Origin of the sequence: Pseudomonas sp. DSV-1 (assembly GCF_035830915.1) — a bacterium.
In the GTDB taxonomy this organism is placed as follows: domain Bacteria; phylum Pseudomonadota; class Gammaproteobacteria; order Pseudomonadales; family Pseudomonadaceae; genus Aquipseudomonas.
The window spans coordinates 165,637-622,475 of sequence record NZ_JAYMYG010000001.1; the positions used below are offsets into that span (position 1 = coordinate 165,637).

Consider the following 456,839-nt stretch of genomic DNA (forward strand, 5'->3'; position numbering starts at 1 on the left):
GCCGCACTCATGCGGTAGATCTTCGGACGCTTGGCGTACAACTGCTGCTCGTTGGCCAGTTCGGCCTCCAGGCTGGATATCTCGCTGGACAGCTGGGAGCTGTCGAACGTTGGAATGCTGGCCTTGGGCGCGGCTTCGGTCTTGACCTTTTGCGGCTGGCTCGGCGCTTTTTTCGGGGCTGGCGCCACGGTGGTCACGGCAGCCTTGGGTGCGGTTTGGGTCTGCTCGGGCCTGGCGGCCGGCGGCGGAGTGACCTTTTTGACGCTGTTGTCCTGGAAAGGAGCAACTTCAGTGGTCTTGGGCACGGCTTTTTTATCCAGCGTGCCGCTGCCTTGCTGATTGTCCTGAGCCAGAAAGTCCGCTTTCTCCGGGGCCTTTTCGCTTTTGAATGTGGAGAGCGTGATCTCCAGGGTTTTACTGATCTGTTTGGGTTCGGTCATGCTGAAACCCACGCCCACAATCACCGCGATATGAATCAGCGCCGCCACAAACAGGGTAAATCCAAGGCGATCGGCCGCTCGCACGCCTTTATGGCTGAGTTCGGGGGGCAGGTCGCTGGGGAGTGTCATGGCAAAAAGACCAACATCGCGGGTTTCACAGGGTGCGCATGATAGCGCAATGTTGGTCTATTACTGGGTGTTGCAGATCAGCGCGCGGCGAGCTTGCGCTCAATCGCGTCCATCAGCAGGGCGCCGATATTGGTACCGAACGCATTGTCGATCTCGCGGATGCAGGTCGGGCTGGTGACGTTGATCTCGGTCAGGTGCTCACCGATCACGTCCAGGCCGACAAACAGCAGCCCTTTTTCACGCAGCGTCGGGCCTACCTGGGCTGCAATCCAGCGGTCCTTGTCGCTCAGCGGACGGGCTTCGCCCCGACCGCCTGCAGCCAGGTTGCCACGGGTTTCGCCAGCTGCCGGGATACGCGCCAGGCAATACGGAACAGGCTCGCCGTCGATCATCAGGATGCGTTTGTCGCCGTCCTTGATCGCCGGTAAATAGCCTTGTGCCATGATTTGCTGGGTGCCGTTGGCGGTCAGGGTTTCGAGAATCACCGACAGGTTCGGATCGCCCACGCGGTGACGGAAGATCGACGTTCCGCCCATGCCATCCAGGGGTTTGAGAATCACGTCACCGTGCAGGGCGGCGAACTCACGCAATACATCGGCGCGGCGGCTGACCACGGTGGGCGGTGTGCACTGGGTGAACTGGGTGGCGAACAGCTTTTCGTTGCAGTCGCGCAGGCTTTGCGGCTTGTTGACGATCAGTACGCCATCACGCTCGGCCTGCTCCAGCAGGTAGGTGGAGTACACGAACTCCATGTCGAAGGGCGGGTCCTTGCGCATCAGGATCACGTCCAGGTCGCTCAGGGCCGTGTCGGTTTCGGCGTCCAGTTCAAACCATTTTTCAGGGTTGGCGAACACCTTCAGCGGCTTCATGCGCGCCCGCGCCTTGCCTTCATTCAGGTAAAGGTCTTGCTGTTCCATGTAGAACAGGGTCCAGCCGCGATCCTGGGCGGCCAGCAACATGGCCAGCGAGCTGTCCTTTTTATAGGAGATGCCCGCAATGGGGTCCATGACAATCCCGACTCGAACGCTCATGGCAAATTCCTCAATAAATAATGGGCAAAAAGGCTCTGAAAAGTGGCGCCAGAGTGGCGCTGAGTGTGGCCCCGGTCAAGGAAAAACCACCTGCTCCAGCACGCCTTGGGCGGTTCGATAGATTGACGGTCGTGACTGTGCTAAAAAGGCTGGCACAGTGCTTTGAGCCCTTGTCCATCAAGGAGTTGGGGTTTTAAGTCGCACAGTTGTAACAAAATGGGTCGCCGTGGCGATGGTAGAGCACATATGGAAAAACATTCCAGCGCCTTGAAGGTGATGGTAATCGACGATTCGAAAACCATTCGCCGCACCGCCGAAACGCTGTTGAAAAACGTGGGCTGCGAGGTCATTACCGCCATCGACGGTTTCGATGCGCTGGCCAAGATTGTCGACCATCATCCGCACATCATCTTTGTCGACATCATGATGCCGCGTCTGGATGGCTATCAGACCTGCGCACTGATCAAGAGCAACCGGGCGTTCAAGTCGACCCCCGTGATCATGCTGTCGTCCAAGGACGGCCTGTTCGACAAGGCCAAGGGACGAATTGTGGGTTCTGATCAATTTTTGACCAAGCCCTTCAGCCGTGATGAATTGCTGAGCGCAATCAAGGCCCATGTGCCAGCCTTCAATATCGTACAAAGTGCTCAATGAAGCCCGGCCAGCCGGCCAACCACCTTATAAATGGGGAACACCATGGCTCGCATTCTGATCGTCGATGACTCGCCGACTGAAATGTACAAATTGACCGGCATGCTGGAAAAGCACGGCCATGAAGTGCTCAAGGCTGAAAACGGCGCCGACGGCGTTGCCCTGGCACGCCAGGAAAAGCCTGATGTGGTGTTGATGGACATCGTGATGCCGGGCCTCAATGGTTTTCAGGCCACGCGTCAGCTGACCAAAGATCCGGAGACCAGCTACATCCCGGTTATCGTTGTGACGACAAAGGATCAGGAAACCGACATGGTCTGGGCCCAACGACAAGGGGCCAAGGGCTACCTGACCAAGCCGGTCGATGAAGAGCAACTGATCCTCAAGGTGAAAAAAGTCCTGGAAGAAAACCCTCCAAAATGACGGCCGCCTTATGCCTGGCTCACTGACGGCCTTCGAACTGCTGCTTGAAATCGACCAGCGCTGTCGCCAGCTGGCAGCGGGCCTGGTGCCTGCACAAGCGCAACTCGATACCTGGAGCGGTATCGGCTTTCGCATCGGCGAGCATTGTTTTGTGGCGCCGATGGGCGAAATTGCCGAAATCCTCCATGAGCCGCGATTCACCTTGTTGCCCGGTGTAAAGCCCTGGGTCAAGGGCGTGGCCAATCTGCGCGGGCAATTGCTGCCGGTCATGGACCTGTGCGGCTTTTTCGGGGTTGAGCTGTCGCCCTTGCGTAAACAGCGCCGGGTGCTGGTGCTGGAATATAAAGACGTGTTTGTCGGGTTGCAGGTGGACGAAGTGCAGGGCATGCAGCACTTTGCACATGCCGATCTCAATGCCGATACGCACGCGTTGCCTCATCCGATGTTCGCGCCTTATGTGCAGGGGCATTTTGCTGGCGAACACCCTTGGTGGGTATTCAGCCCTTTTGCCCTGGCTCAGGCGCCGCAATTCTGGGCGGTGGCCGTGTGATCAGGCCTCGCGCTTTAAAACGGGATCTCAGGACCTGATTGATGACCACAGCCAATACCGCTAAACCAATGGAAGGGTCGCGCAGTCGTTCGCAGATCATCGTGCTTTTTATCGCCCTGATCGTGTTCATCATGCTGTTGTTCGCCAACTTTGCTTACCTCAACACCCAATCCAACTACGACAAGCAATACATCAGCCACGCGGGTGAATTGCGTGTCCTGTCCCAGCGTATTGCCAAAAACGCCACTGAGGCCGCAGCCGGAAAGGCTGCCGCGTTCAAGTTGCTGATCGATGCGCGAAACGATTTCAGCCAGCGTTGGGGCTATCTGAAAAAAGGCGATCCGGTCACTGGCCTGCCTCCCGCGCCGCCTGCAGTCCACAAGGAAATGCAGGCGGTTCAGCGTGACTGGGAGCTGTTGCTGAGCAACGTCAACGCCATTTTGGCCAGTGAGCAAACCGTACTGTCGTTGCATCAAGTGGCCGCGACACTGGCCGAAACCGTGCCGCAGCTACAGGTCGAATACGAAAAAGTCGTCGAAATCCTGTTGCAGCGTGGCGCGCCAGCCAGCCAGGTGGCGCTGGCGCAGCGTCAGTCATTACTGGCCGAACGCATTTTAGGCGCGGTGAATACGGTGCTGGCCGGTGATGAGAATGCAGCCCAGGCCGCCGGTGCTTTCGGGCGCGATGCCAACCGCTTCGGGCAAGTGCTCAACGGCATGCTGGAAGGCAATGACGGGATGAGGATTACCCAGGTCGAAGACAAGGACGCCCGTGCCCGCTTGCAGGAAATTTCCGAGCTGTTCCAGTTTGTGTCGGGCTCAGTGGATGAAATCATTGAAACCTCGCCGCAGCTGTTCCACGTACGTGAAGCCGCCAACACCATATTCAGCCTGTCGCAAACCCTGCTTGATGAAGCGTCGACCCTGGCCAACGGCTTTGAAAATCTCGCCACCGGGCGCTCGCTCGACATTATTGGCGGTTACGTATTGGGCTTGCTGGCACTGGCATCAATCATCCTGATCGGGCTGGTGATGGTGCGCGAAACCAATCGCCAACTGCGTGAAACGGCCGAAAAGAACGAGCGCAACCAGAACGCGATCATGCGTTTGCTGGACGAAATTGCCGATCTGGCCGACGGCGACCTGACGGTGACGGCCTCTGTCACCGAAGATTTTACGGGGGCCATTGCCGACTCCATCAACTACTCGATCGACCAACTGCGCGAGCTGGTGGCCACGATCAACCACACCGCAGGTCAGGTCGCGGCAGCCGTGCAGGAAACCCAGGCAACCGCCATGCAGTTGGCCGAGGCTTCCGAGCATCAAGCCCAGCAAATTGCCGAGGCTTCGGGAGCCATCCAGCAAATGGCCCACTCCATCGATCAGGTGTCGGCCAACGCTTCGGAGTCTTCAGCGGTGGCGGAGCGTTCCGTGGCGATTGCCAACAAGGGCAACGAAGTGGTGCATAACACCATTCATGGCATGGACAACATTCGTGATCAGATCCAGGACACCGCCAAGCGGATCAAGCGGTTGGGCGAGTCTTCCCAGGAAATCGGCGACATTGTCAGCCTGATTGATGATATTGCCGATCAAACCAATATCCTGGCGTTGAACGCGGCCATCCAGGCCTCGATGGCCGGCGATGCCGGGCGCGGGTTTGCCGTGGTGGCCGACGAAGTCCAGCGCCTGGCCGAGCGCTCATCGGCGGCTACGCGGCAAATCGAAACCCTGGTGCGGGCGATTCAGGCCGACACCAACGAGGCGGTGATTTCCATGGAGCAAACCACCACCGAAGTGGTGCGCGGTGCCCGTCTGGCCCATGACGCCGGAGTGGCGCTGGAGGAGATCGAAGGTGTGTCGCAAAATCTGGCGGACCTGATTCAAAGCATCTCCAACGCCGCGCAGCAGCAGACCACTTCGGCGGCGCAGATCTCCCTGACCATGAACGTCATTCAGCAAATCACCAACCAGACCTCGTCGGGCTCCACTGCGACCGCCGACAGCATCGGTAATCTGGCCAAAATGGCCAGCCAGCTGCGGCGTTCGGTATCTGGCTTCACATTGCCTGCGCCGCCTAAAGACCTTGGTCCACAGTAATGCGCTGCAATTCTGACTGGAGTCGTTATGGTTGACCGGCACGACTATGTGGCCCTTGAGTGGGTCAAAGGCGAAATTGCCCACACGCTAAAACAGGCCCGCGTGGCGCTGGATGCCTACGCGCAACAGCCTGCCGCCGACACGCTGGAGCAATGCCTGGCCTGTATTCATCAGGTGCATGGCAGCTTGCTGATGGTCGAGTTCTACGGCGCGGCGTTGCTGGCAGAAGAGATGGAGCAGTTGGTCATTGCCTTGCAACAGGGCCGCGTCAGCCAGCTCGACGAAGCCCTGCGGTTATTGCAGCAAGCCTTCAGCCAATTGCCGTTGTACCTGGACCGAGTACACAGTGCCCGACGGGATTGGCCATTGGTGGTGTTGCCGTTGCTCAATGACTTGCGCAGCGCCCGTGGCGAAGCCCTGCTCTCGGAAACCAGTCTGTTCAGCCCGCCCTTGCAAGTGTTGCCCCCATTGGACCCGGCCGCCCTGGCCCGTTTGCTCCCCGCAGACTTGCCGCGGGAGCTGCGGATTCTGCGCCATACCTTGCAAACCGCGTTTCTGGGTTTGCGCCGTGGCGAAGCCGTGCAGGCCCATCTGGAAATGATGGCCGGGGTGTTCGCACGGCTTCAAAGCCTGTGCCTGGGTTCGCCGCTCAACGCCTTGTGGAAAATAGCCGCGGCCCTGGTCGATGGCATGCTTAAGGGGCGGGTCCCGAACAGCCCGGCCCTGCGCAGCCTGCTTAAAAAGTCCGACAAGGAACTCAAGCGCCTGCTGGAGCAAGGTATCGAGGCCGCCAATCAGCCTGCGCCCGAAGAGTTGCTCACCAGCCTGCTGTTTTACATCGCCAAGGCCGAGCATCCGACCTCGAAAATGCTCGCCCTGAAAAACCATTACGAACTGGATCAGGCCATGCCCGATGCGGCGATGGTCGATGAGGAGCGGGCGCGGCTGGCTGGCCCCGACCGCGACGCGATGCGCTCAGTGGTTGCGGCATTGTGCGAAGAACTGGTGCGGGTCAAGGAACGCCTCGACCTGTTTGTGCGCAGCGACCGTTTGCACGTCTCGGAACTGAGCAGCCTGATGGCCCCGTTGCGCCAGATCGCTGACACCCTGGCGGTGCTGGGGTTTGGTCAGCCGCGCAAAGTCATCATCGATCAACTGGCGGTGATGCAAAGTCTGGCCCAGGGCCAGCGCGAGCCCACCGATGCGGTGTTGATGGATGTCGCGTCAGCCTTGCTCTACGTAGAGGCCACATTGGCTGGCATGGTTGGCAGCGTTGAGCCCTCGCAGCGCGAAGAGAGCCGTTTGCCCACCACCGACCTCATGCAGATCCATCAACTGGTGATCAAGGAGGCGCGCATCGGCCTTGAGGAAGTGAAGGATCTGATCGCCGATTACGTGATGGCCGGCCATGACCGCCTGCACTTGCAGCCACTGCCTGCGCTGATCACACAAATCCGTGGTGCGCTGGCAATGATCCCCTTGAGCCGCGCTGCCAGCCTGCTGCAAGCCTGCCATGACTATCTGTGCGAGCGCCTGCTGCAGGGGGCTGATATCCCGACAGCGCAGCAACTGGATCATCTGGCCGAAGCCCTGAGCAGCATCGAGTATTACCTGGAGCGTCTCTCCCAGGACCCGGGAGCCGCGGGCGAGCGGGTGCTGGATTGGGCCGAAAACAGTCTGGCCAGGCTGGGCTATGCCCCGGCCGAGCCTGCCGGACCGTTGCTGGATGACGCCTGCAGCCCCGCGGATCAACCGCTGATGCCGGATCTGCAGGGGAGCCTGGCCGATGTGCTGGCGAGTCCGCTGTCTGCGCTCAATCCGCCTGCGCAGCACATGCCCGCCAGCCTGCTGCCGCCGCCGATGGATGAAGAGCCCCTTGATGAAGAGTTGCTGGACGTCTTTCTGGAAGAGACCGACGAAGTACTGATCACCCTGCACGATTGCCTGCCGCAATGGGTCGCCAACCCGGCGGACAGCGCCGCACTGGCAGAACTGCGCCGCGGCTTTCACACCCTCAAGGGCAGCGGGCGCATGGTGCGTGCGCTGGTGCTGGGGGAATTGGCGTGGGCGGTCGAGAACCTGCTCAATCGCGTGATTGAGCGCAGCGTGGCGCCGTCCCCGCAGATCTTTCAACTGCTTGAAGACGTGCTGGTGATGCTGCCCGAGCTGATTCAGGCGTTTGCCGAGCAAAGCCAGCGTCAGCGCGAAGACGTCGACCAACTGGCCGCTCGGGCACAGCGCCTGGCCAAAGGTGAGCCGCAGCCGCTGCTGATTGCCCAGGACGCCAGCCATTTCGACCCGCAGTTGCTGGACATCTTCCGACAGGAAGCGCAAACCCACCTTGAGCGTCTTGACCGTTTTCTGGATCGGGCCCGCGAGCAAATGCCGCTGTATGCCAGCGACGACCTGCAACTGGCCATGCACACCCTCAAAGGCAGTGCGCACATGGCGGGCGTGGTGCACATGGCCGAACTGGCGGCGCCACTGGATCATCTGGTCCGTGAGTACAAGGCCCATCATCTTGCCCTCGGGCAGGAAGAAATTGAGCTGTTGCGGGAGGCTGACGGCTTGTTGCACCGCGGCCTCAAGCAACTGGACAGTGACCAGCTGGCCGAGATCAAGGGGGCTCGCTCCCTGATCGAGCGCACCGAGCGACTGATCGCCACCCGTCTTGAAACCCTGCTCAATACGCCCACCAGCAGTTGGGTGGCCCAGCGCGACCCGCAACGGATTACCGAGTTTCTGGGCGAAAGCATGGACATCCTGTTTGACGCCGAAGAGCTGCTTAAAAACTGGCATCAGAACCCCCAGCAGCGGGAGGGCCTGGATACCCTGCTGGACCAGCTGACTGCCTTGGCCCAGGCCGCACACCTGCTGGACCTGCACCCCATTGATGCCGTGTGCGAAGCCTTGCTCGACCTGTATGGCGCCGTTGAGGAAAGCAGCCTGGCGGCCAGTGAGCGGTTCTTCGAGGCGGCCGATGATGCTCAGGAAGCGTTGATCAACATGCTCGATCAACTGGCGGCGGGGCAAGAAATCATCCCGCAGCCGGAGCTGATCCAGACCTTGCATGCGCTGCTGCACGAAGGGCTGGCGCCTGACGCCACGGGGCTGATTCGCCGTGATGGCGGCCAGACGCTGGACATCACCGAACTGGGCGCCGCGACTGACCAGTTGGGGGCGGGGCAGGACGATGATGTCGACGAGGAAATCGTCGAAATCTTTCTCGAAGAGGCGGTGGATATTCTCGACAGTGTCGGGCAGGCCCTGCAGCGTTGGCTGGGCGCCCCCGACAGCCTGGCTTCGCTGTCTTCCTTGCAGCGCGATTTGCACACCCTCAAGGGTGGGGCGCGCATGGCCGGGATCGAGCCGATTGCCGATCTGGCCCATGAGCTGGAGCACCTCTACGAAGGTCTGCTGGACCGGAGACTGAGTGAAAGCCCGGCATTGAGCCACTTGCTTGAGCGCAGCCATGAGCAACTGGCACTGATGCTCGATCAGCTCAAGCACAAGCAGCCGTTGAGCGAGTCTTATGAACTGATCGAGGCCATTCGCGGGTTTCGTCTCTACAGCCATTCGCCTGTTGAGCCGGGCAGCACTGAAGCCGGGCCCGCTGCAGCGTTGAGCACGGCCGACCCTGAATTGCAGGATATCTTCCTCGACGAGGCTTTCGATATTCTCGAAAGCTCGGGCACGGCGTTATCGCGCTGGCAGGCCGACCCCCAGAGCCACCTCGAAGTCGAAAACCTGCTGCGTGACCTGCATACCCTCAAAGGTGGGGCGCGGATGGTTGAGGTTGCCGCCATTGGCGACTTTGCCCATGAACTTGAAACCCTCTTCGAAGATATTTCGGCTGGCTTGCTGGCACCCAATGCCGAGCTGTTTGTGCTGCTTGAACGTTGCCATGACCAGCTTGCACAAATGTTCGATGCGTTGCGCAGTGGCCAGCCGCTGCCTTCGCCTCAGACGCTGATAGAAAAAATCCGCAGGATTGAACGCAACACCCGTCAGGAGGCTCCCGCAGCTTCCAAGTCCGAGCCTGTGGCACCGCCATTGCCCGAAGGTGAGCGCACGGGGCTGGACACCCTCAAGGTGCCGGCCGAGTTGCTGGAAGACCTGGTCAACCTGGCAGGCGAAGCCTCGATCATCCGTGGGCGCGTTGAGCAGCAGGTCAACGATGGTCAGATCGCTCTCAACGAAATGCAGACCACCCTTGAGCGGATGCAGGACCAACTGCGTCGCCTCGACAGCGAAACCCAGGGGCGCCTGCACAGCCGCTCGCACACCGAAGCCGATGGCGTGGCTTACGACGAATTCGATCCCCTGGAGATGGACCGTCATTCCCTGCTGCAACAGCTGTCCCGTGCATTGTTCGAATCGGCTTCGGACTTGCTCGACCTCAAGGCCACACTGGCTGCGCGCAATCAGGATGCCCACGGCCTTTTGCAGAAGCAGGCGAGGGTAAACACCCAGCTGCAGGAGGGCCTGATGGGTACGCGCATGGTGCCGTTCGAGCGCGTATTGCCGCGCCTCAAGCGGGTCGTGCGCCAGGTGGCCAGTGAGCTGGGTAAGCAGGTCGAATTCAGCGTGATCAATGCCGAGGCTGAAATCGACCGCAACGTGCTTGAGCGCATGGTGGCGCCGTTGGAACACATGTTGCGCAACGCCGTCGACCACGGTCTCGAGCCAGCAGATATCCGTCACGCCAGCGGCAAGCCGGAGCAGGGATTGATCAGTCTGGAGCTGTCTTACGACGGTGGCGACGTGGTCTTCGACATGCATGACGATGGCGCCGGCGTGCCGCTTGAAGCCGTACGCCGAAAAGCTATTTTGCGCGGCCTGCTGGATCCGCAGGCGACGATCAGCGACCGCGATGTCTTGCAGTTCATCCTGCAACCGGGGTTCTCCACCGCTGAAAAAATCACTCAGATTTCCGGCCGCGGCGTCGGCATGGACGTGGTTCACGAAGAAGTCCGGCAGTTGGGCGGCAGCATGACCATCGACTCGGTGGCCGGGCAGGGCGTGCACTTTCAGATCCGCCTGCCCTTCAGCGTCTCGCTCAACCGGGCGCTGATGGTGCAATGCGCCGACGAGCAATACGCCATTGCCCTCGACACCGTCGAAGGCATCGTGCGAGTCATGCCCAATGAGCTGGAGGGGTATTACCAGCTCAATCCCCCGCTGTATCACTACGGCGGGCAGACCTATGAGTTGCGTTATCTGGGGGAGCTGCTGCAAACCGTGGGCAAACCCAAGCTCGTGGGCGAAAGCCATTCGTTGCCGGTGTTGCTGGTGCATTGCCAGGATCAGCGCGTGGCGTTGCAAGTCGATGCGCTGGCGGGCTCGCGAGAAATCGTGGTCAAAAGCCTCGGCCCGCAATTTACCGGGGTACAGGGGTTGTCGGGTGCGACCATTCTGGGGGATGGCCGGGTGGTGCTGATCCTCGATCTGCTGGTTTATATTCGCGCCCATCAGGCGCGTCAGCCATTGCAGCGGGCGCATCATGAAGCCGTCGGCGCGCTGGAGTTCACCCCGGCCGTGCGCCCGCCGCTGGTGCTGGTGGTGGATGACTCGGTCACGGTGCGCAAAGTCACCAGTCGTCTGCTGGAGCGCAACGGCATGAACGTCATCACCGCCAAGGACGGGGTCGACGCCATGAGCGTGCTCGAAGAGCACACCCCTGACCTGATGCTGCTGGACATCGAAATGCCGCGCATGGACGGCTTCGAAGTGGCCACCCGCGTGCGCAACGACCCGCGTCTCAAAGACTTGCCGATCATCATGATCACCTCGCGCACCGGGCAAAAACACCAGAACCGTGCGATGGCCATTGGCGTCAACGACTACCTGGGCAAACCGTATCAAGAGTCGGTGTTGCTGGAGCGCATCGCCTACTGGAGCAACTTTCATGCTTGATCATCGCGTGGGCAGCCTGACTGGTTTGCTGTTGCCGCTGGCTGACCGCTATCTGCTGCTGCCCAACGTTGCCATTGCCGAACTGATCGGCTGGCAGCGCGGCGACCCCAGCAGCGACTCACCGCCCTGGCACCTGCGCCAGATCACCTGGCGCGACCACCAGTTGCCATTGATCAGCTTTGAAGCCGCCTGCGGCGGGCCGCTGGTGATCGGTGAGCGTGCGCGGATCGTCATCCTCAACACCCTGGGCGGCGATCCGGCGCTCAAGTTTATCGCCTTGGTGGTACAAGGCATCCCGCGCTCCTATCGCCTCGACAGCCAGCTGAGCTTTGTCGACGTACCGCTCAGCCCGCTGGAGCGTGCGGCGGTGCAAGTGGGGGACCACGTGGCGAAAATCCCGGACTTGCTGGCGCTGGAAAGGTTGGTGCGCGGGGCTGCGGATTAATCCCGCTCTAACAGGTCAAGCTTGATCAGTCCCTAAAAGGGACTTATCGTTCCCTTTTTGGGACTCTTAGGCGGAGCCGTGAACATGTTATCGCTCAGTGATGCGCTCTTTACCACCACGCAGCAAAAAGTGCTGGGCCTGCTTTTTGGCAAGCCTGGCCAGAGCTTTTACGTCAATGAAATTGCACGTTGGGCAAAGGTAGGCAAAGGCAGTTTGACGCGCGAGTTGGGGCGTCTAGAGCGATCAGGCATTCTCACTGTGACCCGTCAGGGAAATCAGGCTCACTACCAGGCAAATGCACAGTGCCCGATTTATCAGGAGCTGCTGAGCATTATCCGCAAGACCTCGGGGCTCTCTGAACCGCTGCGTGTGGCACTGATGCCTTTCGCAGAACAGTTGCAATGGGCATTTGTATATGGCTCGGTTGCCAAGGATCAGGCACACGTCGGCAGCGATATCGACCTTATGCTGATGGGTGAAAACCTGCATTACAGTGACGTCATGGAGCACCTGATGCCGCTTGAAGAATCGTTGGGTCGTACCATCAACCCGACGCTCTACACCCCTCAGGACTGGGCCGCCAAGCTGGCTGCCGGAAACAGCTTTGTCGTGAGGGTTGCGCAACAGGAAAAAATCACGCTGATCGGTCATGACCCGCTGGAGCCCGTGGATGGAGAAAAATGAAAACCTGGAAAATCTGGTACGCACTGGAGGCTTGAAGGTTGAACCACCCGATCGCAAGGAGTGTGAAGGGCTGCTGCGTTCAGCGGTTGATCGCCTGAAAGATGCAGGCAGCACCCAGTTGTCTTTCGCCAGCCGTTTCGATCTGGCCTACAACGCAGCCCACGCCATTGCACTGACCGCCTTGCGGCTGTACGGGTATCGATCAGACCGGCGTTATCTGGTTTTTCAAAGCCTGATCCATACGTCAACAATCGACAAAGTGCAGGTGCGTTTGTTTGCCTTGTGCCATGAGCGCCGTAACCTCGCGGAATACGAAGGTTACATGGACGAAGATGAGGGATTGTTGGCGAGCCTGTTGGGCAGCACGCAGCAGTTGCTTGAACAGGTGCTGATGCTGCGGTTTGAGGCATTTGGCGATTAACGAGAAGCGTCTGCAGCCAACGCTGGCGAGTTTCTGGATCATGTGGGAGCGGGCTTGCTCGCGATGCAGGCGATGCGGTCTCGTGGTGCCGCCATCACGAACATCTTGAATCGCCGCATTGCCCTTTAACTTCACACCCCTGACCCTTATCTAGTAACCGGGTGACACAGTCGCACTGTCAGTTCTTGAGGATGTTGCACATGTATCACGGTGAAAAGCTCAACGCCTGGACTCATCTGGTGGGTGCGGTTGCAGCAGCAGTGGGCAGTATCTGGTTGCTGGTGATGGCGTGCCTGGATGGCAGCCCGCGAAAGATTGTCAGTGTGGCCATTTATGGCGTCACGCTGGTGCTGTTGTACAGCGTATCGACCGTGTACCACAGCGTGCGCGGGCGCTCCAAGGTGATCATGCAAAAGTTTGATCACTTGTCGATTTACCTGCTGATCGCGGGCAGTTACACGCCGTTTTGCCTGGTCACGCTACATGGCCCGTGGGGCTGGTCGCTGTTCGGGATTGTGTGGGGCATGGCGGTGATCGGCATGCTGCAAGAGATCAAGCCACGCTCCGAGGCGCGCATTCTGTCTATCGTGATTTACGCGGTGATGGGCTGGATTGTGCTGGTGGCCGTCAAGCCGTTACTCGCGGCGCTGGGCACCGCGGGCTTTATCTGGTTGGCCACGGGTGGGGTGATGTACACCGTGGGGATTATCTTTTTTGCCCTGGACCATCGCCTGCGCCATGCCCACGGTATCTGGCATCTGTTTGTGATTGCCGGCAGCCTGCTGCACTTTGTGGCCATCGCGCATTACGTGATCTGATTCAGGGCAGTTTTTTAGTGTCACTGCGAACCTGCGCGTGACTGATCAGGGCAAAAATAAAACTGCCACCGATGATATTGCCGGCCAGGGTCGGGCCGGCAAAGATCAGCCAGAAGTCTTTCCAGGGCAGTTCCCCGGCAAACACCAGATAGGACACTTCGGCCGTGCCGACCACGATGTGGGTGAAGTCGCCCAGCGCCATCAAGTAGGTGATGAGGATGATGATCCACATCTTGGCACTCTCCATGGACGGGATCATCCACACCATGGTGGCGATCATCCAGCCCGAAACGATGCCCTTGGCAAACATCTGACTGGCGTCGTTTTCCATGACCTTGCGGCCGATTTCAAGAAAGGCCTTGTCGGTCGGCGTGTCGAAAATCGGCAGGTGCAGCATGACGTAGGCCACCAGCAGGGTGCCCATCAGGTTACCCACCAGCACCCCCCCCAGAGGCGCAGCAGGCGCCCGAAATTGTTGAGCGTGGGTTTGCTCATGATCGGCAACACGGCGGTCAGGGTGTTTTCGGTGAACAATTGCTGGCGGGAAAGGATGACGGCCAAAAAACCTGCGCAGTAGCCGAAGCTGGCGATGACCTTGAAGGCTTCGCCGTCGGGCAGGCGCGAGTTGAGCAAGCCCATGGCCATAAGCGACAGGCCCATGGTCAGTCCTGCGGCGAGTGCCGACCAGAACAGGGCGGCGATGCTGCGCTCCAGCTCCTGATCGCCCTGCAAGCGAATGATCTCGTGCAGGACGGCGGCGCGTGGTGGCTGGTTTTTGGTGACGTCGTGCTCTTCTTCAGCCGACAGGTTGGGGGTTTTGCCGGACTTTTGGGTTTCCATGAGCTTCATGACCGTTGCGTGTGTAAAGGTACGACACGCAGGGGCTGTAGCTGTTCACTCAAAACCTGTAGTCGCTGCCGAAGGCTGCGATGGGGCCGATGGGCCTCCAATTAAACGGGTTGCTGCGCAACCCTTCGCAGCCTGCGGCAGCGACTACACAGGCCAGGCATCAAACCCGGTCATCAGTCCTGAAACTGGTCTTTGACGTATTTGATCTCGGTGCGCCCGTGCGGTGCGGGCAGGCCGTCCTCGCCCAGGTTGACGAAGACCATCTTGTCCACCGTCAGGATGCTTTTGCGGGTGATCTTGTTGCGCACTTCGCAGGTCAGGGTGATCGAGGTGCGGCCAAATTCAGTGGCGGTGATGCCCAGTTCGATGATGTCGCCCTGGCGCGAAGCACTGACAAAGTTGATTTCGGAGATGTACTTGGTGACCACGCGCTGGTTGCCCAGTTGGACGATGGCGTAAATCGCGGCTTCTTCGTCGATCCAGCGCAGCAGGCTGCCACCGAACAGGGTGCCGTTGGGGTTGAGGTCTTCGGGTTTAACCCATTTGCGGGTGTGAAAATTCATATTCGCTCCTGACCGTCTTGCCTTAGATGCGGGCCATGATGTCAGACCACGGCACTTAGCTCTATTAACCTTGAACTATGGTCTCGATAGGCTCAAAGAAAAAGCCTTGGGATCACTTGCCCGGATGGCTATAATACCCCCCGTTTCAAAACGGTCATTAATACCCAGTACCGTTCCCGCCACCTGTCCGAGGGGCGCTGCAGCAGGTTCAACCTGTCAGGCTCGGATGGGGCGTTGTTTGATCAGGGTCCCCTGTTCAGGCACTAAACGCACAACGGCGCCCATTCGCGATTAAACGAATGGAGGCTCTTGATGAGCGCTGTAAACACGCCTGCAGGTTTTACCGACTATAAAGTCGCTGATATGTCCCTCGCCCAATGGGGCCGTCGCGAAACGTTCATCGCCGAGTCCGAAATGCCAGCCCTGATGGGTCTGCGCCGCCGTTATGCAGCAGAACAACCGCTCAAGGGCGCGAAGATTCTGGGCTGCATTCACATGACCATCCAGACCGCCGTACTGATCGAAACCCTGGTTGCCCTGGGTGCCGAAGTGCGTTGGTCCTCGTGCAACATCTTCTCGACTCAGGATCAGGCTGCCGCTGCTATCGCTGCTGCCGGTATCCCGGTTTTCGCCTGGAAAGGCGAGACTGAAGAAGAGTACGAGTGGTGCCTTGAGCAAACCATCCTCAAAGATGGCGAGCCTTGGGATGCCAACATGATCCTCGACGACGGCGGCGACCTGACCGAGCTGCTGCACAAGAAATACCCGGCCATGCTGAAAAAGATCCACGGCGTGACTGAAGAAACCACCACCGGTGTTCACCGTCTGCTGGACATGCTGGCCAAAGGCGAGCTGATGATCCCTGCGATCAACGTCAACGACTCGGTCACCAAAAGCAAAAACGACAACAAGTACGGCTGCCGTCACAGCCTGAACGATGCCATCAAGCGTGGTACTGACCACCTGTTGTCCGGCAAGCAAGCACTGGTCATCGGCTACGGTGACGTGGGCAAGGGTTCGGCCCAGTCCCTGCGTCAGGAAGGCATGATCGTTAAAGTGTCCGAAGTTGACCCGATCTGCGCCATGCAAGCTTGCATGGACGGTTTTGAAGTGGTTTCGCCGTTCATCAACGGCCAGAACGACGGCACTGCTGCCAGCATCGATGCTGCGCTGCTGGGCAAGATCGACCTGATCGTGACCACCACCGGTAACGTCAACGTGTGCGACAAAAACATGCTGGCTGCGCTGAAAAAACGCGCCGTAGTGTGCAACATCGGTCACTTCGACAACGAAATCGACACCGCTTTCATGCGCAAGAACTGGGCATGGGAAGAAGTGAAGCCACAGGTTCACAAGGTTCACCGTACTGGCCTGGGCGAATTCGACCCACAGAACGACGACTACCTGATCCTGCTGGCCGAAGGCCGTCTGGTTAACCTGGGCAACGCCACAGGTCACCCAAGCCGCATCATGGACGGTTCGTTCGCCAACCAGGTTCTGGCCCAGATCTTCCTGTTCGCCCAGAAGTACGCTGACCTGCCAGCCGAGCTGCAAGCCGAGCGCCTGACCGTAGAAGTCCTGCCGAAGAAGCTGGACGAAGAAGTGGCCCTGGAAATGGTTCGCGGCTTCGGCGGCGTGGTCACGCAACTGACCAAGCAACAGGCTGACTACATCGGCGTTACCGTCGAAGGCCCGTTCAAGCCAGACGCTTATCGCTACTGATTAAAAAAGGCGGTCAGGCTTGCACTGACCGCCTTTTTTTTGTGTGAGTTCAGCGTCAGGGGGCATCACTGGCCTCCTTCGCGTACGCAAGGGTATTCCCATGTCTCAAGACCGTCGTTTCAGCTTCGAGTTCTTCCCGACCAAGACCGATGCTGGACATGAAAAGCTGATGAACACGGCTCGCCAACTGGCGACCTACAACCCGGATTTTTTCTCCTGCACCTATGGTGCCGGTGGCTCGACCCGCGACCGCACGATCAATACCGTGCTGCAGCTGGAGAGCGAAGTAAAAGTGCCTGCTGCACCGCACCTGTCCTGCGTGGGTGACAGCAAGGCCGATTTGCGCGGCCTGTTGGCCCAGTACAAGGCTGCAGGTATCAAACGCATTGTTGCACTGCGCGGCGACCTGCCTTCGGGTATGGGCATGGCCAGTGGTGAGCTGCGCTACGCCAATGACCTGGTGAGCTTCATTCGTGAAGAAACCGGCGATCACTTCCACATCGAAGTGGCCGCCTACCCGGAAATGCACCCGCAAGCGCGCAACTTCGAAGACGATATCAGCAACTTCGTACGCAAGGCCCAAGCTGGCGCTGACAGTGCGATCACCCAGTACTTCTTCAACGCCGACAGCTACTTCCGTTTTGTCGAGCGCGTGGAAGCTGCAGGCGTGATGGTTCCCATCGTGCCGGGCATCATGCCGATCACCAACTACAGCAAGCTGGCGCGTTTTTCTGACGCATGTGGTGCTGAAATCCCGCGCTGGATCCGCAAGCAACTTGAAGCCTACGGCGACGATACGCTGAGCATCCAGGCGTTTGGTGAGCAGGTCATCAGCGAAATGTGCGAGCGCCTGCTTGATGGCGGCGCACCGGGGTTGCACTTCTACACCCTGAACCAGGCTGATCCGAGCCTGGCGATCTGGAACAACCTCAAGCTGCCGCGCTAAACAGAAAACGGTAGTCGCTGCCGCAGGCTGCGAGAAGGTCCGATGGGCCTTCGAGGGAACGGGTTGCTTCGCAACCCTTCGCAGCCTTCGGCAGCGACTACAGGTTTTTTGGCTCCTCTTGAAAAAACCGTTGGGCAGCATGAAATCGGCGCGCCGTGATTGCTCTGTTATACTCCGGGCTTTCCGCCAGGCTTACGCCCGGCCGCTCGTCCTTGTACAAGCCACTCAACCCCGCTACTGCGCAGCTCTTGCCCGCGCGAGCGGTGCGCATGAGCCTTGTGGACTGGAGCAGGACCGGACGGGATTGCGTCATCTTAAACGCCATTCACGCCAGGCAAGACTATCCCTTTGGGCCAAGCCCTAACTAGAACAGGATTTCTCATGTCCTTTGCTTCCCTCGGTCTCTCCGAGGCTTTAGTCCGCGCCATTGAAGCTGCGGGCTATACCGAGCCTACTCCGGTGCAACAGCGGGCCATCCCCGCCGTGTTGCAAGGTCGCGACCTGATGGTTGCGGCTCAGACAGGTACTGGTAAAACCGGCGGCTTCGCTCTTCCGATCCTGGAAAAGCTGTTTCCCAATGGCCACCCGGACAAATCCCAGCGCCACGGCCCACGCCAACCACGCGTGCTGGTCCTGACACCGACCCGCGAACTCGCCGCCCAGGTGCACGAGAGCTTCAAGCTCTATGCCCGCGATCTGAAGTTCGTCAGCGCCTGCGTGTTCGGCGGTGTGGGTACCAACCCTCAGGTCCAGGCTCTGGCCCGCGGTGTTGACGTACTGGTTGCCTGCCCGGGTCGTTTGCTCGACCTGGCCGGTCAAGGCAGCGTAGATCTGTCCCACGTTGAAATCCTGGTGCTCGACGAAGCCGACCGCATGCTCGACATGGGCTTCGTCCATGACGTGAAAAAAGTCCTCGCGCGTTTGCCAGCCAAGCGTCAAAACCTGCTGTTTTCGGCGACGTTCTCCAAGGACATCACCGATCTGGCCGGCAAGCTGCTGCGCAACCCGGAACGTATCGAAGTTACGCCACCCAACACCACGGTCGAGCGTATCGAGCAACGGGTTTTCCGTCTGCCCGCTACCCACAAGCGTGCCCTGCTGGCGCACTTGATCACCGCAGGCGCCTGGGAACAGGTTCTGGTCTTTACCCGGACCAAGCACGGTGCCAACCGTCTGGCCGAGTACCTGGACAAGCACGGCCTCAGCGCTGTGGCCATCCACGGCAACAAGAGCCAGAACGCACGAACCAAAGCCCTGGCCGACTTTAAAGCCGGTGCCGTACGCATTCTGGTAGCGACCGATATCGCCGCTCGCGGCCTGGATATCGATCAGTTGCCACACGTGGTCAACTTCGAGCTGCCAAACGTCGACGAAGATTACGTTCACCGTATCGGCCGTACTGGCCGTGCCGGTCGTTCGGGTGAGGCCATCTCGCTGGTCGCTCCGGACGAAGAAAAACTGCTGAAAAGCATCGAGCGCATGACCCGCCAGAAAATCGCCGATGGTGATCTGATGGGTTTTGACTCCAGCACCGTAGAGGCCGAAAAGCCTGAAGTACGCGAGCGTCCGGATGTGCGTAACCCGCGCAACACGCCACGCGGTCCACGTGGCGACGGTCCGGGTAACCCGGGCGGTGGCGGCGGTCGTAAAGACAAGGGCAAGGAAAAGAGCAAAGAAAAACCGGCGGCTGCTCGCAGCGAGCGTCCAGCTCGTGAGCAAAAGCCACGCGAAGCTCAGCCTGCCCGTGAGCAGCGTCAGCCAGCGCCTCGTTCAGACGCCAACCGTGCGCCGGACGAGTTCCGTGATGACGATGTGGACAACTTTGGTAACCGCGCTGATTACGTCAGCCCGTACCAGAACAAAAACAACCAGAGCCGCGGCCGTCGTCCGGGAGCTCCGGCTCAAGGCACTGGCGCAGCACCTGCCGCGCGTACCGGTGGTCGTCAGAATGCTCCGCGTACTGGCAGCGGCGCTACCACTGGCACACCGCCTGCCAAGCGCAGCGGTCCACGCAGTGGTGCCCCGCGTGACGGTCAAGCCCGTCGCGAAAACCGCCCGGCCCGTGACGATGCCCGTCAAGAGCCAGCGGTTAAAGGCCCACGTGAGAATCAGCCGAAGATCATGCACAAAGAGTCGAAAAGCGATCGCTTCCCGACGCCTGAGCAGCTCGATCAACTGCCGAACCGCCCTCGTGGCGAGAAGCCGGCACTGCTGACGCGTAACCGCTGAGTCTAAAGCGCCCTCACGGTAGAGAGGGCGCTTTTGATCCGCACAAAAAAACGCCCCGGCTTTCGCAAGCCGGGGCGTTTTTTGTTAGCCGTATAAAAGCGCTATTACTTGGCCTTCACGCCTTCGAGCGAGATATCCAGGCTCAGGGTCTGATCCTTGCTTGGGGATTTGATGCCGAAGTCGCTCAGGTTCACAGTCGTGGTCGCGTTGAAGCCAGCGCGTTCGCCACCCCATGGGTCCTTGCCTTCGCCGTTGAACGTTGCCTTGAAGGTCACAGGCTTGGTCACGCCGTGCAGGGTCAGGTCGCCTGTCACGTCAGCTGTTTTGTCGCCAGTCGGCACAACCTTGGTCGACTTGAAGGTCGCTTCCGGGTACTTGCTCACGTCCAGGAAGTCTTTGCTGGCGATGTGCTTGTCACGTTCTGCGTGGTTGGAAAACAGGCTGGCGGTTTTCAGGGTCACGTCAATCTTGCTGTCGGCAGGCTTGGCTGCATCCCACGAGAATGTGCCGCTCCAGTCCTTGAAAGTACCGTGAATGAAGCTGAAGCCCAGGTGGCTGACTTTCCAGTCGATAAAGGCGTGCTGGCCTTCCTTGTCGATGGTGTAGTCAGCAGCCATGGCCTGGCCTGCGGTCAGCAGTGCGGTACCGAGAGCGAGCGCAGCGAGGGTCTTTTTCAACATGCTTTCTTTTCCTTTTGAGTTGAGGTCGAGCATCAGGCTTTGCGCCCCAGCATACGAGTCAGGGTCGCATCACGATCTATAAAGTGGTGTTTCAAAGCGATCAGACCATGCAAACCGGCAAAAATCACCACGGTCCACGCCAGGTATAAGTGCACGACACCGGCCACATCGGCCTGGTCGGGCAGGTTGGAAATCAGTGCAGGGACTTCAAACAGGCCGAAGACCGGGATGCCCACGCCTTCTGCGGTGGAGATCAGGTAGCCGGCGATCATCACGGCAAACAGGCTCAGGTACAAAAAGCCGTGGCCGAGTTTGGCCCCAATACGCGTTGCCTTGCTGTAACTGGCCAGTGCCGGTGGCGCCGGGCTGATCCAGATCCACAGTACACGCAGCACCATCACGGCGAGCAACGTCAGGCCAATGCTTTTATGCAGGTCAGGGGCTTCTTTGCGCCAAGGGCTGTAATAGTCCAGACCGACCATCCATAAACCCAGGGCGAACAGTCCGAACACCGCGAGCGCAACGGTCCAGTGCATGAGAATGCTGACGGCACCATATCGAGAAGAAGAGTTACGTAGCTGCATTGCCAACATCCTGTAGGAACTTGGATCTAAGACTAATGGTTTACCTATCGATTGAAAGCTCATTTTTTAGCTGCAAGGTATCGATAAATACGATGTGTAGCCTGTGAGGCAATAATTAAGCAAACGTTAACAATATTTAGTGTCCTTCTTGCGGGTCTGCAAGCGTCTATACGCTGCCGGAATTTGTAATGGGTTGTGACACGCCTGCGGATTGCATAGGCTTGCGCGATTGTTTACCCGCAGATGTCGGGAACCAGCGCCAGGAGAGTGGAAATGGGCCTGAATAATCAGTGGATGCAGCGCGACCTTGCCGTGTTATGGCACCCCTGCACCCAAATGAAGGATCACGAGCAACTGCCGTTGATCCCGATCAAGCGCGGCGAAGGTGTGTGGCTTGAAGACTTCGAAGGCAAACGTTACCTGGATGCGGTGAGTTCCTGGTGGGTCAACGTGTTTGGCCACTGCAACCCGCGTATCAATCAGCGCATCAAGGATCAGGTCGATCAACTGGAGCACGTGATCCTTGCCGGTTTCAGCCATCAGCCGGTGATCGAACTGTCCGAGCGTCTGGTGAACATGACGCCTGAAGGGCTGACTCGTTGCTTCTACGCCGATAACGGATCGTCGTGTATCGAAGTTGCGCTGAAAATGAGCTTTCACTACTGGCTCAATCGCGAACAGCCGAATAAAAAACGCTTCGTGACCCTGACCAACAGCTACCACGGCGAAACCATGGCAGCCATGTCGGTGGGTGATGTGCCGTTGTTCACCGAAACCTACAAGGCGTTGCTGCTCGATACCATCAAAGTGCCTAGCCCCGATTGCTACCTGCGCCCCGAAGGCGTGAGTTGGGAAGCGCACTCGCGCACGATGTTTCTGGCCATGGAACAGACACTGGCCGAGCATCACGACACGGTTGCGGCGGTGATCGTTGAGCCGCTGATCCAGGGCGCGGGCGGCATGCGCATGTACCACCCGGTCTACCTCACACTGCTGCGCGAGGCCTGTGATCGCTACGGCGTGCATCTGATCCTCGATGAAATCGCCGTGGGCTTTGGTCGAACCGGGACGATGTTTGCTTGTGAGCAGGCGGGCATCACACCGGACTTCCTGTGCCTGTCCAAGGCGCTGACCGGTGGCTATTTGCCGCTGGCTGCATGCGTCACCACGGACGAGGTGTACAGCGCGTTTTATGATGACTACCCGACCTTGCGCGCCTTTCTGCATTCCCATAGCTACACGGGTAATCCGCTGGCCTGCGCGGCGGCCCTGGCGACGTTGGATATCTTCGAAGAAGACAACGTGATCGAAAACAACAAGGCCCTGGCGCAACGCATGGCCAGCGCCACCGCGCATCTGGTAGACCATCCCCATGTCTCGGAGGTGCGTCAGACCGGTATGGTCCTGGCCATTGAAATGGTCCAGGACAAAGCCAGCAAAACCGCATACCCGTGGCAGGAACGTCGAGGCCTGAAAGTCTTCCAGCACGCGCTGGAGCGGGGCGCGTTGTTGCGTCCATTGGGCAGCGTGGTGTATTTCTTGCCGCCTTACGTGATCACCCCGGAGCAGATCGACTTTTTGGCCGAGGTGGCCAGTGAAGGGATCGACCTTGCGACGCGCAACGACATCAGCGTGGCCGTGCCGTCGAACTTTCATCCAGACTTCCGTGACCCGGGTTAAACCGCAGCATCCCCTTGTAGTCGCTGCCGCTGGCTGCGATGGGCTGCGCAGCAGTCCTGTCCGCCCTGGAGCTCTTCGCAGCCTGCGGCAGCGACTACAAAGTACAGAGCCCTTTTCCAGAGAATATAAATGAGATTGTCCCGCTTCTTTATCGACGCTCCCTTGAGCCTTGGTGAACATGAGTTGCCTGAGGCCCAGGCGCATTACATTGGCCGCGTGCTGCGTATGGCCGAGGGCGATGCCCTGCAGGTATTCGACGGCTCGGGCCAGGAGTTTCTGGGGCGCTTGCTGGAAGTCGGCAAAAAACGCGTGCGCGTGTTGCTGGACGAAACCTTTGTCGGGCAAATCGAATCGCCATTGGCCATTCACCTCGGCCAGGGCCTGTCCCGTGGCGAGCGCATGGACTGGGCGATTCAAAAGGCCACTGAACTGGGGGTCACTGAAATCACGCCGATCATGAGCGAGCGCTGCGAAGTGCGGCTCAAGGACGAGCGCGCCGACAAGCGCCTGGCCCACTGGCGGCAAGTGGCGATCAGTGCGTGCGAGCAATGCGGCCGTTCGCGGGTGCCGGTGATTCATCCGCCAGTGCTGCTCGGCGACTGGATCAAGACCACGCAGGCTGACTTGAAACTGGTGCTGCACCCGGTATCGGAGCCCTTGGCCAGTCACGCCAAGCCTGCGACGCTGGCGTTCTTGATCGGCCCTGAAGGCGGCCTGACCGACAACGAAATCGATCTGGCCCAAGCCGCCGGCTACCAGCCTGCACGCCTTGGCCCACGGGTGCTGCGCACCGAAACCGCACCGGTGGTAGCCCTGGCCGTGGCGCAGCAGTTGTGGGGCGATTTCTAAGTCAGCCTCAGCCCTTTTTTGCTTTTGTGGGAGCGGGCTTCAATTTCAGTGGTTTCGTACGACGTTTCGCTTTCATTCTCGTGAAACATCCGAGAAGATTCCGCTCGCTTGCGCCTGTTCAAATCGGGGAATAGTCTCGGCCGATCGCTGCAAAACAGCGGTCGGGTTTAGTAGCCCGGCTTGTAAACTTGACGCAAAGCGCCATCTCTATGGTGGCCGTGCGTAGGGCACTTTCGGGTGCGCCGGTTTCCAAGTTTTCCGGTCTACTAACCTGCGTACGGCTGCCACCCATTCGTTTAGTAGCGATAAAGGGCAGCTCCATAAATTTGGAGAACCCCATGAAAAAAATCACCCCCGATCCACCCGTTTCTCCCCTCGATGCTGCTGACAGTAACGACCCGTTGCTGGATCGTATCGCCGTCGAACGTGCGCTCAATTACTACCTGCAAAACCATAAGCCTTATCGCCCTATAGGCACGGCCATGCTGGCCATCCCGGACAGTGTCAATTCAGAAGCGGCTTTGGCCCAGGCGTCAGACTTGTTGCGCTGTGCGGGTGCCTGCGCGAATGAGGCGGGGAATGGCCTGAGCGGGCCTGCGCGCGATTTGGTGTTGTCGGTCATGCACTTGGTGGAGCTGGCCAAGGGTTATGTCGACAAGTCGCTGGATACGCTGGCAACGCACGGAAGCAGCACGCGCCTGAGTGCAGCAGGCGCGTCTTGGGACAGCTGGTTTGAAGGTGAGGGTGTAACGGAAGACTTTTTTTGACGCCCTTACTCCACCGGATCACTCACCGGCTTGGCGATGATCTGTTTTAGCTCGGCGGTCATCGGGAATTCCAGGTTCAGGCCGTTGGGCGGGATCGGTTGTTCAAACCAGCGCTGGTAAATGCTGGTGATTTCACCGGACTGATACAAATCAGCCAGGGTCTTGTTGACCACCGCCAGGAACTGCGGGTCGTCCTTGCGCACCATGCAACTGTAGATTTCCCGGGATTGTTCATCCCCTACAACCACCCATTTGTGCGGATCACGGGCTTTGGCGCGTTCGCCGTAAAGCAGCGCGTCGTCCATGTAAAACGCTACGGCGCGGCCGGTTTCGAGCATCTTGAAGGCTTCGCCATGGTCTTTGGCGCTGATGACGTTCATGCCCATCTTGTGGTCGGCGCTGTAGCTTTTGATGAAGCGCTCATTGGTGGTGCCAGCCGTCGTGACGACGTTCTTGTCCCGCAAATCATCGAAGCCCTTGATGCCGCTGTCCTTGGCGGTCAGCAATTGGCCTTTGACGTAAATAAACCCATAGGAAAACGCCACCTGCTTTTGCCGCTCGGCGGTCACGCCGGTTGAGCCGCACTCCAGGTCAACGGTGCCGTTCTGCACCAGCGGGATACGGGTTTGCGAAGTCACCAGGTTGTATTTGACCTTCAGCGGTTTGTCGCCCACTTGCTGCTGGATACGTTCAACGATTTTGTTCGCCAACTCCACCGAATAGCCCATCGGTTTGCCGCTGTTGTCCCCGACATACGAAAACGGTACCGAGGCATCGCGATAACCCAAGGTAATACTTCCGGAGTCGGCGATTTTCTTTAGCGTGCCTTGCAGCGGCGTCTCATTGGCTTGCACGGTGTGGCTGATCAACAGGCCCAGGGTGCAACTGATCAAGGTAAGTTTTTTCATGTTGTTGTTTTCCCTTAAAACAGATTAATGACGAACGGCAATCACGCTTATTTCCACCAACACCTGAGGCCGTGCCAGTTCGGCTTGCAGGGTGGTGCGGGTAGGCGCCTTGCCTGCCGATAGCCAGGCTGACCACACGGCATTCATGGCGGCGAAGTCGCGCTGAATGTCTTGCAGGTAAATGGTGGCGTTAAGGATGTGGTCCTTGTCGCTGCCGGTTTCGGCCAGCAGTGCGTCGATCTTGCTCAAGACCTCTTGAGTCTGTGCCGTGATGTCCTCGCTTTGCGTAGGAACTTGTCCGGACAAAAATACCAGCGCCTCGAACGTCGCGGCGGCGCTCAAACGGTCATTGCTGTTGATACGGTCAATCGTCATCGGGCATTCCTTCTGGTTGGGAGGGTGCACTCAGGCAGCCAGGCCTTGCAGGTCAATGGACGTTTTACGGTGCGCAATTAGCTCGCTCAGCAAGCGCCCGCTGCCACAGGCCAGGGTAAAGCCCAGCGCGCCGTGGCCCAGGTTGAGCCACAGGTTGCGGTAGCCACTGGCGCCAAGAATGGGAACGCCACTCGGGGTAGCAGGACGCATGCCAGCCCACTCGATAGCGTCGTGATAGTTGCCCGCATCCGGGAAAGTGCTGCTGGCCAGTTGGCGCATTTGCGCCAGGCGCTTGGGGTCCAGCGAGGGATCGAAGCCGACAATGTCGACCATCGCGGCAATGCGCAATTGCTCGCCAATGCGGGCGTAGACAATTTTGCGGTCGTAGTCGGTGATGCTCATCTGTGGTGCTTTTTGCGGGTCGGTCAGGGCCAGCGTGAGGCTGTAGCCCTTGAGCGGGTACAGCGGCAGGTTCATCCCCGGCAGGCGCAGGGCCGGGCTGTTGTGCCCCGCTGCGAGCACAAGTTGATCCACTGCCAGCACCTCGTCGCCCATTTCCACAGCCTGGACTTCACCGTTGGCATGACGCAGGCGGGTGACGGTTTTACCCAGCAAGAACGTGCAACGGCCACTGGCCTGCAAGCGAGCGACCAGTTGTTGGCAGAACGCGTGGCAGTCACCGACCTCTTCGCTCGGGGTGTAGATGCCTCCCACAAATGCCGAGCCTTGCAGGCCGGGTTCCAGGCTGGCGCATTCGCTGGCGGACAGCGCCTGTTGAAATGAGCTGTGGATAACTTTTTTGCGCGCTTTGTCGAAGTGGCTGCGTTCACGAAACGCCACCAGTTTGCCGTTGCGCTGCCAGGCGAAACCGTCCAGCTGATCTTCTTCGCGCCATTGCTGCAATGTGGCCTGGCTGAGCAATGCCAGACGCAGCAAATGCGCGCCATTGCGCTGGTTCACCGAACCACGGCACGCGGCTATAAACGACGCCAGCCAGCGCCATTGGGCCGGGTCCATGCGTGGGCGCAGCTTGAGCGGCGAGTCGCCGCGCAGCATCCAGCCCACCGCTTGCAAGGGCACACCGGCATCGGCCAGGGGGGCGACGTAGCGGTAGGAAAGCTGACCGCCATTGGCAAAGCTGGTCTGGCTGCCCAGGGTGGGCTGGGCCTCGATCACGCTCACGTCAAAGCCGTCGCGCACCAATGCATACGCCGTTGCCAGCCCGATAACGCCCCCGCCGATGATGCAAACTCGCTGTGCCATGTCAGTCCCTAGCCACTGTTGAACAGGCTTCAGGTTAGGGGCAGGTGACAGGCGGCGAACAATGAATAAAGATGGTCCTCCCATAAACAAAGGTTATGGACTGCTGCCATGCGCTTGCGTCATATCGAAGTGTTCCAGGCGATTCGCCAAACCGGGTCGGTGAGTGCGGCTGCCCAGTTGCTGCATGTCTCCCAGCCTGCGGTGAGCAAGGTGCTGCAACACGCTGAACAGCGGTTGGGGTTCCCGCTGTTTCTGCGGGTGCGCGGCAAGTTGCAGCCCACCCCCGAAGCGCTGTTGCTGGAGCGCGAAGTCGACAAGGTGACCGAGAGCCTGCAAGGTGTGCAGCGCCTGGCCGAAAGCCTGCGCCGTGAGCCGGGGCATCGTTTGCGCATTGGCAGCACGCCCGCGCTGGCGTTGTCACTATTGCCGCCGGTGATCAGCGAGTGGACCCGTCGTTATCCCGATATCAACTGTGAACTGGCCAGCGCCCACAGCCGTGAGCTGGTGCAGAACCTGTTGATGCGCGAACTGGACGTGGCCCTGACCTTCAAGCTGCCCGATCATCCGGGGCTCAAGGCGCGGGCGCTGGCCCACGGTGTACTCGTAGCGCTGGCGCCGCGGGGGTACTGGGCGGATGAAAGCGAAGGCGTACCGCTCGCACTGGATGAGCTGGCGGACGCGCCGTTGATCGGGCTGAGCAGTGCCGATCCGCTGTTTGCCCGGCTGGACAGCTACCTGCAAGCAGTAGAGCCACCGCCGCGCATCAGCATCGCGGTGCAGACCTATTCGCTGGCGCGGGCGATGGTGGAGTCGGGTGCGGGGTTGGCGGTGATTGATCCGTTTACGGCGTTGGGTGCTTCACGGGCAAGCACCTTGATCCGGCCCTTGAGCCCGGCGCTGCCGATTACGCTGTACGCGGTGACCCGGGCGGACGAAGCCCCGGCGCATACGCTGGAAGGGTTGCTGCAATTGTTCGCCGAGCGGGCCAGCGAGCAGTTGCAGCGGTTGGCGGGCTGATCAAACATCCGTGTAGCCGCTGCCGCAGGCTGCGATCGAGTCCAAAGGGTTCGCGTTTTTTCCAAGAGCGAAGGTCCTTCGGCCCTTATCGCAGCCTGCGGCAGCGACTACAGGTTATTTCCTGTTACTTGGGCAGTGCGTACACCACCACCTGGTCCCCTACCTGATCTTTCATGATCGAGTTGCCGCCCGCCACAAACGCCACATATTGTCGGCCTTTGTATTCATACACGGCAGGGTTGGCGACGGCAGGGGCCATGACGATGTCCGACCACAGCTCTTTGCCGTCTTCCAGGGCATAGGCACGAACCTTGGCATCCATCGATGCACCAATGAACACCACGCCACCTGCGGTCACTGCCGGGCCACCAATGGTCGGCGAGCCCATGTCTTCAGGCATGTACCAACCCCACTGCTGGACGGCGCCCATCGGACGACGCCATTTCACGTCACCGGTGCGCATGTCGATCGCCACGATTTCACCGAAAGGCGGTGCCCAGCACGGCATGCCTGCCCAGTTCTGTGCGTTGAGCAAACTCATGCCGTAAGGCGCGCCGATCTGTGGGTAGAAGCCGTTCTCGTTGCCTGCAGTTTTGGGTTGCTTGTCGTAGGAGGCGCGGTCCCACAGCTTGATCATCTGCACAATGTGGGAGGTGTTCACAATGGCGACCTGGCTGACCGGATCAAACGCTACACCGCCCCATTGCACGCCACCGGCACTGTCCGGGTAGGCCAGTACGCCGTTGCCTTTGGTGCTGGGCGGCGAATACATGCCGTTGTATTCCAGGCCGTCCCACATTTTTGTGCACTGGCCAAAACCGACAATGTCGGCGATTTTCCAGATCGCCGGTTTTTTCGATTGATCCATCAAGGGTGCAGGCTTGGTCGGGAACGGTTGGGTTGGCGAGTACACCTCTCCAGCAGCATCACCCTGGGGTACAGGGCGTTCTTCAATCGGCCATACGTCCTCGCCGGTGCGGCGGTCAACGGTGAACAAAAAGCCCATCTTGGTCGCTTGCACCAGTGCTGCCACGGGCTTGCCGTTGACGGTGATGTCCATCAGCGTCGGGGCCGAGTTGATGTCGTAGTCCCATATGTCGTGGTGAACCCACTGACGAGACCACACGACCTTGCCGGTGTTGATATCCAGGGCCGTGGTGGAAGTGCCCAGCGGAATCGGCTTGGTCCGGTTGCCGCCCCAATAGTTGGGTGAAGGCGAGGACACGGGGATATACAGCAAGCCCAGCGCCGGGTCATACGACATGGCTGTCCAGATGTTGGCAGTGCCGGTTTTGCCTGCCTCTTCCTCGGGGATCGGCTTGAATTCCCACTCCAGCGCGCCGGTGCGGGCATTGAGGGCAAACAGTGAGCCCGGGGATTCAACTTCGTATTCCCAGTCTTTACCGGCCCAGCCCACGATCAACTTGTCACCGATGACGGTGGGTGGCTGCAACTGTGACAGCGGCCATTTCGCGTTCATGGTGTTCCATTGGTTGACGTCCACCACCCCGTTTTTGCCGAAGCCTTCGCAAGGCTTGCCGGTGTCGGCGTCTACCGCGTAGAGCTGCGCGGTCATGTTGCCCAGGTAGACGACCTTCTGGCAGGCCACGCCCGCTTGAGGGGTTTTTTCCTGCCAGTAGGCCACGCCACGTGATTTGAGCGCGGGCTGGGTTTCGGCGACCAGTTTCGATTTGGTGTCGTAGGTCCACTTTTCTTTGCCGGTCTCGGGCTCCAGGGCAATGATCCGGTAAAAAGGCGTGCCGACGTACAACGTGTCATTGGCAAAAATAGGTGTCGCGGACCAGACCGACGGCGGGATTTTGCCGGTGCCCGTGGACATGTCGCCGGTGAAGTATTCCCAGACCTTGGTCAGTTTGCCGACGTTGTCCTTGTTGATTTGAGTCAGGGGCGAATACTTTTGCGAGCTCAGTTGCCCGTGGAAACTGTCCCACTCCTTGCCGCTGGGGATCGGCAGTTTTGCGTCCTCGGCAGAGATGCTGGACGGTGCCAGCAAAGGCGGCGGGACGGTGTAGGTGTCTTGCGCGTGGACGCTGGAAACACTCGCCAGCAAGCACAAGGCCGGAGCTGTCAAAAACTGTTTTGTGATCGCGCTCATATCGCGCTCCTTGTTGGCTTGCCGGCAAAGGTTTCAATGATCACACCCAGGGCGTAGATCCCCAGAACGGCGGCTGTCCACCAACCGTGCAGCAGGCATGCGGCAAACGTTGTTCCGATCACACCGACCCAGGCCAGGAAGAGGACGAAATTTCGCAGGCCTCCCGCCCTGGCTTGAGCCAGCACCACCCCCAGGACAAACAGCACAAACTCGGCCAGCATCGCCGTCATTGCCCCCCCGGAATCTGTCACCCCGGACAAGGGAGTGAAGAACCGCCAGGCGGTAATGCCCAGAGCAATCAATGCGGTGATGATCATGATGTTGGCGCCCAGAGGGCGCCTGGGTGGTGCATAGGCAGCAGAAGTACTCATCCCGTTCCCCTTTGTGTGTCATGCCTTAAGGCCTCAGGAACGTGAGTGTAGCCAAGGCGGGGAAAAACACCGGGATCAGTGCGCGTGCTCAACCTCTACCGGCGCATCCTTGGTCACGTGCTTGACCAGTTTGCCGATGGTCAAACCCTGGAACAGGATCGAGGACAGCACCACGATGTAGGTGATACTCAGGATCAGGTCACGCTCCGGGCCCAGTGGCAATGCCAGGGCCAGCGCTACCGAAACACCGCCGCGCAGGCCACCCCAGGTCAGGATGCGGATGGTGCCCCGTGGCACGGTACGCCAGCGGCGCAGCAGGACAATGGCCGGTGCCACGGTCAAGAGGCGCGACAGCAAAATGGCCATGGCCAGAACGCTGGCCGCCAGCAAATGCAGCCATGAGAACGGCAGCAGCAACAGTTCCATGCCAATCAGCGCGAACAGCAGCGCGTTGAGCATGTCATCAAGCAACTCCCAAAAACCGTCCATGTAGCGACGGGTCATCTCGTTCATGGCCTTGTTACGGCCCAGATTACCGATGATCAGACCTGCGACAACCATCGCGATCGGCGCCGACACATGCAGTTCACTGGCCATGGCCGAGCCGCCGATCACCAGTGCCAGGGTCAGCATCACTTCGATCTGATACTGCTCGATGCTCTTGATCATCCGGTACACCAGGTAACCGATCAAACCACCGAACACCACGCCGCCGATGGCTTCGTGAACAAACAGCATGGCCGTGGCACTCAGGCTCGGGGTTTCGCCCAGTTGCAGGATGCCGAGCAATACGGTGAACACCACAACAGCGGTGCCGTCATTGAACAGCGACTCGCCCACGATGGTGGTTTTCAGCGGTTTGGAGGCGTTGGCGGTCCGCAGTACACCCAGCACGGCAATCGGATCGGTGGGGGAGATGAGTGCGCCGAACAGCAGGCAGTACAGGAAACTGATATGCCAGCCGAACAGGGCAAAAATCCAGTACGCCAGGCTGCCGATCACGGTGGTGGCGATCAGCACACCGACGGTGGCCAGCAGGCCAATCGGCCAGCGATAGCTGCGTACATCATTGATATTGACGTGCAGGGCGCCTGCAAACAGCAGGAACGACAGCATCCAGTTCATCAGCAGATCGCCGAAGTCGATCTGGCCGATCAGTTCTTGCACGCGCTCTTCAAGGCCCGGATAACCGATAAAGCTCAAGCCTTGCAGCAGCAACGAAAACATTAGGGCAGTGACCATCACGCCAATCGTCGGCGGCAGGCCGATAAAGCGGAAGTTCACGTAAGTCAGTAGTGAGGTCAGGCAGATAAACGCAGCAACAAGCTCAAGCATCCGGGATCCTGTGGTGGCGAGAATGAATGGAAACCCGATCAGTACGGGTTATGTTTGGATGCAGGCGCGGGCATCAGGGGCACATCCCCGGGGTGTGGCAAATGGGCGCGATGTGCGAGGTCATTGACCACGCAGTTGCACTGAGGTTGCATGTGCGCACTGGCGCTGTAGCAGGCCACCCATACTCGTGTTGAAACTCTAAAAAGGAAATTCCAATGACGGTTGCCTTCTGGTGTGTGCTTATTGCCTTCTGTTTGACCTATGTGTGTACCGCTTTTGCCAAGTTCAGCGACGGCAAGTTCGGGCCCAAACAAAACCATGATCCACGTACGTTTCTGGACAACCTTCAAGGCTTTGCCAAGCGTGCCCACAGCGCCCAGCTCAACAGCTTCGAAGTGACCCCGGCCTTTGCGGCGGCGGTGATCATTGCCGATATCGTAGGGAACGCCCAGCCCGTGACCATTGATGTGCTGGCGGTTCTGTTCGTTACCAGCCGCATGCTGTACATCATCTGCTACCTGGCCGACTGGGCGATCCTGCGCTCCATCGTGTGGTTTATCGGCATGGGACTGGTGGTCAGCTTCTTTTTTGTGTCGATGTAAACGCAAGCCAATAACCAATGTGTGGGAGCGGGCTTGCTCGCGATGCAGGCAATCCGGTTTGCCTGATGCACTGCGGTGATGCCATCGCGAGCCAGCCCGCTCCCACAAAGGTTTGGTTTCATTGCATGCAGGTGGTTTTACTGCGGCAGCGCCGCGCCTTTCGGCCATAGCAGCCAGATATTGCCCTTCTGCTTCATGTCGCCCGCAATCTTCCCGGCCTCAGGGCCGGTGCCCACGAAGAAGTCAGCCCGCACTTCGCCAGCAATGGCGCCACCGGTGTCCTGGGCGGCTACCGGGCGTACGATGGGCTGGCCATCAGCCTGGGTGGTCGACAGCCACAGCAGGCTGCCCAGCGGGATGACCTTGCGGTCCACCGCCACGCTGTAGCCAGCCGTCAGCGGCACGTTCAGCGAGCCGCGCGGGCCTTCGTTGCTGTCCGGGTTCTGGGTGAAAAACACGTAGCTCGGGTTGCTGGCCAGCATCTCGTGGACCCGTTGCGGGTGAGCCATGGCCCAGGCGTGAATGGTGCCCATGGTCACGTCTTCTTTTTTCAGTTCGCCCTGTTCAACCAGCCAGCGGCCAATCGGTTTGTACGGATGGCCGTTCTGGTCGGCATAGCCGATGCGCAGCTGGCGGCCATTGTCGAGTTGAACCCGGCCCGAGCCCTGGATTTGCAAAAACTGCAGGTCCATCGGGTCGGTCAGCCACGCCAGTACCGGTGCTTGCAGGCCTTTGCTGTTAATGGTCTCTGCGGTGTCGTAAGGCTTGAGCACACGGCCCTCAAGGCGCCCGCGCAGGCGTTTGCCTTTGAGCTCGGGGTAGATGCTGTCCAGGTTGACCACGATCAAGTCAGCCGGTACGCCATAGATGGGTACGTTGGCGGCCTGGGTCGGCTTGAGGCTGCCGGGGTAAACCGGTTCGTAGTAACCGGTGATCAGGCCGTCGCTGCTGCCTTCGGCCGAACGCAGGCTGTACACGTCGAGATGGGTTTGCAGGAAGTTGCTGATGTCGGCCACGCTCGGGCTGGCAGGCAAGGCGGCTGCGTCGCTGCACACGGAGCCCCAGTTGGGGTCGGCCTTGAGTCGGGTACAGGCGCTGCGCCATGAAGCAAAACCGCTTTGCAGGTCGCTGCCCGTCACTTCAGGCAGTGCGCTCCAGTCAGCCTTGCTGTAGGTCGTGTGGGGTTCTGGCTGAGTGGCATTCTTGTCGGCGTCCTTGTCGGTGCCGTTACATCCGGCCAGCAACAGGGCAACGGGCAACGCCCAGGCCAGAGGCTTGAAAAATGTGTTCATGGGTGAAATTCCTTCGAGGTTTGCCGAGGCCGGATAACCCTCTGGCAATCCTTGTATTCAATAGGGGTATTGGTCTTTGCAGGTGACGCGAGGATACTGGCGACCGATTTCCGTGACCTGAAGCGACCATGACTTTTAAACGATTGACTGTTGTTGTGCTGGCCTGCCTGACGTTGTCTGCGTGTGGCGGGGTGGATCCCGATTCGCCGCTGGGCCAGCGTAAAGCGATTTTCAAGCAGATGCTAAAGACCAGCGAAGACCTGGGGGGCATGTTGCGAGGTCGGATTCCCTTTGACGGTCCGCGCTTTACCGAAGGTGCCATCAAGTTGGACGCTTTGGCTCACGAGCCGTGGAAGCATTTCCCACAGGTTAAGGAGTCCGACCTGACCAGTGCTACCGATGATGTCTGGCAAAAGCAGGAGCGTTTTCAGCAACTGGCGCGCCAGTTGGAGGGCGCAACCGGTGAGTTGGTGATCGCCAGCCAGGTACAACCCTACAAAGCCAGTAACCTGACGCCTGCCGTGCAGAAAGTGGAAGACACCTGCAGTGCGTGCCACAAGGAATTCAGGAATCACTGAGTAAAGATCAGCCGGTACCCGCCTTCTGTGGGAGCGGGCTTGCTCGCGACAAGCACGACTCGGGACTTCTGAATCACCGAGGTGCTGCCATCGCGAGCAAGCCCGCTCCCACACAGGAGATCCGTATCGCGAGACTTATTTATCCAGCTGATCCAGCGCTTCTTGCAGTTCCTTGCGCGATTCGGCCAGCTTGTTTTTGCGTTTGTCGATTTTCTCCGGGTCGCCTTTCTTCATGGCTTTGTCCAGATCAGCCTGGCGCTTGCTCACTTCGTGCTTGGCTTCCAGCACCTTGTTTTCACGTTCCTTGCGCAGGCCGGCGTCAGTGCAGTGCTCGGTGACTTCGCTCAGGGCTTTTTCCAGGCCCGCGACCTGGTTGCTGTTGCCGTGCGCGCGGGCCTGCTCAAGTTGCAGGGTGATGGCTTGTTTCTTGGCAGCGCAACCGGTCAGTTCCGGCGCTGCGTCTGCGGCCATCAGAGGCGTTGCCAGCAGGCCGCAAACAGTCAACAGGGCGAGCGGTGAAAGTAATTTCATAAATGGCTCCATGACAAAAGATGACAATTAAATAAGGCTGAAAAAACGCCACGCAAGCGCGTTTCGGCTGATCCAAACCGTGGATGTTAGCAGCATCCGCAGGCAAGCAATCCGTCGAACGTTATCCATGAGCAGCAAAAAGCCCCGAACAGTCACCTGTCCGGGGCTTCTGGTGCAGCAGGCTTAATTACAAACCGGCGGCAGCGCGCAGCTCTTCAGCGCGGTCGGTACGCTCCCACGTGAACGTGGTGAAGGTATCGTCGCCAACGGTCTTGATCTGCGGCGTACGACCGAAGTGGCCGTACGCTGCAGTTTCCTGGTACATCGGGTGCAGCAGGTCAAGCATGGTGGTGATGGCGTATGGACGCAGGTCGAATACGTCACGTACCAGCTTGATGATTTTCTCGTCGGAAATTTTGCCAGTACCAAAGGTGTTCAACGAAATCGAAGTCGGTTGAGCGACGCCGATAGCGTAGGAAACCTGAATCTCGCAGCGCTCAGCCAGGCCGGCAGCCACGATGTTCTTGGCCACGTAACGACCGGCGTAAGCAGCCGAACGGTCAACCTTGGATGGATCCTTGCCCGAGAACGCGCCGCCGCCGTGACGGGCCATGCCGCCGTAGGTGTCAACGATGATCTTGCGACCGGTCAGGCCGCAGTCGCCCACCGGGCCACCGATGATGAACTGGCCGGTAGGGTTGATGTGGAACTGGGTGTCCTTGTGCAGCAGCTCGGCTGGCAGCACGTGCTTGACGATCAGTTCCATCACGCCTTCGCGCAGGTCGGTGTACGACACTTCAGGGTTGTGCTGGGTCGACAGCACGATGGCGTCGATGGCGACAACCTTGCCGCCTTCGTAACGGCACGTTACCTGGGACTTGGCGTCCGGGCGCAGCCACGGCAGCAGGCCGGATTTACGGGCCTGGGCCTGGCGCTGTACCAGTTGGTGCGAAAAGGTGATCGGTGCAGGCATCAGCACGTCGGTTTCGTTGCTGGCGTAGCCGAACATCAGGCCCTGGTCACCGGCGCCCTGATCTTCAGGCTTGGCACGGTCAACACCCTGGTTGATGTCAGGGGACTGCTTGCCAATGATGTTCATCACGCCGCAGGTAGCACCGTCGAAGCCGACGTCGGAGCTGGTGTAGCCGATGTCGGTGATCACGTCACGAACGATCTGCTCCAGGTCGACCCAGGCCGACGTGGTGACTTCGCCCGCGATGATTGCTACGCCGGTTTTCACCAGAGTCTCGCACGCCACACGGGCGAACTTGTCTTCAGCAATGATGGCGTCCAGCACCGCGTCAGAAATCTGGTCGGCGATTTTGTCCGGATGCCCTTCAGACACGGACTCGGAGGTGAAAAGGGAGTATTCGCTCATCTCGACGGTTTCCTAATATTTACCGATGGTGAGTGTCGCCAGTTGGCCGCTGAAAGTGGCGGACCTGAAGCTGGAAACCATTACGTAAGCCTACATAGAGGCTTTCCCCGGGAACGAGTCCCGCAGCGGTGGCCCAATGGGCCAGATCATCTTGTTCAAAACCCAGCCACAAATCACCGCATGCCTCGCGGGCCCACGCCTGATTATGGCTGCACAACTCTGTTATCAGCAGGCTGCCGCCCGGCTGCAGCAAGGTTGCCAGTTGCTGAAGTGCTTCGGCCGGTGCGGCGAAATGGTGCAGGACCATGTTCACGACAACGCAGTCGGCTTGCAGCTGTGCATCGTGTAGCGCGTCGGCCAGGATCAGGCTGACGTTGTTCAGTGACTCGCGTTCACAGAGCTGGCGGGCCAGCCCAAGCATGACCGGGCTGTTGTCCAGCGCCGTGACCTGATGGAAGCGGCGAGCCAGGTCGGGCAAGAAGCTGCCATCGCCGGGACCGACTTCCAGGGCCGTGGCCGCCGGGTCGAAGCTCAGTTTGTCGAGCAGCGTCAAAACGCTGTCCCGGTATTGCGGCAAGCCGGCGATCAAATCCTGTTGAGCGCGAAACTTCTCGGCTACGCGTGAGAAAAAGTCCTGACTGGCGGCTGCACGCTGTGCATGTACTGCGCTGATTCGCGCTTGTACATCGGTGGGCAAGGTCAGGTTATCGACCTCTTCCAGCAGCGCAGCATGGAGTTTTCCGCCTGGTTGCTCGGTGTGGGGCAGGGCACGGCGATAAAAAATCGCATTGCCTTCGCGTCGTGTTGCGACCAGCCTGGCTTGAGACAGCACCTTGAGGTGATGACTCATGCCTGATTGGCCAGTGGCAAAAATCTGCGTCAGCTCCAGCACACCAAACGAATCGTTGGCCAACGCGCGCAGCACATTGAGTCGCAGCGGATCGCCTCCAGCCTTGCACAGGGCGGAGAGCTCGTCGCTATCGTCATGGCGGATTGAAGGCATGCGTAAGTTCATGGGGCCGCAGTCTAGTTACCCCGTACAGCCCCCGCAAGTTCAATATCGAAAAGTTTTGATATTGGTCGATAAGTGGCGCGTTTGTCGGAGAGTGTGTGCTTATTAACGAAACGAAATGTCCGATCCTTAACAGGTTGAACGGTTAAGCACAGGAAAAACGCCTCTTGCGACTATCTGTCATTGCCCCGAGGGCGTTGCCTGAGGGAAAATGCTCGCCTTTTTTCCGTTTCGATTTAACTTTCAATACCCAGGAGAACAGCGATGCCCAGCCGTCGTGAGCGTGCCAACGCCATTCGTGCACTCAGCATGGATGCCGTGCAAAAAGCCAACAGCGGCCATCCAGGTGCCCCTATGGGTATGGCGGATATCGCCGAAGTACTGTGGCGCGATTATCTGAAGCACAACCCGAGCAACCCTTCGTTCGCTGACCGTGACCGCTTTGTGCTGTCCAACGGCCACGGTTCGATGCTGATCTACTCGTTGCTGCACCTGACCGGCTATGACCTGTCGATCGACGACCTGAAAAACTTCCGCCAGCTGCACAGCCGCACCCCGGGTCACCCGGAGTTGGGCTACACGCCGGGCGTTGAAACCACCACTGGCCCGCTGGGTCAGGGCCTGGCCAACGCTGTGGGCTTTGCCCTGGCAGAAAAAGTCATGGGCGCTCAGTTCAACCGCCCTGGCCATAACGTCGTTGATCACCACACCTACGTGTTCCTGGGTGATGGCTGCATGATGGAAGGCATTTCCCACGAAGTTGGCTCGTTGGCCGGCACTCTGGGTCTGAGCAAGCTGATCGCGTTCTACGACGACAACGGCATCTCTATCGATGGCGAAGTTGAAGGCTGGTTCACCGACGACACGCCAAAGCGTTTCGAAGCCTACAACTGGCAAGTGATCCGTAACGTTGACGGTCACGACCCGGAAGAAATCAAGACCGCGATCGAAACCGCACGCAAAAGCGACCAGCCAACGCTGATCTGCTGCAAAACCACCATCGGTTTCGGCTCGCCGAACAAGCAGGGCAAGGAAGACTGCCACGGTGCTCCACTGGGCAACGACGAAATCGCCCTGACCCGCCAGGCCCTGAACTGGAACCACGGTCCGTTTGAAATCCCGGCTGATATCTACGCCGAATGGGATGCCAAGCAAGCCGGTGCTGCGGTTGAATCCGAGTGGGACAAGCGCTTTGCTGCCTACGCGGCCGAGTTCCCTGAGCTGGCCGGCGAGCTGTCCCGTCGCCTGAGCGGCAAACTGCCTGCTGACTTCGATGCCAAGGCCAACGCCTATATCGCTGAAGTCGCGGCCAAGGGCGAAACCATCGCCAGCCGTAAAGCCAGCCAGAACGCATTGAATGCCTTTGGCCCACTGTTGCCAGAACTGCTGGGCGGCTCCGCTGACCTGGCCGGTTCCAACCTGACCCTCTGGAAAGGCTGCAAAGGTGTTTCGGCTGAAGACGCCAGCGGCAACTACGTGTACTACGGCGTACGCGAGTTCGGCATGAGCGCCATCATGAACGGTGTTGCCCTGCACGGCGGCCTGGTGCCTTACGGCGCGACCTTCCTGATGTTCATGGAATACGCCCGCAACGCCATCCGCATGTCGGCCCTGATGAAGCAGCGCGTGATCTATGTGTTCACCCATGACTCCATCGGTCTGGGCGAAGACGGCCCGACGCACCAGCCGGTCGAGCAATTGACCAGCCTGCGTACCACGCCGAACCTGGACACCTGGCGCCCAGCCGATGCGGTGGAATCCGCAGCGGCCTGGAAATTCGCCCTGGAGCGCAACGACGGCCCGTCGGCGTTGATCTTCTCGCGTCAGAACCTGAACCACCAAACCCGTGATGCTGGCCAGATTGCCGACATCAACCGTGGTGGTTACGTGCTGAAGGATTGTGCAGGCGAGCCTGAACTGATCCTGATCTCGGCCGGTTCCGAAGTGGGCCTGGCGGTTCAGGCTTACGAGAAGCTGACCGAGCAAGGCCGCAAGGTACGTGTTGTATCGATGCCATGCACCAGCGTGTACGAAGCTCAGGATGCAGGCTACAAGCAGTCGGTTCTGCCGCTGCAGGTGAGCGCCCGTATTGCGATCGAAGCGTCCCACGCGGACTACTGGTACAAGTACGTGGGCCTGGAAGGCCGCGTCATCGGCATGACCACTTACGGCGAGTCGGCGCCTGCGCCAGCCTTGTTCGAAGAGTTCGGCTTCACCCTGGAAAACATCCTGGGTCAGGCTGACGAGTTGCTGGAAGACTAAAGCAAGCCGCGGTGGCCCTGGCTGCCGCGTTTTAGGTAGTCGCTGCCACAGGCTGCGAAGGGCTGCGTAGCAGCCCGTTTTTTTGAAGGTCGTGCGGTCTTGATCGCAGCCTTCGGCAGCGACTACAGGCTTTTAATAAGAGAACCCCATGCCCCAATCGCGTCCCTACAAAGTTGCACTCAACGGCTACGGCCGGATTGGTCGTTGCGTCCTGCGTGCGTTGTTCGAGCGAGGGGCCGCTGCCGGGTTTGAAATTGTTGCACTCAATGATTTGGCCGATATGGCCAGTCTCGAATATTTGACGCGCTTCGACTCCACCCATGGCCGGTTTCCCGGCGAGATACGGATCGAAGGCGACTGCCTGCATATCAATGGCGACTGCGTGAAAGTGTTCCGCAGTGCCACCCCCGAGGGGATCGACTGGGCTGCCCTGGGTGTTGACCTGGTGCTGGAATGCTCCGGCGTTTACAACACCCGCGCCGACGGCCAGCGTTTCCTTGATGCCGGGGCTCCCCGCGTGCTGTTTTCGCAACCGATGGCCAGTGACGCCGATGTTGACGCCACCATCGTCTACGGCGTTAACCAGCACAGCCTGACCGGCGAAGAACGACTGGTGTCCAACGCCTCCTGCACGACCAACTGCGGCGTGCCGCTGCTGCGTTTGCTGGATGAGGCATTGGGTCTTGAGTATGTATCGATTACCACCATTCACTCGGCGATGAACGATCAGCCCGTGATCGATGCCTACCACCACGAAGATCTGCGTCGTACACGCTCGGCCTTTCAGTCGGTCATTCCGGTCTCTACCGGCCTGGCCAAGGGCATTGAGCGTTTGTTGCCGGAACTTGCCGGCCGAATTCAAGCCAAAGCGGTGCGGGTACCGACATTGAATGTGTCGTGCCTGGATATCACCCTGACCACGGCACGGGACACCGATGCCGCAGAGGTGAACCGCCTGCTGCGCGAGGCGGCCACCTGCGGCCCGCTCAAAGGCTTGTTGGCCTACACCGAGTTGCCCCACGCCAGCTGTGATTTCAACCATGACCCGCATTCGGCCATTGTCGATGCCAGCCAGACCCGCGTTTCCGGCCCCCGGCTGGTGAACCTGCTGGCCTGGTTCGACAACGAATGGGGTTTTGCCAATCGAATGATCGATGTGGCAGAGCACTATTTGCACGTTACTCACCCCAAACCCGCTCTCTAACATTAGAAACTCAGGAACTGCGACCCATGACCGTGTTGAAGATGACCGACCTCGATCTGCAAGGTAAGCGCGTACTGATCCGCGAAGACCTCAACGTCCCAGTCAAGGACGGTGTAGTCACCAGCGATGCGCGCATCCTTGCTTCGCTGCCGACCATCAAGCTGGCGTTGGAAAAAGGCGCGGCGGTTATGGTCTGCTCGCACCTGGGACGTCCGACTGAAGGTGAGTTCTCGGCTGAAAACAGCCTCAAGCCTGTAGCCGATTACTTGAGCAAGGCCCTGGGCCGCGAAGTGCCGCTGGTCAGCGACTACCTCAATGGCGTCGACGTTAAAGCGGGCGACATCGTGTTGTTCGAAAACGTGCGCTTCAACAAGGGCGAAAAGAAAAACGCCGACGAGTTGGCCCAGCAATACGCCGCCCTGTGCGACGTGTTTGTGATGGATGCTTTCGGTACTGCCCACCGTGCCGAAGGCTCGACCCACGGCGTGGCCAAGTTTGCCAAGGTTGCGGCTGCTGGCCCGTTGCTGGCTGCCGAGCTGGACGCACTGGGCAAGGCACTGGGCGCCCCGGCCAAGCCGATGGCCGCTATCGTTGCCGGCTCCAAGGTGTCGACCAAGCTTGAAGTGCTCAACAGCCTGAGCCAGATCTGCGACCTGCTGATCGTGGGTGGCGGTATTGCCAACACCTTCCTGGCAGCTGCCGGGCACCCGGTTGGCAAATCGCTGTACGAACCTGATCTGCTGGACACCGCCCGCGCCATCGCCGCCAAGGTCAATGTGCCTCTGCCGACTGACGTGGTCGTGGCCAAGGAGTTCGCTGAAAGCGCTGCTGCAACCGTCAAGCTGATCGCTGATGTGGCTGCCGACGACATGATTCTGGACATCGGCCCACAAACCGCCGCGCATTTCGCCGAGCTGCTGAAGTCGTCAAAGACTATCCTGTGGAACGGCCCGGTAGGTGTGTTCGAGTTTGACCAGTTCGGTAACGGCACCAAGGTTCTGGCCCAGGCCATTGCTGACAGCGCAGCGTTCTCGATCGCGGGTGGCGGCGACACCCTCGCGGCTATCGACAAGTACGGCATTGCTGATCAAATTTCCTACATCTCCACCGGCGGTGGTGCCTTCCTTGAGTTCGTTGAAGGCAAGGTACTGCCTGCCGTCGAAATTCTGGAAAGCCGCGCCAAAGCCTGAAGGTGTTTCAGGCCCTGAAAGGAAGCATGGACATGGTCAAGTTGTTACCGCTGTTGATGATCGTGGGCTTTTTGGCCGGTTGCGCCAGTTCGGGCAAGCCGACGCCCGAAGCTGCAACCCCTGAAGAGAGTGGTTGCTACCAGGCAGACTGGCAGGCGCAAAGCGTGCCGCTGGTCAATAAACGCTCAGGTCCTGAAGCGCTGGAAAAATACGAGTCGCCCAAGGCTTCACAAGAGCGTGGGTGCCCTTGATTTGATATGGGTTTTTGCGTGGGAGCGGGCTTGCTCGCGATTGCATCACCGCGGTTCGGAAAATAGACCGAATTGCCTGCATCGCGAGCAAGCCCGCTCTCACAATCAGGCCGCATAGCTATAGCTGGAGCTGTATCGTTTCAGCTAAATCGGATTGGCAGAATGGGGCACAACCCCCGATCTGCAATAACTTGAATAGCAGCCGCCGCTACGGCAGGCTTGCACGATTAACGACCCTTGTCCGGGAGAGACACTCACAATGGCACTTATCAGCATGCGCCAGATGTTGGACCACGCCGCCGAATTCGGCTACGGCGTTCCAGCCTTCAACGTAAACAACCTTGAGCAGATGCGCGCCATTATGGAAGCCGCTGACAAGACCGACTCCCCGGTGATCGTTCAGGCTTCGGCCGGTGCGCGCAAGTACGCAGGTGCTCCCTTCCTGCGTCACCTGATCCTGGCTGCAATCGAAGAATTCCCGCATATCCCGGTGTGCATGCACCAGGACCATGGCACCAGCCCTGACGTGTGCCAGCGCTCGATCCAGCTGGGCTTCAGCTCGGTCATGATGGACGGCTCGCTGGGCGAAGACGGCAAAACCCCTACCGACTACGACTACAACGTTCGCGTTACTCAGCAAACCGTTGCCCTGGCACACGCGTGCGGTGTGTCGGTTGAAGGCGAGCTGGGCTGCCTGGGCTCGCTTGAAACCGGTATGGCTGGCGAAGAAGACGGCATCGGCGCAGAAGGCGTTCTGGATCACAGCCAGATGCTGACCGACCCGGAAGAAGCCGCTGACTTCGTCAAGCGCACTCAAGTGGATGCCCTGGCCATTGCCATCGGTACTTCCCACGGCGCTTACAAGTTCACCAAGCCACCTACTGGCGACGTGCTGGCGATCGACCGCATCAAAGAAATCCACAAGCGTATCCCGAACACTCACCTGGTGATGCACGGTTCGTCTTCTGTTCCACAAGAATGGCTGGCGATCATCAACGAGTTCGGCGGCGACATCAAAGAAACTTACGGTGTGCCGGTAGAAGAAATCGTTGAAGGCATCAAGCACGGCGTGCGCAAGGTCAACATCGACACCGATCTGCGTCTGGCATCGACTGGCGCCATGCGTCGCCTGATGGCAACCAACCCGAGCGAGTTCGACCCGCGCAAGTTCTTCGGCGCCACCGTAACGGCCATGCGTGACGTGTGTATCGCTCGTTACGAAGCCTTCGGTACTGCCGGTAACGCTTCGAAGATCAAGCCGATCTCCCTGGAAGCGATGTACCAGCGTTACCTCAAAGGTGAGCTGAACGCCAAGGTCAACTAAGACCGGCGCGTACTGAAAAGCCCGCAGCGATGCGGGCTTTTTTGTGGGTGCGATGTTTATGCAGATCGGTGTAATTGTTCCGGATCAACGCCATTGGCCTTGAGCAGGGCACTCACCAGCGAGCGGGACATCTCGACCGAATGCACCAATGACCATATCAGCCCGCGCTCGATGCCACTGGCATACTCGGTGATTTCATCCGAGACCTCTTCTGCGCTCTTGAGCATCAGCCAGATGTGAGACAAGGCCTCTATTGCCCGGATATCAGGCCGCACGGCAAAGGGTGATTTGGGGCTGACATGTTGCGCATTGGTGGGCTTGAGGCTGTCGAGGTCAACAGGCGGGGCACGGAGCACGGCATCGAGAATACAGCGGGTGGCCTCATCGTGCTGATGATCATCACGGGGGGTGTGATTTGCTTTGGGATCGTCGGGCGTCGTCTTTTTCATGTCTCTTCCACGGGGATCATCGGCGACTGGTGAAGATAGCCCCGAGGCTTTTCGGGCTGCAAGCGACGCTTGTGGGCACCGGGTTTTCTCGGAAATGTCTGGCTTATGTCCGCGTAAAAGTCTGACGTGGGCGCCTTTGGGTTGAATTCGCTACACTGGCGCCCTTCTATGCTGTGCGTTGGCGTCCCATGACCGTTCTCAAGTACCTCCAGGCCTACCCCCAGACCTTGCAAGAGCAGGTGCGCCAATTGATTGAGCGCGATCAGTTGGGCAGCTACCTGAGCGAACGCTACCCGCAGCGTCACGCGGTGCAAAGTGACAAGGCGCTGTATACCTACGCGCTGGAACTGAAGCAGGAATACCTGCGCAATGCGCCGTCCTTCGACAAGGTGCTGTTTGATAACAAGCTCGACCTGACTCACCGTGCGCTGGGGTTACATACCGCCATCTCACGGGTTCAGGGTGGCAAGCTCAAGGCCAAGAAAGAACTGCGTGTGGCCTCGTTGTTCAAGGAGGCGGCGCCTGAATTCCTGAAGATGATCGTGGTTCACGAACTGGCCCATCTCAAGGAGTCGGACCACAACAAGGCTTTTTACAAATTGTGCGAACACATGTTGCCGGGTTACCACCAGCTGGAGTTTGACTTGCGGGTGTATCTGACGTGGCGTGACTTGGCAGGAAAACCCCAACCCTGAACCCGTGTGGGAGCAGGCTTGCTCGCGATGGTATCGACGCGTCTTCCCAGAAGGACCGCAGCGCCTGAATCGCGAGCAAGCCCGCTCCCACAGAAAGCCAGCAATCATCCGCATCAGGAGTTCTGAATGGACGTCAGCAAAACCAAAAGCAGCTTTTACCGGCGCTTGTACGTGGCCTGGTTAATCGATAGCCAGATTGCCAGCAGCGTGCCCGCACTGACCGAAGTGACCGGCATGCCGCGCCGTACCGCGCAGGACACCATCGCGGCGCTGGCTGATCTGGATATTGTCTGCGAGTTCGAGCAGCAGGACGGCGCCCGTAATCATGCCGGGCGTTATCAGATTCACAGTTGGGGCCCTGTCGACAAAACCTGGGTCGGCGAGCATCTGGTGCAGATCAAGCAGGTGCTGGGTTATCCCTGAGGCGTCAGGCGCATGCCGATGTGCGGGATGTCATCTTCAAGATACATTTCGCCCTCGGCGCGAAACCCGTGTTGCCCGTAGAACGGCTGCAAGTGCGCCTGGGCGGACAAGAACACGGGCTGCCCCGACCAGTAATCCTCGATGTTTTCCAGGGCTTTCTCGATCAGGACATGCCCCAGCTTTTGCCCGCGACCCTCGGGGGCAATGATCACGCGGCCGATCACCACGTCGCCGCCCTGGGATTCAGGGTCGAGCACGCGGGCATACGCCACCAGTTGATCGTTCTGCCAGCCCATCACATGCAACGTGTCCCCCGTCAGGTCTTGCCCGTCGACGTCCTGGTAGGCGCATTTCTGCTCGACGACGAATACTTTCGAGCGCAATTCCAGAATGGCGTAGAGCTGTTCCTTGCCCAGGTCGTTGTGGTGTTTGCAGAGCCAGTCAGTGGTCACGATCGTGTCCTTCTTGGTGAGTGTATGACCCGATAGTAGGCGCGATGTGTACTCGCGCCAAGTTCTAAGGTGCCTTGACCAAATGTGCAGCCAGGGTGCGCAGCGGCCCGAGCTGACGGCAAATCAACGCCAGTTGGGTTTGCACCAGACGCTGGTTTTCATCGATCTCGTCGGGCATTTGCTCAAGCTCGCTGGCCAGTGCTTCTTCATCATCACTTTGTACCGCCACCGCCTGCTTGGACGCCAGATCCTGTGCGATCTGGTCAATGCTGTCGGCAATCCTGCGTCCGGCGCCCTCGATCAACTGTTCCCGCACTTCACCGGGCAGCTCGGTGTCACGGTGAGCGCCCAGTCCTGACAAATAGCTGAGCAAGGTGTGGGACAGCACCAGAAAGCGGAAGCCCATGTCGGCATCCTTACGGAAGTGCCCCGGTTCCATCAGCATATTGGCCAGTGTGGTCGACAGCGCCGCATCGGCGTTATGGGCGTTACGCCGCGCAAGGCGATAGGCGAGGTTGTCACTTTTGCCCTGGGCGTACTGCTGCATGATCTGGCGCAGATACTGGCTGTTGCAGCTCAAGGTATTGGCCAGTACCTGATTCAGGCGTCGGCCCTGCCAGTCCGGCAAGAACAGGAATACCGCTGCCGCCGCAATCACGCTGCCCACCAGGGTATCGAACAGTCGCGGCAGGAACAGCCCGTAGCCGTCGCCCACCTGGTTGAAGCAAAACAGGATCATCAGGGTGATGGCTGCGGTGCTCAAGGTGTAGCGCGTGGTGCGGTTGATAAAGAACACCACACCGGCCACCACCGCAAACATCGACTGCACCAGCGGGTTGGGGAACAGATCGAACAGCGCCCAGCCCACGGCCAGGCCGATGGCCGTGCCGATGATGCGCTGGCTGAATTTGCGTCGGGTGGCGCCGTAACTTGGCTGACACACGAACAGCGTGGTGAGGATGATCCAGTAACCCTGGCTCGGGTGAATCCAGTGCACCATCGCAAAACCGATGCTCAGGGCCAAAGGCAGGCGCAAGGCGTGGCGAAAGATCAGCGACGTGGGTGTGAGGTGCTGACGCAGGCGCGACCACACGTCCTTGAGGTTACGTGGCGAACGGTCCAGCAGGCTGCTGTCGGTGGCATCTGCCAGGTTGTCGGGGTTACTGGCGTCGCTCAACAAACGGTCGAGTGTGCCCAGGTTGGCGGCCAGCGCCCGCAGTGAACGCAACAGTCCGCGCCAGGCCGGGTTGCTCTGGATGCGCAAGTGTTCGAGCGAGGCGTGCAAGTCGCTCAGCGCTTCGGCAAAGCTGTCGTCGTAGACAAACGGCTGGCGCAGCTTGATCGACTCCGACAGGCGCTGACAGGCCACGCCTTGCTGGCGCAGCAGGCGTTGGCAGCGGAACATCACGTCACTGTGGAAGAAGGCTTCGGCCAGGGCGTTGTAGGGGTAGTGCGAGGAACTGGCGCGTTCGTGGATGTCCTGCGCCAGAAAGTACAGCTTGAGGTAGCGGCTGAGCTTGGAGCCCGGCCGGGAGTTGCCGACCCGGTGCAGAATGATCTCTTTGGCGGTATTGAGCGCAGCCACCACACGTCCGTTTTGCCGCGCCAGTTCCAGTCGGCCGGCTTCGACATCCAGCTTGCGGATCGGCTCGAACAGCGACGATTTGATCTTCAGGTACAGGCCCAGCTCCCAGAACAACCGCGCCAGGCTTTGCTGTACCGGTTGATTGGAAAACAGCGCCTGCCACAGTACCGACAGCATCCCGTACCAGGCCGCGCCCGCCACCAGCAGCAAGGGTTCATGCCAGAAATTGGTGACTTCGCCACCCCGCTGGTCGACGCCAATCATGGTGTACACGGCCAGAATCAGTGTGGCCGAAGCAATCGCCCCGTAGCGCTCGCCCAGCGCACCGAGCATGGTCAGGCCGAAGCTGGCCAGGGCAAGCGCGCAGACCATCAGCCAGGGATAGGGGAAGAGCAGTTCGACACTGAGTGCCGAGGCGGTGAAGCACACCAGCGTTACCAGCAAAGCGTTCAGTCGGCCTTGCCAACTGTCATCAGTCTCGGACAGCGCGCTGGCGATAATCCCCAGGAACAGCGGGATCAGCAGCGACATTTCATCCTGATACCAGCAAAAAGCCATGCTGCCGGTCAGGGCGACAAACACCCGCACGCTGTAACTGAACTTGTCCAGCGCCCACAAGCGGCGCAGGGAATGCTGAAAGCTTTTCGATGACATGGAGTGGCGGTGCCTGGCTCGTGATTCGCTAACTTGAGCCAGTTAAGACGACAGCGCAATGGCACTGTCACATCGAACACAAAATATTTTTAATGCCGCCTGGCGTTAAACGTACTGCGCCGCCGCATACCCCGAAGCCCACGCCCACTGAAAGTTGAAGCCGCCCAGGTGGCCGCTCACATCCAGCACTTCACCCACAAAGTACAGGCCGGGGCTTTTCAGCGACTCCATGGTCTTGGAAGACACTTCGCGGGTATCAACCCCGCCCAGGGTCACTTCAGCCGTGCGGTAGCCTTCGGTGCCAGCCGGTATCACTTTCCAGCTCGCCAGTTTGTCAGCCACGTGCGCCAGTTCACCCGGGGTGTACTGCTTCATGGGCTTGGACTCGAACCAGTGCTCGGCCAACAGGTTGGCCATCTTCTTGGTGAAAATCTCACCGAGCAGGGTTTTCAGTTCGCTGTTGGGGCGTTCGGCCTGCTGGGTTTGCAACCAGCTCAGCGCATCGAGGTCGGGCAGCAGGTTGATTTCAACCGTGTCGCCGGTATTCCAGAACGACGAAATCTGCAAAATCGCCGGTCCGCTCAAGCCCCGATGGGTGAACAGGATATTTTCCCGGAAGCTCTGATCGTTGCAGCTCACCAGGCAGTCGACTGACGTGCCCGAGAGTTCGGTACAGATCTCTTTGAGCTGGTCGGTGATGGTGAACGGCACCAGGCCCGCGCGGGTGGGCAGCAAGGTGTGGCCAAATTGCCTGGCGATTTGATAGCCGAAGCCGGTGGCACCGAGCGTCGGGATCGACAGGCCGCCGGTGGCGACCACCAGCGACAGGCAGTCAATCGGCCCCAGCGTTGTGTTGAGGCTGTAACCGTTGTCGGTTTTTTCGATCTGCTCGACCGAGGTGTCCAGGTGCAGGCTGACGCCTGCTTTTTGGCACTCATCGAGGAGCATTTCCAGGATGTCGCTGGATTTGTTATCGCAGAACAGTTGGCCGAGTTTTTTCTCGTGATAGGGCACGCCGTGTTTGGCGACCATCTCGATAAAGTCCCACTGGGTGTAGCGGGCCAGGGCCGACTTGCAGAAGTGCGGGTTCTGCGACAGAAAATTGTTGGGTTCGGTGTACATGTTGGTGAAGTTGCAGCGGCCACCGCCCGACATCAGGATCTTTTTGCCCGCCTTGTTGGCGTGGTCGATGAGCATGACCTTTCGCCCGCGACCGGCAGCGGTCAGCGCGCACATCAAACCAGCGGCGCCAGCGCCAATAATCACAACGTCGGTAGAGCGCAAAGCGGTGTCCTCACAAAATTCATAGTCAATCCAAACCTAATGTGGGAGCGGGCTTGCTCGCGATTGCAGCACCCCGGTGATTCAGCTGAACCGAGTTGTTTGCATCGCGGGCAAGCCCGCTCCCACATGTGATCGCCAGTGTTCAGGCGATCTCTTACAAAACCCGAACGCGCAATACGCGGCCTTTGATTTTGCCTTCGCTCAAGCGCTGGGCAGCCTGTTTGGCCACGGTGCGGTCAACGGCCACGTAGGCCTGGAAGTCAAAGATCGCGATCTTGCCAACCTGGGCACCCGGGATGCCCGCGTCACCCGTCAGGGCACCGAGGATATCGCCCGGACGAACCTTGTCTTTACGACCGGCACCGATCACCAGCGTGCTCATGGCCGGCAGCAACGGTGCGCCGCCCTGGGAGGTCAGGGTGTCCAGGGTTTCCCAGTTCAGCGGGGCTTTCTGCAGCTGCTCGATGGCCTGGGCGCGGTGCGCTTCGGACGGGGCAACCAGGCTGATCGCAACACCTTTTTCGCCAGCGCGGCCGGTACGGCCAACACGGTGAATGTGGATTTCCGAATCACGGGCCAGCTCAACGTTGAGCACCATGTCCAGCGCGTCGATGTCCAGACCACGGGCCGCTACGTCGGTGGCAACCAGTACTGAAGTCGAGCGGTTGGCAAACATCGCCAGCACCTGGTCACGGTCGCGCTGTTCCAGATCGCCATGCAGGCCAACAGCCGAAATGCCTTTGGACGTCAGGTGATCAACGGTTTCCTGAACCTGCTGCTTGGTGAAGCAGAACGCTACGCAAGATTGCGGGCGGAAATGGCCCAGCACCTTGGTTACAGCGCTCATGCGCTCTTCAGGGGAGATTTCGTAGAAGCGTTGTTCGATCTGGCTGTCAGTGTGCAGCGCCTCGGCTTTTACTTGCTGAGGGTTGCGCATGAACTTGGACGACAGTTGCTTGATACCGGCCGGGTAGGTGGCCGAGAACAGCAGGGTCTGGCGACGCTCCGGGGTTTTTACAATGATGTCTTCGATGGCATCGTAGAAACCCATGTCCAGCATGCGGTCCGCTTCGTCCAGTACCAGAGTGTTCAGACCGTCCAGTACCAGCGAGCCTTTGCGCAAGTGCTGCTGAATGCGGCCCGGCGTGCCGACGATGATGTGCGCACCGTGCTCCAGCGAACCGATTTGCGGACCGAAAGACACACCGCCACACAGGGTCAGCACTTTGATGTTGTCTTCGGCGCGGGCCAGACGGCGGATTTCCTTGGCAACCTGGTCAGCCAGTTCGCGGGTCGGGCAGATCACGAGGGCCTGGCAGCCGAAGAAGCGCGGGTTGATCGGGTTCAGCAGGCCGATGCCGAAGGCGGCAGTTTTGCCACTGCCGGTCTTGGCCTGAGCGATCAGGTCCATGCCTTTGAGGATCACCGGCAAGCTCTGCGCCTGAATCGGCGTCATCTGGGCATAACCGAGGGAGTCGAGGTTAGCCAGCATGGCGGCGGACAGAGGCAGAGTGTTAAAAGCGGTGGCAATGGTGGTCACGGGACTGGCCTGCAAAACAAAATGTCGCGCAGTGTACCAGTCCCATGCCCTTTGCCTGAACATTCTGGACGAGATGTCATCCAGTTCTGATTAAAAAGTCGCTTAATGTTCCAGGTCATGCTCCGAGTTGGCCTTGGGTTTGCGGCCGTCCTGCGGTGACAGTTGCAGGAAAATAGCCGCTGCCAGCATCGCCATGATCCCGACTGTGAGGAAGGTCAGCTGGAATGCCCCGAGCACCGTGTCCACCCCGTCGCTGCCGCCATCGCCAGTGAAGCCGCCGAGCAATGCCCCGGCGCAGGCCACGCCCAGGCTCAAGGACAATTGCGCCACCACCGACAGCAAACTGTTGCCGCTGCTGGCGCTGGCGTCATCGAGGTCGATCAGGGTGACGGTATTCATCGCGGTGAACTGCAACGAGTTGATCGCCCCCAAAACGGCCAGCATTGACAGCAACAGCGGGTAGGGCGTGTGTTCGGTGACCAGGCCCATGCTGGCCAGCATCAGGCCCAGGGCAAAGGTGTTGGCCGTGAGTACCGTGCGATACCCCGCGCGCTCGATCAGCGGTCGGGCTATCCACTTGGCCAGCATGGCGGCTGCGGCCAGTGGCAGCATGCTCATCCCGGCTTGTGACGGCGAGTAGCCCAGCGCCACTTGCAGCAGCAACGGCACCAGAAACGGCAGCGCCCCGCTGCCCAGGCGAGCAAACAGGTTGCCCAGAATACCCACCGCAAAGGTTTTGGTTTTGAACAGTGCCGGCGAGAACAGCGGGTTGCTGATATTGCCCGCCCGCAACCAGTAGGCCGCCAGGCACGCCATCCCGGCGAAGAGCAGCAACATCACGCGCAAGTGCGGCATGTGCAACTCGCCCAGCCCCTCCATCGCAATGGTGATAAATATCATCGCGGCGCCAAACAGCACGAAACCCAGCCCGTCGAAGCGGGTGCGCTCGCTGCCGCGCAGGTCCGGAATGAAGTGCCAGACTGCCCAGCAGCCCAGAACGCCGACCGGCAGATTGATCAGGAAAATCCAGTGCCAGCTCAGGTACTGCACCATCCAGCCGCCCATCGTGGGGCCGATCAATGGACCGAGCAGGCCCGGGATGGTGATAAACCCCATGATCCGCACCAACTCCGAGCGCGGGTAAGCCTTGAGCACCACCAGCCGTCCGATGGGCAGCATCAGCGCACCGCCCAGGCCCTGGATGATCCGTGCCCCAATCAGCTCGTTGAGGGTGTTGGACAACGCACAAAGCAACGAGCCGAAACTGAACAGCAGAATGGCGCTGAAGAAGATCTTCTTGGTGCCGAAGCGGTCGGCAATCCAGCCCGAGGCAGGGATCAGCAGGGCCACGGTAAGCATGTAGGCAACGATCACGCCTTGCATGCGCAGCGGGTTTTCTTTCAAGTCCCTGGCCATGTCGGGCAGGGCGGTGTTGAGGATGGTGCCGTCGAGCGACTGCATGAAAAACGCGATGGCCACAACCCACGGCAACCAGCGCAGGGTTTCAGGACTCAGAACCGGGCGTACGGGCATAAGACCTCTTTTTTATGATGAGCATTCTTTGTAGTCGCTGCCGAAGGCTGCGAAGGGTTGCCCAGCAACCCGTTTTCCCGAAGCCTCCACGGACTTCATCGCAGCCTTCGGCAGCGACTACAGGTATTACAGCGTCAGCGTGAGCTTCTTGACCAACGCTCCCGGCAGCAGATTCGACGCAGTCTGGCGCTGGTCGTAGGTGCTGGCCGACAGCAACAACTCACGATCTGCCGTCAGTGCCTCCAACTGCGAGCCCAGCAGACTATAGACGCTGTCATCAAAACGCATGGTGTTGACCGGGGCCTTTATCTCGCCGTTTTCGACCCAGAAGGTGGCAAAACGGGTCATGCCGGTCAGGCGTGCGGCCGGTTGGTCCGAGTAGTTCAAGTACCACAGGTTGCTGATGTACAACCCGGTGCCCAATTGCTTGAGAATATCGGCCTGCTCCAGCGTACCCGCCGCCATCGCCAGTGCGCTCGGCGCCTCGCCCTGTGGCGCGCCGTTGACCTCAAGGCCATATTCGGCAGCACTGCGCGAACCCACCAGTTGCTGGTTGGCCTTGCCGTGCTTGACCAGGGACAAGTCCTGGCGCGGATACCCTTCGCCGGAAAAGGCCGGGCTAAGGGACTGGCTGACCTGCTCGTCAAATGACACCAGGGGGCTCAGTTGCGCATCACCGCCGTACAGTCGCTGCAATGGGCTGGATTTGCTGGCCAGCGCCTGTGCCGAAAAACCGCCCCAGCACAACATGCTCATCACTTCTTCCAGCGCCGCGGGGGCCAGGTAGGCCCTGTACTCGCCGGGTGCCAGGGCATGGAGCGGGCGATCCAGAAAGCTCAGTTGCTCACGGGCCAGTTGCATGCGCTGGGCGAAACGTTCGCTGTCCCAATCGGCCCCGGCGTAGCTGGCTTTCACCGCTTGGCCGTTGCTGTGGAACAGGCTCCAGTCGAAGTTGAAACTGTTGGCCTGATGCCAGCCAAACGCACCTTCGGAACTGGCGTAGCCATAGCTGATCGGGCCGCAGGCATAAAACCCCACCAGATCGACGCCGTCGCACGCACGGCGGATTTCATCCAGGACCCGAGCGGTGTCCGGCAGTGGATGGTCCTGCACCTCATGACTGTGCCAAGGCTGGGGGTTCAGCAATAAATAAGGGTCGGCGGGCAACAACGGCAAAGTGTCACGCAGTTGTTGCACCGCGTCGGCCAGGCGCTGTTTGTCGACATCCGGTTCACCGGCCAGGGTAAGGCGGATATCCCCGTGGCGGCCGTCGTTGATCAGCTTCAGGCTCAGGCTGGCCTGCTGCACACGCCCGGCCTGGCGCACCTTGCCCTTGTTGAAACGGATGAACTCCGAGGCTTCGGCGTCGTAGCCCAGGGTGAACTGCTCTGGCGGTCGAATGGCCTTGCCCAGCCATTCGACCAACGCCTTGAACTGCTCGGCCTGACTCAATGGGGTACTCATCAGGCATCGCCTCCAAACACATCAATTTGATTGAACACGCACGCGGGTGACGCATGCCCTACGCGAATCACTTGATTGGGTTCGCCCTTGCCGCAGTTCGGCGTGCCCAGCACCTTGAAGGTACTGGCGTCACCCACGGCGCTGAGGTTGCGCCAGAACTGATCGGAAATACCCCGGTAGTTGGGGTTTTTCACCACGCCCTTGAGTTCGCCGTTCTCGATCAACTGGCCCCACTCGCAACCGAACTGGAACTTGTTGCGCGCATCGTCAATCGACCAGGAACGGTTGGTGGCCATCAGGATGCCGTGTTCAATGCCGCCAATCAGTTGGGCCATCGACTGGTCGCCAGGTTCGATATTGAGGTTGGCCATGCGGTCGATCGGAGGGCGGTTCCAGCCGCAGGCGCGGCTGTTGGCCACGCCATCAAGGCCCGACCGGAACTGCGACAGCGCACCGCCCAAAGGCCGCAGCAGCAGGCCTTCGCGGATCAGGAACTCCTTGTGGGCCGGTGTGCCGTCATCGTCGAAGCTGTAGCTGGCCAATTGTTCCGGGATGTCAGGGTCGAAGGTGACGTTCAGCAGTTTGGAGCCGTACTGCAGGCTGCCAAAGTCGCTGGCCTTGACGAAGCTGGTGCCTGCGTAATTGCGCTCGTCACCGAGGATGCGGTCCAGTTCCAGCGGGTGGCCGATGGATTCGTGGATTTGCAGGATCATCTGGTCGGGCATCAGCAGCAGGTCGCGTTTGCCGCTTGGGGCATTGGGTGCCAGCAGCAATTGCAGGGCCTGGTCGGCGACCTTTGGCGCGGCTCCGATCAACCCGCAGCGGCTGATCACGTCGGCGCCACCTTGCTGACCGAAGTTTTCGCGGCCCAGGCTGCGGGTCTGGCTGTCGTTGCCGTCATAGGCGGTGACGCTGATGCCCGGGTAGACAAAACGTTGTGCCCGGCGCAACTCGGCGCCAGCGCTGTTGAGATAGATCTGCTCGACGTGATTGAGGCCCAGCGAAACGTCCCAGCTGACCAGCCGCTCGTCCTTGGGGACGGCAGCCGACTCAGCGCCCAACAGTTCAAAGCATTCGTTGAGTGACGGGAATGCTTGATCGAGATGGGGCGAGTAGTAGTCAGCGCGTTCGTGGGACACCGGCTCCTGGCTCAGATCGAGCAGGGCGTGGGCAGCAATCAGTTGAGCCTGTGCCTCGGCACGTTCCAGGGCTGCCTGCAAGCCGGCTTGCGACAGGTCATTGGTGGCGGCGTAGGCTTCGACACCCTTGAGCCGCACCGTGAGCATCGCGCCCTGATCGTGATTGAATGAAGGAGGTTCTGCGACGTTCTTGCGTACCGACAGGTATTGCCCGGACTCGCGCACATAACGCAGCGAAAAGAACTCGGCCCGGGTGCGCAACGCGCCAAAGCGTTGCTTGAGCTGAGGGTAAAAATCGAACATGCACTGACCTCCGAAAAACGGGAAACGTATCGAGGTTTGGAATAGGGGAGCGAAACGAGACAACAGAGTAGGCCTGCGTTGAGGCCGGGGGCAAGCGGGGGGGGAAGATGAAACCAAAAACGGCAACAAACCTGTAGCCGCTGCCGAAGGCTGCGATCGGGCCCGAAGGGTTCGCTCATTTCAAAAGCGAAGGTCCTTCGGCACTTTTCGCAGCCTGCGGCAGCGACTACAGGGTGGTGTGCTTACTGCGCGGTACGGCTGACTTCACGCAGCGGCTTGCCGCGAACCGGTGCATCGCCTGCCACGTAGTAGTCGGCAGTGCTGCGCGGCAACGGCTGGCGGCCACGGATCTTGTCGGCGATTTTCTCGGCAATCATGATCGTCGGTGCGTTGAGGTTGCCAGTCGTGATCAGCGGCATGATCGACGCATCGACCACACGCAGACCCTGCATCCCATGCACGCGGCCTTCGGCGTCTACCACGGCCATCTCGTCGGTGCCCATCTTGCACGAGCAGGACGGGTGGAATGCAGTCTCGGCGTGTTCGCGGATAAAGGTATCCAGCTCTTCGTCGGTCTGCTTGTCGATGCCAGGGCTGATTTCGCGGCCACGGTACGCATCCAGCGCAGGCTGCTGCATGATTTCGCGGGTCAGGCGGATGCCGTCACGGAATTCCTGCCAGTCTTGCTCGGCTGCCATGTAGTTGAACAGGATGCTCGGGTACTCACGCGGGTCCTTGGACTTCACGTTGATCCGGCCACGGCTTGGCGAACGCATGGAGCCCATGTGCGCCTGGAAACCGTGTTCTTTTACGCCATTGCTGCCGTTGTAGTTAATCGCTACCGGCAGGAAGTGGTACTGAATGTTCGGCCATTCGAATTCTTCGCGGGTGCGGATAAAACCACCGGCTTCGAACTGGTTGCTGGCACCAATGCCTTTGCCCAGGAACATCCACTCGGCGCCAATGGCCGGCTGGTTCCACCACAAGAGCGACGGGTACAGCGAAACCGGCTGGGTGCAGGCGTACTGCAGGTACAGCTCAAGGTGATCCTGCAGGTTCTGGCCAACGCCCGGCAGGTCGTGAACGACCGGAATATCGAGGCTGTTGAGCAGTTCGGCCGGGCCGACGCCGGAGCGTTGCAGCACGGTTGGCGAACCAATTGCGCCGCTGCACAGCAGCACTTCTTTACGGGCCTTGGCCTGGATGCGGGTGTCGCTGTCGCCGACCATGTAGGAAACGCCAACGGCGCGCTTGCCTTCAAAAACGATCTTGTCGGTCAGGGCGTGGGTCACGATGGTCAGTGTCGAGCGCTGCTTGGCGGTGTCCAGGTAGCCACGGGCGGTACTGGCGCGACGGCCGTTAGGCGTCACGGTGCGGTCCATCGGGCCAAAACCTTCCTGCTGATAGCCGTTCAGGTCTTCGGTACGCGGGTAGCCGGCCTGTACGCCTGCTTCAACCATGGCGTGGAACAACACGTTGTTCCCGGCTTTGGGCGTGGTCACGCTGACCGGGCCATCGCCACCGTGGTAATCGTTGGGGCCGATGTCGCGGCTTTCGGCTTTACGGAAGTACGGCAGGCAGTTCAGGTAATCCCAGTCTTCGAGGCCTGGCAGTTTTGCCCAGCCGTCGTAGTCCATCGCGTTGCCACGGATGTAGCACATGCCGTTGATCAGGGACGAACCGCCCAGCCCCTTGCCACGGCCACATTCCATGCGGCGATTGTCCATGTGTGGCTCTGGATCGGTTTCGAAGGCCCAGTTGTAGCGACGACCCTGCAGCGGGAATGCCAGGGCGGCCGGCATCTGGGTACGGAAGTCGAAACGGTAGTCCGGGCCGCCCGCTTCAAGCAGCAGCACGGTGACGCCTTGGTCTTCAGTCAGACGGGTCGCCAGGGTGTTACCGGCAGAGCCGGCACCAATGATGATGTAATCGAATTCTTGGGACATAAAATGCACCCTCTTTGAAATAAACAAGCCTGTAGTCGCTGCCGAAGGCTGCGAAGGGTTGCTCAGCAACCCGTTTTCCCGAAGCCTCCACGGACTTCATCGCAGCCTGTGGCAGCGACTACAGGTAATCGGCTGCCAGTTGGGTTTAGAACACCGAGACGTAGTCGCCCAGCTCTACCTGTACCGATTTGATCCGGGTGTACTGAGCCAGCGAGCTGATGCCGTTTTCACGGCCAATGCCCGATTGCTTGTAGCCGCCTACCGGCATTTTTGCGTCGGACTCGCCCCAGGCGTTGATCCAGCAAATACCCGCTTCCAGTAGATGGATGACGCGGTGGGCGCGGTTCAGGTCCCGGGTCACGACGCCCGCAGCCAGACCGAACTCGGTGTCGTTGGCGCGGCGGATCACTTCTTCTTCGGTGTCGTAGGTGAGGATGCTCATCACCGGGCCGAAGATTTCTTCCTTGACGATGGTCATCTCGTCGGTGCAGTCGGTGAACACGGTAGGTGCCACGAATGCGCCCTTGGCCAGATCGCCCTGGGTCAGGCGTTCGCCGCCGCACAGTACGCGGGCGCCTTCTTCTTTGCCCTTGGCAATGTAGCCCAGCACACTTTCCATGTGAGCAAAGCTGACCAGCGGGCCGAAGTTGGTGTTTTCGTCTTCCGGGTTGCCGATGCGGATGCGCGCAACGCGCTCCAGGATCTTGGCTTCAAACGCAGCCTTCATGGCCGTCGGGATAAACACGCGAGTGCCGTTGGTGCACACCTGACCCGAGCTGTAGAAGTTGGCCATCATCGCGGTATCTGCGGCGCGATCCAGGTCGGCGTCGTCGAAAATGATCAGGGGCGACTTGCCGCCCAGTTCCATGGTCACGTCTTTCAAGGACGAGCTGGTGGCGCTGGCGGTGACTTTCTTGCCGGTGTCGGTGCCGCCGGTGAACGAGATTTTTTCGATGCGCGGGTGCTCGGTCAGCCAGGTACCGACTTCACGGCCACTGCCGGTCAGTACGTTGAACACGCCATCCGGCAGGCCCGCCTGGGTGAAGATCTCGGCCAGCTTGAGGGTCGTCAGGGAGGTGACTTCGCTTGGTTTGAAGATCATCGCGTTACCGGCAGCCAGTGCCGGTGCGGCTTTCCACAGGGCGATCTGGATAGGGTAGTTCCACGCGCCGATACCGGCTACAACGCCAAGCGGCTCGCGGCGGGTGTAAACGAAAGAGGTGGTGCGCAGCGGGATTTGCTCGCCTTCAATGGCGGGTGCAAGGCCTGCGTAGTATTCGAGTACATCGGCACCGGTCACGATGTCGACGTAACGGGTTTCGGAGTACGACTTGCCGGTGTCCAGGGTTTCCAGGGCGGCCAGTTCATCGTTGCGCTCGCGCAGGATTTCCACGGCGCGACGCAGGATGCGCGAGCGCTCCATGGACGTCATGGCGGCCCAGATTTTCTGGCCCTTTTCAGCGCTGACAACCGCGCGCTCGACGTCTTCTTTGGTTGCGCGTTGCACTTGAGCGAGGACTTCGCCGTTAGCCGGGTTGATGGCATCGAAAGTAGCGTCGCTACCGGCGTCGGTGTAGCCGCCGTCGATGTAGAGTTTTTGCAGTTCGAAACGGGCCATAAAATCCTCGCAAGTGCATAAGTGGTTGGCGTTGGTCGTGAGTCGGGTGCCATCTGATTGGGGCAACTCAAACTCACGACAGTTCAGGGGTTAAGCATTTATTGGGGCCTAACTCACCTGTTTCGCCAGTTGTAGATCCATGTATTCGTAGCAGATGCGTTGTGCCTGTTCGGTGTCGAACGCGTCTCCCGACAGGGCACCCCGCAACCATAGACCATCGATGAGAGCTGCCAGGCCCCGTGCTGCATTGCGGGCCTGGGCCTGCGGCATTACGCGGCGAAACTGGCAGCACAGATTGGAATACAAGCGGTGATCGTTGATCCGCTGCAATCTGTGCAACGACGGCTGGTGCATGCTGGCGGCCCAAAAGGCCAGCCAGGTTTTCATTGCCGGGCCACTGACCTGGCTGGCGTCGAAGTTGCCTTCAACAATCACCTGCAGATGAGCCCGTGGGCTGTCATCGCTTAACGCCAGGCGGCGCTCGGTGACGTTGTCGATCAAGACGTTCATCAAGTACCGCATGGTGGCGGCAATCAGACCGTTCTTGTCTTTGAAGTAGTGACTGATGATGCCGTTCGACACACCGGCCAGACGGGCAATCAGCGCAATGCTGGCATCTGCCATCCCGACCTGATCGACCGCCGTCAACGTGGCTTCGATCAACTGCTGGCGGCGTATGGGTTGCATACCGACCTTGGGCATTTCGCAAATCTCCTTGGGCCGGCGAGCAGTGCATAAGCATCACTGAACGACAGCCAGTCTATTTTGTTTTGATTGAACGTTCAATCAACAAAGAATAAGCTCTGCGACAAATCGTCGCGATTTATGTCGTTTCCCTACGCATGAATGGCGCAAAACGACACGGTAAATTCCCATGGAACCTAGGCAGAAGCAGGCTTTCGCAGGCGCTGACAGGAGGTCCAAACAGGCATAACGCACCAGACCACGCGGGGCAGCCCTTGATTTCAAGGGGACGCACACAGGTTCTGAACGCGGTCTGGGCGGGTCCGGTTTTTTAGCGGTGTCTTTATATCACTCGACCGTTGGTCGTAATCCAACCCTTTGGTCGAGTGGTGCGTTGCCTTAAGTCCTTGTCTCGCACTGCCTGGAGCACCCGTGCAATGAGTTCTGCCTCTCTTATAAAGACCCCGCCGCAAAAGGTGACGGTCAATGGTTGGGTGTTTTACACCTCCACTGCCTTGATATTGTTGTTGACTGCCATTTTGATCATTGCCCCCGAAGAAGCGGGTCGTATTCTGGGCGTTGCCCAGGAATGGCTGTCGCGCAGCTTCGGTTGGTATTACATGGTGGTGATCGCCGCTTACCTGATCTTCGTGGTCGGTCTGGCGTTTTCGTCCTACGGCAAACTGAAGCTGGGCACCAAGCAAGACACCCCGGATTTCAGCTATGGCGCCTGGGCCGGGATGTTGTTTTCGTCCGGTATCGGTATTTCCTTGCTCTATTTCGGCGCTTCCGAGCCGCTGGATCACTACTTCAACCCGCCTGAAGGCGTGTCGGGCAGCCACGAAGCCGCGCGTCAGGCGTTGCAACTGACCTTCCTGCACTGGGGCCTGCACGGCTGGGCGATTTACGCGCTGGTCGGCCTGGCCGTGGCGTATTTTGCCTACCGTCACAACCAGCCGCTGGCGCTGCGTTCGGCGCTGTATCCGTTGATGGGCGAGCGTTGGGTCAAAGGTGCTGCTGGCCATGCGGTGGACGGCTTCGGCATGTTCGTGACCCTGCTGGGGCTGGTGACCAACCTGGGCATTGGCTCGATGCAGGTGTCGTCCGGGCTTGAGAACCTGTTCGGCATGGAACACAGCAATACCAACCTGCTGATCGTGATCATCGTGATGAGCACTGTGGCCACCATCGCCGCTGTCTCTGGCGTTGAAAACGGCATCCGCCGGTTGTCCAACCTGAACATCGTGCTGTTCAGCGGCTTGCTGATTTTCGTGTTGTTGTTCGGCCCCACGCTGCACCTGCTCAACGGCTTTGTGCAAAACACCGGTGACTACCTCAACGGTATCGTCATGAAAACCTTCGACCTGTACGTGTATGAAGGCGACAGCAAGAAAACCGAGGGCTGGCTGGGCCTGTGGACCCTGTTCTACTGGGCGTGGTGGATTTCCTGGGCACCATTCGTAGGGATGTTCATCGCGCGTATTTCCCGTGGTCGTACCGTGCGTGAACTGGTGGCGGGCGTGTTGTTGATTCCGCTGGGCTTCACCCTGGCCTGGCTGTCGATCTTCGGTAACTCGGCACTGGACCTGGTGGTTAACCACGGTGCGGTGGAGTTGGGGAAAACGGCGCTTGAACAGCCGTCGATGGCTATTTACCAACTGCTTGAGCATTACCCGGCGTCGAAAATCGTCATCGGCGTGTCGATCTTTGTGGGCTTTGTGCTGTTCCTGACCCCGGCGGATTCCGGCGCGGTGATGATGGCCAACCTGTCGTGCAAAGGCGGCGATGTGGATGAAGACGCGCCGCACTGGCTGCGTATCTTCTGGTCTGCGGTGATCACTCTGGTGACCATCGGCCTGTTGTTCGCCGGTAACTTTGCGGCCATGCAAACGATGGTGGTGCTGGCCGGTCTGCCGTTTTCGGTGGTATTGGTCCTGTTTATGTTTGGCCTGCACAAAGCGATGCGCCAGGACACCCTGGTTGAGCAGGAACAAGCCGAGTTGGCCGCCCGTGGTCGTCGAGGTTTCAGCGAGCGCTTGACTGCCCAGGACCTGCAACCGACCCAGGCGGTGGTGCAGCGCTTTATGGACAAACACGTGACCCCGGCCCTGGAAGATGCGGCAGAACAGCTGCGCAGTCGGGGCCTGGAGGTGCAAACCCTGCTGGGCAGTGCCAAGCGTTGCATGGGCGTGCGGGTGGAGATGGAAGAGGGCAACCCGTTTGTCTACGAAGTCAGCCTGGACGGTTATCTGGCCGCACCGAGCGAGTCCGAACAGGATGAAGTGCGCAGTCGTTATTACCGGGCCGAGGTGTATTTGCACAACGGCAACCAGGAGTACGACCTGATGGGCTTCACCCAAGAGCAAATCGGTCGTGACGTGCTCGACCAGTTTGAAAGCCATCGCCAACTCCTTGGCAGGGTGTACAGCTAAACCGCGTGTGGGAGCGGGCTTGCTCGCGATAGCATCAACGGGGTGTACCTGATACACCGCGTTGACTGCATCGCGAGCAAGCCCGCTCCCACAGGATGAGTGCACGTCAGCCCAGGTTCTTGCCCAACAACGCGTGATACAACTCGGTATCGCCCAGTATCCCCACCACTTTCTGGTTGTCGTGCAGCACCAGTTTGTTGCCCGTCTGGTAGCGGATTTGCAGCGCGTCGCGCATGCCAATTCCCGAATCCACCAGGGTCGGCCCCCGGCCCAGACCTTCCACCGCCTGCCCGCTGCTCCAGCGCTGCAGCTCCACGGCACCGGCGCCCTGACGCACACCCTTGATGGTGTTGCCTTCCGCCAGATCAATCCACGAATCATCCCCCGGATCGATGCACACCGAGCCGTTGATGCGCTTGCAGTTGTCCAGCGTGCGCATCAGGCTGCGCCCGCACAGAACGTTCAACGGGTTGGTGTGGGCGACGAAGGTGCGCACATAGTCGTCGGCAGGATTGAGTACGATCTCTTCGGGCTTGCTGTACTGCACGATCTTGCCGTCTTTCATGATCGCAATGCGGCTGCCCAGCTTGAGCGCTTCGTCAAGGTCATGGCTGACAAACACAATGGTCTTGTTCAGCTTGTGCTGCAGCTCCAGCAGCTCGTCTTGCAGGCCTTGGCGGATCAACGGGTCGAGGGCTGAAAAGGGTTCGTCCATCAGCAGAATATCGGCATCCATTGCCAATGCTCGCGCCAGGCCAACCCGTTGCTGCATGCCGCCGCTCAACTCATCGGGCTTTTTGTTGCGCCATTGGGTCAGACCCACCAGCTCCAGCTTTTCATCCACCAGGGTACGTCGTTCTTTCTCGGGGCGGCCCTGCATCTCCAGGCCGAAGCTGATGTTCTCGCGCACCGTCAGCCAGGGCATCAGGGCGAACTTCTGAAACACCATGGCGATGCGCTTGGTGCGCATCATTTTCAGTTCGGCGGGGGTACATGAAGCAATGTCGATCTGCTTGCCTTCGTGCTCCACATACAACTGGCCACGGCTGACCGTATTGAGTCCGTTGATGCAGCGCAACAGGCTGGACTTGCCCGAGCCGGACAAGCCCATCAGCACACAGATTTCGCCTTTGTCGATATCCAGGCTGGCCTTTTCGACGCCCACAATCTGCCCGGTCTTTTTCAGGATCTGATCCCGCGAAAGGCCTTGATCCAGCAGGCTGAGTGCCTCACGGGGGTCTTTGGCGAAGATGACGTCCACATTATCGAAACGAATAATACTCATGCGTCGGCTCCTGTCTTGGCTTCCGGCTGTTTGCAGATCCGGTCGAGCATGATTGCCAGCAGCACAATCGCCAGCCCTGCTTCAAAGCCCAGCGCAATGTCGGCGGTATTGAGTGCGTTGACCACCGGTTTGCCCAGGCCATCGGCGCCTACCAGGGCAGCGATCACCACCATCGACAGCGACAGCATGATGCATTGGGTAATCCCGGCGGCGATGCTCGGCATGGCGTGGGGCAGTTCAATGCGTGTGAGCAACTGGCGGCGTGAGCAGCCAAACGCCTTGCCGGCATCCAGCAGTTCATGGGGCACGTCGCGAATGCCCAGGTACGTCAGGCGGATGGGCGCTGCAATCGCAAACACCACCGTGGAGATCAGCCCCGGCACCACACCCAGGCCAAACAGGGTCAGGGTCGGGATCAGGTAGACGAAGGTAGGCACGGTCTGCATCAAGTCCAGTACCGGGCGCATGAAGGTATAAAACATCGGCTTGTGGGCGGCGAGAATCCCCAGCGGTACGCCGATGATCACGCACACGAAGGTCGCGAACAGCACCTGGGCCAGGGTTTCCATCGTTTCTTGCCAATAACCCAGGTTCAGGATCAGCAGAAACGACATTGCCACGAAAACAGTGAGCCCCCATTTACGTTGAATAAAGTGGGCAAACAAGGCGATCAGGCCGATGAACACGAAAGGGTTGAACCAGGTCAGCGCAAACGTCACGCCGTGGATCATCGTTTCAAGTGTCAGCGCAATGGCATCGAAGGTGCTGGCACCGTTTTTGGTCAGCCAGTCGACGAAGCTTGCGATGTACTCGCCCAGAGGAATTTTTTGATCAATCAGCATGGTAGTGAACGTCCGCATGCAGGGGGATTAAAACGGAGCCAGGCGGGGTTGGTCGCCTGGCGCCCGCGATTACTTCGCGAGGCTGGCTTGAACGGCTGCAAGACCCGGTTTGCCATCAATCGTGGTTACACCTGCGAGCCAGGTTTGGAGCACTTGCGGGTTCTGTTTGAGCCAGGCCCTGGCGGCCACGTCCGGTTTGATCTTGTCGTCCAGGACCTTGCCCATCAGGGTGCTTTCCATGTCGAGGGTGAACACAAGATTTTTCAGCAGTTGACCGACGTTGCTGCACTCTTCGCTGTAGCCCTTGCGGGTGTTGGTATAGATGGTCGCCTGGCCATAATTGGGGCCGAAGAAGTCATCGCCGCCGGTGAGGTACTTCATTTTGAAACGGGTGTTCATCGGATGGGGTTCCCATCCCAGGAACACCACTTCAGTGCCACGGCGCTGGGCGCGATCGACCTGCGACAACATCCCGGCTTCGCTGGACTCCACGACCTTGAAGCCCGCGTCTTTCAAGCCGAACGCGTTCTTGTCGATCATGGTCTGGATCATGCGATTGCCATCGTTGCCCGGCTCGATGCCATAGATCTTGCCGTCCAGTTCCTTCTTGAATTTGGTTATATCCGAGAAGTCCTTGAGGCCCTTGTCATAGAGGGCCTGGGGGACAGCGAGGGTGTATTTGGCGTTCTCCAGGTTGGCACGCACGGTCTCGACGGTGCCCGCCTCGCGGTAAGCCTTGATGTCGTTTTCCATGGTCGGCATCCAGTTGCCCAGGAACACGTCCATGTTCTTGCCATCGGCGAGCGACTTGTACGTGACCGGTACTGAAATCATGGTGGTTTTGGTTTTGTAGCCAAGGGCCTTGAGCACTTCGCTGGTGACTGCGGTGGTGACGGTGATGTCGGTCCAGCCGACATCCGAGAAGTTGACCGTGCTGCATTGCTCCGGTTCTGCTGCCTGGGTGATGACGGGCAGACTCAGCAATGCAGCCAACAACAACGATGAGGAATGTTTCATGGAACGACTCCTGTGTGTCTGGGATGCGGTTTTCGATCGAAAGCCGCACGTATCAGTTGCGGTTGGGTGATGCACGGCAGGGGTGTTGCCGGCGCATCTTGCAATCGAGTCAGGACTGATCATGTAACAGCGAAAATCAAACGCCTACAGGGGGCGTCGCATCCAGTACAGGCAGGGTCGTATCTGATACTTGGGAGGTCGTATATAGACGTTTCATGAGTAAAAACCGCTTTTTTCATGCCTCTGCACCGTATAAAACGTCGGGGGCGCTGGCAGGCAAAGGTGAGTCGTAGCTGGACGTTTTTGCAGATCGCAAACACCCCATGATGCGGGCACACACCCTTAAGGTTCGTGCTCATGGCTATCAGCGTATTTGACCTGTTCAAGATCGGTATCGGTCCCTCAAGCTCCCACACCGTAGGCCCGATGCGGGCTGCTGCGCTGTTTGTGCAGGGTTTGCGCGAACGGGACCAACTGCAGCAGGTACATCGCATCGAAGTGCAGCTCTATGGCTCGTTGTCGGCCACCGGCATTGGCCACGGCAGTGACAGCGCGGTGATCATGGGCCTGATGGGTGAGTGGCCCGATGCAATTGATCCGGCGCAGATAGCCCCGCGCATCGCCCAGCTTCATCACAGCCAGACGCTGCTGCTGGATGGGTACATGCCGATCCCGTTCGTATGGTCGCAAGACATGCGCCTGATCGACGAAAACCTGCCGTTCCATCCCAACGCCATGACCCTGGTCGCAGAAACCGAAGCCGGTGAACTGCACCGCGACACCTACTACTCGGTGGGTGGCGGTTTTGTGGTGGACGCTGCGCAAGCGGCAAGCGGTGTGCTGGACATGGACAGCACCGAACTGCCCTACGATTTCAATTCTGCCGTCGAGTTGCTCGACTTGTGCCGCAAGCACCATCTGAGCGTGGCGGCATTGATGATGGCCAACGAACGCACATGGCGCAGCGAGGACGAAATTCGTTGTGGCCTGATCAAGCTTTGGCGCGCCATGCAGGACTGCGTTGAGCAGGGTTTGAAACACGAAGGCATCCTGCCCGGCGGCCTGAATGTGCGCCGTCGCGCTGCCCGCCTGCACCGCAGTCTGCAGGAATTGGGCAAACCCAATGTGATCGGTTCAACCCTGAGCGCCATGGAGTGGGTCAACCTGTTTGCACTGGCGGTCAACGAAGAGAATGCGGCGGGCGGGCGCATGGTGACCGCACCGACCAACGGTGCGGCGGGGATCATCCCGGCGGTGCTGCACTACTTTATGAAATTCAGCGATGAAGTGAGCGAAGCCCATGTGGTCGACTACCTGTTGAGCGCGGCGGCGATCGGCATTCTGTGCAAAAAGAATGCGTCGATTTCCGGAGCCGAAGTGGGATGTCAGGGCGAGGTCGGATCGGCCTGCGCGATGGCGGCAGCGGGGCTGGCGCAAATCCTTGGGGCGAGCCCTGAACAACTGTGCAACGCGGCTGAAATTGGCCTGGAACATAACCTGGGTTTGACCTGCGATCCGGTGGGCGGGCTGGTGCAGGTGCCGTGTATCGAGCGAAACGCCATTGCGGCGGTCAAGGCGATCAACGCGGCGCAAATGGCCTTGCGCGGTGACGGGCAGCACTTTATCTCCCTGGACCGGGTGATCCGGACCATGCGCGACACCGGCGCCGACATGCACGACAAATACAAGGAAACCTCACGGGGTGGCCTGGCGGTCAGTGCGGTGGAATGCTGAAAACCCTTGTGGGAGCGGGCTTGCTCGCGATGCAGGCGACACGGTTGGCCTGGACGCCATCGCGAGCTGGCCCGCTCCCACAGAAGAGGCACACCTGCCAGCGCTGTTTCAGCGCACGCCGACCTTTTTTGGCGCACTCGTACTTTTCGTGACATTTGATTGCAGCTCTGTTTCTGCCCCCTTCCCACAAGTGATACCAATGTGCTCAACAGCGCAGGATCACACCCGTGCAGCCCTGCTGGACCGTAGTTTTGGCACGACCTGCCTAGACCCTTTGCGACGTCGTTTTCAGACTTTATTGAATGCCCATCCAAGTTTAGGCATGGCATTTGCGTTGCCATCTAAAAGCCCCGTTCAACGAGGGCAAAAACAAGAGCCCGCGCCTGGGGCCATCACCCGCTTTGTGTGAGGAGATATCGCGATGACGTCGTTCAACTCCGGGGTCCAACCCCAGAACCGTACGCCTCAATCCATCGGCTTTCTGCTGCTGGACAATTTCACGCTCATTTCCCTGGCGTCCGCGATAGAACCCTTGCGTATGGCTAACCAGTTGTCGGGCCGTGAGTTGTATCGCTGGAGCACCCTCAGCGCGGATGGCAGCCAGGTATGGGCCAGTGATGGTCTGCAAGTGACCCCCGACGCCAGCATGCACAAGGCACCGGCTCTGGACATGGTGATCGTGTGCGGCGGTATCGGCATTCAACGCACCGTGACCCGCGAGCACGTGTCATGGCTGCAAAGCCAGGCGCGCCAGTCGCGCCGTCTGGGCGCCGTCTGTACCGGCAGCTGGGCGTTGGCGTATGCAGGCTTGCTCGATGGTTTTGATTGCAGCGTGCATTGGGAGTGTCTGGCGTCCATGCAGGAAGCCTTTCCGCGGGTTGTCATGAGCACACGCCTGTTTACCCTTGACCGCAGCCGCTTCACCAGCTCGGGGGGCACTGCGCCACTGGACATGATGCTGCACCTGATCAGCCGTGATCATGGTCGCGAACTGTCGGCCGCCATCTCGGAAATGTTTGTGTATGAGCGCATTCGCAACGAGCAGGACCACCAGCGCGTACCGCTCAAGCATATGCTGGGCACCAATCAGCCCAAGTTGCAGGAAATTGTCGCGCTGATGGAAGCCAACCTCGAAGAGCCTATCGACCTGGATGAACTGGCGGTTTACGTCACCGTATCGCGGCGCCAGTTGGAGCGCCTGTTCCAGAAGTACCTGCACTGCTCGCCGTCGCGCTACTACCTCAAGTTGAGGTTGGTGCGGGCGCGGCAGTTGCTCAAGCAAACCCCCATGTCGATCATTGAAGTGGCGGCGGTCTGCGGCTTTGTGTCCACGCCGCATTTCTCCAAGTGCTACCGCGAATACTTCGGCATTCCGCCACGGGACGAGCGCGTGGGTTCCAACACGGCACAGCAGACCACGCTTGTGCAGATCCCGCAGTCACTGTTGCTGTCCCCGCTGGCCGGGCCGATGTCCGCCTTGAATCAGGCGCGTAACGAATCGACGTTTGCCAGTGTGAGGTTGTAGCAAGCCGTTGTGGGAGCGGGCTTGCTCGCGATACAGGCACTGCGGTTCAACAGACAGACCGCATTTTCTGCATTGCGAGCAAGCCCGCTTCCATACGGCTCAGTGCAATTGCTTTTGCTTGAACGCCATCAGCCCCGGCAACAGTTGCTGATCAATGGCCTGGCGTACCGCCGGTAAAATCGTTGCGCTGCCGGTGTAGAGCTTTTCGACCATGCCCTTCAAGGCCCGGGCATTGGTTTCATTCAGCCCGCATACCGCCGCCGAGCAAGCCTGTTCGGCACTGCCCGACACCTCGAACCCCAAGGCACGCAGTTGGCCCAGCAGGTCCTGCTCATCTATCAAATCCGCGTGCATCATGGTTTGGTCCTTTTATGAAGCGCGATTGAAGTTTGATTCTGGTAGGGCTTTGGTCCGTGGGCAAGGGCGGTTTGGCGATATGTCTGATCTGCCTAAGAACAGGTCGTTTTAAGGCAAGGGCAAGGCAATCACCCGCCCCACATGCTCGGGTTTCGGGAGATCACGTTGCTGCTGCTCGATGGCCTGCAACAAGGCCAGGGTGTGTTCGCCAAACGGCGCGGAACGCGGGCCTGCCAGGTCGACATGCAACAGCATTTGCTCATTGCCCGCCAAGACCCTCTCATCACCGGCCAGGTGCAGGCTGTGATAGACATGCAGGCGTTTTCTGTCGTGGCCGATGAGTTGGGTGCGCACTTCAACCTGTGCCCCGAGTTTCACCTCGTGCAGGTAATTGAGGTGCACCTCCAGGGTGAACAGTGAATGGCCGCTGGCTTCACGGTTCTGGCTGTCGAGCCCCATGCGGTCCATCAGGGCATCGGTGGCGTAGCTGAAAATCAGCAGGTAAAAGGCGTCGCGCAAATGGCCGTTGTAATCGACCCATTCTTCAAGAATGGGGGTGCTGTAGGTGGTGAGCGCGGGCATGCTGAACCTCGTTCAATCGTTGATGGCAATGCCATGTTTGAGTTTGGTCGCGTTAACCGCTTCCATTACGGCCAGCAGGCAGTCATCACTATAGCTTTCCAACGCGCCGATGCTGTGGCTGCCCAGTTGCTCAGTGGTGCCTTCGACCACGTCGTCGATCAGTTTTTCGCTGAGCTCAGGGGCGGGCAAATACGTCCAGGGCAGTTGCAGGGCCGGGCCGAACTGATTCATGAAGTGACGCATCCCGGCATCGCCCCCCGCCAGGGTATAGGTCAAAAAGGTGCCCATGAACGACCAGCGCAAACCTGCGCCAAAGCGGATGGCGTCGTCAATCTCGCCGGTGGTGGCGACGCCGTCATTGACCAGGTGCAGCGCTTCGCGCCACAAGGCTTCAAGCAGGCGGTCGGCAATAAAGCCGGGCACTTCCTTGCGCACGTGCAAGGGGCGCATGCCCAGGGATTGATAGACCTTGATGGCCGCCTGAATGGCCTCGGGGGCGGTTTTTTGCCCGCCGACCACTTCGACCAATGGCAGCAGGTAAACCGGGTTGAACGGATGGCCGACAACACACCGCTGCGGGTGGGTGGAGGTTTCGTAGAACTCGCTGGGCAGCAGGCCCGACGTGCTGGAGCCAATCAAGGCATCGGGTTTGGCCGCAGCGCTGATTCTGCGGTGCAAATCCAGTTTGAGATCGAGCCGCTCGGGGGCGCTTTCCTGAATGAAGTCGGCCTCGCTCACGCACGCTTCGATGGTGCTGACAAAGCGCAGTCGGTCTTGGGATGCGCCTTGGGCAAGGCCGCTTTTTTCCAGCGCCGGCCAGGCCTTGGCGACGCGCTTGCGCAGGGCCGCTTCGGCGCCGGGGGCCGGGTCCCAGGCGACAACGTCAAGTCCGTGGGCAAGGGCGCGAGCGACCCAGCCGCTGCCGATGACACCGCTGCCAAGGGCGGCGAAGGTTTTGATCTCGGTAATAAACGTCATGAAAGTGTCCTGAATTGAACCGTAGGAAAACGCAAAGCCGATGGGGTTATCGGGAGGTGAGCCCCATTTTCACCCGACCTTCTGCCGGGCTCAGTACCCGGGCGCCCAAGCGACTGAGGATTTCAGTGGCGCGTTCCACCAGTTGCCCGTTAGTGGCCAGCACCCCGCGATCCAGCCACAAGTTGTCTTCCAGCCCGACCCTCACGTTGCCGCCCAGCAGCACCGCTTGCGCGGCCATCGGCATTTGCATGCGACCAATCCCGAATCCGGCCCACACCGCGTCGGCGGGCAAATTGTCGACCATGGCTTTCATGCTGGTGGTGTCCGCCGGAGCCCCCCACGGGATGCCCAGGCACAGCTGAAACAGCGGGTCATCGAGCAAGCCTTCCTTGATCATCTGTTTGGCGAACCACAGGTGGCCGGTGTCGAAAATTTCCAGTTCGGCTTTCACGCCCAGTTCCTGGATACGCTTGGTGCCCGCCCGCAGTTGCGCCGGTGTGGAGACGTAAATCGTGTCGCCGTCGCCAAAGTTCAGGGTGCCGCAATCCAGGGTGCAGATTTCCGGCAGCAACTCCTCGACGTGAGCCAGACGGGTCAGCGGCCCGACCAGATCCGTGTGGGGGCCAAACTCCATCGGGTTCTCGCCGGGGCCGATATGCAAGTCACCGCCCATGCCGGCTGTGAGGTTGACGATGATGTCGATATCCGCCTCGCGGATGCGTTCCATCAGTTCGCGGTACAGCGCCACATCGCGGCTGAACTGCCCGGTCTTTGGATCACGTACATGGCAATGCACCACCGTGGCTCCGGCCTTGGCCGCTTCCACGGCAGCTTCGGCAATTTGTTTGGGCGTGACTGGCACTAAAGGGCTGCGCCCGCTGGTGTCGCCGGCACCGGTGAGTGCGCAGGTGATGATGACGTCGTGGTTCATGGGGCATTTCCTTGGGGCGTAGAGCGCCACAACGCAGCCATCAAGGGCCGCGAAGGTGGGCTTGGTGTTTGATTATTTAGCGCTGAGCTTCAGGTGTTCGGCAGCGGGTTTGCCATCCACGGTGGTGACGCCTTCAAGCCAGCGCTGAAGGTCGTGCGGATGGTCCTTGAGCCACTGGCGGGCCGAGACTTGTGCATCCATGTGATCGAGCAGCGGCTGCATCATGCGGCTCTCGTCCTCGGCGCTGAAGGTCAGGTTGCTGAGCAAACGGCTGACATTGGGGCAGCGGCTGGCGTAGTCCGGGGTGGTGACTGTCCATACCGTGGCCAGGCCTTCATCCGGGCCCAGGGCTCCTTCGCTGCCGGTCAGGTAAGTCATTTTCTGATTGATGTTCATCGGGTGCGGTGTCCAGCCAAAGAACACAATCGGCTCGTTGCGATTCACCGCGCGTGACACCGCCGAGAGCATCCCGGCTTCACTGGACTCCACCAGCTGGAACTTGCCCAGGCCAAACTGGTTTTTCTCGATCATGGCCTTGATCTGGGTATTGGCGCCGGACCCCGGCTCGATCCCGTAAATCTTGCCCCCCAGTTCCTTCTCGAATCTGGCGATGTCGGCAAAGCTCTTGAGTCCCTTGTCAGCCATGTAGGTCGGAACGGCGAGCATGGCCCTGGCGTCTTTAAGGCTCGGCTCGGCCAGGACCGTGACCTGTTTGGCGTCCACGAACGGGGTAATGCTCTGGTTCATGATCGGGTTCCAGTAACCCAGAAACATGTCCAGCCGCTTGTCGCGCAGGCCAGCGAAGATGATTTGCTGTGAGGCGCTGGTTTGCCTGGTTTTATAGCCGAGACCGTCGAGCAGGGTTTGCGCCATGGCGCTGGTGGCGATCACGTCGGTCCAATTGACCACGCCCATGCGTACGTTCTTGCACGATGCATCTTCAGCAGCCAGGACGCAGGGGCTCAGTACCAACAGGCAACAGCTGATCAGTCGTTTCATGGGTGGGGCCTCGGCAGGTTGTTATTGGGGGATCGGCGTCTTTGTGCGCCGTGATGCCAAGGTACGCAGGCGGCGTGCCGCGCAACCGCACTGGGGCGACGTGGTTTTGCACTGCAGCGACCTGACTGTGTTTCAATCCGTTGAACCGACTTGCGAGCGTTCCCATGGCCCAGGATTTTTACTTCCTTCTGCTGCCCGGCTTTTCATCAATGGGCTTTATTTCGGCCATCGAGCCGCTGCGGGTAGCCAACCGTTTTCGCGGCGAGCTGTACCGCTGGCACGTACTCAGTTGCGAGGGGGGCGCCGTGCTCGCGAGCAACGGTATGTCGGTCAATGCCGAGGGCGGGCTGGGGGCACTTGAAGCCGGTGCGACACTGTTGGTGGTGGCCGGTTTTGACCCGCTGACCCACGTGACACCGGCGCTTAATCAGTGGTTGCGACGCCTGGACAACGACGGAGTAACCCTGGGCGCCATCGACACGGGCAGTGTGGTACTGGCGCAGGCGGGCCTGCTCGACGGCTATCGGTTGACCCTGCACTGGGAGGCGCTGGAAGCGTTCAAGGAGTCATACCCCGCATTGCACGTGACTCAGGAACTGTTTGAAATCGACCGCCAGCGCATCACCTGTGCGGGCGGCACCGCCTCCATTGACCTGATGCTGGACCTGATCGCCCAGGCCCACGGACCGGAGTTGGCGATCCAGGTTTCCGAACAGTTCGTGCTTGGCCGCATCCGCCCGCGCAAGGATCACCAGCGCATGCAGGTCGCCAGCCGCTATGGCATCCACAATAAAAAACTGGTGCAGGTCATTGGCGAGATGGAGCAACACAGCGAGCCGCCCCTGAGCACCTCGCAACTGGCGCTTGGCATCAACGTGACCCGGCGCCAACTGGAGCGCCTGTTCCGTTTGCACCTGCACGACACCCCGCGCAACTTCTACCTGGGCCTGCGCCTGGAAAAAGCCCGGAAACTGCTGCGCCAGACCGACATGAGCGTGCTCGACATCAGCATTGCGTGCGGTTTTGAATCACCGTCGTATTTCACCCGCAGCTACCGGGCGCGGTTTGGCTGCGCGCCGAGGCAGGACCGGGTGACGGGTACTACCCCTTCAGCAACGCCGCACACGCTGCCTTGAACGCTTCATGCTGATACTTGTTCAGCGAGGCGGGCAGGTCGAAGGCGTGCTTTTTGTATTGGGCGTTGAGGGTTTGCGGGGATAGCAGCTGCACTTCGCAATCGTCCAGCAACTGGATAAGGCCTTCGATCTTGAACGTGATCGGGCCACCGGCGAACTCACCCTTTTTACTGCGCTTTTTGATCACGATCCGGGTGATGGCGTTGGCCTTCACAAAAGCGGCCATCTGCGCTGCGAAAGCTTTGACGCTGGCGGCGTCTTCATCGTCGTCCAGGGCGATTTTCTTGGTGGCGTTGGCCACATGCTCAAGGCCCTGGTTGGCGAGGGCGAAAATAGCTTCGCTGCCTTTGATTTCGATACCGCAAATAGTCATAAAAACCTGATCGATAAGTTGAACTGTTCTTGTGGGAGCGGGCTTGCTCGCGACGCAAGCGACCCGGTCTTCAGGTTGGACCGCGGTGATGCTATCGCGAGCAAGCCCGCTCCCACACCCGGAAGGGGTCAATCCTGCCCGATCGATTCCAGAAACTCAGAACGGTCGTCGCTGATGCGGGCCATGCAGTCGTTTTGGGCGATGTTGAATGCCTCGGTGCCAGCAGTGGCCGGGAATACCGCAATCGCGCAATCGGCGTCGCGCTGGTGCAACCACAGCGCCTGGGCAGCCTTGATTTTGCTGAGGATGTTATTGAGCTGGGTCGCGTTATTGCCGTACAGGGTCGTCATGCGCTCCTGCAGAGCTTCGTAGTTTTCGGTCAGCAACTGCTCGGCAGCATTTTTGCTGAACACCGAACACGCCAGGGTTTGCCGGTCGTTTTCTACCGCGTCGCACGGGTTGTAGTCGGCATCATCGGCCGCATGGGCTCCGCTGGTGATCAACGCCAAGGCCAGGAGAATCGATTTCATTGCGGCTTCCTAATCCATAGATGGGGCGGATTCTGGCTTAAGCGTCGGCCAAAGAACAGTCGCGCAGCATAGGCCATGTCATCGCGGTTGCGCGCTTTGTCGTGGATTGACGCTTTCGGCAATTGCGCTGTCGCTTTTGCACCCGGCTGCTTTTAACCCCGGGCCTATGCTGGCCCCAAAGCGCCGGCAGACGATTCGGCGCAGCAAACGCCAATAAGGGGACGCTTGATGAGCCCAGCCGAGTTGCACGCAGACAGCATCGTTATCGACGGGCTGATCATTGCCAAATGGAACCGTGAACTGTTCGAAGACATGCGCAAAGGCGGCCTCACTGCTGCCAACTGCACCGTCTCGGTATGGGAAGGCTTTCAGGCCACGATCAATAACATCGTTGCCAGCCAGACCCTGATTCGCGACAACAGCGATCTGGTCATCCCGGTCAAAACCACCGCCGACATTCGCCGCGCCAAGGAGCAGGGCAAAACCGGGATCATTTTCGGCTTCCAGAATGCCCATGCGTTTGAAGACCAGTTGGGCTACATCGAGATCTTCAAGCAGCTCGGGGTTGGCGTGGTGCAGATGTGCTACAACACCCAGAACCTGGTGGGCACCGGATGCTACGAGCGCGATGGCGGGCTTTCGGGTTTTGGCCGCGAAGTGGTGGCTGAAATGAACCGCGTCGGGATCATGTGCGACCTGTCCCACGTCGGCTCGAAAACCTCGGAAGAGGTGATTCTGGAATCGAAAAAACCGGTCTGCTACTCCCATTGCCTGCCGTCCGGCCTCAAAGAACACCCGCGCAACAAGTCCGATGCTGAACTCAAATTCATTGCCGACCATGGTGGTTTTGTCGGCGTGACCATGTTCGCGCCGTTTCTGGCCAAGGGTATCGATTCGACCATCGACGACTATGCCGAAGCGATCGAGTACACGATGAATATCGTCGGCGAAGACTCGATTGGCATTGGCACCGACTTTACCCAGGGCCACGGTCAGGACTTCTTCGAAATGCTGACCCACGACAAGGGCTATGCCCGCCGTCTGACCAGCTTCGGCAAGATCATCAACCCGCTGGGCATCCGTACCGTGGGTGAGTTCCCCAACCTTACCGAAACCTTGCTCAAGCGCGGTCACAGCGAGCGTGTGGTGCGCAAGATCATGGGCGAAAACTGGGTCAACGTCCTCAAAGATGTCTGGGGCGAATGAGCCGTCAACGATCACGTTTTGCGTAGTCGCTGCCGAAGGCTGCGAAGGGTTGCGCAGCAACCCGTTTCCCCAAAGACCCCACATACCTGATCGCAGCCTTCGGCAGCGACTACAGAGCCCGGGTCAAAACCGAATTTTGGAGCTGTATCCATGGCTAAAATCGCCCCGCAACTGCCTATCGAAGTCGACAGCGAAACCGGCGTCTGGACCTCAGACGCGCTGCCGATGCTCTACGTGCCACGGCACTTTTTCGTCAACAACCACATGGGGATCGAGGAAGTCCTGGGGGCTGACGCCTACGCCGAAATCCTCTACAAGGCCGGCTACAAATCCGCCTGGCACTGGTGCGAAAAAGAAGCCGAATGCCACGGCCTCGAAGGTGTCGCCGTATTCGAACACTACATGAAACGCCTGTCGCAACGCGGCTGGGGCCTGTTCACCATTCAGGACATCGACCTCGATAAAGGCACCGCCACCATCAAGCTCGAACACTCCTGTTTCGTCTACGTGTACGGCAAGGTCGGGCGCAAGGTCGACTACATGTTCACCGGCTGGTTTGCAGGCGCTATGGACCAGATTCTGCAAGCGCGCGGCAGTGATATCCGCACCGTAGCCGAACAGGTCTATAGCGGATCGGAAGAAGGCCACGACCACGGCCTGTTTGTCGTCAAGCCGTTGTAAGTCGAGGATCGGGATATGGCGTTCGAAGCAATGTTTGAGCCGATTCAAATCGGCAAACTGACCATCCGCAACCGTGTGCTCAGCACCGCACACGCCGAGGTCTATGCCACCGATGGCGGCATGACCACCGAGCGTTACGTGCAGTACTACGAGGAAAAAGCCAAGGGAGGTATCGGCCTGGCGATTTGCGGCGGTTCATCGGTGGTGGCCATCGACAGCCCGCAAGAGTGGTGGAGTTCGGTCAACCTGAGCACCGACCGCATTATCCCGCACTTCCAGAACCTGGCCGACGCCATGCACAAGCATGGCGCCAAGATCATGATCCAGATAACCCACATGGGCCGTCGGTCCCGTTGGGACGGTTTCAACTGGCCGACCCTGATGTCGCCTTCCGGCGTGCGCGAACCGGTTCACCGCGCTACCTGCAAGACCATCGAGCCTGAAGAAATCTGGCGCGTGATCGGCAACTACGCCAGCGCCGCCGGCCGGGCCAAAAAGGGCGGGCTGGACGGTGTTGAACTGTCGGCCGTGCACCAGCACATGATCGATCAGTTCTGGAGCCCACGAGTCAACAAACGCACCGATGAGTGGGGCGGCAGCTTCGAAAATCGCATGCGCTTTGGCCTCGAAGTGCTCAAGGCGGTGCGTGCTGAAGTCGGCCCGGACTTCTGCGTGGGCATCCGCCTGTGCGGCGACGAATTCCACCCCGATGGCTTGAGCCACGAGGACATGAAGCAAATCGCCAAGTACTACGACGACACCGGCATGCTCGACTTCATCGGTGTGGTGGGTTCGGGTTGCGACACCCACAACACCCTGGCCAACGTCATCCCGAACATGAGTTATCCACCGGAGCCGTTTCTGCATTTGGCTGCGGGTATCAAGGAAGTGGTCAAGGCCCCGGTGTTGCATGCACAGAACATCAAGGACCCGAATCAGGCGACGCGGATTCTGGAGGGGGGTTACGTGGATATGGTGGGCATGACCCGCGCCCATATCGCCGACCCGCACCTGATTGCCAAGATCAAAATGGGCCAGGTGGACCAGATCAAACAGTGTGTGGGCGCCAACTACTGCATTGACCGTCAGTATCAAGGCCTGGACGTGCTGTGCATTCAAAACGCGGCCACGTCCCGTGAATACATGGGTGTGCCGCACATCATCGAAAAAACCACCGGGGTTAAACGCAAGGTGGTGATCGTCGGCGCAGGCCCTGCCGGTATGGAAGCGGCGCGGGTGGCGGCTGAACGCGGGCATGACGTGACCCTGTTCGAGAAAAAGGATGCCATCGGCGGGCAAATCACCACGGCGGCCAGAGCCCCGCAGCGTGACCAGATGGCGGGTATCACGCGCTGGTTCCAACTGGAACTGGCGCGCCTGAAGGTTGACCTGCGCCTGGGGACGGCCGCGGATGCGGCGACGATCATGGACCTGCGCCCGGACATCGTGGTGCTGGCTGTAGGCGGGCATCCGTTTGTGGAACAGAACGAACACTGGGGCGCTGCCGAAGGGCTGGTGGTGAGTAGTTGGGACGTGCTCGACGGCAAGGTCGAGCCGGGCAAGAACGTGCTGGTGTACGACACCATTTGCGAGTTCACCGGTATGTCGGTGGCCGACTACATGGCGGACAAAGGGGCTCAGGTCGAAATCGTCACCGATGACACCAAGCCTGGCGTGGCGGTTGGTGGCACGTCATTCCCGACCTACTACCGCAGCCTGTACCCCAAGGAAGTGATCATGACCGGGGACATGATGCTCGAGAAGGTCTACCGCGAGGGTGACAAGCTGATTGCCGTGCTCGAGAACGAATACACCGGGGCCAAGGAAGAGCGCGTGGTGGATCAAGTGGTGATTGAAAACGGCGTGCGCCCGGACGAAGAGCTGTATTACGGGCTCAAGCCGGACTCGCGCAACAAGGGCCAGATCGACGTCGAAGCCTTGTTCGCGATCAAGCCGCAGCCATGCCTGAGCGAAGCGGGGGACGGCTACTTGCTGTTCCGCATCGGTGACTGCGTGGCCCAGCGCAACGTGCATGCAGCGATCTATGACGCGCTGCGGTTGTGCAAGGATTTCTGATCCGATACCGAACCAATGTGGGAGCGGGCTTGCTCGCGAAAACAATCACGCGGTGTGTGAGATGCACCGTGTTGCCTGAATCGCGAGCAAGCCCGCTCCCACACTAGACCTGTGTGGTCTTTGGGAGCTTCACCATGCTGACAATCGTTCTCCCCATTCTGTTGTTCGCGGCACTGGTCCTCGCCGTGATCGGCGCCATCCGTCGAATGAACATGTGGCGCCGTGGCCGCCCGGCCAAGGTCGATTTGCTGGGTGGCCTGCTGGCCATGCCCAAGCGCTATATGGTCGACCTTCACCACGTCGTTGCCCGCGACAAATACATGGCCAACACCCACGTCGCCACCGCAGGCGGCTTTGTGCTGGCGGCGGTGCTGGCGATTCTGGTGCACGGCCTGGGGCTGCATAACCGCATCCTGGGCTATGCCTTGCTGTTCGCTACGGCGCTGATGTTTATCGGCGCGCTCTTTGTGTTCAAGCGCCGCCTCAACCCACCGTCGCGCCTGTCCAAAGGCCCCTGGATGCGCCTGCCTAAAAGCCTGCTGGCGTTTGCCGCAAGCTTTTTTATGCTCACCTTGCCGGTGGCCGGCTTGCTGCCTGAAAACTTTGGTGGCTGGCTGCTGGCGGCGGTGTTGAGCGTTGGTGTGCTGTGGGGCGTGACGGAGCTGTTCTTCGGCATGACCTGGGGCGGCCCGATGAAACACGCCTTTGCCGGCGCTTTGCACCTGGCCTGGCACCGGCGTGCCGAACGCTTTGGCGGCGGTCGATCCACCGGTTTGAAACCCCTGGACCTGAATGACCGCGCCGCGCCGTTGGGGGTGGAAAAACCCGAGGACTTCACCTGGAACCAGTTGCTCGGTTTCGACGCCTGTGTGCAGTGCGGCAAGTGCGAAGCTGCGTGCCCGGCGTTTGCCGCCGGGCAGCCGCTCAACCCCAAGAAGCTGATTCAAGACATGGTGGTGGGTCTGGCAGGTGGCACCGATGCGAACTTCGCCGGCAGCCCGTACCCTGGCAAACCGATAGGTGAGCACGGCGGCAATCCCCATCAGCCCATCGTCAACGGTCTGGTCGACGCGGACACGCTCTGGTCTTGCACCACTTGCCGGGCCTGTGTCGAAGAGTGCCCGATGATGATCGAGCACGTGGATGCCATCGTCGACATGCGCCGATTCCTGACCCTGGAAAAAGGGGCAACGCCTAACAACGGTGCCCAGGTGCTGGATAACCTGATTGCCACCGACAACCCCGGCGGTTTTGCACCGGGCGGGCGGATGAACTGGGCGGCGGATTTGAACCTCGACCTGATGCGCGACAAACCCTCGGCGGACGTGCTGTTCTGGGTCGGCGACGGTGCGTTCGACATGCGCAACCAGCGAACCCTGCGCGCCTTCGTCAAAGTGCTCAAGGCCGCGCAGGTCAACTTTGCCGTGCTGGGGCTGGAAGAACGGGACAGCGGAGATGTGGCCCGGCGTCTGGGGGATGAGGCCACGTTCCAGGCCTTGGCCAAGCGCAATATCCAGACCCTTGCGCAGTACCGCTTCACGCGCATCGTCACCTGCGACCCCCACAGCTTTCATGTGCTTAAAAACGAATACGGCGCCCTTGGCGGTGACTATCTTGTGCAGCATCACAGCACATACATGGCCGAGTTGATCGACGCAGGGTTGCTCAACCTGGCTGCGGATACAGGGGGCAGCGTGACCTATCACGACCCGTGTTACCTGGGCCGCTACAACGGCGAATACGAGGCGCCGCGCGCTGTGTTGCGAGCGCTGGGCATTGAAGTCAAAGAAATGCAGCGCTCGGGGTTTCGCTCCCGTTGCTGCGGAGGCGGTGGCGGTGCTCCGATCACCGACATCCCCGGCAAACAGCGTATTCCCGACATGCGCATGGATGACATCCGCGAGACCCTCGCCGAGCGCGTGGCAGTGGGTTGTCCGCAATGCACAGTCATGCTCGAAGGCGTGGTTGAGCCCCGTCCGCTGATCAAAGACATTGCCGAACTGGTAGCCGATGCCCTGATTGAAGGCGCCGTATCTGCCCAACCGGCCAGGCGCGCAGCCCCGGAGGTGATCGCATGAGTGACATTATTCGCCGCGATCCGCGCGCCGAGTGGATCGCCCGCAACCGCCTGCACCCGTTGCACGCCGCCATGCAACCCCACCAGCAGAGCTGGATGGGGCCTAACGGCGTACTTCGCAAAAACGTGCATGGGGTAGGTTTCATCGGCCCCAACGGCATCAAGCGCATCGACCGCAGCGGCGCGCAGCAGGGAGGCACAAGCAAGCGTGCGGCCAGCGCCCAGGTGCAACTGGTGCTGCATCAAGTGTCAGCACCGGCGTTTTATATTGGCGTGGTACCGGACATGGTCGGCGGGCGCCTGAGCAGTCATGACCGCGACCTGTTGGGCCTGGCCCGGCAGTTGGCGGGTAGCGACGGCGCGGTGTTGGCGGTGGTGTTTGGCGAATCAAAAGAAACCGCTTTTGCCACGGCGGGCGTGGATCGGCTGCTGCTGCTCGACAGTGAAGGTTATGCACCGGAGCAACAGGTACTGGGGTTGCGGGCTGTGGATAACCAGTTTGCACCCAGGCATTGGTTGTTGCCTGACAGCCGCAGCGGCGGGGCGGAGTTGGGTCGGCGCTTTGCCGCAAGCTTGGGCGAACGCCCGGCCACGCGGGTGTGGCAGGCCAAGGACGGGGCTTGTGTGGGACGCGCTGGCGCGGGCCAGCAAGACGTGGCGCAGCCATTGCCGCGCTTGATCCTGGCCGCCGCCGAGTGCGCCGAACCGGTCAGCGAAACCCGTCACGAGGCCTTGGAGGTGCAGTTATCCACAGCGATTGCGAGCTGCCTGCCACGGATTGAAGATTTGGGCGCGGTGGCGGTCGATCCGGCTGCGATACCTATGGCCGAAGCCGAATTTATCCTCAGTGGCGGTAACGGGATTAAAGACTGGGGACTTTTCCACAAGGCTGCCGTTGCCCTGGGGGCCACTGAAGGGGCTTCCCGTGTGGCGGTGGATGATGGCTTTATGGCCCGGGAGCGTCAGGTCGGTGCCAGTGGGGTTTGGGTCACGGCACGGGTCTACGTGGCGGTCGGTATCAGCGGTGCAATTCAGCATCTGCAAGGGATTGGCGCCTGCGACAAAGTGGTGGCGATCAACCTGGACCCCGGTTGCGACATGATCAAGCGCGCTGACCTGTCGGTGATTGGCGATGGAACGGCCGTGCTTGAGGCATTGATTGTGGCTGTGGATAACTGGCGCAACGCATCTTCCGGGGGGGCGGGCTTGCTCGCGAATCAGGCGACCCGGTCTGCCTGATACACCGAGGCGATCCTGCGCAGGCAGCCCGCTCCCACATTGTCTGGAGATTTATTAATGAGCATCGCCACCGTTGCACTGGTTTCAATCGGCGCCCACCCGGCTTCAGGCCGCGCCCGCCGCGCCGAGCAGGACGCCCGCGCTGTCGAACTGGGCCTGGAGCTGGCTGGGGATAACTTGCATGTGCTGCACGCTGGCAATCCCCACGAGTCCGCCTTGCGCGCCTATCTGGGCATGGGACTGGACGAGTTGCATGTGCTGGAGCAACCGGATGGCGCCGATGTGGTCCCGGTACTGCGCGATTACATCCGTGAAGCGGGCGTACAACTGGTGCTGACCGGCAGCCAGGCGGAAACCGGCGAAGGTTCTGGCATGTTGCCGTACCTGTTGGCCGAGCAACTGGGCTGGCCGCTGGTGGTGGGTGTGGCGCAGATCGAATCTATCCACAGCGGTGTGGCGCAGGTGCTGCAAGCCCTGCCTCGGGGGCAGCGTCGTCGGTTGCAAGTACGGCTGCCGTTTGTGATCACTGTGGATAACGCCGCCCCCAAGGCCCGGCAAAGCGCTTATGGCCCCGCCACCCGGGGGCTGGTCAACGCTGAAGTGGTTGAAGTCACGGTGGATGAGTTATCCACAAAGGGTGTGCTGCAACCTGCCAAGTCGCGGCCCAAGCGCTTGAAAGTGATCAAGGCCAAAAGTGGCGCAGATCGCATGAAAGCAGCCACAGCCAAGGCCGTTGGCGGCTCCGGGCAAGTACTCAAGGGTGTGAGTGCCGAAGAGGGTGCCCAGGCTATTTTGAAGCTGCTGGTTGAAGAAGGCGTGGTGCGCTGATACTTGCCCACAAAGTCTGTTAGCGCTTATGTGGATAAGTTGTTTGCTGTCGTCTAAGACCCATACAAACCGTGGCTTACAGGCTTCTGATCAAAAAACACCCAATTCATTGCTTTATCCACCGACTGGTTGTTAAACCCTTGAATAATCGGTGCCTTAAGGGGTTTTCCACAGTGAAACGAGGCGGTGCATAAGTTGCGCACAATCTCTGTTGGTGGATATGTGGATAAGGTGTTCGCGGCTGGCTACAGGCCACGTTTTACGTGGCTTACAGTGCTCTGTACAAAAAACGATCAATTGATCATTCGGGCATAACTTGTCCACTTCCCCACAATTGCTGTGGGTGTGCCTGTGGACAAGATGTTGGTGAAGGGCTGTAGGCCTTTGAATGCATGGCCTGCAGACTGTTGGTCAAAAATTGATCATTGAGTGGCAATATCTGGTTATACAGGTGGCCCGCCGTGGCCTTGTAGCCCTGGATGAGGCCGGGCTAAAAAGGGCGCCCAAAGTCCTGTGGAGTACAGAAAATGAGCGTTTTATTTCGTCCGGCTGAGCGCGCCGATGCGCGGGAGATTGCTCGCCTGTTTCAAATTTCGTCCGAAGGATGTGCCGACTATATCTGGAGCCTGATCGCACAACCGGGGCAGGCGCTGCTGGACGTGGGTGAAATGCGTTACGCACGCGAAGGCGTTATTTTTTCCTATGAAAACTGCCTGATTGCCGAGGCCGAGGGCCAGGTGATTGGCATGATGCACAGCTTTGTAATGCATCACGACCCTGATGCCGTGGCTGAGACCGATCCGGTGTTGGCGCCTTATGCGGACATGGAAATCCCGGACACGCTGTACATCTCGAGCCTGGCCCTGCACGAGGGCTGGCGAAGCCTTGGGCTGGGAGCCCGATTCCTGCAGCACGCCAGGGAGCGCTGCGCCGAACTGGGCCTGACGGGCTTGAGCCTGATCGACTATGCGGCGAACACGGGTGCCCGCCGGTTTTATGAGCGCCATGGTTTCGAAATCGTCAAAACCTGTCAGGTCACACCCCACCCGCTGATCCGCGTGACGGGTGAGGCGTATTTGATGCTCTGGCCGTTTTCCAGCTAGCCACCTCTGCTTCCACAGGCGGGTGTCTATTGGGCAACTATGCCCTTGAGGTACGGCGCTGGCGCCGCCCCCAGGTTGTTCAGCAGCCGCTCGCTGTACCAGTCGATAAAGTTCACCACGCCAAACTCGTAGGTCTTGGAGTAAGGCCCCGGCTGGTAGGCGATTGAGTTGATGCCGCGCTGGTTCTCTTCGGCCAGCCGGCGGTCCTGGTCGTTGGTGGCGTCCCAGACTTTGCGCATGCGTTCCACGTCGTAATCCACACCCTCAACCGCATCCTTGTGGACCAGCCATTTGGTGGTGACTATGGTTTCCTGCGCGCTGATCGGCCACACGGTAAACACAATGATGTGATCGCCCATGCAGTGGTTCCACGAGTGCGGCAGGTGCAGGATGCGCATCGAGCCCAGGTCCGGGTTTTTGATCCGTCCCATGAGTTTTGCGCAGCCTTGCTTGCCATCCAGGGTCATGGACACGGTGCCCTTGAGCAGCGGCATGCGCACAATACGGTTACGCAGGCCGAAACTGGCGTGTGCATAAGGAATCTTTTCTGCGTCCCAGGCAGCAGCCGACGCGGCTACGTGATCCTTGAATGCCTGATCGGCCCGTGGATCGGTGACGTCGTCCCACTCCAGCAGGGTCTTGAGCAGTTCGGGGTGGGACGCGTTGCAGTGATAGCACTCGCGGTTGTTTTCCAGCACCAGCTTCCAGTTGGCTTTTTCCACCAGGGTGGTCTGAATCGCCACCTTGGTGTTTTCCATGTCGTAGGGTTCCATGTAGTGGTTCAGCGTGGCCAGGAACTCGTCGATGGCAGGCGGGTTCTCGGCCAGGCTGATAAAGATGTAGCCGCCCGCGGTTTTGACGTTTACCGGCTTGAGGCCGTATTGCTTCATGTCGAAATCGGCGCCCATCTCGGTGCCGGCAAACAGCAGGCGCCCGTCCAGTTCGTAGGTCCACTGGTGGTAATGGCACACCAGCTTGGCAACCTTGCCCTTTTCGCTGGTGCACAACCGTGAGCCGCGATGGCGGCACACGTTATGAAAGGCATGCACCTGGCCTTCGGCGCCGCGAATCACGATGATCGGGTTCTTGCCTATTTGCAGGGTCAGAAAGTTGCCCTTGGCCGGGATCTCGCAGGTCATGCCTGCAATCAGCCACTCTTTCTGGAAGATCTCCTGCATGTCGATGTCGAACAGCCGCTCGTCGTTGTAAAACGGCTGCGGCAGCGAAAACGTGCGTTCGCGGTTCTGCAACATCTCGGCGGTGGCCTTGCGTGCGGGTTCCAGTGGATCGCCCAGGCTCAGGTTTGCGGTGACGTCCATCGTTGTAATCCTCATGGCCATCGTATGTGGCCTAAAAGTGGCTGATCAGGGGTGCGACGCAAGGCAAAGCATTTACGGTAGTGTGTGGCGCTGAGTGTGCGTTCGAAGTGTTGCGATGCCTTATCTGCGGGCGACATGGCCAAATCTGTTCCCGACGCGCGAGCCCCTGTTTTCAGGGGCTGGTCGCCATAAGCATGTGAATGTCGCGAATAGATAAATGGCCGCCTCGGGGCATGCGCAGAATCGCCAGCAAGAGGCCGGTTGTCGGCCGTGGAGAAACGCATGTCCAACAGCTTTCTGAACCCTGTAACCACCCAGACCTGGGCCAACGGCCGACACATCGTGCGATGCGTCAAAGTCATTCAGGAAACCTGGGACGTGCGCACCTTCTGTTTTATGGCCGACCAGCCGATTCTGTTCTTTTTCAAGCCGGGGCAGTTCGTCACCCTGGAGCTGGAAATCGATGGCGACCCGGTGATGCGCTCGTACACTATCTCCAGCTCGCCTTCGGTGCCCTACAGCTTTTCGGTGACGATCAAGCGTGTACCGGGCGGGCGGGTGTCCAACTGGCTGCACGACAACCTGCAGGAAGGCCAGGAACTGGCCGTACACGGGCCGGTCGGGCTGTTCAACGCCATTGATGCACCGAGCCCCAAGGTGCTGTACCTGAGCGGCGGCGTCGGGATTACGCCGGTCATGTCGATGGCGCGGTGGTTTTACGACACCAACGCCAATGTCGACATGGTGTTTATCCACAGCGCCCGTTCGCCCAAAGACATCATTTATCACCGCGAGCTGGAGCACATGGCTTCGCGCATCGACAACTTCAGCCTGCACCTGATCTGTGAAAAACACGGGTTGGGTGAGCCGTGGGCCGGGTATCGCGGCTATCTGAACCACAAAATGCTTGAGCTGATGGCGCCCGATTTCATGGAGCGCGAGGTGTTCTGCTGCGGGCCTACGCCCTACATGAATGCGGTCAAGCGCCTGCTGGAGAACAACGGCTTTGACATGAGCCGGTATCACGAGGAGTCCTTTGGTGCGACGCCGCCCGAAGCCCGGGCCGATGCGGTGGAGCAAGCCGAGCAGGCGGCCGAGGCGCCGGAGCTGGACCTGGCGGATTTGAATCAGGTGGAATTTACCGCGTCGGGCAAGAGCATCCGCGTGGGCCCGGCCGAAACCGTGCATGCTGCGGCGGCCAAGCTGGGGCTGCTGATTCCCAAGGCGTGCGGCATGGGGATTTGCGGCACCTGCAAGGTGCTCAAGCTGGGCGGCGAAGTCGAGATGGACCACAACGGCGGCATCACCGACGAAGACGTTGCCGAAGGCTATATTTTGTCGTGCTGCAGCGTGCCCAAGGGCGATGTGCGGATCGAGTTTTAAGGTGCATTCAAGGCAGCAGGGCGACGATTGCTGTGCAAGCGGTTAGCGCCCCGATGGTTTGGTTTAGCGAGTTCATGCTGTTTCTTGCACCGCCAGCGCGGCGAGTTCGGCCTCGCGCTTGGCGATGGCCTGTTCAAGTTCCGGAGAGCGTTTGGCCCATTGTTCCGGCGGGAGGGGTTTTGACCATTCGATGATGTCGGGGTGACTCAATTGCGGTGGTGGATACAACTTCTTTCTTTGGAGATAGGTAGCCAAAGGGGCATTGAAAACTAATATTCCGACCAGGCCATCCCATAAAAAAGTTATAAGCCAGCCATATTTATCGGCTCTGCCGTTAAGGTAGTCGATGTAATAGCGCCAACTTCCTCCGGAGTTTAGTGCGGCTGCTTCTGGTGCAGCATCAGGTCCAATTTCCATATAACTGCGCATGCACTCCCACAACGCCATCGCCGTGGTGCCGCCGCCGCAATTGAAGGCGAAGTAAAAGTGTTTATTGCCTTCCTTGGCCAAGGGGGCCGGGTTTTCGAAACCCATGATCAATAAACCCATCGTGTTTTTACCCGCCTGGCTTGTCGATGAGTGTTGAGTGGCGGCGGCGGTGACACTTTCCCAGGGCACAATCCAATAGTCACCGTCTCCCATCGGTACGCAGACTTCTCGGCGTTGACGATTGAAGCGTACTGGGAGAGGGACTTCGCGGAAGAGGCCTTGGATGACAAAGCAAATAGGTATAACTGTAATACACGCTCCTAATACCAATGCGCCATAGTCATTGAAAATATAGGCCATAGAAAGAAACAGCATTACCAACGGCCAAATCGTCATCACTGCCGACCCAATGCTGTAGTTTCCAATATCAATAAACACATCGTTCTTGCGCCAAATGGTATTGAGCACATCTGAAGGTTTTCTGCCTGTCGGAATAGGCAATGGCGCCAAATAATCATCACGCGAAAAAATCCGTTTTTTGGTGGTTCCAGCCGGTGGCGTGCTCATGGCTTATCCTTGGGTTGCAGGTAAATGGCGCCGGGATGGCCCTTGCCGAGGGCGTAGGTTGGCACTCGATCCAGTTCGGGTGTCGGGTCGTTACGCAGAGCTATCACCCCGTCGTTGTTGGTGAGGGTAAAAGCAACGCCCCGTTCGCCACCGACAAAGTTGTGAGCTCCCAACATCGCAATCAAGGGTGTGCGATAGCGCAAACGAAGCGAAACAGTGGCCAGGAACGTGCTGGTTTGCTGGTTCATGCTGTTTCTTGCACCGCCAGCGCGGCGAGTTCGGCTTCGCGTTTGGCGATGGCGTGTTCAAGTTCCGGGGAGCGTTTGGCCCATTGTTCCGGCGGGAGGGGTTTTGACCATTCGATGATGTCGGGGTGGGTGAGGTCGGGTGGATAGGACAATTTCAGGTTTTGTAATTTCTCTGCGAGATAGGTTCCTAAAATCGTGATGCAAAAGATCCCCCATAAAACACCCAGCAGGTTTCCTTTGCGCAAGTCTGTGATGATTGAACCGATCTGTGTTTTTTCATAGGGCGCAATACCAACTCGGCTGTCAGGTACAGCGTCCGGCCCAATTTCCATATAACTGCGCGTGCATTCCCACAAGGCCATCGCCGTCGTGCCGCCGCCGCAATTGAAACCAAACCAGAAATGCTTGTTGTTTTCTTTGGCGAGCGGGTCGGGGTTTTCAAAACCGATAATTAACAAACCCATCGTATTTTTACCCGCCTGGCTTGTCGATGAGTGTTGAGTGGCGGCAGCAGTGACACTTTCCCAAGGCACAATCCAATAGTCGCCGTCTTCTCGCGGTACACAGACTTCTCGGCGTTGACGATTGAAGCGTACTGGGAGGGGGACTTCGCGGAATAGGCCTGTGATTATAAAAATTGCCGGGATACCAATGATGAATGCAGCTCCGACCAGAATAAAAGTACTGAGATCAGGGGAAAGATTTCTAAGTCCAAATGCCAGTGATAAAAAAAGCATTAAAGTTGGCCAAATAGTCATCACCGCCGAACCAATACTGTAGTTGCCTATATCAACAAACACTTCGTTCTTGCGCCAAATGGTGTTCATGACATCTTCCGGTTTCTCTCCTGTCGGAATAGGCAATGGCGCCAAGTAGTCATCACGCGAAAAAATCCGTTTTTTGGTGGATCCAGCCGGTGGCGTGCTCATGCCTTGTCCTTGGGTTGCAGGTAAATGGCGCCGGGATGGCCCTTGCCGAGGGCGTAGGTTGGCACTCGATCCAGTTCGGGTGTCGGGTCGTTACGCAGAGCTATCACCCCGTCGTTGTTGCTGAGGGTAAAAGCAACGCCCCGTTCGCCACCGACAAAGTTGTGAGCGCCCAGCATGGCAATCAAGGGTGTGCGATAGCGCAAACGAAGCGAAACCGTGGCTGGCGACGTGCTTAATTCGTTCGACAGAGTTTTAAACGGGCCACTCAGGCGCAAGCCTTGGCCTTCCTGGAACGGTATCCATTGGCACGCGCTACTGGACAGCCAGTGAGGCGTCATGTCACGCCAGGGACGAGGGGGTTTGTAGTTATTGTGAGGGCTGTTTTTGATCAGGTACCGGTAGGCTTGGGAGTCCACGGGGTCGCCCATCATGCTCAATTCAAGATAGGCAGTACCCGGTTCTGCTCCCGGCAAGTCGATGGTCAGGGCATTGATGGAGCTGACGAAGGACAGCCCAGATGGTCCATTGGAACCGCCTGTCTCGGAGCTGCTTTGCATGCTGACGCGGGGGCTGTACAAGATGCCGTAGAGCCAGTTCAGTTCTTCTTGCTGGGCTTTGGCGGGGATCGGCTCTAAATTCCTGGCCCGTGCTTTGGACCAGCAGCAGAAATTGAGGAAGTTTTGCACCGGGGTTTGCTGAAAGAGCCAGGTGATCAGGTACAGCACACCTAGCGCAGCAATAATCCAGTTCAATGGCCCCATATACAGTGTGTAACGCATGATGGCGACTTCGACTTCTATTAAGCCTGCCAGTGCTCGCGCGGTCAGACCGAAACCCAGTAGTGCTTGCGCCCCATAAGCGATTACTTGCCCTCCCACCACTGTTTGGCGCATCTCTAACCATGGGTCGATATGTGTTTGGGCACTTTCTATCTGTTTTTGCAGTGATTTGAACTCTGCACCCGCCGCAACAAATGACAACCCCCCAATCACCCCCCCAAACAATGTAAGAGTCGGAGCCATTGCTTGGCCCTTGCCCACTGTTTTTATCCCCAACCCCTTCCTAACCTGACTATCAATCACCGCCACCAACGCCGCCGAGGCATACAGCGAAGCCGACACCGTGTCGTTGACCCGCTGATCATCCATCCCTTCCAGCGCTGCGGCCTGGCTCAAGTAGTTGTTCGCATTGAGCGTGTTGAGCAGCAACGCCGCCAATGGCACCACGCCGCCGCTGTTGCTGATCAACGGGGAGTTGGTCACGCGTTCCATGCGCCCGGCGCCGATGGCTTGTCCCGTGGCCTTGACCCAGTGGTTGAGGCCCTCGGCTTTTTCTCCCAGCAGGGTCCACATCTGCCTGCCCGCGTGGGTCATGGCCTGCAAGCGCGCATCGCTGCCCAGGCGTGCAGCGACGAAGATACCCACCCAGGCGCTGCTCAAGGTGGTGTCGCCCTTGAGGACCAGCAGCGCCGCCGCCAACCGGTTGACCAGTACGCTCCAGGGCCCCTGGGCGTCGCGGGCCATGGCGGCGATGTCGTTGGCAATCACGGCGCTCAGGGGGGCAAACAGCTGACGGGTTGCCTCGCGGTTTTCAGAGCCCAAAGCTGCGATTATTTCCCCCAGGCGACCGGTGCCGACAATGCCCGCATCGATCGAGGGCGTCCAGGCGTGGAACAGGTGTTTGAGCGCGCCTTCGTCGGGGGCGCGCACGTAGTCGGCATATTGCTCTGCACCCTTGGCCCGGGTGCATTGGGCGCTCAGGCAGCCGGTGGCCAGTTCGGTGAGCCACTGGCGGCTTTCAACGTCGTAGTAATCGACGAACCAGGTGCCGCTGTGGGAGCGTGTGAGGTATTGGCCTCGGTCGGCAAACAAGGCGTTGTGGCGCTGTTCGACGTGTTGGTAATGGGCCGGGGCGGTGGTGTCGAGCCAGGTGTTCATGGCCGGCAAGTCAATGTACTCGCTGACCTTGGCGCTGAAGGGGTCGTTGTCGAGGTTGGACTGTTTTTCGGCGCGGTATTGATGCACCAACGCCTGCACGTCGGTGTACAGGTCGGGCGGAATGAAGGCCCGTACGGGCTCTACGATACGTTCGATACGGGCATTACGGGCGGTCACTTCGGCTCTGCTAGGCAGGCCACCATACTGGCGGTCCCGGGTTTCGAGCTTGAGTGCTTCGTCCAGTTGCTGCTGGGCGTCGAGCATGACCTTGCCCTGCTCGGGCGTGAGGCGGATGTCCCGATCCTTGTACCGGTAGCTCAGGGTGCTCGCCACCTCAGCACCCTCTTCGGTGATCAGGCTGCGAATAAAGCCGCCGATGTTCAAGCGCAGGTTGTTGTCGCCCACCCATTGTTCGTGGCTCGATTCAACCCGTTCCTGCTCATGGTTGATGTCGCGCAGCACCCCCAGGTCGTCGTCCAGGCACACGAATACCGGGTACAGCGCCCTGGCCTCAGCCGTGGCGGCCTCCAGCCAGGTCTGGGTGCCCTGGCCGTCCCACGGCTGGGCACTCCACTCGCCGGGTGCCTGGTCAGGGGCATCGGGGTATTGGGCGATGATTTTTTCGCGCTCCCGGGCGCGGTGCATGGCATCGGTGTAAGCCTTGATGTTGGCCTTGGTGGGGTCTTTCATCACGGTTGCGCCCAACGCCTGAGTGTCCTCGCCCCCGGCTTTTTGATCGGCTTTCATCGATTGGGCGTAGGTGTCGGGGATGAGTTCAGCCATCACCTCGGTGGCGTTTTCCAGGGGCGGGCAATGTTCGGCTTGCAGCTCGTTGGCCACGGTGCGCAAGGCCACATGGCGCATGTGCGCACTGCGTTTGGCGGGGTTTTCGCTGAGCAAGGCGCAGTGTTGCGGGTTGAGTGGGAACTCGCTGTAGAGCATCCAGGCGTCATGGATTTTGTTCAGCGTCAGCCCTGTTAGAGTGCCTTTAAGCAAGAGGGTGGAGTCGTCCTCAAGCGCCTGCGCCTGAAACCTGCCGTCGGACGACACGGCATAGCGCTGGAGCGGGCCTTTTTCCTGCCAGATATACAAAAAGCCGGCCCGAAGACGCCGGGCGGCCATGGGGTGGCTTTGGGTGGTCACGCCGGGGGAACAGCAGGGGTGAGTGGCTTGTTCCTGCGCCAGGGCGTAGCGCACGGGCACCACGAACACTTCGGGCTGGTGAGCCGGGCATGGCGTCAGAGGGCTTTTGACATCGACGTGAGGCTGGGCCCTGGCGGCGCGTTCGGCCTGCGCGGCGTTATCGATCATGGCCAGTTTTTGAGCGCTCATGCACGGGGTTCCTTATTGGTGAGCAACTGGTACGTCAGCTCGGTGTTCAGGTTATCCAGACGTTGTTCGGGGGTTACGCCGGGCTCAGCCAGTATCAGGCGATAAGCACCATGGGCCGGGCCTTGAGGAAAGTCCGTCCCCAGCACCGCTTGAAAACGCGCCCACAAAAAAATCTCATCGGCGGCGCTGTAGCCGTATCGCTCGGCAGTGTTTATGCAGTGGGCGACCCATTGTTCTGCGGTCATGTCCTGACCTTGCAGATAGTCGGGGAAGTAAGTGTCGCAATGTTCGATCAAGCGCCGGGTAAAGCCCTGTTGCTTGGCACTGTTCAAGTGATCCAGTTGTTCTGCGGGCAGACGCAGCCAGGGCGTGTCTGCATACCGCGCTGCGGGCTGATCAGGTTGGGCCTGATGAATCACTGAGTGCGCCAGTCGTATTAGTTGTATTGGCCCCATCAAGGGGGCGCGCTCATGGGCAGGCAAGTCGGCTAGCCACAAGGCGGTAATCCGGGGGTCGTAGAAACGGAATAACACCGTGACCTCGCCCTCGACGCGGGCATGGACGAGGCTGCGCACATGCTCGACTACGGTTTTTTCATCAGCCAGTGATTCCAGCCAGATCCCCGCCGTGGCGCTCCACTGCTCGGTAAAGGTGTGAGCCAGAGGGCTGTTGGGCGTCACTGGGACCAGTACTGGGCTGACTTCATCCAGCGCGCTGTAGGCGGTGCGTTGATACAGGGAATGCAATTGCACGCCGGGCGCGACCTCGAACAACCGGTGCGCCAGATTGTCGATTTGGGTGCGATCAAGTAACAGGTACGCCTGACTCATGCCTTCGACTCCTCAAGCTTCTGACACACCGCACAAATAGAGGTGACCTGTTGCGTGGCCTGCCTCACGGCTGTTTTTTGCGCAGGCAATGAAGGCACCCCCCACGCACCCGCCACTACCGGAACCACCGAAGCCGCAGGCATGGCCCCTATTCCCACCGCCGGTGCGCCGCCCACGACGATGGGTTGGCTGCTGAAAATACCGCCAGCACTGATGACGATGTGTTGGCCGCCCGCTGCCAGCGTGAGGCTCATGCCTGCATCGATCACTACGTTGGCGGCGCTGAGGTGTGCCTGGCTGGTTGCCTGTATCACCAGTGAGCCATCGGCCGTGGTGCTGCTGTTACCGCGGATGGACAACAGCTCGTTGCCGCCGATCACAGTGTTGCGCAGGCCCTGGGTGGTGTGCAGTTCGTCGCCTTCAATCAGGCTGGAGCTGTTGCGGTCGACCTGCTCGAAGCGGTCGTGTTCGATCAGGCTGTGGCTGTCTCGGGTGATGTGCTCGCGGCGGTCGTTGCCAATGGTGGTGTCGCTGTTGTTGAGGATTACCTGCTCAAGGTCACGTTGGGCCCGCAGGTAGATTTTTTCCTGGTCTGCACGGTCTTCGATCAACAGTTCGTTATAGCCACCGGTGTGTGGCGAGCTTTGGCTGCGCAGCACGGTTTTGGTTTTGTGCGCCGGTAACGGGTAAGGCATCGGGTTGGTCTTATTGGGGACGCAACCGGTGATCAGCGGTTTGTCGGGGTCGCCTTCGACGTAGCTGATGACCACTTCCATGCCGATGCGCGGGATCGTCACGGCGCCGAAGTTTTCCCCGGCCCAGCTGGATGAAACCCTGACCCAGCAGCTGCTTTTTTCGCTGTTGAGTTCAGCTCGGTCCCAGGGCAGTTCAATCTTTACCCGTCCTAGCTCGTCGCAATAGATCTCTTGACCTTGGGGGCCGGTCACGCGGGCGGTTTGCGCGACCAGTGGCGCGCGGGCGGGTGGCAGGGGTGGGCGGAAGAACACGTCCCACGGTATCGCACTGAACGTGTTGCGGTAGCCCTGGGTGAAGCCGTCAGCGGGTGTTGCATCGCGGGTGATCGATTCTTCCAGCGCCTGGGGCTGCTTGCCTTCGTGGTTCACGCTGAGCAATAGCCACAGGTCGTTGCAGGCTTTGCGCGGGTGTTCGCTCAGGGTGAACAAGTGGCCACTGCGCAACGTGGGCTGATCGCTTTTGCCTTCGGCCAGTTGGTAGTCGGTTCGATGGCGTTCGAGGGCTTGCTGGGCCAACTGTTGGCCGCGCTTTTCGGTACTGATCAGTACCGGGTAGTGGTAATCCTCCAGCGCGGGGGTGAACTTGGCGGTGAAGGCATTTTCGATCAGCAGGCTTGGCCGGTTCAGGTCGTAATCACGACGGGTAACCGTGCTGGTGCGGGTACTGAAACGTTGGGAAAACTGCTCAACCACCGGGTAATCGGCGACGTTTCCGGTGCCTTGCTGGTAGGGCGTTTCGCCCAGCGCAGGAAAATAGGCCTGGCTGTCAGTGAATACCAGCAGGTGGCCGTCTTTCGTATGCTGGTGATGCCAGGCAATACCGTCTTCGGCACACAGGCGTTGCAGGAATGAATAATTGCTTTCGCCGTATTGAGTGCAGTACTCGCGCACAGGGCTGGTGCGGACATTAAAGCTAAATGCGTCAGCCTGAATACCATGGCCTTGCAGGACTTTTGCGATGATCTGCGGCACGCTGTGGTGTTGGAAGATTCGCTGGTCGTAGCTGAACTGCAAATAGTGGAGTGCGGGGACCAGGGTCAAGTGATAGTGGGTCAGGCGCTTGCCGGATTCGCCCACGCAAACATCTTCGATGCGCCCGTGTATGCCTTCGCCGTTGAGGCCAAATTGCAAAAAGGCAGGCAGGCTGAGCAATGATTCAAGATTGATGTCTGGGTTTTCACTGACCAGTTCAATGTTGATTTCGTAGAGTTGGCTAATGGCTTCAAATCCTTCAAAGCCGAGCACTTTGAAGTCGTTGCGGATATCGGGAATGTGCAGCGAGAAGTGTGCCGTGTTGGCCGGTACGAACATGCAATGACCTTCGGGGTGGGAGTTTAAATAAGGGCATTGAAAGCCTGTGGGTCAAAGAGTATGACCGATGGTTATTTGTTGTTGAAGTGCCTGGCTATATATCAAGATTTGTTTAATCTATATAAAAATTCATGTTTATCAATGGCTTGTATAAATTCAGAGGGCTGAAGTTTATTTAAATTATTTGAATTATTTTATAAAGTGCGCAAGAAGTTGCGCACTTTCTACAGGTTAATAACGGCTTGATTAGTAGCGGTAAATAAGCAAGTGGTCTTTATCCAAGTGTGCAACAAGTTGCGCACTTGGATAGATAGGGTTTGTTTTCGATGGCCATGGTGTGTCGTGTTGCAGCGTGATCAAGGGCACATTTCACTGCCGGTGAAAGCAGGTCGTGGGTGGTTTTTACCGCTTGAAACGTGCCTCTGGGTCACCGGGCGGGGAACTGAGTAGCAAATAGGCAGTCTTTAAGGCGGGTAAAGCAAGGTCGCCGCTAGCTTAGGCGGTGACTTTTCTTTATCGTACGCGCCCTCCGAAACTGCTTGAGAACACCACCATGATTGAGTCATCCCTTAGCAAACTGGAACAACTGGTCAGCGACCTGGTTCAGCAAAAGCAAGAACTGCTGGACGCCAACGAACAGCTGAGCGCTGAACTGGCTCTGGCCAAAGACGAAAACGAAAGCCTGCAACTGACCCTGATGGAACAGGAAGAGAAACAAGGCGCAACCGCAGCCCGCATTCAGGCACTGGTTGAGCGCGCGAGCCCTGTCAGCGCATGAGCGTGGACAGAGACGGAGTAAATGTCGTCTCGATTTTGGGTAACGACTACACGATCAAAGCGCCGGAGGGGGAGCAAAAGACCCTGATGGCGGCCACGGTCATGTTGAAAGCCGCCCTGGCCGAAACGAAAAGAAAGTACCCGAGCCTGATCGGGGACAAGCTGTTGGTGCTGGCAGCGCTGAATCTGTGTTCCAAGCAGATTGAGCTGCAACTGAGCCACAAACAGGAACTCGACCGTTATCAAGAGCAAGTCAGCGCCACGGTCGATGTGATTGAGCGGACGTTAGGGCAATCCTGACACTTCGCAATACTCTGTAGTCGCTGCCCAAGGCTGAAGGTCCTGCGGACCTTATCGCAGCCTTCGGCAGCGACTACAGGGAATCAGGCTGTTTTTATCCCGCCATCACTTCGCGAATATCCGCCGCCAGTTCCCGTACCCGTGCCTCTTCGGTGTCCCAGGAACACATGAAACGTGCGCCGCCTTTGCCGATAAAGGTATAGAAGCGCCAGCCCTTGGCGGTCAGCGCAGCCACGGCCGGTTCCGACAGTTGCAGGAACACGCCATTGGCTTCCACGGGGAACATCAGTTCAACCCCCGGAATGTCACTCACCAACTGGCTCAGCAACTGCGCGCAGTGGTTGGCGTGGCGTGAGTGTTTGAGCCATGCGTCGTTTTCCAGCAAGCCCACCCAGGGTGCCGACAAAAAGCGCATCTTCGACGCCAGTTGACCGGCCTGTTTGCAGCGGTAGTCGAAGTCCACCGACAGGGTGTGGTCGAAGAACAGAATCGCTTCACCCACCGCCATGCCATTTTTGGTCCCGCCAAAGCACAGTACATCCACACCGGCTTTCCAGCTCAGCTCTGCGGGCGTGCAGCCGAGGAAGGCGCATGCGTTGGAGAAGCGGGCACCGTCCATGTGCAGCAACAGGCCCAGCTCCTTGCAGGTGTCGCTGATGGCACGAATTTCTTCAGGGCGGTACACGCTGCCGACTTCCGTGGCCTGGGTGATGGTCACCACTCGCGGCTTTGGATAGTGGATGTCTTTGCGCTTGAGGGCGATTTCGCGGATCGATTCGGGGGTGATCTTGCCGTTTTCAGTGCGGGCGATCAGCAGCTTGGAGCCGTTGGAAAAGAATTCAGGCGCGCCGCATTCGTCGGTCTCGACGTGGGCGGTCTCGGAGCAGATCACGCTGTGGAAACTCTGGCACAACGATGACAGGGCCAGGGAGTTGGCCGCAGTACCGTTGAAGGCAAAATAGACTTCGCAGTCGGTTTCGAACAGTTTGCGAAAGTCGTTGGCAGCGCGCAGGGTCCACTCGTCATCGCCATAAGAGCGTTGATGACCGTGGTTGGCCAGTTCCATGGCGGTCCAGACTTCAGGGCAGATACCGGAGTAGTTGTCGCTGGCGAATTGTTGGCTCTTGTCAGTCATTTCCCGGTTCCTTGGTCGAATTGTGTCGTGCACTTTATCCAAGATTTTGTCGGGTGCACAGGCACGACTCAAAGTGCGGAAAACCCTTACAAAAGAATAGCTCAAAGTCCCGTAATAAAAGTGTGGGAGGGGGCTCGCTCGCGGTGGCATCGCCCGGGTTTGCCAGACAAACCGCGCCGCCAGTATCGCGAGCAAGCCCGCTCCTACAGGGTTATGCGAAACCATGTCGTAAACGCACCATTGCGTGGCGTCCATAGGCATTTGATCTGCCTGCGCCAGCTCTACCATCTGGCTCAAAGGGCATACGCCCCACCGAGACCAAAGGCGCGCTGGCGCTGGGAGACACGCAATGTTCAGCAAGCAGGATCAGATCCAGGGTTACGACGATGCCTTGTTAGCGGCCATGAATGCCGAAGATCAGCGCCAGGAAGATCACATCGAGCTGATTGCCTCCGAGAACTACACCAGCCAGCGTGTGATGGAGGCCCAAGGCAGCGGCCTGACCAACAAGTACGCCGAAGGCTATCCGGGCAAGCGCTATTACGGCGGCTGCGAACATGTGGATAAAGTCGAGCAGCTGGCCATCGACCGCGCCAAACAACTGTTCGGCGCCGATTATGCCAACGTGCAACCTCACTCCGGCAGCCAGGCGAATGCGGCCGTGTACCTGGCGTTGCTCAATGCCGGTGACACCGTGCTGGGCATGAGCCTGGCCCACGGCGGGCACTTGACCCACGGCGCCAGCGTCAGCTTCTCCGGCAAGTTGTACAACGCCGTGCAGTACGGCATCGACACCACCACCGGGCTGATCGACTACGACGAAGTAGAACGTCTGGCCGTTGAGCATCAGCCAAAGATGATCATTGCCGGCTTCTCGGCTTACTCCAAATTCCTCGACTTTCCGCGCTTTCGCCAGATTGCCGACAAGGTGGGTGCCTACCTGTTTGTCGACATGGCCCACGTGGCCGGCCTGGTCGCGGCGGGGCTGTACCCCAACCCGCTGCCCTACGCTGACGTGGTCACCACCACCACCCACAAAACCCTGCGCGGCCCCCGCGGCGGGTTGATCCTGGCCAAGTCCAACGAAGCCCTGGAAAAGAAACTCAACTCGGCCGTGTTCCCCGGTGGCCAGGGCGGTCCGCTGATGCATGTGATCGCGGCCAAGGCGGTGTGCTTTAAAGAAGCCCTGGAGCCGGGCTTCAAGACCTATCAAAAGCAGGTCATCGACAACGCTCAGGCGATGGCCGAAGTGTTTATCAAGCGTGGCTTCGACGTGGTCTCGGGCGGCACCGACAACCATCTGTTCCTGCTCAGCCTGATCCGTCAGGGCCTGACCGGCAAAGACGCCGACGCAGCCCTGGGCCGTGCTCATATCACGGTCAATAAAAATGCGGTGCCCAATGACCCGCAATCACCGTTCGTGACGTCGGGCCTGCGCATCGGTACCCCGGCAGTGACCACGCGCGGTTTCAAAGTGGCGCAGTGCACGGAACTGGCGGGCTGGATCTGCGACATCCTCGATCACCTCGGCGATGCCGATATCGAGGCCGACGTGGCACGCCAGGTGACCTCGCTGTGCAAAGACTTCCCGGTTTATCGCTGAGCGCGTTTTTGGAGTAAACCCTATGCAACGGTATTCAGGCTTCGGCCTCTTCAAACACTCCCTCAGCCACCATGAAAACTGGCAGAAGATGTGGCGCACGCCGACCCCTAAAAAGGTCTACGACGTGGTCATCGTCGGCGGTGGCGGCCACGGGCTGGCCACTGCCTACTATCTGGCCAAGGAGCACGGCATCACCAACGTGGCCGTGGTCGAGAAGGGCTGGCTGGGCGGCGGCAACACGGCGCGCAACACCACCATCGTGCGTTCCAACTATTTGTGGGACGAGTCGGCGCACCTGTACGAACACGCGATGAAGCTTTGGGAAGGCTTGTCCCAGGACTTGAACTACAACGTCATGTTCTCCCAGCGCGGTGTCTACAACCTGTGCCATACCTTGCAAGACATACGTGACTCGGAGCGCCGGGTCAGCGCCAACCGCCTCAACGGCGTGGATGGTGAACTGCTTGACGCCAAGCAAGTGGCGGACGAGATCCCGTACCTCGATTGCTCAAAAAAAACCCGTTACCCGATTATAGGCGCCACCGTACAGCGCCGTGGCGGTGTGGCCCGTCACGATGCCGTGGCCTGGGGTTTTGCCCGGGCTGCGGATGCGCTGGGTGTAGACCTGATCCAGCAAACTGAAGTGCTCGGTTTTCGCAAGGAAAACGGCGTGTGCATCGGCGTTGAAACCAGCAAGGGTTTTATCGGTGCCAAGCGCGTAGGCGTGGTGACGGCCGGTAACTCCGGGCACATGGCCCGTCAGGCCGGTTTCCGCCTGCCGATTGAATCCCACCCGCTGCAAGCGCTGGTGTCGGAGCCGATCAAGCCAATCATCGACAGCGTGATCATGTCCAACGCGGTTCACGGCTACATCAGCCAGTCCGACAAGGGCGACCTGGTGATCGGTGCCGGGATCGACGGCTACAACGGCTACGGTCAGCGCGGCTCGTACCCGGTGATCGAGCACACGATTCAGGCCATTGTGGAAATGTTCCCGGTGTTGTCCCGCGTGCGCATGAACCGCCAGTGGGGCGGCATCGTCGACACCACTCCCGATGCTTGCCCGATCATCTCCAAGACCCCGGTGCCGAATCTGTTCTTCAACTGCGGCTGGGGTACGGGTGGCTTCAAGGCCACGCCGGGCTCGGGCAACGTGTTTGCCGCCAGTCTGGCCAAGGGCGAGATGCACCCATTGGCTGCACCGTTTTCCATTGACCGGTTCCACACCGGCGCCCTGATCGACGAACACGGCGCTGCCGCTGTCGCCCACTAACAGGAGAAACACTCATGCTTCATATCTTCTGTCCCCATTGCGGCGAACTGCGCTCCGAAGAGGAATTCCATGCCAGCGGCCAGGCGCACATCCCGCGCCCGCTGGACCCCGCGGCCTGCACCGACGCCGAGTGGGGCGACTACCTGTTCTTTCGCGACAACCCTCGCGGCCTGCACCACGAACTGTGGAACCACGTCGCCGGTTGCCGCCAGTTCTTCAACGCCACGCGCAACACCGTGACCTACGAAATTCTTGAAACCTACCTGATTGGCACCCAGCCGCAGTTCACTGAACAGGCGGCACCACTGATCACCACGGCCACCCGCGAGCAGGGAGAAAAGGTATGAGCCAGACCCATCGCTTGCCTAATGGCGGCCGCGTAGACCGCAGCAAAGTGCTGACCTTTACCTTCAACGGTCAACAATACAAAGGCTACGAGGGCGACAGCCTGGCCGCAGCGCTGCTGGCCAATGGTGTCGACGTCATTGGTCGCAGCTTTAAATATTCCCGGCCTCGGGGCATTTATGCTGCCGGTGCCGAAGAGCCCAACGCGGTGCTGCAGATCGGCGCCACCGAAGCGACCCAGATTCCTAACGTGCGCGCTACGCAGCAGGCGTTGTACCAGGGCCTGGTTGCCACCAGCACCAACGGCTGGCCCAACGTCAACAATGATGTGATGGGGATCCTGGGCAAGGTTGGCGGCAAGCTGATGCCGCCGGGCTTCTACTACAAAACGTTCATGTACCCGCAATCGTTCTGGATGACGTACGAGAAGTACATCCGCAAGGCGGCAGGCCTGGGCCGTTCGCCGACCCAGAACGACCCCGACACCTACGACTACATGAACCATCACTGCGACGTACTGATCGTCGGCGCAGGGCCTTCAGGCCTGGCGGCGGCACTGGCTGCAGCACGCAGCGGCGCGCGGGTGATCGTGGCCGATGAGCAGGAAGAGTTTGGCGGCAGCCTGCTCGACAGCCGCGAAAGCCTGGACGGCAAACCGGCGATGGAATGGGTTGCTAAAGTCATCGCTGAACTCAAGGCATTGCCGGGCGTGACGCTTTTGCCTCGGGCGACAGTCAACGGCTATCACGACCACAACTTCCTGACCATCCACGAGCGCCTCACCGACCATCTGGGTGATCGCGCACCGATTGGCCAGGTTCGTCAGCGCATTCACCGGGTTCGGGCCAAGCGTGTAGTCCTGGCGACCGGCGCCTGCGAGCGGCCATTGGTGTACGGCAACAACGACGTGCCGGGCAATATGCTGGCGGGCGCAGTGTCGACTTACGTGCGCCGTTACGGCGTGGCACCGGGTAAAAAACTGGTGCTCAGTACCAACAATGACCACGCCTACCGCGTTGCGCTGGACTGGATCGATGCAGGCCAGCAAGTGGTGGCTGTCGCCGATGCGCGCAGCAACCCTCGCGGCGCACTGGTAGAAGCGGCGCGGGCCAAGGGCATCCGTATTCTGACCGCCAGCGCGGTGATCGAAACCCGTGGCAGCAAACACGTGACCGGTGCCCGTGTGGCCGCGATTGACCTTAAAACCAACAGTGTCGCCAGCCCCGGCGAATGGCTGGAATGCGATCTGGTTGCCACTTCGGGCGGTTACAGCCCGGTGGTGCATCTGGCCTCGCACCTGGGCGGCAAACCCACCTGGCGCGAAGATATTCTGGGTTTCGTACCCGGCGAAGCACCGCAAAAACGTGTGTGCGTGGGCGGCATCAACGGTGTCTACGGGCTGGGCGACAGCCTGGCCGATGGGTTCGAAGGGGGCGTGCGTGCTGCCAGCGAAGCCGGCTTCAAAGCGGTAGAGGGCGTGTTGCCCAAAGCCCTGAACCAGCACCAGGAGCCAACACTGGCACTGTTTCACGTGCCCCATGAAAAGGGCACTGCACGGGCGCCCAAACAATTTGTCGACCTGCAGAACGACGTCACCGCCGCGGCCATCGAACTGGCAACCCGTGAAGGTTTCGAGTCGGTCGAACACGTAAAACGCTACACCGCGCTGGGCTTCGGTACCGATCAGGGCAAGCTGGGCAACGTCAACGGGCTGGCCATCGCCGCACGCTCGCTGAATGTAACCATCCCGCAGATGGGCACCACCATGTTCCGCCCCAACTACACGCCGGTGACGTTCGGCGCCGTGGCGGGTCGCCATTGCGGGCATATTTTCGAACCGGTGCGTTACACCGCGCTGCAAGCCTGGCACGTCAAGCAGGGTGCCGAGTTTGAAGATGTGGGCCAATGGAAGCGTCCGTGGTACTTCCCGCGTCATGGCGAAGACCTGCACACAGCGGTCAAGCGCGAGTGCCAGGCGGTGCGTGACAGCGTCGGTATTCTCGATGCCTCCACCCTGGGCAAAATCGACATTCAGGGCCCGGATGCGCGGGAATTCCTTAACCGCATTTACACCAACGCCTGGACCAAGCTCGATGTGGGCAAGGCTCGCTACGGCCTGATGTGCAAAGAAGACGGCATGGTGTTCGACGACGGCGTAACGGCCTGTCTGGCCGACAATCACTTTGTCATGACCACCACCACCGGTGGCGCAGCACGGGTACTGCAATGGCTGGAAATCTACCAGCAGACCGAATGGCCTGAACTGAAGGTGTACTTCACTTCCGTGACCGACCACTACGCGACGCTGACCCTGTCCGGGCCCAACAGCCGCAAGCTGCTGAGCGAAGTCACGGATATCGATCTGGACCGTGAAGCGTTCCCGTTCATGACCTGGAAAGAAGGGCTGGTAGGCGGTGTTCCGGCGCGGGTGTTCCGCATCTCGTTTACGGGTGAGCTGTCGTACGAGGTCAATATCCAGGCGGACTACGCGATGGGCGTGCTGGAAAAAATCGTCGAGGCGGGCAAGCAATACAACCTCACCCCCTATGGCACCGAGACCATGCACGTGCTGCGGGCCGAGAAGGGTTTCATCATTGTCGGCCAGGACACCGACGGGTCCATGACCCCGGACGACTTGAACATGGGCTGGTGTGTGGGTCGTACCAAGCCGTTCTCGTGGCTCGGCTGGCGTGGCATGAACCGCGAAGACTGCGTGCGTGAACAACGCAAACAGCTGGTGGGCCTCAAGCCGGTAGATCCGACCAAGTGGCTGCCTGAGGGCGCGCAGCTGGTGTTCGATCCCAAGCAGGCAATCCCGATGACGATGGTGGGTCACGTGACCTCCAGCTATGCCCACAACTCACTGGGTTATTCGTTTGCAATGGGTGTGGTCAAGGGCGGCTTGAAGCGCATCGGCGAACGTGTGTTTTCGCCCCAGGCCGACGGCAGCGTGATCGAGGCTGAAATCGTGTCTTCGGTGTTCTTCGACCCGAAAGGCGAGCGCCAGAATATTTGAGTGACACCTGTGGCAGCGGGCTTGCCCGCGATGACGGCAGACCAAACTACACAGAATTGAGCGGGTGACCCATGACCACAGCCAACGTATACCAACAGCGCCCGGACTCGGGCGCCAAAGCCGAGTCATCGTTACACCAGGCCAATCTCGCGGGCCTGATCGGCAAGGGCCGCAAAAACCCTGGCGTGACCGTGCGCGAGAAGAAACTGCTGGGCCATTTGACCCTTCGCGGCGACGCCAAAGACCCGGCCTTTGCCGAAGGCGTGCACAAGGCCCTGGGCCTGGAATTGCCGGTGGCCCTGAGCCTGGTGGCCAAAGACGAGACATCGTTGCAATGGATGGGGCCGGATGAGTGGTTGCTGATCGTACCCGGAGGCCAGGAATTCGCCGTGGAGCAAGCGTTGCGTGCAGCACTGGTCGGGCTGCATATCTCGGTGGTCAACGTCAGCGGCGGGCAACAACTGCTGGAACTGAGCGGGCCAAAGGTGCGCGAAGTGCTGATGAAGTCCACCAGCTATGACGTCCATCCGGACAACTTCCCGGTGGGCAAGGCGGTGGGCACCGTGTTCGCCAAGTCGCAGCTGGTGATTCGCCACACGGCTGAAGACACATGGGAGCTGCTTATCCGCCGCAGCTTTTCGGACTACTGGTGGTTATGGTTGCAGGATGCAGCAGCGGAGTACGGGCTGAACGTCGAAGCGTAAATATGATCCTGCCTGCGCCTCTGTGGGAGCGGGCTTGCTCGCGATTGCAGCACCACGGTCATCCGGATGTACCGTGTTGTTTGCAGCGCGAGCAAGCCCGCTCCCACACAGGTCGTGTGCGTTCCAATACCCATCAAGGAGCACCCCATGAGCCGCGCGCCCGATACCTGGATTCTCACCGCGGACTGCCCGAGCCTGCTGGGCACGGTGGATGCGGTCACGCGTTATCTGTTCGAGCACAGTTGCTACGTCACCGAGCACCATTCCTTCGACGATCAGCGCTCGGCGCGATTCTTTATTCGCGTGGAGTTTCGTCAGCCCGACGGGTTTGACGAGCACGCCTTTCGCGCAGGCCTGGCCGAGCGTGGCCAGGCGTTCGACATGACGTTCGAACTGACGCCACCCCATCACCGGCCCAAAGTGCTGATCATGGTGTCCAAGGCCGATCACTGCCTCAACGACCTGCTCTATCGCCAGCGCATCGGCCAGTTGTCGATGGACGTGGTGGCCGTGGTGTCAAATCACCCCGACCTGGAGCCGCTGGCAAGCTGGCACGGCATCCCTTACCACCACTTCGCTCTGGACCCGCTCAACAAACCGGCGCAAGAAGCAAAGGTGTGGCAGGTGGTCGAAGACACTGGCGCCGAACTGGTGATCCTCGCCCGTTACATGCAAGTGCTGTCTCCTGAGCTGTGTCGCAAGCTCGACGGCAAGGCGATCAATATTCACCACTCCCTGCTGCCCGGTTTCAAGGGCGCCAAGCCCTACCACCAGGCCTACGAAAAGGGCGTCAAGCTGGTGGGCGCTACGGCGCACTACATCAATAACGACCTGGACGAAGGCCCGATCATTGCCCAGGGCGTGGAAGTGGTCGACCACAGCCACTATCCCGAAGACCTGATCGCCAAGGGCCGCGACATCGAGGCCCAGACGCTGGCTCGCGGTGTGGGCTATCACATAGAGCGGCGCGTTTTCCTAAATGGAGGTCGTACGGTGGTGCTGTAGGGGCGCGGCACGTTCTAAGCTGGCTGCAGCAAGTAATCTCTCCAATAACAACAAGGGTGAATACGATGGCTGACAATCGCGGTGTGGTGTACCTGGGCAATGGCCAGGTTGAAGTGCAAAGCATTCCTTTCCCGAAGATGCAAAACCCTCAAGGCAAGCCCATCCACCACGGCGTGATCCTGCGTGTGGTATCGACCAACATCTGTGGCTCCGATCAGCATATGGTGCGTGGCCGTACCACGGCGCAAACCGGGCTGGTGCTGGGCCATGAGATCACGGGCGAGGTGATCGAGGCCGGGCGCGATGTGGAGCATCTGAAAGTCGGCGACCTGGTATCGGTGCCGTTCAACGTGGCGTGCGGGCGTTGCCGCAGTTGCAAGGAGCAAAACACCGGCGTCTGTCTGACCGTCAACCCGGCCCGTCCCGGCGGTGCCTATGGGTATGTGGACATGGGCGATTGGGTCGGCGGTCAGGCTGAATATGTATTGGTGCCTTATGCCGATTTCAACCTGCTCAAGCTGCCTTATCGTGACGCGTCGATGGAAAAGATTCGTGACCTGACGTGCCTCTCCGACATCCTGCCCACCGGCTATCACGGTGCTGTCACCGCAGGTGTTGGCCCCGGCAGTACGGTCTATATCGCAGGCGCCGGCCCCGTAGGCCTGGCCGCGGCGGCTTCGGCGCGTTTGCTGGGCGCTGCGGTCGTGATCGTGGGTGACGTGAATCCGATTCGCCTGGCTCACGCCAAGGCACAGGGGTTTGAAATTGCCGACCTGTCCAAAGACACGCCCTTGCACGAACAGATTGCCGAGCTGCTGGGCGAGCCGGAAGTGGATTGCGCCGTCGATGCCGTGGGCTTTGAAGCCCGGGGTCACGGGCATGACGGGGTGAAACACGAGGCGCCGGCCACGGTGCTCAACTCACTGATGGGCGTGGTGCGGGTGGCGGGCAAAATCGGTATTCCGGGGCTGTACGTCACCGAAGATCCGGGTGCCGTCGATGCAGCCGCGAAAATGGGCAGCCTGAGCATCCGCTTTGGTCTGGGCTGGGCCAAATCCCACAGCTTCCATACCGGGCAAACGCCGGTCATGAAATACAACCGCCAACTGATGCAGGCCATCATGTGGGACCGGATCAAGATCGCCGATATCGTGGGCGTTGAGGTGATCAGCCTGGACGAGGCACCACGGGGCTATGGCGAGTTCGATGCCGGTGTGCCGAAGAAGTTTGTGATCGATCCGCACCGGATGTTCAGCAAGGCTTAAAAACCACAACTGACTGTGTAGTCGCTGCCGCAGGCTGCGATGGATTGCGCAGCGATCCTGCCTTGAAGGGCCTGAGGCCCTTATCGCAGCCTGCGGCAGCGACTACAGGTTGGTTTACAGTGTCGCCAGCGGCCCCTGATACAACACGGGGCCGGTTGGCTGCCCGGTTGGTGAGCCGCCCTGCGGCTCAAGACTCACCGCCAGTACCACCGGAACCCTGATCAATTGCTGCTGGCTCTGGCTCAGGGCTATCCGACCATCGCCATCCGCGGGGATCAGCCCCAGGGACACCGGTTTGCCCTCAACCGGAATCGCCCACAATTCCAGACTGCGTCCTGCCTCAACCGCGCTCAGCTCAAGCGGTCGAACCTTCAGGTAATCGGCGTGGGCCTCGATCCTCAGGCCGGGCTGAGCGGTGCCGCTGAGCAGGGTTGCCTTGTACTGGACGCTGTCGTGGTTGTAGAGCAGGCCCACGGTCAAGGCGACCAGCAACGAACAGGCAACCGCACCCAACCGCAGCCAGTTCCAGAACGCACGCTTTGGCGGTACATGGAGTGTTTGCGGTTCAATGCGCGCCACGATGGCGTGCCACACGTGCTCGGGCACGGGTTGCTCGATCAGGGGCTCGGTCAGTTGGGTGAGGTGGTTCTGCCAGTGGGCCAGCTCGCTACGCAGGTCGGTATCGTCCAGCAGCAGGTTTTCGAAACGTTTGCGGGCGGTGGGCGGCATCAGGCCGATGGCGTAATCGGCGGCCAGCGCACGGCGCCGTTCAGGGGTTTGATAGTTCATGATTCAAGGCACCTGCGCAGCCGCTCCATGCCCCGGCGGATCCAGGATTTGACCGACCCCAGCGGTGCATCAAGGGTGTGCGCCAGTTCGCTGGCACTCAGCCCCTGAAAATAGGCGATGGTGATGCTCTGGCGCTGCATGCCTTCCAGTCGTTCAAGGCAATGGCCAAGGGCGCTGGCCGCCCGGGCGCTGTCCAGTTGCTCATGGGCGCTGGGGCTCTCATCGGCCAAGGTGTCTTGCTGCAGGTCACTCAAGGGCAGTTCGCGATGTTTGCGCAGCTGGTCGATGGCCAGGTTGCGAGTGATGGTGATCATCCAGGTCAGGGGGGCCGACAAGTGAGCTTCATAACGGGAGGCGTTGTGCCAGATGCGCACAAAGCTTTCCTGTACCACGTCTTGCGCCAGGTCGCTGCGGCCCATGCAGCGCAGTGCCACGCTGTGCAGGCGCGGCGCCACGGTTCGGTAGAGGGTTTCGAAGGCGCGGCGATTGCCCAGTGAACATTGGGCCAAGAGCGTTGCAAGGTCATCGGCATCGGTAATTAAAATAGCCACTCTCCCGTCAAACACAGTCAGGGCATCAGACCAGTCGTCGGTTGAGGTTAGTTCAGGCTGTGTGGTTGTTCCAATCATGTGGCACCTCTGTGTCCTGTATACGCAGGCAAGGGCACAGCGGATGCAGCGGTTTTCAATTAAGATTGCGGCCCGTTTGATCCGATAGTGGCACCTGGGAACATCTGCTGGGGTTTTGGGTCATAGACATAGTTTTACCGCTCTATTGCAGGCGGTTTTTTGGTTCTGGAGGTTGAAGCGATGAATAAGTTGAGCGGCGTGGCACTGGCAACATTGATGACCGTGGCAGCGAGCCCGGTGTTTGCAGGTTTCAGCCTGAGCGACGTGGCCAACGTGGCGGCGCAAGTGCAGGGTGCCAACGGCAATGGCGCGACCACCGACAAGTCGGCGCAAGCGGTGCAAATGCTGACCAAAGTCAACGAGCTGGGTGTAAAGCCTGAGCAGGCGGCGGGCGGTATCGGCGCGATGTTGAGCCTGGCGAAAAACCAGCTGACCTCCAGCGACTATTCCGAACTGACCCAGCAAGTGCCGGGCGTCAACAAACTGGCTGGCGCCGGTGCACTGGGCCAGTTGAGCCAGTTGGGCGGCCTGCTGGGCAAATCCAGTGGCGTGTCCGAGACCGCGACCAGCGCCGTCAGCAACGTGGCCAACACCGACCAGTTGAACAGTGCATTCACAGCCCTGGGCATGCAGGACGGCATGGTTGCCAAGTTTGCCCCGGTATTGCTGGAGTACTTCAAGGGCCAGAACGTCAGCACTTCGCTGCTGAGCAAGCTGGGCAGCGCCTGGGGCGTTTAAGGCTGGCAACTTTCACACCGTATTCTCTTTAAAAGGAAGTGCCCGCATGAGGTCTGTTTTTGTGTTGCTGTCTGTATTGGCGTTGCCGGTGATGGCGGCCGAGCCGACCCTGTACGGGCGTTACGAATACATCAAGTTGCCGGAAATTGGTGAAACCCTCAAAGCCAAGATGGACACCGGTGCCCTGACGGCGTCGCTGTCGGCCAAGAACATTCAGACCTTTACCCGTGATGGTGACGAGTGGGTCCGCTTCCAACTGGCGACCGAAGGCGCGAGCAGCAAGGTGTACGAGCATAAAGTGGCGCGCATCAGCAAAATCAAGAGCCGCGCCGATGAAGATGATGAGAAAGAAGTCCCCGAAAGTGCCAAGCGCCCGGTGGTCGACCTGGAGATGTGCCTGGGTAACGTCAAGCGCACCGTGGAGGTCAACCTCACCGATCGCAGCAGCTTCAACTATCCGTTGCTGATCGGCGCCAAGGCGCTGCGCGAGTTTGGTGCCGCGGTGAACCCGGCCCGTCGTTACACGGCAGACAAGCCCGATTGCTGATTTAGGTGGGAGCGGGCTTGCTCGCGATGGTATCGACGCGCTTTAACTGCAAGACCGAGTCGATTGCATCGCAGGCAAGCCAGATCCCGCCTGCTCAGCGCTTGAGCAAACCGCGCACACTGATCCACACCGGGATCCCCAGCCCGATCCAGCTCAAGATGTCCCACGCGCCGTCACCCAGTAGCGCGCTGAACAATCCGGTCACGCTCACAAGCCCAATGGCCAGCGGGATGGAAAACACCTTCCAGAAGTTCGACTGACGCGGCCTCATCGAGCGTTCTCCCTGGCCGCACGTCGACGCACCCACCACAGGTACAAGCCGCTGGCGAGCACCACGATGGTCAGCAGGTCGAGGGCTGCCCAGAGGACTTTCATCGGCATGCCGCCGTAGTCGCCAAAGTGCAGCGGCTGGGACATGCCCATCGCATCCATGTACCACGGCCGTCCGGCCACTGCAGTGACGGCCAGGGTGCTGGCATCGATCAATACCGGTGTCAGCAGGTGCGAGGTCAGGTGCGTGCTGCCTTTCATGAACACGGCGTAATGGTGTTCGCTGGAGAAGCGTGTGCCGGGGAAGGCGATAAAGTCCGGGCGCATGTCGGGCGCGGCTTTTGCGGCGATCTCCAGCAGTTGGCTGGCCGGGGCGAGACGGGTCAGGGGCGGGGCCTCGCGGTAGGGTTCGATCATGGCGCTGAGGCTGTCATTGCGCCAGGCGGCGATGATCAGGTCGGCGCAGGCGCTGATCACGCCGGTCACGCCCACCACCAGGGCCCAGGTCAGGGTCACGGCGCCAAGCAGGTTGTGCAGGTCGAGCCAGCGCAAGCGGGTGGACTTGTCGGTGCGCACCGTCGCGAATTCGTGGCGGCGCATGAAGGGTAGATACAGCACCGTGCCGGAGATGATCGCCAGCACAAACAGCAGACCCATGAAGGCCAGCAGCAGCTTGCCGGGCAGCCCGGCGAACATGTCTACGTGAAGGCGCAGCATGACCATCATGATCCCGCCATTGGCTGACGGAACCTCTATGGCCTCGCCGGTGCGCGCATCGAGCATAAAGGTGTGGGACGAGTTGGGCTCGGTGCCCGCGGTGGCCGCCATGATCGTGAGGACGGCATTGGGTTCGTCTTCTTCCCAGCCGAAGTACTGCATGACCTCGCCAGGCCGATGAGCTTCGGCGGCGCGTACCAGTTGTTGCAGGTCGAGCGTCGGGGTGTCGGAGGGCAGTTCCTTGACCTGCGGCGCATCGCCCAGCAGGTGGTCGATTTCATGGTGAAAAATCAACGGCAAACCGGTCAGAGCCAGCATCAGCAAAAACGCGGTGCAAATCAGGCTGGTCCAGGTGTGGACAAAGGACCAGCGGCGGATGGTTTTGCTTTTCATGAAAATCCTGAATGCGTAAACCCTCTGTGGGAGCGGGCAAGCCCATTCCCACAGGAGTCAGGTGTCCCTTGGCGGGTTACCACTTGTAGTTGACGCTGGCCATTACGTTGCGGCGATCGCCGTAGTAGCAGTAGAAACCGTCGCAGGTCGACAGGTATTCCTTGTCGAATACGTTGTTGGCATTAACCGAGACCGTGGCACCCTTGAGCGTTTTACTGACCTTGGAGAGGTCGTAATGCACGGCTGCGTCGTAGACGGTGTAAGCATCGGTGTGCCCGTAGGAAGCATCCGGCACATAGGCCATGCTGCCGATCGCAATGTTGTCGGTTTCACCAATGTAGCGAGCGCCAAAGCCCACGCCGAAGCCATCCAGCACGCCTTTGTGCCAGGTGTAGTCAGCCCAGATGGACGCCTGATGTTCAGGCGTCAGTGGCAGTGGACGGTTCTTGTCCAGCGGGTCGGACACCTTGGTCATTTTGGTGTTGGCGTAGGTGTAGGCGGCTGTCAGCTTCAGGTTGTCGTTGACGTTGCCCACGGCCTCCAGTTCTACACCGCGTACGTTGGCTTCACCCAGTGGTCGGCTGACACCCAGGGTATCGCTGAGCACAATGTTTTTGCGGGTCAGGTCATACACGGCTGCCGTGAACAGCATCTCGGTGCCGGGTGGCTGGTACTTGAGACCCACTTCGTATTGCTTGCCTGTGCCGGGTTTGAAGGCCTTGCCGCCAAAGCCACCCGGCTCGGCCTGGAACGATTCGGCATAGGAAACGTAAGGTGTGAAGCCTGAATCGAACACATAGCTCAGCGCGGCATTGCCGGTGAAAGCGCTGTCGTCACGTTTGTCGCGAGCGTTGTTTTCGTTGTAGAACGTGGTGTCGGTGTGCAGCCAGTCCTGGCGTCCGCCCAGGGTCAAACGCCAGTTATCCAGCGCCATCTGGTCTTGCAGGTAGAGGCCGGTATCACGGGTTTTCTGGTTGTAGTCGTTATAGGCGGTGTATTGGACGTTGCTGAAGTCTTGCCCGTAGATCGGGTTGATTATGTTGCTGGCCGGGGCAGCGCCGTATTGCCATTTATAGTTGGTGTTGACGCGCTGGTGGTCGAGCCCGATCAGTACCGTGTGCTTGAGGGTGCCGGTGTTGAAGTCCGCCTGGAAGTTGTTATCCACGGCGAATTGACTGATGTCCTCGTTCACGATGTTGGCGCCGCGCTGCAGAGTGCCGTCGTCGGCAACCGAACCGTAATAACCGCCTGCCGTGATGCCCTGGAAGGACAGATCACTTTTGGTGTAGCGCAGGTTCTGGCGGAACTGCCACACATCATCAAAACGGTGCTCAAAGGCGTAGCCGAGTGCGTAGTAGGTTTTGTCGTAGAACTCCCACTTTGGATCACCCAGGTTCTCGTGAAACTTCACCTTGCCCGCTGGTGAGTCCACTTTGGTGCCCTGGATCGGCAAGAACTGGCTGGTGATGCCGGTGTCGTCACGATTGAACTGGCTGAGGAACGTCAGCTTGGTGTCTTCGTTGATGTTCCAGGTCAGGCTGGGCGCGATGTTGTAGCGTTTGTCTTCGTTATGATCGATTGCAGTGTTGCTGTCGCGTACCACGCCGCTGACTCGATACAAGAATTGCCCTTCATCATCAATCGGGCCGGTGCTGTCGAAGCTGATCTGCTTGCGCTGGTAGCTGCCGACTTGTACCTGCACTTCATGGCTTGGGGTGTCTTGCGGGCGACGGCTGACCATGTCCAGCAAGCCGCCAGCAGGTGTCTGGCCGTAAACCGATGATGCCGGGCCACGGAGCAGGGCTACGCGCTCCAGGTCCCAGGTTTCCAGCTTGGGCATGGTGTAGGAACCCTTGGGCAGCGGCAGGCCGTCCAGAAACTGGGTCGGTTCAAAACCACGTACCTTCAGCCACTCCGAGCGGCTGTCGCTGCCGTAACTGCTGGCCGTAACGCCGGGCATATAGCGCACCGCGTCATCCAGGTTCTGCACTGCCCTGTCCTGCATCTGGCTGCGTGTGGCAACGGAGATGGAGCGCGGAGCTTCTGCCAAAGAGGTATCGGTTTTGGTGCCCGACGCTGTGCGCTGGGCCAGGTAGCCATCAACCGGGCCCCAGGCGCTTTCGTAATTGCCCTGGCCAGAGATAGTCGTTGCCTCCAGGGCCAACGCACCCAGGGGGATTTCGATCAGTGTGAAGCTGCCAGCAGTGCCGGGCACCAGCTGCAACCCGCTCCCCTGCAATGCTTCACGCAATGCAGTCGTGGCCTCGAACGTACCTTTGACCGGCGCCGAAGTTTTGCCCGCCAGCAAGGACGAGTCGATGGCCAGGGTGATGCCGGCCTGGCTGGCAATCTGATTCAGGGTGGCCGCCAAGGGTCCGGCGGGCAGGTTGTAGCTGCGCGCAGACGATGCCTGCTCGCCAGCAACCAGAACGGTACTGGTCAACGGGGCGCAGAGGGCGATGGCGATGGCTAACAGGCTGGGGCGCAACAACGTGTCGAGGGAGCGGGACATTCGGCGGGTTCCTGAATGGAAATGTTTCTGATGCCTCTCTGCCGGATGAGAGTTGAAAAGTGATAGGGCTGATTGAAAATAATTTAGATTCAGTTCGCCGACGGCTTGGCGCTGACGGTGATCCACCACGGGGTACGTTGCTCGATACGCACTGGCAAGGTCGGCAGCAAGGCATTGAGCGACCGTTCGATGTTGTTCAGTGGAAAGCTGCCGGTGATGCGCAGGTCGGCGACTTCGGGGCCTACGCCCAGATGGCCGACGTGATAGCGACTGAGTTCGCTGACCATGTCGGCCAGGCGCACGTTGTCCAGCACCAGCATGCCCCGCGTCCAGGCGTCTGCCCCCGGGCTGAGGGTGAGCATCTGGCCCAGGCGGTCGCGGCGCATCAGGACCTGCTGGCCTTCGCTATAGATGATGTGGTCTGCGCTGTTCTCAGGGTGTGCTTCGACTCGCGATTGCAGCACGCTCAGGCGCGTGCCGTCGTCTTCGCGCTTGACCATGAACCGTGTGCCCAGTGCGCGCAGGCTGCCGTCGCGGGTTTGCACGATAAACGGTCGAGGGTCGCCATGGCCGGTCTCAACCATGATCTCGCCTTCCTGCAGGATGATGCGTCGGGTCGTTTCATCAAACTGCACATCGACTGCGCTGTGGGTGTTGAGGTTGAGCAGCGTGCCATCGGCCAGGCGCAACTGGCGTTGTTCGCCGGTGGCGGTGCGCTGGTCGGCCATCCAGTAATCAATGGGCAGGTAGTTTTTACCGGCGAACAAGGCCAGCCCACATACCAGCGCGATACTGGCCAGGCCACTGCCGATTTTGCGCACCTGTCCCTGTGCGCCGTTGCGGGCATTGAGCAAGGCGTTGCGCGCCGGGATGCTGGTAGTGCTGAAGCGCTGATCGAGCATGCCCAGTTGCAGCCACGCGCGGGCGTGTTCTTCGCTGGCGCTGTACCACTTGGCAAATTCGGCCTGCTCCACGGCACTGCCGCTGCCGCAATCCAGGCACAACTGCCAGGCGATGGCGGCGTCCAGCACCTGAGAGGAAACCGGTTTGGTGTTGGCCTGGCTCATGTCGGTTCGCCATACAAGGCGATATAGCACTGGCGGATGCCCTGGGCCAGATACTGGCGTACGCGGGGCACAGACACGCCAAGGCGTTCGGCGATTTCAGCGTGGGTCAGGCCATCCAGACGGCTGTGAAGGAAGGCTGCACGGGACTTGCTCGACAGCTTGCCCAGCAGGCGATCGATGGCCCTGAGGTCTTCAAGGATCAGGTGCTGGGCTTCGGGTGAGGGGTGTTCGGCCTCGGGGATCAGCATCAGCTCGTTGAGCCAGGCCTGCTCCAGTGCCGCGCGGCGAAAATAGTCGAACAGCAGGCCCTTGGCGATGGCCGCCAGCAATGCCCGTGGTTCGCGGGGGGCTTGCAGTCCTGGGCGGCCGAGCAGGCGCACAAAAGTGTCCTGACTCAGGTCTTCGGCCCGCTGCGGGCAGGCCACGTTACGCCGCAACCACGCCAGCAGCCAGCCGCGATGGTCGCGATAAAGCGCTCCAACCAGCTCACTGTGTGGGTTTTGGACTGACGACAAAGACATCACCGACGGCAAGTTTTAACTAACGATAATTATTCGCGATTGTGTCAGAGGGAATGGTCCTACGCAATTGACGCTCATCGGATGGCAGACCGGGAGGGGTAAAAACCATTTTTTGTGGGAGCAGGCTTGCTCGCGATGAAATCGCTGCAGTGTGTCTGATGGACCGGGTTGTTTGAATCGCGAGCAAGCCCGCTCCCACAGATTAAAAACCGTGCATCTGCTTGCGCCGTTGCCACTGGTTCAGCCGCTGTTGCAGGGCCTGGGGGGTGTCGATGCCTTGGGTGCGGGCACGGCTGAACAGGATCAACGCCAGTTCGGCGGTGGCCAGGGCATCTGCGCTGGCGTTGTGGCGGTCTTCGACCTGCAGGTTGAAGTGGTTGATCCATTGATCAAGTCCGGCTTCGCGCAGATTCACCTGGGGACAAAGCATGGGTGCCAGTGCCGCCACATCCAGAAACGGATGCTGCAAGCGGTAGCCCAGGCTGTCCTTGAGGGCACGGGCGAGCATGTGCTGGTCAAACGGCGCATGGAACGCCAGCACCGGGCTGTCGCCAACAAAATCCATGAAGTCGAGCAGGGCATCGACCGGGTCGCTGCCTGCGGCAATGGCGGCAGGCCCCAGCTCATGGAGCAACATGCTGGGGCTCAAGGGGTTGTCGGGGCGCAGCAGGGTGCGTTCAAACCCCTGGCTGAAGTCAATGGCGCCGTCCTCAATGACCACCGCACCGATCGACAGCACTTGGTCGCGATTGAGGTTCAGGCCGGTGGTTTCCAGATCGACCACCACCCAGCGTTGCGTGCGCATGGGTGTCTCGCTCAACCCGCAGGCGGTCGGCAGTCGCAGCAGGCGCTGATGCTGCTCAAGGCTGAGCACCGGTTTTTTGCGTGGCAACAACCATGACAGCAGGCTCATAGCTGATACCGCAGGGCCAGGCTGCTTTGCAGGCGCTGGGCCTGGCGCAGGGCTTCACGCAGGATGCGTCGGTCCAGCTGGTTGAGGCTGTCAGGGTCGACGCGGTTGGAGTACGCACGGTTTTCCCGGGTTTGCAGCTGGTGCTGCTGCATGCGGGTTTGCTGGATGAAGTGATAGGCCTCTTCATAGGCGGCCCCGTCCAGTGGCTCGATCACGTGCAGGGTGACCAGCTGGCGCAGACGTTCCAGGGTATTGTTGGCTTCGACCCCGTTGGCCAGCGCCAGCAAGCGCGCGCCGTCAACGAAAGGCGTGAGGCCCTGGATCTTGAGGTCGAGGGTGGCCTTGTCGCCGCCTTTGCGTTCCAGCACAAACTCACGAAAGCGCCCCACGGGCGGGCGATGACGCAGTGCGTTGTCGGCCATCATGCGCTGGAACAGACGGTTGTCGGCGACCTGTCCAAGCATGCCGCGGCGCAGTTGCTCACAGCCCTGTTCATCGCCCCAGACCACCCGCAGGTCGAAATAAATGGTGGAGGCCAGCAGGTTTTCAGGGGTGGCTTCGCGGATAAATGCGGCAAAACGGCGGGCCCACTCGGCGCGTGACAGGCACAGGTCGGGGTTGCCGGCCATGATGTTGCCCTTGCACAGGGTGAAGCCGCAGGCTGCCAAGTGCTGGTTGATCTGCTGGGCGATGGGTAGCAGGCGCTGGCGAATCTCGGCGGCCTGGGCGTCATCCCTGGCCTCGAACAGAATGCCGTTGTCCTGGTCGGTGTGCAGGGTTTGCTCGCGTCGGCCTTCACTGCCAAAACACAGCCAGGTAAACGGTACGCCGGGGTCGCCCTTGTCAGCCAGCACCAGTTCGATTACCCGGCATACGGTGTGGTCGTTGAGCTGGGTGATGATGTGGGTGATCTGCGTGGAGGACGCACCGTGGGCCAGCATGCGCTCCACCAGTTGGCCGATTTCACCGCGCAGGTTGATCAGGGTATCCAGCCGTGGCGCGTGGCGGATGGTGCGCGCCAGATGGACCAGATCGACCCGTTGCAGAGAGAACAGATCGCGTTCGGACACCACGCCACACAGGCGCTGGTCCTTGACCAGGCACACGTGGGCAATGTGCCGTTCAGTCATGGCGATGGCGGCGTCGAAGGCGCTGTTATCCGGGCTCAGGTAGAACGGGTCGGGTGTCATGTGCAGTTCGATGGCTTGCGCAAAATCCTCAATGCCATTGGCCACCACCTGACGCAGGTCGCGCAGGGTGAAAATCCCCAGGGGCGATTTGTGTTCGTCGACGATCACAATGCTGCCCACTTGCTGTTCGTGCATCAGCCGTACGGCTTCGCGCAGCGAGACGGTGGGCGCACAGGTCACAGGGTGGCGCATGGCCAGTTCGCCCAGGCGGGTATTGAGCGAGTATTGGGTGCCCAGGGTTTCAGCCGCTTTTTGCTGAACCTGCTGATTGACCTTGTCGAGCAGGCTGCTGACGCCACGCAGGGCAAAGTCGCGGAACTCGTCGGACAGGCCAAACAGTTTGATAAATGCGAGTTTGTTCAGTTGCAGGCAAAACGTGTCTTCGGCGGCGCGGTGTTCAGTGCGGGTGGCGCGCTCGCCCAGCAAGGCGGCAAGCGGGAAGCACTCGCCAGCGGTGATCTCGAAGGTGGTCTGGGCTTCTTCGCGGCCCACGTGGGTGCGCTCGCCCACCACACGGCCCTGCTTGACGATATAGAAGTGTTCCACCGGGCCGTCGGTCGGTCGGATGATGCTTTCGCCGGGGGCATAGAAGCGCAGTTGGCACTGCTCGACCAGATACGCCAGGTGAGTGTTTTCCATTTGGTTAAAGGGCGGGAATCGCTGCAAAAACTGCATGGTGCCGTGAATGTTCTGTAGCACCGCGGTTTTCCCTGCCTGGAGAAACGCATCCGATTTACTCATTACTGATACCGCGTTGTTGGTGGTTAACCGTTGTTGTTATGACCGGACAGGGCTTCGCCCCATGGCGTACTTCTATCCCTCATGCTCGGCGGTCTGCACGCGGGTGCCCATTGGACGTAAGTCTATGGGGCCAGGGTTCTGAGACGGCTTTCAAAAAGGCGGACAGGTTTTTGTACATTATTTGTACTGCAAGGCTTGGAAATGCGAATGGCTAAGTGCACATTGGCGGATGGTCAGGGATAACCGACTACGCTCTTAGGATATTTCGCCGACAAGTTTGCTTTAGAGAAACATATGACTGAGCACGACATTTTGACTGACGCCGAACGTGAGGCCTTGAAAGAGGTCATGCTGACCCCTGCTTCGGCTTCATCATGTGTGTTGATTGTTGAGGACGATCCAGTGGCTCGGGAGTTGTTGGCGGAGCTTCTGGAACTCAATGCAATCGAAAGCCTCACGGCCAGCAATGAAGAGCAGGCGCTGGCGCTGTTGGCATCGGACAAGCCGATTAACCTGATGATCACCGATTTACGCATGCTGCCCCACGATGGCTTGCACTTGATTCGCAAAGTGCGCGAGTCGGATCAGGCCACCTTGCCGATTATCATCATGTCGGGGGGTGCGAGTGTGCGCGATGCCATCGATGCCATGCATCTGCATGTGGTGGACTTTCTGCTCAAGCCGATTGATACCGCCAAGTTGCTCAAGCTGATCCGTCAGGAACTGGGGATCTAGGGCTTGCTGCGGGAAGGTGGGTCAAGGCAATAAAAAAAGCCCCGAATGTTCGGGGCTTTTTTATCGTGACGGGTTACAGGCCGTTTTTGGCCTTGAACTCGCGACGACGACGGTGCAGTACCGGCTCGGTGTAGCCGTTTGGCTGCTGGGTGCCTTCGATCACCAGTTCGATGGCCGCCTGGAAGGCGATGTTGCTGTCGAAGTTTGGCGCCAGCGGACGGTACAGCGCGTCGTTGGCGTTTTGACGATCGACCACAGGCGCCATGCGCTTGAGGCTTTCCAGGACCTGGGTTTCGCTGACGATGCCATGACGCAGCCAGTTGGCGATGTGCTGGCTGGAAATACGCAGCGTGGCACGGTCTTCCATCAGGCCGATGTCGTTAATATCCGGCACCTTCGAACAACCTACGCCCTGGTCGATCCAGCGCACCACGTAGCCCAGGATGCCCTGGGAGTTGTTGTCCAGTTCGTTCTGGATCTGTTCCGGCGTCCACTGGGGGTTCACTGCCAGCGGGATGGTCAGGATATCGTCCACCGACGCAGGGGCGCGCTTGGCCAGTTCGGCCTGACGGGCGAACACGTCAACCTTGTGGTAATGCAGCGCGTGCAAGGCGGCGGCGGTCGGCGATGGCACCCAGGCGGTGTTGGCACCGGCCAGCGGGTGAGCGATTTTCTGCTCCAGCATCGCGGCCATCAGGTCGGGCATGGCCCACATGCCTTTGCCAATTTGCGCACGGCCTTGCAGGCCAGTGCTCAAGCCGACATCGACGTTGTTGTTTTCGTAGGCCGAAATCCACTTCTCGGCTTTCATGTCGGCCTTGCGCACCATCGGCCCGGCTTCCATCGAGGTATGAATCTCATCGCCAGTACGATCCAGGAAACCGGTGTTGATGAACACCACGCGCTCGCTGGCAGCCTTGATGCACGCCTTGAGGTTGATCGTGGTGCGCCGCTCTTCGTCCATGATCCCGACTTTGAGCGTGTTGCGTGGCAACTTGAGTACGTCTTCGATACGGCCGAACAGCTCGTTGGTGAACGCGGCTTCTTCAGCGCCGTGCATCTTCGGTTTGACGATGTAGACCGAACCGGTGCGGCTGTTGCTGCGCGTGGCCTTGCCGTTGAGGCTGTGGATCGCGGCCAGGCTGGTCAGCAGGCCGTCGAGGATGCCTTCGGGTACTTCGTTGCCGTCCTTGTCGAGGATCGCATCGATGGTCATCAGGTGACCCACGTTGCGTACGAACAACAGCGAGCGGCCGTGCAGGCTGACGGTACCGCCATTTGGCGCGGTGTACTCGCGGTCCGGGTTCATGGTGCGGGTGAAGGTTTCGCCGCCCTTGGACACCTGTTCGCTGAGGTCGCCTTTCATCAGGCCCAGCCAGTTGCGGTAGATCACCACCTTGTCATCGGCATCAACGGCGGCAACCGAGTCTTCGCAGTCCATGATGGTGGTCAGGGCCGCTTCCATCAGCACGTCTTTGACGCCTGCGGCATCGGTCTGGCCGACAGGGCTTGCGGCATCGATCTGGATTTCGAAGTGCAGGCCGTTGTGCTTGAGCAGCACGGCGGTCGGTGCCGCGGTTGAGCCGTGGTAGCCGATCAGTTGCGCGGTGTCGCGCAGGCCGGTGCTGGCGCCGCCCTTGAGGGTGACCTGCAAGGCGCCGTCAACGATGGCGTAGCCGGTGGAGTCAACGTGAGTGCCGCTGGCCAGAGGCGCGGCTTCGTCGAGAAAGGCGCGGGCGAAGGCGATGACCTTGTCGCCGCGAACCTTGTTGTAGCCGCGACCCTTGGTGGCGCCATCGGCTTCGCTGATGGCATCGGTGCCGTACAGCGCGTCGTACAGCGAGCCCCAGCGGGCGTTCGAAGCATTGAGGGCAAAGCGCGCATTCATGACCGGCACGACTAATTGCGGGCCTGCCATGCGGGCGATTTCGTCATCGACGTTTTGTGTCGTTGCCTGGAAATCTGCGGCTTCTGGCTGCAGATACCCAATATCCTGGAGGAAGGCTTTATAAGCCACGGCGTCATGGGCCTTGCCGGCCTGAGCCTGGTGCCAGGCGTCGATCCGCGCCTGCAAATCATCGCGTTTGGCGAGCAGTGCTTTGTTCTTGGGTGCCAGGTCATTGATGACCTTGTCGGCACCGGCCCAGAACTGATCGGCGGTGAGGCCGGTACCGGGGATAGCTTCGTTGTTTACGAAGTCGAACAGGACTTTGGCGACCTGCAGGCCACCGACGTGAACGTGTTCAGTCATTGCTTGCCTCACTCATTTTTATTTAAAGCCTGGAGCGCTTCTTAAAACCCCGCGTGGCTCATGCTGGCGGGGTTGGACGGGGTACAGCAGACACCTTGGCGGACCATGTTGCAAGTTATGTAGTGGTCGCCGAGGCATACTACATGATCAATTGCAGATGTGAAAATCAGACCAATCACGTCGTTCTGCGACCGTTTTTACGCTATCGGTCACACAGAAGAACAGGATGTTCTCAAGAAACATGCAGGTTGTTCCAGATAATTCTAAAAACAGTACACAATTTAATGCTTGGCGATCGGGTTTTATCTGTGTAGTCGCTGCCGAAGGCTGCGAAGGGTTGCGGAGCAACCCGTTTTCCATAGAGCGACACAACCCGCTTCGCAGCCTTCGGCAGCGACTACGGGCATTTGATGGCGGCCTATACTCATTCGATCCCCCCAACAAGAGAGACCCCCGCCATGAACCATCTTGTGATTACGGTGTTTGCCCAGGACAAGGCCGGGCAGGTCGAGCGCATTGCTCAATGCATCGCCGAGCATGGCGGTAACTGGCTGGAGAGTCGAATGTCGCGCATGGCCGGGCAATTTGCCGGAATCCTGCGCGTGGGTGTGCCCGCCGAAGCTCACGATGAGCTGGTCGATGCGTTGCAGCATCTGGGCAAGGAAGGGATTCGGGTGTTGATTGCCGAAAGCGGCATCGAGCAGTCCTGCACCTGGAAGCCCATCGCCATGGAGCTGGTGGGCAACGACCGCCCCGGCATTGTGCGCGACATCACCCGGGTGCTGACGGAGCAGGGCGTGAGTCTGGAGCGGCTGGTGACAGACGTGCGGCCCGCGCCGATGAGCAACGAGCCGCTGTTTCATGCCGAGGCCATTTTGGCGGTGCCCCTGACCTTGTCCCTGGATGTGCTGCAAAAACGTCTGGAAACCCTGGCGGATGAGCTGCTGGTGGATTTGAAGTTCAGCACCGAGGAGTAACGTCGCCGGTTCAGCTGCGCTTGCGCAGGCTGAACCAGGCATCGAGGCTGTACACCACCAGGCCGGCCCAGATAAATGCAAAGGCGATCAAGGTGCTTTCGGACAAGTGCTCGCCGTAAACCGATACCGCCAGAATCAAGACCAGCGTCGGCGCGATGTACTGCATAAAGCCCAGGGTTGTGTAGGGCAGATGCCGTGCGGCGGCGTTGAAACACACCAGGGGTATCAGTGTGGCCGGGCCTGCGGCGACCAGCAACCAGGCCTCTGAGGTGCTCCAGAAGTCGGCATGGGCGCTGTTGGCCTCGGGGTGCAGCAGCAACCAGACGATGGCCACCGGGACCAGAATCCATGTTTCGACCACGAGCCCCGGCAATGCCTTGACCGGGGCCTGTTTGCGGATCAGCCCGTAAAAACCAAAGCTCAGTGCCAGCGCCAGGGACACCCAGGGCAGACTGCCCACTTGCCATACCTGTTGTGCCACACCGACAACGGCCAGGCCCACTGCAATCCACTGCAGGCGGCGCAGGCGTTCCCCCAGCAACAACATGCCGAGCAATACGTTGACCAGTGGGTTGATGTAGTACCCCAGGCTGGCTTCGAGCATGCGGTCGTTGTTCACGGCCCACACATACGTCAGCCAGTTGGCGGCAATCAGCAGGCCACTGAAGGTCAAAACGCCAATGCGTTTGGGGTTGTCGCGCAGTTCCTGCCACCAGCCGGGGTGTTTCCACACCAGTAGCAACAGTGAACCGAACAACGCGGACCAGAGCACCCGGTTCACGATGATTTCGGCAGCCGGAACGCTGGCCAGCAGTTTGAAGTAGAGCGGGAAAAGGCCCCAGATGACATAGGCCGTGAGGCCTAAAATATACCCGCGACGCGGGTTTGCGGCTTGCATGCAGAATCCTTGCTTAGGCAACTAACAGACACGGAAGAAGCTGTGAGTGTAAGCAGGTTTTGCAGGCGTGTCCTGTGTGAGGCGGGACGTTTTCTGTAGTCGCTGCCGAAGGCTGCGAGGGGTGGCCGGCGCTCCCGGGAAAACGGGTTGCTTCGCAGCCCTTCGCAGCCTTCGGCAGCGACTACAGTGTTCACCCGGCTTTCTTAAAACAGCTTCAGCGGCTCTTCATTCAATGCCGAAAGCTGCTCGCGCAATGCCAGGATCTGGTCGCCCCAATAACGCTCGCTGCCAAACCACGGGAAGCTGTGGGGGAAGGCCGGGTCGTCCCAGCGCCGAGCCAGCCAGGCGCTGTAGTGCATCAGGCGCAAGGCGCGCAGCGGCTCGATCAGCGCCAGTTCGCGGGGGTTGAAGTCATGGAACTCGCTGTAGCCGTCCATCAGCTCTGACAGCTGGCCCAGGCATTCCTGGCGATCCCCGGCCAGCATCATCCACAGGTCCTGCACTGCAGGGCCCATGCGGCAATCGTCGAGGTCGACGATATGGAACACTTCGTCGCGGCACATCATGTTGCCGGGGTGGCAATCGCCGTGCATGCGGATGTTGGTGTGGGGGGTGGCGGCGTAGACGTCTTCGACCCGCTTGAGCAGGTCGCGGGCGACGGACTCGTAGGCCGGGAGCAGGCTGCGCGGAATGAAGTTGCCTTCAAGCAGGGTGGTCAGCGAGTCGTGACCGAAGTTTTTCACCCCCAGTGCTTCGCGGTGCTCGAACGGCTTTGTCGCGCCTACGGCATGCAGGCGACCGAGCAGTTGCCCGAGGCGATAAAGCTGGTCGAGATTGCCCGGTTCTGGCGCGCGGCCACCTCGGCGTGGAAACAGGGTGAAGCGGAAACCTGCGTGTTCGAACAGGCTTTCACCGTTGTGAATCATCGGTGCGACCACCGGGACATCAAGCTCGGCCAGTTCGAAGGTGAAACGGTGTTCTTCGAGGATGGCTTCGTTGGTCCAGCGCTGCGGTCGATAGAATTTGGCGATCAGCGGTTCCGAGTCTTCGATACCTACCTGGTACACGCGATTTTCGTAGCTGTTGAGCGCGAGCACACGGGCGTCGCTCAGGAAACCGATGCTCTCGACGGCGTCGAGCACCAGATCAGGGGTAAGTGTTGCAAACGGATGAGACATGCTGACTCCTGCGCGCAGCAGGCTGCCGCGTCCGGCCATGCATGTTAGCGCAGACCGGGGTATGGAAGGGCAGGTTAATGCACCGGCCTGTGGGAGCGGGCTTGGTCGCGATGCAGTCCTTGCGGTGTATCAGGCAAACCGCGTCGACACTGTCGCGGGCAAGCCCGCTCCCACAAAAGCGGGTTCAAGCTTTCTACGCGCCGACGATACCGCCGTCTTCCCGGCTGATGGCCATGACCGATGAGCGCGGTTTGCCGTTGGGCAGGTGTTCGGGGAAGGTGGAACCGCCGTTCTCGCCAGGGTGCTGAATGCCCACGAACAAGGTTTTGTGGTCGGGCGAGAAGCTGATACCGGTGACTTCGCAGCCCACCGGGCCAACCATAAAACGGCGGATTTCACCGCTGACCGGGTCGGCGCACAGCATCTGGTTATTGCCCATGCCTGCAAAGTCGCCGCTGTTGCTGGCATCACCGTCGGTCAGGATCCACAGGCGCCCTGCGTCATCGAATCCCAGGCCGTCGGGGCTGTTGAACATGTTCTGCGGGTTGATATTGGCGGAGCCGCCCTTGGGTTGTTTACCGTGTACGGCCGGATTGCCCGCCACGACGAACAGGTCCCAGTCGAAGGTGTCTGAGCCGTGATCGGCATTGCGCGCTTTCCAGCGCAGGATCTGCCCGTAGACGTTTTTCTCCCGGGGATTGGGGCCGCCGACCGGTTGCCCGTCTTCGCCGCGCTTGACGTTGTTGGTCAGGGTGCAATAGACCTGGCCGTCCTTGGGGCTGACCACGATCCATTCCGGGCGGTCCATGCGGGTGGCGCCGACGGCGCTGGCGGCCATGCGTGCATGGATCAACACGTCGGCCTGGCTGGCAAAGCCGTTCGCGGCATCAACGCCGTTTTTGCCGTGGGTCAGTTCAATCCACTGACCGTGACCCTTGGGGCGATCAGGGTTGCTGTCGCCAGCGTCAAAGCGCGCCACATACAGCGTGCCGTGGTCCAGCAGGTCGCGATTGGCCTTGGGGTTCTGGTGGTCGATCTTGTCGCGGCTGATGAATTTGTAGATGAACTCGCCGCGCTCGTCGTCGCCCATGTACACCACGGCACGGCCGTCGCCGGTTTCGGCCAGGGCGGCGTTTTCGTGTTTGAAACGGCCCAGTGCGGTGCGTTTGACCGGTGTTGAAAGCGGGTCGAACGGATCGATTTCAACGACCCAGCCGTGGCGATTGAGTTCGTTGGGGTTGAGTGCCATATCGAAGCGCGGGTCGTGCTGGTGCCAGTTGATGTCTTTGCTGGCCGCGACCACGCCATAGCGCTTTTGCGCGGCATCGAACGCTTGCTTCGGGTCGGAGCTGCCGAAGCAATCGGTGAAGTTTTCTTCGCAGGTCAGGTAGGTGCCCCACGGGGTTTTGCCATTGGCGCAGTTCTGGAAGGTGCCCAGTGCGCGGGTGCCGGTCGCGTCGGCCTGGGTGCGCAGCAACTCATGACCGGCAGCGGGGCCGCTCAGGCGAATGGGCGTGTTGGCGTGGATACGTCGGTTGAAGGGAGAGCCCTGGACAAACTGCCAGCCGTCGCCCTTGCGCTGGATCTCGATCACCGACACGCCTTCAGTGGCCTGGGCCTTGTGCACTTCTTCTGCAGAAACAGGTGAACCGCCATGGGGGAAGAGGTAGCGGTAGTTGGTGTATTCGTTGTTGATCGCCATCAGGGCGCGGTTCGGATCATCCGCGAAGGCGAACAGGCTCATGCCGTCGTTGTTGTCGCCAAACTGTACTTCCTGGGCGCTGGCAGTGCCGTTGCCGGAAGGATCAAACACCGGGCCGTCGGCTTGCAGCGGCTGCCCCCAACTGATTAGCACCGAGGAGCGATAGCCGGGTGGCAGGCTGATGGTGTCAGTGGTGGCCGCATTGATGCTGTCGAAGCCCAGCAGGTTGCTGTTGGCGGCGCTGACACCGGCTGCCAGGGCACTGCGACTGAGCAGGCCACCGCCTAGAAACATCGCTGCGCCGCACAGGGCGCCAGCACTGATAAAGCCGCGACGACTCAGGCCAATGATCTGCTCAAGGTCGGTGGATTGGTTTTCTTCTAATAGGCTCATGGCTGGCTTGGCTCTTGACGGTTTTGGCAAACACCATAAGCAGCGGGTATGACAGAGATGTTTCAGTCGGGAGCGGATGCGGGAGCTGGTGACACTTACAGCGCGGTGCCCAGCAATACCAGCGATGGCGCAAAGTGCACTTGGGCCTCGCTACCCTCGGTCAGCCCAAGTGTTTCGAGGTGTTGCGGTTCGGTCAGGGCACACAGGGTCTGGCCGCTGGGCAGGGTGATACGGACTTCGCTGGGGCCGTTGTCGATGTGCAGGATCTGCTCGATGCGTCCGTGCAGGTGATTGTGCTCGGCGTTGGAAGGGGATGCGGCATCCAGCAGTTGCAGCCAGCCTGCCTTGATCAACGCCACTGCCTGGCTGCCGATTGCCAGTTCCAGGCGCAGGGTGCTGTCGCGGGTGATTTGTGCGTGAAGGGTCAGGCCACCGGGCAGTTCCAGCTGAATCAGATCGTTATGGCCGTGGCGGTGGATGGCAATGACGGTGCCGTGCAACTGGTTGCGGGCGCTGGTGCGCAGCATCAGGCGTCCCAGCAGGTCGAGGTCCTGAATGTCTTCGGCGGCGTCCAGCACCTGGGTTTGCAGCGCCTGCAGACGCTGATATAGCCGCAACACCCGCTCACCGGCCACGGACAGTCGAGCGCCGCCGCCGCCTTTGCCGCCGATGCTGCGCTCAACCAAGGGGGTTTGCGCCAGGTTGTTCAGTTCATCAATGGCATCCCACGCGGCTTTGTAGCTGATACCGGCGCTTTTGGCGGCGGCCGTGATCGAGCCTTGGTCAACAATGTGCTGCAGCAGCGCGATGCGTTGCGGGCGACGGACCATGTGTTGGGCGAGGAGGGCGGGCAGGTGCATGACGGAGAATTCACAAGGCAGGACGTGCCCGGAAAGTGCCTGCTCAACCGGGTGGCGTCAAGGAGGCCCGTCGGGTTTTGGCGTGCGGGCCAGGCAATACACATCGACCCGCCTGGCCCCGGCCTTGACCAGCAGCCGGGCCAGGCTCTGCGCCGTGGCGCCGGTGGTCAGCACGTCATCTACTAGCGCCAGGTGCAACCCGGTGACCTGCACGCCCGGTGCCAGCCTGAATGCTTGCAACACGTTGCGCTTGCGGTTTTTGGCGTCCAGGACTTGCTGCGCGTCCGTGTCCTGGGTACGCAGCAGCCAGTGCTCGTGTCGAGGGATGTTCAGCGCAGCACTTAGCCACTGGGCGAGCAGGGCGGCCTGGTTATAGCCGCGCTGGCGCAGACGTTTGCTGGACAAGGGCACCGGCAGCAGGAAGTCGGGTCGCGGGCTGCCGGAGTTGAAGGCATCGAGCAGCGATTGGCCGAGAAGTTCGGCTAAAAGTCGTCCATAAGGCCACTTGCTGTGATGTTTGAAACGGATGATCAGACTGTCGATCGGAAAGCCGTACACCCAGGGTGCATGCACTTGCTCATAGGCTGGCGGCTGCTTGATGCAGTGGGCGCATACCAGCCCGGCCATCGGTAATGGCAATGCGCAGCGCTTGCAGCGATCAACCAGCCAGGGCAATTCCAGTTCGCAGGCGGCACACAGGGCATAGGGTGTGCAGCAGTGCTCATCACACAACAAACAGGATTGGTTATTAAATAACCAGATGTAAACCAGCTTGATCCATTGTGGTTGACAGTTCATGTCACATCCTTAAACATGCCGACATCCGTGCCGTGCCTGGGGCGTTTGCCTCAGGTTCAAGTCTAAGCATAAACAAGAGAAACGCCGATGAGCGCCAGCAGCCTTGCCAACGTGCGACATGATTGGTCTTTAGCCGAGGTCCGGGCGATGTTTACCCAGCCCTTCAATGACCTGCTTTTCGAAGCGCAGACCGTTCATCGCAAGCACTTCAATGCCAACCGGGTACAGGTTTCGACGCTGCTGTCGATCAAGACCGGCGCCTGCCCGGAAGATTGCAAATATTGTCCGCAGTCGGGCCACTACAACACTGGCCTGGCTAAAGAGAAGTTGATGCAGGTGCAGAAGGTGCTGGAAGAAGCACAGCGGGCCAAGTCCATCGGCGCTACCCGTTTCTGCATGGGCGCCGCGTGGAAGCACCCGTCGGCCAAAGACATGCCCTACGTACTGGAAATGGTCAAAGGGGTGAAGGCCATGGGGCTGGAAACCTGCATGACCCTGGGCAAGCTCGATCAGGAGCAAACCGCAGCGTTGGCCCACGCAGGTCTGGATTACTACAACCACAACCTCGACACCTCGCCCGAGTTCTACACCAGCATCATCACCACCCGTACTTACAGCGAACGCCTGCAAACCTTGAGTTACGTGCGTGATAGCGGGATGAAAATCTGCTCCGGCGGGATTCTGGGCATGGGCGAGTCGCTGGACGACCGCGCCAACCTGCTGATCCAGTTGGCCAATCTGCCTGAGCACCCCGAGTCGGTGCCGATCAACATGCTGGTGAAAGTGGCCGGCACGCCGATGGAAAACGCAGAAGACATCGACACGTTTGACTTCATCCGCATGCTGGCGGTGGCGCGGATCATGATGCCGCACAGCCATGTACGCCTGTCGGCGGGCCGTGAGGCAATGAACGAGCAAATGCAGGCACTGGCGTTCTTTGCCGGGGCCAACTCGATTTTCTACGGCGACAAATTGCTGACCACGGCCAACCCTCAGGCGGACAAGGACATGCAGCTGTTCAGCCGTCTGGGCATCTTGCCCGAGGCGGGTGAAGACCATGCGGACGAGGTGCATCAGGCCGTGATCGAGCATGCGCTCAGGGATCAGAAATCCAGCGAGCAGTTTTATAACGCTGTGGTTTAACCCACACATTCCCGTAGCCGCTGCCGCAGGACCTTCGCTTTCAATACCGAAGCCGGGGCCGCTTCGCTGCCCATCGCAGCGTGCGGCAGCGGCTACAAGGGATTACAGTCAGCATGCCATTTGATCTAAACGCCCGCCTGGCCGTTCGCCGTGCCGACAATCTGTACCGTCATCGACCGCTGCTGGAAAGCCCTCAAGGGCCGCAAGTGGTGGTCGACGGGCAGCCTTTGCTCGCCTTCTGCAACAACGACTATCTGGGGCTGGCCAATCATCCGCAGGTCATCGAAGCCTGGCAGGCCGGTGCTTCACGCTGGGGGGTGGGAGGAGGGGCGTCCCATCTGGTCATCGGCCACAGCACCCCGCATCACGCACTGGAAGAAGCCTTCGCCGAGTTCACCGGCCGTGAGCGGGCACTGCTGTTCAGCAACGGCTATATGGCCAATATGGGCGCCGTCACGGCGCTGGTGGGCCAGGGCGATACGGTGCTGGAAGACCGTCTGAACCATGCCTCGTTACTGGATGCCGGTTTGCTGAGCGGCGCGCGCTTCAATCGCTATTTGCATAACGACGCGGTCAGCCTGGCCAAGCGCCTTGAGAAAGCCTGCGGCAATACGCTGGTGGTGACGGATGGCGTATTCAGCATGGACGGCGATCTGGCCGACTTGCCTGCGCTGGCCCGTGAAGCCAGGGCCAAAGGCGCCTGGTTGATGGTGGACGATGCCCACGGCTTTGGCCCCTTGGGTGCCAATGGCGGCGGGATTGTCGAGCACTTCGGCTTGAGTGCGGACGATGTGCCGGTGCTGGTCGGGACGCTCGGCAAGGCATTTGGCACCAGCGGTGCATTTGTCGCGGGCAGCGAAGAGCTGATCGAAAGCCTGATCCAGTTCGCCCGGCCTTACATCTACACCACCAGCCAGCCCCCTGCCCTGGCCTGCGCAACGTTGAAAAGCCTTGAACTGCTGCGCACCGAGCATTGGCGACGTGAGCACCTGAACACCTTGATAGGCCAGTTTCGTCGTGGCGCCGAGCAAATCGGCTTGCAGTTGATGGACAGCTTTACCCCGATCCAGCCGATCATGGTGGGCGACAGTGGCCGGGCCATTCGCCTGTCGCAGAGGCTGCGCGAGCGCGGTTTGCTGGTGACGGCCATTCGTCCGCCAACCGTGCCTGCAGGCAGTGCACGCTTGCGCGTGACCTTGTCGGCCGCTCACACAGAGGCACAGGTGCAGCTATTGTTAAGTGCACTCGAAGACTGTTGGCAGACGTTGGAGCCAGATCATGCGTGATCGTTTGGTTTTGTTGCCGGGCTGGGGCCTGGGGGTGTCACCCCTGGAGCCTCTGGCCCAGGCATTGCGCGCTCTGGACGAGCACTTGCGGGTTGAGATCGAACCGCTGCCGGTGCTGCTGTCTGTCGATCTTGAAGACTGGCTCGACGAGCTCGATTCGACCCTGCCCGACAACGTATGGCTGGGCGGCTGGTCACTGGGCGGGATGCTCGCCAGTGAGTTGGCGGCACGCCGGGGCGACCGTTGCTGTGGCCTGGTGACATTGGCCAGCAACCCGAGTTTTGTCAGTCGCGAGGACTGGCCGAGCGCCATGCCCGTGTCGACGTTCGAACCGTTCCTCAGCGGTTTTCGCGATGCACCCAACACCACCCTCAAACGCTTTTGCCTGTTGTGCAGCCAAGGCTCGCCTGAGTCTCGGGCACTGGCCGGGCTGCTGTTGGGCGCAGCGCCCCACGCTCAACCCGATACCCTGCTGGCCGGTCTTGAACTGTTGGGCAAGCTGGATGCCCGTGATGCCTTGCAACGCTTTAGCGGGCCGCAACTGCATCTGTTTGCCGGGCTTGATGCGCTGGTGCCGGTGCAGGCAGCGACCGATGTGCTGGCGTTATTACCCGATGTCGAAGTGGGTCTGATTGAACAGGCCTGTCATGCTTTTTTACTGGAGGCTCCCCACGAATTGGCGGCGGCAATCCAGGCGTTTTTACACGAGTCGGGCGATGAATGATTTAAGTATTGCGATGCTTGCGGCCAGTTTGCCGGACAAGCGTCAGGTAGCGGTCTCGTTTTCCCGTGCGGCTGCCAGTTACGACAGTGTCGCCGAGCTGCAACGGGCCGTTGGCCATGAATTGATCGCCCGGCTGCCGGCCGGTCTCAGTCCGCAACGCTGGCTGGACCTGGGCAGTGGCACGGGCTATTTCAGTCGCGTGTTGGGTCAGCGTTTTGTCGATAGCCAGGGGCTGGCGGTAGACATTGCCCAGGGCATGCTGGCGTACGCCCGCCCACTGGGAGGTGCGCAACACTTCATTGCTGGCGATGCCGAAAGCCTGCCGCTGCAATCCAATAGTTGCGATGTGATTTTCTCCAGCCTCGCGCTGCAATGGTGTGCGGACTTCAGGGCGGTACTGAACGAGGCCCACCGTGTACTCAAGCCTGGCGGGGTGCTGGCGTTTGCCAGTTTGTGTGCGGGCACCTTGAGTGAGTTGCGCGACAGTTGGCGAGCGGTCGACGGTCAGGTTCACGTCAATCGTTTCCGTGAGTTCCAGACCTATGAGCAGTTGTGTGCCAACAGTGGAATGCAGGTGCTCGGCTTGCACAAACAGCCCCATGTGCTGCACTACGCTCAGGTTCGCCAGTTAACCCATGAACTTAAAGCGCTGGGTGCGCACAATCTGAACCCCGGTCGTCCTGAAGGATTGAGTGGCCGGGCGCGGCTTCAGGGGATGGTTGGCGCCTATGAGAAATTTCGTCAGCCGCTCGGGTTGCCGGCGACGTATCAAGTGGTCTACGGCATTTTGGAGAAAGCGCGATGAGCCCTGCGTACTTCATTACCGGTACTGATACCGATGTGGGTAAAACCACGGTGGCGGCAGGTCTTCTGTATGCCGCCCGCATCTCAGGGCTGAGCACTGCGGCGGGCAAGCCGGTGGCGTCCGGGTGTGAAATCACGCCACAGGGCCTGCGCAATGCAGACGCGCTGGCGCTGATGGCCGAAAGCTCGATCAAGCTCAGTTATGACGAGGTCAATCCGATAGCCTTCGAACCGGCTATCGCTCCGCATATCGCTGCGCGCGAAGCCGGGGTGGTGTTGACGGTTCGTTCGCTGCTGGAACCCATGCAGCACATTTTGGCCAGGCAGGCAGATTTCACCCTGATCGAAGGCGCGGGTGGCTGGCGCGTGCCGCTTTCAGGGCAAGACAGCTTGTCGGATTTGGCTCAAGCGCTGGATCTCCCGGTGATTTTGGTGGTGGGCGTGCGTTTGGGGTGTATCAGCCATGCGTTACTGACCGCCGAAGCGATTGCACGGGATGGCCTGCAACTGGCTGGCTGGGTGGCCAATATCATTGGTCCGAAAACTTCACGCCTGGAAGAGAACCTCGCCACGTTGGCCGAGCGTTTGCCCGCACCCTGCCTGGGTCGTGTGCCAAAGCTGAAATCGGCATCGGCGCAGTCCGTGGCTGAATATCTGCAACTGGATCTGCTGGACTGACAGCAGTTCCCACAAATCAATCCTCCTTTGCCTACGAGCCGACCTAAGACGAACGGCGGCTTCGCGCTGCTTGACAATAAATAGGCGTAAACGTATGTTTCAAACACCTGTTTGACCGCCATAACAAATCCACGCGGTCGTTCATCCCCGGATTCATCAGCAGAGGTTTATCGCTATGCCTGACTACAAGGCCCCCTTGCGTGATATTCGCTTCGTTCGTGACGAACTGCTCGGTTACGAAGCGCATTATCAGAGCCTGCCGGCTTGCCAGGACGCTACTCCAGATATGGTTGACGCCATTCTTGAAGAAGGCGCCAAGTTTTGTGAGCAGGTGCTGGCACCTCTGAACCGCGTGGGTGACATCGAAGGCTGCACCTGGAGTGAATCCGGCGTTAAAACCCCTACCGGTTTTAAAGAAGCCTACAAACAATTCGTTGAAGGCGGCTGGCCGAGCCTGGCCCATGACGTAGAACACGGCGGCCAGGGCCTGCCGGAGTCGCTGGGTCTGGCAGTCAGTGAAATGGTTGGCGCTGCCAACTGGTCGTGGGGCATGTACCCGGGCCTGTCCCACGGTGCGATGAACACCATCTCCGAGCACGGTACTCCCGAGCAGCAAGCCACTTACCTGAGCAAGCTGGTGACTGGCGAGTGGACCGGCACCATGTGCCTGACCGAATCCCATTGCGGTACTGACCTGGGCCTGTTGCGCACCAAGGCCGAACCTCAGGCTGACGGTTCATACAAGATTTCGGGCACCAAGATCTTCATCTCGGCTGGCGAGCACGACATGGCCGACAACATCGTCCATATCGTTCTGGCCCGCCTGCCGGATGCACCGGCTGGCACCAAAGGCATTTCGCTGTTCATCGTTCCCAAGTTCAACGCCAACGCCGATGGCAGCCTGGGTGAGCGCAACGCCGTGTCCTGTGGTTCGCTTGAGCACAAAATGGGCATCCACGGTAACGCGACCTGCGTGATGAACTTCGACGGCGCGACAGGTTTCCTGATCGGCCCGCCGAACAAAGGCCTGAACTGCATGTTCACCTTTATGAACACCGCACGTCTGGGCACCGCTTTGCAGGGCTTGTCCCACGCCGAAATCGGTTTCCAGGGCGGCCTGAAATACGCCCGTGACCGTCTGCAAATGCGTTCGCTGACCGGACCAAAAGCCCCTGAAAAGGCGGCTGACCCGATCATCGTTCACCCGGACGTACGTCGCATGCTGTTGACCATGAAGGCATTCGCCGAAGGCAACCGTGCGATGGTTTACTTCACCGCAAAGCAAGTCGACATCGTGAAATACGGCGTTGATGAAGAAGAGAAAAAGAAAGCCGACGCACTGCTGGCCTTCATGACTCCGATCGCCAAAGCGTTCATGACTGAAGTAGGTTTTGAGTCCGCCAACCACGGCGTTCAAATCTACGGCGGCCACGGCTTTATCGCTGAGTGGGGCATGGAGCAGAACGTTCGCGACAGCCGCATTTCGATGCTGTACGAAGGCACCACCGGTATCCAGGCACTCGACCTGCTGGGCCGTAAAGTGTTGATGACCCAAGGCGAAGCCCTCAAGGGTTTCACCAAAATCGTCCACAAGTTTTGCCAGAGCAACGAAGGCAATGAAGCGCTGAATGAATTCGTCACGCCACTGGCTGCACTGAACAAGGAATGGGGCGAGCTGACCATGAAGGTCGGTATGGCAGCCATGAAGGACCGTGAAGAAGTGGGTGCGGCTTCGGTCGATTACCTGATGTATTCCGGTTATGCATGCCTGGCGTACTTCTGGGCTGACATGGCCCGTCTGGCGGCTGAAAAGCTGGCGGCCGGCACGTCCGAAGAAGCGTTCTACAAAGCCAAGCTGCAAACTGCGCGCTTCTACTTCCAGCGCATCCTGCCGCGCACACGCGCACACGTTGCCACCATGCTGTCGGGCGCTGCCAACCTGATGGACATGAAAGAAGAAGACTTCGACCTGGGCTACTAAGTCCTGGCGGGTCATCTTGCAAAGCCGCTTCTCCTTTTGGGGAGGCGGCTTTTTTTTGGGTGGGCACATGTGGGAGCGGGCTTGCTCGCGATGGCATCACCACGGTCTTCCTGAAACACCGCGCCGCCTGAATCGCGAGCAAGCCCGCTCCCACAAAAAATATATGACCGTATGTATGTTTTCGGTCACAGCATGACCCTATGTATCGCCGTTGTCGTTAAGCTAGACTGGGTCCTACATTAATCGCCGTTTACAGATTACGAGGTTTGCCATGGCTGACTACAAAGCGCCCCTGCGCGATATGCGCTTCGTCCTCAATGAAGTGTTCGAGGTCGCTACACTTTGGGCGCAATTGCCTGCGTTGGCAGACACCGTGGATGCTGAAACGGTAGAAGCCATTCTTGAAGAGGCGGGCAAGGTCACCGCTAAAAGCATCGCGCCGCTGAGCCGAAGCGGTGATGAAGAAGGTTGTCACTGGGACAATGGTGCGGTGACCACCCCCGCAGGTTTCGTCGATGCCTATCGCACCTACGCCGAAGGCGGCTGGGTCGGCGTAGGCGGTGATCCACAGTTCGGCGGCATGGGGATGCCCAAGGCGGTGTCGGCCCAGGTCGAAGAAATGATCAACTCCTCCGGCCTGTCCTTCGGCCTGTATCCGATGTTGACCGCCGGCGCCTGTGTGTCGATCAACGCCCACGCCAGCGAAGAACTGAAAGCCACCTATCTGCCCAATATGTATTCGGGCGTGTGGGCCGGTTCCATGTGCTTGACCGAACCCCATGCCGGGACGGATCTGGGGATCATTCGCACCAAAGCCGAACCTCAAGTGGATGGCTCTTATAAAGTCAGTGGCACCAAAATCTTCATCACTGGCGGCGAACACGACCTGACGGAAAACATCATCCACCTGGTGCTGGCCAAATTGCCGGATGCGCCTGCCGGGCCCAAAGGCATTTCGCTGTTCCTGGTGCCGAAGTTCATGGTCAACGCCGATGGCAGCCTGGGTGATCGCAACCCGGTTACCTGCGGCTCGATTGAACACAAAATGGGCATTCAGGCGTCTGCCACCTGCGTGATGAACTTCGATGAAGCCGTCGGCTACCTGGTGGGCGAGCCCAACCGTGGCCTGGCTGCGATGTTCACCATGATGAATTATGAACGCCTGGGGGTTGGCATTCAGGGTCTTGCCTGCGGCGAGCGCTCATACCAGAACGCGGTTGAATATGCCCGCGACCGCCTTCAAGGGCGTGCTGCAACCGGCGCTCAAGCCCCGGGCAAAGTGGCGGATCCGATCATCGTGCACGCGGACGTGCGCCGCATGCTGCTGACCATGAAGGCTTCGAACGAAGGGGGTCGAGCCTTTTCGACGTATGTTGCCAATCAGTTGGACATTGCCAAGTTCAGCGAAGACCCATCGGCGCGTGAGCGGGCTGATGGCCTGGTTGCCTTGCTGACGCCTGTGGCCAAAGCCTTCCTGACGGATCTTGGGCTTGAAACCACGGTGCACGGTCAGCAAGTGTTCGGCGGTCATGGCTACATTCGTGAGTGGGGCCAGGAGCAACTGGTGCGTGATGTGCGTATTACCCAGATCTACGAAGGCACCAATGGTATCCAGGCGCTGGATCTGGTGGGGCGCAAGATCGTGGGTAACCAGGGTGTTTACTATCGCCAGTTCGCTGACGAGATTCGTCAGTTCATCGCCTCGGCCAACAGCGATCTGAATGAGTTCACCCAGCCATTGGCGTCGGCTTTGGACACACTTGATCAGTTGACAGCCTGGGTGCTGGACCGCTCGCAAAACAACCCGAACGAGATCGGAGCCGCATCGGTCGAGTACCTTCAAGTTTTTGGTTACACGACGTATGCGTACATGTGGGCGTTGATGGCCAGGGCCGCGTTGGGCAAAGAGGCCGATGAAGCCTTTTATGCCAGCAAACTGGGCACTGCACGCTTCTACTTCGCACGTTTGCTGCCGCGGATCCATTCATTGAGCGCGTCGGTGAAGGCGGGCAGCGATTCCCTTTATCTGCTGGACGAGGCACATTTTTAAAGGGTTTATTAATTTGTAAGCATTTGCTTACATTGCATGCTGACAATCTCCCATATCGCCAGATTGGATCCAGAGGTAATCTACTTTCCATGGACGTAGAGCAGGAAGCTCAAAGCAACAACAGGGACACGTAGGATTCTGCCAGGATGGCGGAGTGAAAAGGATGTCAGGGAAACAGTCTGTAAAACCCCGCCTCGGCGGGGTTTTCTTTTTTGTGCGTCAGAATTTTTACTTTGACGTTAGATCCCTCCGTAGCAGCTGCTACGCGGCTACAACGTTTGTTCATTGCTCTGCATCACATCCTCAAGCAGCGTGCGTAATAGCCCCAATGTGGCTTGCTGACGCTGCACATCACGGCACACCAGCCCGACCTTCAGCGGTACGCGAGGCTCACTCAGGGGTTTCCACAGCAATGTCTGGTCGTCATGTTGATGGCGCGAGCGCCCCGGCAATACGGTGGCCAGTTTGCTGTGGGGCAGGCTGTCGAGGATCCCGGCCATGGTATTCAACTCGGCCTGGACCTGCGGTCGACGGCCGAGGTTGGCGAGCTGGGTTTGCCAGATCTGGCGCACCTGAAACTCTTCCCCCAGCAACAGCATCGGCAGCTCTGCGGCCTGGCTCAGTGAAACCTTCTTGAATTCACGCAGCGGATGATCAGCCGGGATGACCAATTGAAGCTCGTCTTCGTACAGCATCATGCCGTGCAGGCCTGGCTGGCGTGGCGGCAGGTAGCTGATACCAATATCGAGTGAGCCATTGAGCAGGCGCCGTTCGATCTCGATGCCGGTCAACTCGTAAATCTGTACCACCAAATGGGGTTGGGCCTGGCGCACACGCTCCAGCATGTGCGGGACGAGGCTGGTGTGCACGGTTTGCAACACGCCGATGGCAATCGTGCGCAGGGCCTGGCCCTGGAAATGGTGCAAGGCCTCCTTGGCCCGCTGCAAACCATCGAGCAGTGGCAAGGCGTGGTTGTACAACGTGTGCGCTGCAAGCGTGGGCAGCAGGCGTTTGCTGCTGCGCTCAAAAAGGCTGACATCGAGGTTGTGTTCGAGCTGGCGGATCTGCTGCGAAAGGGCTGGCTGCGAGATAGAAAGACGCTCGGCAGCACGGCCCACATGGCCTTCTTCATAGACCGCGACGAAATAACGCAGTTGCTTGAAATCCATAAGTAATACTTATCGAAAATGCTTAAAAAACGAAATGGCCCATTGGCCTTGAGGCGCCTAGTCTACGCCCATTCCACAAGGCTCATCGAGCCAGAGAGGCTGATGTGCAGCGGCGTTTTACATAGGCAGGGCAATAAACCCATCGAGAGGTTTACCTTCTATATGAACAGCCGCAGGTTGCAAATCGAATCTGTTTATGGTCACAAGGTCCGCGTGCATGAACCTGTTTAACCTGCGTCGCCATTCCCCCAGTCTTGAAGAGATGGCTGCGCATTCGGCACCCTCGATATCTGGCAACCACCCTTCCCGTGAGTACCTTATGCCTTGCGTTGAGCGCGAAGCCCATGTGTTTGTGCGCGGACAAGGTTCGTGGATGTGGGACAGCGACAGCCGTGCGTACCTGGATTTCACCCAGGGCGGGGCGGCCAATAGCCTGGGCCATAGCCCGGCGGTGCTGGTCAAGGCGATGGCTGACCAAGCGCAATCCTTGATGAACCCAGGTGCGGGTTTTTTAAACCGGGGGATGCTGGATTTGGCGCATCGTTTGTGTGAAAGCACTGGCAGCGATCAAGTGCATTTGCTCAATACCGGGGCTGAGGCCAACGAGGGCGCAATCAAGCTGGCGCGCAAATGGGGGCAACTGCATCGCGGGGGCGCACACCGGATTATCACGGCCAGCCGCAGTTGTCATGGTCGCAGTTTTGGTGCGATGTCGGCCTCGGGCAGCGCGACGGTGGATAACCGTTTCGAGCCGCAACTGCCGGGTTTTATCAATGTGCCGTTCAACGACTTGCCCGCGTTGCATGCGGCCGTCGATGCACAGACCGTGGCAATCATGCTGGAACCGGTGCAAAGCGAAGCCGGCGTGATCCCGGCAACCGAGCATTACCTCAAGGGTGTGGAGCGTTTGTGCCGCGAGTTGGGGATTTTGCTGATTCTGGATGAAGTCCAGACCGGTATGGGCCGTTGCGGCACGTTGCTGGCGGAGCAGAATTACGGCATTCGCGCCGACATCATCACCCTGGGCAAGGGCCTGGGCGGGGGAGTGCCACTGGCTGCGCTGCTGGCTCGCGGCAAGGCATGCTGCCTGGCGCCAGGCGAACTGGGCGGCACCCATCATGGCAATGCCTTGATGACCGCAGCAGGCTTGGCAGTGCTCGACACGATGCTGGAGAAGGGCTTTTTGCAGCAGGTCCGTGACGCGGGGCAGCACTTGCGCGAAGGCCTGGGCCGTTTGGCCAATAGTTATGCACAGGGTGAATTGCGTGGGCAGGGTCTGCTGTGGGGGCTGACCTTATCGGACGACTCGGCCCAGGCGGTGGTCAAGGCGGCGCTGTACGAGGGGCTGCTGATCAGCGCGCCGCAACCTGATTGCCTGCGGTTTACCCCGGCACTGTGCGTCAGCAAGGGCAACATAGATGAAATGCTGCTGCGTCTGGCCCGGGCCTTTGCCCGTGTTCGCACGGCTCAGTTGCAGTGCCGTCGCGGTGTTGCGGTCTGACTGCATCTGCCACACAGAATTTAAAGAACCGTCTCGCGGTATAACGCGTCGCCCTGTGCCTGATTTCTTCGGCACGGGGCGTTTTTTTTGTCTGTGGATAAGTGCTGACTGAACCTTTGGCCTGAGCTCGCAGTCGATTGTCGGTAGGGCTTGATTGAGCCCGCCAATCATTGGGAGCTGTGAATATGGACCTTATCAAAATCATCTTCGCCATCCTGCTTCCGCCGTTGGGCGTATTTATGCAAGTGGGTTTTGCAGGGGCATTTTGGCTGAATATTCTGCTGACGTTGTGCGGTTACATTCCGGGGATCGTGCACGCGGTGTGGATTATCGCCAAGCGCTAGTGCGGCAACTGATTCGGGTGGGAGCGGGCTTGCTCGCGATTCAGGCAACTCGGTCTATCAGGCAGGTTGAGTTGATGCTATCGCGAGCAGCCCGCTCCCACGGGATCAGTGCGTCAATAATTGGCTGTAAAACAACCATTCCTGTTCCAGTGCGTGGGCCTGGTTGCTGGCCTTGCGAAAACCGTGGCGCTCGTCGGGGTAGTAATGGGCCTTGGCCGGGATGCCGTTGGCTTGCAAGGCCAGGAGCATGTCCCGGGTTTGTTGCGGCACCACGACAGCGTCCAGTTCACCCTGGAAGAAAATCACCGGCACCCTGATCTGGCTGGCGTGTAACAGTGGGGTGCGAGCCGCGTAGCGCTGGGCATCGTGCTCCGGATCGCCGATCAGCCAGTCCAGGTAATCACCTTCAAACTTGTGGGTGGCACGGGCCAGGGCAATCGGGTCGCTGACGCCATACAGGCTGGCACCTGCCCGAAATACGTTGTTGAACGCCAACGCGCACAGCGTGGTGTAACCACCTGCACTGCCACCGCGAATAAATGCCTTGCCGGGGTCAATCAGTCCTTGTTCGGCGAGATAGCTGACCACCGCGCAGGCGTCTTCCACATCCACCTCTCCCCATTTCAGATGCAGGGATTGCCGATAGGCACGGCCATAGCCGCTGCTGCCGCGATAGTTGAGGTCGGCCACGGCAAAGCCGCGCTGGGTCCAGTATTGGATACGCGGGTCGAGCATCGGGTAGCAGGCAGACGTCGGGCCGCCGTGGATAAACACCACCACGGGCGGTTTGATTTCGCCCTGCATCGAGGGGTAGAAAAAACCGTGTGCCTGGCCCCCGCCTGAGGGATAGCACAGGGTCTGCGGACGGCTGATGTGCTCGGGAGGCAGCGGCGCAACGCCACCGGCCAGCACGTCGACGCGGTGGTCGGTGCGACTGATGCGCACCACTGCCGATGGGTAGACAGGCGACGCGGCAATGCAATAGATGAACTCATCATCCAGTGCCAGGCTGCGAAAGCGACTGTATTCGCCGGTGAAGTCGTCAATGGTGCCGTCAGCCGTGCGGATGCCCAAATGCCCGAAACCAGCCTCGGTCCAACTGGCGAGGTAGGCCTGCTCGCCCATCGGCAGCCAGGTGCTGGCGCCCAATTGCCAAGGTGCAGGGGCATGATCGGCGTGGGCGCTGGGTGCAGGCATCAGGCCCTCACCCGACTCGGCCCACGGCTGCCAGAACCCCGCGCGGTCGGTCAGGCAATGCAGGCGATTGTGTTCGTCGAAGCGCGGTTGTTGCAGCGATTCTTCTGCGAGATCGCCCGCCAGGCAATGCGCGGGGTTCCAGCGCCCAGCGGTTTGGCCTTCAGCCAGCATCAAGCGGGTCGAGGTCCACGGCTGATGGGGACGACTCCATTCGATCCAGGCCAGGCGCTGGCCGTCGGGGCTCGGTGTGGGCGCTGCGTAGAAGTCGGCCCCTTCGGCCAGAACCTGGCGCTCCAAGGTGCTCAGGTCGATGCTGACCAGTCGATGTTGATCGAGGTGTTCTTCGACAGCCAGCACCTGGCCCGCAGCAAACTGCACGTCGCCATAACGGCAGGCGCCCTGGGTCAGGGGCTGCGGGGCAGTGCCGTCCAGAGGTTGCCGGTACACCTGCTGGTCAGCCTCGTTGACGAACACCACGGCGTCATCACTCAGGCAAAACGCGCCGCCGCCGTACTCGTAGACCCGGCTGCGTACACTGAAACCGTCGGACGTCAGGCAGCGGGCCTCGCCGTCGCGCCAATGCCAGATGCGACAGGCAGCATCCTGTGGTCGGTATTCGTTCCAGAACAGGCCCTGTAGGCCGACGCGCAATTCTGCGAAATCGACCCCGGCGGCCACAGCGAGCGCGGCGCTGAACGGTTCAGCCTTTAGCGATGAGACGTGAGTTTCGTTCATTTCGGAAGGCCAATTGTTCAATGGTCTGGGTGGCGTGCTCTGCTTCTTCGCGCGCCTTGAGAATCAGGTCGTGTTGGGGCGATTTACTGCAGACCGGGTCGGCGTTGCTGGCGTCCCCGGTGAGCATAAAGGCCTGGCAACGGCAGCCGCCGAAGTCCTTTTCTTTCTCGTCGCACGAGCGGCAAGGCTCGGGCATCCAGTCATAACCGCGAAAACGGTTGAAGCCAAACGAGTCGTACCAGATGTGCTGCATGGTGTGGTCGCGCACATTGGGAAACTCGACCGGCATTTGCCGTGCACCATGACACGGCAGGGCCGTGCCGTCAGGCGTCACGGTCAAAAAGATGCTGCCCCAGCCGTTCATGCAGGCTTTTGGGCGTTCTTCGTAATAATCCGGGGTGACGAAAATCAGCTTGCAGGGGTGGCCCTGGGCTTCAAGTTTGGCGCGGTATTCATTGGTGATGCGCTCAGCACGGACAAGCTGCTCTTTGGTCGGCAGCAAGCCGACGCGGTTGAGCTGGGCCCAGCCGTAAAACTGACAGGTGGCAAGCTCAACAAAGTCGGCCTCAAGGGCGATGCACAGCTCGATGATGCGGTCGATTTTGTCGATATTGTGCCGATGGGTGACGAAGTTCAGCACCATCGGATAGCCGTGTGCCTTCACGGCGCGGGCCATTTCGAGCTTTTGCGCGAAGGCTTTTTTCGAGCCGGCCAGCAGGTTGTTCACTTGCTCGTCACTGGCCTGGAAGCTGATCTGGATGTGGTCCAGCCCGGCTTTTTTGAAGTCGCTGATCTTTTGCTCGGTCAAGCCAATGCCCGAGGTGATCAGGTTGGTGTAAAAGCCCAGCTTGCGGGCTTCGCCGATCAGCTCGGCCAGGTCCTGACGTACCAGTGGCTCGCCCCCGGAGAAGCCCAGTTGGGCAGCCCCCATCTCCCGTGCCTCACGAAAAACCTTGATCCACTGCTCGGTGCTCAGCTCTTTGCCTTGCTGGGCAAAGTCCAGCGGGTTGGAGCAGTACGGGCATTGCAGCGGGCAGCGATAGGTCAGTTCGGCCAGCAACCACAGCGGCAAGCCCACTTCGGGCTTGGGTGGCAACGCCATCGGGCTGTCAGGCGAGTTCGATCCAGTGCTCTGCACGAGCGACCTCCATAAATTGCTCGATGTCTGCACCGAGCTCGGGTACGCCGGGGAACTGTTTGTCCAGTTCGCCAATGATGGCCGCGACATCGCGCTGGCCGTCGATCAGGCCGCCAATCAGTGCGGCACTGTCATTGAGTTTGATCATGCCTTCGGGGTACAGCAGCACGTGGCCTTTTTGCGCCGGTTCGTACTGAAAACGGTAGCCGGTGCGCCAGGTCGGGACTTTGCTGCGATCAAAGCTCATAGGGTGATTCCTTTATGCCAGACACGTTCGCGGGTCACGCTGTGGTACGGCGGGCGGTCAAGCTCGTAGGCCATGGTCATGGCATCGAGCATGCTCCAAAGAATGTCGAGTTTGAACTGCAGAATTTCCAGCATGCGCTGCTGGCCTTCGTAGGTGGTGTAGTGCTGCAGGGTAATCGCCAGCCCGTGCTCCACGTCGCGCCGAGCCTGGCCCAGGCGGGTGCGGAAGTACTCGTAGCCGGCCGGGTCGATCCACGGATAGTGCTGGGGCCAACTGTCCAGGCGCGACTGATGGATCTGCGGCGCGAACATCTCGGTCAGCGAGCTGCTGGCGGCTTCCTCCCAACTGGCGCGGCGGGCGAAGTTGACGTAGGCGTCCACCGCGAAGCGCACGCCGGGCAGTACCAGTTCCTGGGATCGCAGTTGGTCCGGGTCCAGGCCGACGGCCTGGCCCAAACGCAGCCAGGCCTCGATGCCGCCGTCTTCGCCGGGGGCTCCGTCGTGGTCTAGCAGGCGCTGAATCCACTCGCGGCGCACTTCGCGGTCCGGGCAGTTGGCCAGGATGGCGGCGTCCTTGAGCGGAATATTGACCTGATAGTAGAAGCGGTTGGCGACCCAGCCCTGAATCTGCTCGCGGGTCGCGCGGCCTTCGTACATCGCCACCTGATAGGGGTGGTAGATGTGGTAATAAGCGCCTTTGGCACGCAGCGCGGCCTCGAATTCGGCGGTGGAGAGTGGGGCTTGGGTCATCTGGTGCCTCCGGAAAGTATTCTATGTAGTCGCTGCCGCAGGCTGCGATATGGACCGCAGGGTCTTCGAGAAAACGGGTTGCTGCGCAACCCTTCGCAGCCTTCGGCAGCGACTACAAGGTTCAGCTTTTACAACTCGATACTCATGCCATCAAAGGCGACTTCAACGCCCCGGCGGGCCAGTTCGGCACGCTCGGCGGAGTCTTCGTCGAGGATCGGATTGGTGTTGTTGATGTGGATAAGGACTTTGCGCTGCCCGGGCAGTTGCTCAAGCACTTCGAGCATGCCGCCGGGGCCATTTTGCGCCAGGTGGCCCATCTCGCGGCCAGTGCGGGTGCCGACGCCACGACGTTGCATCTCGTCGTCGTCCCACATCGTGCCGTCCACCAGCAGGCAATCGCTGCCCGCCATGATGTCCAGCAACGGTGCATCGACTTTGCCCAGCCCCGGGGCGTAGAACAGTTTGCCGCCGGTGCGCAGGTCTTCGACGATCAGGCCAATGTTGTCGCCCGGGTGCGGGTCGAAACGGTGTGGCGAATACGGCGGCGCCGCACTGCGCAACGGCAGCGGGCTGAAACGCAGGTTGGGGCAGGCCGGGATGGTGAACGAGCCTTCAAGCTCGATACGGTTCCAGTTCAGGCCACCGTTCCAGTGCTTGAGCATGGTGAACAGCGGGAAGCCTGTGCTCAGGTCTTCGTGGACCATGTCGGTGCACCACACATCATGGGGGCAACCTTCGCGCAGGCTGAGCAGGCCGGTGGTGTGATCGATCTGGCTGTCCATCAGGATGATCGCGCTGATCCCGGTATCACGCAGGGCGCGGCCCGGCTGCATCGGGGCGAAGCTTTGCAGTTGCGCACGAATATCGGGCGAGGTGTTGCACAGCACCCAGTTCACACCGTCATCGGAAATCGCAATGGAGGACTGAGTGCGAGCGGTGGCACGCAGGGTGCCATCACGAAAACCCGCGCAGTTGACGCAGTTGCAGTTCCACTGCGGGAATCCACCGCCAGCGGCGGAGCCTAGAATCTGGACGAACATGGCGTGTTCTCTTGCGATGCTGAAAATAAAAACGCCCCGGCGAACCGAGGCGTTGGGCTGCTCTGCTGGGCTCTTTTACTCAAGAGGCCGGGCAGATCAACGGCTTGCGAAGTACATGGTGACTTCAAAGCCAATGCGCAGATCGGTGTAAGCAGGTTTAGTCCAAGCCATGAGGTGACTCCTTCAGTGAGTGGGTGAATGGGTGTCTCTTGATTAGTCCAGCTCCCGAGGGAGTTGTTCAAACGCTTAGGTGACTATGTTACTAAATTTGACGGTTTTTGAACGCTCAATGTCGAAGAAAGCCCGTTACGTGGTTGGTAACGATCAGCTTCTCCCTTGATAAAACGTTTCAGTCTCCGGGCTTGTGGCCAAGCATAACCAACGGCTTTGCGGCGAGTTAATGTGCTCGGCCGCCTTCAGTGTAGTGCCTTGATCCAGCGCCATAAGTGCTGTGTAGAGGGCTGTCAGGTAATCCGACGGGTGGCCCGCCAGTTTGGCTTGCCATAACAATTCACCGGCCTGGAACACCCCCAGGGCCTCGGTCGAGAATTGTTGTGCCAAGGCAGTACGGGCTTGGGTGAAAGATATTTCATCTAGCGTCGAGATCAATTTCGGCAACTCCACGAGGAAATTCTGGATGTGCTCAAAGATCTGCGTCGTTGAGGCGTGAGGCGATTGCACCCCGAACAGCAGCCCGGTTTGACCATTAATTTGGCGCAGGCCGCTGAACACGGCATAACCCAATTGCAACTCGACCCGCAGGCGTTGATAAAACGGGGTTTGCATCACTTGGGCGAGCATGCGCCAGGCGGCTTCGTCAGCCAGCGTTGCCTTGGGGGTCGGGCAAAACAGGATGAGCGCGTGTTCGCTGGAATCACTGGCTTCGGTGTGCCAATGGCGTTGGGCTGGCTGCTCGTCATGCTGCGCCAGATGCGCATCCGGGGTGCCGGGAACCTTGTGCAGTAAAGGTGTGATCAAGGCCTGCGTGGTGGCGGGCAGACCGACCGCCAAGCCGTCCCAGTGCACCTTGGACCAGTCGTCTTGCAGATCGTTGAGTGCTGGCTCGCTGGCTGGCTGGCACAGCTCGGGCAGGCGTTTGATCAGTTGGCGAATCGGCATCAAGGTGGCGCCAGGGGACAGGTTGCCCGGCGGCTTGGCCGATGGTGCGCTGAGCACACGCAGCGCGTGCTCGAGAATGGCGGGCATTGGCTCGTGGAAACCGGACATTTTCAGCAGCCAGTCATTGCCTGACCCATTGAGCGACACTTCAACCCCAGCCTGTCTGGCATCGAGTATCAGCGAGCGCAGGCTGTTTTCCAGTGACGCCGGCAGATCGTCAGCTGGCTTTGCGGGCAGAAGACGCCAGCGCAGGTAAATCGCCGCTTCGCCGCTGTGACTGGGCACTGCGGTGCTGAAACTCATGGCAGACACGTCGCGGCGAGTGCGCAAGCGGTCCTGGGCAAAGGTACGCAAGCCACGGTGAGCGCTGGTTTGCCCGCGGATCAGGCCGGCGCTGACCGGCTCTTTCGCCGCGTGCAGATACGGATTGGGTGCAGGCAAATGCCAGGCCTGTTGCGATGACGGCATGGGCGCAGGTTGTATCTGCTCGAGCACAGCCTTGAGGGTTATTACGCCCTGATCCGACAGGCCGGGGGCACGTTGCTCGCAATCACGGCGGGCCAGTTCCAGCGCGCCACTGACGTCTTGCTGACGCTGCTGCAGAAGGTGGAACTCCTCACGCAGCGTGGGCCAGTCCTGCTGTGCGCTGAAGAACGCCAGCCAGTCATGGAGCGTGTCGCGAATCTGCATGGCCTGCGGGGCAATATCGGTGGTGGCTTTGAACTCGATCTGCAGCAGTGCCTGGCTCTTGAAGTGATAGAGCGGTGTGGCTTTCAGGGTGTCGACCAACCCCTGTTCGCGTAATTGTGCGAGCAGGCCGCCGGGCTTGTCTGCGTTGATCCAGTGGCACAGAAAATCCAGGGCCTGGGCGGACTCTGGCGGCAACTGTTCCAAGGCGAACATCAGGCTCAGGGACGGTCCGTCCATGTGTTGATACTGGGGTTCAACGCCGGTCAGCAGCGCTGGCGGGCAAGCCTGCAGCAGGGTGTCGCCTGGGCGCAACACAGCGCTGCAACGTTCAGCCAGGACGATCAAGTCTTGGGTTGATTGCGGACCGCTCAGACTCAAGGTCATTTGCCCGGTCTGATAGAACCCTTGGTAAAAGTCTTCCAGGGCTTGCTGAAAGCTTGCGCGCGGCACGGGCAGGCTGTAACGGTTGCCTGCATGGAATGCCCGCAGCGGATGAGCAGGGTTCAGTGGCTGAAATAACTTCATCTCCCGCTGGGCAGGCGTTTCGCGGGCCCAGGCGATAAATTCGGCGTGCAGCACTTCACGTTCGCGAAGCTGGTCATCCAGAGCCATGCGCGGATGGGCGAGCATGTCGCACAAGCGCTCAAGCCCGCCGTCAAAGGCGGCCGGTGGCAGCTCGAAAAAGAAGTCGGTATGTCGTTCGCAGGTTTTGGCATTGACCTGGCCGCCGTGGCGCTGCACGTAAGCCATCAGGTTGTCTGCCGCCGGGAAGCGCGCGGTGCCCAGAAACAGCAAGTGCTCCAGGAAATGCGCGAGGCCGGGCCACGCTGCGGGCACATCGTGGCTGCCTGCGGCAACCCGTATAACGGCCGCACAGCGCTTGAGGCGCGGCTCATGGCGCACGCAGAGGGTCAGACCGTTTTCAAGTGTCTGACGTTGGGGGTGAGGGTGATTCAGCGCAGGCATGGGCACTTCCGGAACAGAGATGCGCTCATGCTAGCGGATTTAGCGCTTGCTCAGCTCGCGATAAAGTTCGGGGCGACGGTCCGCCAGGTAAAAATTCCCGGTTTTGGCATCCGCCAGTTGCTGACGTTGCAAGGTCGCAATCAGCAGGCTTTGCTCATGCCCGGCCAGCGCTATTTGCTTGCCGTCGGGCGCGGCGATACTGCTTTGGCCGCAGTAATGGATCTCGCCTTCATGCCCGCAATAGTTGGCGTAGGCCACATAGCACTGGTTCTCGAAGGCGCGGCAGCGCACCGTGACATCGGCGATGAAGTCGTAGGGCGCCATATTGGCGGTGGGTACCACAATCAACTCGGCACCGGCCAGCGCCAGGCGGCGGGTGTTCTCCGGGAATTCAAGGTCGTAGCAAATCAGCAGGCCAAGCTTCCAGCCATTGAGTTCGATGACCGGGAATGAATCGGGGCCTTTGCTGAACATCGAGTGATCGAGTTCGCCGAACAGGTGGGTTTTACGGTAGTTGCACAGGCTTTTGCCGTGGGCGTCGATCAACTGCACGCTGTTGTAGATCTGCCCGTCTGCACCGCGTTCGGGGTAGCCGTAGGCAATGGCCATGCCAGTGGCTTTTGCCAGTTCACCAATCTGTCTGGCGGCGTCGCCGTCGTGGGTTTGCGCGAGTCTGGCCACGGCCTGGGCGCCGATGTTGTAGCCCGTGAGGAACATTTCGGGTAGAACCAGCAGGTCGATGTTTTCGGCTTGCCGTGCAATGTCATTCAAGCGCTGCAGATTGCCCGCGACATCCAGGGGCAGAGGCGTGCATTGGTAAAGGGCGACGCGCATGGGGTTCTCCTGGTGGTCAAATTTCCCGTTGAAACTGCCGCTGACAAATTTCGTAGCAACTGCCGAAGGCTGCGTCCGGCGACGCAGTCGTCGTAAATCCAGGTACTGCGGTGAGACAGATGGATCTGGGACTTGGATTTTACGATTGCTACGCAATCGGACGTAGCCTTCGGCAACGGCTACGAAAGCGGTTTGAGGTCTCCCACAGGGATCAATCCGGCAATGCAATCGGGCCGATTTCGTGGAACACATCGCCCGGCCCGGGGTTGGCCGCGTGGGTACTGCCGCCAAAGTGGGTCATGATGCCCCACACCGCGTTCAATGAAGTCTGTACTGCACCTTCCACCCAGGCCGGGGTCCACGACACGTCGTCGCCAGCGATAAAGATCCCCCGCTGTTCGCCGGGCATGTCCTGCTGCATGAAGTGCGCGTACATGCGCTGGTTGTAACGGTAATGCCCCGGCAGTGCGCCCTTGAAGGCACCCAGAAAGTGCGGGTCGGCTTCCCACGACACCGTGATCGGATCGCCGATGATGCGGCTGGCGATGTCCACTTTGGGGTAAATCTTTTTCAACGAATCGAGGGCCAGCTTCACGCGCTTTTCCACCGGGTGCGGGAGCATTTTCAGCGCATCGCTCATCCACGAGTACGACAGGCAAATCACCCCCGGCTTGTCGTCACCGTTGTCGAACAGGTAAGTGCCGCGGGTCAGGCGATCGGTGAGAGTCATGCTCATCAGGTCACGGCCAGTCTCGGGGTCTTTGTCTTTCCAGAACGGGCGGTCGACCATGACAAAGGTTTTGGAGGATTGCATGTAGCGTGTACGGTCCAGTGCCATCCACACTTTTTGGGAGAACAGCGACTCTTCACATTCGATCTGGGTGGTCAGCAGCCAGCTTTGACAGGTCACCAGCACCGCTTCATATGGACGAGTCACCCCGAGTATGTCGGTGACGGAAAACATCCCGTCCTCTGAACGAGAGATGGCCTTGACCCCGGTACGTGGTGCGCCGTGGTGGAGCGAACTCAGACTGGTGCCAGCAGGCCAATGGGCGCAGCGCTCGGGCGCGTGACGCCAGATCCCCAGGGGTACTTGCTCAACACCGCCAACCACCAGGTGTTGGTGATCGTCGCAGTTGGTCATCACCACACGGAAAATCTCGAGCATCGAGTTGGGGAAGTCGGAGTCCCAGCCACCGGTGCCGAACCCCACCTGGCCAAACACTTCGCGGTGCTGGAACGACAGCTTGGCGAAGGCCTTGGACGTGGCGACGAAGTCGTAGAACGTGCGGTCGTCCCACAGGGGAACCAGGGTGTTCCACAGCTCTTTCAGGCGAGGCACGTCTCGGTCGCGGATGGCCTGCTGAATATCGCCAAAGCGCGAGCCCGCTTCCAGTGCGTCCGCCCAGGCATCGGCCACTTCCTGAAACAGCGCAGGCAGGTCCGCCAGTTTTTGTGCGTAGAAAGTCTGGCCTTCAAGGTCAATCACGGTGCTGCCCGAAGCGGGCGTCAGCGGGTTGGGGAAGGGTTTGGTCTCCAGGCCCAGCTTGTCGACGTAGTGATAAAACGCCGTGGAAGACACAGGGAAACGCATGCCGCCGAGTTCGGCGATAACCCCTTCGCTGCCCTCAAAGGCTTGCGAGCGCAGACGTCCGCCCATCTTCGACGCTTCATACACCACGGGTTTGAGACCCAGTTTCATCAGCTCATAAGCCGCCACCATCCCGGCCATCCCGGCGCCGACAATCGCCACCTCAGCTCCAAGCTTGTGTGCCGGGATGCTGCCCAGGCCCGCCGGGTGTTCGATCCAGTCATCAAAGGCAAACGGAAAGTCCGGGCCGAAGATGGTGATGGGTTTTTTGCCGTCGTTAGGGTGGCGATTATTCTTGTTCATGGCTGACCTTGCTGGCGACTCACGCATAACGTTGAGTATAGGAAAAGACAGGCACCATGATAGGGAGCGTGGAACACGGTAATAAGACGCAAACTGTCGTCGTTATGGCTTTTGTTTAGTCAATGTGACGAAGCTGGCAGTCGAAGTGACTTATCCGCGATCAACTTTGCTGCTGAGGATGATGGAGGTGGTGGTTTTCTCGACGCCCTCGACGCTGCCGATCTGGTCGAGCAATTGGTCCAGTTGCTCGGGAGAATCACTGCGCAGCCAGGCCACGTAATCGAACTCGCCACTGACCGCGCACAGTTGCTGCACCTGGGCCATTGCGCTCAAGCGCCGGACCACCTCTTTGCCTGAGCGTGGCTGTACGGTAATCCCGACATAAGCCTGCAAACCGCCATCAATCAAGCGCTGCCCCAGGCGAACCCCGTAACCGGTGATCACCGACGTTTTCTCCAGTCGTGCCAGCCGAGATGTCACGGTGGTGCGCGCAATTCCCAACTGGCGAGCCAGCATCGCAACGCTTTCCCGTGCATTGAGCTGCAAGGCCGCAATCAATTGGCGGTCGATTTCATCCAGCGCGGGAGGGCGGGTATCAGGCACGTGAAGCTCCAAAGGCATGGGCGTGGTGGGCGGTCATGGTACAGGGCTGCGGCACCACTTTGCTGGCGGGCGGATTTTAAGAGTGAGCGCCGGGGGTTGTCACACTTTGTCCAATCTACAGGGGTGTAGATGATTACGATTCTCTTTTAAGTTGAATCATAAGGACGCTTCATGCATTCGTCTCTTCGCTTTCACCCATTGCCCCTGTGGGTTCGTCTGGCCTTGGCTGCAGGCGCATCCTGCACGCTGGGGACTTCTGCCCAGGCGGCAGATCCGCAAGCACTGACCCTTGATGAAATGGTCGTTACGGCTTCCGGTTACGAGCAGAGCATCGAGGATGCGCCCGCCTCGATCACGGTGATTGATGGGGAGACGCTTCGGCGCAAATCCTATCGGGACCTGGGCGACGCCGTGCGTGACGTTGAAGGTGTAGTGGTCAACGGCGGGGCCAATGAGACGGATATCTCCATTCGTGGCATGCCAGCCGATTACACCCTGATTCTGGTCGATGGCAAACGCCAGAGCGCCCGTGAGTCGCGGGTCAACGGCAACAGCGGTTATGAGCAGAGCTTCGTGCCGCCAGCCGCGGCCATTGAGCGCATCGAGGTGGTTCGAGGGCCGATGTCATCGCTGTATGGCTCGGATGCCATTGGCGGGGTGATTAACGTGATCACCCGCAAAGTGTCGCCCCAGTGGGGCGGCTCTGTGGGCTACGACTACTCGGCGCGCCAGCACAGCGACCAGGGGAATGCCCGCCAGACACAGTTCTACCTCAGTGGTCCGCTGCGCGAGGATTTTCTAGGTTTGCAGGTCTGGGGCCGTTATCTGGACCGCCAGGCGGACGACGACATTGAGCAAACCAATGGTTTCAGCAATGCCGATCATCGTGACCTGACCGCGCGGCTGGCATTCACCCCGACAGTCGACCACGACATCCTGCTGGAAGCGGGCGCCACGCGCCTCAAGAACGGCGATGGCGTGAGCGCAAACTGGGCCACCCGCGAACAAGAGAGCAATCGCGATCACTGGTCGCTGTCACACCAGGGGCGCTGGGGCTGGGCGACGTCGGACATGGCGTTGTTCCAGGAAACGTCCAGCCGCGAGGGCAAGGCGACACCTGCGCAAACGGATATCTACGGCCGCAAGCCCGAGATCAAGAGCACGGTGTTTGACGCCAAACTGGTGGTGCCGACTGCGCACAATGTCAGCACCGTCGGCGTGCAGTGGAATGAAAGCCAGCTGACCGACTGGAACCAGGGCCTGGGTGATCGCGTCGATTACGAGTTCTCAGTGGTACAGAAGGCCGTGTTTGCCGAAAACGAATGGGCGATGACCGATACCTTTGCCCTGACCACAGGATTGCGCCTGGACCACCACGAACAGTACGGCACCCACGCCAATCCGCGAATCTACGGGGTGTGGCGCGCAACCGACAACTGGACCCTCAAGGGCGGCATCGCCCGTGGCTTCAAGGCGCCGGAGCTGCGTGCCGTGGTCAAGGACTACGCCTACCTGCGCCGCAATCGCTTCGTGATGTTTGGCAACCCGGACCTCAAGCCCGAGTCGAGCACCAACTACGAAATGTCCGCGCTGTGGTCCAATCGCGACAATTTGTCGGCAGGCGCGACGGTGTTTTACAACGACTTCAAAGACAAACTCTCTACCGTCACCACTGATGAGCGATGGAATGGCTACATTGTCATGGATCGCGTCAATGTCGACAAGGCCGTGATCCAGGGCGTTGAGCTGACCGGTCAATGGGATGTCAGCGACAGCGTCTTGCTCAAGGCCAACTACACCTACACCGACTCTGAACAGAAAAGCGGCGCCAACGCCGGCGCCCCACTGGCGTTGACGCCCAAACAGAAAGCCAACGTGCGCGGCGAGTGGGTGGTGACGGACCGTGCCCAGGCCTGGGCGTCCGTCAGCTATTACGGTGAAGAAACCGGCAACACCCTGGCTGACGTGCCTGCACCGGGTTACACCACGGCTGATATCGGCGGCTCTTACGAACTCACAGACTCGATCACGTTGAACAGCTCACTGAACAACCTGACGGACAAGCGTCTGGACGACGAAACCTACGGCACGGTGAACTACGGTCGCACCTTGTGGATGGGGGCTACGCTGAACTTCTGACCAGGGCCATCGGCAGCCTGACCACGGCGCACAACCCGGCGGGCGGTCGATTTTCCAGCAGCAGTTCGCCGCCGTGGGCTTGCACGCAGGCGCGGGCGATGGCCAGGCCCAGGCCGATGCCGCCATTGTGAGAACCGTCGGCGGCGCCAAACTGTACGAAGGGCTCGAACACTTTGCTGAGCCATTCTTGCGGCAGGCCCTGGCCGTGATCGAGAATTTCCAGTCGCAGGGTGCCGGGGTCCTCCTGGTACAGCGTCAACGTGGCATCTGCGGCGTGACGCAGTGCGTTGTCGATCAGGTTGGTCAAGGCCCGCTTCAACGCCAGGGGACGGCAGGTGAGCATGATCGGCGCCGAGCCTGACCAGGTGACCGGCTGCTTCATGAGTCGGTAGCGCTTGGCCAGATCCTCCAGCATGTCATTCAGCACGATTGTCAGCGTGGGCTCCTGCACGGCATCGTCACGAACGAAGTTGAGGGTTGCGCCCACCATCGCACTCAACTCATCCAGGCTTTCGAGCATGTCCTCGCGGGCCGGGCTCTCTTCCAGCAGTTCCAGCAGCAGCCGCAGTTCAGTGATGGGCGTGTTCAGGTCGTGGCTGAGCGCCGCGAGCATTCGGGTACGGCCTTCGACATGGCGGGCGATATTGGCTTGCATGGTGTTAAAGGCCGCCGTCAGGTCACGTGCTTCTTGTGGGCCGGTCAGAGGCAGTGGCGCAATCCATTCCCCGCGGCTGACGCGTTCGGTGGCCTGGGCCAGGGTCTTGACCGGACGCACTACGCGGCTGATGCAGAACATCACGATCAACAGCACCGGAACGGTCGTCACCGGCAGACTGTACGCCAGCATATTTCCCCATTCGTAGGCGCCTGCCGGATGTTGCAGGGCGTTGAGGTAGCGGCCGTCGGGCAATTCGATACTGCTGCGCAGCCGCAGGGGGGCCCAGCCGTCGGGGCTGAACACGCGCCCCCGGGCATGGTCGCCACTGACCCGTTCCAGTTGCATGGCCACGCGCACGTCCTGGGGCAGTTGCAGTTGCTCGCGCAGGGCGCTGGCCATTCGCTGTTCTTCGGCACGCATGGCAAAGGGTTCGACGTCGGCCTGGGTGGAGATCCAGAAACGTGCATCTGCGCTGGTGATCGCCCCCAGCAGCCGGTCGAAGACCTCGTCCTGGGCTTCCATGGCCACATGATGGGCGGTCACCAATCGCTCAAGGCTCATGGTGCGCGACAGGGGATGGATCAACGCGCCGGTATGTTGCACAAACACGATGGCGATGACATTGGAGGCGAGCAGCGCGAGCAACAACAACGCACTGAGTTGATGCAGCATCTTGCGGGGCCACAGGGCGCGCAGACGATTCATGGCGCTTGCAACGTGACATCGGCCGCAAACAGATAACCGCCGCCCCAGACCGTGCGCAGTAACTCGGGCTCCCCGGCGCTGTACGCCAGCTTGCGGCGCAGGCGACTGACCTGGCGGTCGATGGCGCGGTCGCTGACATCGCTGTCGGTGGCGGTCGTGAGATCAATCAGGCGCTCGCGAGGCAGCAGCGTATTGGGTTGGTCGAGAAACACCTGCAGCAGTTTGCTTTCCACCGTGCTGAGCACAATCTGCGCCCCTTGATCACGGGTCAGCGTGGCGTGACTGGGGTTATACAGCCAGCCAGCGAACCGATAACAGGGGCTCATCTTCAGGGCGCTTGCCGATGCAACCTGCTTCGCGGCGCCAGGACGGTGGCGACGCAACACACTGTTGATCCGCGCAACCAGCTCTCTCGGTTCAAAGGGTTTGGCCACATAGTCGTCTGCTCCCAGGTCGAGGCCACGTACCCGATCTGCCGAAGTGTCCCGGGCGGTCAGCAGAATCACCGGCGTGTCGGCGCGCCGATGCAGCCTGCTGCACAAGTCAAAGCCATCGCCATCGGGTAACGACACATCGAGAATGATCACGTCAAAGGCGTGTTGCTTGAGCAATTGCCACATGCCCGCGGCGTCCGCTGCCGTGCGCACATCAAACGTGTGGCGGCGCAGGTACGCGGCCAGCGGTTCGCGAATTTTGCGGCTGTCGTCGACGATGAGTACGCAGGGCGCCGTGTTCGGGGGAAGGGGGGTCATGGCGGGTAGAAACACCGGGAGAAACAGATGGCAATGATACTACTAATGCTTCTCAGTTGTTTTTTGCCGAGGGGGGGCAATGACGTTTTTTGTGATGGGGATGAGGCGTTGACCCCGGAAATATCGGCCGCATGACGCTCTGAAAATCCGGGATGGGTATAAATGACGTCCTGTTCGTTCGTTCGTTCGTTTAGGTTCAGGGCGATGTTTTGCGACCGCGTTTGGCTTGCGAGCCGAGTAAACCGGCTACTCGGCTCGCAGGATTGAATGAAGGTCCATGGCGCGCTCAGTCAGGCGCTTTCCAGAACGGGTCGCTCTTCCAGTTCGGTGGGAAGCCCATTGCTGCCAGATTGATCTCGGGGAACTCGCTCAGCAGCTCATGTAAGCGTGTATCCCAGCTGGTATGGGGGCTGACCCGGCGCATCAGCAGATTGAGGATGCATAGCACGGTGAACATTCGGGCGTGCTGTCCGGGCTTCTGCAGGTATTGCGGCCAAAGGAAATTGACCGTTTTGGGGAGTTCAGGACGAATGCCCAGTTCTCGATTCCATAGTCGTGCGTGATGCGCGCATATATTGCGAATGGTCGTCAGGGTGTGCAGCCAGGACTGTAGCAGTGGACCGTGCAGGGCCATGCGACGGGCGATAGCTTTCTTGTCGGCATCCCGTGCCAGGCCTTTGAATAAGTGCGAGAGCTCGCCAAGGGTGATCTCTTCCATGGCGGCCCAAGCGGGCATGAGGTCAGGTGCGTTGTAGGTCAGTGTGTAATGGCGCGCATAGCTTTCCTTGGCTCGAAGGTTCTTGAGTTTTACCTTGCGAGTATCCGTTGACTGGGAAGTTTCGATGCGCTGGCATTCACGCAAATGGTCCTGACGTGCTTTTTCCTGCTTGCTGCGAATACTGTCGAGCAGCACTTGGTGACGATAATCACGCTGGAAGAAGCGCGCATCCATATACCAATGAGCCCCATGTTGAGGCCCCATGTGGTTGCTGATGGCAGCCCTGGTGGCGACTTCAATCCGTTCAATCGAATCGATAACGAGCAGCCGCAGGCGTCGGTCGAAATCATACAGACGAGTCAGCTCTTTCAACCGAGTCCCGGGTCTGAAGCCGTGCTCTGCATCGTGCGAAAGCTGGAAAGAGCGCATGTAAGGTGTCAGGCGGAAAAAACTGACTGCTTCGAGAAAGCAGTGCGCTTTTGCTTCGTCCTGAATGATGAGCCCGCGGTGCTTGAGCAGGGTCAGTTGCGCAGGAATGTCTATGGCGGGCTTGCTGAAAAGCTTCATGCTGAAAAGCTACCGGGCATAAAAAACCCGCACAATTTGTGCTTAGCTGCTGAAGCAACCATAGGCATGGCGGGTGTGTTGCGGGGGAGATTAGGCATAGTAGTGCCGTTTTGCAAGGTATTTGGCACGGCAGTGATAAGCGGACGCCGGGCGTTACAGGATGTTCGGAATGCCTGAAAACCCGCCTCAGCCCACCGTTTTCCTGTCAGGGCGAAAACGTGGCTTTGTCATGCGCAAGTGACGGTAGCTTAACCAAGGTGAGACAAGGTTGACCATGGCACTGTGCATTCAATAGGCCTCCTCGGTTTTGGGCAGGGTGCGTAAAATTTTTGCAGGGGTTGGCCTGGCTGTTTAGGCGCGTGCTTTCTACAGACAGGGGAGTTGTAACCAAGTATTGAAGTGGCGAACGTCCTGCGGGTAAGATTGAGAATAATTCGCACTTACATCTGGTGGGCCGCTCGGTGCAACCTCCTTCGACCAGCAAGTTGGGCTTTTTTTTCAGCGATCATCATCGTTGGCTGCTGTCCCATATCCAGCGGCATTTGCGCAATCACGCCGATGCCGAGGACACGGTTGCCGATACGTTTTGCCAGTTACTGGTGGCACGGGTAGACCCGGACGCCATCGAGCAGCCCCGTGCCTACCTGTCGACCATTGCCCGACGCCTGATCTTCGATCGTCATCGTCGGCGCAAGCTGGAGTTGGCCTACCTCGAACGCCTGTCCATGTTGCCCGAAGCGCTGGCGCCGTCCCCGGAAGAACAATTGCTGTTGATCGAAGCCCTGGTGGCCATCGATCGGGCGATTGACGGCCTGCCGATGCTGGTCAAGGCGGCCTTCCTCTACAGCCAGCTGGATGGCCTGAGCTACGTGGAGATTGCCCGCAAGCTTGAGCTGTCCGAGCGCACGGTGAGCCGCTACATGAAGCAGGCTTTGCGTCAGTGCTATCTGAGCGAAGGTGCATCATGAGCAAGCGGCGTCTTGACCCTGTCAGCGAGCAGGCGATCGACTGGATGGTGCGCCTGCGTGCGGGCGAACCGGATGTGTCGCTGCAGAAGCGTTTCAATGCCTGGCTGGTACTCGATCCCGCCCACGCCCAGGCCTGGGCCACTTTGCAGGAGCGACTGGGTGCTTCCTTCGGTGCCGTTCGCACACTGGATCGACGGGTGCCCGGCCAGGCCGCAGAAGCGCGCCAACTATTGCTCCAACCCAAGGCTTCGCGCCGCGATGCGCTCAGGGTAATTGCAGGGCTTGGCTTGCTCGGCGGGGCTACCTGGGTCGGTGCGCGCAGCCCGTGGGGTGACTCGCTGCTGGCTGACCTGCACACCGGGCGCGGCCAGCGTCAGGACTTCACCCTGGCCGACGGCAGTCGCCTGAGCCTGAATGCCGAGAGTTCGGTGGACCTGCGCTTCGATACCCAGCGCCGCCTGGTGATTTTGCGCCACGGTGAGCTGGTGATCCAGGTCGCCGCCGATCCTCTTCGTCCGCTGAGCGTGCGCACCGCAGAAGGTGAAATTCGCGCACTGGGGACTCGATTCCTCGTGGCCCAGGAACACGGCGCCACGCGGGTAGTGGTATTGCAGCACTCGGTCAACGTCCGGCTGTTCGACGGCACCAGCATTGATTTGCAGGAAGGCCAGTCAGCCGTCATGCAAGCCGGCAACATTGCTCCGCTCGCCGGTGATCAACATCATCGGGCTGACTGGATGATCGGGCGCTTGAATGTGCTGGACGACCCGCTGGAGGCAGTCGTCAACGCACTGCGCCCTTACAGTCGCGGCTTTGTGCGGGTGGCTCCCGAGGTTCGCAACCTTCGTGTCCAGGGGGTATTCCCGCTAGAAAATCCGGATCGGGTGTTTGCGGCACTGGCAGAAACCCTGCCGATTCGTGTTGATCGCTACAGCCCCTGGTTGACATTAATTCGTGGGAAATAGCACGGCTGAAGCGTTATTTTTGAAAATCGCTCTCATTCGTGTCTGGTTTTCATTTCTCGCCCCACCTATCTCCTGACACTTTCACATTTTCAGGAGAACGCTGTGTTCAACCCGTGGCCCCATCCCCTTTGCGTTGCCGTCACCCTGGCTGCGCTGGCCAGTTCCACTCTGGCGCAAGCGCAGGATCTGACCTTCAATCTGCCGTCCGGCCCGCTCGCCAGCACCCTGAATGCCATTGCCAGCCAGAGTGGACACATCGTTTCGCTGGAGCCGTCGCTGGTAAAGGGCAAGCAGGCGCCTGCGGTGGTCGGCAAGATGCCCGCCGAGCAGGCGATGCAACAGGCATTGTCGGGCAGCGGCTTGCAACTGCGAGTGACGGGCCAGGGCAACTTCAGCGTCGAGCCGGTCATGGACAGCAATGCCGCACTGCAACTGGGGGCTACCAACATCGTTGAACTCAGCACCGACGCCACCACCGAAGGTTCTGGCTCCTACACCTCGCGGGCGGTGACCATCGGCAAGGGCACCCACACCCTCAAGGAAATCCCGCAGTCGATCACGGTAGTGACCCGCAAACAGCTGGACGATCAAGGTCTGACAGACCTCAAGGACGCGGCCAACAAGACCACCGGACTGGTCGGCGCACAGGGCGTGGGCAAAGGCATGATCCTCAGTTCGCGCGGGTTCCAGATCGACGACTGGCAATACGACGGTGTACCGATCCCGCGCAACACTTATGCACTGGGCAACTGGGCAACCCAGGACCTGATCTTCTTCGATCGCATGGAAGTGCTGCGTGGCGCATCCGGTCTGCTGCAAGGCACCGGCAGCCCTGGTGGCGCGGTGAATCTGGTGCGCAAACGCGGACAGATCGCACCCACTGTGACCCTCACCGGCAAGGCGGGCTCCTGGGATCATTACGGCTTGCAACTGGACGCCGGCGGCCCGCTGAACCAGACCGGCACGGTCCGTGGACGCTTCGTGGCCGACCAGGACGACAGCCACTCGTTCGTCGATTCCGCCTGGAGTAAAACCACCTCGTTGTACGGTGCCCTGGACTTCGATTTGCGTGACGACACCACCCTGGGCCTGGCGGTCAGCCACTCCAGCGGCGAATCACGGCCGATGGTTCGCGGCTTCCCGCGTTACGCTGACAGCAAGGCAATCGATCTGCCGCGCAGCACCTACACCGGCGCGAAGTGGAACCACTCTCAGATCGATGTCACCACCCTTTATGCCGATCTGGAGCACAGACTCAACGACGACTGGGCTTTCAAGGTCGGCGCCGTGCGCCAGACCGAGAGCAATATAGCCAAGAACCAGCGGGTGCAATCCACCCTCAAGGGCTTGGCCGCGGATGGCAGCGGCGTGCAGTACGCCGATTTTTACTCGGACTTCGACTCCACCAAAATCGGTCTGGACATGAACCTCACCGGCAAATTCGAAGCCTGGTCCATGCAGCAGGAGATCATGGTCGGCGGTAACTACTCGAAGCTGACCACGGACGACCAATACGCCCGTACTTTCAATGACAGCACTGACACTATTTTCGGTATCGACCATGACCGTCCTGACATCAGCTACGAAGGCCTGATTAATTCCCCAGGGGGGCAGGGCACTCCGAGCAACTATGACATTCGTCAAAAAGGGCTCTATGGCAGTTGGCGAGTCAAGCCGGTCGACTCCCTGACCCTGGTACTGGGTTCCCGGGTCAGTTGGTACGACTACAGCTACAAGTATTGGACCCAGAAAGCGTCCGGCATTACCGCCAACCCGGACAGCACCACCAACGAAACCGGGCAAGTCACCCCTTACGCAGGCATCGTCTATGACCTGAGCCGCGAGTGGGCCGTCTACGCCAGCTACACCGACGTTTTCGAACCACAGACTGCCCGCACCGTAACGGGCCCTGTGCTCAAGCCGGTGATCGGCAGCAACTACGAAGTCGGCATCAAGGGTGAGTTGATGGACGGCCGGGTCAACACCTCCCTGGCGGTGTTCCGTTATGACCAGGAAAACCGTGCCGTCCCTGACATGCAATCGCCCCAGCTCTGCGACGGTTGGTACTGCTCAATCGCGTCAGGGAAAGTGCGCAGCCAGGGGATCGAGGCTGAAATCAGCGGTGAAGTGACCGACAGCCTGCAACTGTTTGCGGGCTACACCTACAACACCACCAAATACCTCAAAGACCCGGAAAGTGAAGGCAAAATCTTCAGTTGGTGGACGCCCAAAGACATGCTGCGGGTGTGGAGCAACTACCAGTTCAGCGGTGACTGGAGCCGCGTGAGCACGGGCCTTGGCTTCACCGCTCAAACCCATACGATTGGCTATGACAGCTCCGTGAACGTGCCGGGTTACGCCGTGTGGAATGCCCGTGTCGGCTACCAGATGACGCCGGAGATCGAACTGGCGATGAACGCCAACAACCTGTTCGACAAAACCTACTTCACTGCGGGCTATAACCAGCTCAATGGCAACAACAACTACGGTGATCCGCGTAACGTAATGTTCAGCGTGAAATACACGCCAACGTTCTGATGCCGCGAATCAAGGGTGTGGACGGTTTGTGGACGGAAAGCGGTTTTCAGGGTGTTTTGAAAAGCAAAATCCCAAACCCCGGAAACACAAAAGCCGCGCAGTGCGCGGCTTTGAGTATGGTGGGCCCAGTAGGACTCGAACCTACGACCAAGGGATTATGAGTCCCCTGCTCTAACCAACTGAGCTATAGGCCCTCAGTAGGCCGCGGATTATAACGACGGTTTCTCGGTAGTGCTATCCGAAAAATCTGAAATAGGCATACGAAGGAAGGTTGCTGCGAATTTTTCAGCAGACAGAGGGGGGCTGACGATGGCGCCCTGGATTTGTTCGCAACCGGCTTGGGCCAGGAATGTACGCTGTGCCCCGGTTTCTACGCCGTCCGCGATGATGGTCAATTGCAGGCTGTGCCCCAGTGTAATGATGGCGCGAACAATAGCGGCATCGTGTGCGTCATCGGGCAGGCCCTTGATAAAAGACGAGTCGATTTTCAGCGTGTCCAGCGGCAAGCGCTTGAGGTAGCTGAGGGACGAGTTGCCGGTGCCGAAATCGTCAATGGACAGTCTTACCCCCAGTTGTTTGAGTCGATGCAGGGCTTCACAGGCTTCTTCGGCCTGGCACGTAATAAAGCTTTCAGTGATTTTAAGTTGCAGGTAGCCGGGCTTGAGCATACAAGTCTTGAGCAGGTGCTGTACGTGCTCCAGTAACCCGGGTTGGTGCAGTTGAGCGCTTGCGAGGTTGACTGAGATCGCTCCAAAGGGGACGTACACCTGGTTCCATGAGTGCAGTTGCTGGCAGGCGCGTTCAAGCATCCAATCCCCTATTTGTATGATCATGCCGTTTTCTTCGGCCAGATGAATCAAGCGCTCGTGGGGGATTTCTCCGAGTATGGGGTGGATCCAGTGCAGCAGTGCTTCGGCCCCGACCACGCTGCAGTCATCCAGGCTGATTTTGGGTAGGTACAACAGTGATACCTGGCCGCGTTCCAGGGCTCGGCGCAGCTCATGGCTCAGGACGACCCGCGCACTGGCTTGTGAACCAAGGTCGTGGCTGTAGCGTTCGACGCGGTTGCGCCCTTTGAGTTTGGAGTGGTACATCGCCAGGTCGGCATTTTTGACGAGTGTGGCGACGTCGTCGCCATCGTCCGGGAATACGCTGGTGCCGATGCTGGCGCTGATGAAAAGCTCGTGCTCGCCTGCCAGGAAGGGTGCGTTGAAACACGCCAGCAACTTGTTGGCAATCATTTGCGCATCGTTGGCTTGTTTGAGCCCGGGCAGCAAAATGATGAACTCATCCCCGCCCAGACGGGCCACTGTGTCGATGTCGCGCAGCTGTTCCTTGAGGCGGGTTGCGATGCCTTTCAGCAGAAGGTCGCCCACTGGATGCCCGAGGCTGTCGTTGATGTTTTTGAATCGATCAAGGTCCAGAAACAGCACGGCACTGCGCTGGCCGTTTCGCCTCTGATCGGCCAGTACCTCGCATAACCGGTTTTCAAACAGTAAACGGTTGGGAAGGTTGGTCAGCGGGTCGTGGTGAGCCTGGTGGTCAAGGCGTGCCTGAGCATGTTTGAGGCTGGAAATATCAGAAAATACGGCCACAAAGTGGGTGATCAGGTTGTCGCTGTTGCGAACGGCGCTAATGGTCAGCCAGTTGGGGTAGATTTCGCCATTTTTGCGTTTGTTGCTGATTTCGCCCTGCCAGTTGTCGGCGTTCGACAGTTGATGCCACATGGCTGCAAAAAATACCCTGTCGTGTTGGCCTGACGCCAGGATTCTCGGGGTCTGACCCAGTGCTTCACTCTCGCTGTAGCCGGTGATTTCGGTGAAGGCCCGGTTCACTGCAGTGATTTTTTGCTGGGGGTCGGTAAAGATGATGCCTTCGGCCGTGCTTTCAAAGACGGTGGCCGTTTGCAGGAGTTTTTCCTGCATCTGGTGACGTTCGGTGATGTCGTGAATGATGGTCAGAATGCAGTGTTCAGCTCCGATCATCAGTGGGTAGCTGGAAATCTCACAGAGGCGAATGTGCCCGTCTTTATGACGGAAGTTACAACTGAAGTCCCGTACAAAGCCGTCCTGTTCCAGTAGTCGCAGCACTTCGCGCCGCTGCTGGAAATCTACCCATAGATGCAGGTCAAACGTTGAGTGGTGCAAGGCGCTGGTACTGTCATAACCACTGAGACGGCTGAAGCCTTCGTTTATCTCTATCAGCAGGCCGTCACTTTTTCGGCTCACTAACAGGCCATTGGGTGAGGCATGGAATACTTTGGCGAACTTCTCTTCGGATAAGCGCAAGGCCTCTTCGGTCTGCTTGGTTTCGCTGATATTGATCATCAGGCCGCGCAGTACGACCTGCAGGTTATGGGTTGTGATGCTGGCGATGTCGCGCAGCCACAGCGTGTTGCCGTCAGCGGTGATCACGCGATAGTCCAGGCTGTGGTCGCAGTTGGCGTTGACTTCCTTTTCGCGGAAGTCCCGGGCTCGGGCCAGGTCGTCGGGATGCAGGATTCGATTCCAGAAGCCCAGACTTAGCCAGTCTGCAATCGGGTAGCCCAGCAACGCTTCGGCCTGGGGGGAGACATAGGTATAGGTGTCGCCGTCCAGTGGTGCCTCCCAGGCGATAGCTGAAAGGCTTTCAATCATTCCCCTGTAGTGATGCTCGCTGCTGCGCAGCTCCTGTTCCAGGGCCGTTCGCCGGGAAATTTCAGAGCTCAGGCGCCGATTGATGCGCACGACGATGAGCAGCACGGTGATCAATAGCAGCGCGCCGGGAAGGACATACACCAGCAAGGTGCGCCACAAGGCCCGGTAGTCACTGATGTTGCCGACCCAGTGCTGCTGAATGCTTTCGGTTTCACTGGGGCTTATGTCAGCCAGTACTTTGTCCAGCAGTTCGAGCAGCACGGTCTGACTTTTGGGAACGGCCATTGCCAGTTGAAAGCGAAAAGGCGTTTCGCCACTGACGTAAAGACCATCGAGTTTGAGCTGGCGCAGGCTCCATACGCTGGAAGCCAGGTCGCCGACCATCGCATCGACCTGGTCCGTGGCCAGCGCCTGCAGGGCCGAACTGACGTTGGGCAGTGCGACGATGTTCAGGTCCGGGTATTGCGCGCGCAGAAGCTCATGGGGGGCGTAGTTTTCAATGACGCCGACCCTGAGGCCGTAGAGGTCTTCGATGTTTTTCGGTGACGCGCCACCCTTGTGGGCGAGGATGACGATGGGGAAGTCCAGATAGGGCCGGGTAAACGCCAGGTACTTTTGACGTTCAGGTGTCGACATAATGCCGGGCAGCAAGTCGATCTTGCCTTCTTTGGTCTGTTCCAGCACTTCGCTCCAGCTTGGAGCTGCCACCGGTTTGAAGGTTATACCCAGCCGGTCGCTGATCAGCTGTATGTAATCGGCGGCAAGGCCTTTGTAGTTGCCTTCCTGATCGCGGAACTCAAAGGGCGGCCACGTGGTGTCGATACCAAGGAGCAGCTCAGGATGGTCTTTGAGCCACTGTTGTTCATTATCGGTGAACGTCAGGGCATGGGAGCCCGTAGTCCAAACGACAAGCGACAGTAGCAGGATGGCCAGCAATCGTGACATGCGCGTCTCTTCAAAACGCCTGGATGCATCCAGTGTAGTCGGGCTGTGGCAGGGGGAGGGAGCAGGAAGGGTCTTGGCTATAAAGCAAAACCCCCGGCAGGGCCGGGGGTTTTGTTATCACTCGTCGAGGAAGGAGCGCAAATGCTCGCTTCTCGTCGGGTGGCGCAGCTTGCGTAACGCTTTGGCTTCGATCTGACGAATCCGTTCACGGGTAACGTCGAACTGTTTACCAACCTCCTCGAGGGTGTGGTCGGTATTCATGTCGATACCGAAACGCATGCGCAGTACCTTGGCTTCACGGGCTGTGAGGCCGCCGAGTACATCGCGTGTCGCTTCTTTAAGGCTCTCAACAGTGGCTACATCGATTGGCGACTGCATGGTCGAGTCTTCGATGAAGTCACCCAGATGGGAGTCTTCGTCATCACCGATCGGGGTTTCCATGGAGATCGGCTCTTTAGCGATCTTCAATACCTTACGGATTTTATCCTCAGGCATTTCCATGCGTTCGCCCAGCTCTTCCGGGGTCGGTTCGCGACCCATTTCCTGCAACATCTGGCGGGAAATACGGTTGAGCTTGTTGATCGTCTCGATCATGTGCACCGGAATACGGATGGTGCGGGCCTGGTCGGCGATCGAGCGAGTGATCGCCTGACGGATCCACCAGGTGGCATAAGTCGAGAATTTGTAGCCGCGGCGGTATTCAAACTTGTCTACCGCTTTCATCAAGCCGATGTTGCCTTCCTGGATCAGATCGAGGAACTGCAAGCCACGGTTGGTGTACTTCTTGGCGATGGAGATAACCAGACGCAAGTTGGCTTCAACCATTTCTTTCTTCGCGCGGCGGGCCTTGGCCTCACCGATCGACATACGACGGTTGATGTCCTTGATCTCGGCAATCTTCAGGCCGGTTTCTGCTTCCAGGGCAGACAGCTTTTGCTGGCAACGGATGATGTCCGGTTGCAGGCGACCAATGGCTTCAGCATATTTGCTTTTGCCTTTGGCCAGCGCGTCGCTCCAGCTTTCGTCGACTTCGTTGCCCGGGAACAGGCGCAGGAAATCGGTACGCGGCATGCGTGCATCACGTACACACAGCTGCATGATGGCGCGCTCTTGTGCACGCAGACGCTCCAGGGCGCTGCGAACACGCTCAACCAGGCCTTCGAATTGCTTCGGGACCAGTTTGATCGGCATGAACAGCTCTGCCAGTGCAACCAGCTCGGCAATTGCCTGCTTGCTGCCACGGCCGTGCTTTTTCAGTGCCTTGCGAGCGAGTTCCATCTGATCGGAAACGGCGCCAAAGCGCTGAGCCGCGATGATCGGATCGGGGCCGCTTTCGACCTCTTCCTCTTCTTCGCTGGACTCTTCCTTATCGTCCTCTTCGTCATCACCTTCGGCTTTCACCTTTGGGTCGACAGGAGGCGGTACTTCGGCTGCAGGCGGCGCAGTACCATCGTCCGGGTCGATATAACCGCTCAGAACGTCGGACAGGCGACCACCTTCGGTGGTGACGCGAGTGTACTCGGAGAGAATATGGTCAACCGTGCCAGGGAAGTGCGCAATTGCGCCCATCACTTCACGGATGCCTTCTTCGATACGCTTGGCGATTTCGATTTCGCCTTCACGTGTCAGCAGTTCTACCGTGCCCATTTCACGCATATACATGCGCACAGGGTCGGTAGTACGACCAATGTCGGTCTCTACTGCCGCCAACGCGGCAGCTGCTTCTTCAGCAGCTGCTTCGTCGGTGTCGGCATCGGCCAACATAAGGGCGTCCGCATCCGGAGCACTCTCGTGTACGGGGATCCCCATGTCATTAATCATGCGGATGATGTCTTCCACTTGCTCCGGATCTGAAATATCTTCGGGCAGGTGGTCGTTGACCTCTGCGTAAGTCAGATACTTCTGCTCACGGCCGAGGGTGATCAACTCTTTGATACGAGACTGCTGTTGCGCTTTTCCGGACATAACACCCTATCCACTGAAGGTCTTGGCGGGCAAAAAACAAGCCGAGGATTATACCTTAGCTATGACCTCACGCGCCAGTTGAGGTCGGGTTTGATGCGGGATTATTGCGACTTAGAAGGTCGCGTAACTGATTTTTTTCCTCGCTACTTAGCTCGCCTTGACGTGCTTTTCGAAGAAGTTGCTCTAGATTTCGCTCGCGTTGACGAGCTGACAAGCTAGTTATGGTGTCGAAAAACTGTTGTTCAAGGTTATCGGCATCAATTAGCCATTCCTTTTCCAGCAGTCTTTGCAGCAAGCGGCCCTGTTCAGTGCCGTGCCAGCGGGACAGTAGCTGTATAGAGCTTAGCTTAGGATTTTTCTGTACGGCCTCTACCAGCGCAATCAGTAACTGATTGTTAGTCTGGTCTTCTGCAGCAAAGTGCCCGGCATCCTCAACTTTTTTGGCCAGTTGCGGATGGTGCAGCAGGGTGCGCAGGGCTGTCAGTGTAGGCGGTTCAACGCCTACGGGGATCCAGGCCTGCTCGCGTTCGCCGCCACGCTTGCCTTTTTTGTCCCAGGGTTTGTTTTCCCACTTTTTACCGCCAGCGCCAGGCTTTTTCGGCGTCCATTCCTGTTGCGGGATGTACATGTCCGGTTGCTGGAAGTCGCTGTAGTCGGGCATTGCATCGTAATCAATGCCGGGGTCGTAGGTCGGTTGAGCCTGGGGCTTCGCAGGTGCGTTTTGCGCCAGCTGGCTGACGGTCTCGCTGGTCAGGCCGGTAATTTCGCTCAGGCGCTGGCGCATCAAGGTCCGCAGGTTGGCACCCGGGACTTTGTCGATCAGCGGTGCTGCCAGCGTGGCCATATGGGCTTTGCCTTCTAGCGAGCGCGGGTCTGCTTCTTCGGTTAACTGCTGGAAGAAGTAATCGGCCAGTGGTTGTGCGTGCTGGTTGATGCGTGCCTTGAAGGCGTCGGTACCTTCGGAGCGCACCAGTGTGTCCGGGTCCTCGCCTTCAGGCAGAAACAAAAAGCGCGCGCGCCGTCCATCCTGCAGGCAAGGGAGTGTGGCCTCCAGTGCGCGCCAGGCAGCATTGCGGCCTGCCTGGTCGCCGTCAAAGCAGAACAAAACACTGGGTACTACGCGGAACAAGCGCTTCATGTGTTCTTCACTGGTGGCGGTGCCCAGTGTTGCGACGGCATTGCGCAGGCCTTGCTGGGCCAGGGCAATGACGTCCATGTAGCCTTCAACCACGATGATTTCGTCGAGGCTGCGATTGAACTTGCGTGCTTCGAACAGCCCGTACAGTTCCTGGCCTTTATGAAAGACCGGCGTTTCCGGGGAGTTCAGGTATTTGGGTTTGTCATCGCCCAGGACCCGGCCACCAAAGGCGATGATGCGGCCACGACTGTCGCGGATCGGAAACATGACGCGATCACGAAAGCGGTCATAGCGCTTGCCGGTCTCGGCGTTTTCCACCAGCAAGCCCGCATCGATCATGGCTTTTTGCTGCAGTGTGTCGCTGCTTAGGTGTTTGTACAGATTGTCCCAGCCTGGCGGGGCGAATCCGAGACCGAAGTCGCGGGCGATTTCGCCGGTCAGGCCGCGGCCCTTCAGGTAGTCCACAGCAGCTTTGCGTGCAGGATGGGTTTTTAATGCCTGGCGATAAAAATCGGCAGCCGCGGTCAGAAGTGGATAGAGCGGAGAGTCAGTTGGCTGCCGCGGCTTGTGTGGGCGGCCACTTTCTTCTCGCGGGATCTCCATGCCGGCGGCTTTGGCCAGTTCTTCGACGGCCTGGGGGAAATCCAGGTTGTCGTGGTCCATGATGAAGCCGAGGGCGTTGCCGCCCGCGCCGCAGCCAAAGCAGTAATAGAACTGTTTGTCGGGGCTGACGCTGAAAGACGGCGTTTTTTCTTTGTGGAAGGGGCAGCAGGCCGTGTAATTTTTGCCGGCTTTCTTCATTTGCACGCGAGAGCTGACGACATCGACGATATCGGTACGGTTCAGAAGGTCGTCAATAAAGCTCTGGGGGATTAACCCGGCCATGGCGTTCTCGTCATCACTGCGCAGAAATGGGTCCGTATAAAGGGCTTGGACATCGCGCGTGCAGGCGAATGCACTGCTCGATCGTGGGGCGTCAGCTCAATTATTTCGGGGAAGTGTATCTGTCGAAACCCGGTCTGCTCATTTTAAACAGAGTGAATGGGATCGGTAATTTTCACGCTCTGAGTCCGGCACTGACCAATGGCTGGTCTCGGATAGCTCATAAGCAGGCACTGGAGAGGTGCCTTGGGCTGATCGTCTTTAGGGAAAATCAGAGAGGTGTGCTCGTCGGTAGCCTTGGAAGGCTCGTCAGTAAAGACGTGCACCGCTGGCTATTAGGCCAGGTCTGACGTGATGTAACGCTTGTCGCGGTCGCATCTGCGGCCTTGACGATAAAGCATGTAACCTTCAACAACTGCCTACGGCCCGGCTTTAGGCCGGGCTTGGCAGAAGCGTGCTACGAACGTCTGTGTATTAGTACAGACGAACGGCGCGGCGCTGCTCGCGCTGAACTTTCTTCGCGTGACGCTTAACAGCAGCTGCTGCTTTGCGTTTACGCTCGGAAGTCGGCTTCTCGTAAAATTCGCGGCTGCGAACTTCAGCCAGAACACCGGCTTTTTCGCAGGAGCGCTTGAAACGACGCAGAGCTACGTCGAAGGGTTCGTTCTCTTTTACTTTGACGGCTGGCATCCAGAGCTACCTTCATTCATTACCGGGGTCAACGTCTCAAGGCAAAAATTGCGTTGAAAGACGTCGGTTTTTAAGGGTTGCGGATGTTAACCCCTCATCGCCCGGAATGCAAAGCCTCTGATCGAAAACCGCTGGCCGGGGGCGGGAGTGGCGACTATTATGCGCGCCTTCGAATTTAGCCTCTACAAGGCGTAAACCCATGCTAGTACTGGGATTAGAAACCTCCTGCGACGAAACCGGCGTCGCGCTATACGACAGTGAGCGCGGGCTTTTGGCCGATGCACTGTTCAGTCAGATCGACCTTCACCGCGCCTATGGCGGTGTGGTGCCGGAGCTGGCTTCAAGGGATCACGTCAAGCGCATGCTGCCCTTGATTCGTCAGGTGCTGGCCGAAGCCGATTGTGTGCCGACCGAGATCGACGCAATAGCCTACACGGCGGGTCCAGGATTGGTCGGAGCCCTTCTGGTTGGGGCTTCTTGCGCTCAGGCGCTGGCTTTTGCCTGGGGTATTCCGGCCCTCGGTGTCCATCACATGGAAGGCCATTTATTGGCTCCGATGCTGGAAGAACAGCCTCCGGAATTTCCGTTCGTCGCTTTGTTGGTATCGGGCGGTCACACGCAGCTGGTTCGCGTTGATGGTATCGGCCAGTACGAGTTGCTGGGCGAGACGCTGGACGATGCTGCGGGTGAGGCGTTCGACAAGACCGCGAAGATGATGGGGCTCAACTATCCAGGTGGCCCTGAGATCGGGCGTCTGGCCGCTCAGGGCGTTGCGGGGCGTTTTGTATTCCCTCGCCCCATGACTGATCGTCCGGGGCTGCAGTTCAGCTTCAGCGGCCTCAAAACCTTCGCCCTGAACACTTGGCAGCGCTGTGTGGCCGCGGGCGACGATACCGAGCAAACCCGTTGCGATATTTCCCTGGCGTTCCAGCAGGCTGTGGTCGAGACGCTGACGATCAAGTGCAAGCGCGCCTTGAAGCACGCGGGCATGAAGCGCCTGGTGATTGCTGGTGGTGTGAGCGCCAACAAGGCGTTGCGTGTATCCCTGGAAAAAATGCTCGGCGAGATGAAGGGTAACGTTTACTACGCTCGCCCGGAATTTTGCACGGATAATGGCGCGATGATTGCGTTTGCTGGTTGCCAGCGTTTGCAGGCTGGCCAGCACGAAACATTGGCAATCAGCGTGCAGGCACGCTGGCCGATGGAGCAGTTGAAGCCCCTGTGAGAGCCGGGGTTGGATCGAGCGTGAGGTTTTTTCACGGGCAAGATTCAGAAATGGCGTTCGCGCCCAGCCATCAGGTCGCGTAAATTGCCGCGGTGGCGCCAGACAATCAGTGCCGTCAGGACGCTCGTGGGCAGCAGGGCGGCAGGCTCTTGCCAGGCCAGCAATGGCAGGGTCAGGGGTGTGGCGATCAACGCCGCCAGTGAGCTGGTACGGGTCAGCTGAAAGGTTAGCAGCCATGCTGCGACAGCCAGCAATGCCGCGGGAGGGTATAGCCCCAGTAGCATGCCGGCAGCCGTGGCGACACCTTTGCCGCCGCGAAAGCGGAAGTACGCAGGGTACATGTGTCCTACGACGGCGCAGCTACCGATCCAGGCTTGGTCCTGGAGCGAGAAATCCAGTTGGCAGGCCAGAAGGACGGGTAAAAGCCCCTTGCACAGGTCGCCGAGCAAGGTCAGGACGGCAAGTTTTTTGCCAGCCAGACGCAACATGTTGGTTGCGCCGGCATTGCCGGAGCCACTCATTCGCGGATCGGGAGTTCCCGTCAGGCGGCTGAGCAAAATGGCAAAGGACAGAGAGCCAAGCAGGTAGGCGAGGATCGCCAGTAACCAAAACATGCTAACTATTCCGGGCGAGGACGCCCTGATTCTAACGGCGCATTGCGCCCTTGTCGTGCTGCGGAGAAGAGTGCTTGGACAGAGTGTTTATCGAAGGCCTGGAAGTCGACACCGTAATTGGTGCTTATGACTGGGAGCGCGGCATCCGTCAGTGCCTGCGCCTTGACCTGAGTTTTGCGTGGGATAACCGTCCGGCTGCCGCTGGCGATGACCTGACGCTGGCTCTCGATTATGCGAGCGTTTCCACGCGTATTCAGGCATTTGCCGAGCACGCTCAATTTCAACTGGTGGAAACCTTTGCGGAGCGTCTGGCAGAGGTGTTGATGAGTGAGTTCAACATTCCCTGGCTGCACCTCAAGCTGACCAAGCCCGGCGCCGTTGCGGCGGCCACAGGGGTTGGCGTGGAGATTGAGCGCGGATGTCGCTAACTCAGGTTTATCTCGGGCTGGGCAGTAATGTCGAGCGCGAAAAGCATTTGCTGGCGGGGCTTGATGCACTGACCGGTTTTTTGCGCGATATGTGTTGCTCTGCGGTTTTCGAAAGTCAGCCTGTGGGTATCAAAAGCGGGCCTTTTTTCAATCTGGTGGTGGCGGCGAAAACCGATTTGCCACTGATTGAGTTGAGTCGGCGATTGAAGCTGATCGAAGCTGATAACGGACGTTATGCTCAAGATCGTAAAGGATTGCCACTGGATATCGACGTGCTGTTTTACGGTGACCTGGTGGGTAGTTTTGACGGATTGACCTTGCCCCGTGCCGAGATTCTCAAGAATGCTTTTGTGTTGTGGCCGCTATCATTGATAGCGCCAGACAAAGTGCATCCAGGTGTGGGCAAGACCCTTGCTCAGTTGTGGGCAGAGGCACAGATCGATCAAGTGCTCGCACCTGCTGCGTTTGAATGGCGGGGTGAGCAGTTGACGCCGCTGGAGATGCTGGCAGGCTGAAGGTCGTTTGAATGTGCAGCAGGGTGCTGCTTTTTTGTGGGAGCGGGCTTGCTCGCGATACTGGCGCTGCGGTCTTTGCGTCAGACCGCATTGATGCCATCGCGAGCAAGCCCGCTCCCACAATATTTGCGCTACACGGCATCCTTGTAGGCTTGCAGTGCCTTGAGCCGCTCGTGCTTCAGGGCCTCACCCAGTTCTGGGCCTTTGAAGCCCTGCTCCAGCAGTGGTTGCACGGCCACGGCCAGTGCGGCCCGTGCAGCGCCGCGCAGGTAGTCAGCTTGCGGATACGGCCGGTTTTCCAGGCCAAGACGCCCTTTGGCGTCCATCTCGCATGCCACGATAAACTCCTCGAATCGCTGCGGGCGGCGGTACACGTCAAAGCGCTGCAGTAACTCGAGTAGCGTCGAAGCCTTGAGCTCAAGAGCACGATGGCCGTGGGTGTGGTACTCGCCCACCAGCAATGCCAATTCCTGGCAATCCCTTGGCACTTTGTAGCGATCATTTACGGCTTTGATCAGGCGTAGTCCTTTGTGCTCGTGGGCAATGTGTCTTGGCCAGTCTTTCTCCGGCGTAAGCCCCTTGCCAAGGTCGTGCAGAAGGCACGCCCAGCGAACGGTCAGCGGTTGCTTGTGCAGCGCCGATTGCTCCAGCACGCTCAGGGTATGCACGCCGCTGTCGATTTCCGGGTGGTGGGCAGGGGGTTGTGGCACACCAAACAGTGCATTCACCTCTGGCAGCAGCACCTCCAGTGCGTCACAACTGCGCAGCACTTCAATAAATACCTGAGGTTGGTCTTCCATCAGGGCGCGGGAAATTTCTTTCCAGCAGCGCTCGGGGGTCAAGGCTTGCAGCTCGCCGGATCTGGACAGCTGGCGCATCAATTCCAGCGTTTCTGGTGCGATGTTGAAACCAAGGCTCGCGTAGCGTGCTGCGAAGCGGGCCACACGCAGGACTCTGAGAGGATCTTCGGCAAATGCGGGGGAAACGTGGCGTAAAACACGGTCTTCAAGATCGCGCTGACCATTGTAAGGGTCAGTTATATTGCCAGCATCGTCCTCAGCCATTGCGTTGATGGTCAGGTCGCGGCGTATCAGGTCTTCTTCCAGGGTGACGTCGGGGCTGGCATGAAAAATAAAGCCGCCATAACCATGACCGCTTTTACGCTCTGTACGTGCCAGAGCGTATTCGTCGCCGGTTTTGGGGTGAAGAAATACCGGGAAGTCTGAACCTACAGGGCGATACCCCAAGGCTTGCATTTGTTCGGCTGTTGCGCCAACGACTACCCAGTCAATATCGGTGACAGGCTTGCCCAGCAGGCGATCACGTACAGCGCCGCCAACTTTATAGATCTGCATAAAAAACCTCCGTTAGCACGACAGGATAGCGCGTGTGCCGTGTTAACGGAGGCTTGTGTGCATTACAGGTGAATGGCGCCCATATCCAGTCGGCCGCGATCATTGTCGCCGTGATCGCCTTTTGGTGGGACATGATGGACTTTCACGACCTGGTCGCCTTGCAGTGTTTCAAGATGGATATCGAAGCCCCACAAGCGGTGCAGGTGTTTCAAGACCTCGTCGGTTGATTCGCCCAAGGGTTTGCGGTCATGTTGCTGGTGGCGCAGGGTCAGGGAGCGGTCGCCACGGCGGTCGATACTCCAGATTTGTATGTTGGGTTCACGATTGCCCAGGTTGTACTGGGCAGCCAGGGTTTCACGAATGATGCGGTAACCGTTCTCGTCGTGAATGGCGGGTACCAGCAAGTCGTCTTTTTGATCGTCGTCCATGATGCTGAACAATTTCAGATCGCGGATTACTTTGGGTGACAGGTATTGCAGGATAAAACTCTCGTCCTTGAAACTGCTCATGGCGAACTTGATGCTTGATAGCCAGTCGCTGCCTGCCAGGTCAGGGAACCAGTAACGGTCCTCGTCGGTTGGGTGTTCGCAAATGCGCCGGATGTCGCAATACATTGCAAACCCCAGTGCGTAGGGGTTGATGCCGCTGTAGTAAGGGCTGTCAAAGCCGGGTTGGAACACCACGCTGGTGTGGGAAATGAGGAACTCCATCATGAAGCCTTCGGTCACCAGGCCTTCGTCGTAGAGGTCGTTCATCAAGGTGTAGTGCCAGAAAGTAGCCCAGCCCTCGTTCATCACTTGCGTTTGCCGTTGTGGGTAAAAGTACTGTGCAATCTTGCGCACGATACGCACAACTTCGCGTTGCCAGGGCTCCAGCAGCGGCGCGTGTTTTTCTATGAAATAGAGGATGTTTTCCTGAGGTTCGTCGGGGAAGCGCGCGTTATCTTTCTCGCTTAGTTTGTCTGCGCTTTTAGGGATGGTGCGCCACAAATCGTTAATCTGCTTTTGCAGATGCTCTTCGCGCTCTTTTTGGCGACGGCGTTCCTCTTCAGCTGAAATCGGATCGGGTCGTTTGTAGCGGTCTACACCGTAGTTCATCAAGGCATGGCAGGAGTCGAGCAGGTCTTCGACCGCATCGATGCCGTGGCGCTCCTCACATTGCATGATGTACTGCTTGGCGAACACCAGGTAGTCGATGATCGAACTGGCGTCCGTCCAGGTGCGAAACAGGTAGTTACCCTTGAAGAAGCTGTTATGCCCATAGCACGCATGGGCCACCACCAGTGCTTGCATGCAGATGGTGTTTTCTTCCATCAGGTAAGCAATGCACGGGTCAGAGTTGATGACGATTTCGTAGGCCAGCCCCATCTGCCCACGGGTGTATGACTTTTCGGTGCTCAAAAAGTGTTTGCCATAGGACCAGTGGTGATACCCCAGCGGCATGCCCACTGAAGCGTAGGCGTCCATCATCTGTTCGGCAGTAATCACTTCGATCTGGTTGGGATAGGTATCCAGCGCATAGCGTTCGGCCAGGCGACCGATTTCACGGTCGTAAGCCTGGATCAGGTCAAAGGTCCACTCTGAGCCAGTGGAGATGGGTTGGCGTTTATTCTCTTTGGCGGTCATGTCACTAACCTGCGCTGGAAGAGTTCACGGAAGACCGGATAAATATCGCCGGCCGAGACCAGTTGTTGCTGCGCGAAGGTGTCGGAAAACGCCTCGCTGATGCGTTCGTATTCGTACCAGAGGGCCTGATGTTCGCGCGGTGTAATCTCTACATAAGTGTAGTACTGCACGAATGGCATGATCTGGTTGATCAGAATGTCGCGGCAAATGGGTGAGTCATCGTTCCAGTTATCCCCGTCAGAGGCTTGCGCTGCGTAGATATTCCACTCGTTGGTGGGGTAGCGCTCGGCCATGATCTCCTGCATCAGTTTGAGTGCGCTTGAGACGATGGTGCCGCCGGTTTCTCTTGAGTAGAAAAACTCCTCTTCATCCACTTCGCGTGCACTGGTGTGGTGGCGAATAAACACGACGTCGATTTTGTCGTAGTTCCGCTTCAGGAACAGGTACAGCAAGATGAAAAATCGTTTGGCGATGTCTTTCGTGGCTTGGGTCATGGAGCCAGAAACGTCCATCAGGCAGAACATGACGGCCTTGGAGCTGGGGTTGGGTTGCTTGACCAGCAGGTTGTACTTGAGGTCAAAGGTATCGAGGAAAGGTACGCGGTGAATTCGTGCGCTAAGTTTCTCGATTTCGGCCTCTACGGCTTTGATATCGCCGAAGTTATCGGGCTCTTCGCGCTTTAATCGTTCCAGCTCAGCCTTGGCCTCCCTGAGTTTTGCCCGACTGCTGCCTGAAAGGGCAATGCGCCGGGCGTGAGCTGAGCGCAAGGTACGAATGATATTGATGCGAGACGGGTTGCCCTCGTTGCTGATACCGGCGCGTACGGTTTTAAAGGTGTCAGTTCCGGTCAGGTTGCGTTTGACCAGATTGGGGAGTTCAAGGTCTTCGAACATGAATTCGAGGAACTCTTCCTGGGTAATCTGGAATACGAACTCATCCATGCCTTCGCCGGAATTGCCAGCTTTTCCGGGCCCACCGCCGCCGCCCGCTCCGCCTTGAGGCCGGGGAATGTGTTCGCCGCTGGTGAACTCCTTGTTGCCAGGGTGAACTACGGTTTGCTTGCCACCGCGCCCATGGTGAAGCACCGGCTCATCGATATCGCGGCCGGGAATGCTGATTTGCTCGCCATGTTCCATATCCGTTATGGAGCGGCGGCCCACGGCCTCTTCTACGGCCTTTTTGATGTGGTCACGGTAGCGCCGCAGAAAGCGCTGACGGTTTACCGTGCTCTTGTTCTTGCCATTGAGGCGTCGGTCGATCACATAGCTCATTAGGCCCTCCGGGCAGCTTCAAGTTGTGAGCTGCAAGCTGCAAGTCCAGGCAATTACGCGTGCCTGGTCCTTGCAGCTTGAGGCTTGAGGCTTACAGCTGCCTCACTGCGACTTGCGGACCCGCAGGTACCACTCGGAGAGCAGCCGTACTTGTTTGTCGGTATAGCCGCGTTCGACCATTCGAGTGACGAAGTCGTTGTGTTTCTGTTGGTCCTCTTTGCTCGCCTTGGCGTTGAAACTGATAACCGGCAGCAGGTCCTCGGTGTTGGAGAACATTTTCTTCTCGATCACCACGCGCAACTTCTCGTAGCTGAGCCAGGTAGGGTTCTTGCCGTTGTTGTTGGCGCGGGCACGCAGAACGAAATTGACGATTTCGTTGCGGAAATCTTTCGGGTTGCTGATGCCGGCCGGTTTTTCGATTTTTTCCAGTTCTTCGTTCAGGGCTACGCGGTTAAGGATCTCACCGGTTTCCGGATCGCGGTATTCCTGGTCCTGAATCCAGAAGTCGGCGTACAGCACGTAGCGATCGAAGATGTTTTGCCCGTATTCGCTGTAGGACTCCAGGTAAGCCGTCTGGATTTCCTTGCCGATAAACTCGATGTAGCGCGGCGCCAGGTATTCCTTGAGGAAGCGCAGGTAGCGCTCACGGGTTTCGGCCTGGAACTGTTCCTGCTCGATCTGCTGTTCGAGTACATAGAGCAGGTGAACGGGGTTTGCTGCAATTTCGTGGGGATCGAAGTTGAATACCTTGGACAGGATCTTGAACGCGAATCGGGTCGAAAGCCCGTTCATGCCTTCGTCGACGCCCGCGTTGTCGCGGTATTCCTGAATGGATTTGGCTTTCGGATCGGTGTCCTTGAGGTTCTCACCGTCATATACCCGCATCTTGGAGTAGATGTTGGAGTTTTCCGGCTCTTTGAGGCGCGAAAGAACAGTGAACTGGGCCAGCATTTTCAAGGTGTCGGGTGCGCAATGGGCTTTGGCCAGTGAGCTGTTGAACAGCAGTTTGTCGTAGATTTTTACTTCGTCACTGACGCGCAGGCAGTACGGCACTTTGACGATGTAGATCCGGTCGATAAACGCTTCGTTGTTCTTGTTGTTGCGGAAGGTGTGCCACTCCGATTCGTTTGAGTGGGCCAACAGGATACCGGTAAACGGAATGGCCCCCAGACCTTCGGTACTGTTGTAGTTGCCTTCTTGAGTGGCAGTCAGCAGTGGGTGCAGCACCTTGATCGGCGCCTTGAACATCTCCACGAATTCCATCAGGCCCTGGTTGGACCGGCACAGCGCGCCCGAATAGCTGTAGGCATCGGCGTCGTTCTGCGGGAATTCTTCCAGTTTTCGAATATCAACCTTGCCGACCAGGGCTGAAATGTCCTGGTTGTTTTCATCGCCGGGTTCGGTTTTGGCGACACCGATCTGGTTGAGAATCGAGGGATAGAGTTTCACTACGCGGAACTGGCTGATGTCACCACCAAATTCGGCCAGACGCTTGGTGGCCCACGGCGACATGATGGTACTCAAGTAGCGTTTCGGGATGCCGAAATCTTCTTCGAGGATCGCGCCATCTTCTGTGGCGTTGAACAGCCCCAAAGGCGATTCGAAGACCGGCGAGCCCTTGATCGCATAGAAGGGCACCTTTTCGATCAGTTGCTTTAGCTTTTCGGCAAGGGATGACTTGCCGCCCCCGACCGGGCCCAGCAGGTAGAGGATTTGTTTCTTCTCTTCCAGGCCCTGCGCAGCATGGCGGAAGTAGGAGACGATCTGGTCAATGCATTCTTCCATCCCATGGAAGTCTTCAAAGGCCGGATAACGACGAATCACCTTGTTGGAGAAGATTCGTGACAGACGAGAGTCGTTTGAGGTGTCCAGCAGTTCCGGTTCACCAATGGCCAGCAGTAGCCTTTCAGCAGCAGAGGCATAAGTGCTTTTGTCTTGCTTGCACAGCTCCAGATACTCCTGGAGCGTGAGCTCTTCCTGGCGTGTGGATTCAAAGCGTTGTTGGAAGTGGCTAAAAATACTCATGACGTCACCTCGCTCGATACGTGGAGTCGGCGATAGATCGGTCAGTTCGAGTGCTGGCATGCAGCAGCATTTCAGCTGCTGTGTACCCCCCAGGACACCATCAAGGTGGCTAAGCCCTTGAAGTTACTACCGATGATCCATTCGCCGGTGTACCGGCTCTCCCCAGATTTGGATGGCCTGAGGTAAAGGATAGTTGGTAATCCGGGAGGTCAAGGCGAGATGCATGAATTGTTGCGCCTGACCGTTGGTCAGGAAGGGCGCCAGCCCTCTGATACCGGGGGCTGGCGCTGAAAAAAATATTATTCGGCAGTGCTTTGCGCGGTTTCGTTCGGATAAGTTGCACGCCACAGCTCGAAGCCGCCATCAAGGCTGTAGACCTCGCTAAAACCCTGGCTCACCAAATACGCCGCGGCGCTTTGGCTGGAGTTGCCGTGGTAACAGGCAACGATCAGGGGGGCGTCGAGGTCCGCGTTGGCGATGAAGTCATGCAGTGAGTGGTTGTCCAGGTGCTTCGCGCCGCTGATATGACTGGCGGCAAAGGCCTGTGGATCACGCACATCAACTACGACGGCGCCTTGTTCGCGCAAGGCCTGGGCCTGCTCTGGCGGGATACGTTTGAATTCGGTCATGGGGAGGTTCCTGTGGCCTGACAGCGGGCGCGGTTAGCTGGCGCCCAAGGGTTGGGAAGGTGGGGCGGTTTGCAGGGCGATGGAGGGCGCCGCAAGGGCCGGGTCGTCGCAATCGCAGATCAGGCGCTGACCGGTATCGACGTTGAGCAGAGTCATGGCGCCTCCCCAGACACAGCCAGTATCGAGAGCGAAGATGCCAGGCTCCTTGCAGTTGCCTTCCAGCGCTGCCCAATGCCCAAAGATGATCTTGAGCCCTTGGGTTTTGCGTTCTTTATAACTGAACCAAGGCGCGTAGCCTGGCGGTGCGCTACCGATGCCTTCTTTGCTTTTGAGGTCGAGCTTGCCTTCTCGGGTACAAAAACGCATCCGGGTGAAATAGTTGGTGATAACCCGTAAACGGGTGACGCCCGTCAGCTCGTTGTCCCACTTGGCAGGGTCGTTGCCGTACATTCCGTCCAGGTAAGGCCCGATGAGGTTGTCATCACGCAACGCATGTTCAACTTCACTGGCACACTTGAGGGCTTTTTTCAGTGTCCACTGCGGCGGTATTCCGGCATGCACCAGTGCAATATTGCGCTCGGCATCGTGATGCAGAAGAGGTTGCTGGCGTAACCAGCTCAGCAGTTCATCACAATCGGGAGCCTGGAGGATTTCACGCAGGGTATCGCCTTTTTTCAGGCGCTCGGCGTTATGGCCGACGGCCAGCAGGTGTAGGTCATGGTTGCCCAGCACGCACACCAGTGATTCTCGCATGCGGTACAAAAAGCGCAGGGTTTCCAGCGATTCCGGGCCACGGTTGACCAGGTCGCCCACCAGCCAGAGCTTGTCTCTGTCAGGGGCGAAGGCTACGCGTTCGAGCAGGCGTTTGAGAGGCTTCAAGCAGCCTTGCAGATCGCCAACGGCATATACCGCCATCAGTGCAGGGCCCCGGGGACCGCAAGGCGGAAGGGCGCAATGACGGCTTTGAACTCATGACCGTCGTCGGCATGCATCAGGTAGCTGCCTTGCATGGTGCCGACTTTGGTCGTGATGACCGAACCGCTGCTGTAGGAGTGCTCGCTACCGGGGGCGATTGTAGGTTGCAAACCCACAACGCCAGCGCCACGAACTTCTTCTACATGGCCATCGCCGTCGGTGATTACCCAATGCCGGGACAGCAGTTTTGCGGGTATTGAGCCGTTATTGCGCACCGTGATGGTATAGGCAAAGGCAAAACGCTGATGTTCAGGCTGCGATTGTTCTGGCAGGTAACGCGTGACGACACTGACGTCGACCAGGTAGCGGGGATCGTGCATGCGAGAGGCCTTACGTGAAAGCGAAGACACAGTTCGGGATAAAACTGATGCCTGAGTCTAGGCCAAACAACGTGTACTAGGCCAGACGTTGCGTCCGGCCCAGTACCCGTTTTTCTCGGCAATCAGTCGGCAGAGGGCGCTACGACAGGCTGTTCGCTGAGCTTGTCGGCCAGGCGCACAAAGGCGGCAAGGTCGAGTTGCTCCGGACGTTTGCTGCCATCAACGCCAGCGGCTTCGATTTCATCGTTGCTGAGCAAGGCTTTGAGGGTGTTGCGCAGGGTTTTACGACGCTGGTTGAATGCTTCACGAACCACGCGTTCAAGCAGTCGATGGTCCTTGGCTGGATGTGGCAGCACTTCGTGCGGCACCAGTCGGACAATTGCCGAATCAACTTTTGGCGGCGGATTGAATGCACCTGGGCCTACGTTGAACAGGTGTTCGACGCGGCAGTGGTACTGGACCATGATCGAAAGACGACCCCAGTCGCCACCGCCAGGACCGGCGGCCATGCGTTCAACCACTTCTTTTTGCAGCATGAAGTGCATGTCGCGGATCAGGTCGGCATTTTTCAGCAGGTGAAAAATCAGCGGTGTGGAGATGTTGTACGGCAGGTTGCCGACTACTCGCAGAGTACGGGGTGCAGCGTTGAGGCTTTTGAAGTCGAACTTCAGCGCGTCACCCTGGTGCAGGGTGAAGTTGCTCATCCCTGCGAATTGCCGATTGAGGATCGGGATCAGGTCTTTGTCGAGTTCCACGACGTCAAGTTGACCACCGCTGTTGAGAATGCCTTCGGTCAGGGCCCCCTGGCCCGGGCCGATTTCCAGCAGGCGATCGTCAGCCTTGGCGTGGATGGCGCGCAGGATACGGTCAATAACGCCTGCATCGTGCAGGAAGTTCTGGCCAAAGCGCTTGCGCGCCTTGTGTTGGTATTGCTCGTTCATATACGGGTCTCGGCCATCTGGTAGGCGGTTTCCAGGGCGACTTGCAGGCTGCCGGTGTCGATTTTGCCGCTACCTGCCAGATCCAGGGCGGTACCGTGGTCGACAGAGGTGCGGATAATCGGTAAGCCCAGGGTGATGTTGACTGCGGCACCAAACCCTTTGTACTTGAGTACGGGCAGGCCTTGGTCGTGGTACATCGCCAGCACTGCGTCGCAGTGTTCCAGATATTTTGGGGTAAACAGAGTGTCGGCAGGCAGCGGGCCACGCAGGTCCATGCCCTCGCTGCGCAGGCGCTCCAGGGTTGGTTCGATGATGTCGATTTCTTCATGGCCCAAGTGCCCGCCTTCACCGGCATGGGGGTTTAGCCCGCAGACCAGGATACGCGGTTGGGCAATGCCGAATTTTTGTTGCAGGTCGGCGTGCAGGATACGGGTAACCCGCATCAGTCGCTCGGAGGTGATTGCATCGCTGACCTGACGAAGTGGCAGGTGAGTCGTGACCAGAGCTACGCGCAGTCCGCGAGTGGCAAGCATCATTACCACTTGCTCGGTATGAGTCAGGTCAGCGAGGAATTCGGTGTGGCCAGAAAACGGAATGCCCGCTTCGTTAATCACGCCTTTGTGCACGGGGGCGGTGATCATTCCTGCAAAGTTGCCACTCAGGCAGCCTTGGGCGGCGCGGGTCAGGGTTTGCAGCACAAAGGCTGCGTTGGCCTTGTCCAGCGTGCCAGCGGTGACGGTGGCATTCAGGGGGGTATCCCACACGTACAAACTGCCTGCAGGCGCCGGTTGTTCGGGCCAGTTGCCAGGCCCTACAGACAGCAGGCTGACAGCCACACCGAGCTGCGCTGCCCGCTCAAGGAGCAGGTCGCGGCTGGTGATGGCAATCAGGGGGTGTGGCTGTTGCTGCGAGGCGAGCAGCAGGCACAGGTCTGGACCTATGCCTGCCGGTTCACCGGGTGTCAGGGCAAAGCGCTGTGCTTTCACTGCGCGGCCTGATCTGCGCTGTCAGTTCCGGTTGCGCCTGGCAGCTTGATTTCAACGTAGGCTTCGTCGCGGATCTGACGCAGCCAGGATTGCAGCTCTTCGTCGTACTTGCGGTTACGCAAAGCGTTCATTGCCTGTTGCTCGCGTGCCTGGGTGGTGCTGTCAGTGGCGCGACGGCCAAGGACTTCCAGTACATGCCAGCCGTATTGGCTTTTGAAGGGTTTGGACAGCACGCCTTGTGGTGTGTCGGCCATTGCTTCGCGGAACTCGGGTACCAGCGAGTTGGGGTCAACCCAGTTCAGATCGCCGCCGTTAAGAGCGGAACCCGGGTCTTCGGAGTAGTTTTTAGCCAATTCTGCAAAGTCTTCGCCGGCGCTGATGCGCTCGTAAAGTTTCTCTGCCAGCGCCTTGGTGGCCGCTTCGCTGCGAATTTCGCTTGGTTTGATCAGGATGTGGCGAACATGCACTTCGTCCACAACCACTGTTTCGCCGCCGCGTTTTGCATTCAGCTTGAGGATGATGAAGCCGCCAGGCGTACGCACTGGCGGTGTTACGTCACCCACAGGCATCTCGCTGAGCATGCGGTCAAAAGGAGGTGGCAGTTGAGCTGCTTTACGCCAGCCCATGTCGCCGCCTTCCAGTGCAGTGTCGCTGCCGGAGCGAGCGATAGCCATTTGCCCGAAGTCCGCGCCTTGCTTGAGCTTGTTGTAGACATCTTCGGCTTGCTTGGCGGCGTTCTGGATGGCATCTGAACTCGCGCTCTCAGGCGTTGGAATCAGGATGTTGGCCAGGTTGTATTCTTCGGACATCTGCATTTTGCCCAGATCCGAAGCCAGGAAGTTTTTCACTTCCTGATCCGTTACCTGGATGCGCTCAGCCACACGGCGTTGACGCACACGGCTGATGATCATCTCGCGACGTACCTGCTCGCGGGCATCTTCATAAGACAGGCCGTCGCGGGCCAAAGCCTGGCGGAACTGTTCGATGGTCATGTTATTGCGCTGGGCAATGGTGCCGATGGCCTGGTTCAGTTCTTCATCCGTGATACGGATGCCTGAACGCTCGCCGATCTGCAGTTGCAGGTTTTCGACGATCAGGCGTTCAAGCACCTGCTGGTCCAGAACGCTGGCAGGGGGAACACCCTGGCCACGCTTGGCGATGGTTTGCTGAACTTCGTGGACGCGCTGATCCAGTTGGCTCTGCATGATCACGTCGTTATCGACAATGGCCACCACTTTATCCAGGGGTTGTACCGCAGCGCTGGCTGCAGTACCCAGGAACAACGCGCCCAGCATTAGCGGGCGCAGACACTCAGAAAGCTTGATCTTCACGTTCACGATAACCTTGGATGCCTTTGTCGAGGAAGCTCTCTACTTTGGTGCCAACAACGCCACCGAGACCTTTCAGCACAACTTGGAGGAAGAGACCATGGTCGCCCTTCTCGTTAAGAGGGGCTTCTTGGGTGTACTCGTCGTTGGATACCCAATAACGGCTGATCAGACGAAGCTTCCAGCAGCAGTTGTCGTACTCGAAACCACCGAAGGCTTCCAGGGTACGGTTGCGGTTGTAGTCGTACTGCCAGCGGCTGATGGCATTCCATTGAGGCACGATCGGCCAGATAACCGAGAAGTCGTGCTGCTGGATTTTGTAGTAATCCTTAACATAACCGGGCTCACCCTTGGTGCCGAAATCGCCACCGCCAACGATCCATTTGCCGGTGTACTGGTCGTAGCGAACCTGGTCGTTGCGATAGCGATAGCCGATGTTGACGACCTTGTTCGGGTTGTCTTCGGGCTGGTAGTGCATCATCGCACTGCCAGAACGCGGGCTGCGGCTTTCCGGGTCCCAGTTGTAGTCGGCAGTGGCACGCCAGTCGCGGTTGAAGCGATAGGCGTACTCCAGCGCATACGGCGACATGCTGGAAGTTGAATCCTTGCGGTCGTCTTCAATGCCAGGCAACTGAACCTTGCGGTCCTTGAAGTAATAGGCCTGGCCCACGCTGATGCGTTGACGCTCGAAACCGTTGTCTTCGATCAGGCGGCTGGTCAGACCCAACGACAGCTTGTTCTCGTCGCCGACGCGGTCAGTGCCGGTGAAGCGGTTGTCACGCCACAGCGAGGAATAGCTGAAGGTGCTTTCGCTGGTGTCGAAAATCGGGATGTTGTCCTGATTGCGCTCAGGGACATACAGATAGAACGCACGCGGCTCCAGGGTCTGGCGGTAGTTGGTGCCGAACCAGTTGGTGTTGCGATCGAAGTACAGCCCGCTGTCGACGCTTGCAATTGGTACGCTGCGGTTCTGAGAACCTTTGTAAACGCCGCCCTTGTAAGTTGTTCCATTTGCCGCAGCTAAGGCTTGCGCTTTAACAATGTCACTCTTGCCGGTGCCATCCAGATCCAGGTCGTACTGGGTGTACATGTACTTGAGGGACGGCGTGAGGTAGCCGTAGCTCCAGTTCAGCGGCAGGCTGACACTCGGGGCAAGGTTCATACGTGTGCCGTTGGCTCGGGCAAGGCCTTCAACATTGGTATCAAGTCGTTTGGATGGTAGGCCGTCTTGGTCGTAGAACAACCCGTTTTCCAGATCGCGATCGAATCGAACCAGCTCGGTGTTGTAGGCGATGTTCAGGCCGCCCGGTTGCTGTGGCAGTTCACCATTAAGGGTCAGTTGCGGCAGCATGTTGTAAGGCGTGATCTGAGTAACAGTGGCCAGTTGATAGGCCTGTGCGTTCAGCTTGGCGGTATAGCTGTCGCCACGATAGCTGACGGCACCTTGCTGGTTAACGTAATCACGGCTTTCAACGCCGATCTGATCACTTTCCAGGTCCTGGAAGTAATACGGGTCGCTGATTTTGGTGTAGTCGACTTCGGTCAGTACACGGGAATCGAGGCCACTCTTGTGCTGCCAGTTGAGCATGTAGCGCTTGTCGGTGTAGTCGGTCTGGCGCTTGCGGTCGTCGTTATCGTCGTTGAGGTACGCGGCACCGAACTGGCCTTCGCTGGACTCGGTCAGGTAACGGAACTCGCCTTCCATCAACAAGCCGCGCTTGGTCATGTAGCGCGGGTACAACGTGGCATCGTAGTTGGGTGCCAGGTTGAAGTAGTACGGGGTCACGAGCATGAAGCCGGTGTCGGAGCTGCTGCTGAAGGACGGCGGCAGGAAACCGGACTGACGGCGATCGTCGATCGGGAAGTAGATGTACGGGGTGTAGAACACCGGAATGTCCTTGACCCGCAGCGTCACGTTGGTCGCCGTACCGAAACCGGTAGCCGGGTTCAACGTGATGTTGTTGCCCTTGAGTTGCCAGGCGTTGCTGCTGGGTTCGCACGTGGTGTACGTACCATCCTTGAGGCGGATGATCGAGTCTTCGGCACGCTTGGCGTACAGCGCACTGCCGCGAATGCGCGACTTGTGCAGCACGTATTCGGCGTTGTCGACCTTGGCCGCACCCGTATCCAGTTGAACATCGGCGTGGTCGCCTACGATCAGGGCCCCGTTGTCGCGCAGGCGAACCTTGCCATTGAGTTCGCCACGGCTTTCAGCCTGATACAGGCTGGCTTCGTCGGCTTCGATCTGCATGCTGCCCTGACGCATTACGACGTCACCGGCCAGGGTCGCGACCTGCTCTTCCTGCTGATAGCGGGAGGCCTTGGCGCCGATAAAGGTCGGGGAATCGCTTTTGCTGGTCGTGTCGTTCATGCCCGGACGGATGGGCTCTACGTACGAACCGGCGCAGTACGGACCGGTTTCGGCCAGTTGCGCTGCGGTCAGTTTGTCACGTGGCACCCAGTCGAGATGGCTGTAGTCGTCACTGCGCGCTTTTAGCGCACGGCCTTTGGCCTCAGTCACCAGCGGGGCCTGTTTGACCTGCTCGCTGGTTTCACCGCTTGCACCTACAGACCCGTCGGCATGGGCCGGACGCGGTGGCAGTTGCGGCACGCTGTTTTTTGGTGCGCAATCCCAGCCACCCGAAGCCGACACGGAACAGTCATACTGCTCCTCGGCAAACGCGAACGGCGTGGCTAGAGGTTGCATGGCCAGCAAACTGCCGGTTACCAGCAACGGAAATTTTTTACGAAACGCGGGGGATTTCAATGCCATCTTATTAGTCCGGGCTTCCTGCGTGCCATCAGCCCGCGGTGGGGGACCGCACGCCTATCGATGGTCTGGAAAAGATTCTGGATAATAAAGCATGACCCGCTTGACGGCTAGCACCGTCGGAGACCCTTGTAATGCCTGACCAAGATGTACGCTTGCAACACCTGAAAGTTTGGCTGGATGAGCAGTTGGCAACCTTGTTCGCGAATGAGGGGTGGGGTGCTGTGCCCCCGGCCACGCTGACTGCTGCCAGTAGCGATGCGAGTTTCAGACGCTATTTTCGCTGGGAAGGCGAGGGTCGCAGTTTTGTCGTCATGGATGCGCCGCCGCCCCAGGAAAACTGCAAACCTTTCGTCGATATTGCCGATTTGTTGCGTACTTGCCAGATAAACGTACCGAAAGTTTATGCCCAGGACCTCGATCGCGGCTTTCTTTTGCTCAACGATCTGGGCAATAAAACCTTTCTCGACGTGATTAACAGCACCAATGCCGATGAGCTGTTCAAGGATGCGATCGAAGCCTTGCTGGCGTTTCAGCAACTGCCGATGGTCGAGCCGTTGCCCAGCTATGACGTGGCCTTGTTGCGCCGCGAGCTTGAGCTGTTCCCCGAGTGGTACGTACGGGCTCACCTGGGTGTTGACTTCAATGAACAGCAACTGGCTGCCTGGCAACGGGTCAGCACACTGCTGATCGACAGTGCGCTGGCACAGCCCAAGGTGCTGGTGCACCGCGACTTTATGCCACGCAACCTGATGCTCAGTATTCCCAATCCCGGTGTGCTGGACTTTCAGGACGCCGTGTATGGCCCGGTGACGTATGACATCACCTGCCTGTTCAAGGACGCCTTTCTGAGCTGGCCCGAAGAGCGCGTGCGTGCCTGGCTGCAGGATTACTGGAAGCTGGCATTGCCCCTGGGCATCCCGGTGCAATCGAACTTTGAAGAGTTCCTGCGCGCCAGCGACCTGATGGGTGTGCAGCGGCACTTGAAAGTGATCGGCATTTTTGCCCGCATTTGTCACCGTGATGGCAAACCGCGCTACCTGGCCGATGTACCGCGCTTCTTCTCTTATATAGAAGGCGTGTTGGCGCGGCGTCCTGAGTTGGCCGAGTTGGGTGAGCTGTTCGCCAGCCTTGGACTCGTCAGCGAGGCCGATGCATGAAAGCGATGATTCTGGCTGCCGGCAAGGGCGAGCGCTTGCGGCCACTGACCCTGCACACACCAAAGCCATTGATTTGCGCTGGCGGTGTGCCACTTATCGAGTACCACTTGCGGGCACTGGCGGCGGCGGGGTTTACCGAGATCGTGATCAATCACGCTTGGCTGGGCCAGCAAATTGAAGATCACCTGGGGGACGGTTCGCGCTTTGGCGTCAGCATCCGTTACTCCCCTGAGGGCGAGCCACTTGAAACCGGTGGCGGGATTTTCAAGGCGTTGCCATTGTTGGGTACTGAACCTTTTGCGGTAGTGAACGGTGATATCTGGACCGATTACGACTTTGGCGCCTTGCGTCAACCGCTGACGGGGCTGGCCCACCTGGTATTGGTGGATAACCCGGCGCATCACCCCACCGGTGATTTCTGCCTGAACGGCAAGCAGGTTGAAGATGGTGTGCCAGGTAGCGATACGTTGACCTACAGCGGTATTGCCGTGCTCCACCCGGAGTTGTTCAGGGAATGCACGGCAGGTGCTTTCAAGCTGGCACCTCTGTTGCGCAAGGCGATGGTTGCAGGGCAAGTAACGGGTGAGCGTTTGCTCGGGCACTGGGTCGATGTGGGCACACATGAACGTCTGGCCGAGGTCGAGTCGCTGATTGAGAGCTCCCGCTAAAATGCTGTGGCCAGGGACTCTCGTTGGAGCCGGAGCGGGTTTTTTTATAGCCAGCATTCCGGGGGCCATGCTCGGGGCTTTATTGGGGCAAGCGCTGGACCGGCGCTTGCAGCTGCACAGTTGGGCGCATTTGCTTGAGCGCCTGGGTGCCCGGCCGGTGTTGCGCAACGATGAGCTGTTATTTGTGCTGCTCGGTCGACTGGCGAAAAGTGGAGGGCGAGTCGTGGACAGGCACATCGAGCAGGCGCGGCTTGAAATGCGTCAGCTCGACATGGAGCCCGCAGCCCAGAAGCGTGCCATTGCGGCGTTCAATCGCGGCAAGTCAGGTAATGATTCGTTGCGCGGCTACCTGCGGCGTCTTAAAGCTCAGCCCCATGCGGCAGAAGGTGTGTTGCGCGCCTGCTGGCGGATGATACTGGCTGATGGCCGCGTTGCGCCCCAGGAGCGTGAGTTGATCACGCGCTGGGGGAGCTGGCTGGGCTGGACACGGCAACAGGTTCTGGCACTGGGGGGCGAATATGACGCCCCTAAAAAGCCGGTGACGACTCGCGCCGGGACTTATCAGCAATCGCTGACCTTGCTTGGGGTTACGGCTACCAGTGATCCTGCGCAGATCAAACGTGCCTATCGACGATTGCTCAGCCGTCACCATCCGGACAAGGTTGCTGGCACAGGTGCCAGTACGCTGCAGGTAAGAGAGGCCACGGAAAAAACCCGTGAGCTGCATCAGGCCTACGCCTTTATCCGTGAACAGCACGGTTTTTAACGGCGCTTACTTGTCCACAGGCTGGGGGCTGAGCCAGCCGCGAACACGACGAAACAGTTGCTCCTGTTCGCCATCCCGATTTCCCGGGATGGCGAATAATCCTACCTGCTTGAAATTCGAACCGTTGGCTCGCTTGCTTGCCTGCAATCGTTGCAAGGCGGCTTCGCGGGCAAGTGGCTGGTCCTTGTAGAAAATATCCAGCAGTGCCACGTCGAGGGCGGGTGTCAGTTGGCTCAGCTCTGACTTTGCCTGGGCGGGTGTGTGCGCAGAAATCATGACCAGTTTCTGAATCTGGGCCGGGTGCTTTGCGCTGATATAGCGCGATGCCCAGTAGGCGCCTGAGCCGTGGCCGAGCAAAACAATACTGCGCATGTTTTGTTTCTGGGCAAAGGAGATGGCCGCGTCGATGCGGGCAAAGATGCGCTCGGCATCCGCTTCGCTCAAAGCATCAACGGTTTCAATGCTCTCGGGCTCCGGGCTTTCGGTGCCTGCACTGGCCGCCTGCTCGATGGGTTTGGCTGTGGTGCTGGCTGCTTTGCTGCTACTGTCTGTCGCTAATGTCGTAGGAGTTTTTTCTGGTTCGTCTTCCCGCGCCTGACTGGCTTCGCTTTGCATGTCCGGCAAGCTCAGGCTCAGGCTGGCCCAGTTGGCGTCCGGAAGCTTGTTGCGCAGAGGGCCGACAACCAGCGGCCAGTCGGCGGTTTCACCGGCCCCGGGAATGATGATCACCGCACCTTGAGGGGCGGTGCTGTTGGCGGGTTTCCAGAGGGCAAGAAAGCTGTCGCCCGGGGCTTGAAGCTGTTGCTGTTCGTGTTGCGGAACCTGTCGCTCAAGAGCCGCCGCGTCTTCCTGGCTACGCTCGGGCAGCGGTTCACGCACGGCAGGTTTGGGCTGGGCCTCGGCCTCGGCTTCTGTTGCAAACACTGGCGAGGCGAGTGGCAATAGCAGCGACATGTACAAGGCCGGTAGTACCAGACGATAAGAAAACATCAGTGATTCCAGGCCAGAAGTAGTCCCGGCAGCGTAATGGGTTGATCAGTATTTGTCAGGGTGTGAGCGTTTAGATGAGACGTTTTTGCTATCTGTGGGTTATCGGCTGGTTATGGCTGCCCTTAATGGGCAATGCGGCGCCTGTGCCTGCGGCCCAATTGTCGGCGGATCAGCGCGAGTGGCTGGCCCAGCACAAGGAGCTTCGGGTAGGGCTTGTCTTGCAGGCGCCCTATGCCAAGTTTGATCAACGGTTACAGCAGCTTTCGGGCGCCAACGTCGAGCTGATGAAGTGGCTGGCCCAGGCGCTGGATGTTGAGCTGATATGGCGTAACTATCAGGACCTGGCGCAACTGGAGCAAGCTGCCCGCGCCGGAGAAATCGATCTTGTGCCCGGCTTGACCCAGACCCCGGCCGGTTTGCGGTTGTGGCAGTTTTCCGATCCTTACATGCGTGTGCCGCAGTTGTTGGTGGGCACACGTAATGGCACCGGTTCGGTGGACCTGGAACGAGTCGACAGCCAGACCCGGGTCGCGGTGCGCATGCCCAGCGCCACGGCCGATTTTTTGCGCAGCAGTTACCCCGGCCTCAACCTGCAAGGTGTGCCGCTGGAGCGTCAGGCTCTGCAACTGCTGCTCAGTCAGCAAGCGACTTATGCCGTTATCGATGAGGCCCAGCTCAGTCGTTTGTCGGTCGAGCCGGAGTTCGCGGAGCTGGCCGTGGTGGGTGATGTCGGCTTGCCGCAGCTGTTGCGGGTTGCGACGCGCCGCGACTGGCCCCAATTGGCCTACATCGTTGAGCGCGGGCTGCATGCGATCCCGGCGCGGGACATGGAGCAACTGCACAGCCGCTGGCTGCAGCCCAAGTATCCGCACCTTGGGCCATCGCCCGGCTTTTGGCAGAACCTGAGTTTACTGATGGGTGCGTTGTTGCTGGCCAGCATGGCGATTGTGGTGTGGCAGCGTCGCCAGCAAACGGCCCTGGAGCGCGCGTTACTCAGCGCCCGCGAAGATCTTGTCGTGCGCACGGCCAGTGCCCAGGCGCTGCGCTTGAGCCAGTTCTCAATCGACCAAAGCCCGGTGGGTATCTTGTGGGTCAATTGGGACAGCCACGTGCGCTATGCCAATCGAGCGGCTGAAGACATGCTCGGCTATCAGCCGGGTGCCGTGCTGGATCGACCGTTAAGCGATTTTGAACCGGGTCTGAACATGGACCGTTGGCTGAATATGTGGCGGCGTGCGCGCAATCACAAAGAGGGTGTTCACCGCAGTGAAACCCTGTGCGTGCGGGCCGATGGCAGTGAGTTTCCCGCCGATGTGACCTTGAGCTTTCTGCGCTTTCAGACGTCGGAGTACTTGGTCGTGTACCTCAATGACATCACTGAGCGGCACCGGGTACAGGCCGCCTTGCAAGAAAGTGATGCGCGCTTGCAGGGCATTGCTGCCAACGTACCGGGGCTGGTCTTTCGTCTGGAGCGTTCGTTGCTGACGGGTGAACTGGATTTCCCCTATATCAGTGAGGGCAGCGAAAGCCTTGCCGGTTTTTCTCCGGCAACACTGCGCCTGCGCGAGGTAGGCCTGCGTAGCCTGGTGCATCCTGATGACAGGGCTGACTACCATCGTGTGCAGGACATGGCGCTCGACAGCGACAGTGACTGGTCATGGCAGGGTCGGATATTGACCCGTCAGGGGCAGCAGCGTTGGGCCGAAATCAAGGCGATAACCCGTCGCCTGGATGATGGCACCGTAGTATGGGATGGCATTGTCTGGGATATCAGCGAAAGCAAGCGCATTGAACTTGAGCTGGACAGTTCCCGCGGGCAGTTGCGTGAATTGTCGGCGCACCTCGAAAGTGTGCGCGAAGAAGAGAAAGCGCGCATCGCCCGTGAGGTTCATGATGAGCTGGGGCAGATGTTGACGGTGCTTAAACTGGAAACCTCGATGTGCGAGCTGGCTTACGCGCAGCTTGATCCGGGGTTGAATGAGCGGCTCAACAGCATGAAAAGGCTGATTGCCCAGCTCTTTCAGTTGGTGCGCGATGTGGCCACGTCACTGCGCCCACCGATTCTGGATGCAGGTATCAGTTCGGCCATCGAGTGGCAGGCCAGGCGCTTTGAAGCGCGCACGCACATCCCGTGTCTGGTGCAGGTGCCGGAGCACTTGCCGCCGCTTGGAGCGGCCAAGGAAGTGGGCTTGTTTCGTATCTTGCAAGAAGCGCTGACCAATGTGATGCGCCATGCTCACGCGCACACGGTTGAGCTGACCTTGAGTGTGGAAGGCAAGGAGCTGTGCCTGAACATCAGTGATGATGGGCAAGGCTTTGTGCCTGACACTGGCAGGCCGACGTCCTTCGGCGTCGTGGGGATGCGTGAGCGGGTCTTGATGCTGGGCGGAACCTTGTCTCTGCACAGTGTTCCGGGGGAGGGGACGACCCTGATTGTACGCGTGCCTTTGGTTGATAAAAGTTGATGAGGAATTGCCCGTGATTCGTGTACTGGTAGCGGAAGACCACACCATTGTGCGTGAAGGGATCAAGCAATTGATCGGCCTGGCCAAAGACCTGCTGGTGGTGGGTGAGGCCAGCAATGGGGAGCAGTTGCTGGAAACCTTGCGTCATGTGCCGTGCGAAGTCGTGCTGCTGGACATCTCCATGCCCGGGGTCAATGGCCTTGAGGCGATACCGCGTATTCGGGCCTTGAACAATCCACCGGCAATCCTGGTGTTGTCGATGCACGATGAAGCGCAAATGGCGGCGCGGGCGCTGAAGTTTGGGGCGGCGGGTTATGCCACCAAAGACAGCGACCCGGCGCTATTGCTGATGGCGATCCGCAAGGTGGCGGCAGGGGGGCGCTATATCGACCCGGACCTGGCTGACCGCATGGTGTTTGAAGTGGGCCTGACCGATTCGCGCCCTTTGCATGCCTTGCTGTCCGAGCGTGAATTTTCGGTGTTCAAGCGCCTGGCCCAGGGCGTTAACGTCAATGACATTGCCCAGCAGCTGGCGCTGAGCAGCAAGACCATCAGCACCCACAAGGCGCGCCTGATGCAAAAGCTCAACGTCACGTCGCTGGCCGAGTTGGTGAAATACGCGATGGAGCACAAGTTGTTGTAACGACTTGCCTTGTTCCCGTAGTCGCTGCCGAAGGCTGCGAAGGAGATCGCAGGGTCTTCAAGAAAACGGGTTGCTCCGCAACCCTTCGCAGCCTTCGGCAGCGACTACAGGGACAAGGGTTATGCCTGTTTGCGACATATTTGGCTGCCAGCCTTTAGCAAGTGCGTACGGGTGTCCTGATCACCATCCTGATCACGACATCTCTGTAGGGCAATCCCTACCCAAAGCCTTCCAGACTCCTGATGTGAATCTCTCTCACCCCCCGATTTCTGTGGGGTAGCCGCTTCTTTAGTCTTGGGCTACGGCAGTCCAAAACAAAAGGTGTGGTTATGAGTGAGGTCGGTGCAAGCGCTGGGGCGGATGAGATTCTGGTCAGCTTTCGTGGCGTGCAAAAGAGCTACGACGGTGAAAACCTGATCGTCAAAGATCTCAATCTGGAGATTCGCAAAGGCGAGTTCCTGACCTTGCTCGGGCCTTCCGGTTCGGGCAAAACCACCAGCCTGATGATGCTGGCCGGTTTCGAGACGCCAACCGCCGGTGAGATTTTGCTGGCCGGGCGTTCGATCAATAACGTGCCGCCGCACAAGCGCGACATCGGCATGGTGTTTCAAAACTATGCGCTGTTCCCGCACATGACCGTGGCCGAAAACCTCGGCTTTCCCCTGTCGGTACGCGGGCTGAACCGAACCGATATCAGTGAGCGGGTCAAGCGGGTACTGAGCATGGTTCAGCTCGACGCCTTCGCCCAGCGTTACCCGGCCCAGCTGTCTGGCGGCCAGCAACAGCGTGTGGCGCTGGCCCGTGCGCTGGTGTTCGAGCCACAGCTGGTGCTGATGGACGAACCTTTGGGGGCTCTGGACAAGCAACTGCGCGAACACATGCAGATGGAAATCAAACACCTGCACCAACGCCTGGGCGTGACCGTGGTCTACGTGACCCACGACCAGGGTGAAGCGCTGACCATGTCCGACCGCGTTGCCGTGTTCCACCAGGGTGAAATCCAGCAAATCGCCCCGCCGCGCATGCTCTATGAAGAGCCAAAAAATACTTTTGTTGCCAACTTTATCGGCGAGAACAACCGCCTCAATGGCCGCCTGCTCAGCCAGGACGGCGATCGCTGCGTAGTCGAGCTGAGCCGGGGCGAGAAAGTCCAGGCACTGGCGGTGAATGTCGGTCGTACAGGTGATCCGGTCACCCTGTCGATTCGCCCTGAACGTATCAGCCTCAATGGTTCCAGCGAGTCGTGCGCCAATCGGTTCTCGGGTCGGGTTGAGGAGTTTATCTACCTGGGCGACCACGTCCGGGTGCGCCTGGAAGTCTGCGGCATGAACGATTTCTTTGTGAAACAGCCGATTGCCGAGCTGGACCCCACCCTGGCCGTCGGCGACGTCGTGCCGCTGGGCTGGCAGGTCGAACATGTACGTGCGCTGGACCCTCTCTTAGAGGCGAATTGATCGCCCCGGCTTCACCAACCCTGCACAGTGGAGAATAACAATGCATACATCCTTCAAGTTCACGGCCTTAAGTCTGGGCCTGATGTTTGCGGCCAATGCACTGGCCGCAACCGATCTGACCGTGGTGTCGTTTGGCGGCGCAAACAAGGCCGCCCAGGTCAAAGCGTTTTACGCCCCTTGGGAAGCCAAGGGCGACGGCAAGATCATTGCCGGGGAATACAACGGTGAAATGGCCAAGATCAAGGCCATGGTCGACACCAAAAGCATCTCCTGGGACCTGGTAGAAGTGGAATCTCCGGAGCTGTCCCGCGGTTGCGACGAGGATATGTTCGAACCCCTGGACCCGGCGTTGTTCGGCAATCCTGATCAATACGTCAAAGGCGCGATTCAGTCCTGTGGGGCGGGCTTCTTTGTGTGGTCCACCGTTCTGGCCTACAACGCCGACAAACTGAAAACCGCGCCAACCAGCTGGGCGGATTTCTGGGACACCAAGACCTTCCCGGGTAAACGCGGGCTGCGCAAAGGCGCCAAGTACACCCTGGAATTCGCGTTGATGGCTGATGGCGTCGCGCCCAAGGATGTGTACACCGTGCTGGCGAGCAAGGACGGTCAGAACCGTGCCTTTAAAAAGCTCGATGAGCTCAAGCCGAGCATTCAATGGTGGGAAGCGGGCGCTCAGCCGCCTCAATACCTGGCCTCTGGCGATGTGGTGATGAGCTCGGCCTACAACGGTCGAATCGCTGCCGTGCAAAAAGAAAGCAATCTGAAAATCGTGTGGAACGGCGGCATCTACGATTTTGATGCATGGGCCATCCCTAAAGGCCTGGGCAAAGCCAAGGCGGACGCGGCGAAGAAGTTCATGGCGTTCACCCTGCTGCCACAACAGCAAAGCGTCTATTCGCAAAACATCGCTTACGGCCCGGCCAACAAGGAGGCGATGCCATTGCTGCCTAAAGAGGTTCAGGCCGACATGCCTACAGCCCCGCAAAACATCGCCAACCAGGTGCAGATCGATGTCAGCTTCTGGGCTGACAACGGCGAGCAACTGGAACAGCGTTTCAACGCCTGGGCTGCCAAGTAAGCAGCGCTGACATGCGGTGCGATCCATTGGGTCGCACCGCCATCGTTTAAAGTTTTTCGGAGTTCGCCATGGCCGTCGCCGTTCCCCTGAACGAGGTCTCCAGCCCCACCTTGAAGAAGCGCCTGGCGCATGCCGAGCGGATCAACCGCTGGAAGGCGCAGGCGCTGATTGCCCCCTTGGTGATTTTTTTGCTGCTGGTGTTTCTGGTACCGATTGCGGCATTGCTCTACAAAAGTGTCGGTAACCCGGAGGTGGTCGAAGGTTTGCCGCGCACGGTGGTTGCCGTGGAGAGCTGGGATGGCAAGGGCTTGCCCGCCGAGCCTGTGTACAAGGCCCTGAGTGAAGACTTGGCCGAAGCCCGCAAGAATCAAGTCTTGGGCGATTTGTCCAAGCGTCTGAATATGGAATTGGCCGGCTATCGCAGCCTGTTGATGAAAACCGCCAAGGCGCTGCCATTCAAGGCGGCCCCTGAGTCTTATAAAGATGCGATGGAAGTGATTGATGAACGTTGGGGCGACCCGGCGTACTGGCAGGCGATCAAGCGCAACAGCTCCAGTGTGACTGCGTTTTATCTGCTGGCGGCGGTCGATCACCGCATCGATGATCTGGGTGAAATCGCCCAGGCCACTCCCGATCAGTCGATCTACCTGGACATCTTCGCCCGTACCTTCTGGATGGGCTTTGTGATCACCTGTATTTGTCTGGTGCTGGCCTACCCGTTGGCGTATTTGCTGGCCAACCTGCCAACACGGCAAAGCAACCTGTTGATGATTCTGGTGCTGTTGCCATTCTGGACCTCGGTGCTGGTGCGGGTCGCGTCCTGGATTGTGTTGCTGCAGTCAGGCGGTCTGATCAACAGCGCGTTGCTCAGCATGGGCCTGATCGACAAGCCGCTGGAGCTGGTGTTTAACCGCACCGGGGTTTACATCGCGATGGTGCACATTCTGTTGCCGTTCATGATCCTGCCAATCTACAGCGTGATGAAAGGCATATCGCCTACCTATATGCGTGCAGCCATCTCGCTGGGTTGTCATCCGTTTGCGAGCTTCTGGCGGGTGTACTTCCCGCAGACCTACGCCGGTATAGGAGCAGGTTGCTTGCTGGTGTTCATCATTGCTATTGGCTACTACATCACCCCGGCCTTGCTCGGCAGCCCGAATGACCAGATGGTCAGCTACTTCGTGGCGTTCTACACCAACACCAGCATCAACTGGGGCATGGCCACAGCATTGGGCGGCTTGTTATTGCTGGCTACCGTCGTGCTGTACCTGATGTACAACTGGCTGGTAGGCGCCAGCCGCCTGCGTTTGAGTTAAGGAGAGCGCCATGCTGAGCCCCTATATGTCACCCGTCGAGCGGGTCTGGTTCTACAGCTTGCGCATTCTTTGCGGGCTGATTCTGTTGTTCCTGATTTTACCGGTGCTGGTGATTATTCCGTTGTCGTTCAACTCGGGCAGTTTCCTGGTGTATCCGTTGCAGGGTTTTTCGCTGCACTGGTATCAGGATTTCTTCGCCTCAGCGGAGTGGATGCGTGCCCTGAAAAACAGCGTGATCGTGGCCCCGTTGGCGACCGTGCTGGCGATGGTATTCGGCACGCTGGCGGCGATCGGCCTGACCCGAAGTGACTTTCCGGGCAAGGCACTGGTGATGGCCCTGGTGATTTCGCCGATGGTGGTGCCGGTGGTGATCATTGGTGTGGCCAGTTACCTGTTTTTTGCGCCGCTGGGACTGGGTAACAGCTACATCTCGCTGATCGTGGTGCATGCGGTCTTGGGTGTGCCGTTTGTGATCATTACCGTGTCGGCGACATTGCAGGGCTTCAACCACAATCTGGTTCGGGCGGCTGCCAGCCTGGGAGCTTCACCGTTGACGGCCTTTCGCCGAGTGACATTGCCACTCATTGCCCCGGGGGTGATTTCGGGGGCGTTGTTTGCCTTTGCGACATCGTTTGATGAAGTAGTGGTCACCCTGTTTCTGGCTGGCCCTGAACAGGCGACCTTGCCACGGCAGATGTTCAGCGGCATCCGCGAAAACCTCAGCCCGACCATTGCTGCGGCTGCGACCTTGCTGATTGCGTTTTCGGTGGTGTTGTTGCTTACGCTTGAATGGCTGCGCGGGCGTAGCGAGAAGCTACGCACGGCACAGGCCTAGAACCAGCAAGCATCCCACAAGGGGTAATCACCGATCCGCGTGGTCAATTGGGCGCGGATCGGGTTTTTGATGATGTAGCGGGCAGCGGCCTTGAGGTCATCTTCCTGGCGCAAAGCGCGGTCGTGGTAACCCTTTTGCCATAATCGGCTTGCGGATTGGGCGGCCCGGTTGACGGCGACGCTGCTGCGCGACTTGATGCGGCACATCAGTTCACCCAGGGTTTTACGGCGTAGCTCTACCAGCCAATGACAATGGTCGGGCATGACCACCCAGGCGATTGAATGGACGATGCCTTCGTCATGGGCTTGCCTGAGTTGTGTGACGACGAGACGCCCTAAATGGAAATCGCTGAAAATCGGGCGTCTGCGATCGGTGACGGTTGTGAGCAGGTAAATACGGCCAGGTTCGGAGTAGCGGCCTTTTAGTAGTTGGTTGCTGGTAAATACTCGTGGCATTCCTTTGCCCTCGACGCAGTGGGTATTTGTTTAACCTAGATGGCTAACGAGGGAGTGGCCTGATCCTTTATTCGCAAAATATTGCAGAAAGGTGCTTCGGTCCTTTTCGCAGCCTTCGGCAGCGACTACAGATTATGTGTGTCTTTGTAGTCGCTGCCGAAGGCTGCGATCGGTCGCGAAGCGACCGTAAGGCGGTGTGCGGCACATAGCCAGCGGTATACAATGCGCGCCACCGTGTTTAGCCCACTAAAAGGTGCGTCATGCAGCCCTTCGCTATTGCCCCATCGATTCTTTCCGCCGATTTCGCCCGCCTTGGCGAAGAAGTGGACAACGTACTCGCCGCGGGTGCTGATATCGTTCACTTCGATGTCATGGACAATCATTACGTACCCAACCTGACCATCGGCCCGATGGTCTGCTCCGCCCTGCGCAAGTACGGCGTCACTGCCCCTATCGATGCACATCTGATGGTCAGCCCGGTTGACCGGATCATCGGCGACTTTATCGAAGCCGGCGCCACTTACATCACGTTTCACCCCGAAGCGACCCAGCACATCGACCGCTCCCTGCAACTGATCCGCGAAGGTGGCTGCAAGGCAGGTCTGGTGTTCAACCCGGCAACACCGCTGGATGTGCTCAAGTACGTGATGGACAAGGTCGACATGATCTTGCTGATGAGCGTCAACCCAGGCTTTGGCGGGCAAAAATTCATCCCCGGCACCCTGAACAAGCTGCGTGAAGCCCGCGCGCTGATCGATGCATCCGGCCGCGAGATTCGCCTGGAAATCGACGGCGGCGTGAACGTTGGCAATATCCGTGAAATCGCTGAAGCCGGTGCCGACACCTTTGTCGCCGGTTCCGCCATTTTCAACACGCCAAACTACGAAGAAGTCATTCAGAAAATGCGTGCCGAGCTTGCGTTGGCCCGCCCATGAGCCGCTTTGAGCAGCTACTTCAGGGCCAGCTGCCAAAATTGGTGATGTTCGATCTGGATGGCACCCTGATTGACTCGGTACCGGATTTGGCAGAGGCCGTTGAGACCATGCTGCTCAAGCTGGGTCGACCACCCGCCGGGATTGAAAACGTGCGGTTGTGGATCGGTAATGGTGCGCCGATGCTGGTGCGCCGTGCCCTGGCCGGCAATATGGACGGCAGCGGTGTTGATGACGCGCAGGCCGAGCAGGCACTGGAGATTTTCATGGAGGCCTACGACGGCGGCCATGAACACACCAAGGTCTATCCCGGTGTGCGCGAAAGCCTCAAGTGGCTGCAAAAGCAGGGCGTTGAAATGGCCCTGATCACCAACAAGCCCGAGCGCTTTGTCGCGCCCTTGCTTGATGAGCTGAAGCTGGGGCGGTTTTTTCGCTGGATTATCGGTGGCGACACCCTGCCACAGAAAAAACCTGACCCGGCCGCGCTGTTGTTCGTGATGAAAATGGCTGGCGCCACCCCGGCCCAGTCGATGTTTGTCGGCGACTCTCGCAATGACGTACTGGCGGCCAAGGCTGCCGGCGTTCGTTGCGTCGCGTTGAGCTACGGCTACAACCACGGTCGTCCGATTGAAGAAGAGTCACCGGATATGGTGATTGGCAACCTGCAAGAACTGATAGCCGGTTGCTTAGATTCTGCGCCTGAGATAACGTTGGGCAATTCTGTTTCCCCCTCTCGAAGAGATTCTATCGTGGTGGTCACTCGCAAACTCTGGATGAAAGTTATCAAGGCCCTGGCCCGTTGGCGTTGGCGCGCCTGACTTGAATCTGGCCGCATAGTCGGCACGTTTGCATACCTGACCGTTTTACCCTCAGACCACGAGGCACCTCATGATCCGCGAAGAATTCCTGCGTTTGGCCGCTGCCGGCTACAACCGTATCCCCCTTGCACGCGAAACCCTGGCTGATTTCGACACACCGCTGTCGATCTACCTGAAGCTGGCCGATAAGCCCAACTCCTATTTGCTGGAGTCGGTGCAGGGCGGCGAAAAGTGGGGGCGTTATTCGATCATTGGCTTGCCATGCCGCACGGTGCTGCGGGTGCATGATCACCAGATCAGCGTGACCCATGACGGTGTCGAGATTGAAGCCTGCGAAGCGCAAGATCCGCTGACGTTCGTTGAAGAATTCAAGGCCCGTTACAACGTGCCGACCATTGCCGGTTTGCCGCGCTTCAACGGTGGCCTGGTGGGCTATTTCGGTTATGACTGCGTGCGTTATGTGGAGAAGCGTCTGGGCAAATGCCCGAACCCTGATCCACTGGGCGTGCCGGATATCCTGCTGATGGTGTCTGACGCCGTGGTGGTGTTCGATAACCTGGCCGGCAAGATGCACGCGATCGTGCTGGTCGATCCGGCGCAGCCTGATGCTTATGAAGAAGGTCAGGCCCGGCTCGAGGCCCTGCTTGAACAGCTGCGTCAGCCGATTACCCCGCGTCGTGGCCTGGACTTCACGGCACAGCAAGCGGCTGATCCGGTGTTCCGTTCCAGCTTCACCCAGAACGACTACGAGAAAGCCGTCGACACGATCAAGGACTACATCCTCGCAGGCGATTGCATGCAAGTGGTGCCGTCGCAGCGCATGTCCATCGACTTCAAGGCCGCGCCGATCGATTTGTATCGCGCGCTGCGTTGCTTCAACCCGACGCCTTACATGTACTTCTTCAACTTTGGCGACTTCCACGTCGTGGGCAGCTCGCCAGAAGTGCTGGTGCGGGTTGAAGACAACCTGATTACCGTGCGCCCGATTGCCGGAACCCGCCCCCGTGGTGCCACCGAAGAGGCCGATCTGGCGCTCGAAGAGGACTTGCTCAGTGATGACAAGGAAATCGCCGAGCACTTGATGCTGATCGACCTGGGGCGTAACGACACGGGCCGTGTCTCTGAAATCGGCTCGGTCAAGCTCACCGAAAAAATGGTGATCGAGCGTTACTCCAACGTGATGCACATTGTGTCCAACGTGACAGGCCAGCTGAAAAGCGGGCTGACGGCGATGGATGCATTGCGGGCAATTCTGCCGGCGGGTACGTTGTCCGGCGCGCCTAAAATCCGTGCGATGGAAATCATCGACGAGCTGGAACCGGTCAAGCGTGGTGTCTATGGCGGCGCGGTCGGTTATTTCGCCTGGAACGGCAATATGGACACGGCAATCGCCATCCGCACGGCTGTGATCAAGAACGGTGAACTGCACGTGCAGGCTGGCGGCGGCATTGTCGCTGACTCGGTCCCGGCCCTTGAGTGGGAAGAGACGCTGAACAAGCGTCGCGCCATGTTCCGGGCCGTGGCACTGGCCGAGCAGACTCCACGGGATTGATGTGGGAGCGGGCTTGCTCGCGATGCTGGTCCCCGGTCTGTCTGATTGACCGAGGCGATGCCAGCGCGAGCAAGTCCCCTCCTGCTGGTTGTGTCATCAGAAGTTCAGGCTGACCCCGAGGTTGGTTCCCTGTTGAGCCACCCCATCACCCTTCCTCACGTGATAAGCCGCCTGCAGCATAAGGTCGGCGGTCAGTCTGTGGCTGATCCCCAGGCTGACACGGTCAAGGTTGCTTTGCGGTGTATAGCCTTCGAGTGTGAAGCTGTTGTTGGGCAGGCTGTTCAGCGCGATGCTCAGGCGCTGGGTCGCATTCTGGAACTCGTGCTCGTGGACGGCTTCGCCAAACACCCGGGTCTGCGGGGTGAACTGGTAGCTGGCGAGTACGCCCGCGCCAAGTCGATTTGAAACGAGTGTCTGCTCTTCGTAGTTCAATGCGGTCGAACGCCGCCCTTTTTCTGCATAGCGATTAACCTCTACTCGCGAGTAGTCGGCGCTGATAAAAGGCGACAGGTGCCACGAAGCCGAGGCCTGTGCGATGTCATAACCCAGACGTGTGCTCAATGCCCGGAGGTGGCCGTCGGCTTGCCCTTTCTCCACCCCCTCACTCACGCCTAGCGCGAACTTTCGGTTGAGGCTGTCGTAATCGAGCCTGCCCAAGGTCAGGGCGGCGTCACCCCACCAATGATTGTGTTGGTACTGAGCAAAGACACTGCCCAGGTAGCTATTGAGTTTGTAGTCCGATTCGTTGGCGCCCGTTTCGAGGCGTTGTCGGTAAAATCCGGATGCCACGCCCAGTCGCCAGTGTTCATCCAGTCGATAGCTGGTGCCGATATTGACGTTATAGCCCCGGCCATCCGCACTGACTGAGGTGTGCTGCTCGTCAATATTCAAACGTTGCCCGCCACCCGCAACGAACGCTCTCCATTGCCCTGTGGCTTGCCATTGAAGGTTGTCGCTGCCCCACTGGGTGCGCAGTTGGTCCTGGTGGGCATTCAGCGTGCCTTGGGCCATCACGGGTAACAGCGTCACCTCCCACGGGGCGGCCAGCAATGAGTAGGCATAGTCGGCGATTAAGCGTTGTCCCGCTTCGGTGGGGTGGACCGAGTCATTGAACAACAGCCTGGCTGGGTCGGGGGTCGGGCTGTTGATGCCGTACTGCGGGTTCTCTGTGCATTCGTCACCGCTGAAACAAGTGGCCACGAGGTTGTGCCCGGTGGCCAGGCCAAAACGGGCGGGATCGGAGACCGCTTCCCGGAACAGGAGCGGGACGTTGAGGGGGATGATTTCGGCATCTATCTGGCTGAGTTGATGGGCCAGTTCGGTGTTGAACACCGCGCTGAGGTAGCTGCTGCCAGCTTGTGCCGGTGTGTCGTAAATAGCCGGGGTCAGGCCCAGGTCAGGCAACAGCCAGACCATGATGTAACGCGCCCCGGCCTGTTGCAGGGCGAAGGCGCTGTCTGCCAGATTCTGCGCGGCTTTAGCTGCCTCGGCGGGGTTTCTTACTCTCTCATCGAGGAAGTCGTTGCCGCCGCCCGAGATGAAATACAACGCTTTGGGGTCGGCTTTGAAACCGTTCTCCACAAGGTAGCCGCGTCGGCTGCGTAATACGGTCCCCCCAAGAAACCAGCCTTGCGGTACGGCTACCTTCGATACTTTGGTAATGGAGTTAAAAATCTGGTCCGTACGGTAGCCGCCGACCGCCCAGTTGTTACCATCGGGATCGCCGGTGAATGCGTTGCCCGGTGATGTGGACGGGCTCAAGTCGCCGGGCGCGATGCTCAGTTTTGCACCCAAAATCATCGGTGCTACTGCCGAGTAAGCTTCACCCCTGTAGGTAGGCCCGCTGCGATTGGTAAAACGCATGCCGCTGCCGGTATCAGGAAAATGCCCCGAGTCACTCAAACTGTCGCCGAACACGATCATCGTGGAGTAGGGGGTTGGGGCGGCGAGTACGCGTTCGCTAACGAAGGACAGGATGCATCCCGCCAGGGGGATGAGTAGTGAAAGTCTGCGCATGAGGAGGTCTATTTTTATTGTTGGGAGCGCGGACACTATCAAAACAATTCGTATTAAGTGTTTCGTGTCAAATAAAGACACAAAGTATTGTCTGTATGTTTTTCCCCGTATTTGCTGCCCCGTGTTGCGCCTTCTGCGAGGCTACGTTACTGTGCCCTGACGTAGAAATGAGACCCTTCCTGTGTTGATCATCAGCAAACTCTTTATGCGAGTTCTCAAGGCCCACGGCCGTTGGCGTTGGCGCGCCTAATATTTCTCTGCCGGCCACGCCGGACCTGCCCCCTGCGTTTTCATGAATGGCTGCCCCTCGGTTGGTGTGTTCAAACCAGCAACTGAAACTGCGGGCACAGGGTTCTGAAAACAGTTTTGAATGTCAGTGAATTCAGAGGTTTAGCAACATGCTGCTGATGATCGATAATTACGACTCTTTTACTTACAACGTTGTGCAATACCTCGGCGAGCTGGGTGCAGAGGTCAAGGTGGTGCGCAACGATGAATTGACCGTGGCCCAGATCGAAGCGCTCAAGCCCGAGCGCATTGTGGTCTCGCCCGGCCCTTGCACGCCGAACGAGGCGGGTATTTCCCTCGAAGCCATCAAGCACTTTGCCGGCAAGCTGCCGATCCTGGGCGTGTGCCTGGGCCATCAGTCCATCGGCCAGGCATTTGGCGGCGATGTGGTCCGCGCCCGGCAAGTGATGCATGGCAAGACCAGCCCGGTGTATCACCTCGATACAGGGGTATTCCAGGGCCTGAACAATCCGCTGACCGTGACCCGTTACCACTCGCTGGTGGTCAAGCGTGAAACCCTGCCGGACTGCCTTGAGCTCACCGCCTGGACTCAGCTTGAAGATGGCTCGGTGGACGAGATCATGGGCCTGCGCCACAAGACGCTGAATATCGAAGGGGTGCAATTTCACCCTGAGTCGATCCTGACCGAGCAAGGTCATGAGCTGTTTGCGAACTTTCTAAAACAAACCGGCGGCACGCGCTAAGGACTTTTTATGGATATCAAGACAGCCCTGAGCCGTATCGTCGGCCACCTCGACCTGACCACCGATGAGATGCGCGACGTAATGCGCGACATCATGACCGGTCAATGCACCGAAGCGCAGATTGGCGCATTCATGATGGGCATGCGCATGAAAAGCGAAAGCATCGACGAAATCGTAGGTGCCGTGACTGTCATGCGCGAACTGGCAGACAAGGTTGAGCTCAAGACGCTGGACGGCGTGGTCGATATCGTTGGTACCGGCGGCGATGGCGCGAACATTTTCAACGTGTCCACCGCTTCGGCGCTGGTGATTTCCGCGGCGGGTTGCACGGTGGCCAAGCATGGCAACCGCGCGGTGTCCGGTAAAAGCGGCAGTGCTGACCTGCTGGAAGCGGCCGGTGTGTATTTGAACCTGACCCCGGTTCAAGTCGCCCGATGCATCGACAGCGTGGGCATCGGCTTTATGTTTGCTCAGTGCCATCATGGCGCCATGAAGCATGCGGCCATTCCGCGTCGCGACCTTGGCTTGCGAACCCTGTTCAATATGCTTGGCCCGCTTACGAATCCGGCTGGTGTGTTGCATCAAGTGGTCGGTGTGTTCAACCAGGCGCTGTGCCGTCCCTTGGCTGAAGTGCTGCAGCGTCTGGGCAGCAAACATGTGCTGGTGGTGCACTCGCAAGACGGCCTGGATGAATTCAGCCTGGCAGCGCCGACCTTTGTGGCAGAGCTGAAAAACGGTGAGATCACCGAGTATTGGGTTCAGCCTGAAGATTTTGGCATCAAGAGCCAGAGCCTGTTCGGCCTGGTAGTAGACAGCCCCGAGCAATCGTTGGAGTTGATCCGCGATGCGTTGGGTCGTCGCAAAACCGAAGCGGGCCAGAAAGCCGCCGAAATGATTGTGCTCAATGCTGGCGCAGCGCTTTATGCCGCGGACCTTGCCTACACTCTCAAAGAGGGTGTGGAGTTGGCCCATGATGCGCTCCACACCGGATTGGCCCGCGAGAAGCTCGAAGAGCTGGGCGCGTTTACCGCGATTTTCAAGCAGGAGAATGAAGCATGAGTGTGCCAACCGTTCTGGAAAATATTCTGGCGCGTAAAGTTCAAGAGGTTGCCGAGCGCAGCGCGCGCGTGAGCCTGGCCGAGCTTGAACGTTTGGCCGCTCAGGCGGATCCTGTTCGCGGCTTTGCCAATGCCTTGCTGGCGCAGGCCAAGAAAAAACAGCCTGCAGTGATTGCCGAAATCAAAAAGGCTTCACCGAGCAAAGGCGTGATTCGCGAGCACTTCGTTCCTGCCGACATTGCCAGGAGCTATCAGTCGGGCGGTGCGACGTGTCTATCCGTGCTGACTGATATCGATTACTTCCAGGGTGCCGACGCGTACCTGCAGCAGGCCCGTGCGGCCTGTACCTTGCCGGTGATCCGCAAGGATTTCATGATCGACCCTTATCAAATCGTCGAAGCCCGTGCCTTGGGGGCCGATTGCGTGCTGTTGATCGTGTCCGCCCTGGACGACGTGAAGATGGCAGAGCTGGCAGCCGTCGCCAAAAGCGTCGGGCTTGATGTGTTGGTTGAAGTGCATGATGGCGACGAGCTTGAGCGCGCACTTAAAACCCTTGATACGCCGTTGGTGGGCATCAACAACCGCAACCTGCACACTTTTGAAGTCAGCCTGGAAACGACTCTGGATCTGTTGCCCCGTGTACCGCGTGATCGCCTGGTGATTACCGAGAGCGGGATTTTCAACCGTGCGGATGTCGAGCTGATGGAAATCAGCGAGGTGTATTCGTTCCTCGTTGGTGAAGCCTTTATGCGCGCCGAGAACCCGGGCAATGAACTGCAGCGTCTGTTTTTCCCGGAGCGCGTTGTGCCAGTGACGGGTTCGACTCTGGATTGACTCATCCCCTTGTGGGAGCGGGCTTGCTCGCGATAGCAGCCCCGCGATTTTCCTGGCAGGCTGCGGCGCCTCAAGCCCGCTCCAACAGCGATCGAACCTGTATCTGCAGCGTCTGACAAGGAATCCCATGGCACCCATCCAGCACCTCACCGTCGAAGCCGGCCTCAAGGCCGAGCAGGATTTACTGGCCTCGGTCTGTGCCGCAGAGCTGGAGGCAGGGGTGCTGTTCTGGCAGCCCACGGATCGGGCGCTGGTCATGCCGCGGCGACTGAGTCGCTTGCCGGGTTTTGAGCAGGCCAGTATTGAGTTGGCTGCCAGCGGCTGGCCGGTTCTGTTGCGTGAGACGGGCGGAGAGCCTGTCCCGCAGTCCGCCTCGACGGTCAATATTGCACTGGTTTATGCGCCTTTACGCAGTGAAGGCGATCATGGGCGTATCGAAACGGCCTATCGCCGTTTGTGCGAGCCGATTTGCGATTTGCTGATGCAGTTGGGTGGCACCGCTTCTTTGGGCGAAGTTGAGGGTGCGTTCTGTGATGGGCGTTTTAACGTCAATCTCAATGCCCGGAAACTGGTGGGTACCGCTCAGCGCTGGCGTCAGAGTCAAGGCGGGCAGCGGCCTGTCGGTTTGGTTCATGGTGCATTGCTGGTAGAGAACGAGCGTGAGTCGATGGTGGCGGCGGTCAATCGTTTCAATCAGTTGTGTGATCTTGAGCAACGCTGTCTTGCCGACAGTCACATCGCTTTGCACGAAGCGTTTGCGGCCCCCGACTTCTTTGAGCGCTTGAGTGCCAGTTATCAACAGATCCTGGCGCCCTTGCTCAAGTCTTAACGTGTACCGAACACCACCATGGTTTTGCCTTTGACGTTTACCAGGTTCTGTTCTTCCAGACCTTTTAGTACGCGTCCTACCATCTCTCGAGAACAACCGACGATTCTACCGATTTCCTGACGGGTGATCTTGATTTGCATGCCGTCCGGATGGGTCATGGCATCGGGTTGTTTGCACAGCTCAAGCAGGCAGCGCGCAACCCTTCCTGTGACATCAAAGAATGCCAAGTCACCGACCTTGCGCGTAGTGTTGCGCAGGCGTTGTGCTATTTGGCCACTTAGCGCGTAAAGAATCTCTGGCTCTTGCTGAGTGTATTCTCTGAACTTTGGATAGCTGATCTCTGCAACTTCGCACTCGGTCTTGGCTCGAACCCATGCGCTGCGTGACTGCTCTTGTCCCGCTTGTTCAAACAGGCCCAATTCGCCAATAAAGTCTCCGCTGTTGAGATAGGCAATGATCATTTCACGACCTTCCTCGTCTTCAATCAAAACCGTTACCGAGCCTTTGATAATGAAGAACAGGGTGTGTGAAGACTCACCTGCACAAATGATATTACTCTTGGCTGGATATCGTTTGCGTTGGCAAAAAGTCAAAAACTTGTCGAGGTTCTTGATCTTGGGTATGGGAGTAAGAGCAACCATGGTTGTATCCCGAGAAGCGTACACAGTAAGGATTAAATCTATTTTTATATAGAGCGCTTTCTGGCAGGCGCCAGCGATTTGGCGCCAGCTTACCAGACAGGTTCTGTACGGATTGCAGAATTTTCGGAGTGCCAGGCCAGAGAAACGCTTCAGTGTGGTGAGTTATCAGTTTCTGACCCTGTGCTAAGCTGGCGCCCCTTTTAAATCAGTGGAGTCTGGGTGATGAAGGCACGCATTCAATGGGCTGGCGAAGCCATGTTTCTGGGCGAGTCAGGCAGCGGCCACGTCGTTGTGATGGATGGCCCGCCTGAAAGCGGTGGTCGCAATCTGGGCGTACGCCCGATGGAGATGCTGTTGTTAGGTCTCGGGGGTTGCAGCAACTTTGACGTTGTCAGCATTCTCAAGAAGTCGCGTCAGGCGGTTGAGAGCTGTGAAGCGTTTCTGGAGGCAGAACGCGCCACTGAAGATCCAAAGGTTTTCACCAAAATCCATCTGCACTTTGTGGTCAAGGGCCGTGGCTTGAAAGAAGCCCAGGTCAAGCGTGCTATCGAGTTGTCGGCCGAGAAGTATTGCTCGGCATCCATCATGCTTGGCGCAGCGGGTGTTGCCATCAGCCACGATTACGAAATTATCGAGCTGGGCTGAGTCAATAAGGGTCTTGATTTAGCTAATGCCAGTCAGTAAATCGGGAAGCTGGCTCTTATGGGAGCGGTCTTGCCCTCGATGGGAGCCGCGCGGTTTGACTCTCAGGCCGCGTCGCCTGCATCGCGAGCAAGCCCGCTCCCACAGTGCCCCTTAACTGACACGCACATAGCCTATGTGCAAAGTCCCGCTAAAGCGGCGGTCTCTACCGAAGCTGCGATCAGATACGGTACGTACTTTTTGTCATCACCTTGGCCATCAAGCTCATGCCGAATTTGACCGGGGCAGGGAAGCGGAAGCCGCCAGCATCGAGCGCAGATTCTGCGTGCTGCTCTTCGTCGATACGCATTTGCTCAAGAATCGCCCGGGACTTTTCATCTTCGACCGGCAGTTGCTCAAGATGCTCGTTCAGGTGCTTGCAAACCTGGTCTTCGGTGGCCGCCACAAACCCCAGGCTGACTTTGTCGCTGATCAGTCCTGCTGCTGCGCCGATCCCGAAGGACATGCCGTAAAACAGCGGGTTCAGCACGCTGGGATGGCTACCCAGTTGGCGAATGCGTTGCTCACACCAGGCCAGGTGATCGATTTCTTCTTCAGCGGCATGTTCCATCGCTTCGCGCACGTGCGGGAGCTTGGCTGTCAGTGCCTGACCTTGATACAAGGCTTGAGCACAGACTTCACCGGTGTGGTTGATACGCATCAGACCGGCAACATGGCGTGTAGCTTGCGGGTCTAGCGGGTTTTCAGGTTTGACTATGGCCGGTGATGGCCGATGAGGCTGGCCGCTGAATGGCAGCAGAGTGCGCAGGGCGGTATCGGCTTGTAACAGAAGACGGTCAATCGGCGAGTAGTGACGTTGGTTAGTCATGCTTACCTCCGGAAAAAATCACGGCGGTCAGTTTACCCCAATCGCGGGGGTGGAGTTTGCGTTGGATCATGGATGGATGTGGGAACCGTGCGGCTCCCACGTCAGAATCGTCTAGCAATCAGCCCGGCGGCCAATTCATCTGGCGTTGACCCAGAACGTGCATATGAATGTGGTAAACCGTTTGGCCACCCTTTTCATTGCAGTTCATCACTACGCGGAAACCGTCTTCGCAGCCCAGTTCTTTGGCAAGGCGCTGTGCCGTGAAGAGGATATGGCCTGCCAGCAGCTTGTCTTCTTCGGCCAGGTCGTTAAGCGTGCGTATCGGCTTTTTCGGGATAACCAGAAAGTGGACCGGTGCTTGTGGTGCGATGTCGTGAAAAGCGAGCACTTGATCATCTTCATAGATGATCTTTGCGGGTATTTCACGGTTGATGATCTTGGTAAACAAAGTATCCAAAGCTGTGTCTCCGTGAGTGAAGTCCGGTCTGAGTGTACTCAGGGCTGTGAGTTACGCCCAGTCGTCGTTAACGAGGGCAGTAGGATTTGTTGACCGAGGCGGCTATTTTTCGTGTCATCCAGCGAGAGAGAACACGCGGGAAGCGAGAGAGCCAGCGGTTGCGACGTCCTGGAATGATGATCGCCTTGTTTTTATCGAGCGCACGCACGGTGTAAAGCGCAACTTCTTCGGGGCTCATGGCTCCGGTGCTTTGCTTGATGGCGTCGGTATTCATTTTGGCTGCATCGAAAAAACGGGTTCGGGTAATGCCGGGGCAGAGTACCGAGACTTTAATCCCGGTTTTTTTCACTTCTTCGCGCAGGCCTTCAGAAAAATGCAGGACATACGCTTTGCTGGCGAAGTAGGTGCTCAGCCAAGGCCCGGGCTTGAAGGCAGCAATTGAGGACACATTGAGAATCTGCCCGCCGCCTTGCACGGCCATCATGTTGCCAATGGCATGGCACAACCGGGTGAGTGCCAGCACGTTAAGTTCAATCAGGTCTTGTTCGGCGCTCCAGTCGTGGGCCAGGAAAGGACCGCAGGTGCCGATACCCGCGCAATTGACCAACAGGTCAATCTGACGGTCGCCTTCTTCAAGCTCCAGCAAAAAGCCTGACAGGCGCAGGGGCTCACCCAGATCGCAGGCGCGGAACAACACCTCGACGCCGAAACGCTGGGTCAACTCAAGTGCAATGGTTTCCAGCGCATCCCGCTGGCGGGCCACCAGAATCAAACTGCGCCCGCGTCGGGCAAGAGCCTCAGCCAGCGCCAGGCCAATGCCGCTGGAGGCGCCGGTGATTAAAGCGTAACGGGTCATGCTGTTCTCCATTGCAACGGTACAGTCCGGTGACAATGATGTCCCTGGCGTTAACGCGTTCATTAAGGCGGGCAGTCTACATGCTGTTGCTGTTGACTGCGTTGATCAACGCAGTCAGCAGGCCCAAAGCAAAGAGGGCAATCATTACGCAGATGCCCAGTCCAATCAAAAAGATGGTAATCGCAGCCAGAACATTGACTGCACGGCTGTTCGGCGGTGGCGGTGGCCCGTATTTATTGGGACCGGGTGTGCCGGGCATCAAGAGCATCATGAGGGACAGGATCAGATTGGCCACGGGCACCAAATGCAGTAACAGCATCCACGCGGACCAGTTGAGGTCATGCAGGCGCTGGGCGCTGATTCTCAGGCTGATGATGAAGTAGGCAAGTGTGAGCGTTGCGCCACAGGTAATGCCCAGGGTGGGGGAAACCTTGACTGCGAGCAAAACCAGAAGTGATGTCACCATGGCGATGACGGTGATTATCATGCTCCAGGCCAGCAGTCGTAAACGCCCGATCCTCCCGCTGAACCCCACAGGGTCAAGCGGCGCGTACTGTTCTTGAGGTGTTTTGTTCAGGCTAAGCTCGGGCACGGTGGCTTCCTTGTCCGGGTGGAGTTAACAAAAACCCGCCGTAATGGCGGGCTTGGCAATATCAGTGATGCGGCCAATGCTGGGCGAGTTTTGAGGTGCGGCTTAGCGCCTTGCGATATTCCTCATCCAGGCGTGCGATCAACTGGTCGATTGTGGGCAGGTCGTGGATTTCTCCTGCGCCCTGGCCAGCGGACCAGACTGTTTTCCACGCCTTGGCCTCATCGGTCAGCGGCTTGAGTTTGTTACCTGCCCCCGTGTCGTTTTTGCCTTGGAGTGCAGCCAGGTCGAAACCTGCATTTTCAAGGCTTTGGCGCATAAAACTGGCGGGCACACCCGATACAGCGGGGGTGTGAATGATATCGGCGGCGCGGGATGCCAGCAGCATCTCTTTGTAAGCGTCAGGCGCATGGCTTTCTTGGGTGGCGATAAAGCGTGTACCGAGGTAGGCAAGATCAGCGCCCAGAACCTGAGTCGCGAGGATTTCGTGGCCGTGATTCAGGCACCCTGCCAAGAGTAAGGTTTTGTCGAAAAACTGCCGTATTTCGGCGACCAATGCAAAAGGGCTCCAGGTACCTGCATGTCCACCAGCGCCGGCTGCGACTGCAATCAAGCCGTCTACCCCGGCCTCTACTGCTTTCTCGGCATGACGTCGGGTGGTGACATCGTGAAATACCAGGCCACCATAGCTGTGCACGGCATCAACGACTTCTTTGACTGCCCCCAGGCTTGTGATGACGATAGGCACTTTATGTTCGATGCAAATCGCCAGATCCGCCTGCAGTCGTGGGTTGCTGTTATGCACAATCAGGTTCACGGCGTAGGGGGCAGGGTTATCCAGTCCGGCGAGTCCTGATTCTATTTCCTCAAGCCATGCCTTGAAACCGCTGCTCTCGCGCTGGTTGAGTGCAGGGAAACTGCCTACAACACCATTGCGACAGCAGGCCAGGACAAGTTGAGGGTTGGAAATCAGAAACATGGGGGCGGCTACTACCGGCAGGCGCAAGCGTTGTTCAAGCAGAGCGGGCAGTGACATGGATAACCTCGGATCGTTAAGAAGTGAGTTTAAAACGGTTTGACCACGGCCAGAATTACGATCGCCAGCAGAAACACGACCGGCACTTCGTTGAACCAGCGATAGAACACGTGGCTACGTTTGTTTTCGCCGCGGGCAAAGCGTTTTACCTGCGCCCCACACATGTGGTGATAACCAATCAACAGGATCACCAGTGTCAGCTTGACGTGCATCCAGCCCTGGCTGAAATAGCCGCTCGGGTTGAGGCTGATCAACCAGCCGCCAAAAATCAGGGTCGCAATCATTGCCGGGCCCATGATGCCGCGATACAGCTTGCGCTCCATGATGCTGAATCGCTCTTTGCTAACGGAATCTTCGCTTTGTGCGTGGTAAACAAACAGGCGAGGCAGGTAAAAGAGGCCAGCAAACCAGCAGACGATGCTGATGAGGTGGAAGGCTTTGAGCCATAGATAAAGCATTTTTAGTTATTCCCAGGTTCACGGTAGATCAAATAGTAGTAGTAGAGCGTCCGGGAGTCACCTTGGCGGTTGTCGCAGGGGCCAGGTATCCCTATTATCGAAGGCTTTCCAGTGGTTTCGTTGAGGGCAGGTTATGGTCAAGGTCGGTATTGTCGGCGGCACGGGTTACACCGGGGTCGAATTGCTGCGTTTGCTGGCACAGCACCCGCAGGCTGAAGTGGTTGTCATCACTTCTCGATCCGAGGCTGGCCTGCCAGTTGCCGATATGTATCCCAACCTGCGCGGTCATTACGACGGTTTGGCCTTCAGCGTGCCGGACACGCAAACCCTGGGAGCGTGTGATGTGGTGTTTTTTGCAACGCCCCACGGCGTAGCCCATGCGCTGGCTGGCGAACTGCTGGCTGCAGGCACCAAGGTTATCGACCTCTCGGCAGACTTCCGCTTGCAGGATGCGGATGAGTGGGCCAAGTGGTACGGCCAGCCGCACGGTGCGCCAGAGCTGCTGGATGAGGCTGTCTATGGCCTGCCGGAAGTGAACCGTGAACAGATCAAGAAGGCGCGGCTTATCGCGGTGCCGGGTTGCTATCCGACTTCTGCCCAACTGGGTTTTCTGCCTTTGCTGGAAGCCGGCCTGGCCGAGACTTCGCAGTTGATCGCTGACTGCAAGTCGGGTGTGAGCGGCGCTGGCCGGGGTGCCAGTGTAGGAGCTCTGTATGCCGAAACGTCTGAAAGCATGAAGGCGTATGCCGTGAAAGGCCATCGGCACTTGCCGGAGATCCGTCAGGGTCTGCGCCGCGCGGCAGGTAAAGAGGTGGGCCTGACCTTTGTTCCGCATCTGACGCCGATGATCCGCGGTATTCACTCCACGTTGTATGCAACCGTTGTTGATCGTTCTGTCGACTTGCAGGCTTTGTACGAAAAGCGTTACGCCAACGAGCCTTTCGTCGATGTGATGCCTGCCGGCAGCCATCCAGAAACCCGTAGCGTGCGCGGTGCCAACGTGTGCCGGATTGCGGTACATCGTCCACAGGATGGTGACCTTGTCGTGGTGTTGTCGGTGATCGACAATCTGGTCAAGGGCGCCTCTGGCCAGGCGGTGCAGAACATGAACATCATGTTCGGCCTGGATGAGCGTCTGGGCTTGTCCCACGCCGGGATGTTGCCTTAAAGCATCTGCAGGTACCCAGCTACAAGCTGCAAGTGAAGAGCTCTTCACTTGCAGCTGCTACTTATGAATAGTTGACCGCTTTTCTAGGAGAAGCGGATAATGCGCGTCATCACGCATTATGGCGGCATAACGCCGGGAGATAGTCAGCATGAGCGTCGAATCCTTCACCCCCATGGCTTTGCAATTCACCGAAGGTGCTGCGCACAAGGTGAAGAGCCTGGTCGATGAAGAGGGTAATGATCGTTTGAAGTTGCGCGTTTTTGTTACGGGCGGCGGTTGTTCCGGTTTTCAGTACGGTTTCACCTTCGATGAAGAAGTGGCCGATGACGACACCCTGGTGGAGCGCGAAGGCGTGAGCCTGGTGGTCGATCCAATGAGTTTCCAGTACCTGGCGGGTGCCGAGGTGGATTATCAGGAAGGTCTGGAAGGGTCGCGTTTTGTGATCAAGAACCCCAATGCCACCACAACGTGTGGTTGCGGATCATCGTTCTCGATCTAAGCGTGTCGTACAGGCTTCAAACTCAACGCCGCGTAGATTCGCGGCGTTTTGCTGTCTGTACTGTGAGGTGGGCGGTCAGGCGGGGTAGATGGCGCCCAATATGCGCAAGCCGCGTGCGCCAGTGACGCTGGGGCGGTTGGTAGGGATGTTTTCCAGGCAGCAGTGCGCGAGCCATGCAAAGGCCATTGCTTCGACCCAGTCAGGGTCTACACCTTTGGCCTGTGTGCTGTTCACTTGGGCGGGAGCCAGCAAGTCTGCCAGTCGGGCCATCAATGCGGCATTGTGGGCTCCGCCACCGCATACCAGTAGCTCGTCCGTGTGTTGCTGGGCTGCCTTCAGGGATTGCGCGATGGTCTGTGCTGTAAGCTCCAGCAGGGTTGCCTGGACGTCTTCAGCAGGGAAAGTGGGCAGGTTGAACAGATGCTGTTTCAACCATGCGAGGTTGAATACCTCGCGGCCTGTACTCTTTGGGCCCTTGGTCTGGAAGAAAGGGTCGCTGAGCAGGGCGTTGAGCAGCAGCGGCTCAATCTTGCCGCTTGCAGCCCAGTCACCGTTGCGGTCATAGAGCTCACCGCGCTGCTCTTGTATCCAGGCATCCAGCAGGACATTACCCGGGCCGCAGTCGAATCCTGCAACGGGAGCGGTAGAAGTTATCAGGCTAAGGTTGCTGAATCCGCCTACGTTAAGCACTGCCCTGTTACCGACTTGATCCGTAAACAATGCTTCGTGGAAGGCAGGAACCAAAGGTGCTCCCTGACCTCCGGCAGCCACGTCGCGACGGCGGAAGTCACCTACGACGCAGATGTTGGTCAATTCGGCCAAGAGTGCCGGATTACCAATCTGTACGGTAAAACCGCGGGCGGGTTCGTGCCGTATGGTCTGGCCATGACTGCCGATTGCGCGGATATCTGCCGGGGACAAATGCTGTTGCTCAAGGAGCGCGTTGACGCCCTGTGCGGCCAGTTCGACCCAGTGATTCTCGGCAATTGCACAGCGGGCCACTTCATCCGGGCCGCTGGCGCACAAACCAAGTAGCTCGCTGCGCAAGGTATTCGGCATGGGAATGTAATGGGTGGCCAGCAGCCTGATGCCAGCCCCCAGCTCTATAAGGGCGATGTCCATACCGTCCAGGCTGGTTCCGGACATCACACCTATATAGAGGGCCATGGCTTAGCGCTTGCTCGAGGCCAGGAGGGTGGCCTTTTCCTGATTCATGCGAGCCATCAATGGCTGGCTTTGTTGCAGGAAGCGAGTGCGTTCAGCTTTGGCAATCGGGTCGGCCATCGGTAGTTTCTGTCCTAGTGGATCAACGTGTACGCCATTGACCTGGAACTCGTAGTGCAGATGCGGACCGGTCGAAAGGCCAGTTGTCCCGATGTAGCCAATCACTTGGCCCTGCTTGACCGAACCGCCGGTTTTGACGCCTTTGGCGAAGCCCTGCATGTGCCCGTAAAGCGTGCGGTAAGTGTTACCGTGCTGAATGATGACGGTATTGCCGTAGCCGCCACGACGACCAGCCAGCAGTACTTTGCCATCGCCGGTTGCTTTGATTGGGGTCCCGCGTGGCGCTGCGTAATCAACGCCTTTGTGGGCGCGGATCTTGTTCAGGATCGGATGCTTGCGACCTGACGAGAAACGCGAGCTGATGCGGGCAAAATCTACCGGGGTGCGGATGAATGCTTTACGCATGCTGTTGCCGTCGGCGGTGTAGTAATTGCTGTTGCCTTGCTTGTTGGTGTAACGAACGGCGGTAAAGGTTTTACCGCGGTTGGTAAAGCGCGCAGAGAGAATGTTGCCAGTGCCGACGGTTTTACCGTTGATCACTTTCTGCTCATAGATCACTTCAAACTGATCGCCTGGGCGGATGTCTTGAGCGAAGTCGATGTCGTAACCAAACACCTTGGCCATATCCATCGTTGTGCTGTGCGGCAAGCCTGCGCGCTGGCCCGATACGGAAAGCGAGCTGCTGATCACGCCGTGGGCGTACGCCGTGCGCATGGTAGGCAGGGTCGTGACACGGCGAAAGGTATAACCCTTGGCGCTTTTGTTGAGGGTTATGGTCTCAAGATCGCTGACCTGACTATGCAGCTTGTTCAGTTGCAAGCCGTCAGGGCTCATTTCAAATTCGAGCTTCTGGCCGTGCTTGAGCTGGCTAAATTGCTTGGCTTGCTTGTCGCTGGCCAGTACTTCATGCACGGAGGTAGCTGGCAGGCCGACCTTCTGGAACAAGGTTGATAGCGTGTCACCCTTACTCACGATCACTTCGCGGTGGGTGGGGGCGGGTGGCGCTGCTGGTTCGACTTTGGCAGTCGCAACCGGTGCGTTGTCCTGCTGTTCAATCTGGGCAAATGGCGATGGATTCGCTTCATTTGTGGCTTGAACGAGCTCGGCAGCGTCTTGATCTTGTGTCAGTTGTTCAGCAGGTGTTTCCAGCTCCAGATTAAGCGTTGTTCTTTTGGCTTCTACTTCGCTGGAGGGAAATACCAGCAAGGCCAAGCTTAAGAGAGCGGCGATACCACTTGCGGCAAGCAGGTGGGTCTTCGGATAAAGCGGCGGCGCTTTAGGCGGTTGACTGGTCATAGATGATTTTGACTTTGAGATAAAGGATGAATTGGAAAAGATGACTGGCACAATGAATATGAAATAACTGTATAAAATATAACCAAATCGCCCTTGAAGCAAGTCCGCGAGCCATTCGCGCGCGGATAGACCGCCGTATGCCTGCCGGAACTTGTAATTAGTCCCTGATCTTGTATCGTTGGTTCCCTTTGAATTTGAGCCTTACGGGTCTGATATGAAGTCGGTTGAAGAGCAGCTAGCGCTAATAAAGCGGGGTGCCGAAGAGGTACTGGTCGAGTCTGAATTGGTCGAGAAACTCAAGCGCGGTCAGCCGTTGCGTATCAAGGCCGGATTCGACCCGACCGCACCCGATCTGCACTTGGGTCATACCGTACTCATTAACAAGCTGCGCCAGTTCCAGGAACTGGGCCATCAGGTGATCTTCCTTATAGGTGATTTCACCGGGATGATCGGTGATCCGAGCGGCAAGAGTGCTACGCGTCCACCGCTGACGCGCGAGCAGGTACTTGAAAACGCCGAGACGTATAAAACTCAGGTTTTCAAGATTCTAGATCCGGCTAAAACCGAGGTGGCATTCAACTCCACCTGGATGGATCAAATGGGGCCTGCCGACTTCATTCGCCTGACTTCCCAGTACACCGTTGCTCGCATGCTTGAGCGCGATGACTTCGACAAGCGCTACACCACCAATCAGCCAATCGCGATCCATGAGTTCCTTTACCCGTTAGTACAAGGGTATGACTCGGTTGCATTGAAGGCGGACATTGAGCTGGGCGGTACAGATCAAAAATTCAATTTGCTGATGGGGCGTGAGCTGCAGCGCGGCTACGGTCAGGAAGCGCAATGCATTGTGACAATGCCTTTGCTTGAAGGTCTGGACGGCGTCAAGAAGATGTCCAAGTCCTTGGGTAACTATGTTGGTATCCAGGAAGCGCCGGGTGTGATGTACAGCAAGCTGGTGTCCATACCTGATGCGTTGATGTGGCGCTACTTCGAACTGCTGAGCTTTCGCTCGATGGATGAAATCGATGCGTTCAAGGCTGACGTGGAGGCGGGGGCTAACCCGCGTGATATCAAGATCAAGCTCGCCGAAGAGATCGTGGCTCGATTCCATGGTGAAGAGGCTGCGGCCAATGCGCATCGTGGCGCCGGCAATCGGATGAAGGATGGCGAGTTGCCAGACGATCTGCCCGAGGTGGAGTTGACTGCTACTGAGGATATGCCGATTGCAGCTGTTCTTAATAAAGCTGGGCTGGTTAAGAACTCAGCGGTGGCCAGAGACCTGCTGGGTTCGGGTGGTGTGCGTATAGATGGTGAGGTGGTTGATCGCTCCTATATATATGCACTGGGTTCTACCCACGTTTGTCAGGCTGGGAAGAAGGCTTTTGCGCGAATTACGCTAAAAGCTGAATAAGTAGGAAATTAGTGCTGGACGGCGCATTTTATTAGCCTATAATGCGCCCACTTCCGGCGCAGTCGAAACGGAAAACTCCTTGAGTTTCAATGAGTTGGATTGGTTTTCGGCAGTGTCAGCTTCAAGTCATCGAAGCAGGAAATGAGGTGTTGACAGCAGCGTGTAACGCTGTAGAATTCGCCTCCCGCTAACGAGAGATCGAAAGCGCAAGTGGTTGATGTTACAGAGGAAACTTTGAAAACATCTTAAAATAACCGCTTGACAGCAACAGAGGCTGCTGTAGAATGCGCGCCTCGGTTCAGCGAAAGCTAAACCAACCGCTCTTTAACAACTGAATCAAGCAATTCGTGTGGGTGCTTGTGGAGTCAGACTGATAGTCAACAAGATTATCAGCATCACAAGTTACTCCGCGAGAAATCAAAGATGTAACCAACGATTGCTGAGCCAAGTTTAGGGTTTCTTAAAAACCCAAAGATGTTTGAACTGAAGAGTTTGATCATGGCTCAGATTGAACGCTGGCGGCAGGCCTAACACATGCAAGTCGAGCGGTAGAGAGAAGCTTTCTTCTCTTGAGAGCGGCGGACGGGTGAGTAATACCTAGGAATCTGCCTGATAGTGGGGGATAACGTTCGGAAACGGACGCTAATACCGCATACGTCCTACGGGAGAAAGCAGGGGACCTTCGGGCCTTGCGCTATCAGATGAGCCTAGGTCGGATTAGCTAGTTGGTGAGGTAATGGCTCACCAAGGCTACGATCCGTAACTGGTCTGAGAGGATGATCAGTCACACTGGAACTGAGACACGGTCCAGACTCCTACGGGAGGCAGCAGTGGGGAATATTGGACAATGGGCGAAAGCCTGATCCAGCCATGCCGCGTGTGTGAAGAAGGTCTTCGGATTGTAAAGCACTTTAAGTTGGGAGGAAGGGCATTAACCTAATACGTTAGTGTTTTGACGTTACCGACAGAATAAGCACCGGCTAACTCTGTGCCAGCAGCCGCGGTAATACAGAGGGTGCAAGCGTTAATCGGAATTACTGGGCGTAAAGCGCGCGTAGGTGGTTTGTTAAGTTGAATGTGAAATCCCCGGGCTCAACCTGGGAACTGCATCCAAAACTGGCAAGCTAGAGTATGGTAGAGGGTAGTGGAATTTCCTGTGTAGCGGTGAAATGCGTAGATATAGGAAGGAACACCAGTGGCGAAGGCGACTACCTGGACTGATACTGACACTGAGGTGCGAAAGCGTGGGGAGCAAACAGGATTAGATACCCTGGTAGTCCACGCCGTAAACGATGTCAACTAGCCGTTGGGAGTCTTGAACTCTTAGTGGCGCAGCTAACGCATTAAGTTGACCGCCTGGGGAGTACGGCCGCAAGGTTAAAACTCAAATGAATTGACGGGGGCCCGCACAAGCGGTGGAGCATGTGGTTTAATTCGAAGCAACGCGAAGAACCTTACCAGGCCTTGACATCCAATGAACTTTCTAGAGATAGATTGGTGCCTTCGGGAACATTGAGACAGGTGCTGCATGGCTGTCGTCAGCTCGTGTCGTGAGATGTTGGGTTAAGTCCCGTAACGAGCGCAACCCTTGTCCTTAGTTACCAGCACGTAATGGTGGGCACTCTAAGGAGACTGCCGGTGACAAACCGGAGGAAGGTGGGGATGACGTCAAGTCATCATGGCCCTTACGGCCTGGGCTACACACGTGCTACAATGGTCGGTACAAAGGGTTGCCAAGCCGCGAGGTGGAGCTAATCCCATAAAACCGATCGTAGTCCGGATCGCAGTCTGCAACTCGACTGCGTGAAGTCGGAATCGCTAGTAATCGTGAATCAGAATGTCACGGTGAATACGTTCCCGGGCCTTGTACACACCGCCCGTCACACCATGGGAGTGGGTTGCACCAGAAGTAGCTAGTCTAACCTTCGGGAGGACGGTTACCACGGTGTGATTCATGACTGGGGTGAAGTCGTAACAAGGTAGCCGTAGGGGAACCTGCGGCTGGATCACCTCCTTAATCGACGACATCAGCTGCTCCATAAGTTCCCACACGAATTGCTTGATTCATTGTAGAAGACGATAACTGCAGAGTCGCTCTGTGGTTTTTCTGTCGTAAAGCTTAGAAATGAGCATTCCATCAAACGATGGTGAATGTTGATTTCTGATCTTTTTGATTAGATCGTTCTTTAAAAATTTGGGTATGTAATAGAAAGTTAGACTGGATAACACTTTCACTGGTGTTTATTCAGGCTAAGGTAAAATTTGTGAACGTTCTTAATTGAACATGCGAATTTTCGGCGAATGTCGTCTTCATAGTATAACCAGATTGCTTGGGGTTATATGGTCAAGTGAAGAAGCGCATACGGTGGATGCCTTGGCAGTCAGAGGCGATGAAAGACGTGGTAGCCTGCGAAAAGCTTCGGGGAGTCGGCAAACAGACTTTGATCCGGAGATGTCTGAATGGGGGAACCCACCTAACATAAGTTAGGTATCTTAAGCTGAATACATAGGCTTAAGAAGCGAACCAGGGGAACTGAAACATCTAAGTACCCTGAGGAAAAGAAATCAACCGAGATTCCCTTAGTAGTGGCGAGCGAACGGGGACCAGCCCTTAAGCTGTATTGATGTTAGCGGAACGCTCTGGAAAGTGCGGCCATAGTGGGTGATAGCCCTGTACGCGAAAACATCTTTGCAGTGAAATCGAGTAGGACGGAGCACGAGAAACTTTGTCTGAATATGGGGGGACCATCCTCCAAGGCTAAATACTACTGACTGACCGATAGTGAACTAGTACCGTGAGGGAAAGGCGAAAAGAACCCCGGAGAGGGGAGTGAAATAGATCCTGAAACCGTATGCGTACAAGCAGTGGGAGCCCACTTTGTTGGGTGACTGCGTACCTTTTGTATAATGGGTCAGCGACTTATTTTCAGTGGCAAGCTTAACCGAATAGGGGAGGCGTAGCGAAAGCGAGTCTTAATAGGGCGTCTAGTCGCTGGGAATAGACCCGAAACCGGGCGATCTATCCATGGGCAGGTTGAAGGTTGGGTAACACTAACTGGAGGACCGAACCGACTACCGTTGAAAAGTTAGCGGATGACCTGTGGATCGGAGTGAAAGGCTAATCAAGCTCGGAGATAGCTGGTTCTCCTCGAAAGCTATTTAGGTAGCGCCTCATGTATCACTGTAGGGGGTAGAGCACTGTTTCGGCTAGGGGGCCATCCCGGCTTACCAAACCGATGCAAACTCCGAATACCTACAAGTGCCGAGCATGGGAGACACACGGCGGGTGCTAACGTCCGTCGTGAAAAGGGAAACAACCCAGACCGTCAGCTAAGGTCCCAAAGTTATGGTTAAGTGGGAAACGATGTGGGAAGGCTTAGACAGCTAGGAGGTTGGCTTAGAAGCAGCCACCCTTTAAAGAAAGCGTAATAGCTCACTAGTCGAGTCGGCCTGCGCGGAAGATTTAACGGGGCTCAAACCATACACCGAAGCTACGGGTATCACTTAGGTGATGCGGTAGAGGAGCGTTCTGTAAGCCTGTGAAGGTGAGTTGAGAAGCTTGCTGGAGGTATCAGAAGTGCGAATGCTGACATGAGTAACGATAATGGGTGTGAAAAACACCCACGCCGAAAGACCAAGGTTTCCTGCGCAACGTTAATCGACGCAGGGTTAGTCGGTCCCTAAGGCGAGGCTGAAAAGCGTAGTCGATGGAAAACAGGTTAATATTCCTGTACTTCTGGTTATTGCGATGGAGGGACGGAGAAGGCTAGGCCAGCTTGGCGTTGGTTGTCCAAGTTTAAGGTGGTAGGCTGGAATCTTAGGTAAATCCGGGATTCTAAGGCCGAGAGCTGATGACGAGTTGTCTTTTAGACAACGAAGTGGTTGATGCCATGCTTCCAAGAAAAGCTTCTAAGCTTCAGGTAACCAGGAACCGTACCCCAAACCGACACAGGTGGTTGGGTAGAGAATACCAAGGCGCTTGAGAGAACTCGGGTGAAGGAACTAGGCAAAATGGCACCGTAACTTCGGGAGAAGGTGCGCCGGTGAGGGTGAAGCATTTACTGCGTAAGCCCATGCCGGTCGAAGATACCAGGCCGCTGCGACTGTTTATTAAAAACACAGCACTCTGCAAACACGAAAGTGGACGTATAGGGTGTGACGCCTGCCCGGTGCCGGAAGGTTAATTGATGGGGTTAGCTAACGCGAAGCTCTTGATCGAAGCCCCGGTAAACGGCGGCCGTAACTATAACGGTCCTAAGGTAGCGAAATTCCTTGTCGGGTAAGTTCCGACCTGCACGAATGGCGTAACGATGGCGGCGCTGTCTCCACCCGAGACTCAGTGAAATTGAAATCGCTGTGAAGATGCAGTGTATCCGCGGCTAGACGGAAAGACCCCGTGAACCTTTACTATAGCTTTGCACTGGACTTTGAATTTGCTTGTGTAGGATAGGTGGGAGGCTTTGAAGTGTGGACGCCAGTCTGCATGGAGCCAACCTTGAAATACCACCCTGGCAACTTTGAGGTTCTAACTCAGGTCCGTTATCCGGATCGAGGACAGTGTATGGTGGGTAGTTTGACTGGGGCGGTCTCCTCCTAAAGAGTAACGGAGGAGTACGAAGGTGCGCTCAGACCGGTCGGAAATCGGTCGTAGAGTATAAAGGCAAAAGCGCGCTTGACTGCGAGACAGACACGTCGAGCAGGTACGAAAGTAGGTCTTAGTGATCCGGTGGTTCTGTATGGAAGGGCCATCGCTCAACGGATAAAAGGTACTCCGGGGATAACAGGCTGATACCGCCCAAGAGTTCATATCGACGGCGGTGTTTGGCACCTCGATGTCGGCTCATCACATCCTGGGGCTGAAGCCGGTCCCAAGGGTATGGCTGTTCGCCATTTAAAGTGGTACGCGAGCTGGGTTTAGAACGTCGTGAGACAGTTCGGTCCCTATCTGCCGTGGACGTTTGAGATTTGAGAGGGGCTGCTCCTAGTACGAGAGGACCGGAGTGGACGAACCTCTGGTGTTCCGGTTGTCACGCCAGTGGCATTGCCGGGTAGCTATGTTCGGGAAAGATAACCGCTGAAAGCATCTAAGCGGGAAACTTGCCTCAAGATGAGATCTCACTGGAACCTTGAGTTCCCTAAAGGGCCGTCGAAGACTACGACGTTGATAGGTTGGGTGTGTAAGCGCTGTGAGGCGTTGAGCTAACCAATACTAATTGCCCGTGAGGCTTGACCATATAACACCCAAGCAATTTGCGTCGAAGAGACCAGATTGCGGTGTGTGAAGACGATACAAACCGAAAGTTTGCGACTCACAAAACACCAAACTATTACATACCCATTCGCTGGAGCGTAAACCGAAAGGTAAACGACCTGGCTACCGAATTTCTTGACGACCATAGAGCATTGGAACCACCTGATCCCATCCCGAACTCAGAAGTGAAACGATGCATCGCCGATGGTAGTGTGGGGTTTCCCCATGTGAGAGTAGGTCATCGTCAAGATTAAATTCCAAACCCCCTGTCTGCTAACGCAGACAGGGGGTTTGTTTTTGGGCCGAGAAAAGTTGCAGCCATGGCTAGCCGCACTTGTTGCTGTCCCACTTTTCAGGAGCGTCTGCTGCAGTGCGTAGCAGCGTTTCTATGCAATAGCTCTCCTCATGGCTATTATGCGTGCCTCATTGTGAGGCGATACTTGCATGCTGACGTTGTTGAAACTCCTTAAAGACGGTCGATTTCATTCGGGACAAGCGCTCGGGGCTGCGCTCGGCGTTAGTCGCAGCGCTGTATGGAAGCAGCTCCAGCACTTGGAGTCAGACTTGAACTTATCAATTCATAAGGTTCGTGGTCGTGGCTATCAGTTGGCTGCCCCCCTTGAGCTGCTTGAGCTGGATCAGTTGGCAGCGAGTCCTTGGCCTGTTGCGATTAGCCACTCGTTAGACTCTACGAATGCTGAAGCCCTGCGCGCGGTTGATCGTGGTGTAACGGCGCCATTTGTAATACTGGCTGAGAGACAGATCGCAGGCAGGGGGCGACGGGGGCGTAAGTGGGTTAGTCCTTTCGCGGAGAATATTTACTACAGTCTAGTGCTCCGGATGGATGGGGGTATGCGTCAGCTGGAAGGGCTTAGCCTCGTAGTTGGCCTTGCGGTGCTGAGTGCGCTCAGAGCGGTTGGTGTCTCGGATGCGGGGCTGAAATGGCCAAATGATGTGCTAGTGAGCAACAAAAAAATTGCCGGCATCTTGCTTGAGCTGGTCGGAGATCCGGCCGACGTATGTCATGTAGTCCTTGGTATCGGTATCAACGTTAACATGAGAGTGGCGAGTGAGGTTGATCAGGCCTGGACTTCGGTTTTTCTGGAGTCTGGAGTTGCGACTAACCGTAATGAATTAGTGTCAAAGCTCAGCGATAGCTTGCGCATGTATCTCAAGCGCCATGAGGTCTCAGGCTTTTCGGCTATTCAGTCGGAGTGGGAACAAAATCATTTGTGGCAAGGGCGTGAAGTCTCTTTGATCGCTGGGGTGCACCAGGTGAACGGTACGGTCATGGGTATTGACCGTCAGGGTGCGCTGCGTATGAGTGTAAATGGTGAGGAGAAGGTGTTCAGTGGCGGTGAGCTTAGTTTGAGGTTGCGCGATGATTCTTGAAATGGACTGTGGAAACAGTTTCATAAAATGGCGCGCTCTAGACGGCACGGTTGTAGTAAGCGGCGGAGTCGTGGACTCAGATGCTGGGCTTATGGCCGCGATACTAGCTGCTCCGGAGCTGCGCATAACCCATTGCCGCTTGGTTAGCGTGCGCAGTGATGACGAGACATCGAGTCTGGTGGCATCAATTGCCTCGATGCTCGGTGTCGGAGTGGAGTGTGCTAAACCTGCAAGGGAAGTCGCGGGTGTAAGTAACGGATATGAGGAGTTTGCTCGTTTGGGGCTGGATCGCTGGCTGGCTCTGGTTGGGGCATTTGAGCTGGCTAAGAATGCGTGCCTTGTTCTGGATTTCGGTACGGCGGTCACTGCGGACTTTGTTGCGTCCGATGGTCAGCACCTGGGAGGATTTATATGCCCTGGAATGCCCTTGATGCGGGACCAATTGCGTACGCATACGCGGCGTATCAGGTACGACGACTTTTCGGCGGAGCAGGCGTTGCTACAGCAGGCTCCGGGTCGTACCACGGCTGAGGCTGTTGAGCGTGGTTGTTTGCTGATGATGAGAGGCTTCGTTTTGACCCAGCTGGAGTTGGCGCGCGAATATTGGGGGCAGGATTTTGAGGTTTTTCTCACGGGCGGTGACGCCAGTTTGGTCAGGGATATGGTGCCTGATGCTCGTTTGGTGCAAGACCTTGTATTTGTAGGCTTGGCGGTAGTGTGTCCCCTTCCTTGAGGTTCTTATGCGTTGGCTGTTTCTTCTGCTAGTTGTACTCAATATCTTTTATTACGTCTGGCATCAACAAGAGGCGCCGCCCAGGGCGAAGGAAGTCATTTCCTTGTCCTTGTATAAGGGGAACAAGCAGGACATACGCCTACTCAGTGAGGCGCGACCCAAGGTCGTCAGTGGCAGTGTTTCTGGAGACCGTGTAGAAAGTCTGGAGTGCTTCTATATAAGCGGCTTATCCAGTGAAGAGCAGTTGCGCAGTCTTCAGAGCAAGCTTTCTGATGTGGATGTGCAGTCACTGCCGTCCACAGTGGTTCGAGATGATTCAGGGGGATATGTACTAAAACTCTCGCCTCAAATCGGTGCTGTGGGCACTGAAATGGCTTTGGCTAACCTTGCCAATGAATTCAATGGGTTAAAATACAAAAAAATGCGGTGTGAGGGCTTGCAGCCATCCGATAGTTTGCATAGAATGGCGCCCGCTCCACAGTGAACACCGAACAGGCTACTAGGTGTGAAGCGAGTCAAGTTGCTAACTTCCTGATTTAATTGAAGAAAGTGGTTGACACAAGGCTAGAGTGGTGTAGAATTCTAGCCAGCTCAGGAGGGGTTCCCGAGCGGCCAAAGGGATCAGACTGTAAATCTGACGTCTACGACTTCGAAGGTTCGAATCCTTCCCCCTCCACCATATTCAAGCTAGAGCAGCAAGATTTGCGGGTGTAGTTTAGTGGTAGAACCTTAGCCTTCCAAGCTAATGATGCGGGTTCGATTCCCGCCACCCGCTCCAGTCTAGCTGTTTTCGCAACGTGTTTCGCTCTTGTAGCTCAGTTGGTAGAGCACACCCTTGGTAAGGGTGAGGTCAGCGGTTCAAATCCGCTCAAGAGCTCCATATAACAAGGCAGATATGAAAATATCTGCCTTTGTTTTAACAGGTGCATAGCCTGTCTGGGGTGTTTGCTGGTGGTGCTTTTGGTGCTGCTGCCCTGGTTGGTTGTTACGGTTGTGAGTAGCTCGCATTCTGCTACTCGCTGGCAATCTCTGCTTTGATAGGGTTGGTTGCAAAAGTAATTGCATAAGTTGTTGAAAAGTCTCTCTCGTGTCGGCATAATCGGCGGCTCGATAATGTTTTAGGTCAGTAGCTCAATTGGCAGAGCGACGGTCTCCAAAACCGTAGGTTGGGGGTTCGATTCCCTCCTGACCTGCCAGATTCGCTCATTGCGTCTGGCTTTCTTTTCACAGGATCCTCTTAGATGACTCCCAAGGCTGAAGTTCAAGGCTCTCGCTTCGATCTCCTCAAGTGGCTTGTAGTGGTTGCTCTTGTGGTGGTTGGCGTTGTTGGGAATCAGTATTATTCTGGTTCGCCGATCCTGTATCGCGTCATTGCACTTCTTGTGATTGCTGCTGTTGCTGCCTATGTAGGCTTGCAGACGGCTAAAGGCAAGTCGTTCTCTGTATTGGTGAAGGAAGCTCGTACTGAGATTCGTAAAGTCGTATGGCCAACTCGCCAAGAAACTACGCAGACCACGTTGATCGTGGTGGCTGTTGTTCTTGTTATGGCGTTGCTGTTGTGGGGTTTAGATTCCCTGCTCGGTTGGCTCGTTTCCTTGATTGTTGGCTAAGGGTGTCCCGTGGCTAAGCGTTGGTACGTAGTGCATGCTTATTCGGGTTACGAAAAGCATGTTATGCGCTCTTTGATTGAGCGTATTAAGCTGGCAGGCATGGAAGAAGGCTTCGGCGAAATTCTGGTTCCCACTGAAGAAGTGGTTGAAATGCGTAATGGCCAGAAACGCAAAAGCGAGCGTAAGTTCTTCCCTGGTTATGTGCTGGTTCAGATGGATATGAGCGAGGGTACTTGGCACTTGGTCAAGGATACTCCGCGCGTAATGGGCTTCATTGGTGGGACTGCCGACAAGCCGGCGCCGATCACTGATAAAGAGGCGGAAGCAATTCTGCGTCGTGTTGCTGATGGTAGCGACAAGCCTAAGCCAAAAACACTATTCGAACCGGGCGAAGTTGTCCGTGTTACCGACGGTCCATTTGCTGATTTCAATGGCACAGTCGAAGAAGTTAACTACGAAAAGAGCCGCATCCAAGTGGCAGTGCTCATTTTCGGTCGCTCTACTCCGGTAGAGCTAGAGTTTAGCCAGGTCGAAAAGGTCTAGTTAGACACGAATCCCAACCCCATGGTCTAGGCTGTGGGGTTTTGTCGTCACTGGGATAAACGCGCAAGTAACCGGGGAGCCTCTTTAGGCGCTTGAACCCGTAATTGGAGTGCCTCATGGCTAAGAAGATTACCGCTTACATCAAGCTGCAAGTGAAGGCCGCTCAGGCCAACCCAAGTCCACCCGTAGGCCCGGCTCTGGGTCAGCACGGCGTGAACATCATGGAATTCTGCAAAGCTTTCAACGCCCGTACTCAGGGTATTGAGCCAGGCCTGCCGACTCCAGTGATCATCACTGTATACAGCGACCGTAGCTTTACGTTCGAAACCAAGTCGACCCCTGCTTCGGTTCTGCTGAAGAAGGCTGCTGGTCTGACTAGCGGTTCCGCTCGTCCAAACACCGTTAAGGTTGGCACTGTGACTCGTGCTCAGCTGGAAGAAATCGCGAAAACCAAAAACGCGGATCTGACTGCAGCTGATATGGAAGCAGCCGTGCGTACTATCGCCGGTTCTGCTCGTAGCATGGGCCTTAACGTGGAGGGTGTGTAATGGCTAAGCTGACTAAGCGTCAAAAGGCAATCGCCGGTAAAATTGAAGCTGGCAAGTCTTACAACTTTGTAGACGCTGCTGCTTTGCTGGCTGAGCTGTCGACTGTAAAATTCAGCGAGTCTTTTGACATCGCCGTTAACCTGGGCGTAGACCCACGTAAATCTGACCAGGTTGTTCGTAGCGCTACTGTGCTGCCACACGGCACTGGCAAGACTGTACGTGTAGCTGTGTTCACTCAGGGTCCAGCTGCTGAAGCTGCTCTGGCTGCCGGCGCTGATCGCGTTGGTATGGACGACCTGGCTGCCGAAATGAAAGGCGGCGACCTGAACTATGACGTAGTTATTGCCTCCCCGGACGCAATGCGTGTTGTTGGTCAGTTGGGTCAGATCCTTGGTCCACGTGGTCTGATGCCTAACCCTAAGGTTGGTACTGTAACTCCAGACGTAGCTACCGCTGTCAAGAACGCGAAGGCTGGTCAGGTTCGTTATCGCACTGACAAAAACGGTATCATCCACACTTCCGTTGGCAAGATCGGTTTTGATGCCGTCAAGCTGAAGGAAAACGTTGAAGCCCTGATCGCTGATCTGAAGCGTATCAAGCCAGCTTCTTCGAAAGGTATTTATGTTAAGCGCGTTACCCTGAGCACCACTATGGGCCCAGGCTTGGTCATCGACCAAGGTTCTTTGGACGCGTAAGACAAATTGGCGTGCTTTTAGCTCGCCAATGAAAGATTGGGGTCCCTGCCTGGCGGGGGCTATCCAAGACCGTAGGCGGCGCAAGCCTTAAACCTCAAGCCTACGCAGATGGTGCTCCCGGTTCCTTACCGAATCAGACACCAAAACGACATCCGGCCTCGGTTGGATGAAACGGTAACATGCAGGAGTTAAACCCGTGGCAATTAAACTCGAAGACAAGAAGGCCATCGTCGCTGAAGTCAACGAGGCTGCCAAAGTTGCCCTGTCCGCTGTTGTGGCTGATGCCCGCGGTGTGACAGTAGGCGCTATGACCGGACTCCGTAAAGAGGCTCGTGAAGCTGGCGTTTACGTACGTGTTGTACGTAACACCCTGCTAAAGCGCGCTGTTGCTGACACTGAATACAGTGTCCTCAACGACGTGTTCACAGGCCCGACCTTGATCGCATTCTCGAACGAACATCCAGGCGCTGCTGCCCGTTTGTTCAAAGAGTTCGCTAAAGGTCAGGATAAGTTCGAGATCAAGGCAGCTGCGTTCGAGGGCAAGTTCCTCGCAGCTAATCAGATCGACGTACTGGCAAGTCTGCCGACCCGTGACGAAGCAATTTCTCAGCTGATGAGCGTGATTCAAGGCGCTACCAGCAAATTGGCTCGTACTCTGGCGGCACTTCGCGACCAGAAAGAAGCAGCTGCAGCCTAAGGCTGAGCAACTCCTTTCAGCGTTTATTGTTTATTTCGATGGCCGCCTAGGCTGTCACCCCAATACAGGAATTTATAGTCATGTCTCTGACTACTCAAGAAATCATCGACGCAATCGGTTCGAAATCCGTTCTGGAAATCGTTGAGCTGATCAAGGCAATGGAAGAAGCATTCGGCGTTTCTGCTGCTGCTGCTTCTGCTGGTCCTGCTGCTGCCGCTGCTGTTGTTGAAGAGCAAACTGAATTCAACGTCATGCTGCTGGAAGCTGGCGAGAAGAAAGTTAACGTGATCAAGGCTGTTCGTGAGCTGACTGGTCTGGGCCTGAAAGAAGCCAAGGCAGTTGTAGACAGCGCTCCTAGCGTTGTTCTGGAAGCTGTTGCGAAAGACGCAGCTGACAAAGCCAAGGCAGCCTTGGAAGAAGCAGGCGCTAAAGTCGAGCTGAAGTAAGCATCGACCTTGCGTCTCCAGCCCAAGCGTTAAGCTGAGGCTGATGGCTGGTGGCTCTTGCCACCGGCCTTTTTCCGTTATTGGCAGTCGACTAGGTCGATGCCTTTAACGTGCTGTAACCACCCTGTGCGGTGGAGCAAACCAAGGGGTTTGCACGATTTTCTGGCTGCTCCCGTCGGGAGAGGCCAAACAAGCAGGTGACCAAGCTGGGGAACGCTGATGGCTTACTCATATACTGAGAAAAAACGTATCCGCAAGGACTTTAGCAAGTTGCCGGACGTCATGGATGTGCCGTATCTCTTGGCAATCCAGCTGGATTCGTATCGTGAATTCTTGCAGGCGGGAGCGACTAAAGATAAGTTCCGCGACGTGGGCCTGCATGCGGCCTTCAAATCCGTTTTCCCGATCATCAGCTACTCCGGCAATGCTGCGCTGGAGTACGTCGGTTATCGCTTGGGCGAGCCGGCATTTGATGTCAAAGAATGCGTGTTGCGTGGCGTAACGTACGCCGTACCTTTGCGGGTAAAAGTTCGTTTGATCATTTTCGACAAAGAATCGTCGAACAAAGCGATCAAGGACATCAAAGAGCAAGAAGTCTACATGGGTGAAATCCCCCTGATGACTGAAAACGGTACCTTCGTAATCAACGGTACCGAGCGTGTAATTGTTTCCCAGCTGCACCGTTCCCCGGGCGTGTTCTTTGACCACGACCGCGGCAAGACGCACAGCTCCGGTAAGCTGCTTTATTCTGCGCGTATCATTCCTTACCGCGGTTCGTGGTTGGACTTTGAGTTCGATCCGAAAGACTGCGTGTTCGTGCGTATCGACCGTCGTCGCAAGCTGCCTGCATCGGTATTGCTGCGTGCGCTGGGCTATACCACTGAACAAGTGCTGGACGCGTTCTACACGACCAACGTGTTCCACGTTCAGGGCGAAAGCATTAGCCTGGAACTGGTTCCGCATCGTCTGCGCGGTGAAATCGCGGCCATCGATATTACCGATGACAAAGGCAAGGTGATTGTTGAGCAGGGTCGTCGTATTACTGCTCGCCACATCAACCAGCTGGAAAAAGCGGGTATCAAAGAGCTCGTTATGCCTCTGGACTATGTCCTGGGACGCACAACGGCCAAAGCTATCGTGCATCCGGCTACCGGCGAAATCATTGCTGAGTGCAACACCGAGCTGACGACTGAAATCCTGGCAAAAATCGCCAAGGGCCAGGTTGTTCGCATCGAGACGTTGTACACCAACGATATCGACTGTGGTCCGTTCGTTTCCGACACTCTGAAGATCGACTCCACCAGCAACCAATTGGAAGCGCTGGTCGAGATCTATCGCATGATGCGTCCAGGCGAGCCGCCAACCAAAGACGCTGCCGAGACCCTGTTCAACAACCTGTTCTTCAGCCCTGAGCGCTATGACCTGTCTGCGGTCGGCCGGATGAAGTTCAACCGTCGTATCGGTCGTACCGAGATCGAAGGTTCGGGCGTGTTGTGCAAAGAAGACATCGTTGCTGTGCTGAAGACCCTGGTCGACATCCGTAACGGTAAAGGCATCGTCGATGACATCGACCACCTGGGTAACCGTCGTGTTCGCTGTGTAGGCGAAATGGCCGAGAACCAGTTCCGCGTTGGCCTGGTGCGTGTTGAGCGTGCGGTCAAAGAGCGTCTGTCGATGGCTGAAAGCGAAGGCCTGATGCCGCAAGACCTGATCAACGCCAAGCCAGTGGCTGCGGCGGTGAAAGAGTTCTTCGGTTCGAGCCAGCTGTCCCAGTTCATGGACCAGAACAACCCTCTGTCCGAGATCACCCACAAGCGCCGTGTTTCTGCACTGGGCCCGGGCGGTTTGACGCGTGAGCGTGCCGGCTTTGAAGTTCGTGACGTACACCCGACTCACTACGGGCGTGTTTGCCCGATTGAGACGCCGGAAGGTCCGAACATTGGTCTGATCAACTCCTTGGCTGCCTATGCGCGCACCAACCAGTACGGCTTCCTTGAAAGCCCGTACCGTGTGGTTAAAGACGCACTGGTAACTGACGAGATCGTTTTCCTGTCCGCCATCGAAGAAGCCGATCACGTGATCGCTCAGGCCTCGGCCACGATGAACGACAAGAAAGTCCTGATCGACGAGCTGGTAGCTGTTCGTCACTTGAACGAATTCACCGTTAAGGCGCCGGAAGACGTCACCTTGATGGACGTATCTCCGAAGCAGGTTGTTTCGGTTGCAGCGTCGTTGATTCCGTTCCTCGAGCACGATGACGCCAACCGTGCGTTGATGGGTTCGAACATGCAGCGTCAAGCTGTACCGACCCTGCGCGCTGACAAGCCGCTGGTAGGTACTGGCATGGAGCGTAACGTAGCTCGTGACTCCGGCGTTTGCGTCGTGGCTCGTCGTGGCGGCGTGATCGACTCTGTTGATGCCAGCCGTATTGTGGTTCGTGTTGCTGATGATGAAGTTGAGACCGGCGAAGCTGGTGTTGATATCTACAACCTGACCAAGTACACCCGCTCCAACCAGAACACTTGCATCAACCAGCGTCCGCTGGTCCGCAAGGGTGATCGTGTACAGCGCAGCGACATCATGGCTGACGGTCCGTCCACCGATATGGGGGAACTGGCGTTGGGTCAGAACATGCGTATCGCGTTCATGGCCTGGAACGGTTACAACTTCGAAGACTCCATCTGCCTGTCGGAACGAGTTGTTCAAGAAGATCGCTTTACCACGATCCACATTCAGGAACTGACCTGTGTGGCACGTGACACCAAGCTTGGGCCTGAAGAGATCACTGCAGATATCCCGAACGTGGGTGAAGCTGCACTGAACAAACTGGACGAAGCCGGTATTGTTTACGTAGGTGCTGAAGTTGGCGCTGGCGACATTCTGGTGGGTAAGGTCACTCCGAAAGGCGAGACTCAGCTGACTCCAGAAGAGAAGCTGTTGCGCGCAATCTTCGGTGAAAAAGCCAGCGACGTTAAAGACACTTCCCTGCGTGTACCTACCGGTACCAAAGGTACTGTAATCGACGTACAAGTCTTCACTCGTGACGGCGTTGAGCGTGATGCTCGTGCCCTGTCGATCGAGAAGACCCAGCTGGACGAGATCCGCAAGGATCTGAACGAAGAGTTCCGTATCGTTGAAGGCGCTACTTTTGAACGTCTGCGCTCTGCTCTGGTTGGTCGTATTGCCGAGGGCGGTGCCGGTCTGAAGAAAGGCCAGGAAATCACCAATGAAATCCTGGACGGTCTTGAGCATGGTCAGTGGTTCAAACTGCGCATGGCTGAAGATGCTCTGAATGAGCAGCTTGAAAAAGCTCAGGCCTACATCATCGATCGCCGTCGTCTGCTGGATGACAAGTTCGAAGACAAGAAGCGCAAACTGCAGCAGGGCGATGACCTGGCTCCGGGCGTGCTGAAAATCGTCAAGGTTTACCTGGCAATCCGTCGTCGCATCCAGCCGGGTGACAAGATGGCTGGTCGTCACGGTAACAAAGGTGTGGTCTCCGTGATCATGCCGGTTGAAGACATGCCGTACGATGCCAATGGCACCCCGGTTGATGTGGTTCTCAACCCGTTGGGCGTACCTTCGCGTATGAACGTTGGTCAGATTCTCGAAACTCACCTGGGCCTCGCGGCTAAAGGTTTGGGCGAGAAGATCAACCTCATGATTGAAGAACAACGCAAGGTCGCTGACCTGCGCAAGTTCCTGCATGAGATCTACAACGAAATTGGCGGTCGTCAAGAAAGCCTGGATGACTTCTCCGATCAGGAAATCCTGGATCTGGCGAAGAACCTTCGTGGCGGTGTGCCGATGGCTACCCCGGTGTTCGACGGTGCCAAAGAAAGCGAAATCAAGGCAATGCTTCGTTTGGCAGATTTGCCGGACAGCGGCCAGATGACGCTGACAGACGGTCGTACCGGCAACCAGTTTGAGCGCCCGGTTACCGTTGGCTACATGTACATGCTGAAGCTGAACCACTTGGTAGACGACAAGATGCATGCTCGTTCTACCGGTTCTTACAGCCTGGTTACCCAGCAGCCGCTGGGTGGTAAGGCACAGTTCGGTGGTCAGCGTTTCGGGGAGATGGAGGTCTGGGCGCTGGAAGCCTACGGCGCGGCATACACTCTGCAAGAAATGCTCACAGTGAAGTCGGACGATGTGAACGGTCGTACCAAGATGTACAAAAACATCGTGGACGGCGATCACCGTATGGAGCCGGGCATGCCCGAGTCCTTCAACGTGTTGATCAAAGAAATTCGTTCCCTCGGCATCGATATCGATCTGGAAACCGAATAACACGTGACGCGAATCGAGAGCGGGGCTGTTTAGCCCGCTCTCTGCTCCGCCAGGAGGAAAGGCCTTGAAAGACCTACTGAATTTGCTGAAAAACCAGGGTCAAGTCGAAGAGTTCGACGCCATCCGTATTGGATTGGCATCGCCTGAGATGATCCGTTCGTGGTCGTTCGGTGAAGTTAAAAAGCCGGAAACCATCAACTACCGTACGTTCAAACCTGAGCGTGACGGCCTGTTCTGCGCCAAGATCTTTGGCCCGGTAAAGGATTACGAGTGCCTGTGCGGTAAGTACAAGCGCTTGAAGCACCGTGGTGTGATCTGTGAGAAGTGTGGCGTTGAAGTCGCACTGGCCAAGGTCCGTCGCGAGCGCATGGCTCACATCGAACTGGCTTCGCCGGTTGCTCACATCTGGTTCCTGAAATCGCTGCCGTCCCGTATCGGCTTGCTGATGGACATGACCCTGCGTGATATCGAACGCGTTCTCTACTTCGAGAGCTATGTCGTTATCGATCCAGGCATGACCACTCTGGAAAAAGGTCAGCTGCTGAACGATGAGCAGTACTTCGAAGCGCTGGAAGAGTTCGGCGACGACTTTGATGCCCGTATGGGTGCTGAAGCTGTCCGTGAACTGCTGCACGCTATCGACCTGGAACACGAGATTGGCCGTCTGCGCGAAGAAATTCCGCAAACCAACTCCGAAACCAAAATCAAGAAGCTGTCCAAGCGCCTGAAGTTGATGGAAGCCTTCCTGGGCTCCGGCAACCTTCCTGAGTGGATGGTACTGACCGTTCTGCCGGTTCTGCCGCCAGATCTGCGTCCTTTGGTTCCGCTTGATGGTGGTCGTTTCGCGACTTCCGACCTCAACGATCTGTATCGTCGGGTAATCAACCGTAACAACCGCTTGAAGCGCCTGCTTGATCTGTCCGCTCCGGACATCATCGTGCGCAACGAAAAGCGTATGTTGCAAGAAGCGGTCGATGCATTGCTCGACAACGGCCGTCGTGGTCGCGCTATTACCGGTTCGAACAAGCGCCCTCTGAAATCCTTGGCTGACATGATCAAGGGTAAGCAGGGTCGTTTCCGTCAGAACTTGCTCGGTAAGCGTGTTGACTACTCGGGTCGTTCGGTAATTACCGTAGGTCCGACCCTGCGTCTGCACCAGTGCGGTCTACCGAAGAAAATGGCTCTTGAGCTGTTCAAACCGTTCATTTTTGGCAAGCTGGAAATGCGTGGTCTTGCTACCACCATCAAAGCAGCCAAGAAAATGGTTGAGCGCGAGTTGCCGGAAGTTTGGGACGTTCTCGCTGAAGTTATCCGCGAACACCCAGTGCTTCTCAACCGTGCACCGACTCTTCACCGTCTGGGCATCCAGGCCTTTGAACCGGTTCTGATCGAAGGTAAAGCTATCCAGCTGCACCCGTTGGTCTGTGCTGCGTACAACGCCGACTTCGACGGCGACCAAATGGCCGTGCACGTACCGCTGACGCTGGAAGCCCAGCTGGAAGCGCGTGCGTTGATGATGTCGACCAACAACATTCTGTCGCCAGCCAACGGTGAGCCAATCATCGTTCCGTCGCAGGACGTTGTATTGGGTCTGTACTACATGACTCGTGAAGCGATCAACGCCAAAGGCGAAGGTCGTGTATTCGCTGACTTGCAAGAAGTTGATCGTGTATTCCGTGCCGGCGAAGCCGCACTGCATGCCAAGGTCAAGGTTCGCATCAGTGAAACCGTCAACGATCGTGATGGCGGCAGCGTGAGCAACACTCGGATTGTCGACACCACCGTCGGCCGTGCGCTGTTGTTCCAGGTTGTGCCAAAAGGTCTGTCGTACGACGTCGTCAACTTGCCGATGAAGAAAAAAGCGATCTCCAAGCTGATCAACCAGTGCTACCGCGTGGTTGGTTTGAAAGAGACCGTGATCTTCGCTGACCAGTTGATGTACACAGGTTTTGCTTACTCGACCATTTCCGGCGTTTCCATCGGTGTTAACGACTTCGTTATCCCGGATGAAAAAGCTCGCATCATCGCGGCTGCGACCGATGAAGTGAAAGAGATCGAAAGTCAGTACGCCTCCGGCCTGGTAACCCAGGGCGAGAAGTACAACAAAGTAATCGACCTTTGGTCGAAAGCTAACGACGAAGTTTCCAAGGCAATGATGTCCAACCTCTCGAAAGAGAAGGTTATCGACCGTCACGGCGTTGAGGTTGAGCAAGAGTCGTTCAACTCGATGTACATGATGGCCGACTCCGGCGCACGGGGTTCTGCAGCGCAGATCCGTCAGCTGGCCGGTATGCGTGGTCTGATGGCCAAGCCGGACGGTTCCATCATTGAAACGCCGATTACTGCGAACTTCCGTGAAGGCCTGAGCGTACTTCAGTACTTCATCTCTACTCACGGTGCTCGTAAGGGTCTGGCGGATACCGCCTTGAAGACAGCTAACTCCGGTTATCTGACTCGTCGTCTGGTAGACGTTGCGCAAGACTTGGTTGTGACTGAAGTTGACTGCGGTACCGAACACGGTCTGCTGATGACTCCGCACATCGAAGGCGGCGACGTTGTAGAGCCGTTGGGTGAGCGCGTGCTGGGTCGAGTAATCGCCCGTGACGTGTACAAGCCGGGTACCGAGGACATTATCGTTCCTGCGGGCACTCTGGTTGACGAGAAGTGGGTTGAATTCATCGAGCTGAACAGCATCGACGAAGTAATCGTGCGTTCGCCAATCAGCTGTGAAACTCGCTTCGGTATCTGTGCCAAGTGCTACGGTCGTGACTTGGCTCGTGGTCACCAGGTGAACATCGGTGAAGCTGTCGGCGTAATCGCTGCTCAGTCGATCGGTGAGCCGGGTACACAGCTGACGATGCGTACGTTCCACATCGGTGGTGCGGCAAGCCGGACCTCTGCTGCTGACAGTGTTCAGGTGAAGAATGGCGGTACTGTCCGTCTTCATAACCTCAAGCACGTTGAGCGTGTAGATGGCTGCCTGGTAGCTGTATCCCGTTCCGGTGAGCTGGCCATCGCTGATGACTTCGGTCGTGAGCGTGAGCGCTACAAGCTGCCGTACGGCGCCGTAATTTCGGTTAAAGAAGGTGACAAGGTTGACGCTGGCTCGATCGTAGCCAAGTGGGATCCGCACACTCACCCAATCGTTACCGAAATGAAAGGTACCGTGACCTACGTGGGCATGGAAGAAGGCATCACGATCAAGCGTCAGACTGACGAATTGACCGGTATGACCAACATTGAAGTCCTCGACGCCAAAGACCGTCCAGCTGCCGGCAAGGACATCCGTCCAGCCGTTAAGATGGTTGGTGTGGATGGCAAGGATCTGCTGTTGCCTGGTACCGACGTACCGGCTCAGTACTTCCTGCCAGCCAACGCCCTGGTCGGTGTAGCGGATGGTGCGGAAATCGCGATCGGTGACGTTATCGCTCGTATTCCGCAAGAGACTTCGAAAACTCGAGACATCACCGGTGGTCTGCCACGCGTTGCTGACTTGTTCGAAGCGCGTCGTCCGAAAGAAGCCTCGATTCTGGCTGAAGTCAGCGGCACCATCGCGTTCGGTAAAGAAACCAAAGGCAAGCGCCGTCTGGTTATTACCCCGAACGACGGTACTGATCCGTACGAAGAGCTGATTCCAAAGTGGCGTCACCTGAACGTCTTCGAAGGCGAGCAAGTGAACCGCGGCGAAGTTATCTCCGACGGTCCAAGCGATCCACACGACATCCTGCGTTTGCTGGGTGTAAGTGCGCTGGCCAAGTACATCGTTAACGAGATTCAGGACGTTTACCGTCTGCAAGGCGTAAAAATCAACGATAAGCACATCGAGACCATTCTGCGTCAGATGTTGCGTAAAGTTGAGATTGCCGAGTCTGGTGATTCCACCTTCATCAAGGGCGACCAGATGGAGTTGACCCAGGTGTTGACCGAGAACGAGCGTTTGGGCGGCGAAGATAAATTCGTATCCAAGTTCACTCGCGTCCTGCTGGGTATCACCAAGGCGTCGTTGTCGACTGAGTCGTTCATTTCCGCGGCCTCTTTCCAAGAGACTACCCGCGTATTGACCGAAGCAGCGGTAACCGGCAAGCGCGACTACCTGCGTGGCCTGAAAGAAAACGTTGTCGTGGGTCGTTTGATCCCGGCAGGTACCGGTTTGGCATACCACAGCGAGCGCAAGCGCCGCCGTGAAGCTGACAAGCCGTTGCGCGTGAGCGCCAGTGAAGTGGAAGCTGCACTGACCGAAGCGCTGAACTCGAGCGGTAACTGAGTTCTGCGGTAAATGAGAGATGGGCCCCGGCAGTTCCGTTCATCGAATCGAGACATTTTGTCGGGGTTTGATGAGTGGGAAGGTCGGGGCCTTGTCTTGACTGGGGGCAAGATCCTCTTTAGACTCTTGTACCCCTAAATTTGGCGGGAATTCGTTCCTGCCATTTTGCTTTTCTTGCAAGACAATAGCGTCGCAAGACAACAGTGGAGCTAGTAGATGGCAACTATCAACCAGCTGGTACGTCAGCCGCGTAAGCGTATCGTCGAGAAATCCGACGTGCCTGCGCTGCAAAACTGCCCGCAACGTCGTGGCGTATGCACCCGTGTGTATACAACTACGCCGAAAAAACCTAACTCGGCACTGCGTAAAGTATGCCGTGTGCGCCTGACCAACGGTTTCGAGGTTTCCTCGTACATCGGTGGTGAAGGTCACAACCTGCAAGAACACAGCGTGGTACTGATTCGTGGCGGTCGTGTAAAAGACTTGCCAGGTGTTCGTTATCACACCGTTCGCGGCTCTTTGGATACTTCCGGCGTTAAAGGTCGTAACCAAGGTCGTTCGAAGTACGGTACCAAGAAGCCGAAGTAGTATTCGGTTGCTGGTAAAAAATGCAGATTTCTTTTTTTCTGAGTCGATAAGAGTAAGGTCGGACGTGCATCTTTTGGATGTAATGGTTCCGAGCTAACCTGAAGACCGTTTGAGGGCTTATCCATGCCAAGAAGACGCGTAGCAGCCAAGCGCGATGTGCTTGACGATCCAAAATACGGAAGCCAAATCCTGGCCAAGTTCATGAACCACGTGATGGAAAGCGGCAAAAAAGCCGTTGCCGAGCGTATCGTTTATGGCGCGCTGGAAAAGGTTAAAGAACGCAAGAACAGCGATCCCCTGGAAATCTTCGAGAAAGCTCTCGACGCCATCGCTCCGCTGGTCGAAGTGAAGTCGCGCCGTGTAGGCGGTGCTACTTACCAGGTTCCGGTCGAAGTTCGCCCGTCCCGTCGTAACGCCCTGGCAATGCGCTGGTTGGTAGACTTCGCCCGTAAGCGCGGCGAGAAGTCTATGGCTCTGCGTTTGGCTGGCGAACTGTTGGACGCAGCTGAAGGTAAAGGTGCTGCTGTTAAGAAGCGTGAAGACGTGCACCGTATGGCCGAAGCTAACAAAGCTTTCTCGCACTACCGCTTCTAAATTCAGCTTCACTAATTTTGCGAGGGCTTTATGGCTCGTACTACTCCGATTAGTCGCTACCGTAACATCGGTATCGTCGCTCACGTGGATGCTGGTAAAACCACTACCACCGAGCGCGTACTGTTTTACACTGGCAAAAGTCACAAAATGGGCGAGGTGCATGATGGCGCCGCGACCACAGACTGGATGGTTCAGGAGCAGGAGCGTGGTATTACCATTACTTCTGCTGCTATCACCGCCTTCTGGAAAGGTTCTGCCAAGCAGTACAAGGACGAGCATCGCTTCAACGTAATCGATACCCCGGGCCACGTTGACTTCACTATTGAAGTTGAGCGTTCCCTGCGCGTACTCGACGGCGCTGTCGTTGTGTTCTGTGGTACCTCGGGTGTTGAGCCTCAGTCGGAAACCGTATGGCGTCAAGCCAACAAATACGGCGTTCCACGTCTTGTTTACGTAAACAAGATGGACCGTGCTGGCGCCAACTTCCTGCGCGTTATTGAGCAGATCAAGAAGCGTCTGGGCCACACTCCGGTTCCAATCCAGCTGGCTATCGGTTCTGAAGACAACTTCCAGGGTCAGATTGATCTGATCAACATGGAAGCTGTGTACTGGAACGATGCTGACAAGGGTATGGTTCCTGTTCGCAAAGAAATTCCAGCTGAGCTGAAAGATCTTGCTGACGAATGGCGCGACAACATGGTTCAGGCTGCGGCCGAGGCCAATGAAGAGCTGATGAACAAGTACCTCGAAGGTGAAGAATTCACCATCGCGGAAATCAAGGCTGCTCTGCGTCAGCGTACTATCGCTGGTGAGATCGTCTTGGCTGTTTGCGGTTCTTCCTTCAAGAACAAGGGTGTTCCCCTGGTTCTCGACGCCGTTATCGACTTCCTGCCTGCTCCGACTGATATTCCTGCCATCAAGGGTACTGACCCTGATGACGAGAGCATCGAGCTGGAGCGTCATGCTGACGACAGCGAGCCGTTCTCGGCTCTGGCGTTCAAGATCGCTACCGACCCATTCGTGGGTACCTTGACCTTCGTCCGTGTTTACTCGGGCGTGTTGAACTCCGGCGACGGCGTGATCAACTCGGTTAAAGGCAAGAAAGAGCGTGTGGGTCGTATGGTGCAAATGCACGCAAACGCCCGTGAAGAAATCAAGGAAGTACGCGCTGGTGACATCGCGGCCTTGATCGGCATGAAGGACGTCACCACTGGTGAGACTTTGTGCAACGCTGACAAGCCAATCATTCTGGTTCGCATGGACTTCCCGGAGCCGGTTATTTCGGTTGCCGTAGAGCCTAAGACCAAGGATGACCAGGAAAAAATGGGTGTTGCGCTGGGCAAGCTTGCTCAGGAAGATCCATCTTTCCGCGTTAAAACTGATGAAGAGACTGGTCAGACGATCATCTCGGGCATGGGCGAGCTGCACTTGGACATCCTGGTTGATCGGATGCGCCGTGAGTTCAACGTCGAAGCCAACATCGGTAAGCCTCAGGTTTCGTATCGTGAGCGCATCACGAAGAACTGTGAGATCGAAGGCAAGTTCGTTCGTCAGTCCGGCGGTCGTGGCCAGTTTGGTCACTGCTGGATCCGTTTTGCACCTGCTGACGAAGGTCAGGAAGGTCTGCAGTTCGTGAACGAAGTGGTAGGTGGTGTGGTTCCTAAGGAATACATCCCGGCTATCCAGAAGGGCATCGAAGAGCAGATGAAGAACGGTGTTGTTGCCGGCTATCCGCTGATCGGCCTGAAGGCTACCGTGTTTGATGGTTCTTACCACGACGTCGACTCCAACGAGATGGCGTTTAAGGTGGCTGCTTCCATGGCGACCAAGCAACTGGCTACCAAAGGTGGTGGTGAGCTGCTTGAGCCGATCATGGCGGTAGAGGTTGTTACACCTGAAGACTATATGGGTGACGTGATGGGCGACTTGAATCGTCGTCGCGGCATGATCCAGGGTATGGAAGATACGGTTTCCGGCAAAGTTATTCGTGCCGAGGTTCCGTTGGGTGAAATGTTCGGTTATGCGACCGACGTTCGTTCCATGTCTCAGGGTCGCGCAAGCTACTCTATGGAATTCAAAAAATACGATACAGCTCCGGCGCACATCGTCGAAACTGTTACTAAAAAACAAGGCTGATTTAGTTCAGTCCTTTAGGCAAGGAGTTAATTGTCGTGGCTAAAGAAAAATTTGATCGTTCCCTACCGCACGTCAACGTTGGCACTATCGGTCACGTTGACCATGGTAAAACCACGCTGACTGCAGCTCTGACTCGTGTTTGCTCCGAGATTTTCGGTTCGGCAATCGTTGACTTCGATAAAATCGACAGCGCGCCAGAAGAAAAAGCTCGTGGTATCACCATCAACACTGCGCACGTTGAATACAACTCGCTGATCCGTCACTACGCTCACGTTGACTGCCCAGGTCACGCTGACTATGTGAAGAACATGATCACCGGTGCTGCTCAGATGGACGGCGCTATCCTGGTTTGTTCGGCCGCTGATGGTCCGATGCCACAAACCCGTGAGCACATCCTGCTGTCCCGTCAGGTTGGCGTTCCGTACATCGTGGTTTTCCTGAACAAGGCTGACCTGGTAGACGACGCTGAGCTGCTGGAACTGGTTGAGATGGAAGTGCGCGATCTGCTGAGCACTTACGACTTCCCAGGCGACGACACTCCGATCATCATCGGTTCTGCTCGTATGGCTCTGGAAGGCAAAGACGACAACGAAATGGGCACCACTGCCGTTCGTAAGCTGGTTGAAACTCTGGATACTTACATTCCGGACCCAGTTCGTGTTATCGACAAGCCGTTCCTGATGCCAATCGAAGACGTATTCTCGATCTCTGGTCGCGGTACTGTTGTAACTGGTCGTATCGAGCGCGGTATCGTTCGCGTTCAAGATCCGCTGGAAATCGTTGGTCTGCGTGACACTACTGTTACCACCTGCACCGGCGTTGAAATGTTCCGTAAGCTGCTTGACGAAGGTCGTGCTGGCGAGAACTGCGGCGTGCTGCTGCGCGGCACCAAGCGTGACGACGTAGAGCGTGGCCAGGTTCTGGTTAAGCCGGGTTCGGTTAAGCCGCACACTACCTTCGAAGCTGAAGTGTACGTGTTGAGCAAAGAAGAAGGCGGCCGTCACACTCCGTTCTTCAAAGGCTACCGTCCACAGTTCTACTTCCGGACCACTGACGTGACCGGTAACTGCGAACTGCCGGAAGGCGTTGAAATGGTAATGCCAGGCGACAACATCAAAATGGTTGTCACCCTGATCAAAACCATCGCAATGGAAGACGGTCTGCGTTTCGCAATCCGTGAAGGCGGTCGTACCGTCGGCGCTGGCGTAGTAGCCAAAATCATTGCTTAAGCTTTGATTGCCTGAAAAAGCCCCCGCTCAGCGGGGGCTTTTTTTATTGAGTTGACACCCAGTTGGGCCATCTATAGAATTGCGCCTCCTTTAAACGGGCGTATTGCGCTCGGTGGGAATAGCAATCGGAGTCTGAAATCCAATGCAAAATCAGCAAATCCGTATCAGGTTGAAGGCTTTTGACCATCGCCTGATCGACCAATCAACCCAGGAAATCGTGGAAACCGCGAAACGTACTGGTGCTCAAGTGCGTGGTCCAATTCCACTGCCTACCCGTAAAGAGCGGTTCACCGTTCTGGTCTCCCCGCACGTCAACAAAGACGCGCGTGACCAGTATGAGATCCGTACTCATAAGCGCGTTCTGGACATCGTCCAGCCAACGGATAAAACCGTTGATGCACTTATGAAGCTTGATCTTGCGGCCGGTGTGGAAGTGCAGATCAGCCTCGGCTAAGACTTGGGTCTTAGTCGTGTAACGCTCTGAAATGGGCGGCCATAGCGGGTGAAAGCCCCGTACACTCATGAGGTTTACAACATGACTATTGGTGTAGTCGGTCGTAAATGCGGTATGACCCGTATTTTCACCGAAGAAGGTGTCTCCATTCCGGTTACGGTCATTGAGATCGAGCCGAATCGCGTCACCCAGTTCAAAACTGAAGAAACCGATGGCTATCGTGCAGTGCAAGTCACTGTCGGCGAGCGTCGCGCTTCGCGTGTAACTGCTGCTCAAGCGGGTCACTTCGCTAAAGCAAACGTTGCAGCTGGTCGTACCGTAATGGAATTCCGTCTTGAAGAAGGCGAGTACCAAGCAGGCGATCTGATCAACGCTGAAATCTTCACCGCAGGTCAGATGGTCGATGTGACCGGTCAGTCCAAAGGTAAAGGCTTCCAGGGTACGATCAAGCGTTGGAATTTCCGTGGCCAAGATAACACTCACGGTAACTCCGTTTCCCACCGCGTCCCGGGCTCTATTGGCCAGTGCCAGACTCCTGGTCGTGTATTCAAGGGCAAAAAAATGTCCGGTCATATGGGCGCTGAGCGCGTGACCGTGCAGTCCCTCGAAGTAGTGCGCGTCGACGCTGAACGCAATCTGTTGTTGGTCAAGGGTGCTGTTCCTGGCGCTACTGGCGGCAACCTGGTTGTACGTCCGGCGGCCAAGGCTCGCGGTTAAGGGGAAGCTGACATGCAATTAAATGTAAATGATGCTCAAGCGATCGAAGTTTCCGAACTGACGTTTGGCGGCGAGTTCAACGAGACGCTGGTTCACCAGGCAGTCGTAGCCTACATGGCTGGCGGTCGTCAAGGTAGCAAGCAGCAAAAGACCCGTTCCGACGTTCGTGGTGGCGGTAAGCGCCCTTGGCGTCAGAAAGGTACTGGCCGTGCTCGTGCCGGTACTATCCGTAGCCCAATCTGGCGTGGCGGTGGTACTACTTTCGCAGCTCGTCCACAAGATCACTCTCAGAAGCTCAACAAGAAGATGTATCGCGCAGCAATGCGTTCCATCCTTGCTGAACTGGTTCGTACTGATCGTCTGATCGTGGTTCAGGACTTCGCAGTTGAAGCGCCGAAAACCAAAGATCTGCTGAACAAACTGAATGGCATGGGTCTGACAGACGTCCTGATCGTGTCTGAAGTTGTTGATCAGAACCTGTACCTGGCTGCTCGTAACCTGCCACACGTTGATGTACGTGACGTGCAAGGTTCCGACCCAGTTAGTCTGATCGCATACGACAAGGTGTTGATCACCGTGTCGGCCGTGAAGAAATTCGAGGAGCTGCTGGGATGAACCAGGAACGCGTATTTAAAGTTCTGCTTGGCCCGCACGTTTCCGAGAAGGCTACGGTTCTGGCAGACAAGAAAGGCCAGTTCGTTTTCAAGGTTGCTACTGATGCAACCAAGCTGGAAATCAAGAAGGCCGTCGAAAGCCTGTTCAGCGTGAAAGTTGAGCGTGTTACTACCCTGAATGTTCTGGGTAAGAGCAAGCGCACCGCTCGCGGCGTGGGCAAGCGTAATGACTGGAAGAAGGCAGTAATCTCCCTTCAGCCAGGCCAAGATCTCGATTTCAGCAGCAGTGCTGAGTAAGGAAGGGGTGCATCATGGCAATCGTTAAATGCAAACCGACTTCCCCTGGCCGCCGTCATGTGGTCAAGGTGGTCAACCAGGAGCTGCATAAAGGCGCTCCTCACGCACCGCTGCTCGAGAAGAAATCGAAGACTGGTGGTCGTAACAACAATGGCCGTATTACCACGCGTCACATCGGTGGTGGTCATAAGCAGCATTATCGTTTGGTCGACTTCCGTCGCAACGACAAAGATGGCATTCCAGCCACTGTTGAGCGTATCGAATACGATCCAAACCGTACTGCTCACATTGCTCTTATGTTGTACGCAGACGGCGAACGCCGTTACATCATCGCCCCTAAAGGCGTGAGCGCTGGCGACCAGCTGATTTCGGGTGCTTTGGCTCCGATCAAGCCAGGCAACCAGTTGCAACTGCGCAGCATTCCAGTTGGTAGCACCGTACACGGCATCGAATTGAAGCCGGGCAAAGGCGCACAAATCGCTCGTTCCGCTGGTGCTTCGGCTCAGCTGGTCGCTCGTGATGGTGTCTACGTGACCCTGCGTCTGCGTTCCGGTGAAATGCGTAAAGTATTGGCTGAATGCCGTGCAACGCTTGGCGAAGTCTCGAACTCCGAGCACAGCCTGCGTTCGCTGGGTAAAGCTGGTGCCAAACGCTGGCGTGGCGTTCGCCCAACCGTTCGTGGTGTTGCCATGAACCCGGTTGACCACCCACATGGTGGTGGTGAAGGTCGTACCTCTGGTGGTCGTCATCCGGTATCGCCATGGGGCTTCCCGACTAAGGGCGCGAAGACTCGTGGTAATAAGCGTACCGACAAAATGATCGTCCGTCGTCGCAAGTAAATAGAGGGATACGACAGTGCCACGTTCTCTGAAAAAAGGTCCTTTTATTGATCTTCACCTACTGAAGAAGATCGAAGTGGCGGCGGAAAAGAACGATCGCAAACCGGTGAAAACCTGGTCGCGTCGTTCGATGATCCTGCCACAAATGGTCGGTTTGACCATCGCTGTGCATAACGGTCGTCTTCATGTCCCAGTTCTTGTGAACGAAGACATGGTTGGCCATAAACTAGGCGAGTTTGCCGGTACCCGCACTTATCGTGGGCACGTGGCAGACAAGAAAGCCAAGCGTTAAGGGGTAAGGAACGATGGAAGTAGCCGCTAAGTTGTCGGGCGCTCGAATCTCCGCCCAGAAAGCCCGCTTGGTCGCCGACCAGATCCGCGGGAAGAAGGTGGGCGAAGCGCTCAACCTGTTGGCTTTCAGCAACAAGAAAGCCGCCGAGATCATCAAGAAAGTGCTGGAGTCGGCCGTAGCCAACGCCGAGCATAACGAAGGCGCAGACGTTGACGACCTTAAAGTCGCCACCGTTTTCGTCAACGAAGGGCGTTCGCTGAAGCGCATCATGCCGCGTGCCAAAGGCCGCGCTGATCGCATCGTCAAGCGGTCTTGCCATATCACTGTCAAGGTTGCTGACAAGTAACGGAGTCGAAGAGATGGGTCAGAAAGTACATCCCATTGGCATTCGCCTGGGAATCGTCAAGGAGCACACCTCCGTCTGGTACGCAGACGGCCGGACTTATGCGGACTACTTGTTCGCTGATCTGAAGGTGCGTGAATACCTCCAAGACAAACTAAAAAGCGCGTCCGTAAGCCGTATCGATATCCATCGTCCGGCCCAAACTGCACGTATCACCATCCACACCGCTCGTCCAGGTATCGTTATCGGGAAGAAAGGTGAAGATGTTGAGAAACTGCGTCAGGACCTGACCAAGCAAATGGGTGTGCCTGTGCACATCAATATCGAAGAGATCCGCAAGCCGGAACTCGACGGTATGCTGGTTGCGCAGAGCGTAGCTCAGCAGCTGGAGCGTCGTGTAATGTTCCGTCGCGCGATGAAACGCGCTGTACAGAACGCTATGCGCATTGGTGCCAAAGGCATCAAAATCCAAGTGAGCGGTCGTCTCGGCGGTGCTGAAATCGCACGTACTGAATGGTATCGCGAAGGTCGTGTGCCATTGCACACCCTGCGTGCCGACATCGACTATGCCAACTACGAAGCTCACACCACTTACGGTGTGATCGGTGTAAAGGTTTGGATCTTCAAAGGCGAAGTAATTGGTGGTCGCCAAGAAGAGCTGAAGCCACAAGCACCAGCGCCTCGTAAAAAAGCTGCTAAGTAAGGGGTACGCCAAATGTTACAACCTAAGCGTACGAAGTTCCGCAAGCAAATGACTGGCCACAACCGTGGCTTGGCATTGCGCGGTAGCAAAGTCAGCTTCGGCGAATATGCGCTGAAGTCTGTTGCTCGTGGTCGTCTCACCGCTCGTCAGATCGAATCAGCGCGTCGTGCACTGACCCGTCACGTTAAGCGTGGCGGTAAGATCTGGATCCGTGTATTCCCGGACAAGCCTATTTCCAAAAAGCCCCTCGAAGTTCGTATGGGTAAAGGTAAGGGTAACGTGGAATATTGGGTTGCCCAGATTCAGCCAGGCAAAGTCCTGTATGAAATCGAGGGTGTTACTGAAGAGCTGGCGCGTGAGGCTTTCGCCCTGGCTGCTGCAAAGCTGCCGCTCGCCACCTCCTTTGTTAAACGGACGGTGATGTGATGAAAGCGAATGAACTTCGTGAAAAATCCGCACAGCAGCTGAACGAGCAACTGCTCGGCTTGCTGCGCGACCAGTTCAATCTGCGTATGCAGAAAGCAACTGGCCAGTTGGGGCAGTCGCATCTGCTCTCGCAAGTTAAGCGTGACATCGCTCGCGTGAAGACTGTGCTCAAACAGCAGGCAGGTAAGTAATCATGGCTGAAGCCGAAAAGACTGTCCGTACGCTGACTGGCCGTGTTGTCAGCGACAAGATGGACAAAACCATCACCGTTTTGATCGAGCGTCGCGTTAAGCACCCGATCTACGGTAAATACGTTAAGCGTTCGACTAAGCTGCACGCGCACGACGAAACCAATCAGTGCCACATCGGCGACAAAGTCACTATTCGTGAAACTCGTCCGATGGCCAAGACCAAGTCTTGGGCACTGGTTGATGTTCTCGAACGCGCTGTGGAAGTCTAAGGACTAGGGGTCGGAGAAATTATATGATTCAGACTCAATCCATGCTCGATGTGGCCGATAACAGCGGCGCACGCCGCGTTATGTGCATCAAGGTGCTGGGTGGCTCCCATCGTCGTTACGCTGGTATCGGTGACATCATCAAAGTTACCGTGAAGGAAGCAATTCCTCGCGGTAAAGTGAAAAAAGGCCAAGTGATGACTGCTGTTGTAGTCCGCACTCGTCACGGCGTACGTCGTGCTGATGGCTCCATTATCCGCTTTGATGGCAACGCTGCTGTTCTTCTGAACAACAAGCAAGAGCCGATCGGCACCCGTATCTTTGGGCCAGTGACCCGTGAACTTCGTACTGAGAAGTTCATGAAGATCGTCTCGCTCGCCCCAGAAGTGCTGTAAGGAGATCCGACATGCAAAAGATTCGTCGTGACGACGAGATCATCGTGATCGCCGGCAAAGACAAAGGTAAGCGCGGTAAGGTGCTTAAGGTTCTCGCTAACAACCGTCTGGTTATTGGCGGTCTGAACCTGGTTAAGCGTCATACCAAGCCTAACCCGATGTCGGGCGTACAAGGCGGTATCGTCGAGAAAGAAGCTCCACTGGACGCTTCTAACGTGGCCATCTTCAACAGCGAAACCAGCAAAGCAGATCGCGTTGGTTTTAAAGTAGAAGACGGCAAAAAAATTCGTGTCTTCAAGTCGACCCAAAAAGCGGTTGATGCTTGAACACTGCTAGGTAGATGAGACCATGGCACGACTAAAAGAGATTTACCGGAAGGAAATCGCACCGAAACTTAAGGAAGAACTTAAGCTTTCGAACGTGATGGAAGTTCCGCGCGTTACCAAAATCACCCTGAACATGGGTTTGGGCGAAGCGATCGGTGATAAGAAAATCATCGAGCACGCTGTAGCTGATTTGGAAAAAATCACGGGTCAAAAATGTGTAGTGACCTACGCTCGCAAGTCCATCGCAGGCTTTAAAGTTCGCGAAGGCTGGCCGATCGGCGTTAAGGTTACTCTGCGCCGTGAGCGTATGTATGAATTCCTGGATCGTCTGCTGTCGATCTCCCTGCCTCGGGTTCGCGACTTCCGCGGCCTGAATGCCAAGTCCTTCGATGGTCGTGGTAACTACAGCATGGGCGTTAAAGAGCAGATCATCTTCCCGGAAATCGACTACGACAAAATCGATGCCCTCCGCGGTCTGGACATTACCCTGACCACCACTGCTCGAACGGATGATGAAGGTCGCGCATTGCTGCGTGCATTCAAATTCCCGTTCCGCAACTGATTGGAGTAGGACCATGGCTAAGATGAGCATGAAAAACCGCGAGCTGAAACGTCAGCTTACGGTTGCCAAGTTCGCCAAGAAGCGTGCTGAGCTGAAAGCTATCATCGTTGATCTGAACGCAAGTCCAGAAGCACGTTGGGAAGCTCAAGTTGCTCTGCAGAAGCAGCCACGTGACGCAAGCGCTGCGCGCATGCGTAACCGCTGCCGCCTCACTGGTCGTCCGCATGGTGTTTACCGCAAGTTCGGCCTTGGCCGTAACAAATTGCGTGAAGCAGCAATGCGCGGTGACGTACCAGGTCTGGTTAAAGCCAGCTGGTAAGGCGTACAGGCAAAGTTACCCCTGTCAGGGTCGTAAGATCCTGACAGCCGGTGACCTTGAATATGAATCAAGCCCCTATTGGGGCTTGATTCATTTCTGGCGTGTGTCTAGAATGACCGGCTCGCCTGAGCCCGTGCTTTTTAAGCATTGAGTCACTCGGCGACAGTTGTAGCCGCAAGGCTAATTCTTTTTGTATCAGGAGCGTCTAGCCCATGAGTATGCAGGACCCGTTAGCGGACATGCTAACTCGAATCCGTAATGCCCAGATGGCTGAAAAGTCCGTCGTAAGCATGCCATCTTCCACGTTGAAGGTAGCTGTAGCCAAAGTTCTTAAAGACGAAGGTTACATCGCGGATTATCAGATCAGCAGCGAAATCAAACCACTGCTGTCTATCGAGCTGAAATACTTCGAAGGCCGTTCGGTTATCGAAGAAGTTAAGCGCGTTAGCCGTCCAGGCCTGCGTCAGTACAAGTCCTCCGAAGATCTGCCGAAAGTTCGTGGCGGTCTAGGTGTGTCTATCGTCTCCACCAGCAAAGGTGTGATGACGGATCGTGCTGCGCGCGCTGCCGGTGTCGGCGGCGAAGTTCTTTGCACTGTGTTCTAAGGGGGGATAAGCATGTCACGCGTCGCTAAGAACCCCGTTAAGCTGCCAGCTGGTGTCGAAGTAAAATTCGCCGGCCAACAGCTTTCGGTGAAGGGTGCCAAGGGCACTCTAGAACTGAACATCCATTCGTCCGTTGAGATTGTTGAAGAAGCTGGTGAGCTGCGTTTCGCTGCTCGCAATGGCGATCAACAAACTCGCGCAATGGCTGGTACCACTCGTGCGTTGGTAAACAACATGGTCCAAGGCGTAAGCCAAGGCTTCGAGCGTAAGCTCCAGCTGGTCGGTGTTGGTTACAAAGCGCAAGCAAAAGGCACAGTGCTGAACCTGGCTCTTGGCTTCTCGCACCCAGTGGATTACGAATTGCCGGAAGGCATCACCGCTGAGACTCCTAGCCAAACCGATATCCTGATCCGGGGTATTGATAAGCAGCTGGTAGGTCAGGTGGCCGCTGAGATCCGCGGTTTCCGTCCGCCAGAGCCTTATAAAGGCAAGGGTGTACGTTACGCGGACGAAGTCGTCCGTCGTAAAGAAGCCAAGAAGAAGTAGGGCATAGCAAATGACCGACAAAAAAGTTACTCGACTGCGTCGCGCTCGCAAAGCACGTCTGAAAATGCACGAACTAGAAGTCGTGCGTCTCTGCGTGTTCCGCTCGTCTCAGCATATATACGCCCAGGTCATCTCGGCCGACGGCAGCAAAGTCCTGGCAAGCGCCTCGACTTTGGACAAAGAACTGCGTGATGCTGCCACTGGCAACATCGACGCGGCCACAAAGGTTGGCCAGCTGGTCGCTACGCGTGCAAAAGCCGCTGGCGTCTCGCAGGTGGCTTTCGACCGCTCTGGCTTCAAGTACCACGGCCGCGTGAAAGCGCTGGCTGAGGCTGCTCGTGAAGCTGGGCTGGAGTTCTAAGTTATGTCAAATAACGACCAAAAGCGCGACGAAGGCTACATTGAGAAGCTGGTTCAAGTTAACCGCGTAGCCAAAACCGTTAAAGGCGGCCGTATCTTCACTTTCACCGCGTTGACCGTGGTTGGTGATGGTAAAGGGCGCGTTGGCTTCGGCCGTGGCAAGTCACGTGAAGTGCCTGCTGCGATCCAGAAGGCAATGGAAGCTGCTCGCCGCAACATGATTCAAGTGGACCTGAACGGCACCACTCTGCAGTACGCCATGAAATCCGCCCACGGCGCTTCCAAGGTTTACATGCAGCCTGCTTCTGAAGGTACCGGTATCATCGCTGGCGGCGCTATGCGTGCTGTCCTCGAAGTTGCTGGTGTTCAGAACGTACTGGCCAAGTGCTACGGCTCGACTAACCCGGTAAACGTGGTTCACGCCACTTTTAAAGGTTTGAAAGCTATGCAGTCTCCTGAATCTATTGCCGCCAAGCGTGGCAAAAGCGTCAAGGAGATCTTCTGATCATGGCTACCGTTAAAGTAACGCTGATCAAAAGCATGACCGGCCGTATCCCTAATCACAAACTGTGCATTAAGGGTCTGGGTCTGCGTCGCATCGGTCACACTGTAGAAGTACTTGATACTCCCGAGAATCGCGGGATGATCAACAAGGCTTACTACATGCTGCGTGTAGAGGGTTAATCGATGAAACTCAATGATCTGAGTCCAGCGCCGGGTTCCCGTCGCGAAAAGCATCGTCCGGGCCGTGGTATCGGTAGCGGTTTGGGCAAGACTGGTGGCCGTGGTCACAAAGGTCAGTCCTCCCGTTCCGGTGGCACAATTGCTCCAGGCTTTGAAGGCGGTCAACAGCCGCTGCATCGCCGTCTGCCTAAGTTCGGTTTCGTTTCCCTGAAAGCCATGGATCGCGCAGAAGTGCGTTTGTCCGAGCTGGCTAAAGTGGAAGGCGACATCGTTACTGTGCAGACCCTGAAAGATGCCAACGTGATCAACGTCAACGTGCTGCGTGTGAAAATCATGCTGTCCGGTGAAGTTACTCGCGCTGTCACAATCGGCAAGGGAATCGGCGCCACCAAAGGTGCGCGTTCGGCTATCGAAGCAGCTGGCGGCAAGTTCGAGGAATAAATGGCTAAGCAAGGTGCTCTCTCAGCGCTCAGCAAAGGCGGGTTATCCGAGCTCTGGGCTCGACTGCGTTTTCTATTCCTGGCGATTATCGTCTACCGAATAGGCGCACACATCCCAGTTCCTGGTATCAACCCGGACCGGCTGGCGGACCTGTTTCGACAGAATGAGGGGACCATACTTAGCTTGTTCAACATGTTTTCCGGCGGCGCGCTGGAGCGGATGAGTATTTTTGCGCTGGGGATCATGCCGTACATTTCGGCATCGATCATCATGCAGCTTATGTCCGCTGTCAGCCCGCAACTGGAGCAGTTGAAGAAGGAAGGTGAAGCTGGTCGTCGCAAGATAAGCCAGTACACCCGCTACCTCACTGTCGTTCTTGCTCTCGTCCAGGCTATTGGCATGTCCATTGGCTTGGCGGGGCAGGGCGTAGCGTTCACTGGTGACCTAGGCTTCCATTTCGTTGCAATAACCACTTTTGTGGCGGGTGCAATGTTCATGATGTGGCTGGGTGAGCAGATTACTGAGCGTGGTGTTGGCAACGGTATCTCGATGTTGATTTTTTCGGGTATCGTCGCCGGTCTTCCGAGAGCAATAGGGCAGTCTTTCGAGTCTGCGCGTCAGGGCGATATCAATATTTTCGCTTTGGTTGCTATCGGTTTGCTGGCAGTAGCGATTATCGGTTTCGTGGTGTTCATTGAGCGTGGTCAGCGTCGTATTGCTGTTCATTACGCCAAGCGTCAGCAGGGCCGTAAGGTTTTTGCTGCGCAGACTAGCCACCTACCGCTGAAAGTGAATATGGCTGGTGTTATTCCGGCTATTTTTGCGAGCAGCATTTTGCTGTTCCCGGCTTCGCTGGGTGCCTGGTTCGGTCAGTCTGAAGGTATGGGCTGGTTGCAGGACATCTCGCAGTCGATCGCTCCTGGTCAGCCGTTGAATATTCTGCTGTTTAGTGCAGGGATTATTTTCTTCTGCTTCTTCTATACGGCGTTGATGTTCAATCCGAAAGACGTAGCGGAAAACCTGAAGAAGTCCGGTGCCTTTATTCCGGGTATCCGTCCAGGCGAGCAGTCGGCACGCTATATTGATGGCGTTTTGACTCGTTTGACTCTGTTCGGTGCTCTTTATATGACGGCCGTGTGCCTGTTGCCCCAGTTCCTGGTGGTTGCGGCAAACGTTCCGTTCTACCTTGGCGGGACCTCGTTGCTGATCGTGGTCGTGGTTGTTATGGACTTCATGTCCCAAGTACAATCGCACCTCGTTTCGCACCAGTACGAATCCCTGATGAAGAAAGCCAACCTGAAGGGCTACGGCAGCGGCATGCTCCGCTGAAGTACTACCCCGTAAGGTGAGAGGAGTTGGTGATGAAAGTTCGTGCATCGGTGAAAAAGCTGTGCCGTAACTGCAAGATTATTCGCCGCGAAGGTGTTGTTCGGGTAATTTGCAGCGCGGAACCACGTCACAAACAGCGCCAAGGCTGAGTGTGATCTGTTTGAAGCCCAGCAGCTAGTGCGCTGCTGGGTTGATTATTTGTTATTACAGCGATATTATCTCGCGCCCTATTTCTTGGCTTCCGGGGCGTAGGTAGCTGTCAATTGGAGTCCCACTGAATGGCCCGTATTGCAGGCGTTAACATTCCAGATAACAAGCACACTGTTATCTCGCTGACCTACATCTATGGTGTTGGTCGCACTACCTCACAGAAAATCTGTGCGGATGCTGGTGTAAACCCAGCCGCTAAGATCAAGGATCTGAGCGACGAGCAGATTGAGTTGCTGCGTGGCGAAGTGGCGAAGTTCACCACTGAAGGTGACCTGCGTCGTGAAGTCAACATGAAAATCAAACGCTTGATGGACTTGGGCTGCTACCGCGGTCTGCGCCATCGTCGTGGTCTTCCAGTACGCGGTCAGCGTACCAAGACCAACGCGCGTACTCGCAAAGGTCCGCGTAAGCCGATCCGCAAGTAATCGCACCAGCGAATCGACAGGAATTTAGTCATGGCAAAACCTGCTGCTCGTCCTCGTAAGAAAATTAAAAAGACAGTGGTTGATGGCATCGCCCACATCCACGCGTCTTTCAACAACACCATCGTGACCATCACCGACCGTCAGGGTAACGCGCTTTCTTGGGCTACCTCCGGTGGTTCGGGTTTCCGCGGTTCTCGCAAGTCCACCCCGTTCGCTGCTCAAGTAGCTGCTGAACGTGCTGGTCAAGCTGCGCTGGAATATGGCCTGAAAAACCTTGACGTTAACGTTAAGGGCCCAGGTCCAGGTCGTGAGTCCGCTGTCCGTGCTTTGAACGGCTGTGGCTATAAGATCGCCAGCATCACCGACGTGACGCCTATCCCGCACAACGGGTGCCGTCCGCCGAAGAAGCGCCGCGTGTAATCCAGGAGACTGTAAAGAATGGCTCGTTACATTGGTCCAAAATGCAAACTGGCACGTCGTGAAGGCACCGATCTCTTCCTGAAGAGTGGTGTGCGCGCTATCGAATCGAAGTGCAATATTGAAGCTGCTCCAGGCATCCACGGCCAACGCCGCGGTCGCCAATCCGACTACGGTACCCAACTGCGTGAAAAGCAGAAGGTCCGTCGTATCTACGGCGTTCTCGAGCGTCAGTTCAGCGGCTACTACAAACAAGCTGCTGGCAAGAAAGGTGCAACCGGTGAAAACCTGCTGCAACTGCTCGAATGCCGCCTGGATAACGTCGTATACCGTATGGGTTTCGGTTCTACTCGTGCCGAATCTCGTCAGTTGGTATCGCACAAGTCGATCAGCGTTAACGGTCAGACCGTAAACGTTCCGTCCTACCAGGTTCGTGCTGGTGACGTGGTCGCTATCCGCGAGAAAGCAAAGAACCAGCTTCGCATTGTCCAAGCTCTCGATCTGTGTGCCCAACGTGGCCGCGTAGAATGGGTAGAAGTAGACACTGAGAAGAAGTCGGGCGTTTTCAAGAACGTTCCTGCTCGCAGTGATCTGTCCGCCGACATCAACGAAAGCCTGATTGTCGAGCTCTACTCCAAGTAAGGGCTAGAAAATAGGTGCATCCATGCAGATTTCGGTAAATGAGTTCCTGACACCTCGCCATATTGATGTGCAAGTTGTCAGTCCAACCCGCGCTAAAATCACTCTCGAGCCTCTCGAGCGTGGTTTTGGCCACACCCTGGGCAACGCGCTGCGCCGCATCCTGTTGTCCTCAATGCCAGGCTGTGCAGTAGTCGAGGCCGAGATTGACGGTGTGCTCCACGAGTACAGCGCCATCGAAGGTGTACAGGAAGACGTAATTGAAATCCTGTTGAACCTTAAAGGTCTGGCTATCAAGCTGCACGGCCGTGACGAAGTTACGCTGACCTTGTCGAAGAAGGGTTCGGGGGTGGTTACCGCTGCCGATATTCAGCTGGATCATGATGTCGAGATCGTTAATCCCGATCACGTAATCGCCAACCTGGCGTCTAACGGCGCCTTGAACATGAAGCTCACCGTAGCTCGTGGTCGTGGTTATGAACCAGCAGACTCGCGTCAGAGCGATGAAGATGAAAGCCGCAGCATTGGTCGCTTGCAGCTTGACTCTTCGTTCAGCCCGGTTCGCCGTATCGCATACGTGGTGGAAAACGCCCGTGTCGAGCAGCGTACTAACCTGGACAAGCTGGTTATTGATCTGGAAACCAACGGTACACTGGATCCTGAAGAGGCCATTCGTCGTGCTGCAACCATCCTGCAACAGCAGTTGGCTGCATTCGTCGACCTCAAAGGTGACAGCGAACCAGTGGTAATCGAACAGGAAGACGAGATCGATCCGATCCTGCTTCGTCCGGTTGACGATCTGGAACTGACCGTGCGTTCGGCCAACTGCCTTAAGGCGGAGAACATTTACTACATCGGTGACCTGATTCAGCGCACCGAAGTAGAACTGTTGAAGACTCCGAACCTGGGCAAGAAATCCTTGACTGAAATCAAGGACGTTCTGGCCTCCCGTGGTCTGTCCCTCGGCATGCGCCTCGACAACTGGCCGCCTGCAAGTCTTAAGAAGGACGACAAGGCGACTGCCTGATCGTCGTAATCACCGAACGTTGTGTTTGGTAAGGAATGAACCATGCGTCATCGTAAAAGTGGTCGTCACCTGAGCCGCACTAGCTCCCACCGCAAGGCTATGTTTCAAAACATGGCAGTGTCGTTGTTTGAGCACGAGCTGATCAAAACGACTCTGCCGAAAGCCAAAGAATTGCGTCGCGTTGCTGAGCCGCTGATTACTCTGGCCAAGAATGATTGTCTGGCTAACCGCCGTCTGGCCTTCGACCGTACGCGTTCGAAAGCCATCGTTGGTAAGCTGTTCAACGATCTGGGCAAGCGTTATGCAACTCGTGAGGGTGGCTACCTGCGCATCCTGAAGTGCGGTTTCCGCGCTGGCGACAACGCGCCTATGGCGTACGTCGAGTTGGTTGATCGTCCAGTTGGCGGTGAAGCTGTATCCGCTGAGTAAGACGTCAGTCTCTACAAAGAACCGGGCCTAGTGCCCGGTTTTTTGTGCCTGTTAGATTAGTATTCTCTATTGATTCTGATCATTTAATGCATTTGCCCGTGAGTAGATCATGGTCAATACTCCTCCTCAGCCGATTAGCCGGCAGCACAAAGACTGACTGAGGAAGCAAACACATGAGCCAGACCAAAACGCTTACAACCGCCAGCGGCGCTCCAGTTGCTGATAACCAGAATTCTCGTTCTGCTGGCCCTCGCGGCCCTTTGCTACTCGACGATTTTCATCTGATCGAGAAGCTCGCTCACTTCAACCGGGAAAACATTCCGGAGCGTCGTGTGCACGCCAAGGGTTCAGGTGCACACGGCACCTTCACACTGACCCGTGACATGGCTCAGTACAGCAGTGCCAAGCTGTTCGACACCATCGGCAAGCAAACGCCCACTTTTCTGCGTTTTTCAACCGTAGGTGGCGAACGTGGCTCGGCCGATACCGAACGCGATCCTCGCGGCTTTGCGCTTAAGTTCTACACCGAGGAAGGTAACTGGGACATCGTGGGTAACAACACCCCCGTGTTCTTCATTCGTGATCCACTTAAGTTTCCTGATTTTATCCACACCCAAAAGCGTCTGCCGCAAAGCAACCTGAAAAGCGCGCAGATGATGTGGGATTTCTGGTCGCACTCGCCGGAGTCGCTGCACCAGGTCACCATCCTGTTCTCTGATCGTGGCATTCCCGATGGCTACCGTCACATGCACGGGTTTGGCAGTCATACCTACAGCCTGATCAATGCAGCGGGTGAGCGTCACTGGGTCAAATGGCACTACAAGACCAAGCAAGGTATCAAAAACCTGCCGCCTGCCGAGGCTGCACGACTTGCAGGTACTGACCCGGACTACGCACAGCGGGATTTGTTTGGTGCCATTGAGCGCGGTGATTTCCCGAAATGGCGTGTCTGCATGCAAATCATGACCGAAGCGCAAGCCGCCGCACACTACGAAAATCCGTTCGACGTGACCAAAACCTGGTCGCAGAAAGAGTTTCCATTGATTGAAATCGGTGAACTTGAGTTGAACCGTAATCCGCTCAACTACTTCGCAGAAGTCGAGCAAGCTGCGTTTGGTCCCAGCAACATGGTCCCAGGTGTCGGCTTGTCTCCGGATCGTATGCTCCAAGGCCGTGTGTTCGCTTATGCCGATGCCCATCGCTACCGTGTAGGCACCAACCATCAGCACCTGCCGATCAACGCACCACGGGTGCCTGTGCATAACTATCAGCGTGATGGCTCAATGGCTTTTGGCAATAATGGTGGTGCTGCGCCGAACTACGAGCCCAACAGCTACGCTGATGCGCCAAAACAAGCGCCGCAGTTCGCCGAGCCGCCTTTGGCCCTGAGTGGTGCGGCGGATCGTTACGATCATCGCGTTGACAGCGATTACTACAGTCACGCGGGTGCATTGTTCCGCCTGATGAATGACGAGCAGAAAGCCCTGCTCATCAATAACATCGCAGGGGCAATGGACGGGGTTTCGGCCGACGTCGTGGAGCGTCAGTTGCAACATTTCTACAATGCCGATCAGGCTTACGGTGACGGTGTCGCCAAAGCGCTGGGCGTAAAGGCTAAGTAAGTCTAAGTGAGAAGCAGAACCGCCCTCAATAGGGCGGTTTTTGCGTTATTTAGGTCTGTTTTCTCTACAAATACAGGATTTTATAGCGATTGAGTCGTGACCTCTCAGTCAGCTTGGTTCAAACTACAGGCTTTCAAGCAGGGAGATGTGCGGCGATGCAAGGGCACCCGGACGTAATCGATTACCTCAACACGTTGCTCACCGGCGAGCTGGCTGCACGTGATCAATACTTTGTCCATTCCCGCATGTACGAGGACTGGGGATTTACCAAGCTCTACGAGCGCATCAACCACGAAATGGAAGAAGAGGCACAACACGCTGATGCGTTGATGCGCCGGATTCTGATGCTTGAAGGTACTCCGCGCATGCGCCCGGATGATCTGGATGTGGGCACCACCGTGCCGGATATGTTCGCGGCTGACCTGCGCCTTGAGTACAAGGTCCGCGCTGCGCTGTGCAAAGGTATTGCACTGTGTGAGCAGCACAAGGACTACGTAAGCCGTGACATGTTGCGCATTCAGTTGGCAGACACCGAAGAAGATCACACCTACTGGCTGGAAAAACAGCTGGGCCTGATCAAGACGATAGGTCTGCAGAACTACCTGCAATCGCAGTTCTGATCGGCGTAAGCCTCAATAAAAAGCCCCTGCTATCTCACGATGGCAGGGGCTTTTTCTTACTGCGATTTAAGCTTTGTCGCGAATCAACAACGGTTTCAGATAGAAGCCCGTATGAGATTGCGACATCTCGGCTACTTCTTCCGGAGTGCCGGTTGCGATGATCTGACCACCCTTGGAACCGCCTTCAGGTCCCAGGTCAACCAGCCAGTCAGCAGTCTTGATCACATCCAGGTTGTGCTCGATCACCACCACGGTATTGCCGTGATCGCGTAGACGATGCAACACATCCAACAACTGCTGAATATCGGCAAAGTGCAAACCTGTAGTAGGTTCATCGAGGATATACAGCGTTTTGCCGGTATCGCGCTTGGACAGCTCGCGGGACAGTTTCACCCGTTGTGCCTCGCCGCCTGACAGCGTTGTGGCGGACTGCCCCAGCTTGATGTATGACAGGCCTACATCCATCAGCGTCTGCAGCTTACGCGCCAGGGCTGGCACTGCATCGAAGAACACGCGTGCTTCCTCAATGGTCATCTCCAGCACTTCGTGAATGCTCTTGCCCTTGTATTTGATTTCAAGGGTCTCACGGTTATATCGCTTGCTCTTGCACACATCGCAAGGCACGTAGATGTCAGGCAGAAAGTGCATTTCTACCTTGATCAAGCCATCACCCTGACAGGCCTCGCAGCGCCCACCTTTCACGTTGAAGGAAAAACGCCCTGGACCATAGCCCCGCGAGCGGGATTCCGGTACGCCGGAGAACAACTCGCGTATCGGCGTGAACAGTCCGGTATAGGTCGCAGGGTTGGAGCGTGGTGTGCGGCCAATCGGGCTCTGGTCGATGTCTACGACCTTGTCCAGATGCTCCAGGCCTTTGATGCTGTCGTGAGCCGCGGCTTCCAGCGTGGTTGCGCCGTTGAGTGCCGTGGCGCTGAGCGGGTAGAGCGTGTTGTTGATCAGTGTCGACTTGCCCGAGCCCGAAACCCCGGTCACGCAGGTCAGCAGGCCTATAGGAATTTCCAGGTCCACGTTGCGTAAGTTGTTGCCGCGAGCGCCCTTGAGCGACAGCGTCAGCTTCTTGTCGCGTGGGGTGCGTTTGGCCGGCACGGCGATCTTCACCCGGCCCGACAAGTACTTGCCAGTCAGCGAGTCAGGGTGCGCCATGACCTCGGCCGGTGTGCCCTGCGCGACGATATGCCCGCCATGCACGCCCGCGCCCGGGCCAATGTCCACTACGTAGTCCGCCAGACGAATTGCATCCTCGTCGTGCTCCACCACAATCACCGTGTTGCCGATATCGCGCAGATGCTTGAGGGTGCCCAGCAATCGGTCGTTATCGCGCTGATGCAGGCCAATGGAGGGCTCATCGAGGATGTACAGCACCCCGACCAGTCCTGCGCCAATCTGGCTGGCCAGACGAATACGCTGGGCTTCACCGCCAGACAACGTATCGGCACTGCGATCCAGTGACAGATAGTCGAGCCCCACATTCACCAGAAACTGCAGACGCTCGCGGATTTCCTTGAGAATCTTGTCGGCAATTTCGCCGCGACGCCCGGTCAGGCTCAGGGTGCTGAAGTACTCGGTCGCGTCGCCAATAGGCATATTGGTCACGGCCGGGAGGGTTTTTTCGCCGACCCACACATGACGGGCTTCGCGGCGCAGACGGGTACCGCGGCAGTCCGGGCATGCCTGGGTGCTAAGGAACTTGGCCAGCTCTTCGCGCACGGTGGCCGATTCAGTTTCACGGTAGCGCCGCTCAAGGTTCGGCACGATGCCTTCAAACGGATGCGCGCGCTTAACGATGTCGCCGCGGTCATTCAGATAGCGGAAATCGACATTCTGCGTGCCGCTGCCGTACAGGATGACTTTTTGTTTGTCAGCCGCCAGCTCGCTGAACGGTACTTCAAGGCTGAAGTCGTAATGCTTGGCCAGCGCTCCCAGCATCTGGAAGTAATAAACGTTACGCCTGTCCCAGCCGCGAATCGCGCCCTCTGCCAGGGTTAGCTCGCCATTGACCAGGCGCTTGATGTCAAAAAACTGCTTGACCCCCAGGCCGTCACAGGTCGGGCATGCGCCAGCCGGGTTGTTGAAGGAGAACAGCTTGGGTTCCAGCTCGCTGATCGCGTGGCCGCAGATCGGGCAGGCGAAGCGTGCAGAGAAGATCATCTCTTCGCCCGGCTCGTCGTCCATCGGCGCGACCAGGGCAATGCCATCGGCCAGCTTCAGCGCGGTCTCGAATGATTCGGCCAGGCGCTGTTGCAGGTCAGCCCGCACTTTAAAGCGGTCGACCACCACGTCGATGGTGTGCTTCTTCTGCTTGTCGAGTTTGGGCAGTTCATCCAGCTCACAGAGCTTGCCGTTGACGCGAGCCCGCACGAAGCCCTGGGCCCGCAGCTCTTCGAATACGGAGAGGTGTTCACCCTTGCGCTCGCGAATGACCGGAGCCAGCAACATCAGTTTGCTGCCTTCAGGCTGCGCCAGCACCAGATCGACCATTTGGCTGACGGTCTGGGCTTCAAGGGGGATGTCGTGATCCGGGCAGCGGGGGATGCCGACGCGGGCGTACAGCAAGCGCAGGTAATCGTAAATTTCGGTAATGGTGCCAACCGTGGAGCGCGGGTTGTGCGAAGTCGATTTTTGCTCGATGGATATCGCTGGCGACAGACCTTCGATGGTATCGACGTCAGGCTTTTCCATCATGGAAAGGAACTGCCGCGCATAGGCGGACAACGACTCGACATAACGGCGCTGGCCTTCAGCGTACAAAGTGTCAAACGCCAGGGATGATTTGCCGGAGCCAGACAGTCCGGTGATGACGATCAGTTTGTCCCTTGGCAGGGTCAGGTCGATGTTCTTCAGGTTGTGGGTTCGTGCCCCACGTATCAGGATCTTGTCCACTGCGGCCTCGCTTGGCGGGCATAACGTAAACGAATGAGTATACGGATCTGTATGAAAGCTGTGCAGGCCTTGATGGCACGATGTCATTCAAGCAGCCTTTATAACTTTTGCGTGACAAAGCGTCGCGGCTCTCTCGCGTATGTGCTGTTACTCGATGGGACTGATAGAATCGCCGCCGGTTCACATGAGGTTTTTCCATGCACGATCCCCACAGCGAACGCATGAGTAGCGGCGAGACCCGAGCGGCAAGCGGTCTGGCCCTGGTGTTCGCCTTCCGTATGCTAGGCATGTTTATGGTGTTGCCGGTTTTGGCAACCTATGGGATGGACCTTGCCGGTGCGACGCCCGCCCTGATAGGTCTGGCAATTGGCGCTTATGGCCTGACCCAAGCCATTTTTCAGATCCCGTTTGGTGTGATTTCCGACCGTATTGGACGGCGCCCGGTCATTTATCTGGGGCTGATTGTCTTCGCCTTGGGTAGCGTGCTGGCGGCTAACTCAGATTCGATTTGGGGCGTTATCGCGGGACGAATCCTGCAGGGGGCGGGTGCAATTTCTGCTGCCGTTATGGCGCTTTTGTCTGACCTCACCCGTGAGCAGCACCGCACCAAGGCGATGGCCATGATCGGCATGACCATTGGTTTGTCATTTGCGGTTGCAATGGTCGTGGGGCCACTGCTGACCCGTGCCTTTGGTCTGTCTGGCCTGTTTCTGGCGACAGGTGCCATGGCACTGCTGGGGATCGTGATTGTCATGTTCATGGTGCCGCGCTCGACCGGGACCTTGCAGCACCGCGAGTCCGGCGTGGCCAGGCAGGCTTTGCTGCCAACCTTGCGCCATCCCGACCTGCTGCGTCTGGATCTCGGCATTTTTGTGTTGCACGCCATGTTGATGTCGAGCTTTATCGCGTTGCCGCTGGCTCTGGTCGAAAAGGCCGGACTGCCCAAGGAGCAGCACTGGTGGGTGTACCTGACAGCCTTGCTGATTTCTTTCTTCGCCATGATCCCGTTCATTATCTATGGCGAAAAGAAACGCAAAATGAAACGAGTTTTACTCGGTGCCGTCGCGACGTTGATGCTCACTGAGCTATTCTTCTGGCAGTTTGGCGACAGCTTGCGCGCATTGGTGATTGGTACCGTAGTGTTCTTTACCGCGTTCAACCTGCTTGAGGCTTCATTGCCTTCGCTGATCAGCAAAGTTTCACCGGCGGGTGGCAAGGGCACGGCGATGGGGGTCTATTCCACCAGTCAATTCCTGGGTTCGGCACTGGGTGGCATACTCGGCGGCTGGTTATTCCAGCATGGCGGTTTGTCGGTTGTGTTCCTTGGAGGCGCAGGTCTGGCTGCACTCTGGTTGGCCTTTGCTGTTACCATGCGTGAACCACCATATGTAACCAGCCTGCGCTTGCCGTTATCGCCTGAGGCGCTCCGCGAAGCAGGTCTGACCGAGCGTTTGAAGGCAGTTGCTGGCGTTACAGATGCAGTGATCGTGGCTGAAGAAGCTGCGATTTATATCAAATTGGACACCGAACTATTGGATCGCGCGACACTCGAGCAGTTGGTTAACCCAGCGCCGACGTGCGAAGCCTAGGAGAACGTTATGGCCCGTGGGGTTAACAAAGTTATATTGGTCGGCACGTGCGGCCAGGATCCCGAAGTTCGCTACTTGCCTAACGGTAATGCCGTGACCAACCTGAGTCTGGCAACCAGCGAACAGTGGACTGACAAGCAGACCGGTCAGAAAGTCGAAAAGACTGAATGGCACCGTGTATCGATGTTCGGCAAAGTTGCCGAAATCGCTGGCGAATACCTGCGCAAGGGTTCGCAGGTTTACATCGAAGGCAAGCTGCAGACCCGCGAGTGGGAAAAAGACGGTATCAAGCGTTACACCACCGAAATCGTGGTCGACATGCAAGGCACCATGCAGCTGTTGGGTGGCCGTCCACAGGGCGACCAGCAAAACCAGGGCGGTGGTAACAACTACCAGCAACAGCAATCCGCTCCGCGTCAGCAGGCTCAACGCCCTGCGCCGCAACAGCAGCCTCAGCAGCAGTCGCGTCCAGCGCCGCAACAGCAGGCACCACAACCTGCTCCGGACTTCGACAGCTTCGATGATGATATTCCGTTCTGATTTGTAGCTTTCGAGCTGCATTGAAGTACTGAAAAAGGCCCGTCGCTGACACAGCGACGGGCCTTTTTTTGTGCCGCGCATTTGGAAGGGAGGGCACGGTTGACCCGTGACAGGGCGCGCTTGAGTTGCATATGAGAGAGTTTTCGCACGAAGGTGCGGGGTTAATCCGTGTATTGACTACGCTGTACCGGGAACTGCGCGTCGAGTTGCCAGCTGAATTTTTGGCTGGTTGCGATCTGCTCGCCAGACTTGTCCAGGGGGATCTCCGGGTTTGCTCACATTCAAAACAGCATGTTTGTTCCTCATCCTGTTGTTAACAGGCAACGGTATTGTTCAGGCAGCGCCTACGCTGGCCTCCATCATGAAAGCCGAAGAGTCTGACGGTAAGCCGCCGGTTCTGGTCGATGGCGGCTTGCTGGGTGCCCTGGGTGCCGGTATGGATGAGGTACAGAGCCAGCTGGGCTCCAGCGTGGAGCAGTTGAGCGCCTGGAGTTTGCGCTCCAAGCGGGCTGCAGAAGAGGTTGAGGCCCTGGTAATCCAGGCATCGACTCATCCCTCGTGGAGCGGTGTGTGGGACTTTTTCCTGTTGTCCTTGATCTGGGCAGGCGCGTTCATCGGATTAATGCTGGCGGGACGTTGGCTGGCAATTTATCTGGGCAAGAGCCGACGCATTAACAGCCGGGAGCGGATACAAGCGTTTATCGGTTTCGGGCTGCCTTATCTGGTGCCTGCGCTGCTGAGCATAGTGTTGACGCTGTATGTCAGTCGTTTTCTGAACGACACCCTTGGCCGTTCGCTGGCGCTCAGCCTGTCCTATGCGAGCAGTGCAGGGGTGTTCTGCTCGGCACTGGTGCTGTCACTGAATACGATGTTTGAGGTGGAACACAAGCGGATCGCAGTCCAGATCATTCGCGAGTACGCCATGCGTCCGCTATTTTTCATCGGCTTTTTGGCAGCCCTGAGTGATGCCATGAACAGCCCGCAAATCACTCAGGAAATTGGCGGCAACATTACCAGTTGCCTCTCGGTTTTTTCAGGGTTGCTGGCATGCGCCATTCTGGCCTTTTTGGCAGTCCGGCTTCGCCGTCCCGTCGCTCATCTGTTTCGTAACAGGGCCTTGGCCCAGCGTCTGGGGCAGCCCGCATTGCAAGAGTCATTGCGCATTTTTTCGGTGCTCTGGTATTGGCCCCTGTTGCTGATGCTGCTGGCAACGGCACTCAACTTGCTGGGCGTGGGTGAGGGCAGTGAGCGTGCTTTGCGCAATGCGCTGCTGACATCCGGATTGCTGATCGGCACGGTATTTCTGAGTACGATTCTGCATCATTCATTTCGCACGAGAATTCGAAGCTCCGGAGCCTACAAAGATCGCTTTATAAATGTGGTTTACGCCTTGTTGCGCATTGTCCTGGCAGTGAGCTTTATTGAGCTCTTGGCGAAAATCTGGGGTTTCTCGTTGCTGGCCTTTGCATCGGACAGCAGCACCGGCAGGGTTATCAGTGACTCACTGGGGCACATCCTGCTGATTTTCCTGGTGACCTGGCTGTCATGGGTCGTGCTCGACACGGCCATTCAACAAGCACTGGAGCCCACGACCAACCGGCGTGGCACCCACGAACCCAGCACGCGGATCAAAACCATCCTGCCGTTGGCCCGCAATGCGATCAAAGTGGTGTTGGTGGTGATCTGTACCATCACCACTATGGCCAATCTGGGGGTGAACGTAGCTCCCTTCCTGGCGGGGGCCGGGGTTATCGGCCTGGCGATCGGCTTTGGCTCTCAACAGTTGGTGCAAGATGTCATTACCGGGTTGTTCATCATCATTGAAGACACCATTTCGGTCGGCGATTGGGTGGTGGTCGACTCTTCCCACGCGGGTACGGTCGAGGGGCTGACCATCCGTACGTTGCGCCTGCGGGACTCGCGAGGCTTTGTCCACTCGGTGCCGTTTGGTCAGATCAAGGCGGTGATCAACCACTCCCGGCAGTTTGCCTACGCATTTTTTTCAGTGCAGTTCACCTACGACACCGACATGGATAAAGCGACGGCTCTGATCCGGGAGGCGGGGAATCAGATCACTGGCGATCCATTGCTGAGTCTCAGCTTGCAGGGATCGTTGACCATCTTTGGTGTCGACAGCATGACCCTGGACGGGGTGACGATTACTGCGCAGTTCCGCACCCTGTCCGGGGCGCAGAACACCGTTAGCCGGGCGTTCAATGACCGGCTTAAAAAGCTTGTGGATAAGTCGCCGGACGTGCATTTTGCGCAACATTATCCACAGGGGTTTCTGATGCCCGTGCGTGAGTCGGAACAAGCATCGCAAACGGACTCTTTGGCTCAACGGCCTGCGGTATTGCTTTCAGACATCCCGCCGAGATCACAGTGAGGACCAACTGCATGGGGGCAGTTTGTCAGTGACGCGCGGGGCAGAAACCCGCAAAATGCGGCTATCTTGATCATGGTCAGCAGCTTTCACGGCTGATTTTCTGGTATACATCACCGTTCTGAATAGACTGAGTCTGCATACTTTATGCGAATGCGCCTTATGTTATTGGGCGGCGGAAATGCCCTCGGGCAGGCGCTGATTCGTCTGGGTGCCGAGGAAGACATTAATTTCCTTGCCCCGCGTCCACCGCAAGACGGTTGGGACGCCGCGAGCCTCACGCAGCTGCTCGATGACACCCGCCCGGATGCTGTCATCAACCTTGCGTACTACTTCGACTGGTTCCAGGCGCAGTCCGTGAGCGAGGCACGCCTTGGCGCCCAAGAGCGTGCTGTCGAGCGTCTGGCCGAGTTGTGCCAGCACCACAGCATCACCTTGCTGCAGCCTTCCAGCTATCGAGTTTTCGATGGGTCGCGAGCCACGGCCTACAGCGAGAAAGACGAGCCCGTTCCGCTCGGGTTGCGCGGTCAGGCCCTGTGGCGCATCGAGCAAAGTGTGAGGGCCATTTGCCCACAACACGTGCTGCTGCGTTTTGGCTGGTTACTTGATGACAGCCCCGACGGTACCCTTGGGCGGTTTCTGGCCCAGGCCGAAAAACCGGGCGAACTGCTGATGGCCGATGACCGACGGGGCAACCCGACACCGGTGGACGACGCCGCACGGGTTATTATCTCTGTACTCAAGCAGCTTGATTGTGCGGCGCCTCTGTGGGGCACTTACCACTACGCCGGACATGAAGCGACGACGCCGCTGGCGCTGGGGCAGGCGATTCTGGCCGAGGCGCGCAATCTGCACCCGCTGGCAGTTGAGGCACCTACGCCCCAGGCCCATGCCGCGCGGCCGGATGCGGCTGAAGAGCCCCAGCACGCGGTGCTGGCCTGCAAAAAAATTCTACACACCTTCGGGATCAAGCCTCGCGCATGGCGTGCGGCTCTTCCCGCTTTACTGGACAGGTTTTATCGTCATGGTTGATGCTCCCGTTTTAATCACCGGTGGCGCCGGCTTTATTGGTTCCAATCTGGTAGATGCCTTGCTGGCCAAGGGCTACTCCGTAAGAATTCTCGATGACATGTCCACAGGCAAGCGCAGCAATCTGCCAATGGACAACTCGCGTCTCGAACTGATTGAAGGTGATGTGGCTGATGCCGCACTGGTGACCAAGGCCATGGCCGGTTGCAGTGCCGTGGTTCATCTGGCAGCGGTCGCTTCGGTGCAGGCGTCGGTGGACGATCCGGTACGCACGCATCAGAGCAACTTCATCGGCACCCTGAACGTGTGCGAAGCCATGCGCGAAACGGGCATCAAGCGTGTTGTATTCGCGTCCAGTGCTGCGGTGTACGGCAATAATGGCGAAGGTGAGTCGATCGTCGAAGACACGCCAAAAGCGCCGTTGACGCCTTACGCAGCCGACAAGCTGTCCAGCGAGTACTACCTGGATTTCTACCGCCGCCAACACGGCCTGGAACCGGTCATTTTTCGCTTCTTCAATATCTTTGGTCCACGCCAGGATCCATCCTCACCGTACTCCGGCGTGATCAGCATTTTCAGCGAGCGTGCTGAAAAGGGCCTGCCCATCACCATTTTTGGCGATGGCGAGCAAACTCGTGACTTCGTGTACGTGGGGGATGTAGTCAAACTTCTGGTTCAGGCTATTGAGGCTCGGGAGGTTGAGGAGGGGGCAGTGAATGTTGGTCTGAACAAGGCCACCACCCTCAAACAAATGCTTGAAGCCCTGAGTGAAGTCGTAGGCCCACTGCCACCTATCACCTTCGGTCCGGCCCGCTCTGGCGATATCCGTCATTCCCGTGCCGATAACACCCGTCTGTTGCAGCGCTTCACGCTGGGCGAAACCACACCGATGAGTGTCGGGCTGGCGCGCCTGCTGGGCCGCTAAGGGTTTTTTGCCCACAAGAAAAGGCGCCTTTCGGGCGCCTTTTTTATGGGTGGCTGGCTTAGAACTTGTAGCCCAGGCCTACCATGTAAACCCACGGGTCTACATCAACGTTGACCTTGGCGCGTGTGCCCGGTGCAACGCCGTTGTTTTCTACGGTCGCGCGGGTATCGATATCGATATAGCGTGCCTGGGCGTTGATCATGATGTTGTCGGTCAGCATGTAGTCAGCGCCCAGCTGCCATGCCATGCCCCAGGAGTTTTTCGCCTTGAAGTTGTCGAAACCTGCGGCGCTGGCACTGCTACCGACGTGCTCGTCGTAGATCCAGGTGTAGTTGATACCGGCACCGACGTAAGGCTGGAACACCGACTTGGAGTCCAGTGGGTAGTAAACAACGCTCAGGGTCGGCGGCAAGTGCTTGAGGCTGCCCAGCTTACCGTTGGCCGCATCCAGGCCGGTGCCCTTGAGTTTGACGTCATGTTCAAACGGCGTTGCCGCCAGCAGTTCAATACCCACATGATCGGTAATCATGTAAGCAAAGTTGAGACCCAGTTGCGTGTCGCTGCTCATGGTCGCCTTGCCGCCCAGATCGGTGCCTGCCAATGGGCCCTGATCAACCTTGACGCTGGAGCTGTCGGCTTTCGGGTTTACGGTGATGGCACCGGCACGCAGGATGATGTCGCCTTCGGTGTGTGCGTGAGCAAGAGGGGCGACGACAGCGAGCGCAAGGGCGGCTGCGCTGAGCAAAGACTTGTGCATGGGAGCTCCATTGGGATATTTAAAATTTATATAACCAATGGTAATGAGCCCGCAGCTCCGTTCAGTTGACCCAGCTCAATGAAAAGATGAGGTTGTGAAAAATTCGTTAGTTGCCAAGAGTGCACGGGGCTTTTGATTTACTCAGGCAACTCGTACACCACGATTTTCTGCGCATCCATCTGATAGCCCGCATCGGCCAGTTCGCTGGTGCTGGCCTTGACCTGCATCGCGCCTACGATCCAGTACGGCTGGTACAGCTCCTCGAGTTTGACGCCCTCTTTGCTGGTTACATGCACGATCTGGTTTGACGGTGGTGGTGGTACGTGGATACAGGCGCCGAAGTAGGGCACCAGTAAGAAGTCGGTGGTACGGCCGTCTTCGCTGACTTCAAGGGGCACGATATAGCCCGGCAGGCGGATCAGTTGGCCGTCCAGCGCCGGGACCACCGGCGCATTGGGCAAGTCCTGTCTGGCTGCTGGTGCGGTCTCCATGTCACCCATTTGAGACAAGTCGTGCAAGGGTGTCATGTCCGGGGCTTCAGGCGGCGCATCCGCCGGGATCATCTCTGACCATGTCAGCTCTTTTGGCTCGGCCGCCCACAGCGGTGTGGCCACCAGCAGTAACAGCGCCAGTACTGCGCGTGACAGTGCAGACCTTTTCATAAACTTAAGCTCATAAACGAATGGACAGGCCATCGGCCAGCGATTGTCGGTAGGCGCGCCATGCGGGCACGCAGCCCATCAGCAGGGCCGCCGCCAGAATACCGCCCAGCAGCGTCCATTCATATTCACTTGGCCATGCCAGTGGCAAATACAGCCCGTAATTGGATTGCACGTAGCCTTGTGCAATGGCAATGCACACATACAGCAAACCAACGCCAGCAATCACTCCGGCCAATGCCAGCGCGAGCGCTTCGAAGATCAGCAGGGTTGCGATGTGCCAGGGCCGTGCGCCCACGGAGCGCAGAATCGCCATCTCGCGCCGACGCTCATTGAGGCTGGTCAAAATCGCCGTGAGCATGCCGATCAACCCGGTCAACACCACGAACAGCGAAACCACAAACAGCGCCTTTTCAGCGGTGCTCATCAGGCTCCAGAGTTCTTGCAGGGCTACGCCTGGCAAAATGGCCATCATGGGCTCGCCGCGAAACTCATTGATTTCACGTTGCAGGGCAAAGGTTGAAATCTTGCTGTTCAGGCCCAGCATGAAAGCGGTGATGGCCTGTGGCGTGAGGTCCATATTGCGTGCCTGGTCCGCGCTGACACGTCCGCTACCCTGGGCGGGCACCCCGTTATGCCAGTCGATGTGAATCGCTTCCATGCCGCCAAGACTGATATGCAGTGTGCGGTCAACCGGGGTGCCGGTGCGCTTGAGAATACCGACCACGGTGAACGGTTTGTCGTCATGCTTGACCAGGCTGATCGCTGCCACGCCATGGGCCAGCACCAGCTTGTCCCCCAGTTTGTAGTGCAGGGCCTCGGCGACTTCGGCGCCCAGTACCACCTCGAACGGATCGGTTGCAAAGGCGCGGCCATTGTCCAGTTTCAAGTTTTGCTTGTGGCCGTACTGGTAGTGCTCAAAGTAGTTCTCGTTGGTGCCCATCACCCGATAACCACGATGAGAATCGCCCAAGGACATGGGAATTGCCCATTTCACTTTCGGGTTGTTGGCGAAGTGCTCAAAGCTGTCCCAACGAATATTGTTGGTGGCATTGCCGATGCGAAACACCGAATACAACAGCAGGTTGACCGAGCCTGAGCGGGCGCCAACGATCAGGTCTGTGCCGCTGATGGTGCTTGCAAAGCTGGCCCTGGCTTCGGTGCGCACCCGCTCGACTGCCAGCAGCAGGCACACCGAAAGGGCAATGGCGAAGGCAGTCAGCAGTGCGGTAAAGCGACGGTTAGCCAGACTGGCCAGCGCTAGACGAAACAGATACATCTCAGACCTCTACCTTTGTTGCAGCGCGATTGAGTTCAGACAACGACAGGTTGCGGTCGAACAGGGGGGCCAGGCTTTGATCGTGACTGACAAACAGCAGGCTGGCGCCAGCCTCGCGGCACTCGGTAAACAGCAACTGGATAAAGGCTTCACGGGCGTCGGCATCCAGCGCGGAAGTGGGTTCGTCGGCAATCACCAGTTCGGGCTGGCCGATCAGTGCGCGGGCGGCGGCGACACGCTGCTGCTGGCCAATCGAAAGTGAATCTGCGCGTCGTTCCAGCAGCGCCGGGTCTTTGAGGCCCAAATGTGCGAGCAGGGTTTGTGCGGCGTTATCCACACTGCCATGACGCTGCACGGCACGGCTGGCGCGTAGTTTGGAAAAATGGCAAGGCAGTTCAACGTTCTCGCGAACCGATAAAAACGGCAGCAGATTGAACTGCTGAAAGATATAGCCCGTGTGATCAACCCGAAAACGATCGCGCGCCCCCGAGCCTAGCTCGCTCAGTTCCTGGCCCAGCAAGCGGATCGTGCCCCGGTTGGCTTTTTGAACCCCGCCCAGCAAGCCCAGCAGTGTGGTTTTACCGCTACCGCTGGGGCCTTTGAGAAACAGGGTTTCACCGGGTTCCAGGCGAAACGCCGGGATATCCAGCAGCACGGGGTGTCCCGGCCAGCTGAAGCTCAGGTCGCTCAGTTCGATAAGTGCTTGGGTCATGGGGGGAGGAAATCGCCTGTGTCATCGGGGGGTGTTTTTTGTGGGAGCGGGCTTGCTCGCGATTCAGACGCTGCAGTCTTTCAGTGAAAGCACGGTGACGCCATCGCGAGCAAGCCCTCTCCCACAGAGGGGCGGGTATTTAAAACTTCAACGTAGGTGCCTTGGCCGTCACTTCCACCGCTTGCTGACCGCTTGGGCCGATCAGTTGTACCTTGAATTTATGAGTGCCGGGGAATGTCTTGAAAAACTGGGTCAGGTCCAGGGCTTTCAGAGCATCCGGTTTGCTGCACGTAAACGCGTAGTGGGCTTCGATATCGCTATGGTGGTGCTCGCCCTTGGCTGCGCCTTCTTCAGGAGCCGGTTCGAACAGCGGACTCTTGAGCTCCTGATCGTCAGCTATGCAGCCAGCTGCCTTCGGGATGCTGAACAGTACCAGCGGGTCTTCCAGTTGTTTACGGGCCAAACTGACCTTGGCTTTATCATCTTGGGTCGTGGCCACGTGTTCAAAGCCCACCAGATTCATTGACGGACCGTCGAGGTCCAGTTCCAGTGTCTGACCGTCCAGCGCCACATTCAAGCTTCCCACGCCATGCTCATGGGGCGCCAGGCTGCCGTGTTCATGGTCGTGATCGTGATCGTCGGCGGCGTGAGCCATCGCCAGCGGCAACAAGGCAAACGGCAAAGCAAGAAGCAAACGGCGCATGGGAGCACTCCAGCAAGAAATATGAATGTTTTGTTATGTGATCTTATAACAAGTGTTGCGAGAGTTTGCCCGTGTGCTTGGCGTTACGCAAGACGCATGGGAGCATGGCTTCATGAAATTTCAGGAGCACAACGATGGTGCGCATTCGCGGAACGATAGGTGACTGGCCGGTCGATTTGACGGTGGAGCTGGATGATAGCGATTGGGCGAAGCTGGGTGCGCAGTTGCCTGTGGGTGATGCGCCGGCCGCTGCGCCACCTGCCAAGCCCGCGAGTCAGGACGATGCGGTATGGGAAACGACCAAAGACTTGCTGCGCAAGGCTGGCCAGATGACCGGGCCTGAACTGCTGGGCCAGCTTGAAGCGCTGACCGGCAGTACGGGCGCAGGCAAGCGCTTGTTGGTGCGCCTGCGTCATTGTGCCGAGGTCAAGGTGATCAGCGGTGCAGACTCACCGATCTATAGCTGGGTTGACGGGGCGTAACAAAAACCCTGTAGCAGCTGCCGCCGAACGCAGCCTCGTTCCCTCGGCAACTGCTACAGAGATGTATCGGCGTTTAGTACAGCGCAGCAAACAGTTTGCGGCGGTACGTGGTGACCAGCGGGTGATCGTTGCCCAGCAGGTCGAACACTTGCAGCAACGTCTTGTGGGTGATGCCTTCGTTATAGCTGCGGTTGCGGGTAAACAACTTCAGCAAGCCGTCCAGAGCCCCTTCATATTGCTGGCGCGACAATTGCTGAATCGCCAGTTGGTACGCCGCTTCATCGTCCTGCGGGTTTTGCGCCACGCGGGTTTTCAAATCGGCAACATCCGGCAAGTCTGCCGCCTGACGCAAAAACGTCAGCTGAGCCTTGGCTCCTGCCAGTTCGGCTTTGTGCTCGTCGCTTTTGACGGCATCCAGCACGGCCTGCGCTTCAGTCAACTCACCGCGCTCGGCCAGGCAACGGCCGTACAGGATCAGTGCCTTGGCGTTGCTGTTGTCTTCGGTCAGGATACTTTTGAGCAGGGCTTCGGCATCGGCAAAACGGCTTTCGGCAAATAGCGCCTGGGCCTGTACCAGCGGGTCTTCTACCTCAGGTTCAGGCATGACCACGTGGGGGGCGAGCATGGCGCGGATCGCCGATTCAGGCTGTGCTTCCTGGAACCCGTCGACCACCTTGCCGTCCTTGAACAGCACGACCGTGGGTAAAGTCTGAATGCCGATACGGCCCACAATGTCCTGCTCGACATCGCAATTGACCTTGGCCAGCAGCAACTCGCCCTGATAGTCCTCGGCGATTTGTTCCAGGATCGGCAGCATCACCTTGCAGGGCGCGCACCACTCGGCCCAGAAATCCACCAGCACGGGCTGCTCGAAAGACGCCTGTACAACCAGTTTGTCGAAGTCAGCGGAGGTTACGTCGAAGCTGAAAGAGGGCGTAGGCTGATTCATTATGTGTCTCGAAGCAGGTAAATGAGGGCAACTATAAAGGCTGGACGCGAGCGCTGAAAGGCGTTGGTTCGCGTTGCGCGTGATACAGGCTGACGTTGCGAAATTCGTGGGGTTCGGCCAGATCGGGCAAGGTCAGTGCCTTGAGCATTTCCAGCTGCCGATACAGCGGATGCCTGAAGTCACGCACCCGGGAATCAGCGACCAGCGCCTGTTGGCCGCGGGCGAGGAAGTGATCCAGCAGCGGCAGGTTTTCGCGGTCATACAGCACGTCAGCCACCAGGATCAGGTCAAACCGGTCGGCCTCGGCAAAAAAGTCCCTGGAATAGCCGAGCTCCACATCATTGAGTTGCGCATTTGCCCGGCATGCTGCCAGCGCCAGCGGGTCAAGGTCGCAGGCCACGACTTCCAGCGCCCCGGCCCGGGCAGCAGCAATCCCCGCGACGCCGGAGCCAGCACCAAAATCCAGCACGCGCTTGCCTTTGACCCAGTGCGGCCGATCGGCCAGAAAGCGCGCCAACGCCAACCCGCTGGCCCAGCAAAACGCCCAATAGGGCGGCTCGTAGAGAATGCGCCGGGTTTCGTCAGGGGTGAAGGCGCGATCCATATTGTGCGCATCGATCAACCAGAGCTTGAGCGCGGTGTCCGGCAAGTCGGTGATGACCAGTTGCGCATCACCCAATAACTCGCCTAGCGACTGCTGCAGGTCTAGCGGTGTGTTCATGGCGCTTTGACGAGTGCCAGGGTCCCCAGCGCCTGCGTAGTGGGCTGGCTGATAATCCGTGAAGGCAGGTGCAGGATCAGTTGCCCGGACTGGCTGGCGCGTCCGCGCAGTTCGACCCGCGCACCGGCGGGGAAGGCCTCGGGGTTGAATCGCAGCTTGAATGGCAGGGCCTGGTTGTTGCCGATGATTTTGCTGCTGGCCATCAGTCCTTGGGGGCGTCCGCGGTCGTCGACGATCAGTATGGCCAGCTCAACCTCGGCGCCTGCCGGCACGCCAGTCAGTACGCCACTCAACTCGCGCTGATACGCCGGTAGCGGGCCAAGGTCAGCCGGGGCGTCGGTTTTTGGCTGCGTCAGCACTTGGGGCTGTGCCGATTTGGGTGGCTCACTGCTACAAGCCACCAGCAAACTGGCAAGGCACAGCAAAACAAGCGTTCGTAGCGGCATACACGGCTCCAGCAGCAGGTCAGTCGATGTAACAGATGGTGTAAAACATAGTAGCCCGTCTGTATACCGTAAAGCCTATGGCTTGTCTTGCCAGTGGGATGCGCTAACATGGCGCTCCCCATTTTTGTTGGCTGCCACCATGCACTGTCCCTTCTGCGGTGCCAACGACACTAAAGTCATCGACTCGCGTCTGGTCGCCGAGGGCGACCAGGTGCGTCGCCGGCGCGAATGCCTGGCCTGTGGTGAGCGTTTCACCACCTTTGAAACAGCCGAGTTGGTGTTACCCCGTCTGATCAAGCAAGACGGCAGTCGTCAGCCCTTCGACGAAGATAAGCTGCGCGCCGGCATGCAGCGTGCGCTGGAAAAGCGCCCGGTGAGTGTCGAGCGCCTTGAAGCCGCCCTTGCCCGAATCAAGCACAAGCTACGCGCCACCGGCGAACGTGAAGTCAAATCGCTGGTTGTTGGTGAACTGGTCATGGGCGAGCTGCAAAAGCTCGACGAAGTGGCCTATATCCGCTTTGCCTCGGTCTATCGACGCTTCCAGGACTTGAACGAGTTCCGCGAAGAGATCGACCGACTTGCCCGTGAGCCTTCCAAAGAATGACCCAGTCCCCTGAACAATCGATTTTAGACATCCATTACATGGCCCGCGCCATCGAGTTGGCGCGCAACGGTTTGTACACCACCCATCCCAACCCGCGTGTCGGTTGCGTGATCGTGCGTGACGGGCAGATCGTTGGCGAAGGCTGGCATGTGCGCACCGGCGAGCCCCATGCCGAAGTCCACGCCCTGCGCGCAGCGGGCGAGCTGGCCCGTGGCGCCACGGCCTATGTCACCCTTGAGCCGTGCAGCCATCACGGCCACACCCCGCCGTGCGCCGAAGGCCTGATCACGGCTGGCGTGGCGCGTGTGGTTGCGGCCATGCAGGACCCCAATCCGGAAGTCGCCGGGCGCGGCCTCAAGCGTCTGGCCGACGCCGGGATTGAAGTGCTCAGCGGTGTGCTGGAAGCCGATGCCCGGGCGCTGAACCCGGGCTTCCTGAAGCGCATGGAACATGGCCTGCCGTTTGTGCGGGTCAAGCTGGCGATGAGCCTTGATGGTCGCACCGCGATGGCCAATGGCGAAAGCCAGTGGATCACCGGTCCCGAGGCGCGCTCTGCGGTACAGCGTCTGCGGGCCCAGGCCAGCGTCGTACTGACCGGTGCCGATACGGTTCTGGCCGACGGCGCGCGCCTGACCGTGCGTGGCCCCGAGCTGGGTCTGAGCCCTGAGCTGACGGCATTGGCGCTCAGCCGGCCGCCGCTGCGGGTACTGATCGACGGGCGTTTGCGGGTGCCGCTGGATGCGCCGTTTTTCAAGGCTGGCCCGGCGCTGGTCGCCACCTGCGTGCCACCTGCCGAGCAGTACCGCACGGGGCCCGAATGCCTGGTGATCCACGGTGCCAACGGCCAGGTTGATCTGCGCAAATTGCTGGTTGCGCTGGCGGCACGCGGCGTCAACGAAGTGCTGGTCGAGGCCGGTCCGCGCCTGGCCGGGGCATTTGCCGATCAAGGCCTGGTCGATGAGTACCAGATCTTCGTCGCGGCCAAGTTCTTGGGCTCCACAGCCCGGCCACTGCTTGAGCTGCCGTTGACCCACATGAGCGAAGCACCATTGCTCAAAATCACTGAAATGCGCGCGGTGGGCGATGACTGGCGAGTCACCGCCATTCCCGTGCCGCCAGCGAGCGTATAATTCTCGGTCTTCGTTTTACGCAGGCTTTGTTCTCAAGGGGAACGCCATGTTTACCGGCATCATCGAATCCATCGGCAGCATCCGTGCATTGACCCCCAAGGGCGGTGATGTGCGAGTTTCCATCGACACCGGCAAGCTCGACCTGAGCGATGTCAAACTCGGCGACAGCATCGCGATCAATGGCGTGTGCCTGACCGCCGTTGAACTGCCGGGCAACGGCTTTGCGGCTGACGTCAGCCGCGAAACCCTGGACTGCACCGCGTTCAACGACCTGAAAAGCGGCAGCCGGGTCAACCTGGAAAAAGCCCTGACGCCGACCACGCGCCTGGGTGGTCATCTGGTGAGCGGTCACGTTGATGGCGTGGGTGAAGTGATCTCCCGTGAAGAGAACGCCCGTGCCATCGAGTTTCGTATCCGTGCGCCCAAGGAACTGGCCAAGTACATCGCCCACAAAGGCTCGATCACGGTCGACGGCACCAGCCTGACCGTGAACTCGGTCAATGGCGCCGAGTTCTCCCTGACCATCATTCCGCACACCCTGAGCGAAACCATCATGGACGACTACCGTCCGGGTCGCCGGGTCAACCTCGAAGTCGATTTGCTGGCGCGTTACCTTGAGCGTCTGCTGCTGGGCGACAAAGCCGCCGAGCCGACCTCGGGTGGCATCAGCGAAAGTTTTCTGGCCGCCAACGGCTACCTAAAATCCTGACTTAAGGGGGTGCCGCGTGGCGCTCAACAGCATCGAAGAACTGGTTGAAGACATCCGCCAAGGCAAGATGGTCATCCTCATGGATGACGAAGACCGCGAGAACGAAGGCGACCTGATCATGGCCGCCGAGTGCTGCAAGGCCGAGCACATCAACTTCATGGCGCGCTTCGCCCGTGGGCTGATCTGCATGCCGATGAGCCGCGAGCGCTGCGAACTGCTCAAGCTGCCATTGATGGCGCCGCGCAATGGCTCCGGCTTTGGCACCAAGTTCACCGTATCGATCGAAGCGGCTACCGGCGTGACCACCGGCATTTCCGCCGCTGACCGCGCGCGCACCGTGCAAGCGGCTGCGGCCAGGGACGCCAAGGCCGAAGATATCGTCAGCCCTGGCCACATCTTCCCGCTGATGGCCCAGGCGGGCGGCACCCTGGCCCGCGCCGGTCACACCGAGGCGGCCTGCGACCTGGCGCGCATGGCCGGTTTCGAGCCAAGCGGCGTGATCTGCGAAGTGATGAACGATGACGGCACCATGGCTCGTCGTCCGGAACTGGAGACCTTTGCGGCCGAACACGGCATCAAGATCGGCACCATTGCCGACCTGATTCACTACCGGATGATCCATGAACGTACCGTTCAGCGGATTGCCGAGCAACCACTGGACAGCGAACTGGGCCAATTCAATTTGGTGACCTATCGTGATTCAGTCGAAGGCGATGTGCACATGGCCCTGACCCTGGGCAAGATTTGCGCCGAAGAACCGACCTTGGTTCGGGTGCATAACATGGACCCGCTGCGTGACCTGCTGATGGTCAAACAGCCGGGCCGCTGGAGCTTGCGCGCCGCCATGACCGCGGTAGCAGAGGCGGGCAGTGGTGTGGTGCTGTTGTTGGGGCATCCGCTGGATGGCGACGTACTGCTGGCCAATATCCGCGAAACCGCGGACCACGCGCCGGTGAAAAAACAGACCACCTACAGCATCGTCGGTGCCGGTTCGCAGATCCTTCGTGACCTGGGCGTGCGCAAAATGCGCCTCATGAGTTCACCAATGAAGTTCAATGCCATATCCGGTTTCGATCTGGAAGTTGTAGAATACGTGCCCTCCGAATAAAGACCGGTCGTGTCCTGTCTGAAATTCGTGGCCCAATATCCTTAAAGAATGCACGCGAGTGCGTTCTGGCTCTTTAATACGAGACATACCGAATGACCCTGAAGACCATCGAAGGTACCTTCATCGCCCCCAAAGGGCGCTACGCTCTGGTAGTTGGCCGTTTCAACAGCTTTGTTGTCGAAAGCCTGGTGAGTGGTGCCGTTGATGCCCTGGTTCGCCACGGTGTGAACGAAAGCGACATCACCATCATTCGTGCGCCGGGTGCGTTCGAAATCCCGCTGGTTGCGCAAAAAGTTGCCCAGCGCAACGAGTTCGCCGCCATCATCGCCCTGGGCGCCGTGATTCGTGGCGGTACTCCGCACTTCGAATACGTTGCTGGCGAATGCACCAAGGGCTTGTCCCAGGTGTCCATGCAGTTCGGCGTACCGGTAGCATTCGGTGTACTGACTGTTGATTCGATCGAGCAAGCCATCGAGCGTTCCGGCACCAAAGCCGGCAACAAAGGCGCTGAAGCTGCCTTGTCCGCCCTTGAAATGGTCAGCCTGTTGGCACAGTTGGAGGCCAAGTGATTTCCGACGAAAGCGATCGTTTCAACCCGCGCGATCCAAAACCTGCGGACGCTGGCAAACCCTCCAAGAGCGCCAAGCGCCGTGAAGCGCGTCAACTCGCGACTCAGGCCCTGTACCAATGGCACATGGCCAAGCAGTCGTTGAACGAGATCGAAGCGCAGTTTCGCGTCGATAACGACTTCACCGACGTTGACGCCGCTTACTTCCGTGAAATCCTGCACGGCGTACCTGCGCACAAAGGCGAGATTGATGCTGCGCTGATTCCGTGCCTGGACATCACCATCGAAGAACTCGACCCGGTTGAGCTGTCCGTTCTGCGCCTGTCCACCTGGGAGCTGATCAAGCGTGTCGACGTGCCTTACCGCGTTGTGATCAACGAAGGTATCGAGCTGGCTAAAGTGTTCGGTTCCACCGACGGCCACAAGTTCGTCAACGGTGTGCTCGACAAACTGGCGCCACGCTTGCGTGAAGCTGAAGTAAAGGCTTACAAGCGCTAAACGGCGCTGTCGGCCATGGGCGAGTTTGAGCTGATCCGCAACTTCTTCGCTGCCGCGCCCTGTGCGCAGCGCGGCGAGGGTGTTGCCCTGGGGATTGGCGACGACTGCGCCCTGCTGGATGTTCCCTTCGGGGAACAGCTGGCAATTTCCACCGACACCCTGGTAGCCGGGGTGCACTTCGCAGATCCTTGCGACCCTTTCTTGCTCGGTCAGCGTTCGCTGGCGGTGGCGGCCAGCGATTTGGCGGCCATGGGCGCAACACCCCTCGCCTTTACCCTTGCCCTGACCTTGCCGACGGTTGAAGCCGATTGGTTAGAGGCGTATGCCCGCGGATTAAACATGATGGCCCAAGCCTGTGGCCTGCGCCTGATTGGCGGCGACACCACGCGCGGCCCGTTATGCCTGACGCTCACGGTGTTCGGCCGGGTACCCAGCGGCCAGGCCCTGACCCGCAGCGGTGCCCGACCCGGCGACCTGTTGTGTGTGGGCGGTGAGCTGGGCAATGGGGCTGGCGCGTTGCCGCTGGTGTTGGGGCAGCGTATCGCCGAGCCGATCATCAGCGAGCCGTTGCTGGCCCATTACTGGTCGCCGCAGCCGCAGTTGGCGCTGGGTCAGGCATTGCGCGGCAAAGCCACTTCGGCATTGGACATCTCCGATGGCCTGCTCGCCGACTGTGGCCATATTGCCTTGGCGTCACAGGCGGGTCTGGTGATTGAGCTGGACCGGGTGCCCGTGTCTTTGGCGCTGGAAGAGTTCCTGGGCGATAGCGGTGCGCAGCAAGCGGCGTTGAGTGGGGGTGACGATTATGTTCTGGCGTTCACCTTGCCCGCGCTTGAACTGCCGACGTTGCTGGCCGATGGCTGGCCGATCCATGTGATTGGTCGCGTGGTCGAAGGGCAGGGCGTGACTCTGCTGGATACGGATGGCTCAGACATCACCCCTGCAGTGCGCGGATATCAGCATTTTCATGCTTGACCCTGTGGGAGCGGGCTTGCTCGCGATGACATCACCACGTTCAGCCTGATACACCCCATCGCCTGTTTCGCGAGCAAATCCGCTCCCACAGGTACTGTGTGTGCCACAAGTCATCAAACTTTTAGATATTTATCCTCGGTAATTCAGCCTAAGCGTCTGTTGGAACCTCCTGTTACAATGCCGCCTCTGCGAATTTCCAGTCCTCAAACTGATCAGGAGCACACGGTGCCCGTCGTTTTCGTTGCCGCTTGCAAGTTGCCTACCCCCTTTGCCGAATTCACCATGCATGGCTTCCTTGAGAAAACCACGGGCCGTGAACACGTTGTGCTCAGTTTGGGCGACGTGGCCGATGGTGCTCCGGTGTTGGGGCGGGTTCATTCTGAATGCCTGACGGGTGATGCCCTGTTCAGCCAGCGCTGTGACTGCGGTTCTCAGCTCGAAGCGGCCTTGCAGGCCATTGCCCGCGAAGGGCGTGGAGTGCTGTTGTACCTGCGCCAGGAAGGCCGTGGCATTGGTTTGTTGAATAAAATCCGTGCCTACGAGCTGCAAGATGGAGGCGCCGATACCGTTGAAGCCAACGAGCGTCTTGGCTTTGCTGCCGACCAGCGCGATTACGCCATCTGCCTGCCGATGCTTGAGCATGTAGGTGTGCAGTCGTTGCGTTTGATGACCAACAATCCGCGCAAGGTCAAAGCCTTGACCGATATGGGTATCACCGTGGCAGAGCGTGTTCCGCTGCACACGGGGCACAACCCGCACAACAAACTGTATCTGGCGACCAAGGCCAACAAGCTCGGTCACATGATGGGCAACCAGCATCAAAACGAGGCTGACCCGGCGTGACCCGCGGTCAGCGCCGTCGGCGCCTGAGCTTCAGCTGGTGGCAACAGTTGATACTGACCCTGCTCCCGCTGGTGCTGGCCAACTGGTTTTTTGGCGACTCCGAGCCGCTGTTGCCTGATCTGACGATGCCGTTCTTTATTGCTGGCGTGGCATCCATGTTCGCGACCCTGCGCACGTTCGGGCCATACAAACATGGCCTGATCAACCTGCAAAAAGCCCTCGACACCCCGCAAGAACCGGCGGCCTGGGATGAGCTGGCCCGTGTGCGTCATCGTGCCTTGCTGGCAGCGGGGTTGCCCACCTGGATCGCCGCCCTGGCAGTGTTTGTCGGGCTTGAAGGTGTGCCCCTGTTGCTGCTGGCCTTGTCGACGCTGGTCCTGTTTTACCTTTACCGCATTCCCCGCCAGGTCGGCTGATGCGCGTCTTGCTGGCGGCTCTGCTGCTGAGCGCCAGCATGCCTTCTCTGGCCACCCTCCGTGTGGTCAGCCTTTCACCTTCCTTGTCTGAAATGGTTGTCGAACTGGGCGCTGCCGATGTGCTGGTGGGGCGTCTGGATGCGGGCGAGCCATTACCGGAGCTGGTCAGCGTGCCCTCGGTGGGCCGCTATGGGCAATTGGACATGGAGCGCCTGCTCAGCCTTCAACCCGACCTGCTGTTGCTCTGGCCGGGCAGTGTGGGCATCGCACAGCGCGAACAGCTGCGTAACCTGAAGATTCCGACCTACATTGCTGAGCCCGGTAGCCTCGAACAATTGGCGGATCAGCTTGAAGCCCTGGCCACTGCCCTCGGGCGCCCGGCACGGGGACACCAGTTGGCTGGCCAGTTGCGTCAACGTCTTGCCGGGTTACGGGCGCAGTATCAGAGCGACAAGCCGGTGCGAGTGTTCTATCAGGTGTGGGATCAGCCTCTGCACACCATCGGTGGTGGGCAAATCATCAGTGATGCGCTGGCGGTGTGCGGGGCGAAAAATGTGTTTGACGACCTCAAGCTGCCTGCGCCGCAAGTCAGCATTGAATCCGTTCTGCAGCGCAATCCCGAGGTGATCATTGCCAGCACCCAGGCGCAGCTGGATGCCTGGAAAGCCTGGCCGCAAATTGATGCGGTCAAGCATGGGCGTTTGCTGTTGTTGGCCGACAAAGGCCTGGAACGCCCAAGCGGGCAGATGCTGGAAGCGACCGCCAGATTGTGTGAGCAGTTGATCAAGGCTCTGTAGTCGCTGCCGCAGGTGTCATAACTCGGGGGTCCAGGTGATGGCCAACTGCAAGCTGCGCCGTTCTTCCCGATAGCCGTAGTAGTTGCCGTCATAGCTGTAGAGCGCGCGGGTGAAGCGCTTGTCCAGCAGGTTGTCGACCTTCACATCGAACCGTACTTCTGAACTGGCCTGCCAGTTGCCGCGCAGTCCCAGCACGCCATACCCGCCAATGGGTTGCTTGTTGTCTTCATCGTTGAAGCTGCTGCTCACCGCTTGCCAGCTGGCGCCGACACCCATCTTGTCGAATTGCCGATCCAGATCCAGGCTTAACGTCCGGCGTGCGCGACGGCCCAACGTGTGGCCGGTGCCTTTATCGCGAGGGTCGATGATCGCGATGCCCAGACTGCTCTGCCAGCCGAACCACTCCTGCTGCAAGGCACTTTCGAAACCGGTGATGTGTGCTGCGCCGATGTTCTGCTGGATGAAGTCGGCATCGGCCACAATCGCGTCACGAATCTCGGTACGGTACAGCGAGGTTTCCAGGCGGCTGGTTTCACTCAGCTGGCTGCGCCACTGCAATTCGTAACTCTTGGAATGTTCCGGTTTGAGATTCGGGTTGCCGAATTGTGGGTAGTACAAATCATTGAACGTAGGTGCGCGAAACCCTTCGCTGTAAGACAGCAGCACATCATTGTCGGCGTTGAGCGGTACAGTCAGGCTGGCGCTCCAGGTGTTGTGGCTGCCGAATTGCTGGTTCTGGTCGTGACGCAGGCCCAGCTCGGTCGAAAAGTAATCACCGTGGAAGCGGTGCTGGATAAAGGCGGCGCGGTTCCAGCGACTGTCCTCGTCGAAAACAGTACTGCTGCGCACGCGGTCTTCATAGGTGTCTGCGCCCAGGATCAGGGTGTTTTGATCGTCCAGCGTCAGGTTGTTTTGCCAGTTCAGCGAGTCGCGATAGGTATTGAAGCTGTAGAGGTCCGGGCTGAGCTTGTCCCGGGTTTTTTCACGGTTCTCGCTGTGGCCCAGCTCCAGGCGTGAATTCCAGCGCTCGGCGAGTTGGGCGTCGATAAAACTGGCGACGCTGCTGATATCGAAGTCGCTGTAAAGTTGCTGGCCGCTGACGGTCATGGTGCTCGGGTCCCAGCGCCCGAACGAGTTGTCGAGTTCGGTCTTGCCGATGTTCTTCATCGCTGTCAATCCGACCTCAAGGTCTTCGCTCAGGTAGTGGCTCAGATTCAGGCTGAGTGACTTGTTGCGATAAGCATCATGGTCGTTGTCGCTGGGGAAGGACTCGTGAGTACGGTTGATCCCCGCGGTCTGTTCGAGACTGGCGCTCAAGTTGTAGCGTGTTTGCGCATCACCACCGGATATCCCGACGCTGTTGTCTGAGCTGCCATAGCTGCCCATCGCGCTGCGGACTCGAAGCTGCGGGGCCTGATTGGCGCCACGGCGAGTGAAAATCTGAATCACCCCGCCGATCGCATCACTGCCGTAGATCACTGATCGCGATCCGCGCAGCACTTCCACGCGTTCGATCTGATCGATATTCAGGTACTGCAAGTTGCTGTCGGCCGAAGTGGCATTGGCCATGCGTTGGCCGTCCACCAGCACCAGGCTTTGTGCCGACTTGGTGCCGCGAATATAAATCCCCGGCAAACCGCCGCGCCCGCCGCTGCGCGCCACTTGAACACCCGGTACCCGGCCCAGCAGGTCGGTCAGGCTGGTGGGTTGCAGGCGGTCGATATCTTCACGGGTGAACACGCTGTTGGCGCTGCTGCTGTCGGAGCGCGCTTCAACCTGACGATTGCCGGTGATCAGTGTTTGCGGGAGTTTGAGCGCGTCTTCGCGCTCGGCGGCGTTGGCCAGCAACGGGCTGCTGAGGATTAAAACCAGACGAAGGTGTTTCATGGGCTCTCGGTATCAAACCTGTAGCCGCTGCCGCAGGCTGCGATAAGGTCCGCAGGACCTTCGCTATGTAAAGCGCGATCCCTTCGGGCTCGATCGCAGCCCGAAGGCAGCGGCTACAGGTACAGGTTGGTCAGAGACCCAGCAATGCCATGCGCTGGCGCACCGAGGCCTCAATGCCTGGCGTATCCAGGCCGCACTCGGCCAGCATCTGGCTCGGTTTGGCGTGCTCAACGTAGATGTCCGGCAGGCCCAGGTGCAGGACTGACTTGAGCACGTTTTCACGGGCCAGGAACTCGCTGACACCCGCACCGGCGCCACCCATGATGGCGTTTTCTTCGATGGTCACCAGCAGCTCATGGCTATCAGCCATTTCGCGTACCAGTGCTTCATCCATCGGTTTGACGAAGCGCATATCGACCACGGTGGCGTCGATTTTTTCTGCCACGAGCAAGGCTTCGGCCAGTTGCACGCCAAAAACCAGCATGGCGACCTTGGAGCCCTGGCGACGAATCACGCCTTTGCCGATTTCCAGCGGCTCAAGGTTTTTTTCGATGGGAGCGTTCGGGCCGGTCCCGCGCGGGTAGCGCACGGCCGCCGGGCCGTTGTACAGATGGCCGGTGGTGAGCATCTTGCGCAGTTCGTTCTCGTCGCTCGGGGTCATGATGACCATGCCCGGGATGCAACGCAGGAACGACAGGTCGAAGCTGCCTGCGTGGGTCGGGCCGTCTTCGCCCACCAGGCCTGCACGGTCGATGGCGAACAGTACGTCCAGATTCTGTACGGCGACGTCATGCACCAACTGGTCGTAACCGCGCTGCAGGAATGTCGAATAAATAGCCACGACAGGCTTGGCGCCTTCGCAGGCCATGCCGGCAGCGAACGTCACGGCGTGCTGTTCGGCAATCGCCACGTCGAAATAACGCTTGGGGAAACGTTCGCTGAAAGCGATCAGGTCCGAGCCTTCTTTCATGGCCGGAGTGATGCCCATCAAGCGTTCATCGGCGGCGGCCATGTCGCACAGCCACTCGCCAAAGACGGCCGAGTACTTCGGCCCGCTCGCAACTTTTGGCGCCGCTTTCGGGGCGTTCAGCGGTTCAAGCTTGGTGATGGCGTGATAGCCGATCGGGTCAGCTTCGGCGGGAGCAAAACCTTTGCCTTTCTTGGTGACGATATGCAGGAACTGCGGACCTTTGAGGTCGCGCATATTGCGCAGCGTCGCGATCAGGGTCGGCAGGTCGTGGCCATCGATAGGGCCGATGTAGTTCCAGCCCAGCTCTTCAAACAGCGTGCCGGGTACCAACATGCCCTTGGCATATTCTTCGGTACGGCGAGCGATTTCCCACGCGCCAGGCAGACGCGAGAGCACCTTTTTGCTGCCTTCGCGCATGCTGGCGTAAGTGCGGCTCGACAGGATCTTGGCCAGGTAGTTGGACAACCCCCCCACATTGCGCGAAATCGACATGTCGTTGTCGTTGAGGATCACCAACATGTTGGCATCCACTTCCGGCGCGTGGTTCAGGGCTTCAAAGGCCATGCCGGCGGTCAGCGCTCCGTCACCGATCACGGCGATCGCCTTGCGGTCGCTGTTCTGCAGGCGGGCGGCAATGGCCATGCCCAGCGCTGCGCTGATCGAGGTGCTGGAGTGGCCAACGCCAAAAGTGTCGTACTCGCTCTCGGAGCGACGCGGGAAAGCGGCTACGCCGTCTTTCTGGCGCAAGGACGCCATTTGCTCGCGACGGCCCGTGAGGATTTTGTGCGGATACGCCTGATGACCCACATCCCACACCAGTCGGTCGTCCGGGGTGTCGAACACGTAGTGCAACGCAATGGTCAGCTCAATGACACCCAGGCCGGCACCGAAATGCCCGCCCGTCTGGCCGACGGTATAGAGCAATTCCAGGCGCAACTCATCGGCCAGGGTTTCCAGCTCGGCTTCGGCCAGGCGGCGCAGGCCCGCAGGCGTGCCTGCCCGGTCGAGCAGGGGCGTAGTCGGACGGTTGCGGGGAATCTCTTGAAACGTCGTTGGCATCAGGCGAATCGTTATAGGTATAAGAAGAGGCGGCAGTTTACCTTAAGGAACGTAAGCTGCCCACGCAGTCTGGCACTCGTTAGTAAGACCTTGGCATTAGAGCTGTCAGAAATAATTACCGAGTGTGACGATTAATGGCGGCGCTCAACGATATATCGCGCCAGTTCACGCAGCGGTTCGGCGCCTGCATCAAAATGCCGCAGGGCGTTGAGTGCCTGGTCGCGCAGATCCAGTGCATAGCCTTTGGCCTGCTCCAGACCCATCAGCGCCGGGTAGGTCGGTTTGTCGCGTGCAATATCGGCGCCCTGGCGTTTGCCCAACGTCGCGGTATCGCTTTCAACATCCAGAATGTCGTCCTGAACCTGAAACGCCAGACCAATGGCTCGCGAGTAAATGTTCAGTGCCTGAAGATTTTCGGCAGTCGCGTTGCTGCTGGCCAGGGCGCCCAGTTGCACACTGGCTTCGATCAGGGCCCCGGTCTTGTGCCGATGCATGTTTTCCAGCGCCGCCTGATCGAGCTTCATGCCTACAGAACCGAGGTCAATGGCTTGGCCGCCGACCATGCCCGCCGGGCCTGCAGCCTGTGCGAGGGCAGTCACCATGCGCAAGCGCGTTTCAGCATCCAGGGTGTTGAGTCGGGGGTCTAGCAGGGCGCTGAACGCAAGGCTTTGCAAACCGTCGCCGGCCAGAATGGCGCAGGCTTCATCGAAGGCCTTGTGGGTGGTGGGCTGGCCGCGTCGCAGATCGTCATCATCCATTGCGGGCAAATCATCATGCACCAGCGAATAGGCGTGGATCAGTTCGACGGCACACGCCGCGCCATTGGCTTGCTCGGGGGCGCTGCCCAGGGCCTGGCAAGCGGCATAGGCCAGTAGCGGGCGAACGCGCTTGCCGCCATTCATGACGCTGTAGCGCATGGCCTCGTAAAGACGGGCCAGCTCAGGAGCCGGAGCAACAAGCAAACATTCAAGCGCCGCATTGACGCGGGCCTGGCTGCTGATCTGGTAAGCATCAATCATTCGGACTGTTCCGCATCAAAAGGCTCTTGTGCCAACTCACCATCACGCTCAAGCAGGATCTGGACTTTCTGCTCGGCCTGGGCCAATGCGCCCTGGCAGTCACGGGTCAGGCGGATGCCTTGTTCGAAGGCAGTCAGAGAATCTTCCAGCGACAGCTCGCCATTTTCCAGACGCTCGACCAGTGTTTGCAGGTCAGAGAGCGACTGTTCGAAATCCGGTGAAGCTTTTTTGCGGGCCATGGCGGCATTCTCGGTAGGCGTTAAAACCGGCCGACACTAGCAGACAGCGGGTTTTGGGGCAAATCGGGGGCGGCTTGCCCCCGGTTCAATTTGACCGATAAAACCCGGAAAACCGGCATGGCGACCCATTAGTCGCGCATGTACCCACCGTCCACGTCCATGATTTCGCCGCTCACAAAACTGGCCGCATCCGACGCCAGGAAACACACTGCTGCGGCAATGTCCCGCGGTGTTCCGGCACGTCCCAGGGGCATGTCTGCCAGCACCCTGGCCCGTGCTTCAGGGCTCAGTGCACTGGTCATGTCGGTATCGGTCAAGGCCGGGGAAACGGCATTGGCGGTGATATTGAACGGCCCGGCTTCACGTGCCAGGCCTTTGGTCAGTGCAATCACGCCCCCTTTGGCGGCGGCGTAGCAGCTGTTGCCCAGCAGCCCGCCACCACGTTTTCCGGCGACAGAGGCTATGTTGATGATTCGTCCCGACCGCCGGGCCATCATGCCTGGCAATACCGCCTTGGCGCAGTAGAAAACACTGTTCAGGTCGATGGCCATGACCCGTTTCCACTCGGCTGCACTCACCTGCAGCAGGGGCAAGGTCGAGACGATCCCGGCATTGTTGACCAGGATATCGACGCTGCCCAAGACCCGTTCAACCTGGCTGACCATTGCCTCCACCTGCTGTTCGTCGGCCACGTCGACCCCCAGCCCGATGGCATGGATGCCCAGTTCGCCCAGTTGGGCAACGGCACGCTCGGCGGCGCTGTGGTCGAGGTCGCAGATCGCGACCCTTGCTCCGCATTGGCCAAGGGCGACGGCGATGGCATACCCGATCCCGCGGGCAGACCCGGTGACCAGTGCGTTACGGCCCTCCAGCGAAAGGCTGATCGGCGCAAAATTGGCGGGAGCATTCATTATTATTATCCTTTGGTCTGGGCGCATGTCGGCCTTCCCCCTTGATGGAGAATGGCCGGCTCCGGTTATGTCAGTCGGTTAAGTCAGTCGGTGAAAGCAGTCAGGAAGGGGCGTAGCGGCCCAGTGCCAACTGGTCTTTGAGCGGGGCAATGTTCAGCCGCCGAAGCACGCGATACAGCGAAGGTCGGCAGATGCCCAGCGCCCGCGCCGCAGCCGTCATGTTCCAGCGGCAGTCGACGAGTACGCCCAGTACATCTTCGCGCTCACCCAGTGGGGGCGCGGGGATTCTGCCCAGGCGAATCGGTGTGACGTTGTGCGGGTGTGCACGGGACGGTTGCGCAGGCTGCTCTCCCGTTTGTGCCAGAAAATCCGCAGGCAGATCACAGCGCTGGATGCGCGCGCCTTCCATGACGGCACAGGCATAGCGAATGACGGCCCGCATCTGGCGCAGGTTGCCAGGCCAGGCATGCCCGAGGAGCAAGGTCCAGACATCGTTGGCTATCATCTGGCGCGGATCGCAGCCGGGGATCTCGGTGGCGACCATTCGGCACACCAACTCAGCACGGTCAGTGCGATCGCGCAGCGGCGGCAATTGCACCACGCCCGTGGCAATGCGATAGAACAGGTCTTCGCGAAAGCTGCCGTTCTCCACCAGTTGCGTAAGGGACTGGTGGGTCGCACAGATCAGCGCGAAATTCACCGGCACACTGCGCTCGGCACCCAAGGGGGTGATCTCGCGTTCGGCGATCACGCGTAAAAGGCGGGTCTGCTGCTCGAATGGCATGTCCCCGATTTCATCGAGGAACAAGGTGCCGCCGTCTGCCTGCGCGACCTTGCCTTTTTTGCCCCCCGGCAGGGCGCCGGAAAACGCGCCACGGGAATAACCGAACAGCTCGCTTTCGATCAGGGTTTCGGGGATGGACGCGCAATTGAGGGCAACCATCGGCGCGGCATGGCGCCGGCTGTGTTCGTGCAGCGCACGGGCCAGCACTTCTTTACCCGTCCCTGTTTCGCCCTGGATGAGCACGGCAATGCCGCGTTCCATCAGGAGCAATGCGCGGCGAAAAGCCTGACGCACTTGCGGATCAGTGTCGTGGGAAATGTCGCATTCAGGGTGGACAGCAGTTGTACGGTCTTGGGTAAACGAAGGTTGTTCGTATACGGAAGGCATCAGCGTCACCTTTTATTATTGTATAGCTTGTGACTATGTCGACTCGCCGCACTTGTGATACAGCCGTCGATATGGCGTTAAATGACAGTAACGAGGCGCACCGATATTTTCCAATCCATAATAAATCATCCATTGATACCTTTGAGAGCATCATGATCGAGCTCCGTCACTTGAACTATTTCCGCACGCTCGCCGAAACACTGCATTTTGGTCGCGCCGCAGAACGCCTGCATATTTCGCAGCCGCCACTGTCGCGGCAAATTGCCATGTTGGAGGAGGAACTCGGGGTAAAGCTCTTTGATCGATCGAGTCGACGGGTAGAGCTGACGGAGGCTGGTCAGCGCTTTTACCTGGATACCGCCACGGTGCTGGCTGCGTTCGAACAGGCCAAGCGCAACGCCCTGGCTGCGGCGCGGGGCGCTGCGGGGGAGCTGTCAGTGGGCTTCATGATGTCAACGGCCTACAGCGTTACCCCGGCGATTACCCGGCGCTACGCGGCGCAGTTTCCCCAGGTCAGCCTCAAGCTCACCGAGACCTTGCCCCTGGACCTGGCCGAGGACATCAGCAGCGGCAACAAAGACGTTGCCATCATGTACCGCCCCCAGGACTGCTCCGGGCTCGAATCCGTGACCCTCTACCGGGAAGAAATGACCGTGGTGCTGCCGCCGGGTCATCGACTCCTCGAACAGGCCATCATCGACCCGAGCGAGCTTGCCGGGGAGACCTTCATCATCGTGCCTCGGCGGATTGCCCCGGCGCTGCACGACATGATCTACAGCTACTGCCTGCAGCACGGTGTTACGCCGAACATCGGACTGGAAATCAATATGCAGCAAACCATCGTCAACCTGGTGGGCGAAGGCCTGGGGATTGCGATCGTGCCGCGCTCGATGCGCAACATGCGCCTGACCACCACCACCTTCAAACCGTTGCGCGCTGCACCGGTGATTGAAGTGGTGGCGGTGTGGAAGGCCGACAATCACAACCCCTGCATCGAGACCTTCATCGAGAGCGCCCGACAATCCTGTGCGCTGGTGTCTTGTGAAGAGGTGGTGAGTTGAGCCGTGGTTGCTGACGGGCGCGCACCTCGACCGGTCGCAAACCCCTGAGCCCGTACACGGATCTGAAGTGACAGCTGTCTCCCTGAGTGTCTCCCGCCTGCGCTCAGGCGACAGTTGCCCCGGCAACCCTAATTCCCCTGCACCCCTTGCTGCATAAGGCCTGCGCCAACTTGGCCGGGCTTTGGCACCGCTCTTGCTATCGACCTTGCAAACACAATTAATGCAAGGAACACCTTATGCGATCGCCTGTTATTACTGGCTGGTATCACTCGCCATTCGGCAAGTTCGACCAACTCGACCCTGAACTCATGATGGCCGAGGCCGCGTTGGGCGCGCTGGGGCACGCTGATATCGCGCCGGAGCAGATCGACTCCGTTCACGTCGGCCATTTCAACGCAGGCTTTCTCTACCAGGATTTTCCATCTGCGCTGCTGGCCAATCACATTCCGCAATTGCGCTTCACGCCTTCAGTTCGCGTGGAAAACGCCTGCTCTACCGGCTCCGCTGCCATCCACTCGGCGCTGCAGGCCGTGCTCAGCGGCCAGAGCAAGCACGCCCTGGTGGTGGGCTTCGAAAAGATGAATACGTTGCCCACCGCCGAGGTCGGCAAGATCCTGCTCAAGTGCTGTTACGCCAAGGAAGAAGCCAACATTGAGGGCGGCTTTGCAGGCGTGTTCGGCAACATTGCGCAGAGTTACTTCGACCGTTACGGCGACCAGTCCGATGCGCTGGCGATGATTGCCGCGAAGAACCATGCCAACGGTGTACTGAACCCGTACGCTCACATGCGCCGGGATTTCGGCTATGACTTCTGCCGTCATCCCTCCGAGAAAAACCCGTTTGTGGTCGGGCCACTGAAACGTACCGACTGCTCTCTGATCACCGATGGCTCGGCCGCCCTGGTGATCAGCCGCGAGGATCTGGTGGGCGGTCGCGGTCAAGCCGTGCGCTTCCGTTCTGCGGTGCAAGTCAACGACTACATGCCGCTGTCCAGGCGAGACCCGACGTTCTTCGAAGGCGCAGCCCGCGCCTGGCAGCAGGCCCTGCAAACAGCAGGCCTGAGCCTGGACGACCTGTCGCTGGTCGAGACCCACGACTGCTTCACGGTCGCTGAATTGATGGAATACGAAGCCATGGGCCTGGCCGAGCGCGGCCAGGGGGCGCGTGTCATCGCCGAAGGCATCAGTCGCAAGGACGGGCGCCTGCCGATCAACCCGTCTGGCGGCCTCAAGTCCAAGGGCCACCCGATCGGCGCCACCGGGGTGTCGATGCACGTCATGGCCGCCATGCAGCTCACGGGCCAGGCGGGGGACATGCAACTGCCCACGGCCGATCGCGCCGGCGTGTTCAACATGGGGGGCGCGGCGGTGACCAACTACGTGAGCATCCTGGAGACCGTGCAATGAAAGGTATCGACAACGTCATGAACCTGGGCGAAATGCTCAACCAGATCGCACGTCGCTATCCCGATGCGCCCGGCCTTATCCGGGGTGGACGTGAATACACCTGGAAAGAAATTTCCATGCGGGTCGATAGCGTCGCCGCCGCGTTGCGCGACCGCGGTATCGGTAAGGGCGACAAACTGCTGGTGCATTCGCGCAATAACTTGCCGCTGTTCGAAAGTGCCTGGGTCGCGTTTCGTCTGGGCGCTGTGTGGGTCCCGACCAATGTGCGGATCACCCCGGTGGAGGCGGCTTACCTGGGCAGCTCCAGCGGCGCGGTGGCCATGCTTTACGACGAAGGTCTCGAACATTACGTCGACGCTGTGCGCGAAGCGTCGCCCAGCCTGCAGACGGTCATCGCCATCGGTCAGCCCCGCAGCGGTGAGCTGGGTTACGAGCAGTTGCTGGATGAGGGCCGCGCTTCGTATGCGGCTTTCCGTGCGGCCGAAGTGACGTACCACGACCCGCTGTGGTTCTTCTACACCTCAGGCACCACCGGCCACCCCAAGGCCGGGGTGCTGACCCACGGCCAGATGGCTTTTGTCATTACCAACCACATCGCCGACCTGATGCCCGGCCTGAACCAGCACTCGCGTTCGCTGGTGCTCGCTCCGCTCTCCCACGGCGCCGGTATCCATGCGCTGGTCAATGTCGCCCGAGGGGCTGCCTGCGTCCTGCCGGCCAGCGACAAGCTCGATTGCGATGAGGCCTGGCGCCTGGTGCAGGAGTACCGCGTGGATAACCTGTTCACCGTGCCGACCATCGTCAAAATGCTCACCGAAAGCGATGCCGTCGACCGCTACGACCACAGCAGCCTGCAACACCTGATCTACGCGGGCGCGCCGATGTACCGCGCTGATCAACGCCATGCCCTGAACAAACTGGGCAAGGTCCTGGTGCAGTATTACGGCCTGGGCGAAGTGACCGGCAACATCACCGTACTGCCCGCCGACTGCCATGAAAGTGAAGACTCGCCAGACGCCAAGGTCGGCAGCTGCGGCTACCCTCGAACCGGCATGCAAGTGGCGATTCTCGACGAGGCGGGCAACGAACTGGACACGGGCATAGACGGTGAAATCTGCGTGCGCGGGCCCGCAGTGTTCAGCGGTTACTACAACAACCCGAAGGCCAACGAAAGCTGTTTCAAGTTCGGCTGGTTCCACACGGGTGACCTAGGCCATCTGGATGAACAGGGCTACCTGTTCATCACGGGCCGCGCTTCGGACATGTACATTTCCGGTGGGTCGAACGTGTATCCACGGGAGATCGAAGAGGCCCTGCTCAGCCATCCAGCGGTAACCGAGGCTGCGGTGCTGGGCATGCCCGACGCCAAGTGGGGGGAGTCCGGTTACGCCGTCATCGTCACCACTGCCGAGGTCACGGACGAACAACTGCTTGCCTACCTGGAGCCACGCATTGCGCGCTACAAATGGCCCAAGCGCTTTGTGCGCTGGGCCGAAATGCCCAAGTCCGGCTACGGCAAAATCGTCAAGAAGCAGATCCGTGCGCTGCTCGAAGAACGGCAGGAGGTCGCCTGATGAATGCTCATTTTGCCGAGCGCAGCGGCGTGCGCACGTTCATCCACGCAGGCCCGTCCCTGGCCCCGCGACTGCTTGACCTGGAAGTGCCTGGCAGCGAAGAGATACGCATCGTCCTGCCGCTGGGCAGTAATGTCGGCGCCAGCCTGCTCAAGGTGCTTGAAGGTCGATGCTTCGCCAGTGCCGTGGGTCGCATTGTGTGTGGCGGCGCCGCGCACCTGAGCTATCACCGCATGATCGTCACCGACAAGCCGGAGCGGCCCTATGACTACGGCCAGCCGGTGGTTCTTGAAGGCCATATCACCTTTATCAGCGGCGCCATCACCGTCGGGCGTGATGTCCGGGGGGCTCCATTGCTGCACGGCCATGCCGGGTTTCTGGACAGCTATGGCGATCAGCACGGCGGGCATCTGGTACTGGACAAACTCATCGTGGGCAGCGAGCCCATGACGATCAGTCTTTGCCTGTTCAATCAGGTGGCCTATCAGGTGCAGCCTGACGCTGAAACCCACTTCAACCTGCTTCACCCCGTTCTCCAGGAGGTGTCATGAACGTCGCTGCAGTCCAGGAATCACAAGTTCAGGGCGGCCGACTGGGCCGTCTGGTCATCGCACGCCTCAAGCCCAATGAAGACATCATCGACAGTGCCGAAGCCCTGTGCAAAGAGCACGGAATCCATCTGGCCGTGGTGCGCGGCGGTCTGGGCAGCCTGATTGATGGTCAGCTCAGCTACCAGGGCCGCGAAGGCATGATGAAGATCCCTGTCGAAGGTCCGGGGGTGGAAATCCTCAGCATCAGCGGCGAAATTCTCAGCGGTGAAAGTCGTCTGCAGGCGGTGCTAGCCGATGCGGACGGCAAGCTCTACGCCGGTCGCCTGGAGCGCGGCAAAAACCTCACGTTCATCACGGTCGAGTTGACGCTGCAGGAGTGGCTGCCCGACTGAACCCTCGCAACCCATAACAAGAAAATCGAAACCGCACACACAGGGTTGTCCCGCAGCCCTGTGTTCGCGGCCTTTCGTTCGTATTGCCACGCCCATCAGGAAAACAATAATGAAAAAAACTCCTTTCGTTCGACTGTCCATGCTCGCCACTACGGGGATTGTCCTGTCGCCCTTGGCGTATGCGGACTTCGTCAAGGACAGCAAGGCCACCCTGGGTTTTCGCAACTACTACTTCAACAATGATTACCGTGATCGCGCCGGTCCCGCCGGGCAAAGCAAGACGGCGGAATGGGCTCAGGGGTTCTTCCTCGATTACAAATCCGGCTTCACCGAAGGCACCGTCGGTTTTGGACTGGACGTGCTCGGTTTGCAGGGTGTGCGCCTGGATGGCGGCAAAGGCAATCACCGCGGCAGCTCGATGATCCCTGATGACAGCGATGGCGGTGCGGTGGATGACTGGAGTCGCCTGGGGCTGACCGGGAAGATGCGCTTTTCCCAGACTGAAGCCCGTTACGGAACGCTGCAGCCGAAGTTGCCGATCCTGGTGGCCAACGATGGTCGAGTGCTGCCGCAAACCTTCGAAGGCGGCATGATTACTTCCAAAGAAGTGGACAACCTGACTCTGGTTGGCGGTCGCCTGGAACACGCCACCGGTCGCGGATCAAGCAACCGCTCGGGGTTCGCGGTTGCTGGCGGCACGCAGCAGAGCAATGAGTTCCTGTTTGCCGGTGCCGACTACAAGCTGACCAAGGACCTCACGCTGCAATACTACACATCCCGGCTGGAAGACTATTACGTGCAACATTTTGGCGGGCTGGTGCATGTGCTGCCGTTGGGCGAGGGGCAGTCGCTGACGACTGATCTGCGTTACTTCAAGACTGACGCCGACGGTCGCAACGACTCCGCCTCGGGTCGCGCAGCCGGTTATCGGGTCAGTGGCCTGGGTGATACCGCTGGCAAAATCGACAACGACACCTGGAGTGCGATGTTTACCTATGCCCTTGGGGGCAATTCTTTCCTGCTCGGTTACCAGAGTGTGTCCGACAGCGGCAACTTCGTGCAGCTCAACCAGGGCAATATCAACGAGGGGGCAGCAGGCAGCAGCATTTACCTGTTCACCGATCGCCTGATCACCAGCTTCACCCGGGCAGGTGAGCGTACGGCATTCGGGCAGTACGGCTACAACTTCGCCGGGCTGGGCATGCCGGGGCTGGTGGCGTCCGTGACCTATCTCAAAGGCACTAATATCCGCATGGCGAGCGGTGGCACCGAGAAAGAGTGGGAGCGCGACCTGGCCCTGGATTACGTGGTGCAGACCGGGACCTTCAAGGGCGTCGGGTTCAGCTGGCGTAACGGAACGATGCGCAGTGGCGTGCCCAGCGAATATGCCCAGGATCAGAACCGGGTATCCATCAACTATACCCTGGCGTTGTTCTAGTTCAGAGGGGCTCGGCTGCCAGAGCCCCTTGTTGTTTACCCATCGTTGAAATTTGATCTGCTGAGGACAGGTGTCACTTGTTGCGCTGGCCAGCGAGACAGTTGAGGGAGACACCTGTCACATCGCCCGTCCTACCCTGAGTGCTGTAAGAAATTGAAACACTAGTGAGTAGGATATTTTTCCTAGTGAAAACAGCCAGTTGAATACAAACCTGGTTCCCCTCCACCAGGGCTGCGTCTTTCGTGGCACCTGAATTGCTATAGCTTGCGTATCCAGTGCCTATTTCACGGTCATTGATCCATAAAAATAATAAAGTCAGGAGAACCAAATGAGCGACTTTACTCGCCGCAATTTTCTCAAAACGGCCTCCCTTGCGTCCGCTGCCGTCGCGACCGCAGGGCTTGGCCTTTACAGCGGCAAGAGTGAGGCCGCCGAGTTCAAGCTTAAATTTGCCAACAACCTGCCTATCACCCACTCGATGAATGTGCGGGCACGGGAAATGGCCAAGGCGGTACGCGAAGAAACCAACGGTGCGGTACAGATCCAGGTATTCCCCAGCAGCCAGCTGGGCAGCGACACCGACACCCTGGCGCAGGTGCGCTCTGGCGCCGTCGACATGTTCGCCCTGTCGCCGGTGATTCTCGGCACCCTGGTGCCGTCGGTGCAGATCAGCGCGGTGGGGTTCGCGTTCAAGGATTACGATCAAGTCTGGAGCGCGATGGACGGCGAGCTGGGTGCCCACGTTCGATCTGAAATTGCCAAGACCGATACCCTGTTCGCCTTCGACAAGATCTGGGACAACGGTTTTCGGGTAACCACCACCAGTACCCGGCCGATCGTGACCCCTGACGACCTGAAGGCCATGAAACTGCGCGTGCCGCCCAGCCCGATCATCATGTCGATCTTCCGCGCATTTGAGGCCGCCCCCACCAGCATCAACTTCTCGGAAGTGTATTCGGCGCTGCAGACCCGCATTGTCGAAGGCCAGGAAAATCCCCTGACCCTGGTCTCGTCGGCCAAACTCTACGAAGTGCAAAAATACTGCTCGCTGACCAACCACGTCTGGGATGGTTTCTGGATGCTGGGCAACAATGCCTCGTTCAGCCGCCTGCCTGCGGATTTGCAAGCCATTGTCAGCAAGCACATCAACACTGCCGTCATGTCCCAGCGCAATGACCTCGCCAAGCTTCAAGGCACCATCCGCGAGACTTTGAAACAGCAGGGCCTGGAGTTGGTCGAGTCGCCGCCGGAGCCGTTCCGTGAGCGCCTGCAGTCCGCCAACTACTACGCCGACTGGCACGAAAAGTTCGGCGACGCTGCCTGGGCAATCCTCGAAAAATACTCCGGGAAACTCGCATGATGGGCGCGTCGGTGGCAGTGGCCCCCACTACTTCCATGCGCCTGCCGGCCCGGGCGCTCGTGTTTCTCAATACCTGGTCCATTCATGTGGTCGGAGCGATCACCGTTGCTCTGCTGGTGATCGAGACCTGCGTGTTGCTGGCGGGTGTGATTTCCCGCTACGTGATGCACAACCCGTTGATCTGGGCGGACGAACTGGCCTCTTCGCTGTTCATCTGGCTGGCCATGTTCGGCTCGGTGCTGGCCCTGGACCGCGGCGAACACATGCGCATGTCCGCCCTGGTGAACAAGCTTCCGGTGGCCTGGCGCGGATTCTGTGAAACGCTTTCGGCGTTGGTGGTGTGCCTGTTCGTACTGGTGATCATCGGGCCAGCCATGGAGCACTCCCATGAGCAGATGTCGATCACGACTCCGGCCCTGGGCATCCCCGACGGCTTGCGGGCTGCGGCGTTGCCGGTCGGCGCGATACTGATGCTGCTGGCTGCGGTGTCGCGCATGGCGCGGTATTCCACGATGCGCCAGTTCATGGCCGGGGTCGGCGTGGTGGCGGTCGTTGCCGCTGCTTTGTGGCTCAGCCAGCCGCTGCTGGTGGGGATGGGTAACTACAACCTGATCATCTTCTTCCTGGTGCTGCTGGGCGCCTGCGTGTTTGGTGGCATCCCGATCGCCTTCGCCTTCGGTACTGCAACCATCGCCTATCTGGCGCTGGTCACCCACGCGCCGTTGTCGATCGTGGTCGGGCGCATGGACGAAGGCATGTCGCACATGGTGCTGCTGGCGGTGCCGCTGTTCGTCATGCTGGGGGTGGTGCTGCAGCTTTCGGGCATGGCCAAGACGTTGATCGATTTCATGGCCTCACTGCTGGGGCATGTGCGGGGCGGGTTGCAGTATGTGTTGCTGGGGGCGATGTTTCTGGTATCGGGGATTTCCGGCTCCAAGGTTGCCGACATGGCAGCGGTGGCTCCGGCGCTGTTTCCTGAAATGAAGAAACGTGGCTCCGAACCTGAAGAACTGGCGGCGTTGCTGGCAGCCACCGGAGCCATGACCGAGACGATCCCGCCGAGCCTGGTGTTGATCACCATCGGTGCGGTCTGCAGTGTGTCCATTACGGCCTTGTTCATCGGCGGTCTGATGCCGGCGGTGGTTGCCACCGTGGTCATCGCGCTGGTGTGCTGGTGGCGTTCACGCAAGGAGGCCATGCCCACCGTCAAGCGCGCACCGCTGTCGGTCATCGCCCGCACGTTCATGATCGCCTTGCCTGCTCTGGCGCTGCCATTGCTGATTCGAGTGGCCGTGCTGGAAGGCGCAGCCACCGCCACCGAAGTCTCAACCATCGGTGTGGCTTATGTGGTGATGGTCGGACTGGTGATGCACCTGTTCATGCGCCACATCGAGTTCAGAAGGGTGTACCCGATGATGCTCGAGGCAGGGGCATTGTCCGGCTCGATTTTGCTGATCATCGGTATGGCATCTGCAATGGCCTGGGCACTCACGCAGTCCGGGTTCTCGGCCGCGCTGGTGGACCTGATCAGCGAGATTCCGGGGGGCACGATTGGCTTCATGGTCGTAACCATTCTTGTGTTCGTGATTCTGGGCAGCGTCCTGGAGGGGATCCCGGCGATCGTGCTGTTCGGTCCGCTGATGTTCCCGTTGGCGGAAATGCTCGGGATCCACCCGGTGCACTACGCGATGGTGGTGATCCTGGCCATGGGTATCGGTCTGTTCGCACCGCCCCTGGGCGTCGGTTTCTACGCTGCCTGCGCCATCAGCAAAGTGTCCTCGGACCATGTTATCCGCCGCGTCTGGGGTTACCTCGGCGCACTGATCGTGGCGTTGATCATCGTTGCCTGTTTCCCGTGGATCTCCATCGGTTTCCTTTAAGAGAGCATTTGTCATGAGCCAATTAGCGAACAGAAAAATCACGCCTGTTGCAGCGCTGGGCCGTGTGGCCCTGGTCACGGGAGCGGCGATGGGGATTGGTGCTGCCATTGCCGAACGGCTGGGGCACGACGGGCATACCGTGGTGGTTGCCGATATCAACCTGGCTGCGGCCGAAGAAATGGTTGCCGGTCTCAAGGCTCAAGGCATTGAAGCGCTGGCGCTGGCCATCGATGTGGGCGACGCGCAGTCTATTGCTGCGGCATTCGAGGAGCTGCACCAGCGCTTCGGTCGTTGCGATGTCCTGGTCAACAACGCCGGGATCGCCAAGACCCAGGCCTTCCTGGAGTGTGACCTGGCTGACTGGCAGCGGGTATTGAACATCAACCTCACCGGCTCCCTGTTGTGCGGCCAGCATGCGGCCCGCCTGATGGAGTCCAACGGCTGGGGGCGGATCATCAATGTCGCGTCCATCAGTGGAATGCGGGCGAGCATGGGTCGCACGGCTTACGGCACCTCCAAGGCGGCGATCATCGGCCTGACCCGGCAGATGGCCGTGGAGCTGGCCGACTTGGGTATCACCGTCAACGGCATCGCGCCTGGCCCGGTGGACACACCGTTGACCCAGAGGCTGCACTCGGCCAAAACCCGGGACTCCTACGCTCGGTCAGTGCCGATGCGTCGATACGGAACGCCTGCGGAAATGGCAGGGGCGGTTGCGTTTCTGGCGTCCGACGATTCTTCGTATATCAGCGGTCACGTGATTCCGGTGGACGGCGGCTACATGGCGTCGGGCATTCTGGAAATCTAAGGGACCGTGGCGCGTCCACTTAATCGGTGGACGCCGCACCTGCTTGTCAAACGCGTCGCTCCCTGAGCACTGCGCCTGCCTGATCGCGCCTGAATTTTCGGAAATACCCATGAACGCCATTGTTACGCCTTTGAATCAAGCTGCCATCCCCGACCTGATTGCCCACCTTAAAACCATCGTTGGTCCCAGCCATGTGCTGACGCAAGCCAGCGACACGGTGCGTTTTCGCCAGGGCTTTCGTTTTGGTCAGGGCAACGCCGTCGCTGTGGTATGCCCGGGTTCGTTGCTTGAGCAATGGCAGGTGGTCAAAGCCTGTGTCGGCGCCGACCTGATCGTCATCATGCAGGCGGCCAATACCGGCTTGACCGGCGGCTCGACCCCAGATGGCGTATACGATCGCAAGGTCGTGATCATCAATACCCTGCGCATGCGCAAGGTCCAGGTGATCGAGGAGGGGCGGCAGGTGATCTGTTTTCCCGGCTCAACCCTGGATCAGCTGGAAGCAGTGCTCAAGCCCCTGGGCCGCGAACCGCACTCGGTAATCGGTTCTTCGTGCATAGGGGCCTCGGTCTTCGGTGGCGTCTGCAACAACTCCGGGGGCTCGTTGATACGCCGCGGCCCGGCCTATACCGAGATGTCGCTGTATGCCCAACTCGATGCACAGGGCCAGTTGCATCTGGTCAACCACCTGGGGGTCAATCTGGGAGATACCCCCGAGCAGATCCTGAGCAACCTGGATGCCGGTCGATACAGCGAAGCGGATATCAAGGCCGACGCCGGGCGTGGGTCCGATCATGGCTATGCGGACCATGTGCGTGATATCGACGCGTCCACACCAGCCCGGTTCAATGCGGACAAACAGCGCCTGCACGAGGCCAGCGGCAGTGCGGGCAAGTTGGCGGTGTTCGCGGTGCGCCTGGACACCTTTGCCGCCGAATGCGATACCGCGGTCTTATACATTGGCACCAACGATTCCGCCGACCTGACCGACATCCGTCGGCACATGCTCGAACATTTTTCCGAGCTGCCCATCGCCGGTGAATACATGCACCGCGATGCTTATGACGTGGCGGCTGAGTACGGGAAGGACACCTTTCTGATGATCCATCACCTGGGCACCCGGCGCCTGCCGAAAATGTTTGCCCTCAAAAGCCGGGTGGACAACTTTCTCGGGCGGTTCAGCGGGTTGCGACCGCACTTATCAGACCGCGTCCTGCAAGGCATCGCGCGATGCTTTCCCGATCACCTTCCCAAGCGCATGGCCAACTTTCGTCAGCGGTATGAGCATTACTTGATGCTCAAGGTCTCGGCGGCTTCCCTTGAACCGGCCGAGGCTTACCTGAGTCAATTGTTCGAGGGGCGCGAGGGAGATTACTTTCGCTGCACTGCAGAGGAGGGCAGCAAGGCGTTCCTGCATCGGTTCGCGGCAGCCGGTGCGGCGATTCGGTATCGGGCGATCCATGACAAAACGGTTGAAGATATCGTGGCGCTGGACATCGCCCTGGCGCGCAACGACCGCGACTGGTTCGAGACGCTACCGGCATCCATTGAGCAGCAACTGGTACTGAAGTTGTACTACGGGCATTTCTTCTGTCACGTCTTCCATCAGGATTACATCGTGCGCAAGGGCAGCGATTGCCTGGCGGTGGAGCATGCGATGTGGGCGCTTCTGGACGAGCGTGGTGCTGAATACCCGGCAGAGCATAACGTCGGCCATCTCTATCCTGCGAAACCCGATCTGAAGGCGTTCTACAAGGAGCTGGATCCGTGCAATGCCTTCAATCCGGGCGTGGGAAAAACCTCGAAGTGTCGACATTGGCAGGGGGAGGGCTGAGCGGGGCTGGTCACTTTTTTGCAGGCATTAAAAAGCCGGCTTGTGGCCGGCTTCTCGGGGGCGGGTTTGGCTTATTTTTGGTAAGCCGTACTCGCCTTCAATCGGGACATCCAGCGCGTTGCGACTGGGTGTGGGGCGTGACGGCTTTTTGCGGTCTGGCCCTGCATTCCGGCTCGCCTGAAGCGAGGAGGGATGCGCAAGTGCGGGGAATCATACTGGGATTCAGGTGCTTTTCCCACTAAAAGCCCGCCTCAATGTTATTCCTCCAGCGTGTATGGCACTTGGGGGCGGCGGCGGTTGAGCGTGGACCACCAAAATACCCATCCCAATATGCGTATCTGCTGCGCCTGAACTTCGCCGGCGCTGAACACTTCGTCCGCAGATTCCAGAGGGTTGTGGCTGCGCAAGCGCAGGCCATTGTTGGGCAGGCGGTAGACGTATTTGATTCGCAGCATGCCGTCCTGTTCGAGGGCATATAGTTCGCCGTCGACGATGTGGGTCAGGCTGCGGTCGATGGCGACAGTGGAGCCGTCCTGGATCTTGTGCGCCATGTGGTTGCCGATCATGGCAACACACAGGGCGTGGTCGGGGCTGACGTCCATGGCCTCCAGAACCGAGCAGCTCAATCGCACGGTACAGCCAGGAATGTGCATCACTCGGGTTCTGCCCGAGCCATCCGGGTGCAGGGCTTCGCTGTAGAAAGGCACTTCAACTTCGAGGCTGGCAGCAGGCTTGTGCTGCTCCGGCGCCTGGAAGGGCGCCATTTCGTCGTGGCTGTCACCAAGCCCCGGATGCTTGTTTCCTTCGCCGGTACGCAACCAGCGGCTGTGGACGCACAGCAGCTCGGCGATTTCGTCCAGCCGAGCCATCGGGATGCCTCGCTTGAACCAGTTGTTGACGTGCTGCGGCGTAACGCGGCGATTGGCTGCGAAGTCCGAAGCGGTTAAATGGCACTCCCGCAGGAGGGCTTTCAGGCGATCACCGGATGTATTCATGAACACAGAGTCTACGGGCAAGACTCGGCTGTTTAAATAAACTAAACGTTCAAAAAAGCGCTATAAAAACAAGAAATTTCCGAGTCTTTCGGCGAAATTTCCTACAAATCTTGGGTGGGCATTTTAAATCCCGTAAACGGGTTGTTGCATTGCGTTTATACGGGCATAAAAAAACCCCGGCGAGCCGAGGTTTTTTTAACGGGTTGCTTAGCCTTTGTAGGCAGCAACCGATTTGGTGATTTCGGCGCGGGCGGCTTCAGCATCGCCCCAACCTTCGATCTTCACCCATTTGCCTTTTTCGAGATCTTTGTAGTTCTCGAAGAAGTGCTGGATTTGCTGAATCAGCAGAGGTGGCAGGTCGGTGTACTCTTTCACGTCAACGTACAGCTGGGACAGCTTGTCGTGAGGTACTGCAACAACTTTGGCATCGCCGCCGCCGTCGTCAGTCATGTGCAGGATGCCAACCGGGCGAGCACGGATAACCGAACCTGGAGCTACCGGGTAAGGGGTAACAACCAGCACGTCCAGCGGATCACCGTCGTCGGCCAGGGTGTTCGGGATAAAGCCGTAGTTGGCCGGGTAGAACATCGGGGTAGCCATGAAGCGGTCAACGAACAGGCAATCGCTGTCTTTGTCGATTTCATATTTGATCGGCGCGTGGTTAGCCGGAATCTCGATAGCGACGTAGATGTCATTCGGCAGGTCTTTGCCAGCCGGAATCTTGCTGTAGCTCATTGGGCGGTGCCCCCGTTAGTAGGCCAGTTTGGTTGGCCGATTTGGCCAAAAAGTGGCGGCGATTATAGGCGTATTCCTATAAGGACGTCACCCTTGGGCGATCAGTGCTGTGCGCGGTATTCGGGGTGTTCGCTTTGCAGCTGTTTGAGGCGTGCAAGCGTGTCCTGGCGATAAAACAGGCTCAGTTGTTGATAGACCAGCGGGTAAGCATGGTTCAACAGGTCTGGCGCGCTGAAAAAGTATTCGCTGGTGACCGCAAAGAACTCCGCCGGGTTTTCGGCTGCATACGGGTCGATCGGTGCGTGATCGGGGTTGTGGTGATCAAGATAGTGATTGAGGTGGTCGTAGGCCTGTTGCATGGCCTTGGTCCAGTCGCTGACGTGCATGCTGCTGTGCAATGGCGGCATGCCATTTGCGGCGCCGTTGAGCATGTCCAGTTTGTGGGCCAGTTCGTGGATGACCAGGTTGTAACCTTCCCAGCCGCCGCTCGACAGAACCCCGGGCCAGGCCAGAACCACCGGGCCATGTTCCCAGGCTTCACCGCTGTGATGGCCTTCCCATTCATGCTCTACGCCGCTGGAGTCACGATGGCGCTGGGGGCTGATGAAGTCGTCGGGGTACAGCACGATTTCGTGAAACCCCTGATACCAGTCCAGGTCGCCCAAGTTGAGCAGGGGCAATTGAGCCTGAGCGGCCAGCAGCAGCCGGCCTTCTTCAGTCAGTTCAACACCGGGCATCGGCGTCAGGTGCTTGTCTTTCAGAAACAGCACGCTGTTGTCGCGCAGCCATTTGTCCTGCTCGTCATCCAGGCCGTCGAGAATGCTCAACCGCTGGCGCACGCTGTGCCAGACATCGGATGCCACCGGGTGCTGCGCCAGAATCCGCTGGCGCCGCCATTCAGTTAGAGACCACATGGTAGGCGAGTCCCGATCAGGCTTTGGCTTTTGCTGGAGTGCGGCCCATGCGGCTGCGGATCACGCCGATAATCATCGGTACCAGCGACAGCAAGATGATGCCTACTACCAGCAGGGACAGGTTTTTCTTGATGAAAGGTACGTTGCCGAAGAAGTAACCCAGGGTCACGAGGCCGCCGACCCACAAGATGGTGCCAAACACGCTGAACATGAAGAAACGCGGGTAGAACATGCGTGCCACACCGGCAACAAACGGGGCGAAGGTACGGAAAATCGGCAGGAAGCGCGCCATCGTCACGGTTTTACCGCCATGACGTTCGTAGAAGTCGTGGGTTTTTTCCAGGTAGTCGCGACGGAAGATTTTCGAGTCCGGGTTACTGAACAAGCGTTCCCCTGCCGTTCGTCCGATCACGTAGTTGGTGCTGTCGCCCAGGATCGCAGCCAGCATCAGCAAGCCCCCGAGCAATACAGGGTCCATGCCGCCGCCTGCAGCTACAGCGCCTGCGATAAAGAGCAGCGAATCACCCGGCAGGAACGGCATGACCACCAGGCCGGTTTCGCAAAAAATCACCAGAAACAGGATGGCGTAGATCCATGGCCCGTAATTGTTCACCAGCATGTCGAGGTACACATCGAGGTGCAGGATAATGTCGATCGGGTTGAAATCCATGTAAAGCACCTGTGTTGATGACCCGGCTCTGCAGGTCTGTGCGGGTAGGGAGGCGTAGTTAACTACAACGAATGTAGTTTTTTCGTACTTTTTTAAAGAATTGGATTATACGGATTGAGATGAATTCTGCAGATTGAGTTTGTAGCGAGGCGTGTATTGATGTTCAAAACCCTGTAGTCGCTGCCGAGGAACGAAGGCTGCGAGCTGTTGTGGGCATAGGCATTCAAGGCTCGCAGCCTTCGTTCCTCGGCAGCGACTACACAGCCAAGCACAGCCAGGCAGAGCGAGTTTCAATCGCCCTTGAGCAGGAAATTTTCGCTGGGGGCGTCCACGGCCAGGGTCTGTACCTGTGCCTCATCCTTCAAGTTGACCCCCGACAATTGCCGACGGCAGGCTTCGCGCATCAAGTAGGCCAGCCGATGAGCGGCCATGCCATAGCTCAAGCCTTCGAGCCGTACATTGGATATGCAGTTGCGATACGCATCGGTCAGGCCGATCTTGGGCCCGTAGGTGAAGTACAGCCCCAGGCTGTCGGGTGAGCTCAGGCCGGGGCGTTCGCCGATCAGCATCACCACCATTCGTGCCCCCAGCAGTTCGCCAATTTCGTCGGCCACGGCCACACGGCCTTGCTCCACCAAAATGACGGGGGACAATGACCAGCCTTCGGTCGCCGTGTGCTCTTCCATGCGCGCCAAAAACGGCAGGGTGTGGCGATGAACGGCCAGTGCCGACAAACCATCGGCGACCACCACTGCCACATCGATCCCCCCCGGGTTGGCCTGGGCGTAGTCGCGCAATTGCTGTGCGGAGCCGTCGTTAAGCTTGCGCCCCAGGTCCGGTCGCTGCAGGTAGCTGTGGCGGTCAATGGCGGCGCTGTGCAGCAACAGGCTTTCGCGGCCGCGCTCGCTCAACTGCGCGCTCAAGCCCGGGTGATCAAACGGCAAATGGACCGCATCGCGGGCCTGGGCGTGAGCAAACTGAAAATCGAGCTGGGCCTGGGTCGGCATGCTGGTACCGGTGCGGCCCAGGGCAATCCGCGCCGGGGTCAGTCGGCGCAGTTCCAGCCACGGGTTTGGGCTGTCGGTCGGGGTGTTGGCCATGTCTAGCGTCCTCCCAGGTGAGCCAGCGCCTGGCGAAATGCGGGGGGCAATTGATGACCGAACTCAATCCGGCCGTCAGCCTGAGTGAAAATTCCGACCTTGCTCAGCCACTGTTCAAACTCGGGTGCAGGCTTGAGTCCCAGGGTTTTGCGCGCATACAACGCATCATGGAAGGAAGTGGTCTGATAGTTGAGCATGATGTCGTCCGACCCTGGAATGCCCATGATGAAGTTGATCCCGGCCACGCCCAGCAGCGTCAGCAGGTTGTCCATATCATCCTGGTCCGCTTCGGCGTGGTTGGTGTAGCAGATGTCGCAGCCCATGGGCACACCCAGCAGCTTGCCGCAGAAGTGGTCCTCAAGACCGGCCCGGATAATCTGCTTGCCGTTGTACAGGTACTCGGGGCCGATAAAACCGACCACGGTATTGACCAGAAACGGCTTGAAATGCCGCGCAACCGCGTAGGCCCGCGTCTCGCAGGTCTGTTGATCCACGCCGAAATGGGCGTTGGCTGACAGCGCGCTACCCTGGCCGGTTTCGAAATACATCAAGTTGTTGCCCAACGTGCCGCGATTGAGGCTTAAACCCGCTTCATAGCCTTCCTGCAGAACATTCAGGTTGATGCCGAAACTGGCGTTGGCCGCTTCGGTGCCTGCAATGGACTGAAACACCAGATCCAGCGGCACTCCGCGGTTGATCGCCTCGATTGACGTGGTGACGTGGGTCAGCACGCAAGACTGGGTGGGGATCTCATAGCGCTGGATGATCGCGTCGAGCATGTTCAGCAAGTCGCAGATCGAGGCGATGCTGTCGGTGGCCGGGTTGATGCCGATCATGGCGTCGCCGTTGCCGTACAGCAGCCCGTCAAGAATGCTGGCGGCAATTCCCGCCGGATCGTCGGTGGGATGGTTGGGCTGCAGGCGGGTCGAAAGCCGGCCGCGCAGGCCCATGGTGCCGCGAAACCGGGTAACGACCCGGATCTTTTGGGCCACCAGGATCAGGTCCTGCACGCGCATGATCTTCGATACGGCAGCGGCCATCTCGGGCGTCAGGCCCGGTGCCAGGGCACGCAGGCTGTGTTCATCGGCCGCGTCGCTGAGCAGCCAGTCGCGAAAACCGCCCACGGTCAGATGGCTCACTGCAGAGAAGGCTTGCAGGTCATGGCTGTCGATAATCAGCCGGGTGACTTCGTCGGACTCGTAAGGGATCAGCACTTCTTGCAGGAAATACGCGAGCGGGATATCAGCCAGCGCCATTTGTGCGGCGACGCGTTCGCCGTCGTTGAGTGCGGCCACGCCTGCCAGAAAATCCCCGGAACGTGCCGGACTGGCTTTGGCCATTACGTCTTTGAGGCTGTCGAAACGGTAGGTCTGGGTGCCAACCGCATGGGAGAAAGTTGCCATTCAGGGTGCTCCATGACGCCAGGCGCAGTGCGCCTGGCGGATTTCTCAGCGGTTAGTGCAGGGCTTTTTCAGCCTGTTGAATAGCCGCGAATTCCTCTTCCGGCGTACCGGCCACCAAGTGATGTCGGCTATAGAATGCGAAGTAGGCAATTAATACTCCATAGATCACCGCAGCGCCAATCACCACCCGTGGGTCTACCAGGAAACCGGCAACGACCGCGACGCAGGCGAGCACCAAAGCGATGCCTGAAGTGAAAATACCGCCCGGCGTACGATACGGGCGCTCCATTTTGGGGCGACGAATGCGCAGGGTGATGTGCGCGGCCATCATCAGCACGTAAGAAATCGTTGCACCAAACACCGCCACCAGAATCAGCAAGTCGCCCTGACCGGTCAGCGACAGGCCAAAACCGATAATGCCGGGAATGATCAAGGCCAGTACCGGGGCTTTGCTCTTGTTGGTTTCGGACAGTTTGCGCGGCAAGTAGCCTGCGCGGGACAAGGCGAAGATCTGACGCGAGTAGGCGTAAATGATCGAGAAGAAGCTGGCGATCAAACCGGCCAGGCCCACCAGGTTCACAAAGCCGCCCATCCAGGTGGAGCCGCCATACGCCTTGCTCAGTGCCTCAACCAGCGGGTTGCCCGAGGCCATCAAGCTGTTCGCGCCCGCGCCACCCGGGCCGATCACCAGGATTAGCAGGGCGAAGGTGGCCAGTACCAGCATGGCGCCGATCAGGCCGCGAGGCAGGTCACGCTTGGGGTTTTTGGTTTCTTCAGCAGCCAGCGGTACGCCTTCGACCGCGAGGAAAAACCAGATCGCGTAAGGAATGGCAGCCCAGACGCCGACATAACCGAACGGCAGGAAGGGACTGGCGCCCTTGGCTTCGGTGACCGGGATATCCAGCAGGTTGGCGACGCTGAAGTGCGGCACCATCGCGACCAGAAATACCCCCAGGGCAATGGCGGCCACGGCAGTGATGATAAACATCAGCTTGAGCGCTTCACCGACCCCGAAAATGTGGATGCCGATAAAGATGATGTAGAACGCCAGATAGATCATCCAGCCGCCAATCCCGAAGAGCGACTCGCAATAGGCGCCAATAAACACGGCAATGGCTGCGGGGGCGATGGCGTATTCGATCAGGATCGCGGTACCGGTCAGAAACCCGCCCCAAGGTCCGAAGGCGCTGCGTGCGAAGCCGTAGCCGCCGCCAGCGGTGGGGATCATCGAAGACAGTTCAGCCAGCGAAAAGCACATGCACAAGTACATGGTGGCCATCAGCAATGTGGCGATAAACATCCCGCCCCAGCCGCCTTGGGCCAGACCAAAGTTCCAGCCGGCATAGTCGCCGGAAATCACATAAGCCACGCCCAGGCCCACCAGCAGGACCCAGCCGGCAGCGCCTTTTTTCAGTTCTCGTTGTTGGAAATATTCGCTGCCGACCTTTTCAAAGTCGACAGAGGATGCCGCCGAAGCGGGAGTAGGTTCGCTAGGCATGGGGTTCACCTGTTCTTTTATAGTTTGAGAAAATATGACAGGGAGCAAAGCAAGAGCTGGGCCACAGGAGCTGACACATCCCTTGTAGTCGCTGCCGAAGGCTGCGATTGGACTGCGCAGGCTCCGGATAACGGGTTGCTGTGCAACCCTTCGCAGCCTGCGGCAGCGACTACAGGAATTGGGGGGGTTAGAAGAAGCCCAGCGGGTTGATGTCGTAGCTCACCAGCAGGTTTTTGGTCTGCTGATAGTGGTCGAGCATCATTTTGTGGGTCTCACGGCCAACGCCGGATTTTTTGTAACCACCGAACGCGGCGTGAGCCGGGTACAGGTGATAGCAGTTGGTCCACACACGACCGGCCTTGATTGCGCGGCCCATGCGGTAGGCGCGGTTGATGTCGCGGGTCCACAGGCCTGCACCCAGGCCGAACTCGGTGTCGTTGGCAATCGCCAGTGCTTCGGCTTCGTCTTTGAAGGTGGTGATGCTGACCACCGGGCCAAAGATTTCTTCCTGGAAAACACGCATTTTGTTGGTGCCCTTGAGCAGGGTCGGCTGGATGTAATAGCCGGTAGCCAGGTCGCCTTCGAGCTTGGCCACGGCACCGCCGGTCAGCAGTTGCGCGCCTTCTTTCTTGGCGATTTCAAGGTAGGAGAGGATTTTATCGAATTGCTGTTCGGACGCCTGGGCGCCGACCATGGTGTCCGTGTCCAGCGGGTCGCCACGCTTGATCGATTCGACCTTTTTCATCACCACTTTCATGAAGTCGTCGTAGATCGACTCTTGAATCAGTGCCCGGGATGGACACGTGCAGACCTCCCCCTGGTTGAAAAACGCCAGCACCAGGCCTTCAGCGGCTTTCTCAATGAAGGTTGGCTCTGCCTGCATGATGTCTTCGAAGAAGATGTTCGGCGATTTGCCGCCCAGCTCAACGGTCGACGGAATGATGTTCTCGGCAGCACATTTCATGATGTGCGAGCCCACTGGCGTAGAGCCGGTGAAGGCGATCTTGGCAATGCGCTTGCTGGTGGCCAGTGCTTCGCCCGCTTCTTTGCCGAACCCTTGCACCACGTTGAGCACGCCCGGTGGCAGCAGGTCGCCGATCAGTTCCATCAGCACGGTGATGCTCAGCGGAGTTTGCTCGGCGGGTTTGAGCACCACGCAGTTACCGGCAGCCAGTGCTGGCGCAAGCTTCCAGGCGGCCATCAGCAGCGGGAAGTTCCACGGGATGATCTGTCCGACCACACCCAGCGGCTCGTGGATGTGGTAGGCCACGGTATTGCCGTCAATTTCGGCGGCACTGCCTTCCTGGGCGCGGATGCAACCGGCGTAGTAACGGAAGTGGTCGGCGGCCAGGGGCACGTCGGCGTTCAGGGTTTCGCGCACGGCTTTGCCGTTGTCCCAGGTTTCGGTCACGGCCAGCAGTTCGAGGTTCTGTTCGATACGGTCAGCGATTTTCAGCAGTACCAGAGAGCGCGCCTGCACGGAGGTCGCGCCCCATGCATCGGCAGCGGCATGGGCGGCGTCGAGGGCTTTGTCGATGTCTTCTGCGGTCGAGCGCGGGAATTCGGCGATGGCTTTGCCGTTCACAGGCGAGGTGTTAGTGAAGTACTGGCCTTTGACGGGCGCCACGAATTCGCCGCCGATGTAGTTACCGTAGCGGCTCTTGAACGAGACGATCGAGCCTTCTGTACCGGGTTGTGCGTAACGCATGGGGTGTGTCTCCTGGCTTTATTGTGCTTATGGGAGGACGCGCTGTGGCGCTGGCAGAAGCAGGAGCAAGGGCTGGGCCATATTTGTGAAAGCCTTGCAGACCGGGGCTTTGCAGGTTTTAGTCGGTGGTTGGGGGAGGGCCGCTGTGACAGCTGTGACACAGAAGCTGTGACAATATGTACCGTTCTTGGCGCAACCGATGACCGGCGGGTCAGTTCGTGATTGCAAAGGGCTGCAGGCGAGAGGATGCTGGATGTTCGGTTTGGACTGGATCTCTGTAGTCGCTGAGGGCGAGTTGCCTCCGTCGAGCGGGAGACCACCGAGACAGAGCGGAGAACAATAAGAAATGCACAGTACCGATTTGAGCCGTCACGCACGGCAAGTGATTGATGTCACCCAGGGCCGCCCTCAAGGGTGTGACCCGTCTATCGTTCGCTCCTGGCAACGTTGCCTGGAGGACTACCATCTCGATCCCGCGCAGACCATTGCCCCGACCGTGCTTGAACAAGGGCGCATTCTCGAAGGCCGCGAGCGGTTGCAGCAGGTGCTGAAAATTGCCGGTCACGAAATGAACAGCCTGCATCAGCAGCTTTCCGGTGCCGGGCACGCAGTGTTGCTGACCGATGCCCGTGGCGTGATTCTCAACTGTGTCACCGCGCCTTCCGAACGCAAGGTGTTCGAGCAGGCCGGGTTGTGGCTGGGAGCTGACTGGAGCGAGGCGCGGGAGGGCACCAATGGTATCGGCACTTGCCTGGTGGAGCGTCAGGCGCTGACGATCCACCAGGACGAACACTTTCGCGGTCGGCACACCGGGCTGACCTGCTCGGCCAGTCCTGTGTTTGATCCGCAGGGCGAGTTGCTGGCGGTGCTGGATGTGTCTTCGGCACGGCATGAGGCTTCGCGTCAGAGCCAGTTTCATACAATGGCGCTGGTCAACCTGTCGGCCAAGATCATCGAGAACAGCTACTTCCTGGGGCATTTCGAAAACCAGTGGCTGTTGCGCTTTCACCTGCAGGCAGAGTCCGTCGGGCTGTTCAGTGAGGGCATGCTGGCGTTTGATGGTGACGGGATTATTTGCGCGGTTAACCAAAGTGCCTTGAACTTGCTGGGCCACGTACGTGGGGGGCTGCTTGGGCACGTGGTCGAAAGTGTTTTCGATTGCCAGCGAGATGAGCTTTTTTCTCGGGCCACTGCCCATGCGAGCACCAGTTGGCCGCTGCGCACCCGCGATGGTCGCCGACTGTTTGCGGCGCTGCGCGGCCAGCCGCGACAAGGGCCAGCCCCGGTCGCCGTGCACGTTGAACCCGTTCGCGCGCGCCCAAGCGGGATTTGTCTGGGGGATGAGGCCCTGCAGGTCGATTTTCGCCGGGCGCTGCGGGTGTTTGAGCGGGATGTGCCGCTGCTGATCAACGGCGAAACCGGTTCCGGCAAGGAAGCCTTTGCCAAGGCCGTGCACCAGGCCAGTTTGCGCAGCAGCCAGCCTTTCGTGGCACTCAATTGCGCGTCGATTCCGGAGAGCCTGATCGAGAGCGAGCTGTTCGGTTATCGCGGCGGCAGCTTCACCGGGGCCCGTAAGGAAGGCATGCAAGGCAAATTGCAGCAGGCCGATGGCGGCACCTTGTTCCTCGACGAAATTGGCGATATGCCACTAGCGCTGCAAACCCGTCTATTAAGAGTGCTGGAGGACCGTCAGGTGGTGCCGATCGGGGGCGAACCGCTGGAGGTCAACGTGCGCATCATCAGCGCGACTCACCGTAACTTGCAGGAGCGGGTGGCCGACGGCAGTTTTCGCGAGGACTTGTACTACCGTCTCAACGGGCTGGAAGTCGGCCTGCCAGCGTTGCGCGATCGCACTGACAAGTCGCAGTTGCTGGACTTCTTGCTGGCAGAAGAGGCGGGCGGGCAACCGTTGCGGATCAGCCTGGGCGCGCGCGAGGCGCTGCTGGAGTTTGCCTGGCCGGGCAACGTGCGCCAATTGCGAAATGTCCTGCGCACCCTGGCGGCTTTGTGTGACGACGATGTGATCCAGTTCGGCGACTTGCCTGCCACTATTCGCCTGGCTCCGTCCAGGGTCCCCGAACCTTGTGAACACCCGCTTGAGGATGCCGAAAAGCAGGCCTTGTTGCTGGCGCTCGAACTGCACCGCTGGCACATGACCCATACGGCGCTGCAACTGGGGGTTAGCCGCAATACCCTTTATAGAAAGCTGCGCAAGCATGGGATTGAGCGCTGAACAGAGCGACTTCACGTGTGTGGGAGCTGTGGTCTGCCTGGCAAACCGCGGTGATGTCATCGCGAGCAAGCCCGCTCCCACATGAATCATCAGGTGCGAAAAGAACCCCCCTGCGCTACCCTTCGCCGATGATTTACGAGGTCGACTATGCACATTCATATTCTTGGTATTTGCGGCACTTTCATGGGTTCGCTGGCGGTTCTGGCCAAAGAACTGGGCCATCACGTTACCGGCTCTGACGCTAACGTCTATCCGCCAATGAGCACCCAGCTGCAGGCTCAAGGTATCGAATTGACTCAGGGCTATGACCCGTCTCAGCTCGATCCGGCTCCGGATGTGGTGGTGATCGGCAACGCGCTGTCGCGGGGCAACCCGGCAGTGGAGTATGTGCTGAACAAAGGCCTGCCCTATGTCTCGGGCCCGCAATGGCTGGCCGACCATGTGCTGCAGGGTCGCTGGGTGTTGGCCGTGGCCGGCACCCACGGCAAAACCACCACCAGCAGCATGCTGGCCTGGGTCCTGGAACACGCGGGCATGGCGCCGGGGTTCCTGATTGGTGGCGTGCCGCAAAACTTTTCCGTGTCGGCCCGTTTGGGTGACACCCCGTTCTTTGTGGTGGAAGCCGACGAATATGACAGCGCGTTTTTCGACAAGCGTTCGAAATTCGTTCACTACCGTCCGCGCACGGCGATCCTGAACAATCTTGAGTTCGATCATGCCGACATCTTCCCGGATTTGCCGGCCATTGAGCGTCAATTCCATCATTTGGTGCGCACCATTCCGAGTGAAGGGCTGGTGATCCATCCGACCACAGAGCCTGCCTTGCAGCGTGTGATCGAGATGGGTTGCTGGACGCCGGTGCAAACCACGGGCGAGGGCGGCCAATGGCAAGCTCGCCTGCTCAGTGACGATGGTTCGCGTTTTGAGGTGCTGTTTGACGGCGTCCTGCAGGGCACCGTCGACTGGGACATGACCGGCCAGCACAACGTGGCCAATGCCTTGGCGACCTTGGCTGCTGCACGCCATGTGGGCGTTGTACCGAGCCTGGCAATTGATGGCTTGAGTGCCTTCAAAAGCGTGAAACGCCGTATGGAAAAAGTCGCTGAAGTTAACGGTATTACCATCTACGACGACTTTGCCCACCACCCGACCGCGATTGCGACCACCCTCGACGGCCTGCGCAAGCGCATCGGTGATGCACCGCTGATTGCCGTGATTGAGCCGCGCTCCAATTCCATGAAGCTTGGTGCCCACCGTGATGGTCTGCCGCAAAGTGTGGTACAGGCCGATCACGTGGTCTGGTACGCACCGGCCAATCTGGGATGGGATCTGGCGGCGACGGTTGCGTCGAGTCCTGTACCGACCAAGGTGTGCGATTCGCTGGAAGCCATCATTGCCGAGGTCAAGGCTCAGGTTAAGCCGGGCGCCCATGTGGTGATCATGAGCAACGGTGGCTTCGGCGGCCTGCATGGCAAGCTGGCGGACGCGCTGCAATGAGCGGCCCGGAGCGTATAACCCTGGCCGTCACCGGCGCATCGGGCATGCAGTACGCCTTGCGCTTGCTCGACTGCCTGGTGCGAGAGGATCGCGAAGTGCACTTCCTGATCTCAAAGGCGGCGCAGTTGGTGATGGCCACTGAAACCGACGTCAGCCTGCCGGCCAAACCGCAGGCGATGCAGGCGTTCCTGACTGAATACACCGGGGCTGCTGCCGGACAGATTCGGGTGTACGGCAAGGAAGACTGGATGTCGCCGGTGGCTTCGGGGTCGGGAGCTCCGGCAGCGATGGTGGTGGTGCCCTGTTCGACCGGCACGCTGTCGGCGATTGCCACTGGCGCCTGCAATAACTTGGTGGAGCGGGCGGCCGATGTGACCCTCAAGGAGCGCCGCCAGTTGATTCTGGTGCCCCGTGAAGCGCCGTACTCCAGCATCCATCTGGAGAACATGCTCAAGCTGTCCAATATGGGCGCGGTGATCATGCCAGCGTCCCCCGGCTTTTATCATCAGCCACAGACCATCGATGATCTGGTGGATTTTGTGGTGGCGCGCATTCTCAACCTGCTCAATATCCCCCAGGACATGCTCCCGCGTTGGGGTGAACACCATGTGGGCGGCGATGAATAAGGCGCTGCTGGCCTTGCTGGTGGCGGCTCTGGTGTGTGGTTGCGCCAGCGTACGTACGCTGAACGCAGCCAAGCCGGGTGCTCCGATTGTCTATTCGGGCACCCGGCTTGACCTGTATGCGTTGCAGGGAGGGTGTTGCGCCAAGGATCGCTTTGGCGCCGATGCTCCGCGATATCCCGGGCTGGACCTGCCCGCCAGTGCGTTGCTCGACACGGTGGTGTTGCCGTTGTCAGTGCTGACCGTGCTGGGTGTCGGGTTTCAGGCCAGCGGCGGTTTGTAGCGAACGGGTTGCTGGCTATTTGCCCAGCTTGCGCAGTTCATCGGACTCAATCACCCGTATGCCGTCCTGCTCTTCCAGCGCCAGGCGCCAAAGGGCCCGGGCCAGTTGGCATGCTTCGATGCCGTGGTACTTGCCCGGAATCAGTTTGGATAATGGCCCCGCGATCTGCTCCGCCAGTCGCGGTTCAACGCGGTCGCCGAGCAACAGCGAAGGGCGTGCGATGGTCAGTTGCGGCCAGTTCTGGGCGCGCAGCGATTGCTCCATCTCGCCTTTGACCCGGTTATAGAACACCGAAGATTTGGGATCGGCGCCAATGGCACTGATCACAATCAGGTGCCGGGCGCCCATTTCCCGTGCCCGTTTGGCGAAAGCCACCACCATGTCATGGTCGACTGCGCGGAATGCCGCTTCCGAGCCAGCCTGTTTGATGGTGGTGCCCAGGCAGCAGAAGGCCACATCGACCTGCCCACTCAGCTGGGGCAGGAATACGGCTGGATCCCCTACCGGGTTTTCCAGGTGCGGATGCGCTGCCAGAGGCTTGCGCGAAGGGGCAAGCACTCGGGTGATGGTCGGTTCATTGAGCAGGCGGTCGAGCAACAGCTCACCCGTAAGGCCGGTGGCTCCTGCGAGCAGAATATGTGAAGGCGTCAAGTGCATAGTGTTTCTCCCTTGATACAACCAGCGTAGCCATTCCAGGGTTATTTGCTTACTGCAAAGCCTGTTTTGCTTGTTGCTGACGCAAGCGTTGCCAGTGGTTCAGAACGCCTTTTGGCGCCCAGATCTGCGGTTCAGAAGGTTCGTAGCCATCAGCCACCTCGCGCTCGGCGACATAGCCTTTGGCCAGCTTGAAGGCTTTTTGCAAATCGTCTGTCTGGTTCAGCGCCTGGGCAAACAAGGCATTGCCGAAGTAAGTGAAGTCGGCTTCTTCCGAGCAGCCGAAGGACACGCGATCAGCCTTGGATGCGGTCATGATCAGGGTCTTTTCATCCTTGAGTGCGGGGATAAAACCGCCCGAATAGCAGGATGAAATCACGATGATCTTGTCGCGGTTTTTCAGTGGGGCCAGTGCCGCCGCGAGGTCGTCGGCGGGCAGGTCTGCCAGCTCCAGACGGGGCTGATCCAGTACCAGTTCGTGTTCCTGGGTGCCGTGGCTGGTCAGGTAAATAAAGATCAGGTCTTCCGGCCCGGTACGTTCGGCCAGGGTAAGGGCTGCGCGGTGCAGGTTCTCGCGGGTGGCCATGGGACGATCGAGCAGGTGGTCGCGGTGGTTCACCAACGTGATCTGGCCACGGCTGCCAAAGCGGCTGGCGAGCATGTCGTTGACGTAGTCGGCTTCGCGCTTGAACACGCTTTGTTTGCCGTCGCCTGCCAGCACCAGGCTGTACAGCTCAATGGCCGGTGTTGAGGGTGCAATGCCTGCCAGTGCCTCGTTGAGCAGCGTGCCCTGGTTGAGTAGCCCCAGCTCCAGCGGATCGGGCAAGACCTTGCCATTGGCATCGCGTACCCGCTGGCCGTTGAGCCAGAAACCGCTTTGCACCGTGCCATCGGCCAGGGTCAGGGTGCCCTGGCCCTGATAGGTGTCTGCGGCAAACTCACCCACATAGCTGCTGGCGTCGGGCAGGCTCAAATGGCCGGGGCCGTTGAAGCGCCATTCGTTGAACATGCCGCGGTAATGGCTGCCGTCGATGCCGATCAGTTCGCCCTTGCCGGTCAGTGCACCGTCCTTGAATTCCCCGACCCAGACGTCACCGTCGGCATTTTCATAGCGGCCTTTGCCGTTCAGCTGGTTGTGCTTGAACGCGCCTTCGTACTGGTCGCCGTCTGCGCTGTTGAACACGCCGTTGCCTTCCAGCTCGCCATTGACGAACTGACCGGTAAATTCATTGCCGCTGGCATCGCTGCGCATCCCTTCGCCGTGGGGCTTGCCGTGGGCAAACTGGCCTTTGTACTGGCTGCCGTCTTCCAGTTCAAGCTGGCCGTTGCCGGAGAACTGGTCATCCTTGAACTCGCCGCGATAGCTCAAGCCTGCCTCTTTGCGAGTGCCTTCACCCTCGCGCCGCCCCTGCTTGAACCCGCCTACATAGGTGCTGTCGTGAGCGGTCAGGCTACCCTGGCCGCTAAACAGCCCTTGTTCAAAGCCGCCGCGATACACATCGCCATTGCTGGCGTGCCATTCGCCCTGGCCTTGCCACAGGCCATTTTTGAAATCCCCTGCGTACCAACTGCCGTTCGGGTAGTCGATGCGGCCCTGGCCTTGCAGCAACCCGTTGACCACTTCGCCACGATAACGCCCGCCATCGGGCAGGCGTGCGTCTGGCGGTAACAGTGATTCACCGTCACCGCAGGCCGTCAGCAGCAGGGTCAAAGCAAGGGGGGCAAATGGGCGCATAGCGGGATCCGGATAATTAAGCCACCGAGTATGCCGTAGCAATGGGGACTGTCTATAGGTCCGGATGAAACATCGACAGTTATTGCATGCCAGGGTGCAAGCCAGGGCCGTTGGTCGGCGGGACGTGCTTATAATGCGGCACAAAAAAAATCGCTGGAGAGGTGAGATGTTGTTACGCGGCTTGACTTGGCTGGTGCTGTTTCAATTGCTGGGCACTGCGCTCAATCACTTGTTCGTCCCTGTGTTGCCCGGTCCCATTATTGGGCTTGTGCTGTTGCTGGGCTTTTTGATGGTGCGGGGTCAGGTCGGCGAGCCATTGAGCGAGGCGGCCAGCAGTCTGTTGCGTTATCTACCCTTGTTGCTGGTGCCACCCGCGGTGGGCGTCATGGTGTATGCCGCCGACATTGCCGCTGACTTTTGGGCCATCGTCGGTGCGCTGGTGCTGTCGCTGTTGATCTCGATGGGGTTTGTGGGGGTGCTGATGCAGCGCCTGCTCAAGCGTCACAGCCACCCCGAGGAGCGGCCATGAGTGTTCAATGGCAAGGCGCCTGGGAGTCAGTCATCCACCATCCACTGTTTGGCATTGGCATCACCTTGGGTGCCTATCAACTGGTACTTGCCGCCTACGAAAAAACCCGCTGGCTCTTCCTGCAGCCCGTACTGGCGTCGATGCTGCTGGTGATCGGTGTATTGCTCAGTTGCGGCTTGAGCTATGCCGAGTACCGCAAAAGCACGGACATCCTGAGTATCTTGCTGGGGCCTGCGACGGTGGCGCTGGCGGTGCCGTTGTATTTGAACCTGCGGCGAATTCGTCAATTGTTCTGGCCCATTTTTACTACGCTGATGATTGGCGGTGTGTTCGCCACCGGGCTGGTGGTGGGGCTGGCCTGGTGGTTCGGGGCCGAACACATGATGCTGATGACCCTTGCGCCCAAATCGGTCACCTCGCCGATTGCCATGCTGGTGGCTGAACAGATTGGCGGTGTCGCCGCGCTGGCAGCAGTGTTTGTATTGATTACAGGGGTGATAGGCGCAATTTGCGGGCCGGCCCTGCTACAGCTTTTGGGGGTTCATAGCCCGGAGGCCCGTGGCATGGCGCTGGGCATGACGGCGCATGCAGTCGGCACGTCGGTGGCGTTGCAGGAGAGTGAAGAGTGCGGCGCTTTTGCGGCGTTGGCGATGAGTCTGATGGGCGTTGCCACGGCAGTCTTCTTGCCGTTGGCCGTGACCCTCGTGGTGTAAGGGTGAGTGTATGACGTTGCCGCTGTTTCCTTTGAAGACGGTGCTGTTTCCGGGTTGTGTACTGGATTTGCAGATTTTTGAAGCGCGCTATCTGGACATGATTGCCCGCTGCATGAAGCAGGGCACGGGCTTTGGCGTGGTGTGCATCCTTGAGGGGCGAGAAGTCGGTGATGCGCCCCAGGACATCGCCGGGATCGGCTGCGAAGCGCTGATCCGCGACTTTCAGCAGCAGGACAATGGGCTGCTGGGGATTCGGGTTGAAGGCGGGCGTCGCTTTGAGGTGCTGAGCACTGAGTTGCAGCGCGACCAGTTGCTGGTAGCACAGGTCGAGTGGCTGAGCGAGATCCCCGAGCAACCGCTTCAGGACGAGGATCTGGATCTGCTGGCCTTGCTCAGGGCGCTGGCCGAGCACCCGATGGTCGCCGCCTTGAACATGAATACCGAAGTGGCCGGGCAGCAGTCATTGGCCAATCAACTGGCGTACCTGTTGCCTTTTGCCGAAGCGGACAAGATCGAACTGCTGCAGGTCGATGACCCGCAGCAGCGTCTGGACGGGATTCAAGTGTTGCTTGATGAGATCCAGGGCGAGGCGTTCAATTTATAGAGCACCTCGCGGGCGTCATGCCGTGCTCGGTTCAATAGGCGTAGCGCAGCAGCTCTTTGGACAGGTGGGCCAGCATGAAAAAGCCGTAGAGCGCAGTCACCGATGGCAAGATCAGCCACCAGATTTTCTGAGGCACGGGCTCAAGCGGCATGAATCGCTGACTCAACGCCAGGGCAAGTGCGTTGACGGTGATGGCGAGCAGGGCGCCTGCGGTGATATCGGTTGGCCAGTGAGCCCCCAGGTACACCCGCGACATCGCCACGGTAATTGCCAGCAAACACCCCAGTAGTACCCAGGTGACGCGCATGCGCTGGGGCTGATTGCGTCCGGCCAGAATCGCCAGGGCTACAAAAAACGCAAATGCCCCCGAACTGTGGCCGCTGGGCATGCTGTAGCTGGTCAACGGGTCGACCAGTACTTCGGGGCGCACCCGGGCGAAAAAGTGTTTGGTCGCTGTATTGGCCAAGGCCGTAAACAACGTGACCCCGCCAAAGAACCACATCGCCCGCCATTGCCTTGCAAACAGCAGAATGACGCACACCAGCGCCGCCGCTAAAAACTGCGTGCGGAAGTTGCCGATTTGCGTCACCAGTACCGCCGCGGTGTCCATGGCGCTGCTACGGTGCTCTTGTACCAGCGCAATGATGCCCTGGTCGAAAGCGGTCATGTGCGGGTAGCCAATGAAAACGGCCAGCAGCAGGGTCAGGCTTAACGCACCGATCAGGAGTGTGGCCCTGGGTTGGCGGCGGATGCTGGCATTGATGCTCAGACCCAGCAGGGCAACCAGCCCCACGGCAACGATGGCTGCCTGAGGCCAAAAGCCCTCGGGCAGCGGCAGGCGAATGGCTGCGCCGGTTGCCCAGCCTGGCAGCAGATACGCAACCGCCCAGCCTGCACCCGCCAGCAGGCTGACGCCGATGAATCGAGGCAGCGGCATGTCGCACATCCCGGCCACCATCGGCAACATGGGGCGCAATGGGCCGATAAAACGACCAATCAACAGGCTGACAATGCCATAGCGATGGAAATAGCTCTCGGCACCGTTCATCCACTCAGGGTGGGTGCGCAAGAGTGGCAAGCGTCGAATGTTCTGGTGGAAGCGTCTGCCCAAGGCGTAAGACACCGCGTCACCCAGTAGCCCGCCGAGAAATCCCAACAGCAACGTTTGGCCCAGTGACAGGGCGCCGCTGCCAGCCATCACGGCAATGGCGAACAACAGCACGGTGCCGGGAACGATGATCCCGGCAATCGCCAGGCACTCCACGCACGCCACAATAAACACCGCAAGGCCCAGCCACTGCGGGTTGGCTGTCAGCCAGCCGGTTACGCTATCGAGCCACGGGCCCATGTTTCAATTTCCTTATTCGCTTTCAGGTTTCTTGTGGGAGCAGCAGTCTTGAAGCGGGCTCGGGTCAATGTGTGAGCCAGTGTAGAGCCGGTGGGAGCCGGGCTTGCCCGCTCCCGCAACAGGGGTTACGGGTTTTGCACAATCACATAATCCTGTCCTTCGACCTGACCGCGGCGCAGGGGGTTTCGGGTGCAATGCCCGGCGTAGTCAGCGTCAACAAAGCGGTACATCAAATGCTCGTCCCGTCCGTGGGGTATGCCCAGGCGAGTGGTCTGGATGATCCGCGAAGGTTTTTCTCTGACGTCATCGACCCATAAACGTTCGGGGTCGAAACATTTTGCATCCCATACGGGGACTTTGAGGCCCAGTGCTTTGCACAGCAGGGTTTGCCCGGCGCAGAGTTTCTGCTCGGGGCGCGGGTTGCCTTGGGCATCGGGGTTGTTGAGTTGCATCTGCGCCAGGCTGTCCGGGCCCGACAGTTCATCCAGCCACGGGAAAGCCGATTTGATCAGTACCGCGTTGCCGGGGCCGTGGGCGCTAAAGTTCAGAGAATCGCCGCCACGGGCGTAATACATATAGATGTGCCCGCCATCCAGAAACAGCGCCTTGCGTTTTTCGGTGTACCCCAGCGAAGCGTGGCTGCCCTTGTCGGCCATGTAATAGGCTTCGGTTTCGATAATCCGTGCACTGAGCCAGAGGCCGTTGACCCGATGGCGGATGACTTTGCCCAGCAGTTCACGAGCCAGAAGCTGGGCGTCGCGGTCGAAAAAGGCATCAGGCAGCATCATGGGCATTTTCAGGGCGGTCAGTGGATAGCTGAAAAGGGGCAGATAATAGCAAGTCATGCTTAATCGGGGCTGAACGCCGTGTATTTGTAGTCCATTTCGACCATCCGCCTGCCACCGCTGTGCGTAAGGCGGTTGGACCGCTATAATCGGCCGCTTTCCTCCCTGCCAAGACCCTTGAGACCATGACTGAGTCCGTTCTTGACTACATGACCCGCCTGGGTCGCGCTGCTCGCGAAGCTTCCCGCGTGATTGGCCGTGCCAGCACTGCGCAGAAAAACCGTGCCTTGCACGGCGCTGCCGCTGCACTGGATGCCGCTCGCCTGGAACTTGTTGCCGCCAACGAACTGGACCTGGCCGCTGGCCGGGCCAACGGCCTTGAGCCAGCCATGCTGGAGCGCCTGGCGCTGACCCCTGCACGCATCGACAGCATGATTGTCGGCTTGCGTCAGGTGGCCAGCCTGCCAGACCCTATTGGCGCGATCCGCGACATGAGCTACCGCCCCTCGGGTATTCAGGTAGGCAAGATGCGCGTGCCGCTGGGTGTAGTCGGAATCATCTATGAGTCGCGTCCGAACGTGACCATTGATGCCGCCAGTCTGTGCCTGAAGTCAGGCAATGCGACGATCTTGCGCGGTGGTTCCGAAGCCATTCACTCCAACCGTGCCATTGCGGTCTGCATTCAGCGAGGGCTGGCCGAGGCCGGTCTGCCGCCAGCCGTGGTGCAAGTGGTTGAAGTGACCGACCGCGCCGCAGTGGGCGCATTGATCACCATGCCCGAGTACGTTGACGTGATCGTGCCACGGGGTGGCAAAGGCCTGATCGAGCGTGTCAGCCGTGACGCCAGGGTGCCGGTGATCAAGCATCTGGACGGGATTTGCCATGTGTACGTCAGTGCCCATGCTGATCTGGAGAAGGCCCGACGCATTGCGTTCAACGCCAAAACCTACCGTTATGGCATTTGCGGGGCGATGGAAACCCTGCTGGTGGATCAGGCGGTGGCTGCTGATTTTCTGCCGGCAATGGCTGAACAATTTCGCGCCAAGGGCGTCGAACTGCGCGGTTGCGAACGCACCCAGGCGCTGATCGACGTGGTGGCGGCGACTGAAGATGACTGGAACACCGAGTACCTGGACGCGATTTTGTCGATTCGTGTTGTCGACGGGCTTGATCAGACGATTGAACACATCAATCACTACGGCTCCCACCACACCGACTCGATCGTGACCGAACATCAGGGCGAAGCCCGGCGTTTTATGGCCGAAGTGGACTCCAGTTCCGTGATGCTCAACACACCAACCTGCTTTGCCGATGGATTTGAATACGGATTGGGTGCGGAGATTGGCATTTCTACTGATAAGCTGCACGCCCGCGGACCGGTCGGTCTCGAAGGTCTGACCTGCGAGAAGTACATTGTGGTAGGTGATGGCCAGTTGCGCGGTCAGGAGCCGGTCTGACTTGGTCGCTCTTAAAGCGTCAGGGCCGGCACCGAAAATCGAAGCGTTACCCCTGCGCATAGGCGTGCTGGGTGGAACCTTCGATCCGGTGCATATCGGGCATTTGCGTGGCGGACTTGAAGTGGCTGAAATGATGGAGCTCGACGAGCTTCGTCTGACACCCAATGCCAGGCCTCCTCACCGCGATACGCCCCAGGTGTCGGCTCATGACCGTTTGGCGATGGTCGAGTGTGCTGTCGCAGGAGTGGCTACGCTGGTAGTGGACGCCCGGGAGCTGCAGCGGGACAAACCGTCCTACACGATCGATACGCTGGAACTGATGCGGGCCGAGTTGGCCGCGCACGACCAGTTGTTTTTACTGTTGGGTTGGGACGCTTTTTGCGGCCTGCCCACGTGGCATCGCTGGGAAGAGTTGCTCCAGCATTGCCATATCCTGGTGCTACAGCGCCCGGATGCCGACAGCGAACCGCCGGATGCCTTGCGCAACCTGCTGGCAGCGCGCTCGGTAAGCGACCCGCTGGCCCTGAAGGGGGCAAGCGGACAGATTGCATTCGTTTGGCAGACGCCGCTCGCGGTATCCGCCACCCAGATCCGTCAACTGCTGGCCAGCGGTAAGTCGGTACGTTACCTGGTGCCCGACGCGGTCCTGGCCTACATCGATGCGCACGGGCTTTACCGTGCGTCGAACTAAAAAGGGCGTGTTTCAAGGCGCGAATTGACGTGTATTGAAACACCCGAACATACGAGCAAAACGAGTTTTATATGACTGACAAAGATGTAAGCAAAGTAAAGCGCAAAGGCACGTTCAAAAGCGCCCCTCTGCCAGAAAAAACCTTCACCAACGAGCCGCTCAAGGGCGAAGAGCTGGTCAAGGTAGCGGTTAGCGCTCTGGAAGACGTCAAGGCCCAGGACATTCAGGTCATCGACGTTCGTGACAAGCACAGCATCACTGACTTCATGATCATCGCTACCGGTACTTCGAACCGTCAGATCGGCGCGATGCTCGACAAGATTCGTGAAGCGGTCAAGGCTCTGGGCGTCAAGCCTTTGGGCGAAGAAGGCAAGGGCGACAGCGACTGGGTTCTGCTGGACATGGACGACGTGATCGTTCACATGATGACCGCCAGTGCCCGTCAGTTCTACGACCTGGAGCGTCTGTGGGCCGGTGCTGAACAAAGCCGTGCTGGCAGTGCTGCTCACCACAGCCCGGAAAACACCCATGAGCACTTCCTGAAGCTCAACAAAGACCAAGAGTAAGGGTTCGCTGTGCGCCTGCGTTTGATCGCTGTCGGTTCACGTATGCCTAAATGGGTGGAAGAAGGCTGGCATGAATATGCCAAGCGTCTGCCATCCGAGCTGGCCCTTGAACTGGTGGAAATACCGCTCAATACCCGTGGCAAGAATGCCGACGTGGCTCGATTCATCCGACAGGAAGGCGAGGCCATGCTGGCCAAAGTCGGCCCCGGTGAGCGGATCGTAACCCTGGAAGTGCACGGCAAACCGTGGAGTACCGAGCAGCTGGCGGTTGAACTCGACCGCTGGCGCCTGGATTCGCGCACGGTGAACTTTATGGTCGGTGGCCCGGAAGGGCTGGCGCCGGAAGTCTGCGCCCGCGCTGACCAGCGCTGGTCGCTGTCGCCATTGACGTTGCCGCACCCGTTGGTAAGGATTCTGATCGGTGAGCAGTTGTATCGCGCCTGGACAGTGTTGTCCGGGCACCCGTATCACAAATAGCTCAGCGCCCTGAATGTCTCAGCCGATTCGCCTTAAAGACCACGAGAAAGACTCACGCCTTGTGCGCGGACGCGTCGTGGTCGGCGCATTTGTCGTGGTGGGATTGATCTGCGTATTGCTCGCGCGACTTTATTATCTGCAGGTGGTGCAGTACGAGTACCACTCCACCTTGTCAGAAAACAACCGGGTGCATGTGCAGCCGATCCCGCCTACACGGGGTTTGATCTTTGACCGTAATGGCGTGGTTATTGCGGACAACCGTCCCAGCTTCAGCCTGAGCATGACCCGCGAGCGCTCCGGCGACTGGCAGCAAGTGCTCGACGTCATTGTTGAAGTGCTGCAGCTTGCGCCTGAAGATCGCGCCCTGTTTGAAAAGCGCATGAAGCAGGGGCGGCGGCCATTTGAGCCGGTGCCCATTCTGTTTGAGCTTAACGAAGAGCAGATCGCCCGGATTGCTGTAAACCAGTTCCGCCTGCCCGGGGTGGAGGTGGTTGCGCAGTTGGTGCGCCATTACCCGCAAGGCGCGCACTTTGCGCACTCGGTGGGTTACATGGGGCGGATCAACGAGAAAGAGCTTAAAACCCTCGATCCGGTCAACTACAGCGGCACGCACCATATCGGCAAAACCGGCATCGAGCGTTTCTACGAAGCCGAGCTGCACGGCCAGGTGGGTTACGAAGAAGTCGAAACCAATGCCCGGGGCCGGGTATTGCGGGTGCTTAAGCGTACCGACCCGATCCCCGGCAAAGACATCGTGCTCAGCCTCGATATCAAGCTGCAAGAGGCGGCCGAAGAGGCCCTGGCAGGGCGTCGTGGCGCGGTGGTTGCACTTAACCCGATGACGGGGGAAGTGCTGGCCATGGTCAGCCAGCCGAGTTTCGACCCCAACCTGTTCGTGACCGGCATCAGCTTCAAGGCTTATGCCGAGCTGCGCGATTCGATTGATCGCCCATTGTTCAACCGCATCCTGCGCGGCCTGTATCCACCTGGTTCGACCATCAAGCCCGCCGTCGCAATTGCGGGGCTGGACAGTGGCGTGATCAGTGGTACTTCACGCGTGTATGACCCCGGCTATTACCAGTTGCCCAATTACGATCACAAATATCGTAACTGGAACCGCACCGGTGACGGCTACGTCGATCTGGACACCGCGATCATGCGCTCCAACGACACCTATTTTTATGATCTGGCCCACAAGCTGGGGATTGATCGTCTGTCGACCTACATGAATCAGTTCGGTATCGGGCGAAAGGTCTCCCTGGACATGTTCGAGGAATCCGCCGGGCTGATGCCGTCCCGCGAGTGGAAACGGGCCACCCGGCGTCAGGCCTGGTTCCCCGGCGAGACGTTGATTCTGGGGATCGGTCAGGGCTACATGCAGTCCACGCCCCTGCAGCTGGCCCAGGCCACGGCGCTGATTGCCAGTAAAGGCAAGTGGATTCGTCCGCACCTGGCCAAGACCATCGAAGGCGTGCCGCCGGTGGATCCGGATCCGGTACCGGACATCGTCCTGCGTGACCCGTCCAACTGGGCCAAGGTCAACCACGGCATGCAGCAAGTGGTGCATGGCGCACGTGGCACGGCGCGGGTTGCGGGTGTTGGCGCGCAATACCTGATTGCCGGCAAAAGCGGTACGGCACAGGTGGTGGCGATCAAGCAGGGCGAAAAATACGACCGCTCCAAGGTTCAGGAGCGTCACCGTGACCACGCCTTGTTCGTCGGCTTTGCCCCGGCCAACAACCCGCAGATCACGGTCTCGGTCATGATTGAAAACGGCGAAGCCGGCAGCCGCGTAGCCTCGCCTGTGGTGCGCAAGGTCATGGACGCCTGGTTGCTGGGTGAAGACGGCAAACTCAAACCCGAGTACGGCGGTCCCGTAAAGGCAGAGGTTACGGCCAATGATCAGTAATTTTGACCGCATCCTCTCCAGCGAGGATGTGATGCGTCGGCGTGCCACGCTGCTTCAGCGTCTGCACCTGGATGGCCCGCTGCTGATTTTGCTGCTGACCCTGGCGGCCGGCAGCCTGTTTGTCCTGTATTCGGCCAGTGGCAAGAACTGGGACTTGCTCAGCAAGCAGGCGACTTCATTCGGGATCGGGCTGGTGTCGATGTTCATCATCGCTCAGCTTGAACCGCGTTTTATGGCCCGCTGGGTACCGATCGGTTATCTGGCTGGCGTGTTGCTTCTGGTGGTGGTGGACGTCATGGGCCACAACGCCATGGGCGCCACACGCTGGATCAATATTCCGGGTGTGATTCGCTTCCAGCCCTCGGAGTTCCTGAAAATCCTCATGCCGGCGACCATCGCCTGGTATCTGTCCAAGCGGACCTTGCCACCGCAACTCAAGCATGTGGCGGTCAGCCTGATGCTGATCGGGGTGCCCTTTGCCCTGATTGTGCGCCAGCCCGACCTGGGTACGGCCTTGCTGGTACTGGCGGGCGGTGCGTTCGTGCTGTTCATGGGCGGGCTGCGCTGGCGCTGGATCCTCAGCGTGCTGGCAGCGACGGTGCCCGTGGCGATTGCCATGTGGATGTTCGTGATGCACGACTATCAGAAACAGCGGGTTCTGACCTTCCTCGATCCTGAGAGCGATCCGCTGGGCACCGGATGGAACATTATCCAGTCCAAGGCCGCCATCGGCTCGGGCGGGGTGTTCGGCAAGGGCTGGCTGCTGGGCACCCAGTCGCACCTGGACTTTCTTCCCGAAAGCCACACCGACTTCATTATTGCGGTGATGGGCGAAGAGTTCGGCCTGGTCGGCATCTGCGCGTTACTGCTGATTTACTTGCTGTTGATTGGTCGCGGCCTGGTGATCACGGCCCAGGCGCAGACCCTGTTCGGCAAATTGCTGGCGGGCAGCCTGACCATGACGTTTTTTGTTTATGTTTTCGTCAACATCGGTATGGTCAGTGGCTTGCTACCGGTGGTGGGCGTGCCATTGCCATTTATCAGTTACGGCGGCACTTCGCTCGTGACGCTGTTGTCAGCGTTTGGGGTTTTGATGTCGATTCACACACATCGCAAGTGGATCGCACAAGTTTGATTAAGGTGAATTATTCAATGCAAGCAATGCGTGGCTGGGCCGCTCGATACGCGTCATGGGTGGGCCTGCTGGGTCTGTTCGGGGCAGCGCAGGGCGCGGTAGCCGGTGACTACGAAGGCTCGCCCCAGGTGGCTGAGTTCGTCGGTGAGATGACCCGCGACTACGGATTTGCCGGCGAGCAACTGATGGGCGTGTTCCGTGAGGCAGAGCGTAAACAGAGCATCCTCGATGCCATTTCTCGCCCGGCCGAACGCGTTAAACAGTGGAAAGAGTACGGCCCGATGTTCCTGACCGACGCCCGGGTTGCCCGTGGTGTGGATTTTTGGCGTGAACACGAAGCCGTACTGGCCCGCGCCGAGCAGGAGTACGGGGTTCCGGCCCAGGTGATTGTGTCGATCATCGGCGTCGAAACCTTTTATGGCCGCAACACCGGCAACTACCGGGTGATCGATGCGCTGTCGACCCTGGGGTTCGATTACCCGCCGCGCGCCGAGTTTTTTCGCAAGGAGCTGCGTGAGTTCCTGCTGCTGACCCGCGAAGAGCAAGTTGACCCGCTCACCCTTAAAGGCTCTTATGCCGGGGCGATGGGCTTGCCGCAGTTTATGCCAAGCAGCTTTCGCGCCTATGCCGTGGACTTCGACGGTGATGGTCATATCAATATCTGGAGCAATCCGGACGATGCCATCGGCAGTGTTGCCAGCTACTTCAAGCGTCACGGCTGGGTGGCCGGTGAGCCGGTGGTGATTCGCGCCGATGTGACCGGTGATCGGGCCGATGAAGGCCTGACCCAGGGCATTGAGCCGGTCAAGACCGTCGGGGAGTTGCGAGCGCTGGGCTGGTCGAGTCATGATGCGCTGCCCGACGATATGCCGGTCACGGCGTTCCGTCTTGAAGGCGCCAATGGCCCTGAATACTGGATGGGCCTGAAGAATTTTTATGCGATCACGCGCTATAACCGAAGCGTGATGTACGCCATGGCAGTGCATCAACTGTCCGACCTGCTGGTTCAAGCACGGGGCAACAAGTAATGCCGTTTCTAGCGATCCGCACACCTTTGAAGCTCGCTGCCTGCGCCGCCCTGGCGTTGCTGGTGGTGAGCTGCTCCAGCAGCCGTTCGACGACCCCGCAAACCTCTGGCGGTGTCAGTTCCAAGCCGGGCCTGGACATCAATCGCGCCCATAAAGATGGTGCGCCGTGGTGGGATGTCGACGTATCCCGTATCCCGGATGCCACGCCGACCTTGCACAGCGGTCCTTACAAGGCCGCGCCGTATTCGGTGCTGGGCAAGACCTACTTTCCGATGCAAGAGTCCAAGACCTATGTGGCTTCTGGCACTGCGTCCTGGTACGGCACCAAGTTTCACGGTCAGAACACGGCCAATGGCGAAGTGTATGACCTGTACGGCATGAGCGCGGCGCACAAAACCCTGCCGTTGCCCAGCTACGTCAAAGTGACCAACCTCGATAACGGCAAGGCCGTGGTCCTGCGGGTCAACGACCGTGGCCCGTTTTATTCGGATCGCATCATCGACCTCTCCTACGCTGCCGCCAAGAAACTGGGCTATGCCGAAACCGGTACGGCACGGGTCAAGGTTGAAGGGATTGACCCGCAAGCCTGGTGGGCCCAGCGTGGTCGTCCGGCTCCCTTGATGCTCAATGAGCCGAAAATGGCCCAGAACACCGGGCCGACCGTCTCTACCGGCAAGATTGAGCAATGGACGCCGCCGGCCCAGCAGCACGCCGCCGATGTGGTACCGGTCAGCACACTGCCCAAGGGCCAGGGTACGTATTTGCAGGTAGGCGCCTTTGCCAATCCGGACGCCGCCGAGTTGCTTCGTTCCAAGCTCAGTGGCATGGTCAGCACCCCAGTATTCATCAGCTCGATTGTGCGCAATCAGCAAACCTTGCATCGAGTGCGCCTGGGGCCCATTGCCTCGGCGGGTGAAGTACAGCAAACGCAAAACAGCGTGCGCCAGGCCAATTTGGGTCAGCCAAGCGTTGTGACGTCGGATCAGTAACACCGATCAAAGCGTTGGGCCGGAGCATCAAGGGCCCAAACGCAGTTGCAGAGGTCAAGAATAAAAGCCCTTCCAGGGGCCGGGACTGCAACTGAATACGCGGCAGTCAGTCATACGACTGCCTGTACAGTTTTGCCCGTGAGGGTAAGTTTCAATTAACAACTTCGAGAGACGGATGAACATCACCACTTTAGCCAAACGCCTGTGCCTGCTTGTACCGCTGATCGTCACTCCTGCCGCCTGGGCAGTCGAGATGATGCCGTCGCCGCCACAACTTGCAGCCAAGTCCTATGTTCTGATGGATGCCAGCAGCGGTAACGTGCTGGTTGAGAACAACGGCGACCAGCGTCTGCCGCCAGCCAGCCTCACCAAGCTGATGACTGCTTACATCGCGACCCTGGAAATCCGTCGCGGCCAGATCGGCGAAAACGATCCTGTCACCGTCAGCGAAAACGCCTGGCGTACCGGTGGTTCGCGGATGTTCATCAAGGTCGGCACTCAAGTGTCGGTCAGTGACCTGCTGCACGGCATCATCATTCAGTCGGGTAACGACGCAAGCGTGGCCTTGTCCGAGCACATCGCCGGCAGCGAAGACGCCTTTGCCGACATGATGAACAAGACCGCCGGCGAGTTGGGCATGTCCAACAGCCACTTCATGAACCCGACTGGCCTGCCAAACCCTGAGCATTACTCGTCGGCCCACGACATGGCGTTGCTGGCCCGTGCCATCATTCACGAAGACCCGACTCACTACGCGATCTACTCGCAGAAAGAGTTCTTCTGGAACGGCATCAAGCAGCCTAACCGCAACCTGTTGCTGTGGCGTGACAAGACCGTTGACGGTCTGAAAACCGGTCACACCGACGAAGCAGGCTATTGCATGGTGTCGTCGGCTGTTCGTGATGGTCAGCGACTGATTGCCGTGGTGTTTGGTACCAACAGCGAAGTCGCCCGTGCTGCCGAAACACAGAAGCTGCTGACCTACGGTTTCCGCTTCTTCGAAACCCAGACGTTCTATCAGAAGGGTGTAGAGCTGGCTCAGGCCCCGGTCTGGAAAGGCACCACCAATCAAGTCAAGGCCGGCCTGGCCGAAGACTTGACCATGACTCTGCCTAAAGGCCAATTGAAAAAGCTGGCTGCAAGCATGACCATGAACCCGCAACTGATGGCCCCTATCGCCCAAGGCGATGTGATCGGCAAGGTTGAGGTCAAGCTGGACGACAAGGTTGTGCACAGTGCCGACCTGATCGCACTGGAGCCCGTTGAGGAAGGCGGTATTTTCCGACGCGTTTGGGACAGCATCCGTCTATTCTTCTACGGTCTGTTCAACTGATAGCACCCACCTGCATGGCCCCGCGCTTACACGGCGCGGGGTTATCTCTGTAGCTCAAGGCTTACGAGGCCAATACGCCATGACCGATACTGAAGTAAAGGCGCCAAAGATCGAATTCCCCAACGTTGATTACCCGGTTAAGGTGATCAGCGACACGGGTGTGGGCAACAAGGACAGGATCATCGACATCGTCAAGAAACACGCGACGGTCAACGATGATCGTGTCGACGAGCGCCAGAGCACCAACGGCAAGTACACGACCATCCAGTTGCACATCGTGGCAACAGATCAGGATCAGCTCTACAACATCAACAGCGAACTGCGAGCCACCGGCTTCGTACACATGGTGCTGTGATGTCGCAGGTCTTGGGTATTCGCGAACTGGGTCAGCTTGATTACGAGCGCACCTGGCTGGCGATGCAGCGCTTCACCGATGAGCGCAAGCTTGAGCCGGACACGCAAGATGAAGTCTGGCTGGTGCAGCATCCGCCAGTGTTTACCCAAGGCCAGGCAGGCAAGGCCGAGCATCTGCTGTTACCGGGTGATATCCCGGTGGTGAAGTCGGATCGCGGTGGTCAGGTGACCTATCATGGCCCTGGCCAGCTGGTTGCTTACCTGATGCTTGACGTGCGTCGGCTGGGTTATGGCGTGCGTGAGCTGGTCTCGCGGATGGAGCAGTGCCTGATCGACCTTCTCGCCAGCTATGGCGTGAGCGCGGCGGCCAAGCCCGATGCGCCCGGCGTGTATGTTGACGGCGCGAAAATCGCTTCTCTGGGGCTGCGGATCCGCAATGGCTGCTCCTTCCATGGTCTGGCCCTGAATGTGGACATGGACCTGGAACCGTTTCGACGGATTAACCCCTGTGGTTATGCGGGGCTGGCGATGACCCAGCTGCGTGACCATGCAGGGCCGATTGAATTTGCCGAGGTAGGTGCCCGGCTGCGTGTGCAGCTCGTCAAACACCTCGACTATGCTGAGCAGACGACCCTGACGGGCGGAATCGACTGATATGACTACTGCGCAAGACGCTGTTCAAACCCTGATCCCAACGCTGGATATCTCAGAACGTGCAGCCCGCGCCAGCGAGGCCCGTTCCAAGGTTGAGACCGGCGTTAAGTTGCGCGGTGCCGAAAAGGTTGCGCGTATCCCGGTTAAGATCATTCCGACCACCGAGCTGCCAAAGAAGCCTGACTGGATTCGTGTACGCATTCCGGTTTCGCCTGAAGTCGACCGTATCAAGTCATTGCTGCGCAAGCACAAGCTGCACAGCGTGTGCGAAGAAGCTTCCTGCCCGAACCTGGGCGAGTGCTTCTCGGGTGGCACCGCGACCTTCATGATCATGGGCGACATCTGCACCCGCCGCTGCCCGTTCTGCGATGTGGGTCACGGTCGACCGAAGCCACTGGACGTCAACGAGCCTGAAAGCCTGGCCATCGCCATTGCTGACCTGCGCCTGAAGTACGTGGTGATCACTTCGGTAGACCGCGACGACCTGCGTGACGGCGGTGCCCAGCACTTTGCCGATTGCATCCGCGAGATCCGCAAGCTGTCGCCGGGCGTTCTGCTTGAAACCCTCGTGCCGGATTACCGTGGTCGCATGGACGTTGCGCTGGAAATCACCGCAGCCGAGCCGCCTGACGTGTTCAACCACAACCTCGAAACCGTGCCGCGCCTGTATAAGGCCGCCCGCCCTGGTTCCGACTACCAGTGGTCGCTGACCTTGCTCCAGCGCTTCAAGCAGATGATGCCGCACATCCCGACCAAGTCCGGCCTGATGCTGGGTCTGGGCGAGACGGATGAAGAAGTCATCGAAGTCATGAAGCGCATGCGCGAACACGACATCGACATGCTGACCCTGGGTCAGTACTTGCAGCCATCGCGCAACCACTTGCCGGTACAGCGTTTCGTGCACCCGGACGTTTTCGCCTGGTTCGCCGAAGAAGGCTACAAAATGGGCTTCAAAAACGTGGCGTCCGGCCCGTTGGTACGTTCTTCGTATCACGCGGATGAACAAGCCAAGCTGGTCAAATCCATGCTGGTGAGTGCCTGATTCCATGACAAACCGGAGCACCGCGCCCGTGTCTTTCAAGACCCACAGCGCGGTGCCCGCGTTGCCCGCTGGTGGGGTGATCGCCCTGATCGCCCCGGCCGGTCCCGCCGAACTTGATCTGAAACTCGCCACCCAATGGATGCATGACCGCGGCTATCAGTTGCGCGTATTTCCGGGCGTGTGGGAAAAGGACGGCTACCTCGCAGGCTCTGATGCCGTGCGTTTACGCGACCTGCACGACGCCTTTGCCGATGACAGCATTGATGGGATTTTTTGCCTGCGCGGTGGCTACGGATCCCCGCGCTTGCTTGATGGCATCGATTTCGAGCTTCTGCGCAACCATCCCAAGCCTTTTGTGGGGTATAGCGATATCACCGCGCTGCATCTGGCGATTACACGTTACGCAGGCTTTGTGACTTTCCACGGGCCGATGCTGAACGCCGACCTGCTGGGTAACAAGCAACCGCCGACAGAATCCTCACTGCTACGCATGCTTGGCGGGCAGCAACTGCCTGTGCTGGAGCATCCTGCAGCTTACCCGCTGACAACCCTTGCGTCAGGTTGCGCCAGTGGCCGTTTGCTGGGCGGCAATCTATCCATGATCTGCGCCACCCTCGGGACGGCGTTTGAGCTGGATGGCGAAGGCATCATCCTGTTTATCGAAGACGTGAACGAGCCGTTGTACCGGGGCGACCGTCTGCTCACGCATTTGCGTCTGGCAGGCAAGCTCGACAAGGTGCGTGGCGTCCTTGTAGGGGATGTGGCTGGGGTTGATGTACGGGCGCTGGAGCGGTTGCTCACACAGGAATTGGGCGGGCTTGGCATTCCCGTGCTGGCCGGATGGCGCAGCGGGCATTGTGATCCAAACCTGACCTTGCCGATGGGGGCTCAAGTGCGGCTGGATGCTGATCAGCAGTTATTGGTACTTGAGCAGGCTGTGGTCACAGTCAAAACCTGAACCGTGGGCTTGCTCGCGATTGCATCGACTCGTTTAGTCAGAAATACCGAGTTGATAGCCTCGCGAGCAAGCCCGCTCCTACCGGTTGAGTCGCAACTCAGCGGCTACGCAAACTCTCCAGCAACTTGTGACTCGGGTAGCCATCTGCAGGCCAACCCATAGCTTGCTGCGCGCTGCGAATTGCTTTGCGCGTATTGGCGCCAATAATGCCATCCGCATTGCCCGCATCGTAATTGCGCTGGCTCAGCAGTGTTTGCAACTCTACGCGTTCGGAACGGCTCAGCGGTCGGTCATCTTTTGGCCACGCAGCCAAAATGGTTCCGCCCCCGTTGAAGCGCTGAGACAACAGGCCTACGGCCAGCGCATAGGACGATGAATTGTTGTAGCGCAAGATAGCGCGGAAGTTATCCAGCACCAGGAACGCCGGGCCACGGTAGCCTGCCGGCAGCAGCAGGGTAGCGCTCAACTGCTCTGAGCCGGCTGCAGAACTTTCAGGCACTAATACCCCCAGTTGCTGCCATTCGGCGACGCTCTTTTTGACAGCACCATCCGCCAGCGCGTAGTCAAAGCTGGCAGGCAACATGACTTCAAAGCCCCATGGTTGGCCTTGTTTCCAGCCAGAGCTCTGCAGGTAATGCGCAGTCGAGGCCAGGGCGTCGGCAGAGCTGTTCCAGATGTCACGACGACCGTCACCGTCGAAATCCACGGCGTGGGTTTCATAGGTCGTCGGAATGAACTGGGTCTGGCCCATTGCGCCAGCCCAGGAGCCGAGCATTTTGTCGGCGCTGATATCACCTTGCTGAATGATTTTCAGCGCCGAGATCAATTGGCTTTGGGCGAATTCCGGGCGACGCCCTTCGTAGGCCAGGGTGGCCAGCGATCGGATGACGGATTTGTTGCCCTGGAACGAGCCGAAGTTGCTCTCCATGCCCCAGACCGACACCAGTGCCTGGCGGTCGACGCCATAACGCTGTTCGATGCGGCTCAGCAACTCGGCGTTTTGCTCCAGCAAACGCTGACCATTACGCACACGCAAGGGTGACAGGGCGCCGTCGAGGTATTCCCAGACAGGGCGGCTGAATTCAGGCTGGCTGCGGTCGGCCTTGATCACGCTCATGTCGGGTGTGACGCCAGCAAAGGCGTTATCGAACACCTGCGGGCTGATTCCGGCTTTGAGGGCCTGAACGCGGAAGTTGGCCTGCCACTCGCTGAAGCTCTGGGCGGGCTGGACAAAAGGTGTGTCGGTGGTGCCTGGTGCGCTGGTGGTCACCGCTGGGGCGGGAGGCGTCACAGGCAAGGGTTGGGCATCGGCTGCGGTAGGTTTCTCGGCGCAGGCGACTAAAAGGATGACGCTGGAAGCAGCGATCAGTTGGCGCATCGGCCAACCACGTTTATGACTTAAGGGCATGCGCAGGTCCAGGTAATGCAAATCAGATGCAGACCTTATCATCCCCGCTGTCAGGCAGCCAGAAAGTAAAAAGCCTCCCGGTCTCTCGACTGGAAGGCTTCGCGGCGGTAGCTGCCTTTGCCTTTGGCGGGGCGTTCCTGGCGGCTGCGGAACAGGGGTTGGGCGACGATGGATTTGGCCTTGTTGGGGCGCTTGCTCATGGCAGGTACTCTCGCTTGATGTGAACAAGCGCAAATCATCGGCCAGAATTTTGCGGTTGTCCAGCCATGGGTGAGTGGGAGCAGGGGTTACTCCGCAGGCAGACTCAAGCGTTGTCCGCACATCAGCAGCGCCAGACGACTCAGGCTGTTCCAGGCCGAGCCCGCTGCCTGACCCTTGATTTGCGCATCGATACGCTGTGCGTCCATCAACAGCTGTGCCCAGCGCTGCGCCGAGTAACGTTGCAAAGCCTTGCTCATCAGCGGTTTGCGCTTGTCCCAGACCGGGGGGCGTGCCTGGCTGAAAGCCTTGTCCAGAGGAATGCCCTGGCTGTATTGCAGCGCAATATTGGCCAGAACCCGCAGTTCACGGGCCAGTGCCCAGAGGATCACCGGAGGCTCTACACCTTCACCGCGCAAACCCTCCAGCATGCGCAAGGCGTGGGAAGCCTCGCCGTTAAGTACGGCATCGACCAGGCCAAACACATCAAAGCGCGCACTGTCAGCCACCGCAGCCTGTACGGTTTCGACGGTGATCTGCCCGTCTTCGGCCATCAATTTGAGCTTTTCGATTTCCTGGGCCGCCGCCAGCAGGTTGCCCTCAACCCTTGCAGCAATCAGTTCGACCGCGTCCTGGCTGGCAGACAAGCCTGCCTGTGACAGGCGCTGGCGAATCCATTGAGGCAACTGGTTGGCGTCGACTGGCCAGATTTGAACGAACTGGGTATGGGGGCCCTCGACAAGCGCCTTGCCCCACTTGGTCTTTTGCGCGCTGCCATCAAGCTTGGGCAGGCTGATCAGCAAAAGGGTATCTTCGGCCGGGCGTGAGCTGTACTCGATCAGTGCCGCGGCGCCTTTGTCGCCGGGTTTGCCCGAGGGCAGGCGCAGTTCCAGCAGGCGCTTTTCGGCGAACAGCGACATGCTGGCGCCCGCTTGCAGCAACGTGCCCCAGTCAAAGCTGGCGTCTGCGCTGAACACCTGGCGTTCATCAAAACCTTGTTGGCGAGCAGTGCTGCGAATGGCGTCTGCCGCTTCCTGGCACAGCAATGGGTCATCGCCGCTGATGATGTAGATCGGCGAGAGATTGCCTTGCAAGTGTTTGGCGAGTTGGGCGGGGGCGAGTTTCATAGGGGCTATAACGATAGCGGGGCGCCTGAGCGCCCCGTATGCCTTACTGGTTTTGCAGTTCGAGAGGCGACTGTTGAGGGGTTTCCTCTTGAGCCTTGCGTGCAGCTTCGATGGCGTCGGCTTCAGCCTTGGCCTTCGCATCGGCCTGCTGTTGCAGCTTTTCCAGCTGCTCAGGCGTCAACTGCTCAAGGCGCATGACCAGTTGCTGTACGAGGTCGCGACGCATCTCTTTACGGATCATTTGGCCTTCCTGATTGGCGCCAGCAATGTTGCTGCCGTCCTGCAGGTAAACCTTGTTCGCTTCAACCCGATTGCTCAGCAGCGTCAGATTGTTGTGACCCCGGATTTCGTAATTCACCACGTTGGTCAACTGATACTCGGCAGTTCCGCCGTTGCCAGAGTAGCTGGCGGCGCGCTGAGTTTCTTTTTCGCTGGTCAGAACCATTTTGTACGGAGCATTGGCGGTCAGTTTTACGCCGCTGTTTTCCAGAATCTGACGCAGTTGGCGCACGGTATCGCCATAGGCGTTGCGAGCACTCACGTCGAGTTCGGTGATCGTCAGCTGATTGGTGCCGGTGCCGCGCAGCTGGAAGCCGCAGGCGCTCAACAAAATAGCGAGACCCATCACCAGCAGGTTGCGTTTGATCATGTGTTGCTCCCCTTGAAACCAGATAGGCCGACTAGGCGGCCCTGAAGGTCTTATTGGGCGCCCGGGCATGGCACGGGCGCCTGTTCCAGTTAGCTCGCGACGATATTGACCAGTTTGCCGGGGACCACGATGACTTTGCGAATCGTCAGGCCTTCGGTAAACCGCAGTACGTTTTCGTTGGTGCGGGCTGCGGCTTCAACGTCTTCACGGCTGGCACTGGCTGGCATTTCAATATGCCCACGCAGTTTGCCGTTGACCTGGATAACCAGTTGCAGGGTGTCTTGAATCAGTGCGCTTTCATCCAGGGTTGGCCAAGGCGCGTCGATGATGGCGCCTGCATGGCCCAATTTGTTCCACAACTCATGGCTGATATGCGGAGTGATAGGGGCCAATACCAGTGCAACCGTTTCAAGGCCTTCCTGCAGCAGTGCGCGGTCTTGTTCAGTCACTTGCGGTGCTTTTTCAAGCACGTTCATCACGGTCATCACCTGGGCGACGGCGGTGTTGAATTTGTGATGCAGGCCTACGTCCTGGCTCGCTTGCTTGATCGCCTGGTGGATAGCACGGCGAATGACTTTTTGTTCGTCGTTCAGGCTGGCGATGTCCAGCGTGCCCGGCAGACCTTGGCCAACGTGGGCATAGGCCAGACGCCATACGCGCTTGAGAAAGCGGTGCGAACCTTCAACACCCGAGTCGGACCATTCCAGGCTCGCGTCAGGTGGCGAGGCAAACATCATGAACAAGCGGCAGGTGTCTGCGCCGTATTGCTCGATCATGTATTGCGGGTCGACGCCGTTGTTCTTGGACTTGGCCATTTTTTCAGTGCCACCGATTTCAACGGGCAGGCCGTCGCTGATCAGTTTGGCGCCGATGATCTTGGCTTTGCTGTCACGCTCCAGCTCGACGTCTGCCGGGTTGAACCAGGTCAGGGCGCCGTTGGCTTCGCGACGGTAGTAAGTTTCGGCAATCACCATGCCTTGGGTCAGCAGGTTCTTGAACGGCTCGTTGGAGCTGACAAGACCTTCGTCACGCATCAGCTTGTGGAAGAAGCGCGCGTACAGCAGGTGCAAGATGGCGTGTTCGATACCGCCGATGTACTGGTCAACCGGCAGCCAGTGGTCAGCCGCCGATTTCTCGACCAGGCCGCCTTCATAGTGCGGGGACGCGTAACGGGCGTAGTACCACGAGGACTCGACGAAGGTGTCCATCGTGTCGGTTTCGCGTTTGGCCGGTGCGCCACATTTAGGGCAGCTGCACTCATAGAATTCAGGCATGCGCGCCAATGGCGAGCCGGCGCCATCGGGCACGACGTCTTCTGGCAGGATGACGGGCAACTGGTCTTCAGGGACCGGAACGTCACCGCAGGTGTCGCAGTGCACGATCGGGATCGGGCAGCCCCAGTAGCGCTGGCGGCTGATGCCCCAGTCACGCAGGCGGAACTGGGTACGCGACTGGCCAAGGCCTTTGGCGGTCAGGGCGGCTTCGATGGCAGCGAATGCCGCGTCGAAATCCAGACCGTCGAATTCGCCGGAGTTGATCAGCGTGCCGTGCTCGTTGTAGGCGTCTTGCCACGGAGCAGGTGATTCGTCGCCTGCGCTGGTACGAACGACTGCTTTGATCGGCAGGTTGTACTTGGTAGCGAACTCGAAATCACGCTCGTCGTGTGCTGGAACGGCCATCACCGCGCCGTCGCCGTAATGCATCAATACATAGTTGGCGACCCATACCGGGAGCTTTTCACCGGTCAGTGGGTGCTCAACGAACAGCGAGGTTGGCAGTCCCTTTTTCTCCTGGGTCGCCATATCGGCTTCGGCCACGCTGCCGCCTTTGCATTCAGCGATAAACGCTTGCAGCTCAGGATTGCCTTGTGCAGCCAGAGTGGCGAGCGGGTGCTCGGCAGCCACGGCTACATAGGTAGCGCCCATGAGGGTGTCGGGACGGGTGGTGAAGACCTTGAGTGCGCCCGCTTCGCCGATGGAGTCGACGTTGTAAGGGAACTGCACTTCCATGCCGCGGGATTTGCCAATCCAGTTACGCTGCATGGTTTTGACCTGCTCGGGCCAACCCGGCATGTCGTCGAGGCTTTCAAGCAGTTCATCCGCATAAGCGGTGATCTTGAAGTAGTACATCGGGATTTCGCGCTTTTCGATCAGCGCGCCCGAACGCCAGCCGCGGCCGTCGATGACCTGTTCGTTGGCCAGAACGGTCTGGTCCAGCGGGTCCCAGTTCACGGTGCCGTTTTTACGGTAGATCACACCTTTTTCGAACAGGCGAGTGAACAGCCATTGTTCCCAGCGGTAGTAATCCGGCTGGCAGGTCGTGATTTCGCGGGACCAGTCCACCGCCAGACCCAGGCTGCGCAGCTGGGTTTTCATGTAGGCGATGTTTTCGTAAGTCCACTTGGCCGGGGCGACATTGTTTTTCATCGCGGCGTTTTCGGCCGGCATGCCGAAGGCGTCCCAACCCATCGGTTGCAGGACGTTTTTACCGAGCATGCGCTGGTAACGGGAGATCACGTCACCGATGGTGTAGTTACGCACATGCCCCATGTGTAGCTTGCCGCTTGGGTACGGGAACATCGACAGGCAGTAGTAAGTCTCTTTGCCTGGATCTTCGCTGACTTCGAAGGACTTTTGGTTGTCCCAGAATGATTGGGCGGCGGCTTCTATTTCACGGGGCTGATATTGTTCGTGCATGGCTACTTGTACTGATAAAGGGTGGCCTAATCCTCTTCAACATAGATCGGCTTTGGTGTTGCCCGGTCAGGTTGGAGCAGGGGTTACAGGAAGTCCCGTAGCATACATGACCCCGCTCTATCGAGGGAAACCCTGATTGCCTCATCACTCCGTTGGTCGCGGCAGCACGCCGGTTTTACAGGCACAGCTAAGCTCTCTTTGGGGGAGATACATTTCCTTTAATGAGGTGGACGGATGGCAGAGTTGCAACGCAGCGCAACAACATCGCAAGTGTATGAGCGGCTGATTGATCGTTTAAGTGTGGCTCTTGATTCAGCAAAGACGGCTGTCCAATTACGTGATGAACGTCCAGTCGAGTTGGAGTTGCGAGGCTTGAGTCGTGCCGAGCTAGAGTTGATCAACCTCTATTTGAATCGGATGGGGCGTGAGGCGATTGAACGCTCGCAAGGCAGCAGGAACATGCAGGATGCCCCCAAGGCCAAGGTCATCTGGCTTAAAGACAGGGTGCAGGGAGCTTAGGGCCTTACGGCGATTCAACGATTCAGGCCGGGCCTTCAGAAAAAGTCGCATCAAGAAAGGTTGTACCCCGGGTTGATGTATCAGGCGTTTGTGTTTGGGTTTCTCACCTGCGCTGTTGATGCGTTCACTCAACCCCCTTAGGCTTCGGGCATCTTTGGAGATGCTCGATGCCTATTCGATATTTTTTAAAACAACTTCTATTACCTCCTGGAATTCTTTTACTCCTCTTGGTGCTTGCCTGGTGGTTGCGTCGTTCGCGCCCGCGTTTGGCGGGTGTCCTGTTCGCCTTGGGCGTGGGCGGTTTTTGGCTGATGAGTTTGCCCGTGATGGTGGAATGGGGTGCGCGGGTGCTCGAGAGCGAGCCGCCGTTGGCCCAAAGCGAGTGGTCCAGGCTTGCGCAGCGGGCGGATGCAATCGTGGTGCTGGGCTCGGGCCGTGAGCGGGGAGACCCGGCATGGGGCAGCGATCAACCGACGGGAATAGGCCTGGAACGCCAGCGATATGCGGCCCGGCTGGCCAAGGCTTCAGGTTTGCCGGTACTGACCACGGGGGGGGTGCACTACGGCACGCCCCCCAGCGAGGCGCAGTTGATGGCGGACTCGTTGCGTGATGACTTTGGTGTGAGCGTGCGCTGGAAAGAAGAACAAAGCCGTACCACGTGGGAAAACGCCAAAATGACTGCAGACATTCTGCTGCCGCTGGGTATCAAACGCGTGGTAGTAGTCACCCACGCCTGGCACATGCCGCGTTCGGTGTGGAGCTTTGAAAAGGCCGGCTTTGAGGTTGTACCCGCTCCCGTTGGATTCTTGAGTGCTGACAACGCTCGGCCGCTGGGGGGCTGGATGCCCGAATACAAATCGTTCTGGCAGTCCGGGCTGTTGATCAATGAAGCGGTCGGGCAGATGTCCTATCCGCTTTTTTACCGGTAACTGAGAGGCGGGGCGTCTGGCTGTTTGTGGGAGCGGGCTTGCTCGCGATGCAAGCCCGGCTGCCACTACACCGTCTTGGCAATCCGGCTGGTGATCAGTGCCCAGCCAATCAGCAGGCTGCACAGGATGATCAGCGGCCACGAGCGCCATTGCAGGTAAGGCGTGAAGTTGTGCATGGGGACTACTTCGCCATACATGATGCCCTGCTCAAACTGCGGGATCTGGGTGGTGATCTGGCCGAACGGATTGATCAGAGCCGTTACGCCATTGTTGGTTGCCCGGATCATCCAGCGGCCTGCTTCCAGGGCGCGCATTTGTGCCATCTGCAAATGTTGCAGCGGGCCAATCGAGGTGCCGAACCAGGTGTCGTTACTGATGGTGAGCAAAATATCGCTTTGGGCGGCGAGGTTGGCCACGAAGTCCGGGTAGACGACTTCATAGCAAATAAGCGGCGCAATCTGATAACCCTTTGCTTGCAGCATGGCCTGATCAGACGGGCCTCGGGCGAAGTCCGACATCGGCAGGTCGAAGAATGCGATCAGGCCGCGCAGGACATCCTGCAACGGCACGTATTCGCCAAACGGCACCAGCTTCTGTTTCAGATAAACACCGTCACCCTCACCAACGGCGGTAATACCGTTGAAGTAGCGCGGCTCGTGACGTACTTCCTGGCGGATAGGCACGCCTGTAATCAGTGCCGAGTTTCGATCAGCGGCAAACCGCCCCATCATGCTCAAGAAGCCTTCAGCGTTTTCTTTGAGTACGGGAATGGCGGTTTCTGGCCAAACGATGAGATCAACGCGTTTGGAGCTCAATGTCATGTCGCGGTACAGGGCCAGTTGCGCGTTGAGCTGCGCCGGATCCCATTTCATGCTTTGTTCGATATTGCCCTGGATGGCCGCGACGCTCAGTGGATCACCCGAAGGGCTGGTCCAGGCGTGATGCTTGAGTGCCTGGCCGAGGCACCACGGACCGATCAGTAACACTAAACCAGCCGCTACAAAGGCTTTGCGTTTGGCCTTGATCAGGCGCGGCAGATTGCACAGCAGTGCTGCGGTCAGGGCCAGGGTAAAGGAGATCAGCCACATGCCGCCCAGCGGGGCAAGGCCGGCCAGTGGGCCGTCCAATTGGCTGTAACCGGAGTACAGCCAGGGGAAGCCGGTGAGGAACCAGCCACGAAAAGCTTCCTGTGCGACCCACAGGGCCGCAAACGCCAATGTGTCGGCCAGTGGCGCTTCGTTGCGGCGAATCCAGCGTGCCCAGAGCCAGGCGGGGAGGGCGAAGAACCATGCAATAGCTGCCGTGAACGCCAGCATCAGCAGTCCGGCCAGCAGCACAGACGCGCCGCCGAAGTGGTGAATGCTGTAGTAGATCCAGCTGGTGCCGGCGCCAAACAGACCAAAACCGTAGCACCAGCCACGGCCCAGCGCCTGTCTTGGGGACAGGTCACGCAAGCCAAGATAGAAAATGGCCAGGGCAACCAGTGCCAGTGGCCAGATATCGAAAGGTGCCAACGCCAGGGTTGTCAGTGCGCCGGCCACCACGGCCAGCAAGTTACCGGGCCAGCCGGGGGAGGTTATCCAGCGCATTTCAATCCTTGGTATTGAGGTTTAGCGGGCGATAGGCGTAAGGCGAATCAAATGAATCCGGCGACTGTCCGCATTGAGGATGCGGAAACGGTAAGGACCGATTTCAGTGGTTTCGTTGCGTTTTGGCAAGTGCCCGAATGCACTCATGACCAGGCCGCCGACAGTGTCGAATTCATCGTCGGAGAATTCGGTGTCAAAGAACTCGTTGAAGTTCTCGATGGGGGTGAGGGCCTTGATCAGGAAGTCACCGCTGGGCAGCGGCTTGATGTAGCTGTCTTCCTCGACATCGTGCTCGTCTTCGATGTCGCCGACGATCTGCTCCAGAACGTCTTCAATCGTTACCAGGCCCGCCACGCCGCCGTATTCGTCAATCACGATGGCCATGTGGTTGTGGTTGGCACGGAACTCACGCAGCAACACGTTCAGACGCTTGGACTCAGGGACAAACGTCGCCGGACGCAGCAAATCCTTGATGTTGAACTTGTCGCCGTTCTCCTGAAGGATCAGCGGCAGCAAGTCTTTGGCCAGGAGGACGCCCAGGACGTCGTCATGGCTTTCGCCGATCACCGGGTAGCGCGAGTGCGCAGCCTCAATGATCGCCGGGAGAAATTCACGGGGGGTCTGGGTCGCCTTGATGCTGATCATCTGCGAGCGCGGAACCATGATGTCCCGTACCTGCAGGTCAGCCACCTGAATGGCGCCTTCGACGATGGCCAGCGCTTCACTGTCCAATAGTTTGTTCTGGTGTGCTTCGCGCAGCAGCTCAAGCAGCTCCTGGCGGTTTTTCGGCTCATGGGCAAAGGCCTGGGTCAGCTTACCTAACCATGACTTTTGCCCGTTGCTCGATCGGTCTTCGCTCATAGCGATTTACTCGTATCCCTTGGTCGTTTCAGTGGGTGTTATTCGGTTTCGTCGTCTGCATACGGGTCTGGATGACCCAGTTCAGCAAGCAACGTTCGTTCCAGTGCTTCCATTTCTTCGGCTTCTTCGTCTTCTATATGGTCGTAACCCAGAAGATGCAAGCAGCCGTGAATCACCAGGTGGGCCCAATGGGCCTCGAGGCTTTTGCCTTGTTCGGTGGCTTCGCGTTCAACCACGGCCACGCAAATCACCAGATCGCCCAGTAACGGGATATCGAGGAATTCGTCAGGCACGTCAGCCGGAAAGGAAAGCACGTTGGTGGCGTAGTCTTTCTGGCGCCAGGTGTGATTGAGCTCGCGGCCTTCGGCTTCGTCTACCAGGCGAATGGTCATTTCCGAATCGGCGGTACGCTGACGAAGGGCCAGTTCACACCATTGGCGGAACTGGGCTTCGGTGGGGGCGGCTGCCTCGGTGGCCAGTTGCAGGTCAAGCTCAAGCATCGTGACGGTAATCCTTTGCAGCGGGCAGTGCGGCCAGCTTGTCGGCGGCTTCCTGTTCGTAGCGCCCGTAGGCTTCCACAATGCGCTGCACCAGCGGGTGGCGCACGACGTCTTTGGACTGGAAGTGAGTAAAGCTGATACCCGGTACATCCTTGAGCACTTCAATGACGTGGTTCAGCCCTGATTTGGTGCCTTTAGGCAGGTCGATCTGGGTGATGTCACCGGTGATCACGGCGGTCGAGCCGAAGCCGATACGGGTCAGGAACATCTTCATTTGCTCGACGGTGGTGTTCTGGCTTTCGTCGAGAATGATAAAGCTGTTGTTCAGCGTGCGACCACGCATGTAGGCCAGTGGCGCAACTTCGATCACCTGGCGCTCGATCAGCTTGGCCACGTATTCAAAGCCCAGCATTTCGTACAGCGCGTCGTAGAGCGGGCGCAGGTACGGGTCGATTTTTTGCGACAGGTCGCCTGGCAGGAAACCGAGTTTTTCGCCGGCTTCAACGGCCGGGCGCACCAGCAGGATGCGGCGGATTTGCTCGCGTTCCAGGGCATCAACGGCGCAGGCCACGGCCAGATAGGTTTTACCCGTACCCGCTGGGCCAATCCCGAAGTTGATGTCGTTCCCCAGGATTTCTTTGACGTAGCGCTGCTGATTGATGCCTCGGGGGCGAATCATGCCCTTTTTGGTACGCAGCGAAACACTGGCTTCAGCCACCGGATTACTGGCCAGGTCTTCGACGGCAGATTCCTGCAGGAACAGGTGCACCATGTCCGGTGAAAGCTCGCAGGCTCTGGTTTCACGGTACAGGCGGCGCAGCAGATGTTCAGCGGAAGAGGTCAGCTTGGGGTCGCCGATCAGCTCGAATTGATTACCGCGATTGCGGATTTCGATCGTCAGGCGTTGTTCGATCAAGCGCAAATGCTCGTCGAATTGCCCGCACAGATTGGCGAAACGGCGAGCCTCAAATGGCTCGAGAAGAAAGCGATGTGGTTCGATGGGTGCGTTCAAGGTCGTATTTAGCCGCCCTTAGGCAATTGAGATGGAATTAAGGATAACGCTAGCAGGTCAAGCGTGAAAGGACTTAACCAAATGTTTGATGTGGGAGCGGGCTTGCTCGCGATTGCATCACCGCACTCGTCCAGCCGGACCGCGTTGCATGCATCGCGAGCAAGCCCGCTCCCACAGAAGTTGATTGCGTGTGGTCAGTTCAGCAGCGAGCCCCGCAACGAGTGCGGCTGGGCAGCATCGATGTGCACATCGGCGAATTGCCCGATCAACTGCGGGTTGTCACAGCGGAAGTTGACGATCCGGTTGTTCTCGGTGCGGCCCTGCAGTTCACCAGGGTCTTTTTTCGAGTAGTCGGTCACCAGAATCCGCTGGATGGAACCCACCATTTGGCGGCTGATCTCAAAACCCTGCTGGTTGAGGCGATGTTGCAGCGCGTTCAGACGCTCCTTCTTGCGCTCTTCCGGCGTGTCGTCTGTCAGGTCTGCTGCCGGGGTGCCCGGGCGCTGGCTGTACACAAAGGAGTAGGAGAAGTCGAAACCTACGTCTTCGATCAGCTTCATGGTTTGTTCGAAGTCTTTTTCGGTCTCGCCCGGGAAGCCAACAATAAAGTCGGAACTGATGCAGATACCCGGTACGGCAGCGCGCAGTTTGCGCAGCTTGGACTTGTATTCCAGTGCCGTGTGGTTGCGCTTCATGGCCGACAGGATGCGGTCAGAGCCCGATTGCACCGGCAAGTGCAGGTGTTTGACCAGCTCCGGGACTTCGGCGTGGGCCTGGATCAGGCTGTCGGAGAACTCCAGCGGGTGGGAGGTGGTGTAGCGAATGCGCTCGATCCCGTCGATCGCGGCAACCACGCGAATCAGTTCGGCAAGATCGGCCAAGCGGCCGCCCTCGGTCAGGCCGCGGTAGCCGTTGACGTTCTGGCCGAGCAGGGTCACTTCACGTACGCCGTTTTCGGCCAGGTGAATCACCTCGGCCAGCACGTCATCGAACGGGCGGCTGACTTCTTCGCCGCGGGTATAAGGCACCACGCAGAATGTGCAGTATTTGCTGCAACCTTCCATGACCGAGACGTAGGCGCTTGGGCCGTCGATGCGCGGTTCTGGCAGATGGTCGAACTTCTCGATCTCGGGGAACGACACGTCGACCTGCGGCAGCTTGGTGATGCGCGCAGCGTCGATCATTTCTGGCAGGCGATGCAGGGTTTGCGGGCCAAATACCACATCCACGTAAGGGGCGCGATCGCGAATCGCCGCACCTTCCTGGCTGGCAACACAGCCGCCCACGGCAATCACCATGTCGGGGTTGGCCAGTTTCAATTCACGCCAGCGACCCAGTTGCGAGTACACGCGGTCTTGGGCGCGTTCACGGATCGAACAGGTATTAAGCAGGATGACATCAGCGTCTTCGGCGCGCGCTGTGACTTCCAGGGCCTGATGTTCACCCAGCAGGTCGACCATGCGCGAGCTGTCGTACTCATTCATCTGGCAACCGTGGGTTTCGATGTAAAGCTTCTTGGCCATGGGTGTTCATCAAGTGATTCAAAGAACCGCGCATTATAGGGGTCATGGCCGTTGCTTCCTAGCGTTGTGCGTCTGACGGCTATGCTATAGTTCGCGCCCTCTTTTATACCTCCAGATGCTTACCCGCCCACCATGACCAAACGTGAAGCTCCAATCTACAAGGTGATTTTCCTTAACCAGGGCCAGGTGTTCGAAATGTACGCCAAGCAGATCTATCAAAGTGATCTGTGGGGTTTCCTGGAAGTTGAGGAATTCGTCTTCGGTGAGCGCACGCAAATGGTCGTCGACCCGAGTGAAGAAAAACTCAAGGCCCAGTTCGAAGGTGTGGTGCGCAGTTTTGTGCCGATGCACTCGATTGTGCGTATCGACGAGGTTGAGCGCTTGGGCACTCCCAAAATCAGCGAAGCCCGTGGCGTGAGCAACGTGATGCCGTTTCCGTTTCCGATGCCGGAAAAGTAAGGCCGTTTATTCTGTCGGGAATCGTCTGCCGGGATGGGCTAAGGCTGCGACTGCAGGCTTTGTGCTGGCCTTGATTTAAGGTAGCGGCGAAAACGGCGAGCGGGCATCGGTCGATTGCAGTTCCTGCAAGTACTTGCGGAAAATCTGCCCCAGGATCTGGGTGGCGGTTTCCAGCTGGTCGCGAGGCATTTGCTCGGCTACCAGGTCGGCAGTGTCCAGTGCGTCTTCGGCGCCGTTGACCGCGGCCATCTTCAGCACGATATACGCCTGGATGTTATTGGCCGGTACACCTTCGCCCTTGAAGAACATGGTGCCGAGCTGGAATTGAGCCATGGCGTGACCTTGCAGCGACGCTTGCTCGAAGTAGCTCAGTGCCTGATTAAGATCGCGAGGGGTGTTTTTACCGTCGTAATAGAACTCGCCTAACTCGTATTCGGCTTCTGCATCCCCGGCTTTTGCCGCTTCAACGCATGCCGCAAGCGCCTCGGCGAGGTCTTCAGGCTGAGTATTGAGGGTGCAGCGACCCATCGCTGGGATCAACAACGAGTTACCGCCTGCCTGGACAAGCAGCGGTTGTAGGAGCAACAGGCAGCCCAGTGCAAGGGCGCGGCCGGTGCGGTTCATGGGAATCGACGTACCTCTGAAAGGCGGGTTAACCCGACCGTGGGATGTGTAGGCGCGCATTATGAAATAAGCAGAGGCAACCTTACAAAGTCTTTACTCGTTTTTCTGCTGCGTGACCGCGATATCCATTGATTTAAGACGATTTTGGACGGGCGGGGTAAAAGATCAGGCCATTACGGGCATAAAAAAACGGCAAGGGCATCAACCCTTGCCGTTTTTGTGGATCACTTCAGTGCGGCAAATGCACGCTCTGCAGCATCCAGGGTCAGTTGCAGCTCGGTCTCGCCGTGGGCGATCGAGGTGAAACCGGCTTCAAAAGCACTGGGTGCCAGATACACGCCACCGTCGAGCATCAGGTGGAAGAAACGCTTGAACAGATCGGCATCGCTGGCCATCACATCATCGAAGGTGACGATGTCGTCGGCGCCGCTGAAGTACAGGCCGAACATGCCACCGGCCTGGGTGGTGACAAATGGAATGCCTGCCGCGTCGGCGCGCTGCTGCAAGCCATCCAGCAAGCGGGTAGTGTAATCGCTCAGCTCGGCGTGGAAGCCCGGACGGCTGATCAGGCGCAAGGTGGTCAGGCCTGCAGCCATTGCCAGCGGGTTGCCGGACAGAGTGCCAGCCTGGTAAACCGGGCCCAGTGGTGCGATGTGCTGCATGATTTCGCGTTTGCCGCCGAAGCAGCCAACCGGCATGCCGCCGCCGATGATCTTGCCGAAGGTGCTCAGGTCCGGGGTGACGCCGTAATGGGCTTGAGCGCCACCCAGGGCAACACGGAAACCGGTCATCACTTCGTCAAAAATCAGCACCACGCCGTGTTTGTCGCACAGGCTGCGCAGGCCTTGCAGGAAACCTGGCGCAGGCGGTACGCAGTTCATGTTGCCGGCCACCGGCTCGACGATGATACAGGCCACGGTGTCGCCGACTTCACCCAATAGTTTTTCAACCGCTTCAATGTCGTTGAACGCGGTGGTCAGGGTGTGTTTGGCAAAATCAGCCGGAACCCCGGCCGAGCTCGGTACGCCCTGAGTCAGCAGGCCTGAGCCAGCCTTGACCAGCAGGCTGTCGGAGTGGCCGTGGTAGCAGCCTTCAAACTTGAGGATATTGTCGCGGCCGGTGAAACCACGGGCCAGGCGGATGGCGCTCATGGTGGCTTCGGTGCCGGAGCTGACCATGCGCACCATTTCCATCGACGGCACGATGGAGCACACCAGGTCTGCCATTTCGGTTTCCATGGCGGTCGGAGCACCGTACGACAAGCCGTGTTCCAGTTGCGCACGCACCGCATCCAGTACTTGCGGGTGGCTGTGACCCAGAATCATCGGGCCCCACGAGCCGACGTAATCCACGTAGCGTTTGTCGTCTTCGTCAGTGACGTAGGCGCCTTCAGCATGCTTGAAGAACAGCGGGGTGCCGCCCACGCTCTTGAACGCACGCACAGGCGAATTCACGCCGCCGGGGATGTGTTTTTGAGCATTGGCAAACAGGGTTTCGGAACGAGACATGGTGGGCTCTCTCTGAATCAGGATTCGGTATTTAAATAGACAGCAAGGTGTTGAACGCCTTGGCGCGGCGGGTGACTTCCTGGGCGTCCCGGGCGCCAAACAGGCCATGCACCACGGCCAGCAGGTCGGCGCCGTGGGCAACCAGTGGGGCCGCGTTGTCCAGGGTAATGCCGCCAATCACACAAATCGGCAGGTTGAGCCGGGCGCGAGCCTGGTCCAGTACGTCCAGGGTTGCGGTCGGGGCGCCGGGCTTGGTGCTGGAATTGAAAAAGCGTCCAAAGGCGACATAACTTGCCCCTTCCTTGGCGGCCTGCTCGGCAAGCTCAATCTGGCTATGGCAGGTGGAACCAATGATGGCATTGCGCCCGAGCAGTGCCCGGGCCGGTGTCAGCGGGCCATCGGTTTGCCCCAGGTGTACGCCCACGCCCAGGCGCGCGGCCAGCTCGGCATCGTCGTTGATGATCAAGTGCGCCTTGTAGCGCTCGCACAAACCGCGCAATGCCTCGGCTTCGCGAAGGCGACGGGCGTCATCGTTACTTTTGTCGCGATATTGCAACAGCGTCAGGCCGCCATCGAGGGCCGCCTCAACGTAGGGCAGCAGTTTGCCGGCCAGCAGTTGGCTGTCAGTGATTGCATACAGGCCGCGCAGTGTCATGGTTCGTGCCTCATTCGTTACGAGCAGAAGTCCAGCGGCAAGCGGCGCGGTACAAACTGCCCCTGCCCCAGTTGCTCGGCATCGCGCAGGGTGCGCCACGTGTAGTTGAGCGCGGTCTGCACGGCGCTGACCAGTTCTTCACCGATGGCAAGCCGTCCGGCCAGTGTGCTGGCCAGGGTGCAACCCGAGCCGTGATAGCTGCCGGGCAAGCGATGGCAGGTAAAGGTATGACGGCTACCGTCGCGGCTGTACAGGCGATTATGGACTTCGTGTTCATCACCGTGACCGCCGGTGATCAGCAGGTGCTTGCAAAAGGGCAGGAGTTTTTCTGCGCATTCATCAGCGCTGCCCTCGGGCAGTTCGGCCAGGATGCGGGCTTCGGGAAGGTTGGGGGTGGCAATGGTGGCCAGGGGCAGCAGGCGTTCGCGCATCGCGTAGCCCACTTCGTCCTTGCCCAGTCGCCCGCCGCCGCCTGCGCGCAACACCGGGTCGCAGACCATTGGCAGATGCGGGTGGGCCTGAAGCAGTTCGACCACGGTGTCGACCATTTCCAGTGAGCCGAGCATGCCCAGCTTGACCGCCGCAACGGTGGAGTCGCTGAGCACGGCGTCGGCCTGGGCCAGCACCCACTCACGATCCAGCACGCGGAAGTCGCGGACATTGACGGTGTTCTGCACAGTCAGGGCGGTCACCACCGGGGCGGCGTGACAGCCTTGAGCCAGCAGGGCTTCGATATCTGCCTGCAAGCCGGCACCCCCACTGGGGTCATGGCCGGAGAGACAGAGGACAACGGGGCGAGAGCTGTAGATATTCATGGTGCGCGAGCTTACCACCAAACGGTTTTTTGGGGCGCTTGGTCCGTGCGCAGTTAAATGTTGGTTATAAGCTTTTGATTGCCCTGACAAATTTCCCGTTTGAAAACTCGACTATCGCTGTAATGCCCGATCTAGAGCCTTTGCATTGATTTTTGGCATGGTGTGTATGTGCCATTAATGGCTATGTTAGAGTGCCTTCAAATTAATAACCGGTCATTCGGGCGACGTCATCCCAGAGGGAGTATGGGCTGACGCAGTTTATCGAGTGAGCTACGTTGGGGCTGTATGCGCTATTTGTTGATGATGTTGTTGGGCTGGCTACCGATGCTGGCTGGCGCAGTCACGTTTGACGAAACCACACAAAGCCTGCCCTTGGGCCGCGTGATGCAAGTCTTCGAAGACGTGGGCGGCGAAGCGACTCTGGCAGATGTGACCGCCCGCGACGAGCTGTTCAAGCCACACACCAAAGACACGCTGAACGAGGGCTACTCGCACTCGGCCTTCTGGGTCAAAGTGGATTTGCACTATCAGCCACTAGACCCGCAGGTGCATCGCACCTGGCTGCTGGAATTGGCCTATCCGCCGCTTGATTCCATCGAACTGTACCTGGCTGATGCCGCAGGCAACTACCGACTCGCCGAACGTACGGGCGATGCGCTGCCCTTTGACAATCGTCAGATCAAAGAAAACAACTACCTGTTTGAACTCAACTTCACCCCGGGGCAAAGCCAGACCCTGTACTTGCGCCTCTCCAGCCAGGGCTCTGTCCAGGCGCCGTTAACGCTGTGGTCAGCCCAGGCGTACCTCGAAGAACAACCTGTACGGATTTATATCCTGGGCCTGATTTATGGCGTATTGCTGGGGATGCTGGTTTACAACCTGTTCATTTACCTCAGCGTGCGCGACACCAGTTACCTCTACTACATCTTCTACATCGGCTCCTTTGGCTTGTATCAGCTGTCAGTCAATGGCGCAGCGGTGCAGTACTTCTGGCCGAACAACCCGTGGTGGGCCAACGCGTCCACACCGTTCCTGATTGGGGCGTCGGCGTTTTTCGGTTGCCAGTTTGCCCGCTCCTTTTTGCACACCGCCTCCCACAGTCGCTGGCTTGATCGGGCGCTGATGCTCCTGATGGCAGTGGGTGCCCTGGTGATGGTGCTGGCGTTGACCACCAGCTATGCCGTGTCGTTGCGCCTGGCCACTGGCCTGGCGCTGGCGTTTATCGTCACCATTTTTACCGCCGGCGTGGTGGCCTGGATACGAGGGCTGCGGGTCGCGCGCTACTTTGTGATCGCCTGGTCGGCCTTTTTGCTCGGTGGGCTGGTCAATACGCTGATGGTGCTGGGCTATCTGCCAAACGTATTCCTGACCATGTACGCGAGCCAGATCGGCTCGGCGATTGAGGTGGGGCTGCTGTCGCTGGCGCTTGCCGACCGGATCAATGCCATGCGTGACCTGCAGGCGCGCACGCTGCAAGAGTCCGGGCAAAAGCTGGCCGCCATGAACCAGCAGCTGGCGCGTACCAACCAATTGAAAGATGAATTTCTGGCAACCGTTACCCATGAGTTGCGCACCCCCATGAACGGCGTGATTGGCTCTCTGGAGCTGATCAAAACCCTGGACATGAGCCCTGAGCTTGCGCAGTACACCCAGACGGCAGAAGGTTCTGCACGCGAAATGATGCACATGGTCAATGGCATCCTGGTGCTGACAGAACTGCAAGCGGGTCGACTGGTCGCCCGTCCTCGCCCGTTCAGCCTGAATGAACTGCTGCATGGGCTGAGTGATCAGTTCGGGCCAGCGGCGCGTAGAAAAGGCCTGGAGTTTTCGTACGAAGTGGCACGCAACCTACCCGATCACTGGGTAAGCGATGCCGAGAAAATTCGACAGTGCCTTGAGTGCCTGCTGGATAACGCCATCAAGTTCACCCGTGAAGGTGGCGTGGTCCTGCGAGTTACCGGCAAAGCCGCAGACGCCGGGCGTTGGGCGCTGGCGTTCAATGTCATCGACAGCGGCATCGGTTTCGTACATCAGGAGGAAGCCGAGCTGTACCAGCACTTCTTCCAGGTCGATGGTTCCATGACGCGCGAATATGGTGGTTTAGGCATCGGCCTGGCGATTTGTCGACGTCTGGTGGAGCTGCTTGGAGGGCGACTGACACACCATTCGCAGCCCGGGCAGGGCTCACAGTTCCAACTGTTGCTGGAGCTTGAGTCACCGGTTCAAGTCCCGCAGCCGCACCCCGTATCGGTCCACGCCCAGACCCTGGTTCGCACCCCCGGGGAGTGTGTTGTCCTGCTGGTTGAGGAACCCTCCAACCCTGCGATGGTGCGAGGCATGTTGCTCAAGCTGGGTTATCGCGTGCTGAGTGCCGACACCGGGCAGGCGGCGATAGAGGCACTGCGTCGCGAGCGGGTCGATGCAGTGTTGCTGGCGTGCCCGCTGGCGCTGGTGTCGGGGACATCGATAGGCAGCCAGTTGCTGACACTGGCTGCGTGCGCGCAACTACCCGTGCTGGCGTTGTTCGAGTCCGAGCTCGAGGCCCATCAGGCCCGTGATCAGGTCGACGGAATCACCGATTACCTGATCAAGCCGCTACGGTTTGAGGCGCTGCAACACGCCTTGGCACAGCGGCTTTTGATTCGGGAAGGCAGCAAGAACGCAGAGTTTTAGGCGTTTATGCCACTTGTTTAGGTGCAGATGCGTGCTTCACTGGCTCTATTGGCAAGAGCCAGAGGAGCCCGCGCAATGAACCTGCATCAATACGCTGAAACCCACCAAGTGACCAATCAGCCGCCGTCTCTGGACGGCGTGAACCTGTACCGGATCGATCGGGTGCTGCAACAGTGGAGTCAGCACTTTGGTGCGGGCTGGGCACAGGCGCGGATCGATGAGTACGGTGCACTGGCGGGTGGCCCGTTGATGGTCGCGGGCTTTTTGGCCAATGAAAACAAACCGCAGTTTGTCAGCCATGACCGTTATGGGCATCGGATCGATCTGGTGGAGTTTCACCCGGCGTACCACGAACTGATGCGCACGGCGATTGAGCACGGCTTGCCGTCTTTGCCCTGGACGCAGCCGCAACCCGGTGCCCATGTGGCCCGCGCCACCATGACCTACCTGCACAGCCAGGCCGAAGCAGGCAGCGGCTGCCCCTTGACCATGACCTTCGCCAGCGTGCCGGCCTTGCGCCTGCAACCCGAGCTGGCTGCTGTCTGGCTGCCCAAAGTGCTGGCCACTGACTATGACCCGCGCAATGTCGATATCAGCCAAAAGGCCGGCGTGACCCTGGGCATGGCCATGACTGAAAAACAGGGCGGTACCGATGTGCGCGCCAACACCACTCGGGCGTATCCGGTGGGAGCCAAGGGAGCGGGGCAGGCCTACGAACTGTTGGGCCACAAATGGTTTTGTTCGGCACCGATGTGTGACGGCTTCCTGACCCTGGCGCAGACCGACAAGGGCCTGAGCTGCTTTTTGCTGCCGCGCCATCGCCCGGACGGCAGCCGCAATGAGTTCTATATCCAGCGCCTGAAAAACAAACTGGGCAACAGCTCCAACGCCTCCAGTGAAGTCGAGTTTCGTGGTGCGCTGGCCTGGATGATCGGCGAAGAAGGGCGCGGCGTGCCGACGATTATTGAAATGGTCGCCATGACCCGCTTCGATTGCATGGTCGGCTCCAGCGCCTTGATGCGTCAGGCGCTGACCCAGGCCAGCCATCATTGTGCTCACCGTCTGGTGGGAGGGCGGGTGTTGGCAGAGCAGCCGTTGATGCAGAACGTACTGGCAGACCTGGCGCTTGAAAGTGAAGCCGCGCTGGCCTTGAGCTTGCGCATGGGGCGTGCGCTGGATCACCTGGACGACCCGCAAGAAGCCCGGTTTTCCCGGCTGGTGACGGCGGTGGGCAAGTACTGGATCTGCAAGCGGGCTCCAGCCATGATCAACGAAGCGGCCGAATGCATGGGTGGTGCAGGGTATGTAGAAGACAGCATCCTGCCGCGCTTGTATCGCGAAGCGCCGGTGAATTCAACGTGGGAAGGTTCGGGGAATGTGCAATGCCTGGACGTGCTGCGAGCCCTGTCCAAAGAGCCCGGAGTCCTGGATGCGCTGTTTGCCGAACTGGGTGACGGGCACGGTGATACGCGTCTGGCGCAGCACATTGCACAGCTTAAAACCGACTTTAAAGACACCGATGACATTCAATACCGCGCGCGGCAACTGACAGAAGACATCGCCCTGGGCCTGCAGGCAAAGTTATTGCTGGAAGCGGGAAACAGCGATGTCAGCGACGCCTTTATCGCCAGTCGCCTGCAAAACAGCGGCCGGGTTTACGGCACGTTGCCAAGGGGTTTGAATGTGGCCGCGATCGTTGCTCGCTCAACCCCTGGGATCCCCTGAACATGTGAGCTCCCACAGGAAATCACCCACATAAAATCAGTGGCATGCCTACATTTGTAGCTGTCTTTGCCCCTCGATACAGGCAAGATAAAGGCCTGCCCGTTCAGAAGACAGGATGCTTATCGTGACCGAAGCTTTTATTGTCGTTTCCACCGCTGAAGAGGCCGTTGATCGCCTCGCTGCCCTCCACGAGCGCGCAACCACTGCGTTGAGCCAGGCACTCAAGCGTTACCTGAAAGACCGAGTCGAGCCCAGTGCCGAAGAGCGCGCCCTGTTCCGCTACCCGGAACTGCGACTGACCAATACCATTCACGGTGAAATCCCCACCCTGACCCGTGCTTACGCCAAAGTGCAATTGCCGGGCACATACAGCATCACCGTCACCCATCCCGCCTCTTTCCGTAACTACCTGCTGGAGCAGTTGGTGCCGTTGATGCGCGATTTCACCGTTGAGGTGGAAGTCGGTGTCAGCCAGCAAAATATTCCGTATCCCTATGTGGTCGAACAAGGGGATGAGCTTGCCGGTTCCGGAGTGACCGCAGCCGCGTTGGCGCGCGTATTCCCCAGCACCGACCTGTCCGCCGCCACCGACGGCATCGCAGATGGCCTGTACGATTGGGAAAACACCGATCCGCTGCCCTTGGCGCTGTTCGACGCTGCCCGGGTCGACTTCTCGCTGCGTCGCCTGGTGCACTACACCGGCAGCGACTGGCGCCATGTGCAGCCGTGGATTCTGCTGACCAACTACCATCGCTATGTCGATCAGTTCATCTTGCACGGCCTTGAGCAACTGCGGGACAACCCGCGCTTTGTGCGCATGGTGTTGCCGGGCAACGTGATCATCGAAAAATCGACGGACTACGGCGAAGCCCAGGCCATTGCGGCAGGGGTGGTGTGGCATCGTTACCAGATGCCGGCGTATCACCTGCAGGCCAGCGATGGTCACGGCGTGACCTTGGTGAACATTGGCGTCGGCCCGTCCAACGCGAAAAACATCACCGATCACCTTGCCGTGCTGCGTCCCCATTGCTGGTTGATGATTGGTCACTGCGGCGGCCTGCGTCAGTCGCAAACCATCGGCGACTACGTGTTGGCCCACGCCTACATGCGTCGCGACGGGATTCTGGATCGGGTCGTACCGCCCAATATTCCGATTCCGGCTCTGGCAGAAGTGCAACTGGCGTTGCAGGAAGCGGCGGCACAGGTCACCGGCGAGCGCGGCGAAGAACTGAAAAAACGCCTGCGCACCGGCACCGTACTGACCTATGACGACCGTAACTGGGAACTGCGCTGGGCTCAGGAGCGCCCGCTGATCAACCTGTCCCGCGCCGTGGCCGTTGACATGGAAAGCGGCACCATTGCGGCCCAGGGCTATCGCTTGCGCGTTCCGTACGGCACGCTGCTGTGCGTGTCGGACAAACCCTTGCACAGCGAAATCAAACTGCCGGGCTCGGCCAACGCTTTCTATGAGCGGGCCGTGAGCCAGCACTTGAAAATCGGTATTGCCGCCGTGGACTTGATGCGCAGCCAGCTCAACTCCCTGCACTCGCGCAAACTGCGCAGCTTCGACGAACCGCCGTTCCGTTGATCGGTGATGGTCATTTAGCGATCGGGGGACTAGCATTGCCAGCCCTGATCGCTAGATGTCCTTTTTTGTCATGTCTCGTCCCGCCCCGCGCCGCCCGGCCTCGAAAAGTCCAAACCCTCAAGCTGCCAATCGCCGTGTGGCCAAGGCGCCGCCGTCTGATCCCAAGCTCTATCTGTTCAATAAACCCTTCGATGTGCTGACTCAGTTCAGCGACGAAGGCGGGCGGGCGACGCTCAAGGATTTTATCCCCATACCGGGCATTTACCCGGCCGGTCGGCTGGACAGGGACAGTGAAGGTTTGCTGCTGCTGACCAATGATGGCCAGCTACAGGCGCGGATTGCCGACCCCAAGCACAAATTGCCCAAGACCTACTGGGTACAAGTGGAAGGCGAGCCCACGCCAGAGCAATTGCAGCAGTTGCGTGAGGGTGTGGAGCTCAACGATGGCAAGACCCTGCCAGCCGAAGCACGGGCACTGGAAGAGCCGCAGCTATGGCCGCGCAACCCGCCGGTGCGCTTTCGAAAAAGCATTCCCACGTCGTGGCTAGAGCTGGTGATTCGCGAAGGGCGCAATCGTCAGGTACGGCGGATGACGGCCGCGGTGGGCCTGCCGACCCTGCGTCTGGTGCGGGTGCGAATTGGCGACTGGACGATTGAAGGGCTGGAGCAGGGGCAATACAAGGAAGTGCCAGCGCGGCTATAGCGCGCCGGATTCAATCAGCCCGATCACCACGCTTTTGATGATGAACGCCGCAACACCCAGGCCCAGTACGAAAAACAGAATCATTGAGCCGAAGCGCCCGGCTTTGGACTTCTTCGCCAGATCCCAGACGATAAAGGCCATGAAAATGATCAGCACACTGACCAGAATCGTCATCATCCATTCTTCAAGTACGGCAGGATCCATCGGTGTTCTCCGGCGTCATCGTGGGAAAAAGCCGTAGGAGTATACGCCAGGGAAGAGTGGCTGGTTGTTGAGCTGGGTCGTGAAGATGAGCTGCGTAGTCGCTGCCGAAGGCTGCGAAGGGTTGCACCGCAACCCGTTTTCTTGAATTCACCACAGCCTCTTCGCAGCCTTCGGCAGCGACTACAGGCCTGCTTACGTGCGCAAGTGAGTCAACGGCAACTCGGTGCTGTTAAGCACCTGATTGAGCACAAAGCTCGAGCGCACGCTGGTCACGCCTTCGATACGGGTCAGCTCCCCCAGCAGCAGTTTCTGGTAATGATCCATGTCGGCTACCACCACTTTGAGCTGGTAGTCCGCGTCCATGCCGGTCACCAGGCTGCACTCCAACACCTGGGGCAGGTTGCGAATACAGGCTTCGAAATTCTCAAAACGCTCTGGCGTGTGTCGGTCCATGCCGATCAGCACGTAGGCCGTAAGGCTTAAACCCAGCAGCTTACGGTCGAGCAGCGCCACCTGCCGGCTGATGTAGCCATCATCCTCCAGCTGTTTAACCCGGCGTGAGCAAGGTGATGGCGACAGGCCGATGCGCTCGGCCAGTTCCTGGTTAGAGATGCGTGCGTCACGCTGCAATTCCGCCAAAATGCTCAGGTCATACCGGTCGAGTTTGCTCACGAAGTTACCCTTTGTCATAACTATTGCGTGAAAGTATCCACCTTAAGTCAAAAATTGCGCAAGTAATGTTTTATCGAGCAATATTCGCAATCGCCTGCTGTGCCCTCAAGCCTATTCTTATCAACAGAATCACTGCCCGGACATAGAGTCCACAGCGGCCCGCCGAATCAGGCCAGCCGCGGCCGCCAACCCCACAGGGGTGTTCCGGCCCCCGGGCTACGCACTGTCCAGAAGACGGCGCGAGGTGAGCCAACATCACAAGTGTTGAGCCAGGACTGAAAATTCAAGGGGCGACCGACGGGTCGCCCTTTTTTCGTTTGCCAAAAATAAGTTTTACCCGACTGTTTCCCACAGAACTGGTTCTATAAATCCTAGTCTTATTTGTAAGACCTAACCCGCAGTGAGGAACAGCATGAAACCGCGCATCTGGCATCTGGCTACAGTTGGCGTGCTCTGTGTGAGTGTCAGCGGACAGTTATTGGCCGATGAACGAGGTGAAGGCGGTCCTCAAGAAGCTCGCCCCGCCCATTCCAATGGTGGTCAGCAACACGGGCAGGGCGGTAATAATCAGCCGCGCCAGGAGTTCAACCAAGGGCGCCCCCAAGGCCATCAAGACAACCAGCCACGCCCTGAAAACAGGCTGCAACAAGAAAATTCGCAGTCCCATGGCGGTCAATGGCAAGGGCGCCCCCAGGGTCATCCAGACAACTCGCCCCGCCCTGAAAACAGGCCGTCACAAGAGAATGCGCAGTCTCATGGCGGTCAATGGCAAGGGCGTCCACAGGGCGCAGCCCCTGTTCAAGCGCGCCCGGTCCAGCCCGGTAATAACCTGTCGATTCAGTCTCGTCCAGATACAGTGCAGCAGACCCAGGCCCCGAACCGGGGTGGCAATCAGAATTGGCACGGCGGCGGTTACTACCCGGGCGCCAATAATCGTCACCCCAACGACCAGCGCTGGGTCGGGCGCCCGCCCGGGAACGGAAATGGCTGGGGTCCGGGGCCTCAATACAGGCCCGGTTACGTGATTGACCGTTTTCCCGGTCAGTACCGGCAAGTGCCCTATCGCGGTCAGGATTACTTCTTTTCCGGCGGCTACTGGTATCGCCCACAAGGCCCGCGGTACATCGTGGTTCAACCGCCTTATGGGATTCGCGTAGGGTATTTGCCTGAGTTTGCGCGGGAAGTATGGTTTGGCAGCACGTTGATGTTCCTGGCGGCGGGTGCGTATTACGCGTATCAACCCGCAACCCAGGACTACATCGTGGTTCAACCCCCGACTGCCCAGCAACCAGTGAGCAACGGCTATGACGTGGTGGCTTACCCGATGAATGGCCAGAGCCCGGCGCAAATCGATCAGGATCGCTATGACTGCTACCGCTGGGCTGTGGATCAAAGCGGTTTTGACCCAGCCAGACTCACCTACGCACCTGACCCGGCCCTGGTGCAAGCCTATCGTCAGGCACAAGGCAATTGCCTGAGCAGCCGCGGGTATCAGGTGACGTATTGACCTGAACACCTGTAGTCGCTGCCGCAGGCTGCGAAGGGTTGCGTAGCAACCCGTTGTCTCAAAGACTCTGCGATCCCCTTCGCAGCCTGCGGCAGCGACTACAAGGTTTTGCCCCTAACCACTTCCTTCGGGTCGGCGTGCACCAGCACCTCGGCCTGGGGGTAAACCTGCTTGATGGCGTCGGCGGCGTGGTCGCAGATGGTATGGGCTGCGGACAGGGTCAGCTCGCCCGGCAGCTCAAGGTGAAACTGCACAAACCAGACAGTGCCCGAGATGCGTGTGCGCAGGTCGTGAGCGCCCAGTACGCCCGGCACGGCACAGGCCAATGACAGCATGTTTTCGCTGATGTCACTCGGTAACTCCTGATCCATCAACACGGCAAAACTCTCACGCCCGATCTGGATCGCACTCCAGAGGATATACACCGCAATCCCCAGACCAAACCAGGCATCCAGTTGAGGAAAGCCAACACTGGCCAGCACCAGCGCCAGCAAAATACTGCCATTGAGCATCAGGTCCGATCGATAGTGCAGCGAGTCGGCACGCACGGCATTGGAGCCCGTGGCCTTGATCACCCGGTGTTGCAGCATCAACAGTGCCACGGTCATCACCAGCGAAAATACGATCACGCCAATTCCGATCCACGGTGCGCCCACCGGCTCGGGGTTTTTCAGCCGTTCGACGGCCTGAAAGGCGATCAATACTGCACTCACCCCGATAAACAGTGCTTGCCCCATGCCGGCCAGCGACTCGGCCTTGCCGTGACCGTAGCGGTGATCTTCATCGGCGGGGCGCAAGGCGTAATGCACGGCCAGCAAATTGAGAAACGAGGTCACGCCATCGAGCAGCGAGTCGGTCAACCCGGCGAGCATGCTGATCGAGCCACTGAGCCACCAGGCGATGGCCTTGGTCACGATCAACAGACTCGCCACCGCCACCGACGCACGGGTGGCGAGGCGTAACAGGCGGGCGTGTTCCGTGCTGCTGGTCATGGCGCTTCCTTGTTAATGGGCGACGGGCTTCAGGCGGCGGGCTGCAAACCGTACATGGCCAACTGCTGTGCGCTGCCCTTGTGCTGGATCAGGCGCGGGTCGTTCAGCGGGAAACTGCGGCCCAACTCGCTTTCGAGAATGGCCTGAAGCTTGGCGTTATCGACCTTGCCGTCTTCGCCAATGGCTTCGCGCAGTTTTTCCGGGGCGATTTGTGCGGTTTTGCCTGGCGGGAAGTAAATCGCGCCGGTCGCGAAATCGACACCGAATGCGATCAGGCCCGGAATCACATAAAACAGCAGGCCTACGGCATCGAGCACAGCAATCATGGGATCGATCTTGCCGTCGATCTGTCCACGACGATCGGGAAAGAAAATACTGCCGCAGGCAGTCAATTGGCTGAGCAGGGCCGCAACCACGACACCGCCGATCACTCGGGAAGATATACGCATACAAAAACCTCGAAGACGCTTAAAGGACTGAATCATTAAGACCGCGCTTAATGCTCAACTGTTCGCCGTTATACTCGCCGCTCTGTTCTGGAGCCACCATGATTTCTTTGCCGATTGATGAAGTTTTACCTGCGCTGCGCCTGGCTTTGTCCGAGCGCCATGAAGCCGTGCTTGAAGCGCCCCCCGGCGCTGGTAAAACCACCCGTGTTCCGCTGGCCCTGCTCGATGAACCGTGGCTCGCCGGTCAGAAAATTCTGATGCTCGAACCCCGGCGTCTTGCTGCCCGTGCAGCCGCCGAGCGTTTGGCCAGTGAACTGGGTGAAAAAGTCGGCGAAACCGTGGGCTATCGGATTCGTCTCGACAGCAAAGTCGGTCCCGATACCCGTATCGAAGTAGTCACCGAAGGCATCCTCACCCGCCGCCTGCAGCACGACCCGGCGCTGGAAGGGGTAGGCCTGGTGATTTTCGACGAGTTCCATGAGCGTAGTCTGGATGCCGACCTGGCGTTGGCCTTGAGCCTCAATGGCCGTGAGCTGTTTCGCGACGAGCAACCGCTGAAAATCCTGCTGATGTCCGCCACCCTTGAGGGCGAGCGCCTGGCCAGCATCCTGGGCGATGCACCGATCCTGCGCAGTGAAGGACGCATGTACCCCGTAACGATGCGCTGGGGGCGGCCCTTTGTGCCCGGCGAGTTTATCGAGCCGCGAGTGGTGCAGACCGTCCTCGATGCCATCAACGATGAAAGCGGTAGCCTGCTGGTGTTCTTGCCCGGGCAGGCAGAGATTCGCCGGGTCAATCAGCAATTGGCTGACGCGCTGGGCTCACGCAGCGATATTTTGCTGTGCCCGCTGCACGGTGAGCTGGATCTGGCGGCTCAGCGGGCGGCCATCGAACCGGCGCCCAAGGGCCTGCGCAAAGTGGTGCTGGCCACCAACATTGCCGAGACCAGCTTGACCATTGACGGCGTGCGCGTGGTCATCGATGCCGGGCTGGCGCGGGTGCCGCGTTTTGACCCGGGCAGCGGCATGACCCGTCTCGATACCCAGCGTATCTCCCGTGCCAGTGCCACCCAGCGCGCTGGTCGTGCCGGGCGACTGGAACCCGGTGTGTGTTACCGCCTGTGGTCAGAAGACCAGCACGGGCAACTGGCCGCCTACGGCAGTGCTGAAATCCTTCAGGCAGACCTTGCCGGGCTGGCGTTGCAGTTGGCGCGCTGGGGCGTGACGCCGGAGCAATTGATCTGGCTCGATGTGCCTCCCGCGGCAAGTTATGCACAGGCTCAGCAATTGCTGGAACGCCTGGGGGCCTTGCGCGACCGAAAACTCACGCCGCATGGCGAAACAATGGCCGAACTGCCTGCGCACCCGCGTATCGCCCATCTGTTACTTCGCGGGCAAGACTTGGGCCTGGCTGACATGGCCTGCGACGTGGCGGCGCTATTGGGTGAGCGCGATATCTTGCGCGGCGCCGGGGCGGATGTGCACAGCCGCCTGGCCTTGCTCTCGGGTGAAAGCCGCGCCGCACGGGGCGGTCAAGGAGGCGTGCAGCGCGCCAAACAACTGGCCCGTCAGTATCGGGGCTATTTGCGGGCCAAGGCCACTCAGCCGGTGACCGACCCCGATCACCCGCGCTGGCTGGGCGCCTTGCTGGCGCTGGCCTACCCCGACCGCATTGCCCAGCAACGCAAGCCCGGTGGTGCGGAGTATCGGCTGGCCAATGGCCGGGCAGCGCTGTTCAGCGAAGTCGACGGCCTGATGAAGCAGCCCTGGCTGGTCATCGCAGACCTGGGCAGCCGTCAGGGCCAGCGCGAAGAGCGTATCTACCTGGCCGCCGAGTTTGATCCCGCGCTGCTGGATGGCGTGCTGAGTGAGCAGGTCAGCGTTGTCGATCAGCTTGACTGGGATGAGCGAGAAGGCGTGTTGCGTGCTGAACGCCAGCGCAAAGTGGGCGAACTGGTACTCAGTCGCGAACCGTTGACCGGTCTGGACGAGGCGGCGCGCACGCAAGCGCTGATCAATCTGGTGCGGCGCAAAGGCCTGGAGTTGTTGCCGTGGACGCCCGAACTGCGTCAATGGCAGGCGCGAGTGGCCCTGTTGCGTCAGCTTGAAATGCAGGCTCAAGGCCACAGCGAATGGCCGGACGTCAGCGATACTGCGCTATTGGCCGGGCTTGAGGAGTGGCTGGCGCCCTACCTGGGAAGGGTTTCGCGGCTGAGTCATTTTGCCGGCCTGGACCTGTCGAGCATTGTGCATAACTTGCTCAAATGGCCGCTGCCCCAGCGCCTCGACGAACTGGCGCCCCATCACATCAAGGTGCCGTCGGGTTCATCGGTGCGGTTGGACTACAGCGAGCACCCACCGATTTTGGCGGTACGCCTGCAAGAACTGTTCGGCCTGGCGGATACCCCGCGCATTGCGGGCGGGCGTCAGGTGGTCAAGTTGCACCTGTTGTCGCCTGCACGGCGACCGGTACAAGTGACCCAGGATCTGGCCAACTTCTGGCGCAGCACCTATGCCGAGGTGAAGAAAGACCTGAAGGGGCGTTACCCCAAGCTATTCCATAAGTTGGACCCTTGGGTCGATTCGCTTAACAAGAAATGATTGACGCATTCAGGCTTCTGCTTCCACATAACGAGCAGCGTTGACTACGACGCGTTCACTGTCCCAGGTTGCTTGAGCTCTGGACGAGGAAGTAACTGCACTGAGTTGAGGTGAATCGAAAACGCGTACTCGCTAAGGTGGATTTTCCAACATCCACAGGTGAGCTATGCCATACAGCAACCCCTCTCATCGAAGTCGCCTGACCACGATTGCGCGTATTTCCGATCCCTTTTCAAACGTGTCAACGCTTGAAGCCGCTGGCGCCCGCGCGGAGCCTCTGACCGCAGACCAATCACTTGTCGTTTATGAGTTCAACTCGATCTGCGAACCGGGAAATTCAGAGCTATACCACCTTCCATTTTTGTTTCATGCCAACGGAGACCCTTGGCATGAGGCAAACTCATACGTGCTGAGTGTGATTCGTGATAGCCCAGTTAGGGTTAGCCGCACCGATGGGATAAGAAAGCTAGCAAGTAAGTTGTTAGATTATTTGAGGTTTTGCGAAGACAATGAACAAGAATGGCTCGACTTCTCGGGTACTAGGATGTCCATGCACCCAACTACCCGTTACTTTCATAGGCTGATAACGGAAGGTAAGAGAAGTAATTCTGTAATCAATCAATATACCGGGGCGGTATACGGTTTTTATCAATATGTCAGCGAGAACTGGCATCCATTAGATATGAATAAGGTTGATACGGTCAAGTACGTCAAAATGATGGTGGAGACGTCAACAGGTACCAAGTCATTCGAGGTAAGGAAAAGAGGGCAGACAAAAAAGGTGCCACGCAGGGCGATGCCGCAAATTGGATACATAAGAGAGGATGGCGAGGATTTGCGGCCTCTGCATAATTCTGAACTTCAGGTCTTGATGCTATCTCTGAGTGATGGTGAAGTTTGGTCTGCTGTAGAGCGGCTTATTGTGCATGTTTCTCTTCTTACTGGGGCAAGAAAACAAACAGTTTTGACATTGCGGCTTCGGCACCTGAAAAGATTTCGCCCTGAATTTCTGCAAAAAGATAATACTTATAAACTTTTTGCCGGGCCAGGAACCGGAATCGACACGAAAAATAACAAGCTGCAAGACCTCTATTTTCCTAGGCCGCTCGCCGAAGAATTATGCAGGTTAATTGCTAGCCCGTTGATGCTTGCCCGACAGAAAAAATTTCAAGCAAAGTTGGCAAAAGAATTTCCACAGGTGCAAATGACAGGCGATGAAATGTACGTATTTTTATCTGATCAGGGTAATAGCTATTACATGGCTAAGGATGATCCCCGGTATACCCTAGTGAAATCGCCTCAGTCCGGGCAGGTCGCAGATACGATTCGACGCAAAATAAGACGTCTTGATATTAAAAACTTTCCTTGCGATTTTACCTGCCACTGGCTGAGAGCAACATACGCCTATATTTTATATCAAAGGCTGAAAGCTCTCGTATCTAAAGAGTTGTTGCCGTCGGGGGATATCATCGATTTCATACAATCCAGAATGCATCATGAGGCAAGAGAGACTACGGAGAACTACTTAAAGCTCTTTACAATGACGCATGAGAAAGTGCTCGTACAGGAGTTTTGGGAGTATAGGTTGTTTGAAGGTGCGTACGAAATATCAGGCGGAGGCCTGTCCAATGCATGAGGATTACGTGCAGCGTGCAGACTTAATTCACATCCCACCGTCAGCGTTTCTGGAAGATTTTTCTGAGCCTGAGAGGCTTCTAGTTAGATTGACAAGGTCGGTCAAGAAAAAAGGCTTAGATTTTGGAAGTTTTGCGTATGCTGATACTCGGGCAGATTTGAATGTGCACGAGGATCGTGGCGAGTATGTTGTTCTTTCATCTTTTGTTGAATCTCGCCGGGAACTCATTCTTGCAATCATACAGAGCTTGTTTACTCTTCGTGAAGAAAGCGTGCTCCAAAACTTCGTACGCATACGGCTATTCATTCGATGGCTGAATAGAGAAGGCTTTGTGAGGCTGTTCGAAAGCGAGGAGGAAGCGCAAAGAGCGTATGTTGGATACACGGCTCACCTTATACATAGGCTTCATACTGGTGGGCTTAAGCCGCGTACTGCTGCACATTACCAAGAAGGTGCTTGTTCCGTTATTAAAGCAGCATTTCCCCAGACCTACCGACATGTCGTATCGGGAGTCACAAAAATTTCGGGAGTGACACAACCTGTTGCTCCTAGTGACGATCATATCCACTTTTATAGAGATGTATGTCTCGCTCTGGCTCGACAATGCAGTGAGTTCGTGTTGAACAAACGACCTTTCCCATGCGTGGTAAATATTCGCGATTATGAAGTGGTTGTTTTTCACTCTGTAGTAGGCGTTTCGAGCCCGTATAGACCTCCTATAGACGTTTATAATGCCGCGGAGCGGCGTATCGCTACGCTCGATGAATATAAGGCTAAATTGCTTGAGAAAAACATTGAAGTAAAAGACAGGATCCTTAAGCACGGCATAATGGATGCTCAAAAAACCTTGAGCAGAAATAACCGCGATGAACGATCTCGGCAGCGTCTTCGCATTGCATCCTTGGCAGTCAAGGCGTATGCGTGCCTTCTGCTCTTAATTACCGGGGCTACCCCTACGGAATTTTCTCAGTTTTTATACGCGGATGCCCTGCAAGTTAATAAATCGCCGTTAAAAAAAGAATTGTCGGCGGTGAAGTTTAGGGCAGGTGGGAAAGTTACAAATTATAATGTTGGTAGAAAAAATGGGCTGTCTATTCTCCAGGACTATCTCAAATTGCGGGAGTGGTTGCTAGACGGTCGGAGCTACGATAAGCTTTTTTTTACGGTCTCTGAACTGCGTAATCCATCCTACAAAGAGCTTGACGCTTTGAGGGATTTTCCAACTAGCGATGCGCTACAGACGTTCTATCGTACCCTTCATGCGGGGTTTATAGATCCTAGTATTCCAATCCTTACAGTGAGGGAGATGCGAAGACATAAGAGCGTCACCCAGCATATGGGGGGGTTTTCCGTATCTACAGTAGCGAATTCTCTGAATCATACAGAGACTATGAACCTAGGTCGGTATTCTGGAGGTACCCTCGAGCATCAAAAGTCAGAGCTTTCCAAATACTGGGAGGCTGTTCAAACGGCTGCTGCATCAATTAAAGAACAATCCGAGAAGGCGGATCAGCTGATACCTATCGCCAGCGGCCAATGCGAACAATTCGGCGCTGCTTCGCCAGCACCTCAATTTGCGTCGAGTATTTCCATACTACCGGACTGCCAAACCCAGCACGGATGCTTGTTTTGTGTTCACTATGTGTGTCACTCAGATGAGACTGACATAAATAAATTGATGAGTTTGCAGTACGTAGTAAATGCTGTACGTCGTTCTGCGCCAGATATGGAGCATGCTGAATTACTATACTCGGATTTGTCTGCAAGGATTGATTATATCCTTAACGCTCTTGCGGAACGCGGCGATTCGGTTGCGAAGATTGTTGAAAAAGTAAGAACTACTGTGCATGTCTATGGTGTATTAACCCCTTTTTGGGAAACGCGCTTGAGTCGCTTTGAAAGGCTAGGAGTTGTTTTTTGAATAAGAAGTTTTCATCCTCGGGCATATTATACGCAGCCAAAGGCTTGGATATGAAGAACAAGCCTGATGTTGCATGCGCAAGCGGTAAGGCACCAAGTAATTGTTTTGTTTTATGTCGAGATGGTGACGGCCTGGCCACCGCCGTGTATGGAAATAATATTTGGGATTTTAATCCGTACAGGCTGTCGGCGGTTCATATATGTAAGGTAAATTTTGCCAAGGTTTTCAAGGGCGAAGGCGAACACGAATTGCGCTTAATAGATGAGGCGAAATATATAATGTACTCATTGATTTATTACGGCGGAGGTGGACGGACCGGGGCTTTGAGCGCTACTACTCTTGGTTTGTATTGGGTGCATGTGCTGCGGGGAGCGCTGCGGTTTTGCTATGCTCAGCGCGCTAAACCCATGGTAGGGATTATCACACTGGGCGAGTTGTTTACTATTCCAGTTTATCTTGCTGCATTCTTGCGCGAATTGAACCCGTCCTATCACAAAGTTACATCTGCATTTCTAAGTCAAATGATAGGTGTCGGGGCGCGGCATCTGGGTTATGAAGTTGTTAATCCTCAAGCTCTTAAAATCGTCCGGCCGAAGAATAAACAACACCCCGTTATTCCCACAAGATTTTACCTTCAGATTATAAACGTTACCGGCGCTTTGCTCGATCAGATTTATCCGAATATTAAAGAGCTCGATACATTGATTTGTAAATTCTCCGATGAACATTACGGCATTGGGAGAGGTACACAGAAATCAAGGGGCTTAGGTGGGAAAAGACACTATCGTCCAGATTTGCACATGGCTATCAAGGAGCATGGTTTGCACGATTTGTTCAAGGGGGAATTTGAGTGTCAATCTCGGTTGGTATTTCAAAGAATCATTTTGAAACTTCAGTATGTTATGAAAACTGTAATCCAGTTGTATACCGGCATGCGGGAGCAGGAAGTCATGCGCATGTCATATAATTGTATAAGTGAGGTATCGTATCGTACTCCGTTTCAAGACCCGAAGCGTATCAGTACCGATCTTGGGCAATGCGTGAGCGTACTGTCTACGACGACCAAGTATTCTGGATATAAAATGGAAGGAAGGTGGCTTGCCCCCAAGGAAGTCACAAGGGCTGTGGAAGGCGCACAGGCCATTTGCAGAGGGTTGGCGACCTTATATGGAATAGACGTTGGTGATGAATGCCCACTGTTTCTTAGTCCTTCGGTGATCGGATTTATAAGAGGGGCGAAAAAAGTAGCAGTTGCTAACTTTGTATCAGAAAAGACCCAGCTTGCTGGCTTATCTTCGATGCTTATTACCGCTGAGGATTTAGCTGAGCTCTCATTAACCGATCAGTCTCGTGACTTTTGGAATGAACCTGCTTACCAAGTTGGTCAGCCATGGCCGCTGACTGGACATCAATATAGACGCTCGCTAGCGTTTTATGGCAGTAGTAGCGGCTTCGTCTCTCTTCCAACGCTCAGATCTCAGTTTAAACATTTGTCTTTAGCAATGGCCCGATATTACGCTAACGGGTTTAATAAGTTGCGCACGATGTTCGGGTACTATGATCAAGGTAGAGGAGAGTTTGTCTTGCCGAAAAACCACATTGCATATGATTATCAGATGGCTATACCAATGTCAGTTGCTAATCAATTAATCGCAGACCTTCTGCATTCTGATGCCCCTCAGTTTGGCGGAGTCGGAACTTATGTGGAAAAGCAGCGTGGAAGAGTTCTCAGTGGTGAAATTAGTGTAGAGGAACTTCGAGCGGATACTCAGCGCAGAGTCAAGAACGGTGACATAAGCTTTCGCGAGACGCTCTTGGGTGGATGCACTAAGTTTGGTCGCTGCAATTCTTTTTTGCTCGGCGATTTTTTGAGTTGCCTAACGTGCGAGAGTGCGGTGATAAAGTTAGAAAGGATTGAAGTCGTGATATCGGATAGTCGTTCCGAATTGTTGATGTATCCACAGGCTTCTGGCGAGCGGCAGATAGTAGAGAAAGAAATTGAAAGACTATCCGACTTTTTGCGTCTAAAGACCACTGAGCGGGTTGGGGTAGAACTAGTATGAGTAAAGAACCCCAAAGCGGTTTATTACTTTGTTTTGAGGCGTTGGATCGATTGATTGCGGCGCAACCCGTAAAATCCAGATTTGTAGGGTTGTCTTTAAGTAAGCTTACGGCAAGTATAGTTAGCGAAGAGGCGGGGTATGATAGAGGATATCTTAAGCGCTCACGCGCCGCTCATCTTCCGCTACTGGCGAGAATTGATGCTTTACGCATGAGTGCGTCTAAAACTAAAACGTCATCAAGTGAGAGTACGCTGCAGTCATTGAAAAAAAAGGTACAGAATCTTGAGCAGCAGCTTATTGAAACCTCGTATCAGCGTGATCGGGCTCTGGCTCAAAATCTTAAACTTTGGGAGCGTATGAGGGTATTAGAGCAATCCAAGTCCGGCCGAATCGTGGCGCTGGGAGGTCCTAAAAGAGGTACTACCAATCGCTGATGTTCAAGTTGGCTGGGGTTGAGATTAGTAACGCGCTTTTCTTAGCCTCTGGCCATTTTTACTAGGTATCTGATAATAGAGTAGTAAGGATAAATGATCGATGTCGTGATTAATCGCCGTTGTATCCTCATCTTTATCTATTATGGTAGTTCAAAATTTCAGCGATTTCCACCTGGGATAGATTGCCAGATTTGCTCGATGGCGTATCTAAGAGGTGTGCCGGTCCCATGTTATCGGCTGTCAGGTAACAAGCATCTGGGATCACACCCTAGACTCTCCGCAATCTGATAGAGCTTCTCTACCGTAATGTTTGCCTCGCCCCGCTCAATCCGGCCCATATAGCTGCGATCAACTTTGCATACAAGTGCAAGCCCATCTTGGGATATGCCTTTTGCCTTCCTTGCTTCCCTCACTTTTTTCCCTAACGCCTTCGCCAAATCGCTCATAGCTGCCTCAATTCACTCGAGGCAGGACTATCGGGCGTTTACGGACGAATCAGCCACGGACTATAATCCGTATTTTGTCTGCGAAAGCTTGGTTCCCTGCATGAAACATGATTCATTCGAGTTTGACAGGCAGCTGTATGACCTCCTCTGCCATGAACACCATCAAAGTTTCACGATCCGGCAGCTCCGGGATGCCTACGTGCTGACTATGGAAGGAAGCCCGAAACTCGCTGCAGTTCGGATCTACGTGTATGAGCAGATCCGGCGGCTGGTGCGTGCCGGATGGGTGGCCAAGGCGCCTATGCTTCGTAAGCGTGGCCAAGTCTATCAAGTCTTAAGCAAGCCTCCTGGCATAGACCTCATGCTGGTTGCATCTCGCTTCCGATGTGCAGACATCTCAGACCCAGTTGTGGGGGGGCATCACGCAAGTGACAATACAATTGATCCATCAGATCCAATTTTGCCAATCGCTGATCCGGCGGTAGCCCATAGCCGCTTAGAGGAAATGCTGAAGGAGACTCGCCTAGACCTTCTTTCCTCAATGGGAGAAACAGAACGTTACAAGCAGCTCTTTGAGGAAATCCCCCATTTGAAAGGGCTTCTTGAAAACGCTTATTACGAGGTTCGAGACCGCTGCTCCCGCCTGTTGGGTCATCTCCGCGCGCTAGAGACGACACTCAAGGCTGTGACCGCGGTATGAGCATGGGACTTCGCACATGGCAGGATCAATGCAAAAACACGGCGTTGGCTCAATACCTTGAGACGCCCCATTTTTTCTGTCAGGCCACTCCCGGGGCCGGTAAGACCAGGATGGCGGCTGAACTTGCAAAAGCGCTGCTGGATCAGGGCAGAATTGACCTGGTTTTGTGTTTTGCTCCATCACGCCAAGTGGTTGAAGGCTTCCGGCGTACTTTTTCTGATGTGCTGTCGAGACGACTCGATGGGCTGATTGGCGCCGTCGGCGCTGTGTGCACCTACCAAGGGATGGAATACCGGGATGAGACCTTTTGGAAGCTGTTCGATGATTATCGTGTGTTCGCTGTGTTTGACGAAATTCATCATTGCGCTGGCCACGATGCACTCTTAAGCAATGCTTGGGGGCAGCGTATAATTCAGCGCGTCCAGGACAGGGCTGCGTACACGCTAGCGCTTTCTGGCACGCCTTGGAGGTCCGACCAAAAGGCGATAGTCCTGGCGCGCTACTCGACTCCAGAAGGCAACCTTATTTGTGACTACCGTTACGGTCTTGAAGAGGCGATCTCGGACGAGGTATGCCGATCACCGCGAATAGTTATTTTGGACAATACAATGGTCAGACTCACAGAGGCCATTGAGAGTGATAATACGGTTACTGTTTTCCCCAACATCGCTAGCTTGCTTACAGACTCGCCAGTTACCTATGAAAGCCTGCTGTTCCACGAAGATGTCCTGAGACAGCTTTTGCTATTAGGGTGCCGGAAGCTCAAGGAAATTCGTAACGTGAAACCGGACGCTGGCGGGCTTGTGGTGGCAACAAATATCGAACACGCTCACCAAGTCGCAGCGATGCTCCGACTTGAAGGTGAGAGCTGCGATGTAGTCACAAATAAAACCCCAAATGCTCAGCGAGTGATCAACGATTTCAGGCACAGCAATCGGCCGTGGATTGTGGCTGTTGGAATGATTAGTGAGGGTACTGACATTCCGAGGCTTCAAGTGTGCTGTCACCTAAGCAGGATCAGGACTGAGCTTTATTACAGACAGGTCTTGGGCCGGATTCTGCGTCGTTCCGCTAGTAATGACACAGAGGCCTGGCTGTACGTCTTGGCCGAGCCTTCGCTGCAGCAGTTTTCTGAGCGGGTTGCAGACGATCTTCCCCGCGACGTCGCGGTGCTGAACTATCTTCAGGGTGTCTCAGAGGAGGTCGCCGCTAGCCCAGTTGAGAACTCGGCTGACCAGTACAACTGTCACCCTGTGACGCCGTTCCAAGGCGAGTGCTTTGAGCGCGAAAGCCAACAGTTGCCGGATGAGATCTATAGCTACGATGTTGGCCGAACCTACGAGCTCAACTTCTCTCAGCATTACCGGACACAACTGCTTCGAGTTTGCTAACGCAAGGGGCCACCATGCCTTACCAATCTAGTCTTTTGGCACAGCAATGTGCCGGGGCGAGGCGTATTTTCGATGGGCCTCCCCCCTAGGCTGGATTCTACTCGGCTGCGTCGTAGTCAAAGACACATGTGAACAGTGCCTCTGTAGCCGCATAGTGCCCATAGTGCCCTTGGGGGCGTCCGCTCTCAGAAATCAAATGTAGATTCTTGCGGGCACGGGAACCTACGACGTAGAGGAGCTTGTTCGCGGCATCCAGGCTTGCTGCCTCGGTGAAATGAGGCACCATCCCCTGAAGAAGGCCGAACGCGATGACCACATCGTACTCGGCACCTTTTACCCCGTGGATCGTCGAAACGGTGATACCAGTCCGCTCGCGAAATACCTTCCTGAAGAAAGAGATATCGTTGATGTACGGGGCCCCGTCCTTTTGGAGCCTGTCGATCCGAGATAGTGAGCTGCGAAAGAACGCATCGCGGTGCTCCATTAATGCGGGGAAGCTATGAAGGGCTACCCCGAGTCGTTCAAGCAGCGCGGTGAAGGCTTGGTCAAGGTAGGCAATCCCATCCATTTCGGAGATTGAAATTGAGTTGCATTCCCTCAATAGGAGCCGCTGTGTCAGGCGCGATGTATCAACGCCCAAATCACCCAGGTCGCTGATCACATCTCTGGCCCATCGCATGCGACGAACAAGCATCTTCGGCGATGACTCAGTCAGGATGATTTTCGAAACCTTGAACCAGAAGTTGTCTATATCGTTACTAAAGGGGACTAGACCAGGGCCGTCAAACTGCTGATCCGGAAGCATCCTTACTAGATGCCGCGTCGTCGATGCCAATAAAATCCACCATGGGGCGAGCACGCAGATCTCCTCAGGAGGATGCCCGGCAGCAAGGCTTGCTTGGATCAGTCGTACTAGCTCGTCATGCAAATTGGTGAGTGTTACGTGCTGGTTGTACGAAACCTTGCTTGGAAACGACGCATCCGATCCCGCGCTCTCGATTGATGTCGGATAAACGCTGAAATTCGAGAAGTGGGAAATGATCCTATTACTCGAACGGTAATTCCGGGTAAGCGCCATTTCTCTTATCGGGATTCCAGCTTCGGCACGAAAATCAGCCACCGGAACTGCGTAGCCACCAAGCGAGCCGTAGATAGCTTGGTTTGGATCGCCTACGATGAAGGTCTTCGTTCGCCCCGCTCCGGCACGCAAAATAGCGGTAAGAAGGCCATATTGAATTTGTTTCGTGTCCTGATACTCGTCTACCAGAACATATGAGAAGACCGAAGCGAGAATTGATGCAATATGCTTTTGATCACTCATCAGGACCTGCGCATACCAAAGGATCAGCTCGAAATCGATCTGACGCGCTTCGCCGAGCTCGCGAAAATACTCACCAAGAATTTTATGTAGCGTTTCATGCTTCCAAGCATCTTTGCATCCTAGGTGATAGCCCGTTTTGCTGAAGTAATAATCGCAATCCCAGTGCGTGATCTTTGGGTAGGGCGCGCATAGCCTATCGAGCATGAGTTCGCGGTCGTGTCTGTCTAGGACTCGATAGCCGCGGGAAAGCTCTGGAAGGTAGATGCCATATGGCTTAATGATCCACTCGAGGCAAAATGAGTGAATGGTCCCGATCCACAGCTTTGACGTGTCAACACCGAGACCTTCAATGCGCTCCTGAATTTCATCTGCTGCGCGGTGCGTATAAGTAATCGCCACGACAATCCGCTTGTCCGTGGCCCGCGAAAGCTCATAAGCGATCTTATAGGTCAACGTCCGCGTTTTTCCGCTCCCAGGGCATGCGATGAGGAATACGCTCGAAGGCTCCTCGATTGCGGCAGACTGCTCGGCGTTCAATTCACGGGAATCCCAGGCGAACATCAGGCAATGCCAACCATGAACGAATTAATGGCATCGCCTGGTAGCGCGAGGGCGACAGCAGCTTTTAGGAAAACCAGATCGATTTCGCCGCGTTGGAAACGCTCAACCTCACCCCTCAGGAGTGTTAGTCGTGGCTGTGCTGAAGGATCGGCATGGATTTGGCGGGCAACTCGATACTGTAGGATTCTGGCGAGCAGCAGAGGGGACATGTGCCCATGCGCGAATTGAAGGGCCTGCAAGATGTAGGGAGGGATCGCTACCTGATGGTCCAGCTCTTCGGCGAGCATGATTGCAAACCAGCCTTTCCCCTCATACTCAGCCATCAACAGCGCACGAAAACCTACTAGGTGAGGTTGACCCGATCGAAGGGCTTCCACCGCCTCTTTGATAGTGTGCGGCGCTATATAGACCTTGCTCGCTGCTCGAGCGAACGCCTCTTCGTTGCCCGCTGATACGAGGTCAACTTCAAAGGTGTGTGGTGCATAGAAGGCCGAGATCCAAGGGTTTCCAGCGACAAAGGCATCGAGACCAACCTTGCGTTCGACGCCAGCTTTTTGGGAACCTATCGCCTTGCGTTTCTTGCTTGCCAGAAACTCATGATCAGTGGGCTGCGGCGTCACATCAAAGAAGGTGGTATCAAGGTCAGTAACTATCGCACAGCGCTTGCGGATTCGGAGGTCGTGAAAAAGGACTGCGACGTTTTTGAACCCCGTGCTGCGTATGTTGATGACACTAATACCCAACTCATCAACGCTCAGCCCAAGCACCTTTTTCACCAATATCGGGATCAGTATCTCCTCCGCATCGCCTTCAACGAGTAGTACGCTTTTAGCGAAGAGCAAATTACTGCGGACAGCATCCAGATATCTCTGGATGCTTCTCACCTCTGATGGCTCAAGCCCCGTAGCGGGTTGGTAAGCCTCGCAATATGAGCCTTGCCGCCCCAGAATGTTGACGTTAGTGACATTGCTCACTTCGGAGATGTGGGTCGAATGCGTTGTGTAGATAATCTGGGCATCGCTGTAGGAAATACGGTCGAACAGAGTCTTCTGGATATGGGTGTGAATGTGCGCTTCGGGCTCCTCGATCAGTAGAAAGTTGGCAATGGCAAGCTTCTCACGCTGATACTTGAACTCAAGAAGCTTCAGCGTCAGGTAGATGAGGTTTGCTCCGCCCAAGCTCAGCTCGTGAATACCACCCTCATACCCATCATCGGCCTCGCCTACAAAAAGGCGCAGGGACTGAAATAATTTTTCTGCCTCATCTGGTAGGTCAGATTTAATCGAAAGCGAAGCAGGCGAGTAGGTTTCTCCGGCCGCATCTTTGATCGTTTCGCGAATGTGGTTACGAACCGACTGCACATCTTCGAGTCCTTCGATAGAGGCATTCAGGTCTCTGACCATTTGGGTTATAGGAAGCATCGACACTGGATCTATCTCCCCACTCTTACTCTTGAGTAGCGCAAACAACGGGTTCGTTCGGTTGTTGTGAAACTCGGCAACGACGTCCCGGAGGGCTTGTATGAAGGTCAGTGACACTTCTTTCGTAACCGAGAGGAATCCAGGTACTTTAGCCCCGATCTGAGGGAATTCAGTTTCAGCACTGAAAGTACACGTTTCGAAATTACCCACAATCGACTGGTAGACGGAAGGGTCGCTGAAGTCGGCGCTGCTTCTTCCCGTGAACACAGTTTCGTAGTCATCGATCGTGATGGTACTGCGTATTTCCGCGAGCACCTCATCATCAAAAATATCTAGAGCAGCCAGCTTGAGCCGGATCTCCTTTTTCGGACGGAAGATGAGGTTATAGGTTGCCTTCGCTAGCGGTCCGTCTTCTAGCGCAGCGGTGCCGTGAAGAAATAGCGCCTGAACGGCTTCGTCGGCGCTGATCTGTTCAAACTCAACACTGATAATGATCCAGTGACCTCGCCATTCACCGAGCGATCGGCAGAAGTCGGACTCCTCCAGTCGATAGGCTGCACGCACCATGGTGTCATCCAATAGTAGACGGATTGCGCGCAGGATATTGGACTTACCTGAGCCATTTTCGCCGATGATGGTGTTGACGCCCCGCTGAAACTTTAGCGTTGTGTTGCTGAAGTTTCGGTAGTTCACCAAAGTCATTTTGGAAATGTGCATAATTCTCCAGAGCGCCAACGCTCATGAACAGTCTTGTCTGTTTGTGAACGATGGTAGCGTGAGGGAGCATCGTATTCCCACAGAAACCGCTCACAGGCGCCCACCAACAGGCGCAGGGATTGCGCTGTTCCGCAATAGCTTGATCTCATGGCTCAACCTCAGATGTTAACGAGGCAAATGTGATGCAAGACTCACGAGTTTTAGAACTCTTCTTTCGAGCCCCGGTCGAGTGCTGGAGTACAGATCGCCAGTTTGGATTTGGACATACAATCACGAGCGATCGAACATGGCCCTCGGAGGCATTCCCCCCCTAACAGAAGTTGGCCCTAGTAGCTTGATCTCTATTTCAGGCGAGTATCAAAAATAGGGGCATTATCAGGGGCAGTTTCATAAGGTTTTTTCCTTAAGGCTTAGTGGGTACAACCCGAGAGGTTCCGACGGCGCATTAAGCTGTAGGCTGCCGGTATGACAAACAGGGAAAGCAAGGGAGCAGTGACCATCCCGCCGACCATTGGCGCGGCGATGCGACTCATCACTTCACTACCGGTTCCGCTGCCCAACAGAATGGGCAACAGGCCGGCAATGATGACGGACACGGTCATGGCCTTGGGGCGAACGCGCTGTACAGCTCCTTCACGGATCGCCGCCACCAGCCCAACTTCCGTGTTGTCGCCGAGGTCTACACGTTCGACCCAAGCGTTCTTGAGGTAGAGCAGCATGATCACACCGAATTCGGCCGAAATTCCGGCCAGCGCGATAAAGCCGACCCCGGTTGCGACCGACAGGTTGTACCCCAATAGATAGAGGAACCATGCCCCGCCCGTGAGGGCGAATGGCAGAGTGGCCATGACCAAAAAGGCCTCATCGAAGCGGGCGAAAGTCATGTAGAGCAGCACGAAAATGATCAACAACGTGGCAGGCACAACTAGTTTTAGTCGGGCGTTGGCCCTTTCGAGAAATTCGAACTGCCCCGAGTAGCTCAGGCTCATACCTGGCTGCAACTTGACCTGTTCACTGACGACCCGGCGCAGATCGGCGACGACTGAGGCAATGTCCCGGCCCCGCACGTCGATATAAACCCAGCCCGAAGGCCGAGCATTTTCGCTCTTGAGCATCGGCGGGCCGTCGCTGACCTTAATCTTCGCCACAGTACCCAGGGTGATCTGGCTGCCTAACGGGGTGTAGATAGGTAATTGCTCCAAAGCACCGAGCGAGTCACGCCACTCCCGTGGGTAACGCACGTTGATTGGAAACCGTGCCAACCCCTCAATGGTCTCCCCAACGTTCTCTCCACCGATAGCACCGGCCACGATGGATTGCACATCGGCGATATTCAGGCCGTAGCGGGCGGCGGCCTTGCGGTCTATATCCACATCGATATACCGGCCACCGGTCAGTCGCTCCGCCAGAGCCGAGCTGACACCAGGTACCCCCTTGGCCACGCGCTCGACCGTCTGAGTGACCGTATCAATTTCCATCAGATTGGTGCCGGCAACCTTCACACCGATGGGGCTCTTGATCCCCGTAGCCAGCATGTCGATACGGTTGCGAATCGGCGGTATCCAGATATTGGTCAGCCCCGGAACTCGCACCACTCGATCCAATTCTTCCACCAGTTTTTCAGGTGTCATACCTTGGCGCCATTGCTCGCGTGGTTTGAACTGAATGGTGGTTTCAAACATCTCCAGAGGGGCAGGATCGGTTGCGGTTTCGGCACGCCCTGCTTTACCGAAAACGTGTTCGACTTCAGGCACGGTCTTGATCAGGCGGTCGGTCTGCTGCAGCAGCTGCGCGGCTTTGTGTGCCGACAACCCCGGAAGAGCAGAAGGCATGTAGAGCAGATCGCCTTCGTCCAGCGGTGGAAGAAACTCGCCCCCCAGGCGAGACATTGGCCATAGTGCACTGCAAAATACCAAGAGCGCCACCACTAGCGTGATCTTGGGACGACGCAGTACCGCATCCAGGGCTGGCTGATAGAGTCGAATCAACCACCGGTTCAACGGGTTCTGTTGTTCATTGGGAATTCGACCTCGAATCCAGTAACCCATCAGCACTGGCACCAACGTCACTGACAGTCCCGCCGCTGCCGCCATGGCGTAGGTCTTGGTGAAAGCCAACGGGCCGAACAGCCGCCCTTCCTGGGCCTCAAGGGTAAATACCGGAATGAACGACAGGGTGATGATCAACAAGCAGAAGAACAGTGCCGGGCCTACCTCCGCAGCCGCTTCGGTCATCACGTGCCAATGACGCTCGCCGTTCAGTTCCTCCCCAGGGTTGGCAGCGTGCCAAGCCTCTATCTTCTTGTGGGCGTTCTCGATCATCACCACGGCGGCATCGACCATAGCGCCGATGGCGATGGCAATCCCGCCCAAGGACATGATGTTGGCGTTGATGCCTTGGTAGCGCATGACGATGAAGGCAATCAACACGCCCACCGGCAGCGAAATGATCGCCACTAGGGATGAGCGCAAGTGCCAGAGGAAGATCCCGCAGACCAGCGCGACGACGATGAACTCTTCGATGAGCTTGTGGCTGAGATTTTCCACCGCGCGATCGATCAGCTTGCTGCGGTCGTAGGTGGTGACGATTTCAACGCCGGCCGGCAAACTGGATTTCAGTTCGTCGAGTTTGGTCTTGACCGCCGCAATGGTCTCGCGGGCGTTCTTGCCGTTGCGCAAAATCACCACACCACCAACGGTCTCGCCTTCGCCGTCGAGTTCGGTGATGCCACGTCGCATTTCCGGGCCCAATTGGATGGTGGCGACATCGCCAAGGGTGACCGGCACTCCGGCCGCCCCCAGTTTTAGCGGGATGGCCCGAAAGTCATTGAGCGTCTTCAGGTAGCCGGAAGCTCGCACCATGTACTCAGTCTCGGCCATCTCCATCACGGCGCCGCCCGTCTCCTGGTTGGCCTTGCCGATAGCCTCGGTCACCTCCGCCTGTGTGATGCCCAGACTGGCCAACTTGAGCGGGTCAAGCTGCACCTGGTACTGCTTGACCATGCCTCCCACCGTAGCCACTTCAGCAACATTGGGCAGGGTCTTGAGTTCGAACTTGAGGAACCAGTCCTGAAGTGCGCGCAGCTGTGCCAAGTCGTGCCCACCCGTGCGATCCACCAGTGCGTACTGATAGATCCAGCCCACTCCCGTTGCATCCGGCCCCAACGCAGGTTTTGCACTGGCCGGCAATCGGTTTTGTATCTGACTCAGGTACTCCAGCACTCGCGAGCGGGCCCAGTACAAGTCCGTGCCGTCTTCGAACAGCACGTAAACGAAGCTGTCACCGAAGAAGGAATAACCACGTACCGTCTTGGCTCCCGGCACTGAGAGCATGGTGGTGGCCAGCGGATAGGTCACCTGGTTCTCGACAATCTGCGGCGCTTGTCCCGGATAAGGGGTGCGGATGATCACTTGCACATCTGAGAGATCCGGCAACGCATCGATCGGTGTGCTCTGTACCGACCAGATGCCCCAAGCAGTGACGAACAGCGTAGCCAGTAGCACCAGAAACCGGTTGGCCACCGACCAACGAATCAGTGCAGCAATCATGGCTGGCTCCCCGATTTGTCCAGGCGCTCGACACGCAAACCATCGTCAGTTTGGCTCACCGCGATCCGAACCTTGTCCCCCGCCTTGAGGCCCTGCATCAGCGCCGGACTGGCGAGAGGAAAAGTCATCGTCATGCCGGGCATGCCCAGCGTCTTGAAAGGACCATGGGCGAGCGTCACGTCTTTGTCGTTGATCTCAACAATCTGCCCATCGGCCTCATGAAAACTGGAGGCTGTTGCGCCGAGTGGTGAATCTTCCTCAGCGCTGGCAACAATGCCTTTAAGACTGGCTTCCGAGTCGAGCAGGAACTGGCCAGACGTAACCACTTTCTGTCCTTCTGTCAGACCTTTCACAATCGCCGTCTTGCCATCGCTTTCCTGCCCGAGTTGCACCTCCACCGGGCGATAGCGACCGGCGTCTTCAGCGAGCATCACCAGGGCGCGTCGGCCAGTGCGAATGACTGCTTCACTCGGCACCCACAACACACTTTCCCCGGTCGAATGACTCAGGCGCACCTGCGCCGTCAAACCGGGCCTGAGGTGCTCGTCCGGGTTGGGTAGTTCCACCCGCACCCGAAGAGTGCGGCTGTCCGGATTGGTCTCGGGCAAAATCGCGCTGACCTTGCCTCTGAACGTTGTCCCCGGGAAGGCTGGCAGACGCGCTTCGACCGCCTGCCCCACAGTGATGGCCCCGGCATCGGATTCTGGAACAGCCACGGCTAGCCATATACTGCTCAAGCCATTGACCCGTGCCAGAGTCTCGCCCGTCGCCACGGTCATGCCCGCGCGTACGTTCAGCTCTTGCAGCACACCGGCGATGGGACTGGTCAGGGTCAGATACGGTTGAACCTTACCGCTACGTTCAACCTGAGTAATCAGTGCTGCGGGCATCCCTGTGAGTCGCAGGCGCTGACGGGCCGCAACCAACAGATCGGCATCCCCGTTACGCCTCAGGGCCAGAAACTCTGTCTGAGCCGCGGCCCATTCCGGCACCAGAATATCCGCCAGGGCGGCATTGGCTTTGAGCACATCCCCTGGAGCAAGGGCATAGACCCGCTCCACAAAGCCGGCGGTACGGGCCTGAATCACCGCGACATCACGCTCGTTGAACGCCAAGACACCTGCCACATCTAGGCTGGAATCAAAGACTCCCCGGGTGACCGTCGCAAAACGCAAACCGAGGTTCTGGGTCAGGCTTGGATCGATACTGACGACCGCACGATCCCCTTCGCTGCTGGCGTATTGAGGCACCAACTGCATGTCCATAAAGGGGGACTTTCCGGGGTTATCAAACTTTTGCTGCGGGTACATGGGGTCGTACCAATACAGAGCCTTGCGTTCACCCGACGGGCTGACACCCCTCTCCTGGGCAGTACTGGATACTCCGTTCATCCGCTGCTGAGCGAACCAGTAACCACCGGCAACACCCAATGTCAGCGAGATGCCTACCAACAATGCCCCATTCCACTTTTTAAGGATCACTGGCTGGGCTCCCCATAGGCAAAGTACAGGCGCGCACTGGTCAGCGCCCGCTGCTCTTCCACCTCAATCTGTTTGAGACGCGCTTCGATGAGCTCACGCCGGGCCGCAACAACGGCATTTAAATCGCCTTTTCCGGCACGATAACTGGCCATGCTGAGTTCGACCTTTTCCTTGGCCAGAGGCAACAGACTGTCCTGGTTTCGGTGCACCGCACGATTCAGACGCTCATAGTCAGCCAGTTGGTTTTCCAGTTCCTGAGTGTGCTCGCGTGACAGGGCTTCACGCTCGGCCTCAAGCTGGCTGAGTTCAGCCTGCTTGGCTGCGATTTTGGGATTTTGGCGAGAGCCAGGAAACAGCGGCAGATCCCAGGAAAGCTGCACACTGACCATATCCCCAAACGCTCGGCCACGGTGCTGGTAATCCAGCTCCCAGCTCCAGTCTGACTGTTTCTCCGACACGGCTTCACGAACCTTGGCTTGCGCTTCTCGGGTCATCGGGGCAAACGCTGCCAGCTCGGGATGGTGCTGCAGGTTATGGGAGTAACCGGAGGTATCGACGGACCATTCAGGCAAGCGGCCCACAAGCTCGTCGTTGGCAGCGGGGCCAATCCAACGCTTGAGGGCAGCTCGGGCCTGCCTTCGCTGCTGAATCAGATCGTCCTGTTGCTCCGCTAGTCGAGCCGCTTCTTGCTTGGGTGTTACCGCATCGGCGGGTTGAGCCCGGCCACCGGCAATCTGAGCCAGGACGGTATTGCTCAGCAGGCGGTTCTCTTTGTAGAAGTCCTGGAACAGTGCATCTTTGCGCTCAACCGAGTAGCTACTGATCCAGGCCAACGCCGTGGATTGGCGTACGTTCAGACGTTCGACCCGCCGCTGCGCCGCGGCGCGTTCAACGGCCGCATCGGCGACCTCAATGCGCGCCTTGCGCTTGTCGCTGTTGGGCATTTCTTGCCTGACTCCAACCATTTGCATTGTCATGAAGTCTTGGTCGATGCTCCAGCGATCCGGGCCGCCAACAGGATAGTTCTGCACACCCAGCAGCAGTTTGGGGTCAGGCAACTCCCCCGCTGGAATGGCTGCGCTGCTGGCAGCCTGAATTTTGGCGTCTTGTGCGGTCAGCGACGGTGCATTGTTTTCGGCCAGCCGCAACGCTTCATCAAGCGTCAATCCACCCGCCAAGCTCGGCAATGCCAGAACGCTTACCGCCAGACCGGCCACGAGGGACCAGCCTATGCAATAGCACTTTGAGTTCATGTTTAGGATTCCTGTGATCATCCACTGCACGCATCAAAAGACATGCGCTCAGCTCTTGCATCCCGCCAATGCGGAATGAGGCTCAATATGGGACAGGAATCAAACGCGGGGCGGTCGCCACACCCTGGACGGGGTTTGTGCAGGCAAGGAATCACTAAAGAAGGAAAGTACTACGGGGCTAAACACGGCTACTGAAGGCTTGAAAGTCGAGACTTGCAATATGCCGCCTGCCTTGCATTCCTGTCCCGGTTTACATGGCTTTCCGTGCTCGGACAGGGTTTTCATATCGTTGCAGCAGTCCATGCCCATGTCGTCCATTATCGTCATGCCCATCGTCTTCATGGGGCACGGTTCTATCGATGCCTGAACTCCCGCCATCCCGCTGAGGGGAAGCGCCAAGCTAATCACGAAGATGATGCAAAACTGCACGTAGCGTTTCATTCGCTGGAGTGTAGTCGCTTCAAATGGTCGTTACAAATCGACTCATGTCATTAACACCCTGTCGCCAAGCTCCGACATATAGGTAATGAAGCCGACAAGGAATTAAGCCAACATTACGTTTAGAAAATAGACGCGGACGACGAGCTATCGATCCGCCTATATTTGAATTCATAGTGTTGATCTGAACTCAATCATGGATGAAATGGCTAGCCAACTGAGAAATCAAGCAGAAGCCGAGATGAAAAATTGGCGCGACAAAGACCTATCGGTCTACTAACATCTGATTCCGGGAAGTTTGGGTACAAATAATACGCGTATTCGCAGTACTGCTATTTTCTAGAGTGTGGGTGCCTTGGGGGAGCACAGGTCGCGTCCAAATAAGTGCTTTTCAGTTGCCTCTCTCCAAAACCGAAATCTCTTCTTGAGGAAGATTGACCCGTTGACGATCTTTTGAGTAGTTGCCGCATCCTTTCACCCGCATGGAGAGTCATATGAGCGCTGGTCATAGTCACGGTCAAGCTCGTGCAGGACACGAGAAAAAATTGTGGATCGCTCTGGCGTTAACGACAAGCTTCATGATCGCGGAGGTCATTGGGGCTTTCGTGACAGGCAGCTTGGCGTTGTTATCCGATGCGGCTCACATGCTAACTGATTCCACTGCCTTGGCTATTTCATTGATAGCTATTCAAATTGCCAAACGCGCTGCGGATAAAAAACGGACATTCGGCTATGCACGATTTGAGATCCTCGCAGCTGCTTTTAACGCGATTTTGTTGTTTATGGTGGCGGTGTACATCTTGTATGAAGCTTATCAGCGGTTTAAAGCCCCGACAGAAATCCAATCGACAGGGATGCTGATCGTCGCAGTGATCGGACTAGTTGTGAACCTTGTTTCAATGCGGTTGCTAATGTCTGCCAGTGCCGAAAGTCTTAACGTAAAAGGCGCGTACCTAGAAGTATGGAGCGACATGTTGGGCTCCATGGGCGTAATAGGGGCGGCATTGATCATTCGTTTTACCGGATTCACTTGGGTTGACTCGATCGTTGCCGCAGCTATCGGCCTGTGGGTGCTTCCCAGAACCTGGGTTTTGCTCAAAGAAAGCATGAACATCCTGTTGCAAGGGGTTCCGGATGGCATCGATATCGCTGAAGTGGAAGCGTGCATCAGGGCGGTTGAAGGCGTTGAGGATATCCATGACCTGCATATCTGGGCCCTGACCAGCGGCAAGAATGTCATGAGTGCTCACCTTGTAATCCTGCGTAGCTCCCGAACTGAGCAAGATATATTGGCTGAGGTGACTCGGCTGATGAGCGAGGTATTCCATATCAGCCATACGACTCTTCAATTGGAAAACTTACAGTTTCATGCAACGCTTGAAGAAAACGAAGGCATGCAGCACTAGAGCGGGATCTTGCAAACATCTCATGTCGGAGTAGGGGCTGCTGCGATGTACTCAGAACTCAGCGGACATTAAAAAACCTGACCACAGGCGCATATCCAGTGGTGCAGGGAGGGTTGCACAGGTTTGTTGCGGGAATTTACCCTTAAACCTTTCTAGCCTGTTGCCAAGTGGTCTGTCCGTCGAGGTTTGGGAAGCTCAGCCTGAAAACGGTCATGCTGCCAGGCATGCTTTGAACATCCGCAGTTCCCTGGTGGAGGCTCATGATCGATCGAACAATAGCTAAACCAAGACCAGTGCCACCCTCAGCACGCGAGCGACTTGTATCAATTCGATAAAAGCGGTCAAACAAGTGCAGCAGATGCTGAGGTTCGATTCCTGCTCCAGGGTTGCCTACAAGTAGCGATACCTGTTTGGCATAGTTTTCAATAACAATTGAAATAGATTGTCCCGCAGGGCAATGGCGTATTGCGTTGGACAATAGATTGGATATTGCTCGCTGTATCATTAACCTGTCGCCAATGGTCTTGCCATTTCCGGTAACATTCAGGGTGATACGTTTCTCTTCCGCAGACAGTGAAAACAGATCGACCACCTTAAATGCTTCATCTTCTAAGGTGATTATTTCGAACGGGACAAGTGCCGCGGGATGGCTGACCTGAGCTAAGAAGAGCATATCCGAGACAATTCGCGTGACACGGCCCAACTCCTCGGTGCATGACTCCAGCACAGCTTTGTATTCTTCTGCCGGACGCTCCCGAGAAAGGGTAACCTGGGCCTTGCCCATCAAATTGGTGATCGGGGATCGTAATTCATGGGCTAAGTCATCTGAAAATTGCGACAGCTGCTGAATACCGCTGTCGAGCCGGTGCAGCATGAAGTTGATGCCATGAGCCAACTCACTAAGCTCCTGAGGCATTTTAACAACAGAAAGTCGATGGTTGAGATCTTGAGCCGAGATCATGGCGGCGACCTTCCGGAACTCTCTCAGTGGAGAAAGTCCTTGTTGTACTACGGCCCAAGCACTTGCTCCGATGAGTATCAGTAAAAGCGGTAGTGCAATAACCGTCGACCTAAGGTACGCGCTGAGCAGCGCTTCATCGTTCGCACAATCCATCGACAGCAATACGGGAACACTTACACCATTCTTTAATGGGATGAGCTTGGATGCGGTAAGGAAGTGTCGACCTTCACCATCTGAATTGGTGGAATAGGAAACCTTGTCAACGGCAGCAGTCGCAGCTTTCAACTCAGTCCGCGGATCCGACAATCCAGGCCCAAATTTCAGTAAGGGCGCCCTGAGGTTTTTCAGGTCATAGATGGTCAGATTCAGATTGTCATGTCCCATGACTTGATCCAGTAACGAATGCGGTTTTGAATTTACGTCGGCCGTGTCATCGTATAGCGAGAGGCTATGTTCAACCTGCTCCATCTTATTGATCAGGCTGTTTTTTGCCAACTTATCCAGCTCATGCGTCAGCGCAAAAAAGGCCAAGACAGCCAAAAACACTACCAACAACGCCCCTAAAATACTTACTGTCAAGCCTAGTCGCATTGACAGGCTGACCGGCTTCATACACGCGCCTCTAATACGTAACCAACACCGCGAAGGGTGTGGATCAACTTGTTATCGAAGGGGTCATCTATTTTGGCCCTCAGCCTACGGATTGAAACCTCGACAACGTTAGTGTCGCAATCAAAATTCATATCCCAGACCAGTGAAATGATTTGGGTGCGAGAAAGCACTTCTCCAGTTTGGCGCATCAGCAAGTGCAGCAGCGCAAACTCCTTGGTTGTCAGATCTATGCGCTGCTCACCGCGAAAAGCACGATGACGTCCTTGGTCTAGTTCCAGGTCGGCTACTTTTAGTACCTGCGGGACAGGTATGTGCTCACTGCGACGCATCAGGGTTCGTACCCGTGCAAGTAACTCAGGAAATTCAAACGGTTTAACCAGATAATCATCGGCACCCAAATCTAGTCCGCGTATCTTGTCCGCTAGGCGCCCTCGGGCCGTCAACATCATGACCCGGGCATTACTGCTTTGTCGTAGACGTTCAAGAACACCCCAGCCATCAAGTTCGGGAAGATTAACGTCAAGTATCACCAAATCATAAACATGTTGGCGCGCCAGATGTAGTCCATCCGCGCCAGTTATCGCACGATCAACAATGTAGCCACTTTCAGTCAGTCCCTGATGTAAGTATTCGGCAGTTTTGAGCTCGTCCTCAACTACAAGGATTCGCATGACATTTCACCTTCTTAATGACTAGAGTTAAAGGGGGCTCAGAAAAATAATAACCGTATTAGTGTGGTTTTCTGATTGGTGCTATCTTTTAATAGGATTTTCAATCCTCATATGGTTTGAATAACTTACGAGATGACAGCCCTCATTCTAAAGCCTGTAGCTGCTTCAGGGTCAAGCCAAAGCTGCGGTTTTGAGGCGCCAAAGCTAGGGTTGCGACAATCTGTCGCGGGAAATAATCCAGGGGCTATGTAGCACATCGTGTGCTCATATGAATACCCCAATTCGACAAGTGCGCTTCGGCAGATAATTGCTGAATTTTTGTTTCATCATATTGCTGCCTTAAGTTTTTTCTTTTTTAACACCTCCTATATTAGAGCAAAATCTACAGTAGTAGAGCTGGATAACATATTTGTAATTCTTCAGTCACCTTGTTGATAAGTGAAGAACTCTACAGTTACTACGTTGAGAAAATTCGCTTTAAAGGAAATATAAAATTGCGTTGGCTTAGAAAGTTCATTACCCCCTTGCGTATCATAAAATCCATGTTGGTAATAGGCCTAAGTTGCACGCTTGCACTATCAGGCACGGCTTTTTCCGCTGGTTCGGCTTCACAGGCGCTGACAATGGATCAAGTTCTTCAAATGGCGTTTGCCAACAATCCTGACCTAGCGGCAGCACAGTGGGAAATTGGTATCACTCAGGGAGATCGGCAGCAGGCGAGCTTGATTCCCAATCCTGAGTTGTCTTGGGAGGCTGAGGATACCCGGCGAAATTCGCGCACTACGACGGTGATGATCAATCAGCCGATCGAGCTTGGCGGTAAGCGAGGCGCTAGGATCGAAGTGGCAAGTCGAGCGCAAGATGCAGCCGAGATTGAATTGGAGCGCAAGCGTAATGCTCTACGTGCCGATGTCATTCAGGCGTTTTACAACACATCTACGGCTCAGCAAAGGTTGCTGTTATCACGTCAATCACTTGAGCTCGCACAGCGTGGCTTGCATGTAGCTCAAGGTCGCATCAGTAGTGGCAAGTCATCGCCTGTTGAAGGTACGCGAGCAGAAGTCCAGTTGTCGGAGGTACGCCTAGAGCTGAAACGGGCAGAGCGAGATGAGGCAAATGCCTATCAACAACTCGCTCGAGTCATGGGTGTGCCTTTGCCGGCGTTTGCGTCTGTAAGTGATTCAAGTCAGCCAATGCCAACTGTACCGGAACCTTCGCTGCTCCTTAATCGCATAGGTCAGACTGCGGAGTTACGGTTGGCAAAGCTGCAAATTGACCAGCGTGAAGCCTCACTTGGCTTGGAGAAAGCCCAGCGCATTCCTGACCTAACCGTAAGTTTAGGTAGCCAATACGATGAACGGGAGCGTGAGCGCGTGAATGTCGTAGGGCTGTCGATGCCCATCCCATTATTCAATCGTAACCAGGGCAATGTGTTGGCAGCCGCCCGCCGAACTGATCAGGCCCGCGACCTTCGCAATGCCAGCGAGTTACGCCTGCGCACAGAAATTCAGACCACTCTAGCTCAGTGGAATACAGCGAACACTGAAATCACGTCGTTCAATCAAACCATCCTACCTGCCGCGCAAAGTGCTGTAGATACCGCTACCCGTGGTTTCGAAATGGGGAAATTCAACTTCCTAGATGTGCTAGATGCCCAGCGCACCTTAATCAGCGCACGCGGTCAGTACATCCAGGCCATTGCTGAGGCGACAGACGCCTGGGTGCGTATCGAGCGAATTTTCGGTGATGTCGACAAGCTCACTCATACCCCTTGAATTTCATATAACACTTTTTTAACCGCTACTCAGCATCGCAGTGCCACGGTAATCCGTGACTGCCCACTGAGCTGCGTAGGGAGTCCCATGGATAAAAAACAAATCCTTGTCACCGCACTGACCCTCACGGTGGGCATATGTGTTGGTTCGCTCTGGATGGGTAGCACGTCAACAGCGTCCACCGGCGTACAGACGCAAGAAGAACAGGGCCACGATGCTGATCACAGCAACGAGGGTGCGGCCAAGGAGTCAGTTGATGGCGGGCATGCAGAAGGGGAAGCAGAAGAAGGTCACCTGACTCTGAGCGACGATCAGATCAGATCTGCCGGCATTCAGTTAATCGAAGCTAAGGAACAGAGCATCAGCCTCTCATTGCCGTTTCCTGGAGAAGTCCGTTTCGATGAAGACCGTACTGCGCATGTGGTACCCCGGGTTCCTGGTGTCGTCGAGTCGGTACATGTCAATCTTGGCCAAACAGTGAAAAAAGGTCAGCTACTAGCCGTGATTGCCAGTCAACAAATTTCTGATCAGCGCAGTGAGCAAGCCGCAGCGCAACGTCGTCTAGAGTTGGCGCGCACTACCTACGAGCGTGAACGCCAGTTATGGCAGGACAAAATCTCTGCCGAACAGGATTTCCTTCAAGCCCGTCAGGCTCTGCAAGAGGCCGAAATCGCTGTCAGTAATGCCCGACAAAAAATCAGCGTACTTAGTGGCAGCTCGGTGACCAGTGGTGGCAACCGGTATGAGCTGCGTGCACCGTTCGATGGCGTTGTGGTCGAAAAGCACTTGGGCCTTGGTGAGGTTGTCAGTGAAACCAGCAATGCGTTCACACTCTCGGACTTGTCGCATGTTTGGGTGACTTTTGGCGTTTCCCCTAAGGATTTGAGCAAAGTCCTGGTGGGCAAGTCTGTCACGGTTAGTGCCGCTGAGTTGAATGCGGAAGTTACGGGTGCCGTGGCCTACGTTGGGAGTTTACTGGGTGAGCAGACTCGTACCGCCACTGTCCGTGTGTCCATAGCGAATCCGCAAGGAGCTTGGCGTCCCGGGCTGTTCGTAACCGTACTGGTTGATACCGATACCCGGCTGGCGAAAGTCGCAGTACCAGAAGCAGCAATCCAGACGGTCGAGGATAGGCCAACAGTTTTCGTGCGAACTGATGACGGGTTTAAGGCGCAAGCAGTAGTAATAGGTAGTCGTGCAGCAGGTCTGGCTGAGATCACAGAGGGCCTGGAGCCCGGAGCTCAAGTCGCTGCTGCCGGCAGCTTCATTCTGAAATCAGAACTGGGTAAAGCCTCGGCTGAACACGCCCACTGATCCGCCACTTCCACGAGAAGGTTCTCATGTTCGAACGCCTAATCCAATTTGCCATCGAGCAACGCATAATCGTCCTGCTCGCGGTTCTCCTCATGGCCGGACTCGGCATTGCTAGCTACCAGAAGCTGCCGATCGACGCCGTGCCCGACATCACCAACGTCCAGGTGCAAATCAATACTGGTGCCGCAGGTTTCTCGCCACTGGAGACTGAGCAGCGCATCACTTTCCCTATTGAAACCGCCATGGCAGGTCTGCCGGCACTTGAGCAGACGCGTTCACTCTCACGCTCGGGTCTTTCACAAGTTACGGTGATTTTCAAGGAAGGCACCGACCTATTCTTCGCCCGGCAATTGGTCAATGAACGATTGCAGATGGCAAAGGAACAATTGCCCGAAGGCGTGGAAGCTGTCATGGGGCCGATTTCTACCGGTTTGGGTGAGATTTTTCTGTGGACTGTCGAGGCCCGAGAAGACGCCGTAAAAGAGGATGGTAGCCCCTATACGCCGACCGACCTGAGGGTAATCCAAGATTGGATTATTAAACCTCAGCTGCGCAACGTTCCTGGGGTCGCCGAAATTAACACCATTGGCGGATTCGCCAAGGAATACCAGATTGCTCCGGATCCAAAACGCTTGGCCGCTTACAAGCTGACCCTGACAGACATTGTGACCGCGCTGGAAAGCAACAACGCTAACGTAGGAGCCGGCTACATTGAGCGCAGTGGCGAACAACTACTGATTCGTGCCCCTGGCCAAGTGGCGACCACCGACGACATCGCCAATATCGTGATCGCCAACGTCGATGGCACTCCTATACGTATTAAAAATGTGGCGACCGTGGATATTGGGCGTGAAATGCGTACCGGTGCGGCGACCGAAAACGGTCGTGAAGTCGTACTCGGCACGGTGTTCATGCTGATAGGCGAGAACAGCCGTACCGTCTCTCAGGCCGTTGCAGTCAAGCTAGAGCAAATCAACCGTTCACTGCCCAAAGGGGTGGTTGCGATCACTGTTTACGACCGTACTAACTTGGTAGACAAGGCTATTGCCACGGTCAAGAAGAATCTGATTGAAGGTGCAATCCTAGTAATCGCGATTTTGTTCCTATTCCTAGGCAATATTCGCGCAGCACTGATCACTGCCATGGTCATTCCTTTAGCCATGCTCTTTACCTTCACAGGCATGTTCACCAACAAAGTCAGCGCCAACCTGATGAGCCTGGGGGCTCTGGACTTCGGTATTATCGTCGACGGTGCAGTGGTTATTGTCGAAAATGCTATACGGCGCCTCGCCAATGCGCAGCACCATCACGGGCGCCTCCTAACTCGCTCCGAGCGCTTTCACGAAGTGTTTGCAGCAGCCAAGGAAGCCCGTCGACCACTGATTTTCGGGCAGTTGATCATCATGGTCGTTTATCTACCTATTTTTGCCCTGACCGGTGTCGAAGGGAAAATGTTCCACCCCATGGCGTTCACCGTCGTGATCGCCTTGCTAGGCGCGATGCTGCTGTCCGTAACCTTTGTTCCTGCGGCAATTGCCATGTTCGTGACGGGCAAAGTCAAGGAAGAAGAGAACGTGGTAATGCGAGGAGCGCGACGGGCTTATGCCCCCGCGCTGGATTGGGTCATGAGTCATCGATCGCTGGCATTTGCCATGGCATTAGGTGTCATCGCTGCGAGTGGCGTGGTCGCCAGTCGAATGGGCAGTGAGTTTGTACCTAGTCTCAGCGAAGGCGATTTTGCACTGCAAGCATTACGAGTACCCGGTACAAGTCTGACGCAATCGGTGGAAATGCAGCAGCGCCTAGAAAAGCTTGTGCTGGAAAAAGTGCCTGAAGTCGAACGGATGTTTGCTCGAACCGGTACTGCAGAGATTGCTTCCGATCCAATGCCGCCGAACATCTCTGATAGTTATGTGATGCTCAAACCGAAGGATCAATGGCCTGATCCAAGTAAATCCCGGGAGACGTTGACAGAAGAGATCCAGAAAGCAGCGGCTGCTATGCCCGGTAGCAACTATGAGCTTTCCCAGCCTATCCAACTACGTTTCAACGAGTTGATTTCAGGCGTGCGAAGTGATGTGGCGGTCAAGGTCTTCGGTGATGACATGGCAGTGCTTAACAGTACCGCTGCGAAAATTGCCGCGTCAATGCAGGGGGTCGATGGCGCCTCCGAGGTCAAAGTCGAACAGACAACGGGGCTACCTGTACTGACCATAAACATAGACCGCGACAAAGCCGCACGTTACGGTCTGAACGTTGGAGACGTTCAAGACACCATTGCGGTGGCTGTCGGTGGCCGCCAGGCCGGGACGATGTATGAGGGAGATCGCCGCTTCGACATAGTGGTGCGTTTATCCGACGCCATGCGTAAGGACGTTGAGGGGTTGTCCACACTGCTGATTCCAGTCCCGGCGCTGCTCAATGGCAATGCCGATCAGATCGGTTTTATTGCCCTTTCAGAAGTGGCGACCCTCGATCTTGTACTTGGCCCGAATCAGATCAGTCGTGAGAACGGTAAGCGTCTGGTCATTGTCAGCGCCAATGTACGTGGACGGGATATCGGCTCATTCGTTAAGGAGGCTAGCATCGCCATTGATCAGCAGGTAGAGATTCCGGCCGGTTATTGGGCTACCTGGGGTGGGCAGTTTGAACAACTTCAATCAGCTGCCAAACGCTTGCAGATAGTTGTCCCTGTGGCTCTGCTCTTGGTATTCACCCTGCTGTTCATGATGTTTAACAATCTCAAAGACGGCATGCTGGTATTCACCGGGATTCCATTCGCATTGACGGGTGGTGTTATGGCGTTGTGGCTACGTGATATCCCACTGTCGATCTCGGCGGGTGTTGGTTTCATTGCATTGTCGGGTGTGGCAGTGCTGAACGGTCTGGTGATGATTGCTTTTATCCGCAACCTTCGAGAAGAGGGACATTCGTTGAATTCTGCGATCAATGAAGGAGCGCTAACGCGGTTGCGCCCAGTATTAATGACAGCTTTGGTGGCATCCCTTGGCTTTATCCCCATGGCTCTAGCTACTGGAACAGGCGCGGAAGTCCAGCGGCCCCTAGCTACCGTTGTAATCGGGGGAATACTGTCCTCAACTGCGTTGACCCTACTTATACTTCCTGCGTTATATCACTGGGCACACCGTAAAGATGAAGAGGCAGGCAGCGAAAAACAAGAAATAGTATAGCAGTTTGTTTTTAAAGCCCGCTGCTGATCCTCATTAGCGGGCTACTTATATCAATGATGACGGATATGTAATCTTAGTGCCACCGTATTGATAGCTTCGTATTGATACTCTAATGCCAGTATTTAATATGAGGTGTCGAAATGAAAATCGCACAAATTTACGCTCTTGTAGGAGCATTGATTCTTTCTTCCACTGCATTGGCTGAGGGTGGTGGAGACCGGACTTTTTCTAGAGCTACTCAAGCTACCGAGCAGGCTATGGAGAAGTTTTTAGCCAAAGAGCTGAAAAAAACTCCTCCGAAAATGTCAGGCGGTGATAAGGGCCAGATTAGTAAGTAAATGTAGTGGTGCTACACATAAGCCCCGCCCCGATTCCGGTTGCGGGGTTTTTATTGACATGTGAGGTGCAAAAAGTGAAGACTATTAATTCTGTGATTTTTATTGTGGTCGCTGCGATCTCTTCAAGCGTATTTGCTAAAGATAGTGACAAGGTTTTTGAAAAAAGAATGAGTGCCAACTCCGTAGCTATGGAGCAGTATGCGATTAGGCATGGAAAAAATATTCCCGTAGCTAAGCAATATAAATACGGAATGAAATTAGATGTTGTGAATGTAGTTAGCATGGTGCGACCAGCGAAAGGGTGCGGGGTGATGCCCGCAGCTATGACATACGAAGACTCTGAAGGAGTACTGAATACAGTCAGATACACAGTGGCCGGAACATGCCGTAAAGGTGGTTAGCCTCTACGCTCTTGGCATAGGGGCTCATATTTTTGACGTGCGTCATAAGACATAAAATGTGGGGGGTGTTTACGGCAGATCGAGTAGGAGGCGGGGTTACCCCCGCCGTCCTCTCACACCACCGTACGTACGGTTCCGTATACGGCGGTTCCTGCCTACTGAAAAACAACGTCAGCGAGCTTGGTTCCGTTGATGTGTCGCCTGTGGTATCTAAGCGCCCAGACCGGCCCTCGGAGCTTCCGGCTCCTACCTCCTGATGGTCTCGACCCCCGCTACGCGGAGTTTCTGCTTTACGCTCCAACAGAGATCACACCCGACTGTCCACTCATGGCAGGTTCAGCCCTTCATTGCTCCGGTTTCGAGCAACTACTACGGCCTCGGCTGACTTCTGTCGCCCATCCCGTCATCTCGCGATGCCGGTAGCACGTGGCAGGCTAAACAGATCTCCCAGGGTAATTCGCGCGACCTTCCTGCTTATGCCTGTCGGATCTACGTCGTAGCGTTCCGTGCAAGTATTGGGCTTTGACGATTTGCGCCGTCTTACCCCGCTACGCCGCCTAATCCGCTTCCTGTTCGTCAGGCCAGCATTTTGCCTAAGGCTTCCTTCAGATTCGCAGTCGCCCGCGACACCCTTGCCTTCGGCTAACACTTCCCCTTGCTGGGTGTGTAGAGGACTTGCACCTCCAAGTCACCAGCGTGGCCACCACAGCCAAGCTGATTGCGCTCACGCGCAACGCGCCATGCCTGGCGCACGCATAAAAAAGACGCCCCGAAGGGCGTCTTAAAATACATCGTATTTAGATGAGTGATCTAAAAGTGGATGCGGAGCTTCAACTTGACAGCAGTGAGTTTCAGGTTTTTGCAGGGTATTACTTACCTGTAGCAATCTGGCCAGATGCGCTAGCAGATTGCTATAAACTCCAGTTTACTATAAGTGACTTAAGCTAACAGGAAGATGATTGAAAAATTACATTTTTGAAATTTTTCAGCAAAAAAGTAATGTTCGTCTAGGATGATTCATCCTGCGCAGATCTTAAAGAATAGCTAATGGATACTCAATAATCACACGAACCTCATCCAGATCCGACTCAAATGTGGTTGCACGAGTATTAGCTTGCCGTAGGCGCAAAGACATATCTTTCAAGGTGCCTGTCTGAACGACATATTTTACTTCGATGTCACGCTCCCAACGTTTCTGGTCGGTAAGTGGGTTTCCATCCGCATCGCGTCTCATGTACGTCGTATTGGCGTTAGAGTAATCAGCATCAGTGCCACGACCGTAACGCGTCATAAACGACAAGCCAGGCACGCCATACGATGTCATGTCGAGGTCGTAGCGAACCATCCAAGAGCGTTCTTTAGGTGAGTTGAAATCACTGTACTGAATTGAGTTATCAAGAAAGATCGAGTCCGACTGACGCAGGTAATCGAAATCGTTATTGCCATTATTTCTCTGATGGGATAGTGCAAGTGTGTGTGCACCATACTTCACGCCTACTTTACCGCTCCATATGTTATTGTCGAAATCGCCAAGTAATTTTTTTCCTTCGTCGACGGCCTTATAATAGTTAAGGCCTCCGAATACGGAAAGCTCATTTGATAATGAGTAGTTTAGCCCGGTGCCAGCATAGTATTGATTCCATGCGTCCTTGAGGCGACTGGAGTAAAGACTAAGGGTGACGTTTTTGTTTAAGTTATAATCACCACCAAAGTAGCCTACCCAAGGCGAGTTAACAGGCCCAGCATAGAAGGTCGCAAAGTTGTCGCGCATGTTGCTCGAAACTGGCTGGCTCATGGCATGTAGGCGACCGCCCTGAACGGTCAAGCCTTCAATGCTAGTATTGGTTGCTGTGACGCCAGTGAAACTTTCCGGTAGTAGTCTTGAGTCGCCAGCAGCCACAACTGGGGTGGATGGGAATACGTCACCGACTTTTACTACGGTGTCAAAGGCGCGAATTTTTGCCGCACCTCCCACTTTTGTGTATTCGTCCCTTGCCTCTCCGTTGCTATTGACTGGAAGGACATCAAATGAACTACGGCCGCCATTACGGCCGCCACCCGTGTCGAGTTTTATTCCAATCATAGCAAACGCATCCACTCCGACACCGATTGTGCCCAGGGTAAATCCAGACTCGAATTTAGTAATAATCGCGTTTGCCCATGCTTCGGAATATCCATTGCCTGTAGGGCTTGACTCTCCGTTACGATGTTCGCGATTGAAGTAGTAGTTGCGGTTAAGGACGGTAAGGCTACTATCCTCTATAAAACCGCCATTTTTTTCTTCCGCAATCACCATTGGCGGCACAGAGCTGACAATCATTGCCATAGCGGCTATCGAAAACTTTGTATTGTTAATCATTAATCACTCCTTCGGTTCGGCAGAACTAGAAAGCACTTCGGCTGGAATTGTTGTTTTAAGGAAGCTGGTCGCGCTTCCTGTATCATCGCCGAGTTGTATCGTTGCAATCTGTAGATAACAGGGGCATGATTGAGAAATTACAATTTTGTAATATTCGGCGGCTTTCTTGAAATGTTGACGCGCGTACCGTGCGATCAGCCGTTTACGGATCTGAGTTTTTACAATGCTAGTTGCTACACAGTGCTCACTTAGCGACCAGAAATCTCTAATTCGCACGTGAGAGGTGCGGATGCGCGGTGCTCGACCAGCTATAAGTGTAGTGGTCAACTCATCCCGGACACGGTTTTGAGTTTTTCTTCCGTTTTCGCTGGGGCCAATCCATCGTTAAATTGATGAGGTCGGATCCAGTTGTAGTGATGCATCAGGTACTGGCTAATATCTCTCTGAGCCTGGTGGCCGGTCATGTAGCCAGTGGTTGGTATCCACTCTGTTTTCAAGCTGCGAAAAACCCGCTCCATCGGCGCATTATCCCAGCAGTTTCCTCGGCGGCTCATACTCTGACGCATGCGATAACGCCACAGCCGCTGGCGAAAGTTGCGGCTGCCATATTGGGATCCCTGGTCTGAGTGAAATAGCAGGCCTTGCGGCTTGCCACGCTGCTCGTAAGCCACATCCAACGCCTTGATCACCAAGTCTGCATCCGGCTTTTCTGATAACGCCCAGCCCACCACTCGGCGAGCGTAAAGATCCATGACAACCGCAAGGTAGTGCCATTTCCCCTGTGCCCAGATGTAGGTGATGTCGCCGCACCAGACCTGGTTGGGCGCTTCGACATCAAATTCTCGGTTCAATATATTTGGGATATCCGGCCGATCGACTGTCGCCTTTTTATAGGCGTGTGATCCTGGCTGCTTGCTGACCAACTCCAGCTCACGCATCAGCCTGCGTACCTTAAACCGTCCAATTTGCTCACCTTCTTCTTGCATCATCAACGTGATGCTTCGACTGCCGGGAGCACTTCGGCCCTGGGTGAACAACTCGCTCACTCGGCTACGCAGCCTGAGCCGCTCAACATCTGGTGTTCGCCGCCTTAGACGATGCGCGTAGTACCCCGAACGAGCGACCTCAAACGCCTCGCACAAGCAGTCAACAGGCTCATGGACGCTTAGCTGATTGATCAGCGCGTACGCTCGAGATCTTCCGACATCAAGAGCGCGGTAGCCTTTTTTAATATTGATTTCTCGCGCTCGAGGCGAGCAATCCGAGCTTCCAACTCCTGGATTTTTTGCTGCTCTGGTGTCAGGGCCTTGCTCTGGGGCGTGACGCCGGTGCGCTCTTGCTGAAGCTGGTCGACCCAGCGGCGCAGCGCCGACTCACCAACACTCAGTGAACGACTGGCTTCGATGAAGCTGTAGTTTTGCTTGAGCACGAGGTCGGCAGCCTCGCGTTTGAATTCAGCGGAAAAGGTACGGCGTTGTTTGGTCATCTGACACCTCGATCTGGCGAGTATTCTCGCCTAAAAGGGTGTCCGGTTTCATTAGACCACTACATTTATCGATCGGGTGATCGATAAACCTAGCCCGGCGTTGCTTGGGCTCCCTTCTCTACGCGCAGGGTCCACTCGATAAAATCGATCGAAAAGCTTTTCAAGATGCTCAGGCGCAATGGACTCTCCAGGATTTTCCACTACGACCAATACCGACGTTCCTTTTTGTTGGATATCGACATTGATGCACTTCCCTTCAGAGGTATACCTGAGCGCATTTGATAGCAGATTAGAGATGGCTCGGTGCAGCATTAGAACATCGCCTCGGACGCTACCCCGCCCTGAAACCGTGAGGCCAATCCCTCGCTCATCAGCTAGTAGAGAGTAGTACTCCTGTAATTTCTCCACTATCTCTACTAGGTCTATCGGTTTCTTCTCGTGTGAAATCAGACCGTTGTCTGATTTTGCCAGAAAAAGCATGTCATCAATCATCCGACTCATACGCTTCAAGTCATCAAGATTTGAATACAAATTGTCTTCGTAGTCCTCAATATTTCTTTTTCTAGAAAGCACTACTTCTGTGTGGGTCATCAAATTGCTGACCGGCGTCCGTAACTCGTGAGCGATGTCCGCGGAAAAATTCGATAAACGGACAAATGCATCATCCAGCCTGGATAACATTGCGTTGAACGACAGCACCATCTGCTGAAGTTCTTTAGGAACAGATGCTAAGGGAATGCGCTCCTTAAGGGATTTAGCTGACATTGAAGCAGTGACCCGAGTGACTTGACGTATAGGCCGCAGACCGCTGCTCGCGACCATCCAACCCAAGGCAGCACTGATCAGCGCGCTGATCACCAGCCCTATCCAAAACCACCGCTCAAGTGTCTCGAAGAAAGACATATGCTGAGTCACATCAAAGATCAACATAACGGTTAATGGCCTGTCTTGCCCCGTCACGATCACTTGTGCAGTCACTCCACGGAACATTTTCTCCTGCTCCCGCCACTCCCAGACGTTGCTGTTCGGGATCGTACGAAATTCCTCTGGAACATCGATCGAGCCGGGATCAGCAAACAGTAACTTCCCGTCACCATCGATTATTATGGCAGTCAAATCACGGTGAGCACCAAGCAGCGCCTCCAGCTCAGGCTTAACATCACTGAATTGATCGATGCTATTCAATCCAGTCAAAATTCTCTGAGTAGAATGGAGCTTTTCGCTTAGTGCCTGTTGATCCAGCATCTTGAAGTGATGCTGGCTAAGGTTATTGAAGCTGAGGCCGGCAATAGTGAGCACCGCCGTTACAGCCAGCATGAACATCAGACTCATACGGCTCGTCAGAGACATTCGCTTCATTTCGACTCCGAATCAGGAGAGTCGAGCATGTAACCCATACCTCGCGAGGTATGAATCAGCTTGACCTCAAAATCATCATCGATTTTGGCTCTCAGTCGCCTGATCGCCACCTCGATAACGTTGGTATCGCTATCAAAATTCATGTCCCAAACTTGGGAAGCGATAAGCGATTTTGGCAACACCTCTCCTCGACGACGCAGCAACAGCTCAAGCAAAGCAAACTCTTTAGCTGTCAGATCTATACGTTTACCTCCACGGATGGCCCGACGCTTAAGCAGGTCCACTTCCAGATCGGCCAATTTCATATAGGTTTGCGAGGGAGCGCTGCTACCCCTACGCAGCAGCGTTCTAACGCGAGCCAAAAGCTCAGAAAAGGCGAACGGTTTGATCAGGTAATCATCTGCCCCGAGTTCAAGGCCCTTCACTCGATCTTCGACGCGGTCTCGCGCCGTGAGGAAGAGCACGGGAACATCCTTCCCGGATGCACGTACCTTCTGGAGGACTTCCCAGCCATCCAGCCCAGGCATCATGACGTCGAGAATCAGCAGGTCATAGGCTTCGCTCAAGGCGTGCTGAAGTGCCTCTTTGCCATCGGTAAACCGATCAACATTGAACCCCGCCTCGGTGAGTCCTTGCTGCAAATAGATGCCTATTTTTGGTTCGTCTTCAGCAACAAGAAGTCTCATAGGAGTGGCTCTCAAGTAATTATGAAACGGAGTCTGCAACGAAAAACACAAGCCAAGCAGCAACTGACAGAAAAGTAATATTGGCTTCAGGTATATGTCAGCGACCGCTGTCTATGGTCAAAAATGAGCATTTCCCTAATGCTCAGCCGACTCTTCAGCATGAAACGTATTTGGAGCCGGAAAACAATTCCAAAAGGAGCGGCACCATGAATCGCTTAAAAGTTCTTATTCTTGTGAGCTCGCTACTCGTCTCGTCTTCTCTATGGGCTGAAAGTGGCGGAGACCGGGTTGTCGAGCGTATGGAAAACCTGCGCAACAAGGCTGAAGCTGTGCTTATACAAGCTGAAAGAGCTCCTGAAGGGCAGCGTCATGTCCACATGGCCGAGCATATGAATATGCTTGGGGAGATCATGAGTCAGCTCCATCAAGATCACCCAGACGCATCGATGTCACCTCAGCAGCACCTCGCTTGGATGGAAAAGCACGACAAAATAGTTGATGACGTTTTGAGCCAAATGCAGCGTGAGCACAAATTGATGCTTTCTGAAAACCATCAGTGACCAACCTAGTCTCATTGGGGTTTGTTAACCGCTCCGCTGAACACGGCGTTACCTGGGCGCCGTGTTTTCTTTTGAAAACTGACAGAAATGTAGTGTTCAGGTCAGTTAACTAGCAGCTCATTCCCTTTAGCATAGCCAGTGATTCCCTCTTACTCTCGAGGTCACCATGAAAGCTAAGCTCATTACCCCTGTTATTGCGGCAATCACCCTAATCTTCGGTGCTACGGCGATCGCCAGTGTTGGTCATGGTAAAGAGGACATCGGCCAGCCCGGTGTCTCTTCTAAGGTTACCCGTACGGTGGAAGTGGAGATGGGTGATGTTTTCTTCAAACCTAAAAGCATCGACGTCAAACCGGGTGAAACGGTCCGATTCGTCCTTCGCAATGAGGGTTCGCTGCTGCACGAGTTCAACATCGGCAAAGCCGCTGCTCATGCGGCACACCAAAAAGAAATGGCGAACATGTTCCAGAACGGGGCGCTAAGCCCCACCGGGGCCGGGAAAATGATGAGCGACATGGGCCATAGCATGGGAGGGATGAAGATGGTCGAAATGGAACACAACGACCCGAACAGCGTGCTGATCGAGCCAGGCGCAACCAAGGAGCTGATCTGGACCTTCAACACCACCACTGGGCTTCAATTTGCTTGCAACGTGCCGGGGCATTATCAATCAGGGATGGTCGGTCAGATTGTCCTGAAGTAGGTCGTAGTAGGCTGCAAACCACGCGTCGACGAAAGCGTTGGCGCGTGATAATCAACCGGCGTTCGATCCGCGCAGATCACGTTACCCTGGAAGAGTTGCGGGCACCATTGGAGGCCATAGTGAGGAGGCGCTGAATTAGACTGGTCGAAACTCGATCGTCAGATGGCTGACCTCGTGAACCGACTTGAGACGTTCACGAATGCTGTCGGCATTCGCAGTGGCCTCACCAAGGACGCTGACGATTGCCGCATGGGCTTGTGGCCCAATCTGCCAGACGTGCAAGTCCGTAATGGTGGCATCCCCCGGCGTCTCAACCAGTTCACGGATTTCCTCGGCAACATGCGCATCGGTCTGATCCAGCAGTACACCTGCAGTGACCCCCATCAAGGTCCATGCCCACCGCGCAATAACGATGGCACCGACGATGCCCATGACCGGGTCCAGCCACACCCAGCCGAGATAACGGCCGGCGAGCAGTGCCACAATGGCCAGAACCGAAGTCAGCGCGTCCGCGATGACGTGGACGTAGGCCGATTTCAGGTTGTTGTCGCTCCCGTGATGGGCATGGTCATGATCATCATGATCGTGCCCATGGCCCAGCAGCAGGGCGCTGGCAATGTTGACGATCAAACCGGCAATTGCGATGAGCGTAGCGGTGCCGAACTGCACGTCCGTTGGCTGGAAGAGGCGCATGACAGACTCAACGCCAATTCCCAGGGAGACCATGCCGAGAATCAACGCCGAGGCAAACCCGCCTAGGTCTCCAACCTTTCCGGTACCGAAACTGTAGCGCTGGCTGGAAGCGTGGCGTTTTGCATATCCGTAAGCGACGGCCGCGATGCCCAATGCTACGGCATGGGTTGCCATATGAAAGCCATCGGCCAGTAACGCCATTGAGCCAGTTATATAACCGGCGGTGATCTCGCCAACCATCATCACAACGGTAAGTGCCACAACCCAAAGCGTACGCTTGGCATTATCGTCGTGCGCTGAGCCAAGGAACACGTGGTCGTGGGTGTGTTTGATGTCGATACTGCTCATGAGTGATTCCTGACAGCGTTTACTTGGAGTAGCGGCGAATGGCTTCAAGAAGCTCTTCGACGCCCTTACTTCGCTCTTCTTCACTGAGAGCAGGGTTCGCGACATGCTCACGCGCATGCTCCTCGATGATTTCCTCCATCAAGCCGTTCATGGCACCGCGAGTGGCGGCAACAAGGTGCAGTGTTTTGGCGCAATCGAGATCCGATTCCAACGCTCGCTCAACCGCTTGAAGTTGTCCGGCGATACGTTTTACACGCTTGAGAAGATCATCTTTGTTTGCTGCGATATGGCCCATGGGATACCTCTCCTACCTATACGTCGCACATGATAGGCATACCCCCTATACCTATACAAGGTTCGCAGGCGTATGGGGCATTAAAAAACAGTGAGCAGGAAAGAGAGGTTCAAATCTGAGGATGAAGCAGAGGGCCTGGAGTGTTTTCTTCTGGCCGTGCTCTGCCGGCCATGGCCTAGATGCGTACTGGTCGAACTCGATGCAAATCGGGTGGTTAGATCAAATGAAAACGGTTGGTCAAGTCTGTGCTGTCATACATCAATGACACTCACAATTTGAAACAGACAATTATTGACATTGCCATAGTGTCAACCTTGATGCTGTCGGTACGGTGTAAAGAGACCGCTCAGCACGAGAGGAATAATCATGTTCATCTTAGATGTATCAGGCATTGGTTGCGGCGGTTGCGTCAGCAAAATCACTAAAGCAATTCAGTCCTTGGACAACAAAGCTACGATTTCCGTGGATCGGTCCGCCGGAAAGGTGAGTGTTGAAAGTAGCGAAAGCTCAGAGCAAATTCGTAAAGCTGTCGAGGCGTTAGGTTTTCCTTCCCAAATCAGCACTTGAATGCTGACACCTACCCTTGGCCCATAGTCAGCGCCCCTTATGCGGATGGCTCACAAGACCCTGCGCTACTAATCTCCTCGCAGAGCTTTGAGCAAACCTTTGAATGCACCATTCAAACGAGTAAAAGCGGCATCGAAACGTATCCCATTTTCTGTGTATTTTGCGACCTCAACCTGCTGATCGACAGTATTTTGATCGATGGCAGGTTGAACCGGAGTGCTGTAAAGCAAACCGCTTCCGTAAATATCACTTGCTGAATCTTTTCCGGCAATATGTTTTACATTTGGCGTTTTCAAAGAAAACGTATTAGCAAGGTTTTCTCTATTCTGACTTGCAAGCACAGTAGAGAAGTCCATATCTCGAGCTTTGAAGTTCGGCGTATCGGCGTTTGCGATATTATTACTCAGGATTTCAGCTCTTTGACTACGATAAAATAACGCTCTTTCTGATGTGCCAAGTGCTTTCTCAAAGTTAATGCTCACACTCAATCACCCTTGATGGCTCAATTTTTTCCAAGAACAACTAATACTTTGATTTTGCCGCAGTGCATCTAGGTTCATACACGAAGCTCCGGCATAGAAATCTAAAAACGACTTCACCTTGAAAGCACCTAAACCAAATCAATTACCCACCTAAAGCTGAGGCTAAATAAACAGCCGTGCGACTCGAAAAGATCGATACTTTACGTATTGAATAGCGTATTCCTCAAGAGAAATATGCCAACCTGACACAACTGTAATATTCAGCTAAGGCTTCTGACAGGGCATGAGTTTTATAGTCCTATTGAGCCTTAAGCTCTCCCCTAAGAATCATCGTTTGATGTGGATTTAGGGATTACCAATACTCCCAGAGGACACTAAAATGAAATCCATCAAAGCTTTGTTCATCATTGCAGCCCTAACCGTCTCTTCTTTTGCTATGGCTGAAGGCGGTGGTGACCGGACGTTCGCCCGCATGGAAGTAGCTAGGAATAATTCAATGGAATCGTATCAAATAGCCCAACAACAGAGCACCCAGCCCCCGATCGCAGAAAGCAAAGTCAAAGCGATGGGCCACAAGAATTGCTGAATAGCTTACTGCGCATCAAAACTGACAGAAATGTAATCACTGTGATGGTTCAAATGTGGCAATTTCTGAGCTCGCTTGCCGTAAACACTCGTTTTTAGTGACGGCGAGCTAAGCTCATTCGGGCGCATCCCCCCGAGAGAGTTCCTTCAACCTGTTGAGCAACTCATTGGTTGTTTCGCACGGCTTCCCTTTTTCACTGATCGGACGTAAACGGCATGAATTCCAAAACCTCTAGGCGGACATTCGTTAAAGGCCTGGCCGCTGGTGGCGTTCTCGGCGGCCTTGGTCTGTGGCGCACTCCTGTATGGGCAGTGACCAGTCCTGGTCTGCCGAGCATTCTCACCGGTAACGAATTTGATCTGTTTATTGGTGAAATCCCTGTAAATATTACTGGCTCGCCGCGCACAGCCATGACCATCAATGGTTCGTTGCCCGGACCTTTGCTTCGTTGGCGCGAAGGCGAAACGGTCACACTGCGTGTGAAAAACCGCCTAGACCAAGACACGTCGATTCATTGGCACGGGATCATTCTGCCCGCCAATATGGACGGTGTACCGGGGTTGAGTTTCCATGGCATCGCGCCCGACGGGATGTACGAGTACAAATTCAATGTGCATCAAAACGGCACATACTGGTACCACAGCCATTCAGGCTTGCAGGAACAGGCAGGCGTATACGGTCCAATTGTCATCGACTCTAAAGAGCCTGAACCTTTTCAATACGATCGCGACTATGTGGTGATGTTGACTGACTGGACCGATGAAGATCCTAGTCGTGTCATGGCCAAGCTCAAGAAGCAATCGGACTACTACAACCACCACAAACGTACCGTGGGCGACTTTATCGGCGACGTCAGCAAGCAAGGTTGGTCTGCTGCTGTGGCCGACCGCAAGATGTGGGCTGAAATGAAAATGAACCCCACTGATCTCGCAGACGTCAGTGGGGATACTTACACCTATCTCATGAATGGCCAAGCGCCTAACGGTAACTGGACCGGTATTTTCAAGCCGGGCGAGAAGCTGCGCCTGCGCTTTATCAACGGTTCAGCTATGAGCTATTTCGACGTTCGCATCCCTGGTTTGAAAATGACCGTTGTGGCGGCTGACGGTCAACATGTCAAACCAGTCAGCGTCGATGAATTCCGCATCGCCGTGGCAGAAACGTATGACGTGATCGTAGAACCTACCAGCGAAGAGGCTTACACCATCTTTGCCCAGTCCATGGATAGAACCGGTTATGCACGTGGAACCTTGGCAGTTCGCGAAGGTTTGAAAGCACAGGTACCTGCGATCGATCCTCGGCCGCTTTTGACCATGGATGACATGGGTATGGGCGGTATGGAGGGCATGGACCATGGCGGCATGGCTGGTATGGGCGGCGATATGAAGCAAGGTGAAATGTCAGGCATGGCTGGCATGGATCACAGCAAGATGACGGGGATGAACCAAAGCGACATGACCGGCATGGACAGCGGTGACATGTCTAACATGGCCGGCATGGATCACAGCAAGATGGCGGGAATGGACAAAGGCGACACGTCCAATATGGCCGGCATGGACCACAGCCAGATGGCTGGGATGAGCGATATGAGTGGCGAAATGCAGGCCCATCCAGCATCCGAAACCAACAACCCCTTGGTTGATATGCAAGCCATGAGCCCTACGCCAAAGCTAAACGACCCTGGCATAGGTTTGCGGAATAATGGTCGTCGAGTCCTCACCTACTCTGATTTGAGAAGCACTTTCCAAGACCCTGACGGCCGCGAGCCCAATCGCACTATTGAACTTCATCTGACCGGTCACATGGAAAAGTTTTCGTGGTCCTTCAACGGAATCAAATTTTCAGACGCAGAGCCGCTTCGTCTGAAGTATGGGGAGCGTCTTCGGATCACCCTGGTGAATGACACCATGATGACCCATCCCATCCACCTTCACGGCATGTGGAGCGACCTTGAAGACGAAAATGGCAAGTTCATGGTGCGCAAGCACACAATTGACATGCCACCAGGTACTAAGCGCAGTTATCGAGTCACCGCTGATGCCTTAGGTCGCTGGGCCTATCACTGCCACCTACTTTTCCATATGGAAATGGGCATGTTCCGTGAAGTACGGGTTGATGAGTAAAGGAGACGATCTGTGAGCACATACGTAAATCGTAATAAATCGCTGGTGGGTTGCCTCTTTGTCGTTGGTCTGATGGGCGGACTCTCTTCTGTGGTGATGGCAGGAGAAGATAGTAGTGATCATTCATCTACTGCGAAAGCAACTAACAAACCTGCAACTACGGCAAACGAAACTAAGCCCGATCACGGTTCAATGGACCACAGCAAGATGGGGTCTATGGATCACAGTAAGATGAGCATGGACGACGGGGCAATGGAAGGTATGGAAAGCATGGGTGGAGGGGCGACCGCCACGAGTCGAACCTCGATCCCCGTACTTACCGACGCTGACCGTGCAGCCGCCTTTCCAGATGTGGCAGGTCATGGTGTCCACGACAAACAACTCAACTCCTTCATGCTGCTGGATAAGTTTGAGTACCAGGATGCTGATAACGGTAGTGCACTGGCCTGGGATGCAAAAGGATGGATCGGCGGTGACGTTGACCGACTGTGGTTGCGCTCGGAAGGTGAACGTACCAATGGTGTAACGGAAAGCTCTGAACTCTCCGCACTTTGGGGACACGCCATCGGTCCGTGGTGGGATGTCGTCACCGGCGTACGGCAAGATTTCAAGCCCGGGTCGCCACAAACTTGGGGAGCGCTCGGTATACAGGGCATGGCCCTGTATAACTTTGAAGCCGAAGCCACTGCCTACATCGGTGAGAACGGTCAGACCGCTGCTCGATTTGAGGGCGACTACGACATTCTGCTGACCAATCGCCTGATCTTGCAGCCTACAGCCGAAGTAAATTTATACGGGAAAAATGATCCTCAGCGTGGCATTGGGTCTGGATTGGCTAACACCGAAGTGGGGTTGCGATTGCGTTACGAGATTGTTCGCCAATTTGCCCCCTACATTGGAGTTAGCTGGAACCGCTCCTACGGCAAGACGGCCGACCTGGCGAGCGACGAAGGAGAAAGGACCAGCGAGGCTCGATTTGTTGCCGGTATTCGGATGTGGTTCTGAGTGCATGACATGAAAAAACATTGACCTCTACTGGTGTGGTCGCCGCAATAGTAGCTGCCGGTAAGGTGCTCCCTCTGGATATCTTCATGCAGATGCAGCCGAAGAGGTAACCGAAGCAGAAGACCATCATGGCGAGAGACAGCGACTACGGTGAGGTAGCAGCACCTTCTCAGGATGAAAGTACCCAACATACCCATCCTTAGGGTGGCAAGGCTTCACATGACGCGTCTTCAACTCAGACCGCTTAGCCAAAAAATCATACCCATGCTGATGGGAAGGAACATACCCATGCGAAATAACATTTTTCGTCCTGGTCGGGCACTGCGCCTTGCTGCACTCTCGGTTCTGTTTATCAGTTCCGCAGGTCATGCCACAGAATTGCTGACGATCAACGTCCATCGTGACGCTAACTGTGGATGCTGCAAGAAGTGGATGGAGCACCTTGAAGCCAACGGTTTCACCGTCGTTGATCATGTAGAAACCAACATGAGCAGAGTCAAGAAAGACTTGGGTGTTATTCCGCGTCTCTCGTCATGCCACACCGCTATGATCAACGGAAAATTTGTTGAAGGCCATGTACCTGCAGAGCAAATAGTTGCTTTGATCAAACGCGACGACCTTATCGGGATTGCTGTACCTGGCATGCCGACAGGCTCACCTGGCATGGAGGTCGGTGGAAAGAAGGATGCTTATCAGGTAATTGGCCTGAGCAAAACAGGTATTAACCAAGTGATTGCCGAATACCCGGCAAACTAGTTTTCAAACTTTCCTTAATTCTTGCGTGGTCACTGCCCTTGATCATGCAAGTGACGGAGTGCTTACTCTAATGAGCTATCAAAATTGAGACGGACTCCTCACTGGCTATAACCACCCACCTGTAAGTTGGCAAAAAGTTATTAAGCATTTGTAGTCGTATGGGTGACACACCATAAAAAAGGCGCCACTAGGGCGCCTAAACCATCTCCACAACCAAAGGAGAAACACAGAGATGGGGTGTATCTGGTAAGCGAACATTTGTTGCTAGCTAGTGTTCGTTAATGGAGTGGCAGTGGTTACTCAACAATAAATCGAACCTAATCCAAATAAGATTCGAAAATGTCTGCACTCGTCGTTACTTGGCAACCATTAAGCACATGCGCTCCAGAGAACCTACCATGGCTACCTTAGTCTATCCTCCGCGTGGGCAGTTAGTACCCATAACCCTGTACTCTACAGTGTTGAGCTTGCCAGCCGAATCTTCAAAGGTCATACGCGAAGGCGCAACAGCACAGTTTATATTAGCTTGCGTCATACTGACGACCTTATGAATATCTAGGTCCATACCATATTTATAATGAACAATTTCAGGGTTAGACTTCCCGTTTTTCAAGGCGTACTGCTCCATCGCCTGTTGGTTTTCTTGCATCATCCGACCGTAAACGCGATCACCACCTCCTTCAGCTATTGCCAAAGACGACAAGGCCAATATTGAAATGGTAAAAAATGCTTTAAATACTTTCATGATTGTCTCCTAGTGCTGACTTACTTCTGACTAGAGAATAACCAATGATACCTTTCAGAATGCTGCCGCGAATATTACTTATGTGTCAGGTATTGTGAGCCCGGCTCCTGGCTTGCAAGGTGTCTAGAGAATCCGGGGCGATTCAGACAGTTGCTACCGCACCGGTGGGTAGAGCTCCATCGCATTGATCAAATGGGCGTAACCCACTAGATTTCCCATTTTTTCCCCTGTCGCTGGCTAGATTTTCTTAACCGCGCCAAGATTTTCTTAAAATGTGCGCCGAACACTCAGAAAATATTAACCGAAAATGGCCGCGCAACCACTATTTTGGGGCTTTCCGCTTATTGGCGGTAAGCGTCCCGCAATCACATCTTACCGCATTGCGCTTTCTGGACGACCTGGGCTTTGAACGTTTTGGGATAAGAGCTACGTTGGCGCATGGAAATCCTAGCGATAAGGGTGATTGCGTTCGCTTAAAAATACGCGGACACAATCGCCCTTAATGCTGGAGTTCGGTAGGTGAGTTCGCCGGACGGTTACTGCTATGGGGCATCTCAGCCAGAACGCAGTCACTGAGTGCGAGCTACCCAACTGAGCTGGGAGTTGAACTGCTGAAAAGCACGGTTATTGGTAGAAGGCTGCCGACCCGTAGAACTCAAGTGGAGTATAATCTTCCTCTTTCCTTCGAAGCTGACGGATTAAATCAAATTCTCTTCCAGTTTTGGAGGCAAGGTCGTCTGCGATCTCTAATGTAGACCTCCTAATTGCAAGCATCGCCATCTTATAGGCGTCGAAATAAGAGTTCCCAGCCGCCAAATTGAAAGCTAGATAAGCTCCGAACGCTGCTGCTGGATAACCCATGACAGGCCATAGATGGGAAATTGTCGCTTGATCTGCGCTCGCTAAACCTGGGGCTATACCGATTTTTGGTAGAAAACCGCGTTCCTCAAATCGCGCTCCGTCACAAATGTTTAGAAATGCTAATCGCCGTTTATCCATGACTGGAGCCTGCTCCCATAGATCCTCAAGCGAAACGGATAAATTATCCCCGATGTGCATTTTCACATGTTTAGGAGACCAGTGATCAAACTCGCCGTGGGATGCGACCCAAATAATATCGTACTTAGGGTCTTTATAAGCGTCGATGAAGCTTTGTTGCGTGGCTTCGGTGAAGCAGACCACTTTTACGGTGGCTCCGGCAGATTCAAAGATGTGCTTAATTACTTCGGCCTCAAGTTCTTCTGTAAGACTTCCGCCACCACACCAAATCAAAACATTTTGCGGTTTTCTGTCAGATTTTGGAGTGGATAACGATGAGGTTAGCGGCCATGTTTCACCCCGCACTTTGAGCTGTATCGCTTGCAGCGGGGTACACTCAGTATCAAGAATCAACTGGTATAAAGGTTTGGCGTTGAACGGAAATGGAGAAAAGCAATAGCTTCTAGTTAGGGCTGTTTCGTATTCTGTAGAATTCCCATACTTAGGGATTCCTATTCTATTTGGAATTGTTAGACCAGAGTTGTCGGAATAAGCGATGGTTTTTGCCACGCCTAAAAAATGGTTGCTCGATTGTACCAGTTGCTCGATAAAGGTCTGAGTATCACGCTCAATGAATATTTTCTCGTCGCCTAAAGCTGCGAGATAGCCATGCTCACCGAACGGAATAGATATGTACAGATCTTGTGCATTGATATTGGAATTGGCTGTCAGTAACTGGTGCCACAGCAGTAAACCGTCAAGCGTGACGTGGGTTTTACCGGCGTTCAAGCTGTTGACGACAAACGGCAAAATTGAGCCGCTCCGCATTGCTGCATCACGAAAGAAATTAATTCCGTCAAGCTTTGACTTATAGAAACCTTGGACAAGGTTTATCTTTCTGAGAAGTGCGGATGGGTCTCCATCCTTATTGCCTGCATAGATAGTGGCTAGCAGTTGCAGCTTATGCGGCTCAGCGAGGTTTTCATTGAAGTCGGCGAGTGCCTTTGCTGCCCACTCATGCGATGCTTTGCTTGAGAACGCACTTGCTGTAGTAGACAAGGTGTAATAATGAACGGCACGGACTTAATCTGGTAGAGTATTTTTGCCAGCGACAGACTCTAGGTATGGAACGAAAGTCTTGGCCAAGTCAGGCGCTTCTTTTGCTGCCCAGCATGCCATTTGACTTCCAAGATTTGCTTCGTCAATGTAAATGTATTCCGCAGGCAGATTCATCGTGTCTGTAAAAGTCGATGCGGCGAAGGGCCATAGCTCGCGTGCTATATTGTTCATGGCTGTTCGCTCGCGAGCGTAGTAGTAGAAGGCGCTGAAAAATTTCACCATCACCGGCACAAACCCTGGCCAGTTTCTTACCACCGCTGATGAATAGAAGTCAAAGATTCTCCCCAGATGTAAATTTTTTGAGTGACTGTCTCTGGTGTCTTCTGATAACGCCCATCCAATCCAGCTCCCCATATCAGTTAGTTCATATATACGGTATGACGTGTGAAGTGTTTCGGTAGCAAAAATGAACTGGTAATAGTGGGACAATAGTCTGTCTTCGGCAGGGGCACTATTTTGCTGATCAATTATAAGGCAGATTATGCGTCGGACTTCTGCATGCGAGATGGATGAAGCTAAAGTGGCGTCACGGAAAACTTTGTCAAAGTGCTCATGCAGAATCGCTAGGCTTTGTTCGAGGTTCAATACATTGCTTCCTTCTAGTCTGCATTGATCAATTTATGTATCCGTTGGCCTCAGTCGGACTGCTCCTCTCTATGGGCACTGTCAATGTCGAGCGCCTAAACTGGCTGTGGATGTTTTGGCCGCTGTCAATCCTACCTGCAATCGGCAGGATTTATGTCAACCTTTGCCCCAATCATTGACAGTCAATCCAGTTCTGTAAGTATCGGGCGGTAGCCCCGGTTTCGCGGGGGATTTCGGTGTCAATGGTGATTGGACATAGGTGATACCATGCACTACTGGCCCGATGATCCGTTGGTGGCCGAAGCCACGGCCCGGATCAAACCGCGTAAAGCCTAGCGCAACTACCTGTAGTCGCTGCCGAGGAACGAAGGCGGCGTCCGCGTGGTGCGGCACTCCGACGAAGCCGTCGTAAAAACAGGCGGCGCGGTATTTCAGTTAGATCGCGCATTCAGGATTTACGATCGCTTCGCAATCGGACGCAGCCTTCGTTCCTCGTCAGCGACTACAGTGCAGGATCAGCGTATCAAGACCCGATGTAGCTGGTTTTGACCACGGTGTAGAACTCCTGCGCATAACGGCCCTGTTCGCGGGAGCCATAGGACGAGCCTTTGCGCCCGCCAAACGGCACGTGGTAATCAACACCTGCCGTCGGCAGATTGACCATCACCATCCCGGCCTGGGAGTGACGCTTGAAGTGATTGGCATATTTGAGCGAGGTGGTCGCGATACCCGCCGACAGGCCGAACTCGGTGTCATTGGCCATCGCCAGGGCCGCTTCGTAGTCTGCGACCTTGATGATGTTGGCCACCGGGCCGAAGACTTCTTCGCGGCTGATGCGCATGTTGGCCGTGCTGTCGGCAAACAGGGCAGGGGCGAGGAAATACCCCTCGGTGTCGCACGTCACCAGACTGCCACCGGCGACCAGTCGGGCGCCTTCGTTCCGGGCAATATCGATGTAGCCAAGGTCCTGGTCCAACTGGGCGCGGGACACGACCGGGCCGATATCGATGCCCGACTGCAAGGCATGTCCAACCTTGATCGAGCGCATGCGTTCGGCCATGGCCTCGACGAACTTGTCGTGAATCCCGGCCGTGACAATCAGGCGGCTTGACGCGGTGCAACGCTGGCCAGTGGAGTAAAACGCGCTCTGCACGGCCAGCTCGACGGCTTGTTTGAGATCGGCATCGTCAAGAATGACCTGCGGGTTCTTGCCGCCCATTTCCAACTGGACTTTGGCCTGACGCGAAACACAGTTGATCGCGATCTGGCGTCCCACGCCCACGGAGCCGGTGAAGCTGACCCCGTCCACTTTCGGGTTGCTGACGATGGCTTCACCCACCACCCGGCCACTGCCCATCACCAGGTTGAACACGCCCGCCGGGAAGCCCGCGCGGGAGATGATCTCGGCCAGCGCCCAGGCACAGCCCGGTACCAGATCGGCGGGTTTGAACACCACGCAGTTGCCATAGGCCAGGGCCGGGGCAATTTTCCAGGCAGGGATGGCAATGGGGAAGTTCCACGGGGTGATCAAGCCGACCACGCCCAGGGCTTCACGGGTGACTTCCACATGCACGCCCGGGCGCACCGAGGGCAGGTAGTCGCCCGACAGGCGCAGGCATTCACCGGCGAAAAACTTGAAGATATTACCGGCGCGGCTGACTTCACCGATCGCTTCAGGCAGGGTCTTGCCCTCTTCACGGGCCAGCAGGTTGCCCAGCTCTTCCTTGCGCGCGAGGATTTCGCTGCCGACCTTGTCCAGTGCGTCGCTGCGCGCCTGAATACCTGACGTCGACCAGGCCGGGAACGCTGTGCGGGCAGCATCGATGGCGGCCTGAACCTGGGTGACATCTGCCTGGGCATATTCGCCAATCACATCGGACAGGTCAGATGGATTGATGTTTGAGCTGTAGGCGGGGGCTGCGACCCACTCGCCAGCAATGTAATTGTCGAAACGCTTTGAATCAGTCATGAAGTTTCTCCACACGCGGGACAACCGTTGAGTGCCTGTAGTTATACGTCATCGTACAACTACAGGCAAAGCAATCAGCACTTCACTCTGGATGGCAGGTCACGACGAGGGCGATCCTGATTCAGTCCGCAGGCAACAAAAACCGCCCCAGCACCGGCAAGTGGTCCGAGATGGTCAAGGTGTCTTCCTGGCGAACGTAGCCTTCAATGCGCTGCAGCTTTGGGCTGTGGAAGAGGTAGTCGAGGGTGCGGTCGGGTTCTTCGACACGGGGGTCGTTGGGGAAGTGCGTCAGCCACAGTTCGCGGTCGATGCCGGTGGCTTCGGGGTTGCTGGGGATCATCGGGTATTTTTCCCACAGCAGGTGCAACTCGCTGTCCGCTGAGTAGCCCAGCCGCAGAGGGGCGGGCAGACGCAAGAACTGGCCTATGGGCAGCAGGTTGAAATCCCCCCCGATCAACCAGGGCGTGCCCTGGCTTTCGAGCTTGTCGACCAGGGTGGCGACGGTCTGCATCTGTGCGCGAAGGTTGCTGTTGTCGTGCGAAGGGGGATCCAGTTGAGTGTTGATCGCAGCCAGTTGCCCGCCGTCGTTGAGCGGCAGGTAGTTGACCAGCAATGCAGGTTTGGGCTGGAACTGGCGGCTGATGACGTTGGCGTCGGCCACGGGCAATTGCAAGCGCTCGGCGTGTTCGATCTGGAAGCGACTGAGGGTCACGAGGGTACGCCCGACGCTGCCGAAAATATGCCAGTCGGGCACAAAGTCGGCTTTCCAGGTAAACGCCTGGGTACTGCAGGGGTAAATATCGATCAGGCGCTCTTGCAGCAGGGCCAGTTGATCCTGGTAGCCACTGGCCTTGGCGTTGTCATCGACCTCTTGCAGCAGCACCAGATCAGGGCGTTCGTCACGAATGACCCGCGACACTTCATCCAGGCTGTACGCCATGTCATCACGGGTAGGGCGTGTATCGGGGCCGCTGTCGTCTTCCAGGTTGTACCAGAACACATAACGCTTGCCGGCCAGGTACTGGATGTTCCACGTCATGACCTTGAGTGCCTGGCCGGGCATCAGGACGGGAGCCGTGATCGGGCAACTGTAGGTCAGCACCTCCCTGGGATCGGGTCGCCATGTCACGCTATAAATCAGGCATGCCAGCAATGCTGATATCAGCAGCAGACCAAATACGGTGCGGCGCAAGAAACGTGGCATGGGCTCGGCTTATGACGTTACAGGGAGTGTCCGAACATACCCGACGGCAGTGGGCCACTCCAAGGCTCTTTTTGTAGGAGCTGATTGTTTTTATTGGTCAGATTTTTCGCTAATTAACATAAATAAACGGAACAGGACTACAGAGACAAATAACTGCAAAAAGCTGTTCGCACTGTCGAGTGTCAGCGATAGCAGTGTGTTGTCGTCCTTGGAAAACAGTGAGTAGCTCAGTTCCTTGAGCAGCATCAGGGGCCCCAGAACAGCCAGGATGCAGACAAAGATCCGCCAGAAATGGCCACGGGTCAGGGTGAAGCTCGACTTCATGGCTGCCAGCGGAGCATCACCGCGCAATACCAGCCGGTACTCGGCAAATGCCAGCACGACGGTCAGGAAAATGCCCGGAATAAAAAACATCGACAGCCCCAGCACGATCAGCAATGTGCTGATTGCCGAGAGCAGGGCGAACTTGGGCCACAGATTGATGGCCAGTGCCAGCAGGTCGCGGTTGCGCGGGCTTTCGCCCCGGCTGCGGGCATCGAGAAACAGGATCAGGGCGCCGGTGTACAGCGGATAGAGCAGCAGCCCGACAATCAGGCTGTAGCCGGGCGACGGATCCGGGCCCACGGCGTTGTCAACGATGTGCTGCAACACGGCTTCAAGGATGACCAGCGGCAAGCACAGCATCACGATCTGGCTCAGATTGCGCTGGAAGAAGTACAGGGAGTCGCGAATAACGGTCAGCGGATTCATTGGCAGTTGTCAGCAGTCAAAAGCGGTGCGCCACTTTAACCGATGAGGGGTCGATATGAGCAAATGTTAACGCGGCTGAAAGTCAGCGGGTTCACGCCGGGCGGTTTATCCGCGCAAACCCCTGGCAGGCTGGCATACTGCGAGCTTGTTTTCAGTCGCGGCCCGCTTGCCCGGGCGTCATGAGGTTTGCCGGTGAAAAAAATTGCGGTCTTCGCGGATGTGCAGAACCTCTATTACACGGTCCGCCAGGCCTATGGCTGCCATTTCAATTACGCGGCCCTGTGGGCAGATATCACCAAACGCGGTGAAATCGTCGAGGCCTACGCCTATGCGATCGACCGGGGTGACAGCAAGCAGCAGCAGTTTCAACAGATCCTGCGCAACCTCGGCTTCACGGTAAAACTCAAACCCTACATCCAGCGCAGCGACGGCTCGGCCAAGGGCGACTGGGACGTAGGCATCACCATCGACATCATGGACGTTGCCGCCCATGTGGATGAAGTGGTGCTGGCTTCGGGTGACGGCGATTTCGACCTGTTGCTCGAACGCATTGCCAGCAAGCACGGCGTCGAAACCGTGGCTTATGGCGTGCCCGGCCTGACCGCCAACTCATTGATTCGCGCCGCCAGCCGCTACGTGCCGATTGAAGGCAATTTGTTGCTTAAGTAACCCTCACTTTTACAGGATTGATCAGGTTTGGAACGCATCGCGGTTATTGACTTTGAAACCACCGGCATCTCACCGAGCAGCAGTTGCCGGGCCACCGAAATTGCCGTGGTGATTCTTGAGCGCGGTCGCATTGTCGAACGTTACCAAAGCCTGATGAACGCGGGCGTACGCGTCCCGGGTTTTATCGAGCAATTGACCGGCATCAGCAATGCCATGCTGCGCACTGCGCCGTCGGCCGAACAGGTGATGAACGAGGTTAACGAGTTCGTTGGCATCACACCGTTGCTGGCCCATAACGCCGCCTTTGACCAAAAATTCTGGGATTTTGAAATGGGCCGCATCAAGCGCACCCGTTTGCAGAATTTCGCCTGCTCCTTGTTGCTGGCGCGACGCTTGATGCCGGCTGCGCCCAATCACAAGCTGGGGACCCTGACCACCTTTGCCGACTTGCCCCATACCGGCCAGGCTCACCGGGCCATGGCCGATGCTGAAATGGCGGCCAACCTGACGGCCTATCTGGCTGAACAACTGCGCCAGAAGCATGGGTTGAAAGAGCTCAGTCACGACCTGCTGTGTGGTTTGCAAAAAGTCCCGGCAGCGAAGGTCAACGAACATCTGAAGCGCTATCGCGGGTTTTAAACGGTGGGAGCGGGCTTGCTCGCGATGGCATCGCCACGGGGTGTCAGTTTGATCGCGTTGCCAGCCTCGCAGGCAAGCCAATCTCCCACGGGTTTTGTGTTGCTCCCTCAGGCAGGCATAAAAGTGTACGGTCACTTTTGGTGCGTTCTGTTACTTATTATTACGCACTCCCTTGTCTAAACTCCCCAGTCCCCTGCCTCTGCCCTTGAGCTGCCCCATGCCTGCCGCGCGTCGTTTTCCGCTACAACTGATTGGTGCTTTTTTTGCCTTGTACGTGATTTGGGGCTCGACCTACCTGGCCATTCGCATCGGCATTGAGTCCTGGCCTCCCTTGATGATGGCCGGGGTGCGGTTTCTGATAGCGGGCAGTTTGATGTACGCCTTCATGCGCTGGAGGGGCGCGCCTGCACCGACAGCGGTGCAATGGCGTTCGGCTGCCATGATCGGCTTTCTGCTGCTGGCCTGCGGCAATGGTGGCGTGACCCTGGCCGAGCACTCGGGGGTAGCGTCTGGCGTCGCCGCGCTGGCCGTGGCCACCGTGCCGTTGTTTACCTTGCTGTTCGGCTACTTCTGGGGCGCACGCAACACCCGCCTGGAATGGGCGGGTATCGCCCTGGGGCTGGTGGGCATCGGCATGCTCAACCTGGGCTCCAACCTGCAAGCCAGCCCGATGGGCGCGGCAATGGTGATTTTTGCCGCCGCTGCCTGGGCGTTTGGTTCGGTCTGGAGCCGGCACCTGCCGCTGCCCCCCGGGCCAATGGCCAGCGCCGCTGAAATGCTCACTGCGGGTGCGGTACTGCTGGTGGGCAGCCTGGTCAGCGGCGAGCGCATGACCCAAATGCCGACGGCCGCAGGCTGGGGCGCTTTGCTGTATCTGGTGTTCTTTGGCTCGATCATCGCCTTCAGCGCTTATATGTACCTGCTCAAAAATGTGCGCCCGGCCGCAGCCACCAGCTACGCCTACGTCAACCCGGCCGTGGCAGTGATGCTGGGGATCGCCTTTGCGGGTGAGACCATTGGTTTTGAAGAGTGCCTGGCCATGGCCGTGATCATCAGCGCCGTGGTGTTGATCGGGTTGCCGCAGTGGCGCAAGCAGAAACCCGTGTGAATTAGGGTAAACTGCGCGCCATTGCAACGTATGCACCCCTGCGCAGACCTTTTTCGACGGTATCCCCATGACATTCGCCACCCTTGGCCTGATCGAACCCCTGCTGCGCGCCCTTGAGACGCTCGGCTACAAGACCCCAACCCCGGTTCAGGCCCAAGCGATCCCCGCAGTACTGGCTGGCCGCGACCTGATGGCTGCTGCCCAGACCGGCACCGGCAAAACCGGCGGTTTCGCCCTGCCGTTGTTGCAGTCGCTGACGATGGAAGGCCCGAAAGTCGCCAGCAACTCGGTGCGTGCACTGGTGCTGGTGCCGACCCGTGAACTGGCCGAACAGGTTCACGAGAGCATTCGCCAGTACGCCGAGCACCTGCCGTTGAGCACCTACGCGGTGTACGGTGGCGTCAGCATCAACCCGCAAATGATGAAAATGCGTAAAGGCGTTGATGTACTGGTTGCCACCCCTGGCCGTCTGCTGGACCTGTATCGCCAGAAGGCGATCAAGTTCAACCAGCTGCAAACCCTGATTCTCGACGAAGCGGATCGCATGCTCGATCTGGGCTTCAGTGAAGAGCTGCGCGACATCTACCGCGCCTTGCCGAAAAAGCGCCAGACCCTGCTGTTTTCGGCCACCTTTTCTGACGCGATTCGCCTGTTGGCCGAGCAGATGCTCGACAACCCGCTGAGCATCGAAGTCAGCCCGCGTAACGTGGCGGCCAGCAGCGTCAAGCAATGGGTTATCCCGGTCGATAAAAAGCGCAAGGCAGAGCTGTTTTTGCACTTGCTGCGCACCCAGCACTGGAAGCAGGTACTGGTGTTCGCCAAAACCCGCAACGGTGTGGATGAACTGGTGGGCAAGCTGCAAGCGTTGGGGATCAACGCTGACGGCATCCACGGCGACAAGCCGCAGGCCACGCGTCAACGGGCGCTGGACCGCTTCAAGGCCAGCGAAGTGCAAATCCTGGTGGCCACCGATGTCGCCGCACGCGGTCTGGACATCGAAGACCTGCCGCTGGTAGTCAACTTCGACTTGCCAATCGTGGCCGAAGACTACATTCACCGCATTGGTCGTACCGGTCGCGCCGGGCAGAAGGGCGAAGCCATTTCGCTGGTCTGTGCTGACGAAGTGAACATGCTGTCGGCGATCGAGATGCTGACCCGCCAGACCTTGAAGCGCCACGAAGAGCAAGACTTCGAGCCGGAGCACCGTGTGCCCGAGACGGATGCTTCGGGTCAGGTGGTCAAAAAGCCGAAGAAGCCGAAAAAGCCGAAAACCTCGGGCGGTGGCGGCAAGCGCAACCTGGGCAAATGGGTGGACAGCGGCGAAGCAGCACCGGCCGAGCCATCGGTCAAGCCTGTGCGTAAAGTGCCTGTGTTCAACACCGGCCCGCGCAAGCGCAAGCCTTAAGCACCCTGAACCTGTGGGAGCGGGCTTGCTCGCGATGCAGGCAACGCGGTCTGGCTGAGCCACCGCGTTGACGCCATCGCGAGCAAGCCCGCTCCCACCGTTTGATTAGTGTTGTGCTTTCAGCCAGCTTAAAACCCCCAACCCTGCGGCACGGCCACTGGCAAAACAGCCTGTGAGCAAGTAGCCGCCGGTGGGGGCTTCCCAATCAAGCATTTCGCCCGCGCAGAACACCCCCGGCAATGCCTTGAGCATCAGGTTTTCATCCACAGCCTCAAACTTCACCCCACCGGCGCTGCTGATGGCTTCGTCCAGCGGACGGGCCTTGATCAGTTTCAGGGGCAATGCCTTGATGGCCTTGGCCAATTGCGCCGGGTCGTTGAAGTGCTCCGCTGGCGCTAACTCGCGCAACAACGCGGCTTTCACGCCATCGAGCCCCAACTGGCTGTGCAAGTGCTTGCTCATCGAGCGCGAGCCGCGGGGCTTGGCCAGTGCGGCCTGGATTTTATCCACAGGCTTGTTGGGCAACAGATCGATCAGGATCGTGGCTTCACCTCGTTGATTGATCGCCTCGCGAATCGGCGCCGACCAGGCGTAAATCAAACTCCCTTCAATCCCGCTGGCGGTGATCACGCACTCGCCCAGGCGCGGCGGGCTGTGCTCCAGGGCAATGGCGATGTTTTTCAGCGGGGCACCGGCAAACTTGCTGCGCAGCACCTCGCTCCAGCCCGCCACATCAAACCCGCAATTGCTCGGCTGCAACGGCGCCAGTTCAACACCGCGCTCGGCCAGTAATGGCATCCAGGCACCGTCCGATCCCAGTCGGGCCCAACTGCCGCCGCCCAGCGCCAGCAACACCGCGTCCGGCTTCACGTGCTTCTCGCCTTCAGGGCTGTGGATCCGCAATGGGCCATCGGCGTCCCAGCCCAGCCAGCGATGGCGAGTGTGGATAACGACGCCGGAGTCGCGCAGGCGCTTGAGCCAGGCGCGCAGCAGCGGCGCGGCTTTCATATCGGTGGGGAACACCCTGCCTGAGCTGCCGACAAAAGTCTCGATGCCCAGTTCATGAATCCATTGGCACAAGGCATCGGCATTGAAGGCGCGCAGCAGCGGTGCCATCTGCGGTGCACGTTCGGCGTAGCGCGACAGGAACGCCGGGTAGGCTTCGGAGTGGGTGATATTCATCCCGCCCACCCCGGCCAGCAAGAACTTGCGGCCCACCGACGGCATGCCGTCGTACAGATCAACTCGCACGCCAGCCTGGCTCAACACTTCAGCGGCCATCAAACCGGCCGGTCCACCGCCAATAATGGCGACGTGATGGGGAAGGGAGGCAGTGGAATCAGTCATGGCAGGGCTGCAAATCGGCGAAATAGGCCGGGCATTCTACCCCAAACCCTGTAGTCGCTGACGAGGTACGAGGCTGCGATGGCCTGCGAAGCAGGCCCGAAAATATGAAAGACCTTCGGCCCTTATCGCAGCCTCGTGCCTCGTCAGCGACTACATGTGCTGCAGTTGTACGAAAAACATACAGCCCTCTGAGAGCCATGTGCTTTGTGGCCTGCAGGGGCTTTCACTCAGGTTATCCACAGGCAGTTCCACAGGCATTGTGGGTAAAAAATCACACCCTAGTGACAACCCGATGACAGCCAGACCTTTTGCGCACGGTGATGCAAAATGCCATGGCGCCGGGCCAGTGCCTTGCGGTCCTTGCTGTAACCACCGCCAATCACGCCCACCACCGGAATATCGCGGCCCAGACAGTGGCGCATCACGCTTTCGTCACGGGCGCCAACCCCTTCATCGGTCAGCTTCAAATAACCCAGGGCATCGTCTTTGTGCACATCCACGCCAGCGTCGTAGAGCACCAGGTCCGGCTGATACAGGGGCAGCAGGTAATTGAGCGCCTCGTCGACCACTTGCAAGTAGTCGGCATCACCCATCCCCATCGGCAGGCCGATATCCCAGTCACTTTGGGCCTTGCGCGCCGGAAAGTTCTTTTCGCAGTGTAGGGAAACGGTAATGGCGTCCGGGGTATGTTCAAGGATCCGCGCAGTGCCATCGCCCTGATGCACGTCACAGTCAAAAATCAGCACCCGGTTGACCCGGCCGCTTTCCAGCATATAGCGGCTGATAATGGCCAGATCATTGAAGATGCAAAAGCCTGCCGGGTGATCGTAGTGGGCGTGATGGGTACCGCCCGCCAAATGGCAGGCAAGCCCGTGCTCCAGCGCCTGCTCGGCGGCCAGCAGTGAGCCGCCTACCGCACGAATGGTGCGTCGCGCCAGCGCCTCGCTCCAGGGCAAACCCAGGCGGCGCTGATCTTCGCGGGCCAGTTCGCCCGCCATATAGCGCTCGATATAGTCGCGGTCATGGGCCAGCGCAAGGATATCCACAGGGCACAACTCGGGCCGCAGCAGGGCCGCATCGCTGGTCAGCCCGGACTCCACAAGGTGATCGCGCAACAGGCGGAATTTGTCCATAGGGAATCGATGATCCGCCGGGAACTGCGGGCTGTAGTCATCGTGGTAAATCAGCGGTACAGGCATAGGGATTTTCGCGTCGTAACGAGCGCTGGATATTAACAGCGCTGTACACTGCCGACATATGTAAAGCCCGGTAACAAATCGGAGAGAACCGATGGAGCAAATCAAAGAGCTCGAGAGTGCCCGTTTGCACTTGCGCCCCTGGCGAGACACAGACTTGCCCGAGTTCGCTGCCATGTGTGCTGACCCCCAGGTGATGCGCTATTTTCCGGCGCCCTTGAGCCGCCTCGAAAGCGCAGCGCTGATTGGGCGGATTCGCGGCCACTTTGCCGAATACGGCTACGGGTTGTGGGCGCTGGAGCGCAAGGACACGGGGGCCTTTATCGGTTTTACCGGGCTGATGAATGTCTCTTTTGACGCCTCGTTCGCCCCGGCCGTCGAAATCGGCTGGCGCCTGGCGCCCGAGCATTGGGGCCTGGGCTACGCCAGTGAGGCGGCATGGGCGGCATTGCGCTGTGCCTTCGATCGATTGGCGCTGGATCAGGTGGTGTCGTTTACCAGCCAGGTGAACCTGGCCTCCCAGAAAGTCATGCAGGCCATTGGCATGCAGCACGATCCCGACGCTGACTTTGAACATCCACGGCTGCTTGAAGGTGACGTGTTAAAGCCCCACGTGCTGTACCGCATTTCGCGGGCGCAGTGGTTGCAAACCCTGCACGGTTAAGCAGGTGCAGTAGAGCGGCGAAAGCCGGAATTTTTGACCGACGTAACGAAGATTGCGACGGTATTGCTCTGTGTGAGGAGAATCTGAATGAGCCAAGTGTTGGATGATCTGGTCAATTTGCTGACCCTGGAACCGATCGAAGAGAACCTCTTTCGCGGCAGCAGCCAGGACTTGGGATTTCGCCAGCTGTTCGGTGGTCAGGTACTCGGTCAATCACTGTCAGCCATGAGCCAGACGGTTGAAGACGCCCGCCATGTGCACTCGATGCATGGCTATTTTTTGCGCCCGGGCGATGCAAGCTTGCCCGTGGTGTATCAGGTTGACCGGGTGCGTGACGGCGGTAGCTTCAGTACGCGCCGGGTGACCGCCATTCAAAAGGGCCAGCCGATCTTTACCAGCAGCGCTTCGTTTCAATACGACGAGGGCGGTTTTGAACATCAGATCCCTATGCCTGATGTTGTAGGACCTGAGAACCTGCCTTCGGAGCTCGACATGATTCGCCAGCGCGCGGATCTGATTCCTGAGTCAATGCGTGAAAAACTGCTGTGCGCCAAGCCCATCGAGTTTCGTCCGGTGGTGGGCGAAGACCCGTTCAACCCCAAGGTCAGCGACCCGATCAAGTACGTGTGGTTTCGCGCCGACGGCACATTGCCCGACACGCCTGCGCTGCATAAATACCTGCTGGCCTACGCCTCGGACTTTGGCTTGCTGACCACCTCCTTGCTGCCCCACGGCAAAGGCGTGTGGCAAAAGGATATGCAGGTCGCCAGTCTTGATCACGCACTGTGGTTTCACGCTGACCTGCGCGCCGATGACTGGTTGCTCTATGCAATGGACAGCCCGTGGGCCGGCAATTCTCGCGGATTCTCCCGTGGCAGCGTCTACAACCGCGCAGGCCAGCTGGTTGCGTCGGTCACGCAGGAAGGTTTGATTCGCCATCGCAAGGACTGGGCATGACACTCAAGGACGTCAAACACTGGGTTTTCGACATGGACGGCACCCTGACCGTCGCCGTGCATGATTTTGCCGTGATTCGTCGGGAGCTGGAGATCCCCGTGGGTGAAGACATCCTGACCCACCTCAACGGCTTGCCCGCCGAGGTGGCGGCGGCCAAGCACGCCTGGTTGCTGGAGCACGAACGCGAACTGGCGCTGGCCTCAACGCCTGCGCCGGGGGCGGTCGAACTGGTGCGCGATCTGGTCGCCCAGGGGTGTCGTCTGGGTGTACTGACCCGTAACGCCCAGGAGCTGGCACACATCACGCTCAAGGCCATTGGCCTGGACCAGTGCTTTGCGCCACAGGATGTGTTGGGCCGTGACAACGCGGCACACAAACCTGACCCCGATGGCCTGCTACAGCTGGCGCGGGCGTGGGACATATCCCCGGCGAAGATGGTGATGGTGGGGGATTATCACTTTGACCTGGCTTGTGGTCGCGCTGCCGGCAGCAAAACCGTACTGGTCAACGTCCCCGAAAACCCGTGGCCCGAACTGACTGACTGGCACGCCAAAGACTGCTTCGAGTTGCGCCAGTTGCTCGACTGACAGGACGCTGTGGGAGCGGGCTTGCCCGGCTCCCACAGGGTTGCTCGCTAAAGCCGTGCTGCCGAAAACGTATCGCACTGATTGATATTGCCTTGCGCAAAACCGGTCTTGAACCACTTCACCCGTTGCGCCGACGTGCCGTGGGTAAAGGAGTCGGGCACTACACGGCCCTGGCCTTGTTGCTGCAAGCGATCATCGCCAATGGCGTTTGCGGCATTCAAGGCCGATTCAATGTCACCGGGTTCCAGCCAGTTCAGGCGTTTTTGCGCATGATTGGCCCACACCCCTGCCAGGCAGTCGGCTTGCAACTCCTGACGCACCAGCAAGCCGCCATCGCCTTCCATGCGTTTACCCTGCTGGCGAGCCATCTGCATTTTCGACGAGACACCCAGCAGGGTCTGCACGTGATGGCCCACCTCATGAGCGATCACATACGCCTGGGCAAAATCCCCCCCGGCCTTGAAGCGTTGCGTCATCTCCTGGAAGAAACTCATGTCCAGATAGACCTTCTGGTCGGCCGGGCAATAAAACGGCCCGCTGGCTGCCGTTGCAAAGCCGCAGGCCGAATTGACCTGGCCGCGAAACAGCACCAGGGTCGGGTCTTTATAAGTGCGACCGGCTTGCTGAAAAATCTGGCGCCAGGTGTCTTCCGTATCGCCCAGCACTGCGCGTACAAAATCGGCCTGTTCATCATTGGCCGCAGGCGCACGCCCGGCCTGTTGAGTGACCTGGGGCGAGGACTGCCCGGTGAACTCACCGCTTAACTGCCCGAGTATCTGCATGGGGTCCTGCCCGGTTAACAGACCGAAGCCGACAATCAGCACCACGGCCATCAGGCTCAGTCCCTTGCCGCCGCCAATCCGCATGCCGCCACCGCCACCGGTGCCTTGATCGCGCACGTCTTCGACGTTATCGCTGCGTCGGCCTTTTTTCCAAAGCATGGGGGTAATCCTCTGATGAATCGTAGTCACAAGTGTTGTTGCTGAGTCGGGGCTGCGCCAGCCCGGCTGTCAGACGCTTTTGGAGAGCGTTGTATCCCGTTAAAAAGACCTGAACGCCTTAATTCAGTTCCGGGCCCCGGACTGAAGTGGTTGAATACGGCACGCCGATCCCCGCCCCGGAGTTGTTAGCCCTGTGAACATTGATACCCGCATCAAGTACCGCCACCTTGTGTGCTTTCTGGAAATGGCGCGCCAGGGCAGTTTGGCGCGGGCAGCCGATGTGCTGGCAGCCAGCCAGCCAGCCATGTCCAAAACCCTCAAGGAGCTTGAGGCGCTGCTGACGGTCAGCCTGTTTGTTCGCAGTAAAAGCGGGATCACCCTGACCGAAGCCGGCGTGGCGTTCCTGCGGTATGCGACGCCCTCGGTGCAGGCATTGCGCGAAGGCGTCAATGCCCTGCGCGGCGGTGAGTATGTAGGCGGCACGGTGCGGCTGGGGGTCTTGTCGACGGTCGAAAGCCTGTTGATACCCGAACTCGTGCAGCGTCTGCATGCACGGCATTCATCGCTGGTGGTCAGCGTTGTCACCGGGCCAAGTGCCTATCTGTTATCGCAGTTAAGGGTAGGCGATGTCGATCTGGTCGTAGGGCGCATGACCGACAGCCCGGAAATTCAGGGTATGAATTTTGAGCATCTCTACAGCGAATCCATGACCCTGGTAGCCCGCGCGGGTCATCCCCTGACCCAGGGCCCGCTGGACCGTACCCTGCTTGAAAACTATCCGCTGGTTTTGCCGCTGGCCAACACCACCATTCGCGCCTTTGCCGACAGCCTGTTTGTACAGTGCGGCATCAGCCAGTCCCGCCAGCGTCTGGAAACCCTGTCGATTACTCTGAGTCGGCGTTATGTGCTGCGCAACGATGCGGTGTGGATTGCACCGCTGGACGCCGTGCGTCTGGATCTGGCCAGTGGCGAACTCCAGGAAATCGACCTGGGCCAGCGCGAGCCGGGCGGTTCGATCGGTATTTGCAGTAACGCCCATGTACCGATGTCGGTGGCGGCACAGGGCTGTGTGGAAGTCTTGCGCGAATTGGGGCAGGCCTACGGTGAAGGCATTTATCCATAACTAAATGGTTATGTTTAGAGCTGGCCTTTTCAGTAGTCCTGCCTCCCCTGTTGTTTGAAACTGGCGCCTGGCCTTTATAAAAACAACAGGAGATCGACATGTCTGATGCAGACAGCCGGCGCTTTATCATCCGTGACCGCAACTGGCACCCCAAAGCCCTGACCCCCGATTACAAGACATCCATTGCCCGTTCCCCGCGCCAGGCGCTGGTGAGCATTCCGCAATCGGTCAGTGAAACCAGCGGGCCTGACTTTTCCCATCTGAAGTTCGGCAAGTTCGACAACGACCTGCTGCTTAATTTCAACAATGGTGGTTTGCCGATAGGCGAGCGGATCATCCTGGCGGGGCGCGTGCGCGATCAGTACGGCAAGCCGATTCCTCATACCCTGGTTGAAATCTGGCAGGCCAACGCAGGCGGCCGTTATCGCCACAAAAACGACCGTTACCTGGCGCCGCTGGACCCAAACTTTGGCGGCGTGGGCCGCACCCTGACCGACAGCGAAGGGTATTACAGTTTTCGCACCGTCAAACCGGGGCCCTATCCTTGGCGCAACGGACCAAACGACTGGCGCCCGGCGCATATCCACGTCTCCATCAGTGGCCCGGCAATTGCCACGCGGCTGATTACCCAGCTGTATTTCGAAGGTGATCCGATGATCCCCATGTGCCCGATCGTCAAGTCGATTACCAACGCCGATGCCGTGCAAAGCCTGATCGCCCGGTTGGACATGGGCGCGGCCAATCCGATGGATTGTCTGGCGTATCGTTTTGACATCGTGCTGCGCGGTCAGCGCCAGACTCACTTCGAAAACTGCTGAGGAGCTCCGTCATGCCTATCGAACTGCTACCCGAAACCCCATCGCAAACGGCTGGCCCCTACGTGCATATCGGCCTGGCCCTGGCTGCGGCCGGCAACCCGTCGCGACCTGATGAAATCTGGAGCGAGATGGCCAAGCCCGGTGCATCGGGCGAGCCTATCGTGCTGTTTGGCAACGTTTATGACGGCAATGGCCATCTGGTGCGCGACTCCTTTCTGGAGCTGTGGCAGGCCAACCATGAAGGGGTCTATGACGAGGCGTTTGACTCGGAAAAAGCGTTCAACAGCTTTGGTCGTACCGCCACCACCTTCGATGCGGGTGAGTGGACGCTGAACACCATCAAGCCGGGGGTTGTGAACAACGCAGGCGGTGTGCCGATGGCGCCGCATATCAACGTGTCGCTGTTTGCCCGTGGCATCAACATCCATTTGCAAACTCGCCTGTACTTCAGCGACGAGCCCGAGGCGAATGCCAAGTGCCCGGTGCTCAACCTGATCGAGCAGCCGCAACGGCGCGAAACCTTGATCGCCCACCGTTGCGAAGTCAATGGCAAAACCGCCTACAAGTTTGATATCCGCATTCAGGGCGAAGGGGAGACGGTGTTCTTCGACTTTTAAGCGCCTGAGACACCAGCGCAAACCTTGTAGCCGCTGAGGAGCGCAGCGAGGCTGCGATCGAGCGCGAAGCGGTCGTAAACTCAGAGAACGCGGTTTTTCAGGTAATAACGCGTTCACCGATATACGACCGCTTCGCGCTCGATCGCAGCCTTCGTACCTCGGCAGCGACTACGTGACTTATGTGCGGCCGCGCCGCTGCTGCCACGCCGCCGCCAGCCCGCTGATGCAGATAATCGCAATGCCGATGCGGCTGGCCAGGTCAGGCGTGTGGTCAAAAAGCAACCAGCCCAACACCCCTGAAAACACAATCTGGCAGTAGCTGAACGGCGCCAGCAATGCGGGAGCCGCCACTCGAAAAGATTGGGTCAGCAGCAAATGCGCGGTCATGCCCAGGCTGCCCAGCGCCAGCATTTGCAAGCCGTGGATCAGAGTCGGCGTTTGCCAGAAAAACGGCACCAGCGCACTCATCACCAGCACATTGAACAGCCCGGCAAAAAAGTTGCTGGTGGTGGGGCTGTCGTACGCACTGAGTTTGCGCGTGAGGATCTGATAGCAGCTGAAACACAGCGCTGCCGTCATGGGCAATAACACCGCAGGCGTAAACAACTCGCCTCCCGGATGGATGATGATCACCACCCCGATAAACCCGCACACCACGGCCATCCATTGCCCGCGAGTCACGGTCTCGCCCAGTAATGGCCCGGACAATGCCGCCACCAGCAGCGGCGCCAGAAAGTTGACCGCCGTATTTTCAGCCAGTGGGATAAACAGCAGCCCATAGGTGAAAAAAAGCCCTGAACCCAGCAGGCAAATGGCCCGCAATACCTGAAGCAAGGGCCGTTTGCTGCGCAGTACACGCAATCCGGACTGGGGCAGAAAGATCCCCGCCATCAGTACGGTATGCACTAGGTAACGTGCCCACACCACCATCACCACCGGGTAGAAACCACTGAGGTACTTGGACAGCGCATCGTGACTGGAGAACAGCGCTGTGGCTGTCACAATCAGCAGGATGCCCTTCAGGGGTTGGTTCACCCCCGAGAGGGGTGTGGGTAGTGTCATCGAATACCTCGTTGTTCTATGCGCTAAACCTGTGGGATTTTTCGCGGCGCCATGAAGTACATCCACACTAACGCAATGAAGTACATCGCTGGAATCATGGTGAACAGTAAGGTGTAGTTATTGTTCGTGACGGTCAGCACATAACCCACAAACTGGGTCATGAACATCCCGCCGATGGCGGCGCACATTCCACCAAAGCCGAACACGGTGCCCATCATGTGCTTGGGCGTGTAGTCCATCACCATGCTCCACACGTTGGCCGTCCAGGCCTGGTGCGCACCCAGTGCCAGGGCAATGGCGCCCACGGCGACCCACAGTTCGCTGGAGCCTGCGGCCATCACCACGCCGATGATGCTGATCGCGCACAACAGCATCGACACCAGCCGCGCCTTGACCGCCGCCATGCCGCGCTTGATCAGGACCGAAGACAGAATCCCGCCGCCCACACTGCCGAAGTCGGCGGTGATGTAGATGATGATCAGCGGGATGCCCATTTGGGTCACGCTGATGCCCAGGTTGTATTGCTGGTTGAGAAACGGCGGCAGCCAGTACAGGTAGAACCAGAACACGGGAGCCGTCATGGCGTAGGACAAGGCGAATGCCCAGGTGCCGCGCATCTTGAGGATGGTGCCGAAAGAGACGGTGGTTTGCTCAGGCTCTTTCTCTTGCTGGATGTAAGCCAGTTCCTCTTTGCTAACGGTTGGGTGATCTTCAGGGTTGTAGTACTTCAAGCCCCAAAAGATCAGCCAGACACCGCCCAAGGCCGCCATGCACAAAAAGGCTGCCTGCCAGCCCCACACGTGCAGCACCAATGGCAGCATCATGGGGGTGAACATGGCGCCCACGTTGGTACCGGCGTTGAAGATCCCGCTGGCCACGGCCCGCTCGCTGGCCGGGAACCACAGCCGCGTGGTTTTTACGCAGGCCGGGTAATTGGCGGCTTCAGTCAGGCCGAGAATGAAGCGGCAAATCATAAAGCCCACCGCTGACGTGGCCAGGCCATGAGCACCGGTGGCCAGGCTCCAGAGCAACACGGCGCAGAAGAACACGCGCTTGACCCCAACCCGGTCGATCAGGCGGCCTTGCAGCACGAAGCCAATGGCATAGCCCACCTGAAACCAGAAGTTGATGTTGGCGTAGTCCATCGCCGTCCAGCTCATCTCTTTGGCCAGGATCGGTTGCATGACGCCCAGGGCGGCGCGGTCGATAAAATTCAGTGTGGTAGCGAAAAACACCAGTGCGAGCATGCCCCAACGGGTTTTGCCAGTCGCCAGGGTGCCGCGAATCTTGTCACCCATTCCTGCGTTTGGAGCGTGGGCAGGGGTAGTGCGTGCAGTCGGAGAAGGGACCATGGATGTTTACCCGTTTCTTGGAATTTTTATGTGGTGTTGCACAACAGTTGACGCAAGAAGTACGGGGTTGATGGTGGCGAGTGGACAAAAAATCGTCAATTCAAGATAGGCCATAATGTTCGATAATCGCACGCAAAACTAACCGGTTGGTACAGATTGGTTGCTCAATAATAGGGCGCCCTTAATAATCAAGCCATTAAGAAATGCCGTCGCCTGCAGGCTGCGCCAATCCTGGGAGTTTTAAATGAAGCGTTCGATCGCCACGGTTTCCTTGAGCGGCACCTTGCCAGAGAAGCTGGACGCCATTGCGGCGGCAGGTTTTGACGGGGTCGAGATCTTTGAGAACGATCTGCTGTATTACGACGGCAGCCCCCGTGAAGTCCGTCAGATGTGCACCGATCTGGGGCTTGAAATCAGCTTGTTCCAGCCGTTTCGTGATTTCGAGGGGTGCCGCCGCGATCGTCTCGCCCGCAACCTTGATCGCGCCGAGCGCAAGTTTGATTTGATGCAGGAGCTGGGCACCGACCTGGTGCTGGTGTGCAGTAACGCTTCGCCCGACTCGGTGGGCGATCGCCAGATTCTGCTGGATGACCTGAGCCTGCTCGCCGAACGTGCGGGGGCGCGCAACCTGCGCATTGGTTACGAAGCGCTGGCCTGGGGGCGTCACGTCAATACCTGGCAACAGGTCTGGGATCTGGTGCGCCAGATCGACCATCCGAATCTTGGGGTATTGCTCGACAGCTTCCACACCCTGTCGCTCAAGGGCGATCCAGGCGCCATTGCGCAGATTCCCGGCGACAAGATCTTCTTTGTACAAATGGCTGACGCACCGATTCTGGCCATGGATGTGCTGGAATGGAGTCGTCATTTCCGTTGTTTCCCAGGGCAGGGCGAGTTTGATCTGCCGGGCTTTTTGGCGCCGATCATACAAAGTGGCTACACAGGGCCTTTGTCGCTGGAAATCTTCAATGATGGTTTTCGGGCAGCTCCACCGCGGGCCAATGCGGCCGATGGCTTGCGTTCGTTGTTGTACCTCGAAGAGAAGACCCGCGAACGGCTTGTGCAGCAAGCGGCCCCGGCCGCGACGCTTGAACCCTTGTTTGCACCGCCTCAAGCCAGTCAGTACGACGGTATCGAGTTCCTCGAATTTGCCGTGGATGAAAGCCAGGGCGCGCAGCTGACTCACTGGCTCGAACGCCTGGGGTTCAGCAAGGCCGGGCAGCACCGTTCAAAGAACGTGAGCTTGCTGCGCCAGGGCGACATCAACCTGATCCTCAACGCTGAACCCTATTCGTTCGCCCATAACTTTTTTGAGGCCCACGGCCCATCGTTGTGCGCCACTGCACTGCGTGTGCAGGACAGCAGCAGCGCCCTGGCCCGTGCCGTGGCCTACAAGGGGCAGCCCTATCGCGGGCTGGTCGGCCCCAATGAGCTGGAGCTGGCGGCGGTGCGCGCACCGGATGGCAGCCTGATTTATCTGGTGGACAAAGACGCTGCCGGCAAGCCGCTGTATGAGTCGGACTTCACCATCACGCCAACTCCTTCAGCCCAGGGCGGGCTCAAGCGCATCGACCACATGGCAATGGCTCTGCCCGCCGATAGCCTCGACAGCTGGGTACTGTTCTATAAAAGCCTTCTGGATTTCGAGGCTGATGATGAAGTGGTGCTGCCGGACCCTTATGGGCTGGTCAAGAGCCGGGCATTGCGCAGTCGATGCAGCTCGATTCGTTTGCCGTTGAATATTTCAGAGAACAGAAACACCGCCATCTCACATGCCCTGTCGAGTTATCGTGGTTCAGGTGTGCATCACATTGCCTTTGAATGTGACGACCTGTTTGCTGAAGTCAGCCGTGCCAAGGCTGCGGGCGTGCCGCTGCTGGATATCCCGCTCAACTACTATGACGACCTGGCCGCGCGGTTTGATTTCGATGATGAGTTCTTGAGCGAACTGGCCTATTTCAACGTGCTGTACGACCGGGATGCCCAAGGCGGCGAGTTGTTTCATGTATATACGGAAGCCTTTGAGGGGCGTTTCTTCTTCGAGCTTCTGCAGCGCAAAAATGGCTATGCCGGGTACGGTGCTGCAAACGTAGCGGTGCGTCTGGCCGCCATGGCCAAGTCGCGCAGTGGCGCGGTGCGTCAGGCAAAACTGTAGGGCGACTTCCTTCATTGAGCAGGGCGCCCCATAATCGCGGGCATTCCAATATGGCCGTGAACCTTACATGACCGACATTCCAGAACTCGACACCGGCGCCACGGCACCGGTCGTCGAACCGCGCAAGAGCCGTAAGAACAACCCTGAGAAGACGCGGGAAAATATCCTGCAAGAAGCCATTGTCGAGTTCGTGGAACAAGGGTTGGCGGGCGCTCGCGTGGACGCCATCGCAGAGCGTACCAAGACCTCCAAGCGCATGATCTATTACTACTTCACCAGTAAGGAGCAGCTCTACGTCGAGGTGCTGGAGAAGCTCTACGGCGAAATCCGCAGCATCGAAAGTCGCTTGAACCTGGATCAGCTCGAGCCGGTAGAAGCCATTCTGCGGCTGGTGGAGTTCACCTTCGACCACCACGACATGAACGCGGATTTTGTGCGCATTGTCAGCATCGAAAATATCCACAAGGGTGAGTACATCAAGCGTTCGGAAGGCATCAAGGCCATGAACGACACGATTGTGCATGCCCTGGAGAACATCCTGCGACGCGGCGTTGAACAAAAGGTATTCCGTGCGGGGCTGAACCCGCTGGATGTTCATTTACTGGTCAGTTCATTCTGTTTTTATCGAGTGTCGAACCGGTACACCCTGGGTGAGATTTTTCAGGTCGACTTTTCCGATCTGCAGGTCAAGCAGCGTCAGCGCGACATGATGTGTGACGCGGTATTGCGTTATTTACAGGCATGACCGGGCACTACATTTCTGGAAATGAAATCCAATACCAATTGAAAATCATTCTCGACAAAAAGTAAGATAGCCGCCCCTTTCCTTCATGCTCAGGGAGTCGGTTTGTCGGATATGGATCTCAAAGGCTTGTTCCTCAAGCATGCTGGTACCCTGCGCGGGTATCTGGCGCGCAAGGTGCGAGACCCTCAGCTGGCCGCAGACCTGGTGCAGGAAAGTTTTCTGCGCATGGCCGAGCGTGGGCGCAAGGAGCACATCGACAACACACCCGGCTATCTGTATCGCATCGCGGGCAACCTGTTGGTCGATCACATTCGCCAGGAAACCCGACGCAAGACCGACTCGGTTGCCCACGAAGCACTGGCTGAAATCGAAGATGAACTGGCAGGGCTGGAGGCCCAGGCGATGGCTGAACAACAGCGCATGGCTCTAAAGCAGACATTGTCCGAATTGCCCGAAAGGACTCAGGAAATCTTCCGTCTCAACCGCATCGAGGGCATGACCCATGCTCAAGTTGCGCGCCATCTTGAAATTTCTGACAGCTCAGTGCAAAAGCATCTGTCAAAAGCCTTGGCCTACGTCATGCAGCGCCTACAAGAGCCTGAGAAATAACATTCAAATATGTAGATGAATGGCTTACTGAGTTTTAGCCGGCGAGACGTCACTGCTTATATATAACGAGAAATAGAGATTCACACCTGATGAGCCAAGGCCCCGAACAGCAGAGCATTACTGAAGCGGCCGCCGAGTGGGCGGTGCGTCTGCACGCGGGTGCGTTGAGCGAAGACGCCCGGGCGCAACTGGACCTGTGGCTGGCCGCCGATGAGCGCCATGCCCCGGCGTTACGTTTTGCCGAGCAGACCTGGGCGGCGCTGGGGGCGCTGGCGCTGGAGGCCAGGCCCGCCGGGCATCGCCTGTCACCGCCCGCCGCCCGCCCCGTGCCGGTGACTCGACGCCGGCGCCCGCTGCGTTGGGCCGGGCGTGCGGCGATACTGTCGATGGTGCTGGCGGTCGGCTGGATCAGCGGCCCGCCCCTGCTGCTTCAAATGCAGGCGGACTACCGCACGGGTGCAGGAGAAATCCGAACCGTTCAACTCGCCGATGGCAGTTCGGTCGAGCTGGACGCATCCAGTGCAATCAGCATCGACTACGACACCCGCGAGCGGCGGATCAGATTGCTTTCGGGGTCGGCCGTATTTGACGTGTCGCCCATGGGCGAAGCCGAAACCCGGCCTTTTGTAGTGCAAAGTGCGGGTGGGCGAACCCGGGCGCTGGGCACGCAATTTGTGGTTGGTCGGGAAAGCAGCGACCAGGCATGGGTCGGGGTGTTGCAGCACAGCGTTGCGGTCAGCCTGTTGACTCCACCGGTTCAGGGCGCGGCGCAGCAAACCCTGGAAGAAGGCCAAAGCGCCCGCTACAGCGCACAGGAGGGTGTACAAAAACTGCCCGGTTTCGACCTCAACGCGGCCACCAGTTGGCGCCGTGGTGTACTGGTCTTTGACCGTCAACCGCTGGCCCACGTGATCGAACAGCTCAACCGCTATCGCCCCGGCCAGATCATATTGGCCAACCCGGCCTTGGCCAGTCGGCAGGTCAGCGGGGTATTCCGCCTGGAAATGCTCGACAGCGCGCTGCACACCCTCACCCAGGAGCTGCATGTGCAGCGCGTCGAACTGGCGGGCGTGAGCCTGGTGTACTGAGCCACCACCCATCCTGTGGGAGCCGGCTTGCCTGCGATGCAGACCGCGCGGTGTGTCAGGCAGATTGCAGTGCGGCTATCGCGAGCAAGCCCGCTCCTACAGGGCCCTCCAGCGCTTTTTGAACATTAATCGCAAAAACCTTTACTGACTTCACCCCGACGTTACGTCTTGCTATTGAGATTCATTCGCAAAGCAGCTCGTAAGCCTGGGGAAAATAAAAATGATGGGTAGTCAGCGCAAAGGGGTGCATTCCGCAAGCCGGTTAGCCTTTGCTGTTCATATCGCACTGTTTGCGTCGCTGGCGGTGCAAGCGCCGGTACAGGCCGCTGAAAAAGTCAGCAGCGCCGTGCAACAAGAATTTATCGCCTTCCATATTCCGGCCCAGCCGCTGGACAAGGCCGTGCTGATTTTTGCCGAGCAGGCTGGCCTGCAAGTGCTGTTCGACAGCCAGATGCTGCAAGGCCTGAAATCCGTAGCACTCAATGGCGACTTCGGCGTACAGGAAGGTCTGGCCCGTTTGCTGGGCGGCAATCCGGTGGAGTACCGCTTTACCGGCGAACGCCAGGTCACCCTGACCCGCGTCAGCGGCGAACACAATGGCGCACTGGCATTGGGCACTACTTCGGTAACGGCCAGCGAAGGCAATAGTGGGGATTGGGTGTATCAGACGCCATCTTCTGTAGCGGTCATTACTCGCGAGCAAATCAACAAGCGCGCCCCACGCCACGCAGCGGACATGCTCGAAGAAACCACGGGCGTGTACACCGCCGTCAATCAGCGTGACCAGGGCCTGTCGGTCAACATCCGCGGTATTCAGGACTACGGCCGGGTCAACATGAACGTTGACGGCATGCGCCAGAATTTCAACGTTAACGGCCACCAGCAGCGCAACGGCGTGATGTTGATCGACCCGGAAATGGTCTCCAGCGTTGAAATCGATAAAGGCGCCCAGTCCGGCATGGGCGGTGCGGGCGTATTGGGGGGCATTGCCAGCTTTAACACCCTGCAAGCCAGCGAGTTCCTGGAAGACGGCAAAGAGTACGGCGGGCGCATCCGGGCCGGCAGCGGTATCGGTAAATTGGGTAACGGCACCTATTTCAATGGCGGTGGCGTCTTCGCATTTGGCAATGAACTTGGCGACATTTTGGTTGCTTATAGCGAACGCCATTTTGGTGACTACCGTACCGGTCGGCAAAACGCCGATAACCTGGGCGTAAATATTCGCAACAAGAACAAATATCGCGAAGCCTGGACAGACTGGCTGACCAGTGAAGTAGGCGATACCGGCAGCGTGACCCGTTCGCAGATGGTCAAGCTCGGGCTGAACCTGCCCAACGACCAGCGAGCGCAGTTCACTTACCTGGAAACCGACAGCGATAGCGCTGACGCATGGACCAACCTCAATGCGACGCAGGATGGTTACGACTATGTGCGTACCGGTAAAAGCAATATCAATACCGGCAACCTGGCGCTGGATTACAGCTACAACCCGGATAACGAGCTGATCGACTTCAAAAGTAAACTTTATTACGTCAATACGCAGCTTGATCGGCGTAATGCCCCCCACAAAGCGTCGGCTAATAGTGGTAATGCATTTGATGGTTACGAAGATGAGTTTCGCACCAGCACATGGGGTTTTCAGGTAGAAAACACGTCCCGGTTTGACTTCAACAACTACGGGCAACTGAGCTGGAACTATGGCCTGGAAAGCTATCAGGACATTTTGAAATCCAAGAACAATCTGGTGCCGGCCGAGAACGAGAACGATCTGCCCTGGGTCGAGGGGGCAGACCCGGAAGGCAAACGCACCATGGCCAGCCTGTTCAATAACCTGCACTACCAGTACAGCTATTGGCTGGCGCTGGATGCCGGGTTGCGTTATGACCGCTATCGCCTGGAAGGCAAAACGGGCATGAGTTTATGGCAAGCGCCGGTCACTCCAGGGGAGAATGGTGGCGAGGTGATGACCTCGGGTTCTTCTGTAAGAAATGTTTATTTCTATGATTCAGATCGTGAAGAAGGCAAGTTTTCACCGACGTTTGGTATAGGGATAAAGCCCGGAGTTGACTGGTTGCAGTTCTATGGGCGATGGGGCCAAGGCTGGCGCCCGCCGGCGGTGACTGAGGTGTTTATGACCGGGCGGCCCCATGGGGGGAATGCACCGGAGCGGGTTTACCCCAATCCATACCTGAAAGCTGAGGAAAACCGGGAATGGGAGTTCGGTTTAAATATCTTTAAAGAATCCCTGTTCTTTAATAATGACCGGCTTGGAGTAAAAGTTGCTTACTTTGATAATAACATCAAGAGTTTTTCATTTTTACACTATGGTGTCTCTCTTCCAGGGTCGGCGGATGTCGTCGGGTCGGGTCGCTCTGCGTATGTGAATAACCAGACGGAGACCCGGTTTCGCGGCGTTGAATATCAGTTGAATTACGATATGGGCCGGTTGTATACCAACCTGAGTTACACGCATATGATTGGCAGTAATGAATTTTGCTCAAGTGGGTACTATATGGGCGGCGCCAAGAAAAGGGGCGAGGTTGTTAAGATAATCAGGACGCCCTACACCCGGCCTAATGGCAAGATTGGCTACATCAATACTAGAGTCTCTGAATGGCTCGATGACCCGGACAGAAACAACAAAATCGATTGCGGATCTACTATGGGTAATGCGGCATATATGCCCGCAGATCGAGGGTCTCTAACAGTGGGTGCTCGTTTCCTTGAGCGGCGCCTGGACACGGGGATACGCTTTCGCTACAGCCCTGGTAATGGCGCGGGTCTGAATGAATGGAGTTACTCCGGTATAGAGCAAGCACACTGGCCTAAATACAGCGTGTACGACCTGTATGCAAGTTACTGGCCGACGGACACGTTGAATATTACCTTGTCATTAGAAAACGCTACCGACGAAGCCTACTTTGTGGCCATGGGCGATGCCAATAACTTGAGTATGGCGCGCGGTCGGACATTGAGTGGCATGCTCGAATATAAATTCTAAATAACGGACTGTTTGCTTCGTTATATAAAAGATTGCTCGTTGTGAGCAAGGGCGTGCATCGCTGTGCGCCACTTCACTGAAACTATCTAAGGAAGAAGTTCAAGTCATGACTATTTCAATTAACTATAGTTCGTTTGTTGGTTCTGATTCGATTGGTGACGTGCTTAGCGATTGGGCTCAAGGTTTTAAAACTGCGGGTCACGGTCTAAGCAATACCGGTGGTTTCAATAGTGGCGGTCGTGCTCAAGATGGTGAGCAGTATGCGACGCATGGTGCCAATAATTCGGACTACGCCTTTATCGCAGGAAGCGATACCAGCAATGGCCTGCATTATGTGTATGACCCTAAAGTCTCTGCTGGCGACAACATGAACCATTACCTGTGGGGTGAACTGGACAGCGTGAGTTTGGGTGAAGTGCTGACTGGTGGTTCGGGCAGCGCGTTTGGCCTGGGCGACTACACCGTCTCCTTCAACGGCCTCGACCTGTCTGCCGCCAGCGATGCCGGCCGTGCAGGCAACGCTGTTCAGGACGTGATCTACGGCCTGATGAAAGGCAACGTATCGGGTCTGGAAGGCGTGCTCAACAACCTGTTGAGCGAGTTCGGCCTGTCCACCGATTCAACCTTCGACCAGTTGGCCGCTGCTGGCCTGGCTCACTCCGATGCACCGCAGGTTGCTGATATCAGCCTGGTGGGCGTGCAAGAAGTGGTTCAGGACTGGGCTCTGGCGGCGTAACTCCCGCTCACTTCAGTGAACTCCAATCCTGTGGGAGCCGGGCTTGCCCGCGATTGCATCGCAGGCAAGCCAGCTCCCACAGGGTTTTCGGCCCACTTCCTCGGAATCCTTCCATGACCCGGCCCAAAGCCAACGAGATGCTGGCTGCCTTGACGGCCTACAAACGTGCTTTCTTCAATATCGGCCTGTTCTCGGCCGTGATCAATTTACTGATGCTGGCCCCGGCCCTGTACATGCTGCAGGTGTATGACCGGGTGCTGGCATCGGGCAATCAAATGACCCTGTTGATGCTGACGCTGATGATCCTCGGCCTCTTTGGCCTGATGGGCGCGTTGGAGTGGGTGCGTAGTCAGGTGGTGATCCGCCTCGGCACGCAGATGGATATGCGCTTGAATCAGCGCGTCTACGACGCCGCGTTCGAAGCGCAATTGCGCACTGGCAACCCGGCGGTCGGGCAGGCGCTGAATGACCTCACCAGCCTGCGCCAATTTGCGACCGGCAATGCCCTGTTCGCGTTCTTCGATGCGCCGTGGTTTCCGGTGTACCTGTTTGTGATTTTTATGTTCAGCCCGTGGCTGGGGCTGCTGGCCCTGGGCGGGGCGGTGCTGTTGATGATACTGGCGTGGGTCAATCAGCGCGTCTCGCAAGCCCCACTTAAAGCCGCCAGTGAGTTGTCAGTGCAAGCCACCCAGCAAGCCAGCGCCCATCTGCGCAATGCCGAGGCCATCGAGGCAATGGGCATGCTCGATACCTTGCGCGAGGGTTGGTTGGCACAGCACACGGCCTTTTTGGCGCAGCAGAATCTGGCCAGTGAAAAAACCGCCACCGTAAGCGCCTGGTCAAAAGGCGTGCGCCTGGCGCTGCAATCCCTGGTGCTTGGGTTGGGCGCGCTGCTGGCCGTGCAAGGCCAGATCACGGCCGGGATGATGATTGCCGGCTCCATTCTGATGGGCCGGGTACTGAGCCCCATCGACCAGTTGATCGGTGTATGGAAGCAATGGACGTCGGCACGGCTAGCCTATCAGCGCCTCGAAGCATTGCTGCACAGCTATCCGCCGCGAGCCCGGCGCATGGCATTGCCTGCGCCTCGGGGCGAACTGGCGGTGGAGCAATTGAGCGCCAGCGCTCCCGGCACCCGTCGCGCCACCCTGGCCAACTTGAGCTTCACCTTGCCGGCCGGGCAAGTGATGGGGGTGATCGGGCCTTCTGGCTGCGGCAAGTCGACCTTGGCCCGGCTGTTGATTGGGGTATGGCAACCGCTGGCGGGCAAGGTGCGGCTGGACGGGGCTGAGTTGTCGCAGTGGGACAAGCATCAGCTCGGTCCGCATCTGGGGTATTTGCCCCAGGACATTCAGTTGTTTGCCGGGACCATCGCGCAAAACATCGCACGCTTTGCCGAGGTGGATGCCGACAAGGTGTTGGCCGCTGCGCAACTGGCCGGAGTGCATCAGCTGATTCTGCAATTGCCCGACGGCTATGAAACGCGCCTGGGTGAAGGCGGCGCGGGGCTGTCCGGCGGGCAGAAGCAACGCATCGGCCTGGCCCGTGCACTTTACGGCTTGCCAGCGGTGATCGTGCTCGACGAACCCAACTCCAACCTCGATGAAGCCGGGGAACAGGCCTTGTTACAGGCCATTGCCCAGCTCAAACAGCACAAGCGAACACTGATTTTGATCACCCACAAACCCAATGTGCTGACCCTCACCGACTACCTGTTGATTCTGCGCGAAGGCCAGCTACAAGCCTTTGGCCCGACGGCCAAGGTGCTTGGTGCGCCCGCTGCAGCGAAACCTGCGGCGCCCAAGCCTGCGATGAGTGTGAGCTATCGGCTCGGTACGGCAGAGGCGGGCAAGGCATGAAGTATTCGAACGCCAAGGTCCCTGGGGACAGCAATGTGCTGCAACTGGATGACACCCGCTATTCGCGTTTGGGTTGGCTACTGATGCTCGGCGGCTTTCTCGGGTTTCTCGGCTGGGCCGCTTTGGCGCCGCTGGACAAGGGCGTCGCGGTGTCGGGCAAGGTGATGGTTTCGGGCCATCGCAAAGTGGTGCAACACCCCAGCGGCGGGATTGTTGAGCGGATCGACGTGCGTGACGGCGACAAGGTGGATGCCGGTCAGGTCTTGATCCGGTTGAAGGAAACCCCGCTGCTGGGGCAGGCTCAGTCGTTGCGCAGCCAGTTTTATGGCTCGCTGGCCAGTGAGGCGCGGCTAAATGCCGAGCGCGATGGCGCCGCCAGCGTGAACTTTCCTGTCGAGTTGACGGCCTTGGCGACCGAGCCGGAAGTGGCATCGAATCTGGTATTGCAGCGGCAACTGTTCGATAGCCGCCGTCAGGCGTTGCTGCTGGATCAGCAAGGGGTCGACGAGAGTATCGCGGGCGCCGAGGCGCAGTTGCGCGGGGTGCGTGAATCCCAGACCAGCAAGGTGTTGCAACGCACGGCCCTTGCCGAACAACTGCAAGGTTTGCGTGAGCTGGCGAAGGAAGGGTATATCCCGCGCAATCGCCTGCTGGACAGCGAGCGGGTGTACGCCCAGGTACTGGGCTCCATCAGCGAAGACTACGGTCGCATCGGTCAATTGCAGCGACAAGTGTTGGAGATGCGTCTGAAAATTCGGCAACTGGCCGAGGAGTATCAAAAGGAAGTCCGTACCCAACTGGCCGACACCCGAGTGCGCACCGAGGATCTGCGCAACCGGCTGGCTTCGGCCGAGTTTGAGTTGGCCAACAGCCAGTTGCGCGCTCCCGTGGCCGGAATTGTGGTGGGGCTGGATGTGTTTACGGAGGGCGGCGTGATCAAGCCCGGTCAGGCACTGATGGAAATCGTGCCCCAGGGAGAACCCCTGCTGGTCGAGGCGCGCGTGCCGGTTGAACTGGCCGACAAGGTTCACCCGGGCTTGCCGGTGGAGTTGATGTTCTCGGCCTTCAGCCAAAGCACCACGCCAAGGGTGGCGGGCGAGGTGACACTGGTGTCGGCGGATCGCCAGGTCGATGAGCGCACGGACGAGCCGTATTACACGCTGCGCGCACAGGTCAGCGATGCGGGCATGGCCCAACTGGCCGGGCTGCAGATTCGCCCGGGCATGCCGGTTGAAGCATTTGTGCGCACGGGCGAGCGTTCGATGCTCAATTATCTGTTCAAGCCGTTGCTCGACCGTACGCATATGGCGTTGGTGGAGGAATGACGGTGCGCCAGTTCTTATGTGGATTACTGATGGCGTGTGCTGGGCCGGTACAGGCGATGGGGTTGCTGGAAGCCTACGATCTGGCGATTCGCAACGACCCGACCTTTCAGGCCGCCATTGAAGAGCGGGCGGCAGGGGAGGAGAACCGCGCCCTGGGTCGCTCGGCGTTGCTGCCCACCCTGTCGTGGAACTACAACAATTCGCGCAACGAGTCCGAAGTCACCCAGGCCAGCACTCGGACCGACCGCGACTACCGCAGTTATGCGGCGACCTTGACCTTGCAGCAACCGCTACTGGACTACGAAGCCTACGCACGATTCCGACAGGGAGCAGCGCAGGCGCTGTTTTCTGATGAGCGCTTTCGCAGCAAAAGTCAGTATCTGGCGGTGCGCGTGCTCAGTGCCTACAGCCAGGCGCTGCTGGCGCAGGAGCGGATCGAATTGAGCCGGGCGCAAAAGCGCGCCTTTGCCGAGCGCCTGCAACTCAACCAACGGCTTCTTGAAGGCGGTGAGGGTACTCGCACCGATGTGCTGGAAACCCAGGCGCGCCTGAGCATGGCGGTGGCTGAAGAAATCGAGGCGCAAGATAATCAGGACGCAGCCTTGCGTGAGCTGGAGGCGATGCTTGGTGAGCCGCTGCAGGTCGAGCAGCTTGCCCCGCTGGTGGCGCATTTTGTGATTCTGCCACTGGAACCTCAGCGCTTCGAAAGCTGGCGCGAACTGGCGCTGGCCAATAACCCGGAGCTGGCGTCGCAGCATCACGCGTTGACCTCGGCCGAGTATGAGGTGGAACGCAAGCGGGCCGGGCATCTGCCCAAGCTCAGCTTGTATGCCAGCAGCCGTCAGACCAGCTCCGATTCGGAGAGCACCTACAACCAGAAATACGACACCAACAGCGTGGGCATTCAGCTCACCGTGCCGTTGTTTGCAGGGGGATCGGTGTCGGCATCGACCCGTCAGGCTGCGCGGCAACTGTCCCAGGCTCAGTACGAACTGGACGCTCAAACAGCGACCACGCTGGTGGACCTGCGCAAGCAATACAACCTCAACAGCAGCGCGGCGGCCAAGGTGCGGGCGTATGAAATGGCCGTTGAGTCTGCCGGTGCCCTGGTGCAGGCGACGCAGAAAAGCGTGAGTGGGGGCGAGCGGGTCAATCTGGATGTGCTGGATGCCGAACAGCAGCTGTTCAGTGCCAAGCGGGATTTGGCTGAGGCGCGCTATGCCTATTTGCTGGCGCAGGTGCAGCTCAAGTACTACGCGGGGTTATTGAATGAAGGGGATTTGCGGCAGGTGGCGGGGTATTTTCGAGCCCATTAAACATGGCCATAGTGCGGCGTGGCCATCGCGGGCAAGCCCGCTCCCACAGGTATTGCGCTGATCCTGTGGGAGCGGGCTTGCCCGCGATTCGGTCGACACGGTGTATCAGAACCTGTGTTTACCGGCGAACCAGCAACACGCCCGACTCCATGTGGTGAGTCCACGGGAATTGGTCAAATACTGCGCAGCGCTCAATTCGGTGAGTATCGTGCAGTTGGGCGATGTTCTCGGCCAATGTTGCAGGGTTGCACGAGATATACAGGATGTTATCGAAGCGGCGTGTCAGTTCGCAGGTGTCCGGGTCCATGCCCGCACGCGGCGGGTCAACGAAAACGCTGCCGAACTCGTAGCTTTTCAGGTCAATACCCTGCAAGCGACGGAATGGACGTACTTCGTTCAGGGCTTCTGTCAGTTCTTCTGCCGACAGGCGTACCAGCGTGACGTTATCCACAGCATTGTCGCGCAGGTTGTTGAGCGCGGCGTACACCGATGTCTTGCTGATTTCGGTAGCCAGCACTTTGCGCACGCGAGTCGCCAGCGGCAGGGTGAAGTTGCCGTTGCCGCAATACAGTTCCAGCAGATCATCCGAACGTTCGCCCAGCGCTTCGTATGCCCAATTGAGCATCTTCTGGTTGACCGTGCCATTGGGCTGGGTGAACGCGCCTTCGGGCTGTTGATAAGTGAAGGTGCGACCCGCCACTTCCAGCGCTTCGACCACATGATCGCGGCCGATCACGACACGTTTGCCCTTGGAGCGGCCGATCACGCTGATATCGAGGTCTTTGGCCAACTGCTCGGCAGCGGTTTGCCAGTGCTCGTCCAGCGGGCGGTGATAGCACAGAGTGACCATCGCATCGCCTGCCAGGGTGGTCTGGAACTCAACCTGGAACAGCTTGTGGCTCAGGGCTGAGCTGGCTTTCCAGGCGGCCTTGAGTTGGGGCATCAATTGGTTGATGCGCAGGCTGGCAATCGGAAACTCTTCGATCAGGATCGGTGTGCGCTTGTCATCTTGCGCGAACATGGCGTAGTGACGCTCGCCCCCTTCGCGCCACAGGCGAAATTCGGCCCGCAGACGAAAGTGCTTCAGGGGCGAATCGAACACCTGGGGTTCTGGCGCATCGAAAGGCGCCAGCAACTCGCGCAGACGATTGGCCTTGGCCTCAAGCTCAACGGCGTAGGTAGCAGGATCAAATGGCAGAGCACTCATGCAGGAAACCAACCTAGCTTGACGACAAACAGAACCGACAGAATGATCAGCGGCGCATTCAGCTCACGGGCGCGGCCCGACAGCAGCTTGATCACGGTCCAGGAAATAAAGCCGAAGGCAATGCCGTTGGCGATGGAGTAGGTAAACGGCATGGCCAGTGCGGTGATCACCACCGGTGCGGCAACGGTGACGTCGTCCCATTCGATTTCGGCCAGGCCGCTCATCATCAGCACGGCAACAAACATCAGCGCAGGTGCGGTGGCGAAGGCTGGAACGCTGGCCGCCAATGGCGAGAAGAACAACGCCAGCAGGAACATGATGCCGACCACGATGGCCGTCAGACCGGTACGGCCACCGGCGCTCACGCCTGCCGCCGACTCGATGTAGCTGGTGGTGGTCGAAGTACCCAGCAACGAACCGGCCATGGCCGCGGTGCTGTCAGCGATCAGGGCACGGCCCATTTTTGGCATGTGGCCGTCTTTGCCCATCAAGCCAGCGCGCTTGGCGACGCCGATCAATGTGCCGGAGTTGTCGAACAGGTCAACGAACAGGAAGGCGAAGATCACGCTGATCAGGCCGATGTCCAGGGCCCCCTTGATGTCCAGTTGCAGGAAGGTCGGGGCCAGGGAAGGTGGCATCGACACGACGCCACCGAAATCGGTGACGCCCATTGCAATGGAAGCAATGGTCACGGCCAGAATGCCGATCAGCACCGCGCCGCGGACTTTCATTGCCTCAAGGGCAACAATCAGGGCAAAGCCCAGGGAGGCCAGGATCACTTTTGGCTGAGCCAGATCGCCCATGCCGACCAAGGTTGCCTTGTTGGCAACCACGATACCGGCGTTACCCAGGGCAATCAGCGCCAGGAACAGGCCGATACCGGCGGCAATCGCCGAACGCAGTGGCAGGGGGATGCTGTTGATGATCCATTCGCGGATGCGAAAGATCGACAACAGGAAGAACAGCACCGCCGAGATAAACACCGCACCCAGCGCTACCTGCCAGGTGTGGCCCAAGTGCAGCACCACGGTGTAGGTGAAGAAGGCGTTCAGGCCCATGCCCGGTGCCAGTGCAATCGGGTAGTTGGCGATAATGCCCATGGTCGCCGAACCGATAGCCGCCGCCAGACAGGTGGCAACAAATATGGCGCCTTTGTCCATGCCCGTCTCGCCGAGAATGCTCGGGTTGACGAACAGGATGTAGGCCATCGCCAGGAAGGTGGTGATACCCGCAAGAATCTCGGTACGCACATTGGTATTGTGTGCTTTGAGTTGAAACAGCCTTTCCAGCATGCCAGTCCCCGTGGCGCCAAATGCGCCGTGATTAAATCGTTTTCAACAGCAAAGCACAGACGTGGACCGTCTGAAGAATTTCTGTCTGTCGGAAAAAGCCGCGCATCATACCAGCAGCTCGTACATATGGCTGCTTTGGTTACCCTGCTGGGCCTTGTTTTATAACCTTGATGTCGCAGGCATACTGCGTGCCAGTTTTAGGAGGGATCCATGAAGCACGTCATCACGTCGATTTCAGCCTGTGTCGGCTTCCTTATAAGTGCCGCGATCAGCGCCGCGCCCGCGACACCCCTGAGCACCCTGGAAATTCTCAAAGTGGCGTCTGTTTCCTGCGCTGTAGAGGATGTGTCCGATGGTCGTGAGCAGACCCGCTGCGACCACAAGGGCCCTGGTATCAAGGTCTATGTGCTGGAGCGCGGTTACGGCGGCCAGCCGAATGTCACGCTCGATGGCCAGGAAGTGGACGGTGTGAGGGCTGCGGTCTGTAACCAGGGCGAGGGGCTGGTGGCCTGCAACGGTGCGGGCACCACGGTGGGGCACGTGTATACCTTTGACCTGGGTAACAAGGACGGTGGCTGGTTCGAGTTCAGCAATACCTCGCTGGTGCCGCCGCACAACCGGCTGGGTGTGCGGCTATATATAAAGTGAGATCCTCACCTGTAGTCGCTGCCGCAGGTTGCGATCGGGCCCGCAGGAGCCGCTCTTTTTAAAGAACGAAGGTCCTTCGGCCCTTATCGCAGCCTGCGGCAGCGACTACAGGGTTTTGTGCTCTTCCACCATCCGGTCCCGGTTGGCCAGCCCCGGGAACAGTTTTATCCACAGCCCGGTGACGACCAGCGTGCCAACCCCGCCCAACACCACGGCGGGCACTGTGCCCAGCCAGTGGGCCGTCACTCCGGATTCGAATTCCCCCAGCTGGTTGGACGCGCCGATAAACAATCCGTTGACCGCGCTCACCCGGCCACGCATTTCATCCGGGGTCTCCAGTTGCACGAACGAGGCGCGGATCACCATGCTGATCATGTCCGCCGCGCCAAGAACCACCAGCACTGCCATTGAAAACCAGAACGAGGTCGACAGGCCGAACGCGATGGTGGCGACCCCGAATATCCCCACCGCGGTAAACATGACGCGCCCCACCTTGCGCTCCACCGCGAATCTGGCCAGCCACAATGACATCAGCAGGGCGCCGACCGCCGGTGCCGAGCGCAGCATGCCCAGGCCCCAGGGGCCGGTCAGCAAAATATCCTTGGCAAACACAGGCAGCAGCGCCGTGGCCCCGCCCAGCAGGACGGCAAACAGATCCAGGGAGATGGCGCCGAGGACGTCAGGGCGACTGCGAATGAAGCGAATGCCCGCGAGCAGGGAGTCCAGCGTGGCCTTGGCTTTGTTCAGCGGCAACTGGCGGGCGGGGAGGTTACTCATCAGCAGTGCCGCAATCAGATACAGCGCAACGCTCGGGCCATACACCCAGACGCTGCCAAACGCATACAACAAGCCCCCAAACGCTGGCGCGACAATGGTGGCCGATTGTTGCGCCGCTTGTGCCGCCGCCACTGCGCGCGGGAACAGCTCAACCGGCACGATCGAAGGCAGCAGCGCCTGGGTGGCGGGCATTTCGAAGGAGCGGGCGGCACCCAGCAAAAACGCCAGGATAAAGATCATTTCCCGGGTGATGTGATCGCCTGCGCTGCTGATGGCCAATGTCAGGGCGATCATTGCCTGTACCGACTGGCACAGGGCCGCCACTCTGCGACGATCATAGCGGTCGGCCACATGCCCGGTGTGCAACATAAACAGCAGGCGCGGCGCGAACTCGATCAAGCCCACCCATCCCAGGTCCATCACGTTGCCAGTCAGTTGGTAGAGGTTCCAGCCAATGGCCACGGTGAGCATTTGAAATGCACTGGCGGTGAAGATACGGGCAAACCAGAAGGCCACAAATGGCCGGTGATGGCGGAGCAGAAGGAGCTGGCTGGTCATTTAAAAGAGGTCGTGGCCGAGGGTGGGGGGACGTTGAGATTATCATTGTCTTGTAACAAATAATGACTCGAAATATCACATATCCCCAGCGCCCCACGTTGGGTCAAACAGGGCTTTTGCGCGATTCCTTGTGGTTCTTGCAACGGTCTATATCAAGGCCTGAGGCATCGTGTCACGCGACAACAAACCACATTAGCCGTGTGTCAGGAATGGACTACTCTTTCATCCATGCTTGATCCAGATCAAAGCCTTTGGGTTTTTGTCTGAGTGGCCAGCCGGCCAGATCCCTTGGTGTTGTGGTTTTGAAAGCGAGCAGCGATTCGCGGTGGCCACGGCGTGCAGGGTAGTTGGATTCAGGCGCGAAGTCTGGGTCCTCAACGACCTGATACCTGATAGAGGAAGACTTATGTTCGGTTTGGATGCTCTCGAGCTCGCCCGAATTCAGTTCGCGTTTACCATATCGTTCCACATCATTTTTCCCGCCATTACCATCGGTCTCGCCAGTTATTTAATGGTGCTCGAAGGCATGTGGCTGAAAACCCGTGACGATACTTACCGCGACCTGTACCACTTTTGGTCGAAGATTTTCGCCGTCAACTTCGGCATGGGCGTTGTATCGGGCCTGGTCATGGCCTACCAGTTCGGCACGAACTGGTCGAGGTTCTCGGATTTTGCCGGTGCTGTTACCGGGCCGCTGCTGACCTATGAAGTACTGACTGCATTCTTCCTTGAAGCGGGTTTTCTGGGCGTCATGCTGTTTGGCTGGAATCGCGTGGGCCGGGGGATGCACTTCTTCTCGACCGCGATGGTGGCCCTGGGAACGCTGGTCTCTACCTTCTGGATCCTGGCTTCCAACAGCTGGATGCAAACCCCGCAAGGCTTCGAAATCATCGATGGTCGGGTGATTCCGGTGGACTGGCTGGCGGTCATTTTCAACCCGTCGTTCCCTTACCGTCTGGCGCATATGGCCACGGCCGCCTTTGTCGCCACGGCATTTTTTGTCGGCGCGTCAGCGGCCTGGCATCTGTTGCGCGGTCGTAACACGCCGGCCATTCGCCGCATGTTCTCGATGGCCATGTGGATGGCCCTGGTGGTTGCGCCGGTACAGGCGCTGATCGGTGATGCCCACGGTTTGAATACCCTCAAGTATCAGCCAGCAAAAATCGCGGCCATGGAAGGTCACTGGGAAAACAAACCCGGTGAGCCAACGCCGCTGATTCTGTTTGGTATCCCGAACATGAAGACCGAAACCACGGACTACAAGATTCAGATCCCGTACCTGGGCAGCCTGATTCTGAGGCACAGCCTGGACAAGCAAATCCCTGCGTTGAAGGAGTTCCCGCCAGAGGATCGCCCCAACTCGACCATCGTGTTCTTTAGCTTCCGCATCATGGTGGCGCTGGGCATGTTGATGATCTTCGTCGGGCTTTGGAGCGTATGGCTGCGCAGGCGCGGCACCCTGTACGAGAACCGCTGGTTCCTGCGTATGGTGCTGTGGATGGGACCATCGGGCCTGATCGCGATCCTTGCGGGTTGGTTCACCACCGAGATCGGTCGCCAGCCGTGGGTGGTTTACGGGCTGATGCGCACTTCGGATGCGTCGTCCAACCACAGCGTCATGCAAATGAGCGTCACGCTGGTCATGTTTGTCGTGGTGTATTTCGCGCTGTTTGGTGCGGGTCTGGGTTACATGATGCGTCTGGTACGCAAAGGTCCGATTACCCACGAAGGCGAAGAAGACACCCACGGTGGCCCAGGCCAGCAACGCACGCCTGCCCGTCCTCTGTCTGCGGCCCATGAGGGTACAGATGAAGGCCACAGCGACAGCCTGACTAAGGGGAATTGAGTCATGGGTATTGATCTGCCACTTATCTGGGCAATCATCATCATCTTCGGGATCATGATGTATGTGGTCATGGATGGTTTCGATCTCGGGATCGGCATCCTCTTTCCCTTTATCAAGGGCGAGAGCGACCGCGATGTGATGATGAATACGGTCGCCCCTGTCTGGGACGGTAACGAAACCTGGTTGGTACTGGGCGGCGCGGCATTGTTTGGTGCCTTCCCGCTGGCCTACTCGGTCGTGTTGTCGGCACTGTACCTGCCACTGATGCTGATGCTGATGGGGTTGATCTTTCGGGGCGTCGCCTTTGAGTTCCGCTTCAAGGCACGGCCAGAAAAACGCCATCTCTGGGACAAGTCCTTTATTGGCGGCTCGCTGGTGGCAACCTTCTTCCAGGGGGTGGCGCTGGGGGCCTTCATTGATGGGATTCCGGTGGTTAACCGTCAGTATGCGGGGGGCGGGCTGGACTGGCTTTCACCGTTCACTGTGTTCTGCGGGATTGCCCTGATCGTGGCCTATGCATTGCTTGGCTGCACCTGGCTGATCATGAAAACCGAAGGCCACTTGCAGGAGCGCATGCACAAGCTGGGTCGCCCGCTGGCGTTGGCCGTACTGGTGCTGATGGGCATCGTCAGCCTGTGGACGCCACTGGCGCACACTGACATTGCTGCACGCTGGTTCACACTGCCGAACCTGTTCTGGTTCTTGCCGGTGCCGATCCTGGTCTTGGTGACGATGTATGGTCTGCTCAAGGCGATAGCGCGCAAGGCTCACTACACGCCGTTTCTGTTGACCCTGGTGTTGATCTTCCTGGGTTACAGCGGTCTGGGTATCAGCTTGTGGCCGAACATCATCCCGCCTTCGATCTCGATCTGGGATGCAGCGGCACCGCCCCAAAGCCAGGGCTTCATGCTGGTAGGCACCTTGTTTATCATCCCGTTTATTCTCGGTTACACCTTCTGGAGCTACTACGTGTTCCGCGGCAAGGTGACTCACGAAGACGGTTATCACTAGTCGTACATGCCGCTGTGGCCTGAGGGCCACAGCCTTTTCCCCAGAGGAGGCCCGAACATGGCTGGCAAGGATTATCTAAACGACGTTCAAGAGTGCGAAAAAAAGCCCTTGTGGCAACGCATTGGCTGGTTGCTGGTGATCTGGACCGCCAGTGTGGCGAGCCTGGCAGTATTTGCCTGGCTGATCCGCCTGTTCATGACCGCCGCAGGCATGAAGAGCCACTGACTTCCCATCCCGTAGCCTTGCGGCTACGGTTTTATGACCCGCCCAGGCGGGTTTTTTTATTACTTGCGCGCCTTGAGGATCACAAACTTGGGAGTGGCGGCCACTTGTTCGACGCCCCGAAACAGTTTGGCCAGCTTGCTGTGATAGCCCAGGTGACGGTTGCCGACGATGTACAGCGCACCCCCCACTACCAGCGCCTCACGGGCCTGCTGGAACATGCGCCAGGCCAGAAAGTCTCCCACCACTTGTTGCTGATGGAACGGCGGATTGCACAGCACTACGTCCAGTGAGTCCGGTGCCTGGCTCGCCAAACCGTCGTCAGCCCGCACAATGACTTCGCGATCACCCAATGCGGCTTGCCAGTTCTCGCGGGCAGACTGCACGGCCATGAACGACTCATCGACCAGCGTGTACTGCGCTTGCGGGTTATTCAGCGCGCTGGCAATGGCCAGTACACCATTGCCGCAGCCCAGGTCGGCAACCCGTGCAGTGCCCAGGTTTTTTGGCAGGTGGGGCAGGAATGCCCGAGTGCCGATATCGAGGTCTTCGCGGCAGAACACGTTGGCGTGGTTGAGCAGCTCGATGGCCGGCTTTTCCAGTCGATAGCGCGTGGGGTACGGCGATGTAAATGGCCCCAGGGCCTGGGACGTGGACACCAGCAAACGGGCTTTTTTGACCGCCAGCGAGGCCTGTACCGGGCCAATGTAGCGCTCCAGCAGATCGCCTGCGGCGCGGGGCAAGTGTTTGACCATCGCGCCTGCGATGACCTGTGCTCCGGGTGCCAATTGGCCTTGCAGGCGGATCAGTTGCTCTTCAAGCAGTGCCAGGGTCTTGGGAACACGCACCAGTACACAGTCGAAAGGCCCGACCAGAGGCTGGCTGGCAGGGATGATCGATATCGCATCGTAAGCATGGCCATTGCGCACCAGATTCTTTTCCAGCGCCTGAATGGCGAGAAAGGAGTCGCTGCTGCTGGTGACATGCAGGGTGTTGACCAGACTGACCGCCAGGGCACCAAAACTGTCATTGAGCACCAGCACCCGGCTGTTTGCGGGCAACGCCTGCTCAGCCAGGTGATTAAGCAAATACTCATCTGCCGCATCAAAGGCCTGCAAGGGCTCGTTTTGCTGCTCGGGTTGGCGGATCAGGCGAAGTTGGGCGAAGGGGCTTTCTAGCACAGGCATTTATACAAACTCTGAGGAATCGGCAACTGCATGTCTTGCCCCTGAGGGGGAGGCTGGCAAACAGAGGAGTCCGTGGTTTTACAGGTAGGCGTGATTTTACTTTTTTTTGCCGCAGATTGCCTGACGGGTTTATCCACTTTAGCGCAGTGTCCGTTTACAGCAGGCCAAACCTGGCCGCCATGACCACGGCCGAGGTTTTGTTGCTGGCCCCCAGTTTTTTCATTGCACCACTGATATGGAAGTTCACGGTGCGGGTGCTCAGGCTCAGAATCATGGCAATGTCGGAAGCGATTTTGCCTTCGGCAGTCCACTTGAGGACTTCCAACTCACGTTCGGACAAACGCATGATGTTGATCGTCAGCCTATGGCGCAGGTGGAAGCGTTCGAGCATGGCGCTGTGTAACTGATTGCACAGCCACAGCACGCTGGCAGCTTTGCCCGAAAACTCGTCCTGCGACACAGGAGGGGCTTTTCTGGCAAGGCTCAACATGCTCACTGCGCCATTGGGGTCATGCACCGACTGCGACCAGCCATAGGTCAGCCCGCAGGTTTGGGTGGCTTTCCACTGGTCGGGAGCATCACGAAAAACATCGGCGCTCCAAATAATGGGCAGGATCGATAGTTGGCAGTGAGTCATGAGTGGATTTTTTTGCGTAAGAGGCCCTTTTTCATACCGCTCGACATAATCATTTGGATAGTTTGTTAATACTTTACTATTCGTTATTACATTGCCATGTCGAGGGATCGTGCGAAAGAAGAAATAATTAAAGCCGTACTCTTCTATTCGTTTGAGTGTGTCGGAACCCAATTCAGCTTCGCTTCTGCAGGCGAAGTGTTGGTTCTGGTTGATTAAATGATGTGCGGTCATAAGGCGCTCCGGCGGCCCGACAGTAAGTGGGTGACAATAGGCGGTGTGTTACTAAGTTTATTCTAGATGGTGTTTGAAATGTTGTTGTTGGTTACAAAATATAAATAGGGGGGTGGGTAATATGGCGTGTTTATAGATGCGGGTGATAATTTAAACAGTGAGTTTAATTATGCTTTTTCGGGTTTATATATATAGCTGTGTGTTGCTTTAGATAAATTGGATCCGGGCGCTGTGTGAGTTAATTAATACGAACCTTGTCGGCGACCCCTTGTTTGCCCCTGGAAGGCTGTCTCAAAGCCATCACAAACCATCGGTGTTTCTCCTGGCGTCTTTGGGCGACACTAGAGGCATTCGTCAATGGAGTGCCCCATGACTGCCAGCGCAGAAAAATTTACCCAGCAGACGCTTCTCGATGTCACACCGCTGACCCCCAGCCTGTTCACATTGCGTACCACTCGCGACCCGGGCTTTCGCTTTACCGCAGGCCAGTTTGCAAGGCTTGGCGTGACCAAGGCGGATGGCAGTACGGTTTGGCGCGCCTATTCCATGGTCTCTTCACCCCATGACGAGTTCTTGGAGTTCTTTTCGATTGTGGTACCGGGGGGAGAGTTCACCAGTGAGCTCAGTCGTCTTGAAGTGGGTGACACCTTGCTGGTGGAGCGCCAGGCATTTGGTTTTTTGACCCTGGATCGTTTTGTTGACGGGCGTGATCTGTGGTTGCTGGCAACGGGGACCGGCATTGCACCGTTCCTGTCGATCCTCCAGGATTTTGAAGTATGGGAAAAATTCGAGCGCATTGTGCTGGTTTACAGTGCCCGCGAAGCGCGCGAACTGGCCTATCAGGATCTCATTGCAGGCTTATTTTCCCGTGATTACCTTGCTGAGTATGCACACAAGTTTGTGTATGTTCCGATCGTCACCCGTGAGCGAGTGCCCGGTGCATTGAACGGGCGAATGACCACCTTGATCGAAAACGGTGAACTTGAGCAGGCGGCGGGTGTTGATCTGACCCGCGAACATTCGCGGGTGATGTTATGTGGCAATCCGCAAATGATTGATGACACACGCAAGTTGTTGAAGGCCCGTGACATGCAGTTGAGCCTGAGTCGTCGGCCCGGACAAGTTGCTGTTGAGAACTACTGGTAGTGTAAGTTTTACATGTCGAGCAGCATGAAATAAATAACGGCGCCCTGGGGCGCCGTTATTCATGTTTGGCAGTTAAGGTCGGTTGTTTTGAACTTTAAGCAGGTCACGAATTTCGCCCAGCAGTTCTTCTTCTTTAGAAGGAAGAGGCGGGGCGCTTGGCGCGACTGCCTCTTCGCGCTTCAGGCGGTTGATTGCCTTTACACCCATAAAGATGGCAAACGCCACGATGATAAAGTCGATCACGCTCTGGATGAATTTGCCATATGCCACGACCACGGCCGGGGCATCGCCAACGGCCGCTTTCAGCGTAATGGCCAGGTCACTGAAGTCCACACCGCCAATCAACAGGCCCAGCGGTGGCATGACCACGTCACCCACGAAGGACGAAACGATTTTGCCAAATGCCGCGCCGATGATGATACCGACGGCCATATCGACCACGTTCCCTTTGACCGCGAAGGCCTTGAACTCACTTATCACGCTCATTGGATATTCCTTGTTACAGATGAAGTTGGTGGGTGCAGTGTAATTCAGCATGGCAGATCATGCCCGCGCCGCACTGATCAAAGCTCAGTGGGCTATCATCGCGTTTTTTCCCTGGAGTTCAGATGGCCAAGCCCAAGCGCATTTACGGCTGCACAGAGTGCGGCGCAACCTTTCCCAAGTGGGCAGGGCAGTGCGGCGAGTGCGGCGTCTGGAACACCCTGGTCGAGACCATTGTAGAAAGCGGCGGCGCCGCGCCGCCCAGTGGCCGTACCGGCTGGACAGGGCAACAGGCCCAGATCAAAACCCTGGCCGAAGTCAGCATTGCAGAAATCCCGCGCTTCTCCACCGCTTCCGGTGAGCTGGATCGGGTACTCGGGGGCGGTCTGGTCGATGGTTCGGTGGTGTTGATCGGCGGTGACCCGGGTATCGGCAAGTCCACTATCTTGCTGCAAACCTTGTGTCAGATGGCTACGCGCATGCCTGCGCTGTATGTCACTGGCGAAGAGTCCCAGCAGCAAGTGGCCATGCGCGCCCGACGCCTGGGGCTGCCCCAGGATCAGCTCAAGGTGATGACCGAAACCTGTATCGAAAACATCATCGCCACCGCCAAGCTCGAAAAACCCAAGGTCATGGTGATCGACTCAATCCAGACCATCTTCACCGAGCAACTGCAGTCGGCGCCGGGCGGTGTGTCCCAGGTGCGAGAAAGTGCGGCATTGCTGGTGCGCTATGCCAAGTCGAGCGGCACGGCCATTTTCCTGGTGGGCCACGTGACCAAAGAGGGTGCGCTGGCCGGACCGCGGGTGCTGGAGCATATGGTCGACACCGTGCTGTATTTCGAGGGTGAGTCTGACGGTCGCTTGCGTCTGTTGCGCGCAGTGAAAAATCGGTTTGGCGCGGTCAACGAGCTGGGTGTGTTCGGCATGACCGACAAAGGCCTGAAAGAAGTCTCCAACCCGTCAGCTATTTTTCTTACCCGTGCTCAGGAAGAAGTGCCGGGCAGCGTCGTCATGGCCACCTGGGAGGGCACCCGTCCCATGCTGGTGGAAGTGCAGGCACTGGTGGACGACAGCCATATGTCCAACCCGCGCCGTGTGACCCTGGGTCTGGATCAGAATCGACTGGCCATGCTGCTGGCTGTCCTGCATCGCCACGGCGGTATTCCCACTCATGATCAGGATGTATTCCTTAACGTGGTGGGCGGGGTCAAGGTGCTGGAAACCGCGTCCGACCTGGCGCTGATGGCGGCGGTGATGTCCAGTCTGCGCAATCGACCGCTGCCCCATGATCTGCTGGTGTTTGGTGAGGTTGGCTTGTCCGGCGAAGTGCGCCCGGTACCCAGCGGTCAGGAGCGGCTTAAAGAAGCGGCCAAGCACGGTTTCAAGCGTGCCATCGTGCCCAAGGGCAACGCCCCCAAAGAGTCTCCGCCGGGCTTGAAGGTCATCGGTGTGACCCGCCTTGAGCAGGCACTGGATGCGTTGTTTGAATAGGGTTTCATACCTGTAAAAAAATCTGCAGGGTTTGATCGCGGGTCTTGGCCAGGAGGCCGGAACTGACAGTGGCGTTGCACGGGACAACTATGCAGCGCCAGCCAGCACAAACCCACAAAAGAAGGCTCTAGACCAACGTTAGGGGCTGGTCTTTAGAGCCAAGAGCGCTAAACTCCGGGGGCAGTCTTTCTTGTCCAACTGGCCGGAATTAAAAAATGAATAATAAAAATAGCCTGCTACGCCACATTCCGTGGCTGGTGCTGGCAATTGTAGGAGCCTGCGCCCTTGGCGTAGTTGCGTTACGCCGGGGCGAGGCGATCAACGCCTTGTGGATCGTAGTGGCAGCGGTTGCCATTTATCTGGTTGCTTACCGTTATTACAGCCTGTTTATTGCCACCAAGGTGATGCAGCTCGACCCCAGTCGCGCTACCCCTGCAGTGCTCAACAACGATGGTCTGGACTATGTGCCGACCAACAAGCACATTCTTTTTGGTCACCACTTCGCCGCCATCGCTGGCGCCGGACCGTTGGTGGGGCCGGTTTTGGCCGCGCAAATGGGCTATCTGCCGGGCACGCTCTGGCTGATCGCCGGTGTTGTTCTGGCCGGTGCGGTGCAGGACTTCATGGTCCTGTTCATGTCCACTCGCCGCAACGGTCGCTCTTTGGGCGACATGGTGCGTGAGGAAATGGGCAAGATCCCGGGCACCATCGCGCTGTTTGGTTGCTTCCTGATCATGATCATCATCCTGGCGGTGCTGGCGCTGATCGTGGTCAAGGCCCTGGCCGAAAGCCCGTGGGGCATGTTCACCGTGATGGCGACCATCCCGATTGCGATGTTCATGGGCATTTACATGCGCTACATCCGCCCGGGCCGCATTGGTGAGATCTCCATTGTCGGTGTGCTGCTGTTGCTCGGCTCGATCTGGCTGGGGGGCCAGATTGCGGCAAGCCCTGAATGGGCTCCGGTGTTTACCTTCACCGGTACGCAGATCACCTGGATGCTGATCGGTTATGGTTTTGTTGCAGCCGTGCTGCCGGTTTGGCTGGTTCTGGCACCGCGTGACTACCTGTCGACCTTCCTTAAAATCGGCACCATCGTGGCACTGGCCATCGGCATTCTGGTCACCATGCCTGAGCTGAAAATGCCAGCATTGACCCAGTTCACCGACGGTACTGGCCCAGTCTGGAAAGGCGGTCTGTTCCCGTTCCTGTTCATCACCATTGCCTGCGGTGCGGTATCGGGTTTCCACGCACTGATTTCTTCGGGTACTACACCCAAGTTGCTGGATAACGAATGCAACTCCCGGTACATCGGCTACGGCGCGATGTTGATGGAGTCCTTCGTGGCCATCATGGCCATGGTTGCCGCTTCGGTCATCGAGCCGGGCGTGTACTTCGCCATGAACAGCCCGGCGGCCATCGTCGGCGGTGATGTGGTGACTGTTGCGCAAACCGTTAGCAGCTGGGGCTTTGCAATTACCCCGGATGCACTGACCGCACTGGCCAAGGATATTG

General features: G+C 57.8%; 409 protein-coding genes, 5 tRNA genes, 3 rRNA genes, 3 pseudogenes and 1 riboswitch (2 of these 421 only partly in view). Of the genes and pseudogenes, 239 read left to right on the plus strand and 181 right to left on the minus strand.

What is annotated here, in order from left to right:
* Both VSQ83_RS00840 and gshB read right to left on the minus strand, forming a co-directional pair.
* Positions 1 to 569, minus strand: partial view of a TonB family protein gene (locus VSQ83_RS00840; protein WP_133075177.1) — the 5' portion only. The gene continues 331 nt to the left of window position 1, outside the view; the window shows 569 of its 900 coding nt (coding positions 1–569); its start codon is at positions 567 to 569; the stop codon falls past the left edge of the window.
* 77 nt (positions 570 to 646) lie between these two features.
* Positions 647 to 1,600 carry a glutathione synthase gene (gene gshB / locus VSQ83_RS00845; RefSeq protein ID WP_133075178.1) on the minus strand — a complete coding sequence of 318 codons (954 nt, stop codon included), beginning with the start codon at positions 1,598 to 1,600 and terminating at the stop codon, positions 647 to 649.
* Between the two features lie 246 nt (positions 1,601 to 1,846).
* Between gshB and pilG the strand changes: the two genes are divergently transcribed.
* From pilG to trhA, 9 genes are all read left to right on the plus strand, one after another.
* The gene (gene pilG / locus VSQ83_RS00850; protein WP_019828024.1) at positions 1,847 to 2,254 is read left to right on the plus strand and encodes a twitching motility response regulator PilG; all 408 of its coding nucleotides are present in this window, start codon (positions 1,847 to 1,849) and stop codon (positions 2,252 to 2,254) included.
* A 42-nt stretch (positions 2,255 to 2,296) separates the two neighbouring features.
* Positions 2,297 to 2,674, plus strand: a complete 378-nt coding sequence (gene pilH / locus VSQ83_RS00855; RefSeq protein WP_095027494.1) for a twitching motility response regulator PilH — start codon at positions 2,297 to 2,299, stop codon at positions 2,672 to 2,674.
* Between the two features lie 10 nt (positions 2,675 to 2,684).
* The gene (locus VSQ83_RS00860; protein WP_133075180.1) at positions 2,685 to 3,224 is read left to right on the plus strand and encodes a chemotaxis protein CheW; all 540 of its coding nucleotides are present in this window, start codon (positions 2,685 to 2,687) and stop codon (positions 3,222 to 3,224) included.
* A 41-nt stretch (positions 3,225 to 3,265) separates the two neighbouring features.
* Entirely contained in the window at positions 3,266 to 5,323 is a 2,058-nt protein-coding gene (locus VSQ83_RS00865; RefSeq protein WP_133075181.1) for a methyl-accepting chemotaxis protein, read from the plus strand.
* A 27-nt stretch (positions 5,324 to 5,350) separates the two neighbouring features.
* A complete protein-coding gene (locus tag VSQ83_RS00870) occupies positions 5,351 to 11,239 on the plus strand; it encodes an Hpt domain-containing protein (protein WP_326425048.1) in 5,889 nt (1,962 codons plus the stop codon).
* The gene (locus tag VSQ83_RS00875; RefSeq protein WP_326425049.1) at positions 11,232 to 11,684 is read left to right on the plus strand and encodes a chemotaxis protein CheW; all 453 of its coding nucleotides are present in this window, start codon (positions 11,232 to 11,234) and stop codon (positions 11,682 to 11,684) included. The genes VSQ83_RS00870 and VSQ83_RS00875 overlap by 8 nt, the downstream gene beginning before the upstream one ends.
* Positions 11,685 to 11,762: 78 nt before the next feature.
* Positions 11,763 to 12,368 carry a transcriptional regulator gene (locus VSQ83_RS00880; protein WP_133075184.1) on the plus strand — a complete coding sequence of 202 codons (606 nt, stop codon included), beginning with the start codon at positions 11,763 to 11,765 and terminating at the stop codon, positions 12,366 to 12,368.
* Positions 12,355 to 12,789, plus strand: coding sequence for a hypothetical protein (locus tag VSQ83_RS00885; RefSeq protein WP_326425050.1), 435 nt, complete (start codon positions 12,355 to 12,357; stop codon positions 12,787 to 12,789). Before VSQ83_RS00880 ends, VSQ83_RS00885 begins: the two co-directional genes overlap by 14 nt.
* A 200-nt stretch (positions 12,790 to 12,989) precedes the next feature.
* Positions 12,990 to 13,607, plus strand: coding sequence for a PAQR family membrane homeostasis protein TrhA (gene trhA / locus VSQ83_RS00890; protein WP_326425051.1), 618 nt, complete (start codon positions 12,990 to 12,992; stop codon positions 13,605 to 13,607).
* 1 nt (position 13,608) lies between these two features.
* On the opposite strand, the pseudogene VSQ83_RS00895 reads toward trhA, so the two are convergent.
* A pseudogene (locus tag VSQ83_RS00895) lies at positions 13,609 to 14,447 on the minus strand (formate/nitrite transporter family protein).
* 182 nt (positions 14,448 to 14,629) lie between these two features.
* Entirely contained in the window at positions 14,630 to 15,019 is a 390-nt protein-coding gene (locus VSQ83_RS00900) for an acyl-CoA thioesterase (RefSeq protein ID WP_048361238.1), read from the minus strand.
* Positions 15,020 to 15,202: 183 nt separating this feature from the next.
* Positions 15,203 to 15,309, plus strand: a riboswitch (S-adenosyl-L-homocysteine riboswitch).
* 22 nt (positions 15,310 to 15,331) lie between these two features.
* On the opposite strand from VSQ83_RS00900, the gene ahcY reads away from it, so the two are divergent.
* From ahcY to VSQ83_RS00915, 3 genes are all read left to right on the plus strand, one after another.
* A complete protein-coding gene (gene ahcY, locus VSQ83_RS00905) occupies positions 15,332 to 16,741 on the plus strand; it encodes an adenosylhomocysteinase (RefSeq protein WP_219262660.1) in 1,410 nt (469 codons plus the stop codon).
* A 100-nt stretch (positions 16,742 to 16,841) separates the two neighbouring features.
* Positions 16,842 to 17,687 (plus strand): methylenetetrahydrofolate reductase [NAD(P)H], encoded by an 846-nt coding sequence (gene metF, locus VSQ83_RS00910; protein ID WP_326425052.1) that lies wholly within the window; start codon positions 16,842 to 16,844, stop codon positions 17,685 to 17,687.
* A gap of 381 nt (positions 17,688 to 18,068) precedes the next feature.
* Positions 18,069 to 19,916, plus strand: a complete 1,848-nt coding sequence (locus tag VSQ83_RS00915) for a DEAD/DEAH box helicase (protein ID WP_133075188.1) — start codon at positions 18,069 to 18,071, stop codon at positions 19,914 to 19,916.
* A gap of 104 nt (positions 19,917 to 20,020) precedes the next feature.
* On the opposite strand, the gene VSQ83_RS00920 is transcribed toward VSQ83_RS00915, so the two are convergent.
* Positions 20,021 to 20,596, minus strand: a complete 576-nt coding sequence (locus VSQ83_RS00920; protein ID WP_133075189.1) for a YceI family protein — start codon at positions 20,594 to 20,596, stop codon at positions 20,021 to 20,023.
* A gap of 32 nt (positions 20,597 to 20,628) precedes the next feature.
* On the minus strand, positions 20,629 to 21,180 hold the full coding sequence (locus tag VSQ83_RS00925; RefSeq protein WP_133075190.1) for a cytochrome b: 552 nt from the start codon (positions 21,178 to 21,180) through the stop codon (positions 20,629 to 20,631).
* A 273-nt stretch (positions 21,181 to 21,453) separates the two neighbouring features.
* Between VSQ83_RS00925 and VSQ83_RS00930 the strand changes: the two genes are divergently transcribed.
* From VSQ83_RS00930 to VSQ83_RS00940, 3 genes are all read left to right on the plus strand, one after another.
* Positions 21,454 to 22,860: an adenosylmethionine--8-amino-7-oxononanoate transaminase gene (locus VSQ83_RS00930; RefSeq protein WP_219262658.1), complete on the plus strand. Its 1,407-nt coding sequence runs from the start codon at positions 21,454 to 21,456 to the stop codon at positions 22,858 to 22,860.
* 129 nt (positions 22,861 to 22,989) lie between these two features.
* Positions 22,990 to 23,709, plus strand: coding sequence for a 16S rRNA (uracil(1498)-N(3))-methyltransferase (locus VSQ83_RS00935; protein ID WP_219262657.1), 720 nt, complete (start codon positions 22,990 to 22,992; stop codon positions 23,707 to 23,709).
* Positions 23,710 to 24,047: 338 nt separating this feature from the next.
* Positions 24,048 to 24,476 carry a DUF6124 family protein gene (locus VSQ83_RS00940; protein ID WP_326398631.1) on the plus strand — a complete coding sequence of 143 codons (429 nt, stop codon included), beginning with the start codon at positions 24,048 to 24,050 and terminating at the stop codon, positions 24,474 to 24,476.
* 5 nt (positions 24,477 to 24,481) lie between these two features.
* On the opposite strand, the gene VSQ83_RS00945 is transcribed toward VSQ83_RS00940, so the two are convergent.
* From VSQ83_RS00945 to VSQ83_RS00955, 3 genes are read right to left on the minus strand one after another with little or no spacing between them, the layout of a single operon-like run.
* Positions 24,482 to 25,384 carry a transporter substrate-binding domain-containing protein gene (locus VSQ83_RS00945; protein ID WP_133075193.1) on the minus strand — a complete coding sequence of 301 codons (903 nt, stop codon included), beginning with the start codon at positions 25,382 to 25,384 and terminating at the stop codon, positions 24,482 to 24,484.
* Between the two features lie 24 nt (positions 25,385 to 25,408).
* Complete coding sequence (locus tag VSQ83_RS00950) at positions 25,409 to 25,759, minus strand: RidA family protein (RefSeq protein WP_133075194.1); 351 nt, start codon at positions 25,757 to 25,759, stop codon at positions 25,409 to 25,411.
* Positions 25,760 to 25,789: 30 nt separating this feature from the next.
* Positions 25,790 to 27,022, minus strand: a complete 1,233-nt coding sequence (locus VSQ83_RS00955) for a D-amino acid dehydrogenase (RefSeq protein WP_326425055.1) — start codon at positions 27,020 to 27,022, stop codon at positions 25,790 to 25,792.
* Between the two features lie 108 nt (positions 27,023 to 27,130).
* Here VSQ83_RS00955 and VSQ83_RS00960 point away from each other — a divergent pair, with 108 nt between their 5' ends.
* On the plus strand, positions 27,131 to 28,039 hold the full coding sequence (locus tag VSQ83_RS00960; RefSeq protein ID WP_133075196.1) for a LysR family transcriptional regulator: 909 nt from the start codon (positions 27,131 to 27,133) through the stop codon (positions 28,037 to 28,039).
* Between the two features lie 124 nt (positions 28,040 to 28,163).
* Here VSQ83_RS00960 and VSQ83_RS00965 read toward each other — a convergent pair whose 3' ends face one another.
* From VSQ83_RS00965 to VSQ83_RS00975, 3 genes are all read right to left on the minus strand, one after another.
* On the minus strand, positions 28,164 to 30,155 hold the full coding sequence (locus VSQ83_RS00965; RefSeq protein ID WP_326425057.1) for a pyrroloquinoline quinone-dependent dehydrogenase: 1,992 nt from the start codon (positions 30,153 to 30,155) through the stop codon (positions 28,164 to 28,166).
* Positions 30,152 to 30,526, minus strand: coding sequence for a hypothetical protein (locus VSQ83_RS00970; RefSeq protein ID WP_133075198.1), 375 nt, complete (start codon positions 30,524 to 30,526; stop codon positions 30,152 to 30,154). Before VSQ83_RS00970 ends, VSQ83_RS00965 begins: the two co-directional genes overlap by 4 nt.
* A 75-nt stretch (positions 30,527 to 30,601) precedes the next feature.
* Positions 30,602 to 31,861 (minus strand): cation:proton antiporter, encoded by a 1,260-nt coding sequence (locus VSQ83_RS00975; protein WP_326425059.1) that lies wholly within the window; start codon positions 31,859 to 31,861, stop codon positions 30,602 to 30,604.
* Positions 31,862 to 32,076: 215 nt separating this feature from the next.
* Here VSQ83_RS00975 and VSQ83_RS00980 point away from each other — a divergent pair, with 215 nt between their 5' ends.
* On the plus strand, positions 32,077 to 32,463 hold the full coding sequence (locus VSQ83_RS00980) for an MAPEG family protein (RefSeq protein ID WP_133075200.1): 387 nt from the start codon (positions 32,077 to 32,079) through the stop codon (positions 32,461 to 32,463).
* A gap of 137 nt (positions 32,464 to 32,600) precedes the next feature.
* Here VSQ83_RS00980 and mltA read toward each other — a convergent pair whose 3' ends face one another.
* Entirely contained in the window at positions 32,601 to 33,755 is a 1,155-nt protein-coding gene (mltA, locus tag VSQ83_RS00985; RefSeq protein WP_133075201.1) for a murein transglycosylase A, read from the minus strand.
* A gap of 128 nt (positions 33,756 to 33,883) precedes the next feature.
* Between mltA and VSQ83_RS00990 the strand changes: the two genes are divergently transcribed.
* Positions 33,884 to 34,333 (plus strand): c-type cytochrome, encoded by a 450-nt coding sequence (locus tag VSQ83_RS00990; RefSeq protein ID WP_133075202.1) that lies wholly within the window; start codon positions 33,884 to 33,886, stop codon positions 34,331 to 34,333.
* Between the two features lie 135 nt (positions 34,334 to 34,468).
* Here the strand turns inward: VSQ83_RS00990 and VSQ83_RS00995 are convergent, their stop codons facing one another.
* The 3 genes from VSQ83_RS00995 to VSQ83_RS01005 all read right to left on the minus strand — a co-directional run bounded on the left by VSQ83_RS00995 (position 34,469) and on the right by VSQ83_RS01005 (position 37,257).
* On the minus strand, positions 34,469 to 34,864 hold the full coding sequence (locus VSQ83_RS00995; RefSeq protein ID WP_133075203.1) for a DUF1090 domain-containing protein: 396 nt from the start codon (positions 34,862 to 34,864) through the stop codon (positions 34,469 to 34,471).
* A 187-nt stretch (positions 34,865 to 35,051) separates the two neighbouring features.
* Positions 35,052 to 36,242: a methionine adenosyltransferase gene (gene metK, locus VSQ83_RS01000; RefSeq protein ID WP_133075204.1), complete on the minus strand. Its 1,191-nt coding sequence runs from the start codon at positions 36,240 to 36,242 to the stop codon at positions 35,052 to 35,054.
* 19 nt (positions 36,243 to 36,261) lie between these two features.
* Positions 36,262 to 37,257: an ArsR/SmtB family transcription factor gene (locus VSQ83_RS01005; RefSeq protein WP_133075205.1), complete on the minus strand. Its 996-nt coding sequence runs from the start codon at positions 37,255 to 37,257 to the stop codon at positions 36,262 to 36,264.
* A gap of 261 nt (positions 37,258 to 37,518) precedes the next feature.
* Between VSQ83_RS01005 and tkt the strand changes: the two genes are divergently transcribed.
* From tkt to fba, 5 genes are all read left to right on the plus strand, one after another.
* Positions 37,519 to 39,516 (plus strand): transketolase, encoded by a 1,998-nt coding sequence (gene tkt, locus VSQ83_RS01010; protein WP_133075206.1) that lies wholly within the window; start codon positions 37,519 to 37,521, stop codon positions 39,514 to 39,516.
* A gap of 148 nt (positions 39,517 to 39,664) precedes the next feature.
* Entirely contained in the window at positions 39,665 to 40,720 is a 1,056-nt protein-coding gene (epd, locus tag VSQ83_RS01015) for an erythrose-4-phosphate dehydrogenase (RefSeq protein ID WP_133075207.1), read from the plus strand.
* 26 nt (positions 40,721 to 40,746) lie between these two features.
* Positions 40,747 to 41,910 carry a phosphoglycerate kinase gene (locus VSQ83_RS01020; protein ID WP_019827977.1) on the plus strand — a complete coding sequence of 388 codons (1,164 nt, stop codon included), beginning with the start codon at positions 40,747 to 40,749 and terminating at the stop codon, positions 41,908 to 41,910.
* A 32-nt stretch (positions 41,911 to 41,942) separates the two neighbouring features.
* Positions 41,943 to 42,161 carry a hypothetical protein gene (locus VSQ83_RS01025; protein ID WP_019827976.1) on the plus strand — a complete coding sequence of 73 codons (219 nt, stop codon included), beginning with the start codon at positions 41,943 to 41,945 and terminating at the stop codon, positions 42,159 to 42,161.
* Positions 42,162 to 42,420: 259 nt separating this feature from the next.
* A complete protein-coding gene (gene fba, locus VSQ83_RS01030) occupies positions 42,421 to 43,485 on the plus strand; it encodes a class II fructose-bisphosphate aldolase (protein ID WP_004419605.1) in 1,065 nt (354 codons plus the stop codon).
* A gap of 56 nt (positions 43,486 to 43,541) precedes the next feature.
* Here fba and VSQ83_RS01035 read toward each other — a convergent pair whose 3' ends face one another.
* A complete protein-coding gene (locus VSQ83_RS01035; protein WP_326425062.1) occupies positions 43,542 to 43,934 on the minus strand; it encodes a hypothetical protein in 393 nt (130 codons plus the stop codon).
* 188 nt (positions 43,935 to 44,122) lie between these two features.
* Here VSQ83_RS01035 and VSQ83_RS01040 point away from each other — a divergent pair, with 188 nt between their 5' ends.
* Together VSQ83_RS01040 and VSQ83_RS01045 are read left to right on the plus strand one after the other, a co-directional pair.
* A complete protein-coding gene (locus tag VSQ83_RS01040) occupies positions 44,123 to 44,629 on the plus strand; it encodes a YgjP-like metallopeptidase domain-containing protein (RefSeq protein ID WP_133075210.1) in 507 nt (168 codons plus the stop codon).
* A gap of 126 nt (positions 44,630 to 44,755) precedes the next feature.
* A complete protein-coding gene (locus VSQ83_RS01045; RefSeq protein WP_133075211.1) occupies positions 44,756 to 45,052 on the plus strand; it encodes a winged helix-turn-helix domain-containing protein in 297 nt (98 codons plus the stop codon).
* On the opposite strand, the gene VSQ83_RS01050 is transcribed toward VSQ83_RS01045, so the two are convergent.
* The 10 genes from VSQ83_RS01050 to betI form a co-directional block, all read right to left on the minus strand.
* Entirely contained in the window at positions 45,043 to 45,504 is a 462-nt protein-coding gene (locus tag VSQ83_RS01050; protein WP_133075212.1) for a GNAT family N-acetyltransferase, read from the minus strand. The genes VSQ83_RS01045 and VSQ83_RS01050 overlap by 10 nt on opposite strands.
* Positions 45,505 to 45,568: 64 nt before the next feature.
* Positions 45,569 to 47,743 carry a YccS family putative transporter gene (gene yccS / locus VSQ83_RS01055; RefSeq protein WP_133075213.1) on the minus strand — a complete coding sequence of 725 codons (2,175 nt, stop codon included), beginning with the start codon at positions 47,741 to 47,743 and terminating at the stop codon, positions 45,569 to 45,571.
* A 105-nt stretch (positions 47,744 to 47,848) separates the two neighbouring features.
* A complete protein-coding gene (locus VSQ83_RS01060) occupies positions 47,849 to 49,027 on the minus strand; it encodes an NAD(P)/FAD-dependent oxidoreductase (protein WP_133075214.1) in 1,179 nt (392 codons plus the stop codon).
* Positions 49,028 to 49,181: 154 nt separating this feature from the next.
* On the minus strand, positions 49,182 to 50,519 hold the full coding sequence (gene dbpA / locus VSQ83_RS01065) for an ATP-dependent RNA helicase DbpA (RefSeq protein ID WP_241486165.1): 1,338 nt from the start codon (positions 50,517 to 50,519) through the stop codon (positions 49,182 to 49,184).
* A 150-nt stretch (positions 50,520 to 50,669) separates the two neighbouring features.
* The gene (gene mdtD / locus VSQ83_RS01070; protein WP_133075215.1) at positions 50,670 to 52,100 is read right to left on the minus strand and encodes a multidrug transporter subunit MdtD; all 1,431 of its coding nucleotides are present in this window, start codon (positions 52,098 to 52,100) and stop codon (positions 50,670 to 50,672) included.
* Positions 52,101 to 52,226: 126 nt separating this feature from the next.
* Positions 52,227 to 53,564, minus strand: a complete 1,338-nt coding sequence (locus VSQ83_RS01075) for a TldD/PmbA family protein (RefSeq protein ID WP_133075216.1) — start codon at positions 53,562 to 53,564, stop codon at positions 52,227 to 52,229.
* Positions 53,564 to 55,006 (minus strand): TldD/PmbA family protein, encoded by a 1,443-nt coding sequence (locus VSQ83_RS01080; RefSeq protein WP_326398608.1) that lies wholly within the window; start codon positions 55,004 to 55,006, stop codon positions 53,564 to 53,566. Before VSQ83_RS01080 ends, VSQ83_RS01075 begins: the two co-directional genes overlap by 1 nt.
* A gap of 242 nt (positions 55,007 to 55,248) precedes the next feature.
* Complete coding sequence (betA, locus tag VSQ83_RS01085) at positions 55,249 to 56,952, minus strand: choline dehydrogenase (protein ID WP_133075218.1); 1,704 nt, start codon at positions 56,950 to 56,952, stop codon at positions 55,249 to 55,251.
* A 145-nt stretch (positions 56,953 to 57,097) separates the two neighbouring features.
* Positions 57,098 to 58,570 carry a betaine-aldehyde dehydrogenase gene (gene betB, locus VSQ83_RS01090; protein WP_326398605.1) on the minus strand — a complete coding sequence of 491 codons (1,473 nt, stop codon included), beginning with the start codon at positions 58,568 to 58,570 and terminating at the stop codon, positions 57,098 to 57,100.
* A 108-nt stretch (positions 58,571 to 58,678) separates the two neighbouring features.
* The gene (gene betI / locus VSQ83_RS01095; RefSeq protein WP_019822931.1) at positions 58,679 to 59,272 is read right to left on the minus strand and encodes a transcriptional regulator BetI; all 594 of its coding nucleotides are present in this window, start codon (positions 59,270 to 59,272) and stop codon (positions 58,679 to 58,681) included.
* A gap of 476 nt (positions 59,273 to 59,748) precedes the next feature.
* Between betI and VSQ83_RS01100 the strand changes: the two genes are divergently transcribed.
* Positions 59,749 to 61,686: a BCCT family transporter gene (locus tag VSQ83_RS01100; protein WP_326399150.1), complete on the plus strand. Its 1,938-nt coding sequence runs from the start codon at positions 59,749 to 59,751 to the stop codon at positions 61,684 to 61,686.
* 106 nt (positions 61,687 to 61,792) lie between these two features.
* Here VSQ83_RS01100 and choV read toward each other — a convergent pair whose 3' ends face one another.
* The 3 genes from choV to VSQ83_RS01115 all read right to left on the minus strand — a co-directional run bounded on the left by choV (position 61,793) and on the right by VSQ83_RS01115 (position 64,830).
* Complete coding sequence (choV, locus tag VSQ83_RS01105) at positions 61,793 to 62,971, minus strand: choline ABC transporter ATP-binding protein (protein WP_133075221.1); 1,179 nt, start codon at positions 62,969 to 62,971, stop codon at positions 61,793 to 61,795.
* Entirely contained in the window at positions 62,968 to 63,813 is an 846-nt protein-coding gene (choW, locus tag VSQ83_RS01110) for a choline ABC transporter permease subunit (protein WP_133075222.1), read from the minus strand. The genes choV and choW overlap by 4 nt, the downstream gene beginning before the upstream one ends.
* Before the next feature lie 69 nt (positions 63,814 to 63,882).
* Positions 63,883 to 64,830, minus strand: a complete 948-nt coding sequence (locus VSQ83_RS01115) for a choline ABC transporter substrate-binding protein (protein ID WP_133075223.1) — start codon at positions 64,828 to 64,830, stop codon at positions 63,883 to 63,885.
* Between the two features lie 357 nt (positions 64,831 to 65,187).
* On the opposite strand from VSQ83_RS01115, the gene VSQ83_RS01120 reads away from it, so the two are divergent.
* Complete coding sequence (locus tag VSQ83_RS01120; RefSeq protein WP_326425065.1) at positions 65,188 to 66,564, plus strand: L-serine ammonia-lyase; 1,377 nt, start codon at positions 65,188 to 65,190, stop codon at positions 66,562 to 66,564.
* Positions 66,565 to 66,985: 421 nt separating this feature from the next.
* The gene (locus tag VSQ83_RS01125; protein WP_133075225.1) at positions 66,986 to 68,089 is read left to right on the plus strand and encodes a GlxA family transcriptional regulator; all 1,104 of its coding nucleotides are present in this window, start codon (positions 66,986 to 66,988) and stop codon (positions 68,087 to 68,089) included.
* Positions 68,090 to 68,188: 99 nt separating this feature from the next.
* Here the strand turns inward: VSQ83_RS01125 and VSQ83_RS01130 are convergent, their stop codons facing one another.
* The 5 genes from VSQ83_RS01130 to choX form a co-directional block, all read right to left on the minus strand.
* Positions 68,189 to 68,446, minus strand: coding sequence for a hypothetical protein (locus VSQ83_RS01130; RefSeq protein ID WP_133075226.1), 258 nt, complete (start codon positions 68,444 to 68,446; stop codon positions 68,189 to 68,191).
* A 108-nt stretch (positions 68,447 to 68,554) separates the two neighbouring features.
* Positions 68,555 to 69,028 (minus strand): thioesterase family protein, encoded by a 474-nt coding sequence (locus VSQ83_RS01135; protein ID WP_326425067.1) that lies wholly within the window; start codon positions 69,026 to 69,028, stop codon positions 68,555 to 68,557.
* 12 nt (positions 69,029 to 69,040) lie between these two features.
* Positions 69,041 to 70,006 carry an L-carnitine dehydrogenase gene (locus VSQ83_RS01140; RefSeq protein ID WP_326425069.1) on the minus strand — a complete coding sequence of 322 codons (966 nt, stop codon included), beginning with the start codon at positions 70,004 to 70,006 and terminating at the stop codon, positions 69,041 to 69,043.
* Between the two features lie 46 nt (positions 70,007 to 70,052).
* Positions 70,053 to 70,937, minus strand: coding sequence for a 3-keto-5-aminohexanoate cleavage protein (locus tag VSQ83_RS01145; RefSeq protein WP_326425071.1), 885 nt, complete (start codon positions 70,935 to 70,937; stop codon positions 70,053 to 70,055).
* 72 nt (positions 70,938 to 71,009) lie between these two features.
* A complete protein-coding gene (gene choX, locus VSQ83_RS01150) occupies positions 71,010 to 71,936 on the minus strand; it encodes a choline ABC transporter substrate-binding protein (RefSeq protein ID WP_326425073.1) in 927 nt (308 codons plus the stop codon).
* 164 nt (positions 71,937 to 72,100) lie between these two features.
* Here choX and VSQ83_RS01155 point away from each other — a divergent pair, with 164 nt between their 5' ends.
* The gene (locus tag VSQ83_RS01155; protein WP_326425075.1) at positions 72,101 to 73,072 is read left to right on the plus strand and encodes a GlxA family transcriptional regulator; all 972 of its coding nucleotides are present in this window, start codon (positions 72,101 to 72,103) and stop codon (positions 73,070 to 73,072) included.
* On the opposite strand, the gene VSQ83_RS01160 is transcribed toward VSQ83_RS01155, so the two are convergent.
* On the minus strand, positions 73,038 to 73,445 hold the full coding sequence (locus VSQ83_RS01160; RefSeq protein WP_133075232.1) for a DUF3010 family protein: 408 nt from the start codon (positions 73,443 to 73,445) through the stop codon (positions 73,038 to 73,040). The two genes, VSQ83_RS01155 and VSQ83_RS01160, sit on opposite strands and share 35 nt — an antisense overlap.
* A gap of 128 nt (positions 73,446 to 73,573) precedes the next feature.
* Entirely contained in the window at positions 73,574 to 73,975 is a 402-nt protein-coding gene (locus tag VSQ83_RS01165; RefSeq protein ID WP_133075233.1) for a lysozyme inhibitor LprI family protein, read from the minus strand.
* Positions 73,976 to 74,203: 228 nt separating this feature from the next.
* On the opposite strand from VSQ83_RS01165, the gene VSQ83_RS01170 reads away from it, so the two are divergent.
* The 7 genes from VSQ83_RS01170 to VSQ83_RS01200 all read left to right on the plus strand — a co-directional run bounded on the left by VSQ83_RS01170 (position 74,204) and on the right by VSQ83_RS01200 (position 83,185).
* Positions 74,204 to 75,181: a dipeptidase gene (locus VSQ83_RS01170; RefSeq protein ID WP_095036151.1), complete on the plus strand. Its 978-nt coding sequence runs from the start codon at positions 74,204 to 74,206 to the stop codon at positions 75,179 to 75,181.
* A 150-nt stretch (positions 75,182 to 75,331) separates the two neighbouring features.
* Entirely contained in the window at positions 75,332 to 75,862 is a 531-nt protein-coding gene (locus VSQ83_RS01175) for a 4-vinyl reductase (RefSeq protein WP_133075234.1), read from the plus strand.
* Positions 75,863 to 75,877: 15 nt separating this feature from the next.
* Positions 75,878 to 77,938, plus strand: coding sequence for a dimethylglycine demethylation protein DgcA (dgcA, locus tag VSQ83_RS01180; protein WP_133075235.1), 2,061 nt, complete (start codon positions 75,878 to 75,880; stop codon positions 77,936 to 77,938).
* 134 nt (positions 77,939 to 78,072) lie between these two features.
* On the plus strand, positions 78,073 to 80,016 hold the full coding sequence (gene dgcB / locus VSQ83_RS01185; protein ID WP_326425077.1) for a dimethylglycine demethylation protein DgcB: 1,944 nt from the start codon (positions 78,073 to 78,075) through the stop codon (positions 80,014 to 80,016).
* A complete protein-coding gene (etfA, locus tag VSQ83_RS01190) occupies positions 80,013 to 81,254 on the plus strand; it encodes an electron transfer flavoprotein subunit alpha (RefSeq protein ID WP_219263233.1) in 1,242 nt (413 codons plus the stop codon). Before dgcB ends, etfA begins: the two co-directional genes overlap by 4 nt.
* Positions 81,255 to 81,311: 57 nt before the next feature.
* The gene (etfB, locus tag VSQ83_RS01195; RefSeq protein ID WP_219263235.1) at positions 81,312 to 82,082 is read left to right on the plus strand and encodes an electron transfer flavoprotein subunit beta; all 771 of its coding nucleotides are present in this window, start codon (positions 81,312 to 81,314) and stop codon (positions 82,080 to 82,082) included.
* Between the two features lie 527 nt (positions 82,083 to 82,609).
* On the plus strand, positions 82,610 to 83,185 hold the full coding sequence (locus VSQ83_RS01200; protein WP_133075239.1) for a GNAT family N-acetyltransferase: 576 nt from the start codon (positions 82,610 to 82,612) through the stop codon (positions 83,183 to 83,185).
* Between the two features lie 26 nt (positions 83,186 to 83,211).
* On the opposite strand, the gene gbcA is transcribed toward VSQ83_RS01200, so the two are convergent.
* Complete coding sequence (gene gbcA / locus VSQ83_RS01205; protein ID WP_133075240.1) at positions 83,212 to 84,504, minus strand: glycine-betaine demethylase subunit GbcA; 1,293 nt, start codon at positions 84,502 to 84,504, stop codon at positions 83,212 to 83,214.
* Between the two features lie 282 nt (positions 84,505 to 84,786).
* Here gbcA and gbcB point away from each other — a divergent pair, with 282 nt between their 5' ends.
* Positions 84,787 to 85,887: a glycine-betaine demethylase subunit GbcB gene (gbcB, locus tag VSQ83_RS01210; RefSeq protein WP_133075241.1), complete on the plus strand. Its 1,101-nt coding sequence runs from the start codon at positions 84,787 to 84,789 to the stop codon at positions 85,885 to 85,887.
* Between the two features lie 72 nt (positions 85,888 to 85,959).
* Here the strand turns inward: gbcB and VSQ83_RS01215 are convergent, their stop codons facing one another.
* Genes VSQ83_RS01215 through tssI form a run of 6 tightly spaced genes read right to left on the minus strand, consistent with a single transcriptional unit; the run spans position 85,960 to position 94,225 of the window.
* A complete protein-coding gene (locus VSQ83_RS01215; protein ID WP_326425081.1) occupies positions 85,960 to 86,883 on the minus strand; it encodes a hypothetical protein in 924 nt (307 codons plus the stop codon).
* Positions 86,880 to 87,131 (minus strand): hypothetical protein, encoded by a 252-nt coding sequence (locus VSQ83_RS01220; RefSeq protein ID WP_219263239.1) that lies wholly within the window; start codon positions 87,129 to 87,131, stop codon positions 86,880 to 86,882. The genes VSQ83_RS01215 and VSQ83_RS01220 overlap by 4 nt, the downstream gene beginning before the upstream one ends.
* Positions 87,128 to 88,060 carry a hypothetical protein gene (locus VSQ83_RS01225; protein ID WP_219263240.1) on the minus strand — a complete coding sequence of 311 codons (933 nt, stop codon included), beginning with the start codon at positions 88,058 to 88,060 and terminating at the stop codon, positions 87,128 to 87,130. Before VSQ83_RS01225 ends, VSQ83_RS01220 begins: the two co-directional genes overlap by 4 nt.
* Positions 88,057 to 91,329: a toxin VasX gene (locus VSQ83_RS01230; protein WP_326425084.1), complete on the minus strand. Its 3,273-nt coding sequence runs from the start codon at positions 91,327 to 91,329 to the stop codon at positions 88,057 to 88,059. Before VSQ83_RS01230 ends, VSQ83_RS01225 begins: the two co-directional genes overlap by 4 nt.
* Positions 91,326 to 92,159, minus strand: a complete 834-nt coding sequence (locus tag VSQ83_RS01235; RefSeq protein ID WP_326425086.1) for a DUF4123 domain-containing protein — start codon at positions 92,157 to 92,159, stop codon at positions 91,326 to 91,328. The genes VSQ83_RS01230 and VSQ83_RS01235 overlap by 4 nt, the downstream gene beginning before the upstream one ends.
* Positions 92,156 to 94,225, minus strand: a complete 2,070-nt coding sequence (gene tssI, locus VSQ83_RS01240; RefSeq protein WP_326425088.1) for a type VI secretion system tip protein TssI/VgrG — start codon at positions 94,223 to 94,225, stop codon at positions 92,156 to 92,158. The genes VSQ83_RS01235 and tssI overlap by 4 nt, the downstream gene beginning before the upstream one ends.
* A gap of 553 nt (positions 94,226 to 94,778) precedes the next feature.
* Between tssI and VSQ83_RS01245 the strand changes: the two genes are divergently transcribed.
* Entirely contained in the window at positions 94,779 to 95,003 is a 225-nt protein-coding gene (locus tag VSQ83_RS01245) for a hypothetical protein (protein WP_133075245.1), read from the plus strand.
* Positions 95,000 to 95,302, plus strand: coding sequence for a cell division protein ZapA (locus tag VSQ83_RS01250; protein ID WP_133075246.1), 303 nt, complete (start codon positions 95,000 to 95,002; stop codon positions 95,300 to 95,302). Before VSQ83_RS01245 ends, VSQ83_RS01250 begins: the two co-directional genes overlap by 4 nt.
* Before the next feature lie 94 nt (positions 95,303 to 95,396).
* Here the strand turns inward: VSQ83_RS01250 and VSQ83_RS01255 are convergent, their stop codons facing one another.
* A complete protein-coding gene (locus VSQ83_RS01255) occupies positions 95,397 to 96,437 on the minus strand; it encodes a threonine aldolase family protein (RefSeq protein WP_133075247.1) in 1,041 nt (346 codons plus the stop codon).
* A gap of 349 nt (positions 96,438 to 96,786) precedes the next feature.
* Here VSQ83_RS01255 and glyA point away from each other — a divergent pair, with 349 nt between their 5' ends.
* The 7 genes from glyA (at position 96,787) to fdhA (ending at position 105,648) form a co-directional block, all read left to right on the plus strand.
* On the plus strand, positions 96,787 to 98,040 hold the full coding sequence (gene glyA, locus VSQ83_RS01260; RefSeq protein ID WP_219262842.1) for a serine hydroxymethyltransferase: 1,254 nt from the start codon (positions 96,787 to 96,789) through the stop codon (positions 98,038 to 98,040).
* Between the two features lie 22 nt (positions 98,041 to 98,062).
* The gene (locus tag VSQ83_RS01265) at positions 98,063 to 99,313 is read left to right on the plus strand and encodes a sarcosine oxidase subunit beta (RefSeq protein ID WP_326425090.1); all 1,251 of its coding nucleotides are present in this window, start codon (positions 98,063 to 98,065) and stop codon (positions 99,311 to 99,313) included.
* 14 nt (positions 99,314 to 99,327) lie between these two features.
* A complete protein-coding gene (locus VSQ83_RS01270) occupies positions 99,328 to 99,660 on the plus strand; it encodes a sarcosine oxidase subunit delta (RefSeq protein ID WP_219262843.1) in 333 nt (110 codons plus the stop codon).
* Complete coding sequence (locus tag VSQ83_RS01275; protein ID WP_326425092.1) at positions 99,657 to 102,674, plus strand: sarcosine oxidase subunit alpha; 3,018 nt, start codon at positions 99,657 to 99,659, stop codon at positions 102,672 to 102,674. The genes VSQ83_RS01270 and VSQ83_RS01275 overlap by 4 nt, the downstream gene beginning before the upstream one ends.
* A gap of 71 nt (positions 102,675 to 102,745) precedes the next feature.
* The gene (locus VSQ83_RS01280; protein WP_219262844.1) at positions 102,746 to 103,378 is read left to right on the plus strand and encodes a sarcosine oxidase subunit gamma; all 633 of its coding nucleotides are present in this window, start codon (positions 102,746 to 102,748) and stop codon (positions 103,376 to 103,378) included.
* Positions 103,379 to 103,525: 147 nt separating this feature from the next.
* On the plus strand, positions 103,526 to 104,383 hold the full coding sequence (gene purU / locus VSQ83_RS01285; RefSeq protein WP_326425095.1) for a formyltetrahydrofolate deformylase: 858 nt from the start codon (positions 103,526 to 103,528) through the stop codon (positions 104,381 to 104,383).
* Between the two features lie 65 nt (positions 104,384 to 104,448).
* Positions 104,449 to 105,648 (plus strand): formaldehyde dehydrogenase, glutathione-independent, encoded by a 1,200-nt coding sequence (gene fdhA / locus VSQ83_RS01290; protein ID WP_133075255.1) that lies wholly within the window; start codon positions 104,449 to 104,451, stop codon positions 105,646 to 105,648.
* 114 nt (positions 105,649 to 105,762) lie between these two features.
* On the opposite strand, the gene VSQ83_RS01295 is transcribed toward fdhA, so the two are convergent.
* Together VSQ83_RS01295 and VSQ83_RS01300 are read right to left on the minus strand one after the other, a co-directional pair.
* Positions 105,763 to 106,437 carry an anti-sigma factor gene (locus VSQ83_RS01295; RefSeq protein ID WP_219262846.1) on the minus strand — a complete coding sequence of 225 codons (675 nt, stop codon included), beginning with the start codon at positions 106,435 to 106,437 and terminating at the stop codon, positions 105,763 to 105,765.
* Positions 106,434 to 107,066: a sigma-70 family RNA polymerase sigma factor gene (locus VSQ83_RS01300; RefSeq protein ID WP_326425097.1), complete on the minus strand. Its 633-nt coding sequence runs from the start codon at positions 107,064 to 107,066 to the stop codon at positions 106,434 to 106,436. The genes VSQ83_RS01295 and VSQ83_RS01300 overlap by 4 nt, the downstream gene beginning before the upstream one ends.
* Positions 107,067 to 107,246: 180 nt before the next feature.
* Here VSQ83_RS01300 and VSQ83_RS01305 point away from each other — a divergent pair, with 180 nt between their 5' ends.
* Both VSQ83_RS01305 and rloA2 read left to right on the plus strand, forming a co-directional pair.
* Positions 107,247 to 107,804, plus strand: coding sequence for a DUF2780 domain-containing protein (locus tag VSQ83_RS01305; RefSeq protein ID WP_133075258.1), 558 nt, complete (start codon positions 107,247 to 107,249; stop codon positions 107,802 to 107,804).
* 46 nt (positions 107,805 to 107,850) lie between these two features.
* A complete protein-coding gene (gene rloA2, locus VSQ83_RS01310) occupies positions 107,851 to 108,351 on the plus strand; it encodes a retropepsin-like aspartic peptidase RloA2 (protein ID WP_133075259.1) in 501 nt (166 codons plus the stop codon).
* A gap of 94 nt (positions 108,352 to 108,445) precedes the next feature.
* On the opposite strand, the gene VSQ83_RS01315 is transcribed toward rloA2, so the two are convergent.
* From VSQ83_RS01315 to VSQ83_RS01345, 7 genes are all read right to left on the minus strand, one after another.
* Positions 108,446 to 108,622 (minus strand): hypothetical protein, encoded by a 177-nt coding sequence (locus VSQ83_RS01315; RefSeq protein ID WP_219262847.1) that lies wholly within the window; start codon positions 108,620 to 108,622, stop codon positions 108,446 to 108,448.
* On the minus strand, positions 108,619 to 109,731 hold the full coding sequence (locus tag VSQ83_RS01320) for a PepSY-associated TM helix domain-containing protein (RefSeq protein ID WP_219262848.1): 1,113 nt from the start codon (positions 109,729 to 109,731) through the stop codon (positions 108,619 to 108,621). Before VSQ83_RS01320 ends, VSQ83_RS01315 begins: the two co-directional genes overlap by 4 nt.
* A 76-nt stretch (positions 109,732 to 109,807) precedes the next feature.
* The gene (locus tag VSQ83_RS01325) at positions 109,808 to 112,243 is read right to left on the minus strand and encodes a TonB-dependent siderophore receptor (protein WP_326425100.1); all 2,436 of its coding nucleotides are present in this window, start codon (positions 112,241 to 112,243) and stop codon (positions 109,808 to 109,810) included.
* 89 nt (positions 112,244 to 112,332) lie between these two features.
* On the minus strand, positions 112,333 to 113,310 hold the full coding sequence (locus tag VSQ83_RS01330; RefSeq protein WP_326425102.1) for a FecR family protein: 978 nt from the start codon (positions 113,308 to 113,310) through the stop codon (positions 112,333 to 112,335).
* The gene (locus VSQ83_RS01335; RefSeq protein ID WP_326398592.1) at positions 113,307 to 113,831 is read right to left on the minus strand and encodes an RNA polymerase sigma factor; all 525 of its coding nucleotides are present in this window, start codon (positions 113,829 to 113,831) and stop codon (positions 113,307 to 113,309) included. Before VSQ83_RS01335 ends, VSQ83_RS01330 begins: the two co-directional genes overlap by 4 nt.
* A 202-nt stretch (positions 113,832 to 114,033) precedes the next feature.
* The gene (locus tag VSQ83_RS01340) at positions 114,034 to 114,744 is read right to left on the minus strand and encodes a 3'-5' exonuclease (RefSeq protein ID WP_219262852.1); all 711 of its coding nucleotides are present in this window, start codon (positions 114,742 to 114,744) and stop codon (positions 114,034 to 114,036) included.
* Positions 114,741 to 116,675: a putative nucleotidyltransferase substrate binding domain-containing protein gene (locus VSQ83_RS01345; protein WP_219262853.1), complete on the minus strand. Its 1,935-nt coding sequence runs from the start codon at positions 116,673 to 116,675 to the stop codon at positions 114,741 to 114,743. Before VSQ83_RS01345 ends, VSQ83_RS01340 begins: the two co-directional genes overlap by 4 nt.
* 294 nt (positions 116,676 to 116,969) lie before the next feature.
* Here VSQ83_RS01345 and VSQ83_RS01350 point away from each other — a divergent pair, with 294 nt between their 5' ends.
* Positions 116,970 to 117,410, plus strand: a complete 441-nt coding sequence (locus VSQ83_RS01350) for a response regulator (RefSeq protein ID WP_326425108.1) — start codon at positions 116,970 to 116,972, stop codon at positions 117,408 to 117,410.
* Between the two features lie 73 nt (positions 117,411 to 117,483).
* On the opposite strand, the gene VSQ83_RS01355 is transcribed toward VSQ83_RS01350, so the two are convergent.
* Positions 117,484 to 119,661 (minus strand): malate synthase G, encoded by a 2,178-nt coding sequence (locus VSQ83_RS01355; protein ID WP_326398589.1) that lies wholly within the window; start codon positions 119,659 to 119,661, stop codon positions 117,484 to 117,486.
* A 458-nt stretch (positions 119,662 to 120,119) separates the two neighbouring features.
* On the opposite strand from VSQ83_RS01355, the gene VSQ83_RS01360 reads away from it, so the two are divergent.
* Positions 120,120 to 120,638 (plus strand): glycine cleavage system protein R, encoded by a 519-nt coding sequence (locus VSQ83_RS01360; protein ID WP_019823006.1) that lies wholly within the window; start codon positions 120,120 to 120,122, stop codon positions 120,636 to 120,638.
* 10 nt (positions 120,639 to 120,648) lie between these two features.
* On the opposite strand, the gene rarD is transcribed toward VSQ83_RS01360, so the two are convergent.
* From rarD to VSQ83_RS01385, 5 genes are all read right to left on the minus strand, one after another.
* Complete coding sequence (rarD, locus tag VSQ83_RS01365) at positions 120,649 to 121,536, minus strand: EamA family transporter RarD (RefSeq protein ID WP_133075269.1); 888 nt, start codon at positions 121,534 to 121,536, stop codon at positions 120,649 to 120,651.
* Positions 121,537 to 121,739: 203 nt separating this feature from the next.
* The gene (locus VSQ83_RS01370) at positions 121,740 to 122,714 is read right to left on the minus strand and encodes a serine/threonine protein kinase (RefSeq protein ID WP_048352320.1); all 975 of its coding nucleotides are present in this window, start codon (positions 122,712 to 122,714) and stop codon (positions 121,740 to 121,742) included.
* A 193-nt stretch (positions 122,715 to 122,907) separates the two neighbouring features.
* Positions 122,908 to 124,809 carry a PhoX family protein gene (locus VSQ83_RS01375; RefSeq protein ID WP_219262856.1) on the minus strand — a complete coding sequence of 634 codons (1,902 nt, stop codon included), beginning with the start codon at positions 124,807 to 124,809 and terminating at the stop codon, positions 122,908 to 122,910.
* 95 nt (positions 124,810 to 124,904) lie between these two features.
* Positions 124,905 to 125,669 carry a TOBE domain-containing protein gene (locus tag VSQ83_RS01380; RefSeq protein WP_326425111.1) on the minus strand — a complete coding sequence of 255 codons (765 nt, stop codon included), beginning with the start codon at positions 125,667 to 125,669 and terminating at the stop codon, positions 124,905 to 124,907.
* A gap of 57 nt (positions 125,670 to 125,726) precedes the next feature.
* On the minus strand, positions 125,727 to 126,467 hold the full coding sequence (locus VSQ83_RS01385) for a ComF family protein (RefSeq protein ID WP_219262858.1): 741 nt from the start codon (positions 126,465 to 126,467) through the stop codon (positions 125,727 to 125,729).
* 87 nt (positions 126,468 to 126,554) lie between these two features.
* Here VSQ83_RS01385 and bioB point away from each other — a divergent pair, with 87 nt between their 5' ends.
* From bioB to VSQ83_RS01420, 7 genes are all read left to right on the plus strand, one after another.
* A complete protein-coding gene (bioB, locus tag VSQ83_RS01390) occupies positions 126,555 to 127,610 on the plus strand; it encodes a biotin synthase BioB (RefSeq protein ID WP_133075273.1) in 1,056 nt (351 codons plus the stop codon).
* Positions 127,611 to 127,723: 113 nt separating this feature from the next.
* The gene (gene bioF, locus VSQ83_RS01395) at positions 127,724 to 128,896 is read left to right on the plus strand and encodes an 8-amino-7-oxononanoate synthase (RefSeq protein ID WP_326425113.1); all 1,173 of its coding nucleotides are present in this window, start codon (positions 127,724 to 127,726) and stop codon (positions 128,894 to 128,896) included.
* The gene (locus tag VSQ83_RS01400; RefSeq protein ID WP_133075275.1) at positions 128,889 to 129,620 is read left to right on the plus strand and encodes an alpha/beta fold hydrolase; all 732 of its coding nucleotides are present in this window, start codon (positions 128,889 to 128,891) and stop codon (positions 129,618 to 129,620) included. Before bioF ends, VSQ83_RS01400 begins: the two co-directional genes overlap by 8 nt.
* Complete coding sequence (gene bioC / locus VSQ83_RS01405) at positions 129,613 to 130,425, plus strand: malonyl-ACP O-methyltransferase BioC (protein WP_133075276.1); 813 nt, start codon at positions 129,613 to 129,615, stop codon at positions 130,423 to 130,425. The genes VSQ83_RS01400 and bioC overlap by 8 nt, the downstream gene beginning before the upstream one ends.
* Positions 130,422 to 131,102, plus strand: a complete 681-nt coding sequence (gene bioD / locus VSQ83_RS01410) for a dethiobiotin synthase (RefSeq protein ID WP_133075277.1) — start codon at positions 130,422 to 130,424, stop codon at positions 131,100 to 131,102. Before bioC ends, bioD begins: the two co-directional genes overlap by 4 nt.
* 175 nt (positions 131,103 to 131,277) lie before the next feature.
* Positions 131,278 to 133,083 (plus strand): phenylacyl-CoA dehydrogenase, encoded by a 1,806-nt coding sequence (locus tag VSQ83_RS01415; RefSeq protein WP_133075278.1) that lies wholly within the window; start codon positions 131,278 to 131,280, stop codon positions 133,081 to 133,083.
* Positions 133,084 to 133,354: 271 nt separating this feature from the next.
* Positions 133,355 to 135,133, plus strand: coding sequence for an acyl-CoA dehydrogenase C-terminal domain-containing protein (locus VSQ83_RS01420; RefSeq protein WP_219262862.1), 1,779 nt, complete (start codon positions 133,355 to 133,357; stop codon positions 135,131 to 135,133).
* A 269-nt stretch (positions 135,134 to 135,402) separates the two neighbouring features.
* Here VSQ83_RS01420 and VSQ83_RS01425 read toward each other — a convergent pair whose 3' ends face one another.
* Positions 135,403 to 136,302 (minus strand): LysR family transcriptional regulator, encoded by a 900-nt coding sequence (locus VSQ83_RS01425; protein WP_133075281.1) that lies wholly within the window; start codon positions 136,300 to 136,302, stop codon positions 135,403 to 135,405.
* 217 nt (positions 136,303 to 136,519) lie between these two features.
* On the opposite strand from VSQ83_RS01425, the gene VSQ83_RS01430 reads away from it, so the two are divergent.
* On the plus strand, positions 136,520 to 137,803 hold the full coding sequence (locus VSQ83_RS01430) for an aspartate aminotransferase family protein (protein WP_133075282.1): 1,284 nt from the start codon (positions 136,520 to 136,522) through the stop codon (positions 137,801 to 137,803).
* Positions 137,804 to 137,988: 185 nt separating this feature from the next.
* Entirely contained in the window at positions 137,989 to 138,147 is a 159-nt protein-coding gene (locus tag VSQ83_RS01435; protein ID WP_004419451.1) for a YqaE/Pmp3 family membrane protein, read from the plus strand.
* 105 nt (positions 138,148 to 138,252) lie between these two features.
* On the opposite strand, the gene VSQ83_RS01440 is transcribed toward VSQ83_RS01435, so the two are convergent.
* The 10 genes from VSQ83_RS01440 to VSQ83_RS01485 all read right to left on the minus strand — a co-directional run bounded on the left by VSQ83_RS01440 (position 138,253) and on the right by VSQ83_RS01485 (position 149,359).
* Positions 138,253 to 140,079 (minus strand): S9 family peptidase, encoded by a 1,827-nt coding sequence (locus VSQ83_RS01440; protein ID WP_326425116.1) that lies wholly within the window; start codon positions 140,077 to 140,079, stop codon positions 138,253 to 138,255.
* The gene (gene pqqE, locus VSQ83_RS01445; RefSeq protein WP_019823034.1) at positions 140,045 to 141,181 is read right to left on the minus strand and encodes a pyrroloquinoline quinone biosynthesis protein PqqE; all 1,137 of its coding nucleotides are present in this window, start codon (positions 141,179 to 141,181) and stop codon (positions 140,045 to 140,047) included. Before pqqE ends, VSQ83_RS01440 begins: the two co-directional genes overlap by 35 nt.
* A 7-nt stretch (positions 141,182 to 141,188) precedes the next feature.
* The gene (gene pqqD / locus VSQ83_RS01450) at positions 141,189 to 141,464 is read right to left on the minus strand and encodes a pyrroloquinoline quinone biosynthesis peptide chaperone PqqD (protein WP_133075285.1); all 276 of its coding nucleotides are present in this window, start codon (positions 141,462 to 141,464) and stop codon (positions 141,189 to 141,191) included.
* Complete coding sequence (gene pqqC, locus VSQ83_RS01455; protein ID WP_133075286.1) at positions 141,461 to 142,213, minus strand: pyrroloquinoline-quinone synthase PqqC; 753 nt, start codon at positions 142,211 to 142,213, stop codon at positions 141,461 to 141,463. Before pqqC ends, pqqD begins: the two co-directional genes overlap by 4 nt.
* A gap of 128 nt (positions 142,214 to 142,341) precedes the next feature.
* Positions 142,342 to 143,253, minus strand: coding sequence for a pyrroloquinoline quinone biosynthesis protein PqqB (pqqB, locus tag VSQ83_RS01460; protein WP_133075287.1), 912 nt, complete (start codon positions 143,251 to 143,253; stop codon positions 142,342 to 142,344).
* A 96-nt stretch (positions 143,254 to 143,349) separates the two neighbouring features.
* Positions 143,350 to 143,424 (minus strand): pyrroloquinoline quinone precursor peptide PqqA, encoded by a 75-nt coding sequence (gene pqqA / locus VSQ83_RS01465; protein ID WP_003444522.1) that lies wholly within the window; start codon positions 143,422 to 143,424, stop codon positions 143,350 to 143,352.
* Positions 143,425 to 143,577: 153 nt separating this feature from the next.
* Positions 143,578 to 146,028 carry a pyrroloquinoline quinone biosynthesis protein PqqF gene (pqqF, locus tag VSQ83_RS01470; protein WP_326425118.1) on the minus strand — a complete coding sequence of 817 codons (2,451 nt, stop codon included), beginning with the start codon at positions 146,026 to 146,028 and terminating at the stop codon, positions 143,578 to 143,580.
* Between the two features lie 39 nt (positions 146,029 to 146,067).
* Positions 146,068 to 146,862, minus strand: a complete 795-nt coding sequence (locus tag VSQ83_RS01475; protein ID WP_133075289.1) for a nitrilase-related carbon-nitrogen hydrolase — start codon at positions 146,860 to 146,862, stop codon at positions 146,068 to 146,070.
* Between the two features lie 211 nt (positions 146,863 to 147,073).
* On the minus strand, positions 147,074 to 148,756 hold the full coding sequence (locus VSQ83_RS01480) for a flavin monoamine oxidase family protein (RefSeq protein WP_133075290.1): 1,683 nt from the start codon (positions 148,754 to 148,756) through the stop codon (positions 147,074 to 147,076).
* Positions 148,757 to 148,906: 150 nt separating this feature from the next.
* Entirely contained in the window at positions 148,907 to 149,359 is a 453-nt protein-coding gene (locus VSQ83_RS01485) for an Lrp/AsnC family transcriptional regulator (protein WP_019823049.1), read from the minus strand.
* Positions 149,360 to 149,530: 171 nt separating this feature from the next.
* On the opposite strand from VSQ83_RS01485, the gene VSQ83_RS01490 reads away from it, so the two are divergent.
* Positions 149,531 to 151,498 carry a TonB-dependent receptor domain-containing protein gene (locus VSQ83_RS01490; protein WP_326425120.1) on the plus strand — a complete coding sequence of 656 codons (1,968 nt, stop codon included), beginning with the start codon at positions 149,531 to 149,533 and terminating at the stop codon, positions 151,496 to 151,498.
* Here the strand turns inward: VSQ83_RS01490 and VSQ83_RS01495 are convergent.
* From VSQ83_RS01495 to VSQ83_RS01505, 3 genes are all read right to left on the minus strand, one after another.
* Complete coding sequence (locus VSQ83_RS01495; protein ID WP_405046748.1) at positions 151,482 to 152,825, minus strand: ATP-binding protein; 1,344 nt, start codon at positions 152,823 to 152,825, stop codon at positions 151,482 to 151,484. The two genes, VSQ83_RS01490 and VSQ83_RS01495, sit on opposite strands and share 17 nt — an antisense overlap.
* A 32-nt stretch (positions 152,826 to 152,857) precedes the next feature.
* Complete coding sequence (locus tag VSQ83_RS01500; protein WP_326425122.1) at positions 152,858 to 153,613, minus strand: response regulator transcription factor; 756 nt, start codon at positions 153,611 to 153,613, stop codon at positions 152,858 to 152,860.
* 286 nt (positions 153,614 to 153,899) lie between these two features.
* Positions 153,900 to 154,898 (minus strand): Abi family protein, encoded by a 999-nt coding sequence (locus tag VSQ83_RS01505; protein WP_326425124.1) that lies wholly within the window; start codon positions 154,896 to 154,898, stop codon positions 153,900 to 153,902.
* Between the two features lie 461 nt (positions 154,899 to 155,359).
* Between VSQ83_RS01505 and VSQ83_RS01510 the strand changes: the two genes are divergently transcribed.
* The 3 genes from VSQ83_RS01510 (at position 155,360) to VSQ83_RS01520 (ending at position 159,369) form a co-directional block, all read left to right on the plus strand.
* Positions 155,360 to 155,866, plus strand: coding sequence for a sigma-70 family RNA polymerase sigma factor (locus tag VSQ83_RS01510; protein WP_219262869.1), 507 nt, complete (start codon positions 155,360 to 155,362; stop codon positions 155,864 to 155,866).
* Positions 155,863 to 156,831, plus strand: a complete 969-nt coding sequence (locus VSQ83_RS01515) for a FecR domain-containing protein (RefSeq protein ID WP_133075295.1) — start codon at positions 155,863 to 155,865, stop codon at positions 156,829 to 156,831. The genes VSQ83_RS01510 and VSQ83_RS01515 overlap by 4 nt, the downstream gene beginning before the upstream one ends.
* 102 nt (positions 156,832 to 156,933) lie before the next feature.
* Positions 156,934 to 159,369 (plus strand): TonB-dependent siderophore receptor, encoded by a 2,436-nt coding sequence (locus VSQ83_RS01520; RefSeq protein ID WP_326425127.1) that lies wholly within the window; start codon positions 156,934 to 156,936, stop codon positions 159,367 to 159,369.
* Positions 159,370 to 159,486: 117 nt separating this feature from the next.
* Here the strand turns inward: VSQ83_RS01520 and VSQ83_RS01525 are convergent.
* From VSQ83_RS01525 to rpsU, 5 genes are all read right to left on the minus strand, one after another.
* Positions 159,487 to 159,563: transfer RNA gene (locus tag VSQ83_RS01525), tRNA-Ile, on the minus strand.
* Between the two features lie 15 nt (positions 159,564 to 159,578).
* Entirely contained in the window at positions 159,579 to 162,950 is a 3,372-nt protein-coding gene (locus tag VSQ83_RS01530; protein WP_326425129.1) for a bifunctional diguanylate cyclase/phosphodiesterase, read from the minus strand.
* Positions 162,951 to 163,067: 117 nt separating this feature from the next.
* Positions 163,068 to 164,915 carry an RNA polymerase sigma factor RpoD gene (gene rpoD, locus VSQ83_RS01535; RefSeq protein WP_326425131.1) on the minus strand — a complete coding sequence of 616 codons (1,848 nt, stop codon included), beginning with the start codon at positions 164,913 to 164,915 and terminating at the stop codon, positions 163,068 to 163,070.
* A 67-nt stretch (positions 164,916 to 164,982) separates the two neighbouring features.
* Entirely contained in the window at positions 164,983 to 166,938 is a 1,956-nt protein-coding gene (gene dnaG, locus VSQ83_RS01540) for a DNA primase (protein ID WP_133075299.1), read from the minus strand.
* A 471-nt stretch (positions 166,939 to 167,409) separates the two neighbouring features.
* Positions 167,410 to 167,625, minus strand: a complete 216-nt coding sequence (gene rpsU, locus VSQ83_RS01545) for a 30S ribosomal protein S21 (RefSeq protein WP_002551877.1) — start codon at positions 167,623 to 167,625, stop codon at positions 167,410 to 167,412.
* A 199-nt stretch (positions 167,626 to 167,824) separates the two neighbouring features.
* Here rpsU and tsaD point away from each other — a divergent pair, with 199 nt between their 5' ends.
* Complete coding sequence (gene tsaD / locus VSQ83_RS01550; RefSeq protein WP_326425133.1) at positions 167,825 to 168,850, plus strand: tRNA (adenosine(37)-N6)-threonylcarbamoyltransferase complex transferase subunit TsaD; 1,026 nt, start codon at positions 167,825 to 167,827, stop codon at positions 168,848 to 168,850.
* Between the two features lie 44 nt (positions 168,851 to 168,894).
* Here tsaD and plsY read toward each other — a convergent pair whose 3' ends face one another.
* A complete protein-coding gene (gene plsY, locus VSQ83_RS01555) occupies positions 168,895 to 169,464 on the minus strand; it encodes a glycerol-3-phosphate 1-O-acyltransferase PlsY (RefSeq protein WP_326425135.1) in 570 nt (189 codons plus the stop codon).
* Positions 169,465 to 169,538: 74 nt separating this feature from the next.
* Here plsY and folB point away from each other — a divergent pair, with 74 nt between their 5' ends.
* Entirely contained in the window at positions 169,539 to 169,892 is a 354-nt protein-coding gene (gene folB, locus VSQ83_RS01560; protein ID WP_133075301.1) for a dihydroneopterin aldolase, read from the plus strand.
* Entirely contained in the window at positions 169,883 to 170,407 is a 525-nt protein-coding gene (gene folK, locus VSQ83_RS01565; RefSeq protein WP_326425137.1) for a 2-amino-4-hydroxy-6-hydroxymethyldihydropteridine diphosphokinase, read from the plus strand. Before folB ends, folK begins: the two co-directional genes overlap by 10 nt.
* 131 nt (positions 170,408 to 170,538) lie before the next feature.
* Here folK and VSQ83_RS01570 read toward each other — a convergent pair whose 3' ends face one another.
* The 11 genes from VSQ83_RS01570 to VSQ83_RS01620 form a co-directional block, all read right to left on the minus strand.
* Positions 170,539 to 171,762: a multifunctional CCA addition/repair protein gene (locus VSQ83_RS01570; protein ID WP_133075303.1), complete on the minus strand. Its 1,224-nt coding sequence runs from the start codon at positions 171,760 to 171,762 to the stop codon at positions 170,539 to 170,541.
* Positions 171,763 to 171,824: 62 nt separating this feature from the next.
* Positions 171,825 to 173,387: a SpoVR family protein gene (locus tag VSQ83_RS01575; RefSeq protein WP_219262874.1), complete on the minus strand. Its 1,563-nt coding sequence runs from the start codon at positions 173,385 to 173,387 to the stop codon at positions 171,825 to 171,827.
* On the minus strand, positions 173,384 to 174,658 hold the full coding sequence (locus VSQ83_RS01580) for a YeaH/YhbH family protein (RefSeq protein ID WP_133075305.1): 1,275 nt from the start codon (positions 174,656 to 174,658) through the stop codon (positions 173,384 to 173,386). The genes VSQ83_RS01575 and VSQ83_RS01580 overlap by 4 nt, the downstream gene beginning before the upstream one ends.
* A gap of 102 nt (positions 174,659 to 174,760) precedes the next feature.
* Positions 174,761 to 176,683, minus strand: a complete 1,923-nt coding sequence (locus VSQ83_RS01585; protein ID WP_019823081.1) for a PrkA family serine protein kinase — start codon at positions 176,681 to 176,683, stop codon at positions 174,761 to 174,763.
* A gap of 299 nt (positions 176,684 to 176,982) precedes the next feature.
* On the minus strand, positions 176,983 to 177,312 hold the full coding sequence (gene glpE, locus VSQ83_RS01590; protein ID WP_019823082.1) for a thiosulfate sulfurtransferase GlpE: 330 nt from the start codon (positions 177,310 to 177,312) through the stop codon (positions 176,983 to 176,985).
* 33 nt (positions 177,313 to 177,345) lie between these two features.
* Positions 177,346 to 178,227, minus strand: a complete 882-nt coding sequence (locus VSQ83_RS01595; protein ID WP_133075306.1) for a symmetrical bis(5'-nucleosyl)-tetraphosphatase — start codon at positions 178,225 to 178,227, stop codon at positions 177,346 to 177,348.
* Positions 178,227 to 178,607, minus strand: a complete 381-nt coding sequence (gene apaG / locus VSQ83_RS01600) for a Co2+/Mg2+ efflux protein ApaG (protein ID WP_133075307.1) — start codon at positions 178,605 to 178,607, stop codon at positions 178,227 to 178,229. The genes VSQ83_RS01595 and apaG overlap by 1 nt, the downstream gene beginning before the upstream one ends.
* Positions 178,608 to 178,729: 122 nt before the next feature.
* On the minus strand, positions 178,730 to 179,548 hold the full coding sequence (rsmA, locus tag VSQ83_RS01605; RefSeq protein ID WP_219262876.1) for a 16S rRNA (adenine(1518)-N(6)/adenine(1519)-N(6))-dimethyltransferase RsmA: 819 nt from the start codon (positions 179,546 to 179,548) through the stop codon (positions 178,730 to 178,732).
* A complete protein-coding gene (gene pdxA / locus VSQ83_RS01610; RefSeq protein WP_326425139.1) occupies positions 179,545 to 180,534 on the minus strand; it encodes a 4-hydroxythreonine-4-phosphate dehydrogenase PdxA in 990 nt (329 codons plus the stop codon). The genes rsmA and pdxA overlap by 4 nt, the downstream gene beginning before the upstream one ends.
* Entirely contained in the window at positions 180,531 to 181,865 is a 1,335-nt protein-coding gene (gene surA / locus VSQ83_RS01615) for a peptidylprolyl isomerase SurA (RefSeq protein ID WP_133075310.1), read from the minus strand. The genes pdxA and surA overlap by 4 nt, the downstream gene beginning before the upstream one ends.
* Positions 181,846 to 184,635, minus strand: coding sequence for an LPS-assembly protein LptD (locus VSQ83_RS01620; RefSeq protein WP_326425141.1), 2,790 nt, complete (start codon positions 184,633 to 184,635; stop codon positions 181,846 to 181,848). The genes surA and VSQ83_RS01620 overlap by 20 nt, the downstream gene beginning before the upstream one ends.
* Positions 184,636 to 184,766: 131 nt before the next feature.
* Here VSQ83_RS01620 and VSQ83_RS01625 point away from each other — a divergent pair, with 131 nt between their 5' ends.
* Genes VSQ83_RS01625 through VSQ83_RS01635 form a run of 3 tightly spaced genes read left to right on the plus strand, consistent with a single transcriptional unit; the run spans position 184,767 to position 187,226 of the window.
* Positions 184,767 to 185,792 carry an aminoglycoside phosphotransferase family protein gene (locus VSQ83_RS01625; protein ID WP_133075312.1) on the plus strand — a complete coding sequence of 342 codons (1,026 nt, stop codon included), beginning with the start codon at positions 184,767 to 184,769 and terminating at the stop codon, positions 185,790 to 185,792.
* Positions 185,789 to 186,460 (plus strand): N-acetylmuramate alpha-1-phosphate uridylyltransferase MurU, encoded by a 672-nt coding sequence (gene murU / locus VSQ83_RS01630; protein ID WP_326398578.1) that lies wholly within the window; start codon positions 185,789 to 185,791, stop codon positions 186,458 to 186,460. Before VSQ83_RS01625 ends, murU begins: the two co-directional genes overlap by 4 nt.
* A 1-nt stretch (position 186,461) precedes the next feature.
* Positions 186,462 to 187,226 carry a TerB family tellurite resistance protein gene (locus VSQ83_RS01635; RefSeq protein WP_326427672.1) on the plus strand — a complete coding sequence of 255 codons (765 nt, stop codon included), beginning with the start codon at positions 186,462 to 186,464 and terminating at the stop codon, positions 187,224 to 187,226.
* 6 nt (positions 187,227 to 187,232) lie between these two features.
* On the opposite strand, the gene VSQ83_RS01640 is transcribed toward VSQ83_RS01635, so the two are convergent.
* Positions 187,233 to 188,216, minus strand: coding sequence for an alpha/beta hydrolase family protein (locus VSQ83_RS01640; RefSeq protein WP_326398577.1), 984 nt, complete (start codon positions 188,214 to 188,216; stop codon positions 187,233 to 187,235).
* A 74-nt stretch (positions 188,217 to 188,290) separates the two neighbouring features.
* Here VSQ83_RS01640 and VSQ83_RS01645 point away from each other — a divergent pair, with 74 nt between their 5' ends.
* The 6 genes from VSQ83_RS01645 to VSQ83_RS01670 all read left to right on the plus strand — a co-directional run bounded on the left by VSQ83_RS01645 (position 188,291) and on the right by VSQ83_RS01670 (position 196,010).
* Positions 188,291 to 190,681 carry a PAS domain-containing sensor histidine kinase gene (locus VSQ83_RS01645; RefSeq protein ID WP_326425143.1) on the plus strand — a complete coding sequence of 797 codons (2,391 nt, stop codon included), beginning with the start codon at positions 188,291 to 188,293 and terminating at the stop codon, positions 190,679 to 190,681.
* Between the two features lie 13 nt (positions 190,682 to 190,694).
* On the plus strand, positions 190,695 to 191,324 hold the full coding sequence (locus VSQ83_RS01650; protein ID WP_019823106.1) for a response regulator: 630 nt from the start codon (positions 190,695 to 190,697) through the stop codon (positions 191,322 to 191,324).
* A 329-nt stretch (positions 191,325 to 191,653) separates the two neighbouring features.
* Positions 191,654 to 192,778 (plus strand): ABC transporter ATP-binding protein, encoded by a 1,125-nt coding sequence (locus VSQ83_RS01655; protein ID WP_133075316.1) that lies wholly within the window; start codon positions 191,654 to 191,656, stop codon positions 192,776 to 192,778.
* 40 nt (positions 192,779 to 192,818) lie between these two features.
* Positions 192,819 to 193,859: an ABC transporter substrate-binding protein gene (locus VSQ83_RS01660; protein ID WP_133075317.1), complete on the plus strand. Its 1,041-nt coding sequence runs from the start codon at positions 192,819 to 192,821 to the stop codon at positions 193,857 to 193,859.
* 68 nt (positions 193,860 to 193,927) lie between these two features.
* Entirely contained in the window at positions 193,928 to 195,175 is a 1,248-nt protein-coding gene (locus tag VSQ83_RS01665) for an ABC transporter permease (RefSeq protein ID WP_133075318.1), read from the plus strand.
* 10 nt (positions 195,176 to 195,185) lie between these two features.
* Positions 195,186 to 196,010 (plus strand): ABC transporter permease, encoded by an 825-nt coding sequence (locus VSQ83_RS01670; RefSeq protein WP_133075319.1) that lies wholly within the window; start codon positions 195,186 to 195,188, stop codon positions 196,008 to 196,010.
* Here VSQ83_RS01670 and VSQ83_RS01675 read toward each other — a convergent pair.
* A complete protein-coding gene (locus tag VSQ83_RS01675; RefSeq protein ID WP_219262882.1) occupies positions 196,007 to 196,465 on the minus strand; it encodes an REP-associated tyrosine transposase in 459 nt (152 codons plus the stop codon). The two genes, VSQ83_RS01670 and VSQ83_RS01675, sit on opposite strands and share 4 nt — an antisense overlap.
* 260 nt (positions 196,466 to 196,725) lie before the next feature.
* Between VSQ83_RS01675 and rpe the strand changes: the two genes are divergently transcribed.
* The 3 genes from rpe (at position 196,726) to trpE (ending at position 199,767) form a co-directional block, all read left to right on the plus strand.
* A complete protein-coding gene (gene rpe / locus VSQ83_RS01680) occupies positions 196,726 to 197,400 on the plus strand; it encodes a ribulose-phosphate 3-epimerase (protein WP_133075321.1) in 675 nt (224 codons plus the stop codon).
* The gene (locus tag VSQ83_RS01685) at positions 197,397 to 198,215 is read left to right on the plus strand and encodes a phosphoglycolate phosphatase (RefSeq protein WP_133075322.1); all 819 of its coding nucleotides are present in this window, start codon (positions 197,397 to 197,399) and stop codon (positions 198,213 to 198,215) included. The genes rpe and VSQ83_RS01685 overlap by 4 nt, the downstream gene beginning before the upstream one ends.
* Before the next feature lie 70 nt (positions 198,216 to 198,285).
* Positions 198,286 to 199,767, plus strand: coding sequence for an anthranilate synthase component I (gene trpE / locus VSQ83_RS01690; protein ID WP_133075323.1), 1,482 nt, complete (start codon positions 198,286 to 198,288; stop codon positions 199,765 to 199,767).
* Positions 199,768 to 199,863: 96 nt separating this feature from the next.
* On the opposite strand, the gene estP is transcribed toward trpE, so the two are convergent.
* On the minus strand, positions 199,864 to 201,783 hold the full coding sequence (gene estP, locus VSQ83_RS01695) for an esterase EstP (RefSeq protein WP_326425146.1): 1,920 nt from the start codon (positions 201,781 to 201,783) through the stop codon (positions 199,864 to 199,866).
* A 398-nt stretch (positions 201,784 to 202,181) separates the two neighbouring features.
* Between estP and VSQ83_RS01700 the strand changes: the two genes are divergently transcribed.
* From VSQ83_RS01700 to VSQ83_RS01715, 4 genes are all read left to right on the plus strand, one after another.
* The gene (locus VSQ83_RS01700) at positions 202,182 to 202,775 is read left to right on the plus strand and encodes an aminodeoxychorismate/anthranilate synthase component II (protein ID WP_133075325.1); all 594 of its coding nucleotides are present in this window, start codon (positions 202,182 to 202,184) and stop codon (positions 202,773 to 202,775) included.
* 9 nt (positions 202,776 to 202,784) lie between these two features.
* A complete protein-coding gene (trpD, locus tag VSQ83_RS01705) occupies positions 202,785 to 203,834 on the plus strand; it encodes an anthranilate phosphoribosyltransferase (protein ID WP_133075326.1) in 1,050 nt (349 codons plus the stop codon).
* Positions 203,831 to 204,667: an indole-3-glycerol phosphate synthase TrpC gene (gene trpC / locus VSQ83_RS01710; RefSeq protein ID WP_219262885.1), complete on the plus strand. Its 837-nt coding sequence runs from the start codon at positions 203,831 to 203,833 to the stop codon at positions 204,665 to 204,667. Before trpD ends, trpC begins: the two co-directional genes overlap by 4 nt.
* A gap of 127 nt (positions 204,668 to 204,794) precedes the next feature.
* Positions 204,795 to 205,496, plus strand: coding sequence for a lipoate--protein ligase family protein (locus VSQ83_RS01715; protein WP_133075328.1), 702 nt, complete (start codon positions 204,795 to 204,797; stop codon positions 205,494 to 205,496).
* Here VSQ83_RS01715 and crp read toward each other — a convergent pair.
* Positions 205,493 to 206,137 (minus strand): cAMP-activated global transcriptional regulator CRP, encoded by a 645-nt coding sequence (crp, locus tag VSQ83_RS01720; protein ID WP_019823132.1) that lies wholly within the window; start codon positions 206,135 to 206,137, stop codon positions 205,493 to 205,495. The genes VSQ83_RS01715 and crp overlap by 4 nt on opposite strands.
* A 222-nt stretch (positions 206,138 to 206,359) precedes the next feature.
* Here crp and VSQ83_RS01725 point away from each other — a divergent pair, with 222 nt between their 5' ends.
* Positions 206,360 to 206,782 (plus strand): OsmC family protein, encoded by a 423-nt coding sequence (locus VSQ83_RS01725; protein ID WP_003444470.1) that lies wholly within the window; start codon positions 206,360 to 206,362, stop codon positions 206,780 to 206,782.
* A 217-nt stretch (positions 206,783 to 206,999) separates the two neighbouring features.
* Here the strand turns inward: VSQ83_RS01725 and coq7 are convergent, their stop codons facing one another.
* The 6 genes from coq7 to hemJ form a co-directional block, all read right to left on the minus strand.
* Positions 207,000 to 207,647, minus strand: a complete 648-nt coding sequence (coq7, locus tag VSQ83_RS01730) for a 2-polyprenyl-3-methyl-6-methoxy-1,4-benzoquinone monooxygenase (RefSeq protein ID WP_219262886.1) — start codon at positions 207,645 to 207,647, stop codon at positions 207,000 to 207,002.
* Between the two features lie 118 nt (positions 207,648 to 207,765).
* Entirely contained in the window at positions 207,766 to 208,104 is a 339-nt protein-coding gene (locus VSQ83_RS01735) for a histidine triad nucleotide-binding protein (protein WP_133075330.1), read from the minus strand.
* Positions 208,105 to 208,171: 67 nt separating this feature from the next.
* Positions 208,172 to 208,960, minus strand: a complete 789-nt coding sequence (locus VSQ83_RS01740; protein ID WP_219262887.1) for an SDR family NAD(P)-dependent oxidoreductase — start codon at positions 208,958 to 208,960, stop codon at positions 208,172 to 208,174.
* Positions 208,961 to 209,036: 76 nt separating this feature from the next.
* The gene (locus VSQ83_RS01745) at positions 209,037 to 209,552 is read right to left on the minus strand and encodes a DUF805 domain-containing protein (protein WP_133075332.1); all 516 of its coding nucleotides are present in this window, start codon (positions 209,550 to 209,552) and stop codon (positions 209,037 to 209,039) included.
* A gap of 61 nt (positions 209,553 to 209,613) precedes the next feature.
* A complete protein-coding gene (locus tag VSQ83_RS01750; protein WP_219262888.1) occupies positions 209,614 to 210,585 on the minus strand; it encodes an NAD(P)H-dependent flavin oxidoreductase in 972 nt (323 codons plus the stop codon).
* Between the two features lie 29 nt (positions 210,586 to 210,614).
* Positions 210,615 to 211,043 (minus strand): protoporphyrinogen oxidase HemJ, encoded by a 429-nt coding sequence (hemJ, locus tag VSQ83_RS01755; protein WP_133075334.1) that lies wholly within the window; start codon positions 211,041 to 211,043, stop codon positions 210,615 to 210,617.
* 133 nt (positions 211,044 to 211,176) lie between these two features.
* On the opposite strand from hemJ, the gene argC reads away from it, so the two are divergent.
* Both argC and erpA read left to right on the plus strand, forming a co-directional pair.
* Positions 211,177 to 212,211 (plus strand): N-acetyl-gamma-glutamyl-phosphate reductase, encoded by a 1,035-nt coding sequence (argC, locus tag VSQ83_RS01760; protein ID WP_133075335.1) that lies wholly within the window; start codon positions 211,177 to 211,179, stop codon positions 212,209 to 212,211.
* Between the two features lie 148 nt (positions 212,212 to 212,359).
* Positions 212,360 to 212,710 (plus strand): iron-sulfur cluster insertion protein ErpA, encoded by a 351-nt coding sequence (gene erpA, locus VSQ83_RS01765; RefSeq protein ID WP_016782396.1) that lies wholly within the window; start codon positions 212,360 to 212,362, stop codon positions 212,708 to 212,710.
* Positions 212,711 to 212,785: 75 nt separating this feature from the next.
* Here erpA and VSQ83_RS01770 read toward each other — a convergent pair whose 3' ends face one another.
* Positions 212,786 to 213,877: an anhydro-N-acetylmuramic acid kinase gene (locus tag VSQ83_RS01770; RefSeq protein ID WP_326398571.1), complete on the minus strand. Its 1,092-nt coding sequence runs from the start codon at positions 213,875 to 213,877 to the stop codon at positions 212,786 to 212,788.
* 3 nt (positions 213,878 to 213,880) lie between these two features.
* Positions 213,881 to 215,290: a peptidoglycan DD-metalloendopeptidase family protein gene (locus tag VSQ83_RS01775; protein ID WP_133075337.1), complete on the minus strand. Its 1,410-nt coding sequence runs from the start codon at positions 215,288 to 215,290 to the stop codon at positions 213,881 to 213,883.
* 214 nt (positions 215,291 to 215,504) lie between these two features.
* Between VSQ83_RS01775 and tyrS the strand changes: the two genes are divergently transcribed.
* The 53 genes from tyrS (at position 215,505) to bfr (ending at position 257,821) form a co-directional block, all read left to right on the plus strand.
* Positions 215,505 to 216,704, plus strand: coding sequence for a tyrosine--tRNA ligase (gene tyrS, locus VSQ83_RS01780; RefSeq protein ID WP_133075338.1), 1,200 nt, complete (start codon positions 215,505 to 215,507; stop codon positions 216,702 to 216,704).
* A 480-nt stretch (positions 216,705 to 217,184) separates the two neighbouring features.
* A 16S ribosomal RNA gene (locus VSQ83_RS01785) occupies positions 217,185 to 218,721 on the plus strand.
* A gap of 325 nt (positions 218,722 to 219,046) precedes the next feature.
* A 23S ribosomal RNA gene (locus VSQ83_RS01790) occupies positions 219,047 to 221,938 on the plus strand.
* A gap of 151 nt (positions 221,939 to 222,089) precedes the next feature.
* Positions 222,090 to 222,205, plus strand: a 5S ribosomal RNA gene (gene rrf / locus VSQ83_RS01795).
* The 16S, 23S and 5S rRNA genes sit together here, the layout of an rRNA operon.
* Before the next feature lie 194 nt (positions 222,206 to 222,399).
* Positions 222,400 to 223,347 (plus strand): bifunctional biotin--[acetyl-CoA-carboxylase] ligase/biotin operon repressor BirA, encoded by a 948-nt coding sequence (birA, locus tag VSQ83_RS01800; protein WP_326425148.1) that lies wholly within the window; start codon positions 222,400 to 222,402, stop codon positions 223,345 to 223,347.
* Positions 223,337 to 224,080 (plus strand): pantothenate kinase, encoded by a 744-nt coding sequence (locus VSQ83_RS01805; protein WP_326425150.1) that lies wholly within the window; start codon positions 223,337 to 223,339, stop codon positions 224,078 to 224,080. The genes birA and VSQ83_RS01805 overlap by 11 nt, the downstream gene beginning before the upstream one ends.
* Positions 224,081 to 224,087: 7 nt before the next feature.
* Positions 224,088 to 224,564, plus strand: a complete 477-nt coding sequence (locus VSQ83_RS01810; protein ID WP_326425151.1) for a hypothetical protein — start codon at positions 224,088 to 224,090, stop codon at positions 224,562 to 224,564.
* A gap of 110 nt (positions 224,565 to 224,674) precedes the next feature.
* Positions 224,675 to 224,759, plus strand: a tRNA-Tyr gene (locus VSQ83_RS01815).
* Positions 224,760 to 224,784: 25 nt separating this feature from the next.
* Positions 224,785 to 224,858: transfer RNA gene (locus tag VSQ83_RS01820), tRNA-Gly, on the plus strand.
* A gap of 26 nt (positions 224,859 to 224,884) precedes the next feature.
* A tRNA-Thr gene (locus VSQ83_RS01825) sits at positions 224,885 to 224,960 on the plus strand.
* A 240-nt stretch (positions 224,961 to 225,200) separates the two neighbouring features.
* Positions 225,201 to 225,276 (plus strand) — tRNA-Trp (locus tag VSQ83_RS01830).
* A gap of 45 nt (positions 225,277 to 225,321) precedes the next feature.
* Positions 225,322 to 225,690: a preprotein translocase subunit SecE gene (gene secE, locus VSQ83_RS01835; RefSeq protein ID WP_003444399.1), complete on the plus strand. Its 369-nt coding sequence runs from the start codon at positions 225,322 to 225,324 to the stop codon at positions 225,688 to 225,690.
* 9 nt (positions 225,691 to 225,699) lie between these two features.
* A complete protein-coding gene (gene nusG, locus VSQ83_RS01840; RefSeq protein WP_003444397.1) occupies positions 225,700 to 226,233 on the plus strand; it encodes a transcription termination/antitermination protein NusG in 534 nt (177 codons plus the stop codon).
* A gap of 116 nt (positions 226,234 to 226,349) precedes the next feature.
* A complete protein-coding gene (gene rplK, locus VSQ83_RS01845; protein ID WP_008008888.1) occupies positions 226,350 to 226,781 on the plus strand; it encodes a 50S ribosomal protein L11 in 432 nt (143 codons plus the stop codon).
* A complete protein-coding gene (rplA, locus tag VSQ83_RS01850) occupies positions 226,781 to 227,476 on the plus strand; it encodes a 50S ribosomal protein L1 (protein WP_003444394.1) in 696 nt (231 codons plus the stop codon). The genes rplK and rplA overlap by 1 nt, the downstream gene beginning before the upstream one ends.
* A 196-nt stretch (positions 227,477 to 227,672) precedes the next feature.
* Positions 227,673 to 228,173 (plus strand): 50S ribosomal protein L10, encoded by a 501-nt coding sequence (gene rplJ, locus VSQ83_RS01855; protein WP_003444392.1) that lies wholly within the window; start codon positions 227,673 to 227,675, stop codon positions 228,171 to 228,173.
* A gap of 80 nt (positions 228,174 to 228,253) precedes the next feature.
* Positions 228,254 to 228,619: a 50S ribosomal protein L7/L12 gene (gene rplL, locus VSQ83_RS01860; RefSeq protein ID WP_003444390.1), complete on the plus strand. Its 366-nt coding sequence runs from the start codon at positions 228,254 to 228,256 to the stop codon at positions 228,617 to 228,619.
* 219 nt (positions 228,620 to 228,838) lie between these two features.
* Positions 228,839 to 232,912: a DNA-directed RNA polymerase subunit beta gene (gene rpoB, locus VSQ83_RS01865; RefSeq protein WP_133079711.1), complete on the plus strand. Its 4,074-nt coding sequence runs from the start codon at positions 228,839 to 228,841 to the stop codon at positions 232,910 to 232,912.
* Between the two features lie 64 nt (positions 232,913 to 232,976).
* Positions 232,977 to 237,176 carry a DNA-directed RNA polymerase subunit beta' gene (gene rpoC / locus VSQ83_RS01870; RefSeq protein ID WP_019824371.1) on the plus strand — a complete coding sequence of 1,400 codons (4,200 nt, stop codon included), beginning with the start codon at positions 232,977 to 232,979 and terminating at the stop codon, positions 237,174 to 237,176.
* A 216-nt stretch (positions 237,177 to 237,392) separates the two neighbouring features.
* The gene (gene rpsL / locus VSQ83_RS01875) at positions 237,393 to 237,764 is read left to right on the plus strand and encodes a 30S ribosomal protein S12 (protein WP_002555494.1); all 372 of its coding nucleotides are present in this window, start codon (positions 237,393 to 237,395) and stop codon (positions 237,762 to 237,764) included.
* A gap of 123 nt (positions 237,765 to 237,887) precedes the next feature.
* Positions 237,888 to 238,358 carry a 30S ribosomal protein S7 gene (gene rpsG / locus VSQ83_RS01880; protein WP_019824369.1) on the plus strand — a complete coding sequence of 157 codons (471 nt, stop codon included), beginning with the start codon at positions 237,888 to 237,890 and terminating at the stop codon, positions 238,356 to 238,358.
* 30 nt (positions 238,359 to 238,388) lie between these two features.
* Positions 238,389 to 240,494 (plus strand): elongation factor G, encoded by a 2,106-nt coding sequence (fusA, locus tag VSQ83_RS01885; protein ID WP_019824367.1) that lies wholly within the window; start codon positions 238,389 to 238,391, stop codon positions 240,492 to 240,494.
* Between the two features lie 35 nt (positions 240,495 to 240,529).
* Positions 240,530 to 241,723, plus strand: a complete 1,194-nt coding sequence (gene tuf / locus VSQ83_RS01890) for an elongation factor Tu (RefSeq protein WP_003444379.1) — start codon at positions 240,530 to 240,532, stop codon at positions 241,721 to 241,723.
* 142 nt (positions 241,724 to 241,865) lie between these two features.
* Positions 241,866 to 242,177 carry a 30S ribosomal protein S10 gene (rpsJ, locus tag VSQ83_RS01895; protein ID WP_003186070.1) on the plus strand — a complete coding sequence of 104 codons (312 nt, stop codon included), beginning with the start codon at positions 241,866 to 241,868 and terminating at the stop codon, positions 242,175 to 242,177.
* Positions 242,178 to 242,258: 81 nt separating this feature from the next.
* Positions 242,259 to 242,894, plus strand: coding sequence for a 50S ribosomal protein L3 (gene rplC / locus VSQ83_RS01900; RefSeq protein WP_003444377.1), 636 nt, complete (start codon positions 242,259 to 242,261; stop codon positions 242,892 to 242,894).
* Between the two features lie 12 nt (positions 242,895 to 242,906).
* Positions 242,907 to 243,509, plus strand: a complete 603-nt coding sequence (rplD, locus tag VSQ83_RS01905; protein ID WP_003444376.1) for a 50S ribosomal protein L4 — start codon at positions 242,907 to 242,909, stop codon at positions 243,507 to 243,509.
* Positions 243,506 to 243,805, plus strand: coding sequence for a 50S ribosomal protein L23 (gene rplW, locus VSQ83_RS01910; RefSeq protein ID WP_003444375.1), 300 nt, complete (start codon positions 243,506 to 243,508; stop codon positions 243,803 to 243,805). Before rplD ends, rplW begins: the two co-directional genes overlap by 4 nt.
* A gap of 14 nt (positions 243,806 to 243,819) precedes the next feature.
* Positions 243,820 to 244,644, plus strand: coding sequence for a 50S ribosomal protein L2 (rplB, locus tag VSQ83_RS01915; RefSeq protein ID WP_019824364.1), 825 nt, complete (start codon positions 243,820 to 243,822; stop codon positions 244,642 to 244,644).
* Between the two features lie 16 nt (positions 244,645 to 244,660).
* The gene (gene rpsS / locus VSQ83_RS01920; protein ID WP_003232420.1) at positions 244,661 to 244,936 is read left to right on the plus strand and encodes a 30S ribosomal protein S19; all 276 of its coding nucleotides are present in this window, start codon (positions 244,661 to 244,663) and stop codon (positions 244,934 to 244,936) included.
* A gap of 13 nt (positions 244,937 to 244,949) precedes the next feature.
* A complete protein-coding gene (gene rplV / locus VSQ83_RS01925) occupies positions 244,950 to 245,282 on the plus strand; it encodes a 50S ribosomal protein L22 (protein ID WP_003444373.1) in 333 nt (110 codons plus the stop codon).
* 13 nt (positions 245,283 to 245,295) lie between these two features.
* On the plus strand, positions 245,296 to 245,982 hold the full coding sequence (gene rpsC / locus VSQ83_RS01930; protein ID WP_003176422.1) for a 30S ribosomal protein S3: 687 nt from the start codon (positions 245,296 to 245,298) through the stop codon (positions 245,980 to 245,982).
* 12 nt (positions 245,983 to 245,994) lie between these two features.
* Positions 245,995 to 246,408, plus strand: a complete 414-nt coding sequence (gene rplP / locus VSQ83_RS01935) for a 50S ribosomal protein L16 (protein WP_016779178.1) — start codon at positions 245,995 to 245,997, stop codon at positions 246,406 to 246,408.
* The gene (gene rpmC, locus VSQ83_RS01940) at positions 246,408 to 246,599 is read left to right on the plus strand and encodes a 50S ribosomal protein L29 (RefSeq protein ID WP_003444371.1); all 192 of its coding nucleotides are present in this window, start codon (positions 246,408 to 246,410) and stop codon (positions 246,597 to 246,599) included. The genes rplP and rpmC overlap by 1 nt, the downstream gene beginning before the upstream one ends.
* Before the next feature lie 2 nt (positions 246,600 to 246,601).
* Positions 246,602 to 246,868, plus strand: coding sequence for a 30S ribosomal protein S17 (gene rpsQ / locus VSQ83_RS01945; RefSeq protein WP_003194644.1), 267 nt, complete (start codon positions 246,602 to 246,604; stop codon positions 246,866 to 246,868).
* Between the two features lie 23 nt (positions 246,869 to 246,891).
* The gene (rplN, locus tag VSQ83_RS01950; protein ID WP_002555479.1) at positions 246,892 to 247,260 is read left to right on the plus strand and encodes a 50S ribosomal protein L14; all 369 of its coding nucleotides are present in this window, start codon (positions 246,892 to 246,894) and stop codon (positions 247,258 to 247,260) included.
* Between the two features lie 11 nt (positions 247,261 to 247,271).
* Complete coding sequence (gene rplX, locus VSQ83_RS01955; RefSeq protein WP_133077080.1) at positions 247,272 to 247,586, plus strand: 50S ribosomal protein L24; 315 nt, start codon at positions 247,272 to 247,274, stop codon at positions 247,584 to 247,586.
* Positions 247,587 to 247,608: 22 nt separating this feature from the next.
* The gene (gene rplE, locus VSQ83_RS01960) at positions 247,609 to 248,148 is read left to right on the plus strand and encodes a 50S ribosomal protein L5 (RefSeq protein WP_003444368.1); all 540 of its coding nucleotides are present in this window, start codon (positions 247,609 to 247,611) and stop codon (positions 248,146 to 248,148) included.
* 13 nt (positions 248,149 to 248,161) lie between these two features.
* Positions 248,162 to 248,467, plus strand: coding sequence for a 30S ribosomal protein S14 (gene rpsN, locus VSQ83_RS01965; protein ID WP_019409906.1), 306 nt, complete (start codon positions 248,162 to 248,164; stop codon positions 248,465 to 248,467).
* 212 nt (positions 248,468 to 248,679) lie between these two features.
* Complete coding sequence (rpsH, locus tag VSQ83_RS01970; RefSeq protein ID WP_003444366.1) at positions 248,680 to 249,072, plus strand: 30S ribosomal protein S8; 393 nt, start codon at positions 248,680 to 248,682, stop codon at positions 249,070 to 249,072.
* A 12-nt stretch (positions 249,073 to 249,084) separates the two neighbouring features.
* Positions 249,085 to 249,618, plus strand: a complete 534-nt coding sequence (rplF, locus tag VSQ83_RS01975; protein WP_003444365.1) for a 50S ribosomal protein L6 — start codon at positions 249,085 to 249,087, stop codon at positions 249,616 to 249,618.
* A 10-nt stretch (positions 249,619 to 249,628) separates the two neighbouring features.
* Positions 249,629 to 249,979 carry a 50S ribosomal protein L18 gene (gene rplR / locus VSQ83_RS01980; RefSeq protein ID WP_003444364.1) on the plus strand — a complete coding sequence of 117 codons (351 nt, stop codon included), beginning with the start codon at positions 249,629 to 249,631 and terminating at the stop codon, positions 249,977 to 249,979.
* A gap of 3 nt (positions 249,980 to 249,982) precedes the next feature.
* Positions 249,983 to 250,483, plus strand: coding sequence for a 30S ribosomal protein S5 (rpsE, locus tag VSQ83_RS01985; RefSeq protein ID WP_003186035.1), 501 nt, complete (start codon positions 249,983 to 249,985; stop codon positions 250,481 to 250,483).
* A 2-nt stretch (positions 250,484 to 250,485) separates the two neighbouring features.
* Entirely contained in the window at positions 250,486 to 250,662 is a 177-nt protein-coding gene (rpmD, locus tag VSQ83_RS01990) for a 50S ribosomal protein L30 (RefSeq protein WP_003444363.1), read from the plus strand.
* 3 nt (positions 250,663 to 250,665) lie between these two features.
* Positions 250,666 to 251,103, plus strand: a complete 438-nt coding sequence (gene rplO / locus VSQ83_RS01995; RefSeq protein WP_003444362.1) for a 50S ribosomal protein L15 — start codon at positions 250,666 to 250,668, stop codon at positions 251,101 to 251,103.
* Entirely contained in the window at positions 251,104 to 252,432 is a 1,329-nt protein-coding gene (secY, locus tag VSQ83_RS02000) for a preprotein translocase subunit SecY (protein WP_019409908.1), read from the plus strand.
* 32 nt (positions 252,433 to 252,464) lie between these two features.
* The gene (gene rpmJ / locus VSQ83_RS02005) at positions 252,465 to 252,581 is read left to right on the plus strand and encodes a 50S ribosomal protein L36 (RefSeq protein ID WP_002555468.1); all 117 of its coding nucleotides are present in this window, start codon (positions 252,465 to 252,467) and stop codon (positions 252,579 to 252,581) included.
* A 129-nt stretch (positions 252,582 to 252,710) separates the two neighbouring features.
* A complete protein-coding gene (rpsM, locus tag VSQ83_RS02010) occupies positions 252,711 to 253,067 on the plus strand; it encodes a 30S ribosomal protein S13 (protein ID WP_016779184.1) in 357 nt (118 codons plus the stop codon).
* Positions 253,068 to 253,097: 30 nt separating this feature from the next.
* On the plus strand, positions 253,098 to 253,487 hold the full coding sequence (gene rpsK, locus VSQ83_RS02015; protein ID WP_007924177.1) for a 30S ribosomal protein S11: 390 nt from the start codon (positions 253,098 to 253,100) through the stop codon (positions 253,485 to 253,487).
* 18 nt (positions 253,488 to 253,505) lie between these two features.
* Positions 253,506 to 254,126, plus strand: coding sequence for a 30S ribosomal protein S4 (gene rpsD / locus VSQ83_RS02020; RefSeq protein WP_003444359.1), 621 nt, complete (start codon positions 253,506 to 253,508; stop codon positions 254,124 to 254,126).
* 22 nt (positions 254,127 to 254,148) lie between these two features.
* Positions 254,149 to 255,150 carry a DNA-directed RNA polymerase subunit alpha gene (locus tag VSQ83_RS02025; RefSeq protein WP_003176403.1) on the plus strand — a complete coding sequence of 334 codons (1,002 nt, stop codon included), beginning with the start codon at positions 254,149 to 254,151 and terminating at the stop codon, positions 255,148 to 255,150.
* A gap of 42 nt (positions 255,151 to 255,192) precedes the next feature.
* On the plus strand, positions 255,193 to 255,579 hold the full coding sequence (rplQ, locus tag VSQ83_RS02030; RefSeq protein WP_003444357.1) for a 50S ribosomal protein L17: 387 nt from the start codon (positions 255,193 to 255,195) through the stop codon (positions 255,577 to 255,579).
* Positions 255,580 to 255,752: 173 nt separating this feature from the next.
* Complete coding sequence (locus VSQ83_RS02035; protein ID WP_133077079.1) at positions 255,753 to 257,201, plus strand: catalase; 1,449 nt, start codon at positions 255,753 to 255,755, stop codon at positions 257,199 to 257,201.
* Between the two features lie 155 nt (positions 257,202 to 257,356).
* Positions 257,357 to 257,821 (plus strand): bacterioferritin, encoded by a 465-nt coding sequence (gene bfr / locus VSQ83_RS02040; RefSeq protein WP_133077078.1) that lies wholly within the window; start codon positions 257,357 to 257,359, stop codon positions 257,819 to 257,821.
* 66 nt (positions 257,822 to 257,887) lie between these two features.
* On the opposite strand, the gene uvrA is transcribed toward bfr, so the two are convergent.
* On the minus strand, positions 257,888 to 260,722 hold the full coding sequence (gene uvrA, locus VSQ83_RS02045; RefSeq protein ID WP_326398566.1) for an excinuclease ABC subunit UvrA: 2,835 nt from the start codon (positions 260,720 to 260,722) through the stop codon (positions 257,888 to 257,890).
* 197 nt (positions 260,723 to 260,919) lie between these two features.
* Here uvrA and VSQ83_RS02050 point away from each other — a divergent pair, with 197 nt between their 5' ends.
* From VSQ83_RS02050 to VSQ83_RS02070, 5 genes are all read left to right on the plus strand, one after another.
* Entirely contained in the window at positions 260,920 to 262,311 is a 1,392-nt protein-coding gene (locus VSQ83_RS02050; RefSeq protein ID WP_019824342.1) for an MFS transporter, read from the plus strand.
* A gap of 9 nt (positions 262,312 to 262,320) precedes the next feature.
* The gene (locus tag VSQ83_RS02055) at positions 262,321 to 262,851 is read left to right on the plus strand and encodes a single-stranded DNA-binding protein (protein WP_046810341.1); all 531 of its coding nucleotides are present in this window, start codon (positions 262,321 to 262,323) and stop codon (positions 262,849 to 262,851) included.
* A 271-nt stretch (positions 262,852 to 263,122) separates the two neighbouring features.
* Entirely contained in the window at positions 263,123 to 265,237 is a 2,115-nt protein-coding gene (locus VSQ83_RS02060) for a mechanosensitive ion channel family protein (RefSeq protein WP_326398565.1), read from the plus strand.
* A gap of 144 nt (positions 265,238 to 265,381) precedes the next feature.
* Positions 265,382 to 266,266 (plus strand): sugar nucleotide-binding protein, encoded by an 885-nt coding sequence (locus VSQ83_RS02065; protein WP_219262612.1) that lies wholly within the window; start codon positions 265,382 to 265,384, stop codon positions 266,264 to 266,266.
* Positions 266,259 to 267,188, plus strand: coding sequence for an NAD-dependent epimerase/dehydratase family protein (locus tag VSQ83_RS02070; RefSeq protein ID WP_326398564.1), 930 nt, complete (start codon positions 266,259 to 266,261; stop codon positions 267,186 to 267,188). Before VSQ83_RS02065 ends, VSQ83_RS02070 begins: the two co-directional genes overlap by 8 nt.
* Positions 267,189 to 267,246: 58 nt before the next feature.
* Here VSQ83_RS02070 and VSQ83_RS02075 read toward each other — a convergent pair whose 3' ends face one another.
* From VSQ83_RS02075 to VSQ83_RS02095, 5 genes are all read right to left on the minus strand, one after another.
* Positions 267,247 to 267,945, minus strand: a complete 699-nt coding sequence (locus tag VSQ83_RS02075) for an OmpW/AlkL family protein (protein ID WP_219262613.1) — start codon at positions 267,943 to 267,945, stop codon at positions 267,247 to 267,249.
* Positions 267,946 to 268,082: 137 nt separating this feature from the next.
* Positions 268,083 to 268,607: a DUF3299 domain-containing protein gene (locus tag VSQ83_RS02080; protein WP_133077072.1), complete on the minus strand. Its 525-nt coding sequence runs from the start codon at positions 268,605 to 268,607 to the stop codon at positions 268,083 to 268,085.
* A 10-nt stretch (positions 268,608 to 268,617) separates the two neighbouring features.
* On the minus strand, positions 268,618 to 269,883 hold the full coding sequence (locus VSQ83_RS02085) for an ABC transporter permease (RefSeq protein ID WP_326398563.1): 1,266 nt from the start codon (positions 269,881 to 269,883) through the stop codon (positions 268,618 to 268,620).
* Position 269,884: 1 nt separating this feature from the next.
* Positions 269,885 to 270,595, minus strand: a complete 711-nt coding sequence (locus VSQ83_RS02090; protein WP_219262614.1) for an ABC transporter ATP-binding protein — start codon at positions 270,593 to 270,595, stop codon at positions 269,885 to 269,887.
* A gap of 139 nt (positions 270,596 to 270,734) precedes the next feature.
* Positions 270,735 to 271,298: a DUF2796 domain-containing protein gene (locus tag VSQ83_RS02095; protein WP_326425153.1), complete on the minus strand. Its 564-nt coding sequence runs from the start codon at positions 271,296 to 271,298 to the stop codon at positions 270,735 to 270,737.
* Positions 271,299 to 271,432: 134 nt separating this feature from the next.
* Between VSQ83_RS02095 and VSQ83_RS02100 the strand changes: the two genes are divergently transcribed.
* Positions 271,433 to 271,780 carry a hypothetical protein gene (locus VSQ83_RS02100; RefSeq protein ID WP_133077068.1) on the plus strand — a complete coding sequence of 116 codons (348 nt, stop codon included), beginning with the start codon at positions 271,433 to 271,435 and terminating at the stop codon, positions 271,778 to 271,780.
* Positions 271,781 to 271,853: 73 nt separating this feature from the next.
* On the opposite strand, the gene trxA is transcribed toward VSQ83_RS02100, so the two are convergent.
* Genes trxA through VSQ83_RS02115 form a run of 3 tightly spaced genes read right to left on the minus strand, consistent with a single transcriptional unit; the run spans position 271,854 to position 273,896 of the window.
* Positions 271,854 to 272,729 carry a thioredoxin gene (trxA, locus tag VSQ83_RS02105; protein ID WP_133077067.1) on the minus strand — a complete coding sequence of 292 codons (876 nt, stop codon included), beginning with the start codon at positions 272,727 to 272,729 and terminating at the stop codon, positions 271,854 to 271,856.
* A gap of 31 nt (positions 272,730 to 272,760) precedes the next feature.
* Positions 272,761 to 273,450, minus strand: coding sequence for a class I SAM-dependent methyltransferase (locus VSQ83_RS02110; RefSeq protein ID WP_133077066.1), 690 nt, complete (start codon positions 273,448 to 273,450; stop codon positions 272,761 to 272,763).
* Positions 273,447 to 273,896, minus strand: a complete 450-nt coding sequence (locus VSQ83_RS02115) for a hypothetical protein (protein WP_219262617.1) — start codon at positions 273,894 to 273,896, stop codon at positions 273,447 to 273,449. Before VSQ83_RS02115 ends, VSQ83_RS02110 begins: the two co-directional genes overlap by 4 nt.
* Positions 273,897 to 274,035: 139 nt before the next feature.
* Here VSQ83_RS02115 and nrdR point away from each other — a divergent pair, with 139 nt between their 5' ends.
* From nrdR to VSQ83_RS02165, 10 genes are all read left to right on the plus strand, one after another.
* The gene (nrdR, locus tag VSQ83_RS02120) at positions 274,036 to 274,500 is read left to right on the plus strand and encodes a transcriptional regulator NrdR (RefSeq protein ID WP_019824317.1); all 465 of its coding nucleotides are present in this window, start codon (positions 274,036 to 274,038) and stop codon (positions 274,498 to 274,500) included.
* A complete protein-coding gene (gene ribD / locus VSQ83_RS02125) occupies positions 274,497 to 275,630 on the plus strand; it encodes a bifunctional diaminohydroxyphosphoribosylaminopyrimidine deaminase/5-amino-6-(5-phosphoribosylamino)uracil reductase RibD (protein ID WP_219262618.1) in 1,134 nt (377 codons plus the stop codon). Before nrdR ends, ribD begins: the two co-directional genes overlap by 4 nt.
* 46 nt (positions 275,631 to 275,676) lie before the next feature.
* Positions 275,677 to 276,339: a riboflavin synthase gene (locus VSQ83_RS02130; protein WP_019824314.1), complete on the plus strand. Its 663-nt coding sequence runs from the start codon at positions 275,677 to 275,679 to the stop codon at positions 276,337 to 276,339.
* 16 nt (positions 276,340 to 276,355) lie between these two features.
* Positions 276,356 to 277,447: a bifunctional 3,4-dihydroxy-2-butanone-4-phosphate synthase/GTP cyclohydrolase II gene (gene ribBA / locus VSQ83_RS02135; protein WP_133077064.1), complete on the plus strand. Its 1,092-nt coding sequence runs from the start codon at positions 276,356 to 276,358 to the stop codon at positions 277,445 to 277,447.
* A gap of 92 nt (positions 277,448 to 277,539) precedes the next feature.
* Positions 277,540 to 278,016, plus strand: coding sequence for a 6,7-dimethyl-8-ribityllumazine synthase (gene ribH, locus VSQ83_RS02140; RefSeq protein WP_003444275.1), 477 nt, complete (start codon positions 277,540 to 277,542; stop codon positions 278,014 to 278,016).
* Positions 278,013 to 278,513, plus strand: coding sequence for a transcription antitermination factor NusB (gene nusB, locus VSQ83_RS02145; RefSeq protein WP_133077063.1), 501 nt, complete (start codon positions 278,013 to 278,015; stop codon positions 278,511 to 278,513). The genes ribH and nusB overlap by 4 nt, the downstream gene beginning before the upstream one ends.
* A gap of 15 nt (positions 278,514 to 278,528) precedes the next feature.
* The gene (gene thiL / locus VSQ83_RS02150) at positions 278,529 to 279,488 is read left to right on the plus strand and encodes a thiamine-phosphate kinase (protein ID WP_326425154.1); all 960 of its coding nucleotides are present in this window, start codon (positions 278,529 to 278,531) and stop codon (positions 279,486 to 279,488) included.
* 225 nt (positions 279,489 to 279,713) lie between these two features.
* On the plus strand, positions 279,714 to 280,331 hold the full coding sequence (gene ribA / locus VSQ83_RS02155; protein WP_219262620.1) for a GTP cyclohydrolase II: 618 nt from the start codon (positions 279,714 to 279,716) through the stop codon (positions 280,329 to 280,331).
* The gene (locus VSQ83_RS02160; RefSeq protein WP_133077060.1) at positions 280,328 to 280,747 is read left to right on the plus strand and encodes an MFS transporter; all 420 of its coding nucleotides are present in this window, start codon (positions 280,328 to 280,330) and stop codon (positions 280,745 to 280,747) included. The genes ribA and VSQ83_RS02160 overlap by 4 nt, the downstream gene beginning before the upstream one ends.
* Positions 280,747 to 281,544, plus strand: coding sequence for a cobalamin-binding protein (locus tag VSQ83_RS02165; protein ID WP_326425155.1), 798 nt, complete (start codon positions 280,747 to 280,749; stop codon positions 281,542 to 281,544). The genes VSQ83_RS02160 and VSQ83_RS02165 overlap by 1 nt, the downstream gene beginning before the upstream one ends.
* A gap of 15 nt (positions 281,545 to 281,559) precedes the next feature.
* Here VSQ83_RS02165 and VSQ83_RS02170 read toward each other — a convergent pair whose 3' ends face one another.
* From VSQ83_RS02170 to VSQ83_RS02195, 6 genes are all read right to left on the minus strand, one after another.
* Positions 281,560 to 283,431 carry a TonB-dependent receptor domain-containing protein gene (locus VSQ83_RS02170; protein ID WP_219262622.1) on the minus strand — a complete coding sequence of 624 codons (1,872 nt, stop codon included), beginning with the start codon at positions 283,429 to 283,431 and terminating at the stop codon, positions 281,560 to 281,562.
* A gap of 130 nt (positions 283,432 to 283,561) precedes the next feature.
* Positions 283,562 to 285,460, minus strand: a complete 1,899-nt coding sequence (gene dxs, locus VSQ83_RS02175) for a 1-deoxy-D-xylulose-5-phosphate synthase (protein ID WP_326425157.1) — start codon at positions 285,458 to 285,460, stop codon at positions 283,562 to 283,564.
* Between the two features lie 131 nt (positions 285,461 to 285,591).
* Complete coding sequence (gene ispA / locus VSQ83_RS02180) at positions 285,592 to 286,479, minus strand: (2E,6E)-farnesyl diphosphate synthase (RefSeq protein ID WP_133077056.1); 888 nt, start codon at positions 286,477 to 286,479, stop codon at positions 285,592 to 285,594.
* Positions 286,476 to 286,718, minus strand: coding sequence for an exodeoxyribonuclease VII small subunit (locus VSQ83_RS02185; protein WP_133077055.1), 243 nt, complete (start codon positions 286,716 to 286,718; stop codon positions 286,476 to 286,478). The genes ispA and VSQ83_RS02185 overlap by 4 nt, the downstream gene beginning before the upstream one ends.
* 128 nt (positions 286,719 to 286,846) lie before the next feature.
* Positions 286,847 to 287,629, minus strand: coding sequence for an SDR family NAD(P)-dependent oxidoreductase (locus tag VSQ83_RS02190; protein WP_219262624.1), 783 nt, complete (start codon positions 287,627 to 287,629; stop codon positions 286,847 to 286,849).
* Positions 287,630 to 287,729: 100 nt separating this feature from the next.
* Positions 287,730 to 288,800, minus strand: a complete 1,071-nt coding sequence (locus VSQ83_RS02195) for a sigma-54-dependent Fis family transcriptional regulator (protein ID WP_133077053.1) — start codon at positions 288,798 to 288,800, stop codon at positions 287,730 to 287,732.
* 152 nt (positions 288,801 to 288,952) lie between these two features.
* Here VSQ83_RS02195 and VSQ83_RS02200 point away from each other — a divergent pair, with 152 nt between their 5' ends.
* The 10 genes from VSQ83_RS02200 to dld all read left to right on the plus strand — a co-directional run bounded on the left by VSQ83_RS02200 (position 288,953) and on the right by dld (position 301,104).
* Positions 288,953 to 289,861, plus strand: a complete 909-nt coding sequence (locus VSQ83_RS02200) for a LysR family transcriptional regulator (RefSeq protein ID WP_133077052.1) — start codon at positions 288,953 to 288,955, stop codon at positions 289,859 to 289,861.
* A gap of 236 nt (positions 289,862 to 290,097) precedes the next feature.
* A complete protein-coding gene (locus VSQ83_RS02205; RefSeq protein ID WP_326425160.1) occupies positions 290,098 to 291,267 on the plus strand; it encodes an acetyl-CoA acetyltransferase in 1,170 nt (389 codons plus the stop codon).
* A complete protein-coding gene (locus tag VSQ83_RS02210) occupies positions 291,264 to 292,841 on the plus strand; it encodes an acyl-CoA synthetase (protein ID WP_133077050.1) in 1,578 nt (525 codons plus the stop codon). Before VSQ83_RS02205 ends, VSQ83_RS02210 begins: the two co-directional genes overlap by 4 nt.
* On the plus strand, positions 292,841 to 293,392 hold the full coding sequence (locus VSQ83_RS02215) for a hypothetical protein (RefSeq protein WP_326425162.1): 552 nt from the start codon (positions 292,841 to 292,843) through the stop codon (positions 293,390 to 293,392). Before VSQ83_RS02210 ends, VSQ83_RS02215 begins: the two co-directional genes overlap by 1 nt.
* Positions 293,389 to 293,784: a PPC domain-containing DNA-binding protein gene (locus tag VSQ83_RS02220; RefSeq protein WP_326425163.1), complete on the plus strand. Its 396-nt coding sequence runs from the start codon at positions 293,389 to 293,391 to the stop codon at positions 293,782 to 293,784. The genes VSQ83_RS02215 and VSQ83_RS02220 overlap by 4 nt, the downstream gene beginning before the upstream one ends.
* 109 nt (positions 293,785 to 293,893) lie before the next feature.
* Positions 293,894 to 295,222, plus strand: a complete 1,329-nt coding sequence (locus VSQ83_RS02225) for an OprD family porin (RefSeq protein ID WP_326425164.1) — start codon at positions 293,894 to 293,896, stop codon at positions 295,220 to 295,222.
* A gap of 328 nt (positions 295,223 to 295,550) precedes the next feature.
* Positions 295,551 to 296,582, plus strand: coding sequence for a TRAP transporter substrate-binding protein (locus tag VSQ83_RS02230; RefSeq protein WP_133077046.1), 1,032 nt, complete (start codon positions 295,551 to 295,553; stop codon positions 296,580 to 296,582).
* Complete coding sequence (locus VSQ83_RS02235) at positions 296,579 to 298,462, plus strand: TRAP transporter large permease (RefSeq protein ID WP_133077045.1); 1,884 nt, start codon at positions 296,579 to 296,581, stop codon at positions 298,460 to 298,462. The genes VSQ83_RS02230 and VSQ83_RS02235 overlap by 4 nt, the downstream gene beginning before the upstream one ends.
* Positions 298,463 to 298,475: 13 nt before the next feature.
* On the plus strand, positions 298,476 to 299,270 hold the full coding sequence (locus VSQ83_RS02240; RefSeq protein ID WP_133077044.1) for an SDR family NAD(P)-dependent oxidoreductase: 795 nt from the start codon (positions 298,476 to 298,478) through the stop codon (positions 299,268 to 299,270).
* 109 nt (positions 299,271 to 299,379) lie between these two features.
* Complete coding sequence (dld, locus tag VSQ83_RS02245) at positions 299,380 to 301,104, plus strand: D-lactate dehydrogenase (RefSeq protein WP_133077043.1); 1,725 nt, start codon at positions 299,380 to 299,382, stop codon at positions 301,102 to 301,104.
* A gap of 257 nt (positions 301,105 to 301,361) precedes the next feature.
* Here dld and VSQ83_RS02250 read toward each other — a convergent pair whose 3' ends face one another.
* The 8 genes from VSQ83_RS02250 to exaC form a co-directional block, all read right to left on the minus strand.
* Entirely contained in the window at positions 301,362 to 302,099 is a 738-nt protein-coding gene (locus VSQ83_RS02250; protein ID WP_326425166.1) for a LexA family transcriptional regulator, read from the minus strand.
* Between the two features lie 207 nt (positions 302,100 to 302,306).
* Positions 302,307 to 302,834 (minus strand): inorganic diphosphatase, encoded by a 528-nt coding sequence (ppa, locus tag VSQ83_RS02255; protein ID WP_016779241.1) that lies wholly within the window; start codon positions 302,832 to 302,834, stop codon positions 302,307 to 302,309.
* 101 nt (positions 302,835 to 302,935) lie between these two features.
* On the minus strand, positions 302,936 to 303,748 hold the full coding sequence (locus tag VSQ83_RS02260) for a zinc-dependent peptidase (RefSeq protein ID WP_133077041.1): 813 nt from the start codon (positions 303,746 to 303,748) through the stop codon (positions 302,936 to 302,938).
* Positions 303,749 to 303,764: 16 nt separating this feature from the next.
* A complete protein-coding gene (locus VSQ83_RS02265) occupies positions 303,765 to 304,418 on the minus strand; it encodes a DedA family protein (protein WP_133077040.1) in 654 nt (217 codons plus the stop codon).
* A gap of 290 nt (positions 304,419 to 304,708) precedes the next feature.
* Positions 304,709 to 305,518, minus strand: a complete 810-nt coding sequence (gene eutC, locus VSQ83_RS02270; RefSeq protein WP_219262628.1) for an ethanolamine ammonia-lyase subunit EutC — start codon at positions 305,516 to 305,518, stop codon at positions 304,709 to 304,711.
* A 2-nt stretch (positions 305,519 to 305,520) separates the two neighbouring features.
* Positions 305,521 to 306,921, minus strand: coding sequence for an ethanolamine ammonia-lyase subunit EutB (locus tag VSQ83_RS02275; RefSeq protein WP_133077038.1), 1,401 nt, complete (start codon positions 306,919 to 306,921; stop codon positions 305,521 to 305,523).
* 52 nt (positions 306,922 to 306,973) lie between these two features.
* On the minus strand, positions 306,974 to 308,419 hold the full coding sequence (gene eat, locus VSQ83_RS02280) for an ethanolamine permease (RefSeq protein ID WP_219262629.1): 1,446 nt from the start codon (positions 308,417 to 308,419) through the stop codon (positions 306,974 to 306,976).
* A gap of 187 nt (positions 308,420 to 308,606) precedes the next feature.
* On the minus strand, positions 308,607 to 310,127 hold the full coding sequence (gene exaC / locus VSQ83_RS02285; RefSeq protein ID WP_133077036.1) for an acetaldehyde dehydrogenase ExaC: 1,521 nt from the start codon (positions 310,125 to 310,127) through the stop codon (positions 308,607 to 308,609).
* Between the two features lie 346 nt (positions 310,128 to 310,473).
* On the opposite strand from exaC, the gene VSQ83_RS02290 reads away from it, so the two are divergent.
* The 4 genes from VSQ83_RS02290 to VSQ83_RS02305 all read left to right on the plus strand — a co-directional run bounded on the left by VSQ83_RS02290 (position 310,474) and on the right by VSQ83_RS02305 (position 314,763).
* The gene (locus VSQ83_RS02290) at positions 310,474 to 312,360 is read left to right on the plus strand and encodes a sigma-54-dependent Fis family transcriptional regulator (RefSeq protein WP_326425170.1); all 1,887 of its coding nucleotides are present in this window, start codon (positions 310,474 to 310,476) and stop codon (positions 312,358 to 312,360) included.
* A gap of 147 nt (positions 312,361 to 312,507) precedes the next feature.
* Positions 312,508 to 313,857: a UDP-N-acetylmuramate:L-alanyl-gamma-D-glutamyl-meso-diaminopimelate ligase gene (gene mpl / locus VSQ83_RS02295; protein ID WP_326425172.1), complete on the plus strand. Its 1,350-nt coding sequence runs from the start codon at positions 312,508 to 312,510 to the stop codon at positions 313,855 to 313,857.
* Complete coding sequence (ubiX, locus tag VSQ83_RS02300) at positions 313,854 to 314,483, plus strand: flavin prenyltransferase UbiX (protein ID WP_133077033.1); 630 nt, start codon at positions 313,854 to 313,856, stop codon at positions 314,481 to 314,483. The genes mpl and ubiX overlap by 4 nt, the downstream gene beginning before the upstream one ends.
* Positions 314,476 to 314,763, plus strand: coding sequence for a YceK/YidQ family lipoprotein (locus VSQ83_RS02305; RefSeq protein ID WP_133077032.1), 288 nt, complete (start codon positions 314,476 to 314,478; stop codon positions 314,761 to 314,763). The genes ubiX and VSQ83_RS02305 overlap by 8 nt, the downstream gene beginning before the upstream one ends.
* Positions 314,764 to 314,778: 15 nt before the next feature.
* Here VSQ83_RS02305 and VSQ83_RS02310 read toward each other — a convergent pair whose 3' ends face one another.
* Together VSQ83_RS02310 and VSQ83_RS02315 are read right to left on the minus strand one after the other, a co-directional pair.
* Positions 314,779 to 315,420 carry an oxidoreductase gene (locus VSQ83_RS02310; protein WP_326425174.1) on the minus strand — a complete coding sequence of 214 codons (642 nt, stop codon included), beginning with the start codon at positions 315,418 to 315,420 and terminating at the stop codon, positions 314,779 to 314,781.
* 49 nt (positions 315,421 to 315,469) lie between these two features.
* Positions 315,470 to 317,152 (minus strand): C13 family peptidase, encoded by a 1,683-nt coding sequence (locus VSQ83_RS02315; protein WP_133077030.1) that lies wholly within the window; start codon positions 317,150 to 317,152, stop codon positions 315,470 to 315,472.
* A 166-nt stretch (positions 317,153 to 317,318) separates the two neighbouring features.
* Between VSQ83_RS02315 and VSQ83_RS02320 the strand changes: the two genes are divergently transcribed.
* From VSQ83_RS02320 to VSQ83_RS02330, 3 genes are read left to right on the plus strand one after another with little or no spacing between them, the layout of a single operon-like run.
* A complete protein-coding gene (locus tag VSQ83_RS02320) occupies positions 317,319 to 317,681 on the plus strand; it encodes a CidA/LrgA family protein (protein WP_133077029.1) in 363 nt (120 codons plus the stop codon).
* Positions 317,678 to 318,394: an LrgB family protein gene (locus VSQ83_RS02325; protein WP_133077028.1), complete on the plus strand. Its 717-nt coding sequence runs from the start codon at positions 317,678 to 317,680 to the stop codon at positions 318,392 to 318,394. Before VSQ83_RS02320 ends, VSQ83_RS02325 begins: the two co-directional genes overlap by 4 nt.
* Before the next feature lie 10 nt (positions 318,395 to 318,404).
* Positions 318,405 to 318,998, plus strand: coding sequence for an LON peptidase substrate-binding domain-containing protein (locus VSQ83_RS02330; RefSeq protein WP_133077027.1), 594 nt, complete (start codon positions 318,405 to 318,407; stop codon positions 318,996 to 318,998).
* Between the two features lie 31 nt (positions 318,999 to 319,029).
* On the opposite strand, the gene VSQ83_RS02335 is transcribed toward VSQ83_RS02330, so the two are convergent.
* Together VSQ83_RS02335 and VSQ83_RS02340 are read right to left on the minus strand one after the other, a co-directional pair.
* A complete protein-coding gene (locus VSQ83_RS02335) occupies positions 319,030 to 320,346 on the minus strand; it encodes a bifunctional DedA family/phosphatase PAP2 family protein (protein WP_326425177.1) in 1,317 nt (438 codons plus the stop codon).
* 125 nt (positions 320,347 to 320,471) lie between these two features.
* Entirely contained in the window at positions 320,472 to 321,140 is a 669-nt protein-coding gene (locus VSQ83_RS02340) for a DNA-3-methyladenine glycosylase (RefSeq protein ID WP_133077086.1), read from the minus strand.
* 176 nt (positions 321,141 to 321,316) lie between these two features.
* Between VSQ83_RS02340 and VSQ83_RS02345 the strand changes: the two genes are divergently transcribed.
* The 13 genes from VSQ83_RS02345 to VSQ83_RS02405 all read left to right on the plus strand — a co-directional run bounded on the left by VSQ83_RS02345 (position 321,317) and on the right by VSQ83_RS02405 (position 333,724).
* The gene (locus tag VSQ83_RS02345; protein WP_133077025.1) at positions 321,317 to 322,588 is read left to right on the plus strand and encodes a glutamate-5-semialdehyde dehydrogenase; all 1,272 of its coding nucleotides are present in this window, start codon (positions 321,317 to 321,319) and stop codon (positions 322,586 to 322,588) included.
* Positions 322,557 to 323,279 carry a nicotinate-nucleotide adenylyltransferase gene (gene nadD / locus VSQ83_RS02350; RefSeq protein WP_257623002.1) on the plus strand — a complete coding sequence of 241 codons (723 nt, stop codon included), beginning with the start codon at positions 322,557 to 322,559 and terminating at the stop codon, positions 323,277 to 323,279. Before VSQ83_RS02345 ends, nadD begins: the two co-directional genes overlap by 32 nt.
* A gap of 71 nt (positions 323,280 to 323,350) precedes the next feature.
* Entirely contained in the window at positions 323,351 to 323,845 is a 495-nt protein-coding gene (gene rsfS / locus VSQ83_RS02355; protein ID WP_219262635.1) for a ribosome silencing factor, read from the plus strand.
* A gap of 9 nt (positions 323,846 to 323,854) precedes the next feature.
* Positions 323,855 to 324,322, plus strand: a complete 468-nt coding sequence (gene rlmH / locus VSQ83_RS02360; protein ID WP_003444191.1) for a 23S rRNA (pseudouridine(1915)-N(3))-methyltransferase RlmH — start codon at positions 323,855 to 323,857, stop codon at positions 324,320 to 324,322.
* 13 nt (positions 324,323 to 324,335) lie between these two features.
* Positions 324,336 to 326,231: a penicillin-binding protein 2 gene (mrdA, locus tag VSQ83_RS02365; protein ID WP_219262636.1), complete on the plus strand. Its 1,896-nt coding sequence runs from the start codon at positions 324,336 to 324,338 to the stop codon at positions 326,229 to 326,231.
* 31 nt (positions 326,232 to 326,262) lie between these two features.
* The gene (gene rodA, locus VSQ83_RS02370; RefSeq protein ID WP_219262646.1) at positions 326,263 to 327,366 is read left to right on the plus strand and encodes a rod shape-determining protein RodA; all 1,104 of its coding nucleotides are present in this window, start codon (positions 326,263 to 326,265) and stop codon (positions 327,364 to 327,366) included.
* A 17-nt stretch (positions 327,367 to 327,383) separates the two neighbouring features.
* The gene (gene mltB, locus VSQ83_RS02375; protein ID WP_133077020.1) at positions 327,384 to 328,394 is read left to right on the plus strand and encodes a lytic murein transglycosylase B; all 1,011 of its coding nucleotides are present in this window, start codon (positions 327,384 to 327,386) and stop codon (positions 328,392 to 328,394) included.
* A complete protein-coding gene (locus VSQ83_RS02380; RefSeq protein WP_219262637.1) occupies positions 328,394 to 329,383 on the plus strand; it encodes a septal ring lytic transglycosylase RlpA family protein in 990 nt (329 codons plus the stop codon). The genes mltB and VSQ83_RS02380 overlap by 1 nt, the downstream gene beginning before the upstream one ends.
* A gap of 175 nt (positions 329,384 to 329,558) precedes the next feature.
* Positions 329,559 to 330,716: a D-alanyl-D-alanine carboxypeptidase family protein gene (locus tag VSQ83_RS02385; protein ID WP_133077018.1), complete on the plus strand. Its 1,158-nt coding sequence runs from the start codon at positions 329,559 to 329,561 to the stop codon at positions 330,714 to 330,716.
* Positions 330,717 to 330,795: 79 nt separating this feature from the next.
* A complete protein-coding gene (locus VSQ83_RS02390; protein WP_019824211.1) occupies positions 330,796 to 331,071 on the plus strand; it encodes a DUF493 domain-containing protein in 276 nt (91 codons plus the stop codon).
* Positions 331,071 to 331,724 (plus strand): lipoyl(octanoyl) transferase LipB, encoded by a 654-nt coding sequence (gene lipB, locus VSQ83_RS02395; protein WP_133077017.1) that lies wholly within the window; start codon positions 331,071 to 331,073, stop codon positions 331,722 to 331,724. Before VSQ83_RS02390 ends, lipB begins: the two co-directional genes overlap by 1 nt.
* Position 331,725: 1 nt before the next feature.
* Entirely contained in the window at positions 331,726 to 332,766 is a 1,041-nt protein-coding gene (gene lipA, locus VSQ83_RS02400) for a lipoyl synthase (protein ID WP_133077016.1), read from the plus strand.
* Positions 332,767 to 332,770: 4 nt separating this feature from the next.
* Positions 332,771 to 333,724: a S66 peptidase family protein gene (locus VSQ83_RS02405; RefSeq protein WP_326425179.1), complete on the plus strand. Its 954-nt coding sequence runs from the start codon at positions 332,771 to 332,773 to the stop codon at positions 333,722 to 333,724.
* A 97-nt stretch (positions 333,725 to 333,821) separates the two neighbouring features.
* Here the strand turns inward: VSQ83_RS02405 and VSQ83_RS02410 are convergent, their stop codons facing one another.
* The 5 genes from VSQ83_RS02410 to leuS all read right to left on the minus strand — a co-directional run bounded on the left by VSQ83_RS02410 (position 333,822) and on the right by leuS (position 339,802).
* Positions 333,822 to 335,132 (minus strand): lytic murein transglycosylase, encoded by a 1,311-nt coding sequence (locus tag VSQ83_RS02410; RefSeq protein WP_133077014.1) that lies wholly within the window; start codon positions 335,130 to 335,132, stop codon positions 333,822 to 333,824.
* Between the two features lie 50 nt (positions 335,133 to 335,182).
* Positions 335,183 to 335,332: an alternative ribosome rescue factor ArfA gene (gene arfA / locus VSQ83_RS02415; protein WP_003444166.1), complete on the minus strand. Its 150-nt coding sequence runs from the start codon at positions 335,330 to 335,332 to the stop codon at positions 335,183 to 335,185.
* An 87-nt stretch (positions 335,333 to 335,419) separates the two neighbouring features.
* The gene (holA, locus tag VSQ83_RS02420; protein WP_219262638.1) at positions 335,420 to 336,457 is read right to left on the minus strand and encodes a DNA polymerase III subunit delta; all 1,038 of its coding nucleotides are present in this window, start codon (positions 336,455 to 336,457) and stop codon (positions 335,420 to 335,422) included.
* Positions 336,458 to 336,500: 43 nt separating this feature from the next.
* A complete protein-coding gene (locus VSQ83_RS02425) occupies positions 336,501 to 337,106 on the minus strand; it encodes an LPS-assembly lipoprotein LptE (RefSeq protein WP_133077012.1) in 606 nt (201 codons plus the stop codon).
* 89 nt (positions 337,107 to 337,195) lie between these two features.
* Positions 337,196 to 339,802, minus strand: a complete 2,607-nt coding sequence (leuS, locus tag VSQ83_RS02430; protein WP_133077011.1) for a leucine--tRNA ligase — start codon at positions 339,800 to 339,802, stop codon at positions 337,196 to 337,198.
* A gap of 234 nt (positions 339,803 to 340,036) precedes the next feature.
* On the opposite strand from leuS, the gene VSQ83_RS02435 reads away from it, so the two are divergent.
* Both VSQ83_RS02435 and VSQ83_RS02440 read left to right on the plus strand, forming a co-directional pair.
* Entirely contained in the window at positions 340,037 to 340,321 is a 285-nt protein-coding gene (locus tag VSQ83_RS02435) for a hypothetical protein (protein WP_133077010.1), read from the plus strand.
* A 167-nt stretch (positions 340,322 to 340,488) separates the two neighbouring features.
* Positions 340,489 to 341,250 carry a YdcF family protein gene (locus VSQ83_RS02440; RefSeq protein WP_326425181.1) on the plus strand — a complete coding sequence of 254 codons (762 nt, stop codon included), beginning with the start codon at positions 340,489 to 340,491 and terminating at the stop codon, positions 341,248 to 341,250.
* 65 nt (positions 341,251 to 341,315) lie between these two features.
* On the opposite strand, the gene lnt is transcribed toward VSQ83_RS02440, so the two are convergent.
* The 5 genes from lnt to miaB all read right to left on the minus strand — a co-directional run bounded on the left by lnt (position 341,316) and on the right by miaB (position 346,735).
* Entirely contained in the window at positions 341,316 to 342,839 is a 1,524-nt protein-coding gene (lnt, locus tag VSQ83_RS02445; RefSeq protein ID WP_133077008.1) for an apolipoprotein N-acyltransferase, read from the minus strand.
* A 21-nt stretch (positions 342,840 to 342,860) separates the two neighbouring features.
* Positions 342,861 to 343,700, minus strand: a complete 840-nt coding sequence (locus VSQ83_RS02450) for an HlyC/CorC family transporter (protein WP_019824191.1) — start codon at positions 343,698 to 343,700, stop codon at positions 342,861 to 342,863.
* A 38-nt stretch (positions 343,701 to 343,738) separates the two neighbouring features.
* Positions 343,739 to 344,200 carry an rRNA maturation RNase YbeY gene (ybeY, locus tag VSQ83_RS02455; protein WP_133077007.1) on the minus strand — a complete coding sequence of 154 codons (462 nt, stop codon included), beginning with the start codon at positions 344,198 to 344,200 and terminating at the stop codon, positions 343,739 to 343,741.
* Positions 344,193 to 345,212, minus strand: coding sequence for a PhoH family protein (locus VSQ83_RS02460; RefSeq protein ID WP_133077006.1), 1,020 nt, complete (start codon positions 345,210 to 345,212; stop codon positions 344,193 to 344,195). Before VSQ83_RS02460 ends, ybeY begins: the two co-directional genes overlap by 8 nt.
* Before the next feature lie 194 nt (positions 345,213 to 345,406).
* Complete coding sequence (gene miaB, locus VSQ83_RS02465) at positions 345,407 to 346,735, minus strand: tRNA (N6-isopentenyl adenosine(37)-C2)-methylthiotransferase MiaB (protein WP_133077005.1); 1,329 nt, start codon at positions 346,733 to 346,735, stop codon at positions 345,407 to 345,409.
* Between the two features lie 132 nt (positions 346,736 to 346,867).
* Between miaB and VSQ83_RS02470 the strand changes: the two genes are divergently transcribed.
* Complete coding sequence (locus tag VSQ83_RS02470; RefSeq protein WP_019411970.1) at positions 346,868 to 347,194, plus strand: DUF1820 family protein; 327 nt, start codon at positions 346,868 to 346,870, stop codon at positions 347,192 to 347,194.
* Between the two features lie 75 nt (positions 347,195 to 347,269).
* Here VSQ83_RS02470 and VSQ83_RS02475 read toward each other — a convergent pair whose 3' ends face one another.
* The 4 genes from VSQ83_RS02475 to VSQ83_RS02490 all read right to left on the minus strand — a co-directional run bounded on the left by VSQ83_RS02475 (position 347,270) and on the right by VSQ83_RS02490 (position 350,796).
* Positions 347,270 to 347,818 carry a tetratricopeptide repeat protein gene (locus VSQ83_RS02475; protein ID WP_019824185.1) on the minus strand — a complete coding sequence of 183 codons (549 nt, stop codon included), beginning with the start codon at positions 347,816 to 347,818 and terminating at the stop codon, positions 347,270 to 347,272.
* A 224-nt stretch (positions 347,819 to 348,042) separates the two neighbouring features.
* The gene (hemL, locus tag VSQ83_RS02480) at positions 348,043 to 349,326 is read right to left on the minus strand and encodes a glutamate-1-semialdehyde 2,1-aminomutase (RefSeq protein WP_219262640.1); all 1,284 of its coding nucleotides are present in this window, start codon (positions 349,324 to 349,326) and stop codon (positions 348,043 to 348,045) included.
* Between the two features lie 31 nt (positions 349,327 to 349,357).
* Entirely contained in the window at positions 349,358 to 349,981 is a 624-nt protein-coding gene (thiE, locus tag VSQ83_RS02485; protein ID WP_133077003.1) for a thiamine phosphate synthase, read from the minus strand.
* Between the two features lie 17 nt (positions 349,982 to 349,998).
* Entirely contained in the window at positions 349,999 to 350,796 is a 798-nt protein-coding gene (locus tag VSQ83_RS02490; RefSeq protein ID WP_133077002.1) for a hydroxymethylpyrimidine/phosphomethylpyrimidine kinase, read from the minus strand.
* Positions 350,797 to 351,081: 285 nt separating this feature from the next.
* Between VSQ83_RS02490 and VSQ83_RS02495 the strand changes: the two genes are divergently transcribed.
* The 4 genes from VSQ83_RS02495 to VSQ83_RS02510 all read left to right on the plus strand — a co-directional run bounded on the left by VSQ83_RS02495 (position 351,082) and on the right by VSQ83_RS02510 (position 357,485).
* Positions 351,082 to 353,469 carry a hybrid sensor histidine kinase/response regulator gene (locus VSQ83_RS02495; RefSeq protein WP_133077001.1) on the plus strand — a complete coding sequence of 796 codons (2,388 nt, stop codon included), beginning with the start codon at positions 351,082 to 351,084 and terminating at the stop codon, positions 353,467 to 353,469.
* 75 nt (positions 353,470 to 353,544) lie between these two features.
* A complete protein-coding gene (locus VSQ83_RS02500; protein ID WP_219262641.1) occupies positions 353,545 to 355,194 on the plus strand; it encodes an acyl-CoA dehydrogenase family protein in 1,650 nt (549 codons plus the stop codon).
* A gap of 115 nt (positions 355,195 to 355,309) precedes the next feature.
* Entirely contained in the window at positions 355,310 to 356,782 is a 1,473-nt protein-coding gene (amn, locus tag VSQ83_RS02505) for an AMP nucleosidase (RefSeq protein WP_326425184.1), read from the plus strand.
* Positions 356,783 to 356,918: 136 nt separating this feature from the next.
* Entirely contained in the window at positions 356,919 to 357,485 is a 567-nt protein-coding gene (locus VSQ83_RS02510; protein ID WP_162207952.1) for a pseudouridine synthase, read from the plus strand.
* Here the strand turns inward: VSQ83_RS02510 and VSQ83_RS02515 are convergent.
* Positions 357,480 to 357,689: a DUF2788 domain-containing protein gene (locus VSQ83_RS02515; protein ID WP_016779292.1), complete on the minus strand. Its 210-nt coding sequence runs from the start codon at positions 357,687 to 357,689 to the stop codon at positions 357,480 to 357,482. The two genes, VSQ83_RS02510 and VSQ83_RS02515, sit on opposite strands and share 6 nt — an antisense overlap.
* Before the next feature lie 192 nt (positions 357,690 to 357,881).
* Positions 357,882 to 358,361, minus strand: a complete 480-nt coding sequence (locus tag VSQ83_RS02520) for an Lrp/AsnC family transcriptional regulator (protein ID WP_019824171.1) — start codon at positions 358,359 to 358,361, stop codon at positions 357,882 to 357,884.
* A 412-nt stretch (positions 358,362 to 358,773) separates the two neighbouring features.
* On the opposite strand from VSQ83_RS02520, the gene VSQ83_RS02525 reads away from it, so the two are divergent.
* A complete protein-coding gene (locus VSQ83_RS02525) occupies positions 358,774 to 359,868 on the plus strand; it encodes a DUF6515 family protein (protein ID WP_326425186.1) in 1,095 nt (364 codons plus the stop codon).
* A gap of 98 nt (positions 359,869 to 359,966) precedes the next feature.
* On the opposite strand, the gene VSQ83_RS02530 is transcribed toward VSQ83_RS02525, so the two are convergent.
* Positions 359,967 to 360,860 carry a cation diffusion facilitator family transporter gene (locus VSQ83_RS02530; protein WP_133076997.1) on the minus strand — a complete coding sequence of 298 codons (894 nt, stop codon included), beginning with the start codon at positions 360,858 to 360,860 and terminating at the stop codon, positions 359,967 to 359,969.
* Between the two features lie 29 nt (positions 360,861 to 360,889).
* The gene (locus VSQ83_RS02535) at positions 360,890 to 361,309 is read right to left on the minus strand and encodes a polyribonucleotide nucleotidyltransferase (RefSeq protein ID WP_326425188.1); all 420 of its coding nucleotides are present in this window, start codon (positions 361,307 to 361,309) and stop codon (positions 360,890 to 360,892) included.
* Between the two features lie 98 nt (positions 361,310 to 361,407).
* Between VSQ83_RS02535 and hrpB the strand changes: the two genes are divergently transcribed.
* From hrpB to VSQ83_RS02560, 5 genes are all read left to right on the plus strand, one after another.
* Positions 361,408 to 363,909 (plus strand): ATP-dependent helicase HrpB, encoded by a 2,502-nt coding sequence (gene hrpB / locus VSQ83_RS02540; protein WP_326425191.1) that lies wholly within the window; start codon positions 361,408 to 361,410, stop codon positions 363,907 to 363,909.
* Positions 363,910 to 364,075: 166 nt separating this feature from the next.
* Entirely contained in the window at positions 364,076 to 365,545 is a 1,470-nt protein-coding gene (locus VSQ83_RS02545) for a site-specific integrase (RefSeq protein ID WP_019824165.1), read from the plus strand.
* On the plus strand, positions 365,538 to 367,466 hold the full coding sequence (locus VSQ83_RS02550; protein ID WP_010655484.1) for a hypothetical protein: 1,929 nt from the start codon (positions 365,538 to 365,540) through the stop codon (positions 367,464 to 367,466). Before VSQ83_RS02545 ends, VSQ83_RS02550 begins: the two co-directional genes overlap by 8 nt.
* Positions 367,463 to 369,529, plus strand: a complete 2,067-nt coding sequence (locus VSQ83_RS02555) for an integrase (protein WP_326425195.1) — start codon at positions 367,463 to 367,465, stop codon at positions 369,527 to 369,529. The genes VSQ83_RS02550 and VSQ83_RS02555 overlap by 4 nt, the downstream gene beginning before the upstream one ends.
* Positions 369,526 to 369,963 carry a hypothetical protein gene (locus VSQ83_RS02560; protein ID WP_010655486.1) on the plus strand — a complete coding sequence of 146 codons (438 nt, stop codon included), beginning with the start codon at positions 369,526 to 369,528 and terminating at the stop codon, positions 369,961 to 369,963. Before VSQ83_RS02555 ends, VSQ83_RS02560 begins: the two co-directional genes overlap by 4 nt.
* 230 nt (positions 369,964 to 370,193) lie before the next feature.
* Here the strand turns inward: VSQ83_RS02560 and VSQ83_RS02565 are convergent, their stop codons facing one another.
* The gene (locus tag VSQ83_RS02565) at positions 370,194 to 370,409 is read right to left on the minus strand and encodes a helix-turn-helix domain-containing protein (RefSeq protein ID WP_010655487.1); all 216 of its coding nucleotides are present in this window, start codon (positions 370,407 to 370,409) and stop codon (positions 370,194 to 370,196) included.
* A gap of 100 nt (positions 370,410 to 370,509) precedes the next feature.
* On the opposite strand from VSQ83_RS02565, the gene VSQ83_RS02570 reads away from it, so the two are divergent.
* The gene (locus VSQ83_RS02570; protein ID WP_029612172.1) at positions 370,510 to 371,109 is read left to right on the plus strand and encodes a hypothetical protein; all 600 of its coding nucleotides are present in this window, start codon (positions 370,510 to 370,512) and stop codon (positions 371,107 to 371,109) included.
* Entirely contained in the window at positions 371,106 to 372,500 is a 1,395-nt protein-coding gene (locus VSQ83_RS02575; RefSeq protein ID WP_010655489.1) for a DEAD/DEAH box helicase, read from the plus strand. Before VSQ83_RS02570 ends, VSQ83_RS02575 begins: the two co-directional genes overlap by 4 nt.
* A gap of 97 nt (positions 372,501 to 372,597) precedes the next feature.
* Here the strand turns inward: VSQ83_RS02575 and VSQ83_RS02580 are convergent, their stop codons facing one another.
* From VSQ83_RS02580 to VSQ83_RS02605, 6 genes are all read right to left on the minus strand, one after another.
* Positions 372,598 to 374,382 carry a UvrD-helicase domain-containing protein gene (locus tag VSQ83_RS02580; protein ID WP_010655490.1) on the minus strand — a complete coding sequence of 595 codons (1,785 nt, stop codon included), beginning with the start codon at positions 374,380 to 374,382 and terminating at the stop codon, positions 372,598 to 372,600.
* Positions 374,382 to 376,520 carry an ATP-dependent nuclease gene (locus VSQ83_RS02585; protein WP_326425200.1) on the minus strand — a complete coding sequence of 713 codons (2,139 nt, stop codon included), beginning with the start codon at positions 376,518 to 376,520 and terminating at the stop codon, positions 374,382 to 374,384. Before VSQ83_RS02585 ends, VSQ83_RS02580 begins: the two co-directional genes overlap by 1 nt.
* A gap of 410 nt (positions 376,521 to 376,930) precedes the next feature.
* Complete coding sequence (locus VSQ83_RS02590) at positions 376,931 to 380,068, minus strand: efflux RND transporter permease subunit (RefSeq protein WP_326425203.1); 3,138 nt, start codon at positions 380,066 to 380,068, stop codon at positions 376,931 to 376,933.
* The gene (locus VSQ83_RS02595) at positions 380,065 to 381,549 is read right to left on the minus strand and encodes an efflux RND transporter periplasmic adaptor subunit (RefSeq protein ID WP_010655493.1); all 1,485 of its coding nucleotides are present in this window, start codon (positions 381,547 to 381,549) and stop codon (positions 380,065 to 380,067) included. Before VSQ83_RS02595 ends, VSQ83_RS02590 begins: the two co-directional genes overlap by 4 nt.
* Positions 381,546 to 382,802 (minus strand): TolC family protein, encoded by a 1,257-nt coding sequence (locus tag VSQ83_RS02600; protein WP_010655494.1) that lies wholly within the window; start codon positions 382,800 to 382,802, stop codon positions 381,546 to 381,548. Before VSQ83_RS02600 ends, VSQ83_RS02595 begins: the two co-directional genes overlap by 4 nt.
* A gap of 99 nt (positions 382,803 to 382,901) precedes the next feature.
* Positions 382,902 to 383,243 (minus strand): hypothetical protein, encoded by a 342-nt coding sequence (locus tag VSQ83_RS02605; protein ID WP_029612175.1) that lies wholly within the window; start codon positions 383,241 to 383,243, stop codon positions 382,902 to 382,904.
* A gap of 296 nt (positions 383,244 to 383,539) precedes the next feature.
* Here VSQ83_RS02605 and VSQ83_RS02610 point away from each other — a divergent pair.
* Both VSQ83_RS02610 and VSQ83_RS02615 read left to right on the plus strand, forming a co-directional pair.
* Positions 383,540 to 383,668 (plus strand): annotated as a pseudogene (locus tag VSQ83_RS02610) (hypothetical protein); the annotation flags it as partial.
* 66 nt (positions 383,669 to 383,734) lie between these two features.
* On the plus strand, positions 383,735 to 384,646 hold the full coding sequence (locus VSQ83_RS02615) for a cation diffusion facilitator family transporter (protein ID WP_010655496.1): 912 nt from the start codon (positions 383,735 to 383,737) through the stop codon (positions 384,644 to 384,646).
* A 142-nt stretch (positions 384,647 to 384,788) separates the two neighbouring features.
* Here the strand turns inward: VSQ83_RS02615 and VSQ83_RS02620 are convergent, their stop codons facing one another.
* Both VSQ83_RS02620 and VSQ83_RS02625 read right to left on the minus strand, forming a co-directional pair.
* Complete coding sequence (locus VSQ83_RS02620) at positions 384,789 to 386,219, minus strand: heavy metal sensor histidine kinase (RefSeq protein WP_010655497.1); 1,431 nt, start codon at positions 386,217 to 386,219, stop codon at positions 384,789 to 384,791.
* Positions 386,216 to 386,890 carry a heavy metal response regulator transcription factor gene (locus VSQ83_RS02625; RefSeq protein ID WP_010655498.1) on the minus strand — a complete coding sequence of 225 codons (675 nt, stop codon included), beginning with the start codon at positions 386,888 to 386,890 and terminating at the stop codon, positions 386,216 to 386,218. The genes VSQ83_RS02620 and VSQ83_RS02625 overlap by 4 nt, the downstream gene beginning before the upstream one ends.
* Before the next feature lie 542 nt (positions 386,891 to 387,432).
* Here VSQ83_RS02625 and VSQ83_RS02630 point away from each other — a divergent pair.
* The 5 genes from VSQ83_RS02630 to VSQ83_RS02650 all read left to right on the plus strand — a co-directional run bounded on the left by VSQ83_RS02630 (position 387,433) and on the right by VSQ83_RS02650 (position 393,909).
* Complete coding sequence (locus tag VSQ83_RS02630) at positions 387,433 to 388,665, plus strand: TolC family protein (protein ID WP_131690204.1); 1,233 nt, start codon at positions 387,433 to 387,435, stop codon at positions 388,663 to 388,665.
* An 87-nt stretch (positions 388,666 to 388,752) separates the two neighbouring features.
* Positions 388,753 to 389,979 carry an efflux RND transporter periplasmic adaptor subunit gene (locus VSQ83_RS02635; RefSeq protein WP_010655500.1) on the plus strand — a complete coding sequence of 409 codons (1,227 nt, stop codon included), beginning with the start codon at positions 388,753 to 388,755 and terminating at the stop codon, positions 389,977 to 389,979.
* Between the two features lie 26 nt (positions 389,980 to 390,005).
* Complete coding sequence (locus tag VSQ83_RS02640) at positions 390,006 to 393,170, plus strand: CusA/CzcA family heavy metal efflux RND transporter (RefSeq protein ID WP_019824158.1); 3,165 nt, start codon at positions 390,006 to 390,008, stop codon at positions 393,168 to 393,170.
* Positions 393,171 to 393,310: 140 nt separating this feature from the next.
* Positions 393,311 to 393,508, plus strand: coding sequence for a co-regulatory protein PtrA N-terminal domain-containing protein (locus tag VSQ83_RS02645; RefSeq protein WP_010655502.1), 198 nt, complete (start codon positions 393,311 to 393,313; stop codon positions 393,506 to 393,508).
* Between the two features lie 74 nt (positions 393,509 to 393,582).
* The gene (locus tag VSQ83_RS02650; protein ID WP_010655503.1) at positions 393,583 to 393,909 is read left to right on the plus strand and encodes a DUF2790 domain-containing protein; all 327 of its coding nucleotides are present in this window, start codon (positions 393,583 to 393,585) and stop codon (positions 393,907 to 393,909) included.
* Positions 393,910 to 394,942: 1,033 nt separating this feature from the next.
* Here the strand turns inward: VSQ83_RS02650 and VSQ83_RS02655 are convergent.
* The 4 genes and pseudogenes from VSQ83_RS02655 to VSQ83_RS02670 all read right to left on the minus strand — a co-directional run bounded on the left by VSQ83_RS02655 (position 394,943) and on the right by VSQ83_RS02670 (position 399,799).
* Positions 394,943 to 396,268: an OprD family porin gene (locus VSQ83_RS02655; protein ID WP_010655505.1), complete on the minus strand. Its 1,326-nt coding sequence runs from the start codon at positions 396,266 to 396,268 to the stop codon at positions 394,943 to 394,945.
* 323 nt (positions 396,269 to 396,591) lie between these two features.
* Positions 396,592 to 397,754 (minus strand): IS3 family transposase gene (locus VSQ83_RS02660; protein ID WP_326425205.1). Its coding sequence is split into 2 segments (ribosomal slippage): positions 396,592 to 397,499 and positions 397,499 to 397,754, totalling 1,164 coding nucleotides; the frame shifts between segments, so codons are not numbered across the junction.
* Positions 397,755 to 397,820: 66 nt separating this feature from the next.
* Positions 397,821 to 399,113, minus strand: a pseudogene (locus tag VSQ83_RS02665) (heavy metal sensor histidine kinase); the annotation flags it as partial.
* A complete protein-coding gene (locus VSQ83_RS02670) occupies positions 399,110 to 399,799 on the minus strand; it encodes a heavy metal response regulator transcription factor (RefSeq protein ID WP_010655513.1) in 690 nt (229 codons plus the stop codon). The gene VSQ83_RS02670 and the pseudogene VSQ83_RS02665, both read right to left, overlap by 4 nt.
* 206 nt (positions 399,800 to 400,005) lie before the next feature.
* Here VSQ83_RS02670 and VSQ83_RS02675 point away from each other — a divergent pair, with 206 nt between their 5' ends.
* Both VSQ83_RS02675 and VSQ83_RS02680 read left to right on the plus strand, forming a co-directional pair.
* Entirely contained in the window at positions 400,006 to 400,359 is a 354-nt protein-coding gene (locus tag VSQ83_RS02675) for a co-regulatory protein PtrA N-terminal domain-containing protein (RefSeq protein ID WP_048401424.1), read from the plus strand.
* A 166-nt stretch (positions 400,360 to 400,525) separates the two neighbouring features.
* Positions 400,526 to 401,062, plus strand: a complete 537-nt coding sequence (locus VSQ83_RS02680; RefSeq protein WP_010655515.1) for a cupredoxin domain-containing protein — start codon at positions 400,526 to 400,528, stop codon at positions 401,060 to 401,062.
* Positions 401,063 to 401,197: 135 nt separating this feature from the next.
* On the opposite strand, the gene dmeF is transcribed toward VSQ83_RS02680, so the two are convergent.
* A complete protein-coding gene (gene dmeF / locus VSQ83_RS02685) occupies positions 401,198 to 402,103 on the minus strand; it encodes a CDF family Co(II)/Ni(II) efflux transporter DmeF (protein WP_010655516.1) in 906 nt (301 codons plus the stop codon).
* A gap of 19 nt (positions 402,104 to 402,122) precedes the next feature.
* Entirely contained in the window at positions 402,123 to 402,398 is a 276-nt protein-coding gene (locus VSQ83_RS02690) for a metal/formaldehyde-sensitive transcriptional repressor (protein ID WP_010655517.1), read from the minus strand.
* Positions 402,399 to 402,764: 366 nt separating this feature from the next.
* Between VSQ83_RS02690 and VSQ83_RS02695 the strand changes: the two genes are divergently transcribed.
* A complete protein-coding gene (locus VSQ83_RS02695; protein WP_010655518.1) occupies positions 402,765 to 402,965 on the plus strand; it encodes a heavy-metal-associated domain-containing protein in 201 nt (66 codons plus the stop codon).
* Positions 402,966 to 403,033: 68 nt separating this feature from the next.
* Here the strand turns inward: VSQ83_RS02695 and flgB are convergent, their stop codons facing one another.
* Positions 403,034 to 403,447 (minus strand): flagellar basal body rod protein FlgB, encoded by a 414-nt coding sequence (gene flgB / locus VSQ83_RS02700; RefSeq protein WP_019824148.1) that lies wholly within the window; start codon positions 403,445 to 403,447, stop codon positions 403,034 to 403,036.
* Positions 403,448 to 403,826: 379 nt separating this feature from the next.
* Here flgB and VSQ83_RS02705 point away from each other — a divergent pair, with 379 nt between their 5' ends.
* The 4 genes from VSQ83_RS02705 to VSQ83_RS02720 all read left to right on the plus strand — a co-directional run bounded on the left by VSQ83_RS02705 (position 403,827) and on the right by VSQ83_RS02720 (position 407,917).
* Positions 403,827 to 404,033, plus strand: coding sequence for a co-regulatory protein PtrA N-terminal domain-containing protein (locus tag VSQ83_RS02705; protein ID WP_010655520.1), 207 nt, complete (start codon positions 403,827 to 403,829; stop codon positions 404,031 to 404,033).
* A 215-nt stretch (positions 404,034 to 404,248) separates the two neighbouring features.
* On the plus strand, positions 404,249 to 406,156 hold the full coding sequence (locus tag VSQ83_RS02710; RefSeq protein ID WP_133076982.1) for a copper resistance system multicopper oxidase: 1,908 nt from the start codon (positions 404,249 to 404,251) through the stop codon (positions 406,154 to 406,156).
* A 72-nt stretch (positions 406,157 to 406,228) separates the two neighbouring features.
* Complete coding sequence (locus VSQ83_RS02715; RefSeq protein ID WP_133077084.1) at positions 406,229 to 407,161, plus strand: copper resistance protein B; 933 nt, start codon at positions 406,229 to 406,231, stop codon at positions 407,159 to 407,161.
* Positions 407,162 to 407,449: 288 nt separating this feature from the next.
* A complete protein-coding gene (locus VSQ83_RS02720; RefSeq protein WP_133076981.1) occupies positions 407,450 to 407,917 on the plus strand; it encodes a DUF411 domain-containing protein in 468 nt (155 codons plus the stop codon).
* 412 nt (positions 407,918 to 408,329) lie between these two features.
* Here the strand turns inward: VSQ83_RS02720 and VSQ83_RS02725 are convergent, their stop codons facing one another.
* From VSQ83_RS02725 to VSQ83_RS02750, 6 genes are all read right to left on the minus strand, one after another.
* Positions 408,330 to 408,662 (minus strand): DUF2790 domain-containing protein, encoded by a 333-nt coding sequence (locus VSQ83_RS02725; protein WP_133076980.1) that lies wholly within the window; start codon positions 408,660 to 408,662, stop codon positions 408,330 to 408,332.
* Between the two features lie 624 nt (positions 408,663 to 409,286).
* Entirely contained in the window at positions 409,287 to 410,699 is a 1,413-nt protein-coding gene (locus VSQ83_RS02730) for a CHAT domain-containing protein (RefSeq protein ID WP_010655525.1), read from the minus strand.
* Between the two features lie 24 nt (positions 410,700 to 410,723).
* Positions 410,724 to 411,344: a hypothetical protein gene (locus VSQ83_RS02735; RefSeq protein ID WP_326425213.1), complete on the minus strand. Its 621-nt coding sequence runs from the start codon at positions 411,342 to 411,344 to the stop codon at positions 410,724 to 410,726.
* Between the two features lie 523 nt (positions 411,345 to 411,867).
* Positions 411,868 to 413,313, minus strand: coding sequence for an aldehyde dehydrogenase family protein (locus VSQ83_RS02740; RefSeq protein ID WP_326425215.1), 1,446 nt, complete (start codon positions 413,311 to 413,313; stop codon positions 411,868 to 411,870).
* A 121-nt stretch (positions 413,314 to 413,434) separates the two neighbouring features.
* Positions 413,435 to 414,517 (minus strand): endonuclease/exonuclease/phosphatase family protein, encoded by a 1,083-nt coding sequence (locus tag VSQ83_RS02745; protein ID WP_133076978.1) that lies wholly within the window; start codon positions 414,515 to 414,517, stop codon positions 413,435 to 413,437.
* Positions 414,518 to 414,607: 90 nt separating this feature from the next.
* A complete protein-coding gene (locus tag VSQ83_RS02750) occupies positions 414,608 to 415,267 on the minus strand; it encodes a YciC family protein (RefSeq protein WP_133076977.1) in 660 nt (219 codons plus the stop codon).
* A 192-nt stretch (positions 415,268 to 415,459) separates the two neighbouring features.
* On the opposite strand from VSQ83_RS02750, the gene VSQ83_RS02755 reads away from it, so the two are divergent.
* From VSQ83_RS02755 to VSQ83_RS02770, 4 genes are all read left to right on the plus strand, one after another.
* Entirely contained in the window at positions 415,460 to 415,936 is a 477-nt protein-coding gene (locus tag VSQ83_RS02755) for an NYN domain-containing protein (RefSeq protein ID WP_133076976.1), read from the plus strand.
* Positions 415,937 to 415,963: 27 nt separating this feature from the next.
* Positions 415,964 to 416,575 carry a 3'-5' exonuclease gene (locus VSQ83_RS02760; protein ID WP_133076975.1) on the plus strand — a complete coding sequence of 204 codons (612 nt, stop codon included), beginning with the start codon at positions 415,964 to 415,966 and terminating at the stop codon, positions 416,573 to 416,575.
* Between the two features lie 217 nt (positions 416,576 to 416,792).
* Positions 416,793 to 417,683 (plus strand): drug/metabolite exporter YedA, encoded by an 891-nt coding sequence (gene yedA / locus VSQ83_RS02765; protein WP_133076974.1) that lies wholly within the window; start codon positions 416,793 to 416,795, stop codon positions 417,681 to 417,683.
* Positions 417,684 to 417,750: 67 nt separating this feature from the next.
* Complete coding sequence (locus VSQ83_RS02770) at positions 417,751 to 419,088, plus strand: DEAD/DEAH box helicase (RefSeq protein WP_133076973.1); 1,338 nt, start codon at positions 417,751 to 417,753, stop codon at positions 419,086 to 419,088.
* A gap of 105 nt (positions 419,089 to 419,193) precedes the next feature.
* Here the strand turns inward: VSQ83_RS02770 and VSQ83_RS02775 are convergent, their stop codons facing one another.
* Together VSQ83_RS02775 and VSQ83_RS02780 are read right to left on the minus strand one after the other, a co-directional pair.
* A complete protein-coding gene (locus VSQ83_RS02775) occupies positions 419,194 to 420,435 on the minus strand; it encodes a TIGR03862 family flavoprotein (protein ID WP_326425218.1) in 1,242 nt (413 codons plus the stop codon).
* A 278-nt stretch (positions 420,436 to 420,713) separates the two neighbouring features.
* Complete coding sequence (locus VSQ83_RS02780; protein WP_133076971.1) at positions 420,714 to 421,634, minus strand: histone deacetylase family protein; 921 nt, start codon at positions 421,632 to 421,634, stop codon at positions 420,714 to 420,716.
* 91 nt (positions 421,635 to 421,725) lie between these two features.
* On the opposite strand from VSQ83_RS02780, the gene VSQ83_RS02785 reads away from it, so the two are divergent.
* The 3 genes from VSQ83_RS02785 (at position 421,726) to VSQ83_RS02795 (ending at position 423,839) form a co-directional block, all read left to right on the plus strand.
* Positions 421,726 to 422,295, plus strand: a complete 570-nt coding sequence (locus VSQ83_RS02785) for a GNAT family N-acetyltransferase (RefSeq protein ID WP_133076970.1) — start codon at positions 421,726 to 421,728, stop codon at positions 422,293 to 422,295.
* An 87-nt stretch (positions 422,296 to 422,382) separates the two neighbouring features.
* Positions 422,383 to 423,252, plus strand: coding sequence for an acyl-CoA thioesterase II (gene tesB, locus VSQ83_RS02790; RefSeq protein ID WP_133076969.1), 870 nt, complete (start codon positions 422,383 to 422,385; stop codon positions 423,250 to 423,252).
* A complete protein-coding gene (locus tag VSQ83_RS02795) occupies positions 423,249 to 423,839 on the plus strand; it encodes an HAD family hydrolase (RefSeq protein ID WP_133076968.1) in 591 nt (196 codons plus the stop codon). Before tesB ends, VSQ83_RS02795 begins: the two co-directional genes overlap by 4 nt.
* Positions 423,840 to 423,886: 47 nt before the next feature.
* Here the strand turns inward: VSQ83_RS02795 and ypfJ are convergent, their stop codons facing one another.
* Positions 423,887 to 424,780, minus strand: a complete 894-nt coding sequence (ypfJ, locus tag VSQ83_RS02800) for a KPN_02809 family neutral zinc metallopeptidase (protein WP_133076967.1) — start codon at positions 424,778 to 424,780, stop codon at positions 423,887 to 423,889.
* Positions 424,781 to 424,973: 193 nt separating this feature from the next.
* Between ypfJ and pcaQ the strand changes: the two genes are divergently transcribed.
* From pcaQ to pcaG, 3 genes are all read left to right on the plus strand, one after another.
* Positions 424,974 to 425,903 carry a pca operon transcription factor PcaQ gene (pcaQ, locus tag VSQ83_RS02805; RefSeq protein WP_326425220.1) on the plus strand — a complete coding sequence of 310 codons (930 nt, stop codon included), beginning with the start codon at positions 424,974 to 424,976 and terminating at the stop codon, positions 425,901 to 425,903.
* 98 nt (positions 425,904 to 426,001) lie between these two features.
* Positions 426,002 to 426,721: a protocatechuate 3,4-dioxygenase subunit beta gene (pcaH, locus tag VSQ83_RS02810; protein WP_326425221.1), complete on the plus strand. Its 720-nt coding sequence runs from the start codon at positions 426,002 to 426,004 to the stop codon at positions 426,719 to 426,721.
* A gap of 11 nt (positions 426,722 to 426,732) precedes the next feature.
* Positions 426,733 to 427,338 carry a protocatechuate 3,4-dioxygenase subunit alpha gene (gene pcaG, locus VSQ83_RS02815; RefSeq protein WP_326425222.1) on the plus strand — a complete coding sequence of 202 codons (606 nt, stop codon included), beginning with the start codon at positions 426,733 to 426,735 and terminating at the stop codon, positions 427,336 to 427,338.
* Between the two features lie 177 nt (positions 427,339 to 427,515).
* Here the strand turns inward: pcaG and VSQ83_RS02820 are convergent, their stop codons facing one another.
* Together VSQ83_RS02820 and VSQ83_RS02825 are read right to left on the minus strand one after the other, a co-directional pair.
* Positions 427,516 to 428,400, minus strand: coding sequence for a DMT family transporter (locus tag VSQ83_RS02820; RefSeq protein ID WP_133076963.1), 885 nt, complete (start codon positions 428,398 to 428,400; stop codon positions 427,516 to 427,518).
* Positions 428,401 to 428,423: 23 nt separating this feature from the next.
* Positions 428,424 to 429,752, minus strand: a complete 1,329-nt coding sequence (locus VSQ83_RS02825) for an MFS transporter (RefSeq protein ID WP_326425224.1) — start codon at positions 429,750 to 429,752, stop codon at positions 428,424 to 428,426.
* Between the two features lie 244 nt (positions 429,753 to 429,996).
* Here VSQ83_RS02825 and quiC point away from each other — a divergent pair, with 244 nt between their 5' ends.
* The 9 genes from quiC (at position 429,997) to VSQ83_RS02870 (ending at position 442,586) form a co-directional block, all read left to right on the plus strand.
* Positions 429,997 to 431,907, plus strand: a complete 1,911-nt coding sequence (quiC, locus tag VSQ83_RS02830) for a 3-dehydroshikimate dehydratase QuiC (RefSeq protein WP_326425226.1) — start codon at positions 429,997 to 429,999, stop codon at positions 431,905 to 431,907.
* Between the two features lie 67 nt (positions 431,908 to 431,974).
* The gene (locus VSQ83_RS02835; protein ID WP_133076960.1) at positions 431,975 to 432,652 is read left to right on the plus strand and encodes a TetR/AcrR family transcriptional regulator; all 678 of its coding nucleotides are present in this window, start codon (positions 431,975 to 431,977) and stop codon (positions 432,650 to 432,652) included.
* 102 nt (positions 432,653 to 432,754) lie between these two features.
* On the plus strand, positions 432,755 to 433,261 hold the full coding sequence (locus VSQ83_RS02840; RefSeq protein ID WP_326425228.1) for an RNA polymerase sigma factor: 507 nt from the start codon (positions 432,755 to 432,757) through the stop codon (positions 433,259 to 433,261).
* Between the two features lie 86 nt (positions 433,262 to 433,347).
* Positions 433,348 to 434,349 (plus strand): FecR family protein, encoded by a 1,002-nt coding sequence (locus tag VSQ83_RS02845; RefSeq protein ID WP_326427674.1) that lies wholly within the window; start codon positions 433,348 to 433,350, stop codon positions 434,347 to 434,349.
* Between the two features lie 220 nt (positions 434,350 to 434,569).
* Positions 434,570 to 437,350: a TonB-dependent receptor gene (locus VSQ83_RS02850; RefSeq protein ID WP_326425230.1), complete on the plus strand. Its 2,781-nt coding sequence runs from the start codon at positions 434,570 to 434,572 to the stop codon at positions 437,348 to 437,350.
* A 106-nt stretch (positions 437,351 to 437,456) separates the two neighbouring features.
* On the plus strand, positions 437,457 to 438,086 hold the full coding sequence (locus VSQ83_RS02855) for a heme acquisition protein HasA (RefSeq protein WP_326425232.1): 630 nt from the start codon (positions 437,457 to 437,459) through the stop codon (positions 438,084 to 438,086).
* A 113-nt stretch (positions 438,087 to 438,199) separates the two neighbouring features.
* Complete coding sequence (locus tag VSQ83_RS02860) at positions 438,200 to 439,945, plus strand: type I secretion system permease/ATPase (protein WP_326425234.1); 1,746 nt, start codon at positions 438,200 to 438,202, stop codon at positions 439,943 to 439,945.
* Positions 439,942 to 441,270: an HlyD family type I secretion periplasmic adaptor subunit gene (locus tag VSQ83_RS02865; RefSeq protein WP_326398531.1), complete on the plus strand. Its 1,329-nt coding sequence runs from the start codon at positions 439,942 to 439,944 to the stop codon at positions 441,268 to 441,270. The genes VSQ83_RS02860 and VSQ83_RS02865 overlap by 4 nt, the downstream gene beginning before the upstream one ends.
* A 29-nt stretch (positions 441,271 to 441,299) precedes the next feature.
* Positions 441,300 to 442,586 carry a TolC family outer membrane protein gene (locus VSQ83_RS02870; RefSeq protein ID WP_326427675.1) on the plus strand — a complete coding sequence of 429 codons (1,287 nt, stop codon included), beginning with the start codon at positions 441,300 to 441,302 and terminating at the stop codon, positions 442,584 to 442,586.
* A gap of 118 nt (positions 442,587 to 442,704) precedes the next feature.
* On the opposite strand, the gene trmA is transcribed toward VSQ83_RS02870, so the two are convergent.
* Positions 442,705 to 443,793 carry a tRNA (uridine(54)-C5)-methyltransferase TrmA gene (trmA, locus tag VSQ83_RS02875; protein ID WP_219263151.1) on the minus strand — a complete coding sequence of 363 codons (1,089 nt, stop codon included), beginning with the start codon at positions 443,791 to 443,793 and terminating at the stop codon, positions 442,705 to 442,707.
* On the minus strand, positions 443,790 to 445,085 hold the full coding sequence (locus VSQ83_RS02880; RefSeq protein WP_133078620.1) for an NCS2 family permease: 1,296 nt from the start codon (positions 445,083 to 445,085) through the stop codon (positions 443,790 to 443,792). The genes trmA and VSQ83_RS02880 overlap by 4 nt, the downstream gene beginning before the upstream one ends.
* Positions 445,086 to 445,295: 210 nt before the next feature.
* Here VSQ83_RS02880 and VSQ83_RS02885 point away from each other — a divergent pair, with 210 nt between their 5' ends.
* Entirely contained in the window at positions 445,296 to 445,733 is a 438-nt protein-coding gene (locus VSQ83_RS02885) for a DUF4879 domain-containing protein (RefSeq protein WP_133078619.1), read from the plus strand.
* Positions 445,734 to 445,838: 105 nt separating this feature from the next.
* On the opposite strand, the gene VSQ83_RS02890 is transcribed toward VSQ83_RS02885, so the two are convergent.
* Positions 445,839 to 447,068, minus strand: a complete 1,230-nt coding sequence (locus VSQ83_RS02890) for an MFS transporter (RefSeq protein WP_326425236.1) — start codon at positions 447,066 to 447,068, stop codon at positions 445,839 to 445,841.
* A gap of 406 nt (positions 447,069 to 447,474) precedes the next feature.
* Here VSQ83_RS02890 and VSQ83_RS02895 point away from each other — a divergent pair, with 406 nt between their 5' ends.
* The 3 genes from VSQ83_RS02895 to VSQ83_RS02905 are packed head-to-tail and all read left to right on the plus strand — an operon-like array spanning position 447,475 to position 450,150.
* Positions 447,475 to 448,914, plus strand: a complete 1,440-nt coding sequence (locus tag VSQ83_RS02895) for a cytochrome ubiquinol oxidase subunit I (RefSeq protein WP_326425238.1) — start codon at positions 447,475 to 447,477, stop codon at positions 448,912 to 448,914.
* A 3-nt stretch (positions 448,915 to 448,917) separates the two neighbouring features.
* Entirely contained in the window at positions 448,918 to 449,925 is a 1,008-nt protein-coding gene (gene cydB, locus VSQ83_RS02900; RefSeq protein ID WP_133078616.1) for a cytochrome d ubiquinol oxidase subunit II, read from the plus strand.
* 57 nt (positions 449,926 to 449,982) lie between these two features.
* Entirely contained in the window at positions 449,983 to 450,150 is a 168-nt protein-coding gene (locus VSQ83_RS02905) for a DUF2474 domain-containing protein (protein WP_133078615.1), read from the plus strand.
* 59 nt (positions 450,151 to 450,209) lie between these two features.
* Here the strand turns inward: VSQ83_RS02905 and VSQ83_RS02910 are convergent, their stop codons facing one another.
* Both VSQ83_RS02910 and VSQ83_RS02915 read right to left on the minus strand, forming a co-directional pair.
* Positions 450,210 to 451,334: a class I SAM-dependent methyltransferase gene (locus VSQ83_RS02910; RefSeq protein WP_326425240.1), complete on the minus strand. Its 1,125-nt coding sequence runs from the start codon at positions 451,332 to 451,334 to the stop codon at positions 450,210 to 450,212.
* A gap of 154 nt (positions 451,335 to 451,488) precedes the next feature.
* On the minus strand, positions 451,489 to 452,202 hold the full coding sequence (locus tag VSQ83_RS02915; protein WP_326425243.1) for an autoinducer binding domain-containing protein: 714 nt from the start codon (positions 452,200 to 452,202) through the stop codon (positions 451,489 to 451,491).
* 369 nt (positions 452,203 to 452,571) lie between these two features.
* Between VSQ83_RS02915 and VSQ83_RS02920 the strand changes: the two genes are divergently transcribed.
* On the plus strand, positions 452,572 to 453,348 hold the full coding sequence (locus VSQ83_RS02920; RefSeq protein WP_133078612.1) for a ferredoxin--NADP reductase: 777 nt from the start codon (positions 452,572 to 452,574) through the stop codon (positions 453,346 to 453,348).
* Between the two features lie 72 nt (positions 453,349 to 453,420).
* On the opposite strand, the gene mscL is transcribed toward VSQ83_RS02920, so the two are convergent.
* Positions 453,421 to 453,834, minus strand: a complete 414-nt coding sequence (gene mscL, locus VSQ83_RS02925) for a large-conductance mechanosensitive channel protein MscL (protein ID WP_133078611.1) — start codon at positions 453,832 to 453,834, stop codon at positions 453,421 to 453,423.
* Between the two features lie 122 nt (positions 453,835 to 453,956).
* Between mscL and radA the strand changes: the two genes are divergently transcribed.
* Together radA and VSQ83_RS02935 are read left to right on the plus strand one after the other, a co-directional pair.
* Positions 453,957 to 455,324 carry a DNA repair protein RadA gene (gene radA / locus VSQ83_RS02930; RefSeq protein ID WP_133078610.1) on the plus strand — a complete coding sequence of 456 codons (1,368 nt, stop codon included), beginning with the start codon at positions 453,957 to 453,959 and terminating at the stop codon, positions 455,322 to 455,324.
* A gap of 215 nt (positions 455,325 to 455,539) precedes the next feature.
* Positions 455,540 to 456,839 carry the 5' portion of a carbon starvation CstA family protein gene (locus tag VSQ83_RS02935; RefSeq protein WP_133078609.1) on the plus strand. It continues 767 nt past the right edge of the window, so only the first 1,300 of its 2,067 coding nucleotides appear in the window; the start codon lies at positions 455,540 to 455,542; the stop codon falls past the right edge of the window.

Excerpts from the sequence above, each read along its gene's own strand:
- gshB (WP_133075178.1), bottom strand. The coding sequence starts at position 1,600 with ATGAGCGTTCGAGTCGGGATTGTCATGGACCCCATTGCGGGCATCTCC.
- pilG (WP_019828024.1), top strand. The coding sequence starts at position 1,847 with ATGGAAAAACATTCCAGCGCCTTGAAGGTGATGGTAATCGACGATTCG.
- pilH (WP_095027494.1), top strand. The coding sequence starts at position 2,297 with ATGGCTCGCATTCTGATCGTCGATGACTCGCCGACTGAAATGTACAAA.
- VSQ83_RS00860 (WP_133075180.1), top strand. The coding sequence starts at position 2,685 with ATGCCTGGCTCACTGACGGCCTTCGAACTGCTGCTTGAAATCGACCAG.
- VSQ83_RS00865 (WP_133075181.1), top strand. The coding sequence starts at position 3,266 with ATGACCACAGCCAATACCGCTAAACCAATGGAAGGGTCGCGCAGTCGT.
- VSQ83_RS00870 (WP_326425048.1), top strand. The coding sequence starts at position 5,351 with ATGGTTGACCGGCACGACTATGTGGCCCTTGAGTGGGTCAAAGGCGAA.
- VSQ83_RS00875 (WP_326425049.1), top strand. The coding sequence starts at position 11,232 with ATGCTTGATCATCGCGTGGGCAGCCTGACTGGTTTGCTGTTGCCGCTG.
- VSQ83_RS00885 (WP_326425050.1), top strand. The coding sequence starts at position 12,355 with ATGGAGAAAAATGAAAACCTGGAAAATCTGGTACGCACTGGAGGCTTG.
- trhA (WP_326425051.1), top strand. The coding sequence starts at position 12,990 with ATGTATCACGGTGAAAAGCTCAACGCCTGGACTCATCTGGTGGGTGCG.
- VSQ83_RS00900 (WP_048361238.1), bottom strand. The coding sequence starts at position 15,019 with ATGAATTTTCACACCCGCAAATGGGTTAAACCCGAAGACCTCAACCCC.
- ahcY (WP_219262660.1), top strand. The coding sequence starts at position 15,332 with ATGAGCGCTGTAAACACGCCTGCAGGTTTTACCGACTATAAAGTCGCT.
- metF (WP_326425052.1), top strand. The coding sequence starts at position 16,842 with ATGTCTCAAGACCGTCGTTTCAGCTTCGAGTTCTTCCCGACCAAGACC.
- VSQ83_RS00915 (WP_133075188.1), top strand. The coding sequence starts at position 18,069 with ATGTCCTTTGCTTCCCTCGGTCTCTCCGAGGCTTTAGTCCGCGCCATT.
- VSQ83_RS00920 (WP_133075189.1), bottom strand. The coding sequence starts at position 20,596 with ATGTTGAAAAAGACCCTCGCTGCGCTCGCTCTCGGTACCGCACTGCTG.
- VSQ83_RS00925 (WP_133075190.1), bottom strand. The coding sequence starts at position 21,180 with ATGCAGCTACGTAACTCTTCTTCTCGATATGGTGCCGTCAGCATTCTC.
- VSQ83_RS00930 (WP_219262658.1), top strand. The coding sequence starts at position 21,454 with ATGGGCCTGAATAATCAGTGGATGCAGCGCGACCTTGCCGTGTTATGG.
- VSQ83_RS00935 (WP_219262657.1), top strand. The coding sequence starts at position 22,990 with ATGAGATTGTCCCGCTTCTTTATCGACGCTCCCTTGAGCCTTGGTGAA.
- VSQ83_RS00940 (WP_326398631.1), top strand. The coding sequence starts at position 24,048 with ATGAAAAAAATCACCCCCGATCCACCCGTTTCTCCCCTCGATGCTGCT.
- VSQ83_RS00945 (WP_133075193.1), bottom strand. The coding sequence starts at position 25,384 with ATGAAAAAACTTACCTTGATCAGTTGCACCCTGGGCCTGTTGATCAGC.
- VSQ83_RS00950 (WP_133075194.1), bottom strand. The coding sequence starts at position 25,759 with ATGACGATTGACCGTATCAACAGCAATGACCGTTTGAGCGCCGCCGCG.
- VSQ83_RS00955 (WP_326425055.1), bottom strand. The coding sequence starts at position 27,022 with ATGGCACAGCGAGTTTGCATCATCGGCGGGGGCGTTATCGGGCTGGCA.
- VSQ83_RS00960 (WP_133075196.1), top strand. The coding sequence starts at position 27,131 with ATGCGCTTGCGTCATATCGAAGTGTTCCAGGCGATTCGCCAAACCGGG.
- VSQ83_RS00965 (WP_326425057.1), bottom strand. The coding sequence starts at position 30,155 with ATGAGCGCGATCACAAAACAGTTTTTGACAGCTCCGGCCTTGTGCTTG.
- VSQ83_RS00970 (WP_133075198.1), bottom strand. The coding sequence starts at position 30,526 with ATGAGTACTTCTGCTGCCTATGCACCACCCAGGCGCCCTCTGGGCGCC.
- VSQ83_RS00975 (WP_326425059.1), bottom strand. The coding sequence starts at position 31,861 with ATGCTTGAGCTTGTTGCTGCGTTTATCTGCCTGACCTCACTACTGACT.
- VSQ83_RS00980 (WP_133075200.1), top strand. The coding sequence starts at position 32,077 with ATGACGGTTGCCTTCTGGTGTGTGCTTATTGCCTTCTGTTTGACCTAT.
- mltA (WP_133075201.1), bottom strand. The coding sequence starts at position 33,755 with ATGAACACATTTTTCAAGCCTCTGGCCTGGGCGTTGCCCGTTGCCCTG.
- VSQ83_RS00990 (WP_133075202.1), top strand. The coding sequence starts at position 33,884 with ATGACTTTTAAACGATTGACTGTTGTTGTGCTGGCCTGCCTGACGTTG.
- VSQ83_RS00995 (WP_133075203.1), bottom strand. The coding sequence starts at position 34,864 with ATGAAATTACTTTCACCGCTCGCCCTGTTGACTGTTTGCGGCCTGCTG.
- metK (WP_133075204.1), bottom strand. The coding sequence starts at position 36,242 with ATGAGCGAATACTCCCTTTTCACCTCCGAGTCCGTGTCTGAAGGGCAT.
- VSQ83_RS01005 (WP_133075205.1), bottom strand. The coding sequence starts at position 37,257 with ATGAACTTACGCATGCCTTCAATCCGCCATGACGATAGCGACGAGCTC.
- tkt (WP_133075206.1), top strand. The coding sequence starts at position 37,519 with ATGCCCAGCCGTCGTGAGCGTGCCAACGCCATTCGTGCACTCAGCATG.
- epd (WP_133075207.1), top strand. The coding sequence starts at position 39,665 with ATGCCCCAATCGCGTCCCTACAAAGTTGCACTCAACGGCTACGGCCGG.
- VSQ83_RS01020 (WP_019827977.1), top strand. The coding sequence starts at position 40,747 with ATGACCGTGTTGAAGATGACCGACCTCGATCTGCAAGGTAAGCGCGTA.
- VSQ83_RS01025 (WP_019827976.1), top strand. The coding sequence starts at position 41,943 with ATGGTCAAGTTGTTACCGCTGTTGATGATCGTGGGCTTTTTGGCCGGT.
- fba (WP_004419605.1), top strand. The coding sequence starts at position 42,421 with ATGGCACTTATCAGCATGCGCCAGATGTTGGACCACGCCGCCGAATTC.
- VSQ83_RS01035 (WP_326425062.1), bottom strand. The coding sequence starts at position 43,934 with ATGAAAAAGACGACGCCCGACGATCCCAAAGCAAATCACACCCCCCGT.
- VSQ83_RS01040 (WP_133075210.1), top strand. The coding sequence starts at position 44,123 with ATGACCGTTCTCAAGTACCTCCAGGCCTACCCCCAGACCTTGCAAGAG.
- VSQ83_RS01045 (WP_133075211.1), top strand. The coding sequence starts at position 44,756 with ATGGACGTCAGCAAAACCAAAAGCAGCTTTTACCGGCGCTTGTACGTG.
- yccS (WP_133075213.1), bottom strand. The coding sequence starts at position 47,743 with ATGTCATCGAAAAGCTTTCAGCATTCCCTGCGCCGCTTGTGGGCGCTG.
- dbpA (WP_241486165.1), bottom strand. The coding sequence starts at position 50,519 with ATGCTGGCTAACCTCGACTCCCTCGGTTATGCCCAGATGACGCCGATT.
- mdtD (WP_133075215.1), bottom strand. The coding sequence starts at position 52,100 with ATGCCCGTACGCCCGGTTCTGAGTCCTGAAACCCTGCGCTGGTTGCCG.
- VSQ83_RS01075 (WP_133075216.1), bottom strand. The coding sequence starts at position 53,564 with ATGAGTACCCCATTGAGTCAGGCCGAGCAGTTCAAGGCGTTGGTCGAA.
- VSQ83_RS01080 (WP_326398608.1), bottom strand. The coding sequence starts at position 55,006 with ATGTTCGATTTTTACCCTCAGCTCAAGCAACGCTTTGGCGCGTTGCGC.
- betA (WP_133075218.1), bottom strand. The coding sequence starts at position 56,952 with ATGTCCCAAGAATTCGATTACATCATCATTGGTGCCGGCTCTGCCGGT.
- betB (WP_326398605.1), bottom strand. The coding sequence starts at position 58,570 with ATGGCCCGTTTCGAACTGCAAAAACTCTACATCGACGGCGGCTACACC.
- betI (WP_019822931.1), bottom strand. The coding sequence starts at position 59,272 with ATGCCCAAGGTCGGTATGCAACCCATACGCCGCCAGCAGTTGATCGAA.
- choV (WP_133075221.1), bottom strand. The coding sequence starts at position 62,971 with ATGAGTATTATTCGTTTCGATAATGTGGACGTCATCTTCGCCAAAGAC.
- choW (WP_133075222.1), bottom strand. The coding sequence starts at position 63,813 with ATGCTGATTGATCAAAAAATTCCTCTGGGCGAGTACATCGCAAGCTTC.
- VSQ83_RS01115 (WP_133075223.1), bottom strand. The coding sequence starts at position 64,830 with ATGAAACATTCCTCATCGTTGTTGTTGGCTGCATTGCTGAGTCTGCCC.
- VSQ83_RS01120 (WP_326425065.1), top strand. The coding sequence starts at position 65,188 with ATGGCTATCAGCGTATTTGACCTGTTCAAGATCGGTATCGGTCCCTCA.
- VSQ83_RS01125 (WP_133075225.1), top strand. The coding sequence starts at position 66,986 with ATGACGTCGTTCAACTCCGGGGTCCAACCCCAGAACCGTACGCCTCAA.
- VSQ83_RS01130 (WP_133075226.1), bottom strand. The coding sequence starts at position 68,446 with ATGATGCACGCGGATTTGATAGATGAGCAGGACCTGCTGGGCCAACTG.
- VSQ83_RS01135 (WP_326425067.1), bottom strand. The coding sequence starts at position 69,028 with ATGCCCGCGCTCACCACCTACAGCACCCCCATTCTTGAAGAATGGGTC.
- VSQ83_RS01140 (WP_326425069.1), bottom strand. The coding sequence starts at position 70,006 with ATGACGTTTATTACCGAGATCAAAACCTTCGCCGCCCTTGGCAGCGGT.
- VSQ83_RS01145 (WP_326425071.1), bottom strand. The coding sequence starts at position 70,937 with ATGAACCACGACGTCATCATCACCTGCGCACTCACCGGTGCCGGCGAC.
- choX (WP_326425073.1), bottom strand. The coding sequence starts at position 71,936 with ATGAAACGACTGATCAGCTGTTGCCTGTTGGTACTGAGCCCCTGCGTC.
- VSQ83_RS01155 (WP_326425075.1), top strand. The coding sequence starts at position 72,101 with ATGGCCCAGGATTTTTACTTCCTTCTGCTGCCCGGCTTTTCATCAATG.
- VSQ83_RS01160 (WP_133075232.1), bottom strand. The coding sequence starts at position 73,445 with ATGACTATTTGCGGTATCGAAATCAAAGGCAGCGAAGCTATTTTCGCC.
- VSQ83_RS01165 (WP_133075233.1), bottom strand. The coding sequence starts at position 73,975 with ATGAAATCGATTCTCCTGGCCTTGGCGTTGATCACCAGCGGAGCCCAT.
- VSQ83_RS01170 (WP_095036151.1), top strand. The coding sequence starts at position 74,204 with ATGAGCCCAGCCGAGTTGCACGCAGACAGCATCGTTATCGACGGGCTG.
- VSQ83_RS01175 (WP_133075234.1), top strand. The coding sequence starts at position 75,332 with ATGGCTAAAATCGCCCCGCAACTGCCTATCGAAGTCGACAGCGAAACC.
- dgcA (WP_133075235.1), top strand. The coding sequence starts at position 75,878 with ATGGCGTTCGAAGCAATGTTTGAGCCGATTCAAATCGGCAAACTGACC.
- dgcB (WP_326425077.1), top strand. The coding sequence starts at position 78,073 with ATGCTGACAATCGTTCTCCCCATTCTGTTGTTCGCGGCACTGGTCCTC.
- etfA (WP_219263233.1), top strand. The coding sequence starts at position 80,013 with ATGAGTGACATTATTCGCCGCGATCCGCGCGCCGAGTGGATCGCCCGC.
- etfB (WP_219263235.1), top strand. The coding sequence starts at position 81,312 with ATGAGCATCGCCACCGTTGCACTGGTTTCAATCGGCGCCCACCCGGCT.
- VSQ83_RS01200 (WP_133075239.1), top strand. The coding sequence starts at position 82,610 with ATGAGCGTTTTATTTCGTCCGGCTGAGCGCGCCGATGCGCGGGAGATT.
- gbcA (WP_133075240.1), bottom strand. The coding sequence starts at position 84,504 with ATGGACGTCACCGCAAACCTGAGCCTGGGCGATCCACTGGAACCCGCA.
- gbcB (WP_133075241.1), top strand. The coding sequence starts at position 84,787 with ATGTCCAACAGCTTTCTGAACCCTGTAACCACCCAGACCTGGGCCAAC.
- VSQ83_RS01215 (WP_326425081.1), bottom strand. The coding sequence starts at position 86,883 with ATGAGCACGCCACCGGCTGGAACCACCAAAAAACGGATTTTTTCGCGT.
- VSQ83_RS01220 (WP_219263239.1), bottom strand. The coding sequence starts at position 87,131 with ATGAACCAGCAAACCAGCACGTTCCTGGCCACTGTTTCGCTTCGTTTG.
- VSQ83_RS01225 (WP_219263240.1), bottom strand. The coding sequence starts at position 88,060 with ATGAGCACGCCACCGGCTGGATCCACCAAAAAACGGATTTTTTCGCGT.
- VSQ83_RS01230 (WP_326425084.1), bottom strand. The coding sequence starts at position 91,329 with ATGAGCGCTCAAAAACTGGCCATGATCGATAACGCCGCGCAGGCCGAA.
- VSQ83_RS01235 (WP_326425086.1), bottom strand. The coding sequence starts at position 92,159 with ATGAGTCAGGCGTACCTGTTACTTGATCGCACCCAAATCGACAATCTG.
- tssI (WP_326425088.1), bottom strand. The coding sequence starts at position 94,225 with ATGTTCGTACCGGCCAACACGGCACACTTCTCGCTGCACATTCCCGAT.
- VSQ83_RS01245 (WP_133075245.1), top strand. The coding sequence starts at position 94,779 with ATGATTGAGTCATCCCTTAGCAAACTGGAACAACTGGTCAGCGACCTG.
- VSQ83_RS01250 (WP_133075246.1), top strand. The coding sequence starts at position 95,000 with ATGAGCGTGGACAGAGACGGAGTAAATGTCGTCTCGATTTTGGGTAAC.
- VSQ83_RS01255 (WP_133075247.1), bottom strand. The coding sequence starts at position 96,437 with ATGACTGACAAGAGCCAACAATTCGCCAGCGACAACTACTCCGGTATC.
- glyA (WP_219262842.1), top strand. The coding sequence starts at position 96,787 with ATGTTCAGCAAGCAGGATCAGATCCAGGGTTACGACGATGCCTTGTTA.
- VSQ83_RS01265 (WP_326425090.1), top strand. The coding sequence starts at position 98,063 with ATGCAACGGTATTCAGGCTTCGGCCTCTTCAAACACTCCCTCAGCCAC.
- VSQ83_RS01270 (WP_219262843.1), top strand. The coding sequence starts at position 99,328 with ATGCTTCATATCTTCTGTCCCCATTGCGGCGAACTGCGCTCCGAAGAG.
- VSQ83_RS01275 (WP_326425092.1), top strand. The coding sequence starts at position 99,657 with ATGAGCCAGACCCATCGCTTGCCTAATGGCGGCCGCGTAGACCGCAGC.
- VSQ83_RS01280 (WP_219262844.1), top strand. The coding sequence starts at position 102,746 with ATGACCACAGCCAACGTATACCAACAGCGCCCGGACTCGGGCGCCAAA.
- purU (WP_326425095.1), top strand. The coding sequence starts at position 103,526 with ATGAGCCGCGCGCCCGATACCTGGATTCTCACCGCGGACTGCCCGAGC.
- fdhA (WP_133075255.1), top strand. The coding sequence starts at position 104,449 with ATGGCTGACAATCGCGGTGTGGTGTACCTGGGCAATGGCCAGGTTGAA.
- VSQ83_RS01295 (WP_219262846.1), bottom strand. The coding sequence starts at position 106,437 with ATGAACTATCAAACCCCTGAACGGCGCCGTGCGCTGGCCGCCGATTAC.
- VSQ83_RS01300 (WP_326425097.1), bottom strand. The coding sequence starts at position 107,066 with ATGATTGGAACAACCACACAGCCTGAACTAACCTCAACCGACGACTGG.
- VSQ83_RS01305 (WP_133075258.1), top strand. The coding sequence starts at position 107,247 with ATGAATAAGTTGAGCGGCGTGGCACTGGCAACATTGATGACCGTGGCA.
- rloA2 (WP_133075259.1), top strand. The coding sequence starts at position 107,851 with ATGAGGTCTGTTTTTGTGTTGCTGTCTGTATTGGCGTTGCCGGTGATG.
- VSQ83_RS01315 (WP_219262847.1), bottom strand. The coding sequence starts at position 108,622 with ATGAGGCCGCGTCAGTCGAACTTCTGGAAGGTGTTTTCCATCCCGCTG.
- VSQ83_RS01320 (WP_219262848.1), bottom strand. The coding sequence starts at position 109,731 with ATGAAAAGCAAAACCATCCGCCGCTGGTCCTTTGTCCACACCTGGACC.
- VSQ83_RS01325 (WP_326425100.1), bottom strand. The coding sequence starts at position 112,243 with ATGTCCCGCTCCCTCGACACGTTGTTGCGCCCCAGCCTGTTAGCCATC.
- VSQ83_RS01330 (WP_326425102.1), bottom strand. The coding sequence starts at position 113,310 with ATGAGCCAGGCCAACACCAAACCGGTTTCCTCTCAGGTGCTGGACGCC.
- VSQ83_RS01335 (WP_326398592.1), bottom strand. The coding sequence starts at position 113,831 with ATGTCTTTGTCGTCAGTCCAAAACCCACACAGTGAGCTGGTTGGAGCG.
- VSQ83_RS01340 (WP_219262852.1), bottom strand. The coding sequence starts at position 114,744 with ATGAGCCTGCTGTCATGGTTGTTGCCACGCAAAAAACCGGTGCTCAGC.
- VSQ83_RS01345 (WP_219262853.1), bottom strand. The coding sequence starts at position 116,675 with ATGAGTAAATCGGATGCGTTTCTCCAGGCAGGGAAAACCGCGGTGCTA.
- VSQ83_RS01350 (WP_326425108.1), top strand. The coding sequence starts at position 116,970 with ATGACTGAGCACGACATTTTGACTGACGCCGAACGTGAGGCCTTGAAA.
- VSQ83_RS01355 (WP_326398589.1), bottom strand. The coding sequence starts at position 119,661 with ATGACTGAACACGTTCACGTCGGTGGCCTGCAGGTCGCCAAAGTCCTG.
- VSQ83_RS01360 (WP_019823006.1), top strand. The coding sequence starts at position 120,120 with ATGAACCATCTTGTGATTACGGTGTTTGCCCAGGACAAGGCCGGGCAG.
- rarD (WP_133075269.1), bottom strand. The coding sequence starts at position 121,536 with ATGCAAGCCGCAAACCCGCGTCGCGGGTATATTTTAGGCCTCACGGCC.
- VSQ83_RS01370 (WP_048352320.1), bottom strand. The coding sequence starts at position 122,714 with ATGTCTCATCCGTTTGCAACACTTACCCCTGATCTGGTGCTCGACGCC.
- VSQ83_RS01375 (WP_219262856.1), bottom strand. The coding sequence starts at position 124,809 with ATGAGCCTATTAGAAGAAAACCAATCCACCGACCTTGAGCAGATCATT.
- VSQ83_RS01380 (WP_326425111.1), bottom strand. The coding sequence starts at position 125,669 with ATGCACCTGCCCGCCCTCCTCGCCCAACACATGGTCCGTCGCCCGCAA.
- VSQ83_RS01385 (WP_219262858.1), bottom strand. The coding sequence starts at position 126,467 with ATGAACTGTCAACCACAATGGATCAAGCTGGTTTACATCTGGTTATTT.
- bioB (WP_133075273.1), top strand. The coding sequence starts at position 126,555 with ATGAGCGCCAGCAGCCTTGCCAACGTGCGACATGATTGGTCTTTAGCC.
- bioF (WP_326425113.1), top strand. The coding sequence starts at position 127,724 with ATGCCATTTGATCTAAACGCCCGCCTGGCCGTTCGCCGTGCCGACAAT.
- VSQ83_RS01400 (WP_133075275.1), top strand. The coding sequence starts at position 128,889 with ATGCGTGATCGTTTGGTTTTGTTGCCGGGCTGGGGCCTGGGGGTGTCA.
- bioC (WP_133075276.1), top strand. The coding sequence starts at position 129,613 with ATGAATGATTTAAGTATTGCGATGCTTGCGGCCAGTTTGCCGGACAAG.
- bioD (WP_133075277.1), top strand. The coding sequence starts at position 130,422 with ATGAGCCCTGCGTACTTCATTACCGGTACTGATACCGATGTGGGTAAA.
- VSQ83_RS01415 (WP_133075278.1), top strand. The coding sequence starts at position 131,278 with ATGCCTGACTACAAGGCCCCCTTGCGTGATATTCGCTTCGTTCGTGAC.
- VSQ83_RS01420 (WP_219262862.1), top strand. The coding sequence starts at position 133,355 with ATGGCTGACTACAAAGCGCCCCTGCGCGATATGCGCTTCGTCCTCAAT.
- VSQ83_RS01425 (WP_133075281.1), bottom strand. The coding sequence starts at position 136,302 with ATGGATTTCAAGCAACTGCGTTATTTCGTCGCGGTCTATGAAGAAGGC.
- VSQ83_RS01430 (WP_133075282.1), top strand. The coding sequence starts at position 136,520 with ATGAACCTGTTTAACCTGCGTCGCCATTCCCCCAGTCTTGAAGAGATG.
- VSQ83_RS01435 (WP_004419451.1), top strand. The coding sequence starts at position 137,989 with ATGGACCTTATCAAAATCATCTTCGCCATCCTGCTTCCGCCGTTGGGC.
- VSQ83_RS01440 (WP_326425116.1), bottom strand. The coding sequence starts at position 140,079 with ATGAACGAAACTCACGTCTCATCGCTAAAGGCTGAACCGTTCAGCGCC.
- pqqE (WP_019823034.1), bottom strand. The coding sequence starts at position 141,181 with ATGGCGTTGCCACCCAAGCCCGAAGTGGGCTTGCCGCTGTGGTTGCTG.
- pqqD (WP_133075285.1), bottom strand. The coding sequence starts at position 141,464 with ATGAGCTTTGATCGCAGCAAAGTCCCGACCTGGCGCACCGGCTACCGT.
- pqqC (WP_133075286.1), bottom strand. The coding sequence starts at position 142,213 with ATGACCCAAGCCCCACTCTCCACCGCCGAATTCGAGGCCGCGCTGCGT.
- pqqB (WP_133075287.1), bottom strand. The coding sequence starts at position 143,253 with ATGTTCGTCCAGATTCTAGGCTCCGCCGCTGGCGGTGGATTCCCGCAG.
- pqqF (WP_326425118.1), bottom strand. The coding sequence starts at position 146,028 with ATGCCTGCGCTGAATCACCCTCACCCCCAACGTCAGACACTTGAAAAC.
- VSQ83_RS01475 (WP_133075289.1), bottom strand. The coding sequence starts at position 146,862 with ATGCGCGTCGCCCTTTACCAATGCACGCCTCTGCCCCTGGATGTCGCG.
- VSQ83_RS01480 (WP_133075290.1), bottom strand. The coding sequence starts at position 148,756 with ATGAACAAGAATAATCGCCACCCTAACGACGGCAAAAAACCCATCACC.
- VSQ83_RS01490 (WP_326425120.1), top strand. The coding sequence starts at position 149,531 with ATGCATTCGTCTCTTCGCTTTCACCCATTGCCCCTGTGGGTTCGTCTG.
- VSQ83_RS01500 (WP_326425122.1), bottom strand. The coding sequence starts at position 153,613 with ATGACCCCCCTTCCCCCGAACACGGCGCCCTGCGTACTCATCGTCGAC.
- VSQ83_RS01505 (WP_326425124.1), bottom strand. The coding sequence starts at position 154,898 with ATGAAGCTTTTCAGCAAGCCCGCCATAGACATTCCTGCGCAACTGACC.
- VSQ83_RS01515 (WP_133075295.1), top strand. The coding sequence starts at position 155,863 with ATGAGCAAGCGGCGTCTTGACCCTGTCAGCGAGCAGGCGATCGACTGG.
- VSQ83_RS01530 (WP_326425129.1), bottom strand. The coding sequence starts at position 162,950 with ATGTCACGATTGCTGGCCATCCTGCTACTGTCGCTTGTCGTTTGGACT.
- rpoD (WP_326425131.1), bottom strand. The coding sequence starts at position 164,915 with ATGTCCGGAAAAGCGCAACAGCAGTCTCGTATCAAAGAGTTGATCACC.
- dnaG (WP_133075299.1), bottom strand. The coding sequence starts at position 166,938 with ATGGCCGGGTTAATCCCCCAGAGCTTTATTGACGACCTTCTGAACCGT.
- rpsU (WP_002551877.1), bottom strand. The coding sequence starts at position 167,625 with ATGCCAGCCGTCAAAGTAAAAGAGAACGAACCCTTCGACGTAGCTCTG.
- tsaD (WP_326425133.1), top strand. The coding sequence starts at position 167,825 with ATGCTAGTACTGGGATTAGAAACCTCCTGCGACGAAACCGGCGTCGCG.
- plsY (WP_326425135.1), bottom strand. The coding sequence starts at position 169,464 with ATGTTTTGGTTACTGGCGATCCTCGCCTACCTGCTTGGCTCTCTGTCC.
- folK (WP_326425137.1), top strand. The coding sequence starts at position 169,883 with ATGTCGCTAACTCAGGTTTATCTCGGGCTGGGCAGTAATGTCGAGCGC.
- VSQ83_RS01570 (WP_133075303.1), bottom strand. The coding sequence starts at position 171,762 with ATGCAGATCTATAAAGTTGGCGGCGCTGTACGTGATCGCCTGCTGGGC.
- VSQ83_RS01575 (WP_219262874.1), bottom strand. The coding sequence starts at position 173,387 with ATGACCGCCAAAGAGAATAAACGCCAACCCATCTCCACTGGCTCAGAG.
- VSQ83_RS01580 (WP_133075305.1), bottom strand. The coding sequence starts at position 174,658 with ATGAGCTATGTGATCGACCGACGCCTCAATGGCAAGAACAAGAGCACG.
- VSQ83_RS01585 (WP_019823081.1), bottom strand. The coding sequence starts at position 176,683 with ATGAGTATTTTTAGCCACTTCCAACAACGCTTTGAATCCACACGCCAG.
- glpE (WP_019823082.1), bottom strand. The coding sequence starts at position 177,312 with ATGACCGAATTCAAACGTATCCCGCCAGAGCAGGCCCAGGCCTTGCGC.
- VSQ83_RS01595 (WP_133075306.1), bottom strand. The coding sequence starts at position 178,227 with ATGGCGGTATATGCCGTTGGCGATCTGCAAGGCTGCTTGAAGCCTCTC.
- apaG (WP_133075307.1), bottom strand. The coding sequence starts at position 178,607 with ATGCACGATCCCCGCTACCTGGTCGACGTCAGTGTCGTCACGCGTTAC.
- rsmA (WP_219262876.1), bottom strand. The coding sequence starts at position 179,548 with ATGAACGAGCAATACCAACACAAGGCGCGCAAGCGCTTTGGCCAGAAC.
- VSQ83_RS01620 (WP_326425141.1), bottom strand. The coding sequence starts at position 184,635 with ATGGCATTGAAATCCCCCGCGTTTCGTAAAAAATTTCCGTTGCTGGTA.
- VSQ83_RS01625 (WP_133075312.1), top strand. The coding sequence starts at position 184,767 with ATGCCTGACCAAGATGTACGCTTGCAACACCTGAAAGTTTGGCTGGAT.
- murU (WP_326398578.1), top strand. The coding sequence starts at position 185,789 with ATGAAAGCGATGATTCTGGCTGCCGGCAAGGGCGAGCGCTTGCGGCCA.
- VSQ83_RS01635 (WP_326427672.1), top strand. The coding sequence starts at position 186,462 with ATGCTGTGGCCAGGGACTCTCGTTGGAGCCGGAGCGGGTTTTTTTATA.
- VSQ83_RS01640 (WP_326398577.1), bottom strand. The coding sequence starts at position 188,216 with ATGTTTTCTTATCGTCTGGTACTACCGGCCTTGTACATGTCGCTGCTA.
- VSQ83_RS01645 (WP_326425143.1), top strand. The coding sequence starts at position 188,291 with ATGAGACGTTTTTGCTATCTGTGGGTTATCGGCTGGTTATGGCTGCCC.
- VSQ83_RS01655 (WP_133075316.1), top strand. The coding sequence starts at position 191,654 with ATGAGTGAGGTCGGTGCAAGCGCTGGGGCGGATGAGATTCTGGTCAGC.
- VSQ83_RS01660 (WP_133075317.1), top strand. The coding sequence starts at position 192,819 with ATGCATACATCCTTCAAGTTCACGGCCTTAAGTCTGGGCCTGATGTTT.
- VSQ83_RS01665 (WP_133075318.1), top strand. The coding sequence starts at position 193,928 with ATGGCCGTCGCCGTTCCCCTGAACGAGGTCTCCAGCCCCACCTTGAAG.
- VSQ83_RS01670 (WP_133075319.1), top strand. The coding sequence starts at position 195,186 with ATGCTGAGCCCCTATATGTCACCCGTCGAGCGGGTCTGGTTCTACAGC.
- VSQ83_RS01675 (WP_219262882.1), bottom strand. The coding sequence starts at position 196,465 with ATGCCACGAGTATTTACCAGCAACCAACTACTAAAAGGCCGCTACTCC.
- rpe (WP_133075321.1), top strand. The coding sequence starts at position 196,726 with ATGCAGCCCTTCGCTATTGCCCCATCGATTCTTTCCGCCGATTTCGCC.
- VSQ83_RS01685 (WP_133075322.1), top strand. The coding sequence starts at position 197,397 with ATGAGCCGCTTTGAGCAGCTACTTCAGGGCCAGCTGCCAAAATTGGTG.
- trpE (WP_133075323.1), top strand. The coding sequence starts at position 198,286 with ATGATCCGCGAAGAATTCCTGCGTTTGGCCGCTGCCGGCTACAACCGT.
- estP (WP_326425146.1), bottom strand. The coding sequence starts at position 201,783 with ATGCGCAGACTTTCACTACTCATCCCCCTGGCGGGATGCATCCTGTCC.
- VSQ83_RS01700 (WP_133075325.1), top strand. The coding sequence starts at position 202,182 with ATGCTGCTGATGATCGATAATTACGACTCTTTTACTTACAACGTTGTG.
- trpD (WP_133075326.1), top strand. The coding sequence starts at position 202,785 with ATGGATATCAAGACAGCCCTGAGCCGTATCGTCGGCCACCTCGACCTG.
- trpC (WP_219262885.1), top strand. The coding sequence starts at position 203,831 with ATGAGTGTGCCAACCGTTCTGGAAAATATTCTGGCGCGTAAAGTTCAA.
- VSQ83_RS01715 (WP_133075328.1), top strand. The coding sequence starts at position 204,795 with ATGGCACCCATCCAGCACCTCACCGTCGAAGCCGGCCTCAAGGCCGAG.
- crp (WP_019823132.1), bottom strand. The coding sequence starts at position 206,137 with ATGGTTGCTCTTACTCCCATACCCAAGATCAAGAACCTCGACAAGTTT.
- VSQ83_RS01725 (WP_003444470.1), top strand. The coding sequence starts at position 206,360 with ATGAAGGCACGCATTCAATGGGCTGGCGAAGCCATGTTTCTGGGCGAG.
- coq7 (WP_219262886.1), bottom strand. The coding sequence starts at position 207,647 with ATGACTAACCAACGTCACTACTCGCCGATTGACCGTCTTCTGTTACAA.
- VSQ83_RS01740 (WP_219262887.1), bottom strand. The coding sequence starts at position 208,960 with ATGACCCGTTACGCTTTAATCACCGGCGCCTCCAGCGGCATTGGCCTG.
- VSQ83_RS01750 (WP_219262888.1), bottom strand. The coding sequence starts at position 210,585 with ATGTCACTGCCCGCTCTGCTTGAACAACGCTTGCGCCTGCCGGTAGTA.
- hemJ (WP_133075334.1), bottom strand. The coding sequence starts at position 211,043 with ATGCTTTATCTATGGCTCAAAGCCTTCCACCTCATCAGCATCGTCTGC.
- argC (WP_133075335.1), top strand. The coding sequence starts at position 211,177 with ATGGTCAAGGTCGGTATTGTCGGCGGCACGGGTTACACCGGGGTCGAA.
- erpA (WP_016782396.1), top strand. The coding sequence starts at position 212,360 with ATGAGCGTCGAATCCTTCACCCCCATGGCTTTGCAATTCACCGAAGGT.
- VSQ83_RS01770 (WP_326398571.1), bottom strand. The coding sequence starts at position 213,877 with ATGGCCCTCTATATAGGTGTGATGTCCGGAACCAGCCTGGACGGTATG.
- VSQ83_RS01775 (WP_133075337.1), bottom strand. The coding sequence starts at position 215,290 with ATGACCAGTCAACCGCCTAAAGCGCCGCCGCTTTATCCGAAGACCCAC.
- tyrS (WP_133075338.1), top strand. The coding sequence starts at position 215,505 with ATGAAGTCGGTTGAAGAGCAGCTAGCGCTAATAAAGCGGGGTGCCGAA.
- birA (WP_326425148.1), top strand. The coding sequence starts at position 222,400 with ATGCTGACGTTGTTGAAACTCCTTAAAGACGGTCGATTTCATTCGGGA.
- VSQ83_RS01805 (WP_326425150.1), top strand. The coding sequence starts at position 223,337 with ATGATTCTTGAAATGGACTGTGGAAACAGTTTCATAAAATGGCGCGCT.
- VSQ83_RS01810 (WP_326425151.1), top strand. The coding sequence starts at position 224,088 with ATGCGTTGGCTGTTTCTTCTGCTAGTTGTACTCAATATCTTTTATTAC.
- secE (WP_003444399.1), top strand. The coding sequence starts at position 225,322 with ATGACTCCCAAGGCTGAAGTTCAAGGCTCTCGCTTCGATCTCCTCAAG.
- rplK (WP_008008888.1), top strand. The coding sequence starts at position 226,350 with ATGGCTAAGAAGATTACCGCTTACATCAAGCTGCAAGTGAAGGCCGCT.
- rplA (WP_003444394.1), top strand. The coding sequence starts at position 226,781 with ATGGCTAAGCTGACTAAGCGTCAAAAGGCAATCGCCGGTAAAATTGAA.
- rplL (WP_003444390.1), top strand. The coding sequence starts at position 228,254 with ATGTCTCTGACTACTCAAGAAATCATCGACGCAATCGGTTCGAAATCC.
- rpoB (WP_133079711.1), top strand. The coding sequence starts at position 228,839 with ATGGCTTACTCATATACTGAGAAAAAACGTATCCGCAAGGACTTTAGC.
- rpsL (WP_002555494.1), top strand. The coding sequence starts at position 237,393 with ATGGCAACTATCAACCAGCTGGTACGTCAGCCGCGTAAGCGTATCGTC.
- rpsG (WP_019824369.1), top strand. The coding sequence starts at position 237,888 with ATGCCAAGAAGACGCGTAGCAGCCAAGCGCGATGTGCTTGACGATCCA.
- fusA (WP_019824367.1), top strand. The coding sequence starts at position 238,389 with ATGGCTCGTACTACTCCGATTAGTCGCTACCGTAACATCGGTATCGTC.
- rpsJ (WP_003186070.1), top strand. The coding sequence starts at position 241,866 with ATGCAAAATCAGCAAATCCGTATCAGGTTGAAGGCTTTTGACCATCGC.
- rplC (WP_003444377.1), top strand. The coding sequence starts at position 242,259 with ATGACTATTGGTGTAGTCGGTCGTAAATGCGGTATGACCCGTATTTTC.
- rplD (WP_003444376.1), top strand. The coding sequence starts at position 242,907 with ATGCAATTAAATGTAAATGATGCTCAAGCGATCGAAGTTTCCGAACTG.
- rplW (WP_003444375.1), top strand. The coding sequence starts at position 243,506 with ATGAACCAGGAACGCGTATTTAAAGTTCTGCTTGGCCCGCACGTTTCC.
- rplB (WP_019824364.1), top strand. The coding sequence starts at position 243,820 with ATGGCAATCGTTAAATGCAAACCGACTTCCCCTGGCCGCCGTCATGTG.
- rplV (WP_003444373.1), top strand. The coding sequence starts at position 244,950 with ATGGAAGTAGCCGCTAAGTTGTCGGGCGCTCGAATCTCCGCCCAGAAA.
- rpsC (WP_003176422.1), top strand. The coding sequence starts at position 245,296 with ATGGGTCAGAAAGTACATCCCATTGGCATTCGCCTGGGAATCGTCAAG.
- rplP (WP_016779178.1), top strand. The coding sequence starts at position 245,995 with ATGTTACAACCTAAGCGTACGAAGTTCCGCAAGCAAATGACTGGCCAC.
- rpmC (WP_003444371.1), top strand. The coding sequence starts at position 246,408 with ATGAAAGCGAATGAACTTCGTGAAAAATCCGCACAGCAGCTGAACGAG.
- rpsQ (WP_003194644.1), top strand. The coding sequence starts at position 246,602 with ATGGCTGAAGCCGAAAAGACTGTCCGTACGCTGACTGGCCGTGTTGTC.
- rplN (WP_002555479.1), top strand. The coding sequence starts at position 246,892 with ATGATTCAGACTCAATCCATGCTCGATGTGGCCGATAACAGCGGCGCA.
- rplX (WP_133077080.1), top strand. The coding sequence starts at position 247,272 with ATGCAAAAGATTCGTCGTGACGACGAGATCATCGTGATCGCCGGCAAA.
- rplE (WP_003444368.1), top strand. The coding sequence starts at position 247,609 with ATGGCACGACTAAAAGAGATTTACCGGAAGGAAATCGCACCGAAACTT.
- rpsN (WP_019409906.1), top strand. The coding sequence starts at position 248,162 with ATGGCTAAGATGAGCATGAAAAACCGCGAGCTGAAACGTCAGCTTACG.
- rpsH (WP_003444366.1), top strand. The coding sequence starts at position 248,680 with ATGAGTATGCAGGACCCGTTAGCGGACATGCTAACTCGAATCCGTAAT.
- rplF (WP_003444365.1), top strand. The coding sequence starts at position 249,085 with ATGTCACGCGTCGCTAAGAACCCCGTTAAGCTGCCAGCTGGTGTCGAA.
- rplR (WP_003444364.1), top strand. The coding sequence starts at position 249,629 with ATGACCGACAAAAAAGTTACTCGACTGCGTCGCGCTCGCAAAGCACGT.
- rpsE (WP_003186035.1), top strand. The coding sequence starts at position 249,983 with ATGTCAAATAACGACCAAAAGCGCGACGAAGGCTACATTGAGAAGCTG.
- rpmD (WP_003444363.1), top strand. The coding sequence starts at position 250,486 with ATGGCTACCGTTAAAGTAACGCTGATCAAAAGCATGACCGGCCGTATC.
- rplO (WP_003444362.1), top strand. The coding sequence starts at position 250,666 with ATGAAACTCAATGATCTGAGTCCAGCGCCGGGTTCCCGTCGCGAAAAG.
- secY (WP_019409908.1), top strand. The coding sequence starts at position 251,104 with ATGGCTAAGCAAGGTGCTCTCTCAGCGCTCAGCAAAGGCGGGTTATCC.
- rpmJ (WP_002555468.1), top strand. The coding sequence starts at position 252,465 with ATGAAAGTTCGTGCATCGGTGAAAAAGCTGTGCCGTAACTGCAAGATT.
- rpsM (WP_016779184.1), top strand. The coding sequence starts at position 252,711 with ATGGCCCGTATTGCAGGCGTTAACATTCCAGATAACAAGCACACTGTT.
- rpsK (WP_007924177.1), top strand. The coding sequence starts at position 253,098 with ATGGCAAAACCTGCTGCTCGTCCTCGTAAGAAAATTAAAAAGACAGTG.
- rpsD (WP_003444359.1), top strand. The coding sequence starts at position 253,506 with ATGGCTCGTTACATTGGTCCAAAATGCAAACTGGCACGTCGTGAAGGC.
- VSQ83_RS02025 (WP_003176403.1), top strand. The coding sequence starts at position 254,149 with ATGCAGATTTCGGTAAATGAGTTCCTGACACCTCGCCATATTGATGTG.
- rplQ (WP_003444357.1), top strand. The coding sequence starts at position 255,193 with ATGCGTCATCGTAAAAGTGGTCGTCACCTGAGCCGCACTAGCTCCCAC.
- VSQ83_RS02035 (WP_133077079.1), top strand. The coding sequence starts at position 255,753 with ATGAGCCAGACCAAAACGCTTACAACCGCCAGCGGCGCTCCAGTTGCT.
- bfr (WP_133077078.1), top strand. The coding sequence starts at position 257,357 with ATGCAAGGGCACCCGGACGTAATCGATTACCTCAACACGTTGCTCACC.
- VSQ83_RS02050 (WP_019824342.1), top strand. The coding sequence starts at position 260,920 with ATGCACGATCCCCACAGCGAACGCATGAGTAGCGGCGAGACCCGAGCG.
- VSQ83_RS02055 (WP_046810341.1), top strand. The coding sequence starts at position 262,321 with ATGGCCCGTGGGGTTAACAAAGTTATATTGGTCGGCACGTGCGGCCAG.
- VSQ83_RS02065 (WP_219262612.1), top strand. The coding sequence starts at position 265,382 with ATGCGAATGCGCCTTATGTTATTGGGCGGCGGAAATGCCCTCGGGCAG.
- VSQ83_RS02070 (WP_326398564.1), top strand. The coding sequence starts at position 266,259 with ATGGTTGATGCTCCCGTTTTAATCACCGGTGGCGCCGGCTTTATTGGT.
- VSQ83_RS02075 (WP_219262613.1), bottom strand. The coding sequence starts at position 267,945 with ATGCACAAGTCTTTGCTCAGCGCAGCCGCCCTTGCGCTCGCTGTCGTC.
- VSQ83_RS02080 (WP_133077072.1), bottom strand. The coding sequence starts at position 268,607 with ATGAAAAGGTCTGCACTGTCACGCGCAGTACTGGCGCTGTTACTGCTG.
- VSQ83_RS02085 (WP_326398563.1), bottom strand. The coding sequence starts at position 269,883 with ATGTATCTGTTTCGTCTAGCGCTGGCCAGTCTGGCTAACCGTCGCTTT.
- VSQ83_RS02090 (WP_219262614.1), bottom strand. The coding sequence starts at position 270,595 with ATGACCCAAGCACTTATCGAACTGAGCGACCTGAGCTTCAGCTGGCCG.
- VSQ83_RS02095 (WP_326425153.1), bottom strand. The coding sequence starts at position 271,298 with ATGCGCCGTTTGCTTCTTGCTTTGCCGTTTGCCTTGTTGCCGCTGGCG.
- VSQ83_RS02100 (WP_133077068.1), top strand. The coding sequence starts at position 271,433 with ATGGTGCGCATTCGCGGAACGATAGGTGACTGGCCGGTCGATTTGACG.
- trxA (WP_133077067.1), bottom strand. The coding sequence starts at position 272,729 with ATGAATCAGCCTACGCCCTCTTTCAGCTTCGACGTAACCTCCGCTGAC.
- VSQ83_RS02110 (WP_133077066.1), bottom strand. The coding sequence starts at position 273,450 with ATGAACACACCGCTAGACCTGCAGCAGTCGCTAGGCGAGTTATTGGGT.
- VSQ83_RS02115 (WP_219262617.1), bottom strand. The coding sequence starts at position 273,896 with ATGCCGCTACGAACGCTTGTTTTGCTGTGCCTTGCCAGTTTGCTGGTG.
- nrdR (WP_019824317.1), top strand. The coding sequence starts at position 274,036 with ATGCACTGTCCCTTCTGCGGTGCCAACGACACTAAAGTCATCGACTCG.
- ribD (WP_219262618.1), top strand. The coding sequence starts at position 274,497 with ATGACCCAGTCCCCTGAACAATCGATTTTAGACATCCATTACATGGCC.
- VSQ83_RS02130 (WP_019824314.1), top strand. The coding sequence starts at position 275,677 with ATGTTTACCGGCATCATCGAATCCATCGGCAGCATCCGTGCATTGACC.
- ribH (WP_003444275.1), top strand. The coding sequence starts at position 277,540 with ATGACCCTGAAGACCATCGAAGGTACCTTCATCGCCCCCAAAGGGCGC.
- thiL (WP_326425154.1), top strand. The coding sequence starts at position 278,529 with ATGGGCGAGTTTGAGCTGATCCGCAACTTCTTCGCTGCCGCGCCCTGT.
- VSQ83_RS02165 (WP_326425155.1), top strand. The coding sequence starts at position 280,747 with ATGCGCGTCTTGCTGGCGGCTCTGCTGCTGAGCGCCAGCATGCCTTCT.
- VSQ83_RS02170 (WP_219262622.1), bottom strand. The coding sequence starts at position 283,431 with ATGAAACACCTTCGTCTGGTTTTAATCCTCAGCAGCCCGTTGCTGGCC.
- dxs (WP_326425157.1), bottom strand. The coding sequence starts at position 285,460 with ATGCCAACGACGTTTCAAGAGATTCCCCGCAACCGTCCGACTACGCCC.
- ispA (WP_133077056.1), bottom strand. The coding sequence starts at position 286,479 with ATGATTGATGCTTACCAGATCAGCAGCCAGGCCCGCGTCAATGCGGCG.
- VSQ83_RS02185 (WP_133077055.1), bottom strand. The coding sequence starts at position 286,718 with ATGGCCCGCAAAAAAGCTTCACCGGATTTCGAACAGTCGCTCTCTGAC.
- VSQ83_RS02190 (WP_219262624.1), bottom strand. The coding sequence starts at position 287,629 with ATGAATGCTCCCGCCAATTTTGCGCCGATCAGCCTTTCGCTGGAGGGC.
- VSQ83_RS02195 (WP_133077053.1), bottom strand. The coding sequence starts at position 288,800 with ATGCCTTCCGTATACGAACAACCTTCGTTTACCCAAGACCGTACAACT.
- VSQ83_RS02200 (WP_133077052.1), top strand. The coding sequence starts at position 288,953 with ATGATCGAGCTCCGTCACTTGAACTATTTCCGCACGCTCGCCGAAACA.
- VSQ83_RS02205 (WP_326425160.1), top strand. The coding sequence starts at position 290,098 with ATGCGATCGCCTGTTATTACTGGCTGGTATCACTCGCCATTCGGCAAG.
- VSQ83_RS02210 (WP_133077050.1), top strand. The coding sequence starts at position 291,264 with ATGAAAGGTATCGACAACGTCATGAACCTGGGCGAAATGCTCAACCAG.
- VSQ83_RS02215 (WP_326425162.1), top strand. The coding sequence starts at position 292,841 with ATGAATGCTCATTTTGCCGAGCGCAGCGGCGTGCGCACGTTCATCCAC.
- VSQ83_RS02220 (WP_326425163.1), top strand. The coding sequence starts at position 293,389 with ATGAACGTCGCTGCAGTCCAGGAATCACAAGTTCAGGGCGGCCGACTG.
- VSQ83_RS02225 (WP_326425164.1), top strand. The coding sequence starts at position 293,894 with ATGAAAAAAACTCCTTTCGTTCGACTGTCCATGCTCGCCACTACGGGG.
- VSQ83_RS02230 (WP_133077046.1), top strand. The coding sequence starts at position 295,551 with ATGAGCGACTTTACTCGCCGCAATTTTCTCAAAACGGCCTCCCTTGCG.
- VSQ83_RS02235 (WP_133077045.1), top strand. The coding sequence starts at position 296,579 with ATGATGGGCGCGTCGGTGGCAGTGGCCCCCACTACTTCCATGCGCCTG.
- VSQ83_RS02240 (WP_133077044.1), top strand. The coding sequence starts at position 298,476 with ATGAGCCAATTAGCGAACAGAAAAATCACGCCTGTTGCAGCGCTGGGC.
- dld (WP_133077043.1), top strand. The coding sequence starts at position 299,380 with ATGAACGCCATTGTTACGCCTTTGAATCAAGCTGCCATCCCCGACCTG.
- VSQ83_RS02250 (WP_326425166.1), bottom strand. The coding sequence starts at position 302,099 with ATGAATACATCCGGTGATCGCCTGAAAGCCCTCCTGCGGGAGTGCCAT.
- ppa (WP_016779241.1), bottom strand. The coding sequence starts at position 302,834 with ATGAGCTACAGCAAGATTCCGGCTGGCAAAGACCTGCCGAATGACATC.
- VSQ83_RS02260 (WP_133077041.1), bottom strand. The coding sequence starts at position 303,748 with ATGTGGTCTCTAACTGAATGGCGGCGCCAGCGGATTCTGGCGCAGCAC.
- VSQ83_RS02265 (WP_133077040.1), bottom strand. The coding sequence starts at position 304,418 with ATGGATTTCAACCCGATCGACATTATCCTGCACCTCGATGTGTACCTC.
- eutC (WP_219262628.1), bottom strand. The coding sequence starts at position 305,518 with ATGGCCAACACCCCGACCGACAGCCCAAACCCGTGGCTGGAACTGCGC.
- VSQ83_RS02275 (WP_133077038.1), bottom strand. The coding sequence starts at position 306,921 with ATGGCAACTTTCTCCCATGCGGTTGGCACCCAGACCTACCGTTTCGAC.
- eat (WP_219262629.1), bottom strand. The coding sequence starts at position 308,419 with ATGCCTAGCGAACCTACTCCCGCTTCGGCGGCATCCTCTGTCGACTTT.
- exaC (WP_133077036.1), bottom strand. The coding sequence starts at position 310,127 with ATGCGTTACGCACAACCCGGTACAGAAGGCTCGATCGTCTCGTTCAAG.
- VSQ83_RS02290 (WP_326425170.1), top strand. The coding sequence starts at position 310,474 with ATGCACAGTACCGATTTGAGCCGTCACGCACGGCAAGTGATTGATGTC.
- mpl (WP_326425172.1), top strand. The coding sequence starts at position 312,508 with ATGCACATTCATATTCTTGGTATTTGCGGCACTTTCATGGGTTCGCTG.
- ubiX (WP_133077033.1), top strand. The coding sequence starts at position 313,854 with ATGAGCGGCCCGGAGCGTATAACCCTGGCCGTCACCGGCGCATCGGGC.
- VSQ83_RS02305 (WP_133077032.1), top strand. The coding sequence starts at position 314,476 with ATGAATAAGGCGCTGCTGGCCTTGCTGGTGGCGGCTCTGGTGTGTGGT.
- VSQ83_RS02310 (WP_326425174.1), bottom strand. The coding sequence starts at position 315,420 with ATGCACTTGACGCCTTCACATATTCTGCTCGCAGGAGCCACCGGCCTT.
- VSQ83_RS02315 (WP_133077030.1), bottom strand. The coding sequence starts at position 317,152 with ATGCGCCCATTTGCCCCCCTTGCTTTGACCCTGCTGCTGACGGCCTGC.
- VSQ83_RS02320 (WP_133077029.1), top strand. The coding sequence starts at position 317,319 with ATGTTGTTACGCGGCTTGACTTGGCTGGTGCTGTTTCAATTGCTGGGC.
- VSQ83_RS02325 (WP_133077028.1), top strand. The coding sequence starts at position 317,678 with ATGAGTGTTCAATGGCAAGGCGCCTGGGAGTCAGTCATCCACCATCCA.
- VSQ83_RS02330 (WP_133077027.1), top strand. The coding sequence starts at position 318,405 with ATGACGTTGCCGCTGTTTCCTTTGAAGACGGTGCTGTTTCCGGGTTGT.
- VSQ83_RS02335 (WP_326425177.1), bottom strand. The coding sequence starts at position 320,346 with ATGGGCCCGTGGCTCGATAGCGTAACCGGCTGGCTGACAGCCAACCCG.
- VSQ83_RS02340 (WP_133077086.1), bottom strand. The coding sequence starts at position 321,140 with ATGCCCATGATGCTGCCTGATGCCTTTTTCGACCGCGACGCCCAGCTT.
- VSQ83_RS02345 (WP_133077025.1), top strand. The coding sequence starts at position 321,317 with ATGACTGAGTCCGTTCTTGACTACATGACCCGCCTGGGTCGCGCTGCT.
- nadD (WP_257623002.1), top strand. The coding sequence starts at position 322,557 with ATGGCCAGTTGCGCGGTCAGGAGCCGGTCTGACTTGGTCGCTCTTAAA.
- rsfS (WP_219262635.1), top strand. The coding sequence starts at position 323,351 with ATGACTGACAAAGATGTAAGCAAAGTAAAGCGCAAAGGCACGTTCAAA.
- mrdA (WP_219262636.1), top strand. The coding sequence starts at position 324,336 with ATGTCTCAGCCGATTCGCCTTAAAGACCACGAGAAAGACTCACGCCTT.
- rodA (WP_219262646.1), top strand. The coding sequence starts at position 326,263 with ATGCGTCGGCGTGCCACGCTGCTTCAGCGTCTGCACCTGGATGGCCCG.
- mltB (WP_133077020.1), top strand. The coding sequence starts at position 327,384 with ATGCAAGCAATGCGTGGCTGGGCCGCTCGATACGCGTCATGGGTGGGC.
- VSQ83_RS02380 (WP_219262637.1), top strand. The coding sequence starts at position 328,394 with ATGCCGTTTCTAGCGATCCGCACACCTTTGAAGCTCGCTGCCTGCGCC.
- VSQ83_RS02385 (WP_133077018.1), top strand. The coding sequence starts at position 329,559 with ATGAACATCACCACTTTAGCCAAACGCCTGTGCCTGCTTGTACCGCTG.
- VSQ83_RS02390 (WP_019824211.1), top strand. The coding sequence starts at position 330,796 with ATGACCGATACTGAAGTAAAGGCGCCAAAGATCGAATTCCCCAACGTT.
- lipB (WP_133077017.1), top strand. The coding sequence starts at position 331,071 with ATGTCGCAGGTCTTGGGTATTCGCGAACTGGGTCAGCTTGATTACGAG.
- lipA (WP_133077016.1), top strand. The coding sequence starts at position 331,726 with ATGACTACTGCGCAAGACGCTGTTCAAACCCTGATCCCAACGCTGGAT.
- VSQ83_RS02405 (WP_326425179.1), top strand. The coding sequence starts at position 332,771 with ATGACAAACCGGAGCACCGCGCCCGTGTCTTTCAAGACCCACAGCGCG.
- VSQ83_RS02410 (WP_133077014.1), bottom strand. The coding sequence starts at position 335,132 with ATGCCCTTAAGTCATAAACGTGGTTGGCCGATGCGCCAACTGATCGCT.
- arfA (WP_003444166.1), bottom strand. The coding sequence starts at position 335,332 with ATGAGCAAGCGCCCCAACAAGGCCAAATCCATCGTCGCCCAACCCCTG.
- holA (WP_219262638.1), bottom strand. The coding sequence starts at position 336,457 with ATGAAACTCGCCCCCGCCCAACTCGCCAAACACTTGCAAGGCAATCTC.
- VSQ83_RS02425 (WP_133077012.1), bottom strand. The coding sequence starts at position 337,106 with ATGATCAAACGCAACCTGCTGGTGATGGGTCTCGCTATTTTGTTGAGC.
- leuS (WP_133077011.1), bottom strand. The coding sequence starts at position 339,802 with ATGCACGAACAATATCAGCCCCGTGAAATAGAAGCCGCCGCCCAATCA.
- VSQ83_RS02435 (WP_133077010.1), top strand. The coding sequence starts at position 340,037 with ATGGCAGAGTTGCAACGCAGCGCAACAACATCGCAAGTGTATGAGCGG.
- VSQ83_RS02440 (WP_326425181.1), top strand. The coding sequence starts at position 340,489 with ATGCCTATTCGATATTTTTTAAAACAACTTCTATTACCTCCTGGAATT.
- lnt (WP_133077008.1), bottom strand. The coding sequence starts at position 342,839 with ATGCGCTGGATAACCTCCCCCGGCTGGCCCGGTAACTTGCTGGCCGTG.
- VSQ83_RS02450 (WP_019824191.1), bottom strand. The coding sequence starts at position 343,700 with ATGAGCGAAGACCGATCGAGCAACGGGCAAAAGTCATGGTTAGGTAAG.
- ybeY (WP_133077007.1), bottom strand. The coding sequence starts at position 344,200 with ATGCTTGAGCTTGACCTGCAACTGGCCACCGAGGCAGCCGCCCCCACC.
- miaB (WP_133077005.1), bottom strand. The coding sequence starts at position 346,735 with ATGGCCAAGAAGCTTTACATCGAAACCCACGGTTGCCAGATGAATGAG.
- VSQ83_RS02470 (WP_019411970.1), top strand. The coding sequence starts at position 346,868 with ATGACCAAACGTGAAGCTCCAATCTACAAGGTGATTTTCCTTAACCAG.
- VSQ83_RS02475 (WP_019824185.1), bottom strand. The coding sequence starts at position 347,818 with ATGAACCGCACCGGCCGCGCCCTTGCACTGGGCTGCCTGTTGCTCCTA.
- hemL (WP_219262640.1), bottom strand. The coding sequence starts at position 349,326 with ATGTCTCGTTCCGAAACCCTGTTTGCCAATGCTCAAAAACACATCCCC.
- thiE (WP_133077003.1), bottom strand. The coding sequence starts at position 349,981 with ATGACACTGCGCGGCCTGTATGCAATCACTGACAGCCAACTGCTGGCC.
- VSQ83_RS02490 (WP_133077002.1), bottom strand. The coding sequence starts at position 350,796 with ATGAATATCTACAGCTCTCGCCCCGTTGTCCTCTGTCTCTCCGGCCAT.
- VSQ83_RS02495 (WP_133077001.1), top strand. The coding sequence starts at position 351,082 with ATGCGCTATTTGTTGATGATGTTGTTGGGCTGGCTACCGATGCTGGCT.
- VSQ83_RS02500 (WP_219262641.1), top strand. The coding sequence starts at position 353,545 with ATGAACCTGCATCAATACGCTGAAACCCACCAAGTGACCAATCAGCCG.
- amn (WP_326425184.1), top strand. The coding sequence starts at position 355,310 with ATGCTTATCGTGACCGAAGCTTTTATTGTCGTTTCCACCGCTGAAGAG.
- VSQ83_RS02515 (WP_016779292.1), bottom strand. The coding sequence starts at position 357,689 with ATGGATCCTGCCGTACTTGAAGAATGGATGATGACGATTCTGGTCAGT.
- VSQ83_RS02525 (WP_326425186.1), top strand. The coding sequence starts at position 358,774 with ATGAAACCGCGCATCTGGCATCTGGCTACAGTTGGCGTGCTCTGTGTG.
- VSQ83_RS02530 (WP_133076997.1), bottom strand. The coding sequence starts at position 360,860 with ATGACCAGCAGCACGGAACACGCCCGCCTGTTACGCCTCGCCACCCGT.
- VSQ83_RS02535 (WP_326425188.1), bottom strand. The coding sequence starts at position 361,309 with ATGCGTATATCTTCCCGAGTGATCGGCGGTGTCGTGGTTGCGGCCCTG.
- hrpB (WP_326425191.1), top strand. The coding sequence starts at position 361,408 with ATGATTTCTTTGCCGATTGATGAAGTTTTACCTGCGCTGCGCCTGGCT.
- VSQ83_RS02545 (WP_019824165.1), top strand. The coding sequence starts at position 364,076 with ATGCCATACAGCAACCCCTCTCATCGAAGTCGCCTGACCACGATTGCG.
- VSQ83_RS02550 (WP_010655484.1), top strand. The coding sequence starts at position 365,538 with ATGCATGAGGATTACGTGCAGCGTGCAGACTTAATTCACATCCCACCG.
- VSQ83_RS02560 (WP_010655486.1), top strand. The coding sequence starts at position 369,526 with ATGAGTAAAGAACCCCAAAGCGGTTTATTACTTTGTTTTGAGGCGTTG.
- VSQ83_RS02565 (WP_010655487.1), bottom strand. The coding sequence starts at position 370,409 with ATGAGCGATTTGGCGAAGGCGTTAGGGAAAAAAGTGAGGGAAGCAAGG.
- VSQ83_RS02570 (WP_029612172.1), top strand. The coding sequence starts at position 370,510 with ATGAAACATGATTCATTCGAGTTTGACAGGCAGCTGTATGACCTCCTC.
- VSQ83_RS02575 (WP_010655489.1), top strand. The coding sequence starts at position 371,106 with ATGAGCATGGGACTTCGCACATGGCAGGATCAATGCAAAAACACGGCG.
- VSQ83_RS02580 (WP_010655490.1), bottom strand. The coding sequence starts at position 374,382 with ATGTTCGCCTGGGATTCCCGTGAATTGAACGCCGAGCAGTCTGCCGCA.
- VSQ83_RS02585 (WP_326425200.1), bottom strand. The coding sequence starts at position 376,520 with ATGCACATTTCCAAAATGACTTTGGTGAACTACCGAAACTTCAGCAAC.
- VSQ83_RS02590 (WP_326425203.1), bottom strand. The coding sequence starts at position 380,068 with ATGATTGCTGCACTGATTCGTTGGTCGGTGGCCAACCGGTTTCTGGTG.
- VSQ83_RS02600 (WP_010655494.1), bottom strand. The coding sequence starts at position 382,802 with ATGAACTCAAAGTGCTATTGCATAGGCTGGTCCCTCGTGGCCGGTCTG.
- VSQ83_RS02605 (WP_029612175.1), bottom strand. The coding sequence starts at position 383,243 with ATGAAACGCTACGTGCAGTTTTGCATCATCTTCGTGATTAGCTTGGCG.
- VSQ83_RS02615 (WP_010655496.1), top strand. The coding sequence starts at position 383,735 with ATGAGCGCTGGTCATAGTCACGGTCAAGCTCGTGCAGGACACGAGAAA.
- VSQ83_RS02620 (WP_010655497.1), bottom strand. The coding sequence starts at position 386,219 with ATGAAGCCGGTCAGCCTGTCAATGCGACTAGGCTTGACAGTAAGTATT.
- VSQ83_RS02625 (WP_010655498.1), bottom strand. The coding sequence starts at position 386,890 with ATGCGAATCCTTGTAGTTGAGGACGAGCTCAAAACTGCCGAATACTTA.
- VSQ83_RS02630 (WP_131690204.1), top strand. The coding sequence starts at position 387,433 with ATGTTGGTAATAGGCCTAAGTTGCACGCTTGCACTATCAGGCACGGCT.
- VSQ83_RS02635 (WP_010655500.1), top strand. The coding sequence starts at position 388,753 with ATGGATAAAAAACAAATCCTTGTCACCGCACTGACCCTCACGGTGGGC.
- VSQ83_RS02640 (WP_019824158.1), top strand. The coding sequence starts at position 390,006 with ATGTTCGAACGCCTAATCCAATTTGCCATCGAGCAACGCATAATCGTC.
- VSQ83_RS02645 (WP_010655502.1), top strand. The coding sequence starts at position 393,311 with ATGAAAATCGCACAAATTTACGCTCTTGTAGGAGCATTGATTCTTTCT.
- VSQ83_RS02655 (WP_010655505.1), bottom strand. The coding sequence starts at position 396,268 with ATGATTAACAATACAAAGTTTTCGATAGCCGCTATGGCAATGATTGTC.
- VSQ83_RS02670 (WP_010655513.1), bottom strand. The coding sequence starts at position 399,799 with ATGAGACTTCTTGTTGCTGAAGACGAACCAAAAATAGGCATCTATTTG.
- VSQ83_RS02675 (WP_048401424.1), top strand. The coding sequence starts at position 400,006 with ATGAATCGCTTAAAAGTTCTTATTCTTGTGAGCTCGCTACTCGTCTCG.
- VSQ83_RS02680 (WP_010655515.1), top strand. The coding sequence starts at position 400,526 with ATGAAAGCTAAGCTCATTACCCCTGTTATTGCGGCAATCACCCTAATC.
- dmeF (WP_010655516.1), bottom strand. The coding sequence starts at position 402,103 with ATGAGCAGTATCGACATCAAACACACCCACGACCACGTGTTCCTTGGC.
- VSQ83_RS02690 (WP_010655517.1), bottom strand. The coding sequence starts at position 402,398 with ATGGGCCATATCGCAGCAAACAAAGATGATCTTCTCAAGCGTGTAAAA.
- VSQ83_RS02695 (WP_010655518.1), top strand. The coding sequence starts at position 402,765 with ATGTTCATCTTAGATGTATCAGGCATTGGTTGCGGCGGTTGCGTCAGC.
- VSQ83_RS02705 (WP_010655520.1), top strand. The coding sequence starts at position 403,827 with ATGAAATCCATCAAAGCTTTGTTCATCATTGCAGCCCTAACCGTCTCT.
- VSQ83_RS02710 (WP_133076982.1), top strand. The coding sequence starts at position 404,249 with ATGAATTCCAAAACCTCTAGGCGGACATTCGTTAAAGGCCTGGCCGCT.
- VSQ83_RS02715 (WP_133077084.1), top strand. The coding sequence starts at position 406,229 with ATGGGCGGACTCTCTTCTGTGGTGATGGCAGGAGAAGATAGTAGTGAT.
- VSQ83_RS02720 (WP_133076981.1), top strand. The coding sequence starts at position 407,450 with ATGCGAAATAACATTTTTCGTCCTGGTCGGGCACTGCGCCTTGCTGCA.
- VSQ83_RS02725 (WP_133076980.1), bottom strand. The coding sequence starts at position 408,662 with ATGAAAGTATTTAAAGCATTTTTTACCATTTCAATATTGGCCTTGTCG.
- VSQ83_RS02740 (WP_326425215.1), bottom strand. The coding sequence starts at position 413,313 with ATGACTGATTCAAAGCGTTTCGACAATTACATTGCTGGCGAGTGGGTC.
- VSQ83_RS02745 (WP_133076978.1), bottom strand. The coding sequence starts at position 414,517 with ATGCCACGTTTCTTGCGCCGCACCGTATTTGGTCTGCTGCTGATATCA.
- VSQ83_RS02750 (WP_133076977.1), bottom strand. The coding sequence starts at position 415,267 with ATGAATCCGCTGACCGTTATTCGCGACTCCCTGTACTTCTTCCAGCGC.
- yedA (WP_133076974.1), top strand. The coding sequence starts at position 416,793 with ATGCCTGCCGCGCGTCGTTTTCCGCTACAACTGATTGGTGCTTTTTTT.
- VSQ83_RS02770 (WP_133076973.1), top strand. The coding sequence starts at position 417,751 with ATGACATTCGCCACCCTTGGCCTGATCGAACCCCTGCTGCGCGCCCTT.
- VSQ83_RS02775 (WP_326425218.1), bottom strand. The coding sequence starts at position 420,435 with ATGACTGATTCCACTGCCTCCCTTCCCCATCACGTCGCCATTATTGGC.
- VSQ83_RS02780 (WP_133076971.1), bottom strand. The coding sequence starts at position 421,634 with ATGCCTGTACCGCTGATTTACCACGATGACTACAGCCCGCAGTTCCCG.
- VSQ83_RS02785 (WP_133076970.1), top strand. The coding sequence starts at position 421,726 with ATGGAGCAAATCAAAGAGCTCGAGAGTGCCCGTTTGCACTTGCGCCCC.
- tesB (WP_133076969.1), top strand. The coding sequence starts at position 422,383 with ATGAGCCAAGTGTTGGATGATCTGGTCAATTTGCTGACCCTGGAACCG.
- VSQ83_RS02795 (WP_133076968.1), top strand. The coding sequence starts at position 423,249 with ATGACACTCAAGGACGTCAAACACTGGGTTTTCGACATGGACGGCACC.
- ypfJ (WP_133076967.1), bottom strand. The coding sequence starts at position 424,780 with ATGCTTTGGAAAAAAGGCCGACGCAGCGATAACGTCGAAGACGTGCGC.
- pcaH (WP_326425221.1), top strand. The coding sequence starts at position 426,002 with ATGTCTGATGCAGACAGCCGGCGCTTTATCATCCGTGACCGCAACTGG.
- pcaG (WP_326425222.1), top strand. The coding sequence starts at position 426,733 with ATGCCTATCGAACTGCTACCCGAAACCCCATCGCAAACGGCTGGCCCC.
- VSQ83_RS02820 (WP_133076963.1), bottom strand. The coding sequence starts at position 428,400 with ATGACACTACCCACACCCCTCTCGGGGGTGAACCAACCCCTGAAGGGC.
- VSQ83_RS02825 (WP_326425224.1), bottom strand. The coding sequence starts at position 429,752 with ATGGTCCCTTCTCCGACTGCACGCACTACCCCTGCCCACGCTCCAAAC.
- quiC (WP_326425226.1), top strand. The coding sequence starts at position 429,997 with ATGAAGCGTTCGATCGCCACGGTTTCCTTGAGCGGCACCTTGCCAGAG.
- VSQ83_RS02835 (WP_133076960.1), top strand. The coding sequence starts at position 431,975 with ATGACCGACATTCCAGAACTCGACACCGGCGCCACGGCACCGGTCGTC.
- VSQ83_RS02850 (WP_326425230.1), top strand. The coding sequence starts at position 434,570 with ATGATGGGTAGTCAGCGCAAAGGGGTGCATTCCGCAAGCCGGTTAGCC.
- VSQ83_RS02855 (WP_326425232.1), top strand. The coding sequence starts at position 437,457 with ATGACTATTTCAATTAACTATAGTTCGTTTGTTGGTTCTGATTCGATT.
- VSQ83_RS02860 (WP_326425234.1), top strand. The coding sequence starts at position 438,200 with ATGACCCGGCCCAAAGCCAACGAGATGCTGGCTGCCTTGACGGCCTAC.
- VSQ83_RS02865 (WP_326398531.1), top strand. The coding sequence starts at position 439,942 with ATGAAGTATTCGAACGCCAAGGTCCCTGGGGACAGCAATGTGCTGCAA.
- VSQ83_RS02870 (WP_326427675.1), top strand. The coding sequence starts at position 441,300 with ATGGCGTGTGCTGGGCCGGTACAGGCGATGGGGTTGCTGGAAGCCTAC.
- trmA (WP_219263151.1), bottom strand. The coding sequence starts at position 443,793 with ATGAGTGCTCTGCCATTTGATCCTGCTACCTACGCCGTTGAGCTTGAG.
- VSQ83_RS02880 (WP_133078620.1), bottom strand. The coding sequence starts at position 445,085 with ATGCTGGAAAGGCTGTTTCAACTCAAAGCACACAATACCAATGTGCGT.
- VSQ83_RS02885 (WP_133078619.1), top strand. The coding sequence starts at position 445,296 with ATGAAGCACGTCATCACGTCGATTTCAGCCTGTGTCGGCTTCCTTATA.
- VSQ83_RS02890 (WP_326425236.1), bottom strand. The coding sequence starts at position 447,068 with ATGACCAGCCAGCTCCTTCTGCTCCGCCATCACCGGCCATTTGTGGCC.
- VSQ83_RS02895 (WP_326425238.1), top strand. The coding sequence starts at position 447,475 with ATGTTCGGTTTGGATGCTCTCGAGCTCGCCCGAATTCAGTTCGCGTTT.
- cydB (WP_133078616.1), top strand. The coding sequence starts at position 448,918 with ATGGGTATTGATCTGCCACTTATCTGGGCAATCATCATCATCTTCGGG.
- VSQ83_RS02905 (WP_133078615.1), top strand. The coding sequence starts at position 449,983 with ATGGCTGGCAAGGATTATCTAAACGACGTTCAAGAGTGCGAAAAAAAG.
- VSQ83_RS02910 (WP_326425240.1), bottom strand. The coding sequence starts at position 451,334 with ATGCCTGTGCTAGAAAGCCCCTTCGCCCAACTTCGCCTGATCCGCCAA.
- VSQ83_RS02915 (WP_326425243.1), bottom strand. The coding sequence starts at position 452,202 with ATGACCGCACATCATTTAATCAACCAGAACCAACACTTCGCCTGCAGA.
- VSQ83_RS02920 (WP_133078612.1), top strand. The coding sequence starts at position 452,572 with ATGACTGCCAGCGCAGAAAAATTTACCCAGCAGACGCTTCTCGATGTC.
- mscL (WP_133078611.1), bottom strand. The coding sequence starts at position 453,834 with ATGAGCGTGATAAGTGAGTTCAAGGCCTTCGCGGTCAAAGGGAACGTG.
- radA (WP_133078610.1), top strand. The coding sequence starts at position 453,957 with ATGGCCAAGCCCAAGCGCATTTACGGCTGCACAGAGTGCGGCGCAACC.